This is a genomic window from Marinobacter pelagius, from assembly GCF_900114925.1.
GTDB lineage: Bacteria > Pseudomonadota > Gammaproteobacteria > Pseudomonadales > Oleiphilaceae > Marinobacter > Marinobacter pelagius.
In genome coordinates this window covers 115,344-573,826 of the sequence record NZ_FOUR01000002.1, presented here as the reverse complement: position 1 = coordinate 573,826, position 458,483 = coordinate 115,344, and the positions used below count along the sequence as shown (strand labels likewise).

Annotated in this window: 429 protein-coding genes and 14 tRNA genes (2 of these 443 cut by a window edge); 286 read left to right on the top strand and 157 right to left on the bottom strand. The window is 58.5% G+C overall.

Annotated elements, in window-relative coordinates:
• The 8 genes from BM254_RS06845 to BM254_RS06810 all read left to right on the top strand — a co-directional run.
• Positions 1-123: the 3' end of an NAD-dependent epimerase/dehydratase family protein gene (locus BM254_RS06845; protein ID WP_175497210.1), read on the top strand. 825 nt of this gene lie to the left of the window's left edge; 123 of the gene's 948 nt are visible here — the last part of the coding sequence; its start codon lies beyond the left edge, outside the window; the stop codon is at positions 121-123.
• Between the two features lie 3 nt (positions 124-126).
• Entirely contained in the window at positions 127-1,254 is a 1,128-nt protein-coding gene (locus BM254_RS06840) for a glycosyltransferase (protein WP_092000626.1), read from the top strand.
• Positions 1,255-1,259: 5 nt separating this feature from the next.
• On the top strand, positions 1,260-2,489 hold the full coding sequence (locus BM254_RS06835; protein ID WP_092000623.1) for a class I SAM-dependent methyltransferase: 1,230 nt from the start codon (positions 1,260-1,262) through the stop codon (positions 2,487-2,489).
• Positions 2,490-2,492: 3 nt separating this feature from the next.
• The gene (locus tag BM254_RS06830; protein ID WP_092000620.1) at positions 2,493-5,405 is read left to right on the top strand and encodes a glycosyltransferase; all 2,913 of its coding nucleotides are present in this window, start codon (positions 2,493-2,495) and stop codon (positions 5,403-5,405) included.
• Entirely contained in the window at positions 5,402-6,589 is a 1,188-nt protein-coding gene (locus tag BM254_RS06825) for a glycosyltransferase family 4 protein (RefSeq protein WP_092000617.1), read from the top strand. The genes BM254_RS06830 and BM254_RS06825 overlap by 4 nt, the downstream gene beginning before the upstream one ends.
• 83 nt (positions 6,590-6,672) lie before the next feature.
• Complete coding sequence (locus tag BM254_RS06820; protein ID WP_092000614.1) at positions 6,673-7,974, top strand: hypothetical protein; 1,302 nt, start codon at positions 6,673-6,675, stop codon at positions 7,972-7,974.
• Positions 7,975-8,068: 94 nt separating this feature from the next.
• Positions 8,069-9,250: a hypothetical protein gene (locus BM254_RS06815; RefSeq protein ID WP_092000611.1), complete on the top strand. Its 1,182-nt coding sequence runs from the start codon at positions 8,069-8,071 to the stop codon at positions 9,248-9,250.
• A gap of 155 nt (positions 9,251-9,405) precedes the next feature.
• The gene (locus tag BM254_RS06810; protein ID WP_092000608.1) at positions 9,406-10,182 is read left to right on the top strand and encodes a hypothetical protein; all 777 of its coding nucleotides are present in this window, start codon (positions 9,406-9,408) and stop codon (positions 10,180-10,182) included.
• Between the two features lie 66 nt (positions 10,183-10,248).
• Here BM254_RS06810 and BM254_RS06805 read toward each other — a convergent pair whose 3' ends face one another.
• Positions 10,249-11,958 (bottom strand): hypothetical protein, encoded by a 1,710-nt coding sequence (locus BM254_RS06805; RefSeq protein ID WP_092000606.1) that lies wholly within the window; start codon positions 11,956-11,958, stop codon positions 10,249-10,251.
• 226 nt (positions 11,959-12,184) lie between these two features.
• Between BM254_RS06805 and cysC the strand changes: the two genes are divergently transcribed.
• The 13 genes from cysC (at position 12,185) to BM254_RS06740 (ending at position 27,255) form a co-directional block, all read left to right on the top strand.
• On the top strand, positions 12,185-12,793 hold the full coding sequence (gene cysC / locus BM254_RS06800; protein WP_092000603.1) for an adenylyl-sulfate kinase: 609 nt from the start codon (positions 12,185-12,187) through the stop codon (positions 12,791-12,793).
• A gap of 12 nt (positions 12,794-12,805) precedes the next feature.
• Positions 12,806-14,575, top strand: a complete 1,770-nt coding sequence (locus BM254_RS06795) for an SLC13 family permease (protein WP_092000600.1) — start codon at positions 12,806-12,808, stop codon at positions 14,573-14,575.
• 71 nt (positions 14,576-14,646) lie between these two features.
• Positions 14,647-16,056, top strand: coding sequence for a mannose-1-phosphate guanylyltransferase/mannose-6-phosphate isomerase (locus tag BM254_RS06790; RefSeq protein ID WP_092000597.1), 1,410 nt, complete (start codon positions 14,647-14,649; stop codon positions 16,054-16,056).
• A gap of 223 nt (positions 16,057-16,279) precedes the next feature.
• Entirely contained in the window at positions 16,280-17,779 is a 1,500-nt protein-coding gene (locus tag BM254_RS06785; RefSeq protein WP_092000595.1) for an MBL fold metallo-hydrolase RNA specificity domain-containing protein, read from the top strand.
• A gap of 67 nt (positions 17,780-17,846) precedes the next feature.
• A complete protein-coding gene (gene pseB / locus BM254_RS06780) occupies positions 17,847-18,845 on the top strand; it encodes a UDP-N-acetylglucosamine 4,6-dehydratase (inverting) (RefSeq protein WP_092000591.1) in 999 nt (332 codons plus the stop codon).
• Positions 18,846-18,847: 2 nt separating this feature from the next.
• A complete protein-coding gene (pseC, locus tag BM254_RS06775; RefSeq protein ID WP_092000588.1) occupies positions 18,848-20,005 on the top strand; it encodes a UDP-4-amino-4,6-dideoxy-N-acetyl-beta-L-altrosamine transaminase in 1,158 nt (385 codons plus the stop codon).
• Positions 20,002-21,633 carry an aldo/keto reductase gene (locus BM254_RS06770; RefSeq protein ID WP_092000585.1) on the top strand — a complete coding sequence of 544 codons (1,632 nt, stop codon included), beginning with the start codon at positions 20,002-20,004 and terminating at the stop codon, positions 21,631-21,633. Before pseC ends, BM254_RS06770 begins: the two co-directional genes overlap by 4 nt.
• On the top strand, positions 21,626-22,426 hold the full coding sequence (locus BM254_RS06765; RefSeq protein ID WP_092000582.1) for an SDR family NAD(P)-dependent oxidoreductase: 801 nt from the start codon (positions 21,626-21,628) through the stop codon (positions 22,424-22,426). Before BM254_RS06770 ends, BM254_RS06765 begins: the two co-directional genes overlap by 8 nt.
• Positions 22,417-23,523 (top strand): UDP-2,4-diacetamido-2,4,6-trideoxy-beta-L-altropyranose hydrolase, encoded by a 1,107-nt coding sequence (pseG, locus tag BM254_RS06760; RefSeq protein WP_092000578.1) that lies wholly within the window; start codon positions 22,417-22,419, stop codon positions 23,521-23,523. Before BM254_RS06765 ends, pseG begins: the two co-directional genes overlap by 10 nt.
• Complete coding sequence (gene pseH / locus BM254_RS06755; RefSeq protein WP_092000575.1) at positions 23,523-24,083, top strand: UDP-4-amino-4,6-dideoxy-N-acetyl-beta-L-altrosamine N-acetyltransferase; 561 nt, start codon at positions 23,523-23,525, stop codon at positions 24,081-24,083. Before pseG ends, pseH begins: the two co-directional genes overlap by 1 nt.
• Before the next feature lie 2 nt (positions 24,084-24,085).
• The gene (pseI, locus tag BM254_RS06750; RefSeq protein ID WP_092000572.1) at positions 24,086-25,147 is read left to right on the top strand and encodes a pseudaminic acid synthase; all 1,062 of its coding nucleotides are present in this window, start codon (positions 24,086-24,088) and stop codon (positions 25,145-25,147) included.
• Positions 25,148-25,457: 310 nt separating this feature from the next.
• Positions 25,458-26,720, top strand: a complete 1,263-nt coding sequence (gene tviB / locus BM254_RS06745; RefSeq protein WP_092000569.1) for a Vi polysaccharide biosynthesis UDP-N-acetylglucosamine C-6 dehydrogenase TviB — start codon at positions 25,458-25,460, stop codon at positions 26,718-26,720.
• A 166-nt stretch (positions 26,721-26,886) separates the two neighbouring features.
• Entirely contained in the window at positions 26,887-27,255 is a 369-nt protein-coding gene (locus BM254_RS06740) for a histone-like nucleoid-structuring protein, MvaT/MvaU family (protein WP_092000565.1), read from the top strand.
• 133 nt (positions 27,256-27,388) lie between these two features.
• Here BM254_RS06740 and BM254_RS06735 read toward each other — a convergent pair whose 3' ends face one another.
• Positions 27,389-28,036: a transposase gene (locus BM254_RS06735; RefSeq protein WP_092000562.1), complete on the bottom strand. Its 648-nt coding sequence runs from the start codon at positions 28,034-28,036 to the stop codon at positions 27,389-27,391.
• Between the two features lie 268 nt (positions 28,037-28,304).
• Between BM254_RS06735 and BM254_RS06730 the strand changes: the two genes are divergently transcribed.
• Entirely contained in the window at positions 28,305-29,297 is a 993-nt protein-coding gene (locus tag BM254_RS06730) for a virulence RhuM family protein/type II toxin-antitoxin system death-on-curing family toxin (RefSeq protein ID WP_092000803.1), read from the top strand.
• 14 nt (positions 29,298-29,311) lie between these two features.
• On the opposite strand, the gene BM254_RS06725 is transcribed toward BM254_RS06730, so the two are convergent.
• Positions 29,312-29,560, bottom strand: a complete 249-nt coding sequence (locus BM254_RS06725) for a helix-turn-helix domain-containing protein (RefSeq protein WP_092000559.1) — start codon at positions 29,558-29,560, stop codon at positions 29,312-29,314.
• Positions 29,561-29,920: 360 nt separating this feature from the next.
• Between BM254_RS06725 and BM254_RS06720 the strand changes: the two genes are divergently transcribed.
• The 7 genes from BM254_RS06720 (at position 29,921) to BM254_RS06690 (ending at position 36,194) form a co-directional block, all read left to right on the top strand.
• On the top strand, positions 29,921-30,658 hold the full coding sequence (locus tag BM254_RS06720) for a PEP-CTERM sorting domain-containing protein (RefSeq protein ID WP_092000556.1): 738 nt from the start codon (positions 29,921-29,923) through the stop codon (positions 30,656-30,658).
• Positions 30,659-30,994: 336 nt separating this feature from the next.
• Positions 30,995-31,882, top strand: a complete 888-nt coding sequence (locus BM254_RS06715; protein WP_092000553.1) for a hypothetical protein — start codon at positions 30,995-30,997, stop codon at positions 31,880-31,882.
• 169 nt (positions 31,883-32,051) lie between these two features.
• Positions 32,052-32,294, top strand: coding sequence for a DUF2442 domain-containing protein (locus BM254_RS06710; protein ID WP_092000550.1), 243 nt, complete (start codon positions 32,052-32,054; stop codon positions 32,292-32,294).
• Between the two features lie 150 nt (positions 32,295-32,444).
• Positions 32,445-32,639 (top strand): type II toxin-antitoxin system VapB family antitoxin, encoded by a 195-nt coding sequence (locus BM254_RS06705; RefSeq protein ID WP_092000547.1) that lies wholly within the window; start codon positions 32,445-32,447, stop codon positions 32,637-32,639.
• Complete coding sequence (gene vapC, locus BM254_RS06700; protein ID WP_092000544.1) at positions 32,636-33,037, top strand: type II toxin-antitoxin system VapC family toxin; 402 nt, start codon at positions 32,636-32,638, stop codon at positions 33,035-33,037. Before BM254_RS06705 ends, vapC begins: the two co-directional genes overlap by 4 nt.
• Before the next feature lie 168 nt (positions 33,038-33,205).
• Positions 33,206-34,654, top strand: a complete 1,449-nt coding sequence (sbcB, locus tag BM254_RS06695; RefSeq protein ID WP_092000542.1) for an exodeoxyribonuclease I — start codon at positions 33,206-33,208, stop codon at positions 34,652-34,654.
• Positions 34,655-34,982: 328 nt separating this feature from the next.
• A complete protein-coding gene (locus BM254_RS06690) occupies positions 34,983-36,194 on the top strand; it encodes an argininosuccinate synthase (protein WP_092000539.1) in 1,212 nt (403 codons plus the stop codon).
• A 233-nt stretch (positions 36,195-36,427) separates the two neighbouring features.
• On the opposite strand, the gene BM254_RS06685 is transcribed toward BM254_RS06690, so the two are convergent.
• Together BM254_RS06685 and BM254_RS06680 are read right to left on the bottom strand one after the other, a co-directional pair.
• Positions 36,428-37,447, bottom strand: coding sequence for an AraC family transcriptional regulator (locus tag BM254_RS06685; protein WP_092000536.1), 1,020 nt, complete (start codon positions 37,445-37,447; stop codon positions 36,428-36,430).
• Between the two features lie 531 nt (positions 37,448-37,978).
• Positions 37,979-38,950, bottom strand: coding sequence for a response regulator (locus tag BM254_RS06680; protein WP_092000534.1), 972 nt, complete (start codon positions 38,948-38,950; stop codon positions 37,979-37,981).
• A gap of 310 nt (positions 38,951-39,260) precedes the next feature.
• Here BM254_RS06680 and BM254_RS06675 point away from each other — a divergent pair, with 310 nt between their 5' ends.
• The gene (locus BM254_RS06675) at positions 39,261-39,743 is read left to right on the top strand and encodes a YajQ family cyclic di-GMP-binding protein (RefSeq protein WP_092000800.1); all 483 of its coding nucleotides are present in this window, start codon (positions 39,261-39,263) and stop codon (positions 39,741-39,743) included.
• Positions 39,744-39,821: 78 nt separating this feature from the next.
• On the top strand, positions 39,822-41,144 hold the full coding sequence (locus tag BM254_RS06670; RefSeq protein WP_175497209.1) for an AmpG family muropeptide MFS transporter: 1,323 nt from the start codon (positions 39,822-39,824) through the stop codon (positions 41,142-41,144).
• Positions 41,145-41,340: 196 nt separating this feature from the next.
• On the opposite strand, the gene BM254_RS06665 is transcribed toward BM254_RS06670, so the two are convergent.
• Positions 41,341-41,655, bottom strand: a complete 315-nt coding sequence (locus BM254_RS06665; protein ID WP_092000532.1) for an MGMT family protein — start codon at positions 41,653-41,655, stop codon at positions 41,341-41,343.
• A gap of 181 nt (positions 41,656-41,836) precedes the next feature.
• Positions 41,837-42,598 carry an SDR family oxidoreductase gene (locus BM254_RS06660; protein ID WP_092000529.1) on the bottom strand — a complete coding sequence of 254 codons (762 nt, stop codon included), beginning with the start codon at positions 42,596-42,598 and terminating at the stop codon, positions 41,837-41,839.
• Between the two features lie 215 nt (positions 42,599-42,813).
• Here BM254_RS06660 and BM254_RS06655 point away from each other — a divergent pair, with 215 nt between their 5' ends.
• From BM254_RS06655 to gspD, 6 genes are all read left to right on the top strand, one after another.
• A complete protein-coding gene (locus BM254_RS06655) occupies positions 42,814-43,353 on the top strand; it encodes an FxsA family protein (protein ID WP_092000527.1) in 540 nt (179 codons plus the stop codon).
• A 196-nt stretch (positions 43,354-43,549) separates the two neighbouring features.
• Positions 43,550-43,837, top strand: a complete 288-nt coding sequence (gene groES, locus BM254_RS06650; RefSeq protein WP_092000524.1) for a co-chaperone GroES — start codon at positions 43,550-43,552, stop codon at positions 43,835-43,837.
• Positions 43,838-43,912: 75 nt separating this feature from the next.
• Positions 43,913-45,565: a chaperonin GroEL gene (groL, locus tag BM254_RS06645; protein ID WP_092000521.1), complete on the top strand. Its 1,653-nt coding sequence runs from the start codon at positions 43,913-43,915 to the stop codon at positions 45,563-45,565.
• Positions 45,566-45,732: 167 nt separating this feature from the next.
• A complete protein-coding gene (gene gspN, locus BM254_RS06640; RefSeq protein WP_092000518.1) occupies positions 45,733-46,524 on the top strand; it encodes a type II secretion system protein N in 792 nt (263 codons plus the stop codon).
• Between the two features lies 1 nt (position 46,525).
• On the top strand, positions 46,526-47,377 hold the full coding sequence (locus tag BM254_RS06635; protein WP_092000516.1) for a type II secretion system protein N: 852 nt from the start codon (positions 46,526-46,528) through the stop codon (positions 47,375-47,377).
• A gap of 32 nt (positions 47,378-47,409) precedes the next feature.
• Entirely contained in the window at positions 47,410-49,371 is a 1,962-nt protein-coding gene (gene gspD / locus BM254_RS06630; RefSeq protein ID WP_092000512.1) for a type II secretion system secretin GspD, read from the top strand.
• A 267-nt stretch (positions 49,372-49,638) separates the two neighbouring features.
• On the opposite strand, the gene BM254_RS06625 is transcribed toward gspD, so the two are convergent.
• The 5 genes from BM254_RS06625 to purE form a co-directional block, all read right to left on the bottom strand.
• Positions 49,639-51,612 carry a M48 family metallopeptidase gene (locus tag BM254_RS06625; RefSeq protein ID WP_092000509.1) on the bottom strand — a complete coding sequence of 658 codons (1,974 nt, stop codon included), beginning with the start codon at positions 51,610-51,612 and terminating at the stop codon, positions 49,639-49,641.
• Positions 51,613-51,622: 10 nt separating this feature from the next.
• Positions 51,623-52,210, bottom strand: coding sequence for a LemA family protein (locus BM254_RS06620; protein ID WP_092000506.1), 588 nt, complete (start codon positions 52,208-52,210; stop codon positions 51,623-51,625).
• Between the two features lie 187 nt (positions 52,211-52,397).
• On the bottom strand, positions 52,398-52,976 hold the full coding sequence (gene sodB / locus BM254_RS06615; protein WP_092000503.1) for a superoxide dismutase [Fe]: 579 nt from the start codon (positions 52,974-52,976) through the stop codon (positions 52,398-52,400).
• A 71-nt stretch (positions 52,977-53,047) separates the two neighbouring features.
• Complete coding sequence (locus tag BM254_RS06610) at positions 53,048-54,166, bottom strand: 5-(carboxyamino)imidazole ribonucleotide synthase (protein ID WP_092000500.1); 1,119 nt, start codon at positions 54,164-54,166, stop codon at positions 53,048-53,050.
• A gap of 450 nt (positions 54,167-54,616) precedes the next feature.
• A complete protein-coding gene (purE, locus tag BM254_RS06605; RefSeq protein ID WP_092000497.1) occupies positions 54,617-55,108 on the bottom strand; it encodes a 5-(carboxyamino)imidazole ribonucleotide mutase in 492 nt (163 codons plus the stop codon).
• A 370-nt stretch (positions 55,109-55,478) separates the two neighbouring features.
• Here purE and BM254_RS06600 point away from each other — a divergent pair, with 370 nt between their 5' ends.
• From BM254_RS06600 to BM254_RS06575, 6 genes are all read left to right on the top strand, one after another.
• Positions 55,479-56,447: a coiled-coil domain-containing protein gene (locus BM254_RS06600; RefSeq protein WP_092000495.1), complete on the top strand. Its 969-nt coding sequence runs from the start codon at positions 55,479-55,481 to the stop codon at positions 56,445-56,447.
• 139 nt (positions 56,448-56,586) lie between these two features.
• Positions 56,587-57,429: a DUF2846 domain-containing protein gene (locus tag BM254_RS06595; protein WP_092000492.1), complete on the top strand. Its 843-nt coding sequence runs from the start codon at positions 56,587-56,589 to the stop codon at positions 57,427-57,429.
• Between the two features lie 102 nt (positions 57,430-57,531).
• A complete protein-coding gene (locus tag BM254_RS06590; protein ID WP_092000489.1) occupies positions 57,532-57,774 on the top strand; it encodes a hypothetical protein in 243 nt (80 codons plus the stop codon).
• 166 nt (positions 57,775-57,940) lie between these two features.
• A tRNA-Val gene (locus BM254_RS06585) sits at positions 57,941-58,016 on the top strand.
• Between the two features lie 76 nt (positions 58,017-58,092).
• Positions 58,093-58,169 (top strand) — tRNA-Asp (locus BM254_RS06580).
• Between the two features lie 9 nt (positions 58,170-58,178).
• Positions 58,179-58,254: transfer RNA gene (locus BM254_RS06575), tRNA-Val, on the top strand.
• Positions 58,255-58,492: 238 nt separating this feature from the next.
• On the opposite strand, the gene BM254_RS06570 is transcribed toward BM254_RS06575, so the two are convergent.
• A complete protein-coding gene (locus BM254_RS06570; protein ID WP_092000485.1) occupies positions 58,493-59,899 on the bottom strand; it encodes a 3-oxoacyl-ACP reductase in 1,407 nt (468 codons plus the stop codon).
• A 318-nt stretch (positions 59,900-60,217) separates the two neighbouring features.
• On the opposite strand from BM254_RS06570, the gene BM254_RS06565 reads away from it, so the two are divergent.
• Both BM254_RS06565 and BM254_RS06560 read left to right on the top strand, forming a co-directional pair.
• Entirely contained in the window at positions 60,218-61,543 is a 1,326-nt protein-coding gene (locus BM254_RS06565; protein ID WP_092000482.1) for an acetyl-CoA C-acetyltransferase, read from the top strand.
• Positions 61,544-61,643: 100 nt separating this feature from the next.
• Positions 61,644-61,720: transfer RNA gene (locus BM254_RS06560), tRNA-Met, on the top strand.
• 244 nt (positions 61,721-61,964) lie between these two features.
• Here the strand turns inward: BM254_RS06560 and BM254_RS06555 are convergent.
• The 11 genes from BM254_RS06555 to hpaH all read right to left on the bottom strand — a co-directional run bounded on the left by BM254_RS06555 (position 61,965) and on the right by hpaH (position 74,044).
• Complete coding sequence (locus BM254_RS06555) at positions 61,965-63,866, bottom strand: FAD-binding monooxygenase (RefSeq protein ID WP_092000479.1); 1,902 nt, start codon at positions 63,864-63,866, stop codon at positions 61,965-61,967.
• Between the two features lie 81 nt (positions 63,867-63,947).
• On the bottom strand, positions 63,948-64,874 hold the full coding sequence (hpaD, locus tag BM254_RS06550) for a 3,4-dihydroxyphenylacetate 2,3-dioxygenase (protein WP_092000476.1): 927 nt from the start codon (positions 64,872-64,874) through the stop codon (positions 63,948-63,950).
• 193 nt (positions 64,875-65,067) lie between these two features.
• On the bottom strand, positions 65,068-66,270 hold the full coding sequence (locus BM254_RS06545; protein WP_092000472.1) for a multidrug effflux MFS transporter: 1,203 nt from the start codon (positions 66,268-66,270) through the stop codon (positions 65,068-65,070).
• Between the two features lie 14 nt (positions 66,271-66,284).
• The gene (locus BM254_RS06540) at positions 66,285-67,715 is read right to left on the bottom strand and encodes an aldehyde dehydrogenase family protein (protein ID WP_092000469.1); all 1,431 of its coding nucleotides are present in this window, start codon (positions 67,713-67,715) and stop codon (positions 66,285-66,287) included.
• A 133-nt stretch (positions 67,716-67,848) separates the two neighbouring features.
• Complete coding sequence (hpaR, locus tag BM254_RS06535; protein WP_092000466.1) at positions 67,849-68,271, bottom strand: homoprotocatechuate degradation operon regulator HpaR; 423 nt, start codon at positions 68,269-68,271, stop codon at positions 67,849-67,851.
• Positions 68,272-68,365: 94 nt separating this feature from the next.
• Positions 68,366-69,286, bottom strand: coding sequence for a 4-hydroxyphenylacetate catabolism regulatory protein HpaA (gene hpaA, locus BM254_RS06530; RefSeq protein WP_092000463.1), 921 nt, complete (start codon positions 69,284-69,286; stop codon positions 68,366-68,368).
• 82 nt (positions 69,287-69,368) lie between these two features.
• Positions 69,369-70,904 carry a 5-carboxymethyl-2-hydroxymuconate semialdehyde dehydrogenase gene (gene hpaE, locus BM254_RS06525; RefSeq protein WP_092000460.1) on the bottom strand — a complete coding sequence of 512 codons (1,536 nt, stop codon included), beginning with the start codon at positions 70,902-70,904 and terminating at the stop codon, positions 69,369-69,371.
• 18 nt (positions 70,905-70,922) lie between these two features.
• The gene (locus tag BM254_RS06520) at positions 70,923-71,705 is read right to left on the bottom strand and encodes a fumarylacetoacetate hydrolase family protein (protein WP_092000458.1); all 783 of its coding nucleotides are present in this window, start codon (positions 71,703-71,705) and stop codon (positions 70,923-70,925) included.
• Between the two features lie 3 nt (positions 71,706-71,708).
• Positions 71,709-72,377, bottom strand: coding sequence for a fumarylacetoacetate hydrolase family protein (locus tag BM254_RS06515; protein WP_092000455.1), 669 nt, complete (start codon positions 72,375-72,377; stop codon positions 71,709-71,711).
• Between the two features lie 32 nt (positions 72,378-72,409).
• Entirely contained in the window at positions 72,410-73,216 is an 807-nt protein-coding gene (gene hpaI / locus BM254_RS06510; protein WP_092000452.1) for a 4-hydroxy-2-oxoheptanedioate aldolase, read from the bottom strand.
• 24 nt (positions 73,217-73,240) lie between these two features.
• On the bottom strand, positions 73,241-74,044 hold the full coding sequence (hpaH, locus tag BM254_RS06505) for a 2-oxo-hept-4-ene-1,7-dioate hydratase (RefSeq protein WP_092000448.1): 804 nt from the start codon (positions 74,042-74,044) through the stop codon (positions 73,241-73,243).
• A 311-nt stretch (positions 74,045-74,355) separates the two neighbouring features.
• On the opposite strand from hpaH, the gene BM254_RS06500 reads away from it, so the two are divergent.
• The 5 genes from BM254_RS06500 (at position 74,356) to BM254_RS06480 (ending at position 78,311) form a co-directional block, all read left to right on the top strand.
• A complete protein-coding gene (locus BM254_RS06500; protein ID WP_092000445.1) occupies positions 74,356-74,742 on the top strand; it encodes a 5-carboxymethyl-2-hydroxymuconate Delta-isomerase in 387 nt (128 codons plus the stop codon).
• A gap of 117 nt (positions 74,743-74,859) precedes the next feature.
• The gene (locus tag BM254_RS06495) at positions 74,860-75,897 is read left to right on the top strand and encodes a TRAP transporter substrate-binding protein (protein ID WP_092000442.1); all 1,038 of its coding nucleotides are present in this window, start codon (positions 74,860-74,862) and stop codon (positions 75,895-75,897) included.
• A gap of 4 nt (positions 75,898-75,901) precedes the next feature.
• A complete protein-coding gene (locus BM254_RS06490; protein WP_092000439.1) occupies positions 75,902-76,417 on the top strand; it encodes a TRAP transporter small permease in 516 nt (171 codons plus the stop codon).
• A 26-nt stretch (positions 76,418-76,443) separates the two neighbouring features.
• A complete protein-coding gene (locus tag BM254_RS06485) occupies positions 76,444-77,772 on the top strand; it encodes a TRAP transporter large permease (RefSeq protein ID WP_092000434.1) in 1,329 nt (442 codons plus the stop codon).
• Between the two features lie 44 nt (positions 77,773-77,816).
• Complete coding sequence (locus BM254_RS06480; RefSeq protein ID WP_092000431.1) at positions 77,817-78,311, top strand: universal stress protein; 495 nt, start codon at positions 77,817-77,819, stop codon at positions 78,309-78,311.
• Positions 78,312-78,375: 64 nt separating this feature from the next.
• Here the strand turns inward: BM254_RS06480 and BM254_RS06475 are convergent, their stop codons facing one another.
• Entirely contained in the window at positions 78,376-78,711 is a 336-nt protein-coding gene (locus BM254_RS06475) for a rhodanese-like domain-containing protein (RefSeq protein WP_092000429.1), read from the bottom strand.
• A gap of 55 nt (positions 78,712-78,766) precedes the next feature.
• Between BM254_RS06475 and BM254_RS06470 the strand changes: the two genes are divergently transcribed.
• Positions 78,767-79,951: a TsoY family (seleno)protein gene (locus BM254_RS06470; protein WP_092000426.1), complete on the top strand. Its 1,185-nt coding sequence runs from the start codon at positions 78,767-78,769 to the stop codon at positions 79,949-79,951.
• Between the two features lie 14 nt (positions 79,952-79,965).
• Here BM254_RS06470 and BM254_RS06465 read toward each other — a convergent pair whose 3' ends face one another.
• Positions 79,966-81,441, bottom strand: a complete 1,476-nt coding sequence (locus BM254_RS06465; RefSeq protein WP_092000423.1) for an amidase — start codon at positions 81,439-81,441, stop codon at positions 79,966-79,968.
• 38 nt (positions 81,442-81,479) lie between these two features.
• Entirely contained in the window at positions 81,480-82,487 is a 1,008-nt protein-coding gene (locus tag BM254_RS06460) for a hypothetical protein (protein WP_092000420.1), read from the bottom strand.
• Positions 82,488-82,675: 188 nt separating this feature from the next.
• Between BM254_RS06460 and BM254_RS06455 the strand changes: the two genes are divergently transcribed.
• Complete coding sequence (locus BM254_RS06455; protein ID WP_245777382.1) at positions 82,676-84,403, top strand: autotransporter assembly complex protein TamA; 1,728 nt, start codon at positions 82,676-82,678, stop codon at positions 84,401-84,403.
• Positions 84,400-88,149 (top strand): translocation/assembly module TamB domain-containing protein, encoded by a 3,750-nt coding sequence (locus BM254_RS06450; RefSeq protein WP_245777381.1) that lies wholly within the window; start codon positions 84,400-84,402, stop codon positions 88,147-88,149. The genes BM254_RS06455 and BM254_RS06450 overlap by 4 nt, the downstream gene beginning before the upstream one ends.
• 7 nt (positions 88,150-88,156) lie before the next feature.
• Here BM254_RS06450 and BM254_RS06445 read toward each other — a convergent pair whose 3' ends face one another.
• From BM254_RS06445 to BM254_RS06435, 3 genes are read right to left on the bottom strand one after another with little or no spacing between them, the layout of a single operon-like run.
• Entirely contained in the window at positions 88,157-88,840 is a 684-nt protein-coding gene (locus BM254_RS06445) for an SIMPL domain-containing protein (protein ID WP_092000416.1), read from the bottom strand.
• A gap of 15 nt (positions 88,841-88,855) precedes the next feature.
• Positions 88,856-89,605 (bottom strand): gamma-glutamyl-gamma-aminobutyrate hydrolase family protein, encoded by a 750-nt coding sequence (locus tag BM254_RS06440; RefSeq protein ID WP_092000413.1) that lies wholly within the window; start codon positions 89,603-89,605, stop codon positions 88,856-88,858.
• Complete coding sequence (locus BM254_RS06435) at positions 89,598-90,599, bottom strand: amidoligase family protein (protein WP_092000411.1); 1,002 nt, start codon at positions 90,597-90,599, stop codon at positions 89,598-89,600. The genes BM254_RS06440 and BM254_RS06435 overlap by 8 nt, the downstream gene beginning before the upstream one ends.
• Positions 90,600-90,796: 197 nt before the next feature.
• Here BM254_RS06435 and lexA point away from each other — a divergent pair, with 197 nt between their 5' ends.
• Together lexA and BM254_RS06425 are read left to right on the top strand one after the other, a co-directional pair.
• Entirely contained in the window at positions 90,797-91,405 is a 609-nt protein-coding gene (gene lexA, locus BM254_RS06430; RefSeq protein WP_092000408.1) for a transcriptional repressor LexA, read from the top strand.
• A gap of 46 nt (positions 91,406-91,451) precedes the next feature.
• Positions 91,452-91,943, top strand: a complete 492-nt coding sequence (locus tag BM254_RS06425; RefSeq protein WP_092000405.1) for a cell division inhibitor SulA — start codon at positions 91,452-91,454, stop codon at positions 91,941-91,943.
• 34 nt (positions 91,944-91,977) lie between these two features.
• Here BM254_RS06425 and BM254_RS06420 read toward each other — a convergent pair whose 3' ends face one another.
• Positions 91,978-92,238, bottom strand: a complete 261-nt coding sequence (locus BM254_RS06420) for a hypothetical protein (protein ID WP_092000402.1) — start codon at positions 92,236-92,238, stop codon at positions 91,978-91,980.
• Between the two features lie 51 nt (positions 92,239-92,289).
• Positions 92,290-92,802, bottom strand: a complete 513-nt coding sequence (locus tag BM254_RS06415) for a DUF6586 family protein (protein WP_092000399.1) — start codon at positions 92,800-92,802, stop codon at positions 92,290-92,292.
• Positions 92,803-92,998: 196 nt separating this feature from the next.
• On the opposite strand from BM254_RS06415, the gene BM254_RS06410 reads away from it, so the two are divergent.
• The 5 genes from BM254_RS06410 (at position 92,999) to BM254_RS06390 (ending at position 98,585) form a co-directional block, all read left to right on the top strand.
• Positions 92,999-94,357, top strand: a complete 1,359-nt coding sequence (locus BM254_RS06410) for a DUF1329 domain-containing protein (protein WP_092000789.1) — start codon at positions 92,999-93,001, stop codon at positions 94,355-94,357.
• Between the two features lie 271 nt (positions 94,358-94,628).
• On the top strand, positions 94,629-96,080 hold the full coding sequence (locus BM254_RS06405; protein ID WP_092000397.1) for a sigma-54 dependent transcriptional regulator: 1,452 nt from the start codon (positions 94,629-94,631) through the stop codon (positions 96,078-96,080).
• 123 nt (positions 96,081-96,203) lie between these two features.
• Positions 96,204-96,509 (top strand): STAS domain-containing protein, encoded by a 306-nt coding sequence (locus BM254_RS06400; protein ID WP_092000394.1) that lies wholly within the window; start codon positions 96,204-96,206, stop codon positions 96,507-96,509.
• Positions 96,506-98,248, top strand: coding sequence for a PP2C family protein-serine/threonine phosphatase (locus BM254_RS06395; protein WP_245777380.1), 1,743 nt, complete (start codon positions 96,506-96,508; stop codon positions 98,246-98,248). Before BM254_RS06400 ends, BM254_RS06395 begins: the two co-directional genes overlap by 4 nt.
• Positions 98,238-98,585 (top strand): Hpt domain-containing protein, encoded by a 348-nt coding sequence (locus BM254_RS06390; RefSeq protein ID WP_092000391.1) that lies wholly within the window; start codon positions 98,238-98,240, stop codon positions 98,583-98,585. The genes BM254_RS06395 and BM254_RS06390 overlap by 11 nt, the downstream gene beginning before the upstream one ends.
• 50 nt (positions 98,586-98,635) lie before the next feature.
• Here the strand turns inward: BM254_RS06390 and BM254_RS06385 are convergent, their stop codons facing one another.
• Entirely contained in the window at positions 98,636-99,892 is a 1,257-nt protein-coding gene (locus tag BM254_RS06385; RefSeq protein WP_092000389.1) for a uracil-xanthine permease family protein, read from the bottom strand.
• Positions 99,893-99,894: 2 nt separating this feature from the next.
• Entirely contained in the window at positions 99,895-100,533 is a 639-nt protein-coding gene (gene upp / locus BM254_RS06380) for a uracil phosphoribosyltransferase (RefSeq protein WP_092000386.1), read from the bottom strand.
• 167 nt (positions 100,534-100,700) lie between these two features.
• Between upp and BM254_RS06375 the strand changes: the two genes are divergently transcribed.
• From BM254_RS06375 to ccmI, 12 genes are all read left to right on the top strand, one after another.
• Complete coding sequence (locus BM254_RS06375) at positions 100,701-101,507, top strand: MinD/ParA family protein (RefSeq protein WP_092000383.1); 807 nt, start codon at positions 100,701-100,703, stop codon at positions 101,505-101,507.
• 35 nt (positions 101,508-101,542) lie between these two features.
• A complete protein-coding gene (locus tag BM254_RS06370) occupies positions 101,543-103,825 on the top strand; it encodes an ATPase, T2SS/T4P/T4SS family (protein ID WP_092000380.1) in 2,283 nt (760 codons plus the stop codon).
• On the top strand, positions 103,822-104,931 hold the full coding sequence (locus BM254_RS06365) for an ATP-binding protein (RefSeq protein WP_092000378.1): 1,110 nt from the start codon (positions 103,822-103,824) through the stop codon (positions 104,929-104,931). Before BM254_RS06370 ends, BM254_RS06365 begins: the two co-directional genes overlap by 4 nt.
• 176 nt (positions 104,932-105,107) lie before the next feature.
• Positions 105,108-105,746, top strand: coding sequence for a cytochrome c biogenesis heme-transporting ATPase CcmA (gene ccmA, locus BM254_RS06360; protein WP_092000375.1), 639 nt, complete (start codon positions 105,108-105,110; stop codon positions 105,744-105,746).
• The gene (gene ccmB, locus BM254_RS06355) at positions 105,736-106,458 is read left to right on the top strand and encodes a heme exporter protein CcmB (protein WP_092000372.1); all 723 of its coding nucleotides are present in this window, start codon (positions 105,736-105,738) and stop codon (positions 106,456-106,458) included. Before ccmA ends, ccmB begins: the two co-directional genes overlap by 11 nt.
• A gap of 33 nt (positions 106,459-106,491) precedes the next feature.
• The gene (ccmC, locus tag BM254_RS06350) at positions 106,492-107,235 is read left to right on the top strand and encodes a heme ABC transporter permease CcmC (protein WP_092000369.1); all 744 of its coding nucleotides are present in this window, start codon (positions 106,492-106,494) and stop codon (positions 107,233-107,235) included.
• Positions 107,236-107,238: 3 nt separating this feature from the next.
• On the top strand, positions 107,239-107,472 hold the full coding sequence (gene ccmD, locus BM254_RS06345) for a heme exporter protein CcmD (protein WP_092000366.1): 234 nt from the start codon (positions 107,239-107,241) through the stop codon (positions 107,470-107,472).
• Between the two features lie 14 nt (positions 107,473-107,486).
• Positions 107,487-107,957: a cytochrome c maturation protein CcmE gene (gene ccmE, locus BM254_RS06340; protein ID WP_092000362.1), complete on the top strand. Its 471-nt coding sequence runs from the start codon at positions 107,487-107,489 to the stop codon at positions 107,955-107,957.
• A 32-nt stretch (positions 107,958-107,989) separates the two neighbouring features.
• A complete protein-coding gene (locus BM254_RS06335) occupies positions 107,990-109,993 on the top strand; it encodes a heme lyase CcmF/NrfE family subunit (RefSeq protein WP_092000359.1) in 2,004 nt (667 codons plus the stop codon).
• The gene (locus BM254_RS06330) at positions 109,990-110,526 is read left to right on the top strand and encodes a DsbE family thiol:disulfide interchange protein (RefSeq protein WP_092000356.1); all 537 of its coding nucleotides are present in this window, start codon (positions 109,990-109,992) and stop codon (positions 110,524-110,526) included. The genes BM254_RS06335 and BM254_RS06330 overlap by 4 nt, the downstream gene beginning before the upstream one ends.
• Entirely contained in the window at positions 110,526-111,005 is a 480-nt protein-coding gene (locus BM254_RS06325) for a cytochrome c-type biogenesis protein (protein ID WP_175497208.1), read from the top strand. Before BM254_RS06330 ends, BM254_RS06325 begins: the two co-directional genes overlap by 1 nt.
• Positions 111,006-111,056: 51 nt before the next feature.
• The gene (gene ccmI / locus BM254_RS06320; protein WP_092000353.1) at positions 111,057-112,325 is read left to right on the top strand and encodes a c-type cytochrome biogenesis protein CcmI; all 1,269 of its coding nucleotides are present in this window, start codon (positions 111,057-111,059) and stop codon (positions 112,323-112,325) included.
• A gap of 21 nt (positions 112,326-112,346) precedes the next feature.
• On the opposite strand, the gene BM254_RS06315 is transcribed toward ccmI, so the two are convergent.
• Genes BM254_RS06315 through BM254_RS06290 form a run of 6 tightly spaced genes read right to left on the bottom strand, consistent with a single transcriptional unit; the run spans position 112,347 to position 119,290 of the window.
• On the bottom strand, positions 112,347-114,086 hold the full coding sequence (locus tag BM254_RS06315) for a BatD family protein (protein ID WP_092000351.1): 1,740 nt from the start codon (positions 114,084-114,086) through the stop codon (positions 112,347-112,349).
• On the bottom strand, positions 114,080-115,870 hold the full coding sequence (locus BM254_RS06310) for a VWA domain-containing protein (protein ID WP_092000348.1): 1,791 nt from the start codon (positions 115,868-115,870) through the stop codon (positions 114,080-114,082). The genes BM254_RS06315 and BM254_RS06310 overlap by 7 nt, the downstream gene beginning before the upstream one ends.
• Entirely contained in the window at positions 115,863-116,888 is a 1,026-nt protein-coding gene (locus BM254_RS06305) for a vWA domain-containing protein (protein WP_092000345.1), read from the bottom strand. Before BM254_RS06305 ends, BM254_RS06310 begins: the two co-directional genes overlap by 8 nt.
• On the bottom strand, positions 116,882-117,352 hold the full coding sequence (locus BM254_RS06300; RefSeq protein WP_092000343.1) for a DUF4381 domain-containing protein: 471 nt from the start codon (positions 117,350-117,352) through the stop codon (positions 116,882-116,884). The genes BM254_RS06305 and BM254_RS06300 overlap by 7 nt, the downstream gene beginning before the upstream one ends.
• On the bottom strand, positions 117,349-118,296 hold the full coding sequence (locus tag BM254_RS06295; RefSeq protein WP_092000340.1) for a DUF58 domain-containing protein: 948 nt from the start codon (positions 118,294-118,296) through the stop codon (positions 117,349-117,351). The genes BM254_RS06300 and BM254_RS06295 overlap by 4 nt, the downstream gene beginning before the upstream one ends.
• Before the next feature lie 31 nt (positions 118,297-118,327).
• Positions 118,328-119,290 carry an AAA family ATPase gene (locus BM254_RS06290; RefSeq protein WP_092000337.1) on the bottom strand — a complete coding sequence of 321 codons (963 nt, stop codon included), beginning with the start codon at positions 119,288-119,290 and terminating at the stop codon, positions 118,328-118,330.
• Positions 119,291-119,450: 160 nt separating this feature from the next.
• On the opposite strand from BM254_RS06290, the gene BM254_RS06285 reads away from it, so the two are divergent.
• The 4 genes from BM254_RS06285 (at position 119,451) to BM254_RS06270 (ending at position 127,409) form a co-directional block, all read left to right on the top strand.
• A complete protein-coding gene (locus BM254_RS06285) occupies positions 119,451-124,337 on the top strand; it encodes an NAD-glutamate dehydrogenase (protein ID WP_092000335.1) in 4,887 nt (1,628 codons plus the stop codon).
• Positions 124,338-124,403: 66 nt separating this feature from the next.
• On the top strand, positions 124,404-125,084 hold the full coding sequence (gene can / locus BM254_RS06280) for a carbonate dehydratase (protein ID WP_092000332.1): 681 nt from the start codon (positions 124,404-124,406) through the stop codon (positions 125,082-125,084).
• 7 nt (positions 125,085-125,091) lie between these two features.
• Positions 125,092-126,138, top strand: coding sequence for a class I SAM-dependent methyltransferase (locus BM254_RS06275; RefSeq protein WP_092000330.1), 1,047 nt, complete (start codon positions 125,092-125,094; stop codon positions 126,136-126,138).
• A gap of 131 nt (positions 126,139-126,269) precedes the next feature.
• The gene (locus tag BM254_RS06270; protein WP_092000327.1) at positions 126,270-127,409 is read left to right on the top strand and encodes a class I SAM-dependent methyltransferase; all 1,140 of its coding nucleotides are present in this window, start codon (positions 126,270-126,272) and stop codon (positions 127,407-127,409) included.
• On the opposite strand, the gene BM254_RS06265 is transcribed toward BM254_RS06270, so the two are convergent.
• Positions 127,391-128,002 (bottom strand): riboflavin synthase subunit alpha, encoded by a 612-nt coding sequence (locus BM254_RS06265; protein WP_092000324.1) that lies wholly within the window; start codon positions 128,000-128,002, stop codon positions 127,391-127,393. The two genes, BM254_RS06270 and BM254_RS06265, sit on opposite strands and share 19 nt — an antisense overlap.
• Before the next feature lie 123 nt (positions 128,003-128,125).
• Here BM254_RS06265 and BM254_RS06260 point away from each other — a divergent pair, with 123 nt between their 5' ends.
• The 4 genes from BM254_RS06260 to BM254_RS06245 all read left to right on the top strand — a co-directional run bounded on the left by BM254_RS06260 (position 128,126) and on the right by BM254_RS06245 (position 131,373).
• On the top strand, positions 128,126-128,803 hold the full coding sequence (locus tag BM254_RS06260; RefSeq protein WP_092000322.1) for a TetR/AcrR family transcriptional regulator: 678 nt from the start codon (positions 128,126-128,128) through the stop codon (positions 128,801-128,803).
• A 61-nt stretch (positions 128,804-128,864) separates the two neighbouring features.
• Positions 128,865-129,365 carry a L,D-transpeptidase gene (locus BM254_RS06255; protein WP_092000320.1) on the top strand — a complete coding sequence of 167 codons (501 nt, stop codon included), beginning with the start codon at positions 128,865-128,867 and terminating at the stop codon, positions 129,363-129,365.
• A 23-nt stretch (positions 129,366-129,388) separates the two neighbouring features.
• Positions 129,389-130,588: a mechanosensitive ion channel family protein gene (locus BM254_RS06250; protein ID WP_092000317.1), complete on the top strand. Its 1,200-nt coding sequence runs from the start codon at positions 129,389-129,391 to the stop codon at positions 130,586-130,588.
• The gene (locus BM254_RS06245; protein WP_092000314.1) at positions 130,585-131,373 is read left to right on the top strand and encodes an S-methyl-5'-thioinosine phosphorylase; all 789 of its coding nucleotides are present in this window, start codon (positions 130,585-130,587) and stop codon (positions 131,371-131,373) included. The genes BM254_RS06250 and BM254_RS06245 overlap by 4 nt, the downstream gene beginning before the upstream one ends.
• Here BM254_RS06245 and BM254_RS06240 read toward each other — a convergent pair.
• Together BM254_RS06240 and mfd are read right to left on the bottom strand one after the other, a co-directional pair.
• Complete coding sequence (locus BM254_RS06240; RefSeq protein WP_245777379.1) at positions 131,348-132,109, bottom strand: CsiV family protein; 762 nt, start codon at positions 132,107-132,109, stop codon at positions 131,348-131,350. The genes BM254_RS06245 and BM254_RS06240 overlap by 26 nt on opposite strands.
• 28 nt (positions 132,110-132,137) lie before the next feature.
• Complete coding sequence (gene mfd / locus BM254_RS06235) at positions 132,138-135,662, bottom strand: transcription-repair coupling factor (protein ID WP_092000307.1); 3,525 nt, start codon at positions 135,660-135,662, stop codon at positions 132,138-132,140.
• Positions 135,663-135,878: 216 nt separating this feature from the next.
• Between mfd and BM254_RS06230 the strand changes: the two genes are divergently transcribed.
• From BM254_RS06230 to sthA, 10 genes are all read left to right on the top strand, one after another.
• Positions 135,879-137,348, top strand: coding sequence for a glyceraldehyde-3-phosphate dehydrogenase (locus tag BM254_RS06230; protein ID WP_092000304.1), 1,470 nt, complete (start codon positions 135,879-135,881; stop codon positions 137,346-137,348).
• A gap of 323 nt (positions 137,349-137,671) precedes the next feature.
• Positions 137,672-139,018: a Na(+)-translocating NADH-quinone reductase subunit A gene (locus tag BM254_RS06225; protein WP_092000301.1), complete on the top strand. Its 1,347-nt coding sequence runs from the start codon at positions 137,672-137,674 to the stop codon at positions 139,016-139,018.
• 4 nt (positions 139,019-139,022) lie between these two features.
• The gene (locus BM254_RS06220; RefSeq protein WP_092000298.1) at positions 139,023-140,231 is read left to right on the top strand and encodes an NADH:ubiquinone reductase (Na(+)-transporting) subunit B; all 1,209 of its coding nucleotides are present in this window, start codon (positions 139,023-139,025) and stop codon (positions 140,229-140,231) included.
• Entirely contained in the window at positions 140,224-141,027 is an 804-nt protein-coding gene (locus BM254_RS06215) for a Na(+)-translocating NADH-quinone reductase subunit C (protein ID WP_092000295.1), read from the top strand. The genes BM254_RS06220 and BM254_RS06215 overlap by 8 nt, the downstream gene beginning before the upstream one ends.
• 2 nt (positions 141,028-141,029) lie before the next feature.
• Positions 141,030-141,695, top strand: coding sequence for an NADH:ubiquinone reductase (Na(+)-transporting) subunit D (locus tag BM254_RS06210; RefSeq protein WP_092000292.1), 666 nt, complete (start codon positions 141,030-141,032; stop codon positions 141,693-141,695).
• Positions 141,695-142,303, top strand: a complete 609-nt coding sequence (gene nqrE, locus BM254_RS06205) for an NADH:ubiquinone reductase (Na(+)-transporting) subunit E (protein WP_092000289.1) — start codon at positions 141,695-141,697, stop codon at positions 142,301-142,303. The genes BM254_RS06210 and nqrE overlap by 1 nt, the downstream gene beginning before the upstream one ends.
• Positions 142,304-142,340: 37 nt before the next feature.
• Positions 142,341-143,567 (top strand): NADH:ubiquinone reductase (Na(+)-transporting) subunit F, encoded by a 1,227-nt coding sequence (gene nqrF / locus BM254_RS06200; protein WP_092000286.1) that lies wholly within the window; start codon positions 142,341-142,343, stop codon positions 143,565-143,567.
• A gap of 9 nt (positions 143,568-143,576) precedes the next feature.
• Entirely contained in the window at positions 143,577-144,626 is a 1,050-nt protein-coding gene (locus BM254_RS06195; RefSeq protein ID WP_092000283.1) for an FAD:protein FMN transferase, read from the top strand.
• 12 nt (positions 144,627-144,638) lie between these two features.
• On the top strand, positions 144,639-144,887 hold the full coding sequence (gene nqrM, locus BM254_RS06190) for a (Na+)-NQR maturation NqrM (RefSeq protein WP_092000280.1): 249 nt from the start codon (positions 144,639-144,641) through the stop codon (positions 144,885-144,887).
• Positions 144,888-144,966: 79 nt separating this feature from the next.
• Entirely contained in the window at positions 144,967-146,358 is a 1,392-nt protein-coding gene (gene sthA / locus BM254_RS06185; protein ID WP_092000276.1) for a Si-specific NAD(P)(+) transhydrogenase, read from the top strand.
• Between the two features lie 424 nt (positions 146,359-146,782).
• On the opposite strand, the gene BM254_RS06180 is transcribed toward sthA, so the two are convergent.
• The 7 genes from BM254_RS06180 to BM254_RS06150 form a co-directional block, all read right to left on the bottom strand.
• Positions 146,783-147,619: a glycerophosphodiester phosphodiesterase gene (locus BM254_RS06180; protein ID WP_092000273.1), complete on the bottom strand. Its 837-nt coding sequence runs from the start codon at positions 147,617-147,619 to the stop codon at positions 146,783-146,785.
• Positions 147,616-148,743 (bottom strand): hypothetical protein, encoded by a 1,128-nt coding sequence (locus tag BM254_RS06175; protein ID WP_092000271.1) that lies wholly within the window; start codon positions 148,741-148,743, stop codon positions 147,616-147,618. The genes BM254_RS06180 and BM254_RS06175 overlap by 4 nt, the downstream gene beginning before the upstream one ends.
• Before the next feature lie 14 nt (positions 148,744-148,757).
• The gene (locus BM254_RS06170) at positions 148,758-149,204 is read right to left on the bottom strand and encodes a tellurite resistance TerB family protein (RefSeq protein ID WP_092000268.1); all 447 of its coding nucleotides are present in this window, start codon (positions 149,202-149,204) and stop codon (positions 148,758-148,760) included.
• A gap of 27 nt (positions 149,205-149,231) precedes the next feature.
• A complete protein-coding gene (tal, locus tag BM254_RS06165) occupies positions 149,232-150,197 on the bottom strand; it encodes a transaldolase (RefSeq protein WP_092000264.1) in 966 nt (321 codons plus the stop codon).
• Positions 150,198-150,303: 106 nt separating this feature from the next.
• Entirely contained in the window at positions 150,304-151,338 is a 1,035-nt protein-coding gene (dusA, locus tag BM254_RS06160; protein WP_092000261.1) for a tRNA dihydrouridine(20/20a) synthase DusA, read from the bottom strand.
• Between the two features lie 136 nt (positions 151,339-151,474).
• Complete coding sequence (locus tag BM254_RS06155; protein ID WP_092000258.1) at positions 151,475-152,500, bottom strand: NAD(P)H-dependent flavin oxidoreductase; 1,026 nt, start codon at positions 152,498-152,500, stop codon at positions 151,475-151,477.
• 19 nt (positions 152,501-152,519) lie between these two features.
• Positions 152,520-152,984 carry an acyl-CoA thioesterase gene (locus BM254_RS06150; RefSeq protein WP_092000255.1) on the bottom strand — a complete coding sequence of 155 codons (465 nt, stop codon included), beginning with the start codon at positions 152,982-152,984 and terminating at the stop codon, positions 152,520-152,522.
• A gap of 132 nt (positions 152,985-153,116) precedes the next feature.
• Here BM254_RS06150 and BM254_RS06145 point away from each other — a divergent pair, with 132 nt between their 5' ends.
• Entirely contained in the window at positions 153,117-156,959 is a 3,843-nt protein-coding gene (locus tag BM254_RS06145; RefSeq protein WP_092000252.1) for a DUF3427 domain-containing protein, read from the top strand.
• A 43-nt stretch (positions 156,960-157,002) separates the two neighbouring features.
• Here the strand turns inward: BM254_RS06145 and BM254_RS06140 are convergent, their stop codons facing one another.
• The gene (locus BM254_RS06140; protein WP_092000250.1) at positions 157,003-157,293 is read right to left on the bottom strand and encodes a type II toxin-antitoxin system RelE/ParE family toxin; all 291 of its coding nucleotides are present in this window, start codon (positions 157,291-157,293) and stop codon (positions 157,003-157,005) included.
• Entirely contained in the window at positions 157,293-157,541 is a 249-nt protein-coding gene (locus BM254_RS06135) for an addiction module protein (protein ID WP_245777378.1), read from the bottom strand. The genes BM254_RS06140 and BM254_RS06135 overlap by 1 nt, the downstream gene beginning before the upstream one ends.
• 187 nt (positions 157,542-157,728) lie before the next feature.
• Between BM254_RS06135 and BM254_RS06130 the strand changes: the two genes are divergently transcribed.
• Entirely contained in the window at positions 157,729-158,532 is an 804-nt protein-coding gene (locus BM254_RS06130) for an SDR family oxidoreductase (RefSeq protein ID WP_092000247.1), read from the top strand.
• A gap of 3 nt (positions 158,533-158,535) precedes the next feature.
• Here BM254_RS06130 and BM254_RS06125 read toward each other — a convergent pair whose 3' ends face one another.
• Positions 158,536-159,720 (bottom strand): trans-sulfuration enzyme family protein, encoded by a 1,185-nt coding sequence (locus BM254_RS06125; protein WP_092000243.1) that lies wholly within the window; start codon positions 159,718-159,720, stop codon positions 158,536-158,538.
• A 173-nt stretch (positions 159,721-159,893) separates the two neighbouring features.
• Here BM254_RS06125 and selD point away from each other — a divergent pair, with 173 nt between their 5' ends.
• Together selD and BM254_RS06115 are read left to right on the top strand one after the other, a co-directional pair.
• On the top strand, positions 159,894-160,931 hold the full coding sequence (selD, locus tag BM254_RS06120; RefSeq protein ID WP_245777377.1) for a selenide, water dikinase SelD: 1,038 nt from the start codon (positions 159,894-159,896) through the stop codon (positions 160,929-160,931).
• A gap of 30 nt (positions 160,932-160,961) precedes the next feature.
• Complete coding sequence (locus BM254_RS06115) at positions 160,962-161,876, top strand: AEC family transporter (protein ID WP_092000236.1); 915 nt, start codon at positions 160,962-160,964, stop codon at positions 161,874-161,876.
• Here the strand turns inward: BM254_RS06115 and BM254_RS06110 are convergent.
• The gene (locus BM254_RS06110) at positions 161,853-162,782 is read right to left on the bottom strand and encodes a zinc ABC transporter substrate-binding protein (RefSeq protein ID WP_092000234.1); all 930 of its coding nucleotides are present in this window, start codon (positions 162,780-162,782) and stop codon (positions 161,853-161,855) included. The two genes, BM254_RS06115 and BM254_RS06110, sit on opposite strands and share 24 nt — an antisense overlap.
• A gap of 145 nt (positions 162,783-162,927) precedes the next feature.
• On the opposite strand from BM254_RS06110, the gene gltX reads away from it, so the two are divergent.
• From gltX to BM254_RS06095, 3 genes are all read left to right on the top strand, one after another.
• Positions 162,928-164,409, top strand: coding sequence for a glutamate--tRNA ligase (gltX, locus tag BM254_RS06105; protein ID WP_092000217.1), 1,482 nt, complete (start codon positions 162,928-162,930; stop codon positions 164,407-164,409).
• 116 nt (positions 164,410-164,525) lie between these two features.
• Positions 164,526-164,601, top strand: a tRNA-Ala gene (locus BM254_RS06100).
• A gap of 7 nt (positions 164,602-164,608) precedes the next feature.
• Positions 164,609-164,684 (top strand) — tRNA-Glu (locus BM254_RS06095).
• 146 nt (positions 164,685-164,830) lie between these two features.
• On the opposite strand, the gene BM254_RS06090 is transcribed toward BM254_RS06095, so the two are convergent.
• A complete protein-coding gene (locus BM254_RS06090; protein WP_092000213.1) occupies positions 164,831-165,682 on the bottom strand; it encodes a 6-carboxytetrahydropterin synthase in 852 nt (283 codons plus the stop codon).
• Positions 165,683-165,785: 103 nt separating this feature from the next.
• On the opposite strand from BM254_RS06090, the gene BM254_RS06085 reads away from it, so the two are divergent.
• Positions 165,786-166,433 carry a nucleotidyltransferase family protein gene (locus BM254_RS06085; protein WP_245777376.1) on the top strand — a complete coding sequence of 216 codons (648 nt, stop codon included), beginning with the start codon at positions 165,786-165,788 and terminating at the stop codon, positions 166,431-166,433.
• Here BM254_RS06085 and BM254_RS06080 read toward each other — a convergent pair.
• The 3 genes from BM254_RS06080 to BM254_RS06070 form a co-directional block, all read right to left on the bottom strand.
• Positions 166,393-167,493 carry a response regulator gene (locus BM254_RS06080; protein ID WP_092000778.1) on the bottom strand — a complete coding sequence of 367 codons (1,101 nt, stop codon included), beginning with the start codon at positions 167,491-167,493 and terminating at the stop codon, positions 166,393-166,395. The genes BM254_RS06085 and BM254_RS06080 overlap by 41 nt on opposite strands.
• A 51-nt stretch (positions 167,494-167,544) precedes the next feature.
• The gene (locus BM254_RS06075) at positions 167,545-168,684 is read right to left on the bottom strand and encodes an MORN repeat-containing protein (protein WP_092000206.1); all 1,140 of its coding nucleotides are present in this window, start codon (positions 168,682-168,684) and stop codon (positions 167,545-167,547) included.
• A gap of 113 nt (positions 168,685-168,797) precedes the next feature.
• The gene (locus BM254_RS06070; protein WP_092000203.1) at positions 168,798-169,259 is read right to left on the bottom strand and encodes a hypothetical protein; all 462 of its coding nucleotides are present in this window, start codon (positions 169,257-169,259) and stop codon (positions 168,798-168,800) included.
• Positions 169,260-169,358: 99 nt separating this feature from the next.
• Between BM254_RS06070 and BM254_RS06065 the strand changes: the two genes are divergently transcribed.
• Entirely contained in the window at positions 169,359-172,283 is a 2,925-nt protein-coding gene (locus BM254_RS06065) for an insulinase family protein (RefSeq protein ID WP_092000200.1), read from the top strand.
• 213 nt (positions 172,284-172,496) lie between these two features.
• On the opposite strand, the gene ppsR is transcribed toward BM254_RS06065, so the two are convergent.
• On the bottom strand, positions 172,497-173,312 hold the full coding sequence (gene ppsR / locus BM254_RS06060; protein ID WP_092000197.1) for a posphoenolpyruvate synthetase regulatory kinase/phosphorylase PpsR: 816 nt from the start codon (positions 173,310-173,312) through the stop codon (positions 172,497-172,499).
• A 171-nt stretch (positions 173,313-173,483) separates the two neighbouring features.
• Here ppsR and ppsA point away from each other — a divergent pair, with 171 nt between their 5' ends.
• Entirely contained in the window at positions 173,484-175,856 is a 2,373-nt protein-coding gene (gene ppsA / locus BM254_RS06055) for a phosphoenolpyruvate synthase (RefSeq protein ID WP_092000194.1), read from the top strand.
• A 30-nt stretch (positions 175,857-175,886) separates the two neighbouring features.
• Positions 175,887-176,366 (top strand): ribonuclease E activity regulator RraA, encoded by a 480-nt coding sequence (gene rraA / locus BM254_RS06050; RefSeq protein ID WP_092000191.1) that lies wholly within the window; start codon positions 175,887-175,889, stop codon positions 176,364-176,366.
• Between the two features lie 80 nt (positions 176,367-176,446).
• On the opposite strand, the gene BM254_RS06045 is transcribed toward rraA, so the two are convergent.
• Together BM254_RS06045 and BM254_RS06040 are read right to left on the bottom strand one after the other, a co-directional pair.
• On the bottom strand, positions 176,447-177,115 hold the full coding sequence (locus BM254_RS06045) for a TIGR04211 family SH3 domain-containing protein (protein ID WP_092000188.1): 669 nt from the start codon (positions 177,113-177,115) through the stop codon (positions 176,447-176,449).
• 121 nt (positions 177,116-177,236) lie between these two features.
• A complete protein-coding gene (locus BM254_RS06040; protein WP_092000185.1) occupies positions 177,237-177,536 on the bottom strand; it encodes a YciI family protein in 300 nt (99 codons plus the stop codon).
• A 30-nt stretch (positions 177,537-177,566) separates the two neighbouring features.
• Between BM254_RS06040 and BM254_RS06035 the strand changes: the two genes are divergently transcribed.
• A complete protein-coding gene (locus BM254_RS06035) occupies positions 177,567-178,445 on the top strand; it encodes a PHP domain-containing protein (protein WP_092000182.1) in 879 nt (292 codons plus the stop codon).
• On the opposite strand, the gene BM254_RS06030 is transcribed toward BM254_RS06035, so the two are convergent.
• Positions 178,442-178,984, bottom strand: a complete 543-nt coding sequence (locus BM254_RS06030; RefSeq protein WP_092000179.1) for a YecA/YgfB family protein — start codon at positions 178,982-178,984, stop codon at positions 178,442-178,444. The genes BM254_RS06035 and BM254_RS06030 overlap by 4 nt on opposite strands.
• Positions 178,985-178,987: 3 nt before the next feature.
• Complete coding sequence (gene rne / locus BM254_RS06025) at positions 178,988-182,077, bottom strand: ribonuclease E (protein WP_092000176.1); 3,090 nt, start codon at positions 182,075-182,077, stop codon at positions 178,988-178,990.
• A 597-nt stretch (positions 182,078-182,674) separates the two neighbouring features.
• Here rne and rluC point away from each other — a divergent pair.
• Genes rluC through BM254_RS06010 form a run of 3 tightly spaced genes read left to right on the top strand, consistent with a single transcriptional unit; the run spans position 182,675 to position 185,472 of the window.
• Positions 182,675-183,748 carry a 23S rRNA pseudouridine(955/2504/2580) synthase RluC gene (rluC, locus tag BM254_RS06020; protein ID WP_092000171.1) on the top strand — a complete coding sequence of 358 codons (1,074 nt, stop codon included), beginning with the start codon at positions 182,675-182,677 and terminating at the stop codon, positions 183,746-183,748.
• Entirely contained in the window at positions 183,745-184,392 is a 648-nt protein-coding gene (locus BM254_RS06015) for an HAD family hydrolase (RefSeq protein ID WP_092000167.1), read from the top strand. Before rluC ends, BM254_RS06015 begins: the two co-directional genes overlap by 4 nt.
• 39 nt (positions 184,393-184,431) lie before the next feature.
• Positions 184,432-185,472: a S49 family peptidase gene (locus BM254_RS06010; protein ID WP_092000164.1), complete on the top strand. Its 1,041-nt coding sequence runs from the start codon at positions 184,432-184,434 to the stop codon at positions 185,470-185,472.
• Positions 185,473-185,479: 7 nt separating this feature from the next.
• Here BM254_RS06010 and BM254_RS06005 read toward each other — a convergent pair whose 3' ends face one another.
• Positions 185,480-186,073, bottom strand: a complete 594-nt coding sequence (locus BM254_RS06005; protein WP_092000161.1) for a Maf family protein — start codon at positions 186,071-186,073, stop codon at positions 185,480-185,482.
• 108 nt (positions 186,074-186,181) lie between these two features.
• Between BM254_RS06005 and BM254_RS06000 the strand changes: the two genes are divergently transcribed.
• From BM254_RS06000 to BM254_RS05925, 16 genes are all read left to right on the top strand, one after another.
• Positions 186,182-186,736, top strand: a complete 555-nt coding sequence (locus BM254_RS06000; RefSeq protein WP_092000157.1) for a YceD family protein — start codon at positions 186,182-186,184, stop codon at positions 186,734-186,736.
• 81 nt (positions 186,737-186,817) lie between these two features.
• Complete coding sequence (gene rpmF / locus BM254_RS05995; protein ID WP_048495018.1) at positions 186,818-186,997, top strand: 50S ribosomal protein L32; 180 nt, start codon at positions 186,818-186,820, stop codon at positions 186,995-186,997.
• Between the two features lie 44 nt (positions 186,998-187,041).
• Entirely contained in the window at positions 187,042-188,043 is a 1,002-nt protein-coding gene (gene plsX / locus BM254_RS05990; RefSeq protein WP_217647736.1) for a phosphate acyltransferase PlsX, read from the top strand.
• Between the two features lie 110 nt (positions 188,044-188,153).
• A complete protein-coding gene (fabD, locus tag BM254_RS05985; RefSeq protein WP_092000154.1) occupies positions 188,154-189,092 on the top strand; it encodes an ACP S-malonyltransferase in 939 nt (312 codons plus the stop codon).
• Between the two features lie 15 nt (positions 189,093-189,107).
• Positions 189,108-189,851 carry a 3-oxoacyl-ACP reductase FabG gene (gene fabG / locus BM254_RS05980; RefSeq protein ID WP_092000151.1) on the top strand — a complete coding sequence of 248 codons (744 nt, stop codon included), beginning with the start codon at positions 189,108-189,110 and terminating at the stop codon, positions 189,849-189,851.
• Between the two features lie 135 nt (positions 189,852-189,986).
• Positions 189,987-190,220 carry an acyl carrier protein gene (acpP, locus tag BM254_RS05975; RefSeq protein WP_008938713.1) on the top strand — a complete coding sequence of 78 codons (234 nt, stop codon included), beginning with the start codon at positions 189,987-189,989 and terminating at the stop codon, positions 190,218-190,220.
• Positions 190,221-190,351: 131 nt separating this feature from the next.
• Positions 190,352-191,599: a beta-ketoacyl-ACP synthase II gene (gene fabF / locus BM254_RS05970; protein WP_092000148.1), complete on the top strand. Its 1,248-nt coding sequence runs from the start codon at positions 190,352-190,354 to the stop codon at positions 191,597-191,599.
• Between the two features lie 6 nt (positions 191,600-191,605).
• Positions 191,606-192,424, top strand: a complete 819-nt coding sequence (locus BM254_RS05965; protein ID WP_092000145.1) for an aminotransferase class IV — start codon at positions 191,606-191,608, stop codon at positions 192,422-192,424.
• A 5-nt stretch (positions 192,425-192,429) separates the two neighbouring features.
• Positions 192,430-193,491 (top strand): endolytic transglycosylase MltG, encoded by a 1,062-nt coding sequence (mltG, locus tag BM254_RS05960; protein WP_092000142.1) that lies wholly within the window; start codon positions 192,430-192,432, stop codon positions 193,489-193,491.
• Entirely contained in the window at positions 193,488-194,120 is a 633-nt protein-coding gene (tmk, locus tag BM254_RS05955; protein ID WP_092000139.1) for a dTMP kinase, read from the top strand. The genes mltG and tmk overlap by 4 nt, the downstream gene beginning before the upstream one ends.
• Positions 194,121-194,219: 99 nt before the next feature.
• Positions 194,220-194,999: an AraC family transcriptional regulator gene (locus BM254_RS05950; RefSeq protein WP_092000136.1), complete on the top strand. Its 780-nt coding sequence runs from the start codon at positions 194,220-194,222 to the stop codon at positions 194,997-194,999.
• A gap of 183 nt (positions 195,000-195,182) precedes the next feature.
• A complete protein-coding gene (gene putA, locus BM254_RS05945; protein ID WP_092000133.1) occupies positions 195,183-198,362 on the top strand; it encodes a bifunctional proline dehydrogenase/L-glutamate gamma-semialdehyde dehydrogenase PutA in 3,180 nt (1,059 codons plus the stop codon).
• A gap of 162 nt (positions 198,363-198,524) precedes the next feature.
• A complete protein-coding gene (putP, locus tag BM254_RS05940) occupies positions 198,525-200,015 on the top strand; it encodes a sodium/proline symporter PutP (RefSeq protein ID WP_425434480.1) in 1,491 nt (496 codons plus the stop codon).
• Positions 200,016-200,202: 187 nt separating this feature from the next.
• On the top strand, positions 200,203-201,213 hold the full coding sequence (locus tag BM254_RS05935; protein WP_092000128.1) for a TAXI family TRAP transporter solute-binding subunit: 1,011 nt from the start codon (positions 200,203-200,205) through the stop codon (positions 201,211-201,213).
• 2 nt (positions 201,214-201,215) lie between these two features.
• Positions 201,216-203,366, top strand: a complete 2,151-nt coding sequence (locus tag BM254_RS05930) for a TRAP transporter permease (RefSeq protein WP_092000125.1) — start codon at positions 201,216-201,218, stop codon at positions 203,364-203,366.
• 13 nt (positions 203,367-203,379) lie between these two features.
• Entirely contained in the window at positions 203,380-204,126 is a 747-nt protein-coding gene (locus BM254_RS05925; protein ID WP_092000122.1) for a sulfite exporter TauE/SafE family protein, read from the top strand.
• A gap of 79 nt (positions 204,127-204,205) precedes the next feature.
• Here BM254_RS05925 and acnB read toward each other — a convergent pair whose 3' ends face one another.
• Positions 204,206-206,800, bottom strand: coding sequence for a bifunctional aconitate hydratase 2/2-methylisocitrate dehydratase (gene acnB, locus BM254_RS05920; RefSeq protein ID WP_092000773.1), 2,595 nt, complete (start codon positions 206,798-206,800; stop codon positions 204,206-204,208).
• Between the two features lie 255 nt (positions 206,801-207,055).
• Here acnB and BM254_RS05915 point away from each other — a divergent pair, with 255 nt between their 5' ends.
• Positions 207,056-207,661 carry a MiaE family protein gene (locus BM254_RS05915; protein WP_092000118.1) on the top strand — a complete coding sequence of 202 codons (606 nt, stop codon included), beginning with the start codon at positions 207,056-207,058 and terminating at the stop codon, positions 207,659-207,661.
• Positions 207,662-207,877: 216 nt separating this feature from the next.
• Here the strand turns inward: BM254_RS05915 and BM254_RS05910 are convergent, their stop codons facing one another.
• Entirely contained in the window at positions 207,878-208,762 is an 885-nt protein-coding gene (locus tag BM254_RS05910) for a LysR family transcriptional regulator (protein WP_092000115.1), read from the bottom strand.
• 142 nt (positions 208,763-208,904) lie between these two features.
• On the opposite strand from BM254_RS05910, the gene BM254_RS05905 reads away from it, so the two are divergent.
• Positions 208,905-209,675 carry a ferredoxin--NADP reductase gene (locus BM254_RS05905; protein ID WP_092000112.1) on the top strand — a complete coding sequence of 257 codons (771 nt, stop codon included), beginning with the start codon at positions 208,905-208,907 and terminating at the stop codon, positions 209,673-209,675.
• A gap of 41 nt (positions 209,676-209,716) precedes the next feature.
• On the opposite strand, the gene BM254_RS05900 is transcribed toward BM254_RS05905, so the two are convergent.
• Positions 209,717-210,589, bottom strand: a complete 873-nt coding sequence (locus BM254_RS05900; protein ID WP_092000109.1) for an ion transporter — start codon at positions 210,587-210,589, stop codon at positions 209,717-209,719.
• 101 nt (positions 210,590-210,690) lie between these two features.
• On the opposite strand from BM254_RS05900, the gene BM254_RS05895 reads away from it, so the two are divergent.
• The gene (locus BM254_RS05895) at positions 210,691-211,347 is read left to right on the top strand and encodes an OmpW/AlkL family protein (RefSeq protein ID WP_092000106.1); all 657 of its coding nucleotides are present in this window, start codon (positions 210,691-210,693) and stop codon (positions 211,345-211,347) included.
• A 70-nt stretch (positions 211,348-211,417) separates the two neighbouring features.
• Here the strand turns inward: BM254_RS05895 and BM254_RS05890 are convergent, their stop codons facing one another.
• A complete protein-coding gene (locus tag BM254_RS05890) occupies positions 211,418-214,465 on the bottom strand; it encodes an LVIVD repeat-containing protein (protein ID WP_092000103.1) in 3,048 nt (1,015 codons plus the stop codon).
• A gap of 198 nt (positions 214,466-214,663) precedes the next feature.
• On the opposite strand from BM254_RS05890, the gene BM254_RS05885 reads away from it, so the two are divergent.
• Genes BM254_RS05885 through BM254_RS05870 form a run of 4 tightly spaced genes read left to right on the top strand, consistent with a single transcriptional unit; the run spans position 214,664 to position 218,287 of the window.
• Positions 214,664-215,914 carry an efflux RND transporter periplasmic adaptor subunit gene (locus BM254_RS05885; RefSeq protein ID WP_092000100.1) on the top strand — a complete coding sequence of 417 codons (1,251 nt, stop codon included), beginning with the start codon at positions 214,664-214,666 and terminating at the stop codon, positions 215,912-215,914.
• A complete protein-coding gene (locus tag BM254_RS05880) occupies positions 215,911-216,657 on the top strand; it encodes an ABC transporter ATP-binding protein (protein ID WP_092000098.1) in 747 nt (248 codons plus the stop codon). Before BM254_RS05885 ends, BM254_RS05880 begins: the two co-directional genes overlap by 4 nt.
• A complete protein-coding gene (locus tag BM254_RS05875) occupies positions 216,654-217,862 on the top strand; it encodes an ABC transporter permease (protein ID WP_092000096.1) in 1,209 nt (402 codons plus the stop codon). Before BM254_RS05880 ends, BM254_RS05875 begins: the two co-directional genes overlap by 4 nt.
• Before the next feature lie 32 nt (positions 217,863-217,894).
• Positions 217,895-218,287 (top strand): acyl-CoA thioesterase, encoded by a 393-nt coding sequence (locus BM254_RS05870; RefSeq protein ID WP_092000093.1) that lies wholly within the window; start codon positions 217,895-217,897, stop codon positions 218,285-218,287.
• A gap of 63 nt (positions 218,288-218,350) precedes the next feature.
• On the opposite strand, the gene BM254_RS05865 is transcribed toward BM254_RS05870, so the two are convergent.
• Complete coding sequence (locus BM254_RS05865; RefSeq protein WP_092000091.1) at positions 218,351-218,929, bottom strand: outer membrane beta-barrel protein; 579 nt, start codon at positions 218,927-218,929, stop codon at positions 218,351-218,353.
• Positions 218,930-219,211: 282 nt separating this feature from the next.
• On the opposite strand from BM254_RS05865, the gene BM254_RS05860 reads away from it, so the two are divergent.
• Positions 219,212-219,763, top strand: a complete 552-nt coding sequence (locus BM254_RS05860; protein WP_092000088.1) for a peroxiredoxin — start codon at positions 219,212-219,214, stop codon at positions 219,761-219,763.
• Positions 219,739-220,635 carry a hypothetical protein gene (locus tag BM254_RS05855; RefSeq protein ID WP_092000082.1) on the top strand — a complete coding sequence of 299 codons (897 nt, stop codon included), beginning with the start codon at positions 219,739-219,741 and terminating at the stop codon, positions 220,633-220,635. The genes BM254_RS05860 and BM254_RS05855 overlap by 25 nt, the downstream gene beginning before the upstream one ends.
• On the opposite strand, the gene lpxH is transcribed toward BM254_RS05855, so the two are convergent.
• Positions 220,630-221,355: a UDP-2,3-diacylglucosamine diphosphatase gene (gene lpxH, locus BM254_RS05850; protein WP_092000079.1), complete on the bottom strand. Its 726-nt coding sequence runs from the start codon at positions 221,353-221,355 to the stop codon at positions 220,630-220,632. The two genes, BM254_RS05855 and lpxH, sit on opposite strands and share 6 nt — an antisense overlap.
• Positions 221,352-221,852 (bottom strand): peptidylprolyl isomerase, encoded by a 501-nt coding sequence (locus tag BM254_RS05845; protein WP_092000076.1) that lies wholly within the window; start codon positions 221,850-221,852, stop codon positions 221,352-221,354. Before BM254_RS05845 ends, lpxH begins: the two co-directional genes overlap by 4 nt.
• 136 nt (positions 221,853-221,988) lie before the next feature.
• Here BM254_RS05845 and BM254_RS05840 point away from each other — a divergent pair, with 136 nt between their 5' ends.
• From BM254_RS05840 to BM254_RS05830, 3 genes are all read left to right on the top strand, one after another.
• Complete coding sequence (locus tag BM254_RS05840) at positions 221,989-223,668, top strand: glutamine--tRNA ligase/YqeY domain fusion protein (RefSeq protein ID WP_092000073.1); 1,680 nt, start codon at positions 221,989-221,991, stop codon at positions 223,666-223,668.
• Positions 223,665-225,053, top strand: coding sequence for a cysteine--tRNA ligase (cysS, locus tag BM254_RS05835; RefSeq protein ID WP_092000070.1), 1,389 nt, complete (start codon positions 223,665-223,667; stop codon positions 225,051-225,053). Before BM254_RS05840 ends, cysS begins: the two co-directional genes overlap by 4 nt.
• A gap of 64 nt (positions 225,054-225,117) precedes the next feature.
• Entirely contained in the window at positions 225,118-227,298 is a 2,181-nt protein-coding gene (locus BM254_RS05830) for a malate synthase G (RefSeq protein ID WP_092000067.1), read from the top strand.
• Positions 227,299-227,364: 66 nt separating this feature from the next.
• On the opposite strand, the gene folD is transcribed toward BM254_RS05830, so the two are convergent.
• On the bottom strand, positions 227,365-228,222 hold the full coding sequence (gene folD / locus BM254_RS05825; protein WP_092000064.1) for a bifunctional methylenetetrahydrofolate dehydrogenase/methenyltetrahydrofolate cyclohydrolase FolD: 858 nt from the start codon (positions 228,220-228,222) through the stop codon (positions 227,365-227,367).
• A gap of 219 nt (positions 228,223-228,441) precedes the next feature.
• On the opposite strand from folD, the gene BM254_RS05820 reads away from it, so the two are divergent.
• The 10 genes from BM254_RS05820 (at position 228,442) to BM254_RS05775 (ending at position 237,740) form a co-directional block, all read left to right on the top strand.
• A tRNA-Pro gene (locus BM254_RS05820) sits at positions 228,442-228,518 on the top strand.
• A gap of 33 nt (positions 228,519-228,551) precedes the next feature.
• Positions 228,552-228,628, top strand: a tRNA-Arg gene (locus BM254_RS05815).
• A 98-nt stretch (positions 228,629-228,726) separates the two neighbouring features.
• Positions 228,727-228,802, top strand: a tRNA-His gene (locus tag BM254_RS05810).
• A gap of 76 nt (positions 228,803-228,878) precedes the next feature.
• Positions 228,879-228,963 (top strand) — tRNA-Leu (locus BM254_RS05805).
• A 224-nt stretch (positions 228,964-229,187) separates the two neighbouring features.
• Positions 229,188-230,492: a trigger factor gene (tig, locus tag BM254_RS05800; RefSeq protein WP_092000061.1), complete on the top strand. Its 1,305-nt coding sequence runs from the start codon at positions 229,188-229,190 to the stop codon at positions 230,490-230,492.
• Between the two features lie 171 nt (positions 230,493-230,663).
• A complete protein-coding gene (gene clpP, locus BM254_RS05795; RefSeq protein ID WP_092000058.1) occupies positions 230,664-231,299 on the top strand; it encodes an ATP-dependent Clp endopeptidase proteolytic subunit ClpP in 636 nt (211 codons plus the stop codon).
• A 76-nt stretch (positions 231,300-231,375) separates the two neighbouring features.
• Entirely contained in the window at positions 231,376-232,659 is a 1,284-nt protein-coding gene (clpX, locus tag BM254_RS05790; RefSeq protein WP_092000054.1) for an ATP-dependent Clp protease ATP-binding subunit ClpX, read from the top strand.
• 172 nt (positions 232,660-232,831) lie between these two features.
• The gene (lon, locus tag BM254_RS05785) at positions 232,832-235,249 is read left to right on the top strand and encodes an endopeptidase La (protein ID WP_092000052.1); all 2,418 of its coding nucleotides are present in this window, start codon (positions 232,832-232,834) and stop codon (positions 235,247-235,249) included.
• Between the two features lie 238 nt (positions 235,250-235,487).
• Positions 235,488-235,760: an HU family DNA-binding protein gene (locus BM254_RS05780; RefSeq protein ID WP_008174603.1), complete on the top strand. Its 273-nt coding sequence runs from the start codon at positions 235,488-235,490 to the stop codon at positions 235,758-235,760.
• Between the two features lie 126 nt (positions 235,761-235,886).
• A complete protein-coding gene (locus BM254_RS05775) occupies positions 235,887-237,740 on the top strand; it encodes a SurA N-terminal domain-containing protein (RefSeq protein ID WP_092000049.1) in 1,854 nt (617 codons plus the stop codon).
• Between the two features lie 128 nt (positions 237,741-237,868).
• Here the strand turns inward: BM254_RS05775 and BM254_RS05770 are convergent, their stop codons facing one another.
• Complete coding sequence (locus BM254_RS05770; RefSeq protein WP_092000047.1) at positions 237,869-238,741, bottom strand: MurR/RpiR family transcriptional regulator; 873 nt, start codon at positions 238,739-238,741, stop codon at positions 237,869-237,871.
• 216 nt (positions 238,742-238,957) lie between these two features.
• Between BM254_RS05770 and zwf the strand changes: the two genes are divergently transcribed.
• Genes zwf through BM254_RS05755 form a run of 3 tightly spaced genes read left to right on the top strand, consistent with a single transcriptional unit; the run spans position 238,958 to position 241,829 of the window.
• The gene (zwf, locus tag BM254_RS05765) at positions 238,958-240,433 is read left to right on the top strand and encodes a glucose-6-phosphate dehydrogenase (protein WP_092000045.1); all 1,476 of its coding nucleotides are present in this window, start codon (positions 238,958-238,960) and stop codon (positions 240,431-240,433) included.
• A complete protein-coding gene (gene pgl, locus BM254_RS05760; RefSeq protein ID WP_092000770.1) occupies positions 240,426-241,139 on the top strand; it encodes a 6-phosphogluconolactonase in 714 nt (237 codons plus the stop codon). Before zwf ends, pgl begins: the two co-directional genes overlap by 8 nt.
• A 42-nt stretch (positions 241,140-241,181) precedes the next feature.
• Positions 241,182-241,829 (top strand): bifunctional 4-hydroxy-2-oxoglutarate aldolase/2-dehydro-3-deoxy-phosphogluconate aldolase, encoded by a 648-nt coding sequence (locus tag BM254_RS05755; RefSeq protein ID WP_092000042.1) that lies wholly within the window; start codon positions 241,182-241,184, stop codon positions 241,827-241,829.
• Positions 241,830-241,892: 63 nt separating this feature from the next.
• Here BM254_RS05755 and pyk read toward each other — a convergent pair whose 3' ends face one another.
• Positions 241,893-243,341 (bottom strand): pyruvate kinase, encoded by a 1,449-nt coding sequence (gene pyk / locus BM254_RS05750; protein WP_092000039.1) that lies wholly within the window; start codon positions 243,339-243,341, stop codon positions 241,893-241,895.
• 337 nt (positions 243,342-243,678) lie between these two features.
• On the opposite strand from pyk, the gene edd reads away from it, so the two are divergent.
• Genes edd through BM254_RS05735 form a run of 3 tightly spaced genes read left to right on the top strand, consistent with a single transcriptional unit; the run spans position 243,679 to position 247,099 of the window.
• Positions 243,679-245,499, top strand: coding sequence for a phosphogluconate dehydratase (gene edd / locus BM254_RS05745; protein ID WP_092000767.1), 1,821 nt, complete (start codon positions 243,679-243,681; stop codon positions 245,497-245,499).
• On the top strand, positions 245,496-246,461 hold the full coding sequence (locus BM254_RS05740) for a glucokinase (protein WP_092000037.1): 966 nt from the start codon (positions 245,496-245,498) through the stop codon (positions 246,459-246,461). The genes edd and BM254_RS05740 overlap by 4 nt, the downstream gene beginning before the upstream one ends.
• Before the next feature lie 26 nt (positions 246,462-246,487).
• Entirely contained in the window at positions 246,488-247,099 is a 612-nt protein-coding gene (locus BM254_RS05735) for a uracil-DNA glycosylase family protein (RefSeq protein ID WP_092000034.1), read from the top strand.
• Here BM254_RS05735 and glpD read toward each other — a convergent pair.
• The 3 genes from glpD to BM254_RS05720 all read right to left on the bottom strand — a co-directional run bounded on the left by glpD (position 247,093) and on the right by BM254_RS05720 (position 251,354).
• Positions 247,093-248,634 (bottom strand): glycerol-3-phosphate dehydrogenase, encoded by a 1,542-nt coding sequence (gene glpD, locus BM254_RS05730; protein WP_092000031.1) that lies wholly within the window; start codon positions 248,632-248,634, stop codon positions 247,093-247,095. The genes BM254_RS05735 and glpD overlap by 7 nt on opposite strands.
• A gap of 182 nt (positions 248,635-248,816) precedes the next feature.
• The gene (locus BM254_RS05725) at positions 248,817-250,067 is read right to left on the bottom strand and encodes an ABC transporter substrate-binding protein (protein ID WP_092000029.1); all 1,251 of its coding nucleotides are present in this window, start codon (positions 250,065-250,067) and stop codon (positions 248,817-248,819) included.
• A gap of 249 nt (positions 250,068-250,316) precedes the next feature.
• Positions 250,317-251,354, bottom strand: a complete 1,038-nt coding sequence (locus BM254_RS05720; RefSeq protein WP_139227031.1) for a hypothetical protein — start codon at positions 251,352-251,354, stop codon at positions 250,317-250,319.
• Between the two features lie 264 nt (positions 251,355-251,618).
• Here BM254_RS05720 and BM254_RS05715 point away from each other — a divergent pair, with 264 nt between their 5' ends.
• From BM254_RS05715 to BM254_RS05660, 12 genes are all read left to right on the top strand, one after another.
• Positions 251,619-252,743 (top strand): esterase/lipase family protein, encoded by a 1,125-nt coding sequence (locus BM254_RS05715; RefSeq protein ID WP_092000024.1) that lies wholly within the window; start codon positions 251,619-251,621, stop codon positions 252,741-252,743.
• A 187-nt stretch (positions 252,744-252,930) separates the two neighbouring features.
• Complete coding sequence (locus BM254_RS05710; protein ID WP_092000020.1) at positions 252,931-253,251, top strand: TraR/DksA family transcriptional regulator; 321 nt, start codon at positions 252,931-252,933, stop codon at positions 253,249-253,251.
• 32 nt (positions 253,252-253,283) lie between these two features.
• Positions 253,284-253,994 carry an ABC transporter ATP-binding protein gene (locus BM254_RS05705; protein ID WP_092000016.1) on the top strand — a complete coding sequence of 237 codons (711 nt, stop codon included), beginning with the start codon at positions 253,284-253,286 and terminating at the stop codon, positions 253,992-253,994.
• A 4-nt stretch (positions 253,995-253,998) separates the two neighbouring features.
• Positions 253,999-256,374, top strand: a complete 2,376-nt coding sequence (locus tag BM254_RS05700) for an ABC transporter permease (protein WP_092000013.1) — start codon at positions 253,999-254,001, stop codon at positions 256,372-256,374.
• Between the two features lie 44 nt (positions 256,375-256,418).
• The gene (locus BM254_RS05695) at positions 256,419-257,633 is read left to right on the top strand and encodes an efflux RND transporter periplasmic adaptor subunit (protein WP_092000010.1); all 1,215 of its coding nucleotides are present in this window, start codon (positions 256,419-256,421) and stop codon (positions 257,631-257,633) included.
• Between the two features lie 77 nt (positions 257,634-257,710).
• The gene (locus BM254_RS05690) at positions 257,711-259,459 is read left to right on the top strand and encodes an N-acyl-D-amino-acid deacylase family protein (RefSeq protein WP_092000007.1); all 1,749 of its coding nucleotides are present in this window, start codon (positions 257,711-257,713) and stop codon (positions 259,457-259,459) included.
• 65 nt (positions 259,460-259,524) lie between these two features.
• Positions 259,525-260,139, top strand: a complete 615-nt coding sequence (locus BM254_RS05685; RefSeq protein ID WP_092000004.1) for a DUF2238 domain-containing protein — start codon at positions 259,525-259,527, stop codon at positions 260,137-260,139.
• Positions 260,140-260,186: 47 nt separating this feature from the next.
• Positions 260,187-261,650, top strand: coding sequence for an SLC13 family permease (locus BM254_RS05680; RefSeq protein WP_092000002.1), 1,464 nt, complete (start codon positions 260,187-260,189; stop codon positions 261,648-261,650).
• Positions 261,651-261,891: 241 nt separating this feature from the next.
• On the top strand, positions 261,892-262,692 hold the full coding sequence (locus BM254_RS05675) for a C39 family peptidase (protein ID WP_091999999.1): 801 nt from the start codon (positions 261,892-261,894) through the stop codon (positions 262,690-262,692).
• A gap of 56 nt (positions 262,693-262,748) precedes the next feature.
• The gene (locus BM254_RS05670; RefSeq protein WP_091999997.1) at positions 262,749-263,759 is read left to right on the top strand and encodes a flagellar protein FilC; all 1,011 of its coding nucleotides are present in this window, start codon (positions 262,749-262,751) and stop codon (positions 263,757-263,759) included.
• A 38-nt stretch (positions 263,760-263,797) separates the two neighbouring features.
• A complete protein-coding gene (locus BM254_RS05665; protein ID WP_091999994.1) occupies positions 263,798-265,423 on the top strand; it encodes an OmpP1/FadL family transporter in 1,626 nt (541 codons plus the stop codon).
• 30 nt (positions 265,424-265,453) lie between these two features.
• Complete coding sequence (locus tag BM254_RS05660) at positions 265,454-266,506, top strand: MalM family protein (RefSeq protein ID WP_245777375.1); 1,053 nt, start codon at positions 265,454-265,456, stop codon at positions 266,504-266,506.
• 6 nt (positions 266,507-266,512) lie between these two features.
• On the opposite strand, the gene BM254_RS05655 is transcribed toward BM254_RS05660, so the two are convergent.
• The gene (locus BM254_RS05655) at positions 266,513-267,538 is read right to left on the bottom strand and encodes a polysaccharide deacetylase family protein (RefSeq protein WP_425434477.1); all 1,026 of its coding nucleotides are present in this window, start codon (positions 267,536-267,538) and stop codon (positions 266,513-266,515) included.
• 24 nt (positions 267,539-267,562) lie between these two features.
• On the bottom strand, positions 267,563-268,219 hold the full coding sequence (locus BM254_RS05650; RefSeq protein WP_091999991.1) for a DNA-J related domain-containing protein: 657 nt from the start codon (positions 268,217-268,219) through the stop codon (positions 267,563-267,565).
• A gap of 154 nt (positions 268,220-268,373) precedes the next feature.
• On the opposite strand from BM254_RS05650, the gene ttcA reads away from it, so the two are divergent.
• On the top strand, positions 268,374-269,294 hold the full coding sequence (ttcA, locus tag BM254_RS05645) for a tRNA 2-thiocytidine(32) synthetase TtcA (protein WP_092000759.1): 921 nt from the start codon (positions 268,374-268,376) through the stop codon (positions 269,292-269,294).
• 19 nt (positions 269,295-269,313) lie between these two features.
• Here ttcA and BM254_RS05640 read toward each other — a convergent pair whose 3' ends face one another.
• The 9 genes from BM254_RS05640 to ccoN all read right to left on the bottom strand — a co-directional run bounded on the left by BM254_RS05640 (position 269,314) and on the right by ccoN (position 277,977).
• Positions 269,314-269,988 carry a sulfite exporter TauE/SafE family protein gene (locus BM254_RS05640; protein WP_091999989.1) on the bottom strand — a complete coding sequence of 225 codons (675 nt, stop codon included), beginning with the start codon at positions 269,986-269,988 and terminating at the stop codon, positions 269,314-269,316.
• Positions 269,988-270,236 (bottom strand): cbb3-type cytochrome oxidase assembly protein CcoS, encoded by a 249-nt coding sequence (gene ccoS / locus BM254_RS05635; RefSeq protein ID WP_091999986.1) that lies wholly within the window; start codon positions 270,234-270,236, stop codon positions 269,988-269,990. Before ccoS ends, BM254_RS05640 begins: the two co-directional genes overlap by 1 nt.
• A 36-nt stretch (positions 270,237-270,272) precedes the next feature.
• Positions 270,273-272,720 carry a heavy metal translocating P-type ATPase gene (locus BM254_RS05630; RefSeq protein ID WP_091999983.1) on the bottom strand — a complete coding sequence of 816 codons (2,448 nt, stop codon included), beginning with the start codon at positions 272,718-272,720 and terminating at the stop codon, positions 270,273-270,275.
• Positions 272,717-273,232: a FixH family protein gene (locus BM254_RS05625; protein ID WP_091999981.1), complete on the bottom strand. Its 516-nt coding sequence runs from the start codon at positions 273,230-273,232 to the stop codon at positions 272,717-272,719. Before BM254_RS05625 ends, BM254_RS05630 begins: the two co-directional genes overlap by 4 nt.
• Positions 273,233-273,280: 48 nt before the next feature.
• The gene (gene ccoG / locus BM254_RS05620) at positions 273,281-274,711 is read right to left on the bottom strand and encodes a cytochrome c oxidase accessory protein CcoG (protein ID WP_091999979.1); all 1,431 of its coding nucleotides are present in this window, start codon (positions 274,709-274,711) and stop codon (positions 273,281-273,283) included.
• A 134-nt stretch (positions 274,712-274,845) separates the two neighbouring features.
• On the bottom strand, positions 274,846-275,736 hold the full coding sequence (gene ccoP / locus BM254_RS05615) for a cytochrome-c oxidase, cbb3-type subunit III (protein ID WP_091999976.1): 891 nt from the start codon (positions 275,734-275,736) through the stop codon (positions 274,846-274,848).
• Entirely contained in the window at positions 275,733-275,918 is a 186-nt protein-coding gene (locus BM254_RS05610) for a cbb3-type cytochrome oxidase subunit 3 (protein ID WP_091999974.1), read from the bottom strand. Before BM254_RS05610 ends, ccoP begins: the two co-directional genes overlap by 4 nt.
• A gap of 4 nt (positions 275,919-275,922) precedes the next feature.
• The gene (ccoO, locus tag BM254_RS05605; protein WP_091999971.1) at positions 275,923-276,531 is read right to left on the bottom strand and encodes a cytochrome-c oxidase, cbb3-type subunit II; all 609 of its coding nucleotides are present in this window, start codon (positions 276,529-276,531) and stop codon (positions 275,923-275,925) included.
• 15 nt (positions 276,532-276,546) lie between these two features.
• Positions 276,547-277,977, bottom strand: coding sequence for a cytochrome-c oxidase, cbb3-type subunit I (gene ccoN, locus BM254_RS05600; protein ID WP_091999968.1), 1,431 nt, complete (start codon positions 277,975-277,977; stop codon positions 276,547-276,549).
• Positions 277,978-278,197: 220 nt separating this feature from the next.
• Between ccoN and BM254_RS05595 the strand changes: the two genes are divergently transcribed.
• Positions 278,198-278,851 (top strand): alpha/beta family hydrolase, encoded by a 654-nt coding sequence (locus tag BM254_RS05595; protein WP_245777374.1) that lies wholly within the window; start codon positions 278,198-278,200, stop codon positions 278,849-278,851.
• On the opposite strand, the gene BM254_RS05590 is transcribed toward BM254_RS05595, so the two are convergent.
• A complete protein-coding gene (locus BM254_RS05590; RefSeq protein ID WP_091999966.1) occupies positions 278,820-280,685 on the bottom strand; it encodes a sensor domain-containing diguanylate cyclase in 1,866 nt (621 codons plus the stop codon). The genes BM254_RS05595 and BM254_RS05590 overlap by 32 nt on opposite strands.
• A 112-nt stretch (positions 280,686-280,797) precedes the next feature.
• On the opposite strand from BM254_RS05590, the gene rlmM reads away from it, so the two are divergent.
• Positions 280,798-281,871 carry a 23S rRNA (cytidine(2498)-2'-O)-methyltransferase RlmM gene (rlmM, locus tag BM254_RS05585; protein WP_091999964.1) on the top strand — a complete coding sequence of 358 codons (1,074 nt, stop codon included), beginning with the start codon at positions 280,798-280,800 and terminating at the stop codon, positions 281,869-281,871.
• Between the two features lie 30 nt (positions 281,872-281,901).
• On the opposite strand, the gene BM254_RS05580 is transcribed toward rlmM, so the two are convergent.
• Complete coding sequence (locus BM254_RS05580) at positions 281,902-282,192, bottom strand: antibiotic biosynthesis monooxygenase family protein (RefSeq protein WP_091999962.1); 291 nt, start codon at positions 282,190-282,192, stop codon at positions 281,902-281,904.
• Positions 282,193-282,279: 87 nt separating this feature from the next.
• Here BM254_RS05580 and tusA point away from each other — a divergent pair, with 87 nt between their 5' ends.
• Positions 282,280-282,519 (top strand): sulfurtransferase TusA, encoded by a 240-nt coding sequence (gene tusA / locus BM254_RS05575; RefSeq protein ID WP_091999960.1) that lies wholly within the window; start codon positions 282,280-282,282, stop codon positions 282,517-282,519.
• Between the two features lie 13 nt (positions 282,520-282,532).
• Here tusA and dsbD read toward each other — a convergent pair whose 3' ends face one another.
• Positions 282,533-284,446 (bottom strand): protein-disulfide reductase DsbD, encoded by a 1,914-nt coding sequence (gene dsbD / locus BM254_RS05570; RefSeq protein ID WP_091999957.1) that lies wholly within the window; start codon positions 284,444-284,446, stop codon positions 282,533-282,535.
• A 128-nt stretch (positions 284,447-284,574) separates the two neighbouring features.
• Here dsbD and BM254_RS05565 point away from each other — a divergent pair, with 128 nt between their 5' ends.
• Genes BM254_RS05565 through pdxB form a run of 3 tightly spaced genes read left to right on the top strand, consistent with a single transcriptional unit; the run spans position 284,575 to position 287,621 of the window.
• Positions 284,575-285,165 (top strand): elongation factor P hydroxylase, encoded by a 591-nt coding sequence (locus BM254_RS05565; protein ID WP_091999954.1) that lies wholly within the window; start codon positions 284,575-284,577, stop codon positions 285,163-285,165.
• The gene (locus tag BM254_RS05560) at positions 285,162-286,451 is read left to right on the top strand and encodes a DEAD/DEAH box helicase (RefSeq protein WP_091999953.1); all 1,290 of its coding nucleotides are present in this window, start codon (positions 285,162-285,164) and stop codon (positions 286,449-286,451) included. The genes BM254_RS05565 and BM254_RS05560 overlap by 4 nt, the downstream gene beginning before the upstream one ends.
• A gap of 15 nt (positions 286,452-286,466) precedes the next feature.
• Entirely contained in the window at positions 286,467-287,621 is a 1,155-nt protein-coding gene (gene pdxB, locus BM254_RS05555; RefSeq protein ID WP_091999950.1) for a 4-phosphoerythronate dehydrogenase PdxB, read from the top strand.
• Between the two features lie 171 nt (positions 287,622-287,792).
• Here pdxB and htpX read toward each other — a convergent pair whose 3' ends face one another.
• The 3 genes from htpX to BM254_RS05540 all read right to left on the bottom strand — a co-directional run bounded on the left by htpX (position 287,793) and on the right by BM254_RS05540 (position 290,460).
• The gene (gene htpX / locus BM254_RS05550) at positions 287,793-288,674 is read right to left on the bottom strand and encodes a protease HtpX (RefSeq protein WP_091999947.1); all 882 of its coding nucleotides are present in this window, start codon (positions 288,672-288,674) and stop codon (positions 287,793-287,795) included.
• A gap of 93 nt (positions 288,675-288,767) precedes the next feature.
• A complete protein-coding gene (locus BM254_RS05545; protein WP_091999945.1) occupies positions 288,768-289,235 on the bottom strand; it encodes a hypothetical protein in 468 nt (155 codons plus the stop codon).
• 10 nt (positions 289,236-289,245) lie between these two features.
• Positions 289,246-290,460, bottom strand: coding sequence for a pyridoxal phosphate-dependent aminotransferase (locus BM254_RS05540; RefSeq protein ID WP_091999942.1), 1,215 nt, complete (start codon positions 290,458-290,460; stop codon positions 289,246-289,248).
• Between the two features lie 236 nt (positions 290,461-290,696).
• Here BM254_RS05540 and BM254_RS05535 point away from each other — a divergent pair, with 236 nt between their 5' ends.
• Positions 290,697-291,182: a glutathione peroxidase gene (locus BM254_RS05535; RefSeq protein WP_091999940.1), complete on the top strand. Its 486-nt coding sequence runs from the start codon at positions 290,697-290,699 to the stop codon at positions 291,180-291,182.
• 32 nt (positions 291,183-291,214) lie between these two features.
• Here the strand turns inward: BM254_RS05535 and BM254_RS05530 are convergent, their stop codons facing one another.
• Positions 291,215-293,473 (bottom strand): hybrid sensor histidine kinase/response regulator, encoded by a 2,259-nt coding sequence (locus BM254_RS05530; RefSeq protein ID WP_425434479.1) that lies wholly within the window; start codon positions 293,471-293,473, stop codon positions 291,215-291,217.
• A gap of 320 nt (positions 293,474-293,793) precedes the next feature.
• On the opposite strand from BM254_RS05530, the gene BM254_RS05525 reads away from it, so the two are divergent.
• Positions 293,794-294,804 carry a LysR family transcriptional regulator gene (locus BM254_RS05525; RefSeq protein ID WP_091999935.1) on the top strand — a complete coding sequence of 337 codons (1,011 nt, stop codon included), beginning with the start codon at positions 293,794-293,796 and terminating at the stop codon, positions 294,802-294,804.
• Here BM254_RS05525 and BM254_RS05520 read toward each other — a convergent pair.
• The 8 genes from BM254_RS05520 to BM254_RS17940 all read right to left on the bottom strand — a co-directional run bounded on the left by BM254_RS05520 (position 294,793) and on the right by BM254_RS17940 (position 301,866).
• Positions 294,793-295,758 (bottom strand): GNAT family N-acetyltransferase, encoded by a 966-nt coding sequence (locus tag BM254_RS05520; protein WP_091999932.1) that lies wholly within the window; start codon positions 295,756-295,758, stop codon positions 294,793-294,795. The genes BM254_RS05525 and BM254_RS05520 overlap by 12 nt on opposite strands.
• 7 nt (positions 295,759-295,765) lie before the next feature.
• On the bottom strand, positions 295,766-296,917 hold the full coding sequence (locus BM254_RS05515) for a cupin domain-containing protein (RefSeq protein WP_091999929.1): 1,152 nt from the start codon (positions 296,915-296,917) through the stop codon (positions 295,766-295,768).
• Positions 296,918-296,932: 15 nt separating this feature from the next.
• Entirely contained in the window at positions 296,933-298,300 is a 1,368-nt protein-coding gene (gene purB, locus BM254_RS05510; protein ID WP_091999927.1) for an adenylosuccinate lyase, read from the bottom strand.
• Between the two features lie 104 nt (positions 298,301-298,404).
• Entirely contained in the window at positions 298,405-299,043 is a 639-nt protein-coding gene (gene hflD, locus BM254_RS05505) for a high frequency lysogenization protein HflD (RefSeq protein WP_091999924.1), read from the bottom strand.
• Positions 299,040-300,218 (bottom strand): tRNA 2-thiouridine(34) synthase MnmA, encoded by a 1,179-nt coding sequence (mnmA, locus tag BM254_RS05500; protein WP_091999921.1) that lies wholly within the window; start codon positions 300,216-300,218, stop codon positions 299,040-299,042. The genes hflD and mnmA overlap by 4 nt, the downstream gene beginning before the upstream one ends.
• Before the next feature lie 48 nt (positions 300,219-300,266).
• Positions 300,267-300,716, bottom strand: a complete 450-nt coding sequence (locus BM254_RS05495; protein WP_091999919.1) for an NUDIX hydrolase — start codon at positions 300,714-300,716, stop codon at positions 300,267-300,269.
• Positions 300,713-301,330, bottom strand: a complete 618-nt coding sequence (locus BM254_RS05490) for a pseudouridine synthase (RefSeq protein WP_091999916.1) — start codon at positions 301,328-301,330, stop codon at positions 300,713-300,715. Before BM254_RS05490 ends, BM254_RS05495 begins: the two co-directional genes overlap by 4 nt.
• A gap of 227 nt (positions 301,331-301,557) precedes the next feature.
• Positions 301,558-301,866 carry a cold shock domain-containing protein gene (locus BM254_RS17940; protein ID WP_091999913.1) on the bottom strand — a complete coding sequence of 103 codons (309 nt, stop codon included), beginning with the start codon at positions 301,864-301,866 and terminating at the stop codon, positions 301,558-301,560.
• 342 nt (positions 301,867-302,208) lie between these two features.
• Between BM254_RS17940 and clpS the strand changes: the two genes are divergently transcribed.
• Complete coding sequence (clpS, locus tag BM254_RS05480) at positions 302,209-302,568, top strand: ATP-dependent Clp protease adapter ClpS (protein ID WP_091999910.1); 360 nt, start codon at positions 302,209-302,211, stop codon at positions 302,566-302,568.
• An 18-nt stretch (positions 302,569-302,586) separates the two neighbouring features.
• The gene (clpA, locus tag BM254_RS05475) at positions 302,587-304,857 is read left to right on the top strand and encodes an ATP-dependent Clp protease ATP-binding subunit ClpA (protein ID WP_091999908.1); all 2,271 of its coding nucleotides are present in this window, start codon (positions 302,587-302,589) and stop codon (positions 304,855-304,857) included.
• A gap of 106 nt (positions 304,858-304,963) precedes the next feature.
• On the opposite strand, the gene infA is transcribed toward clpA, so the two are convergent.
• The 8 genes from infA to BM254_RS05435 all read right to left on the bottom strand — a co-directional run bounded on the left by infA (position 304,964) and on the right by BM254_RS05435 (position 311,025).
• Positions 304,964-305,182 (bottom strand): translation initiation factor IF-1, encoded by a 219-nt coding sequence (gene infA / locus BM254_RS05470; protein WP_014421226.1) that lies wholly within the window; start codon positions 305,180-305,182, stop codon positions 304,964-304,966.
• A gap of 81 nt (positions 305,183-305,263) precedes the next feature.
• On the bottom strand, positions 305,264-305,977 hold the full coding sequence (locus tag BM254_RS05465; protein WP_091999905.1) for an arginyltransferase: 714 nt from the start codon (positions 305,975-305,977) through the stop codon (positions 305,264-305,266).
• Positions 305,978-306,691 (bottom strand): leucyl/phenylalanyl-tRNA--protein transferase, encoded by a 714-nt coding sequence (aat, locus tag BM254_RS05460; RefSeq protein ID WP_091999902.1) that lies wholly within the window; start codon positions 306,689-306,691, stop codon positions 305,978-305,980. It abuts the gene before it with no gap.
• Positions 306,692-306,716: 25 nt separating this feature from the next.
• Positions 306,717-307,670 (bottom strand): thioredoxin-disulfide reductase, encoded by a 954-nt coding sequence (gene trxB / locus BM254_RS05455; protein WP_091999898.1) that lies wholly within the window; start codon positions 307,668-307,670, stop codon positions 306,717-306,719.
• Between the two features lie 51 nt (positions 307,671-307,721).
• A complete protein-coding gene (locus BM254_RS05450; RefSeq protein ID WP_091999895.1) occupies positions 307,722-308,633 on the bottom strand; it encodes an AAA family ATPase in 912 nt (303 codons plus the stop codon).
• Between the two features lie 7 nt (positions 308,634-308,640).
• Complete coding sequence (locus BM254_RS05445) at positions 308,641-309,564, bottom strand: carbon-nitrogen hydrolase (RefSeq protein ID WP_091999892.1); 924 nt, start codon at positions 309,562-309,564, stop codon at positions 308,641-308,643.
• Entirely contained in the window at positions 309,561-310,613 is a 1,053-nt protein-coding gene (locus BM254_RS05440) for an agmatine deiminase family protein (protein ID WP_091999889.1), read from the bottom strand. The genes BM254_RS05445 and BM254_RS05440 overlap by 4 nt, the downstream gene beginning before the upstream one ends.
• Before the next feature lie 103 nt (positions 310,614-310,716).
• Positions 310,717-311,025, bottom strand: coding sequence for a hypothetical protein (locus BM254_RS05435; RefSeq protein WP_091999886.1), 309 nt, complete (start codon positions 311,023-311,025; stop codon positions 310,717-310,719).
• Between the two features lie 261 nt (positions 311,026-311,286).
• Here BM254_RS05435 and BM254_RS05430 point away from each other — a divergent pair, with 261 nt between their 5' ends.
• Both BM254_RS05430 and BM254_RS05425 read left to right on the top strand, forming a co-directional pair.
• Positions 311,287-312,528: a lipoprotein-releasing ABC transporter permease subunit gene (locus BM254_RS05430; RefSeq protein ID WP_091999883.1), complete on the top strand. Its 1,242-nt coding sequence runs from the start codon at positions 311,287-311,289 to the stop codon at positions 312,526-312,528.
• Positions 312,521-313,231: an ABC transporter ATP-binding protein gene (locus BM254_RS05425; protein ID WP_091999879.1), complete on the top strand. Its 711-nt coding sequence runs from the start codon at positions 312,521-312,523 to the stop codon at positions 313,229-313,231. Before BM254_RS05430 ends, BM254_RS05425 begins: the two co-directional genes overlap by 8 nt.
• On the opposite strand, the gene BM254_RS05420 is transcribed toward BM254_RS05425, so the two are convergent.
• Entirely contained in the window at positions 313,219-313,764 is a 546-nt protein-coding gene (locus BM254_RS05420; RefSeq protein ID WP_091999876.1) for a DUF2062 domain-containing protein, read from the bottom strand. The genes BM254_RS05425 and BM254_RS05420 overlap by 13 nt on opposite strands.
• A 131-nt stretch (positions 313,765-313,895) precedes the next feature.
• On the opposite strand from BM254_RS05420, the gene BM254_RS05415 reads away from it, so the two are divergent.
• The 9 genes from BM254_RS05415 (at position 313,896) to murB (ending at position 322,742) form a co-directional block, all read left to right on the top strand.
• Positions 313,896-316,268 carry a DNA internalization-related competence protein ComEC/Rec2 gene (locus tag BM254_RS05415; protein WP_092000751.1) on the top strand — a complete coding sequence of 791 codons (2,373 nt, stop codon included), beginning with the start codon at positions 313,896-313,898 and terminating at the stop codon, positions 316,266-316,268.
• A gap of 72 nt (positions 316,269-316,340) precedes the next feature.
• Positions 316,341-316,967, top strand: coding sequence for a MotA/TolQ/ExbB proton channel family protein (locus BM254_RS05410; protein ID WP_091999874.1), 627 nt, complete (start codon positions 316,341-316,343; stop codon positions 316,965-316,967).
• A gap of 5 nt (positions 316,968-316,972) precedes the next feature.
• Positions 316,973-317,401 carry an ExbD/TolR family protein gene (locus BM254_RS05405; RefSeq protein ID WP_091999871.1) on the top strand — a complete coding sequence of 143 codons (429 nt, stop codon included), beginning with the start codon at positions 316,973-316,975 and terminating at the stop codon, positions 317,399-317,401.
• Positions 317,388-319,166 (top strand): lipid A export permease/ATP-binding protein MsbA, encoded by a 1,779-nt coding sequence (gene msbA / locus BM254_RS05400; RefSeq protein WP_091999866.1) that lies wholly within the window; start codon positions 317,388-317,390, stop codon positions 319,164-319,166. The genes BM254_RS05405 and msbA overlap by 14 nt, the downstream gene beginning before the upstream one ends.
• Positions 319,163-320,221, top strand: coding sequence for a tetraacyldisaccharide 4'-kinase (lpxK, locus tag BM254_RS05395; protein WP_091999864.1), 1,059 nt, complete (start codon positions 319,163-319,165; stop codon positions 320,219-320,221). The genes msbA and lpxK overlap by 4 nt, the downstream gene beginning before the upstream one ends.
• Positions 320,214-320,402 carry a Trm112 family protein gene (locus BM254_RS05390; RefSeq protein WP_091999861.1) on the top strand — a complete coding sequence of 63 codons (189 nt, stop codon included), beginning with the start codon at positions 320,214-320,216 and terminating at the stop codon, positions 320,400-320,402. The genes lpxK and BM254_RS05390 overlap by 8 nt, the downstream gene beginning before the upstream one ends.
• A gap of 23 nt (positions 320,403-320,425) precedes the next feature.
• The gene (kdsB, locus tag BM254_RS05385) at positions 320,426-321,214 is read left to right on the top strand and encodes a 3-deoxy-manno-octulosonate cytidylyltransferase (RefSeq protein ID WP_091999858.1); all 789 of its coding nucleotides are present in this window, start codon (positions 320,426-320,428) and stop codon (positions 321,212-321,214) included.
• Between the two features lie 2 nt (positions 321,215-321,216).
• Entirely contained in the window at positions 321,217-321,696 is a 480-nt protein-coding gene (locus tag BM254_RS05380; RefSeq protein WP_091999855.1) for a low molecular weight protein-tyrosine-phosphatase, read from the top strand.
• Positions 321,693-322,742, top strand: a complete 1,050-nt coding sequence (gene murB, locus BM254_RS05375; protein ID WP_091999852.1) for a UDP-N-acetylmuramate dehydrogenase — start codon at positions 321,693-321,695, stop codon at positions 322,740-322,742. The genes BM254_RS05380 and murB overlap by 4 nt, the downstream gene beginning before the upstream one ends.
• Before the next feature lie 21 nt (positions 322,743-322,763).
• On the opposite strand, the gene BM254_RS05370 is transcribed toward murB, so the two are convergent.
• Positions 322,764-324,497: a proline--tRNA ligase gene (locus BM254_RS05370; protein WP_091999849.1), complete on the bottom strand. Its 1,734-nt coding sequence runs from the start codon at positions 324,495-324,497 to the stop codon at positions 322,764-322,766.
• Between the two features lie 126 nt (positions 324,498-324,623).
• On the opposite strand from BM254_RS05370, the gene BM254_RS05365 reads away from it, so the two are divergent.
• The gene (locus BM254_RS05365) at positions 324,624-325,238 is read left to right on the top strand and encodes a TetR/AcrR family transcriptional regulator (protein ID WP_092000749.1); all 615 of its coding nucleotides are present in this window, start codon (positions 324,624-324,626) and stop codon (positions 325,236-325,238) included.
• A 1-nt stretch (position 325,239) separates the two neighbouring features.
• On the opposite strand, the gene BM254_RS05360 is transcribed toward BM254_RS05365, so the two are convergent.
• Complete coding sequence (locus BM254_RS05360) at positions 325,240-325,737, bottom strand: Lrp/AsnC family transcriptional regulator (protein ID WP_091999847.1); 498 nt, start codon at positions 325,735-325,737, stop codon at positions 325,240-325,242.
• Positions 325,738-325,882: 145 nt separating this feature from the next.
• On the opposite strand from BM254_RS05360, the gene leuA reads away from it, so the two are divergent.
• Positions 325,883-327,577 (top strand): 2-isopropylmalate synthase, encoded by a 1,695-nt coding sequence (gene leuA, locus BM254_RS05355; RefSeq protein ID WP_091999844.1) that lies wholly within the window; start codon positions 325,883-325,885, stop codon positions 327,575-327,577.
• A gap of 95 nt (positions 327,578-327,672) precedes the next feature.
• On the opposite strand, the gene BM254_RS05350 is transcribed toward leuA, so the two are convergent.
• The 3 genes from BM254_RS05350 to xseA all read right to left on the bottom strand — a co-directional run bounded on the left by BM254_RS05350 (position 327,673) and on the right by xseA (position 331,526).
• A complete protein-coding gene (locus BM254_RS05350) occupies positions 327,673-327,882 on the bottom strand; it encodes a cold-shock protein (RefSeq protein WP_008169155.1) in 210 nt (69 codons plus the stop codon).
• A 314-nt stretch (positions 327,883-328,196) separates the two neighbouring features.
• Positions 328,197-330,071 carry a propionyl-CoA synthetase gene (locus BM254_RS05345; protein WP_091999841.1) on the bottom strand — a complete coding sequence of 625 codons (1,875 nt, stop codon included), beginning with the start codon at positions 330,069-330,071 and terminating at the stop codon, positions 328,197-328,199.
• 117 nt (positions 330,072-330,188) lie between these two features.
• Positions 330,189-331,526: an exodeoxyribonuclease VII large subunit gene (gene xseA, locus BM254_RS05340; protein ID WP_245777389.1), complete on the bottom strand. Its 1,338-nt coding sequence runs from the start codon at positions 331,524-331,526 to the stop codon at positions 330,189-330,191.
• 265 nt (positions 331,527-331,791) lie between these two features.
• Here xseA and guaB point away from each other — a divergent pair, with 265 nt between their 5' ends.
• From guaB to BM254_RS05285, 11 genes are all read left to right on the top strand, one after another.
• A complete protein-coding gene (gene guaB / locus BM254_RS05335) occupies positions 331,792-333,255 on the top strand; it encodes an IMP dehydrogenase (protein ID WP_091999836.1) in 1,464 nt (487 codons plus the stop codon).
• Positions 333,256-333,319: 64 nt separating this feature from the next.
• A complete protein-coding gene (gene guaA / locus BM254_RS05330; RefSeq protein WP_091999834.1) occupies positions 333,320-334,897 on the top strand; it encodes a glutamine-hydrolyzing GMP synthase in 1,578 nt (525 codons plus the stop codon).
• Positions 334,898-335,140: 243 nt separating this feature from the next.
• Complete coding sequence (locus tag BM254_RS17825; protein WP_217647735.1) at positions 335,141-335,473, top strand: MBL fold metallo-hydrolase; 333 nt, start codon at positions 335,141-335,143, stop codon at positions 335,471-335,473.
• 3 nt (positions 335,474-335,476) lie between these two features.
• Positions 335,477-335,905, top strand: a complete 429-nt coding sequence (locus BM254_RS05320; RefSeq protein ID WP_091999831.1) for a hypothetical protein — start codon at positions 335,477-335,479, stop codon at positions 335,903-335,905.
• A gap of 7 nt (positions 335,906-335,912) precedes the next feature.
• A complete protein-coding gene (locus tag BM254_RS05315; RefSeq protein ID WP_091999828.1) occupies positions 335,913-336,305 on the top strand; it encodes a hypothetical protein in 393 nt (130 codons plus the stop codon).
• A 98-nt stretch (positions 336,306-336,403) separates the two neighbouring features.
• Positions 336,404-337,057, top strand: coding sequence for a phosphoribosyltransferase (locus BM254_RS05310; protein WP_245777388.1), 654 nt, complete (start codon positions 336,404-336,406; stop codon positions 337,055-337,057).
• Positions 337,054-337,725 carry a dienelactone hydrolase family protein gene (locus BM254_RS05305; protein ID WP_091999821.1) on the top strand — a complete coding sequence of 224 codons (672 nt, stop codon included), beginning with the start codon at positions 337,054-337,056 and terminating at the stop codon, positions 337,723-337,725. The genes BM254_RS05310 and BM254_RS05305 overlap by 4 nt, the downstream gene beginning before the upstream one ends.
• 88 nt (positions 337,726-337,813) lie before the next feature.
• Positions 337,814-338,317, top strand: coding sequence for a tRNA adenosine(34) deaminase TadA (tadA, locus tag BM254_RS05300; RefSeq protein ID WP_091999818.1), 504 nt, complete (start codon positions 337,814-337,816; stop codon positions 338,315-338,317).
• 9 nt (positions 338,318-338,326) lie between these two features.
• The gene (galE, locus tag BM254_RS05295) at positions 338,327-339,322 is read left to right on the top strand and encodes a UDP-glucose 4-epimerase GalE (protein WP_091999814.1); all 996 of its coding nucleotides are present in this window, start codon (positions 338,327-338,329) and stop codon (positions 339,320-339,322) included.
• A gap of 44 nt (positions 339,323-339,366) precedes the next feature.
• Complete coding sequence (locus BM254_RS05290) at positions 339,367-340,713, top strand: UDP-glucose dehydrogenase family protein (RefSeq protein WP_091999812.1); 1,347 nt, start codon at positions 339,367-339,369, stop codon at positions 340,711-340,713.
• A gap of 3 nt (positions 340,714-340,716) precedes the next feature.
• Complete coding sequence (locus tag BM254_RS05285; protein WP_091999809.1) at positions 340,717-341,136, top strand: HIT domain-containing protein; 420 nt, start codon at positions 340,717-340,719, stop codon at positions 341,134-341,136.
• Between the two features lie 7 nt (positions 341,137-341,143).
• Here BM254_RS05285 and fabR read toward each other — a convergent pair whose 3' ends face one another.
• Positions 341,144-341,758 (bottom strand): HTH-type transcriptional repressor FabR, encoded by a 615-nt coding sequence (fabR, locus tag BM254_RS05280; RefSeq protein WP_091999807.1) that lies wholly within the window; start codon positions 341,756-341,758, stop codon positions 341,144-341,146.
• Positions 341,759-342,090: 332 nt separating this feature from the next.
• Here fabR and aspS point away from each other — a divergent pair, with 332 nt between their 5' ends.
• The 15 genes from aspS (at position 342,091) to nadA (ending at position 354,053) form a co-directional block, all read left to right on the top strand.
• Positions 342,091-343,890: an aspartate--tRNA ligase gene (gene aspS, locus BM254_RS05275; protein ID WP_091999804.1), complete on the top strand. Its 1,800-nt coding sequence runs from the start codon at positions 342,091-342,093 to the stop codon at positions 343,888-343,890.
• Positions 343,891-343,951: 61 nt separating this feature from the next.
• On the top strand, positions 343,952-344,695 hold the full coding sequence (locus BM254_RS05270; protein ID WP_091999802.1) for a YebC/PmpR family DNA-binding transcriptional regulator: 744 nt from the start codon (positions 343,952-343,954) through the stop codon (positions 344,693-344,695).
• Between the two features lie 19 nt (positions 344,696-344,714).
• Positions 344,715-345,242, top strand: a complete 528-nt coding sequence (gene ruvC / locus BM254_RS05265) for a crossover junction endodeoxyribonuclease RuvC (protein ID WP_091999798.1) — start codon at positions 344,715-344,717, stop codon at positions 345,240-345,242.
• A 31-nt stretch (positions 345,243-345,273) separates the two neighbouring features.
• On the top strand, positions 345,274-345,906 hold the full coding sequence (ruvA, locus tag BM254_RS05260) for a Holliday junction branch migration protein RuvA (RefSeq protein WP_091999795.1): 633 nt from the start codon (positions 345,274-345,276) through the stop codon (positions 345,904-345,906).
• Positions 345,907-346,054: 148 nt separating this feature from the next.
• Positions 346,055-347,086 carry a Holliday junction branch migration DNA helicase RuvB gene (ruvB, locus tag BM254_RS05255; RefSeq protein WP_092000743.1) on the top strand — a complete coding sequence of 344 codons (1,032 nt, stop codon included), beginning with the start codon at positions 346,055-346,057 and terminating at the stop codon, positions 347,084-347,086.
• Positions 347,079-347,540: a tol-pal system-associated acyl-CoA thioesterase gene (ybgC, locus tag BM254_RS05250; RefSeq protein ID WP_245777372.1), complete on the top strand. Its 462-nt coding sequence runs from the start codon at positions 347,079-347,081 to the stop codon at positions 347,538-347,540. The genes ruvB and ybgC overlap by 8 nt, the downstream gene beginning before the upstream one ends.
• Before the next feature lie 3 nt (positions 347,541-347,543).
• The gene (gene tolQ, locus BM254_RS05245) at positions 347,544-348,233 is read left to right on the top strand and encodes a protein TolQ (RefSeq protein ID WP_091999789.1); all 690 of its coding nucleotides are present in this window, start codon (positions 347,544-347,546) and stop codon (positions 348,231-348,233) included.
• Positions 348,234-348,264: 31 nt separating this feature from the next.
• Complete coding sequence (gene tolR, locus BM254_RS05240) at positions 348,265-348,711, top strand: protein TolR (protein ID WP_091999785.1); 447 nt, start codon at positions 348,265-348,267, stop codon at positions 348,709-348,711.
• A 22-nt stretch (positions 348,712-348,733) separates the two neighbouring features.
• Entirely contained in the window at positions 348,734-349,768 is a 1,035-nt protein-coding gene (tolA, locus tag BM254_RS05235; protein ID WP_245777371.1) for a cell envelope integrity protein TolA, read from the top strand.
• Between the two features lie 16 nt (positions 349,769-349,784).
• Complete coding sequence (gene tolB / locus BM254_RS05230) at positions 349,785-351,098, top strand: Tol-Pal system beta propeller repeat protein TolB (protein ID WP_091999778.1); 1,314 nt, start codon at positions 349,785-349,787, stop codon at positions 351,096-351,098.
• Between the two features lie 57 nt (positions 351,099-351,155).
• The gene (pal, locus tag BM254_RS05225; RefSeq protein ID WP_091999776.1) at positions 351,156-351,719 is read left to right on the top strand and encodes a peptidoglycan-associated lipoprotein Pal; all 564 of its coding nucleotides are present in this window, start codon (positions 351,156-351,158) and stop codon (positions 351,717-351,719) included.
• A 28-nt stretch (positions 351,720-351,747) separates the two neighbouring features.
• Positions 351,748-352,497, top strand: a complete 750-nt coding sequence (ybgF, locus tag BM254_RS05220) for a tol-pal system protein YbgF (protein WP_091999773.1) — start codon at positions 351,748-351,750, stop codon at positions 352,495-352,497.
• Positions 352,498-352,580: 83 nt separating this feature from the next.
• Positions 352,581-352,656: transfer RNA gene (locus tag BM254_RS05215), tRNA-Lys, on the top strand.
• A gap of 67 nt (positions 352,657-352,723) precedes the next feature.
• Positions 352,724-352,799, top strand: a tRNA-Lys gene (locus tag BM254_RS05210).
• Between the two features lie 192 nt (positions 352,800-352,991).
• Positions 352,992-354,053 carry a quinolinate synthase NadA gene (nadA, locus tag BM254_RS05205; RefSeq protein ID WP_091999771.1) on the top strand — a complete coding sequence of 354 codons (1,062 nt, stop codon included), beginning with the start codon at positions 352,992-352,994 and terminating at the stop codon, positions 354,051-354,053.
• Between the two features lie 22 nt (positions 354,054-354,075).
• On the opposite strand, the gene BM254_RS05200 is transcribed toward nadA, so the two are convergent.
• Positions 354,076-355,554, bottom strand: coding sequence for a M48 family metalloprotease (locus tag BM254_RS05200; RefSeq protein WP_091999768.1), 1,479 nt, complete (start codon positions 355,552-355,554; stop codon positions 354,076-354,078).
• A gap of 159 nt (positions 355,555-355,713) precedes the next feature.
• Between BM254_RS05200 and BM254_RS05195 the strand changes: the two genes are divergently transcribed.
• Both BM254_RS05195 and BM254_RS05190 read left to right on the top strand, forming a co-directional pair.
• Positions 355,714-355,941, top strand: a complete 228-nt coding sequence (locus tag BM254_RS05195) for a sulfurtransferase TusA family protein (RefSeq protein ID WP_091999766.1) — start codon at positions 355,714-355,716, stop codon at positions 355,939-355,941.
• A gap of 16 nt (positions 355,942-355,957) precedes the next feature.
• Positions 355,958-357,037 carry an AI-2E family transporter gene (locus BM254_RS05190; protein ID WP_091999764.1) on the top strand — a complete coding sequence of 360 codons (1,080 nt, stop codon included), beginning with the start codon at positions 355,958-355,960 and terminating at the stop codon, positions 357,035-357,037.
• A gap of 7 nt (positions 357,038-357,044) precedes the next feature.
• Here the strand turns inward: BM254_RS05190 and BM254_RS05185 are convergent, their stop codons facing one another.
• Complete coding sequence (locus BM254_RS05185; RefSeq protein ID WP_091999761.1) at positions 357,045-357,512, bottom strand: peroxiredoxin; 468 nt, start codon at positions 357,510-357,512, stop codon at positions 357,045-357,047.
• A 74-nt stretch (positions 357,513-357,586) separates the two neighbouring features.
• Here BM254_RS05185 and dapA point away from each other — a divergent pair, with 74 nt between their 5' ends.
• From dapA to BM254_RS05140, 9 genes are all read left to right on the top strand, one after another.
• On the top strand, positions 357,587-358,465 hold the full coding sequence (gene dapA, locus BM254_RS05180; RefSeq protein WP_091999759.1) for a 4-hydroxy-tetrahydrodipicolinate synthase: 879 nt from the start codon (positions 357,587-357,589) through the stop codon (positions 358,463-358,465).
• Between the two features lie 35 nt (positions 358,466-358,500).
• Entirely contained in the window at positions 358,501-359,598 is a 1,098-nt protein-coding gene (gene bamC / locus BM254_RS05175) for an outer membrane protein assembly factor BamC (RefSeq protein WP_091999757.1), read from the top strand.
• Positions 359,599-359,639: 41 nt separating this feature from the next.
• Positions 359,640-360,353 (top strand): phosphoribosylaminoimidazolesuccinocarboxamide synthase, encoded by a 714-nt coding sequence (gene purC, locus BM254_RS05170; RefSeq protein WP_091999755.1) that lies wholly within the window; start codon positions 359,640-359,642, stop codon positions 360,351-360,353.
• A gap of 37 nt (positions 360,354-360,390) precedes the next feature.
• On the top strand, positions 360,391-361,128 hold the full coding sequence (locus tag BM254_RS05165) for a TIGR04219 family outer membrane beta-barrel protein (RefSeq protein WP_091999752.1): 738 nt from the start codon (positions 360,391-360,393) through the stop codon (positions 361,126-361,128).
• 138 nt (positions 361,129-361,266) lie between these two features.
• Positions 361,267-362,274: an NAD-dependent epimerase gene (locus BM254_RS05160; protein ID WP_091999749.1), complete on the top strand. Its 1,008-nt coding sequence runs from the start codon at positions 361,267-361,269 to the stop codon at positions 362,272-362,274.
• A gap of 416 nt (positions 362,275-362,690) precedes the next feature.
• Entirely contained in the window at positions 362,691-363,665 is a 975-nt protein-coding gene (locus tag BM254_RS05155; protein WP_091999746.1) for a TRAP transporter substrate-binding protein, read from the top strand.
• A gap of 40 nt (positions 363,666-363,705) precedes the next feature.
• The gene (locus BM254_RS05150) at positions 363,706-364,245 is read left to right on the top strand and encodes a TRAP transporter small permease (protein ID WP_091999743.1); all 540 of its coding nucleotides are present in this window, start codon (positions 363,706-363,708) and stop codon (positions 364,243-364,245) included.
• 4 nt (positions 364,246-364,249) lie between these two features.
• Positions 364,250-365,554 carry a TRAP transporter large permease gene (locus BM254_RS05145; protein WP_091999740.1) on the top strand — a complete coding sequence of 435 codons (1,305 nt, stop codon included), beginning with the start codon at positions 364,250-364,252 and terminating at the stop codon, positions 365,552-365,554.
• A gap of 72 nt (positions 365,555-365,626) precedes the next feature.
• Entirely contained in the window at positions 365,627-366,190 is a 564-nt protein-coding gene (locus BM254_RS05140) for a winged helix DNA-binding protein (RefSeq protein ID WP_091999736.1), read from the top strand.
• On the opposite strand, the gene BM254_RS05135 is transcribed toward BM254_RS05140, so the two are convergent.
• Positions 366,182-366,991: an RluA family pseudouridine synthase gene (locus tag BM254_RS05135; protein ID WP_091999733.1), complete on the bottom strand. Its 810-nt coding sequence runs from the start codon at positions 366,989-366,991 to the stop codon at positions 366,182-366,184. The two genes, BM254_RS05140 and BM254_RS05135, sit on opposite strands and share 9 nt — an antisense overlap.
• Positions 366,992-367,121: 130 nt before the next feature.
• On the opposite strand from BM254_RS05135, the gene BM254_RS05130 reads away from it, so the two are divergent.
• Positions 367,122-367,658: a lipocalin family protein gene (locus BM254_RS05130; protein ID WP_091999731.1), complete on the top strand. Its 537-nt coding sequence runs from the start codon at positions 367,122-367,124 to the stop codon at positions 367,656-367,658.
• A 20-nt stretch (positions 367,659-367,678) separates the two neighbouring features.
• On the opposite strand, the gene BM254_RS05125 is transcribed toward BM254_RS05130, so the two are convergent.
• The 24 genes from BM254_RS05125 to BM254_RS05020 form a co-directional block, all read right to left on the bottom strand.
• Positions 367,679-367,909, bottom strand: a complete 231-nt coding sequence (locus BM254_RS05125) for a hypothetical protein (RefSeq protein WP_091999729.1) — start codon at positions 367,907-367,909, stop codon at positions 367,679-367,681.
• 98 nt (positions 367,910-368,007) lie between these two features.
• Positions 368,008-368,113, bottom strand: a tRNA-Val gene (locus tag BM254_RS17740).
• 60 nt (positions 368,114-368,173) lie between these two features.
• Positions 368,174-369,307, bottom strand: a complete 1,134-nt coding sequence (locus tag BM254_RS05120; protein ID WP_091999726.1) for a phage integrase Arm DNA-binding domain-containing protein — start codon at positions 369,305-369,307, stop codon at positions 368,174-368,176.
• Positions 369,307-369,507 carry a DNA-binding protein gene (locus BM254_RS05115; RefSeq protein WP_091999723.1) on the bottom strand — a complete coding sequence of 67 codons (201 nt, stop codon included), beginning with the start codon at positions 369,505-369,507 and terminating at the stop codon, positions 369,307-369,309. Before BM254_RS05115 ends, BM254_RS05120 begins: the two co-directional genes overlap by 1 nt.
• Positions 369,508-369,732: 225 nt before the next feature.
• Entirely contained in the window at positions 369,733-370,275 is a 543-nt protein-coding gene (locus tag BM254_RS05110) for a hypothetical protein (protein ID WP_091999722.1), read from the bottom strand.
• A gap of 214 nt (positions 370,276-370,489) precedes the next feature.
• A complete protein-coding gene (locus tag BM254_RS05105) occupies positions 370,490-371,542 on the bottom strand; it encodes a hypothetical protein (RefSeq protein WP_091999720.1) in 1,053 nt (350 codons plus the stop codon).
• A complete protein-coding gene (locus BM254_RS17735; protein ID WP_175497207.1) occupies positions 371,539-371,715 on the bottom strand; it encodes a hypothetical protein in 177 nt (58 codons plus the stop codon). The genes BM254_RS05105 and BM254_RS17735 overlap by 4 nt, the downstream gene beginning before the upstream one ends.
• A 4-nt stretch (positions 371,716-371,719) precedes the next feature.
• A complete protein-coding gene (locus BM254_RS05100) occupies positions 371,720-372,211 on the bottom strand; it encodes a hypothetical protein (RefSeq protein WP_091999717.1) in 492 nt (163 codons plus the stop codon).
• Positions 372,208-373,287, bottom strand: coding sequence for a phage Gp37/Gp68 family protein (locus BM254_RS05095; protein WP_091999714.1), 1,080 nt, complete (start codon positions 373,285-373,287; stop codon positions 372,208-372,210). The genes BM254_RS05100 and BM254_RS05095 overlap by 4 nt, the downstream gene beginning before the upstream one ends.
• A 39-nt stretch (positions 373,288-373,326) precedes the next feature.
• Positions 373,327-374,745: a DNA cytosine methyltransferase gene (locus tag BM254_RS05090; protein WP_245777370.1), complete on the bottom strand. Its 1,419-nt coding sequence runs from the start codon at positions 374,743-374,745 to the stop codon at positions 373,327-373,329.
• A complete protein-coding gene (locus BM254_RS05085; RefSeq protein ID WP_091999712.1) occupies positions 374,742-375,143 on the bottom strand; it encodes a DUF7673 family protein in 402 nt (133 codons plus the stop codon). The genes BM254_RS05090 and BM254_RS05085 overlap by 4 nt, the downstream gene beginning before the upstream one ends.
• Positions 375,144-375,161: 18 nt before the next feature.
• On the bottom strand, positions 375,162-375,734 hold the full coding sequence (locus BM254_RS05080) for a 3'-5' exonuclease family protein (protein ID WP_091999709.1): 573 nt from the start codon (positions 375,732-375,734) through the stop codon (positions 375,162-375,164).
• 76 nt (positions 375,735-375,810) lie between these two features.
• Positions 375,811-376,671, bottom strand: coding sequence for a DUF2303 family protein (locus BM254_RS05075; RefSeq protein ID WP_091999706.1), 861 nt, complete (start codon positions 376,669-376,671; stop codon positions 375,811-375,813).
• Positions 376,672-376,674: 3 nt separating this feature from the next.
• Positions 376,675-377,040: a hypothetical protein gene (locus BM254_RS05070; RefSeq protein ID WP_091999703.1), complete on the bottom strand. Its 366-nt coding sequence runs from the start codon at positions 377,038-377,040 to the stop codon at positions 376,675-376,677.
• On the bottom strand, positions 377,037-377,282 hold the full coding sequence (locus BM254_RS05065) for a hypothetical protein (protein ID WP_091999699.1): 246 nt from the start codon (positions 377,280-377,282) through the stop codon (positions 377,037-377,039). The genes BM254_RS05070 and BM254_RS05065 overlap by 4 nt, the downstream gene beginning before the upstream one ends.
• Complete coding sequence (locus BM254_RS05060) at positions 377,282-377,551, bottom strand: hypothetical protein (protein WP_091999696.1); 270 nt, start codon at positions 377,549-377,551, stop codon at positions 377,282-377,284. Before BM254_RS05060 ends, BM254_RS05065 begins: the two co-directional genes overlap by 1 nt.
• Positions 377,548-377,979: a DUF7673 family protein gene (locus tag BM254_RS05055; protein WP_091999693.1), complete on the bottom strand. Its 432-nt coding sequence runs from the start codon at positions 377,977-377,979 to the stop codon at positions 377,548-377,550. The genes BM254_RS05060 and BM254_RS05055 overlap by 4 nt, the downstream gene beginning before the upstream one ends.
• Positions 377,980-377,993: 14 nt before the next feature.
• A complete protein-coding gene (locus BM254_RS05050) occupies positions 377,994-378,191 on the bottom strand; it encodes a hypothetical protein (protein ID WP_091999689.1) in 198 nt (65 codons plus the stop codon).
• Positions 378,192-378,201: 10 nt separating this feature from the next.
• Positions 378,202-378,450 carry a hypothetical protein gene (locus tag BM254_RS05045; RefSeq protein ID WP_091999686.1) on the bottom strand — a complete coding sequence of 83 codons (249 nt, stop codon included), beginning with the start codon at positions 378,448-378,450 and terminating at the stop codon, positions 378,202-378,204.
• Entirely contained in the window at positions 378,447-378,740 is a 294-nt protein-coding gene (locus BM254_RS05040; protein WP_091999684.1) for a phage antirepressor KilAC domain-containing protein, read from the bottom strand. Before BM254_RS05040 ends, BM254_RS05045 begins: the two co-directional genes overlap by 4 nt.
• Positions 378,737-378,934 (bottom strand): hypothetical protein, encoded by a 198-nt coding sequence (locus tag BM254_RS05035; protein WP_091999681.1) that lies wholly within the window; start codon positions 378,932-378,934, stop codon positions 378,737-378,739. The genes BM254_RS05040 and BM254_RS05035 overlap by 4 nt, the downstream gene beginning before the upstream one ends.
• Complete coding sequence (locus tag BM254_RS05030; protein ID WP_091999679.1) at positions 378,934-379,344, bottom strand: helix-turn-helix domain-containing protein; 411 nt, start codon at positions 379,342-379,344, stop codon at positions 378,934-378,936. Before BM254_RS05030 ends, BM254_RS05035 begins: the two co-directional genes overlap by 1 nt.
• 88 nt (positions 379,345-379,432) lie before the next feature.
• Positions 379,433-380,008 carry a WYL domain-containing protein gene (locus BM254_RS05025; RefSeq protein ID WP_091999676.1) on the bottom strand — a complete coding sequence of 192 codons (576 nt, stop codon included), beginning with the start codon at positions 380,006-380,008 and terminating at the stop codon, positions 379,433-379,435.
• Positions 380,009-380,024: 16 nt separating this feature from the next.
• A complete protein-coding gene (locus BM254_RS05020; protein ID WP_091999674.1) occupies positions 380,025-380,444 on the bottom strand; it encodes a hypothetical protein in 420 nt (139 codons plus the stop codon).
• A gap of 86 nt (positions 380,445-380,530) precedes the next feature.
• On the opposite strand from BM254_RS05020, the gene BM254_RS05015 reads away from it, so the two are divergent.
• The 30 genes from BM254_RS05015 (at position 380,531) to BM254_RS04870 (ending at position 404,718) form a co-directional block, all read left to right on the top strand.
• Positions 380,531-380,767, top strand: coding sequence for a YdaS family helix-turn-helix protein (locus BM254_RS05015; RefSeq protein WP_091999671.1), 237 nt, complete (start codon positions 380,531-380,533; stop codon positions 380,765-380,767).
• An 81-nt stretch (positions 380,768-380,848) separates the two neighbouring features.
• Positions 380,849-381,733 (top strand): toprim domain-containing protein, encoded by an 885-nt coding sequence (locus BM254_RS05010; RefSeq protein WP_091999668.1) that lies wholly within the window; start codon positions 380,849-380,851, stop codon positions 381,731-381,733.
• Positions 381,720-383,333 (top strand): primase-helicase family protein, encoded by a 1,614-nt coding sequence (locus BM254_RS05005; protein ID WP_091999665.1) that lies wholly within the window; start codon positions 381,720-381,722, stop codon positions 383,331-383,333. Before BM254_RS05010 ends, BM254_RS05005 begins: the two co-directional genes overlap by 14 nt.
• A gap of 325 nt (positions 383,334-383,658) precedes the next feature.
• Positions 383,659-383,979, top strand: a complete 321-nt coding sequence (locus BM254_RS05000; protein ID WP_091999662.1) for an antiterminator Q family protein — start codon at positions 383,659-383,661, stop codon at positions 383,977-383,979.
• A gap of 116 nt (positions 383,980-384,095) precedes the next feature.
• Positions 384,096-384,602 carry a M15 family metallopeptidase gene (locus BM254_RS04995; RefSeq protein WP_245777369.1) on the top strand — a complete coding sequence of 169 codons (507 nt, stop codon included), beginning with the start codon at positions 384,096-384,098 and terminating at the stop codon, positions 384,600-384,602.
• Between the two features lie 31 nt (positions 384,603-384,633).
• On the top strand, positions 384,634-384,957 hold the full coding sequence (locus BM254_RS04990) for a phage holin family protein (protein WP_175497206.1): 324 nt from the start codon (positions 384,634-384,636) through the stop codon (positions 384,955-384,957).
• Positions 384,954-385,427, top strand: a complete 474-nt coding sequence (locus tag BM254_RS04985) for a DUF2570 domain-containing protein (RefSeq protein ID WP_091999657.1) — start codon at positions 384,954-384,956, stop codon at positions 385,425-385,427. The genes BM254_RS04990 and BM254_RS04985 overlap by 4 nt, the downstream gene beginning before the upstream one ends.
• Positions 385,354-385,530, top strand: a complete 177-nt coding sequence (locus BM254_RS18000; protein WP_425434478.1) for a hypothetical protein — start codon at positions 385,354-385,356, stop codon at positions 385,528-385,530. Before BM254_RS04985 ends, BM254_RS18000 begins: the two co-directional genes overlap by 74 nt.
• Complete coding sequence (locus BM254_RS04980; RefSeq protein WP_091999655.1) at positions 385,527-386,444, top strand: hypothetical protein; 918 nt, start codon at positions 385,527-385,529, stop codon at positions 386,442-386,444. Before BM254_RS18000 ends, BM254_RS04980 begins: the two co-directional genes overlap by 4 nt.
• Positions 386,441-386,821, top strand: a complete 381-nt coding sequence (locus BM254_RS04975; RefSeq protein WP_139227029.1) for a hypothetical protein — start codon at positions 386,441-386,443, stop codon at positions 386,819-386,821. The genes BM254_RS04980 and BM254_RS04975 overlap by 4 nt, the downstream gene beginning before the upstream one ends.
• A gap of 43 nt (positions 386,822-386,864) precedes the next feature.
• Positions 386,865-387,212, top strand: coding sequence for a hypothetical protein (locus tag BM254_RS04970; protein WP_091999649.1), 348 nt, complete (start codon positions 386,865-386,867; stop codon positions 387,210-387,212).
• 194 nt (positions 387,213-387,406) lie between these two features.
• A complete protein-coding gene (locus tag BM254_RS04965; RefSeq protein ID WP_091999647.1) occupies positions 387,407-387,925 on the top strand; it encodes a terminase small subunit in 519 nt (172 codons plus the stop codon).
• A complete protein-coding gene (locus BM254_RS04960; protein WP_217647734.1) occupies positions 387,810-389,828 on the top strand; it encodes a phage terminase large subunit family protein in 2,019 nt (672 codons plus the stop codon). The genes BM254_RS04965 and BM254_RS04960 overlap by 116 nt, the downstream gene beginning before the upstream one ends.
• Complete coding sequence (locus BM254_RS04955) at positions 389,825-390,031, top strand: phage head-tail joining protein (RefSeq protein ID WP_091999641.1); 207 nt, start codon at positions 389,825-389,827, stop codon at positions 390,029-390,031. Before BM254_RS04960 ends, BM254_RS04955 begins: the two co-directional genes overlap by 4 nt.
• Positions 390,028-391,620: a phage portal protein gene (locus BM254_RS04950; RefSeq protein ID WP_091999637.1), complete on the top strand. Its 1,593-nt coding sequence runs from the start codon at positions 390,028-390,030 to the stop codon at positions 391,618-391,620. The genes BM254_RS04955 and BM254_RS04950 overlap by 4 nt, the downstream gene beginning before the upstream one ends.
• A 458-nt stretch (positions 391,621-392,078) precedes the next feature.
• Positions 392,079-393,425, top strand: coding sequence for a S49 family peptidase (locus BM254_RS04940; RefSeq protein WP_091999631.1), 1,347 nt, complete (start codon positions 392,079-392,081; stop codon positions 393,423-393,425).
• A 52-nt stretch (positions 393,426-393,477) separates the two neighbouring features.
• Complete coding sequence (locus tag BM254_RS04935; protein ID WP_091999628.1) at positions 393,478-393,846, top strand: head decoration protein; 369 nt, start codon at positions 393,478-393,480, stop codon at positions 393,844-393,846.
• 59 nt (positions 393,847-393,905) lie between these two features.
• The gene (locus BM254_RS04930) at positions 393,906-394,916 is read left to right on the top strand and encodes a major capsid protein (RefSeq protein WP_091999625.1); all 1,011 of its coding nucleotides are present in this window, start codon (positions 393,906-393,908) and stop codon (positions 394,914-394,916) included.
• A gap of 75 nt (positions 394,917-394,991) precedes the next feature.
• A complete protein-coding gene (locus tag BM254_RS04925; RefSeq protein WP_091999622.1) occupies positions 394,992-395,291 on the top strand; it encodes a hypothetical protein in 300 nt (99 codons plus the stop codon).
• A 3-nt stretch (positions 395,292-395,294) separates the two neighbouring features.
• Positions 395,295-395,594, top strand: a complete 300-nt coding sequence (locus BM254_RS04920; protein ID WP_091999619.1) for a hypothetical protein — start codon at positions 395,295-395,297, stop codon at positions 395,592-395,594.
• On the top strand, positions 395,591-396,181 hold the full coding sequence (locus BM254_RS04915; protein ID WP_091999616.1) for a phage tail protein: 591 nt from the start codon (positions 395,591-395,593) through the stop codon (positions 396,179-396,181). Before BM254_RS04920 ends, BM254_RS04915 begins: the two co-directional genes overlap by 4 nt.
• Entirely contained in the window at positions 396,178-396,651 is a 474-nt protein-coding gene (locus BM254_RS04910) for a hypothetical protein (RefSeq protein WP_091999613.1), read from the top strand. The genes BM254_RS04915 and BM254_RS04910 overlap by 4 nt, the downstream gene beginning before the upstream one ends.
• 5 nt (positions 396,652-396,656) lie before the next feature.
• Positions 396,657-397,406, top strand: coding sequence for a phage tail tube protein (locus BM254_RS04905; protein ID WP_091999610.1), 750 nt, complete (start codon positions 396,657-396,659; stop codon positions 397,404-397,406).
• A complete protein-coding gene (locus tag BM254_RS04900) occupies positions 397,406-397,765 on the top strand; it encodes a hypothetical protein (protein ID WP_091999606.1) in 360 nt (119 codons plus the stop codon). Before BM254_RS04905 ends, BM254_RS04900 begins: the two co-directional genes overlap by 1 nt.
• A 117-nt stretch (positions 397,766-397,882) precedes the next feature.
• The gene (locus tag BM254_RS04895; protein WP_091999603.1) at positions 397,883-400,006 is read left to right on the top strand and encodes a hypothetical protein; all 2,124 of its coding nucleotides are present in this window, start codon (positions 397,883-397,885) and stop codon (positions 400,004-400,006) included.
• Positions 400,003-400,530, top strand: a complete 528-nt coding sequence (locus BM254_RS04890; protein ID WP_091999600.1) for a hypothetical protein — start codon at positions 400,003-400,005, stop codon at positions 400,528-400,530. The genes BM254_RS04895 and BM254_RS04890 overlap by 4 nt, the downstream gene beginning before the upstream one ends.
• 16 nt (positions 400,531-400,546) lie before the next feature.
• Positions 400,547-400,951, top strand: a complete 405-nt coding sequence (locus BM254_RS04885; protein WP_091999598.1) for a hypothetical protein — start codon at positions 400,547-400,549, stop codon at positions 400,949-400,951.
• A 3-nt stretch (positions 400,952-400,954) separates the two neighbouring features.
• On the top strand, positions 400,955-403,279 hold the full coding sequence (locus BM254_RS04880) for a proprotein convertase P-domain-containing protein (RefSeq protein WP_091999595.1): 2,325 nt from the start codon (positions 400,955-400,957) through the stop codon (positions 403,277-403,279).
• Positions 403,280-403,286: 7 nt separating this feature from the next.
• On the top strand, positions 403,287-403,709 hold the full coding sequence (locus BM254_RS04875) for a hypothetical protein (protein ID WP_091999592.1): 423 nt from the start codon (positions 403,287-403,289) through the stop codon (positions 403,707-403,709).
• Between the two features lie 64 nt (positions 403,710-403,773).
• Positions 403,774-404,718, top strand: a complete 945-nt coding sequence (locus BM254_RS04870) for a hypothetical protein (protein ID WP_139227027.1) — start codon at positions 403,774-403,776, stop codon at positions 404,716-404,718.
• Here BM254_RS04870 and BM254_RS04865 read toward each other — a convergent pair.
• A complete protein-coding gene (locus BM254_RS04865; protein ID WP_091999586.1) occupies positions 404,715-405,191 on the bottom strand; it encodes a DUF4124 domain-containing protein in 477 nt (158 codons plus the stop codon). The two genes, BM254_RS04870 and BM254_RS04865, sit on opposite strands and share 4 nt — an antisense overlap.
• 64 nt (positions 405,192-405,255) lie before the next feature.
• On the opposite strand from BM254_RS04865, the gene BM254_RS04860 reads away from it, so the two are divergent.
• Positions 405,256-405,711 (top strand): C40 family peptidase, encoded by a 456-nt coding sequence (locus BM254_RS04860; RefSeq protein WP_139227025.1) that lies wholly within the window; start codon positions 405,256-405,258, stop codon positions 405,709-405,711.
• A 1,077-nt stretch (positions 405,712-406,788) separates the two neighbouring features.
• On the opposite strand, the gene BM254_RS04855 is transcribed toward BM254_RS04860, so the two are convergent.
• The 6 genes from BM254_RS04855 to BM254_RS04830 all read right to left on the bottom strand — a co-directional run bounded on the left by BM254_RS04855 (position 406,789) and on the right by BM254_RS04830 (position 411,763).
• Positions 406,789-406,865 (bottom strand) — tRNA-Val (locus tag BM254_RS04855).
• Positions 406,866-406,920: 55 nt separating this feature from the next.
• On the bottom strand, positions 406,921-407,883 hold the full coding sequence (locus BM254_RS04850; protein WP_091999581.1) for a DMT family transporter: 963 nt from the start codon (positions 407,881-407,883) through the stop codon (positions 406,921-406,923).
• A gap of 141 nt (positions 407,884-408,024) precedes the next feature.
• Positions 408,025-409,113, bottom strand: coding sequence for a hypothetical protein (locus BM254_RS04845; RefSeq protein WP_091999578.1), 1,089 nt, complete (start codon positions 409,111-409,113; stop codon positions 408,025-408,027).
• A 103-nt stretch (positions 409,114-409,216) separates the two neighbouring features.
• On the bottom strand, positions 409,217-410,281 hold the full coding sequence (locus BM254_RS04840; protein WP_091999577.1) for a hypothetical protein: 1,065 nt from the start codon (positions 410,279-410,281) through the stop codon (positions 409,217-409,219).
• A 149-nt stretch (positions 410,282-410,430) separates the two neighbouring features.
• Complete coding sequence (locus BM254_RS04835; protein WP_091999574.1) at positions 410,431-411,042, bottom strand: YceI family protein; 612 nt, start codon at positions 411,040-411,042, stop codon at positions 410,431-410,433.
• Positions 411,035-411,763, bottom strand: coding sequence for a CDP-alcohol phosphatidyltransferase family protein (locus BM254_RS04830; RefSeq protein ID WP_091999571.1), 729 nt, complete (start codon positions 411,761-411,763; stop codon positions 411,035-411,037). Before BM254_RS04830 ends, BM254_RS04835 begins: the two co-directional genes overlap by 8 nt.
• 149 nt (positions 411,764-411,912) lie before the next feature.
• Between BM254_RS04830 and BM254_RS04825 the strand changes: the two genes are divergently transcribed.
• The 4 genes from BM254_RS04825 to BM254_RS04810 are packed head-to-tail and all read left to right on the top strand — an operon-like array spanning position 411,913 to position 416,175.
• The gene (locus tag BM254_RS04825; RefSeq protein WP_091999569.1) at positions 411,913-412,887 is read left to right on the top strand and encodes a zinc-dependent alcohol dehydrogenase; all 975 of its coding nucleotides are present in this window, start codon (positions 411,913-411,915) and stop codon (positions 412,885-412,887) included.
• Between the two features lie 25 nt (positions 412,888-412,912).
• Complete coding sequence (locus tag BM254_RS04820) at positions 412,913-413,311, top strand: 6-pyruvoyl trahydropterin synthase family protein (protein WP_091999566.1); 399 nt, start codon at positions 412,913-412,915, stop codon at positions 413,309-413,311.
• Positions 413,298-415,247, top strand: coding sequence for a glycosyltransferase family 4 protein (locus tag BM254_RS04815; RefSeq protein WP_091999565.1), 1,950 nt, complete (start codon positions 413,298-413,300; stop codon positions 415,245-415,247). Before BM254_RS04820 ends, BM254_RS04815 begins: the two co-directional genes overlap by 14 nt.
• On the top strand, positions 415,240-416,175 hold the full coding sequence (locus tag BM254_RS04810; RefSeq protein ID WP_245777368.1) for a lysylphosphatidylglycerol synthase transmembrane domain-containing protein: 936 nt from the start codon (positions 415,240-415,242) through the stop codon (positions 416,173-416,175). Before BM254_RS04815 ends, BM254_RS04810 begins: the two co-directional genes overlap by 8 nt.
• Here the strand turns inward: BM254_RS04810 and BM254_RS04805 are convergent.
• Positions 416,165-417,028, bottom strand: coding sequence for a RibD family protein (locus tag BM254_RS04805; protein WP_091999560.1), 864 nt, complete (start codon positions 417,026-417,028; stop codon positions 416,165-416,167). The two genes, BM254_RS04810 and BM254_RS04805, sit on opposite strands and share 11 nt — an antisense overlap.
• 141 nt (positions 417,029-417,169) lie before the next feature.
• On the opposite strand from BM254_RS04805, the gene BM254_RS04800 reads away from it, so the two are divergent.
• Complete coding sequence (locus tag BM254_RS04800) at positions 417,170-417,586, top strand: helix-turn-helix domain-containing protein (RefSeq protein WP_091999556.1); 417 nt, start codon at positions 417,170-417,172, stop codon at positions 417,584-417,586.
• A gap of 15 nt (positions 417,587-417,601) precedes the next feature.
• On the opposite strand, the gene galU is transcribed toward BM254_RS04800, so the two are convergent.
• Positions 417,602-418,438 carry a UTP--glucose-1-phosphate uridylyltransferase GalU gene (gene galU, locus BM254_RS04795; RefSeq protein WP_091999553.1) on the bottom strand — a complete coding sequence of 279 codons (837 nt, stop codon included), beginning with the start codon at positions 418,436-418,438 and terminating at the stop codon, positions 417,602-417,604.
• A 363-nt stretch (positions 418,439-418,801) separates the two neighbouring features.
• Here galU and BM254_RS04790 point away from each other — a divergent pair, with 363 nt between their 5' ends.
• From BM254_RS04790 to BM254_RS04730, 13 genes are all read left to right on the top strand, one after another.
• Positions 418,802-419,875, top strand: a complete 1,074-nt coding sequence (locus tag BM254_RS04790; protein WP_091999551.1) for a ShlB/FhaC/HecB family hemolysin secretion/activation protein — start codon at positions 418,802-418,804, stop codon at positions 419,873-419,875.
• A 92-nt stretch (positions 419,876-419,967) separates the two neighbouring features.
• Positions 419,968-421,515, top strand: a complete 1,548-nt coding sequence (locus BM254_RS04785) for a glucan biosynthesis protein G (protein WP_091999548.1) — start codon at positions 419,968-419,970, stop codon at positions 421,513-421,515.
• A gap of 24 nt (positions 421,516-421,539) precedes the next feature.
• Positions 421,540-421,809: a hypothetical protein gene (locus BM254_RS04780; RefSeq protein ID WP_091999545.1), complete on the top strand. Its 270-nt coding sequence runs from the start codon at positions 421,540-421,542 to the stop codon at positions 421,807-421,809.
• A complete protein-coding gene (gene mdoH / locus BM254_RS04775; RefSeq protein ID WP_092000732.1) occupies positions 421,802-423,910 on the top strand; it encodes a glucans biosynthesis glucosyltransferase MdoH in 2,109 nt (702 codons plus the stop codon). The genes BM254_RS04780 and mdoH overlap by 8 nt, the downstream gene beginning before the upstream one ends.
• Positions 423,911-423,952: 42 nt before the next feature.
• The gene (locus BM254_RS04770; protein WP_091999542.1) at positions 423,953-425,539 is read left to right on the top strand and encodes an OpgD/OpgG family glucan biosynthesis protein; all 1,587 of its coding nucleotides are present in this window, start codon (positions 423,953-423,955) and stop codon (positions 425,537-425,539) included.
• 108 nt (positions 425,540-425,647) lie between these two features.
• On the top strand, positions 425,648-426,328 hold the full coding sequence (locus BM254_RS04765; protein WP_091999539.1) for a GntR family transcriptional regulator: 681 nt from the start codon (positions 425,648-425,650) through the stop codon (positions 426,326-426,328).
• Between the two features lie 80 nt (positions 426,329-426,408).
• Complete coding sequence (gene prpB, locus BM254_RS04760) at positions 426,409-427,296, top strand: methylisocitrate lyase (protein ID WP_091999536.1); 888 nt, start codon at positions 426,409-426,411, stop codon at positions 427,294-427,296.
• Positions 427,297-427,387: 91 nt separating this feature from the next.
• On the top strand, positions 427,388-428,521 hold the full coding sequence (prpC, locus tag BM254_RS04755) for a bifunctional 2-methylcitrate synthase/citrate synthase (RefSeq protein ID WP_091999534.1): 1,134 nt from the start codon (positions 427,388-427,390) through the stop codon (positions 428,519-428,521).
• 131 nt (positions 428,522-428,652) lie between these two features.
• Positions 428,653-431,250, top strand: coding sequence for a Fe/S-dependent 2-methylisocitrate dehydratase AcnD (acnD, locus tag BM254_RS04750; RefSeq protein ID WP_091999531.1), 2,598 nt, complete (start codon positions 428,653-428,655; stop codon positions 431,248-431,250).
• A 192-nt stretch (positions 431,251-431,442) separates the two neighbouring features.
• The gene (gene prpF / locus BM254_RS04745) at positions 431,443-432,618 is read left to right on the top strand and encodes a 2-methylaconitate cis-trans isomerase PrpF (protein ID WP_091999529.1); all 1,176 of its coding nucleotides are present in this window, start codon (positions 431,443-431,445) and stop codon (positions 432,616-432,618) included.
• Positions 432,619-432,823: 205 nt separating this feature from the next.
• A complete protein-coding gene (locus BM254_RS04740; protein ID WP_092000728.1) occupies positions 432,824-433,924 on the top strand; it encodes a PEP-CTERM sorting domain-containing protein in 1,101 nt (366 codons plus the stop codon).
• A gap of 175 nt (positions 433,925-434,099) precedes the next feature.
• Positions 434,100-435,827, top strand: coding sequence for a tetratricopeptide repeat protein (locus tag BM254_RS04735; RefSeq protein WP_139227023.1), 1,728 nt, complete (start codon positions 434,100-434,102; stop codon positions 435,825-435,827).
• A 347-nt stretch (positions 435,828-436,174) separates the two neighbouring features.
• Complete coding sequence (locus BM254_RS04730; RefSeq protein ID WP_091999523.1) at positions 436,175-436,990, top strand: THxN family PEP-CTERM protein; 816 nt, start codon at positions 436,175-436,177, stop codon at positions 436,988-436,990.
• A 70-nt stretch (positions 436,991-437,060) separates the two neighbouring features.
• Here BM254_RS04730 and BM254_RS04725 read toward each other — a convergent pair whose 3' ends face one another.
• Both BM254_RS04725 and BM254_RS04720 read right to left on the bottom strand, forming a co-directional pair.
• Positions 437,061-437,873, bottom strand: a complete 813-nt coding sequence (locus BM254_RS04725; protein ID WP_092000725.1) for a PEP-CTERM/exosortase system-associated acyltransferase — start codon at positions 437,871-437,873, stop codon at positions 437,061-437,063.
• A 118-nt stretch (positions 437,874-437,991) separates the two neighbouring features.
• Positions 437,992-439,614, bottom strand: coding sequence for an FAD-binding oxidoreductase (locus BM254_RS04720; protein WP_091999520.1), 1,623 nt, complete (start codon positions 439,612-439,614; stop codon positions 437,992-437,994).
• Between the two features lie 407 nt (positions 439,615-440,021).
• On the opposite strand from BM254_RS04720, the gene prpD reads away from it, so the two are divergent.
• The 13 genes from prpD to BM254_RS17650 all read left to right on the top strand — a co-directional run bounded on the left by prpD (position 440,022) and on the right by BM254_RS17650 (position 455,995).
• Entirely contained in the window at positions 440,022-441,506 is a 1,485-nt protein-coding gene (gene prpD, locus BM254_RS04715) for a 2-methylcitrate dehydratase (RefSeq protein WP_091999517.1), read from the top strand.
• 426 nt (positions 441,507-441,932) lie between these two features.
• Positions 441,933-443,345, top strand: coding sequence for a TIGR03013 family XrtA/PEP-CTERM system glycosyltransferase (locus tag BM254_RS04710; protein ID WP_091999514.1), 1,413 nt, complete (start codon positions 441,933-441,935; stop codon positions 443,343-443,345).
• A gap of 59 nt (positions 443,346-443,404) precedes the next feature.
• Positions 443,405-444,049 (top strand): XrtA/PEP-CTERM system exopolysaccharide export protein, encoded by a 645-nt coding sequence (locus tag BM254_RS04705; protein ID WP_091999512.1) that lies wholly within the window; start codon positions 443,405-443,407, stop codon positions 444,047-444,049.
• A gap of 56 nt (positions 444,050-444,105) precedes the next feature.
• A complete protein-coding gene (locus BM254_RS04700; RefSeq protein ID WP_091999509.1) occupies positions 444,106-445,632 on the top strand; it encodes an XrtA system polysaccharide chain length determinant in 1,527 nt (508 codons plus the stop codon).
• Positions 445,632-446,540 carry a P-loop NTPase family protein gene (locus BM254_RS04695; protein WP_245777367.1) on the top strand — a complete coding sequence of 303 codons (909 nt, stop codon included), beginning with the start codon at positions 445,632-445,634 and terminating at the stop codon, positions 446,538-446,540. Before BM254_RS04700 ends, BM254_RS04695 begins: the two co-directional genes overlap by 1 nt.
• Before the next feature lie 76 nt (positions 446,541-446,616).
• Entirely contained in the window at positions 446,617-447,819 is a 1,203-nt protein-coding gene (locus BM254_RS04690) for an outer membrane beta-barrel protein (RefSeq protein ID WP_175497205.1), read from the top strand.
• Positions 447,820-447,835: 16 nt separating this feature from the next.
• Positions 447,836-448,759: an XrtA system polysaccharide deacetylase gene (locus BM254_RS04685; protein WP_091999503.1), complete on the top strand. Its 924-nt coding sequence runs from the start codon at positions 447,836-447,838 to the stop codon at positions 448,757-448,759.
• Entirely contained in the window at positions 448,753-449,910 is a 1,158-nt protein-coding gene (locus BM254_RS04680) for a glycosyltransferase family 2 protein (RefSeq protein ID WP_091999501.1), read from the top strand. Before BM254_RS04685 ends, BM254_RS04680 begins: the two co-directional genes overlap by 7 nt.
• A 7-nt stretch (positions 449,911-449,917) precedes the next feature.
• Positions 449,918-451,057: a glycosyltransferase gene (locus tag BM254_RS04675; protein ID WP_091999498.1), complete on the top strand. Its 1,140-nt coding sequence runs from the start codon at positions 449,918-449,920 to the stop codon at positions 451,055-451,057.
• Positions 451,054-452,313 carry a phenylacetate--CoA ligase family protein gene (locus tag BM254_RS04670; protein WP_139227019.1) on the top strand — a complete coding sequence of 420 codons (1,260 nt, stop codon included), beginning with the start codon at positions 451,054-451,056 and terminating at the stop codon, positions 452,311-452,313. The genes BM254_RS04675 and BM254_RS04670 overlap by 4 nt, the downstream gene beginning before the upstream one ends.
• A complete protein-coding gene (locus BM254_RS04665) occupies positions 452,313-453,470 on the top strand; it encodes a sugar-transfer associated ATP-grasp domain-containing protein (protein WP_091999492.1) in 1,158 nt (385 codons plus the stop codon). Before BM254_RS04670 ends, BM254_RS04665 begins: the two co-directional genes overlap by 1 nt.
• A gap of 1 nt (position 453,471) precedes the next feature.
• On the top strand, positions 453,472-454,479 hold the full coding sequence (locus tag BM254_RS04660) for a glycosyltransferase family 4 protein (RefSeq protein WP_091999489.1): 1,008 nt from the start codon (positions 453,472-453,474) through the stop codon (positions 454,477-454,479).
• A gap of 10 nt (positions 454,480-454,489) precedes the next feature.
• Positions 454,490-455,995, top strand: a complete 1,506-nt coding sequence (locus tag BM254_RS17650; RefSeq protein ID WP_139227015.1) for a hypothetical protein — start codon at positions 454,490-454,492, stop codon at positions 455,993-455,995.
• Between the two features lie 356 nt (positions 455,996-456,351).
• Here BM254_RS17650 and BM254_RS04655 read toward each other — a convergent pair whose 3' ends face one another.
• Complete coding sequence (locus tag BM254_RS04655; RefSeq protein WP_091999486.1) at positions 456,352-457,200, bottom strand: FkbM family methyltransferase; 849 nt, start codon at positions 457,198-457,200, stop codon at positions 456,352-456,354.
• 573 nt (positions 457,201-457,773) lie between these two features.
• On the opposite strand from BM254_RS04655, the gene BM254_RS04650 reads away from it, so the two are divergent.
• A protein-coding gene (locus BM254_RS04650; protein ID WP_091999484.1) for a hypothetical protein crosses the window boundary here: on the top strand, positions 457,774-458,483 show its 5' end (the start). Its footprint extends 748 nt past the window's final position; 710 of the gene's 1,458 nt are visible here — the first part of the coding sequence; it begins with the start codon at positions 457,774-457,776; the stop codon falls past the right edge of the window.

The following is a 458,483-nucleotide window of genomic DNA, read 5'->3' as shown; positions in this document are numbered from 1 at the left end:
AACATGGAAATTGGTGTGAATCTTTTGGAGCAGGTACTTCCTGAGCTTCGGCTGTTGTCCACCGAACAGGCAGTGAAGTCAGACGCTCTACCTGCCAATTCCAATAGCGGCGAGGGCTTCTAAACGATGCGCGTGCTGCAGTTTTACCGAACCTATCTACCGGAAACCCACGGCGGAGTCGAGGAGGCCATCCATCAGATCTGTCTGGCAACCGGCAAATTAGGTGTCGAGCAGCGGGTGCTGACTCTCGCCAATGTGCCGGAAGTGGAGACGCTGGACCTGCCCGAGGGAAAGGTGATTCGGGTGCCGGTCCAGATTGAGCCAGCCTCATGTTCCATGGGCAAGGAGGCTTTTCGGGAATACCGGGAGCAGGCCGCCTGGGCGGATCTGATACATATACATTACCCCTGGCCCTTTGCGGATCTTGTGCATCTCTTATCCGGCTGCAATAAGCCGGTATTGGTGACCTACCATTCGGACATCATTCGGCAGACGGCCCTGGAGAAACTCTATGCGCCGATGCGTTGGCTCTTCTTCAGGAAGGTCTCCAGGTTCGTAGCGACATCGCCCAAGTACGTTGAAACCAGTCAACTGCTCCGTAAACTCCAACGGCCAGTGGATGTAATTCCGCTTGGCCTCGCTCCCGAGAGTTACGAGCGGCCCAGCCAGGAGGCGCTGGATGCTGTTGAACGGGATTACGGAGATGGGTTCTTCTTGTTCATTGGTGTGCTCCGCTACTACAAAGGCCTGCGTTACCTGGTCGAGGCTGCCGCCCGCACTGGCCTGAATGTGGTTATCGCTGGTCATGGCCCGGAAGAGGAGGTGTTGAAGCGGCAAGCAAGGGATCAGGGGGCCGACAGTGTCCGTTTTGCCGGGTTTGTCAGTAACGACATCAAACAAGCGCTCATGACTCGAGCGAGTGCGATAGCGTTTCCTTCCTGTGAGCGTTCTGAAGCATTCGGGGTGACCTTACTGGAGGGGCAGATGCACGGGCTACCGCTGATAACCTGCGACATCGGTACAGGTACCTCCTATGTCAACCAGCACGGAGAGACCGGATTAGTGGTTCCGCCCAGGGATGTGTCTGCGCTGGCAGAGGCTATGAAACAGATCAGCCAGGCTCCCGAGCTTGCGCGCAAGATGGGCAAAGCCGGCCGAGTCCGATTCGCCAATGAATTTTCGGGGGAGTTGGTCGGGAAGCGATACCTGAAAGTTTACCGTCAACTGCTGGGGCAGGACTCGCCGGAAGAATAATCCGAATGGCGTCCTGGCAGAGAAACGAAGGCCTTGGAGCGAGCAAGATGGGTTCTGAATTTTACAGAGCATTCGAGGATCGATTCAGAGGAGAGCGGTCAGAGATCAAGCAACGTTTGAGCGTTTATCTGCCTTTTATCGAGCCTCTTCTGCGGCTATACCCGGAGTGCTTTGCGGTGGACCTCGGCTGTGGCCGGGGCGAGTGGTTGGAGCTAGTGCTTGAAAACGGGTATCAGGCGCAGGGGATTGACCTTGATGGAGGGATGCTTGAGGACTGCGAATTACGGGGGTTGCCAGCCCGCAAGCAGGACGCACTGGAGTTTCTGACGAGTCTGGACGACGCGAGTGTCGGGGTGGTGTCTGGCTTTCACATAGCTGAGCATGTTCCTTTTCCATACCTGCAAGACCTGATAGCCGAGGCGTTAAGAGTTCTTCGGCCGGCGGGAATTCTGATCCTGGAGACGCCAAACCCGGAAAACGTGACCGTGGGTTCACATAAATTTTATATGGATCCGACCCATAAGCAGCCCATCCCGGGAGAGCTTCTGAAATTCCTCACTGATCACTGCGGATTCGCTCGGTCAAGAATCATGCGACTCAATGAGCCGAAAACTGATGGTGTGAACGACGATATGCGTTTGATCGATGTGCTCGAAGGGGTGAGTCCGGACTATGCGGTTGTGGCTCAGAAAAACGCATCTGTGGATGAAATGGTTGCTTTCGATGTTCCCTTTGACAGAGAAATGGGCGTATCTCTGGATGGGGCTGCCAATCGCTATGATGACGAGCTCCGAAACCGCTTAGAAGCTCTATCGCAAGAGCTACACAAGATGCGAGAGCAGTGTGTTTCGAGAACTGAGCATTTGGCAAAAGTTGCTGAACTGGAGAAGCAGATCAGCGAACTAAAAGCCGTCAGGGGCGTTTCTTTTCTTAAGTCGATGCTTCGTCCTGTTGCGCGATGGGTCATCGGGAAGGCTCTGACTGGAGGTTGGAGGAGAAAAGCTTTTGAGAGAGCTTTGGCGAGATTTCCCGCGTTGCGGGGTCACATTCTGGCGTTTGCGCGGAATCAGGGTTTACCGGGAGCATCGCTCCCTCAAGGACTGACACCCCTTGATGAGCTTGGGCTGAAACACTCTGTCACGCCAGAGTTGAGCGAGATGTCGGAGTCCGAAAGATTCTTCTACGCGGAAGTTATTGACCGTCAGGATCGCTCTAAAAACAAGAAAGGCCTTTGAGATATGCGATTGTTAATTGATGCATCCGGTCTCCAACGCGAGTTAGCGACTTCGTCTGAAGAACAAGCAAGCTTATTGAAAGCGTTGGATCGTTTGCTTCATAGCCTTGTTGATGAAGATTTGCGGATTGCGCTAAGAGGGGATTTTCCGGGCGAAGCAATCCAAATCAGGAAGATGGTTTCGTACGACATTGATGCCAGCAAGGTAGTGACTTGCGCTATGCCGGAGAATCTTTCCCCTGGGACAGCTGATCAGTGGTACCGAGGATTTCTGGGCTACCTTGGGGCTGATCTTGTCGTTGATTTCGAGACAATCAGGGCTGTTCCACCTGCTGATTTATCAGAGAAATTGATTGAGCCTGCAGAGGGCCGAGTTCAGCCGACCTCGGCCAAAAAAATCGCCTTTGTGTCGCCGCTTCCTCCTTCCCGAACCGGAATAGCCGATTACAGCGCGGAACTTTTGCGGGAATTATGCGAACGTTTTTCCGTTGAAGTCGTTGTCGATCAAGACGAAGTAACTGACCCGTTCATCAGGCAGCATTGTCAGGTGCGCTCTGCCGAATGGCTGGTCGACAATCAGCATGACTATGACAGCATTATTTACCACATTGGCAATTCCGCGTTCCATGCCTATCAAATGCCCTTGATCAGGCGAGCGCCCGGCATCGTTGTTCTACATGATTTTTTCCTGGGGGATTTACAGTTTGCCCGGCAGCAGGCAGAGCCCTCAATACCGTTTTTATGGCGATCTGTATATCGCTCCGACGGCTATCGAGCTCTGGTTGGCAAGAGTGAGAACAGGCCTGCAGAGCTTATCCGTGATTATCCTGCAAATTACGATGTGGCGCGTTATTCCACAGGGCTGATCGTTCACTCGGACTTTTCTCGCCAACTTTTAAACCAGCAGTACCCGGCGATTGATCAGCGAAAGATCTATGTTATTCCTCATCTTCGTCAACCCGAGGTCAAAAGATCCAGAGACGAGGCTCGTGCGCGCCTCGGCCTGTCAGAGGGAGACTTTCTCACATGCACCTTCGGAGTTGTCGGTCCGAACAAGCTTGCGTTTGAGTTGCTTGAGGCATGGCAAGCGTCCAGGTTATCTGCAAGTCCCGGGTCAAAACTTGCTTTTGTTGGAGAGGCCGGGGGGCACTACGGAGATGATCTGAGAAAACGAATCGATAGGGGTAGTTCTCCGGAAAACGTCTGGATTACCGGGTGGGCAGAGGCAGAGATCTTTCATGATTATCTCGCGGCTGCTGATCTGGCCGTCCAGTTGCGTGCGAATTCCCGGGGCGAGACCTCCGGGACGATTCTGGACTGCATGAACTATTCCGTGCCGACAATTGTGAACGCAAATGGCTCAATGGCTGAGCTTCCAGCCGAAAGTGTCTATATGCTCAGGAATAAGTTCGATAGGGCTGAGTTGGAAGAAGCTCTCGATGCAATAGCTACGCGGCCCGAACTCGCACGGCGACTGTCTGAGCAAGGGAGGCAGGCAATCCTTGAGTATTACTGCCCAGAACTGTGTGCGGAGAAATACGCTTCGGTAATAGCTGGGCTAGTCGCAAATAGACCGTTCACGCCAAATGAAATTGTCCAAAATGCCATATCTTCGGAACAAGCTCAGGCCAATGAGGATTGCGCCAGAGAAATTTTCAGGGCCGCTGCTCTTAACTTTGGTGGCGCTCAAATACAGAGAACGGTTCATGTAGATGTTACGGCGACGGCAGCAACAGAGCTTAAAACCGGGATCGAACGAGTTGCGCGCGCTCTCCTTCGCGAGATGGCCTTGCACGGCAGAGAAGATGTTCGAGTAGAGGCAGTCGCTCTTCGTAAAACTGCCATTGGTTGGCGTTATTGTTATGCGCGGAGGTTCATGAGTGAGCTGCTCGGAATAAACGGTCTCGATCTCGACGACTCTCCAATTGAACCAGTCTCTGGAGATTGCCTGGTTGCGCTTGATGTTGCAGGGCAACCTGTCATTGAGGCGCAGCGTCAGGGTGTTTTCGATACTCTTAGGGCTCACGGGGTGCATGTTAGTTTCCTCGTTCACGATATCCTTCCTCTGATGCAGCCGGAGGTGTTCCCGCCGGGGGCAGAGGAAGGATTCAGGCAATGGCTTGATGCCGTGGGAGAGTCGTCCGACCAAATCATCGGTGTGACCAAAACGGTTTCGGATAATGTTCAGAACTGGATGATGCGGGAAATGCCCGGAAAAAATCCTTTACCTGAGTTTTTCTGGTCACACCATGGGGCAGATTTTTCGGCCTCAGCCTTTGATAGCGAAACGTCCGCCAGTGAGTTGTTTCAGTTACCGGCTCAGTCGACAGCTCCGGTATTTCTTATGGTGGGGACTATTGAGCCCCGCAAGCGGTATGACCTGGCTTTGGATCTATTCGATCAGTTATGGGAGAGCGGGGAACACCTGATACTGGTTATTGTTGGCAAGGAAGGTTGGCAAGATCAGCCCGATGACAGGAGGCGCAATATTCCTTCTCTCGTGGAACGTTTCAGGAACCATCCGCAACAGGGTAAGCGATTGTTCTGGTTTAACGGCATTGGGGACGAGGCGTTGAGCGAGCTATACCGGCGCGCAAGCGCGCTCCTGGCGCTCTCAGACGATGAGGGTTTCGGGCTCCCCCTTATTGAGGCCTCACAAAGGGGACTGCCGGTGATTGCGCGGGATATAGGCGTTTTCAGAGAGGTTGCTGGTGATGGCGCGTGGTTCCTGAGTGGCGCCTCAAGACTGGGCGAGCCCGTAGAAACCGATATTTTGGCGATGGCGTCACAATTGAGAGATTGGTTGGCCCTCTATGCCCGAAATGAGCACCCAGACCCCCGAACTATGCGTTGGAAGACATGGCGGGAGTCTGCGGATTGCTTGCTGTCGATTGTACTGAATGAGAAGAAGGTATGAGTTCTCGCCTATTGATTGGCCTTGATTCGTTGGCCGCACCTCGAACTGGAATCGGCTATTACACTGAGCATTTGGTTTCCGAGTTGATGGCCAGTGAATGTGCATACCGAATTGAGGGGGTCTTTCAAGGTCGGCTGCTTGACACCCAGGAGATGTTAGCGCTGATCGATCAACCTGAGTCTATCGGACCATCCGGGAATCCGGATGAGGGCGGCCGGAATTCACTGAAAAGAAGGCTCGTAAGCGGTCTGAAGCCAGTGGTCAGGTCTATCCCGGGGGCGTATCAGGCGCGGCAATACGTCAGAAATGTGCGATTTCGCCGAGGCCTGGGTGATATAGAAAACTGTCTGTATCACGAACCGAATTACATTCCGCTCGAAATACCATGCCCCACGGTTCTGACGGTCCATGATATGTCCCATCTCCGACATCCGGAATACCATCCGCGTGAGAGGGTGGCTTACCTGGGCAAGTATCTTCCGGGAGCTGTGAAAAGTGCCAGGCACATAATTACAGTCAGCGAGTTCACCCGCCGCGAACTCTGTCATTTTTTTCCAGAGGCAGAAGACAAGACCACCGCTATTCACTTGGGCGTTGACGACATATTCCGGGCTAGAGGCGCCGCGGAAACCAAACAGATGCTCGCCGAATGGGGGCTGGTGCATGGCGGCTACATATTCTCTGCCGCGACACTTGAGCCTCGCAAGAATCTGGCAGGCTTGGTTCGGGCATACAGCTCTCTGCCCTCAGCCTTGAAAAAAGCCTTTCCTCTGGTATTGGCCGGCGGCGAAGGGTGGAAAAACCACGAACTTAAATCTTTGCTGGCGCGCCAGGATAGTAAGGACCACCGGATTATTCTGACGGGCCGGCTGCCGCGGAGCTCTTTGGCCACACTGATGTCTGGTGCGCGGTTATTTGTTTACCCATCTTTTTACGAGGGGTTCGGGCTGCCAATTGCCGAGGCACGTGCGTCCGGGGTCCCAGTAATGACCAGTGATAGAGGGGCCACAAAAGAGGTTGCAGGGAAAGATGCGTTACTGATTGATCCAGAAGATTTTGGAGATGCCCTTCAAAAAGCGCTCGATTCGGAGACTCGGCCTGTTGAAGTGTATCGGTATTCCTGGGCTGACACTGCAAGAAAAACAGCAGAAATCTATCGGCGTGCTCTTGCCGGGAAAGTGTAAATTCAACAGGAGGTGGCTCGCGGATAAAGGGCCACCTTCAAACGGGTTAACCCTATTGCCGCAATAAAAGGGTGGAGTAGTTTGTGACTGTTAAAAAGCGAATCGTTATACATATTGGTACTGAGAAAACGGGCACGACGACGTTACAGAAGAATCTTCTGGACAATGTCGCTCAGTTGAAGGCCCAAGGCGTTCTCTACTTACACGGCGATGACCTGATCAATAGCCGGGATATTGCCGCGGCCATGCTCCCGGATTCGCAGGAGGACGATTATCTTAATTCTCTGGGTATAGGGAAAAATGCCGAAGGCCGAAGCCGATTTCGCCAGAAGATCTACGAAAAGCTCAAACGCGATATAGAAGAAGCGGGCGATAAGATCCACACAATTATCATCTCCAGTGAGCATTTTCATTCCCGGTTAAGAGATGAATCTTCGATCCTTACTCTTAAACAGTGGCTGGAACCATTTTCCGACCAATTTACCGTTTTTTGTTATCTGCGTCGCCAAGTAGATATGGTCACATCATTTTACTCGACTCTGCTGAAGGGGGGAGGGATCAAACCTTTCGACGATGTGATGGACACCATGCTGAGAGAGGATAACCATTACTGCAACTATCAGATGATGCTGGAGAAGTGGGGCAATGTCTTTTCAGAATCCTCTATGCGAGTAAAGCGGTTCGACAGGTCAGAGCTTTTGAACGGTAATATCATCGATGATTTTCTTTCAGATGTTGGCGTCGACAAAAATTGCATCGAACACAGCACTGATTCGGTGAACGAGTCCCTTACCCATTTAGGCCAATTCATCTTGAGAGAGATGAATTTAATGGATAAGGCAAGAGCTGATCGCAGCGGGAAAGTTGAGGGTTTGTTGTCACGGATCCTGCGACTTTTGAGAGTGAGGGCCACGAGGTCGAGGCTTGAGACGCTTACTCTGGACAGAGATCGCAAGCGAATTCGTAAGCAAGTGATCGAGGCGTTTCGTGGCAAGGGGCAGCAGCCGACAGTCGACGAGGCGATGATGTATCAATCCCGGTTTGATCAATCCAATGAAGCAGTCAGGAGGCGTTGGTTCCCTGAGGATACCTCCCTGTTCCCCAATGCATTCAAGGATGATACCTGTCGCCAGCTATCTGCGGAGCAGGAAAGTGCCATGTCATACACAATCAATTACTTCCAGTTTGGTGGACAGGGCGCGTCAGAGTTTACGAAATACGATGACTGTGTTGAGGCATTGAAAGAGGCCTCCCATGTGATGGAAGAACGGGACCTTGTAAAAGCGCGCAAAGTTTTGACCGTGGCAAAAGCGATCCGTCCGGGCGGTCCTGCTATAAATCAGAGATTGACGGCCATAGATCAGTTAATCCGGAAGTCGAATTAGGATTGATCCTCTGAGTTCCTGGAATTGGATCTGAAAAGCTCCTGAAATTTTTGCGATTGGAAGTTGCACGGATTAAATAGGGTAAGGGTATTTCGTGTCTGAAAAAGTGGTGTTCTTACACATAGGCCTGGACAAAACCGGTAGTACGGCCATTCAACAGAGCTGTGCACTCCTCAGTGAGGAGCTATTGGGGTATGGGTATTATTGGATACCGACAAAGCAGGTCCACCATGGCTTTGTAAGTCGTGCTGTCAAGCAAGGTGACAAGCAGGTTCTGAACGATTTAAGAAGGACGATTAGTACGTCTGACGCGAAGTGCCATTTGCTTAGCTTTGAGGGGTTTTATCGCTACGGACATCGTCACATCGAGACTTTACTGTCGGCATTTAAAGGGTTTTCGGTTCAGGTAATCATCTACCTCAGGCAGCGCCCAGACAAGATGAGCTCTGGCCTTGGCCAGCGACTGAAGTTTGAAGGTGGAGCCAATCCGGCTCTGGTTAAAGACCTTTACCAAAAGCAAGATTATCACAGCATCTTCAAACCCGAGGTTTTCGATTACCTGTCCATCGTCAAGCGCTGGGAGGACGGTCTCGCCAATTTTGAGAACAGCCGGGTGCACATAGGTATCTATGAAAAAGAATCTCTACGGCGCGGAGATCTTCTGGTCGATTTCTATACAAAAATAGGCTTCAAAGATTCTGAGATTGATCATCTGCTTTCACGCTATGAGGCTAAAAGGTCGGGAGAGGGACAGGTTAACCCCAGTTTGTCACTGGCAGCCCAGGACATGATGGCGCTTTGCTCTATGCTGACTAACGACATCGTGAAGCTCAGAAAAGTCAAGGCACTGATACAGGAATCTGATAACAAAGAAGAAAAAAATCAATCCAGGGTTCCCGAAGAGTTCTTGAGAGAGATGGACGAGAGGTTCAAAGCCGATGATGAGGCTTTGGCAAAGAAGTACTTTATGCGCGACCAACTCTTTTTAGGCGAGACTAAATTCAGACATGCAGAGGCCTCGGAAAAAACCTTTTTCCATATAGGTAACCATCTGTTGTCCAATGCTGATCAGTTCGAAGATCTCTCGGACAATAAATCAGGTCTCGACAGCTATGTTGAAACCTTGAGGCGGTCAGCTCTGCTCCTCGAAAAAATGGACCTGAATCAGGCCCTGGGGCTTATGAAGTTGGCGGCCGAAATCAGGCCTAATGGTCCCTTTATCAGGGGTAAGATCAGAGAGTATCAAGAAAAAATTGCGCAAAACATTAATAGATAACCGCAGTGGAGTGGTCCACCCGCTCTGATTGCGCTGGGAGACATGCGGTTTCTCGGCGAAAACAACAACTACTGAAACTAGACTTTTCAAAAAACGCTGGCTGGAATGACGCGGAGTAAAGGTCACTTCCGTCAATGATAAATGGAGAAGCTTTAATGCATGACTTTGGGGATTTGGTTTACTTGGACGTCCACAAAACGGGGTCAGGGTTTGTTTCCAAGTTTTTAAGTGCAATTATGCCAGAAAGGGAAGTATCTCGCAGGAAACATGCGCGAATCGGGGAACGGGTAAATGGTGAGGTTGTAACGCCCTTTAAGCCGGATGCAACCTATTTTATTACCGCTAGAAATCCTTTTTCACAATACCTATCTCTCTACAAATTCGGCCTGGCGAAGCGCGGATCGCTTTACACAACACTTCAGAAGAGAGGCAAGGCTGATCTTTACTCTGACGCTAGCGCTGATGGTTTTTTTGAGTGGCTCGATTTGGTTCTGGATCCGAAGAACAGCCACCTATTGGGTGGGAAATATAAGTTAACCGATGTTGAATCGATTGGTTTAATGTCATTTCGGTTTATTGCGCTTTCCATGAGTGACCCTCTCGCCAAAATTAAGGGCAAGAAATATTCAGAAGTGTCTGACATTTTTCACGAAAATCGAATTTGGTCTTTTATGATCCGCCAAGAAGGACTCACCGACAATCTAAAAAAGGCGGTTGATAATGAACTGGTCCCATGGATTGCTGACCGGGAGTATGCGAAGAGTGTTCTTGACGAAATGCCGGTCGATAAGCCGGGCTTGGGCTTCAAAGTGAAAGAGAGTGAGGCACCACGCGATCTGTTGCGAAGACTAATCGAAAAAGAGGATTTTCTATACAGAAATTTCTACAATGAAAAAAAGTTGGCGCTGGAAAAAATGGTTGGGTCAGTCTAGCTGGCCCTGTCTTTGAGTCAGTCCGCCCTCGTACTGGTCTAAGTTCAGCGTCAAATATTGCTGTTATCACTCTTGAACAATTGAGAGATCAGTAGTCTTTTTGAGCAACTCGTTTGTGTCTGACATCAAGCTAAGTGCGTTGTTGAAGCATTGCTTCTCAAGGCTGTTTTCGATCTTGAACAAGTTTATAGCAAGACCGATGGCTTCCGCTGATTTGTCATTCTCTGATGACAGTCCAAGCACCTTATTCCATCCGTGACCTATTGGTTCAATACACCATTTTCCCCAGTGGGCACAGACCACTTGGTTCTGATTTGAATTCCCGATCAAAAAGTTCTGCTGGTTTTTGGGCAGGGAGATCTTTATCGGGAGCAGCTTCACGGTTTTCCTGATCAGCGGCAGGTTGTCCTCGAATTGAGCCACGGCATCTTGGTCGGGGAGGGCCAGCTTAAGGTGCTTCAAGGTGTCTTGATTGATCCTGTCCCAAATCAGTTTTTTGGATCTCCTGTAGGAAGACCAGAGTGACGGTGGCACTTTGACCTCCGCAAGCGATAATCGGAAACTCTTTTCGTGTTCCGGAGCTGGCTGGGTAAAGTTGAGCCCGGTAATGTCCAGAACGTGAATGTGGAATCCACTTATAACGGTTGTCTCGATTAATGGAGGCGAGGGAAGTTCACTCGGGGTCGAGCTGAGTAGTGTCTCTTCGTGTCTGGCTTCTTGAGTTTTGTTTTTATTGAAAACTTTGACAAGAAAACTGGCATTGGTGACTTTCGATCGAGTTGTGAAGAAGAAGATGTTGTTCAGTCCTGAGTCAATCCACTTCAGGCCTTCCCGGTTGTCCATTGTGTCATCCAATTCTCTCAGGAATTCTTTTAGTTGGACTTGAACCTCATGTTCCGGCTGGAGGAATTGATAGATTTGATGGTTCTTCGGTGCTGGATTCGAAAGTGCCTGATTATGGAAAAGCAGTGCTGTCAGCCTTTGTTGGTTCCTGTTAAGAAAAAGAAATTTGTTTGCTGCTTGCTGCGCTTGGTTGAGAATTTGCCGGCCGAGGATCATGGAAAGCAGTATTGTTAATATACTGTTTGGCAAGGTGAAGAAAGCATAGTCAAGTATGATCGTGGCAAATATGAAGAAGAAGCCAGCCGTCGAGCTTGTGTTAAGAGTGGCAGGCATGCTCGAAAGGATTGCTTCTCGATTACCGGGTATAGAGATCCACAAGGTGATGATTACCAGGGTAGTCGTAAGAAGTACCGCGAGAACAACATAGAAAACTTCCGGATACAGAAAGAAAAGAGGTAAGGCAGCCAGCAGGCAAAAGCAGATGTTGCCGGCGATCTCAACGTAGTTTCTGTAGGATTTTCTGATTAAGTCATGTTGTCCTTCAAAAAGCACGAGTTTACGGTTACGGGATTCGAGCTTTGCCGCTCCTCGAGTGGTGACTTTATCGATGATCTTATTTGCAAACTGATAGAAGATATATGCTGCAATCGAGAACGTGGCGAGCATGATTATAAGCTGATCTTTTTCCATCGAGATCGGTAAGAGTCTCAGGAAGCGCGGAGTCCCATCGGAGGCCATCAGCATGACGATTTTAAGCGGTAGCAAGAACGAGGCTATGAATGCTATCTGGGCAGTCAGGGCCAGTAGGGTACCTAGAAGCGTCTCTAGAAAGTTAACTTGAAGGTACTTTGCGCCAAAAAGTAAAGGCCACGGTAAAGACCGTGAAACTGCATCACTGATATTGGATTTTGCCTGCCGTTTTTTTAGCTTCATGTGTCGCTTTTATAATCCTCGGGTATTAAGTGGCGTCTTTTGCAAAATATTGACCCCGCGGGGCAGTGCCGGACTGCTTCATTTGGGAACGGTCGCGAATCGTACTTTTGCAGTTATCGGCATGCCAGTGGCAACGGTAAAATCAGAACACAGCTAAAGCCCGGAGCCAGTTTTTTCTGGTATATTGCAGCCCAGTCTAATCTTATGCGTTTCAAAGGATCTAGTTTTGAGCAATAACATTGTCTGGCACGAACACAAAGTTACCCGCGCTGAGCGCGCTGAGCCCAAGAATCAGAGACCTTGTCTGTTGTGGTTCACCGGCCTCAGCGGTTCCGGAAAGTCTACCATAGCCAATGCACTTGATGTCGCTCTCTATCAGCGGGGGTATCATACGTTTTTGTTGGATGGGGACAATGTTCGTCACGGCTTGAACCGTGATCTGGGGTTCTCTGATTCGGACCGTGTAGAAAACATTCGGAGAGTTGGCGAGGTGAGCAAGCTATTCGCTGATGCTGGATTGATCGTGCTGAGTGCTTTCATTTCTCCGTTTGCCAGTGATCGCCGTTTGGTTCGTAACCTGTTCCCGGAAGGTGAATTCATCGAGGTATTCATGAATACCCCGATTGAAACCTGCGAACAGCGTGATCCGAAGGGGCTGTACCAGAAGGCTCGTGCGGGTCAGATCAAGGACTTCACTGGCATCGACTCGCCCTATGAGATTCCAGAACATCCGGAGGTTGTTCTGGATACCTCTGCGCAAAATGTAGATGACTGTATTGAACAGCTCATCCAATACCTCCAGGACCGGAAGCTAATTCTGGAACACAAAGGCTAGGGGAGGCTCCCGATGGAATGGGAGGCGATTTTTACCCTGGGGCTTCTGGGAGCTGTACTGGGTACGTTGGTCTTTACCCGGGTATCGGCGGATTTGACGCTGATGGCAGCGTTGGCTCTGTTGGTAATCTTTGGTGTCCTGACGCCAGCTTCTGCCTTGGCCGGGTTTGCTAACCCCGGCGTCATTACGATTGCCACCCTTTATATAGTGGCGTCGGGTTTGAAAGAGACTGGCGCAGTTCAGTGGATCGCGCGGAAATTGCTGGGGCATCCCAAGTCCACTAGTGGCGCACAACTGCGCATGGTGGCTCCTACCGGCATCCTGAGCGCATTCATGAATAACACCGCTGTGGTGGCGATGTTTATTCCGGCCATTCAGGATTGGGCCCAGCGGCTTCAGATACCTGCCTCGAAGCTTCTTCTTCCCCTTAGTTACGCTGCAATCCTGGGTGGGACCTGCACTCTCATTGGCACCAGTACCAACCTGGTAGTGGATGGCATGTTGCAGAGTCGGCTGGGGATCAATCTGGGTCTTTTTGAGCTGGCCTGGGTGGGTGTGCCCCTGCTTGTGATTGGTGGTGCTTTCCTGGTGTTGTTTGGCTCTCGCCTGTTGCCTGACCGTGGTGGCCTGGACGAGGAACTCGAGGCCGTCCGGGAGTATGGGGTCGAAGTCGAAGTGGCGAGCCGGGGGCCGCTGGTGGGGAAAACGATTGCCGAGGCCGGTCTTCGTGCGTTGAATTATGGTTATCTGACCGAAATTGACCGGCAGGGGCGTTTGATTACAGCAGTGGAGCCTGATCGTACTCTACAGGCCGGTGATAAGTTGTATTTCGTTGGGGCGCCGGAATGTGCCAGTGAGCTTCGGCGCATCCATGGTTTGAACCCGGCCAGTGGCAATGTGCACAAGCTGGATATCGCCAATCACCAGCGTTGTCTGGTGGAGGTGGTGCTTGGACCCGAGTTCCCGGGGCTGAACAAAACGGTGCGGGACAGTCGTTTCCGCAGTCGATTTAATGCAGTCATTCTGTCGGTCTCCCGTGAGGGCCGTCGGGTGCCAGGCAAGCTCGGTGATATTGAGTTCAAGATGGGGGACACTCTCCTGCTTGAAGCCAGCAATGAGTTTGCCGAGCAGTACAAGTTCCGACGGGACTTTTTGCTGGTGAGCGCACTGAACGATTCGACACCCCCCGACTTTCGCAAGGCACCCCTTGCCTTGGGGATTTTGTTGGCGATGGTATTGGCCAGTGCCAGCGGGTTGCTGAGTATTATGGAGGCTGCTTTCATGGCGGCTGGTGCGATGATCGTTTCGCGCTGTATCACGGCAAGTCACGCACGGCGCAGTGTGGATTTGCCTGTGCTGGTGGTGATTGCGGCTTCCTTTGCCCTTGGTAACGCGATGTCGGAAACCGGAGCGGCGGCTACGATTGTCGGTACCTTGCTTGAAAATGGTGAGGGATTTTCGCCCTGGTTGGCACTGGTTATGATTTATGTGCTGACCGCCTTCTTTACTGAAGTGATAACCAACAACGCTGCTGCGGTGCTGATGTTTCCGATCGCGTTAGCGCTTTCGGAGCATTTGGGGGTCAGCTTCCTGCCTTTTGCGGTGGCGGTGATGTTTGCAGCTTCGGCCAGTTTCATTACTCCGTTGGGGTATCAGACCAATTTGATGGTTTATGGTCCGGGGCGGTATCGATTTACGGATTATATGCGGATCGGTGTGCCTCTGAGCCTGTTGGTTGGGGTGATTGCTGTGACGCTGATTCCGGTGTTTTGGCCGTTTTGAATGTGAAGAGAAGTTTGGGGGCAGAAGAAAGCGTTCTTCTTACCCTTCATTGATCGTTTAAAGGTTTACCTATGTTACATCCAGTTATTCTCGCTGGCGGAACCGGCTCGCGGTTATGGCCACTTTCCAGGCAGTTGAACCCCAAGCAATTTTTAAAACTCGTCGATCGGGATCGGTCGATGCTTCAGGCCACATTGGGGCGGTTGGAGGGCGTAAAGGCCTCTGACCCCACAATTATCTGCAATGATGAGCATCGATTTCTGGCCGCCGAGCAAATGCGCCAGGCGGGGTGCACTCAGTCCCGGATCATTCTGGAGCCTATGGGGCGTAATACCGCACCGGCCATTGCGCTGGCTGCGTTGGAGGCGACTGCAGGAGGTGATGATCCAGTTCTCTTGGTGCTGGCGGCGGATCACCTTATTGCCGATATCGATGCCTTCCAACAGCAGGTGGCGGTAGCACTACCGCTGGCGGAGAAGGGCAAGCTGATTACCTTTGGAATTGTTCCGACTTGTCCTGAGACCGGATATGGTTACATCCAGAGAGGCGTCGAAGTCGGTGAGGGTGCGTTTGCGGTATCCCGGTTCGTTGAAAAGCCGGATCTGAAGACGGCTACAGAGTATGTGGCTTCCGATGAGTATTTCTGGAACAGTGGCATGTTTATGTTTCGTGCCAGCCGTTATCTCGAGGAGCTGAGAAAGTTTCAGCCGGATATTCTCAATGCCTGTCATTCAGCCATGTCTTCCACGACACAGGATATGGACTTTGTGCGGGTTGATGCTGGGGCCTTTGAGGTTTGCCCCGAGGATTCGGTCGACTACGCCGTCATGGAGAAAACAAAAGACGCTGCGGTTGTGCCTCTGGATGCGGGTTGGAGTGATATCGGCTCCTGGTCTTCTTTATGGTCAGTAAGTGATCGGGATACGAAGCGCAATGCTCTGTCCGGTGACGTGATAGCGGTGGAGACTGAAGATACGCTGGTGCGCGCCGATCACCGGCTGGTAGCCACTCTAGGGGTAAAAGACTTGGTGGTGGTAGAGACCAAAGACGCAGTATTGGTGGCGCACAAAGACAAGGTTCAGGATGTGAAGAAAGTGGTGGAGCGACTGAAAAGCGATTCCCGCCACGAGCACATCAATCACCGGGAGGTTTATCGTCCTTGGGGGATTTACGATTCGATTGACGATGGTCACCGTTACCAGGTGAAACGAATTACCGTGAAACCGGGGCAAAAGTTGTCCTTGCAGATGCATCACCACCGTGCCGAGCACTGGATTGTGGTGAGTGGCACTGCAAAAGTGACCAATGGCGAGGATTCCTACCTGGTGACTGAAAATCAGTCCACTTATATTCCTATTGGCCAAGTGCATACTCTGGAGAATCCTGGCGTGATCAACCTGGAATTAATCGAAGTGCAGTCGGGTTCCTATTTGGGAGAAGATGATATTGTCCGGTTCGAGGATCGTTACGGGCGGGAGTAAATGAATGGGCCGATGAATTAATTCATTCGACCGCGCGGTGATTTGGTCTTAGGTGGTGTCGATTTACGGATTACTTGCGGAGCGGTGTGACGCTGAGCCTGCTGGTTGGGGTGATTGCTGTGACGCTGATTCCAGTGTTCTGGCTATTTAAGAGTGATGAATAAAGTTGGGGTCAGAAGAAAGCTTTCTTCTGACCCCTGGTTAATGACACGGATTGTTTGAAATGATCGAGATTAAACATCATGGGGCCACGTCTGGAGTGACGGGCTCTTGCCATGAATTGAGTTTGCATGTGGGGTCAGATGAAAAACGCGAGCGTTTTTCATCTGACCCCGACTTGGATACTACTCCTGAATCTGAGGGCGACCGCCACGGCATCCTCATCGACTGCGGCCTCTTCCAGGGCCAAGATGAAGGCCGAGAGGCCTCCGCCGCCGACCTCACTATTGATTTCCCCATCGACCACATCCGTGCACTAGTCGTAACTCACGTGCATATCGACCACGTGGGCCGGATTCCCTATCTATTAGCTGCTGGGTTCGAGGGGCCGATTATCTGCTCCGAGCCTTCGGCGGTTATGTTGCCCGAGATCCTGGAAGACGCCCTGAAGATTGGTTTTACCCGGGACCGGAGTTTGATCGAGCGGGTGCTGGGGCTGATTCGGGAGCGTGTGGTGCCGGTGCCTTATGGGCAGTGGCATTCGGTGTTTGAGGAGGGTGAGTGTTCGCTTTCAGTGCGGCTTCAGAGGGCTGGACATATTCTGGGTTCGGCGTATGTGGAATGTGAGGCCCGGGTTGGGGATCTTGAAGAAAGGATTGTGTTCTCCGGAGACCTGGGGGCGCCGCATTCGCCATTGTTGCCGGAGCCGAAATCGCCGGAGCGGGCGGATCGGTTGGTGATTGAGAGTACCTATGGGGATCGTGATCATGAGGATCGGGAGACTCGGCGGGACCGGTTGAGGGCGGTGCTGGAGAATGCGCTGGCGGATGGCGGGACGGTTTTGGTTCCGGCGTTCAGTATTGGGCGGACGCAGGAGTTGTTGTATGAGATTGAGGGGATTATTGCTGAGGCTTCGTTGAAGGTGGGGTCAGATGGAAAACGCGAGCGTTTTTCATCAGACCCCTTGTTCGACTGGGAGCACCTGGAAATCGTCGTGGACTCGCCCCTGGCCGCCAACTTCACCCAGATTTACCGGGATCTGAAACCCTTTTGGGATGCAGAAGCCCAGGAGTTGGTCCGATCCGGCCGGCATCCACTGTCCTTTGATCAGCTCACAGTGATCGACTCCCACGAAGACCACCTGAATGCTGTCGAGTACCTGGCCAAGTCCCACCGTCCCTGTGTGGTATTGGCTGGATCCGGCATGTGCGCTGGTGGCCGGGTGGTGAATTATTTGAAGGTGATGCTCGGTGATGACCGCAATGATGTGCTCTTTGTGGGTTATCAGGCCGCTGGTACGCCCGGGCGTGATATTCTTACCTTTGGCCCGCGAGGTGGTTGGGTTGAGCTGGATGGTGAGCGGTACGATATCCGTGCCCGGGTTCATCAGGTCGGTGGTTATTCGGCCCACGCGGGGCAGAGTGATTTATTGAGGTTTGTTGAGGGGATTCCTGAGGCGCCAGGGGAAATTCGGATTGTGCATGGGGATACCGAGGCCAAGAAGGTACTCGGTAAATTGCTTTCGGAGCGATTGTCGTCGCGGATTTTGATTCCGGCACTTTGAAATCGGTTGGTAATCTCTGAGAATGGTGCCTTCAACAGCGCTACTATTGGCTTCGGATTAAAAATATATGTTCAGAGACAAGACCATCCTGGTGACCGGTGGAACAGGCTCATTTGGCCACAAGTTCATTCCGATGACGCTGGAGAAGTATAACCCCCGGAAGATTATTGTTTTTTCCCGGGATGAAATGAAACAGTGGGAAATGGCCAAGCTGTTTCAGGGCGACGACAGGATGCGTTTCTTTATCGGCGATGTCCGGGACCGGGAGCGTCTATATCGAGCCCTGGATGGCGTGGATTACGTGGTTCATGCTGCGGCCACAAAGATTGTTCCTACGGCCGAATACAATCCGTTCGAGTGCATCAAGACCAACATCAACGGGGCGATGAACCTGATTGATGCCTGTATCGACAAGGGTGTAAAGGGTGTTGTTGCGCTTTCCACGGATAAGGCGAGTAGCCCCATCAACCTGTATGGCGCAACCAAGCTGGCCTCCGACAAGCTCTTTGTGGCTGGCAACTCTTATTCCGGTGGCCATGAGACCAAGTTTTCCGTGGTGCGCTACGGTAACGTGATGGGCTCGCGGGGATCTGTCATTCCGTTTTTCATGTCGATCAAGGACCAGGGTGTTCTGCCGATCACCGACCCGCGCATGACGCGCTTCATGATTTCCCTGGAGCAGGGCGTGGAACTGGTCTGGCATGCGTTTGAGGATATGGTCGGTGGCGAGATCTATGTGAAGAAGATTCCGTCCATGAAGGTGACGGATCTTGCCCGCGTAGTAGCCCCGGAGGCGAAGCAGGATGTGGTCGGTATTCGCCCTGGCGAGAAGCTCCATGAGCAGATGATCGGTGCCGAGGACTCCTATTTCACCTATGAATACCCCCAGCATTTCAAGATCCTGCCGAACATCAACAACTGGGGATCCTGTGAGGAACGGATCAAGGACGGCAAAAAAGTTGAGGAAGGCTTCGTCTATTCCAGCGACAACAACGCCGAATGGATGACGGACGAAGAGCTGCAGGCCTGGATCGACGGCCACTTCAATGAAATCGGAAAGATCTGAGCATGATTCCCTACGGCAAGCAGGAGATCACCCAGGCCGACATTGATGCCGTGCTGGACGTGCTGCACTCGGACTTTCTGACCCAGGGCCCCAAGGTGCCCGAGTTCGAGGCGAAGGTGGCCGGCCATGTGGGCGCAAAGCATGCCCTGGCGGTGAATAGTGCCACCTCGGCCCTGCACATTGCCTGCCTGGCACTCGGGTTGGGGGCAGATGATTGGTTGTGGACCTCGCCGGTTACCTTTGTAGCGTCTGCCAATTGTGGGCTGTATTGCGGAGCCCGGGTGGATTTTGTCGATATCGACCCGCAGACCTATAACCTTTGCCCGAAAGCACTGGCTGCCAAACTGGAGCAAGCCGAGCAGGACGGGCGGTTGCCGAAGGTTGTGGTTGCGGTTCATCTGTGTGGTCAGTCCTGCGACATGGCAGCCATTCATGCGTTGGGCCAGCGCTATGGTTTTCGGATTATCGAAGATGCTTCCCATGCGATTGGCGGCAAGTATAAAGGCGAGTTCATCGGTAGCGGTCGTTACAGCGATATCACGGTATTCAGTTTCCATCCGGTGAAGATCGTTACCACTGCCGAGGGTGGCATGGCGCTGACCAATGATGATCATCTGGCCTCTCGGATGAATCTTCTCCGCAGTCATGGCGTGACCCGCGACCAGAGCCTGATGACCCATGAGCCGGACGGCCCGTGGTACTACCAGCAGGTGGAGCTGGGTTTCAATTACCGGATGACCGAACTGCAGGCGGCTCTGGGCGTGAGCCAGATGGACCGGCTGGATGATTTTGTGGCGCGTCGGCATGAACGGGCGACACGTTATGACCGATTGCTGGCGGATCTGCCGGTGACCATTCCCTGGCAGCATCCGGACAGCTATTCGGGGCTGCACCTGTACGTGATTCGACTGCAGCTCGACAAGATCAACAGGACGCACCGCCAGGTGTTCGAGTCCCTGAGAGAGCAGGGCATCGGGGTAAACCTGCATTACATTCCCGTCCACACCCAGCCGTATTATGAGGCCATGGGGTTTGCTCCGGAGGACTTCCCCGAGGCCATGGCCTATTACCGTGAGGCCATCAGTCTTCCCATGTTTCATGGCCTGGAAGAAGGACAGCAGGATGAGGTTGTCCGGGCGTTGGAGCGGGCGCTGGCATGACGGCCACGTTGTTGCTGCAGGCAAGGACCAGTTCATCCCGGCTACCCGGAAAGGTTTTACTGCCGGTAGGTGGAATGCCTCTGGTGGTGCTGGCCGCCCGTCGTGCCGGTAATACCGGGCACCGGGTTCTGGTCGTCACTTCTCATGAATCCTCGGACGATGTGCTGTGCGATGTTCTGCAAAACTGGAGCACTGACTGTTTCCGGGGCGATCTGGAAAATACCCTCAAGCGCTTTGTCGATGCCCTCGAAGGTGTGCCGGACGAGCATGTGGTGGTGCGCCTGACCGGGGATAATGTCTTCCCCGATGGTCGCTTCATCGATGAGATGCTCGAGGACTTCGAAAGCCGGAATGTCGCCTACCTCTGTTGTGGCGGAGAGTCGTCGGGGCTTCCTTACGGTGTCAGCGCCGAGATTACCCGGGCCCGGTTCCTGCGTGAAGCTCACCGGAATACGGACTCGTCCGCTGACCGTGAACACGTAACGCCATGGGTTATCAGGCACTACGGCCGGAACACGTTCGACCGATACCACGCCCGTGGCATGGCACAGTACCGCTGTACCGTCGACACACTGGACGACTATCTGTTGGTTTCCAAAGTGTTTGCTGGAACCGGGGATCCCGATTATGTCCCGCTTGAGGCGCTGCTGGAGAAACTGAAGCAGGCCACGGCTGACATCGTTACGCCTGTTCCCGCAGGCCGGATGGTGCTGGGTACCGCCCAATTCGGGTTGGACTATGGCATTGCCAACCGGGAAGGGCGGCCCGGGCAGGATGTGGTGACCTCGTTGGTGCGTACTGCCATCTCCAACGGGGTAGAGTACCTGGATACCGCACGAGCCTATGGCGACAGCGAAACGGTCGTCGGGAAAGCCCTTGCCGGAGGCTGGGGTTCCAGAGTCAGGGTTATTACCAAGCTGTCTCCGCTGGCGGATTGTCCCGCGGACGCCAGCCCTGATGTCGCCAGGGCCTTTGCTGAGCGCAGTGTTTATCAGTCCTGTCATGCTCTGGGAGTGAGCAGTCTGGATGTGCTGATGCTGCACCGGGCCAGTCACCAGGAAGCCTTCGGAGGCGCAGTCTGGGATGCGCTTCTTGGGCTTCAGCAACGAGGCGTGGTTGGTGAGCTGGGCGTTTCCGTGCAGTCTCCGGAGGAGGCGTTGGCGGCCCTCGAACATGAGTCAGTGTGCTTTATTCAGCTGCCATTCAATATCCTGGATTACCGGTGGGATGAGGTTGTCGAGAAGGTTGCCCAAGTCCGTCGGAACCGTTCCGTTGTAGTTCATGCTCGCAGCGCCCTGTTACAAGGATTATTGACGACGGACGCGGAAGGTTTGTGGCGACGGGCTCGCTGCGCGAATGCTTCGGAGGTTGGGAGCTGGCTCCGAGCCAGGGCGGCAGAATACACGAACGGTGATGTGGTTGAGCTGTGTCTGCGGTTTGTGTTCTCCCAGCCCTGGATTGACGGGGTCGTTGTTGGGGTCGACACCCGGGAGCAGTTGGTGGATAACCTTATTAGATCCGGTGCCGAGCGCTGGGATGACAACGAGTTGACGTCGATACTGAGGGATCGTCCGCGCGTTTCAGAGAACACTCTTGACCCCGCAACCTGGGAGACTGCCAATGACTGAACTGCCACAGCGATTTTCACTGGAGCAGCGTCGCGTTCTGGTCACCGGGGCTACCGGGTATCTGGGTCAGGCCATGGCCCGTGGTCTGGCGGAGCTGGGGGCGACGGTGTTGGTTCATGGTCGGAATGCCCGGCGGGTGGAAGAGATCGTTGATTCGCTTCGGGACATGGGATTTGATGCTTTGCCGGCAATTTTTGATCTCAATGATGATCAGGCGGTCCGGGACTGGTTTGCACGGTATGGTGAGTGTGCCCTGCATGGCCTCGTGAATAACGCCTATGCCGGGGGCGCCGGAGCGATCGAGACGGCGACAGAAGATGACTACCGAAACAGTTACGAAGTATCCCTGGTAGCCGCCCATCGTTTGGTGCAGCAGGCACTTCCTTGCCTGCGGGCTGCGGTTCGGGAGTGTGGGGGTGCGTCGGTTGTAAATATCGGATCAATGTATGGCATGGTCAGCCCCGATCAGAGGATTTATCCGGGCAAGGCCGCAGCCAATCCGCCATTTTACGGTGCTGCAAAGGCCGCGCTGTTGCAATGGACCCGCTATGCGGCTTGTGAGTTCGGTGCTGAGGGAATTCGGGTGAACGCTATCTCACCCGGCCCCTTTCCATCAGAAGATGTGCAGGCTGCCAATCCCGAATTCGTAACGACCCTGGCGGGCAAAGTGCCCATGGGCCGGATTGGCCAGGCGGACGAAATTCAGGGGCCGTTATCTTTTTTGATGTCGGATGCCTCCAGTTTCGTGAATGGTGCCAATCTTGTGGTTGATGGGGGCTGGACGTGCTGGTAGTTCTCCGGGCGGATGCTTCCATTGAGATCGGCACTGGCCATGTGATGCGCTGCCTTACGCTTGCGGATGAACTCAAGCGGCAGGGGCATCAATGCCTTTTTATTTGTCGCGAGCATGAGGGGCATCTGGGGGAGCTCATTGTCAGCAAAGGGTATGAACTTTATTTGTTGCCCGCTTCCCGGAGTTCTAAAGAGCAGTCATCCGAGAGGGCGAAAAATCCCCATGCCGATTGGTTGGGCGTTTCCTGGCAGCAGGATGCAGAACAGACCCTGGAGGTGCTGTCTGCAGTGGAGGCCGATTGGCTGGTGGTTGATCATTATGCCTTGGACGCCCGGTGGGAACGGCAGGTTGTAGCGACCGTAGGCCAGATTCTCGTGATTGATGACCTTGCCGACCGGGATCATGAGTGCAGCTTGTTGCTCGATCAGAATCTTGGGCGTGTGGCTTCAGATTATGATCAGAGAGTACCGGCTCACTGTGTTCGCCTGATCGGTCCGGAGTATGTGCTGTTGCGCCCGGAGTTTGCGCGGCTTCGTCAACGTAGTCTGAAACGCCGCCAACAGCCGCAACTGAAGAGCATACTCATTTCGCTCGGTGGTATAGACAAGACAAATGTCACCGGACAGGTTTTGCGAGCAATTGCAGAGTCGTCGCTGCCATCCGAGATCAAGCTGGATATCATCATGGGCGCTGCCTCGCCCCACCTCGAAGAGGTCCGGGATCAGGCTCAACGTCTGCGATTCAGTGTAACCGTGAGCGTAAATGTCAGCGATATGGCTGAACGTATGTGCGAGGCTGACTTGTCCATTGGGGCAGCGGGGAGTACATCCTGGGAGCGTTGTTGTCTTGGGTTACCAGCCATCGTTGTGGTGCTTGCCGATAATCAGCGGTTAGCGGCGCAAGCTCTGAAAGAAGAGGATGTCGCGATCATTGTGGATAGCGGAGAATCGGTGCGCACTGTTTTAGACAGAATGATGACCGATGGCAGCCTGACAACCAGTTTGGCCTCAATGGCGAGAGCAGGTTCTGAGTTGGTTGACGGTATGGGCTGCAACCGAGTCGTTTCTGAACTGACAGGTAGGAGTGCAGGATTTTGATGTATTCAACATTGCAGTTCGGATCACTCAGGCCGATCCGGGATAGTGAATTAGAGTTGATGCTCTCGTGGCGTAACGAGCCTTCGGTCAGGCAGAACATGTACACGACCCATGAAATTGGGCTTGAAGAGCATCTTGCCTGGTGGGCAACTACTAAGGATTCTCCTCGCCACCGCTATTTTATGTACGAATATGAGGGAAGACCCGCGGGCATCGTCGGCTTCACCGGAATTGACCGAGGAAATCAGAACGCCTCTTGGGCATTTTATGCATCGCCTGAGGCTCCGAAGGGTAGCGGCAGCCGTATGGAAGTGCTTGCTCTTGATTATGCGTTTGGGGAGTTGGGGCTCCACAAGCTGAGCTGTGAAGTTCTGGCCTTCAATACGTCCGTCATAAGGCTCCATGAAAAATTCGGTTTCCAGGTTGAAGGTGTTCTGCGAGATCAGCACAAACGCGGCGACGAGTTCATCGATGTATACCGCTTGGGGCTGTTATGCAGGGAGTGGGCAGACGCTCGTGATGAAATGATTGCCAAACTGACAAGGCTTTCCAAGGGCTAGATATGACACCTGAAATAGTAATTGCCGGCAGAAAGATCGGCCAGAGCCATCCTCCCTATATCATTGCCGAGCTCTCTGCTAACCATAATGGCAAGCTGGAAACGGCACTGAAGATTATCGAGCAAGCCGCGAAGTCGGGCGCGGACGCGGTCAAGCTGCAGACATACCGTCCAGACACTATTACGCTGGACTCCGATGCAGATGAATTCAAGCTCAAAGGCGGCTTGTGGGACGGACGAACACTGTATGAGCTCTATGAAGAAGCCCACATGCCCTGGGAGTGGCACAAGCCGCTGTTCGAACATGCGAGGAAGGTGGGCATTCCGGTTTTCAGCTCGCCTTTCGACGCCACTGCAGTGGACCTGCTGGAGGATTTGAATGCTCCGGCCTACAAAATTGCGTCGTTTGAGGCGGTCGATTTGCCCTTGATTCGTTATGTGGCGTCTACGGGCAAACCGATGATCATTTCCACTGGCATGGCTGATGCGGAGGAAATCGAAGAGGCCATCGCCGCGGCCAGGGACGGAGGCTGTAGGGAATTGGCTATCCTACATTGTGTAAGTGGTTACCCCGCGCCGGCAGAGGACTATAACCTCCGTACCATCGGCGACATGATTGAGCGCTTTGGCCTGGTGACGGGGTTGTCAGACCACACCTTGGACAACACCACTGCGATTGCCAGCGTAGTTTTGGGCGCTTCGATTATCGAAAAGCACTTTACTCTGGACCGCAACGGCGGTGGTCCCGATGACAGCTTCTCTCTGGAACCCGCCGATCTTGCCGCATTGTGCCTGGACAGCAAAACCGCCTGGAAGGCCTTGGGCAACGTGGATTATGGGCGCAAGTCCAGTGAGCAGGGTAATGCCCAGTTTCGTCGCTCGTTGTATTTTGTCGAGGACCTGGAGGCCGGAGCCGTTATCGGCGCGGAGGCTGTCAGAAGCGTGCGCCCGGGTTTTGGGCTGGCGCCAAAGTTTATGGATGATGTGATTGGGAAAAGAGTTAATCGGGATGTTCGGAAGAATACGCCGGTGAAGGCTGATGTTATCGAAGGGTGGGAATTCTAGAGGTTGGGTGCCCCACCCCAGGGGTCTGAAGAAAATCTTCTTCTGACCCCAAGTTCGATTTGAAAGCGGGGGGTAGGTGAGCCCCAGGGGTCTGAAGAAAACTTTCTTCTGACCCCGAGCTTAATTCCAAGTTGGGGTCAGATGAACGAAGTTCATCAGACCCCTGTGCTGTTCCCCCCCTGGGGTCTGAAGAAAGCCTTCTTCTGACCCCGAGTTTGATTTGAAGATGGGGTCAGATGAACAAGTTCATCAGACCCCTGTGCCAAGATTCCTGTGCCAAGAGCACTGTGCGTTATTATCAGGAGGAAAAATGAAAAAAATCGCGGTAATCGGCCTGGGCTACGTAGGCTTGCCGCTGGCGGCTGCGTTTGGTGAGAAGCGTGAGGTCGTGGGCTTTGATATCAACAGCAAGCGCATTGCCGAGCTGAAGGATGGCGTGGATTTCACCCGGGAGGTGTCCCGGGAGGAGCTGGCGGCAGCCAGTGGGTTGTCCTTTACCGATCAGCTGGCTGACATTGCCGATTGCCAGATTTTCATCGTGACGGTGCCGACGCCGATTGATGAGTACAAGTCGCCGGATTTGACGCCGCTGATCAAGTCCAGCGAGAGCGTGGGCAAGGTGCTCAAGCGTGGCGACATCGTGATCTATGAATCCACGGTGTTCCCGGGCGCGACGGAGGAAGTCTGTGTGCCGGTGCTGGAGAAGGTCTCCGGTCTCAAGTTCAATGAGGATTTCTTCGCCGGCTACAGTCCGGAGCGGATCAATCCGGGTGACAAGGAGCACCGGGTGACTTCCATCATGAAGGTGACCTCAGGCTCCACGCCGGAAATCGCCGACGAGGTGGATGCCCTGTATGCGGATGTCATTACCGCCGGTACCCACAAGGCCAGCTCCATCAAGGTGGCGGAAGCGGCGAAGGTGATCGAGAACACCCAGCGGGATCTGAACATTGCGCTGATGAATGAGCTCTCCATGATCTTCTCCAGGATGAAGATCGATACCCATGAGGTGTTGGCCGCTGCAGGGACCAAGTGGAATTTCCTGCCGTTCAAGCCGGGCCTGGTTGGTGGCCATTGTATTGGTGTGGATCCGTATTATCTGACCCATAAGGCTCAGGCCATTGGTTATCATCCCGAGATTATTCTGGCCGGTCGTCGGGTGAACGATAATATGGGGCCTTATGCGGCGGCTGAATTGGTCAAGGCGATGATCAAGAAGGGCCACACCATTGCCGATTCCAAAGTATTGGTGATGGGTCTGACTTTTAAAGAGAACTGTCCTGATTTGCGAAATACTCGAGTGATTGATGTGATTCGCGAATTGGAAGATTTTGGTTGCCAGGTGGACGTTACCGACTGTTGGGCAGATAACGAAGAAGCCCAGCATGAATATGGCATTTCTTTAATTGAAAAGCCGGCGCAGTCTGAATACGACGCTGTTTTCCTGGCCGTGCCTCATCGGGAATATGCAAAAAAGGCCAGCTCTGAACTGCGCCAATATATGAAGGGAGATGGTGTGCTTTTCGATTTGAAAGGTGTTTTGCCGATGGGGGAGGCCGACCTCAGACTCTGATTTTTGCATCGTTATATTCTGAAAAGCCGCCACTTGGCGGCTTTTTTTATTTTACGGTTTTTTAAACAAATCTTTTTGCCAATAGAAATTTATTTGTCTATTATTGTTGGCGACTTCTGGTCACCTCCTTTTTTAAAACCCTTCTTCAAATAAGGTTTTTAATTTCATGGCAAAGATTAACGATTACTACCAGAAAAAACAGCTTATGGAGAAGCTTGCGGCCGAGCTGGAGAAGCTCGAAAAAGACCAGGCCCTGAAAAAGGAGCTGGACTTTGAAAACAAGGTTCGCGATTTGATGAAGGAGTATGACAAGTCTCCGAAGGATGTACTTCAGATTCTTGCTGCCATTGATCCTTCCATCGCCGGCACCAAAGCCGAAGCCGCCGCTGGCAGCCGCCCGAAGCGCCCGATGAAAACCTACAAGAACCCGCATACCGGTGAAGTGGTTAAAACCCGTGGGGGTAACCACAAGACTCTGAATGAGTGGCGGGAGAAGTATGGTAAAGAAGCTGTTCAGAGCTGGCAGCAGGATTGATTTTAAAGAAAGGGGTCTGAAGAAAGCCTTCTTCTGACCCCAAGTTAGATCAGAACTCCGAGTCAGATATGAAGATGGGGTCAGATGAAAGCTTTCACCTGACCCCGTCTTAAACCAAACCCTTTAGTTAAGTCTAAATTCCATATTTCCGAGCAACCTCTTTCTTAAACCCCGCCGACCCCAAAACCTTCCCACCATTTACCGTTCTCCGCATTAATTCTTTCGTTTTTTCTTCCATCGGCCGGGCAAATAATTGCCGGTATTGGCGGAGTCGTTCTCTCGGGTTCTTATCCAGCTCCATATAAAGCGGGTGCGGTTGATGCATGTCGCTGTTTTTACCCAGCCCGTGACATTGGTAACTGGACCACCAGTGATCTTCCGGATTATTCACCATGCCCGCATTGACTGGGTTCAACTCAATATAGCGCTGGCAGGTGAGCAGGTAGTTTTCTGAATCCACCAGGCAGGATCGAAACCGGCCTTCCCATAAACTGCCAGTTCGGTCATATCGCCGGTTGAAATAGCGGACATATCGCCGCCCGATGGCCTGCATGAATAATGAAATGCTTTTATCCGTTTCCGGTGTGGCGAGGAAATGAACGTGGTTATCCATTAATACCCAGGCATGCAGGGAAACGCCGTGTTCTTCGGCGTAGTTTTTCATGAGATTTGTATAGAAGGCCTGATCGCTGTGTCCGCGGAAAATGACCTGGCGGTTGTTGCCGCGTTGGACGATGTGTTGCGGGATGCCGGCGGGGCAGAAGCGTTGGGTGCGGGGCATTTCATCACATCCTTGTGACTGCTGGGTTAATTTGGTGCGGGACTTTAGGGGGTTATTGGGGAGCCGGCCGTGAACTGGATCACGGGCTGGATAATTGGGGTCTGAAGAAAGCTTTCTTCTGACCCCGTCTTGGAATTTGACTAAGGGTTTGGCGTGAACTGTGGGTCCGTAATAAAGTCGTTACCTCGGAGGGCTGAGCTGCGTGAAATGTTGAAAAGCACTGGGCAAGCTGGAAGAGGTTGAATAATTGGGTATGGGGGAAAACGGAATGGCTGAACAGCAGGTAAGAATTTTCACGTCCGCAGATGGCCAGGCACAACTTGAAGTGGCGCTGGATCAGGAGACAGTCTGGTTAAGTCAAAGCCAGATGTCTTCCCTATTTGAAACCTCCACGGATAACGTCGGTTTACACCTGAAGAATGTGTATGCAGAAGGCGAGCTTGAGGAAGATCGAACTACCGAGGATTTCTCGGTAGTTCGCCAGGAGGGCAATCGCAAGGTTCGACGTCGTATCAAGCATTACAATCTGGATGCCATTATTTCCGTGGGTTATCGAGTCAGTTCCAAACGCGCAACCCAATTTCGCCAGTGGGCGACTCAAGTTCTGAAGGACCATTTAATTAAGGGGCATACTCTCAACCAGCGTCGGTTGGCTGAGCGAGGCATTGAGTTCGAGCAGGCTGTTAACCTGCTGAGCCGCACCCTGACTAATCAGGGTCTGGTGTCCAATGAAGGCGAAGCGGTCGCCCGGGTCATCAGCGATTATGCTCGGTCCTGGAGTTTGTTGCAGGGCTATGATGAGCAGCAGCTGAGTGAAATTGGCATCAATCAACCGGACATGCAGCAATTGGATCTGGATGAGGCATTAAAAGCCATTAGTGAGCTCAAACAAGCTCTGATGGCCAAAGGCGAAGCCTCAGAGCTGTTTGGCCAGTTGCGGGGTGATGGTTTAGCCTCTGCCCTTGCAACCATAGAGCAGGGTTTTGGGGATGATCTGTTTTATCCGAATGTGGCCAGCCGGGCCGCACACTTGCTTTACTTTGTGATCAAGAATCACCCTTTGGCGGACGGCAACAAACGATGCGGCTCGTTTTTGTTTTTGTGGTATCTGCGCCGTAACGAAACGTTACTTGGAAGGCCAGTGGAGCAACTGATTAATGACAACACCCTGGTGGCATTGGCTCTGCTGGTGGCGGAAAGCCTTCCGGATCAGAAAACACTGATGATTCGTTTAATTGAGCATTTTGTGCTTTTGAAATGATCTCTGCCTACGGCTCACCACTCCTGATCCCAACCAGATTCCTCCTCAAAAGAACCTCGCTCAGCCAGCTTTAGCTCAAGGTTAAGCGCAGCAAGCAGTTTGAAGAACGTGTTAAGGCGACTGCCTCTCGGATTGTTTTCGAGCGTTGATACGGTGGCCTGTTTGATGCCAACCAGATTGGCTGCTGCTTGTTGGGTCAGGCCAAGTTCCTTTCGGGCGTTTTTGAGTGCCTGAGCTAGTTGTTCTGGTGCGGTGATTTTCATGGTTATACCCTTTGGAGGATAATTTCAAAGATATACCTTGTAGGGGATAAGGGCAAGTTTATCCTCTGGTTGGGATGAGGATTGGCACCTGGGGTCTGAAGAACGCTTTCTTCTGACCCCGTTTTGGAACCTGGCTCTGAGTTCGGCCCGAAATTGGGGTCAGAAGAAGGTTTTCTTCAGACCCCTGTGCCGGTCTCAGATCCCCTTTACCTGCGTCGACATTTTTAACGGATGAGGTTCTGGGCGGGTTCATGGTCGGATGCAAGCTACTGTAATGAGCGTTATTCCCGGTAACCGGAATGGTTCCTGCCTTGGTACCCCTGCACGTTATTAATTCATAAGGAGTTATGGAGTAACACCATGCAGGGATATGTTCGATTGTTGCAGTCAGGTTTGATCATTCTGGCGCTGGCGTTTGCGGCCAGGGTATTTGCGGTGCCGGTGACCTATGACGGGATTACGTTTCCGGATGGGGATGTGAGCTTTGCCGATGAGGTTCTTGATTATGATCCGTCGCACAGTGATGAGGCTGTGCCGACCGATCCGAATTACATGGATCCGGACGAGGCGCTGGGAGCTCCGAATTACAGCGGTACTGTTGGCTCGGTTTCCCTGGGCAGCGGGGGATTGATCGAGCTTGCGTTTACCGATAATGCGCTTACCAACAGCGGCGACGATGCCTATGACCTTCACATCTTCGAGGTAGGCCCGGATATCGAAGACACCTTTGTGGCTATCCGCCCCACGTTGGATACCCTGGACCTCCTGGGGTCAGGTTATGACAGCAATGGTGATGGGTTTTTCGAAGTTGGATCTGTGACTGGTTCGACGTCTTCCCTTGATATCGACGCCATTTTTAGCGGGTTCACCGCAGGCTCTTTGCTGTTCGATGCGGTGCAGCTGATTGATGATCCGGATAAGGACGGTCAAGGCGGTAGCACTGTCGGGGCCGATATTGATGCCGTGGGTGCGATCTACTCGGCGCCGCCGGAGCCTGAGAAACCGCCAGTGGCCAGCGTGCCTGAGCCTGGGACTATCGGCTTGCTGTCGCTTGGGTTGTTGGCTCTGGGGCTGGTGCGGCGCCGGACCTCGGGCTGAGTGGCTTGCAGGTGGGGTCTGAAGAACGCTTTCTTCTGACCCCGTCTTGGATTCTGGCTCGGAGTTAGGGCTGAAATCGGGGTCAGATGAAGGTTTTCATCAGACCCCCGTGCCACATCAGACCCCTGTGCCATGCCTGCACCGAACTTCCTTCCTTCGATTGTGAATAACCGCACACCAGCTCCCACAGCTTCTCGGCTATAGTGCCTTCGTGGCTGATCAAAAAGAACACAAAGTGGCCGCCTGCGATCGCTGGTAAAAAGAAGAATAAGCCGCGGTGGCAGTGGAGTCGGGCGTCGAAACTGGCTCTTGTAATATTAATCAGAGATGCAACCTATGAAACAGCGAGCGTATGGATACGCTGCCCTTGCCATGTTCTGCCTGGGTGTGGCGCCCGTTGCCGAGGCGGAGCTTGAGCCCATTTCCGAGGAAAGGATGGGTGAGGTGACAGGGCAGGCTTTTATGAATATTGAGAACCTGCCGGTGGGCACCACGGACTCCGGGCATGAGTTTACGCGGATGACCCTGAATATGGATATCGAGACCAGGGTCAATATTGATGATGTCGTGGTGGGCCAGATTGATGGTGGGGCGGATTTTGCTGCTAGCGATGTGGCGCTGGGCCATATTGCCCGGGAGGGTGACGGCGCCCAGTACGACGGTGTGACCTACGCGGCCGGTGAGGCCGTTCCCTTCGAGGCTTATGATCCCTATATCGAGCTGGCGGTGGATCCAAATGAGGGAGCTGAGGGAGTGTTGTCCGGCTTTCGGATGGGCTTCAAGCAGGCCCGGGGGTCTGTTTCCTCAAACACCACCTCCTTCAGTGGCGATATTGGTCTGATGATCGATGACGCAGGGACTTTGAAGCAGGCAACTTTGTTTGGGGCGGACAATGTGGCTACCCAAAAACGGGCTACTCAGGTTGGTATCGATGACGGTACCGGAAACTGCGGTACCTGTGCCCCTCTTTCTCAGCTGCGTTCACTGATTGTTGGCGCCGATGATGGCTCGGGCGTTACCGGATTTACCGATGACTTTTTTATTGGTTTCCAGCGGGAAAGTGTGAAATGGCAGAGTCCTGACAGGGCGAATGTGATTGAGGCCAGGCAGGGGGTGTTTATTAATCTGCCTACCAATATGACGGTTGATATGAGTACTTTGACCGGAGCCGGGGTGCCGCGGTTGCGGACGCATCAGACGGATTTGGGAGAGAGTTTGTTTTAGGGGTGTCTGTGTCGCACGTTGGGTCTGAAGAAAGCCTTCTTCTGACCCCGTTTTGGACTTTGGCTCCGAGTTAGGCCGGAAGTTGGGGTCAGAAGAAAGTGTTCTTCAGACCCCTGTGCCCGCTTCAGACCCCTGGCCCCTTATTGGACTGAATTTCAGGAGAAGTGGAATGCCTGGTTTAAAAGGTAAGGACGTCCATATCGACGATCGGTATCTTCATGTGGAACTGGAAGATGGCCGGGTTATTTCAACGCCGGTTTCCTGGTATCCCGAACTTGAGCAGGCTTCGATTTCGGATTTTCGCAAGTATCGATTCATTTGCGATGGCACGGGTATTGAGTGGGAGGCGTTGGATTACCACTTGAGTATTGAGGCTATGCTGTCTCGGGACGCGAAGCGGAGTGCGGCGTAAACATAGGGTCTGATGAAGGCTTTCATCTGACCCCGTCTTGGAGGCCCGGTTTCCTGGGACGGTGATTATTCGCACTGCAGTCAATTGTGACGGTACCTTTGAAGTGCTAGATTGTGTATATATAGGTTTATTTATACACATAGAGGCGGCATGAGAACGAACATTGTTATAGACGACGAGCTGATGGCCGAAGCTTTGAAGGCATCGGGTTGCGAAACCAAGAAAGAAGCTGTCGAGAAGGGCCTCAAGCTGTTGGTACAGCTGAGCAAGCAGCAGGAAATTCGAAAGTTGCGGGGCAAGATCAAGTGGGAAGGTGACCTGGATGAAATGCGGAGCGCCAGATGATTCTGGTGGATACCAGTGTCTGGATTGATTATTTCAACGGTGTCCAGAACCCGCAGACCGATCTGTTGGATGCTTCTATTATCAAGGGATCGGTTGCGATAGGCGATCTCATATTTCTTGAAATCCTCCAGGGCATTCGCAGCGACAGGGATTACCAGAGAACCCGGCAAAGCCTGCTTACTTTGGTTCAGTACGAAATGTTCGGCAAAGCAAAGGCCGAAAAGTGTGCTGAGAATTACCGGGCATTGCGGAAAAAAGGTATTACGATCCGAAAAACTGCCGATGTGATCATTGCGACGTTCTGCATTGAGGAGGGACTGCCTCTGCTGTTTCTCGATCGGGACTTTGTTCCTTTTGTTGAGCATCTGGGGCTCAAGGCGGCTTTGGGGGAGAATTAAGTTGGGGTCAGAAGAACGAGTTCTTCAGACCCCTGAGTTAGGGATCGCCCGGGAGATTGGCTTTGGCACTGGGGTCTGATGAAAGGTTTCATCTGACCCCTTCGTTTGTCTCGCACCCCTTGTTCATTCTAAACTCCGGCCATTATTCAAATTACCAGGAGTCTCCCCTTGATCCGTTCGTTCTACTGGCACGATTACGAAACCTTTGGTGTCGATCCGGTGCATGACCGGCCTGCACAGTTTGCCGGGGTTCGGACGGATGCGGATCTGAATATTATCGAGGATCCGCTGGTGATCTACTGCAAGCCGGCGGACGATTACCTGCCTTCACCGGAAGCCTGCCTGATTACCGGGATTACGCCCCAGAAAGCGGTGGAAGAGGGCTTTCCGGAGGCCGAGTTCATTGCACAGATCAATGAGGCATTCAGCCAGCCGGGGACTTGCGTGGTCGGATATAACAGCCTGCGCTTTGATGATGAGGTGACGCGGCACACGCTCTATCGGAACCTGCGTGATCCCTACGCCCGGGAATGGCAGAACGGGAATTCCCGCTGGGACATCATCGATATGGTGCGGCTGACCTATGCCCTGCGCCCCGAGGGTATCAACTGGCCGAAGAAGGAAGACGGCAGCCCCAGTTTCAAACTGGAGGAGCTGACGGTGGCCAATGGCATTGCTCACGAGAGCGCTCACGATGCCATGTCGGATGTGGAAGCGACCATTGCCGTTGCCAAGCTGATCAAGGAGAAGCAGCCCAAGCTGTTCGACTTTGTGCTGCAGCACAAGGACAAGCACTCGGCCCGGCAGATGCTGGATACCGGCACCATGAAGCCGGTGTTCCATATCTCCGCCAAGTACCCGGCCAGCCGTGGTTGTTGCGCGCTGGTGGCGCCGGTGGCGGAGCATCCTTCCAACAAGAATCTGGTGGTTGTTTATGACTTGCGGGAAGATCCGGACGAGCTGATAGCGGCCACCCCGGAGCAGATTCGTGAGCGGGTGTTTACTTCCCAGGCGGAGTTGGGCGAGGGCGTGAGCCGGTTCCCTCTCAAGGGTGTGCAGCTGAACAAGTGTCCGGTGCTGGCGCCGGCGAATATGTTGTCCACGCTATCTGCCGAGCGGTTGGCGGAGCTTGAACTGGATGGCGATGTATTGCGTGCTAACCTGGCCAAGCTACGCAAGGCGCCGGATCTTCCGGCCCGCATTGCCCAGGCGTTTGACCAGGATTTTGAGGGTAGTGATCTGACGGATCCGGATGAGCAGCTCTATGCCGGCGGGTTTATCAGCAAGACCGACCGGGAGAAACTGAATTGGCTTTTGAGCCAGCCGGTGGAAACGCTGGGGGAACAGGAAGTGCGGTTTGAGGATGATCGGCTGCAGGAGATGCTGTTCCGTTATCGCGCCCGGAATTACCCGAACACCCTGATCGGGGAGGAGATGGAGCGCTGGGAACAGTTCCGCTCCGAGCGGCTGATGCATCCGAAGAAGGGCTGGCGGTCGCTGGAGGCCTATGCCCAGGACCTGCAGCGACTGGCGGCGGATCCGGGACTGACGCCGGAGAAGCGGCATGTTCTGGAAGAGTTGCATTTTTATGGGGAATCGTTGATTCCTTATGTGTGATGGCGCAAAGGGGTCTCATGCACAGGGGTCTGATGAAAGCCTTCATCTGACCCCATCTTAGACCTTGGCACTGGGGTCTGAAGAACGCTTTCTTCTGACCCCGAGTTAGATTTCTGGTTGAGAGTTGGGGCATAGCACAGGGGTCTGAAGAACACTTTCTTCTGACCCCAAGTTAGACTGAGGCCCGTGAGTTGGATTGAAGTTGGGGTCAGATGAAGGCTTTCATCAGACCCCTGTGCGCGTCGCCCAATAGCCTTTCCTCCCGCACTTCCGTACAATATCGCTCTTCTTTTCAACACATCCATTCTGTTCAGTCTGGAGCAAGGGCATGTCTGATATTAAAAAGGTGGTTCTGGCCTATTCCGGTGGCCTGGATACTTCCGTTATCGTGCGGTGGTTGCAGGATACCTATAACTGTGAGGTGGTGACGTTCACTGCCGACATCGGCCAGGGCGAGGAAGTGGAGCCGGCGCGTGCGAAGGCGGAAGCGCTGGGCGTGAAGGAGATTTACATCGAGGATCTGCGCGAGGAGTTTGTGCGCGATTATGTGTTCCCGATGTTCCGCGCCAACACCGTTTATGAAGGTGAGTACCTGTTGGGTACTTCCATTGCCCGCCCGCTGATTTCGCGTCGTCTGATCGAGATTGCCAACGAGACCGGTGCCGATGCCATCTCCCACGGCGCCACCGGCAAGGGTAACGACCAAGTGCGTTTCGAGCTGGGTGCCTACGCGCTGAAGCCGGGTGTGAAGGTGATTGCGCCCTGGCGTGAGTGGGACCTGAATTCCCGCGAGAAGCTGATGGCCTATTGTGACGAGCGCAACATTCCGGTGGAGAAGAAGAAGGGCAAGAGCCCGTACTCCATGGATGCCAACTTGCTGCACATCTCCTACGAAGGCATCAACCTGGAAGATCCCTGGGCGGAAGCCGAGGAAGACATGTGGCGCTGGAGCGTGGCTCCGGAGAACGCCCCGGACAAGCCGACCTACATCGAGCTGACTTATGAGAAGGGTGACATCGTCGCCGTCGATGGTCAGGAGATGAAGCCCCACGAGGTTCTGGAGCACCTGAACAAGGTGGGCGGCGCCAATGGCATCGGCCGGATCGACATTGTCGAGAACCGTTATGTGGGCATGAAGTCCCGCGGCTGTTATGAAACCCCGGGCGGCACCATCATGCTGCGTGCCCACCGTGCCATCGAGTCCATCACCCTGGACCGGGAAGTGGCGCACCTGAAAGACAGCATCATGCCGCGCTACGCCGAGGTGATCTACAACGGTTACTGGTGGTCCCCGGAGCGTGAGGCTCTGCAGGCGCTGATCGACAACACCCAGGAATACGTCAACGGTACCGTCCGCCTGAAGCTGTACAAGGGCAACGTGGACGTGGTTGGCCGGAAGTCCGACGATTCCCTGTTCGACGAGAAGATCGCGACCTTTGAGGAAGATCAGGGTGCGTATGATCAGAAGGATGCGGAAGGCTTTATCAAGCTGAATGCATTGCGGTTGCGGATTGCGGCGAGCAAGGGGCGGAAGCTCTGAGTTAAGGTTGACGTGAAGACGGGGTCAGATGAACGGAGTTCATCAGACCCCAGAGTTATGCGCCAAATGCCGGGGTAGCCCCTTGGCACCGGGGGTCTGAAGAAAGCTTTCTTCTGACCCCTTTTTTATGTTTTTGCTTTGGCGTTGAGTCTAAGTTGGGGTCAGAAGAAGGTTTTCTTCAGACCCCTGAGTTACTCCGGGGTCTGATGAACTCCGTTCATCTGACCCCATCCTCACGATTCCCCACGCCGAAACTCCCCTGGCGTCTTCCCCACCACTGCCTTGAACTTCCGGTGAAACGAGGTGGTTTCGCTATATCCCAGCCTCAGTGCAATATCCGGTATCGCCATATCTGTGTTCCGCAGGTAATCCTCCGCCATTTGTTGCCGCACTTCATCCAGCAGCCGCTGGTAGGACACGCCTTCCTGGCTGAGTTTCCGTTGCAGGGTGCGGCTGGTGAGGCCGAGGTCTTCGGCGACCAGGTCCTGGCGGGTGATGCCGTGGTTGAGTTGTTGCTGGATGCTGTGTTTCACCTTTGAAATGAGGTCGTCGCCCGTCTCCAGCGAGGCAAGCTGGATGAGGGCATGGGCCTCCAGGGTTTTGCGGAGCAGGGGGTCGGGCTGGCGCAGGCGGGTGTCCAGCAGGGCTTTGGGTAGGGTAATGCAGTCTTCTTCCGCTTTGAAAGTCACGGGGCAGCGCCAGCGGTCCTGATAGGCGGCTTCCAGCTTTTGGCCGGGAGATTGCCGGCGTAGTTGGACGGCAGTTGGCGCGGTGGTGGTGTCATCTGCCAGCCAGCGGGCGTAGTTGATCCAGGAGGCGAACACGTTATCCACCAGGTGCGGGCGCACCAGCGGATCGTCGTAGTTGCAGTTCCACGTAAGTTTGAGGGTATCGCCGTGCATGGAGAGTCGGGTAGTGCCCATGTCGCCAACAAGTTTTTCAAATGGGGCAATCCGGGCGATCGCCTCACCCAGGGTGGAGCAGCTCATGGTGATGTAGCCGAGTACGCTGTAGGAGCCCGGTTGCACGAAATCGCCGGTTTCCAGGCCGAGGATGGGGTTATTTGCCAGCTCGACCAGCTGGCGGATAAAGCTCTGGAACTGCTCGCCGTTGATGCGACCGTCATCGGTTTCCAGGATGGCGGGATCCAGCCCGGCAAGGGCGATGAGAGGGCGGATATCGATGCCCGAGGCTTCGGCGGCACGGACGTATTGGCGCAGGGCGGCGACGGAGACGGTTCCGGGACTTGTCATGGTTTACGGCACGGCGTTGTTGTAGTCGTTTGATGCCGAGTATACAGGAGAAGCAGGGAGGGGCTCAGGCCAAATAAAAAGGCCAGCTAAAAAGCTGGCCTGAAAACAAGGAAAGAACGAAAGTGCCTGAAAAAATTCGTTAATCCTGTGAACTCATCGCCCATATGGCGGCGGAGGTACTGCACGGCTCCTCCGCCATGGGGGATACTGCTTGAATCCACGGTTTTAGAGTACGTATTTCCTATCGACATGTCTGTTTGTGAGTTGTGTCTCAGTGTTACGGATTGTTTTTTGGGAGTGAACATGGGGTCTGAAGAAAGCCTTCTTCTGACCCCTTTTTAGCTTTGGGGCTCGATCTAACTTGGGGTCAGAAGAATGAATTCTTCAGACCCCTGGGGTGGAGTTGGGATGTGTGAAGTCGGGGTCTGAAGAACGCTTTCTTCTGACCCCTTTTTCGGCTTCGGGTGTGCGGTCTAAGTTGGGGTCAGATGAAGGCTTTCATCAGACCCCTGGGGGGGCATCAGCTTCCAGTTAGCCTGCCTGCAGCGCCCTGGGCGAAATTTCGGTGAACCGCCGCGTTTCATAGGCCGTCATCAGCCCCTCCATGGCGGTGCGCTCCATATCATGGACGGAGGGAGAGCCTGTGCTGGCGTCAGCGCGGCAGAGGACCATGCCGGCTTCTACGGAGATGTAGCCGACGGAGGTTTTCAGGGCTTTGTGGTTGATGCCGTCAAAGATGCGCCGGAAGGTGGTGGCGGTGCAGTGTTCGCGGTTCGGGACGTAGGCAACCAGGGCGAACTGGTTGTCACCTACGCGACACAGCACATCGATGGGGCGGACCAGGGATTTCAGGCGGCGGGCGATGCCGGTGGCCAGTTCGCGCATCACTGATGGCGGGTGCTTGCGGCTCAGGTCCTGCCAGTTGCGGATGCCGCACAGGACGTAAGCGGCGGCGCCGCCCCGGGCTTCGGCGTGGCGCAGGGTTTTGTCCAGGCGGTCACGGGCGTATTTGTGGTTACACAGGCCGGTTTCCTGGTCGATGATGTTGGTGGACTCCAGCGCCCGGTTGTTCTCGATCAGCAAGGCGTTGGCCCGCAGCAGGGTGTTCTGGCGGTCGGCCATGCGGTCGGCGGCGAAGATCCGGGGGATCAGCTGCTTGGTCATGTCCGATTTGCAGATGAAGTCGTCCACGCCCCGGTCGAAGGCCTCTGACAAGGCTTCCACGCCTTCCCGGGCGGTGAGCAGGATCACATAGGTGTAGCGGTTGGCCTGTTCGTCCTGCTGCCGCACCTGGTCCGTCAGCGCCAGGCCGTCCATTTCCGGCATCAGCCAGTCGGCGATCAGCACGCTCACCGGCCGCTGCTCGATCATTTCGAGGGCGGCGGGGGCGTTGTTGGCCACGCGTATGTCTCGATAACCGGCATTTCGCAGGGTGCGTCCAACCACCATACTGCTGAACTTGGCGTCATCGACGACGAGAATGGGTAGGTCCAGGTTTGGCATAGCGTCTACTTCTTACCAGTCCATTGTCAGATGCGGTGTCTGCCGGGGCTTGGTATGATCCTCGGCATGAATCGGGGCTGTCGAGCTCGGGCCGTCAAGCTGGGGTCAGAAGAAGGATTTCTTCAGACCCCGGAGTTGGACTTGAGCTCGCGGGCTTGCACCTGGGGTCTGAAGAACGCTTTCTTCTGACCCCATTTTGGAGTGACCCGCTAAGTTGGGGTCAGATGAAAGTCTTCATCAGACCCCGGCAGGCCCATCGCCCCGAACTATTTGCCATTATACTTCTGCCAGATTTTGGAGAATGACGACCATGCCCTCTTTTGACATAGTTTCTGAAATAGATATGCACGAAGTCACAAATGCGGTGGATCAGGCCAAGCGGGAGCTGGGTAACCGGTGGGACTTCAAGAACGTGGAGGCGGATATTGAGCTGGAGGGCGAGCGCATCACCATCAGCGCCGAGCAGGAGTTCCAGCTGGAGCAGTTGAGGGACATGCTGCGGATGGCGTTTGCCAAGCGCAACATCGATACCCGGGCGCTGGCGGAGGAAGGCGACTCCAAGGCCGGCAAGCTGGTGAAGCAGCATTTCACCCTCAAGCAGGGTATCGAGACTGACAAGGCCAAGAAGATCGTCAAAATGATCAAGGACCAGAAGATGAAGGTCCAGGCCAGCATCCAGGGCGACAAGGTCCGGGTGACCGGCAAGAAGCGAGACGATCTGCAGGTGGCGATTGCCATGCTCAAGGAAGCCGAGCTGGATATTCCGCTGCAGTTCAATAACTTCCGCGACTGATCCGGAGGCATTCCTATCCTTTTCTCCACCCGCTGGGCCCTGGTCCGGGACACGCTATACACCTACACCCGCTGGCAGGTGATTGCCCTGCTGTTCCTGGGTTTCTCGGCGGGCCTGCCATTCCTGCTGGTGTTTTCCACCCTGAATGCGCGGCTGGCGGATGTGGGCGTGGAGACCGCCACCATCGGATTCTTCAGCTGGCTGGGGATCACCTATTCGATCAAGGTCTTCTGGGCGCCGGTGGTGGATCGCCTGAAACTGCCGGTGCTGGACCGGGTGTTCGGCAAACGCCGGAGCTGGATTCTGCTGGCCCAGGCGGGCATTGCCACCGGGCTATACCTGATGGCCCAGGTTGATGCCACGGTGAATCCCGAACTGATGGCCTGGTGTGGTCTGCTGGTGGCGTTTTCCTCGGCGACCCAAGATATCGGCATCGATGCCTACCGGATCGAGATTGCCGAGGAACGGCTGCAGGCGGCGCTGGCGGCGACCTACATTTTTGGTTACCGGCTGGCGTTGCTGGTGGCCGGGGCGGGGGCCCTGTACCTGGCAGAGTTCTGGTCCTGGCAGGTGTCCTACGAGGTGATGGCGGCGCTGGTGGGCGTTGGCGTGCTGACCGTGCTGATCGCCCGGGAGCCGCAGGTCAATCATTTTGCTGCGGCGGCGGATATTGCCCACAAAATCCAAGATGAGGCGGCGAAGCGGAGCCACCTGTCCCCGCGCCTGGCACGGATGGCCGGATGGTTCTATGCGGCTGTGGCGGGACCCTTCCTGGATTTCTTCCGCCGGTACCGGGAGTTGGCCGTGGCGATTCTGGTGCTGGTGGCCGTGTACCGGATCTCCGATATCGCCATGGGTGTGATGGCCAATCCCTTCTACCTGGATTTCATGGGCTTCTCCAAGACCCAGGTGGCGGATGTCACCAAAATCTTCGGCTTCTTCATGACCATCGCCGGCTCCCTGGTTGGTGGTGTTCTGGTGGTGCGTTACGGCGTGCGTAAGATCCTCTTGGCCGGCGCGATCATGACCGCGGCGACCAACCTGTTGTTTGTGTTTCTCGCGCAGTATCCTCCGGATATTGTCACCCTGGCGGTGGTGGTCAGTGCCGATAACCTGAGTGGCGGGATTGCCAACGTGGCGTTGATTGCCTGGTTGTCGAGTATGACGAGTGCTTCGTTTACTGCGACGCAGTATGCGTTGTTCAGTTCGCTGATGACGTTGCCGGGCAAGTTCCTGGGCGGGTTTTCCGGGATTGTGGTGGCGGACTTCGGGTATGCGGAGTTCTTTACCATCTCCGCGATTATGGGGATACCGGCGATTATGTTGGTGCTATTCCTGATGAGTCGTGGGGAGCGGCTGGATGCCTTGGCGCCCGGGGCAGAGGCGGAACGTGGGGTCTGATGAAAGCTTTCATCTGACCCCGATTTGGACGAGAACTCTGGGGTTAGACCGAAAAGTGGGGCCTGGCTCAGGGGTCTGATGAAAGCCTTCATCTGACCCCAATTTCAGTCTAGCCTTGGAGTTTTCGTCCAAGTTGGGGTCAGAAGAAGGCTTTCTTCAGACCCCTGTGCCTGGCCCAGCCCCTTGTGCGAAACCCTCACGGCTGCCACTGGTACTTGCGCATCGACACCCGCCCATTCACCACCTCCACCCCTTCTGCCTCAAGCAGCCCAACCTGAGTCCTGAACATCTCCGAATCCTTCGGAAACGCAATTTCACCGGAGCTGCGAATTACCCGGAACCAGGGCACCTCGTGACCTTCCGGCAATTGCCCCAGGGCCCGGCCGACGAAGCGGGCTTGTCGGCCGAGGCCGGCCATGTGGGCGACCTGGCCGTAGCTGGCGACTTTGCCCTGGGGGATGGCGTGGACGACTTGCCAGATTTTTTGGGGTTTGGTGGGTTCCATGGTCATGGGATTATGAGTGAAATTGGGGCGAGATGTCGGGTTGGGGTCTGAAGAAAACCTTCTTCTGACCCCTGCTTGGAATTCAACTCCAAGGCCAGAGCCAAGATGGGGTCAGAAGAACAAGTTCTTCAGACCCCTGTGCTGTGTTCTCAGCCCCCTGTGCCAAGGCCCCGTCTTGAGCTTTCCCTCAGAGCCGCAGGCCACCGTCGATTTCGATCACCCGCCCGGAGGCATAGTCGTTCTCAAAGATAAACGCCACCGTCGAGGCAATCTCTTCCGGCTTGCCCATGCGCTTCAACGGAATGCCGGCGGTCATTTTCTCGAGGGCTTCGGGTTTCATGGAGCCGGTCATTTCGGTTTCGATGAAGCCGGGGGCGATGCCCATGCAGCGGATACCGTAGCGGGCGAGTTCTTTGGCCCAGACCGGGACCAGGGCGGAGACGCCGGCTTTGGCGGCGGAGTAGTTGCTCTGGCCCATGTTGCCGGCGCGGGAGATGGAGGCGATGTTGACGATCACACCCTGGTCACCGTTCTCGATCATGCGGGTGGCGGCTTCACGGCCGCACAGGAACACGCCGGTGAGGTTGACGTCGATGACGGACTGCCACTGGGACAGTTCCATGCGCTTATCGACCTTGCCGTCTTTGACCTTCACCATCAGGCCGTCGCGCAGGATGCCGGCGTTGTTGACCAGGCCGTTGAGTTGGCCGAAGTCCTCAACGACGGTTTTGAAGGTGGCTTCCACCTCATCCTCTTTGACCACGTTACAGACGTAGGTTTTGGCCTCGCCGCCGGCGTTAGTGCAGGCTTCGGCAGCTTCGGCCAGTTTTTCCGGCATCAGGTCGATCAGTGCCACTTTGGCGCCTTTGCCCGCCAGGTATTCGGCCATGGCGCGGCCCAGACCCTGGCCGCCGCCGGTGATTGCAATCACGGAATCTTGAAGTTTCATGGTTTGCCCTAATTGAGTTATCAGGTGGTTTTACGTTTCTGTGTGCCGCGATGAGTAGTTTTTTGTGGTTGGGAGTATAACCGTGAACGTGGGGGCAGATGAACGCTTTCATCTGCCCCCTGTTTGGACGGAGACTTTGGGGCTGGATCTTAAGATGGGGTCAGAAGAACGAGTTCTTCAGACCCCTGTGCATATACATACCAAGAGGAGGCACTTTGGCCATCTTTCTTTTCTTATTCATAGTCATGCCGATCGCCGAGATGGCGGTGTTGATTCAGGTGGGCGGCATGATTGGTGTGCTCAATACCATCGGGCTGGTGCTGCTGACGGCGGTGATCGGTGCCTGGCTGTTGCGTCAGCAGGGGCTGGCAACCTTGCTTCGGGCGCGGCAGCGGCTGAACAGTGGTGAGTTGCCGGCGCGCGAGGTGGCCGAGGGGCTGATTCTGGCGGTGGGCGGTGCGTTGTTGCTGACGCCGGGCTTTATCACGGACACCATCGGTTTCCTGTGCCTGATTCCCGGCACCCGTCATTTCTTCGCGGCCCAAGTGCTCAAGCGGATGGTGATTTCCGGCCAGAGCAGCAGTTTCTATTTCCGCGCCGGCGGGGGCGATCCTTTCGGTCAGGATCCGTTTGGTGGCCGGGACAATCCCTTTGGTCGGCAGGGTCCGTTTGGCCGGGATGAGAACGGCGACATCATCGAGGGTGAGTACCAGGACCAGACCGAGCGGGACCACGATCGCATCGAAAAAAAGTGAAAAAATTTTTCATCCCGGGTGTTGAAAATACCTACGCCAACCCCATTAAGGTCTCACAAGTTCGCTGCGGGCTGATATCGGCTGTAAATCAGCCGGTTATGCAGCCGGGCAATTTGGCTGGACAGGGCATCGCTCCGTCCAACCTCATTAACAACTGTCATTGCCACATTAATCTGACTATTGGAGAAACCGAGCAATGAAAATTCGTCCGCTACACGATCGTGTTGTCGTGCGCCGTAAGGAAGAAGAAGAGAAAACTGCGGGTGGCATCGTGCTGCCGGGTAACGCCAAAGAGAAGCCTTCCCAGGGTGAAGTGATTGCCGTTGGTAACGGCCGCATCCTGGATAACGGCGAAACGCGCGCCCTGGCGGTCAAGGTGGGTGACACCGTGGTTTTCGGCCAGTACGCCGGTAACACCGTCAAGATCGACGGTGAAGAGCTGCTCATCATGAGCGAGAACGACATCTACGGCGTGCTTGAGTGATCGCTGAGGCGACAGGCACGAACGCTCATTAATCCGATTGGTTCAATTTCGGTTTAACGAACAGGAATAGAAGACATGGCAGCAAAAGAAGTTAAATTCGGTGATAACGCGCGCAAGCGCATGGTCGCAGGTGTCAACATCCTGGCGGACGCGGTCAAGGTAACCCTGGGTCCCAAGGGCCGTAACGTGGTTCTGGAGAAGTCTTTCGGTGCTCCGACCGTCACCAAGGACGGCGTGTCCGTGGCGAAGGAAATCGAGCTTTCCGACAAGTTCGAGAACATGGGCGCCCAGATGGTGAAGGAAGTGGCTTCCCAGGCCAACGAGAACGCCGGTGACGGTACCACTACCGCAACCGTTCTGGCCCAGTCCATCGTCAACGAGGGTATCAAGGCCGTTACTGCCGGCATGAACCCGATGGATCTGAAGCGCGGCATCGACAAGGCAACCACCGAAGCCGTCAAGGCGATTCGCGAAATGGCGACTCCCTGCAACGACAGCCGTAACATCGCCCAGGTTGGCACTATCTCCGCCAACGGCGACGAGACCATCGGCAAGCTGATCGCGGATGCGATGGAGCGTGTTGGTCAGGAAGGCGTCATCACCGTTGAGGAAGGTCGCAGCCTGGAAGACGAGCTGGACGTGGTTGAAGGTATGCAGTTCGACCGCGGCTTCCTGAGCCCGTACTTCATCAACAACCAGGACAACATGTCTGCCGAGCTGGATGACCCGTACATCCTGCTGGTCGACAAGAAGATCTCCAACATCCGCGAACTGCTGCCGGTGCTGGAAGCTGTTGCGAAAGCCGGCAAGCCGCTGCAGATCATCGCCGAAGACATCGAAGGCGAAGCCCTGGCGACTCTGGTTGTGAACAACATGCGTGGCATCGTGAAGGTCAACGCCGTGAAGGCGCCTGGCTTCGGTGACCGTCGAAAGGAAATGCTGCAGGACATCGCCATCCTGACCGGTGGTACTGTGATTTCCGAAGAAGTGGGCCTGACCCTGGAGAACACCACCCTGGATGACCTGGGCACCGCCAAGCGTGTCAATGTCACCAAGGAAAACACCACCATCATCGGCGGTGTGGGTGCCCAGGCGGACATCGAGGCTCGCGTTGAGCAGATCCGCAAGCAGATCGAAGACAGCACCTCCGACTACGACAAGGAGAAGCTGCAGGAGCGCGTAGCCAAGCTGGCTGGCGGTGTTGCCGTGATCAAGGTTGGCGCTGGCTCCGAAGTGGAAATGAAAGAGAAGAAGGCCCGCGTTGAAGACGCGCTGCACTCCACCCGCGCTGCCGTTGAAGAAGGCATCGTGGCCGGTGGTGGTGTTACCCTGATCCGCGCCATTGCGGCTCTGGACAAGGTGGACGCTATCAACGAAGAGCAGAAGGCCGGTGTCAACATCCTGCGCCGTGCCATGGAAGCTCCGCTGCGCCAGATCGTGTTCAACGCTGGTGGCGAGTCTTCCGTAGTCGTTGCCAAGGTTCGTGACGGCGAAGGTGCCTTCGGCTACAACGCGGCCACCGAGACCTACGGCGACATGCTGGAAATGGGTATCCTGGATCCTGCCAAGGTAACCCGTTCCGCGCTGCAGGCTGCTGCTTCCGTGGCATCCCTGATCATCACCACCGAGGCGATGGTTGCGGATGAGCCGCAGGAAGAAGGCGCTGGTGGCGGCATGCCGGACATGGGTGGCATGGGCGGAATGGGAGGCATGGGCGGCATGATGTAATGCCGGCCAGATCCCGACCGGGCCCCGAATTCTGAGGCCCGGCCCGATCTACCCTGAAAAACCCCGCACCGGGTCGCACTGGTGCGGGGTTTTTTCGTTTTTTGTCATGAACTTGCCCCATGCGTTTGCTAGACTCGGATTCCAGACTTTTTTGTGTGTATTAATGAATGAGTGACACCGAAACCAAATCCTTTTTCCGCCTGGGCAAGCTGCTGTTGCTGTTCCTGCTCGGGGCGCTGGTGTATGTGGTGGCACTCGTGATCCTGGTGCCCGCCGGCTGGGTGTGGCAGCAGGCCTCCGCCCATGTGAATCTGCCGCCCCAGGTGCAGGTCCGGCAGGTGTCGGGCAAGCTGTGGGACGGTGCCGCCGGGGTCGTTGTTGCCGGTTATCCGCTACGGGTGGATTGGGCGCTGGGCTGGCCTTCCCTTGGTGGAATGACATTGCCGGTGGCTATCACACTGGATACGGCACAATCCTCGCTCCAGGGTGACCTGACGATGGGCTGGCCCCTCAGTGCCGCGCTGGATGCCTCGGGGCATATCGGGGTGGCCGAGTTCCGGGAGCTGATCCGCAAGAACCGAGGCGCCATGATTGAAGGCGATGTCACCATCGAGCGCCTGCAACTGGCCTGGGAAGATAACCGCGTTACCCGGGCCGATGGCCTCGCCCGCTGGCCGGGCGGCCGGGTGACTTGGCCCATGGGGGACCAGACCGGTTCGGCGGATTTCCCGCCCATGCAGGCCAACCTGGATACGGTCCAGGGTGGGGTGGAACTGAAGATTGCCGAGCAGGGCGGCAGCGGGCCCGCGGCCCAGGCCAACCTGCTCTGGAACGGAATGATGGAAATCCAGGTCTACAAGCGTATGGTGGATCTGGCCGACCAGCCCTGGTCGGATTCGGCAAGTCCGGACGATGTGGTGTTCCGGGTCCGGCAACCGTTGATTCGTGGAGGCCTTTAACATGATGGTCTTTCCTCGCCAGGCCCAGGCCCGCGTATCCCGGATCCTTGCCAATCTCCTGCTTCTTGGGCTGACGCTCTACCTCGCGGTTGCGCTGGCCCGGGTCACCTGGCTGGTTGCCTGGGATGACCGGCCGGTACCGGTGGCGCCTTCTCAGGAGGCGCTGGGAATGGCCGCATCCGGTGGCCAGGATTTCCCCATCGCCGGTTATGATTTCTTCGGTCGCCCCAGTGTTCAGGCGGGCGTGGCAGAATCCGTGAAACGCTCGGCACCGGAGACCGGCCTGCGCCTGCGGCTCGAAGGGGTGCTGGTTGGCGAACGCCCCGAGGGTTCCGGTGCTATAGTTGCAGGAAGTAACGGCGAAACCGCGTATTATCGGGTGGGTGACATGCTGCCCGGCAATGCCGAACTGGCCGAGGTGGAACCGGACCGGATCCTGCTGCGTCGGGGTGGACGCTACGAGTCACTGACCTTCGAGGAGTCCACCGATTCCGGCATGGTTGCAGAGGTGGAGGATGTGCCGGCAGAATCGTCTCCGGATGCGTTTCTGGCCAGTGTTCGGGAGCAGGTGGATAGCCAGGGTGCGGCGGTGCTGGCCCAGTACGGCCTGAGCCCGGTGGATGATAGCGGCATGTCCGGTTATGCCTACGACGGCTCCAACGCCATGCTCAATGCCGTCAACCTTCAGGCCGGCGACGTGATCACCGCCATCAACGGCCAGCGGCTGGGTGATCTGGAACAGGACAAATCCCTGCTGGAAAGCTGGCGCGGCCAGGCCCAGCTGGCCATCGAAATCGAGCGTGACGGAAGCATCCTCACCGTTAGTTATGCCATACCCGAGCAGTGGCGCTGACCGGGATCAACGATACAGGACGAAATCGCCAGATGTATAACCACAAGACGAATCTTCTACGGGCCATTGCGCTGCTGATCCTTCTCCCGATGATGTCCCTGGCACACGGGCAGGAAGAGACCTGGAGGCTGAACCTTAAGGATGCGGACATCCGCGCCTTCGTAACCCAGGTGGCAGACATCACCGGCTACAGTTTTGTGGTGGATCCCCGGGTCAAAGGGAAGGTGACGGTGCTTTCCAGTGCCCCCATGAACAAGGATGAAATCTACGACCTGTTCCTGGCGGTTCTGAACGTTCACGGCTTTACCGCCATTCCCGGGGAAGAGGTGATCAAGATTGTGCAGCAGGTGGACGCCAAGCAGTCCGCCGAAATACTCGACCGATTTCCCGAAACCCCCTCCGAGCAACTGATTACCCGGGTCATCCAGATCGATAACGCCAATGCCCTGGAGTTGGTACCCATCCTGCGCCCGCTGGTGGCCAAGTACGGGCACCTGGCCGGTGTGGCGGCCGCCAATGCCCTGATCGTGAGTGATCACCGCTCCAACATCGAACGAATCGAACAGATCGTCCGGGAGCTGGACAGCCCCTCCAAGTACGAGGTGGAGGTGATTCAGCTGCGGGAGGCCTGGGTGGGCGATATGGTCACCCTGCTGCAGGAACTGGCGCCGGATGAACTGGGCAAGGCCGGGGGCGAGAATGCCGCCCGTAAATACAGCGTGACCGCCGATGAGCGCAGTAACCGTCTGATTCTCCGGGGCGACGAAACCTTCCGGGAGAAGATGCGTGAGCTGATCCGCAAGCTTGACCAGCCATCCGCCACTGGCGGGACCACCAAGGTTATTCGCCTGAAGCATGCCGATGCCAAGAACCTGACCGAGATCCTCAAGGGTGTGATGGGTGAGGTGCTCAAGGAGGGCGGTTCAGGCAGTGGCGGGGCTGGCGGTGGTACCGCAGGCAACCCGAACAACAACTTCTCCGTTTTCGCGGACGAAGGTCTGAATGCCCTGGTGGTCCGTGGTGATCCTTCGCTGATGCAGGAGGCCGAGCAGATTGTGGCGCAGCTGGATCTTCGCCGGGCTCAGGTGATGATCGAGGCGGCCATCGTGGAGATCAGTGATGAGCTGGGCCAGGACCTTGGTGTGCAGTTTGCGGCGGGTGATGAGTCGGGAGAATCCACACCGGTGGTAGGTACCAACTTCGGAAATGTCGGTCGGAGTCTCGGGGACGTGCTCACTGCAATCCTGACCGAGTCGGCAATTACTCCGGCAACGGGAGGCATCACCATCGGCGCGGGCGAGCGGGATGAGGATGGCCTGAGCTGGGGCATCCTGCTCCAGGCGCTGTCTACTTCCAGTGCCGCGAACCTGCTGTCCACGCCGAGCATCATTACCCTGGATAACCAGGAATCCGAGATCACCGTGGGCCAGAACGTTCCGTTCCGGACCGGCCAGACCGCCGTTACCGGCGATGGCCTGAGCAACCCGTTCACCACCATCGAACGCCGCGACGTGGGCCTGACCCTCAAGGTGACCCCGACCATCAGTGCCGACGGCCTGGTGCGCCTGGTGGTGGAGCAGACCACCGAGAGCGTGGCGGACAGCATTGAGAACGCCTCAGACATCGTCACCAACAAGCGTGAGATCAAGACCACCGTGCTGGCGGACGACGGCGAAACCATCGTCCTCGGCGGCCTGACCCGTGATGACCTTCAGGTCACCAAGAGCAAGGTGCCTCTGCTGGGCGATATCCCGGTCCTCGGCCGCCTGTTTTCCTCCGAATCCCAGAGCCGGATCAAGCGCAACCTGCTGGTGTTCCTGAGGCCTAAGATCATGCTGGGTAAGGCGGACGCCGTCGCCGCGACGGATGAGAAGTACAAGGCGTTGTGGGAGGTGAACCTGAACGTCCGTGAGAAGCTCGGCCTGCCAAGCGCGGAAGAGCGGCCGGCGATTGATGACCTGTTTGATTCTGGCAGCGAAATGCGGGCGCAGTGAGGTGTGAAGCTGGGGTCAGAAGAAGGCTTTCTTCTGACCCCGCTGTTTGGCTCTTGGGGTCTGATGAACGCTTTCATCTGACCCCAGCTTGGATAGCATACTCGGAAGTTTCGCCTGAACATGGGGTCAGATGAAGGTCTTCATCAGACCCCTGAGTTGAAGGTCTTCATCAGACCCCTGAGTTGATCAGACTCCTGAGTTGAAATCGGGGTCTGAAGAAAGCTTTCTTCTGACCCCTCCTTCACCTGAACCTGAACCCCTCGCCCACTACAAAGGCGGCATCGGGCAATCCATCTGATCCGCCACCAGCCGCATCAGCTCATACTCCCGCACTTCCACCTTCCCATCGTGGCTCACGCAGTGAGCGCAGGCGTCGATGATCGCAGGCTTCAGCAGTGGCGACAGGCTGTTCAATGCCCTCAGCGCCTCCTGCAACTGCCGCATCGTGACCTTCTCCAGCGGTGGCAGGTCTCCCTTCCGGGTATCGACAAAACCGGCAACGGCTTCCTGGTAGAGTTTCTGGGCTTCGGTGTTGTCGGAAGTCCCGGCGCGGGCCATCAGGCTCAGCAATCTCTGGATCGCCGGTAACAGCGGTTTATAGCTCTTGTAACGGACCGGCACCACCCGGCCGGCATGATCGCCCAAGTGGCGGGACAGGAAGCTGGTGAGGGTCAGTTCGAACAGACTGATTTTCTCGTCTGCCGCCGCGAGCTTTCGCACATTGTTGATCAGCCCATCCCGTTCCTCCGGATCGAGCTTGCGCAGGGCAGGCATGGCCAGTTCCAGGGCGGGGAAGCGCACGCCTTCGCCAATGCTTTTCAGGGCTGGCAGGATCTTTGACATGATCTCAGGCTGGCAACCCAGCACGGGGTGATCGGAAAGCAGGCTGAGGCGTTCCTTCCGCTGGTCTCGCGATAGATCGGTTACCAGCATGGCATAGCAAAGCTGAATGGCGCCGGCGCGGGTGTAGAGCAGGGTGCGGAAGGTGGCCGGCAGCTGTTCCAGGAACGCCATGGCGAAGTCTTCACCCTGCCGGGTGACCGTGCCCACCTGGCTCGACAGTTCCTTTGCCGGCACCGGCGCGGCCCGGGCAATGGGCGAGGTGCGACCGGAGCGGACCGGCTGGTAGATGTCCCGGGCGACGTCGGCAAAACCCGTCGAACCGTCTGGCGCCCGGGCGCCGCCACGAAGATCGCTGGTTGGCCGCGTGTCCCGCAGCCGGCTGCGAAGACGGGCCAGCAGGCCGGGCTGGATGGCGTTGATACGTACATCGATGGGCGGGTGCGAGGCGAGCAGCGAAGTGAATTTCATCCGCGCGGCTTCGCCAAAGCACATGTGGTTCATGTCGCTGGCGTGGCTGGTGGTATCCAGGTAACCGCCTTTCATGCCGATCTTGAACAGTGCCCCGCCGATGCCCTCGGGGTTGCGGGTGAACTGCACCGACGAGGCGTCCGCAAGCATTTCCCGCTGGCGGGAGACCGCGGACTGGATCAGCCGGCCGAAGAATACACCAACGTAGCCGATGATCATCAGGGCCAGGCCAACCACGGCCATGGCAGCCTGGGCGCGACCATCCCGGTTCCGGGACCGGACCCCATGGCTGCTGTAAAAGCCGGCACGCAGCAGGAACTGGCCGATCTGGCCAATCATCAGGATACCGGCCAGCAATGCGATCAGGCGGACGTTGATTCGCATGTCACCGTTGAGAATGTGGCTGAATTCGTGGCCAACCACGCCCTGGAGTTCGTCCCGGGTCAGCTGGGTGAGGGCGCCGTGGGTAACCACCATCACCGCCTCGCCGGGGGTATAGCCGGCCACAAAGGCGTTGATGCCGGTTTCCTGGTCCATCACATACAGTTCCGGCACGGTAACGCCGCTGGCAATGGCCATTTCCTCGACGATATTGCGCAGCTTGCGTTCGTCCGGATCGCGGGTGTCGGGATCGATGGCGCGGGCCCCCACCATGCGGGCAACCCGTTCACCGCCACCAGCCAGGTCCACCCACCGCACCAGCGAACCGATGCCGATCAGGGCGACGACGGCAGAGGCGGTGATCAGGCCATGGTTGGACAGCAGCCAGTGGTGGAAGGCGAGGCTGGAGGTTTCGCTACGGGTGACCAGGTAGCCAACGACACAGACCGCGAGGGTGATCAGTACCACCGCGGTCAGGAACAGGAACACCAGCAGGCCGGTGTTGCGCCGGGCATGGGCCTGGCGCTGGAAAAATCCGGGATGAGCCAAGACTCAGGCCTCAGAAAGCGACTTTCGGGGCCTGGCGGGCTTCCGGGGACTCAAGCTGGAGCTGGGCGGTTTCCTTGAACGCGAACATGCCCGCGACGATGTTGTTGGGGAACTTCTCGCGGAAGATGTTGTAGTTCATCACGCCATCGTTGTAGGCCTGGCGGGCAAAAGAGACCCGGTTCTCGGTGCTGGAGAGCTCTTCCATCAGCTGCTGGATGGTTTCGTTGGCCTTCAGCTCGGGGTAGTTCTCGGCCACGGCGTAGAAGTTGGCCAGGGCCTTGGTGAGCAGGTTCTCGGCGCCGCCCAGGCGCTGGATCTTGGTGCTGTCACCCGGATCGGTGGCGGCGTCCTTCTGGGCGCTGACCGCGTTGTTACGGGCTTCCATCACCTGGGTCAGGGTGGATTTCTCGTGGGTGAGATAGGCCTTGGCGGCTTCCACCAGGTTTGGAATCAGGTCGTGGCGCCGCTGCAGCTGCACGTCGATCTGGGCAAAGCCGTTCTTGAACTGGTTGCGCAGGGACACCAGCTGGTTGTAGATGAACACCAGGTAGATAACGACGACAGCGATCACTGCCAGGCCGATAAGGGTCGTTCCCATTTCAACTCCTCTGAATGGTTGGTCTGAATCTACTTCCTTGAGTATCCATGATTTTTTCAGAGATTTCCCGGCAGGGTTGTATCAATTTGTTCATTTTTGGTGCTGAGCGGATACAAAAACGCCCGCACGGGGCGGGCGCTTGTTGGCGGCCCGGATGGACCGCCCTCTGAAAGCCGGAATCGGCTGATTATGCCAGGTTTTCGTTGACGAAATCCCAGTTAACCAGGTTCCAGAACGCTTCCAGGTAGTTCGGACGGGAGTTGCGGTAGTCGATGTAGTAGGCGTGCTCCCACACGTCTACGGTCAGGACTGCCTTGTCGTCGCCAGTCAGCGGGGTTTCCGCGTTGCTGGTGTTGACGATGGCAACACTGCCGTCCGGCTTCTTCACCAGCCAGGTCCAGCCGGAGCCGAAGTTGTTGGCGGCCTTGTCGTTGAACTCTTTCTTGAAGTCTTCGAAAGAGCCGAAAGCCTTCTCGATGGCTTCCTTGGCTGCGCCAGTCGGCTCACCGCCACCGTTCGGGCTCAGGCAGTGCCAGTAGAAGGTGTGGTTCCACACCTGGGCAGAGTTGTTGAATACGGGGCCGCTGGAGCTCTTGATGATGTCTTCCAGGGACTTGTTGGCATTGTCAGTGCCTTCAATCAGACCATTCAGCTTGGTGACATAGGTCTGGTGGTGCTTGCCGTAATGGTACTCGAGGGTTTCCTGAGAGATGTGCGGTTCCAGTGCGTTCTTTTCGTAAGGCAGTGCGGGAAGTTCAAATGCCATGAGGTCGTTCTCCCTGTCTCTCTGTTTATGTGAGTGTACGTTGCTGCAATATAAGGGCGATTTGAGTTATATCAACCCTTTGTAGTTAAACTGCTTTTAAAATCCGGGCAGCCCGGAAGAAACTGCGCACAGTTCCGGACCCGCCAGACCAGCTCCTCGTAGCTGTCCGCCAGGATATTCACGTGACCCAGCTTGCGGCCCGGCCGTTCCCCTTTATTGTAGAGGTGAACGTGCGCATAGGGCAGTTCCAGGATGCGCTCGATGTCGCCGTGTTCGCCAATGATATTGATCATACAGCTTAGACCACGGAGCGCGACATTACCCAGCGGGTGACCGCTGACGGCGCGGATGTGATTCTCGAACTGGCTGGTCATGGCCCCTTCGATGGTCCAGTGGCCGGAGTTGTGCACCCGGGGCGCCATCTCGTTCGCCACCAGCCCATCCTCGGTTTCGAACAGCTCAAGAGTCAATACGCCGACGTAATCCAATTCGTTCAGCAGGGCCTTGATGTAACGCTCGGCGTCTTCCTGAACATGCTTCGCCAGGCCCGGGGCCGGGGCGATGGAGTAGCGCAGGATGCCTTCGTGGTGGGTGTTCTCGGCCATCGGGTAGAAGGCCAGGTCGCCGTCTTCGGCGCGCACCGCGATAATGGACACCTCACGCTTGAAGTTGACGAACTTCTCGACGATCAGGCGCTGGTGGCCGATGCTTTCCCACGCGCTTTCGGCGTCTTCGGGATCTTTCAGGACGGCCTGGCCCTTGCCGTCATAGCCTTCGGTGATGGACTTGGCGACCACGGGGCAGCCGAGCTCTTCGGCGGCGGCTTTCAGGGATTCGGCGCTGTCGGCGATTTTCCACTCAGGGGTCGGGATGCCCAGCTGGCCAAACAGGGTTTTCTCGGCTTCGCGGTTCTGGCACACCTGCAATGCTCGTGGGCAGGGGTGAACCGGCTTTTCTTTGGCCAGTTTTTCGGCAACCTCGACCGGCAGGTGTTCGAATTCGTAGGTGACGCGGTCAACCCGGGACAGGAAGTCGTCCAGATATTGGCCTTCGCGGTCGATAATGACTTCGCCAAGCCCGGCGCTGGGGTTGCCGGACATGTCGTAGAATACAAAGGTCTTGGCCAGTGGGTATCCGGCGAGGGCCAGCATGCGCCCGAGTTGGCCGGCGCCTAGTACACCAATTCTCATTTGTGTTCTCCTGCCATGGTTTGGCATATGAGTTTAGTCTGATTTCTGGTCTGACTTTGGGAGTGTGAGCGGGTTGGGCAAGGCTTTCCAAAACACGCTCCTGGCGGCACGTCCCTGTGACGCTTGGGCTCCGCCATCCATGGCTCCGCACAGTTTTGGAAAGCCTTGCCCAACCCGCTCAACTGAACCCTGTGCAAAACCGCTTGTTCTCACTGTGATCGCACTAGTCAGACTTCTCAATTACTCGACAAGTTCGCCCTTCTCTGCGCTTGAACGGCTATCGCAACAGGTACGGGGAGTCTTAGGGGTATCCTTTCCAAAACTGTTGAGGGCCAGGGACGGCCCGAAACAAGCGCACATGGACGTGCTCGTAGCGTGTTTTGGAAAGGATACCCCTAAGACTCCCTTCTCCCAAGTTCGCGGTGTCAGCCAGCTCCGGGATATCAGGGTTTACTGTTCGCTTGGATCCGGATTATCGAGGACCGTTTGGGTCTGGGTCGAACGAAATTCTTCTACAGCCTTCCGGACATTGTCATCGAACGTGCCGATGATTTGTGCTGCAAGCAGGCCGGCGTTGGTGGCTCCCGCTTTACCGATGGCCAGGGTGCCAACGGCGATGCCGCCAGGCATCTGGACGATGGACAGCAGGGAGTCGAGGCCGTTCAGGGCTTTGGACTGGACCGGTACACCGAGTACGGGCAGGGCGGTCTGGGAGGCGACCATGCCCGGGAGGTGCGCAGCTCCGCCGGCGCCTGCGATGATGACTTTCAGGCCGCGGTCGGCGGCGGTTTTGGCGTAGTCAAAGAGCAGGTCCGGGGTGCGGTGGGCGGAGACGACTTTGGTTTCGTAGGGTACGCCGAGTTTTTCAAGCATGTTGGCGGCGTGTTCCATGGTGGGCCAGTCGGATTTGGAGCCCATGATGAGTCCTACAAGCGGCTGCATATGCAACATCCTGAGATAATTGGAAAGCCGGCCATTGTATGTTTTGGCTACTTACCATGCAACTTGCCCGTTTTGGTGCATGGTATTGGCCGGAGCCATCCTCAGGGGTCAGATGAAGGCCTTCATCTGACCCCATCTTAAGGTCAGACTCCGTGGTTGCCGCTAAGGAGGGGTCAGAAGAAGGCTTTCTTCTGACCCCGGCCCCGTGCCACATTAGCAGAGCTTCATTTCACCCCGTTTATAAGTGCATGTATTATCAGACGTTGACCTGAAAAGCGTCCATAATTCAGACAGAGCTGGTCGGGCATACCTTGTTAACGATCCGGCAAATAGAATAATGAACAACCAGAACTCAGACCCAGGAGCAGTAATGGATTCCATCCGCCCAGATGACGACGAACTCCGAGCAGACGCGCCAATCGGCAGTAGTGAGCGGAAGCGGCCTGCTCCGAAAAAGGCTGCCGCTGCGCCGGCTGCTCGTTCCGGTGGTTCTGGCGGGGCCGGGAAGCCGCCGGCTGGTAACGGTAACGGTGGTAATGGCAAGGGCGGTCTGGCGGCGGTCTGGTTGTTGTTGATTGCGGTTGCGGTGGCTGCGGTTGCCGGTTGGTATTCCCAGAATCAGCGGATTCAGGCGATGGAGTCGCAGCTGGAGGAGGCGGACTACTGGGCGCGGCAGAGCAAGTTGGCACTGGCCCGGTTTGAGGGTGAGCTCTCGGAGACGGGTGAGAACCTGCAGGAGCGGGGGCAGTCGCTGGAGGAGCAGATTGCGTCGAACAAATCGGGGCTGGAGGAAGCGTCCAGCGAGATCCGCAAGCTTTGGGTTGTGGCCAATGAGCGGAACAAGGCGCGTCTGGATGAGCATGAGGAGCAGCTGGCGACGCTGAAGTCGGCTCTGGAGGAAGAGAAGAAGGCGGTCGCCAGTCTCGAAACGACTCTCGAAGAAGCCCGGGCTTCTCTGTCTTCGGAGATTGCCGCGCTTGAAGAACAGACGGAAACGTCGATCGTTGCGCTGAAGGAAAACACCGCCCAGGCCTCTGAGCAGATTACGACCTTGAGTCAGCAGATGGCGGATGTGGATCAGGTGATCGAGAGCCGTATCCGTCGTTTCGAGCAGGAGCAGAAGCTGGGGATCAGTGGCATGGAGAGCCGGATTACTGCTTTGGAGAAGAAGACGGATGGGGTAGCGGGCAGTTCGGAGGTGCGTTCGCTGCGTAATCAGTTGGCCTCGCTCAAGCAGACGGTGGATTCCATCGATGCGTCCCGGGCGCAGCTTACATCTCGCCTGGTCCGGTTGTCGGATGAGGTGGACCGGCTGGAGGCGCGAATGTCCGGTCAGTGATCGGGCTTTTGAGTTTTCATTAAACCGGGTGTTCGGCGCTTTGTAACAGTTTGTATTCATCCCTTGCGGTAGCTCTCATTTCTGGCGGGAGCCAGTTGTTATGATCAGGCAACTCGCAAAGGGATGAAGAGCAAGAACAATGAGCAAACGAACCCTCCTGGCGCTGTCGCTCCTGGTTTTTGGTTCCGGTTGTACGGTGTACCAGTCGATCGGCAAGAGCGTTGGTTCCTTCCTGCATCCGGTGTCCGGCCCCGATTTCGTTCACATCCCGGATGATGAATGGGATCGTGATAACGCCCTTCTTTATTTCTATCGCACCCATTCCCAGTGGGCGGCGGATGAGATCGAGGCGCCCAGCGTCTACATTGACGACCACCACTATTTCAACATTCGCAACGACAGTTACACCTGGCTCGAAGTCAGCCCCGGTGAGCGTCACATCGCCATGCGCCGGCCACTGCTGGGCCTGGAAGGACTCAATTCGTTCAGTCTCAGTCTGATTGCCGATGCCACCCTCCGGGTAGAGCCGGGGCAGATCTACTACCTGCGGTACAACGAACTCACGGAACCGGAGCAGATCCATCCGGATCTGGATCCCGAGCATCCCCTGGCGGAAGGGGACCTTCAGTTGGTAACTCGTGCCTATGCCATGCAGGCAGGGGAAATCGTATCGACCCAGTTCCTGAACAGTGATCTGCTGGCGCCCAATCATGCCGCCACCTCGATTGTGGAGGTGAATGAGGACATCGATTACGAACGCTCGCTGGCTGCACTGGAAGAAGAGCGGGAATTGGAGATTGAGCGTCTCAAGGAGGAGGGGAGATACGAATCTGCGCCCTGGTACTGGCCGTTCGGTGGTGGCCCGACAGTGACTCTGGAAGCCGAGCGGAAGATCCGCAAGCTCGAACGGGACTATGCGGCGCTGGAGGAAGAGCGGGAGCGTCGGGAAGCGGCTGAATCCGGAGGCTGGTGGTTTTTCTGAACATTGGCTGAATCGACAGGGCGCAGGAGCAGTTTCACAATTGTGAATGTCGGGACTGGTTACTACACTGCATGCAGTGAAATGAATCAGGAAGTCAGGACGATGTCTCTGAAGGATCGATTGCAAGGCCGCCTGGAAAAGCTGGCGGACGACGTGGTGCCTCTGGCCATGCAGGGGCTTGAGGATGTGCGCAGGCGTATTGATGAGCTGAATTGCTCGCTGGCGAGCCGGTCCATCCCGGATGATCGGCGCTCGCGGGTGAGTGAGTTGTCCCTGCGCCAGAAGGCCGAACAGGCGGGCCAGCGGCTGGTTGAGAAGGGGCCAAAAAAAGGCTCCGGTAAATGACCGGTTTCTGATCAGGTTTTGGTTAAAAACCGCCCGATTTTGAATGGCTTGCAGATTTTTTCAGAAAATTCCCGGAAAAGGTTTGACACTGTCAGCGAAATGCTTAAAATGCGCGTCTCACTTGCTTGAGAGAGCAAGGACTTGAAAGCCTCTCGAGGTTGGAAGTGGGTGGTTAGCTCAGCTGGGAGAGCATCGCCCTTACAAGGCGAGGGTCGCAGGTTCGATCCCTGCACCACCCACCACTTTCAGAGTCTTTCAAAGGCATCACCGGATCACCCCATCCGGTTTCAGGTTCAAGCCCACGGGCTGAATTGATGCGGAGCGGTAGTTCAGTTGGTTAGAATACCGGCCTGTCACGCCGGGGGTCGCGGGTTCGAGTCCCGTCCGCTCCGCCATTTTTTCCCGGGTGGTTAGCTCAGCTGGGAGAGCATCGCCCTTACAAGGCGAGGGTCGCAGGTTCGATCCCTGCACCACCCACCAGAATTCCGAAAAGGCCGATCCGCGAGGATCGGCCTTTTTTCGTTCCGGGGGGCTGATTTTACTCAGGGGGCTGATCTCTCCAGGGGTCTGATGAAAGCTTTCATCTGACCCCAGCTTAGCGGCAACCCCGGAGTTTCATCTGAAAATGGGGTCAGATGGAAAGCCGGAGGCTTTTCATCAGACCCCTGGGGCAAGATGAAGGCTTTCATCAGACCCCTGGGGGCAGCCGCCCCCGCATTCACTTCCCAATCAACGACTGCCCACAAACCCGCACAATATTCCCGTTAACGCCATTCGAAGCCGGACTGCAATACCACGCAATCGCTTCGGCCACATCCACCGGCAGCCCGCCCTGGGACAGGCTGTTCATGCGCCGGCCCGCTTCGCGGATGGTGATGGGCATGGCAGCGGTCATCTGGGTTTCGATGAACCCTGGGGCGATGGCGTTGATGGTGATGCCATTTTTCAGCTGTTTCGCCATGGCTTCGACATAACCGATCACGCCGGATTTGGCGGTGGAGTAGTTGGTCTGGCCGAAGTTGCCGGCGATGCCGCTGATGGAGGAGATGCACACGATCCGGCCGTTCTCCCGCAGCAGTTCCCGTTTCATCAGCTCTTCGTCGATGTGCTCCTCGGCGGAGAGGTTCACGGCAATGGTCATGTCCCAGAAGTGCTCGGGCATGTTGCCCAGGGTCTTGTCCCGGGTGATGCCGGCGTTGTGGATCACCAGGTCGAGGCCGCCGAAATGTTCCTCGGCGAAGTCGGCAATCAGTTTCGGCGCGTTCTCGTCGGTAATGTCACAGGCCAGGGCCTTGCCCTTGATGGAATCGGTCACCTTCTGCAGATCTTCCATGGCCGGCGGGATGTCCAGGCCGATCACGGTGGCGCCATCCCGGGCCAGGGTACGGGCAATGGCTTCGCCGATGCCGCGGGAGGCGCCGGTCACCAGGGCGACTTTGCCGGTCAGCGGAGCCACCGGGTTGGTGGCCGGCGCTTCGGTGCTCTTGCCGATGCGTACCACCTGACCATCCACATAGGCGGAGCGGGCCGAGAGGAAGAAGCGGACGCTGGAGTCCAGTTGTTTTTCAGCGCCTGGAACCATGCGGATCAGGTTCGCGGTGGCACCTTTCTTGCCGATTTCCTTGCCCACCGCACGAACAAAGCCTTCCAGTGCCTGCTGGGCGGCAGCCTGGGGTGCTTTGCGGCAGCTGGCGGGATCCATGCCGATCACCAGTACGCGGCCATTGCCGGCGAGCTTCTTGATGGTCGGATGGAAGAAGTCGTAGACCGCCCGCAACTCCTCGGGGGTTTTGATGCCGGTGCCGTCGAATACGAGGGCGGAGAATTTCTGGTCGATGTCGCCGCCAATCTCGAGGGGGTTGGCTTTGTTGCCGGCCTTGGCGGAGTCGGTCAGAGTGTCGGGGCCGGAGGCGTGGTGCAGGGTGGCGGCGCTGGCGCCGACGATGTTACCTACTGTGGCGATGGCGCGGGCACCGGTGGCTGCACCGACGAGGACGTCGCCTTCGATGAAGGGCTGGTCGGTGCGTTTGAGGCGATTAAGGGGCACGGGTGAGGGCAGGCCCAGGGTTTGGGCGGCGGATTTGCCGACCGGGGTGTTGACGATTTTGAGGTAGAGGTCAGACATTGGGTCTTCCTTGTATTTGCGGTTGGATGCAATTTGACCTACAGGGTAAAGAATCCTTTAGTTTTTGGATTGACTCAATGCTTTTGGTTGGTTGTCAGGGGTGCCAATGAGGCTTTCTGGCCTGGCGCTAGACTGATGTTGCATTAAGTCAGGCTCTGGGGGAGGGTGATTGGGGATGGCTTTCCAAAACCCGCTCAAGCACGTCCCTGTGACGCTTGAGCTCCGCCATCCTTGGCTCCGCACAGTTTTGGAAAGCCATCCCCAATCACCCCTTACTCCGTGCGTTCATCCATTCCAAATTTGAATCAGGAAAAGACTATGGCACAGGCTCCGAAACGTACACAGAGAAAGTCACCAGCGAAGAAAACCGATAACGGAATCCGCCGTGTTGCGGTGATCGGTGGCAACCGCATTCCCTTCGCCAAATCCAACACCGCCTACAGCAAGATCAGTAACCAGGAGCTGCTGACCTCGGCTCTCCGTGGCCTGGTGGACCGTTTTGATCTTCAGGGCAAGCGTATGGGCGAGGTGGTTGCCGGTGCGGTGATCAAGCATTCGCGGGATTTCAATCTGACGCGGGAGTCGGTGCTCAGTTGTGGGTTGGCGCCGGAGACGTCGGCTTATGATATTCAGCAGGCCTGTGGTACCGGGCTGGAGGCGGCGATTCTGGTGGCGAACAAGATTGCCCTGGGGCAGATCGAGTGCGGCATTGCCGGGGGTACGGATACCACCTCCGATGCGCCGATTGGTGTCGGTGAGGGGCTGCGGGAGATTCTGCTGGATCTGAACCGGGCCAAGACGGCGAAGGAGCGGTTGAAGATTCTGGGGCGGTTCCGGCCAGGGCATCTGGTGCCGGAGATCCCGGAGAATGGGGAGCCGCGTACCGGGATGTCCATGGGTGAGCATGCCCAGGTGACGGCGAAGGAGTGGGATATTGCCCGGGAAGATCAGGATTTGTTGGCTTGGGAGAGTCACCAGAAGTTGGCCAGGGCTTATGAGGAAGGCTTTTTCAGTGATCTGATGACGCCGCTGGCAGGGCTGGAGAAGGACAATATCCTGCGTCCGGATACCACGCTCGAGAAGCTGGCGACCTTGAAACCGGTATTCGATAGGGAAAATGGCACCATGACGGCTGCCAACAGCACGGCGCTCACGGATGGTGCGTCCTGTGTGCTGCTGGCCAGTGAGGAGTGGGCGAAGGAGAACAATCTGGAGGTGAAGGCCTGGCTGACGTTTTCGGAAGTGGCTGCGGTGGACTTCGTCGACAAGAAGGAAGGTCTGCTGATGGCGCCGACTTATGCGGTGCCCCGGATGCTGGAGAAGGCTGGGCTGACACTTCAGGACTTTGATTTCTACGAGATCCATGAAGCGTTTGCTGCGCAGGTACTTTCCACTCTGAAGGCGTGGGAGGATCCGGTTTTCTGCAAGGAGCGTCTGGGCCTGGACAAGCCGCTGGGCAGCATTGACCGTGACAAGCTCAACGTGAAGGGCAGTAGCCTGGCCACAGGCCATCCGTTCGCCGCCACCGGCGGTCGGATCGTGGCGACGCTGGCGAAACTGCTGGAGGAAAAAGGCAGCGGCCGGGGCCTGATTTCGATCTGCGCCGCGGGCGGGCAAGGGGTTACTGCGATCCTTGAGCGATAAGTTACGGGATAGCCGTAATATCCTTTGACAGGATCCATTCCAGACCGTATCATGCGCGCCACGTTGATCGGGGTTATCCCCGAAAGACAGCCAGTTTTGATGCGGGGTGGAGCAGTCTGGTAGCTCGTCGGGCTCATAACCCGAAGGTCGTTGGTTCGAATCCAGCCCCCGCTACCACTTAAGAAAAAGGCGGATCAGTCGTTCTGATCCGCCTTTTTTGTGTTTGGGCAGCAGAAAGTTCCTGCCAAGTAAATGTTCCTCGGCGTGTAATGACTTGCTTGGTGGCTGGGGGGGGGGGCCAAATGATTGCAAGTCACTTCCCCCCACCAGAGCCGACGGCCTTTGAACCTGGGCCAAGCTGGCCCAGGTGCTTCACCATCTTGCTACACCATCAAACGTCTAGGTATCGCCGGGCAAGGCATCACCGGGAACTGCGACGCATGTTCCCGTCGAAGAACTTGGCAAGCTCATCAGTGTCATTGAATGATAGGACCTGTGACACATAATGGTCCGGTCGTACCACGACAACGGCCCCGTTTCTGTCGATACCCCGCGTTTCGAAGATGTCGACTTCCGGATCGATGGCGTAGACTTTTTCATAATCGGTCACCTGGAATGGACCCACTTTCGGCGCGAAAATGGCCGGAATGTTGGGGCCGAATTCAACTTCGCCATGGGGCTGCTGGTAGATCACCTTGACGTCGAAGATGCTGTCCAGGTCCGAGCCCTCCGGGGTGTACTTAACAACCGGCGACTCGGGTGAGCTGAGCAGCCATTCCGCCCAGGCGGACAAACGGGAATCCTCACCGGGACGGGCCTTGTCGGCGAAGGCGTAGATCCGCCAACGGCCGTCGGCGGTGGCATGGTGACCCAGGTGGACATCATTGCCATCGCAAACCCGCATTACCCTCTCCGATTTGAACCGCTTGCCGACAGGGAAACCGGTGGCCAGGTTCTGGTGCTCTCTGGTACCCGTGACCATTGACGTCTCGTACTCGGTCATGAAACCAGCCGGAAATTCAGCGGTTTTGACATAGAAATCCGCCAGTTCTTTCGGATCTTCGAATTCCTCGGCGGGCTTGGCCATCAAACTCGACCATTCCCGATCGAAGTCAATCAGGTTCTGCGCAACTACCTGGCGTTCGCTTGAATAGGTGCTTAGCAATGATTCGGGTGCGATGCCGGAGAGCACATGGGCCAGTTTCCAGGCGATGTTCCAGCCGTCCTGCATGGATACATTCATACCCTGGCCGGCTTTGGCACTATGGGTGTGGCAGGCATCGCCGGTGATAAAGACCCGTGGAGCCCGGGAGTCTTCTTCACCGGGTGGGACGTCGTCGAACTTGTCGGTTACTCGGTGGCCAACCTCGTAGACCGTGTACCAGGCACAGTGCTTCACCTCGAGGGTATAGGGGTGCAGGATCTGGTTGGCCTTTTTGATCGTGGTCTCCAGGGTAGTCTGACGAATCTGGTGGTTGTCATTCTCGGGGACCTCGCCAAGGTCGACGTACATCCGGAACAGGTGACCGCCTTCGCGGGGGATGAGCAGAATACTCCCACCGGTTGATGACTGAATGGCGCACTTGGTGCGAATATCCGGGAAGTCGGTGGTGGCCAGCACATCCATGACACCCCAGGCGTGATTCGAGACCGCGCCGATATGCTTGCGGCCGATTGACTCACGAACACGACTGTGTGCGCCATCGCAACCGATGACATATTTGGCTTTCACCGTGCATTCCTGGCCCTCTTTATCGCCTGATGTATGGCGCAATGTGACTTCGACGGGATAGGTCTCACTGTCGTGTACCGTCAGCCCCACGAATTCCAGGCCGTAGTCGGGTGTCAGCCGGGCGGGGGCGTTTTTTGCGAACTCGGCGAAGTAATCGAGAACCCTGGCTTGGTTGACGATCAGATGGGGAAACTCGCTGATTTTACCGCCGGGGTCATCCAAAGCTACCGAGGAACGGGCGATGTGATCAGAGTTATCGGAATCGGGAGCCCAAAAGGCCATCTCAGTAATACGGTAGGCTTCCTCGGTGATTCTTCCGGCAAAACCGAACGCCTGGAATGTCTCGACACTGCGCGCCTGGATACCGTCGGCCTGGCCGATTTCGAGGCGTCCGGAGCGCCGTTCAACGATACGGGTTGTGATGTTCGGGAACTTCGCCAGCTGGGCGGCGGCAATCATGCCGGCAGGTCCGCTGCCGACGATCAATACATCCACAACATCCGGTAGCGACTCCGGGCGATCAATACCCGTGCCGGACGCTTCCTCGACTCTCGGATCGGTGGATACATATCCATGATGGTGAAACTGCATTGTGACTTCTCCTTTTTGTTTTCTGGGGCCGGTTTTGGTCTTTATGTGATCATCTGCCGTGTTAGTCTCCAGTACTCATCCTCAGATGCGACTTGACCCGGGAGCAAAGGATTCGGTGACTGAGGCTTGTGGCGCAGGAACCTTGTCGCCGCTGACCTGGGATACCGGAAATACGGCATTGATCTGGCCAGTTCCTGAGCTGCCGAAGTAGGGCGTAAGTATTTCCGCCTTCTGATCGTACTCGGACCAGCCCAGTGCACCGAGCAGCATGGCGGTGTCGTGCATAAAGCCTTCGCCGTGACCTTTTACGGCGTATTCGGGCAGCATTTCGCAGAAGTCGTCCCACTCTGCGTTTTCCCACATCCGGACCACCTCATGATCCAGGCGTTCCAGGAACGGAGACCAGGTCTTGGTAGCAAACTTTGGTGCCTGACCGTTCTGGGCAAAGCGATGAGACAGTGAGCCGCTGGCAAAAATCGCCACGGTGCCATCGTAATGCTCTTCGATAGCCTTGCGCATTGCCCAGCCCAGACGGGCACTGTCGTTCAGGTAGTGCGCGGTACACATTGCGGAAACCGAAATTACCTTGAAGTGACGGTCTTCGTTCATGTAGCGCATCGGTACCAGAGTGCCGTACTCAGGATCGAGGGAGGTTTTGTCATGCGCCAGAGTCTCCACGCCCTGGGCATTGCATTCGGCAGCCAGCAGTTTGCCCAGTTCAGGATTACCGTCGTATTCAAATTCCATATTGGAGATGAAGTGTGGCAGTTCACCACTGGTGTAATTGCCTTTGAAGTGAGCGCCACAGTTGATGTGGTAGCTGGCGTTTACGAGCCAATGGGTATCGAAGACGACAATGGTATCAACGCCCAGCTCTCGGCAGCGGCGGCCGATCTCGATATGACCGTCGATGGCCGGTTGGCGAAAGCCTTTTTGCGGACCGTCCAGCTCGGATAGGTACATGGATGGTACATGCGTGATCTTGGCGGCAAGTGCGAGTTTTCCCATGACAGTTTCCTTTTCTTGTTTGGATTTGCGGGTACATTGGGTGACAAGCTGCCTTGTTTTTGACTTTGATTGGCAGTGCACGGTTCCAGCTTCTGTAACTCAATTATTCTTGGCTCCTCCTTGATAGGAAATGCAATATTCGCCTTAAAAATTGCATTTTTCGGTTCCGTGGAGCTGACCCCCGAATATCTCCTCAGGCTTTTGCTAGTGAATATCGCTGTCGACGTACCGCGTAATAGTGAGCGCCGAGGGCGGCTACCGGAGCCAGACAAATGCAGGCAGCGATCGGGAGCACGCCTTGACCGAGCAGTAACGGCATCAGCTGGGCAATCATGGCGCCCGTCAACAGTTGTATGAACCCCATTAGTCCGGAGGCTGTAGCCGCTGACGTTGGCGAGCAACTGATCGCAGCCGACTGGGCATTGGGCTGACTGAGTCCCCGCCCGAAGGTGACCAAAGCCATCGGCAGAAACAGGGTGGCATAGGTCAGTGTGCTACCGAGCGCGAAAGCGAGTAGCACCAGCGCGCCAGCCAGCGATAGAGTATTGCCAAGCAAAACTGCCTGATCGGAACTCGCACGTCTGGCCAACCGCGTCGATAAGAAACTGCCACACATGAATGCAAGCGAAACCGCCAGGAACCAGGTACCGAACAGGGCAGAGTTGCCACCCAGGCGGTCGACAAGGTAGGGAGCGGTGCCAACGAATATGTAAAAAGCAGCGGCAATGAAGGTGGTGGAAAGTGTGTAGCCAATATATCCCCCCGAGCTGAAAACACCTGCGTAACGCTGAATGACAGGCCTCAGTCGCAGACTGTCAGTTTTATCGCGGCAGGTTTCCGGCAGCCGCAGTGCGGCCACCAATAGCGCGACGGCGCCCATGCCCAGGGACACATAGAAAATGGAATGCCACCCCGCCCAGAGGTTTAGATAGCCGCCGAGGGTCGGAGCGATTGTCTGGGCGATCGCGATCGCCATGACAACATAGCCCATTCGGCTGGCGGCTCCTTGGCGACCATAGATGTCGATGATGATCGTGCGCGCCAGTACCATTGCCGCACTACCGCCGAGTGCCTGAAGCACACGGCCTGCGATCAACAACGTGGCATCCGGTGCGAGGGCTGCCAGCAGGCTCCCCAGGGTATGTAGGACAAGCCCTCCGAGTAGGACAGGACGGCGACCGAAGTGGTCGGCCAGTGGACCGGAGAGTAATTGGCCGAAAGCCAGCGTGAACAGGTAAGCCGTAAAACTCAGCTGGATCACGCCGACCCCGGTCTCAAGATCTCGTACAGCGTCCGGCATCGCCGGCACGAACAGATTGAGCGCCAACGGACTTGCCATGGCGATCAGTGCCATCAATGCGATGGAAGGTGTACGTACCGGGGTGTCGGCTGTCATCTTTGGACGTTGTCTCAGTATGGATTTCGGACGACCAGCAGGCGCAATTCGGTCATGTCCTCGATAGCGTAGCGTACACCCTCACGACCAAGACCACTGTCCTTCACGCCCCCGTAGGGCATATGGTCCACTCGCCAGGACGGCACATCGCCGATAATGACGCCACCCACATCAAGCTCGTCCCAGGCTTTCTGAATCTTGTAGATATCCCGGGTGAAAATACCGGCCTGCAGACCAAAATCGGAATTGTTGACCTCGTCCAGGGCCGCATTGAAATCGCTGAAACTGGACAATATGGCTACTGGACCAAATGCCTCCTGACAGTTTATATCGGTGTTAGCCGGCACATTTTCTAGCAGGGTGGCCTGTAGCATTGCGCCGTCACGTTCACCGCCGGCAAGAACCCGGGCGCCGGCTTCTTTCGCCTCCTGCACCCAGCTGTGAAGGCGAGCGGCTTCCTTTTCTGAGATCATGGGGCCGATAAAGGTGGTTTCATCCTTGGGATCACCACTCTTCAAAGCTTTCACGGCTGCGGTCAGTTTTTCGCGCATTTCTTCGTAGTGTCTCTCATGCACCATGATCCGCTGCACGCTGATGCAGCTTTGGCCGGACTGGTAATAGGCGCCAAAAACGATCCGGGTGACCGCGTCGTCGACGTCGCTCCCTTCATCGACGATACAGGCGGCATTGCCGCCGAGCTCCAGTACGACAGGCTTCTTGCCGGCACGGGCCTTGAGGTCCCAGCCTACTTCAGGCGAACCGGTGAAGCTGAGTAGCTTAAGCCGGTCATCTGTGGTGAACAGGTCGGCAGCATCCCGGCGGCAGGGAAGGATGGAAAACGCCCCCACGGGCAAGTCGGTTTCGGCCAGGATTTCACCGATGATCAATGCGCCAACCGGAGTCAGGCTGGCGGGTTTCAAGATGAAAGGGCAGCCTGCTGCCAGCGCGGGAGCCACCTTGTGCGCTGCCAGGTTGAGTGGGAAGTTGAACGGTGAGATGAAAGAACAGGGCCCGATGGGTACGCGCTTCCACATGCCGGTGTATCCTTCGGCACGTGGACTGATGTCCATCGGTACCACTTCACCACCAATGCGCACGGATTCCTCTGCAGCAATGCGGAAAGTATCGATCAGACGGGTGACCTCTCCTCGGGCATCTTTGATCGGTTTGCCCGCTTCTATGCACAGTGCTTCGGCCAGTTCCTCGAAGCGTTCCTCGAAACGCTGAACGCAATGGTAGAGAATGCTCTGGCGTTTATGGGCCGGCAACTTGCGCATTGGCTCGGCGGCCGCAGAGGCGGCGGCGATCGCCTGGTCAATGGCTTCGGCATCGGCCAATGCCACCCGGGTCGCGATTTCACCGGAATACTTGTCGTAAACCGGCAGAGACTGGTTTGGCGAGACTGGGGTATTGGCGAGGAAGTACGGGTAACTTGCTTGCAGCATTACGAGCGAATCTCCAACTCAAAGAAGGGCGGACGCGGGACTTTTAGTTAATATATTAAATAATAATTTAGTTAATATGTTATCTAATGTCAACGTGCCCGAGCGGGGGAGATCAGTTATTCATACCGGATTCTCAGGGTTTCACATTACAGAGTTTGTTCAGCAACTCTTCCAGCGTTTTCATGTCTTCGTGGGAGAAACGGTCGGTCATCTCCTGATAGCGAGCCTCAAGGCGGGGGCTCATTTGGGCGAACATAGTCTTGGCCTTATCTGTCAGGCTGATCAGGATTCGGCGCTGATCTTCTGGGGACTTGCGACGTTTAATGTAACCCTGTTGTTCCAGCCGGTTGATGATTCCTGTGAGACTCGGGCTGAGTATGCAGCACAATTCGGCCAGTTGTTTTGATTCCAGTTCCTCGAATTCATTGAGCGCCCGAATAACACGCCATTGCTGTTCGGTAAGGGGGATTTCCTGAAGGAGGGGGCGGAAAAAGGCCATGGCAGCCTCGCGAGCCTTGAGCAGCCGGAGGGGGAGCGAGTCATTAAACTTGCGCATGAATTGGATTACCTTGGTCGTCCGGTCTCTGAGAATTCGCTTGAAAGTTGCGAAAAGGCGAAGTGAGTCATTTTATTAATGTATTAACGAATGTCTACTGTGTTCCGCGAACCGCTGTGTGCTTACGGAACTGCTGGGTGGTCATCCCTGTATGTTTTTTGAAGAAGCGCGAGAAGTAGGCCGGATCGGAAAAACCAAGTTGGTAGCAAATCTCGTTGCTGGAAAGGTTGCTGAATATAAGCAGGCGTTTGCTTTCCTGAATTACCCGGTCGTGAATCAGCTTTTTCGGGGATCTGTTGGCAATGCGCTGACAGGTCTGGTTCAATCGGCTTTCCGAAATGGCCATTTCCGCGCTGTACCTAGGCAGATGCCACTGTTCCCGAAAGTGTTTCTCGATCATATCGGTAAAAAAGCGGAATAGTCGCAAGTCCTCGCTGTTGACAGTTCTGCTGTCGGAACGTTTGAAAGAGAGTCTTGCCAGGCGGATCAGTAACAGCCGGACGAGGCTCTTGAGTGCCAGTTCCTTTCCCATCTGACTGGTGGACCATTCCAGATGAATATCCTCAAGGACGCCAGCGAGTAGTGTCCACTGGGTTTTTTGTGCTCTGGATAGCTGGTCCCGCTCCAGGCAGATACCTTCAATAAGGCTGGTACCAATGTCGGTCCCGACATTGTCTTGCATTAGTTGCCACACAAGGGACTGGTGAATCGTCAGTACATGTCCCCGGGCGTTGGGATCTGTGCGGAAAGAATGGGGAATGGACGCCGGCGTAAAGAAACAACCGGGCCCCTGTACATGGTAGACCTTGTCGTCGATGTGGAAATCGATGGTGCCCCGATCGATATAGTGGATCTGGACATACTGGGCATGCCGGTGCACCGGCATTTCCCGGCCATAGAAATCAGCCAGGTTTTCCAGGACATCATAATGTATGGGCGCATCGAGATAGCGTCGGTCGTAATCCTGCCCAATTATGATGTTGGGAATCCATTCGGTGTGATTGGCTTCGCTCATAGCGCGAATATATCAAAAGTCGAAAAGGGCAGGACCCCGTGCAGCGACACGGGGTCCTGTTGCTTTGGCCTTTGACGTGTAATCAGCCCTTGCCAAGCTGAGGTACCCGGTGGGTGCCGTGCGCAATACAGACGTTCTTGGTTTCCATGTAGAAGTCGAAGCTCCAGTCGCCGCCGTCGCGACCGATACCGGACATCTTGATGCCCCCGAACGGAGACGGCAGGTTACGGTTGTTTTCGGAGTTCACCCACAGCATGCCGGCTTCGACGTGCTTGGCCATGCGCATGGCGCGGCCAGTGTTTTCTGTCCAGATATAGCCGGACAGGCCGTATTCCGTATCATTGGCGATCGCAATGGCTTCCTCTTCGGTATCGAAGGTGATAGCGGTTAGTACCGGGCCAAAGATCTCTTCCTGTGCGATGCGCATCTTGTTGTTGGCTTCGGTGAACAGGGTCGGCTCCAGATAGTTGCCGGCCGGGTCCAGATCGCCGCGCGCCTCGGTGATGCGCTTGCCACCCACGGCGATGTTGGCGCCGTCTTCTCGGGCAATGTCGAAGTAGCTCAGAACCTTGTCATAGTGCTCCGTGTGCACCAGCGGGCCGACTTCGGTATTCGGGTCCAGCGGATGACCGACTTTCAGGTTGCGGACTCGCTGCTCCAGTGCGGCCATGAACCTGTCACGAATACCACTCTGGATCAGTAGACGGCTGGAGGAGGTGCAGCGCTGGCCGTTGAGGCTGTAGATCATGAAGACGACGGCATCCAGCGCCCGCTCGAAATCGGCGTCGTCGAATACGATGACCGGGTTCTTGCCGCCCAGTTCGAAGTGCATGCGTTTGAGAGTGTCGGCACCCTGACGCATGACGTGGGAGCCAGTGGCGGATTCTCCTACCAGAGCCACGGCCTTGATGGCAGGGTGTTCGGTCATTCGCTTGCCAACGCTCTCGCCGAAGCCGTTGACCATGTTCCAGACGCCCTTGGGAAGAACTTCATCGGCGATCTCTGCCAGGATATAGGCACTCAGGGGAGTTAACTCGGCCGGCTTGTGGACAACGGTACAGCCCGCCGCCAGGGCCGGAGCGATCTTCCAGGTAGATAGCATGAACGGTGTGTTCCAGGGCGTGATGATGCCCACCGGACCAATCGCATTACGCACGGTAAAATTGGTGTGTTCCTGCTGCTGAAGGGCGAGGCCGTCCTGGGCTTCCGGCGCCTTGTCAGCGAAGAAGCGGAAGTTGGCGGCGCCTCGCTCGGCCGCTTTTTTCATGAAACGAATCGCCTGACCGCAGTCCATGGACTCGACCAGGGCGATCTCGTCGGCACGCTCGACCAGTCGGTCGGCAAATTTGTTCAGCAGCCGTTTGCGCTCGGCGCCCGGTGTCGCCGCCCAGGCTTCAAACGCATCCTCGGCTGCCTTGCAAGCGGCATCCATGTCGTCGGTTGAGCCGGCCATGATCTTGCCGATGGGGGTGTTGTCGGTTGGCGTGATGTTATCGTACTCGTTGCCACCGTTACCCAGGGTGAACTCACCGTTGATATAGTGGCCGGTGGTGTTGTTCCTGAAGCGCTCCAGGTAGCGCTGGGCACGTTCCAGGTTGGTCGCTAATGTATCGCTCATGATGGTTCTCCCGAAGGCTCAGTATTTGTCGCCGTAGTACTCTTGCTCGGAGACGATACGTGTCTCGAGCGAGCAGATGTTTTCGATGGTGCAGACCACGGTGTCACCCGGCTGCATGTCAACCACGCCGTGAGGGGTTCCGGTGGCAATCATGTCACCCGGGTTCAGGGTCATGATCTTGCTCAGGTATTCCACCAGGAAGGGTATGTCGAAGATCATATCCTTCGTTGAGCCGTCCTGTGTGATCTTGCCGTTGACCTCGGTAGTCAGACGCAGGTTGTTGACGTCTGCCACGTCCTCGCGATCGACAATCCACGGTCCCATCGGCAACAGGGAATCCCGGCTCTTTACCCGAAGATTCGGGCGATAGTAATTCTCCAGATAGTCGCGGATTGCGAAGTCGTTGCAGACGGTATAGCCAGCAACGTAGTCCATCGCATCTTCACGCTTGATGTTCTTTCCCGCTTTGCCGATCACCGCCACCAGCTCGCATTCGTAATGCTGGAAGTCAATGTTGTCGGGCCGGTAGCTGACCTGCTTGTGCCCGGTCAGGGTATTGGCGTGCTTGATGAATACCAGCGGTTCCTTGGGCGGCTCGAACGCCAGCTCGGTGGCGTGATCGGCATAGTTCAGGCCCAGCGCGAAGATGGTGCCGGGCTCCTTTACCGGCGGCAGCCAGGTGATTTCCTCGGAGTCCAGGTCCACGCCCAGCCTCTGGCCGTCGCTAGTCGTGATGCGATCGTTGGCGTCAATGTCGATATCGAGCTCGCGGCCATCAAAAATAATGCGTGCATGTCTCATGGATCAGGCACCTCCCAGTGTGTTGGTCAGGGTGCCGACACCCTCGATAGTTGCTTCTACCCTGTCTCCCTGGGCGACCGGAACACGGTCACCTGCAAAGCCGACAGCGATGATCTCGCCCGGTTGCAGGGTCATAATCCAGGAAATCTTGCTGATCAGCTCGGCAACGCTGCGTTGCATGTTCCTCAACGGGAATTCGTTTTTCTGTTCGCCGTTGACGTAAACGGTGACTGTGAGGGCATCCGGATTGTCGATGGTGTCGGCCGGGACGATCTCCGGGCCGACCGGCGCGGAAGTATCCAGGCATTTGCCTTTGATGTCGGGGCGGAAGTAGCTTTCCTCCGGCAGGGAAAAGTCGGCGACGATGGTGTAGCCACCCACATAATCCAGTGCTTCGTCCTGGCCGACGCGGCAGGTTTCCCGGCCAATGACCACGCCCAGGCTGGCACCAACGACCATGGCTGGCACATTGTTGCCATCGAAATCTTTCGCCCATTCCACCTCGGCGCCATCAACACTCCAGGTATTGCGCGGCTTGTAATACAGCACCGGCTGGGTCGGCGGTTTTTTATAGGGATCTTGGTTAAATGTGCTCTCCAGAGCGGCCAGCTGCGACTTGTCATTCAGTGCGACGCAGACCAGCTTGCTGTTGACCAGGGTGTTTGCTGTCATGAGTAACCTTTTCCTGTTTCGGCCGTCCTTGATCAATAGCCGGCCTGAGGTTTGTCGTCTTTAACTGGCGCGCCCTGTTTGAAACGTTGCGCCAACTTGCGGGTTTCGGTCGCCAGAATCATGGTATCGACACCAACGCCAACGAAATCGGCACCTTGCCGAACATAGCTTTCCGCCAGGGATGGGTCGAGACAGAGCAGGCCGGCATATTTGCCGGCCGCACGTATCGTGTTGAGGCCCTTGTTGATGGTGTCAACAACCACCGGGTTGCCGGCATCGCCGACATAGCCCATGGATGCGGAAAGATCGGACGGGCCGATGAAAACCCCGTCCACACCGTCAACCGCGAGGATCTCATCGAGGTTGTCCAAGGCACTCGCGGTTTCCACCTGGACGATCAGGCAGATCTCATCATTGGCTTTCTTCACGTAGCCCGGTACCTGATTCCAGCGGGCCGCCCGAGCGAGCGATGTGCCGAGACCGCGAATGCCGTCCGGTGGATAGCGAACCGCCCGCACCAGCTGTTTCGCCTGTTCCGCATCCTCGACCATCGGCACCAGCAGGGTTTGTACACCAATATCCAGCAGCTGTTTGATCAGTGCGGTGTTGCCCTCGACACAGCGCACGATCGGAGCAACATCATAAGGCGCCATCGCCTGCAGGTGAGACAGGATCGTGCGCAGGTCGAACGGGGCATGTTCGCCATCGATGAGTAGCCAATCAAAGCCAGCTCCGGCGGCAATTTCGGCTGCACTGTTATCCGGCAGGCCCAGCCAGAGCCCATATTGGGTTTCACCGGTGGCCAGCCCCTGCTTGAAACGGTTCTTTGGCAGTTCCATGCTCGTGTCCTCGGTAGGGTCTGTTTATTCGAAGTTCAGGGCCACGCCACCCAGAGAACCGAAATCGGCATGTACGGTATCGCCGGCCTTGACCGGGACCGGCCGGGTAAAGGAGCCGGACAGAATAACCTGACCCGGTTCGAGGCCAACGCCGTGCGGCGCAAAGCGCCTGCAAACCCATGTGATTCCCTTGAGCGGATTGCCCAGAACGCCGCCAGCGAGCCCGGTTTCTTCAATCTGGCCGTTCAGGTAAAGCATGCAACCGGCCCAGCGGAGGTCGATGTCCATCGGTTTGATGGGGCGCCCTCCCAGGACGATGCCGGCGTTAGCGGCGTTGTCGGAGATAGTGTCGTAGACTTTGCGTGTGTAGCCGGTTTCAGGATCGGTGCGCAGGCAGCGGGCTGCGATCAGTTCGAGTGACGGGATGATGTAGTCGGTTGCGTTGATAACATCGAAAATGGTGACGTTGTCTCCGAACAGCGGCTTCTTCAGCACAAAGGCCAGTTCGACCTCTATGCGCGGATCCAGAAAGTCCGATGCTTTGATGGTGGCGCCATCTTCGAGCAGCATGTCATCAAGCAGCACGCCATAGTCGGGTTCATCGATATTCGACGACATCTGCATGGCACGGGAAGTCAGGCCAATCTTGTAGCCGATCACCTCACGGCCCTCGGCCACCTTGCGATCCACCCAGGCCTTCTGGATGGCATAGGCATCATCCATGGTCATATCCGGATAGTCGAGGGTCAGGGCCGGAATCTGTTTGCGGGCGGTCTCTGCCTGGTAGAGGCGGTCGGCAGCCGTTTCGATCTGATCTTTCGTCAACATGCTTGCTATGCACCTTTTTTGTTGTCGGGTGGATGACCGGTGGTGGTCTGTCGCGGGCTGCAGTGGCCCAGGTCCGGAGACCGGGGCGAGGACCTGGCCCAGCCGATTCTTTTGGTATTTTAGTTAACATATTAACTAAGTCAACCCTCCGATTTGGGGCTGCTGAACGCTCACTCACCGGACAAATTTCATTTCCGGGACCGAGTTGACAAAACTTAATATGTTAATTAGATTCTGAGTTGTCCCCGGGTCACAAATGTTGCCGGGGGTGCCCAATAACAACGATGAACCTACTATCCGGGACTCATCCTATGCCTCATTTCATCGTCGAGTATTCAGGTAACCTCCACGATCGTCTGGAATTCCAGTCGCTGTTCTCACGTCTACACGAATACATTGTCTCAACCGGGGCTTTCCCCATTGGTGGCGTTCGTAGTCGGGCTATTCGTTGTGACGATTTCCGGGTCGCGGATGGCAGGGAAGACTTTTCATTCCTCAACCTGACTCTAAAGATCGGCCATGGTCGGGATATGGCGCTGAAAAAGGAGGTCGCGAAGCGGGTGTTCGACATCCTCTGCGATTGGATGAAACCGGTTACTGATTCCAGCTATTGCCAGATTTCATTTGAGATGACCGAGCTGGACCCGGTTCTGAAATTCAACAAGAACAACATTCATCCTCTGTTCTCGAGTAACTGACGGGAGCTTGAAACGGGTAGCCGCTGCAGGATTCTGTAGCGTCAGGAAGCTTCGCTGGCTTTCCCGGGCCGCAGCAACGCAAGTGATAACTACAAAACGATCAGGAGACAGGCCGTTATGACAAAAACAAAACTCTTCAGCAAAGCCGCCATCCTTTCATTGGGGCTGGCGATGTCCGGTAGCGCTCTATCTGCGACGACATTGCATGTAGGGACCTGGCTGCCGCCGACCAATCCACAGAACGCCGAGGTCTGGCCGACGTGGGCTAAATGGGTCGAGGAAGCGACAGAGGGACGAGTCAAGGTTGAAATCGAACACGATCTGGGCCATCCGAAAACCATGTTTCAGCTGGTTGAAGATGGTGTTGTTGACGCTGGTTTCAGCTACCACGGCTATGTTCCCGGTCGATTCCAGTTGCCCCAGATTGTGGAGCAGCCGGGTCTGGGCGTGGGAGCCGAGGCGGCTTCTGTGGCACTCTGGCGAGTGTATGACAAGTACTTCATGGATTCCGGCGAGTTTGAAGGCCTGACCCCCATTGGCATGTTTACCCATGGTCCGGGCTATATCCATTCCATTGAGCCAATCACCTCCTTCGATCAGATAAAGGGCAAAAAGATTCGTATCGGTGGTGGCGTCCAGTCCGAGCTTGGCGAGCGAATGGATGTAACACCGGTTTCAGCGCCGGCCCCGAAGGTCTACGAAATGATGCAGCAGGGTGTGATTGATGGTGCCTTCCTGCCCATGGGTGAGCAGAAAACCCTGCGCCTCAATGAAGTGGCTCCCAACGTCACCATGCTTCCCGGGGGCATGTACCTCGGCAGCTTCTCCATGTTCATCAGCCCTTACTTCCTGGAGCAGCTCGAACCCAGGGATCGTGAGGCCATTATGAGCGTGTCGGGCGAAAAACTCTCCGCCCTGGCGGGGCGCGCCTGGGACGCCATTGACGATGAGGGCCTGAAGGCTGCGGAGGAAGCCGGCGTCAACATAATCCGCGTTGGGGAAGAAGACCAGATGGCGCAGGATTTCCAGAGACTGATTCAGGGAATGGACGAAAAATGGATCGAGAAGGTGTCTGATCGTGCCCCGAATGCCCGACAGGCGCTGGAAGAGCTGCGGACCGTAGCCCGAGAATATGAGCGAGAGCATCAGGAGTAAGCGTATGTCTCTCGCTACATGGGTTAACAGTCATTATAGCGAGAAGGGGCCAGCCAAGTGGCTGGCCTTCCTTCTGGAGCTTGTAGCAGGTTCAGTCCTCTTTCTTCTGATGTTGATTACCTGCCTGGATGTGGCCGGGCGCTATATCTTCAACAGCCCCGTTCCTGGCGCAACTGAGCTCACCCGACTTGGTCTTGCTCTGATGGTATTCGCGGCGATGCCCGTTATCACTTATCGGGGAGGGCATATCGTCGTGGATCTGCTTGACCATGTTTTGGGGCAAAAGTTATTGAAGGCTCTCGGGCTGGTTTCGGCCCTGATTATGTCTTCTTCGATGTACTTTCTTGCCGTACGGATCTTTGAGCTAGGCGAGAGGTCGATCCGGCGCGGTGTCGAGACGGAGTTCCTCGGCCTGCCCAGTGGCTATATCGTCCAATACATCGCAATCATGAGCTGGCTGACTGCCGCGGGCATGATAACGCTCGGCGTTTATCGCATCCTCTCTTCTCCTACCAAATAAACGAATAATCAGTTACGGAAAATTTTATGACCGTCGTGCTGACCGGCTTTGCCGTTCTCCTATTCATAATTGTGGTTCTGAGGGTGCCAATTGCCTTTGCCATGGGGCTGGTCGGTTTCTTTGGTTTTGCCTTTTTGATGGGACTGGATCTGACCAACTTCATGGATTTCCGCTGGCGGGGCGCCCTTTCGATGGCGTCGAACCGGGTGATCGATACCGTTCAAAATTACAGTCTGTCGATAATTCCATTGTTCGTGCTGATGGGTAATCTCGTGACCCGTTCGGGCCTGGCCCAGGAGCTCTATCACGTCTCCAACGCGTTTCTCGGCCATCGCAAGGGTGGATTGTCCATGGCAACGGTAGTGGCTTGTGGAGGGTTTTCGGCGATCTGTGGTTCCAGTTTGGCGACTTCCGCAACGATGGCCAAGGTGGCCATGCCACCTATGCGCAGTTATGGCTATTCAGATGCTCTGGCAACGGCTTCCATTGCTGCTGGTGGTACCCTGGGCATTCTGATTCCGCCGAGCGTTATCCTGGTGATCTATGGCTTGCTGACTGAATCGAGTATCCGCGAGCTGTTTGCTGCCGGTTTTATCCCTGGTCTGCTGGGTGTCCTGCTGTATCTGGCGGCCGTGTGGTACGTCGTCAAGCGGAATCCTGACGCGGGGCCTGCCGGAGAAAAGACGTCCTGGCCGGAACGCCTGAAGGCTTTAAGGAATGTGTGGGGTGTGCTTGCACTTTTCACTGTCGTGATGGGAGGTATCTACCTGGGTGTTTTCACACCGACCGAAGCAGCGGGTATCGGGGCTGGCGGAGCATTTGTCATTGCCCTGGCCCGTCGCCGGCTCACCCTCTCGACACTTTTCGAAACACTGGCGGATACAGCTCGTACTTCTGCGATGTTGTTTGCGGTGGTGATTGGGGCGCTGATTTTCTCGGACTTTATTAACCGGGCCGGGTTGCCGGACATGCTACTGAGTTTCATTAGCTCGCTGGATGTGTCACCTATCATGGTGATATTGGCAATCCTTGGCATTTATATCGTGCTTGGCATGGTGTTTGAGAGCCTTTCCATGATGCTATTGACGGTTCCGGTGTTCTACCCGTTGGTGGAAAGCCTCGGCTTCGATCTTGTTTGGTTTGGGATTGTCGTCGTAGTGGTTACCGAAATCAGTCTGATCACACCACCGGTGGGTATGAATGTCTTTGTGCTCAGTGCGGTATTAAGAGATGTGAAAACAGGTACTATCTTCAAGGGCGTTACCCCGTTCTGGTGTGCCGATATTGTACGTTTGGCGCTGATTGTTTTTGTTGCTCAGATTTCACTGTTTTTGCCGGACCTGCTGTACCACTAAGCGAAGCTGCCATGCCTGTCCCGGGGCAATAGAGGAGAAGAACCATGTTTTATGATATCAAGAAGATCTTATATGTCTCCGATCTTGAGCCGGGTTCGCGGCCAGCGTTCCGCGCAGCGATCAGCTTATGTGGGCATTACTCTGAGGCTCAGATAACTTATATGCACGTGATTGAGTCCTTGTCGGGTACCACTCGCAGTGTCTTGAGTAACATGATGGAGAAAGAAGAACTCGACAATCTGCTGCAAAAAGGTGTTGAGGCACTAAGCGTGAAGATTCGCGAACGGATAGAGCGGTTCTGCGAGCAAGAGCTCGAAGAACACGAAGTATTAAGCCTGAAGAACATTGAGGCGCGCATCGAGGAAGGTACGCCCTGGCGTAAAATCCTTGAAGTCGGCGATGAAATTAATGCTGACGTGATCGTTATGGGAACCCGCAAACACAACGCGTTAGGACAGGCACTGATGGGCTCTACAGCGACCAAGGCGCTGACGCACTCCAAGCGTCCAGTGCTTGTCGTGCCACTGGGCGTTGGCTGAACTTGGCCCTGTTACTCCCAAGTAGCTGATATCCCGCTCTCAGGGTAAGGTTCTGTCGGGGCCTTTAGTTGCCCCCGCTATACTTCCACCAGGCCTTCATCCCCCCTGCCAACTGATACGCCTCAAACCCCATTCCCCGCAACTGCCTTACAGCAGGGATACTCCGATGGGCGGAGAGGCAGATCGCCACGACCGGTTTGTCGCGATCCAGTTCCAGCTCTGCCACGGCATGCCGCGAAAAGTGGGTGATCGGCAGATTTACCGCGCCTGCGATATGATCGGCCTCGAACTCCTTTGCCGTGCGAACGTCCACAATCTGTATGGACGACTTTTGCGTATCAAGGCGTTCGGCAGTCAACTCAGGAACCTTGCCAAACGGAAGCCAACGTAGAAAACTCATAATGTGTGCCTTAATCAATGCCTGATTGCACCCTCTGAATCTACAGGAGTGATTCATGTTTTACCGCATGCCCAAGGATACCAGCCCTGAATGGGCCCCTACGTATTTTCTTGCCGCCCTCGGTGCCGGGGGATTAGCAGTGACCTTTTTCATGTGGCTGATGTTCTGGCTGCCGCACCCGGATGCTCCGGTACCGCTGTTTGAGGATGCGGTTGCTGCTCTTGGCGGAGGCAGTCTGATGCCCAAGGTTGCGGTAATCGGCGCCTGGGTGGGCATTGCGTTCTTTTCGGCGCTTCACATCTATCTGCTTGTCTGGAATCTCAGGCAGTACGGGCGTTTCCGCAAAACACAGGCCTATCAGCAGCTGCGCGACAGCAATTCCGAGACCCAGTTGCTGGCCGGGCCGCTGACGGTAGCCATGTCCATCAATGTGGGCTTCATTCTCGGCCTGACGTTCGTGCCGGCGTTGTGGTCGGTGGTTGAGTGGCTGTTTCCCCTGGCGCTTCTGGCTTTCGTGCTGGTTGGTGCCTGGGCCCTGGCTCTGCTTCGGGATTTCTGGGGCAGGGTCCTGGTTGGAGGTGGTTTTGATTGTGTGAAGAACAACAATCTGGGCCAGCTGCTGCCAGCCTTTGCTTCGGCAATGATTGCCGTTGGCCTGGCCGCGCCGGCCGCCATGAGCCAGAGCACGGTAACCGTGGCGTTCAGCCTGGTGCTTTCCAGCTTTTTCATGGTAACGGCGTTTCTGATCGGGGCAATTCAGGTGGTTCTCGGCTTCCGAGCCATGCTTGAGCAGGGCTCCGATCCCTCCACGGCACCAACCCTTTGGATCGTGTTGCCCATTCTGACAACGTTGACCATTACGCTTCTGCGCCAGACCCATGGTTTCCACGTCCATTTCGAATCAGGAGCAGGCGGGGTGGATGTCCTCGCCATGCTGACCTATTTCCTTTGCGCCCAGCTGGTGTTCGGTCTCCTTGGCTGGGTTGTGTTGGCCCGGTACGGCTATTTTGCGAGATTCGTGACCGGTAACGAAAAATCCGCCGGCGCCTATGCCCTGGTCTGCCCCGGAGTCGGGCTGGCGGTCATGATCCATTTCTTTACCAACGCGGGCCTTGTGGGATTCGGTGTGCTGGAGCGTTTCAGTGTGGCTTATTGGTGCCTGACGGGTATCGCTCTTATCCTCCAGTTCCTGACCATCTGGCTTGTGTACCGGCTGAATCGTTTGCACTTTGGTGCTTGATCCGGAGAGGGGGTTCAGTCCGCCGACGGGGGCTGAAACCCCGCAAGTCCGCTCTCCTCCAACAACTCCCCGAACCGGATCGTGGTGAGATCCGTCCCGGGCGCCCCGATCACCTGCACGTTATAGGGCAGGCCTTCTTTCGTCCGCCCGATCGGCACCGAAGTGGCCGGCAGCCCCAGCAGTGTGGCCAGGGCAATCCAGCAAAACTGGTCCATGTAGGCCCTCGGTTTGCCGGCCACAGTGATGCGCCGCTTGAACACCGGCTGGCTGTGGTCATGATGGATGGCGGCCGTGGGAGTGATGGGCGTGAGCAGTACATCAAAGTCCCTGAACAGGGTTTCGATTTCTGCCCGCATCTTTTCCCGGACTTCGCTCCACTGCATCCACTCGTAGATCCGCTGGTTCACGCCCCGGGCGTATTCGCCGATGTAGGGTGTCGTGGGGCCGAGCAGGTGTAGCCAGCGTTCGAGAAGTGCGATCCACTTCATCTGGCGGCGTTGGGCCGGTTTGAGGGAGGTGCCGATCAGGCTGCCCAGCAGGTTGAAGTAAACGGGCAGGATGTGCTCCAGGCTGAGCAAGGGATTATCTGCCTCTGCCACCAGCGCTCCCTTGTCTTCCAGGCTTTTACCCAGGTTCCGATAACCGTCGACCAGTTCGTCCTCGACCGGACACAAAGGGTCGTCCAGCCAGAGCGCTACCCGGGCCTGATCCAGTTTCTCGAAGCGCGCGGGTTCCATGGCCAGGGCCCAGCTGCGGCTTTCGGGCGGGCGTGGGCCGGCGATGAGTTTCAGAAGCAGTGCCAGGTCCCGCGCATTACGGGCCATGGGGCCGCCTTCGGCCAGGTCCGGTTGCGATTCGGTGCCGGGCGGGCCGGGTATGTGGCCCCGGAAGGAGACCAGAGAACGGCTGGGTTTGTGGCCGAACACCCCGCAGAAATGGGCGGGTATGCGGATAGAGCCGGCCAGGTCACTACCCACTTCCAGGGGTGTGAATCCCGCCGCCAGGGCGGCCGCTGCACCACCGGAGGAGCCGCCGGGCGTGCGGCTCGGGTCATAGGGGTTGTTGGTGACGCCGAACAGCTTGTTGTAGCTCTGAAGATCCGTGGCGTAGAGCGGAATGTTGGTTTTGCCGAGGATGATGGCGCCAGCCTCTTCCAGGCGGCGGACTACATCCGCATGGCGTTCCGGTCGGTGGTTCCGCAGGGCAGGGGCGCCCGCGGTGCAGGTCATGCCGGCCACTTCCCAAGTGTCCTTGAGGGTGAGCGGCAGGCCATGCAGGGGGCCCAGCTCCTGGTTGTTCGCGCGCTGCCGGTCCGCCTCCCGGGCTTGCTCCAGTACACGATTCTCATCCAGCGTGACCACCGCATTGATGGCGGGGTTCTGTTCCCGGATGCGGGCCAGCAGGGCCTGGGTGAGTTGTTCGCTGGTCAGTGTTCCTTTCTCAAGCTGGCGCAGGAGTTCGTGGGCCGGTTGGTAATGCAGGGCGTCCATGGGCAATCTCTTGTTGTTTTGGGCGTCTTTCTTATACGTTACGGCAGCTGGGCACGCCAGTGCTTGACCTTAACCTGGCCTTTTATGGCATCCAGGATCTCGATGATCAGGTCGATTAGTGCCTGGTTCTGGGTTTCATCGGCGGCCACCTGGTCAGGTGTGGGCAGGAAAACGTTCACGATGTCCTCGATGAACGCGTGGTTGGAGCTGGAGGCCAGGTCTTCCAGAATCTGGTGAATCACGTTGGCGACGATGTCGCCGACGGCGTCCTCCAGGGTTTCCTGGATCGTGGGGCCGACCACCGGCAGGTATTTCAGCCGCGATAGCTCCAGGTTCTGCTTCAGGGCCTGGTCCACCCGGCCCTCGAGGTAGTTGCGCAGGGCGCCCCGATTGGGCACATAGCCTTCCTGGGCGGCTTCTGCAACGCGCTGGGAAATCCAGTCCGAGAGCATGTCCCGCCGCGGATAGAGAATGTCTTTCTGGATCCGGTCAAACAGAGGGGAGCCCCGGCGGACCTCGTCCTGGACGCCGCTGAGTACCTTGAGCACGATCCGGTCCGATAATTCTTCCATGAACGCTTCGTAGTAGAAGTTCACGAACCGGTAGATCTTGGTGCTGGTGATGTCGATGATCCGGTACTGATGCAGCCGGTAGATGATGGAGATCACCCGCAGGATCCGGAGGAAACGCAAGCTGCCCACCGGGATACAGCCCACCAGGTCGTACCAGTGAATGAACGGGTAGAAATACCACCGGTCATAGACACTGGCCTTGATGGCATAGCCCCAACGCACAAAGAATTCCGTGAGGAAGATGGTCACGAAAATCATGTCGTAGAAAATGAACCGCTCGTGAATGGGGTGGTAGGCAGACTGCAGCGCCGGGGCATGCTCTTTCAGCAGGTTCTGGATGGCGACAAAATTGTAGATGGAGTCCCAGATAATGAATGCCAGGTTCAGGATGAGCAGGCCGAGCATCAGGAAATCGATGATAAACCAGACAAGCTGGTGGCTGGACTTCAGGTTTTCCCGGTTTATATGCAACATGCGGTGGCCATTGATCCAATCTGGAGGCTGTGTAAGTCCCTGACAGGTTAGCGTATTTGTACCCCAAGCACGACAGGCTCCTCAACTTGACCGCCTGACGTTAAACTTCCAATCTTTAATGATACGTATACCACCCCTACGGAAAGAACATCAGAAGCCGGAGTCTGTCTATTAACCCGATCCCGAGAATGTACCCGTTCTGCCTGCTGTTGGCGCTGGCGTTGATGTGGCCGGCTGCGGGATTTGCCCGGCAGGTGGAGGTTCGGGTCAACGGCGACTATCCGGAACTGGAAGCCAACGCGGAGGCCTTTATCGGTGAGGTAGAAGGCCGCAGCGAGGCCAATCTGCGCCGGTATGCCGCAACGGCGGTTCGCCAGGCCGGTGAGGCGCTACGGGCATTGGGCTATTACAACCCGCAAATCGATTGGCGTGTGGAAGCGGGAGACGATGAAGACCTGGCTCGGCTCATTCTGGAGATTGAACCGGGCGAACCGGTAAAGGTGACCTCGCGGGAGGTGGATATCCGTGGCCCCGCCGGGGAAGATCCGGAGTTCATGAGCGGGCTGCCGGAAACGCCGGCGGTGGGAGATGTTCTGGATCACGGCGAATATTCCAGCCTGCGCAGTGCCATCCAGACCCGGGCCCGCCAACGGGGCTATTTTGGCGGCCAGTTTGTGACCCGGACGTTACGCGTCAATCCCGAGGAAAACACGGCTGAAATTGTACTGGTCTTCGAGTCCGGAGAGCGCTACCGCCTGGGGGAGGTCACGTTCGAGGAGGGGCACTGGTTTGAAATCTCCCTGCTGGAGGATTTTGTCACCTTCGAGCCGGGCACCCCTTACCACACCGATATCATCGCCCAGTTGAACCGGGATCTCTCCAGCAGTGGTTACTTTTCCGGCGTCGATATAGATGCCGTTCCAGGCAATGCGGTTGACGGAGTGATTCCGGTGAGTATCGCCGTCACCCGGCGTGATCGGCGTTCAGTGGCGGCGGGTGTCGGCTTCTCCACCGACGTCGGTCCCCGTTTCCGGGGTACCTGGCGCGAGCACTGGATCAATCCGATGGGTCACAAGCGCGGTGCCGAGACCGAAATATCCCAGCCACGGCAGAACCTCAGCACCTGGTACGAGCTGCCCCTGGACCCGCCGATGACGGACCTCATCCGCCTGACCGCCGGTTACCAGCGGGAGGATATCGAGAACGTGGAATCCGAACTGCTGACCCTGGGTCAGCAATGGCAGCATCAGCTGGACAGCGGCTGGTTGCAGGTGCTGTCGATCCGCTGGGAGGGCGAGCGCTTCAATATCGGTGATGATGAAAAAGGCACCAGTAGCCTGCTGCTGCCAGGTGTGGGTTATTCCAAGCTCCACCAGGATTCTCCCCTGGATCCTTCACGGGGCTATCGGTTGCAACTGGATGTGACCGGCGCCCACCGCGCGGTGTTATCCAAGGTAGACATCCTGCACGTATACGCCCAGGCCAAGGGGCTCTATACCCTGTTTGACAATCACCGGTTCCTGGCGCGATTCCAGATCGGCGCGGTGGGCACCAACCGGTTTGAGGATGTGCCGCCTTCGCTGCGTTTCTTCGCCGGTGGTGACCAGAGCGTTCGGGGCTACGGCTATGAAACCCTGTCTCCGGAAAACGACAATGGCGTGCCGGTGGGCGGGCGGTACCTGATGGCGGGCAGTGGCGAGTATCAGTACGAATTTGCCGAGCGCTGGCGGGCGGCGGTGTTTGTAGATCATGGCAATGCGGTCAATGACCTGTTTGATCCGCTGGCCACCGGTGCCGGTATCGGCCTGCGCTGGGTCAGCCCGGTGGGGCCGCTGCGCCTGGATATCGCCAAGGGCCTGGACCCGGAGTTCGGCGGAGGCTGGCGAATTCACTTTTCGATGGGGCCTGAGCTGTGACGGACGAGAAGCAGGCAACGGAAACGGTTGGCAAGAAGCGCCGCCGCAAGTGGCACCCGTTGCGCTGGCTGGGAGTGATCCTGGCGGCGATCATCCTGGTACCGGTGCTGCTGATCGGTGCGGCCCTGCTAATGGTTCGTTCGGAAACCGGGACGGCCTGGATTATCGAACAGGTACCGGGGCTGACGGTGGACGAAGGGCAGGGCACCCTGCTGGGTCGCTGGCAGGCGAGCCGGCTGCAATGGCAGGGCTACGGCATCAATCTGGATTTGCAGCAGCCGTTGCTGGACTGGTCGCCCTCCTGTCTGTTCCACAAGCGTTTGTGCGTCGACACGTTGCACGCACAGTCCATGGATCTTGAAACAGCCCCGTCGTCCGACGGCACGGAGCCCGCTTCGGACTTCGCCCTGCCGGTGGTCGACATCCCGCTGTCCCTGGAAATATCGGACGTACGTATCGGATCATTCACGGTCAACGGATCCCCGGTCTGGGACCGGTTTGAACTGGATGCTGGCGGGTCAGGTGCCAGCTGGCAGCTGGAGCGGGTTCACTACCAGCTTGCGGATTATGCCGTCACTGCCCGGGGGCGGGTGGAAACCCGGGGAGACTGGCCGGTCGATCTTGAGGTCACCGCCACCTTGCCGCCACCCCGTGGGGATCAGTGGGAGATAGCAGTGAACCTGGCCGGCAGCGTCGAAGATCTGCGCCTGGAGGGCAGCAGCCGTGGCTATCTTGATGCTGCACTTTCCGGTCAGGTGGCGCCTCTGGACACGTCGCTGCCGGCACAACTGCGGGTTGTCTCTGAGCAGTTCACGGCCCTGGATGGCTTGCCTGAAACACTCACCTTCCAGGATCTTGTGGTGGAGGCTGACGGATCGCTGGAGCAGGGTTTCCGCGCCAATGGTAAGGCCACGCTGCCGGGTACCGTCGGACCGGTGGCATTAAGATTGTCCGGTCTGGTCACTACCGTCGGTGCTGACAACCTTGAGCTGGTGCTGGCCACGGAAGGGGAACAGGCTGGCGAAGCCAGTGTCCGGGGTAACCTGAGCTGGGCCGACGGCTTTTCCGCCGATGCTGACCTGGCACTGGATCGATTGCCCTGGTACTCGCTGGTGCCGGATCTTTCCGAGCCGCCGGTTGAACTCAATAGCCTGACCGGCAGCTTCCGCTGGGCGGAGAATCAATACCAGGGGTCCCTTAAGGCGGAGACCCGAGGCCCGATGGGCGAGGCCACCGTTGCAGCGTCCCTGGACGGGGATCTCAAGGGGGTCAACCTCTCGGAGCTTGCCCTGCAAACCGGCGCCGGATCGGCCACCGGCAGTGGTCGGGTCGGCTTTGACGGACCGGTGACCTGGCAGGCTGCCCTGGAACTCAGTGACTTCAATCCGGGATTCTGGGTGCCCGCGCTGGAAGCGTCGCTTGATGGCGAGGTCAAAAGCGAGGGCTCCCTTGAGGAAACTCCGGTGCCGCGCATGACCGCGAGCTGGGACCTCACCGGGAGCTGGCGATCCCACGACACCCTGGCGACCGGCGCTCTCGATACCGCAACCGGCAGCTGGGTGGTATCCGGTCTGGAGCTGATGGTCGGGGATAACCGGGTTTCCGGAGCGGGTACCTGGGGGCCTGAACTGTCCGCAGAGCTGGCCCTGTCTCTACCAGAGCCGGATCAACTGCTTGCTGGTCTGGGCGGTGAACTCGAGGCGACGCTGAATCTTTCCGGCAGCCCGGAGGACCCGGTTGCAGAACTTGCAGCCAGTGGCCAGGCCCTGGCCTGGCAGGACCAGCTGACCATCGGGAATGTCACTTTGGCGGCCGCTTTGTCGGAAGGCCAGATACTCGAGGCCGAGGTCGATGCGGAGGCCATTGAGGCGGCCGGGCAGGAACTGGAATCACTTCAACTGAAAGCCGCCGGCAGTCAGCAGGATCACACGCTTACCGTTGATGCCCGGCACTCGGAGGCACAGGTCTCACTGGCGTTTGCCGGCGGCTTTGGCGAGGGGTGGCAAAGCTGGCTGGGACGCCTTGCCGGGGGTGACATCGCGATTCCGGAACAGGATCAACGATGGCGGCTGCAGGCGCCGGCGGAACTGGCCTGGCAGCCGGATGGCCAGGTACGGTTCGGTGCCCATTGCTGGACCTGGCAGCGGAGCTCGGTGTGCGCGGAGGACCAGTTGCTGTACCCGCGCCCTGAGATTGCCTACCGCATCAGCCGCTTCCCCACTGAGGCATTGGCGCCACTGTTGCCGGAAACGCTCCGGTGGCAGTCGGAGCTGAACGCCGAGGTGTCCTTTACCCAGAACGATGCGGGTCCCACCGGCCGGGTGTTTGTTGATGCCGGCAGTGGCGAATTCGATGTCCTGGTTGATGGCGATTGGGAGGCGTTGGGTTACTCATCCCTGACCGCGGAACTGGCCCTGCAGCCCGAGGTCGCGAATGTCGATATCCGGCTGGATGGCGATTCGCTTGGCAGTTTCCGTCTGGATCTGTCCGTCGACCCCGACAGTCCTGAGCGCAGGGTGGACGGGAACTTCAGCCTGCAGGGTCTGGACCTGGCCCTGGCCGGGGTCTTTACCGGGATGCAGGAAGTGGCTGGTGAAATCAGTGGCCAGGGGCGGTTGTCCGGCCCATTGATGAAGCCTGAGGTGACGGGCGAGCTGGCACTGGTGGACGGGCGGATCATGGACCCGACCTTGCCCGTGCCTCTTGAGGATATCCTGCTGCAAGTGAATCTGAACGGTTATTCCGCTGACCTGAGCGGCCGGATTCGCAGTAACGAACGCAGTGAGACAACACTGGATGGCGCCCTGGACTGGTCCGGAGCGCCCCGGGGCAGCCTGGCGATTGTCGGCAGCCGGATTCCCTTTAACATCGAGCCCTACGCCCGGCTGGAAATTGCGCCGGATCTGGAGGTGACCTTCAGTGAGGGCGATCTGGCGGTAACCGGCGAGGTGGCGGTGCCCCGGGGCAGTATTGAAATCAAGTCCCTGCCAGCCCAGGCGGTCCAGGTGTCCGAGGACGAGGTCATCGTGGGCGTGGAACAGGAAGAACCCGCCATCCGTTCGATGAACATGGATGTCACCGTCCGGGTCGGGGAGGACGAGGTCACTTTCGATGCCTTTGGGGTCACCGGTAATCTCGAGGGAACTCTGCGCATCGGCAACGATATGGACACCCGGGGCACCTTGCAGCTGGTGGAGGGCCACTACGAAGCCTACGGCCAGGAGCTGGAACTGCGCACGGCCCGGTTGCTGTTCGTGGGCAATATTACCGAGCCTTACCTCGAGATCGAGGCGATACGTGAGGTGGGTACCGTGGTGGCCGGGCTGAGGCTCAGTGGCCCGGTCCAGTCGCCATCGACCGAAGTCTTCTCGAATCCGGACATGCCGCAATCCGACGCGTTGTCCTACCTGATTCTTGGCCGGGCGCCCCAGAGCCAGGGCGACGAAGGCCAGATGAGCCGGGCCGCCCTGTCACTGGGTCTGACCCAGGCCAGCAAGGTCACCGGAGAAATCGGGGAGGAGCTGGGTATCCGGCAGCTGACCCTGGAAGCTGAGGGCGCGGGCGAGCAGACGTCGGTGGTGGCCAGTGGTTATCTGACAGACGACCTCAGCGTCCGTTACGGGGTGGGGATCTTCGAGCCCATCACCACCGTGGCGTTGCGCTACGACCTTGGCAAATACTTTTACCTGGAGGCGGCCAGTGGCCTGGCGGCCTCCCTGGACATCTTCTACACCCGGGATTTCTGAGTCCGGATCATTCGAGGGTGAAAGTGGCGGAAACCGAAGCGGTAATCTCGCGGATGCCGACGCTGGTCACCACATCCTGGGCGGCTCTGGACTCGGCCATCATCATCGGCACCGGCCGGTAACCGCTGTTGATGTTCATGGTGACCACCTCGCCACAGGACTGCTGCAGTTCAGCGGCAACAAACTCGCATCGGGAGCGGGCATCGGCGATGGCGGCGGCCAGGGCTTCCCGCTCCAGCTGCTGCTCACCGGAGTGGTAGAACTGCTGCGGCCCCAGGTTGTACTCCATGCCCAGCGCCTGGGCCTGCTCCAGCAGCGGGTTGAGCAGGGTCAGGTCGCTGATGCTGAAGCTCACGGTCTGGGAGGCGACGGCCTGCTGGGTCGCCTGGCCACCACGCTCTGCCGGCGGGATCGTCCGGGTATAGAGATTGAGCCGGGCATCGCTGTAGTCAGCGAGCTGATCCCGCCAGGCCTCGATACCTTCCCGCCATTTCTCCATCTGTTGCCGGACCTGTTCGCTGGCCTTTTTGGCGAGTGGATCCTCGGCGCTGGCGGTGAATTGCAGGCGGGCGCTGTCCGGTTCGTAGCGAACAGAACCCTCTCCGGTAAGGGTCAGCTCGCCGGCCAGTGCCAGGGCAGGCGCCATGGCCAGGGGGATGAGAGGGAGCAGAAAGCGGTTCCGTCCGTTCATGATGATGGTACTCCTTCAGGATGTGGTTTCAGGATCGGCCGGGCCGGCTTCGGGCTCCAGCCGGGCCAGTTTGAAGTTGCGGGCAGCCTCGACAAATTGCCCGAAAATGCGTCGATGGCCACCATGATACAGCAGGTATTCCGGATGCCATTGCACACCCATGAGCCACTGGCCCCGGGTGTTTTCGATGGCCTGGACAAAAAGGTCGTTGTCGACGGCGACCACCCTCAGGTTCTTGCCCAGCCGCTTGATCGCCTGGCTATGGATGCGGTTGGCGCCGATCACCGGGCCGTGCATCAACTGCCCCAGCCGGCTGCCAGTGACCAGCCGGACGGTTTGCAGGGGCAACAGCAGGGGCCTGTGCCGGGTATGGACCCTCAGGGGCGTGACGTTCTGGCACAGGGAACCGCCATGGAACACATTGATGAACTGCGCCCCGCGACAGATGCCCAGTACCGGAATGCCGATCGCTTCCGCTTCTTTCAGCAGTCGTTGGTCAGTGGCATCCCGCCGGTGGTCGTAGCGGGCGGTCACCTGGGGCTGCTGGCCGTAGTTCTCCGGGTGTACGTGAGTGCCGCCGGAGAGCACCAGGCCGTCCAGCAATGAGACATCCACGCGGGAACCGGGGCGAATATAGTGGGTGCGGGCCCCATGCATCCGCAGTCCCAGGCTGATCAGTCGGTGAGCGAGACTGCGCCGGGCCGGGCCGCTGATGCCGATGGTGACCCCCGGAATTTCCGGGGCTTCGCGGAATTCTTCAGACATAACCCTTGGTACGCAGCCATTGGTCTGTGGTTTCCGGCCAGCTGTGGGTGAGGTTGTGGAAGCTGAACTTCCGGCTGTCCCGGAACAGTTCCCTCAGTTCGGCCAGATCATCCGCGCGGTTGGCTACCTGTTCCAGAATGACCCAGTCGTTCCACACGCTGGAGAAATGCCACTCCGGGTTGTCGATGTCGCAGTCCGGCAGGCGGTAATGCAGCGTGGGCCGACTCTTGATACGCGGATCCTGAACATACTGGCCGAGCAGATCGGCGTCCACGTGCGCGAACAGCGGGAGCAGGTCAAGCGCCCGGTTCCGGGTCGGATTGAACTCCAGATAGTCCCGCATCAGCTGCGACTGGTCGGGAGCGTAGTCATCTACCATCAGCAGCTCGTTATAACGGGAGGCCCAGGGTTCAATGTAGGTGGTGAATTTTCGGCTGATGTCCAGTTGGTGTCTGGCCTTGAGCCAGTCATACAGCGCGGCGAAGGCCTGCAGATAGCGCACGATGGTTGCCGGTTCGAGATCCGGTAGCTCCGGGTTGAGCTGCAGGCCGAAGGCAAAGTAGATGGCCTCCCGGCTGCCCAGGGCCCCGAGCAGGCGCAGTTCATCCACCAGGGTTTCAACATCCTGCAGGCGGGACAGGGGGATCGGTGGCGTCACGATTTCCAGGGGCACGATACGCTCGGCCGCCGCATCGATCACGTCCATGGCCTGGCCACCGAGTTCGCGGATGGAGCGGGGCAGGCGCTGGTCGGCCAGGTCCAGATCCTTGATCGGATCCGAATCCAGCTCGATAGTGAAGGGGCCCAGATCGGTTTCAATCTTCGTGACATAGCGCGACACCGGCTCTGCCGGCCCGTCCAGTAACCGTGCGGCATGATCCACGAGTACTTCATAGCCCAGGCCGGACAGTTCCACCTCCACGCCAACGCGGCGCTCCTCTCCATCGTCATTGAGCCGCACGTCCGGTAACGCGCAGGTGCTGGTCTGTGACATCGGTTTCCCTGACTCTGCATGCATGGTCTTTTCACCATAACACATCCCCCTGTTGCCAACGGGTTACGCAGGCGACAGAAAATCGGTGGGCGGGCTTTACACTGGATAAAACACTGTATATAGTCAATTCACTGTATAAAAAAACAGGCCTGTCCATAGCGGGCTGGTCTGTCACCTGGACTGACCGGAGTAACGGAATGAAGCTGACTGCCAGGCAACAACAGGTACTGGATATCATCCGTCGCTATGTCGACGAGACCGGCTACCCGCCCACACGGGCGGAAATTGCGGCGGAACTGGGCTTTCGCTCTGCCAATGCGGCGGAGGAGCACCTGAGAGCGCTGGCCCGCAAGGGCGCGATTGAAATGGTACCCGGCGCCAGCCGAGGCATCCGCCTGCCGGAAGCCGAGGAGGATCTTGGTCTGCCGGTGATCGGTCAGGTGGCTGCCGGTAGTCCGATCCTGGCCCAGGAGCATATTGAGGACCACTGTACCCTTCAGCCGGATTTCTTTTCGCCGTCCGCAGACTATCTGCTGCGGGTGCGAGGCATGAGCATGAAGGACATCGGCATCCTTGATGGCGATCTGCTGGCGGTCCACCGCACCCAGGATGTGCACAACGGCCAGGTGGTCGTGGCCCGGGTCGGGGAAGAAGTAACCGTCAAGCGTTTCCGGAAGGATGGAACCAAGGTGTACCTGATTGCCGAGAACGAGGAGTTCGAGCCCATCGAGGTGGATCTGACCGAGCAGGAACTGTTTATCGAAGGCCTGGGCGTGGGTGTCATACGCCGCTCTGATCTGCACTGAACCGGGCCAGCCAAAGAGAATCGATAAAAGAACAAGCGGGTGACTTATGGAACAACTGAGCTTCAACCAGAATCTGGCTTATCAGCAAGGCATCCTGTCCCATTCCGAGCCGGCGCCGGGTGTTGCCGGGCGACGGGCTGTCATCCGTACCCGCCGTAACCCCGAGCCTCGTCCCGCGGAAGTCACCGGTAATGTGACAGAGATTATCCTGCCCCAGGGCCAGGTGGAGAACTTCCAGTTACTGCTGCCGATGCTGACCCAGCTTAATCAGGAAAAGCGCTGGCTCGCCTGGATTGATCCGCCCCAGGAGCTCGTCAGCAAGTGGCAGAAGATGCATGGCATTGTCACGGGGGAGTTGCTGGTACTGCGCTCGACGCCCGAGTTGCCGGCCCAGCAGCTGGCTGAACGCGCACTCCGGGCCGGTACCTGTCACGCGGTGGTGATGTGGACCCGCAAACTCGGTCGCTCGGCGCTGGAATCACTCCAGCAGGCGTCCGCCGAGGGTAACAGTCACGGGGTGGTGCTTCGCCAGCGTTGAGGGTCAGTGGCAGGCCAGGGGCCTGCCGCACTGTTTAGTGCAGGGTGTAGGAAGGCTGTGGGTCGATTGCATCGACGTCGTCTTCTTCCCAGTCAATATCATGGGTGATGTCGCCCACGGCTTCGATGCCGGCAGCGATCATGGCCTTGGCGACATTCATGTCGCGATCTTCCATCATCTCCCGGGCTTCCTGGGAGAACGAGATTCTTACCAGTGGCGCACTGTCGTCGTCGATCCGGCGCAGTGCGTAGTCGCCGTTACTCAGTTGTACAATTTCAAAAAACGATGGTGACATTCAGTAAACCTGTCTGTTGTTGAGATCCGGAAGCCCGAGCCTGGTGATAATTCACCACTCGCTGTGCTGCTCTTCCAGATCGTCGGCAAAATGTTTGAGCGCGCCCAAGGTCTTGAGTAACCCGGTCGCTGACCTGTCCGGCCCGGTTTCCGCTGAAACCGCGATGATGTTGTCATCCGTTACGGTTTTCCGGGTCGCCGGTGGGCGACTCTGGCTCTGTTCCAGTTGATCCAGGTGATTCCACCAGCTGCCAGCCTCCGACGCGAGGTCTCTCAGGCGGTAAACCTCGTTGGCATCCGCGCCGATCAATGCCGCCAGTTCCTCCAGGGTCTCCGGTTCGGCATTCCGTTCCTGATAGAGTCGGGCAATCATCACCAGCAGCAGCCTTCGGCTGCGCAGTACCAGCTCTATGGCACCCTGTATTGCCGCTTCCCGTCGGAGCGCCTGTTCCGCTTCCGGTGCCGGCTGCCCGTTGGCTGATAATGCGGGCTGATCAAGCTGCCCCAGCAACGTCTTGGCCAGAAACAGTTTTTGAGAGACCAGCGAATGCCATTGCGAGGCCATGGAGTACCTGCGATTTCGGATAAGGAAGATCTGGCAGATTATTAAAGCGAGGATTGTACCATTTATGTGCAACGATTTCTGCACCTGTCTCATGATTCTCTGCGCCTTCACAACAAGATACAAACATTCACTTGAAACGAGCGTTTGAATTTGGCAAAAAGCAGCCCGTCTTATGGAACTGCTGGAGATGTCAGGTATGCGAAGCCACATTGTCGCGGGTGCAGCGGCGGTACTGTTCGGATTGTCCGGGCAGGCACTGGCCAAGGTGAGTCCGGCGGAAGCCGAAAGGCTTGGAAACGAACTGACTCCGGTGGGTGCTGAACGCAGCGCCAATGAGTCAGGTACCATCCCTGAGTGGACCGGCGGCCTGAGCACACCACCGGCGGGTTGGCGCGAAGGGGAGATTGAAATCAATCCGTTCCCCGACGACAAGCCCTTGTTTGTCATTACCCGGGACAATCTGGATCTGTACCGGGACAAGTTGTCCGACGGCCACATCCGGATGATCGAGCAATACGGCCCGGATTTCTTCATGCCGGTGTACCAGAGCCGTCGTACTGCAGCGTTCCCGGAGCATGTGTACGAGAAGTCTGTCGAGAACGCCACTAGCGCCGAGCTGCTGGATAATGGCAACGGGGTGCGCGATACCATCATGACCAGCCCGTTCCCGATCCCCCGGAATGGCCTGGAGGTGATCTGGAACCATATCCTTCGTTACCGGGGCACCGAAATCTCCTTCCGCAGTGCTTCGGCAACGCCCCAGACCGACGGTTCCTACAATCCGGTGGTCAACGAATACGACTATTTCTTCGCCTACAGTCGCAAAGGGGCGGAACTGGAAGAAATCGACAACAAGATTTTCTATCTCAAAACCAACACCATATCGCCTTCGTCTCTGGCCGGCACGATCACCCTGGTCCACGAAACCCTGGACCAGATTCGTTCCCCGCGCCTGGCCTGGCGCTATGATTCCGGCTCCCGCCGGCTGCGCCGCTCGCCCAACCTTGCCTATGAGACTGATCTGCCCAACTCGTCCTCACTGCGCTCGGTAGACCAGAAAGACATGTACAACGGCGCGCCCAACCAGTACGACTGGACCCTGAAGGGCAAGCGTGAAATGTACGTGCCCTACAATGCCTACAAGCTCCATGGCGATTCCGTCGAGGCTGACGACGTCATTCGCCCGAAGCACATCAACCAGAAACTGACCCGGTATGAACTGCATCGGGTGTGGGTGGTCGAGGCTACGCTGCGCACCGGCATCAGTCACATCTACGCCCGCCGGGTGTTCTATGTGGATGAGGACAGCTGGCAGATCCTGGCGTCCGAGGAATATGATCAGGAAGGTAACCTGTGGCGGGTGTCCGAGGCCCATAACATCAGCTACTACAGCGAGCCGGTGTTCTGGACCACCATGGAAATGACCTATGACCTGAAGGCCGGCCGCTATTATATTGACGGGCTGGATGACGGGTTTAAGGCCTATGATTTTTCGCCCGGCTTCCGCAGCAACGAATTCACTGCCTCCGCAGCACGCCGGGCTGCACGCCGGTGATGATTGAAGACGGGGTCAGAAGAAGGCCTTCTTCTGACCCCAACTTGGGCTGCCACTCCGGAGTTCAGTGAAAAAGGGGTCAGATGAAGGCTTTCATCAGACCCCAATCCGGTCTACCACCGCGGAGTCGAGTGAAGACGGGGTCAGATGAAAGCCTTCATCTGACCCCAACTTAGGCCGCCACTCCCCATCCTTCATTACCCCGTCATAAAATTGACTCTTCCCCCCAAGCCGTCTTAAATACCAGTGTAGTCTCCAACGGAAGGTCAAAATGTCTAAAAATAACAAAGTGCTGGTGCTCAGTGAGGACGAACTGAGGCAGCACGATATCGTCACGATCCTCGAATTTGTCGGTGAAGAGCAGGTCATAGCCGGCGACGAAGCTTTGGCGCTGCTGGCCGATGCTGATGAGTCTCAACGGGAAGAAGTCGGTGTCGCCCTGGTGAGCGGAGACGGAAGACGCGTCGGCGAAAATCTTGCCCGAGTGTGCGAAGCGCTGCCGGGAGTGCCAATTCTGCTGGTGAACGGTATCGAACCCTCCGGGCTGTCCGACCAATGCGCCAGCCACATCATTGCCCGCCTCGAATGGCCCCTGAATTACGCCAAGTTTGTCGATTCCCTTTACCGGGCACAGATTTACCGGGACCAGTCTGACCGCAGCCGCCAGGAACGAGGGCATTTGCGTGGTTTGCAGTTGTTTCGCAGTCTGGTCGGCACCAGTCGCAAGATCCAGCATGTGCACCACCTGATGGAGCAGGTGGCGGACATGGACGTGACAGTGCTGATAACCGGTGAATCCGGTACCGGCAAGGAAGTGGTCGCCCGTAATCTGCACTACCATTCTTCCCGGCGGGATCACCCCTTTGTTCCGATGAACTGCGGCGCGATCCCGGCTGAGTTGCTGGAGAGCGAGCTGTTCGGCCATGAAAAAGGAGCATTCCCGGGAGCGATTTCCGCCCGGGCGGGACGGCTGGAACTGGCCGAGGGTGGCACCCTGTTTCTGGATGAAATTGACGCCCTGCCGCTGCCGTTGCAGGTGAAGCTGCAACGGGTCCTGCAGGATCGCACTTTCGAGCGCATGGGTAGCCATCGTAGTGAAAACGTTGATGTCCGGATCATTGCTGCCACCGACCGGAGCCTTGAGGACATGATCGAGGCCGGTGAATTCCGGGAAGACCTCTTTTACAGCCTGAACGTCTTTCCCATCGAGATGCCGGCCCTCCGGGAGCGGGTGGAGGATATTCCGCTGCTTATCAATGAACTGATTTCCCGCATGGAGAAGGAGAAACGGGGTTCGCTGCGCCTGAACTCGGCGGCGATCATGAGCTTGTGCCGTCATGACTGGCCCGGAAACATCCGCGAACTGGCAAACCTGATCGAGCGGCTGGCCATCATGCACCCCTACGGCGTGATCGGGGTGCAGGAATTGCCGAAGAAATTCCGCTACGTTGACGATTACGACGAGAACCGGCCGGTTGAGGACTCGGGCATGCCTTCCGGTGTACCCGGACTGGTGGGGCTGGATGCGCCGGCACTGCTGCCGGTGAATGGCATTGATCTCAAGGAGTATCTTTCCAACCTCGAGAAGCAGCTCATACAGCAGGCCCTGGATGAGGCGGGCGGCGTGGTGGCCCGGGCCGCGGAAAAGCTCCGCATCCGCCGCACGACGCTGGTGGAGAAGGTGCGCAAGTACGGACTGCGGGAAGAGTCTGCCGAATCCTGAGCGCCCGCACCGGCGACAAAAGCTCTGTTGTCAGCTATCCTGAATTCCTGAATAGCGTGGCCAGTTCCGTACCGTGAGGGCTGGTCGCAGTCGCTACATGGATTGCTTGTGGAGGTTTTGTGAATGCCGATACAGACGAGCCTCGCCGAGGACGGCAAAACGTTGGTTATCCGGATTGAGGGGCGCTTTGACTTCAGCACGCACCAGGCATTCCGGGATTCCTACGAGCATGCCGGCCCCAAGGTGACCAACTACGTTGTCGACCTGTCGGACACCACTTACCTCGACAGCTCCGCCCTGGGCATGCTGCTTCTGCTGCGCGACCACGCCGGTGGCGACAGTGCCCGGATCTCGATCGAGAATTGCAACAGTGATGTCCGCCGCATTCTCTCCATCTCCAATTTCGAGCAGCTTTTTGCCATCAAGTGACCCAGCACAGCCTGCGAATTCTGATTGCAGATGACAGTGACACGGACCGTCTGATCCTCCAGGCCCTCATAAAGCGTCTGGGGCATGAGGTGATCGAGGCGACGGATGGCCTCGAGGCGGTGGAGAAATTCCGCGAGGTCAGCCCGGACATTGTCCTTCTGGATGCCCTGATGCCCCGGATGGATGGCATGGAGGCCGCTCGCCACATCAAGAGCCTGGCTGGTGAACGCCTGGTGCCGGTCATCTTCCTGACCTCCCTGTCCGATGCCGAGGACCTGGCCCGGTGCCTGGCGGCCGGCGGCGACGACTTCCTGACCAAGCCCTACAGCCGGGTGATAATTGAGGCCAAGATCAAGGCCTTTGACCGAATGCGTCGGATGCACGACACCTTGTCCAGCCAGCATGAGGAAATCAGCGCGCGCAATCGGCAGTTGCTGGAAGAGCAGACCATCGCCAGGCGGGTGTTCGACAACGTGGCGCACACTGGTTGCCTGGACTCGCCAAACATTCGCTACCACGCCTCGCCGCTGTCCGTGTTCAACGGCGATGTCCTGTTTGCTTCGCCGCGGCCGGCTGGCGGCATGCTCATATTCCTGGGTGACTTTACCGGCCACGGTCTGCCGGCAGCCATTGGCGCCATGCCGGTTGCCGAGATCTTTTATGGAATGGCGCGCAAGGGTTTCAGTGGCGCCGATGTGCTCAGGGAGATCAACCAGAAACTCAAACTCATCCTGCCCACCGGCATGTTCTGTTGCGGTGCCATGGTGGAGGCGGATTTCAAGCTGGGACAGCTCAGGATCTGGAATGGCGGGCTGCCGGAGGCGTGGGTGTTGCGGCGGAATGGCGAGCAGTTGCTGTTGCCATCCCGACACCTGCCCCTCGGTATTCTGCCCCCGGAGCAGTTCGAGAGCGTGATGGAAACGGTACAGGTCCAGCCTGGTGACAGATTGCTGGTGATGACCGATGGCGTGCTGGAAGCAGCGAATGATCGGGGAGAGCTGTTCGGGCTGGCCGGAATCCGTCACTGCCTTGAGCAAGTGAAGCCAGCCGGGCATCCGTTCGATGTGGTTCTGGAGGGTGTGCGGGCGTTCAGTGACAAGGCCGCCGAGTCTGATGACCTGACCCTGGTTACCCTCGATATCACAGACCAGCCAGCGGTGCCTGACGTGTCGGGTCAGTCATTGCCCTCGGCCCTGGCCGGGCCGACCGAGTGGCGGTGTGAGTATGAAATCCGGGAGCGCACCCTCGGTGACTTCAGCCCGTTGCCGCTGTTGTTGCATATCTGCCTGGAGGTGCCAGGGTTGCGGACACGGGGTGGCGAGATCTATACCCTGTTGTCCGAGCTGTACAACAATGCGTTGGAGCACGGCGTCCTGGAGTTGCCTTCGGAGTGGAAACGCAGCGCCGAGGGGTTTGGCCGGTACTACTCCGAGCGGCAAGCGAGGCTGGCACGGGTGGATGGTCATTACATCCGGTTCAGCCTCCATCACACCCGGAAACCCGGTGGCGGCCGCCTGCGTGTTGTCTGTGAAGACAGCGGTGCCGGGTTTGATTTCCGCAATCATCCGCTGGTTTCCGGTGAAACCGGGGAGGACATCGCCCCCCGTTATGCCGGTCGTGGTTTGTTGCTCTTGAAACGGCTGAGCAAAAACATCACATTCCGGGGCAAGGGTAACCACGTCGAAATCGTTTATGATTGGAATTTCTCAGCGCACCAGGGGGATGGTGATGACAGATAGACAACACCTTGATGAAGAGGCTCTGGCGGAACTTCAGGACGTCATGGAGGATGAGTTCGATGTTCTGATCCAGACCTACATCGTTGACTCCCGGGACCGCATAGCCAGCCTGAAAACCGCACTGGCGACATCCGATGCCGATGCTTTCGCCAAGACCGCCCACAGCCTGAAGGGCAGTTGCATCAATATTGGCGCGCCCCGGCTCGGGGAGCTGTGTCTGGAAGCGGAAGAAGCCGGCAAGGCCCAGGATCTCGGGGAGGCATCCCGACTGGTCGGGGCGATCGAGGAAGAGTTCGCGACCGTGACCGGTCTGCTGGATCGACTGCTGGTGCGGTGATTTGTTTTTGGATACCGGCACCCGAAGGCACCGGTATCCGATCTATGGCTTCAGTCGGGCTTCTGCTCGTAGATGGCCTTGCCCCAGGCTTCCTTGCTGCCCGGAAGGACCAGGTTGAGGGCAACTGCCACCACCGCGCACAGGGCGATGCCTTCCAACTGGCCCAGCGCCATGTTGCCGATGCCAAATACCAGGGTCACGCCGACGATCACCAGGTTGCGTGATTCGGACAGGTCCACCTGGTGACGGATCAGCGTGTTCAGACCCACCACTGCAATGGAACCGAACAGCAGGCACAGGATGCCGCCCATCACCGGTACCGGAATGGTCTGCAGCGCCGCACCGAACTTGCCGACGAACGCCAGCACGATGGCCACGACTGCCGCCCACCACATCACTTTCGGGTTGAAGTTCCGGGTCAGCATGACCGCACCGGTCACTTCGGAATAGGTAGTATTGGGTGGTCCGCCCAGCATGGAAGCCGCGCTGGTGGCCAGGCCGTCTCCCAGAAGGGTGCGATGCAGGCCCGGCTTTTCCAGGTAGTTCTTGCGGGTCACGTTGCCGATGGCCAGGACATCACCGATGTGTTCGATGGCCGGTGCGATGGCCACCGGAATCATGAACAGGATGGCGCTCCAGCCGAACTCAGGGGCCACGAAATCGGGCATGGCAAACCAGGGCGCTTCCCGGACCGGGGTCATGTCCACGATGCCGGCGAACAGGGACAGGATGTAGCCGACAATAACGCCGAACATGATCGGGATCAGGCGGAAGATGCCCTTGGCCCAGAGGGTCATGATGATGGTGACTGCCAGCGAGATCATGGCAATCCAGATAGAGGTGTCGTAAGGCACCAGTTCAGCGGAGCCGTCACCGGTCTGTCCCGATGCCATGTTGACCGCAATGGGCGCCAGGCCGAGGCCGATGGTCATGATTACCGGTGCGATCACCACGGGCGGCAGCAAGCGGGTAACGAAGCCGGTGCCGCGCAGTTTCACTGCGGCACTCAGGAGGATGTACAGGATACCCGCGGCCATCAGGCCGCCCATGGTTTGTTCCAGCCCGAACTTGCCCTTGGCGGCAATGATCGGGGCGATGAAGGCGAAGGAGGAGGCCAGGAAAATGGGGATCTGCCCGCCGGTAACGACGTGGAAAATCAGGGTACCGATGCCGGCGGTGAACAACGCGACGTTGGGGTCCAGGCCGGTGATCAGCGGCATCAGCACCAGGGCGCCGAACGCCACCAGCAGCATCTGGGAACCGGCGATGGCCTGTTTCCAGACCGGATCGTTGATGTGGTCCTGCATGCTCAGACGTCCTTCTGCTTGGTGCCGAAGATCTTGTCACCGGCATCGCCGAGGCCGGGCAGGATGTAGCCCTTATCGTTCAGGTGATCATCCACCGAGGCGGTGTAGATGGAGACGTCCGGGTGTTTCTCCAGGACTTTCTCGATTCCTTCCGGTGCGGCCACCAGTACTAGGGCGCGGATCTCGGTGCTGCCGGCCTTCTTGAGCAGATCGATGGTGGAGATCATGGAGCCGCCGGTGGCGAGCATCGGGTCGACGATCAGGGCCATGCGCTGGTCCAGTTCACCCACGAGCTTTTCCAGGTAGGTGCTGGCTTCCAGGGTTTCCTCGTTACGGATCTGACCGACCACGCTCACCCGGGCCACCGGGATCAGGCTCAGCACGCCGTCCAGCATGCCCAGGCCGGCGCGGAGGATGGGAACGATGGTGACCTTCTTGCCGTGGATCTGCTCCACATTCACCGGCCCGGCCCAGCCCTCGATGGTCTTTTCCTGCAGGTTGAAATCCTTGGTGGCTTCGTAAGTCAGCAGGGCGCCGACTTCCTGTGCCAGTTCACGAAAATTCTTGGTGCTGATGTCCGCGCGGCGCATCAGGCCGAGTTTGTGGCGGATCAGGGGGTGTCGTACCTCGTGGATTGGCATTGGGTCACCTGTGTGTCTGGGATTATCGGGTCAAGTTTGACGGATTTGCGCGTAAATGGCGCAAGGATACCGTATCTGGAAAGGCACGTCAGGTATCATGAAATCCCCGGGGTGTTGCTATAAGATGGCACTTTCTGCGGGTTGCGCGGCAAGAGACCAGAATCACTATGACAACAGCAAATCCGGTACAGGTCATCGCGGTATCCGGCGGCAAGGGCGGCACGGGTAAAACCAGCATTTCAGTGAATCTAGCCATTGCTCTTGCGGAAAGAGGGCGGCGGGTCGTGGTTCTGGACGGGGACCTGGGGCTCGGCAATATCGATGTGTCGTTGGGGCTCACCGCCAGTCACACCCTGCAGGACGTTCTGGAGGGGGAGTGTGAACTCAGGGATGTCCTGGTGGAAGGCCCGGGCGGCATCCGTATTGTGCCCGCTCCCTCCGGCAGTCTGCGCATGACCCGCCTGGGCGCCCCGGAATATGCCGGTCTGATCAATGCCTTCAGCGAATTGGGGGACGAGATCGATGTGCTGATCATCGACACCGCCTCCGGCATTTCTGAAGCGGTGGTCAGTTTCCTTCGGGCGGCCCAGGAGCTGTTACTCGTGGTCTGTGACGAGCCCACCTCCATCACCGACACCTACGCCCTGGTCAAGCTGATGAACCGAGACTACGGGATCAACCGGTTCCGGGTGCTCGCCAATCAGGTCCGTAACGAGCAGGAAGGCCGGCAGCTGTATGAAAAACTGATCCGGGTCACCGAGCGCTTTCTCGATGTGGCGTTAGAGTACGTAGGCATGGTGCCCCATGACGAGGCCTTCAGGAAAGCGGTGCAGCGCCAGCGTGCCGTGGTTGAGGCGTACCCCCGGGCCCGGGCCTCACTGGCCCTGAAGGCCCTGGCGGAGAAAGTGGACAACTGGCCTCTGCCATCCTCCCCCCGCGGCCATGTGGAATTCTTTGTGGAGCGGCTTGTCTGAGCCCGAACGAGATGTGTTCTTGATGGATGCTGGTAATGAATAAATTGTACCCGAGGGCCAATGCAGCCCTGTTTGCCGTTTCCCGCCACGAGTTTGTTGCCTGCTCGGATCTTGCCCCCTCCATTACCGGACACTCCATCCCCAGGGAGGAGACCGTACGGCACCTGTTGTCACTGATTCCGGAAATCGCACCGGACCAGACGGTGATGCATATTGGTGGCGGCTCGGGCTATCTGACCGCGGTGCTGTCGGAACTGGCGCGTCGGGTTATTTATGTGGAACGCAATCCGGTGGTGGCCGAGGCCGCCCGGGAACGGTTCTTCCGGCTTGGCAAACATAATGTGGACGTGGTGGCCGCCGACATCGAGAGTGCGCCCGAACTGGACGTGCTCTGCGATCTGGTGCTGTGCACTACCTTCCTGCCCAGGCGCGATGTGGTGCTGCCCTTTCTCCGCAACCAGGGGCGGCTGATCTGCCTGGAGGGCAGGGCGGGGCCGGTGCCCAGCCTGGCAATGTTTGAAAAGCAGGGGTTCAGCCTGGTCCGTATGCGCACCCTCGGCTGGGTTGATTTCAACCGTAATGCCGAGCAGATCCTGATCGACCTCGGCGTGATCGACGAAAAGGTCCTGGCCGAGGCCAAGATTGAGGCTGCCAAAACGAATTCGCGGGTGCTGGACCTGGTGCGGCGCACGTTGAACCTGGAAGAGATCGATCTGTACCGGACCCTGGCCCAGCAGCGGGGCATGGTGTTCAAGGAAGCCGATGAGTTGCTGCCGGATCTGCAGCCGGCCCTTTTCCGCCGCTTCTCCCGGACTTTCCTGGACCTGTCGCGCCTGCTACCTGTGGCCGAAGCCAACGGCAAGATCACCGTTATCACCGATGATCCCGATGCCCGCACCGATCAGTTGGAGCGCCTGACCCCGAAGTCCGTGATCGAATGCCTGCTGGTTACTCCGACGGATTTTCGCCGGGTCTGGTCTGCCCTGGAGCTGACCGCCCAGGGCAAGCAGTTCGTGGCGGACCATGGCTCCGGCAGTGATGACCGGCATGAAAAACGGGCTGAGTCCACCGGCTCCCTCGGCGAGCATGGAGGAAACAAGCAGGTCAGCCCCTACCTGGTCTCGGTGTACGAGGCAATTCTGCTGGATGCAGTCAGCGAGAAGGCCAGTGACATCCATATCGAGCAATACGGCGAGCGGGTCCGGATCCGCCTGAGGGTGGATGGCGAACTGCACGACCTGCCCCAGTACCAGCTCAGTCCCCGGGAACTGCGGGGCGTAATCAACGTAATCAAGTTGCGGGCCGAGCTCAACATTGCCGAGCACCGCCTGCCCCAGGGCGGTCGCTCCCAGCTGAAGCTGGGGCAGGCTTCCTATGACCTCCGTATCCAGACCCAGCCGTCGTTGCACGGCGAACACGCGGTGATCCGGTTGCTGCCCCAGACCGGGCGCGCCATGACCATCGCCGAGCTGGGCATGTCCAAGGCCATCGGTGCCCGCTATCAGCGCCTGCTGGATAACCCCGCCGGCCTGGTGCTGGTGGTTGGCCCCACGGGTTCCGGCAAGTCCACCACCCTGTATGCGGGCCTGCAGACCCTGGCGGATGATGGCCGGCGCAAGGTGATCACCGTTGAGGACCCGATCGAGTATTCCATCGATAACATCCAGCAGACCCGGGTTCGCTCCGAAATCGGCTTTGGTTTTGCCGATGCCATGCGGGCCTTTGTTCGCGAAGATCCGGACGTCATCCTGGTGGGGGAAATCCGCGACCAGGAAACGGCTCTGGAGGCCATTCGCGCCTCCCAGACCGGCCATGTGGTGTTGTCCACGCTGCACTGTAACGATGCGGTGGATTCCCTGCAGCGTCTCTATGACCTTGGTGTTCACCCCAACTCCATCGCCGGGGAATTGCTGGCGGTGATCGCCCAGCGGCTGGCCAAGCGCATCTGTCGCCATTGCCGTCAGCCGGCGGAACCGGATCCGTCGATCCTGGCGGAGCTGTTCCCCGACGGCGCACCGGCGGATTTCCGCTGCTTCGAGGGCCAGGGTTGTGACAAGTGCAATGGTCGGGGTACACATGGGCGGGTGGCGATTGTTGAATACATGGAAGTGGATTCGGATATCCGCAATGCCATCTCCAGTCAGCCGCCCATCGGCGAGCTGCGCTGGCGGGCCCTGGATGCTGGCCTGGTCACCATGCGTGACAGCGCCCTGGATCATGTAATCGAAGGGGTGATTCCCCTGTCTGAATTGCCGCGTATCCTGCCCAGGGAACGCATGGCACCGGAAGTTCGTGGCGGCCGCAGGAGTGCCCGATGACAGCCAGCAAAACGACACACCAGAACAAGGCCGCCCAGCGGGAACCGGCCGAGGTCACCTACGCCGCGGAACTGGAGAAACTCGCGGCCCTTGACGAGGGACCGGTGCCGCCAGGATGGCGCATGTCGCCACGGGCGGTGGAAAAGTTTGTCATGGGCGACGATGAGCTCGGCATCGAGCGCAAATTCGTGGCGGACCGGGCGATGGTGGTCCGCATCATCATTTCCCTGTGCACCAGCCGGGGCTGCCTCCTGGTGGGCGAGCCGGGTACTGCCAAATCGTGGTTGTCCGAACTGCTGGCGGCCGGAATCTCGGGCGGCTCCACCCTGACTCTCCAGGGCGGGGCGGTCAGCCAGGTCAGCCAGCTTCTGTACAGCTGGAACGAGGCGATCCTCAAGAATGAGGGGCCCTGCCTCAAGGCACTGGTACCCAGCCCGCTGCTGCGGGGCATGATGGAGGGGCGCCTGGTGCGGTTCGAGGAGATCGCCCGCTGCCCGCAGGCGCTGCAGGATGCCCTGTTGTCAGTGTTGTCGGACCGGGTTGTGGTCATCCCGGAGCTGGCCGGAGACGAGGGCGTCATCCTGGCGCGGGAAGGCTTCAACGTGGTTGCCACTTCCAACAGCATCGATGAGGGTGTGCACGCCATGAGTGCGGCTCTCAAGCGCCGGATGGATTTCGAGGAGATCCGGCCGATCCGCCATCTGGCGGATGAGCTGGATGTGGTGGTCAGGGAAGTCCGCAAGGCCAATGTCGCCGCCGGAGTATCGGTGGAGCCGGATCCGGAGGTGCTTGAGGTACTGGTGACCATGTTCCATGAGCTGCGCAATGGTCAGACCCTGGACGGCCGCAGTACCGATCGCCTGGCGGGTGCAGCCCTGTCCACGGCCGAGGCGGTAGCGGTGGCCCACGCGGCGAGCCTGAACGCCTGGTATTACGGTGGCGACGCGATGACGGTGGAGCAGCTGATGCATCACATCATTGGCTCTGCGCTCAAGGATCAGCCGGAGGATCGCCGGCGCCTGCGGCATTACTTCGACACGGCTGTGGCCACCCGGGAAGGGGACAACTGGAAACAGGCCTGGGCACTGCGCTCGCTGATCCAGTAGTCAGGCGGTGTCGACCATCTGAAGCAAATTGATGCTGGGCAAGAGTAATCCGGAAAACCTTTGGTTATAATACGCGCCGCCGGCAATCCCTGCCGCCAACGATGTCTGCACCCGCCGTGTCAGTCATGAATACACCCGGTGCCGCATAATGCGCATCGCCTGGATTCGGGGCCCTGATGTCTGAGCCGTTACTACAGGCTGTCAATCTCCAGTGTGAACGGGATGAGCGGATACTGTTCCGTGATCTTTCCTTTTCCGTGTTGCCGGGTACCGTTACCCGCGTTGAAGGCCCGAATGGCTCGGGCAAGACCACCCTTCTGCGTATTCTCGCCGGTCTGAATGACGCCTGGTCCGGCGATCTTTACTGGTGCGGCGAGCCCCGCGCCGGCCAGCGCGAGAGTTTCCTGCGCAACATGCTTTACCTTGGCCATCGGCCGGGTATCAAGCCCCTGCTTACCCCCATGGAGAATCTCCGCGCCCTGATGGCGGGCCGGCGCCCGGTGTCCGATGAGGTACTGTCCCGGGCGCTTGAGGGAACCGGCCTGGCGGGTTACCAGAAGGTCCCCTGTCGCAATCTTTCCGCCGGTCAGCAAAGGCGGGTGGCGCTTGCACGGTTGCTGATCGCCGATGAGCCCCTGTGGCTGCTGGACGAGGTTTTCACCGCCATTGATGCCGATGGTGTCCGGGCGATCGAGGCCCTTCTGCAACAGCGAGCGGAGGAAGGTGGCGCGGTTGTGGTCACCACCCACCATGATCTGAAATTGCCCGGGATGCAGCGGATTGTGCTCGGGGGAGGGCAGTCGGATGAGCAATAATCCGGTACGGGTGCACGCGGTGGCGGAGGGTGTTGGCGTCGCCGGCGCCATGAAGGCGGTGTTCATGCGCGATATGAAAGTCGCCTTCCGTCAGCGCCAGGATCTGCTCAACCCGCTGCTGTTCTTCGTGATGGTGGTAACCCTGTTTCCACTCGGGGTTAGCCCGGAAGTGTCATTCCTACGAGAGGCCGGAGCGGGTATCCTGTGGGTGGCGGCCCTGTTGTCGGTGTTGTTGTCCCTGGATCACCTGTTCCGGCATGATTTTGATGATGGAACCCTGGAACAACTGGTGTTGCAGCCGCAGCCCCTGTTCCTGCTGGTGCTGGCGAAGACGCTGGCGCACTGGATGCTGACCGGGCTGCCGCTGGTGATCCTGACGCCGGTACTTGGCATTATGGTGCACCTGCCGGGGAACTCTATCGGCATTCTGTGTCTAACGCTGCTGATCGGTACGCCGGTGCTGAGCCTGATCGGCTCCATCGGTGCGGCGTTGACCCTGGGATTGCGGTCGGCAGGTGTGCTCTTGTCCCTGCTTATCATTCCGCTGTACATTCCCGTGCTGATTTTCGGAACCGGGACAGTAGCGGCCGTGTCCGAGGGAGCTCCGGTCGGGGCCTACCTGGCATTGATGGGGGCTTTCCTGGTTCTGGCCCTGACGCTGGCTCCGTTTGCTTCGGCATCAGCACTGAAAATCAGCATGTCCAATAGCTAACAATTTAGGTAACGGGTTAACGGGTACCAATCGATGTGGCAATTATTTCATAAGCTGGGCTCGCCCAAGTGGTTCTACGGGATTGCGACCCGTCTGATGCCCTGGCTGCTGGTCGGCGGTGCACTGCTGTTGTTGGCAGGTATTGTCTGGGGGCTGGCGTTCGCTCCCAAGGATTATCTGCAGGGCAACAGCTACCGGATCATCTTTATTCATGTGCCGACCGCGTTCCTGGCCCAGTCGGTCTACATCATGATGGCGGTGGCGGCTGTGGTGACCCTGGTTTGGCGTATGAAACTGGCCGACGTTTTCGTGAAGGCCGTAGCCCCGGTGGGCCTGGTGCTGACCTTTCTCGCCCTGTTTACCGGCGCGGTCTGGGGCAAGCCCACTTGGGGTACCTGGTGGATCTGGGATGCCCGGCTGACGTCCATGCTGATCCTGCTGTTCCTGTATGGCGGGGTGATTGCGCTGGACCGGGCCATCAATGACGAGAAGTCCGCTGCCCGGGCCGTGGCCGTGCTGGTACTGGTCGGGGTGGTGAATATTCCTATTATCAAATACTCGGTGGAATGGTGGAATACGCTGCATCAGCCCGCCACCTTCAAGCTGACGGAGAAACCCTCCATGCCCGCGGAAATGTGGGTGCCCCTGCTGTTATCGGTACTGGGGCTGTACCTGATTTTTGGCTGGCTGGCCTGCCTCCGGATGCAGACGGAGATCATCGCCCGTGAGCAGCGGACCCGGTGGGTAAAAGATCTGGTAATGGCGGGGAGGCACTGATCGATGGCGTTTGATTCACTCTCCGCGTTTATTGCGATGGAAGGCCACGGTCCCTACGTGTGGACCTGCTACGGTGTGTTTTTCCTGTTGTTGGCCGGACTGATGGTCTGGTCGCGGCACCGGCGCAGCGTAATGATGGAAGCCTGCCGCAGGAATTACGAACGGCAGGACCAGGGCCAGCAGCGGGCGGCAAAACCCGCCGCCACGTTCACCCGAGTTGAAGTTTCCCAGGACTGACAAGCAGGTTAAGCATGCACCCGATCCGTAAAAAACGGCTGACCATTGTTCTCTTTCTCCTCGCCGGTATCGGCGTTGCCGTGGCGTTGACCACCTACGCCCTGCGGCAGAACATTAACCTGTTCTACGATCCGTCGCAGATTGCCGCCGGAGATGTGCCACAGGATGTACGCATTCGGGCCGGTGGTATGGTTGAGGAGGGCTCGGTGATCCGTGACCCGGACAGCCTGAAGGTCGAATTCCGTGTCACCGATTTTAATTCCTCGGTGCCGGTGGAATACAACGGTATTCTCCCGGATCTGTTTGCCGAGGGGCAGGGTGTTGTCGCCATGGGCAAGCTCAATGGGCAGGGCCGGTTCGTTGCGGACCAGGTGCTGGCCAAGCATGATGAGAATTACATGCCGCCGGAGGTGGCCGACGCCCTGGAGAAAGCCTCCAAGGGGCAACACAAGGCGGGTGAGACGGCCCAGCCACAGTCGTATTGATCCAAACCTCCCAGCCTGAATAGGGGATTCTGATGTTTCCGGAACTCGGACAGATTGCACTGATTCTTGCGCTGTTGCTGGCAGTGCTCCTCTCCGTTGTGCCCCTGGTCGGTTCGGTGACCGGCCGGGACAACCTCCAGGCATTCGCCCGACCATTGTCGTCGGGCATGTTTGTGTTTATTGCCCTGGCATTCGGCCTGCTGACCCATGCCTTCATGACCGACGATTTCTCGGTCGCATATGTGGCCAATAACAGCAACAGCATGCTGCCCTGGTACTACAAGTTCAGTGCGGTCTGGGGTGGTCACGAAGGCTCGTTGCTGCTGTGGATCCTGATGCTGGCAGGCTGGACCCTGGCGGTTGCGATCTTCAGCCGGCGTCTGCCCGCGGTGATGATCTCCCAGGTATTGTCGGTCCTGGGTATGGTCAGCGTTGGTTTCCTGCTGTTTATCATCGTGACTTCCAACCCCTTCGACCGGCTGCTCCCGAACGTGCCGGCCGATGGTGCGGACCTCAACCCGCTGCTGCAGGACGTCGGCCTGATCATGCACCCGCCGATGCTGTACATGGGCTACGTGGGCTTCTCTGTGGCCTTTGCCTTTGCCATCGCTGCCCTGATCAACGGTCGCCTGGACGCTGCATGGGCCCGTTGGTCACGACCCTGGACCACGGTGGCCTGGGCGTTCCTCTCCATCGGGATCGCGCTCGGTAGCTGGTGGGCCTACTACGAACTCGGCTGGGGCGGCTGGTGGTTCTGGGATCCGGTGGAAAATGCTTCACTGTTGCCCTGGCTGTCCGGCACGGCCCTGATGCACTCGCTGGCAGTGACCGAGAAACGGGGCGTGTTCAAGAGCTGGACCGTGTTGCTGGCGATTGTCACCTTTGCGTTGAGCCTGCTGGGTACTTTCCTGGTGCGTTCCGGCGTGCTGACCTCCGTCCATGCTTTCGCTTCCGATCCGGAGCGGGGCAAGTTCCTGCTCATGTTGCTCGCGGTAACCATGATTGCCAGCCTGGCGCTTTATGCTTTCCGGGCACCTGTGGTACATGTGCGTGCCCGGTATGGTTCGCTGTCCCGGGAAATTTTCCTCCTGTTGAACAACGTGTTGCTGGTGTCAGCGACCTTGCTGGTGGCGATCGGGACCCTGTATCCGCTGGTTCTGGATTATCTGGAGCTGGGCAAGTTGTCCATCGGCGAGCCGTTCTTCAACCTCACCTTCAGCCCGCTGGCGGTGGCGGCCGGTCTGCTTCTGGGTGCCGGTATCTTCTCCCGCTGGAAGAAAACCGACGGCGGCTGGCTTGGTCGTAAGCTGCTCTGGCCTCTTGCGGTCAGTATCGTGGCCAGCACTGCCGTGATCATTGGTTATGGCGGGTTCAAACCCTGGGCCTTTGCCGGTGTCTTTACTGCCATGTGGGTTACGGTAGCCACCTTCTGGGATCTGTGGGACAAATCTTCCTCCCGCAAGGGCCGGCTCCATGGCCTGAAGCGTCAATCCCGGAGTTACTGGGGGATGGTGCTGGGGCACCTGGGCCTTGCCATGGTCATGGCGGGTGCCACGGTGGTTTCAAACTACGGCATCGAACGGGATGTCCGGATGACCCCGGGCGATGTCGCCACCGTGGGCGACTACCAGTTCGTATTCACTGACATCGGTGAGCGTCGTGGCCAGAACTTCACCGCCCAGTATGGCGGCTTTGACGTGATGCTCGACGGCAAGAAGGTTGCCGAATTGCATCCTGAAAAGCGCCAGTACAGTGTGGGCATGAGTGTGATGACCGAAGCGGATATCGACGCCGGCCTGTTCCGGGATATCTTCGTGGCCATTGGTGAACGTCTCACAGAGGATGCCTGGGCCATCCGCCTGCAGTACAAGCCCCTGGTGCGCTGGCTGTGGCTGGGTGCCCTGGTGATGGCGATCGGTGGCTTCCTGGCCGTCTCCGACAAGCGCTACCGCATCCGGGATCGCGCCGATGAGCGGGTTCCCCGGAATACCCGGCCGGCGGGCGGCGTGAAAGGTGAAGCGGAGGCGCTGTCATGAAGCGCTTCCTGCTGTTCCTGCCCTTGTTGGTGGCCCTGGTGCTGGGCGTGGTGCTGTTCGCCGGTATCGGCAAGGACCCGACCAAACTCGAGTCTGCCCTGATTGGCAAACCGGTACCCGAGTTTACCCTGGCGGACCTGCACAATCCGTCGGCAACCCTGGACCGCAGCCTGTTCCGGGGCGAAGTTTCCCTGCTCAATGTCTGGGGGACCTGGTGTCCGTCCTGCCGCGATGAGCACGATGACCTGATGTGGCTGGCGAATGAGGAAGGAATCAACATTATCGGCCTGAACTACAAGGACAAGCGGGACGATGCCCTGGTCTGGCTTGATCGCCTGGGCGATCCCTACCGGGCAACCATCTATGACCCCAAGGGTACCCTTGGCTTTGATCTCGGCGTCTATGGGGCGCCAGAGACCTTTGTGATCGACGCCGAGGGCGTGGTCCGATACCGCCATGTCGGCGTGGTCAACCCGGAAGTGTGGGAAAAAACACTGCTGCCGGTGATCGAAGAAGCGCGGGGTAACAGCTGATGATGCGACTTGTACTGGCGACCCTGTTCATCCTGACCGCAGGTCTGACTCAGGCGGACGTGGCGGCTGTCTATGACTTCGATACCCGCGAACAGGAAGTGCGTTACCAGAACCTGATTGCCGAGCTGCGCTGCCCGAAGTGCCAGAACCAGAATATCGCCGATTCCAACGCGCCCATCTCCCAGGATATGCGTAACGAGGTGTACGAAATGATGCAGGCCGGTGCCAGCAACGAGGAGATCGTTGATGCGCTGGTCGCGCGGTTTGGCGAGTTTGTCCGCTACAAGCCGGAACTGGACAGCCGTACCTTCCTGTTATGGGCGACACCGGCCATTGCCGTGTTTGGCGGGCTGCTGGTGGTTGCCGGCGTGGTGATCCGCTCCCGACGCGTTGAGCGGCAGGCAGCAGGCCTGAGCGCTGAGGAACGCGCCCGCGCAGAACAGATTCTGAAGGGACAGGACGGCACCAGCGAACGCTGAGCCGATGCCTGAACCGATCGAACCCATTTCCCATGCAGTGACGACAATTTCATGACCAATACTTTCTGGATTGCCGCGACGGTACTGATCATTATCGCCCTGGCCTTTGTGCTTTTCCCGGTGCTGTTTCAGCGCGCCGACGCCCGAGCCCGGGCGGATATCCGTAACCAGAACCTGATGGCCTACCGGACCCGGATGAAAGAACTCGATGATGAGTTCGAGGCCGGTATTCTGGATGAAGACAACTACCGGCAACTGAAAGAAGAGCTGGCCGGATCCATGCTCGACGATGTCCCGGAATCGGAGCAGCCCCGGCGTGCGGTGCCCGGTCGCAAGAGTGCGATTGCGGTGGCGCTGGTCTCGGTGCTGGTGTTGCCCGGCGCGGCCTATTATCTGTACCAGGAATGGGGCGCTATGGATCGGGTGGAGCAGTACATTGCCATGCAACAGATGGAGCAGAGCGATTCCGGGCGCCAGGCCCAGATGTCAGACCTGGTGGTGCAGCTCCGGGACAGGCTTGAGGCCGACCCCGACAACCCCGATGGCTGGGCCATGCTGGGGCAGAGTTATATGCGTCTTGAGCAGTACCAGGAAGCTGCCTGGGCATTCCGCCAGTTGGCCAAGGTGGTCGATGGTAACGACCAGGCGGAGGCGGTGGCCCTGGGGCTGTCGGCACAGGCCCTGTTCTTCGACAGTCAGGGGGCAATGACCGAGGCGGTCACCGAGGCGATCCGTCAGGCGCGGTCCCTGAACCCGGACGAAGTCAACGCCCTGGGGCTGCTCGGGATCAATGCCTTCAGTCAGCAGAACTACCGCGAGGCCATTGAATACTGGGAGCGGATCGTGGCCGTAGCGCCGGATCACCCCCAGATCGCCTCTATCCGGGGTGGCATCAACGAAGCCTATAACCGTCTGGGTGAAACGCCGCCCGAGGTGCAGGCTCCCGCCGATGCCGGTGGCCCCGGTGTGACCGTTGAAGTCGCACTGGCCGATGCCTTTCAGGATCAGGTGCCTGCCGATACCACCCTGTTCGTGTTTGCCCGCGAGGCAGGTAACCCGAACGGACCGCCTCTGGCTGTTGAGCGCCTGACCGCCGGCGATCTGCCCGCGACCCTGCGCCTGGATGACGGTGACTCCATGTCACCGCAGATGAAAATTTCCGGCGCAGGCCAGGTGTTGGTGACGGCCCGCCTGAGCCGGACCGGCAGCGTCCAGGCCAGTGCCGGAGACTGGCAGGGCAGTGTTGATGAGCCTGTCACCGTATCCGGCGAGGATACAGATCCGGTTCGGCTGGTTATCGATCAGCAGCTCACCAATTGATCCAAACAGCCTGCGCCCCGGTCAGGCCGACAGATTGTCCGGATAGAGGGGGCGCAGGCCGTCCCCGCCGGCGGTCTTCGGCTTCCGGCGCCGAATGTGTTGCAGGGCTCTGACCAGAGCCTGCCGGTCTGTCTCGCCTGATTCACTTCGCCCTTTCCCTGCAAACAGGTCTGCCTGCAGGTGGTCCAGTTCGGTGGCCAGGGTGTCATCTCCCAGAAACTTCACAACATCCCCGGCGGTGTGGAACAGCTGATCCGGATGCCGATGCTGCATCCACCGGATCAGGAAATGGGGCGTTTCCGCGGAACCTTTCCTGGCGGCAACGATGAGGTCGTCAAACAGGAATCGCTCGTTGCTGTCGACCTCATGGGATGCGGGTTGTTTGTTCGACCCGCGTCCATTCCTTCCGGACCACCACCAGCCAGCAACAGTGGCAGCCCAGGCGATGGCCAGGACCAGACTGACCCAGATCCAGATCGAGCCGGTTGCTTCCCGGGAAGTACCTGGCTCCGGCTCGGTGGCCGTGCTGGTCGTCGCGGAACCGTTCTCAGGAGATTCCGGAGAGGGGAGCGCGGCGGCGGCACCGGTATCCGTGACTGACAGGGTCCGGGCAGGAATCACCGCGACCTGCTGGCTGTCGGTGTCGGTGTCCCACCAGGCAATCCGGACTTCCGGCAAGGTCATCTCACCGGCTTGCACCGGGACCAGCGCGACGGTCTGTTCCAGGGTAGAGACCAGCCCTTCGGGTGTCACCTGGGTGCTTCTTTCCGGCTGGTCGGGGTAGGCACGGATGCCGGAAGGCGTGCCCTCGGGTAGTGGCGGCAGGGCCTCCGAAGGCAGATCACTGGCCTTCAGGGTAATCCGACGGGTCAGGTTCTCGCCCAGGTCCACTTCCAGGGTCGGCGGCAGGCCGCTTTCGTCCAGAGACAGGTCGCTGGCGGGGAGCCAGGTGTCGCCGGTAAATTCGTCCGGAACCGGTTTTACCGGGACGGCAAAGAACTCCTCGCTGTCCCTCAGGAACCGTAGCTTGCCCTCCTGGGTGCGTGCCTGGCCCTCGAACCGGATCGGGGGCAGATCGAGCTCGCCGGTCCTCTGCGGAAACACCGCATAACGCCGTTCAACGACCCGGTAGCGGACGCCGTCCCGGTAACGGGTATATTCCTGCTGCTTCCCGAGGCTCTCGATGATGGCATGGGGGTGCTCCGGCTCGGACAGTTCACCCCGGATCAGGTTGCCGGTAAAGAACAGGCGAACTGTCAGGGTCAGTTGCTCCTGTACATAAACCTCGGCTTTGTCTGCGGATAGCTCAACGAAGCTGTCACGGACTTCGGGACCCTGGTCCGGCCCGGAGCCCGGGACTACCTCAACGGTTACCGGCTCCGAGGTGGCATCCCGGAAGGTGAGCTCGGGAATGGTGAGTTCGCCGGTGCGTGACGGAGCCAGCTGGTAGGTCCAGGTGATCTCGCCGATCATCTGGCTGTTAACGGTGCGGATGCTGTACTGCTGGTTGCGGGCGAGGATCTCGAAATCCGGCTCGACCTTTTCGATATCCGGCGCGGGCAACTGGGACAGATCGAACTCGAACAGGTTGCTGAGGTTTATGTCCAGCTCCATGGTGCCCTTGACCGTGACAGTCAGGACCTCGCCTTCATAAAGCTGCTTGCGGTCCGGCTCCACGGACAGCTCACCGGCGCAGGCCGGGAAGGCCAGCGCCAGCAGCAGCCACAATCCGGTTATCGTTGCCACTATCCGTTTTACCATGGTGTATCGCCCTCGGCGGGTGGTGTCTGACGTTCCTGGTACTGTTGCAGGAATTTCCGGCGCAACAGGCCGCCGGGATTGTCGGGAATGCGCCTGAGCCACTGTTCCTGCCCCTGACTCAGGGGTTTCTCCGAGATCGCGGCCGGGGCTTGTGCCTGTTGCCCGTCCTGTTGTTCCCCGGACTCTCCCTGTTGGCCGGTAGCCGGATCCTGCTGTGATTGCGCGGAGTCCGATTCCTGCTCGCCCTGACCGTTTTCCTGGCGGCTGTCTGACTGGCCGGATGGATCCTCCCCGGAGGGAGAAGGCTGCTGTCCGGCTTGCTGATCATCGCCCTGCTGCGACGGGTTGTCCTGGCTGCCGCCCTCGGAGTTCTGGTTCTGTTGTTGCTGGCTGTCACCCTGGCCCTGCTGGTTCTGTTGCTGTTGCTGTTCTAGCAGTTGCTTCACCAGATCCCGGTTGTAGCGGGCGTCTTCCATCTCCGGTGTTTGCGTCAGGGCGCTTTCGTAGGCTTCGAGCGCCTGTTCGAGCTTGCCGGCCCGGGCCAGGGCATTGCCCCGGTTGTAATCCGCGTCAGGACCGTCCAGCGATCCGTACAATTTGGCTGCCTGTTCATAGTCACCGGCGCGGTAGTGGGCAGGGGCCCGCCAGGCCGGGCTGTCGAGTTCACGGGCGGCCTGTTCAGGATTCTCCCGGATCAGCTCCGGCGCACGCTGGTCCTCCCGTTGCCAGAGGCTGTCCCAGCTTGCAGCCTCCGCCGGTTCGGGCATCAGGGGCAGGATCAGCAGGGCGAGCACGGCAAACCCGCCCCGGCGCCAGCCGAGAAGGACCAGCGGGAGGACAAGCCAGAGTAGCCAGTAGCCATCATCCTGCCAGCGATTTACGGTCTGGTCGGAGTCGGCGGATTGCCAGTCGTCGCTGTCTTCTGGTGTCAGTTTCAGTGCCTCGATATCGGTGTCGTCCAGGGTCAGGGCGTGAAAGGAGCCCCCGGTTTTTGCGGCCACACCGGAAAGTGCGCCAGGGTCGGCCCGGGTAATCACGATCTCACCGTTATCGCGCATGAAACCCCGTTTGGCCAGGGGAATCGGGCCGCCACCCTCAGTGCCGACCATCAGGGTGCTCAGGGTGTAAGGCGTGCCTGCCAGGGCATGGGTGATTCCGGGCAGATACCCCTCCCGGACATCGTCGGTGATCAGCAGGATCTTGCCTTTGCCTGGCGCTCCCTGTTGCAGCAGTTCCGTTGCCCGGGTGACCGCCAGATCGGCGCGGTTGCCCTGGGCCGGCATGATCGTCGGGTCCAGCACGTTGAGCATGGCTTCGATGGTGCGGGCGTCATCGGTCAGCGGCGTGACCACATGGGCATCAGCCGCATAGACCACCAGGCCGTTGAGGCTTCCCTCCCGGGTCTTGAGGATATCCCGGATCTTGCGTTTCGCCCGGGTCAGGCGGTCGGGTTCCACATCGGTGGCGAGCATGGACAGTGACAGGTCCAGCACCATGACCAAGCTGTCTCCCGGCTGTTTCAGGGGCGTGGGCGCCTCCCGCCAGGCCGGGCCGGCCAGGGCAACCGCCAGTATCACCAGCGCCAGGGAGACCGGCACAAGCGGAGATCCGCCACGGCCATTCTGTTGACCCCGGGAACGGATCAGGGGCGACAGCAAGGGGGCAGGAATCAGCCGTGACCAGCCGCTGTCGCCATGGCCTGCGTTACGGAGTATCACCACGAGCAAAGGCACCGCGAGAAGCAGCAGCAACCAGAGCGGGCGAAGGAAATGGAAGTCAGCCATGCTGCGCTCCTTCCGCTGGTTCTGCACGGGATTGGCGGCGTCGGGCGGCGAGGCTGGCCAGGGCGACAAACAGCCACAAACCGGCCGCCAGGCCCGCCGGCCAGACGAACAGCTCGGTCACCGGGCGATAGAGTTTGCCCTCCAGTTCGATGGCTTCGAGCTGGTTGATGCTCTCATAGATCATTTCCAGCTCGGGCAGGCTGCGGGCGCGGAAATACTCGCCACCGGTGGCCTGTGCCATCCGGGTAAGCAGGCCTTCGTCCAGGTCCCGGGAGGGATTGACCCGTCGGGAACCGAGCAGGCCCCGCTGGACCATGGTGTCGGCGCCGATCCCGATGGTATACAGCCGGACGCCCGCGGCGGCGGCGATTTCCGTGGCCTTGTCCGGACTGATTTCCCCAGCGGTGTTGGCGCCGTCGGTGAGCAGCACCGCGACCCGCTGTTCCTGGGGGCGTTCCCGCAACCGCTTGACGGAAAGGCCGATAGCATCCCCGATCGCCGTGGCCCGGCCGGCCATGCCCAGCCCCGATTCCCGCATCAGGGCGCGCACGGTTTCCAGATCGAAGGTCAGTGGCGCCTGGACGTAAGGCTCGGTGCCAAACAGGATCAGGCCGAGCCGGTCGCCCTTCCGCCGCGAGATGAAATCATTCAGTACGTGTTTGACCGCCTGAAGGCGGTTGATACTGCGGCCCTGGATCACCATGTCCCGCTCGTCCATGGAGGGGGAAATATCCACCACGAGCATAAGGTCACGACCGGTGAGCGGCATCTGCACCTGCTCGCCGACGTATTGGGGCCGTGCCAGCGCCAGCACCAGGAGAAGCCAAAGTAGAGCGAGCAGCAGCTTGCGCCACCATGGGGTAGCGCTGCCCTGGCGACTGACACCGGGCAAGCCGGATAACCAGTGCCCGGTGGGCAGGACCGGTGCGTCCACCTGCCGGCGCGCCGGTCGGCGCCACTGGATCAGCAGCGGGAGCAGGGCGATAACAAGCACCCAGGGATAGGCCAGGCTCAGCATTTCTGCCCTCCCAGCCAGCGGCGGGCAAACCGGACAGCTTCACCGGGATCGGCCTGCACCGTTGGCTGCCACGCGGCATGGACCAGCGCTTCGAGCCAGCGCCGTTCCGGAGTTTGTCCCTCTGGCGACGTGGCGATCAGGAATTCCACCCAGGCGTGGCCGCTGAGGGCCTGGGGCCGGCTTTCCGGGTGGCATTCCCTGGCTGCCTGTTTGAGCAGGGTGTTGAGAGAGGTGAACCAGGCAGGTGTTGGTTCCGATTTTCGCTCCAGTTCGGTCAGGGCAATTAGTGCCTGCCGGCGCCAGCGATTGCGGCGCCTGCGGCGAAGCAAGGCTGTCACTGCCAGCGCAAGGACAACCAGAAGCAGCACGGCGAGCATCCACCAGCCCGGCGCCGGTGGCCAGAAGCCGCCGGTGGCAGGCAGATGGATGTCTCGCAGCTGGCTCAGGGGGTCCTGTGGATTCATCCGATCCGCCCCCTTGGCCCGAGCAGGGACTTCAATACGGACGCAGGGTCCTCGCCGGTTGAAACGGTCGCGGCAACCACACCGGCGGTGCGGAAACAGGACGCCAGCCGTGTTTCGTGAGCCGTAATGCGTTCCCGCCAGGCTTTCTGGAAACGGGGATTGCCGGCATCGAACCAGATCGGGCCGTCCGGACCGGCGACCGCGAACCGGCCGTTGTCGGGCAGATGCCGCTCCAGGGGATCGACGATCCGGATGGCGTTGACGACATTGTGGCGTGCCAGGGCGCCAAGCAGGGAGGAGGTCTCGTCCGAGATCTGCAGGAAATCGCTCAGTACGAAGATGCGGCTGCCGGTGTGGGCAACCCGCCGGGCTTCGGCCAGGGCCTGGTCGAGCCAGGGCCCGTTAGCCATGCCGGAGGTGGGCAGCCCCCCGTTCGGGTCGGGTTTGTGCTGCTGTTCCGCCAGGGAGTCGAGCAACCGCAGCACCGATTTCTTGCGGCGGGCGGGGCGAAGCACTTCCAGCTTCTCACCGTTGAAAACGATTCCGCCAACCTGGTCTCCGGCCCAGAGGGCCAGCCAGGACAGGATCGCTGCCACCTGGGCGCAACGGACCTGTTTGTAGGCGCCGGTACTGGCGAAGAACAGGCTCGGGCCCAGATCACACAGCAGCAGTACCGGGCGCTCCCGTTCCTCTTCGTACAGTTTGGTGTGGGGAGACTGGCGCCGGGCGGTGACCCGCCAGTCGATGCTGCGGATGTCATCACCTGGCTGGTACTGGCGCACCTCGGCAAAGGCCATGCCGCGCCCCCGTTGCGGCGAGCGCTGAAGGCCCGCCTGCCGGGACCGTACCGGCCGCGCGGAAGGCAGCTTCAGGGCCCGGGCATCGGCCTGCAACCGGATCAGGTCCGGCAGGCTGATGTGTGTGGTGGCTTGGCTGCTTACCATGGTGTCGGGTCTTGCACAGGGATATGGGGCCTCAGGCGGCGACCGGAACCCGGTCGATCAGCCGCGCGATGACCGCGTCCGGCGTCATGCCCTCGGCTTCGGCCTCGAAGGTCAGCAGTATCCGGTGCCGGAGCACGTCAAAGGCCATGGCCCGGACGTCATCGGGAGTGACATAGTCCCGGCCATCCAGCCAGGCACTGGCGCGGGCACACCGGTCCAGGGCAATGGTGCCCCGGGGGCTCGCGCCGAAGGCGGTCCAGCGGGCCAGTTCCGGATCCAGGGTGGCGGCATCGCGAGTCGCCAGTACCAGGGCCAGCAGATATTGCTCAACCGGTTCGGCCATGTAGATATCCGCCGCCTCGGCCCTTGCTGCAAAGACCTGCTCGGCAGTGATCCGGGTTTCGGCCTTTGGCAGTCCCTGGCGGTAATCGTTCCTTGCCAGGTGCAGGATGGCCTTTTCAGCCTCGGCCGAGGGGTAGTCAATCACCACATGCATCAGGAAACGGTCCAGCTGGGCTTCGGGCAGCGGGTAGGTACCTTCCTGCTCGATGGGGTTCTGGGTGGCCATCACCAGGAACAGTTTGTCCAGGGGGAAGGTCTTGAGACCGACGCTGACCTGCCGCTCGCCCATGGCTTCGAGCAGGGCGGACTGCACCTTCGCCGGCGCACGGTTGATTTCGTCGGCCAGCACGAGATTGTGGAAGATGGGGCCTTTCTGGAATTCGAACTGCCCGGTTTCCGCCCGGTAGATCTCGCTGCCGGTGACATCCGAAGGCAGAAGATCCGGGGTGAACTGGATACGGTGGAAGTCACCCTCGAGGTGGTCCGCCAGGGCCTTTATGGCGGTGGTCTTGGCCAGCCCGGGCGCCCCTTCCACCAGCAGGTGGCCGTCGGCCAGCAGGGCAATGAGCAGCCGGTCTACCAGTTTTTCCTGGCCAATGATCCTTTTGGCTAACTGTGACCTTAACTCCCCGAACGTATGCTGTAGTGACATTGGATGTAACTGCTCCCTTATCCATGTCCCGTCAAGGAACCGTATTGTTCGTAAGTAGTTGCCGCAGTTTTCGCATCTGGACGGCAAAAATCAAGGGTTTGACTATGCTTATCTGACAGTACGTCGATTACGTTTATTTCACACTGACAAGAGGTAGATCATGAACGCGCTGACTGTGGCCAGCAAGGAACAGTTTTTTGAGCAACTCGCTGATGCGTTTTCCCAGAAGATCGCGAAGACCGAGGCGAAAAAAATCAGCGAATTTGCAAAGCAACATTATGCGCACATCCCTCTTGAAGAGTTGGTGAGTCGACGATTCTCGGATACCTACGGCGCGATTCTGGCCGCCTGGCAGTTTCTGCAGAAGCGCAGTGCCGAGGAAACCCCGGTATCGGTATTCAACCCGGACCTCGAAAGTGACGGCTGGCAGTCCACCCACACGGTCATTTTCATCCTGCATCCGAACATTCCGTTCCTGATCGATTCTCTGCGGATCGCCATCAACCAGCGGGAAATCGGCACCCATTCCATCCAGCACTCGATCCTGCAGGTCGATCGTGACAAGGACGGCAAGCTCAAGAAGCTGCACTCCACCAAGAAAAGCGGCTCGGGCGCAGAGTACGAGGCCTTTATCGTTCTTGAAATCGACCGCCACAGCAATCCGTCGGATCTGAAAGATCTGGAGGAGGCCCTGCAGACGGTCCTGCACGAAGTGCGTATCGCGGTCTCGGACTTCAATGTGGTGACTGACAAGGTCAACCGGATCATCGGCGAGCTGGACGACACCACCGCCGGCATCAACGACGAGGAAAAGGAAGAGGCGAGGGCCTTCCTGAACTGGCTGGTTCAGGATCATTTCACCTTCCTCGGTTATGACGAATACGACTATGTGAAGGACAAGAGCGGAACTGTCGTTCGCCGGGTCGCCAACTCGGAGCTGGGTATCCTGCGGGTCAACAACGAGCGCCCGGACCGGGTCCGTCTGAACGAGCTGCCCCAGCGCACCCGGCACGAGATGACCCGCACCGACGACATCTTCATCTTCGCCAAGTCCGCCCAGCGCTCCCGGGTGCATCGCCCGGCCTATCCCGACTACATCGCGGTCAAGAAATTCAACGACAAGGGCGATGTCGTCGGCGAGCGTCGGTTCCTGGGCCTGTATACTGCCCGGGTCTACAACGAGCGCCCCGACGAGATTCCGTTGCTGCGCCGGAAGTTCCAGAGTGTGATGAAACGTTCCGGCTTCCTGCGGGACGACTACGCCGGCAAGGAACTGGAGCAGATTCTCACCCTCTACCCGCGGGATGAGCTGTTCCAGATCGAGTCCGACGAGCTGCTCCGGGTGGCCAAGAACATTCTCTACATCCAGGAGCGCCGGCGCATCGAACTGTTCATGCGCGAGGATGTGTATGGCCAGTTTGTTACCTGCCTGGCCTTCTTCCCGAGGGATATCTACAACACCGAGCTGCGCCTGAAGGTAGAGCAGGTGCTGTTCGAGACCCTGGAAGCGGAGGACATCGAGTTTGTTACCCACTTCTCCGAGTCGGTGCTGGCCCGGGTGCAGTTCACCATCCGGGTGCCCCAGGTGGAAAACCGCCAGTTGCCGATCGCCGAGATCCGGGAGAAGGTCATCGACCTGGCCCAGTCCTGGCGCGACGGCCTCTATGAGGCGCTCAGCGAGGCTTACGGCGAGGAACGCGGCAATGAATTCTACCGGCTCTGGGCCGGTGGCTTCCCGGCCAGTTACACCGATATGTTCTCGCCGCGCAGGGCCGCCATCGATCTGGACCACATCGCGGCCTCCGCGGATAACGACGATCTGGCCATGAGCTTCTACCGGGCTCTGGAGGAGGATGAGTCGACCCTGCACTTCAAACTGTTCTTCCCGGACGAGCCGCTGCCGCTGTCCGACGTGATGCCGATCTTCGATAACCTGGGCTTCCGGGTGATCGGGGAGCACCCGTTCGAGGTGCTGGATCGCCACGGCAAGTCGGTCTGGATCCACGATTTCACCCTTCAGGCCCACACCGGGGAAGTGGTGGACATCCACCGTATCCGGCCGATTTTCGAGGAGCTGTTCCGCCGGGTCTGGCACGGCGAGGCTGAAAACGACGCCTTCAACCGCCTGCTGCTGTCGTCCTACATGAGCTGGCGGGAGATTGCGCTGCTGCGGACCTACGCGCGGTATATGCGGCAGATCCGTTTCTCCAACAGTCAGACCTTCATCTCCAATACCCTGGTCAACCATGTCCAGCTGACCCGGACCCTGCTGGACCTCTTTGACATCCGATTCAACCCCGAGCGCTATCAGAGCAGGGGCAAGAGCGAGGCGGCCCAGCAGAAGCTGGAAATCGAATTCAGCGCCGGACTGGATGAGGTTGAAAACCTCAGCGAGGACCGGGTGCTGCGTCTGTACCTGGAGCTGATGCAGGCGACCCTGCGCACCAACTACTACCAGCTGGATGCCGACGGCAAGCCCAAGTCCTACATCAGCGTGAAGTTCGATCCCTCCCGAATCCCGGACATGCCGCTGCCGCTGCCGATGTTCGAGATCTTCGTGTATTCGCCGAGGGTCGAGGGTGTCCACCTCCGGGGCGGCAAGGTTGCCCGTGGCGGCCTGCGCTGGTCTGACCGCTTCGAGGATTACCGCACCGAGATTCTGGGTCTGGTGAAGGCCCAGCAGGTAAAGAACGCGGTCATCGTGCCGGTGGGCGCCAAGGGTGGTTTCGTGGCCAAGCGGCTGCCGGACCCTTCGGATAGGGAAGCGTTCCAGGCCGAGGGTATCGCGGCCTACAAGACCTTTATCTGCGGCCTGCTGGATATCACAGATAACCTGGTGGATGCCGGGATCAAGCCGCCGGAGCGGGTTATCCGGCACGACGAGGACGATCACTACCTGGTGGTGGCCGCCGACAAGGGCACCGCGACCTTCTCCGACATCGCCAACGGCCTGGCTGCGGAATACGGCTTCTGGATGGGCGATGCGTTCGCCTCCGGCGGCAGTAACGGCTATGACCACAAGAAGATGGGCATCACCGCCCGGGGTGCCTGGGTCTCGGTGGAACGCCACTTCCGCGAAATGGGCATCAACCCGGCACTGGACGAGTTTACCGCCATCGGCATCGGCGATATGGGCGGCGACGTGTTCGGCAACGGCATGCTGTGCTCGGAGAAGACCCGCCTGGTTGCGGCGTTCAACCACATTCACATTTTCGTCGACCCGGATCCGGATGCTGAGGCCAGTTTCCGGGAGCGCAAGCGCCTGTTCGAAATGCCCCGGTCCGCCTGGACCGATTACGACACCAAGCTGATTTCCAAGGGCGGCGGTGTGTTCAGCCGGAACGCCAAGTCGATCCCGGTCAGCCCCGAAATGAAAAAACTGCTGGGCATCAAGGCCGATCGCGTGCCGCCCAACATGTTGATTTCCCACATCCTCAAGGCCCAGGTGGACCTGCTCTGGGTCGGTGGTATCGGCACCTATGTAAAGGCCAGCTCCGAATCCAACACCGATGTGGGCGACAAGGCCAACGATGGTCTGCGGATCAACGGCGCCGAGCTGCGCTGCAAGGTGGTGGGTGAGGGCGGTAACCTGGGTCTGACCCAGTTGGGCCGCATTGAGTACGCCCTCAAGGGCGGTCGCCTGAACACCGACTTCATCGACAACTCCGGTGGCGTGGATTGCTCGGACCATGAGGTCAACATGAAGATCCTGCTCAACCGGGCCGTGGCTGTCGGTGATCTCACCGAGAAACAGCGGAACGTGATGCTGGAGGAAATGACCGACGATGTTGCGGCCCTGGTGCTGAAGAACAACTACCGTCAGACCCAGGCCCTCAGTATCGCCAGTGAGGATGCGGCGACGCGCCTGGAGGAATACCGCCGGCTGATGAATACCTTCGAGAGCGAAGGCAAGCTCAACCGGGCCCTGGAGTTCCTGCCGGACGATGAAACCCTGTCCGAGCGTAAGCTCGACAAGAAGGGGCTGACCCGGCCGGAGCTGTCGGTGCTGATCTCCTACGTGAAAGGGGACCTGAAGCAGACCCTGATTGACAGCACCTTACCGGACGAGCCGCTGTTGGCCGGCGAAATGTACAAGGTGTTCCCCCGGGCCCTGACCCAGCAGTTCAGCTCGGAACTCGGTGAGCACCAGCTGCGCCGGGAAATCATCGCCACGCAGATTGCCAATGACATGGTCAACCACATGGGCATTACCTTTGTGGAGCGCCTGAACCAGTCCACCGGTGCCGACGCGGCGTCCATTGCCCTGGCATGGATTATCGCGCGGGATGTGTTCCGCATCGACAACTGGTGGGACAAGATCGAGGCACTGGATTTCCACATTCCGGCCAGGCTGCAGATGGAGCTGATGCAGGATCTGATGCGCCTGATGCGCCGGTCCGTCCGTTGGCTGCTGCGTAACCGCCGGGCTGAGCTGAGCATCCAGAGCCATATGGAGCGGTTTGCCGACAGTGTGTGGGCCATTACCGCCGGCCTGCCGGACTACCTGGGTGAGCAGGCGCGCCAGGCCTGGGAGAAACGCCATAACGATCTGGTGGAGGCGGGCCTGCCCAAGGAGTTGGCGTCCGTGGTGTCCGGCACCGGTTACCTGTACTCGTCCCTGGGTATCATCGAGGCCAAGGAAGCTACCGGTATGCCCCTGAAGACCGTGGCCAACCTCTATTTCGAGCTGGGCGACCGTCTTGACCTGACCTGGTTTGCTACTGCCATCGCCGATCTGAAGCCGGTTTCCCACTGGGAGGCACTGGCCCGGGAGAGCTTCCGGGAAGATCTGGACTGGCAGCAGCGGGCCCTGACCACCGGGGTATTGAAGCTGGCGGAAAAGCCGACCGATGTGCCTGCCTGTGTGGAAACCTGGATGCAGCAGCATGAGCAACTGATTGATCGCTGGAAATCCATGCTTGTGGAGCTCAAGAATACCCGGGAGCCCGAGTACGCCATGTTCTCGGTCGCGCTGCGGGAATTGCTGGATCTGGCCCAGAGCACGATCCACCAGCCCCAGGGTGAAATCGAGGTTGAGACCAACTGAGTATTGCGTTTCGACAATGATTCGCTTTCAATTCCGGCACTTTTGTCAGAAACGGGAGTTGTTTGCATGGGGCAGCTAGATAATCTGCTGGAAAAGAACCGGGCCTGGGCCAACGGCATCAAGTCCGTCGATCCCAAGTTCTTCGACCGCCTGTCCAATCAGCAGGCGCCGGAATACCTGTGGATCGGCTGCGCCGACAGCCGGGTACCGGCCAACCAGATTGTGGATCTGCTGCCCGGTGAACTCTTTGTTCACCGCAATGTGGCCAACGTGGTGGTGCATACCGACTTCAACTGCCTGTCGGTGCTGCAGTTCGCTATCGAGGTGCTCAAGGTGAAGCACATCCTGGTGGTGGGCCACTATGGCTGTGGCGGTGTGCGGGCAGCCCTGCGGAACGAAGGTTTTGGCCTGATCAGTCACTGGCTGCGCCATGTCCAGGACGTGCGCGACCGCCATCAGGCTACCCTGGATGCGATCACCAGCGAGCAGGACCGGATCGACCGTCTGTGCGAGCTCAATGTGGTGGAACAGGTGGGGCACGTTTGCCAGAACAACATCGTCCAGGAAGCCTGGCGTCGCGGGCAGCCCCTGAACGTCCATGGCTTTGTCTATGATGTGGCCGATGGCCTGCTCCGGGACATGGGGCTGTCCATCTCCAACGAGGAAGAGCGGGACCAGGTGCGGCAGACTGCGGTCGAGGAGCTGGTTCAGCGCCCGGTTCGTGCCGGTCGCCAGAAACTGGCCTGATCGCTTCATGTCCTCCCTTCCCAATTCCCATGAGGCATTGCTTCGTAACCGTGACCTGCTCGGTGGTACGGTTGGTCTGCTCGGGGTCACGGACCCCGGCCTGCTGTCCCGGCTGGGGGAGCAAGGCCTCGCCATGAGCGAGCACGCCGGCGTCTACGAGGCCCTGAGCCGGGTGCCCGGCTGGCAGGCCTGTTTCGGCTATGATGCCCCAGGCCTGCAGCCCGCCAGTCTCGACACCATTGTGGTTTTCCTCCCCAAGGCGCGGGCCGAACTGGACCTGCGCCTGGCTCTGGCGCTATGGCTGGCCGGGGCCGGTGCCCGGTTGATCCTGGTGGGCGAGAAAAAAGAAGGTATCGCCGGCGCGGTCAAGCAGCTCCGGGCCAGCTTGCCCGATGCCGGCAAGGTGGACAGTGCCCGCCATTGCCAGGTTTGGAGTGCAGAGATTACAGAGCCGGCCCCGGAGTTCGCGCTGGCGGACTGGATCACCTGGACACAGGTGGAACACGCGGGCGTCAGCATCGATGTGGCCGGTATGCCCGGTATCTTCAGCCACGGCGAGCTGGACGAGGGGACGGCGCTGTTGCTTGACAGTCTCGCCCGAGAGCCTGTCAGTGCCGGCCGGTTGCTGGATTTTGCCTGCGGTGCCGGGGTGATTGGCAGCTGGCTCCAGGGCTGGCAGCGGCAGTCGGATCAGACTGTTTCCCGGGTCGATGGCCTCGATGTCCAGTCGCAGGCGGTGATCTGTGCCCGGGCAACCTATGAACGCAATGGGTGTGCGGGGGATATTCATGCCTCGGACGGCCTCGCAGGCATCGAAGGTAAATGGCCTGCCATTGTCACCAATCCGCCGTTTCACACCGGCGTCCGGACCGATACCTCCATGACCGAGCGCTTTCTTCAGGACGTGGCTTCACACCTGGAAGCCGGCGGCGAATTGCGGCTGGTGGCGAACAGTTTCCTGCCCTATGAAGAGTTGATCCGGCGCCATGTCGGTGCTGTGGAGCGGCTGGAGCAAACCCGCCGGTTTACCGTCTATCGCGCTTTTCGCCGCTGAAGGAATAAAAAAAGCCCCTGGGGTGAGGGGCAAAGGTGAATTGCATGAACACTGCGAACTCTAGGGTTAATTTCTAGAATAAACAGCCTAGAATGGGCGCCCCCATGAAACGCCTCCCCGGATAGCCCGAAATGACAAGCGCAAAACTCCAGACTCCCGATGGCCCACTTTTACTGGTCCGCCCCGGTGGCGGTGACAAGTCGCTCAGGGCCTGGGATGCGGCTGACGAACTGTTGCTGGACACCGCTGCAACGCTCCTCCAGGACCGGTCGGACGCCAGAGTCCTCATTGTGGATGACCAATTCGGCGCCCTGTCTCTGGGGCTGGCACGGTTTGCACCGGAACTGGTGGCGGACAACGCCGGCCTGACTGAGGCACTGGCAATGAACGCCAGAGCCAATCCCTCGGTCGCGGAAATGCCCCGTGTCACCAGCTGGCAGGATCCTCCCGAGGGGTCCTTTGATCTGGTCGTGTTGCGGATTCCCCGCCAGGCGGATTATCTGGCCTGGCTGCTGCGCTGGCTCAACGGGGTACTGTCGGAGCAGGGCAGGATCCTGGCCGGCGGCATGATCAAGCACCTCCCGGACCGCAGTGTCGATGTCTTTGCCGAGGCGGTAGTAACCGAGCAGGTTTTTCCTGCCCGCAAGAAGGCGCGGGTGGTGATGTGCAGCAGGGGGCAGGCGGGCCTGAACGACTGGCCGGGATTATGGAAGGGCTATGCCCTGGATAACGGTGTCCGGGTGGAGGCCTTGCCTGCGGTGTTTGCCCGGGAGAAGCTGGATATCGGCACACGGCTGCTGTTGCCCCATGTCACGGCCGCCGTGTCGGCGCTCGGTGACGATGCCCGGGTGCTGGACCTGGCCTGCGGGAACGGTGTGCTCGGGCTTCAGGCCCTGTCGGCGCGGCGGGAGCTGAGCCTGACATTCACCGATGTGTCCAGTCAGGCCGTGCTGAGCGCCAGGCACAATGTCAGTCGGGCTTTTCCGGGTATCGAAGCGACTTTTCATCACGCCGACGGTATTCCGGAGGAGGCCGGGGCGTTTGACCTGATCCTGCTCAATCCTCCGTTCCACGAAGGGGGTGTGGTAGGAGATCATATCGCCCTGCGGCTGTTCCGGCAGGCTGCCCGACACCTTGCCCCTGGTGGGCGATTGCTGATGGTGGGCAACCGGCACCTGGGCTATCACCGGACCCTCAAACGGGATTTCCCGAAGGTGAGTCAGCTGGATGCGGATCCGAAGTTCGTGGTGTTTCAGGCCGGGCGGTCGTAACCCAGGCGTGCCAGGGTGTCGACAATGGTCTGGGTCTGGCTGTCGATTTCGATATTGACCCGGTCTCCAATCTCCGCCGTGCCGAAGGTGGTGGCTCTCAGGGTTTCGGGGATCAGATGCACGTTGAAGCGATTTTCGCGGACTTCGCCAATGGTCAGGCTGGCGCCGTTGATCGCAATGTAGCCCTTGGGAAAGATATAGCGGGTCCATTCCTCCGGCACTTCAAACCAGATCGTGACATTGTTCTCCGGGCGCTCGATCTCCACGATCCTGGCAGTGGTGTGCACATGCCCTGACAACAGGTGGCCGCCGATCTCGTCGCCGATCCGTGCTGCCCGCTCGAAGTTGACGGCCTTACCTGCTTCGAGGTCTCCCAGGGTGGTCAGTCGCAGGGTCTCCTGCATGGCGTCGAAGTAAAGTATCGCGCCTTCCTGGCGGGTCACGGTCAGGCAGGTGCCATTGATGGCCACGGAAGCGCCAATAGTCACGCCTTCCACCTTGTCCTCGGGGAGCCGCACCGCCAGTGTGCTCAGTCCCGGACGGGCGGTGACTTCTTCGATGGTGGCGATACCCTGGACAATTCCTGTGAACATAGACTACCTCTCGGCTTTCGGAGCTCTGCGCTGTGGCGGGAAGCTGAAGGATAACAAACTTGACATAAATTGGCTTCAAACGTATGTTTAAAACAGACGTACGCTAGAGGCACCGATAACAAGATGGCGCAATCTGATACCGTAGACCGGATTCTTGACGCAGCCGAGGAGCTGTTTGCCGAGCGCGGGTTTTCCGAAACTTCCCTCCGGATGATTACCAGTAAGGCTAAAGTAAACCTCGCTGCTGTCAATTACCACTTTGGTTCGAAGAACGCGCTGATTCACGCGGTCTTTGCCCGTTTTCTCACGCCGTTTTCCGCCACCCTGGAAAAAGCCTTCGATGAGCTCGAGGAGAGTTGTGGCGATCAGCCCCCGACCCTGAATCAGACCCTCTGGGCCCTGACCGAAAGTGCTGTCCGGATGCCCCAGAGAAACGAAAAGGGTATCTCCATCTTCATGCGCCTGCTCGGTCTGGCTTACACCCAGTCCCAGGGCCACCTGCGCAAGTTCCTGGAGCAGGAATACGGCGACCCGTTCAGTCGTTTCATGCGCCTGCTCAAGGCCGCAACACCGCAATTGTCAGCCGTAGACCGTTACTGGCGCATCCAGTTCATGCTCGGGGCGACCGCCTTCACCATGTCCAGCTCGGATGCCCTGCGCGATATCCTGCAGAACAAGACCGGTGTCGAAACCTCGGTCCAGGAGATCGCCATGCGCCTGGTACCGTTCCTGGCTGCCGGCATGCAGGCCGAAGATACCATGCTGGTTCCGCCCAAAGGCAGCAAGGTCTCGGTTGCCTGAGTTCTGCTCCCTCGGTTAGGCTTCCGGTCTGGAATAGTCCGGATACGGAGCCCGACCGGTTTTGACCCAATCCCGAAAGCACGTCGATCACCTGGCAGTTTCCATCGCTGACCAGACTCTGACCCTGGTGAATGATCAGGGCCAAATCATTGCCAGCTATCCGGTATCCACCGCCCTGCACGGAGCCGGGGAGCAGGATGGCAGCGGCTGCACCCCCCGGGGCGAACACTACATCCGCGCCATGGTGGGCCAGGGTCTGCCGGCAAACACCGTGTTCCGGGCCCGCCGCCCCACCGGTGAAATCTACAGTCCGGAACTGGCACTGGCGCATCCCGACCGGGACTGGATCCTCAGTCGCATCGTCTGGTTGTGCGGCCTGGAGCCGGGTAAAAACCGGGGCCCCGGGGTCGATACTTTCCGTCGCTTCATATACATTCACGGCACACCCGACACCGAGCCCATGGGGGTTCCCAGGTCCCACGGCTGCATCCGGATGCGCAATCCCGATGTGATCGAGGTGTTTGACCGGGTCCGCGCGGGGCTGCGGGTCGTCATCCTTTAACCATCTTTCATCCGAGGGATCCGATGATCGGAGAGCTGCTGACAACAATCAACGAGTGGATCAAGGGTTACGGGTTGCTCTCCGAGGGCTGGCGCGCCGGCATCATTGTGTTTGCGCTGGTTTTTGGTACCGCTTTTGTGGCCTATGTGGTGAGCCACATAATCCGGGCCCTCGAGAACAAGTTCAGCAAAACCCGCAACATCTGGGATGACGCGCTGTTGCACGCCGCCCGAAAGCCATTGGTTGCCTTTGTCTGGCTCCAGGGCGTGTACTGGGCCGCAGAGGTGGCCCACCACTATTCCGAAGCCGAGATCTTCAAGGCCAACCAGAAGCTGCTGGAGCTGGGCTTCATCTGGATCGTGGTGTGGGTGCTGCTACGCATGATCAAGGAGGCCGAGCAGATTCTGGTCTCCCCGATGAAGATGAAAAAGCCCATGGACTACACCACCGTCAATGCGGTGAGCAAGCTGTCCAGGGCTGTGGTTATTATTACCGCCGTGCTGATTGTCATGCAGACCCTGGGCTACAGCATTTCCGGGGTGCTGGCCTTCGGTGGTGTCGGTGGTATCGCCGTGGGTTTTGCCGCCAAAGACCTGCTGGCCAACTTCTTCGGGGGCATGATTGTGCACCTGGACCGGCCCTTCAAAGTTGGCGACTGGATCCGCTCGCCGGACAGGAACATCGAGGGCACGGTCGAACATATCGGTTGGCGGGTCACGACAATCCGTACCTTTGACCAGCGACCGCTTTATGTGCCCAACGCGGCATTCACCACCATCGCGGTGGAAAACCCCTCGCGCATGTACAACCGCCGGATCTACGAAACCATCGGGATCCGTTACGCGGATGTCAGCCAGATGGCGGACATCGTCTCCGATATCCGCTCCATGCTGGAGAATCACGAGGAAATCGAGACCCAGCGCACTTTGATCGTCAATTTCGTGGCGTTCAACAGCTCGTCTCTCGATATCATGGTGTACACCTTCACCAAGACCACCCAGTGGGTCCGGTTCCACGAGATCAAGCAGGATGTGCTGCTGCGGATCAGCGACATTATTGAAGGCTATGGCGCCGAGGTGGCCTTCCCGACCCGTACCCTGCATCTTCCCGACGGCGTGCGTCTCTCCGGCGAGGACAATGGCGAACGGGAGAGTGGCGCGCGAGAAGGGGAGCAGAAGGCCTCCGCTAACGGCAAAGAATCACCCGAAGGGAAGTCAGAATGACTCAAGCTTCAAGCACTGCGCCGGTCGGTATCATCGGTGGTACCGGCCTGACCACACTTTCCGGGCTGACCATCGCGGGCGAGTCCAGCGTTTCCACGCCCTGGGGTGAGCCCTCTGCGCCCCTGGTGGAGGGGCGGTTGGGTGAGCAGTCCGTGATTTTCCTTTCCCGGCACGGCAATCCGCACCGGATTCCGCCGCACCAGGTCAACTACCGGGCCAATATCCTTGCGCTGTATGAGGCGGGTGTGCGAACCGTGGTCGGCGTGAATGCCGTGGGAGGTATTCATCCGGATATGGGACCGGCCCACGTTGTCGTTCCGGACCAGATCATTGATTACACCTGGGGGCGGGGCAGTACCTTTTTTGAAGGCGACCTGGATTCGGTCACCCACATCGATTTCACCTTTCCCTACGACGCAGGCGCCCGGCAGGCACTGATCGACGCCGCGAGACGGGAGTCGGTGCCGTTCTCGGATTTCGGCGTGTATGGTGCAACCCAGGGTCCGAGGCTGGAGACCGCCGCGGAGATCCGGCGCATGGAGCGGGACGGTTGCGATCTGGTAGGTATGACCGGTATGCCGGAGGCGGCACTGGCGGCAGAACTGGGGATGCGTTACGTGTGCCTGGGGCTGGTGGTGAACTGGGCCGCGGGTAAATCCGACCACATCATCACCATGGAAGAAATTGAAGAAGCCATCGAGCAGGGAATGTCCGGTGTGAAGACCATTCTCGCCAGCTCGATGGCCCAGCTCGGACAACTCAGTCCGATGCCTCGACCTTCCTGAAGAACACCAGGACGCCGATGGTGGGGGAGTCCAGGAAATGGACTTCCTGGCTGCGCATCCTGCGGGTCTCGCGGATCCAGGTCACCAGTTCCAGCGGATTTGCAACTGGCTGAGCCGCCTGTGGCTGGAGGGATACAAAGCTGTCGCTCTCGGTTTCCTCCTGCAGTTGTCCGTCTTCAGTGGGATTCGGAGCGGGCTGACTGACGAATGAACTGGTGCCCTGCTGCCAGTGATTAAGGTGGACCTCCACGTGCAGATAGCGCTGGCGGTCAATGGTGATATGTCCCTCGATTTCCCGTTGCCCCGCGCTGTCGATCCAGTCGCCCAACTCAATTCTGAGGGGAGCGCCTTCATAGTCGGGCGGGAACGCCTCGTACCAGCCCGCAGTCATCAGTACCCGGTAATTGCCGCTGTTTTCCAGCCGCTGGGCCGCCGAATTGAGGTACAGATCCCCGCGGGGCGCCAGGTTCTGGGTAGTCTGGGCATTGCCGCTGCGATCAACGACCCATAGCGCTTCGTTGGTCTGGATCGGCGGCTCTACCTCCCGGTCCCCCATACGCTCTTCAACCGCCGAGGGATCGACGATGCGCTCAAGAATGACAAATTCCGCACGGTAGTAATCGTCCGGAATGTTGCCTGAATCCTGGGCGTGCGCGGTCAGGGCCAGCATGGCCAGCGTGATCGTGGCCAGGATGCGGGCGGCCTTGGTACTGCTGAAAAGGGTGGTCGGTTGCAACGGATTCTCTCCCCGAATCATGCGAGCGTCAGTGCCTGGATTTACTGTCAGCCGGTGTCAGCTCGTCCAGCATTTGCGAAATGCCATCGAGTTTACCACCGGTGGAGGTGTCCTTCAGCCTGAAACGGAAGCTATTGGCCCCCTCAAGCCGGTACTGGTCCGGCGCGGATTGCACTTTTTTAACCAGAACCAGCGGGTCCACCGGTGTCGAGCCGCCGAACTCCAGACGGGTCCATTCCTTGCCGGCATCGATTTTCACGATACCCAGTGCCTCGGCCCTGAGCCTCAATTCAGTCTGACGAACCAGGTTCTTTGCCGGTTCCGGTAACAAACCGAAACGGTCGATCATCTCAACCTGAAGTTCTTTTAATGCTTCCTTGTTGTCCACGCTGGCAATGCGCTTGTAGAGCATCAGCCGGTTATGGACATCAGGCAGGTAGTCCTCGGGAATCAGCGCCGGAATCCGCAGGTTCATCTCGGTGCCGTGGCTCAGGGGCAGGTCTGCGTTCGGCGTACGGCCTTCCTTGATGGCCTTGACGGCTTCATCCAGCAGTTGCATGTACAGGGTGAAACCGATGGTCTCGATCTGCCCGCTCTGCTCCTCACCCAGCAACTCGCCAGCCCCCCGGATCTCCAGGTCATGGGTGGCCAGCATGAAGCCTGCGCCCAGATCCTGGGCCTCGGAGATCGCATCCAGGCGCTTCCTGGCGTCCGCGGTCATCGCCCGGGGTGGCGGCGTCAGCAGGTAAGCATAGGCCTGGTGGTGGGAGCGGCCCACACGGCCCCGGAGCTGATGCAGCTGGGCCAGGCCGAACTTGTCTGCGCGCTCGATGATGATGGTGTTGGCACTGGGGATGTCGATGCCGGTTTCAATAATGGTGGTACACACCAGTACGTTAAAGCGCTTGTGGTAGAAGTCCGACATGATCTGCTCGAGCTCCCGTTCGCGCATCTGGCCGTGGGCAACGCCCACACGCGCCTCGGGAATCATCCGTCGGAGGTCTTCCGCGGTTTTCTCGATGGTGGCCACGTCGTTGTGCAGATAGTACACCTGACCGCCCCGGAGGATTTCCCGCAGGATGGCCTCCTTGGTCATAGCATCATCCCGCTGCCGGACAAACGTTTTCACCGACAGTCGCCGGGCCGGTGGGGTGGCAATGATGGACAGATCCCGCAGGTGACCCATGGCCATGTTCAGGGTGCGCGGGATGGGCGTGGCGGTCAGTGTCAGCATGTCCACTTCGGCCCGCAACGCCTTGAGTTTTTCCTTCTGCTGGACCCCGAACCGGTGTTCCTCGTCGATGATCACCAGGCCCAGATTCTTGAACCGGATGTCTCCCTGCAGCAGCTTGTGAGTGCCGATGACAATGTCCGCCTTGCCGTGCTCGATGGCTTCCATCGCCTTGGTGGTCTGGCTGCCACTGCGAAAACGGGATAGCAGTTCCACCTGGACCGGCGTGCCGGAGAACCGGTCCCGGAAGGACTCGTAATGCTGCTGGGCCAGCAGAGTGGTGGGTACCAGTACCGCCACCTGTTTACCGGACCAGGTGGCCAGGAAAGCGGCGCGCATGGCCACCTCGGTCTTGCCGAAGCCGACATCCCCGCAGACCAGTCGGTCCATGGGGCGCTCACCGGTCATGTCCTCGAATACCGCCTGGATGGCCACTTCCTGATCCGGAGTTTCCTCGAACGGGAATTCGGCAGCAAAGGCGCGGTAGGCCTCCTTCGGATCCTCGAACTGGAAGCCTTTGCGGGCTTCCCGGCGGGCGTAGACATCAAGCAGTTCCGCCGCGGTGTCGCGGATCTTCTCGAGCGCTTTCTGCTTGGCGTGGCTCCAGCGCTCGGTGCCCAGTTTGTGCAGCGGCGCGTGCTCGACATCGGTGCCGGCGTAGCGTGAAATCAGGTGCAGACTGGAAACCGGTACATACAGTTTCGAGCCCCCGGCGTACTCGAGCATAAGGAACTCGTTGGATTCGTCGCCGACGGTAATCGTCTCCAGTCCCAGGTAGCGGCCCACGCCATGGTCGATGTGAACCACCGGAGATCCGATCCGCAGTTCTGACAGATCCCGGTAGCCGTCATCGTCCAGTTCCGTCGGTTTTTCCCGGCGTCGGCGTTGCAGGACCCGTTCGCCGAACAGGGCGGTCTCGGTGACCAGGGCCAGATGCTGCCCGGGCAGGACCAATCCCTGCTCCATGGGGGCGATAGTGATGGCCAGAGGGCAGTTTTCTTCCGAGATGAAGGACTGCCAGTCTTCCAGGTTCGTGGTTTTCAGGCCATGGCTGGACAGGTTCTCTATCAGCGCTTCCCGCCGGCCGGAGGATTCGGCTCCGATCAGAACCCGGCCACCAAATTCGGTGATAAAACGCTTGAGCCGTGCTGCCGGGTCTGCTGCCCGCCCGTCCATCGACACATCGGGCAGCGCCTGGCTCGGGCAGTTGACGGCGCCGCTGCCTTCGACGGTGTCCGGGGTGGTGGTCACCCGCGGGAAGGTCTTCAGATGGCCAAAAAGCTCATCCTGTTGCAGAAACAGGGTGGCTGGCGGCATGATCGGCCGCAGGCGGTCGTGGCGGCGATCCTCGTAGCGATTTCGGGTCTCGGCATCAAACTGGCTGACCGCCTCATTCAGGCCCTCGGCCGTGAAAACGAGGGTTTCCCCGGGCAGGTAATCGAACAGGGTGGCCGTTTCGTCAAAGAACAGCGGCAGGTAGTACTCGATGCCGGGCGGCGTGATGCCGTGGCTCACGTCCTGGTAGATGGGGGCATCCCGGTCGGCATTGGGGAACTGCTCGAACCAGCGGTTGCGGAATCCGGAACGGGCTTCCTTGTGCCAGGGGAATTCATAGGCCGGCAACAGTTCGATGCGATCAATCCGGTCAACCGAACGCTGGGTTTCCGGGTTGAAGGTGCGCAGGGTTTCGATTTCGTCATCGAACAGGTCTATGCGGTAGGGCTGGCTGGCACCCATGGGAAAAATATCGAGGATTGCGCCGCGGACGGCGTATTCGCCGTGCTCGTAGACATTCTCCGAGTAGCGGTACCCGGCGGCTTCAAGCTGGAGGCGCCATTTGTCGATGTCCAGGGACTGGCCAACCTCCAGGATCAGGGTATTGCCCTGCAGGTAACTGACCGGTGGCAGCCGGTGCATCAGGGTGCGGGCAGGCACTACCAGCAGCCCATGACGGGTCGAGGGCAGGCGATGCAGGGTCCGGATCCGGCGGGAGGTGATGTCCTGGTGTGGCGAGAACAGGTCGTAGGGCAGGGTTTCCCAGTCCGGCAGGGAGAGCAGTTCCATGCCGTCTGCGGTGATCGCCGGTTGATCCTCATCCTCGGGCAGTCCCAGGAAAAACCGCATGGCCTGCTCCAGCTGGATGGCCTCGCTGGTGCTGCGGGTGATAACGAGCGTCAGTCCCGGATGGTTGCGGGCGCTCTCGCAGATGGCCAGGGCATTACTGCTGCCGTGCAGCTCCCCCCAGGTGCGGTGGTCCGCCGGGCGAGTGGGAAACTCCGGTGCAATCAGCCGGTTATCTGATCTGGAGGGGCCTTGGCTCATGGTCGGGTGGTTGCTCCTGCAGTCCTGTATCGGGGAGATGGCGAGCGGCGTATTCTACCGTCCGGGAATGACACTGTCATGGCAGGGTGAGCAGTGCCCGTGAGTATGACCGGAACCTTACGAATGGATGAGCCGATCGTATTTGCCGTCAGGCTCCTTAAGTTGGATAATGTGCGCCCCTTAAAATTATTCCCAGTGCTAACAGAGGTCCCAACCGTGAGTCACGAACAGATCAACCAGCACCTGTCTAACTGGACGGAAAGAGAATCCACCGCCGAAGCCATGATTCCGCTGATCGGCCGTCTCTACCGCAAGAACAACGTGGTTACGTCCGTTTATGGCCGCGCCATTATCAACCAGTCGGTGATTGATATCATTCGCGCTCACCGGTTCGTGCGTCAGGTGGAAGACAGTGAGCTGTCCGTTCACGACACCCTGCCGATTCTCGAAGCGATGGACAAGCTGGACCTTGGCCGCGCCCACGTCGATATCGGCAAGCTGGCTGTGAAGTTCAAGTCCGAAGGTGGTGATCTGACTGAATTCCTCAAGCGTGAGATCGGTCCGGTGGTTGGCCAGTACCAGTCTCAGTCCGAGGAAGATGCCCACAACGACACCAAGGACGTTGTGCTCTACGGTTTCGGTCGTATCGGCCGACTGCTGGCCCGTATCCTGATCGAGAAGGCCGGTGGCGGCAACAATCTGCGCCTGCGTGCCATCGTGGTTCGTCAGGGCGGCGCCGAGAACGACCTCGAGAAGCGCGCCAGCCTGCTGCGTCGTGATTCTGTCCATGGTCCGTTTGACGGCACCATCACCGTGGACGAGAAAGAATCTGCCCTGATCGCCAACGGCAACTACATCAAGGTGATCTACTCTGACGGTCCGGACAAGGTGGATTACACCCAGTACGACATCCACAACGCCATCGTTATCGATAACACCGGTAAGTGGCGTGACGAGGAGGGCCTGGGTCTGCACCTGAAATCCAAGGGCGTAAGCCGGGTTATCCTGACCGCACCGGGCAAGGGCGACATCAAGAACATCGTCTATGGCATCAACAACGACTGGATCACCGACGAGGACAAGATCCTGTCTGCGGCCTCCTGTACCACCAACGCCATTACGCCGGTACTCAAGGCCATCCACGATGAGTACGGCATCCAGGACGGTCACGTGGAGACCGTGCACTCCTACACCAACGACCAGAACCTGATCGACAACTACCACAAGGGTAGCCGTCGTGGTCGTAGTGCCCCGCTGAACATGGTTATCACCGAGACCGGTGCTGCCAAGGCTGTCGCCAAGGCTCTGCCGGAGCTGAAGGGCAAGCTGAGCGGGAACGCCATCCGGGTACCGACCCCGAACGTCTCCATGGCCATCCTGAACCTGAATCTGGACAAGGATGTTACCGTTGAAGGCGTGAACGAGTACCTGCGCGACATGGCGCTGCACTCCGAGCTGCAGAAGCAGATCGACTTCGTGAACTCTCCGGAAGTGGTTTCCACCGACTTTGTCGGTTCTCGCCACGCCGGCATCGTTGATGCCCAGGCCACCATTGCCAGCGGCAAGCGTCTGATCCTGTACGTGTGGTACGACAACGAGTTCGGCTACAGCGCCCAGGTGGTTCGTTGCGTGAACCAGATGGCGGGTGTGACTTACCCGATCTTCCCGAAGCGCGCACGCGACTAAGGTCGTAGCGCCGATCCGGCGCGCTGTGTTCTGAAGAACCCCGGTAGCCCTGGCTGCCGGGGTTTTTTACTGCTTTTGGGGTATAAAACCATTTGGGTTACTGGTGGAAATAGAATTCCTTAATCTCTATAATTGGCGCGATTTTGGGTATGTCTGGCACCCCGTTTCTCATCTTTTCCTGCGTCAAATGCCCGGCAGCAGATTTTGCTGCGGTATTTGAGTCAAATGGTGCAGCCTTCTGGCGCAATCCCGCCAGGAAATCTGGGCCGCAGGGGCCGGGCGTTGGAAATCCTTAGATAGTTTCTGATGATTGGACGAGGCTAATGATCAAGATCAAAAAAGGCCTGGATCTTCCCATCAGCGGCGCTCCCGAACAGACCATTACAGACGGCAATCCGATTCGCCACGTGGCGTTGATCGGTTTTGACTACACCGGCATGAAGCCGACAATGGCTGTGAAAGAAGGAGACCGTGTCAAGCGCGGGTCGCTGCTGTTCACGGACAAGAAGACCGAAGGCGTTCGTTATACTTCACCCGCTGCCGGCGTGGTGAAAGAAGTCAATCGCGGTGAGCGTCGCGTGTTCCAGTCAATCGTTATCGAAATCGATGGCGATGAGGCTGAGACCTACGCCCGCTACAACGATGCCGACCTTGGTGGTCTGGAGCGTCAGCAGGTTGTCGATAACCTGGTTGAGTCCGGCCTGTGGACAGCGTTCAAGACGCGTCCGTACAGCAAGGTGCCGGAAATCGATTCCGCTCCCCATTCCATTTTCGTTTCCGTGATGGATACCAACCCGCTGGCGGCGGATCCGACAGTCATCATCGGTGAGAATGCCAAGGCCTTCGAAAAGGGGCTGAGCATCATCTCCAAGCTGACCAGCGGCAAGGTTTTCGTCACCGGTAAGCCCGGTTCCGACGTGTCCGTGCCCAAGGCGGACAACATCGAGATCCAGCAGTTTGACGGTGTGCATCCGGCCGGCAATGTGGGTACCCACATCCATTACCTGGACCCCGTTTCTGGCAGCAAGACCGTCTGGTCGATCAACTATCAGGACGTGATCGATATCGCGAAGCTGTTCGAAACCGGTGAAGTGCCGGTCGAGCGCATCGTGGCCATCGGTGGTCCCAAGGCTCTGAAGCCGCGTCTGGTCCGTACCCGCCTGGGTGCCAGCCTTCAGGAACTTCTGGACGGTGAAATTGCCACAGACTGTGAAGTCCGTGCCATCTCCGGTTCGGTGTTCGGTGGTCGTCGTGGTGACGGTCCCTGCGCGTACCTGGGTCGCTTCGCCAATCAGGTTTCCGTGCTGGAAGAACAGACCAAGCGTGAGTTCATGGGCTGGTTGTCTCCGGGTCCGAACAAGTTCTCCGTGCTGAACATCTATCTGTCCAAGCTCAACCCGGGCAAATTGTTCAACTTCACCACCACCACCAACGGCAGTGAGCGGGCCATGGTACCGGTGGGTGCGTATGAGCAGGTCATGCCCCTGGATATCCTGCCGACCCAGCTGCTGCGTTCGCTGATTGTCGGTGATACCGAAATGGCACAGAAACTGGGTGCCCTGGAGTTGGACGAAGAAGATCTGGCGCTGTGCACCTTCGTGTGCCCCGGCAAATATGAATACGGTCCGATTCTCCGAGAGAACCTGACCCGAATCGAGATCGAGGGCTAATACGATGGCAATCCGACAGTTTCTCGATGGAATCGAGCATCACTTTGAAAAAGGCGGCAAGTACGAGCGCTGGTATGCGCTGTACGAAGCCGTCGATACCATTTTCTACTCGCCTTCGAGCGTAACCTCCACCACCTCCCATGTGCGTGACGGCGTAGACCTGAAGCGCATCATGATCACGGTGTGGTTGTGTACCTTCCCGGCCATGTTCTTCGGCATGTGGAACATCGGCTACCAGGCCAACAGCTTCCTGGCGTCCAACCCGGATGCCATGGTGGGTGACGGCGGCCTGCGGACTGCCTTCATCCAGGCCCTGGCGGTAACCGGCGCCGGCGCTGGCATGTGGGATAACTTCGTTTACGGTCTGGCGTACTTCGTGCCCATCTACTTCGTCACCTTCGTGGTGGGTGGTTTCTGGGAAGTGCTGTTCGCCACCGTTCGTCGCCACGAAGTGAACGAAGGTTTCTTCGTGACCTCCGTCCTCTTTGCCCTGATCTGCCCGCCCACCATCCCGCTCTGGCAGGTGGCCCTGGGTATCACCTTCGGCGTAGTGATCGGCAAGGAAGTATTTGGCGGTACCGGCAAGAACTTCCTGAACCCGGCCCTGACCGGTCGTGCGTTCCTGTACTTCGCCTATCCGGCACAGATCTCCGGTGACACCGTCTGGACTGCGGTTGACGGCTTCAGCGGCGCCACTGCCCTGAGCTGGGCGGCTTCCGGAGGCCTGGACGCACTGCAGGAGCAGATCGGCTGGATGAGCGCGTTCATGGGCACTATCCAGGGCTCCATGGGTGAGACTTCCACCCTGGCCATCCTGATCGGCGGACTCATTCTGCTGGTGATGAAGATTGCCTCCTACCGCATCGTTGGCGGCGTGATGATCGGCATGATCGGTATGTCCCTGCTGCTGAATCTGATCGGTTCCGACACCAACCCGATGTTCGCCGTGCCGGCACACTGGCACCTGGTCATGGGTGGTTTCGCCTTCGGCATGATGTTCATGGCCACCGACCCGGTATCTGCCGCCATGACCAACACCGGTCGCTGGTGCTTCGGTATCCTGGTGGGCGTGATGACGGTGCTGATCCGAGTGGTCAACCCGGCGTTCCCGGAAGGCATCATGCTGGCGATCCTGTTCGCCAACCTGTTCGCACCGCTGATGGACCACTACGTGGTTCAGGCCAACATCAAACGGAGGCTTGCTCGTGGCTAAAGCTAAAGATACTGTCTCCAGAACCCTGATGGTTGCGCTGGTGCTGAGTATTGTGTTCTCGGTTGTGGTTTCGACCGCAGCCGTCATGCTCCGTCCGGCGCAGATCCAGAATCAGAACCTGGATATCAAAACCAACATCCTGTCCGCTGCCGGCATGCTGGAGCCTGGCGCCAGTGCCCAGCAGATCGAAGAAATGTTCGAGCGTTTCGACGTGCGACTGGTTGACCTGGATAGCGGCGAGTTCGTGGAGCCTTCCGCCGTTGGCGTTGAAGACCCCATGAAGTACGACATGTACAAGGCGGCTTCTGATCCGCAGATGTCCACCAACATTCCCGCCTCCGAAGACAAGGCCGGCATCAAGCGCCGTCCGAACGTCGCCAAGGTCTACACCCTGAGCGAAAACGGCGAGCTGGTTCGTGTGGTGCTGCCGATTCACGGCTATGGCCTGTGGTCCACCCTGTATGGTTTCATCTCCCTGGAGGGTAACCTCAACACCATCGAAGGTCTCGGCTTCTACGCTCACGCGGAAACTCCGGGCCTGGGTGGTGAAGTGGACAACCCCCGCTGGAAGCAGCAGTGGGTTGGCAAGGAAGTCTACGCCGACAGCCCTAGCGAGCCGCAGATCCAGCTCGTCAAGGGTGGTGTGGGTGCCGATGCCCGTGACAAGGAGCACAAGGTCGATGCGCTCTCGGGTGCAACGCTCACCAGCCGTGGTGTTCAGCAGCTGGTCAACTACTGGATGGGTGAGCGCGGCTTCGCCACGTTCCTGCAAAAACTTCGTGAAGGGGAGGTCTGATCATGGCCGGTTCATCAGCCAAACAGGTTCTCTTCGAACCAATCTTCAGTAACAACCCGATCGCCCTTCAGATCCTCGGTATCTGTTCGGCGCTGGCGGTAACCACCAGCATGAGCGTCAGTATCGTCATGTGTCTGGCGGTTATCGCGGTTACCGCGTTCTCCAACCTGGCGGTTTCCCTGGTCCGTACCCAGATTCCGGGCAGCATCCGGATCATCGTGCAGATGACCATCATTGCCTCCCTGGTAATCGTGGTGGACCAGATCCTCAAGGCCTACGCCTATGAGATCTCCAAGCAGTTGTCGGTATTCGTTGGTCTGATCATCACCAACTGTATCGTCATGGGTCGCGCGGAAGGTTTTGCCATGAACAACCCGCCGCTCCTGAGCTTCCTGGACGGCATCGGTAACGGCCTGGGTTACTCCGTGATCCTGCTGTTCGTAGCCTTCTTCCGGGAACTGCTGGGCGCGGGCTCACTGTTCGGCGTCAGCCTGTTGCCGGTAGTTAACGAGGGTGGCTGGTACGTGCCGAACGGCCTGCTGCTTCTGCCGCCGAGCGCGTTCTTCATCATCGGTCTGGCGATCTGGGGCCTGCGGGTCTGGAAGCCGGAGCAGGTTGAAGAGCCTGACTACAAGATGTCTCGTCACAAAGCCAAGGAGGCCTTCTGATGGAACACTATATCAGCCTTCTGGTTAAGGCCATTTTCGTTGAGAACATGGCGCTGGCCTTCTTCCTGGGGATGTGTACCTTCCTGGCGATCTCCAAGAAGATCGAGGCAGCTACCGGTCTGGGTATCGCCGTTGTTGTGGTACTGACCGTCACCGTGCCGGTCAACAACCTGCTGTATAACACCATCCTGCGTGAAGGCGCCCTTGAGTGGGCCGGTCTGTCCAACGTGGACCTGAGCTTCCTGGGCCTGCTGACATACATCGGTGTTATCGCGGCGATCGTACAGATCATGGAGATGGTACTGGACAAGTACATCCCGGCTCTTTACGCCGCACTGGGTGTGTTCCTGCCGTTGATCACGGTTAACTGCGCCATCCTGGGTGCGTCACTGTTCATGGTTGAGCGTGACTACACCTTTGGCGAGAGTGTGGTATATGGCTTCGGCGCCGGCGTCGGCTGGGCCCTGGCCATCATCGCACTGGCGGGTATCCGTGAGAAACTCAAGTACAGCGACGTTCCGGAAGGTCTGCGTGGCCTGGGCATCACCTTCATTACTGTTGGTCTGATGTCCCTGGGCTTCATGTCCTTCTCCGGTATCTCCCTGTAATTCACCCGGTGATTCGGTTTAACGAAAAGGCGAGACCATGAATACAGAAATTATTCTCGGCGTGGTCATGTTCACCGTTATCGTTCTGGCGCTGGTCGCGATTATCCTCGCGGCCCGCTCCAAGCTGGTAAGCACCGGTGACGTGACCATTGAGATCAACGACGATCCTGAGCATACGCTCAAGACCAGCGCCGGCGGCAAGCTGCTCGGCACCCTGGCCAACAGCGGCATCTACCTGTCTTCTGCCTGTGGTGGTGGCGGTACCTGTGCCCAGTGCAAGTGCAAGGTTCTGGACGGCGGCGGCGCCATGCTGCCTACGGAAAAGACCCACTTCACCAACCGTGAAGAGAAGGAAGGCTGGCGCCTGTCCTGCCAGGTTCCGGTGAAGCAGGACATGAAGATCGAGGTTCCCGAAGAGTTCTTCGGCGTGAAGAAGTGGGAGTGCGAGGTGGTTTCCAACCATAACGTCGCCACCTTCATCAAGGAACTGGTCCTGAAGCTGCCGGAAGGCGAGGAAGTGGACTTCCGTGCCGGCGGTTACGTGCAGCTGGAGTGCCCTCCGTACGAAATCGACTTCAAGGATTTCGATATCGAGGAAGAGTTCCACGAAGACTGGGACAAGCACGACATCTGGCGCTACAAGGCGATCAACAAGGAAGACACCATCCGGGCCTACTCCATGGCGAACTATCCGGAAGAGAAGGGTGTTCTGAAGTTCAACATCCGGATCGCCACGCCGCCTCCTGGTACTGATCATCCGCCGGGCATCATGTCCAGCTACGTGTTCAACCTGAAGCCGGGTGACAAGGTCACCGTTATGGGACCGTTCGGTGAGTTCTTCGCCAAGAAGACCGACGCCGAAATGGTGTTCATCGGCGGTGGTGCCGGTATGGCTCCGATGCGTTCCCACATCTTCGATCAGCTCAAGCGTTTGAACTCCAAGCGCAAGATCAGCTTCTGGTACGGTGCCCGGAGTGTCCGCGAGATGTTCTACGTGGAAGACTTCGACATGCTGCAGGAAGAGAATGAGAACTTCGAGTGGCATGTGGCGCTGTCCGACGCGCTTCCGGAAGACAACTGGGAAGGCCCCACCGGCTTTATCCATAACGTGTTGTATGAAAACTATCTGAAGGACCACCCGGCGCCCGAGGATTGTGAGTACTACATGTGTGGGCCCCCCATCATGAACGCCTCGGTTATCAAGATGCTCAAGGATCTTGGTGTTGAGGACGAGAACATCATGCTGGATGACTTCGGGGGTTAATCTACTCAGATGACATCCTGCATGTTACGACCCGTCAGGGTGGCCCTGGTCAGCACCTTCATGGTGCTGGCCCTGGCCGCTCTGGCGGGTTGTTCGTTTGAGCCCGAGGAAAAAGTCTGGGAAATCTCCGGTGGCGTGTTCGGTACCACGTACCACATCAATGTCGTATTGACCGATGACCAGCAACGTCTGGAGAATCTGGCCGAGGGCATTGAAACAGAACTGGAAAAAGTGGACGCCGCCATGTCGACCTGGCGGGAAGATTCCGAACTGTCGCGACTGAACCGGACTGCCGACCAGAGTGAATGGATCGGGATCTCCGCACCGCTGCACGAAGTTCTCGCCAAGGCGCAGGAGGTGTCTGAACTGACAGGCGGCGCCTTTGATGTGACCGTAGGCCCGGTGGTGAACCTCTGGGGGTTTGGCCCTGAGGCCCGGCCCGAGCAGGTGCCGACTGAGCAGGAGCTGTCCCGGGTATTATCTGCTACCGGCTATGAGAAGCTTGAGCTTCGGGATGAGCCGGCGGGAGTACGGGCAGATAAGCCGCAATACATTGATCTTTCAGCGATTGCGAAAGGCTACGGCGTGGATGCGGTGGCCCGTTACCTCGACAGTGAAGGTGTGAGCGCTTACCTTGTAGAGATTGGCGGTGAAGTCCGTGTGCAGGGACGCAAACCAGGCGGTGATGCCTGGCGGCTGGCCATCGAGCAGCCGGTGTCGGAAGGCCGGGAGGTCAACCGGGTGGTGGCTCTCGAGAGTAAGGCGATGGCAACGTCCGGAGATTATCGTAACTATTACGAATCGGAAGGGCAGCGTTACTCCCATACAATTGACCCTGAGACGGGAAAACCCATCACCCACAATCTCGCCTCGGTGACCGTGCTTGCAGAAGACTGCATGACCGCGGACGCCCTGGCCACCGGCTTCAACGTGATGGGCTTTGAACGGGCTCAGGAGCTGGCAACGCGGGAAAACATCCCCGCCTATTTTATTATCAGGACGGAAAACGGCTTTGAAACACATCAGACGCCGGCCTTTTCCTCCTACGTGATCCAGTAAAGGGAGGGCAACATGGGTACCTTTCTTCTAGTTTTGTTCATCGTGATTGTGCTGGTGGCGGCAATGTCCATCGGCGTCATGTTCGGTCGCAAGCCGATCAGCGGAACCTGTGGCGGCATTGGTGCCCTGGGTATCAGTTCCTCCTGCGATATTTGTGGCGGCAATACCCAGAAGTGCAAGGAAGAGAATGAGCGGCTTGAGAACGAAGCCAAAGGCGCTGATGATCTCGCTTACGATGCTTCCAGCAAGGATCGACACTGATCGGAATGCCGCTGATCCGGGCACAGAATCAATAATCAGAATCAAATTCTCACGACGTAGATAAGGAGTCACTGCGCGCATGGCAGAACATCATTACGACGTCGTCGTTATCGGCGCTGGTCCGTCCGGCGAAGGCGCGGCGATGAATGCGACCAAACACGGCAAACGTGTCGCGATCATCGAAGACAAGCCGACGGTTGGCGGTAACTGCACCCACTGGGGCACCATCCCGTCCAAGGCGCTGCGTCACTCGGTCAAGCAGATCATCACGTTCAACACCAACCAGATGTTCCGTGATATCGGCGAACCGCGTTGGTTCTCCTTCCCGAGGGTTCTGCAGAACGCGCAGAAAGTGATCGGCAAGCAGGTCAAGCTGCGCACCCAGTTCTACTCCCGCAACCGGGTAGACCTGATCAACGGCCGGGCATCGTTCCTGGACCGGAACCGGCTCGAGGTTCGTGGTAACAAGTCGGTCGAAACCCTGCATTTCAAGCAGGCCATCGTAGCCACCGGCTCCCGACCATACCTGCCACCCGATGTGGATTTCCGCCACCACCGGATTTACAACTCCGATACCATCCTGAACCTGTCCCATACCCCGAGGACACTGATCATTTATGGTGCGGGTGTCATCGGTTCCGAGTATGCCTCCATCTTTGCCGGTCTGGGCGTCAAGGTGGACCTGATCAACCCGGGCAGCCGTCTGCTGTCGTTCCTGGATGACGAGATCTCCGACGCGCTGAGCTACCACCTGCGCAACAATGGCGTGCTGGTGCGTCACAACGAGCAATATGAATCTGTGGTGGGTGACGACCACGGCGTGGTGCTGTCGCTGCAGTCCGGCAAGAAGATCCGTGCCGATGCCTTCCTGTGGTGTAACGGCCGGACCGGCAACACCGACAGTCTGAGCCTCGAGAACATCGATCTGGTACCCAACGGCCGCGGTCAGCTCGCCGTGGATGAGCACTACCGGACCGAAGTGGAAAACATCTACGCGGTAGGGGATGTGATCGGCTGGCCCAGCCTGGCCAGCGCGGCCTACGACCAGGGTCGCTCCGCATCCTCGGACATCGTCAAGGATGAATACTTCCGGTTCGTGTCGGATGTGCCGACCGGCATCTACACCATTCCGGAGATCAGTTCCGTGGGCAAAACCGAGCGGGAACTGACGGAAGCGAAGGTGCCCTACGAAGTGGGCCAGGCCTTCTTCAAGGACCTCGCCCGCGCCCAGATCACCGGCGAAGCGGTGGGCATGCTGAAGATCCTGTTCCACCGGGAAACCCGCGAAATCCTGGGTATCCACTGCTTCGGTGACCAGGCCGCCGAGATCGTCCACATCGGCCAGGCCATTATGAACCAGGAAGGGGAGGCCAACTCCCTGAACTACTTCATCAACACCACCTTCAACTACCCGACCATGGCTGAGGCCTACCGGGTGGCGGCGTTGAATGGGCTGAACCGGATTTTCTGAGAAAGTTGGTGGGGTCTGAAGAAAGCCTTCTTCTGACCCCTCTTTCAATTGCGGAGCTTGGCTTTAACTCGGGGGGCTGGTTCCAGATTGGGGTGAGATGAAGGTTTTCATCAGACCCCCGTGCATCGAGTCTAAGTTGGGGTCAGATGAACGAGTTCATCAGACCCCTGTGCCAGGACCCCTGTGCCTTATGCTGAGCTCTCGGTCGAACTCCGGGGTCAGAAGAACGCTTTCTTCTGACCCCATTTTCAATTGCGGAGCTTGGCTTTAACTCGGGGCTGGTTCCAGATTGGGGTCAGATGAAGGGTTTCATCAGACCCCTTTGCATGGGTCTAAGTTGGGGTCAGATGAACGAGTTCATCAGACCCCTGTGCCAAGACCCCTGTGCCGAAGGCCCTGTGGCAGCGGCTCCCTGTGCCTACCCTCAGGCCCGGCCTTCCCCCGGGGTCAGATGAAAGCTTTCATCTGACCCCATCTTCACCTCAGTCCCGGCCTCGGGGCTTGCTTCCTCCCTGACCGGCAACTGCAACAACGCCCGGGCCCGATTATCAAAGAACATCCGGGTACTGGTCGGGTAGTCGGTAATAATGCTGTCGACGCCGAGATCCTCCAGCTGCAGCATGTCGTGGATGCGATTCACGGTCCAGGTGGACACGTGCATCCCGCGGCGATGGGCCAGCTCGACCATGTCCTTGGTCAGGATTTTCCAGTTGGCACAGAAATACTCGCACCCCAGCCGGGTGGCGATGTTCAGTGGCCGGGGGAATTTCCGCTCCGCCACCAGTCCGGTGCGGATTTTCTTGTCGCGGCGCCGGATTTCCCGCAGGAACCAGGGATCGCTGGAGGTCACGGCGGCGCGCTGGTACAGGTCCCGGTGCTGGATGATTTCGGTCAGCCGGTTGCACAGAATATTCAGGCGCTGCCGGGCATCCTTTTTTACCTCAAGCTGCAGGTGCTCCAGGTCATCAAACTGATCCAGCAGCTGCTCCAGGGTCGGAATGCCCACCTTCCTGGGCCAGGACGTGGTGTTCCGGCGTGCATCCATATCCGCCAGTTCGGCTGCGGTGTAATTGCACACCCCGCCTTTGGCGCCGGTGGTGCGGTCCACGGTCAGGTCATGGACCAACACCGGGATGCCGTCCCGGGATAGCACCACGTCCAGCTCGAAATGCCGTATGCCGTGACGGTAGGCGTGAATGAATCCGGGGAGGGTATTCTCCGGCGCCTCTCCCTTGGCGCCCCGGTGCCCGTAAACGATCATTCTGGTGCTGAATCCTTCATTCGTTGGTAAATAGCCTGGCGTTTTTTCCAGGTTTCATGGCACAGGCGGATATCTTCAAGATAGGCCGGCAGTTCGTGCATGAGCAAGGCCTGAGGGCCGTCCACCAGGGCTTTTTCCGGCTTCGGATGGAAGTCCACCAGTACCATGTTGGCACCTGCAATTACCCCTTGGGCGGTGGCATGCTCTACATCGAGAATGCCGTCCGGTGAGGCATCCCGAGTGCCCACCGAATGGGACGGATCCACACACACCGGCATCCGGGTCAGGCGCTTGACCGCCGGTACGTGGGCAAAATCCACCATGTTCCGGTGCGGGTTGCCGGCTTCGGTTTTCATACCGCGCAGGCAGAAAATGACATTGGAGTTGCCTTCACTGGCCAGGTACTCGGCAGCGTTCAGGGACTCGTTCAGGGTAATACCGAAACCGCGCTTGAGCAGCACGGGATAGGTGCTCTGGCGACCAATCGCCTTGAGCAGCTCGAAGTTCTGGGTATTCCGGGTGCCCACCTGCAGCATGACACCGGTGGGGCGGCCCAGCTTCTCCAGACAGGTGTCGATTTCCTCGATGTGGCTCTCGTGGGTGATCTCCATGGCGATCACCTTGATGCCATGCTTGCCCGCCTTCTCGAACACCCATGGCAGACAGCCCTTGCCATGGCCTTGGAACGAATAGGGGTTGGTCCGCGGTTTGTACGCGCCCATACGGGTACAGACTTCGCCATGCTCCTCCACCGCCTTCATCATCATCTCGACGTGCTCGGGCACATCCACGGCGCACAGGCCGGCAAAGACATTCAGGTTCTGCTGGTTGAACTCGACACCGTTGTAGGTGAAGCCGCTCTGGCGCTGGTCATCCTTGTGCCGGCCCAGAATCCGGTAGTCCTCGGAAATGCGGATGGCCCGCTCCACGGCGGGCAGGGCTTCGATTTCCTCCTTGTCCAGGGACTTGGTGTCCCCCAGCAGGTAGATTTCGGTCAGCCGCTGGCTGGCACCCTGCACCTCGTGCACCCGCAGGGACACGTTGGGCAGGTTTTCCAGGTAGTGCATAGTCTGCCGGTAGGCGTCACTGTCCAGCGTGGTGTTGGGATGAAGAATGGCTAGCATGGTATCTCCTTGTATTAACCGGCCCCTTCGGCCCGGTGCCGCGCCTGCATGTATTCCCTGTGGTTAAGATGCAGCAGGTCTGCCATACGGCGAATAAGATGTTCTTCGTATTTGTCGACGCGCCCATCGGCCAGCGCCACGTGCCAGATGCTCTCCAGCAGGGCCTGCTTCTGTTCCTGGTCCAGATGGTCGTTGATCTGCCCGGTAAACTCGTACAGAGACGTAGCGTCCTCGGCGTGGGCGAGGGCATCCTGCAGGATCTCCTCGGCTTCTTCCCGGGTCACCTGGTGAGACTTCACGGCGCAGTCCACGATGGTTTTCAGTTCCCGCTCGTCTTCATCGTTGTCCACCCGGGACAGCTGAACCATCAGGGCCGTCGCTGCGACCGCGAGCTGATGGGCGTCCGGCTTGACCGGTTCGGAGTCGGGAACGGCAAACAGTTTTTTCAGGCGCTCGATCATGATCCGTTACTTCGGTTGTTGGTTCGCTCAGGCCGCGCGGGCCAGTTGGCGCACCCGGTTCTCCAGCTCGATCTGGTCAGCCGTGAACCGGCGGATGCCATCGGCCAGCTTCTCGGTGGCCATCGCGTCCTCGTTGGATTCCCAGCGGAACAGTTTCTCGTCGATGGAACCGAACCGGTCGCTGGTGTTGGCGTTGTCCGGGTGCAGCTGACGGTCGAGGGCGCCGGCATCGTCCTGCAATTCCTGCAACAGGGCAGGGCTGATGGTCAGCTTGTCACAGCCGGCCAGCATCTCGATCTCACCGGTATTACGGAAACTGGCGCCCATCACCACGGTATTGAAGCCGTTGGCCTTGTAGTAATTGTAGATCCTGCTGACGGAGAGTACGCCCGGATCTTCGTGGGCCGGGTAGCTGTCGCGCCCGCTGTTGGCCAAGTGCCAGTCCAGGATACGACCGACGAACGGCGAAATCAGGTGAGCGCCCGCCTGCGCACAGGCTGCAGCCTGGATGAAAGAGAACAACAAGGTCAGGTTGCAGCGGATGCCTTCCTTCTCCAGCTGCTCGGCGGCGCGAATACCTTCCCAGGTGGAGGCAATCTTGATCAGCACCCGGCTGGAATCCACGCCCTGGCGATCATAGAACTCGATCAGGCGACGGGCCCGCTCCAGGGTGCCAGCGGTATCGAAAGACAAACGGGCATCCACTTCGGTGGAGACCAGGCCCGGTATCAGGTTCAGGATTTCCCGGCCAGCCAGCACCGCCAGCATATCGGTAGCTACGGTAAGCTGTTCCGCATCGGAACCACCGTGGCGCCGGGCTTCCGCCACCGCCTTGTCCAGCATCGGCCGATAGGCCTCGGAGGCGGCCGCTTTAAGCAGCAATGACGGGTTGGTGGTGGCATCTTCCGGGCGCCATTTGGCGATGGCGTCAATATCGCCCGTGTCGGCTACCACTGTGGTCATGGTCTTCAGTTGGTCAAGCTTGCTGGTCATTCGTCCTGTCGTCCCGGTTGTACGTTGTTTCGGGCATCCATCTCCGGGATGCCGGTGTTTTCCCTACAATAACGGGCTGTTCTGACAGGAACAAGACAACTAAAGGTTAGCTTTCGGCAACAGTCGCCGGCTCAGGCATCCGGACCCTGGCCAATGCCGCCTGGATGACCTCCAGACCACTACCGTGCTTGTGGGCATTCTCGCTGATATGGCGCCGGAACTGGCGCCCGCCGGGCATGCCATGGAACAGCCCCATGATGTGTCGGGAAATGTGGGTGAGGTACACGCCCCGGTCCAGTTCCTGCTGGATGAACGGGAACATGGCCCGCAGGGCTTCATGGCGATTTGCCACAGGTGCCGGCTCACCAAAGAACTCTGTGTCCACCCCCGCAAGCAGCCACGGGTTGTGATAGGCCTCGCGGCCGAGCATCACGCCATCGGTGTGGCGCAGATGCTCATGGCATTCCTCGAAGGTCTTGATGCCGCCGTTGATGATGATCTCAAGGTGCGGGTAACGCTCCTTCAGCCGGTAGACCCAGTCGTACTTCAGCGGCGGAATGTCCCGGTTCTCCTTGGGGCTGAGCCCCTCCAGAATCGCGATGCGGGCATGCACGATGAAGGTACGGCAGCCGGCGGCGGAAACCTTGTCGATGAACTCGCACAGCTCGTCCCAGGACTCCCGACCATTGATGCCGATCCGGTGCTTGACCGTCACCGGCAAATCCGTGGCGGCAATCATAGCCGCCACCGCCTCGGCCACCTTGTCCGGATGGCCCATCAGGCAGGCGCCGATCATGTTGTTCTGGACCCGGTCACTGGGGCAGCCAACATTCAGGTTCACCTCGTCGAAACCGAACTGCTCAGCCAGCTTTGCACAGTGGGCCAGTTCACCCGGATCGCTGCCGCCAAGCTGCAGGGCGAGGGGATACTCGGAGGGATCATGGCGCAGGAAACGCTCGGTATCGCCGTGGATCAGGGCACCGGTGGTTACCATTTCTGTATACAGCAGCGCACGCTTGCTCAGGATCCGGGCCAGGTAGCGGAAGTGCGGTGTGGTCCAGTCCATCATCGGTGCCACGCAGAAACGGCGGGACGGGCCGGTGTTGTGGCGAACGGCATCCAATGTGGGGGCTTCGGACATTTCGGTAACCTATCTACGGAAAACAGTTGTCAGTACGAAAATCTGAGCGCCGTAGTTTAACAGGGTTGGCAGGGTGTTTGCCGTAAGGCTTTGGCGAAGTCTCATTGCCCGCTGCGCAACCCTGGATGCTTGATCTTCAGGGTACCAGCCGTTCCACAATCTCCGCCGCTGAATGCTCCCGACATCCCGACGCGTTCTGCCCACACCACAAGGGTGAAAAGTCTCCGGAACAGGTAGCTTCGGCCGCAGCCCGAAGTGGCGCAATGGCGCTCGTGGCCAGGGGAAACTCGGGCGCCTCAGGAGATATCGGACCCAGTTCCCGCATCACTCGGTTCACAATACCCCGGGCCGGCCCGCCTGAGAACAGGTTGGTCATCGCGGTATGCCGGGCCTGGCGGCTTTTCAGTGCTTCCCGGTGCACCGGTTTGGTGGTCGCCTCCGGGCAGAGCAAAAAGGCTGTTCCCACCTGGGCGGCGACGGCGCCAAGATCCAGAGCGGCTTTCACGCCCCGGGCATCGGCAATGCCGCCGGCAGCAATCACCGGTATCTTCACGGCAGCGACAATCTGGGGCAGCAGAGCAAAGGTGCCCATCTGCGTGGTCATGTCCTTGGTCAGGAAAATTCCTCGGTGGCCACCGGCCTCAAGGCCCTGGGCAATGATGGCGTCGGCACCGTGCTCCTCCAGCCAGAGAGCCTCCTCCACCGTGGTCGCAGTTGACAGGATCCTGGCGCCTGCCTTCCGCACCCGTTCAACCAGTGCAGGCTCCGGCAGACCGAAATGAAAACTGATCACCGCCGGGCGGAATTCCTCCACCACAGCAGCGGTTTCTTCATTGAACGGCATCCGCCCCGGCCCCGAAGTTATGGAATCTGGATCGATACCGAATTCCCGGTAATAGGGCGCCAGCGCCTGTCGCCACCTCCGTTCGCTGTCCGTATCCGGTGTTGGCGGCGTGTGGGCGAAGAAATTGAGGTTGAAAGGCCTGTCGGTGGCAGCTTTCAAGGCGTCAAGTTCAGATCGGAGCGCCTCCGGGCTAAGCATGGCGCAAGGCAGCGAGCCCAGTCCTCCGGCATTCGAGACGGCGGCAGCCAGTCTGTGATCCTGAACGCCGGCCATGGGTGCCTGGATAATGGGAAGTTGTATGCCGAGAAAGTCTTTCATATTCGATCCTGGTCAGGTTTCAGGCGGGCTCTTGCTCTCCGGCATGGCTGATCAGCACTCCCGGAGCGCCTTCCTCAAGCTGCGCCCGGATATGATCCGGAATGGCCACCTTGGACATGCTCGATGACCGGATCATCACATCGGTGATGTCCGCATCGGCGATGAACTGGTCATCCCCGTAGCGATAAAACTCCAGATGCAGGGTGAACGACGTGTTGCCGATCCGACCGGTACGAATCCTCGCTTCCAGCACATCATCAAACCGGGCGGGCGCTTTCCAGTTCACCGTCAGGCTCACCACCTGGACGTCCAGATCCTGATCCAGCAGGCGCTGGTAATCACCGAACACGGCCCGAATGTATTCGTTAACGGAGATGTCCACGAAGTCCGCGTAGCGGGCGTTGAAGACGACGCCCTGGGCATCGCACTCGCCGTAGCGGACTCGGAAGCGGAATTTGAAGGGGGAGTTGTTGTTTTCGGTCATGGTTCACTAATACGGCTGAATGAGACTCAAGGCTAACCGATTCCCGAGATCATGCAACTTGGCCATCTCAGGACCTGCTGGTAACCTGGTTTACAACAATGCGGCACGAATTAGTAGTAAGGAAACTGTCCCATGCCCGATACGCTAGGCTATTACGACAACAACGCCGAAGCGTTTGTGGAGTCCACCTTTGAGGTGGCCATGGATAAGATCTATGGTGAGTTCCTGCATCTGATTCCCGACGGTGGTCATATACTCGATGCGGGCTGCGGGTCTGGCCGAGACGCACTTTTCTTCAAGACGAGGGGGTACCGTGTTTCGGCGTTTGATGGTTCAGCCGCGATTGCCGCTCTGGCTAGCCAGAAAACCGGGATAGAAGTTCAACACCGGCTTTTTTCGGATGTTAATGAGAGCCATGTCTATGATGGAATTTGGGCATGCGCCAGCTTATTGCACCTCCCTGCCATAGAAATTCCAGATGCTATCGTCGCCTTGTGGGAATCCCTGAAACCGGGCGGAAGTTTATACATGAGCTTCAAGATTGGCTCTGGTGAGCGTCAACAGGGTGGTCGTCATTTCACCGATGCGAATGAAGACCTGGCGCAGGATTGGACCAGGAATTTGCCAGGCCTGAAGTCTTGCCATATGTGGCGAACGGACGATCAGCGGCAGGATCATGACGAACAATGGTTGAATGTTTTGCTGACCAAGGAAACTGCGCCTCACCATCGTCTTACCACAGGCGGCAAACAGCACCATTTCTTGCCCAAGCTTTGTAAGGCCATTCAATCTGCCGACCAGGTAGATATGGCTGTGGCATTTGTGAAAACCACAGGCCTTAACCTGTTGTTCCCAGATTTGATTAGCGCACTGCAACGAGAGTCGGGCAGCGCGCGTCTTCGAATTCTTACCAGTGATTACCTGGACATAACTGATCCCGAGGCTTTAAGAAAGCTCATTCTTCTTCAGGAGCACGGTGCACAGGTCCGCGTATATCAGAGCCAAGGCAGCAGTTTTCACATGAAAGCCTACTTGTTTTCTGGACAAAGGGGATCTCAATCCTGGGGGCGAGCTTTTATCGGATCGAGCAATATCAGTGCTCAGGCGCTACAGGATGGGCTGGAGTGGAACTATCAGGTGGATTTCCCGCCAGATACTGGCTATCTCGAAGCGGTCAGTCGTTTCGAAGAGTTATTCCGGCATCCCAATGTTATTCCATTGACGGACCATTGGATTGATGACTATGCCGCCCGTCGGAGGCCCCCTCCTCAACCTGTTGCCCCTGGTAGCAATGAGCAGGAAGCGCCGCCGACTCCTAACCCGGTTCAAAAAGATGCTCTGAATGCATTGGCCCGGTCTCGGGAGGAGGGATATCGGAGAGGGCTTGTGGTATTGGCTACGGGGCTTGGGAAGACTTGGTTGTCTGCTTTCGACGCCGTACAGATGGGCGCCCGTCGAGTCCTTTTCGTGGCGCACAGAGAGGAAATTCTTTACCAGGCTGCAGAGACTTTCTTGCGTATTAAGCCGGAAAGTCGAGTAGGCTTCTACATGGGGAAACACCGCGATGTGGCGGTGGATATTCTCTGTGCTTCGGTCCAGACCTTGGGGAAGGGCGTTCACCTGGAGCGCTTTTCTCCGAGTCATTTTGATTACATAGTGGTGGACGAATTTCACCACGCGTCGGCGCCAATTTATCATCGCCTTCTTAGCTATTTTGCGCCCCAATTCCTGCTTGGATTGACGGCGACTCCTGATCGTACGGACCGTGCAGATATTCTGTCGTTATGCGACGACAACCTGGTTCATGAGTATCCGCTCTTTGATGGCGTGAAAGACCGGCATCTAGTGCCATTTCATTACTTTGGTATCTACGACGATACGGTCGATTATCAAGAAATTCCCTGGCGGAACGGCAAATTTGACCCAAATTTGCTGGCGCACAAGTTGGCAACCCTTGGCCGAGCACGCCACGCGCTGCGAGTCTGGCGTCAACACCGCCAATCCAGAACTCTGGCTTTTTGCGTCTCCCGGTTACATGCCGATTTCATGGCTGATCAATTCTCCAGGCAGGGTGTGGCGGCAGCTTCGGTTCATGGCGAATCAGACATGTCCCGTGGTGAGGCACTTGAACTCTTGCAGGATGGGCAACTCGAAATAGTATTTTCCGTCGACCTGTTCAACGAGGGGGTCGATTTGCCGGCGATTGATACTGTATTGCTGCTACGACCCACTGAGTCCAAAGTTCTCTTTCTTCAGCAGATCGGTCGGGGTCTACGCCGCTGCGAGGAAACGGGTAAACAGAAATTGGTGGTAATGGATTTTGTTGGCAACCACCAGAGTTTTCTTCACAAACCCCAAGCCCTAATGGGGCGGGCGATGAATCACCGCCAGTTAGCGGACTTTGCTCGCAAGGCCGAAGAGCACCGCCTGGAACTGCCTGATGGTTGCTTTATCAATTACGACCTGAAGGTGATCGAGTTCTTGAAAGGGCTGGATCAGAATGGCGCTGAGAAGGACTATCAGGCTCTTAGGGATACCTTGGGTAGAAGGCCCACACTGACCGAATATTATCACTTCGGAGCTAACCTCAAGCAGACCCGCAAGCAGCATGGCAGTTGGTTTGGCTTATTGCGGGATATGGATGATTTGGGAGAAACGGAAGTCGCCTTAATGGATAGCTTCAACCATTTTCTGGTTGAAGTTGAAAACACAGCTATGAGCAAATCTTTCAAAATGGTGCTTCTGGAGGCTTTCCAACAGCTTGGCGGTTGGAATGACGCTCCGCTGCTCCCGGAGTTGGCTCTTGAGTCCTGGAAGATTCTGAAACGCCGCCCAAAACTCTTTGCAGAAGTAGCGGACTCTGTTCGATTCACCGATGGCCGTTCGACCGAATGGCAACGCTACTGGAAGAAGAATCCAGTGGACCACTGGATCAATAAGAAACCGTCATTGTTTACGGTTGATGAAGACCGTTTGATCCCGAGTTTTAACGTTCCGGATGAGCTCCAGAATTCATTGCAGGAGATGGTTCAGGAATTGATTGATTACCGTCTAGCATCATACGAAGCCCGAATTGATGCTAAGTCAGGAGGCGTTACAGACGGAAATGTGGCACCAATCGAACCATCAGGAACTGAGCTTCCGTATTTTCCGTCACTCCGGATTGCTTGTGGCCACTTCCGCAACAGTCGCGCGGAACAGCCGGAGTACAGAAACTTGTCCGTTGTTCATGGACGGCTGGACCCCGGTCGGCATTTCATTGCACGTGCCTCCGGTAACTCTATGAATGGCGGTAAAAACCCGATAGAAGACGGCGACTACCTGCTGCTTGAGCGCATTAAACCATCGCATGCAGGCTCAAACAGGGGGAAAACTATCGCAATCGAGCGGATTGATGAATTCGGTGACACCCAGTACTTGCTGCGGAACATTGAGAAATCGGCAACAGGTGAATACGTTCTAAAAGCGGCTAACCCTGATTACGAAAACATCATTGTTACTCCTGAACTAATTGAGCAGTTTCATACCTTTGCGCGTCTCGAAGCTGTTATCGATCCGCTTGAGATGGCCGTTGGCGAGGAATTCTCGAGAGAAGAAATTCCTGAGCTTTTTGGTGCCACCTTCAATCCGGGTAATTGGCAAAGCGGTCATGTCTTTCTGCCGGAGCCCGGAGTCCACATACTGCTGGTGACCCTGAATAAACAGGGAAAAATTGAGCAACATCGATACGTTGATCACTGGATTGATGAGAAAACCTTTCATTGGCAAAGCCAGAGGTCAACGACACCTGAGAGTAAACGGGGACGAGAACTGATTAATCATCGAAAGTTGGGGTTCTCGATTCACCTGTTTGTTCGCGAGAACAAGCTACGCAACGGAAAAGGAGCGCCCTTTACTTATTACGGCCCGGTTGAATACCAAAGTCATGAAGGCAGTGCACCGATGAGCGTGGTATTCAAGCTCCAAGGGGGATAGCTTCGCTTGCCGTGGATGCTTTCGCATTCGGCGGCAGAAGCTATTACTGCCGCTCTTCCCAATAAAAAGGTTCCCTGTGAAGGTTCATAATGGCAAGAACGTAAATGTCGTTTCCGTTTTCAGCGTAAAGTATTCCGTATGGGAATCGTTTTACCAGAGAGCGCCTTACAGGCTCACGTATGAAGCTCCATGCTTTAGGATATTGAACGGCTCTGTCGATGGCTTCATAGGCTTCTCGGGCAAAGTCTAGGCCCAGGCCCGGCTGAATGGACTCGTAGTAGTCAACTGCCTCGTTAAGCTCCGCTTCCGCTGCGGGATGAAAGGTATATTCCATTACTGGTTCAGTCTTTTCCTGATTCTTTTGAAAACTTCCTCGCCAGGGATTGCTTCCACCTCACCGGACTCGAGCTCGGCAAGGCGACTCTGGGCTACCTCTGCCCACTTTTCGTCAATAGTGCTGTCAGTCGGGTTCAGACTTCTCAGAAGTGATTCCACAACTTGTGCGCGCTCCTCGACCGGCAAGGCGTTCGCTTCATCTATCAGTTCCTGAATACGCACGATGATCATCTCCTCAGCCAACATGGGCTATTCACCACTAGCCCCATATTAGCGGTTTAGGCACGATTTTTCGCCCTGATACACGGCACTGTTGATTGGTTAGATGACCTTCATTGACCGTGTGATACGACGAGCCGGGCAAAGCAGACAAAGGTTATGCAACGGAACCCGGCTAAGATTTCAGGTAACTCCGGAAACTCAAGGCCAAAGTATGTCCCACATTGCTCCCACGACCAAAAAAGATACACACATCTACATCACCGGCGGCGCCAGCGGCATCGGCCTCCAGCTCGCACGGGATTATGCGCGCTCTGGCTGCGCCGTTACCCTGTTTGATATCCAGTCCACGGAAAATGCGGTTACCGAACTTTCGGCCATCCCCGGCGCGGGTCCGGTGCGCGCCTTTCCCCTGGACGTCAGTGATGCCGCCTCCGTCCGGGAAGTGTTCGCCGAGGCTTCGGCAGAGCACGGGCCGGATGTGGTCATCCACTGCGCCGGTATCTGCATCGCGGCGCCTTTTGACGAGATTGGCGATGATGCCTACACCCGGCTGATTAACATCAACCTGCTTGGCTCCCGCCATGTGGCGGCGGGTGTGCTGCCGCATCTGAAGGCGGGCTCCCAACTGGTGTTTGTGGCTTCCATGGCCGGGCTGGTCGGGTGTTACGGGTATTCGGCCTACTGTGCTTCCAAATACGGTGTGGTTGGCCTGACGGAGGTGTTGCGTATCGAGTTGGCGCCCCGGGGTATTGATGTGTCTGTGGTCTGTCCGCCGGAGGTGGAGACGCCGCTGGTGGTGGAGGAGCGCAAGAGCCGGCCCAAACAGACCGAGTCGCTGAAGCTGATGGCCGGCACTTTGCCTGTGGAATTTGCGGTTGAGCAGATTCGCCGTGGGATCGATCAACGCCACTTCCTGATCATTCCTGGCAAGCGGGCCCGCAGCCTGTGGTTTACCAACAAGCTGCTGCCCGGATTCCTGACCCGCCGGCTGGCGGATTTTCTGGTCAGTCGCTGAGTTTTAGCCGAAGGCTTTGGTCAGGGCCTGGTTGAGATCCGCAATCAGGTCCTCGCTGTCTTCCAGTCCGATGGACAGCCGCAGCATGCCGTCGGTAATGCCCCGCTTGAGACGTTCCTCCGGGCTCAGGCCGTGGTGGCTGGTGGCGCAGGGTTGGCTGACGAGACTCTCCACGCCGCCGAGGCTGGTTGCCAGCAGGAAGAGGCGCAGGTTGTCTGCCACCGCGGTGGATGCTGCCCGGTCACCGTCCACCTCGATCGTGACCATGCCGCCAAAACCTTTCATCTGCCGGGCGGCCAGTTCGTGGTCGGCAAATCCGGGCAAGCCGGGGTAGAGCACACGGCGCACCTTCGGATGTTTTTCCATGGCCTGTGCCACCGCCATGGCGTTCTCGTTATGCTGGCGGATACGCACCGGCAGGGTGCGCAGGCTTCGTGAGAGCAGGGCAGCGGTTTCCGGGGCAAGCAGTTGCCCCAGGTTTTTACGCCAGGGCACAACCGCAGCCGCCAGCTCCGCCGAGGTCATGAGCGCGCCTGCGGTGAGGTCGGAATGGCCGCCCAGGTACTTGGTGGCGCTGTGCAACACCAGGTCGGCGCCCAGCTCCAGCGGTTGCTGGTTGATTGGGCTGGCAAAGGTGTTGTCCACCGCCACCAGGGCGCCATGTTGATGGGCGATCCGGGCGATGCCGGCGACGTCCAGAATGGCCAGGTTGGGGTTGGCGGGTGTCTCGAAATACACCAGCTTGCCCGGCTCACCCAGGGTGTTTGTCAGCTGGCCCACCTCTTCCTTGAAAAGGAAATGCACCGGAATGCCCAGTGCCTGGCAGTGATTGACCAGCAGCTCCTGGGTACCTCCGTACAGATCCCCCACGCACACAATGCCCTTGCGGCCATGGGCCAGCAGTGTCGCTGAAATGGCGGCCATGCCCGAGGCAAACGCCAGCGCGGCTTCTGCGTTCTCAAGCCGGGCCAGGCCTTGCTCCAGTTCCTCGATGCTCGGGTTGGTGCCCCAGCGGGTGTAGAGATGGCCCGGCGCACGGTCCTCGATCACGTCCAGCAGTGCTTCTGTGTTCTCGAACTGGTAGGTAGTAGTGTTGTAGACCGGTGAGTAGGGGCTGCCAAAGCTGTCCCGGTGATGGCGGTTGTGGATGATGCCTGTGGCGGGGCCCTGGGTGTTGTCCTGGCTCATTGCAGCTCCTGATAGTTGGGCTTGAACGGGAATTCTTACACGGGGATGCGTCCGCTGAAAGGTGCGGGCTTGATCTGGGTGGTGGAGATATGGATGCAAACCGGGCCGACGGGTAGACTTGCGCGTATTTCCCGAATACGTTCATTTACATGCAAAAAAATAGGAAACGTACTTTGGCTATCCGACTGACCGAATTCAGCCACGGCGCCGGCTGTGGCTGCAAGATTGCTCCCGATGTACTGGATCGCATCCTTCATACCGACACGCCCGAGTTCAAGGACCCGCGCCTGCTGGTAGGCAACAGCAGCCGTGATGACGCCGCCGTGGCGGACGTGGGTAATGGCCTCGGGGTGATCAGCACCACCGATTTCTTCATGCCGGTGGTGGATGATCCGTTCGATTTCGGGCGAATCGCCGCCGCCAATGCCATCAGCGATGTCTACGCCATGGGCGGCAAACCGGTGATGGCTATTGCCATCCTGGGCTGGCCGGTGAACGAGCTGGCGCCGGAGATTGCCGCCCAGGTGATCGATGGTGGCCGTGCCGTGTGCGCCGAGGCGGGAATTGCCCTGGCTGGTGGCCACAGCATCGATTCTCCGGAGCCCATCTTTGGTCTGGCGGTGACCGGCCAGGTGGCGGTGGATCGCATCATCCGCAATGACACGGCCAAAGCCGGAGACCTGCTGTACCTCACCAAGCCCCTGGGTGTGGGCATTCTCACCAGCGCTTCCAAGAAGGGCAAGGTCAGCGCCGAGGATCTTGAAGTTGCGGTAAAGAGCATGGCGACGCTGAACAACGTCGGTGAAGCCTTTGCCCAAGTGGACGGGGTCCATGCCATGACGGATGTAACCGGCTTCGGCCTGGCCGGGCATCTGCTGGAGATATGCCGTGGCAGTGGCCTGCGGGCAACCGTGAGCCGCAGTGCCATTCCAGTGTTGCCGAACCTGCAGCCCTATATCGATGCAGACTGTATTCCCGGTGGCACTCACCGCAACGCAGCCGCCTTTGGCAGAGCCATTGAGGGGATGACGGAAGCCGACAAACTGCTGTTCTGTGATCCCCAGACCAGCGGCGGCCTGATGGTCTGTGTGGCCGAGGAGAGTCGTGCGGCATTCGAAGCTGTGGCCCGGGAGCAGGGGCTGGAACTGTCACCGATGGGACGGCTGGAAGCGGCCGGCTCCGAAGAGCGCTTCGTGGTAATTGAGGACTGATGACCAAACACACGGATTGGAGCTGTTGATATGCCAGTGATGGTGCAGGCCCTGGTGCCGGTGTTCGTGCTGATCATGCTTGGGCACCTGTTCCGGCGTTGGGGCTTTCCCGGTGGTGACTTCTGGCCCCAGGCGGAGCGTTTCACCTATTACGTGCTGTTCCCGGCGATGCTGGTGTTCAAGCTCGGCCAGGCGCGACTGCCGCCGTCCGCCTATGGTGATATTGCCCTGCTGATCTTCTCCATGCTGCTGGCGATGACACTGGTGCTAGTGGTGGCGCAGCTTATCTGGCGCTGGAGCGGGCCGGTGTTCTCATCTGTTTACCAGGGCGCGATCCGGTTCAACTCCTACGTGGGCCTGGCCGCAGGTGGCATGCTGCTGGGGGATGACGGGCTGTCCCTGACGGCAATCGCCGTGGCGGTCATGGTGCCCACGCTGAACCTGCTGTGCATCCTGATGTTCACCCTGGTGGCGGATCAGGACAAGGTGCGGTTTGGTCAGGTGTTCAAGGCGATCGTTACCAACCCGCTGATTGTCGGCTCGGTGATCGGGGTGGTTTGGAGCTATTTCCAGATCGGTTTCCACCCTTTGCTGGCGGGAATCCTTCAGCCCCTGAGCAACCTGGCGTTGCCCATGGGCCTGATGACCGTGGGTGCCGGGTTGCAGCTGACTGCCCTGCGGGGCGCTTCCATGCCGTTTCTGGTGTCGTCGGTGCTGAAGCTACTGGCATTTCCGCTGATGGCGGCGGGCCTGGCGTGGATGCTGGGTATGGAAGGTCTGATGGTGCAGGTGGCGGTGTTGCTGGCAACGTTACCCACCGCCACTTCTGCTTATATCCTGGCCCGACAGCTGGGTGGCGATGCCCCCTTGATGGCGGGCATCATCAGTGGCCAGACCCTGCTGGCCATGGCCTCCATTCCGTTAATGCTGAGCATCCTCTGGTAGGCACTGGAGGATGGCATCGGCAATGGACTGCTGGAAATCGATGTAACCGGTTTCGGTAGCCTCGATGTCCATGGCCAGCGGATCCCAAGTGCTGAACGTCACGTCCAGGCCCTCGGTGATGGAGCGCCACCACTGGCGGTTGAACTGCGGTTCAGTCAGAAGGCACGGGTGTGTTGCTTCACGCAGTTTGTCCTGAACCTCGGCTACATGCCGCGCCCCGGGAGATAGCTCCGGATTGAGGGTCAGGATGCCTGCGAGCTCCAGCTCATAGTGTTCTGTGAAGCGGACGAGGGCGCTGTGATAGGCAAAGATGTCAATCTCCTTCGCCGGTGCCAGCTGTTCGCGAATAGCTGCTTCCCTCTCGGTCAGTGCCACCTCAAATGCGGCCAGCTTCTCGCTGATCGCATTCTGATCTGCACCTTCCTGCGCGGCCAGTGCCTTTGCAATATCCCGGGCCATCTCGAGACCCAGCATCGGGTCTACCCACAGATGCGGGTCCTCGCCTTCGCCATGGTCGTGACCATGGTCGTGTTCATGACCGTGCTCTTCATGCCCGCCCTCGTGGATCTCCTCACCGGAGAGGGCGATGGTGCGACCGTGGAACTCTTCGGCCGACAGCAGGCGGATGAGAAAAGTTTCCATATCCGGACCGACCCAGAACACCAGATCCGCATTCTCAAGGGCACCTCGCTGGGAGGGGCGCAGGGTGTAGTTGTGGGGGCTGGAGCCCGGTGGTACCAGGGTTGTCACCTGGACATCCCCGGGTGCGACCGCCCGCACCAGCAGTTCCAGTGGCTTGATCGAGGTGACCACGTTCACTTCGGCGTTTGCGGGCGCTGCTGTGAATACGGCGGCGCCAAGAAGTACGGGGGCAAGGGAACGACCTACGCGGGACAAGATCGACATTTTCGGTTTCCTGAATCTGTACTGGATGAAATGTTATAATATAACAAAATGGATCGGCCGCCAAGTGGGATGACCATGCGAAATCGTCGGAGGGCCGGTATAATGCCGGCTTTATCAAACGGCCACCGACATTTCAGGAAGGTTTATGACTGTACGTACCCGAATTGCTCCATCCCCCACCGGAGATCCACACGTTGGTACCGCCTACGTGGCCCTGTTTAACCTGTGTTTCGCCCGGCAGCACGGCGGGCAGTTCATCCTGCGGATTGAGGACACTGACCAGGCGCGCAGCACGGCGGAATCCGAGCGGGATATCCTGCAGGCCCTCCGTTGGCTGGGGCTGAACTGGGACGAAGGCCCCGATGTGGGTGGCCCCCACGGTCCCTATCGCCAGTCCGAGCGCAAGCACATGTATGCCCAGTATGCCGAGGATCTGGTAACGGCCGGTCACGCCTTTTACTGTTTCCGGACTCCGGAAGAGCTGGATGCGATCCGTGAGGAGCGTAAGGCCAAGGGGATGAATCCGGGTATCAAGGGCGACCTGGAGCTGTCGGATGAAGAGGTCAAGCGTCGCCTCGACGCCGGGGAGAAGTACGTCATTCGTATGAAAGTGCCGGATGAGGGCATCTGTGAAATCGACGACATGCTGCGCGGCACCATCGAGATCGACTGGAGCCAGGTGGATTGCCAGATTCTGCTGAAGTCCGACGGCATGCCCACCTATCACCTGGCGAATGTGGTGGATGACTATCTGATGGGGATCACCCATGTCCTCCGTGGCGAGGAATGGATCAACTCCGCGCCCAAGCACAAGTTGCTGTATCAGTATTTCGGCTGGGAAATGCCGGTACTGTGCCACCTGCCGCTACTGCGTAACCCGGACAAGAGCAAACTGTCCAAGCGCAAGAACCCCACCAGCATCAATTTCTATGAGCGCATGGGTTTTCTGCCGGAGGCGGTGACCAACTACCTGGGCCGCATGGGCTGGTCCATGCCCGACGAGCGGGAGAAGTTTACTCTCGATGAGATGATCGAGAACTTCGACATCCAGCGCGTCTCCCTCGGTGGTCCAGTGTTTGATGTGGAGAAACTGCGCTGGCTGAATGGCCAGTGGCTGCGGGAAGAGCTGAACGATGAGCAGTTCATGGAGCGCATGCGCCAGTGGTGGTTCAACGAGGACGACCTGAAGGCTCTGGTGCCGCACGTGAAGGGCAGGGCTGAGGTGTTTTCTGACGTGGTGCCCATGGCCCAGTTCATGTTCTCCGGCATGCTCAACCTGACCCCGGAAGACTTCGCCCACAACAAGCTGGAAGAAGCGCAGATCAAGCGGGTGTTGCAGTTTACCCTGTGGAAGCTGGAAGCCGAGCGCCATTGGAGCAAGGAAAACATCTTTGCCGACATCAAGGGGCTGGCCAAGGCCATGGAGCTGAAGATGGGTGATTTCATGTTCCCGGTATTCGTGGCGATTGCCGGTACGCCGAATTCCTGGTCGGTGATGGATTCCATGGCCCTGCTCGGACCGGACATGACCCGTTCGCGGTTGCGCCATGCCCTGGAGGTTCTGGGAGGTTTCTCCAAGAAAGAAACCAAGAAAGTGGAGAAAGAATACGCCGCATTGGGTGTGTAATAACCGGTTTGGTGAAGAAGTAATCGATCTGGACAGGGACGTTCAGAAAACTGAAAAAAAAGTGTTTTTAAGTGTTGACGCCACCCGGGTGGATCCTTAATATACGCAGCCGTTGAGGGGCCATAGCTCAGCTGGGAGAGCGCCTGCCTTGCACGCAGGAGGTCGGCGGTTCGATCCCGCCTGGCTCCACCAATTTCTAGTCCCCTTCGTCTAGTGGCCTAGGACTCCGCCCTTTCACGGCGGCAACAGGGGTTCGAACCCCCTAGGGGACGCCAATTTGGTTTCACGGTTTAGTCCACCGGGAAGCCAGCAGAGAAACCGCCTTCGGGCGGTTTTTTTGTGTCTGGGTGAAAGTGAAAATGGGGTCAGATGAAAGCTTTCATCTGACCCCGTCGTGGCGCCATGCCCCCGAGTTACCGGCTCAACGCTCGGCAATCGCCCCTTTGCCCACCCCCTCATACGCCTTCACCCGAATCGCATCCGTCGGAAACTCCACCTTCAGCTTTTCCGCCATATGCGCGGCAATCAGTTCGACGGTGGTGTCGGTATCCAGCATATACACCCGTTCCTCGGGCAGGGTGAGGGCGAATTCGCCCTGGTTGGCTTCGTACTCGAAGGTCACGTAGCGAACGCCATCTGCCCCGACGTGGCGGCGAACTACGTCCTCCTCGGATCCCACGTAGATGTCCCTCCACAGGGTGGCCCAGCGGCGTTCCAGGTCGTAGTCCCGGTGGCCGTTGCGGTCGATGCGGATCGGGGAGCGGTGGCCATGGGCGATGCGCTGGCAGTTGCCCAGGTGTTTTTTCAGGCCGTGGACGTAGTGGTAGTAGGCACCTTCGATCACTTCCTCGCGCAGGTTGATGGTCACGGAGGTAACATTGGCCGGCAACACCTCCATCAGTTCATGCTCCAGCAGGCGGGCCACAGCGGAGGGCACCACGTGCTCGGCGGAGAGCCAGACGACAGCCTCATCCGGGGAACGGTGCACGATCTGGCTGCCATCGGTGAGCTTCCAGGTGAAGGTATCCGGCTGGTCTTCGTTCCAGATCAGGCCCTGGTAACCACGGGGGATCACCAGACGATGGTCGACGCGCTCGTCGATCACGCGCTTGATGGTGCGCTTGACGTTGCTGAAGTCGAACACCATGCCCTGTTCGTCCAGTTCCCCGCCGAGTACCACGTCGGCAATCCAGCTCTCGCCCACCAGCCCGCGGGTGGCGTCCAGGTAGGCGAAATCGATGACGGTAAGGTTGTCGACAAACAGGTGATTCATCGGGAGTCCGGAGGGTATGATTGAGTGATGGGCGAATTCTAGCAAAAATCAGCAGTTCCGGCAGTGTGCCGGTGCTTTCCTGCCATTGGATATTGCTATCGGGGTGCTTATCAGAAGGTTCAGTTCTCATCCGGACGAATCCGGTTTTGCCGTGATTGTGCTGGCAGCCGGTGCATCAACCCGCCTGGGGCGTCCCAAGGCCCTGCTCAAACTGCCGGATGGCGGTACTCTTCTGGATCAGGCGTTGCGCCAGGCCCGGCTGCTCAGCCGGGATGTACGCGTGGTTACCGGCGCCTGGTACCCGCTGATCCGGTTTCGCTGCCATCTCCAGCCCTCGGTCTGGTTGCCTTGCGAACAATGGGCTCAGGGTTTGTCGGCGTCGCTGGCAACAGGCATCGAGAGTCTGGGGCCGCAGGTGAAGGGAGCGTTTGTGCTGGTGGCAGACCAGCCGTTGCTGGATCCGGAGGCCTTGCGGGCCATGGGGCAGGCGGCGCGGCAGGTACCAGGCCAGCCGATGGCGGCCGATTACGGCTGCAGAGCCGGTGTCCCGGCGTATCTGCCTCGCTGGCTATGGCCGGAGGTGATGGCCCTGGAAGGGGATCGGGGTGCCGGCAGGCTGCTCACGGAGGTTGGCGCTACCCTGGTGCCCGTTGAGGGCATTCATGACGATGTCGACACGCCTTCGGACTGGCGGCGCATCCGCGCCCGGTTCAGCCAAACAGACCGGACAGCCAGGCAATACCGACGCTGAAGATGCCGAGGCTGACTGCCAGGCCCAGGGTATAGACCCGGGAGTTGGCGGCGCGCTGCTGGGCAACGAACAGGTCAATGGTGCGCTGGGCAATGTCTTCCGAGGTTTCCCGCGAGATTTCATGGGCCTGCTGGATCGCCTCCGACTGCAGCGTTTGCCAGAACTCGGTGTCGATGGTCTGTACGCTGGTGATGTGATCCTTGAGCTCGTCCATGTGCTCATTGGTGAAGCCCGACTGACGCTTGAGGTCCCGTTTCAGGTCGGCCAGCTCGCGCGCAAGGTTCAGGTTTACCTCCGCGGCCACATCATCCCGCAGGTGCCGGGTGCGCTGTTCGATCAGTTCCGAGAGGTCGCCCAGCCGCTCCTCGATGGCAGCTTCCTGTTTGCTCCGGGTCTCATCCAGGGCGCGCCTCATATGATCAAACTGCTCATCGAACAGGTCGCTCAGCAGTTCATGGAGGCGGTTGTTGATGTGGGTCTTCACCGCCGAGCGGGCGATCTGTTCGATCAGTTCACTGGTGAGCGGCACCACGTTGGATGAGGCGTGGCCATTGGTCGTCGGTTCCTGCTCAGGCTCGGATTTCGGAGCGAGTTGCACCGACGCGTCTTCGGGAACACTCAGAACCTCGCGATCCGCTTCCTGCGGAATCTCCGTGAATGTTGGCTCTGGGAGAGTGCCGTTGCTGACGTCGCTGGCCAGCTGGTCGAGAACCTCGCCAAGGCCGTCGGTCTGGGGCGGCTTGGTCAGGATGTTGTAGACCCCGAAGTTTTTCGCTTCCTCGGTAAAGGAAGGGGATTTCCTCGAGGTGCACATGATAATCGGGATGTCCGCGGTGTCCGGGTTGCCCTTGATGGCGCGGGTGGCTTCCACGCCGTTCATGCCGGGCATCAGGTGGTCCATGAAAATCACGTCCGGGCGCTCATGGCTGTTCAGGAAGTCCAGGGCCTCCTCCGCCGAGCCAGCCATGTTGACCTGCATGTCCCGGCTTTCCAGCAGTTTGCTCAGGGCAAACCGGGCTACCTTGGAGTCATCTACCAGCAGAGCGTTCTTGATCGACATGGTCACTACCTCAACCTGTTACTGCGAGTGCGTGGGTTACCGGGCCGGGATTTACCAGCCTTCCAGTTGCGGGCACTGGGTGGCCCGATAGCTCTTCTCCCGATAACACACACCGGGTTCCGTGGTGCGGGCAGTGAATACCTCACCGGCCGCGGTGGTCAGACGAACCTGTCCATAGGGTTCGCCGTGGCGGAAGGTGGCCTCGATCGAGCTGCCGTTGGGATTGCGCAACAGACCCTTGCCGTGAAAAGTGCCTTCCATGTATTGCCCTTCGTATTTCTTGCCGTCGGCAAAGATCTCGGCGCCCGAGCCGTGGAATTCACCGTTGGAAAACTCGCCCTCGTAGGCGCGGCCGTCGGGGTAGGTCAGGGCGCCGGTGCCGTGGAATTCATTGTTGCGGAAACCGCCGACATACAGCATGCCGTCGGCGGTGGTCAGGGAGCCATGGCCGTTGAGCAGACCCTCAGCCCATTGGCCGGTGAGGATGTCCCCGTTGGCGCGGGTCAGTGTGCCCTTGCCATGGAACTGGCCGTCGATGAAATGGCCTTCGTAGCGCAGCCCGTCCTGGTCCTGGTAGGTGCCGTCGCCGGTCCTGACCCCGCCGACCCAGGTCCCGTTGCGGTAATTGACGGTGGTATAGGCCTTCAGTTTGCCGACCAGGGTCATTTCGTCCCCGGCTTCCAGGGCAACCGTCTGTTGCCAGGATTGGTAGCCGGGCTTGCTGATGGTGACGTCGTATTCGCCGGGCTGGAGCTCCAGATCGAGACGGGTAGCTCCGTACTCTTTGCCATTGATGGTGACCTGATCGCCAATGACATTGGAGCGCAGCACCATCAGGCCGGTGGTGGGCTCAGGTTTCGGTTCTGGTTCTGGTTTTACCGCTGGTTCCGCCATCGCCGTTGTTTGAGTGTTTTCGGGCATGGGCGGAATGCTGAAAGGCTCGGCCACGGGAATTGCTGCCGGCGCCGGTTTCGCGGGCGCCTGCTTCGGCGGTTCCTGTGTTTTGTCGGGCTCGGCGGGCTCGGCGGGTTCGGGGGCGTGGATAACCGCCGTCTCAATGGTTTCGGAAGACGTGGATGAGCGTTGCAGTTCCAGCAAGCTGCGGTCATTACCAACCGAGGCGAAGCCGGCGGTCACCAGTAGCATCAGCGCCAGCGCATTAATGAACAGCAGTGGTCTGAAATCGACCATGGAGGAACCTCTTGATCCTGTCTTACCGAATCCTGATTACCTCCTGATCTTAACCACTGACTGCAACGTTATGTAACAGAAAGTGACTGAAGTTATCGAGAATGCCGGCCAAATCACACTTTGTCCGGAAGCTGGTCATGGTTGAGCTGTTCCCATGATCTCATGTAGACGTCGGCTTCGTATTCATAGGGCGAGCGGAACGGGGTCAGGACGAAGTCGAAGACCAGGAAAAAGAAACCGATGGAAGCCCAGGCGATCAGAACGGTGCTGATGGTGGTGGCCTGGATCTCCGGGTTGGAATTGACGAAATCCTGCAGCAGGGGAATCAGATCGGCGGCCATGACCACGGGATTGAAGCTCGACAGTACAAAGGGAACCCAGAAGGCGATCATGATCGGGAAGAAGCCGAACGACCACAGTAATCTTCGCAACAGGTAGATGCCGACTTCCCGCCAGAACCTGTTGCGGATCTCCGGCACCTTGCGAATACGCTCGATGTAACGGCGCCGCTCCGCCCAGTAGGCGGCGACTTCCGGGGCCTCGAGGGTTGTGGTTTCTTCAGCAGACTTGGTCATGGCTTGCAGGGCTACCTTATCGCTACGGGACTGTGCATGATAATCGATACTACGTGTTACCCTACAAGTCTCCATTTGTTTAAAGACAGGATAGATTGAATGGCTGCTGTGATCGAGAACGCAAACCATCCGGCCTTTGAGAAGCTACGCAGTCACCGGATTGACACTCTCAACCTGGAGGTTGAGGAGTACCGTCACAAGAAGACCGGTGCCCGCCACCTGCACCTGGCGGCGGACAACGACGAGAACGTGTTCTTCGTTGCCCTGCGCACCTTCCCGATGGACTCCACCGGCGTGGCCCATATCCTGGAACACACGGCCCTGTGTGGCAGTGAGAAGTATCCGGTGCGGGACCCGTTCTTCATGATGATCCGCCGGTCCCTGAACACTTTCATGAATGCCTTCACCAGCAGTGACTGGACGGCCTATCCGTTTGCCAGCATGAACCGGAAGGACTTCGACAATCTGCTCTCGGTTTACCTGGATTCGGTGTTCTTTTCCAAGCTGGATCCCCTGGATTTTGCCCAGGAAGGTCATCGGCTGGAATTCGAGAAGCCGGACGATCCCAACACCGATCTGGTGTATCGCGGTGTGGTGTACAACGAGATGAAGGGCGCCATGAGCGCACCGACCTCCCAGCTATGGCAGAACCTCAGCAGCCACCTGTTCCCCACTACTACCTATCATTACAACAGTGGCGGTGAGCCGGACCACATCGTCGATCTTAGCTATGACGACCTGGTCAACTTCTATCGCCATCACTATCACCCGAGCAACGCGATCTTTGCTACCTATGGCAATATCCCGGCCCACGAGCATCACGAGCGCTTCGAGGAACTGGCACTGAAGCGGTTCGACAAGCTGGATATCGAATTGCCGGTCCGCGATGAGAAGCGGATGTTCAGCCCGGTCCGGGTGGAGCAGGGTTATGCCGTGAACGAGGGTGAGGGCACCGAGAACAAGACCCATATCGTGACGGGTTGGTTGCTCGGCCACAGTTTTGACTTGCTGGAAAACATGGAAGGCCAGCTGCTGTCCGCCGTGTTGTTGGAGAACAGCGCGTCCCCGCTGATGCGGGCGCTGGAAACCACCGATCTCGGTCACGCGCCGTCGCCCATGTGTGGTCTCGAAGACTCCAACCGGGAGATGACCTTCGTCTGTGGTATCGAGGGTAGTGAGCCGGACAAGCACAAGGAACTCGAGACACTGATCGAGAACACCCTGCAGAAAGTGGTTGAAGAGGGTGTCAGCGAGGAACGGCTGGAAGCAATCCTGCACCAGCTGGAACTGCATCAGCGGGAAATCGCCGGCGACCAGTTCCCCTATGGTCTGCAGCTGATCATGAGCGCCATTGCGCCGATGGTTCATGGCGGCGATCCGGTGGAACTGCTGGACCTGGAGCCGGTACTGGCCACCCTGCGGGAGAAGATCAAGGATCCGGAGTATGTGCCGGGCCTGATTCGCCGCAAGCTGCTGGAGAACCCGCACCGGGTCACCCTGACCCTGCGCCCGGATGAGAAGCTGGAGTCCCGTCGCCAGCAGGCAATCCGCGAAGCGCTGGCCCGTCGCAAAGCCACGCTGACAGAGGAAGAGGCTCAACAGATTGTTGAACGTGCCCGCGCCCTCGAAGAGCGCCAGATGCGCAAGGATGACGATTCCATCCTGCCCAAGGTGGATCTGTCTGATGTGCCCCTTCAGATGCCTGAGCCGGAGTGCCGCTATGACGGCGATATTTCCGCGACGGTTTACGCCCGCGGTACCAACGGCCTGGTCTATGAGCAGGTGGTAGTGCCGGTTCCGACGCTGACCGAAGAAGATCTTCTGTTCCTGCCGTACTACACCACGCTGATCTCGGAGGTCGGCTGTGGTGATCTGGATTACCTGCAGATGCAGGACCGGATTTCCGCGGAATCCGGTGGCATCAGTGCGGCCTTCAGTGCCAAGGGCAAGATCGATGACGTGCAGGATGTCTCGGGCTACCTGATATTCAGTGGCAAGGCCCTGGCCCGCAACCGCGGTAAGCTCACACGACTGCTACATGACGTCTACAACGGTGCACGCTTTGACGAGAAGGACCGTATCCGGGAAATCATTGCCCAGATCCGGGCCCGTCGGGTTCAGGCAGTGACCGGCAGTGGCCACGCTTTGGCCATGGGAGCTGCCTCCCAGGGGCTAAGTGCGGGCGCCTGGCTGGCGTACCGTCTTGGTGGCCTGGCGGGAATTCGCGGCACCAAGCAGCTGGATGAAGCCCTGAACGATCCAGAGGAGCTCGAAGCCTTCTGCGGCCGCTTGGCCGCGCTGCACGAGAAGATCCGGAACCAGCAGCGTCAGTTCCTGGTGATCGGCGAAGACGAGCAGCTGCCTGCCATGGTAGATGACCTCAAATCCTGCTGGCAGGGCGAGCCCGATGGCAGCGCGGAAACCTGGCGCATGGACCCGGTGGATTACACCACCCGGGAAGCCTGGCTGACCTCCACCCAGGTGAACTTCTGCGCCAAGGCCTATCAGACCGTGCCGGTGGATCATCCCGACGCGGCGGCATTGACCGTGCTTGGTGGATTCCTGCGTAACGGTTACCTGCACCGTGCCATTCGTGAGAAGGGTGGTGCTTACGGTGGTGGCGCCGGGCAGGACAGCGTCAATGGCGTGTTCCGTTTCTTCTCCTACCGGGATCCCCGGCTGGGTGAGACGCTGGAAGACTTCGACAAGGCTCTGGATTGGTTGCAGGAAACCGACCACGAATACCAGGAGCTGGAGGAGTCCATCCTCGGCGTCATCGGCCAGCTCGACCGCCCGCGGTCACCGGCCGGCGCTGCGCGGCATGCGTTCCATAACAAGCTGTTCGGCCGCTCACCCGAGCAGCGCGCCCGGTTCCGGGAGAGGGTTCTGGCCGTGACCCTGGATGACCTGAAGCGAGTGGCCAGCACCTGGCTGGTGCCGGAGAAGGCCAGCACCGCGGTGGTGACCAGCTCCGATAACCGGGAGATGGTGAAAGATCTGGGGCTGGATATTCAGGAGTTGTAGGCGAGGTGAAAAAGGGGTCAGAAGAAAGCGTTCTTCCGACCCCGACTTCAGACCTGGCCTCGGAGTTGCGCCGTAAAAACGGGGTCAGATGAAAGCCTTCATCTGACCCCAACTTCACTTTTCGTCCGAGCTCCGGGTTGGCGCCCTAAGACGGGGTCAGATGAAAGCTTTCATCTGACCCCAACTTCACCTAAGACCCCGCCTCCAAACTCGTCACCGATGCCGCTTCAGCCCGGTCGTCACCATAATCCTCGTCGAAATCTCCTCCACCGAATACGCCGTGGTATTCAGGTAGGGAATCCGCTCCCGCCGGTACATCAGCTCAATCTCTTCGATTTCATGCATGCACTGCTGGATGGACGAGTAGCGCGAGTTTGGGCGGCGTTCATTGCGGATGGTAGCCAGGCGCTCGGGGTCGATGGTCAGGCCGAACAGTTTTTCCCGGTGGGGACGCAGGGCTTTGGGCATGCGCTGGTCGGCCAGGTCCTCGTCGGTAATCGGGTAATTGGCGGCTTTTACGCCATACTGCAGGGCAAGGTAGAGGCAGGTAGGTGTCTTGCCACTGCGGGACGCCCCGATCAGGATCAGGTCCGCTTCGTCATAATGGCGGGTGCGGGCGCCATCGTCGTTGTCCAGGGCGAAGTTCACGGCCTTGATCCGGCGCTCGTAGCTGCCTTCGTTGTTGATCGAGTGACTTTTGCCTACGGTGTAGGAAGAGGAGGCATTCAGTTCCTGTTCCAGCGGATTGAGGAAGGTGCCGAAGATGTCGACCATGAAGCCGTCGGCCCGGGAGATGATTTCCCGGATGTCGCTGTCGACAATGGTGTCGAACACCAGCGGCCGTTCGCCGTCGGTCTCGGAGGCCTTGTTGATCCGGGTTACCATGGCCCGGGCTTTGTCCTCGTCATCGATGTAGGGAACGGTCACGCGCTCGAAGTCGATTTTCTCGAATTGGGCCAAAAGTGCGTGGCCGAGGGCTTCGGCGGTCAGGCCGGTGCCGTCGGAGATGAAGAAGGCAGTACGTTTCATGGTGAGTGTCCGGTTCCAAATCTGACAGTGAGTGCCCTAGGTAATTTCCGCAGGTTACAGTATCATACACGCCAAGTTCGAGACTCCGCAGTGGATATTGCCTGCATTTGCCGCTGAATATCGCTGGCCCGGTTTTGCTCTTTGCTTCACAGACTCTAAGGGAGACGCGCTTTGGAAGATTACATCATCTGGTTTGATCACCTCGGAATGTCTGATGTCGACCGGGTAGGCGGAAAGAACGCCTCCCTGGGCGAAATGATCAGTAATCTCGCCAACGCAGGTGTCACCGTTCCCGGCGGTTTTGCCACGACAGCTCACGCCTACCGTGAGTTCCTGGCAACCGACGGCCTCAAGGACAAGATCGATGATGCCCTCGAGAAGCTGGACGTTAACGACGTGAACGAACTGGCCCGCGTCGGTTCCCAGATTCGCCAATGGGTGATTGATACCGATTTGCCGGATGTCCTGGAAAAGCCGTTGGCAGAGGCTTATGCCAAGCTGCAGGACGGAAACGAGCACATGGCGGTTGCGGTTCGCTCGTCTGCCACGGCAGAAGACCTCCCGGACGCTTCTTTCGCCGGGCAGCAGGAAACCTTCCTGAACGTGGTGGGCCTCCAGCAGGTGCGTCGCGCGGTCAAGGAGGTTTTTGCCTCCCTGTTCAATGATCGGGCCATTTCCTACCGGGTACACCACGGCTTCGACCACAAGCTGGTGGCTCTGTCCGCCGGTATCCAGAAGATGGTGCGCAGTGAGACCGCGGCCAGTGGCGTAATGTTCACCCTGGACACCGAATCCGGCTTCCGGGACGTCGTCTTCATTACCTCCTCCTACGGCCTGGGTGAGACCGTGGTCCAGGGTGCCGTGAACCCGGACGAGTTCTATGTTCACAAGCCGACCCTGGAAGCCCGTCGCCCGGCGGTGCTGCGCCGTAACCTGGGCAGCAAGGCGATCAAGATGGTTTACCATTCCAGTCCCGGTGAAGGCGAGTACGTGGAGACCGTCAAGGTCGACCAGGAAGACCGTAACCGCTTCTCCATTACCGATGCCGAGGTGGAAGAGCTGGCCAGGCAGGCCATGATCATCGAGAAACACTACGACCGTCCGATGGACATCGAGTGGGCGAAGGATGGTGACGATGGCAAGATCTACATCGTCCAGGCGCGTCCGGAGACCGTGAAGAGCCGGGCCGCCGCCAATGTCATGGAGCGTTACCTGCTGAACGAAACCGGCAAGGTGCTGGTGGAAGGCCGCAGTATCGGCCACAAGATCGGCAGTGGCCCCGTGAAAATCATCACCAGCATCAACGAGATGGATCGCGTACAGCCGGGTGATGTTCTGGTTACCGACATGACCGACCCGGACTGGGAGCCGGTCATGAAGCGTGCCTCCGCGATTGTTACCGATCGGGGCGGCCGGACCTGTCACGCTGCCATCATTGCCCGGGAGCTGGGTATTCCGGCCGTGGTGGGCTGTGGTGATGCTACCGAAGTGCTGAAAGACGGCCAGGAAGTGACGGTCTCCTGCGCCGAGGGTGACACCGGCATGATCTACGAGGGTGCGCTGGATTTCGAGCTGCGCGAGAACACCGTGGATTCCATGCCGAATATCCCGTTCAAGATCATGATGAACGTCGGCAACCCGGACCGTGCGTTCGATTTCCAGGCACTGCCAAACGAAGGCGTTGGCCTGGCACGCCTGGAGTTCATCATCAACCGGATGATCGGTGTGCATCCGAAGGCGCTGCTGAACTTTGACGGCCTGCCACGGGATATCAAACAGACCGTGGAGAAGCGTATTGCCGGCTATGCCTCGCCGGTGGACTTCTACGTGGACAAGCTGGTGGAGGGTATTTCCACCCTGGCAGCCGCGTTTGCACCAAAGAAAGTGATCGTTCGTCTGTCCGACTTCAAATCCAACGAGTACGCAAACCTCATCGGCGGCACCCTGTACGAGCCGGATGAAGAGAACCCGATGCTGGGCTTCCGGGGTGCTTCCCGCTACATCTCCGATACCTTCCGGGACTGCTTCGAGCTCGAGTGCCGTGCCCTGAAGAAAGTGCGCAACGAGATGGGCCTGACCAACGTGGAAGTGATGGTGCCGTTCGTACGGACCGTCGGTGAAGCGGAGCAGGTGGTCAATCTGCTGGCCGAGAATGGTCTGAAGCGTGGCGATAATGGCCTGCGGGTGATCATGATGTGCGAGCTGCCGGCCAACGCCTTGCTGGCAGACCAGTTCCTCGAGCACTTTGACGGTTTCTCCATCGGGTCCAACGACCTGACCCAGCTGACCCTGGGGCTGGACCGCGACTCCGGCATCATCGCCCACCTGTTCGATGAGCGGAACGATGCGGTCAAGTTGCTGCTGTCCTACGCTATCCAGGCCTGCAGGAAGGCTGGCAAGTACATCGGTATCTGCGGTCAGGGCCCGTCGGACCATCCGGATCTGGCCAAGTGGCTGATGGACCAGGGTATTGATTCCGTCTCCCTGAACCCGGATTCAGTTCTGGATACCTGGTTCTTCCTGGCAGACGAGAAGATCGACTGATTCCATTTCCGGACAAAGGAGAGAGACAACATGGCAGACATCATTACCCCGGATCTGTGTGACGAGTTTCCGGAAGTCCAGGTAGTCGAGCCCGGTTTCAACAACTACGGTGGCGTGAAAAACTTTGGCGGTGAGATTGTCACCGTGAAGTGCTTCGAGGATAACTCCGTGGTCAAGGAGCAGGTGGGTCAGCCCGGACATGGCCGCGTCATGGTGGTTGATGGCGGTGCGTCAAAGCGTAACGCACTGCTGGGCGACATGCTGGCGGAGAAGGCGGCCAGCAATGGCTGGGCCGGCCTGATCATCTATGGCTGCATCCGTGATGTGGACGAGATCGGTCAGACCAACCTGGGTGTGCAGGCGCTGGGCACCGTTCCGCGGAAAACCGAGAAGCGGGGCATCGGTGATCTGAACATTCCGGTCACCTTCCACGGAGTGACGTTTCATCCCGGGCATTACGTGTATGCCGATAATAACGGCATCATCGTCTCCGAGAAGCCGCTGGTCTGATCCGGCGGTCAGAGACGAAGAAGGGCGGCCCGCGGGCCGCCCTTCTTTTTTGCGCGAAAGTGTTGGTCTGAGCGGGATGATCAGGCCCAGTTGTCGGTCTTGCGCGTGGGCTTGAGCATCGGGACGATCAGCGCCAGCAGGACGCCGCCAAACACCAAACCTGCTCCAAGCAGCATGAAGTCGGACTCCTTGCCCGCCTCCAGCCGTTCGTTTTCGGCGGTCAGTACTTCCAGGTCGTTGCGGAGCTTCTGGTTCTCCTCGTTCAACTCCCGGTTGCGGCGTTCCAGATTGATGGAATCGGCGGCAATGCTCTTGATCCGCTGCAGCTCTTCCTGCAGCTCCTGGGAGCGGCTGGAGAGATTTGACTCAGCGTTCTCCAGGGCATTGCGCTCCTCCGTTACCTCGGAGAGTTGCTCCTTGACCTGGGTGAGTTCGGTCTTGGTCTGCTCCAGTTCCCGGTTGGCGGCCTGAAGGCGGTCGGCTGCAATGGGGGTGTTGCTCAGGTACTGGCTTGACACCCAGCCCTCGGTTCCCTTAGGCGTACGGACCTTCGTGTAGCTATCCCCGGTTTCGATAACCTCCAGCGGTGTGCCACTGGGTACGGCGTTCTCGATAATCCGGTACTGGGTACCGGCGCCGGAACGAACCGGAAGGTAGAGCTGGTCATCAACCCATACGGTTCTGGCCTGGGCGGCTGCGATAGATGATACGATGAACAACAGACTGATGATCAGGCGAAAAGGCGTCACGGATTACATTCCCAGAATTGGATAGTGAAAAACACCAGATGTTAAAAGCGCAATTTTGTCATAGTTGACCTGCGGTTCAAGCAGGTCACCATTACAATAAACTCATGCGCGGGCCGGCGTTTCAGGGCAATACCGCCTTAAAAGGTTTAACCGTTACTTTCTGGTACACGCCGGCCTCGATGTAGGGGTCGGCATCGGCCCAGGCCTGGGCTGCTTCGAGTGAGTCGAACTCGGCAATCACCAGGCTGCCGGTAAATCCAGCTTCGCCGGGCTCAGGCGTGTCAATCGCCGGGTGTGGCCCGGCAACGAGTAACCGGCCCTCCGATTTCAGTGCCTGCAGTCGCTCCAGGTGAGCCGGGCGCGCAGATTGGCGAAGGGCAAGGCTGTTTTCGATATCCTCACTGATAATGGCGTAATACATGAAGCTCTCTCAACCGTTTAAGGATTTTTTGTGACTATACCCCAACCCCCGACTTTGTGCATTGATCTGCACTGCCACAGCACGGCCTCGGACGGTGCCCTGGCACCGACGGACCTGGTTGCCCGTGCTGCCGAAAAGGGGGTGACGCACCTGGCCTTGACCGATCACGATACCCTGAACGGCCTACCGGAAGCGGCAAGGGCAGCAAGTGAATCCGGAATCACGCTGGTGTCCGGAATCGAATTGTCCTGTCTCTGGAAAGGCCGGACGATCCATGTTGTCGGCCTGGATTTCGATCGGGAGGACCCGGCATTCACAGCCAGGGTCGCGCAGCAGACGGATAACCGCCGGGCGAGGGCAGCCATGATTGCCGAACGGCTCCAGCGCCTGAAGGTGCCGGACCTGTTGGAACGGGCGACCGCCAGGGCTGGCGGCGATGTGCCTGGGCGCCCCCATTTTGCCGAGGCGCTGATCGAGGCGGGTGTTGTCCGTAATGCCGCCCAGGCCTTCAAGCGGTACCTGGGTGCCGGAAAACCCGGTGATGTGCGTGCTTACTGGCCGGAATTGCCGGAGGTGGTGCAGTGGATCACCGATGCCGGTGGTATTGCGGTGCTGGCGCATCCGCGCAAGTACAAGCTGACGGCGACCAAGCTTCGGGAACTGACTGCGGAGTTTCGCAGGGCCGGAGGGCAGGGCATCGAGGTGTCCACCTCGGGTCAGTCAAGCGGTGATCTTGGCTTTCTCGCGGAACTGTGCCGGCGCAATGAAATGTGGGCATCCCAGGGTAGTGATTTCCACTTTCCGGGAGCACCCTGGTGTGAGCTGGGGAATATCATGAAAATGCCAGACGGGCTGGAGCCGGTCTGGCATCATTTTCACGAACCTGCGGGTGTTGCGGCTCCGGCTTAGTCCGGAGCGTGAAACAGCAGGTAGAGGTCGGTCAGTGAATCCGGGATGGCGTCGGCCATCTGGCGGGACAGTTTGTCGCTGTTCCTGACCTTCTGGAAGTCCTCGTCGTCGAACAGACCGGACAGGGTTAGCATGGGAACCATGAGGTCTGCGGTTTCCTCCTCGCTGGCGGCGTCCAGCCACTCCTCCTCATGCTCCAGGAACGTTTCCACGAATCCTGCACACCAGTTTTCCAGTGCGTTCATCGGATCGCCGTCCTCCGGCTCCGGCAGTTCCAGGGCCTGCCCCATATCCAGGGCGTGGGCCATGTCCTTTGCCAGCTGAGTGACACTGCGACGGAATACCTCGGGGATTTCACCACCGGGCACCTGCTCGGTGCCGGTGGCGAGGCGGAAGATATCTTCCGCGCTCAGCTCAACCGGGCCGACGACGCTGGCGCAAACCACGCCGTGGAGCCCGAAAAAGTCCAGGGCGTCATCACCCCAGGGCTCCGCAAACAGGATGTCTTCCAGCGCTTCTATGTCGGAATTGGATAGCATTTATCAGTTACTCCCGGCCTTTTGGGCTTCTTCCGCTGCTCGCTGACGGCGACGGACTTCACGTGGATCATTATAGGCCCGGCCCGGCGTAACCGGCAGGTCCAGTTCCGGCTTTCCGCTCTCACCCTGGAAAATCCGGGGCCCTTCGGACGCCTTCGGTTCCGGAGCACTCTGCGCGGGTGCCTTTTCTTCCTTCGGCTTTTCAGCTTCGGGCTTGCTGGCGGACTTTGGCTCGGGCTCTTTGGCCTCTGGCTCCGCTTTCGGGGCCTGACCCTCGGGCTTCTCGGCTTTCTCAGCCTGCGGGGCCTCCTTCTTCGGAGCTTTTACTTGCTCTTCCGCTTTGGGGCTCACCGCCTCTGGCTGTTTTTCGGCCTTCGGCTGCTCTGCTTTTGCCGGTTCGGCTTTGGTTGCCTCGGCTTTGTCAGACTCGGCTTTCACAGACTCCTTTTTTGGGGTCTGCGGCTTGGGCTCTTGGGGGCTCGCTGCCTCGGGCTTGCGCTCCTCGGCCTTGGCTGCATCAGCTTTGGCGGGCGCCTGTTTAGGCTCCTCGGCTTTGGCAACCTCCTGTTTGGGAGTTTTGGCTTCCGCCTTTGCAGGTTTTTCACCCTGATCCGCCTTCTCGGTCTTCTCGGTCTTCTCGGCCTTGGCGGGTGCTTTCTGCTCTTCGGCCTTTTCAGAAGCTACGCCGGCTGCGGGACGGGATTCCTGCTTGGACTCCGGGGCTTTCTCCGGTGCAGATGACCGTGCTTCGGCCTTCTGCTCGGTGCCCTTGTCCGCAGTAACAGCTGCCTTTTCCGGCTCAGCCGCTTTCTCGGGCTGAGTGTCCTTCTGGTGCTTGTCGCTGCGAGCGGCCTTGCGGTCTGACGGAGTGCTGGCAGGGGCCTCGGCCGGGGAGCCGTCGCGGTTACGCTGGCGGCGCGGCTTGCGGGGCTTGTCACCGCCGGAACCTTTCTGGGCAGTCTCCTTCTGCTCTTTGGGCGGCTGCTGATCCTTCTGGGGCTTGGCCTGCTGCTGGTCCTTCTGGCCGCGGCTATCCTTTTGCTCGCGGTTGTCCTTCTGGTCACGCTGCGGACGGTTACGGCCCTGACTGCGGCCTTTGCTGTCCTTGCTGTCCTTGCGACCTTCGGCACTCTTGTCCTGGCCCTTGTCGCCACCCTGACGGGCCTGGCCACCACGGTTCTGGTCATCGCTGCGTCCGCGACCGCGGTTGCGGGCGTCATCACTACGGCTTTGCTGCTGGCCGCCCTGGCGGCGATCACCGCTGCGGTTGCCGCCGGAGCGCTGGTCATCCCGGGCTACCCGGGACTTGCGACGGTCCTGGGTTCTGCGATCCTGACGCTGCGGGCGCTTGCTTTGCTCGCGTTCTTCGCCTTGCTGGCTCTCGCCGCCGAAGAAGCAGGCGATCTTGCGACCGAGCCGACGGAACAGGCCTTCCTCCTGGGCCGCGGCTTCTGCCACGGTGGGAGTCGGTGTCGGCGCCGGTGCAGATGGACGGATGGCTTTGACGGCCGCCTGTTCGCGTACCGGCTTCTCGGCGCTGGGCGCTTCAAAGATTTCTTCTTCGCGCTCGCTGTATTCCTGGGCTACCTGGTGGCTCGAGATGTGCTCGGGCGTGGTTTCGTCCTGGCGGAGACGCAGGATTTCGAAGTGCGGGGTTTCCATGTGCGGCACCGGAACCACCACGACCTGTACGTTCTGGCGTGACTCGATGTCGGCAAGTTGCTTGCGCTTTTCGTTCAGCAGGAAGGTGGCAACGGATACCGGCACGACGGCTCGGACCTCGCCGGTCTTCTCCTTGGAAGACTCCTCGTAGATCAGACGCATGATGCTCAGGGCCAGTGATTCTATGCCACGAATGGTGCCCTGGCCTTCACAGCGCGGGCAGACCTCGCTGCGGGTCTCACCCAGGGATGGACGCAGGCGCTGGCGGGACATTTCCAGCAGGCCGAAACGGGAGATCTTGCCGACCTGGACCCGTGCCCGGTCGATCTCCAGCGCTTCGCGCATCTTCTGTTCCACTTCGCGCTGGTGCTTGGCCGGAGTCATGTCGATGAAGTCGATCACGATCAGACCGCCCATATCCCGCAGGCGCAGCTGGCGGGCGATTTCTTCTGCCGCTTCCAGGTTCGTCTGCAGGGCGGTTTCCTCGATATCGTGTCCCTTGGTGGCGCGGGAGGAGTTGATGTCGATGGAAACCAGTGCCTCGGTGGGGTCGATCACGATCGAGCCGCCGGAGGGCAGCTTCACTTCGCGCTGGAAGGCGGTTTCGATCTGGCCTTCGATCTGGTAACGGCTGAACAGGGGAATCTCGTCCTTGTACAGCTTGATCTTGTTCTCGAAGGTGGGCATCACGGCGCGCACGAAGTTGAGCACGTCCTCGTAGACGTTTTCGGCATCGATCAGCACTTCGCCGATATCCTGGCGAAGATAGTCACGCACGGCGCGGATGATGACGTTGCTTTCCTGGTGGATCAGGAAGGGGGCCTTGCGCTCACCGGCGGCCTGGGTGATGGCCTCCCAGAACTGGACCAGGTAGTCGAGGTCCCACTGGAGTTCTTCGGTGGTACGGCCGATGCCGGCGGTACGAACGATAATGCCCATGGCCTTTGGGACCTGGACATTGTTCATGGCTTCCTTGAGCTGGGCCCGTTCCTCGCCCTCGATGCGGCGTGAGATGCCACCGGCACGGGGGTTGTTAGGCATCAGCACCAGGTAACGGCCGGCCAGGGAGATGAACGTGGTCAGGGCGGCGCCCTTGTTGCCGCGCTCTTCCTTGTCGACCTGGACGATGACTTCCTGGCCTTCGGAGACCACGTCCTTGATGTTGATCTTGCCCTCGATCTGGCCCGGGGACTTCTTGAAGTATTCCTTGGAAATTTCCTTCAGGGGCAAGAAGCCGTGGCGCTCGGCGCCGAAATCCACGAAAGCAGCTTCCAGGCTGGGCTCTACACGGGTAATCCGACCCTTGTAGATGTTGGCTTTCTTCTGCTCGCGGGAGCTGGATTCGATATCGAGGTCAAACAGACGCTGGCCATCGACCAGGGCTACGCGCAACTCTTCAGGATGAGTTGCATTTATGAGCATTCTTTTCATGGAAAGAAAGGGTTCCTGTCGTTTGATTTTGACAGAAAACCGGGGGGATTCGCATCAGCGAAGCGAAACGTGCGTGCCGCGAGCCTGTTACAACTAAGGCAGCCGGCGGCCCAGACCGAATCAGACCCTTGTGGGGCGTGATTCCGTTGGTTCAGTACCACCGCCGACGGTCCTTCTGCCTGTTGGCAGGGAGGGGTCGTATAGGGTGAATGTCTGTTGACGCATGTTATCCGTTTTCAGGTTCACACAAGTGCCTGGGTCTCACGTCGTATTGGTAAGCTGGACGGCCCGGCCTTGCGTGGCAATGATTCTTCGCGATGTCGCCCGTCGGTTTTCCGCACGGTTCCTGTTCTCCCGGAGGTTCCTGCCAGCCTTTCATCGGTCTGCGGAAGCGTATTCCGGAAGCATTTCCTGCGCCGTTCCCGGTATCTGATCGGGCACCGGCGTTCAAACTCTCTGATAGTGTCGGTATACTTCTGCCGCTCCGGCTTCTGGCTCGAGTAGGCCAGGCCGTAGACAAACGGCAGAGCACGCCGGAATATAACAGTATTACAGCAGCTGTTCAATCCTCAAAACGCGTCGTCCGCAAGGAACTCCATGTCACGCAAGCCTGTTGCGAAAAAACACGCCCGATCCCGTCAGCGACCACCGGCGCCAACTGCCGGGAATAATAAAGAAGGTGCCGGCACGCAGCCTTCCGGGGTTGGGCAGGAAGTGCGTCAGGGGGTCCAGTGGGTTACGGTCGATGAGGATAACGACGACCAAAGGGTGGATAATTTCCTGATGTCCCGGTTGCGGGGCGTACCGAGGAGTATCATTTACCGCATCGTTCGCAAGGGCGAAGTCCGGGTGAACAAGGGCCGGGTCAAACCGGATACCCGGCTGCGGGCCGGTGATACCGTCCGTATCCCGCCGATTGTGCGCAAGGAGAAGCCGGAACAGGTGAAGCCCGGCAGCCGGGTGCAGGGTGTCATGGAAGCGGCGGTCATTTTCGAGAACGAGCAGATGCTCGTGGTGAACAAGCCCTCCGGTATTGCGGTTCATGGCGGAAGCGGGCTGAGTTTTGGCCTTATCGAGGTGCTCCGGTCGGCACGGCCCGACAGTCGTTTTCTGGAGCTGGTGCATCGGCTGGATCGCGATACCTCCGGTCTGGTGATGATTGCCAAGAAGCGCTCGGCGCTACGTTACCTGCAGGACGAGTTGCGCCAGAAGCGGGTGCGCAAGTTCTACCACGCCCTGGTTGCCGGAAGCTGGCCGGAAGGCGTGGGTCGGGTAAACGAACCCCTGCTGCGATACGAGATGCCCAACGGGGAGCGCCGGGTTCGGGTCGACAAGGCGGGCAAGGAGTCGCTGACCACGTTCTGGTGCCTGGAGCGGTTCCAGGGCTACACCCTGGTTGAGGCCTCGCCGGTGACCGGCCGGACCCACCAGATCCGGGTGCACAGTGCCTGGGCGGGTCATCCGATCGCGGGCGATGACAAGTATATGGATGAAGTGAGTATGAAAGCCTTCCGTTCCATTGGCGGGCAGCGGCTGATGCTTCATGCCAGGGCCCTGGAATTCCGGCTGCCGGGCAGTGATGAGCCGATGCGGCTTGAAGCGCCCTACGATGAAGCTTTTGAACGCGTGCTCCGGACCCTCGGGGCCCGCAAGACAGGATCAGAGAAATGAAAGTAAAAGTAGTGATATTTGACTGGGACGGCACCCTGGTGGATTCCGTTGACCACATCGCCGACAGTCTGCACCAGGCGGCCACCGAGCTGGGCTATCCGGAGCTGGAACGCGAGGCCTACCGGGATATTATCGGTCTGGGCATGGTTGAAGCGCTGGAGAAACTGTACCCGGGCATCTCCCGGGATGAGATGAGCACGATCCGTGAGGGGTACGCCCGCTATTTTTTCAGCAAGGTGACCACGCCCCAGAATGTATTTGAAGGCATGGCCGAGTTGGTTGCGGACCTGCGGGAGTTCGGGCGTAGCTGCTCGGTCGCCACCGGCAAGAGTCGCCGGGGGCTTGAAAGCGCGCTGGTCACCAGTGGTCTGGGTGAGCACTTCGACATTACCCGGTGCGCCGATGAGACCCGCTCCAAGCCGGATCCTGCCATGTTGAAGGAAATTCTGGAATTTTATCGGATTGAGCCGTCCGAGGCGGTGATGATTGGCGATACCCGCTATGATCTTGAGATGGCTCGCCGTATCGGTATGCCCTCGATCGGTGTCGAGTGGGGGGTGCACAAGCGGGACGTGCTGGGGGAATACGACCCCCATGCCATCGTTGAATCAGTGCCGGATCTTCGTCGCATTCTGGGACTCTGAGCCCGGTAGTGCCAATGCAGTTGCTGACAGGATGTATGCATGAGTGAGTGGGATTCTGACAAGTCGCCGGAATGGGGTGATGAGCCGGCCAGAAAGTCTTCTGGCCGTTCGTGGCTGGGCAGGAAAGGGCCGGAGATGCCGCCGGAGAGTAATCGCGACTGGAAGCTGATCGAGAAGCTGGTCATGTCGCTCCAGGCGGAACAGCGCCGCAGTCGCCGTTGGGGGATCTTCTTCAAGTTCCTGACCTTCGGCTATCTGTTTGCGCTTTTGTTCCTGATCCGGTTTCCGTTCGGGGAGAGCCTCGATGCCGGGACCGGAGTTCACACGGCGGTGATCGAGGTCAATGGCACCATCGCCGCGGACGAGCTGGCCAGTGCCGATAATATTGTCGGTTCGCTCCGTTCAGCATTCGAGGCCGAGTCGTCCAAAGCCGTGTTGCTGCGAATCAACAGCGGCGGTGGAAGCCCGGTCCAGTCCGGTTACGTATACGACGAGATCAAACGCCTCCGGGAAGAGTATCCGGACAAGAAAGTCTACGCGGTCATTTCCGACATCGGTGCTTCTGGCGCTTATTACATTGCCGCGGCCGCGGATGAAATCTACGCCAACCGGGCCAGCCTGGTGGGCTCCATCGGTGTGATCGCCGGAGGCTTTGGCTTTACCGAGGTCATGGACAAGGTGGGCGTGGAGCGCCGGTTGTATACCGCCGGCGACAACAAGGCCTTCCTGGATCCTTTCTCGCCAGAGAATGAGGAGGAAGTCCAGTTCTGGAGCTCGGTGCTGGAGAATACCCATCGCCAGTTCATCGAGGCGGTAAAGCGAGGTCGGGGTGATCGCCTTGCCGACGATGAACGGCTGTTCAGTGGTCTGGTCTGGAGCGGTGAACAGGCGCTGGAGTTGGGGCTGATCGACGGCCTGGGCAGCACCTCCTCTGTCGCCCGGGAAGTTGTGGGTGCGGAGAAGCTGGTGGATTACAGCCACCGGAAATCCCCGCTCCAGGATTTTGTGGATCAACTGGGCGTCGCCTTTGGCGAGGGCTTTGCCGGCCAGCTGCTCGAATCCCGCCTGGAGTTGCGCTGAGGGCTGGTTAGCCCTCAAGCAGCGGGTTGCATCCCCAGTTCCGGAGCATCCCGTTGAGGGCGATCAGGGGTAATCCGACGAGGCTGTTGGGGTCACGCCCCTCCAGCCGATCGAACAGCGTGATGCCCAGGCCTTCCATCTTGAAGCTGCCGGCGCAGTCGTAGGGCTGCTCCCGTTGCAGGTAGCTCTCGATTTCCTCGCTGGACAGGGGCCGGAAGTGGGCGGTAAAAGGCTCGCAGATAACCTGGCAGTCGCCGCTGTCCGCATCGAGCAGGCACAGGCCGGTCAGGAAAACCACTCTGTGTCCGCTGCTCTGGCGTAGCTGGTGAACTGCCTGGCTGTGATTGCCGGGCTTGTGGAGCAGTGTGCCGTCCGGCAGGCAGGCGACCTGGTCGGAACCGATGATCCAGTGGCCGGGATGTTTTGCGGCCAGGGCCCGGGCCTTGCTCTCCGCCAGTCGTCGGGCAAGATCATCCGCAGTCTCGCCGGGCATGGGTGTTTCGTCGATGTCCGGGCTGGCAGTGGTAAATGGCAGCGCCAGGCGTTCCAGCAAGGCCTTGCGGTAGGGCGAGGATGAGGCCAGTAGCAGGGGTTTGGTCATTACCGAGGTCCTTTTGTCGTTAAATACCCGTATCCCCATGGTAACCCGTGGCGAAATGGCAACGAAGTCTTTGACAGCGGCGGGTCTCGCCCCTAAAATTGCGCGCCTATGTCAAAAGCGTCAAACGCCGAGTTGCCCAAATCCGTTGACCCCTATCGGTTGGCGGAGCAGAACACCGTGCTGGAGGGAGTGATTCCTCTCAGTGCCTTGGCTCGTTTCAGGGAAGCGGTTCTGGGGTTTGATGAGGGTGCTGTGTGCCGCGTCAGGCTGTCATTTTCCATGGACAGGGAGCGCCGCCGCATCGTCTCGGGTGAACTGGAGGCACCAGTTGATCTGGAGTGTCAGCGGTGTATGGGGCCAATGGCCACTACGCTGAATTCCCGGTTTGTACTGGGGCTGGTAACCAGTGACGAACAGGCGCAACAGCTGCCACGGGAGCTGGAGCCGTTCCTGACCGATGATTTCAGTGCGGATCTCTGGGCGATGGTAGAGGATGAGCTGTTGCTGGTGCTGCCGCCGTTCCCGCTTCACGATCGGAATGAATGTCCGGCCCGGGAAGATCTGGAAGCCCTCGAGCCCGATGGTACTCCGGCCGAGCCGGCAAAGTCGGGCAAAGAGAATCCGTTCAGTGTGCTGGCGGATCTCAAGAAGACGAAGCATTAACCGGGCGCAGCCTCCGATCGGGAGTCGGCGCGTTACAATGAACACACGTTATTTTTACGTTAACAGGTCAGGAGCATAATCATGGCTGTACAGCAAAACCGTAAGACCCGTTCCAAGCGTGGCATGCGCCGTTCTCACGACGCTCTGAGCACTGCTGCTCTGTCCACCGATGCAACCACTGGTGAAGTTCATCGTCGTCACCACGTATCTCCGGACGGCTTTTACCGTGGTAAGCAGGTAATCGAAGCGCGCGACGAGTAATCTCGTTGCGACCAGTCACCGCCCAAGTGTCGGATGGAAGAGCCGTGACCCCGGTTACCATCGCAATAGACGCTATGAGCGGTGACCGCGGACCCGAAGTGGTGGTGTCCGCGGCACTGTTGGCAGTGCGTGAAAACGAAGCCTTGAGCATCATTCTGGTCGGTATCCGGAGTGAGCTCGAGGCTTTGTTGCGTGAGGGGCATGCCCGGATCCGGGTGGTCGAAGCGGCCGATGTGGTCCGGATGAATGAGCGCCCGTCTCATGCCCTGCGCCACAAGAAGAATTCCTCCATGGCTGTTGCCCTTGGCCTGGTCCGCGATGGTGAGGCCCAGGGCTGCGTCAGCGCCGGCAATACCGGTGCACTGATGGCCTTCGGCCGTTCCATCATCCGGATGTACCCGGGTATCGAGCGCCCGGCCATTGCCAAACTGATTCCCTCCCTCCGCGGCAAGTGCCATGTCCTGGATCTTGGTGCCAATGTCGATTCCACTGCCGAGAATCTGTACCAGTATGCCCTGATGGGTTCGCTGATGGCCTCGGCCATCTGCAGTCAGACCGAGCCGAGGGTCGCCCTGCTAAATGTCGGGGAGGAAGAGATCAAGGGCAACGAACAGGTGCGCCTTGCCTCCCACATGCTGGCCCAGTGCGAGACCATCAATTACATCGGCTACGTGGAAGGCAGTGACCTGTTCCGGGATGTCGCCGATGTGGTGGTGTGCGATGGTTTTGTCGGTAACATTGCCCTGAAAACCGGTGAGGGTGTGGTGGGTCTGCTGATTGAATTGATGGAACAGGCCTTTACCCGTTCGCTGTACGGGCGTTTTGTGGGTCTGTTGGCCAGGCCGATCATCGGCCGACTCCTGCAGTTGATGGATCCGTCCCGGCACAACGGTGCCAGTCTGCTCGGGCTTCAGGGCGTGGTTATCAAGAGTCATGGCAATGCCAACGAGCGCGCCATGCTGGCTGCTATTCGCCAGGCGGTCCGGGAGGTGCAACTGGAAGTCCCCCGCCGCATCAATGAAAGGCTGGACGATCTCATGCTCTGAGCCTGAGACTAAAGTCTGTCCCTGATCTGCCGTGCATTCGCGGATAATTGGCCTAACTTGTACTATTGGCTAATCTCCCGAAACCCTTCAATGACGATAAGATTCGCCCTATGAAATCAGCCTTTATTTTTCCCGGACAAGGGTCCCAGTCGGTCGGCATGCTCAGTGACGCTGCCGAAGCCTGGCCTATCATCAACAAAACATTCGCTGAAGCTTCCAACGTGCTTGGTTACGATCTCTGGCATCTTTGCCAGAAAGGACCGGCCGAGGAGCTCAATCAGACCATGGTTACCCAGCCTGCGCTGCTGACCGCCAGTGTTGCCCTCTGGCGCCAGTGGTTTGTTGCCGGTGGTCGTGCGCCGAGCTTTGTTGCCGGCCACAGCCTGGGTGAGTACAGCGCTCTGGTGGCTGCCGAGAGCCTGGATTTCGTTGAGGCCGTCAAGCTGGTCCGCCTTCGTGGCGAACTGATGCAGCAGGCGGTTCCTGCCGGCGAAGGTAAGATGGCTGCAATCCTCGGTCTGGATGACGCCGACGTGGTAGCTGCGTGCGAGAGCGCGGCGCAGGGCGACGTGGTTTCTGCCGTAAACTTCAACGCACCCGGCCAGGTCGTCATCGCGGGTTCGGCTGCGGCCGTTGACCGTGCCATTGAGGTCTGTAAAGAGCAGGGCGCCCGTAAGGCCATGCCGCTGCCGGTCAGCGTTCCTTCTCACTGCGCATTGATGAAGGGTGCCGCCGAAGAGTTGGCCGAGGCGCTCAACGATGTGCGCTTTAACGATGCTGTCATTCCGGTGGTCCAGAATGTTCACGCGTCGGCTGAAACCGATGCTGACAAACTCAAGGCCAACCTCCTCAAACAGCTTTATTCACCGGTACTGTGGACCGATTCCGTGCGCAAGCTGGTCTCTGAAGGCGTCGAGATGGCGGTTGAGTGCGGCACCGGCAAGGTACTGGCAGGGCTGATCAAGCGAATTGACCGTAGCCTCCCGGTTTACGGAATTGAAGATCCGGATTCACTGGCGAAGGCTCTGGAAGCTTTCGGCCAATCCTGACGAAAGGAGTCTTTCATGTCTTTGGAAGGTAAAGTTGCACTGGTGACCGGCGCAACCCGTGGCATTGGCAAGGCCATTGCCCAGGCGCTCGCGCAGCAGGGTGCTGAAGTTGTCGGTACCGCCACCAGTGAAGCGGGCGCCGAGTCGATTTCGAAGGCGTTTGCGGATGCCGGCCTGAAAGGTTACGGCATCGTCATGGATGTATCGGACCCGGAAAGTATAGAGTCTGGCCTCAAGGCGCTGACGGAAAAATCCGGTGCGCCCCAGATTCTGGTCAATAATGCCGGTATTACCCGGGACAACCTGCTGATGCGTCTGAAAGAAGACGACTGGACATCGGTCCTGGAGACCAATCTGTCCAGCGTGTATCGCACCAGCAAGGCGGTTCTGCGTGGCATGGCCAAGGCCAAGTGGGGACGTATCATCAACATCAGTTCCGTGGTTGCCGGTATGGGCAATCCGGGGCAGGGCAACTACTGCGCTGCCAAGGCCGGTGTTGAAGGCTTTACCCGTAGTCTGGCCAAGGAAATGTCGAACCGGGGCATTACCGCCAACTGTGTGGCGCCGGGCTTTATCGACACGGATATGACCAAAAAACTGGACGACAAGCAGCGCGAGGCTATGCTGGAAATCATACCCGCCGGTCGTCTGGGTGAGCCGGAGGAAGTGGCCGCAGTGGTGGCTTTCCTGGCGTCGGATGCAGCCGCTTACGTGACGGGAGAGACCATTCACGTAAACGGCGGAATGTACATGGGATAAGCCCCGAATCCGGGGCTTCTGCGCAACTCCTTGTCGCGCAACATGTTTGACTGAGTCCCTGCTTGTTTGCAGGTAGGGTTTAATCTAAACTGGCAGCACTTGAGTTGCTTGGTTGACACACAAAGTGAGGACATTATGAGTACAGTTGAAGAGCGCGTGAAGAAGATCGTTTGTGAACAGTTGGGCGTTAAAGAGTCCGAAGTTCAGAACACATCTTCTTTTGTAGAGGATCTTGGCGCTGACTCACTGGACACTGTTGAGCTGGTTATGGCCCTGGAAGAGGAATTCGAAACCGAGATTCCTGACGAAGAGGCCGAAAAGCTGGGCACTGTTCAGGACGCGATCGACTACATCGTCGCGCACACCTGATACTCTGCGATTAAGTAAGCCAGGCAAAAAGCCGTCCTTGTGAAATATCGGGGGACGGCTTTTTTATTGGCTGAATTTCAGGTTCAATCGGCGTTCTGTTTTTCCACGGACAAGATCAGGTGCAAGAGGATATGAGTAAACGACGGGTTGTCATCACGGGTATGGGCATGCTCTCCCCGGTCGGTAATGATGTGCAGAGCTCCTGGGATGCCATCAAGGCCGGACGCAGCGGGATCGGCATGATCGACCGTTTTGATGCCTCCGGGTACAACACCCGGATTGGCGGGGCGGTCAAGGATCTGGATATCAGCCAGTACCTGTCCACCAAGGATGCCCGGAAACTCGACGCTTTTATCCATTACGGACTGATTGCCGCCCAGCAGGCGGTTGATGACAGCGGTCTCGAGCACTATGACGCGCTCGACCGGGACCGGGTGGGCGTTGCCATCGGCTCCGGTATCGGGGGGCTGGAATTCATCGAGAAAAGCGTCATCCAGATGGAGAAGTCCGGGCCCCGGAAAGTCTCTCCGTTCTTTGTACCTGCATCCGTCATCAACATGGTGTCGGGTAATACCGCCATCCGCTTCGGTTACCGGGGCCCCAACATCTCCATTGTGACTGCCTGTACCACCGGCACCCACAATATCGGCTACGCCGCCCGGACCATTGCCTATGGGGATGCGGACGTCATGCTGGCCGGTGGTTCCGAGATGGCGACCACACGGACCGGTGTTGCGGCGTTTTCCGCCGCGCGGGCTCTCTCGACCCGCAATGACGAGCCGGAAAAAGCCAGTCGTCCCTGGGATCGGGATCGGGACGGTTTTGTCCTGAGCGACGGTTCCGGCGTGCTGGTACTTGAGGACCTGGAGCATGCCCGGAATCGTGGGGCGACCATTTATGGCGAAGTGATCGGCTTCGGTATGAGTGACGACGCCTTCCACATCACCGCGCCGCCGGAGTCTGGCGAGGGCGCAGCCCGGTCCATGCAGAATGCCATCCGTGATGCCGGCCTTGATCCGGAGGCGGTTGATTACATCAATGCCCATGGCACATCCACACAGGTGGGGGATGTTGCCGAGGTCAAAGCCGTCAGAAATGTGTTTGGCACCCACGCCGAAAAGCTGGCCATGAGCAGCACCAAGTCCATGACTGGCCACCTGCTGGGCGCAGCGGGCGCGGTCGAGGCCATCTTCTCGGTCCTGGCCTTGCGGGAGGGCATCCTGCCGCCGACCATCAACCTGGACAATCCTGATGAGGGCTGCGATCTGGACCTGGTTCCCAATGAGTGCCGCAAGGCGGATCTGCAAGTAGCCTTGTCGAACTCCTTCGGCTTCGGTGGCACCAACGGAACACTGATCTTCCGTCGCTACCAGGACTAATCACGTATGCTGGCGGTGTTCTGGGCGGAAGAGGGCGGCCTGCCTGCGAGCGACCGCGGCCTGGCCTACGGCGACGGCCTGTTTGAAACCATTCTTATGGCCGGTGTCCGGGGTACCCTGGTCGGCTATCACCTGGACCGTCTGGTCCGGGATGCCGGACGGCTCGGTATTCCGGTGACCAGGGCAGAGGTGCAGGAAGCATATGCCCGTGCCGCCAGCCATTATGGCCGCTCCCGCGCCGATACCCGCTGGGTGCTGAAACTGATCCTGACCCGCGGCGCCGGGGGGCGGGGATACCGCCCCGACCCGGAGATGACGCCGAACCTGCTGGTTTCCGCCAGTGCGGCACCGCCTGGCATTCCCTCCGATGGTGTCGCAGTTGCCTATTCCCGCATTCCCCTGACCGTCAACCCACTGTTCGCCGGTATCAAGTCCCTGAACCGTCTGGAGCAGGTGATGGCTGCCAGGGAGTTGGACGGGGATGTCTTCGAAGTTCTGCAGTCCAGCCGTGAAGGCGATCTGGTGGAAGGAACCCGGACCAACCTGTTGCTGCACACCACAGAAGGCTGGATTACCCCGCCCCGGGCTTCGCTGGCGGTCGCCGGAGTCATGCGTGACTGGGTGCTGGAGCGGCTCGAGGCCAGGGGCGAAATCGTGATTGAGCGCCCGCTGTTGCCGGAAGATGTCACGGGGCCGGGATGCCGGGCCTTCTATCTGCTGAACAGCGTCCTCGGAGTGGTTACGGTTCGCAATCTTGCCGGTCAGGATTTGCCTGTCGATAGCGGACTTGCGACAATCTGCGATCCGCTCGAAACACTGGAATAAGTCCTTTGCTCAAGAAGTTACTGATTGTTTGTGTATCTCTCACCGTGCTGGCGGCAGCCGGCACCGGATTGTGGGTCTGGCAGGGGCTCGAAACCCTTGAGAAACCGGTAAGTCTCGAGGAACCGGTGCTGTTCGATGTGCCGTCCGGATCCGCGTTCAGCCGGATCGCGCAGCAGATGGAAGCCGAGGGGCTCGTGGAGAAAAGCCTTTGGCTCAGGCTCCATGGCCGGCTGAATCCGGACCAGGCCCGTATCAGGGCCGGCGAGTATGAATTTACCGATGGTATGTCGGCACGGGACATGGTCGAAGCCATGGTCGCCGGTGACGTCAAACACTGGAGTATCCAGTTCATCGAGGGCTGGACCTTCAAGGACATGAGGGCCGCACTGGCCAGTGCCGAAAGGCTCCGCCAGGAAACCGCGGACTGGACGGACGAAGAAATCATGGCGGCGATGGGCGCCGAGGGTGAGCACCCCGAAGGCCGTTTCTTCCCCGATACCTACCTGTTTGCCAGTAGTGATTCCGACCTGGATCTCCTTAAGCGCTCCTTCAACCGGATGGAAACCGTTCTGGCGGAAGAATGGGAAAACCGTGAGGAAGGCCTGCCCTACGATACCCCCTACGAGGCGTTGATCATGGCCTCTATCGTCGAGCGGGAAACCGGTGTACCCCACGAGCGTGATGAGGTGGCAGGGGTGTTTGTCCGTCGCCTGGAGAAGGGTATGCGACTGCAAACGGATCCGACCGTGATCTATGGAATGGGTGATAAGTATCAGGGTCGGATCGGCAGCAGGGATCTGCGCACCTACACTCCCTACAACACCTATCGGATCGACGGTCTGCCACCGACACCTATTGCTCTGCCGGGTCAGGAAGCTATCCACGCGGCCTTGCACCCGAAAGAAGGGGATTCCCTGTACTTCGTGGCCCGGGGCGATGGCACCCATAAGTTCTCGCGTACCCTCGCCGAGCATCAGAAGGCGGTCAGGGAATTCCAGCTCAATCGCCGTGATGATTACCGGTCGTCCCCGCCTCCCGGGGACACCAGTCAGGAGCAGAGCCAGTGAAGCGGGGTCAGTTCATTACCTTTGAAGGTACTGAAGGTGTCGGCAAGTCCACCCAGCTGGCCAATGCCGCCGAGGTGCTGCGCACCGAAGGCATCGATGTGGTTGTAACCCGGGAGCCGGGTGGCACACCCATGGCCGAAGCGATTCGTGAGCTGCTGCTCGCTCCCCGGGACGAGCCGGTGCACGAACTGACCGAACTTCTTCTGATGTTCGCGGCCCGTGCCCAGCACCTGCATACCCGGATTCTGCCAGCACTGGAGGCGGGGCAGTGGGTGCTCTGCGATCGCTTTACTGATGCGACGTTCGCCTATCAGGGCGGTGGCCGTGGCGTGTCGAAAGAGCGTATTGGCCAGCTGGAGACCCTGGTTCAGGGCGATGTCCGCCCGGACCATGTGATTCTCCTGGACGCGCCGGTGGAAACGGGCATGGCGAGGGCTCGCCATCGGGGTGACCTGGACCGGTTCGAACAGGAGGCCGTATCCTTCTTCCAGCGCATTCGCGATACGTATCTTGAGCGCGCCGGCAATGCCCCGGATCGGTACCACCTGGTTGATGCCACGGCGCCCCTGGCGGAAGTCAGCGAGCAGGTTGCCGGCCTGGTCCGTTCCCTGGTCGCTGCCTCCCGCTGAAGCGCACTGAGCAGGAGTGGCCGGCACTGCCTGTTTCGTGCACTTTCTGCCCGGATCTGCTTTAATTGAGTGACATTCTCAGTTAGAACCGTTGTCATCATGTTTGACGCTCGCCTGTTAAAGCTGCCTATCGCATCGCACCACCACCGTCACGAGCACCACCAGGTGGTTGTTGGCGTCCGGGGTGAGGCTGACCTGAGCGTTGACGGCACCGGTTCCCATCTGGACACCTGGAAAGCCTGCCTGGTGCCCACCGAAGCAAGGCATGACTACTGCGGGGACAACCAGAACCATGTTCTGGTGATCAACCTGGATCCCTACATGCCGGCGCTCAATACCCCGGCCCACAGGGATTATGAACGGCTGGCGCCGCTGTTCGAGCGGCCACGGACGCTGGAGATGGATAACCGGCTTCAGGGCCTTGTCCAGTTTGCCGCCGGTGAGTTCGACCGGGCTCCCGACAACGACGGCATGAAGCGTCACCTGGCCGCAAGTATTCTCCACTGCATGGCTGAGAGACTGAAGGACACCCGTGAGGTAACCGCCAACCGGAATACCATCAGTCCCGAGGTAATCCGCCGCTACATCATGGAGAACCTTCATCGGAAGATCCGGGTGGAGGATCTGGCCGGCGTGGCGTGTCTCAGTGTCAGCCGGTTCCACGAGATGTTTCGTGAAGTCACTGGCGTTACCCCTCATCAGTTCCTGTTACAGACCCGCATTGATCAGGCTGTGCAGCTGCTGGTTTCCACATCATTGTCGGTGTCGGAGGTCAGTTATCGCACAGGCTTCTCTTCCCAGAGCGCCCTCACCAACACCCTGCGCAAACACAAGGGAACGACCCCTTCGAAACTGCGATTTGGCGAAAAAGTCGCCTGAGTATCAAAAAAACTGCCTGTTCCGGACGATTTTGCAAAAGAATCGTAGGATTCTGTAAGCCGTAGATCCGTAGTAATACTAACTTATGCCCTCAATGAACTGCCGTCAGGACGCAGCGGCTTCTCTATAACAAGGATAAATAGTCGACCGGTACGCATACCGGTTTCTTTCAGGGGCGCTCAGATGTTTCAAGCGAGCAGGGTATTAGAACCGGTTTATCAGGAGCAGCCGAGATCGTTTTTCTGGCATGCCCTGACGGCGAACTATGCCGTGGATGAGTCCGCCTACCTGAATGAGCTGATCCCGCTTGCCCAGAGCGATACCGCCGAACACCGGGCGGTAACCGCCACTGCAACCGATCTGATCCGTAAAGTCCGGGAGCAGGACGACGCGGTTCACATGGTCGACGCACTGCTCCAGCAATACAGCCTGGACACCGAGGAAGGCATTCTGCTGATGTGCCTGGCCGAGGCGCTGATGCGCATTCCGGACAAGCATACGGCTGATGCGCTCATTGAAGACAAGATGTCCGTTGCGGACTGGAACAGCTATGTAGGTCGCAGTGAATCCACCCTGGTGAACGCCTCTACCTGGGGTCTGTTGCTGACTGGTCGTGTGGTCAGAATGGATAAGCGCCTGGACGGCTCGCCCTCCAATATCTGGAAGCGGCTGGTCAAGCGCAGTGGCGAACCGGTCATCCGCAGCGCCATGTACAGGGCCATGGCGATCATGGGCAAGCAGTTCGTGCTTGGCCGTGATATTGACGAGGCATTGAAGAACGCCCGTGAATACCGGCAGCTGGGCTACACCTACTCCTTTGACATGCTTGGTGAAGCGGCGCTGACCGAAGAGGATGCCGGCCGCTACCTGAAGGATTATCTCGGTGCGATCGAAGCCGTTGGTGATGACAGCTACCCCGGCAACGGAGCCCCGCGGCCGTCGATCTCGATCAAACTTTCGGCCCTGCATCCCCGCTACGAAGTGGCCCAGGAGCACCGGGTGATGGAGGAGCTTTACGAAAAGGTCTGTGACCTGATCGCGGTCGCCCGCCGGAGCAATGTGGCCATTACCATTGATGCCGAGGAAATGGACCGGCTGGAGCTGTCCCTGAAACTTTTCGAGAAGGTCTACAGCTCGGAAGCAGTTAAGGGCTGGAGTGGTTTTGGCATGGTGATCCAGGCCTACTCCAAACGTGCCTTGCCCGCGCTGTGCTGGCTGACGAAACTGGCGAAAGAGCAAGGTGACGAGATCCCTATCCGCCTGGTCAAGGGGGCGTACTGGGATACCGAGATCAAGATCTGCCAGCAGTTGGGGCTGGAAGGTTACCCGGTCTTTACCCGGAAGGAGGCGACCGATACCTCCTACCTGGCCTGCCTGCGTTACCTGCTCAGTGACTACACCCGCGGGGCATTGTACCCACAATTGGCGAGCCACAATGCCCATACCGTGGCCTCGGCCCTGGCCATGGCCCGCAACAAGGGCCGGGAGTTCGAGTTTCAGCGCCTGCACGGCATGGGTGATGCCCTTTATAACAGTATCCTGCGGGAGCACGACATTCCGGTCCGGATCTATGCTCCGGTCGGTGCCCACAAGGATCTGTTGCCCTACCTGGTGCGTCGCCTGCTTGAGAATGGCGCCAATTCGTCTTTCGTGCACAGGTTGGTGGATGCCGAGACGCCGGTGGAAGACCTGGTCCTGAATCCGGTCCAGGAGCTGCAGAAATACCCGGCACTGGTCAACGACCGGATTCCGCTACCGGGACGCATCTATGGGGGCGAGCGGATCAATTCCCGTGGCCTGAATACCCACGCAGAGGCGCATCTGGAGCCGCTGCTCAGTCGGTTGGGGCAGTGGGCCGGTACCAGCTGGCATGCCGGCCCGGTGATCCGGGGCACCCGGGTGCTCGACGGGCAGCGCAAGGAAGTGTCGTCACCCTACGACGTCTCAAAAAGCCCGGGAACCGTGGTTTGGGCCGGCAGGGATCAGGTGGAAGAGGCATTGGCCACGGCTGATGCGGGTTTCCGAGCATGGAACGAGCGGCCGGTCGCCGAGCGTGCCCGGTTTCTGGAGAAGTACGCGGATCTGCTCGAGCAGAACATGGAAGAGCTGATGGCGATCTGCTGTCGCGAGGCGGGCAAGACTATCCAGGACGGAATCGACGAGGTTCGCGAGGCCGTGGATTTCTGCCGCTACTACGCGATTCAGGGGCGTGCCCGTTTTGGCAGCCCGATTGCTCTGCCGGGCCCGACCGGTGAGAGCAATGAACTGTATATGGAAGGCCGGGGCGTCTTCCTGTGCATCAGTCCATGGAATTTTCCGCTGGCCATCTTCACCGGCCAGATTATGGCGGCTCTCGTGGCTGGCAATACCGTGATTGCCAAGCCGGCGGAACAGGCCAGCCTGGTTGCATACCGGGCCGTGGAGCTGATGCTTGAGGCGGGGTTCCCGCCGGATGTGATTCAACTGTTACCCGGTGATGGCGAAGAACTTGGCGGCATACTGACCCCGGACCCCAGGATTGCCGGCATCGCCTTCACCGGATCTACACAGGTTGCCCATCTTCTGAACCGGACGCTGGCCGGTCGGGATGGGGCAATCGTACCCCTGATAGCCGAGACCGGGGGGCAGAATGCCATGATCGTGGACAGCAGTGCGCTCCCCGAACAGGTGGTGCGCGATGTGTTGCTGTCCGCCTTCGCCAGTGCCGGGCAGCGCTGCTCGGCACTGCGGGTGCTGTATCTCCAGAATGATGTGGCGGATCGTATGGAAACGATGCTCGCCGGTGCCATGCAGCAGTTATTCGTTGGCAATCCGGAGCTTCATAGCACCGATGTTGGCCCTGTAATTGATGCGGCAGCGAAGCAGGCGCTCCAGGCACATCTCGATGAACTGGACCGGAACGCACGGCTGATTGCCAGGACTCCGCTGCCGTCCATCTGCCAGTCCGGCCATTTCATTGCCCCGTCCGCCTATGGCATCGAAAGCATAAAAGGTTTGAAAAACGAGCACTTTGGGCCGATTCTTCATGTAGTTCGTTACGATGCCGAGCGGCTGGATGAGGTCATCGACGAAATTAACGATAGCGGGTACGGACTGACGCTGGGCATTCACAGCCGGAGCGAATCCACCGCGTCGTATATCGAACAGCGGGTGAAGGTGGGCAATACCTACGTCAACCGCAATCAGATCGGAGCAGTGGTTGGGGTTCAGCCCTTCGGCGGCCGGGGCCTTTCCGGTACCGGCCCCAAGGCGGGAGGGCCCCATTACCTGCAGCGCTTTTCAACAGAGCGCACAAGGACGGTCAATACCACGGCAGTCGGGGGTAATGCCTCGTTGCTGTCGCTGGGTATAGAAAAGGTTTAAGGATCAAATAAGAACAGAAGACATGGAAGTCTCACTGAATTCGGGCGGTGACGTGCCCGGATCAGGGTTGTCCCTCTCATCCTGAGCTCAGGGTGCAGAAGGAGAGCCGTTGCAAGTCAACAACAAGCAACCCAAAAAGCGCACGGGGAGAAAACCGAAATGATAGGAAACAACGTAGGGGTCACGATAACCTTTATCGCCTACATCCTGCTGATGCTGGGCATTGGTTATGTGGCCTGGAAGCGTACTTCCAACCTCTCTGATTACATTCTCGGCGGCCGTTCCCTCGGCCCGCTGCCTTCTGCACTGAGTGCTGGTGCCTCGGATATGAGTGGCTGGTTGCTGCTGGGTCTGCCCGGTTATGCCTATGCCGCCGGTTTCGAGGCCATCTGGATTGCCGTCGGCCTGCTGGTAGGCACCTGGCTGAACTGGCTGTTTGTCGCCAGCCGACTGCGCACCTACTCGCTCGCCGCCGGTGACTCGCTCACACTGCCGTCGTTCTTCGAGAACCGGTTCAACGACACCAGCCGGATCCTCCGGGTAGTCTGTGCCTTCTTCATCCTGCTGTTCTTCCTGTTCTACACCAGCTCCGGCCTGGTTGCGGGTGGCAAGCTGTTTGAGACCGTGTTCGGCCTGGATTACACCGTCGCCGTCGTCGTCGGTACCATCGCGGTGGTTTCCTACACCTTCTTCGGTGGTTTCCTGGCGGTTTCCTGGACCGACGTGGTGCAGGGCCTGCTGATGTTTGCCGCTCTGCTGCTGGTTCCGATCATGGCCATGAACCTGGCCGGTGGCTGGGGCGAAACCATGAGTGCCATGGAAGCCAAGAATCCGGAACTGATGAATGCCTTCACCGGCACCGACGGTGAATCTCTGGGTATCCTGGCGATCCTGTCCCTGCTGGGTTGGGGTCTGGGTTACTTCGGTCAGCCGCACATTCTGGCCCGTTTCAAGGCCATCCGCAGTGAAGAGGACGTGCCGACTGCCCGCCGCATTGCTGTGATCTGGAGTGGCCTGGGTCTGCTGGGTGCGCTGCTGGTCGGTTTTGCTGCCATTGGCTACTTCGACACCCCGCTGGAAGACGGCGAGCGCGCCTTCATGCTGCTGGTTGACGCCCTGTTCCATCCGGTGATTGCCGGTATCCTGCTGGCTGCCATCCTGGCCGCCATCATGAGTACTGCGGATTCCCAGCTGCTGGTGTCCTCATCTGCACTGGCCGAGGACTTCTACAAGGCGATCTTCCGCAAGGACGCTTCCCAGGCCGAGCTGGTGTGGGTAGGCCGCTTTGCCGTTGTTGGCATCGCGATCATCGCCTGCATCCTGGGTCTGAACCCGGACAGCAAGGTTCTGGAACTGGTGTCCTATGCCTGGGCAGGCTTCGGTGCCGCCTTCGGTCCGGCCCTGATCCTGTCCCTGTTCTGGCGTGAAATGACCAGGGCGGGTGCGATTGCCGGCATCATCGTCGGTGGTGTGACCGTTGTGGTCTGGGGCAACATGTCCGGTGGTATCCTTGATCTGTACGAGATCATTCCGGGCTTCATTTTCGCCACCATCGCCATCGTGGTTGTATCCAAGGTCGGCGACAAGCCGCATGCCGATATCCTGGCCGGCTTCGACAAGGCCATCAAGGCGCGGTACCACAACCTGCCGTAAGGCAGTCACTGTGACCGGGAGATGATCCCGGATTCGAAAAGCCCCCGGCATCTGTGTCGGGGGCTTTTTTGTGTCGTAACAGAAAGTTATGTTTACTCTTGGGCTGGAAACAGGCGGATCCAGCGACTATGTTGAGTAGGTTAAAGTCCACCAAACCAGTCAAAATAATGAAGAGGGGCAACGGGTTATGAACAAGCGAACTTTCCTGAAATCCGCCATGGGGCTGGCCGCTGCAGCAGCGGTTTCCCTGTCTCCGCTCACGGCACAGGCCGAAGGCAACTATGTCATGGGCACCGCCACAACCGGGGGTACCTACTACCCGGTGGGTGTCGCCATCTCCACGCTGATCAAGGTCAAGCTTGAGCCGACAACCGGTATTTCCGTTTCTGCCATCAGCTCCGCCGGCTCCGGCGAGAACCTGAAGCTGATGGACGAGGGCCAGATCCAGTTCGGTATTCTCCAGGGTCTCTACGGAGCCTACGCCTGGAACGGTACCGGCCCGGTACCCAAGGCCTACAAGAACCTGCGTTCGGTCTCTATGCTGTGGCAGAACGTGGAGCACTTTGTCATCAGTAAGGAGCTGGCCGAGACCGGCACCATCGAGGACATGACCAACCTGTACGGCGAGACTTTCTCCATCGGCGCCCGCAACTCCGGGACCGAAGGTTCGGGCCGTTTCATCCTTGGCAATCTCGGAATCGACCTTGAACAGATGGACATGGCCTACCTGGGCTACGGCCCGAGTGCCGATGCGCTGCAGAACGGCAACATCGACGGCATGAATATCCCTGCCGGCGTTCCGGCCTCGGCGGTCACCCGTGCCTATGCCAACATGGGTGAAGACATCACCACCCTGCATTTCACGGAAGAACAGCTGGCCGAAGTGAACAGCGACTTTGAGCTGTGGACACCCTATAACATCCCGGCCGGCACTTACCCGAATCAGGAAGAGGACATCAATACCATTGCCCAGCCGAACATTCTGGCCGTGCGGGCCGATGTGTCGGAGGAAGATGTGTATGAGATCACCAAGACTATCTACGCCAACCTGCCGTTCCTGAACAACATCCATCCGGCCACCAAGGCCATGGCGCTGGAAAAGGCGATTGCCGGTTTGCCCATGCCGCTGCATCCGGGTGCCGCCCGTTTCTACCAGGAGCAGGGGCTGACCATTCCTGACCGACTCATCGCGAAATAACGGTGGCGGTAACGGAAAAGGACGGATCCCTCGACGGGATCCGGGATGAAAGTGTCAGTGGGGCCAGCGAACGCCTCGATCACCGGCTCCTGGGGCCGGTGATCTTTGGCCTGGCGATACTGACCTCACTGACACACCTGTACTTCAATACTATCTCCACATTGTCCGAGCTGTGGACCTCGGCGCTGCACTTCGGGTTGTTCGGGCTGATCTGTACCCTGACCACGCCGATGTTCAGGGCCCGGTCCACGGCCGGGCAGAAATTCGTGCTGGGGATGGATGTTATCCTGGGGCTGCTGGCGCTGGCCTGTGCGTTTTACCTGATCGCGTTCGAGACGGCCCTGTACGAGCGTGGCGTCAATTTCAATACCACGGACTGGCTGGTTTCAATCACGGCCGTGGTCCTGGTGCTGGAGTTCGCGCGCCGGACAGTCGGCTGGTTCATTCCCGCACTCTGCATTGTCGCACTGACCTATGTCGCCTGGTGGGGGCAGTACGTTGACGGCATCTTCAATTTCCCGGGCCTGAGCTGGGAGACGGTACTGTTCCGCTCCTACATCGGGGGGCAGGGTATGCTCGGCTCCATCGCGCGCATCTCCTGGACCTACGTGTTCATGTTCATTCTGTTCGGGGCGTTTCTGGTCAAGTCCGGGGCAGGGGATTTCATCATCGAGCTGGCTCGCTGCGCCGCCGGGCGCTTTGTGGGCGGGCCGGGGTTTGTGGCGGTGTTCTCTTCCGGCCTGATGGGGTCGGTGTCGGGCTCCAGCGTGGCCAACACGGTTTCCACCGGGGTCATTACCATTCCGCTGATGCGCAAATCCGGCTTCCCGGCCCGGTTCTCGGCCGGTGTCGAGGCGGCGGCTTCCACTGGAGGGCAGCTGATGCCGCCGGTCATGGGGGCGGGCGCCTTTATCATGGCGTCGTACACCCAGGTTTCCTACCTGACGATCATCGGCGTGGCAGCATTGCCGGCGCTGCTGTATTTCCTGTCCGTCGCCATGTTTGTGCGTATCGAGGCCAAGCGCAGCCATGCCGTCAAGCTGGAGGATGATGACGCGCCCCGGCTGGTCGAAGTGCTCAAGGACGGCTGGCACTTCCTGCTGCCGCTGGTGGTTCTGGTGTCGGCACTGGTCTATGGCTTCACGCCGACCTATGCGGCAGGCATCGCCATTCTTTCGGTGATCGTGGCGTCGTGGTTGTCGAAACATCCCATGGGCTTTCGGGATATTCTCGACGCCCTGGCCATGGGCGCACGGAATATCATGACCACGGCGATCCTCCTGATAACCGTCGGGCTGATCGTGATGGTGGTTTCCACCACCGGTATCGGTAATACTTTCTCGCTGATGATTACTGACTGGGCCGGCGGCAGCCTGCTGCTGACCATTATCCTGGTGGCCCTGGCCTCGCTGATCCTGGGGATGGGGTTACCGGTAACCGCGGCCTACATCGTACTGGCGACACTGTCAGCCCCGGCGATCTACCAGCTGATCGCCCAGAGCCAGCTGCTTGAAATGATTATGGCGGGGAATTTGCCCGAGCAGGCGAAGGCGGTTTTCATGCTGGCGGCGCCGGATAAGATGGATCTGCTAGGTGCGCCAATGGATCGGGCAACCGCCATGGAACTCCTCGCGGTGGTTCCTGATACCTTCAGCAGTCAGTTGCTGGACCAGGCGCTATCGCCGGCGACCCTGTCCATGGCCCTGGTGGCGGCCCATATGATCATTTTCTGGCTGTCCCAGGATTCCAACGTCACGCCGCCAGTCTGCCTGACCGCCTTCGCCGCCGCGGCCATCGCCGGTACGCCCCAGATGCGCACCGGATTCACGGCCTGGAAGCTGGCCAAGGGCCTCTATATCATGCCACTACTGTTTGCTTATTCGCCGCTGATCACCGGCGATTTCACCGAGATGCTGAGGGTTTTCTGCTTCGCGCTGTTCGGCATCTACGCCATCATCGCCGGCCTTGAAGGCTATCTCGAGCATCCGTTGCATCCGGTTGTCCGTCTGGTGATGTTCCCGATTGGCGCGCTGATGCTCTGGCCCCACGGTCAGGTGATGCTGGATGCCGCCGGGCTGGTAATTTTCGTACTGGTCTTTATATGGAGCAGCCGCCAGGGTCGGGGGATCGTGACGGCCCCGGCGAAAGCATGATGGAACCGGAACCATGACCGTAGTGGAAGTGCTGGCTTTACTGGCCATCGGTGGCGTTGCCGGCTTTATCAACGTGCTGTCCGCCGGCGGTTCGATGCTGACCCTGCCTTTGCTGATGTTCCTGGGCCTCCCACCCCAGGTAGCCAATGGCACCAATCGGGTGGCCATCACCCTGCAGAGTGTCACCGCGGTCAGTGGCTTCCGCCGCATGGGGCATGGCAACCTCAAGGTCAGCCTTTACCTGGCGGTGCCGGCGGTCATCGGTTCGCTGCTGGGGGCCTGGCTGGCAACCGGGGTGCCGGATGCCATCTTTGAGCTGGTGCTGGTATTGGCCATGATTGGCGTATCGGTGTTCATGCTGTTGCCGCAACCGAAGCTGGATACCCGCCCGCTGACCACCGATCGCCTCGGACCAGTCATCTTCTTTGCCATGTTCCTGATCGGCATGTACGGCGGCTTTATCCAGGTTGGTGTCGGAGCGCTGTTCCTGGTGGTGCTGTACCGGATCCTGAAGATCGACCTGCCCCAGGTGAATGTGTTCAAGGTGTCGATCATCCTGCTTTACACGGTCCCGGCGTTGCTGATCTTTGCCCTCAATGATCAGGTCCGGTGGGGGATGGGGCTGACACTGGCACTGGGGAACATCGTGGGTGCCTTCCTGGCCGTGAAGGTGAACCTGAGCAGCCAGGGTGCCCGGTGGGTGAAATGGCTGACGCTGGTCATGGTGGCGGCGATCCTGATCCGGCTGATCTTTTACTGATGCCGTGGTCGGGGAGGGAGCATAAAAAAACGCCAGCCCGAAGGCTGGCGTTTTTGCTGGAGGTTACTCCAAAAGCGACTTAGGCAACGCTGGCCTCGGACGCTTTCTTGGTGTACTCCTCCATCTGGTCGAAGTTGAGATAGCGGTAGATCTCTTTCGACATGCTGTTCAGGTCCTTGGCGTACTCCATGTACTCCTGCGGAGTCGGGAGTTTGCCCAGTACCGCGCCCACGGCTGCCAGTTCCGCGGAGGTCAGGTACACGTTGGCACCATCGCCCAGGCGGTTCGGGAAGTTACGGGTGGAAGTGGACAGAACAGTCGACTTCGGAGCGACCCGTGCCTGGTTACCCATGCACAGGGAGCAGCCCGGCATTTCGGTGCGAACACCGGCGGTGCCGTAGGTGTTGAAGTAACCTTCTTCCATCAGCTGCTGCTGGTCCATCTTGGTGGGCGGAGACATCCACAAACGGGTGCTCAGGGCGCCCTTGTGCTGCTCCAGCAGCTTACCAGCGGCACGGAAGTGACCGATGTTGGTCATGCAGGAACCGATGAACACTTCGTCCACCTTGTCGCCAGCCACTTCGGACAGGAACTTGGCGTCGTCCGGGTCGTTCGGGCAGCAAACGATCGGCTCTTTGATGTCGGCCAGATCGATCTCGATCACGTGGGCGTATTCCGCGTCCTTGTCGGCACGCATCAGTTTCGGATCCTTCAGCCACTCTTCCATCTGCTGGGCGCGACGCTCCAGGGTACGCGGATCGCCGTAACCTTCAGCAATCATCCAGCGCAGCATGGTGATGTTGGAGCGCAGGTACTCGGCCACGGACTCTTCAGACAGGTTGATGGTACAACCGGCTGCGGAGCGCTCGGCAGAGGCGTCAGACAGTTCGAATGCCTGCTCGACGGTCAGATGCTCCAGGCCTTCGATTTCCAGGATGCGACCGGAGAACTCGTTGATCTTGCCCTTCTTCTCGACGGTCAGCATGCCCTGCTTGATGCCGTACAGCGGGATGGCATGAACCAGGTCACGCAGGGTGATACCCGGCTGCATCTCGCCCTTGAAGCGGACCAGAACAGATTCCGGCATGTCCAGCGGCATAACGCCGGTAGCAGCAGCAAATGCCACCAGACCGGAACCAGCCGGGAAGGAGATGCCCATCGGGAAACGGGTGTGGGAGTCACCACCGGTACCAACGGTGTCCGGCAGCAGCATACGGTTCAGCCAGGAGTGGATGATACCGTCGCCCGGACGCAGGGAAACACCGCCACGGGTGCGGATGAAGTCGGGCAGCGTGTGCTGCATTTCAACGTCAACCGGCTTCGGATAAGCGGCAGTGTGACAGAAAGACTGCATCACCAGGTCGGCCTGGAAGCCCAGACACGCCAGGTCTTTCAGCTCGTCACGGGTCATCGGGCCAGTGGTGTCCTGGGAACCGACGGTGGTCATGTGCGGTTCGCAGTAGGTATTCGGACGAACGCCTTTGCCTTCTTCGAGGCCACAGGCCTTGCCGACCATCTTCTGGGCCAGGGTGAAGCCCTTGTCGCCGGCTTCCGGATCTTTCGGCAGGCGGAAGATGTCGGTAGCGCCCATGCCCAGAGCCTGGCGGGCCTTGTTGGTCAGGCCACGACCGATGATCAGCGGAATACGACCGCCGGCCTGCACTTCGTCCAGGATCACGTCAGACTTGAACTTGAACTCGGAGATGGTCTCACCGGCTTCGTTCAGGATCTTGCCTTCGTATGGGCGGATCTCGATCACGTCGCCCATGTTCATGTCGTCTACCGGGGCTTCGAATACCAGGGCGCCGGCGTCTTCCATGGTGTTGAAGAAGATCGGGGCAACCTTGTTACCGATACAGACACCGCCGGCACGCTTGTTCGGCACGCCCGGAATGTCTTCACCGAAGAACCACAGAACAGAGTTGGTGGCAGACTTACGGGAAGAACCGGTACCTACTACGTCACCTACGAAGGCAACCGGCAGGCCCTTGGACTTGATTTCATCGATCTGGCTCATCGGGCCGGTTACGCCGGGCTCTTCCGGCTTCAGGCCGTCACGCTCCATCTTGTAGGCAGCGCGGGCGTGCAGCGGGATGTCCGGGCGGGACCAGGCATCCGGAGCCGGGGACAGGTCGTCGGTGTTGGTTTCGCCGGTAACCTTGAACACAACCATCTTGGTGCTCTCGGGAACCTTCTTCTTGTTGGTGAACCACTCGGCGTTGGCCCAGGACTCAACAACAGATTTGGCGACGGCGTTGCCGGCGTCCATCTTTTCCTTCACGTCGTTGAAGGCGTCGAACATCAGCAGGGTCTTCTTCAGCTGCTCGCCAGCCAGTTCGGCCAGTTCACTGTTGTCCAGCAGCTCAACCAGAGTCTCGATGTTGTAACCACCCTGCATCATGCCCAGCAGCTTTACAGCGTATTCCTTGCTGATCAGCGGGGAAGTGGCTTCGCCCTTGGCGATGGCAGACAGGAAGGCGGCCTTGACGTAAGCGGCTTCGTCCACGCCCGGCGGAATGCGGTTTTCCAGGAGGTATACCAGGGTTTCCTCTTCACCCGCCGGCGGGTTCTTCAGCAGCTCAACCAGGGCTGCGGTCTGCTCGGCGTTCAGGGGCTTGGGCGGGATACCCAGGGCTTCACGTTCGGCAACGTGTTCACGATAGGCTTCTAACACGATATGGACCCTCATCAGTTGGAATGTCCCGCGGTTGGCATCATGCCTGGCGGGAGTTTTATGGCGAAAAGGCCACGGGAGCCTCTGAATAACACCTCAAATCACCGATGGGGTTTCAGGATTTATTCAGAGACTCCCTGAACTGGCGCTGCATTCTATAGGAAACCCCTTATAAAGTTAAGTTGGACAGAGGTCGGAGGAATCTGCTAAGTGCGCTATACTCCCGCCTCCCGAATTTTCAGCCCGAAATCCGATATGACCGACGCCCTGCAAGAGATACACGATTTCCTCCCGTGCCGTACTCCGCAGAAGTGGATTGAAAACGCCCTGGACAACCAGGACCTGTTGCTGATCGACCACGCCCATTGCGAGAAGAAAGCTGCTTCCACGGCGCTCAGCCTGATGTATCGCTATGTGGACAACAGCGACCTTCTTAACAAGATGTCCCGGCTGGCGCGGGAAGAGTTGCGCCATTTCGAGCAGGTTCTGGCGATCATGAACAAACGTGGTGTGGACTATGGACACCTGACACCGGCCCGCTATGCCGCCGGGTTGCGGCAGGCCGTGCGCACCGAGGATCCGGGTCGGCTGGTGGATGTGCTGATCGTCGGCGCGATCATCGAAGCCCGCTCGTGCGAGCGTTTTGCCGCCCTGGCGCCGTTTCTGGATGACAAGCTGGCGGATTTTTACAACAGCTTGCTGAAATCCGAGGCCCGGCATTACCAGGACTATCTGAAGCTGGCGGTGCAGGCCAATGGCGGGCCCGTGGATGAGCGGGTGGGGGAGTTTCTGGCGATCGAGAAGGAGCTGATCGAGGCGCCGGATAGTGAGTTCCGGTTTCACAGTGGGCCGGTAGGTTAGCAGGGGCCCGCTAATAAGTTGGGGTCAGATGAAAGCTTTCATCTGACCCCGTCTTAGATTTGCCTCGAGGGTTCCCTCAAGCTCAGAGCATCGGTCCAGGATGGGGTCAGAAGAAGGCTTTCTTCAGACCCCTGGTTCTCAGCGCTTCGGCCCCAAATGGGGTCTGATGAAAGCTTTCATCTGACCCCGTCTTCGGTCTGCCCCCCATCTTCATCGTCACTCCAGCCCCCGACACAGCTCCATCCACGCATCAATCCCCGCACTCCGGTACTTCTGCTTGTGCAGGATAAAGTAGAACTGCCGGTCAAACCGCCGGTGCTCGGGCACTTCCAGCGGCACCAGGCTCCCGCGGCGGAAGGCGTCGACCAGGACCACCTGTGACAGGCACCCGATGCCCAGGTCCGCTTCCACCGCCCGTTTGATCGCCTCGGTATGCTCCAGTTCCAGCAACACATTCAGATCCGGAAGCAGGCCGTGCATGCCGCGTTCGAAGCTCTGGCGGGTGCCGGAGCCCTGTTCGCGCATGATCCAGGTGGCTTCCCGTAAATCGTCGTCGGTCAGCTTTCCCTTGGTGGCGAGGGGATGGCTGGGCGAGCAGAACACCACAAGTTCGTCCTCCCGCCAGGGGATCATCTCAAGTTCGGACGACTGCAGTTCCCCCTCGATCAGACCGATATCCAGCTCGAAATCCTTCACCCGCCGGGCGATGGTGCTGGTGTTGGCCACCTCCAGGGAGACACGGGGGCGGGTAGGGGTATTCATGTATTGGGCCATGACGCCGACGGCCAGATAGTTACCGATAGTCAATGTGGCGCCGACCTTGAGGGCGCCTACTTCCGAGTGTTTACTGAAGGCCTGTTCCAGTTCCCGGGCCTGGGCCAGTACCGATTCCACCTTGGGCCGGTACAGGCGCCCGAGTTCGTTGAGCTGGAGGCGCTTGCCGACCCGGTCGAACAGCTGGATATCGAACTGGCTTTCCAGCTCCTTGAGGGCGCTGCTGGCCGCGGATTGGGACATGGCCAGGGAATCGGCGGCCCGGGTGATGTTCTGGAAGTGGGCAGCGGCGAGGAAGACCTCAAGCTGACGGAAACTGAATTTCATAAGGAAGCGCCATAAATCGATTTTGCCGAATAAGGTTATGGGTATATCCCATTTCATCGATAGGTTAAACGTGGGTTACACTTCAGGCAATTGATATTCAGACGATTCACGCTTTTTGCTTGAGCGCAGGTACGAGGTTTACATGAGCAACCTGATGAAAGAAACGGTCACCAGCGTACATCACTGGAATGACACCCTGTTCAGCTTCAAAACCAGCCGCGATCCGGGATTCCGGTTCAAGAACGGTCATTTTGTGATGATTGGCCTCGAGACCGATGGCAAGCCGCTGATGCGCGCCTACAGTATCGCCAGCGCCAATTACGAGGAAGAGCTGGAGTTTTTCTCCATCAAGGTGCCGGACGGCCCGCTCACCTCGCGTCTGCAGCAGATCAAACCGGGCGATGAGATCCTGCTGAGCAAGAAGCCGACGGGTACCCTGGTGCTGGACAACCTGCTGCCGGGCAAGAACCTCTGGCTGATCAGCACCGGCACCGGCCTGGCACCGTTCATGAGCATCATCAAGGACCCGGAAGTCTACGAGGCGTTCGACAAGGTGATCCTCACACACGGTGTGCGCTATATCTCCGAGCTGGCCTACCAGAAGGAGATCGAGGAGCTGCCGGAGAACGAATTCTTTGGTGAGATGGTCAAGGGCAATTTGTTGTACTACCCGACGGTCACCCGAGAGCCGTTCCGCAACGAGGGCCGCCTGACCGACGCCATGGAATCCGGCAAGATCACCCGGGATCTGGGACTGCCGGATTTCAATCCGGACACCGACCGTTTCATGATCTGCGGCAGCCCGAGCATGCTGAAGGATACCTGCGCGATCCTGGACAAGATGGGATTCCGTGAGGCCCGGGGCGGTGACATGGGCCATTACGTGATCGAGCGGGCGTTCGTGGAGCAGTAAGCTCTAAGTCCAGTAGAAACGCTCAGGAAAGCCCCGGGGTCTCAGGCCTCGGGGCTTTTTGCTTTCCTGCGGGGATCCGGTGTTTCTTCATCAAGCCAGGTGCCGCAGTATTTGCAGTAACGGGCGTCCTGCTCGTGCCGGTGTTTGCCGCAGCCCGGACAGGCTTCATTGGAATACCGCTCCCGCTGAAGCGCTCGGATCACCTCGGCCGAGAAAATGCCTACCGGTAACGCGATGATCGAATAACCGACCAGCATGATGGCGACGGAGATGAACTGCCCCAGAGCCGTCACGGGAGTGATGTCCCCGTAGCCGACGGTGGTCAGGGTAACAATACCCCAGTAAATGGCTTTCGGAATGCTGGTAAAGCCCGCTTCGGCTGGTTCGATCAGGTATAGCACTGACGAAAAGATGGTCACCAGCATGATGACCGTGAACAGGAAAATCCCTATCTGGTGCCGGCTGCGCACCAACGCGCCCCAGAGCAAGCGCTTTTCGCCCTCCAGTGTCATCATTTCCAGCACCCGGAACAGCCGTAGCGCCCGCAGCAGGCGCACAACGACCAGCACCTGCGCACCGGGGAACAGTAAAACCAGCCAGGTGGGCAGAACCGCCAGCACATCGATGACCCCGTAAAAGCTCTTCAGATAAAGCCCCGGTTTTTCCAGGCAGTAGATCCTCAACGCGAGTTCAATTGTGAATATGACGGTAATGACCCACTCGGTGTAATAGAACACCTCTCCGAAACGTTCGTGATACTCGTCAATGCTGTTCAGCATCACGATGGCTACGCTAAGGAAGATCAGAATCACCAGGGCAATATCAAATGCCTTGGCGATCCGTGTATCCGACTCGAAGATCAGCTGGAAAAGGCGCGTTCGCAAGCCAAGTTTGGCGGGTTTCAGGGTTGGCATCCGGTGACTGTCTCCTGTTTGTCCAAGGAATGCTGATCTTTACTAGACTCTAGAGAGCGGTCTCTCATCCCGTCAACAAACTTTCCTGGGAGGGAAAAATCATGAAGGGATTTTCTGCAACGAATCTGGCCAGTGCTGCTGTTGTTTCATTGCTGGGGGGCGCTTTGGCAGGCCCGGTTCAGGCCGGGGCCGGTGATTTTTATGTCCGGGCGGGTGTCAGTGCCATGGACCCGGATACCGGGAGTGAGAGCTTTTCGACCATACCTCGAAGCGGTGTTCGGCTGGACAGCGATGTCACCCTCGGGGGTGCCCTGGGGTGGTTTGTCACGGAGTCTGTGGCACTGGAAGTCAGTTCTTCGTTGCCGTACTCGCCGGACCTTGAGGGCAATCAACGGTTGAAGGACCTGGGCATTGGCAACATCGGGGATGTGAAATACGTTCCGACGTACCTCACGATGAACTTCTTTTTCCAGGATACCTCTGCGGTCACGCCGTATCTCGGTGCCGGCGTTGCTTTCAACAAATTCTACGATGAGAATGCCAAACTGTCCGGACTGGACGTCAACCTGGACAGCACCTTCGATCCCACAGTTCTGGCGGGTGTCGAGCTGGACTTCGGTACTCCGGTGCTGGTCAATTTCGACGTTCGCTATACCCTGCTGGATACCGACGCCAAATTCTCCGGAGCCATTGACGAGACCGTTGAGATGGAGATCGATCCGGTGGTGTTCACATTGGGCGTGGGCTACCGGTTCTGAGCCGAATTGACAGGAGCTGGAACGAAGAAGGCCGGGATTTCCCGGCCTTCTTCGTTCTGGTATTCAAGTTTTATTGACGGAAGATCACCAGGCCACCGCCACCATCGGCGACATAGACCCGTCCATTAGCAATCGCGGTTCCGGTGGCTTCACCGACGGTGTGCTGGTGTTCCATCAGCACCGGATTGGCGGGATCGCTCCAGTCGAGCTTGGCAACGCCGGCTTCGCCGTAGGCCACGTAGAACAGCAGCCTTGGCTCATCCAGGGTGTACCAGTGGCCGTCACCATCAACCAGCAGAGTGTCAGCCGGGAAGTATTGCGGTGTCATGTACAACGCTTCAGGATCGGAATCCTCCAGTCCCGGTTCGGCCTGGAGCCGATACTGGGCGACCGCCTCGGGACGGTAGTCGTACCCGCCGCTTCCCATGGTCCAGATCTTGTTGGGCTCGACACCCTCCGGCAGCGGCGCCAACAGGTCTTCAATGCTGTAGGCCAGGAGGCCAAAACCGCCGTAGCTGAAGTAGGCGTGATCACCCACCACATCGACATCCACACTGCGGCTATCCGCCTTGCCGATATGCACGGTTCCGTCCAGCTCTTCCTCGATCTTGATCGGCTGGAAGATCTTGACCAGTTCCATGCCCGGGGTTACCCCCTCCACCAGAAGACCAGTCATATCCACGACCGCGATGCCGGAATGGCCGGACGCGACGAAGGCGTAGATCCTGCCGTCTTCAGGGTTGGTCCAGAGTTCCACGCCGGAGGCGCGACCCAATAGCGGATTGCCAGTCGCTGAGCCCAGATTGGCAACCACGTGATTGCCGGTGCCGTCAGCAGGGTTCATGGTCATGTCGTACACGGTCAGACCGTTGCTGCCGTCGGCTACCACGGCGTAATTGCCATGGAAATCCACGTCGTAGGCATGGTCCTGCCGGCTGATATCGCCGTAGGAGCCGGTTGCCAGGTTGTGCTCGTAGAAGTCCGAGGGCTGCGGGGTCAGCAACAGCGGCGCACCCTGTACTCCCTGGCCAGCCTCTGCACCACTGACATCCACGCGGCGCAGGCCCAGGCTCTGGGACATGACATAGGCCATGCTGTCTTCGGCACCCAGAATCACGTTATAGGCGTGGGGCGTTGGATAGACGGTGGAGCCATCGGGGTTGTCCACCTCGTATTCATCGACCACGGTGTTGGCAACCACGTGCGGTTCATCCAGGGCGTTACCATCGGCGTCCGCAATCTGCCACACGCTCATGCCATGGGGGCCATCGGCCATGTAGAGATACTGCTGCGTGGCCGCTACGCCCTGGGTATGACCTACCGCCAGGGGCGAGGTTGGTGTGCCATCGGCATCGGCATAGGTTTCATCGGTGCTGGCGAAGTAGGCGGGGACGGTGAACCTGGTCGCCATATCGATTTCCGTATCAGGTTCGGTTGGGAGTGGCGTCAGAACTCCAATATCCATGAAGTTCAGACCACCTGCGCCGGTGGCCTGGACAACATCAACAGCACCGGTGTCGTCGCTGAGTTCAGGCATCAGGAATAGCGCGTTACCGTGGCCGCTTACTTCTCCTGTTACCAGAAGACTTGGATCCGCATACATCCATGCAGGGAGGGACTCGTTATCGTCCGGATCCCAGGCGCCCATGTTGTAAGAGGTCACGAACTCGTAGTCGGGCCAGTGATCGCCGAGCGTACCTTGGTCATCGTTGTCAAAGTCCGTTTCGGGCATCCAGTTGGTGCTTGGATCTGCGGCCCCTTTCAGTGCGACAAGCCCCGCAAAGTGATCCGCGTAGAACACACGGTCGTTGGTAATGTCGACTTCAACGTCGATTACACCCGCTTCCTTGAGCATGCCCACACCGAAGTAGGGGAAAAGGCTTTGTGATTGCTCTCCGGTCGGCTCATCCGGGCCATGGGCGGGCACTGCTGGGGCGTAACCGAGATAACTGGTGGCCATCTCGCCTGTTGTCGTATCCGGGGCCCCCACATCAACAGCAACCAGCCCACCAAGACCGTAGGCGAGATAGACAATGGTCTGGTCACTGCCGCCTTCAGTCGTATAGGTCTCTACATCGAGCTTGTTGGCCTTGTAGTAGTACTTGCCATAGCGGTCGAAATCCGCCCAGGGTGTTGGTGCGTCAACATCTCCGTGCCAGACGTCCTGAATTTCGAACGACGCCTGTAAGTAATTCGGCATCCCTGTGTCTTCGTCGAGGTGTGTTTCCGGATTCACTACTTCATCTGCAACATTCATATCGATGAACCAATCCTCGGAAACGGTGGCGTCGGTATAAAGGTTGTAATAACCGACCCGATCCAGAGTGACAGGATCATAGACGCCCAGTCCCAGAAAGCCGATTGCGGCATACAGGTAACCGTTATGAAGCTGGAGGTCCGCCGGTGCACCCCATGGATGCTCTCCCGAATACTGAAGTGTATACATTTCTGTAGTATTGGGATCAGCGGGATCAATCAGAAGGCTGCCATCTTCTTCGAGTACGGGTGTTGAGGTAATAACGTTTGCAAGAGGAACGCGATGGATTCCGTAGCTCTCGTTGGCAATCCAAAGCGTGGTGGCTTCAGCGTCGGCTTCCAACGATTTGATGAATCCGTGTCCCTCGATTACGACACCTTCTACGATGTCACCGCCGCCTTCGGCATATTTAATGTCGTCCTGGTAATAATTCACCGGCGTGGTATGCAGCACCTGCATCGCCGCGGGATCGGTAATATCCACCACCGCAATGCCGGACTCACGCACTGCCGCCAATGCATAGGTGCGGCCCTCGTAGGGCACCACCAGGATATCCTGGATAAAGTTCTCCAGCTCAATCTCGTGCACAACACCTGCGGTAGTCTGGATTGGCGTGATCGCCAGACGGTTGGCCATGTTGTACACGGCCCAGTCAGTGTCGCCCAGATTGGCGCGGGCCGTGGCGGTGGTTGCGCCGCCGATCTGGACGGCTTTCTCGGTGAGGAACGCCTCAACAATGGCTTCTCCCTCCGGAGTTCCCAGCGAGGCATCATGATCACTGCCGCTGCAGCCGGCCAGTGTTGTTACAAGGCCCGCTGCCAGAGCTCCTGGCACGACGGACCGAAGAAATTTACTGCCCATAATTCAAATCTCCCTGGCTTTTTTATTGGCCAAGCGGCCGAGCCTTGATACATATTGTGGGCAGAAACGTTGATGGCCCTGATGCATTGGCCAAAAAATGCACGTCCTGTGTTGGCAATATAGAAGCTACCCGTCAGATTGCATATTGACGTGTCTCAAGTCCGTGGCATATGTAATCCGGTTTGGAAGGAGAAGTTGATGCAACAGGGAGAAGAGACGTCCCGGCAGGAAATGGCGGACGAAGTCAATCGGGTTATCCGTTCAGAGCGCAAACGGGGCAGGACCAGCCGAGTGATCGGGTTGCTGGTGCTGCTGGCGCTGGTGGCGATTGCCGGTTGGTGGCTGTGGCCTGATGACGGCGAGGTGCAGTGGCAGACCCACAGTCTGGACCGAGGCGATATGGTGCTGACCGCCACCGCTACCGGAAGCCTCGAGCCCAAGAGTGAGGTCTCCGTGGGTGCCGAGATATCGGGACTGATCACGCAGGTCATGGTGGACGAAAATGATCAGGTGACCGAGGGCGAGGTCCTGGCTCTGTTCGAGACCGATGAGCTGGAGGTGGCGCTTGAACAGGCGGAGGCCCAGCTTGCGCTGTCACGGGCTTCGGTGGCAGAGGCCGAGGCGACGCTGGAGGAAGCGCGGGTGGATGAACGCCGGATCAGCGCATTGCGCGAGCGGGGTACCACCGCGCAGGCGGAGCTGGATGCTGCCGTGGCGGCCCGCAAGCGGGCAGAAGCGAAGCTGGCTTATGCCCGGGCCTCGGTGAGGCAGGCCGAGGCGTCGGTTCTCCAGGCCCGAACCCGATTGGAAAAAGCGGTGATTACCTCTCCCATCAACGGTGTGGTTCTGCAGCGCAGTATCGAGCCCGGGAATACCGTGGCGGCCAGTTTCCAGACACCGGTGCTGTTCCTGCTGGCGGAGGATCTGACAGCCATGGAGCTGCATGTGTCCATGGACGAGGCCGATGTCGGGCTGGTGGAAGCCGGGCAGAAGGCAACCTTCACCGTGGATGCCTGGTCCGGCCGGGAGTTTTCTGCCGAAGTGCTCAAGGTTCATCTTTACCCGGCTGTTGAGAACAACGTGGTTACCTACACCACGGTACTTTCCGTGGATAACAGCGAAGGCTTGCTCAAGCCGGGCATGACGGCCACCGCCACCATTGAAACCGGACGGCGTGAGGGCGTTCTGCGGGTACCGAACATGGCCTTTCGCTTTACTCCGCCGACGACAGATGGCGGTAGTGGCGGACTGTTCAGTCATCCCGCTGCCCGCGCCGGGGGTAACCGGGCAGGACCTTCCAATACGGTCTGGGTGCTCCGTGACGGGGAACCGGCCCGGGTCGTCGTGCAAACGGGGGCCTCCGATGGCCGCTACACGGAACTGCCCGGCGACGAGCTGGCGGAGGGTGACCAGGTGATTACCGGCATGCAGGCGGCGGTAACTCCATGACTGAGCCTGGTAATGTCGGCGGCTCGGCCACGCCTCAATTCGCGCCATCCGTGGTGGAGATGCGCGACATCTACAAGATTTACGGCAGCGGTGCGACCGAGGTTCGCGCCCTGGATGGTGTGAGCCTGAACATCCGGGCGGGGGAGTTCGTTGCCATCATGGGGCCGTCGGGCTCTGGCAAGTCCACTTGCATGAATATTCTGGGGTGTCTGGATGTGCCCACTTCCGGGGAATACTGGTTCCGGGGAGTTGAGGTCGGTGGTCTCGACCGGGATGAACTGGCCCTGCTGCGCCGCAACTTCATGGGCTTCGTGTTCCAGAGCTTCAACCTCCTGCCCCGCACCAGTGCCCTGAGTAACGTTGAACTGCCGCTGATCTACGAGGGAGTCCGGCCCGCGCGCCGTCATGAGCTGGCGATGAAGGCGCTCAAGACTGTTGGCCTCGTAGATCGCGCGCACGCGACGTCGGCCCAGCTTTCCGGTGGCCAGCAACAACGGGTGGCGATAGCCCGGGCCCTGGTGACCGAGCCTCCGGTTCTGCTGGCGGATGAGCCTACCGGCAACCTGGACACCGCCATGGCCGGGGAGATCATGAAGGAGCTTGTTTCCATCCGTGAACAGCGGGGAATCACCATCCTGATGGTCACCCATGAGCCGGACATCGCCCGCTATGCGGACCGGGTACTGTTTTTCACCGACGGCAAGCTGATCCGGGACGGTGCACCGGCGGAGGTGATTCCGTGAGGGCCCTGGATACCCTGGGCATGTCGGTGCAGGCCATTGCCCGTAACAAACTGCGTTCGTTCCTCACGACCCTGGGCATTATTATTGGCGTGGCCAGTGTGGTGGCCATGGTGCACCTGGGGCAGTCCGCCACCCGCAGCGTGACTGAACAGATTGCCAGCATCGGTTCCAACCTGTTGTTTGTCATGCCCGGGACTGCCCAGCGGGGCCCCGGCGGCCTTCGCACCAGTGCGGAGAATTTCGAACTGGCGGATGCAGAGGCTATCCGCAACGAGGTGGATGGCATTCTGGTGGCTCCGGCACTTACCACCAGTGCCACCGTGGTAATCGGTAATGCCAACGACACCATTCCGGTGATCGGAACCACCAACGAATATTTTGCTGTGCGCAACCACTACCTGGAGTACGGCCGCGAGTTCGAGGATGGCGAGCTGTCTTCCGGTGCCGCGGTGTGCATCATCGGCAAGACCCTGATCGAGGAAATGTTCCTGGGGCAGGAACCCCTGGGGTCAAACATCCGGGTAGGGCGTACTGCTTGCCGGGTCATCGGTGTGCTGGAAGCGAAGGGCGAGTCCATGGGCCAGGACCGCGACAAGACCATCCTGATGCCGGTCAAGGCAGTCCAGCGCCGGCTGGTGGGTGAGCTGGACGTCAGCGCAATCTATGTGTCCGCGCTGGTGGATGGCTCCACGGGACTGGTGCAGGACCAGATAGAATCCCTGTTGCGCCAGCGCCGCAATCCGGTCAACGGCGGTGCTGACGATTTCTATGTCCGGGATACTCAGGACATTGCCCAGACTTTGGAGAGTACCACCAACACCCTGACGATCCTGTTGGGTGCCATCGCGGCCGTCAGTCTGCTGGTGGGGGGCATCGGCATCATGAATATCATGCTGGTGTCGGTCACCGAACGCACCCGGGAAATCGGAATCAGGCTGGCTATCGGGGCCCGGGCCCGGGATGTGCTCACCCAGTTCCTCGTTGAATCCATTGCCCTGTCAACACTCGGCGGCCTCATCGGTCTCGTTATCGGTGTGGGTGGCACCTGGTTGGTCACCTGGCAGCTGAACATGCCGTTCGTGATTTCGCCGACCGTGATGGCCGTGGGTTTTTCCTTTTCCGTGGCGATCGGCGTCATCTTCGGGTATTTTCCTGCGCGTAAAGCCGCCATGCTCAACCCCATCGATGCGCTGCGGCACGAATAACCCGCACAGAGACATAAAGACAGGAAACGAGGATGTTCACACTCGAGATTGAACCCAGGTTCAGCGACACAGACGCCCTGGGCCATATCAGCAACACGTCATTGCCGGTCTGGTTCGAACAGGGCCGGACGCCCATCTTCCGTATTTTTCACCCGACACTGGAAGTGAAAACCTGGCCCCTGATCCTGGCCCGCCTGGAAATCGATCTGCTGGCCCAAAGCTACTGGCACATGCCCGTGGAAATCCGCACCGGGATCGGAGAGATCGGCAACAGTTCGTTCCGCGTGATCCAGGAAGCCTGGCAGGACGGCAAGAAGATTGCCCGTGGTGTGTCGGTGCTGATCCACTTCGACTACGAGCATGAGAAATCGGTTCCGATTCCCGAAGAAATCAAGGCGAAACTGGCCGAGCATGCCATGGAGTGATGGGGTGGTGCAGGGCCCTGTCCGAAACAGGGCCCGGCGGTTCTGGAAATATATCGAGAGATATCAGAACCGGTAGGTGGCACCGATGCTAAGGACATCGATGTCGTAGGTGTCGAAGCGGCCTACGATAGCCAGGTTGTTTTGCAGGTTGTAGCGGGCGCCAATGCCCACGCCGAGTTCGATGCTGGAATCGCTGCCAGAGCCGAATTCGGTGTCAACTTCAGCGTCCACGTAAACCAGCCCGGCCCTGCCCAGCAGTTCCAGTCCCTTGACCTGCTCATCCAGGTTCAGTGTGTAGGTGGCGTAGCCGCCGAGGCCGAAGTAGCTTGCTTCGAGCTTGTAATTGTTGCCAAAGCCATCGGAGTAACTCTGCTCTGCATCCGCAGCAGTCAACGTCAGTTCGGCTTCTGCACCGAGGCCCGGCAGAATCTGGTCCAGACTCGTGCCAAAGGTGCCGGCAATAACAATGGCATCATCGCTCAGACCCATATCGGCAAAGCCCAGGCGTGCTTCCGCATAACCGTTTGCGACCAGATCGTTGGTGGTCAGGCCGTTGGAACCGGAGGTGCCGTGGTTATCCGCGTGGGCAACGCCGGAAGCCAGGGCAGCGCACAGAGCCGAGCAAATCAATGCGTTCTTCATACTACATCCTTTTTCTGATTTTTGACGTCCGGACCGGGCGGGGCCGGTGCCGGAGCGCAGACTCTATATAAGCAAACGGAATAAATCGTTAATACATTCGTAACATTTTGAAATACTTCACAGAAATAGTGGTGGCTAACGGAAGCGGAAACTCCCGGAATCTGAAGGAATGTTAAGCGGGTGGTCATTACCCCGGACAGCAGGGTGCTTCATAATGGCGTTTGCTGAACCAAACGCCGGTCACCGTGGTATAACCGGGTTCATGCCACAGGAGACAACACCATGACAAGCATCCCCGAGAATATCCCGGCGCCAGTGGACGACGGTGCCTGTGATCACCTGAGAGGACAGGCCCTGCCGAATGTTACGCTGACCAGCTCTGAGGGGCGCCCGGTAAATGTGGGCAGTCTGGCGGGCACTGTGGTGCTTTACTTCTACCCCCGTACCGGTCGTCCGGACCGGCCGTCCCCGGATGGCTGGGCGCAGATACCGGGAGCTCTCGGTTGCACGCCCCAGGCCTGCGCCTTTCGGGATCATCACCGGGAGCTGACTGACCTGGGCGTACAGGTCTTTGGTGTAAGTACCCAGGATTCCGGGTATCAGCAGGAGGCCGTCGATCGGCTGGGTATTTCGTTTGAACTGCTCAGTGATGAGAACCTGGCGCTGGCACAGGCGCTGGAGCTTCCGCTGTTTACTGTTGAAGGCGTGACCCTGAACAAGCGGGTGACGCTCATTGCCAAAGATGGCGAAATCCAGAAGGTGTTCTATCCGGTGTTTCCGCCGGATGATCATGTCTATGAGGTGATTGATTGGTTAAAGGATTCTTCCCGCTGATTCTGCTTCTCTCTTCCTTCATCCTGGCCGGTTGTGATGCCGGCCCGGAAAAGGAGGAGACCGCCGAATCCAGCCAGCCAGCAGAGGATACCGAAACTGCCGCGCCTGCATCGGGCGCGGATATTTCCCTGGCTCTCAAGCCTGCCCAGATGGACTGGGTGGGCCAGAAGATTTTCCAGAACGAGTGCGCGGGCAAGTTGCGGTGCCTGGTGCATTGGAACGAGGGAGAGGCGTTCCCCTCGTTGGGCATCGGGCATTTTATCTGGTACCCGGAAGGGGTGGATGGACGTTTTGTCGAGAGTTTTCCCAAGCTGATCCAGTATATGACCCAGCGCCAGGCGGCGGTGCCGGACTGGCTGGTGAATCTTGAACCATTTGATGCGCCCTGGCCGGATCGGCAGGCTTTCCTGGAGGCGGAGGATTCCACCCGTGTTGCGGAACTCCGGGAGTTTCTGGCGGGTACCCAGGGGCTTCAGGCCGAGTTCATTTTCCGCAGGGCCAGGGAGTCCCTGGACAACGTGATTGCAGCGGCCCCCGAGCAGCAACGGGAGCGGGTTACGGAGCATCTGGCGCAGCTGAGTGCGACGCCCGGTGGCGTCTACGCCCTCATGGACTACGTCAATTTCAAGGGCGAGGGGCTGGCCGAATCCGAGCGTTACGATGGCGAAGGCTGGGGCCTGTTGCAGGTTCTGCTTGAGATGAACCCCGAGCAGGAGCAGGCCGCCCTGGACGCCTTCCGTTCTGCGGCCGCGGACGTACTCACCCGCCGTGCCGAGAATGCCGAGAATCCGATCGAGCGTGAGCGCTGGCTGCCGGGCTGGCTCAGACGGCTCGAGACCTATCGCGAGCCGTCCGAAGCCCCGTCGTCATAACGGGGCCTTATTCAGCTCCGGCTCCTTGCCCGGCTCCAATGTCAGCCACCAGACATACTGATCCCAGTCACCCAGGACGATGCGGCGGGCATCCTGGCAGTTGGCCTGCAGTTCGTGGACTGCTGGCCGGTGGGTGTGGCCGTGGATCAGGCGCTGGACGCCATGGGCCTCCATCTCTTTTACAACTTCTTCGGGCGTGACATCCATGATTGTTTCGGCCTTGCCCTGATTCTTGGCCATGGAGATTTCCCGTAACTGCCGGGCCATCTGCTGGCGGTCCTCCAGGGGGCGGGCCAGGATCATCTGCTGCCACTGAGGGTTGCGCATATTGGCGCGGAACTTCTGGTACTCCACGTCGGCGGTACACAGGCTGTCGCCGTGCATCAGCAGGGTGGGTGTGCCGTAAAGATCCACCACCGTGGGATCATCCAGCAGGGTGGCACCGGCACGGTTGCAGAAATCCTCACCGATCAGGAAGTCCCGGTTACCGTGCATCAGGAAGATGTCGGTACCGCTCTCGCTCACTTCCTTCAGGGCGGCGGCAACGGTTTCCTGCAGGGGAGTGCGCTCGTCGTCGCCGATCCAGGCCTCAAAGAAATCCCCCAGGATGTACAAACGCTCCACACCCATGGCCTTGTCCTTCAGAAAGGCCAGAAACGCGTCCGTGATGTCCGGACGCGACTCCTCCAGGTGCAGATCGGAGATAAACAGCGTGGTCACGCGTCCTCCAGAACCTCGGCTTTCTCGATGATCACGTCCTCGGCGGGAACGTCCTGGTGGCCGGCGCGCATGGTGGTGCGTACGGCACGGATCTTGTTGACGGTATCCATGCCATCAACCACCTTGCCGAATACGCAGTAACCCCAGCCCTCGGCGTTCTTGGCGGTGTGATCCAGGAAGCCGTTGTTCTCCACGTTGATGAAGAACTGGGCGGTGGCGGAATGCGGGTCCATGGTGCGGGCCATGGCGATAGTGCCAACCATGTTGCTGAGGCCGTTGTCCGCTTCGTTCTGGATCGGCTCCCGGGTCTTGCGCGGGGTCATGCCCGGCTCGAAGCCGCCACCCTGAATCATGAAGTTGCTGATTACCCGGTGAAAGATCAGTCCGTCGTAGAAACCGTCACGAACATACTGTTCAAAGTTTTTGGCGGTTTCCGGGGCCTTGTCGTAGTCCAGTTCGAGCTTGATATCACCGAAATTGGTTTGCAGCAGAATCATCAGGGTTTCCTGTACAGGTTTATAGAGGTTTCAGGGCGCTATTGTACTCAAGAGTTTTGCGCTATGCATGAGTCCGGAAAGGATTTGTGAGTATAATACGCGGTTTAAGATTCAACCCCTGTCCAACAGAGATTGTATGAGCGCCGAGTCGAAGAAAGCCCACAACTTTATCCAGAGCCTGATCGAAGATGCCATTGCCAAAGGTGAGCACACCGGCAAGGTCGTCACCCGTTTCCCGCCGGAGCCGAACGGCTACCTGCATATTGGTCATGCCAAGTCCATCTGCCTGAATTTCGGGATTGCCGAGACCTTTGGTGGCGAGTGCAACCTGCGGTTTGACGACACCAACCCGGAGAAGGAAAACCAGGAGTACATCGACGCCATCAAGGCGGATGTGCAGTGGCTTGGTTACGAATGGGCCGGTGAGGTGCGGTATGCCTCCGACTACTTCGATGCCCTCTACGACTTTGCCGAGGAGCTGATCCGCAACGGCAAGGCCTATGTCTGTGCGCTGTCCGCGGACGAGATGGCCGAGTACCGAGGCTCCCTGAAGGAACCCGGCCGTAACAGCCCGTACCGCGACCGCCCGGTGGACGAGAATCTGCGGCTGTTCCGTGACATGCGGGACGGCAAGTACCAGAACGGTGAATTGGTGCTGCGGGCGAAAATTGACATGGCGTCCCCGAACATCAACCTCCGGGACCCGATTCTGTACCGGATCCGTTACGCCGAGCACCACCAGACCGGCGACAAGTGGTGCATCTATCCGATGTACGACTACACGCACCCGATCTCCGATGCCCTGGAGGGCATTACCCACTCCCTGTGCACCCTGGAGTTCGAGGACCACAGGCCGCTGTATGACTGGGTGCTGGACAACATCTCCGTGCCCTGCCATCCGCGCCAGATCGAATTTGCCCGGCTGAACCTGAACTACACCATCACCTCCAAGCGCAAGCTCAAGCGCCTGGTGGACGAAGGTTACGTGGACGGCTGGAACGACCCGCGCATGCCCACCATCTCCGGCATGCGCCGCCGCGGTTACACCCCGGAATCCATCCGCAGCTTCTGCGACATGATCGGCGTGAACAAGGCCGGCGGCACCGTGGATGTGGGCATGCTGGAGCATGCCATCCGGGAGGATCTGAACACCCGTGCCCCGCGTGCCATGTGTGTGATGCGCCCACTGAAGGTGACCCTGACCAACTATCCGGCAGACAGGACCGAAACCCTGACCCTGCCGGTGCATCCGCAGAACCCGGACATGGGCGAGCGGGAAGTCACCTGGAGCCAGGTTCTGTATATCGACCGGGAAGATTTCGCCGAGGAGCCGCAGCGCAAGTGGAAGCGGCTGGCCCCGGACCAGGCGGTGCGCCTGCGGGGCGGTTATGTCATGACCTGCCGGGAGATCGTCCGGGACGACAGTGGTGAGATTGTAGAGCTCAAGTGCGAGTACGATCCGAATACGCTCGGCGTGAACCCGGAAGGCTACAAACCCAACGGTGTGATCCACTGGGTGTCGGCATCAGACAGCGTGGAAGCGGACATCAACGTCTATGACCGCCTGTTCAACCACGAGTCTCCGGACAGCGACAAGGGTGGGGATTTCATTGACCACCTGAATCCGGAATCCCTCGTCGTTCTGAAGGGCGCCCGGGTCGAGAAAGGCCTGGCGGACCCGCGCACGGACCTGCCGTACCAGTTCGAGCGCGAGGGTTACTTCTTCTGCGATCAGGAGCAGACCTCTGCCGCCGGCCACCCGGTGTTCAACCGTACCGTCACCCTGCGGGATTCCTGGGGTAAGGGGGGCAAGTGATCCGAATCTACAACACGCTCACGCAGAAAAAAGAAGAGTTCCAGCCCATCGAACCGGGCAAGGTGCGCATGTATGTCTGCGGCATGACTGTGTATGACTACTGTCACCTGGGCCACGCCCGGGTACTGGTGGCTTTTGATGTGATCACCCGCTACCTGCGCCACCGGGGCTACGACGTTCACTATGTTCGCAATATCACCGATATTGACGACAAGATCCTGCGCCGGGCTGATGAGAACGGCGAGGTATATTCGGATCTGACCGAACGCATGATCCGCGCCATGCACGAAGATGAGGCCAAACTCGGTGTACTGTCTCCGGACGAGGAGCCCCGGGCCACCGCCTACATCGACGAGATCATTGCGATGATCCACAAGCTGGTCTCCAGCGGTCACGCCTACGCCGCGGATAATGGTGACGTGTACTTCGCGGTGGAATCTTTTCCCGACTACGGCAAGCTGAGCAAGAAAAAGCTGGAAGACCTGGTGGCAGGCGCGCGGGTTGATGTTCAGGAAGCCAAGCGCAGTCCGGCCGACTTTGCCCTCTGGAAGGCTGCCAAGCCGGGGGAGGTCAGCTGGCCTTCGCCCTGGGGAGAGGGTCGTCCGGGCTGGCATATCGAATGTTCCGCCATGTCGACCCAGTGTCTGGGCGACACCTTTGACATCCATGGTGGCGGACCGGATCTTCTGTTTCCGCATCATGAAAACGAAATCGCCCAGTCGGAGTGCGCTACCGGGCACAAGTTCGTTCATACTTGGATGCACGCTGGCGCCATTCGCGTGAACAAGGAGAAGATGTCCAAATCCCTGGGGAACTTCTTCACAATCCGCGAGATTCTGGACAAGTATCCGGCCGAAGTCGTGCGGTACTTCCTGGTATCAAGCCACTACCGCAGTCAGGTGGATTACTCGGAAGACAACCTGGCCGAGGCAGGGCGAACGTTGACCAAGCTCTACCATGCCCTGCGCGGAATTGTTCCGGCGAAGGAAGCGGATGTGCCCGAAACCGGGCATGACCGCCGATTTATTGAAGTGATGGATGATGACTTCAATACCGCCGGCGCGATTGCCGTGTTGCACGGTGTGGCCAACGAGATCAATCAGTACCGTCGTGACGGTAACGAGGAAGAGGCGAAGAAAAGCGCTGCCGTCCTCGTTCGCCTTGGTGCTGTGCTCGGTCTGCTGCAGCAGGACCCGGAAGCCTTTTTCCAGGCCGATACCGGGGGCGAGCTGAGCGCTGAGGAAATCGAGGGGCTGATCCAGGCCAGGGCCGACGCCCGCAAGGCAAAGAACTTTGCCGAGGCCGACCGGATTCGCGACGAGCTCGCGGAGAAGGGCATTATTCTGGATGATTCCAGGGAAGGCACGACCTGGCGCCGCGGGTAAACAGGGATCCAGGCTCCGACTATAAATGTGAGTCGGGAAATCAAACGCATTGAGGCAGACAACGATGACAGAACGCGTACAAATTGGCGGCATTCAGGTCGCGAAGAATCTGTATGATTTCGTAAACAACGAAGCGATTCCGGGAACCGGTATCGATCCTGACAAATTCTGGGCAGAGTTCGACAAGATTGTGAACGAACTGGCCCCGCGCAACCGCGAACTGCTGGCAAAGCGTGACGCTATCCAGGAAAAAATGGACAGCTGGAACCGTGACCACAAGGGTCAGAAGCTGGACATGGCCGAATACAAGGCCTTCCTGAAAGACATCGGCTACCTCGTGGAAGAGCCGGCTGACTTCAAGATCTCCACCTCCAACGTTGACCCGGAAGTGGCCACCATGGCCGGTCCGCAGCTGGTGGTTCCGATCATGAACGCCCGTTTCGCCCTGAACGCGGCGAACGCCCGCTGGGGCAGCCTGTACGATGCTCTGTACGGCACCGATGCCATCTCCGAAGAAGGCGGTGCCGACAAGGGCCCGGGTTACAACCCGGTTCGTGGCGCCAAGGTTATCGAGTGGGCCCGCAACCTGCTGGACAGCTCCGCGCCGCTGGCTTCCGGAAGCCACAAGGACGCCGCCAAATATTCCGTTGACGGCGGCAAGCTGGTCGTCAAGCTGCAGAACGGTGAGACCACCGGCCTGAAAGACGAATCCGGTTTTGTAGGCTACACCGGTGCCGCCGACGCCCCGACCGGCGTGCTGCTGGTCAAGAACGGCATGCATTTCGAGATCCAGATCGATGCCAGCCATCCGATCGGCAAGGACGACGGTGCCAACGTTAAAGACGTCCTGATGGAGTCCGCGCTGACCACCATCATGGACTGCGAAGATTCTGTGGCTGCTGTGGATGCAGACGACAAGGCCCTGGCGTACCGCAACTGGCTCGGCCTGATGAAGGGTGACCTCGAGGAAACCTTCGAGAAGGGCGGCAAGCAGATGACCCGCAAAATGAACGCGGACCGCACCTACACCGGCGCTGACGGCAGCGAGCTGTCGCTCAAGGGCCGCAGCCTGATGTTCATCCGTAACGTCGGCCACCTGATGACCAACCCGGCCATCCTGCTGAACGACGGTAACGAGATCCCCGAGGGTCTGATGGACGGTCTGATTTCCTCACTGATCGCCATCCACGATCTCAAGGGCAACAGCAAGTTCCAGAACAGCACCAAGGGTTCTGTGTACATCGTCAAGCCCAAGCAGCACGGTCCGGAAGAAGTGGCGTTTACCAACGAATTCTTCGGCCGCGTCGAGGATGCACTGGGTCTGCCGCGCTTCACCCTGAAGGTCGGTATCATGGACGAAGAGCGTCGTACCACCGTCAACCTGAAGGCCTGTATCCACGCGGCCAAAGAGCGTGCGGTGTTCATCAACACCGGCTTCCTGGACCGCACCGGTGACGAGATCCACACCTCCATGGAGCTGGGTCCGTTCATCCGCAAGGGCCCGATGAAGCAGGCTACCTGGATCAATGCCTACGAGCAGTGGAACGTTGACATTGGTCTGGAAACCGGTTTCTCCGGCGTTGCCCAGATTGGTAAAGGTATGTGGGCCATGCCGGACCTGATGGCTGGCATGCTCGAAGCCAAGATCGGCCACCCGAAGTCCGGTGCCAACACTGCATGGGTTCCGTCTCCGACCGCCGCAACCCTGCACGCGACCCATTACCATCAGGTAAACGTGTTCGATGTGCAGAAAGAGCTGGCCAAGCGTGAGCGGGCGGCACTGGAAGATATCCTGACCGTACCGGTGATGGAGGATCCGTCTTCCCTGAGCGCCGAGGACATCCAGCAGGAGCTGGACAACAACGCACAGGGTATCCTGGGCTACGTGGTGCGCTGGGTCGAACAGGGTGTGGGCTGCTCCAAGGTGCCCGACATCAACAACGTCGGCCTGATGGAAGACCGCGCCACCCTGCGGATCTCGTCCCAGCTGCTGGCCAACTGGCTGCATCACGGTATCTGCACCGAGGCGCAGATCGAAGAAACCATGAAGCGCATGGCCGCAGTGGTCGACAAGCAGAACGCTGGCGACCCGGCCTACCGCAACATGGCCCCGAACTTCGATGACAGCGTCGCGTTCGAAGCAGCCATGGCTCTGGTCCTCAAGGGCTGCGAGCAGCCGAACGGCTACACCGAGCCGCTTCTGCACGAGTACCGTCAGAAGGCGAAGGCCAAATACGGCCAGTAAGTCTCACGCCAGACGCAAAAAACCCGCGGTTTCCCGCGGGTTTTTTGTTGAAGCCTGAAAATCGGGTCAGACCCGGTGCAGCACGTCCGCCGCATACAGCGTATTCTGCAACAGCGTAGCAATCGTCATCGGCCCCACACCCCCGGGCACAGGCGTAATGTACGCCGCCCGCTCGGCAGCCACCTCAAATTCCACATCGCCCCTCAGCTTGCCGTCTTCCATCCGGTTGATGCCGACATCAATGACGGTGGCGCCAGGCTTGATCCACTCACCCTTGACCAGTCCGGGTTTGCCGACGGCGGCAATCAGGATGTCGGCTTCGCCCACAAATTTGGCCAGGTCAGGTGTGAATCGGTGACACACGGTGGTGGTGGCACCCTTTAACAGCAGTTCCATGCTCATGGGGCGGCCCACGATGTTGGAGGCGCCCACGATCACGGCGTGCTGGCCCTTGTAAGGCGTGTCGATCGAATCGAGCAGGGTGATGATGCCTGCCGGTGTGCATGGGCGCAGTGTGGGTTTGCGCTGCATCAGGCGGCCGATGTTATAGGGGTGGAAGCCATCCACGTCCTTGTCCGGGCGAATCTTGATCAGGATCGGATCCGCGTCCAGGTGCTCCGGCAGCGGTAGCTGGACCAGGATGCCGTCTACGGCGGGGTTCTCGTTGAGTTCGTCCACCAGGGCTTCCAGGGCCTCCTGGGAGGTGTCTGCCGGCAGGTCGTAGGACAGGGACAGGATGCCGGCCTCCTCGCAAGCCTTGACCTTGTTGCCAACGTAAACCTGGGAGGCCGGATCATTGCCGACCAGTACCACCGCCAGGCCAGGTGCTCGCAGGCCCTTCTGCTTTCGGGCTTCAACGCCGGCGGCGACCTGCTGTCTCACCTGGGCGGCAATTTCTTTTCCGTTAATCAGTTTGGCGCTCATGTTTCCGTCTTGTCGGTTGGGCATCGATAAATGAAGGCCGGCAATTGTCTCATGCTTCCGCCCGAACTCCAATTGGACCAGGGGAGGGGAACTTTTCATCCCATGCGGGGTCTTCTTCAGTGCCGGATCCATCGGTTTTTTCGAATGCGTGTTGACGGCACCGCCCGGCGCCGGTAATATGCGCGCCAACTTTGCTGAGGCACTAGTTGTTCAGACAGACGGGGTATAGCGCAGTCTGGTAGCGCGCCTGCTTTGGGAGCAGGATGTCGGGAGTTCGAATCTCTCTACCCCGACCATTTTTCTGTGTGTTCAGGTGGGCGAACGGTCAGGCGCCCGTAGCTCAGCTGGATAGAGCAACGGCCTTCTAAGCCGTGGGTCGCAGGTTCGAGTCCTGCCGGGCGCGCCATAAAGCCGTCGGTAAGGACGGTTCCGGGGCCACCGTGATCAGCAAGGTTGCAATTTCGACGAAAATGTCGAAAATGCCGCAAGGCAATTCCCAATGTGGTGGACGTAGCTCAGCTGGTAGAGCTCAGGATTGTGACTCCTGCGGTCGAGGGTTCGAACCCCTTCGTCCACCCCACTTTTCCCCTTTAGTGATTTTCCGCAAAGCCTGAACTTTGGTAGTGTTTTTCAGACCTCCGTTCAGTGTTGTGTATGCGAGCGTGGCGGAACTGGTAGACGCGCTGGATTTAGGTTCCAGTGGGGCAACCCGTGAGAGTTCGAGTCTCTCCGCTCGCACCACCCCCCCCCTTTCTTTTCCGTATTTCATCCCCATATCTTCTGCTGATCTGAAAAGCCGTGATTCGTGCTGTCGGGCCCGTGCCATAGAGGTGATTCTCTCGGCGGTGCAAACCGTGATAAACTACCGGCTTTTAATTTTCAGTCCTTCCGGGGAGAACTGCCTGGAAACGGACTTTTGTTATATATTTCATTCACATACCGAACCTGTAATTTGAGGATCTTCCATGCAAGTGTCTGTTGAAACGACCTCCAACATCGAGCGTCGCATGACGATTGGTGTGCCCGCCCAGGAAATCGACCAGGCGGTCCAGAAACGCCTGCAGGAAACTGCTCGGACTGTGCGCCTGAACGGCTTCCGCCCTGGCAAGGTGCCCATGAGCGTGGTCAAGCGTCGTTTCGGTGACAGCATCCGCCAGGAAGTTGTTGGCGAGGTTATGCGCGACAACTACATCAAGGCACTGCAGGAGCAGGACATCAACCCGGCAGGCTGGCCGCAGTTCGAGCCGAAGACCATGGAAGAGGGCAAAGACCTCGAATTCGTGGCTACCTTCGAAGTGCTGCCGGAAATCGAGCTGGGCGATCTGAGCAAGATCGAAATCGAAAAGCCCCAGTCCGAAGTGACTGACAAGGATATCGACACCATGATCGATAACCTGCGTCGTCAGCAGGCCACCATGAAGGAAGTCAAGCGCAAGTCCAAGAACAAGGACGTTGTGACCATCGACTTCAAGGGCTTCATCGACGGAGAAGAGTTCGAGGGTGGTTCCGCCGAAGGTCACCGCCTGACCCTGGGTTCCGGTCAGATGATCCCGGGCTTCGAGAAGGGCATCGTTGGTGGCAAGGCCGGCGAAGAGCTGGAAATCGAGGTCACCTTCCCAGAGGACTACCAGAACGAAGACCTGGCGGGTAAGCCGGCCAAGTTCGAAATCAAGATTCACAAGGTTGAAGAGCCGCAGCTGCCTGAACTGGATGCCGAGTTCTTCCAGAAGTTCGGTATCGAAGCCGAAGACGAAGCCGCTTTCCGTGAGGAAGTGAAGAAGAACATGGAGCGCGAGCTGAAGCAGGCGGTATCCAACAAGGTCAAGAACGACGTGGTCGACGGCCTGCTGGAAACCACCGAGCTGGACATTCCGGCGGCCCTGGTAGACCAGGAAATCGATCGCCTGCGCCAGGACGCGGTACAGCGTTTCGGTGGCCAGGTCGACTTCCAGCAGCTGCCCAAGGAAATCTTCGAGGAACAGGCCAAGCGCCGCGTCAAGACCGGCCTGCTGTTCCAGGAAGTGGTCAAGAAGAACGACCTGAAAGCCGATCCGGCCAAGGTAGAGGAAAAGATCCAGGAGATCGCTTCTACGTATGAACAGCCTGAGGAAGTTGTTGCGCATTTCAACAACAACCCGGATCAGAAGTCCCAGATCGAGTCTTCCGTACTGGAAGATGCGGTTGTAGACCACGTGCTGGAACAGGCCAAGGTCAAAGAGAAGAAGATGAAGTACGAAGAGGCCGTTGCTGCGGGTCAGCCCCAGCGCTGATCAGCCGTGACCGGTTCGCGAGGCCGGTCGCGTTGGCCGAACCAGAAAACAGCCGGCTTGTCCGGCTGTTTTCATCTGGGCCGACTGGTGGCACAGTAAGGTGTGTAAAGACATCAGAAAATGTCGTGGGGCGAGTCCACGATCCATTGTCCATAAGGAGTTCAGGCGCACATGACGCAGAAACCAATTGATGGTCCCGCAATGGTTACCAATTCCGGCCTGGTGCCAATCGTTATCGAGCAGACCGCCCGTGGCGAGCGTTCTTTCGATATCTATTCCCGCTTGCTCAAGGAACGGGTGATTTTCATGGTCGGGCCGGTCGAAGACCACATGGCGAACCTGATCGTGGCCCAGTTGCTGTTCCTGGAATCCGAGAACCCGGACAAGGACATCCACCTTTATATCAACAGCCCGGGTGGCTCCGTGACTGCCGGCATGTCAATTTATGACACCATGCAGTTCATCAAGCCGGACGTGGCAACCCTGTGTATCGGCCAGGCGGCCAGCATGGGTGCCTTCCTGTTGGCGGGTGGTGCCGAGGGCAAGCGCGCGTGCCTGCCACACTCCCGCGTGATGATTCACCAGCCGCTGGGTGGTTATCAGGGTCAGGCAACGGATATCGAGATCCACACCCGTGAGATCCTGAAAATCCGTCATACCCTGAACTCCCTTCTGGCCAAGCATACCGGCCAGGATCTGGAGACCATCTCGAAGGACACGGACCGCGACTACTTCATGGATCCGGACCAGGCCAAAGAGTACGGCCTGATTGATTCGGTACTTGATAAGCGCGTGCCGAATACATAATACTGAAAGTAATCGCATCAACCTTGGCCGGCGTACCTGCCAGTAACGCCGGCAGTTGACGAACAGAGGTAATTCAATGGCAGATGAAAGAAACGGCAGAGGCGACGATAACGGCAAGTTGCTGTACTGCTCGTTTTGTGGAAAGAGCCAGCATGAAGTCCGTAAGCTCATTGCAGGGCCCTCGGTGTTCATCTGCGACGAGTGCGTAGATCTGTGCAATGACATCATCCGGGAAGAAATCCAGGAGAATTCCCAGGAGGAGGCGAGTGATCGCCTGCCATCACCTGCGGAAATCCGGGAAACCCTGGATGAATACGTCATTGGCCAGGATCGTGCCAAGGTGGTGTTGTCCGTCGCGGTTTACAACCACTACAAGCGGCTGCGCTACGGTGAGGGCAAGAACGACGTCGAGCTGGGCAAGAGTAACATCCTGCTGATCGGTCCGACCGGTAGTGGTAAGACCCTGCTCGCCGAGACCCTGGCCCGCATGCTGAATGTTCCGTTCACGATCGCGGACGCCACCACGTTGACCGAAGCCGGTTACGTGGGTGAGGACGTCGAGAACATCATCCAGAAGCTGCTGCAGAAGTGCGACTATGATGTGGACAAGGCCCAGCGTGGCATTGTCTATATCGATGAGATCGACAAGATCTCCCGCAAGTCGGACAACCCCTCTATCACCCGGGATGTATCCGGTGAGGGCGTGCAGCAGGCGCTGCTCAAGCTGATCGAAGGCACCGTTGCCTCGGTTCCGCCCCAGGGCGGCCGCAAGCATCCGCAGCAGGAATTCCTGCAGGTGGACACCACGAACATGCTGTTCATCTGTGGTGGTGCCTTTGCCGGTCTGGAGAAGGTGATCCAGGAACGTTCCGAGCGCAGCTCCATTGGCTTCTCCGCCACGGTGAAGAGTCAGAACGACGCCAAGAGTGCCGGTGATGTCATCAAGGATGTCGAAACCGAGGATCTGGTGAAGTTCGGCCTGATTCCCGAATTTGTCGGCCGTCTGCCGGTGGTGGCGACGCTGACCGAGCTGGACGAAGATGCCCTGGTACAGATTCTGACGCAGCCCAAGAACGCCCTGACCAAGCAGTACCAGAAGCTGTTTGATATGGAAGGGGTTGAGCTGGACTTCCGGGAAGACGCCCTGCGTGCAGTGGCCCGCAAGGCCATGGAGCGCAAGACCGGTGCCCGGGGCCTGCGTTCCATCATGGAAGCCACGCTGCTGGATACCATGTACCAGATCCCGTCCGAGCATGACGTCACCAAGGTGGTCATCGACGAGAGCGTAATCAACGGCGATTCCGAGCCGTTCAAGATCTACGCCAGCAGCGACCACGCCAAGGCTGTGCCCGAGGACTGACCTACCTTCACCCCTGGACCCGGGGTCAGATGAAAGCCTTCATCTGACCCCATCTTCACGTCCACGTTAACTCCAATTCCAATCCGTTTTCCCCCCGTAAAAAGATTGCAATTTTAATCAGCGCCCCAATGAAGGGTGATATGCTGAAAGAAATACCGTCAGAGGAAGTCCTATGACCCTGATACCCGAAGATACCGTGCAAGAATACCCGTTGCTCCCGTTGCGGGACGTGGTGGTGTTCCCGCACATGGTAGTGCCCCTGTTTGTCGGCCGTGAAAAATCCATCCAGGCACTGGAAGCGGCTATGGAGGGCAGCAAGGAAATCCTGCTGGTGGCCCAGCGCGATGCGTCCACCGACGAACCCGGCGCCAACGATGTGTTCGAAATGGGCACCCTGGCGACCGTCCTGCAGATGCTGCGGCTCCCTGACGGTACCGTGAAAGTACTCGTAGAGGGCAACGCCCGGGCCTCCATCAGTAACATCAACGAGGCCGATTACCTCACCGGCAGCGCCGTGCTGCTGGAAGAGGAATCCCTTCCCGAGCGGGAGGAGGAAGTACTGGTCAAGACCCTGATGGACGAGTTCGAGAAGTTTGTGAAGCTCTCCAAGAAGGTACCGTCCGAGGTCTCCAACTCCCTGACCGGCATCAACGAGGTGGAGCGCCTGGCTGACACCATGGCTGCACATCTGGAGATGCGCATCCCCGAGAAGCAGGAACTGCTGGAAGCGCTGGACGTGCGCAAGCGAGTGGACCTGCTGCTCGGTAAACTGGATGGCGAAATCGACCTGATCGAGGTTGAGAAGCGCATCCGTGGCCGCGTCAAGAAGCAGATGGAGCGCAGTCAGCGGGAGTATTACCTGAACGAGCAGATGAAGGCTATCCAGAAAGAGATGGGCCAGCTCGGCGAGGGCAATAACGATTTTGAAGAGCTCGAGAAAAAGCTCGAGGAAGCCGGCCTCCCGGAAGAGGCCCGCAAGAAGACCGAGGCGGAGCTCAACAAGCTCAAGATGATGTCACCCATGTCCGCCGAGGCGACCGTGGTGCGTGGCTACATCGACTGGATGCTGGCGGTGCCCTGGAAAAAGCGCAGCCGGGTTCGCCATGACATCGAGAAAGCCCGTGAGATCCTCGATCGCGACCATTACGGTCTGGACGAGGTGAAGAAACGCATTCTCGAATACCTGGCAGTCCAGAGCCGTGTGAAGAAGGTGAAAGGACCGGTGCTTTGCCTGGTCGGGCCTCCCGGCGTAGGTAAGACTTCACTCGGACAGTCCATCGCCAGGGCGACCAACCGTAAGTACACCCGGATGGCTCTTGGTGGTGTGCGGGATGAGGCCGAGATTCGCGGTCACCGCAAGACCTACATCGGTGCGCTGCCTGGCAAGCTGCTCCAGAAGCTGTCCAAGGTAGGGGTCAAGAACCCGCTGTTCCTGTTCGACGAGATCGACAAGATGGGTATGGATCACCGTGGTGACCCTGCCTCCGCATTGCTGGAGGTGTTGGACCCGGAGCAGAACCACACCTTCAACGATCACTACCTCGAGGTGGATTACGACCTCTCGGACGTAATGTTCGTGTGTACCTCCAACTCGATGAACATTCCGCCGGCCCTGCTGGACCGGATGGAGATTATCCGCATCCCGGGTTACACCGAGGATGAGAAGGTGAACATCGCCCTGCGTTACCTGCTGCCGAAGCAGATCAAGGCCAACGGCTTGCGCAAGGATGAGCTGAAGATACCGGAAGAGACCCTGCGCGACCTGATCCGCTATTACACCCGGGAAGCCGGTGTGCGTGGTCTGGAACGTGAAATCGCGAAGATCTGCCGGAAGGTGGTTCGGGAGCACGTTGAAGCCGGTGAGAAGGCGTCTGTAACGCTGACACCGGAGATGCTGGAAGACTATTCCGGGGTCAAGAAATTCAAGTATGGCCTTGCCGAAGAAAGCGATCAGATCGGCCAGGTGACAGGCCTTGCCTGGACCCAGGTAGGTGGTGAGCTGCTCACCATCGAATGTGCCCTGACGCCGGGCAAAGGCCGCGTGGTCAAGACCGGCTCACTCGGTGATGTCATGCAGGAGTCCATCCAGACCGCCCTGACCGTGGTTCGCAGCCGCGCGGCAGGCCTGGGTATTCCCGCTGACTTCCACGAGAAGCATGACCTGCACATTCACGTGCCCGAGGGTGCCACGCCGAAAGATGGCCCGAGTGCGGGTATCGGCATGTGCACCGGACTGGTCTCCGCTCTGACCCGGATTCCTGTCCGGGCGGACGTGGCAATGACCGGTGAGATCACCCTGCGGGGCCGTGTCCTGGCGATCGGCGGCCTCAAGGAAAAGTTGCTGGCAGCCCACCGGGGCGGCATCAAGACCGTTGTGATTCCCGAGGAAAATGTTCGGGATCTCAAGGAGATACCGGAGAACATCAAGGAGTCTCTGGAGATCCGCCCGGTCAAATGGATTGACGAGGTTCTGGATATTGCCCTGGCTTATCCGCCCGAGGCTCATGCCGAATCGGCATCCGGTGAAGCCGGTTCCGGGAAACCCCGGGACGAGGAAGGCGATGCTGCCGAGCGCATAAATACACATTAAAGCCTTGATGAGTTGTTGACATGCCTGAGAGCCCGTTGGTATAACTGTTTCGCCGTGAAGCAGCCAATACCAAGGGCTCCCGCGCAGTAAGTGCCTATTCCGAACACCGGTTAACAGCCGCAAGGAATAATAAAACTGAAGAATGGAATTCTCGGAACGCTTATGCGATAGTCGAGAACGTCCGCGAAAAAATAAACCAACCTATAACATCTTCAACCTGAAATCGAAGGGGTTTAGTGTGAACAAGTCCGAACTTATCGATGCAATTGCAGAGTCCGCAGATATCTCCAAAGCCGCCGCTGGCCGTGCTCTGGACGCAATGACCAACTCCATTACCGGTGCCCTCAAAAAAGGTGATCAGGTTACCCTGATCGGCTTTGGTACTTTCTCTGTCAAAGAGCGTGCTGCTCGTACCGGTCGTAACCCGCAGACTGGTGCCGAGATCAAGATTCCGGCCTCCAAAGTGCCTGGTTTCAAGGCAGGCAAGGCCCTGAAAGACGCCGTCAAGTAACGGTTCTTTCTCCGGCGGCCGGCCTCGTGCCAGCCGCCCAGAAGAATTGAAGGCGCATTCCGGACAGGGTGCGCCTTTTTACGTTGTAACAACACTGCACGACCTCGACGGGGATTCGGGAGTAACATGCTTCAAGATATTCGGGAAAATGCCCAGGGCACCATTGCCAAGATCATCATCGGGCTGCTGATTGTGTCGCTCTCCATTTGGGGAATGGACGCCATCATCGGCGGTTTCTCCGGTGAGCCGGAGGTAGCCACGGTCAACGGCGAAGATATTACCGAGCGCGAGTTTCTCCGCCTGGTGCAGCTTGAAAGCCAGCGCCGCCTGTCACAGATGGAAACTCCGGATCCGTCCCTGCTGAATGAGGATCAGATCCGCAAAGACGTCCTGGAATCCCTGATCCAGGAATCGGTGCTGACCCAGGATGCTGCGAACCAGGGTCTGGCTCTGTCTGACGCTGATATCGACGCCCTGATCACCCAGATGCCCCAGTTCCAGGTGGACGGCACGTTCAACCGGGACCGGTTTGTGGCCACGGTGAGAAATATGGGCATGGGTGTGGGCGAATTCCGCGAAGCCATGCGCAAACAGTATGTGGTTAACCAGATTCGTGCGGGTATCGTACAAAGTGGCATGTCCAGCCAGGAGAATGCCGCCCAGTTGCTGCAGATCCAGAACCAGACCCGTGACTTCCGGGTGCTGACGATTCCTGCCAGTGACGTTGCCGATCGGGTCGAAATTACCGACGCCGAGATCGAAGCGTTCTACGACGAGAATGCCGGTTCCTTCCAGCAGCCGGAACAGATCGATGCCGCCTATATCTCGCTTTCCCTCGGTTCCCTCGCTGATAGCACCGAGGTTACAGACGAGGAGCTTCAGACCTATTACGAGGAGCGCGCCGATGACCTGGCGCGGGAAGAGCGTCGGGCATCCCACATCCTGATCGAGGATGGCGCCGAGGCGTCCGAGACCATGGCCACCATCCAGGAGCGCCTGGCCGGGGGTGAATCCTTTGCCGCACTGGCCGAGGAGTACTCGATTGATACCGTGTCTGCGCAGGAAGGCGGTGATCTTGGCTACGCCGGCCGTGGAGTCTATGACGAGGCGTTTGAAGAAGCCCTGTTCGCCCTGGGCGAGGGCGAAATCTCCGAGCCCGTGAAGACCAGTTTTGGCGTTCACCTGATCCGGCTGGAAGATGTTCGCCGTTCTGAAGTGCCGCCATTGGCGGAACTGGAAGAGCAGCTGCGCAGCGAGCTGGCCCGGAACAAGGCGGAAGAGCGGTTTGCGGAGGTGCGTTCCCAGCTGGCCGACTCAGCCTACGCGGCGGATGACCTGGCCGGCCCTGCCGAGGAACTGGGCCTTGAGGTGCGCGAAATCTCCGGGGTGACCCGTGATGGCGGCCCGGCACCGTTTGACCACGCTGGTCTGGTGCGCCAGCTGTTCTCGGACGATGTCCTGAACGGCGGCTACAACACCGAACTGATCGATGTCGGCGATAACCTGTCTGTGGTGGCCCGTGTTCGCGAACACCGTGAGGCCCAGCAGTTGCCGCTGGCAGATGTCCGTGACCAGATCCGCGACCGCCTGGTGGCCCAGGAAACCCGTGAGGCGCTGGCAGAGCGTGCGGATGGGATCATTGCCAGCCTCCAGCAAGGTGAGTCTTTAGAAGACATTGAGGCCGGCCAGTGGCAATCCTACGAGGCGCAGGGCCGTAACGCCGGAGGTATTGCGCCGGCGGTCATGCAGACAGCCTTCTCCCTGCCACGTCCTGATGAAGGGGCGGCAAGCTATGGCAGTACCGTGAGTGCCGATCAGGCAGTCGTGGTTGCTCTGGAGGCGGTCAACGCTGGCGAGGCGGACCGTGACGGTCAGGAGTTCGAGCAACTCCGACAGTTCCTGGCATCACTGGAAGGCCAGCGCGAGTACACCGCTTACCAGCAGTACCTGCGGGACCAGGCGGAAGTCGAGCGCCCGTAATACCGGTGCTGAAACAAAAAAGGGGGAGCCAGCGGTTTGGCTCCCCCTTTTTTGTGCCCGGCATTCGAGGTTAATGCTCCGGTAACGTCTGGAAGTGTCTGCTAACTTGAAAGAGGTGGGCTGGACGTTCAGCTCTGGGGGAAGCGGGTCGCCTTGAGGCTTTCCTTTATCTTCTTGAGATGGCCGAGGAAGTCCGCGCCCCGCTTGAGTGTGACGCCGGTGGCCAGGATGTCGATCACGGTCAGATGGATGATCCGCGACGACATGGGCATGTACACCTCGGTATCTTCCGGTGCAGTGACTCCCAGGACAACGGTACAGCACTCGGCCAAGGGAGATTCCGGATTTGTGATGCCGATCACGGTGGCGCCGTTCTCCCGGGCAACCTTGGCGATCTCGACGGTTTCCTTGGTCCGGCCGGTGTAGGAGATCAGTACGATCACATCGCCCACCTGGGAGCCGGCGGCCACCATGCGTTGCATCAGGGCATCGTCATAGGACATGACCGGAATGTTGAAGCGGAAGAACTTGTGCTGGGCATCCAGGGCCACAGAGGCGGAGCCGCCCATGCCGAAAAAGTTGATCTGCTTGGCCTGGATCAGGTAGTCGATCGCGGTTGCCAGGGCCTTGGGGTCCAGGGACTGGCGCGCCTTGTCCAGGCTGGCGATGGTGCTGAGCATGATCTTGTCAGCGAACTCGGCGACGGTGTCGTCCGGCTCCACGTTCTGGCCCACGTAGGGCGTACCGGTGGCAATGCTCTGGGCCAGGCGGATCTTGAAGTCCGGGAAACCGGTGGCGGAGAAGCCGCGGCAGAAACGGTTCACCGTGGGCTCGCTCACGTCGGCAGCGCGGGCCAGGGCTGCGATGCTGTAGCGGGTGGCAGCGCTGGGATCCCGGAGGATGGCCTCGGCCACCTTGCGCTCGGATTTATTCAGGCTGTCCAGCCGGGCCTGTATATCTTCAAGCAGATTGTCGTCACGGTGCGACTGGTTCGCGGCCATGGTGTGGATACTCCCTGCATCTGATGCAATGGTTATAAGAAAATCGTGGTGATTATACCGCTTTTCGTCCGGGATTGGGGTAGTAAAAATATCATTTAAGCCAAATTGTCCTTGGAGAAACGATTTTCAGCTGTCACTATTTGTTTAAAATTACTACATCGGTAGTCCGAGTTGGTAAAGGTGTGACTGCTGTCCAATACCAGAGAGAAGGAACCAATGGTCAATAATATCAATACCCGTTGTGACCTTATGCTGTTCGGCGCCCTGGGGGACCTTGCCCAGCGCAAGCTGTTCCCGGCACTGTATCAGCTCGAGCGGGCCGGATTGCTGGCGGAGGGAAGTCGGGTGCTGGCGATTGCCCGTACCGAGGCGGATACGCCAACCGTTCGCAAACAGCTGTTCGACAAGCTGAAGCATCATGTAAAGGAAGCGGAGTTCGACGCTGACGTTGCCAGTCGTTTCCTGGAGCGGGTGGATTACCAGCTGCTGGATTTCAATGATCCCGGCGGCTACGAAGCCCTGAAAGACTGGCGGGATGCTCCGGCCAACGAGCTCATTGTCTATATGGCGACGCCTCCGTCGATGTACGGCGTCATTGCCCGGAACCTGAAAGCGGCCAGCTGCTGCAACGAAAAGACCCGGGTGGTGGTCGAGAAGCCGATCGGTCATGACCTGGAGTCGTCGAAAGTCATCAACGACCAGCTCGGCGCGGTCTACAACGAGAACCAGCTGTTCCGCATAGACCATTATCTGGGCAAGGAAACGGTCCAGAACCTGATTGCCCTGCGTTTTGCCAACAACCTGTTTGCCTCCCAGTGGGATCAGAATCACATCTCCCACGTGGAAATCACCGTTGCCGAGAGCGTCGGCATCGAGGGGCGCTGGGGGTATTTCGACCAGGCCGGGCAGATCCGGGATATGGTCCAGAATCACCTGCTCCAGCTGCTGTGCCTGATTGCCATGGATCCCCCGGCGGACCTGTCCGCGGACAGTATCCGGGATGAGAAGGTCAAGGTGCTCAAGGCGCTCAAACAGATCACCCCGGACATCATGGACCGCTACGTGGTCCGCGGCCAGTACACCGCTGGAACCAGTGATGGCAAGCCGGTGCCCGGCTACCTGGAAGAAGAGGGCGCCAATAAGGGCAGTGACACCGAAACCTTCGTAGCTCTCAAGGCGGAGATCGAGAACTGGCGCTGGTCCGGGGTGCCCTTCTATATCCGCACAGGCAAGCGGCTGCCGGAGAAGCTCTCCCAGATCATCATCCACTTCAAACCGGCGCCGCACTACATCTTCGATCCGGACCAGAAGCACCTGGCCAACAACAAGCTCATCATCCGGCTGCAGCCCGATGAGGGCATGTCCCTGAAGATTCTTACCAAGGATCAGGGCCTGGACAAAGGCATGCGCCTGCGCCAGGGGCCGTTGGAGCTGACGTTCTCCGAGACCTTTGAAACCGACCGGATCCCGGATGCCTACGAGCGTCTGCTCTGGGAGGTCATGAAGGGAAATCAGTACCTGTTTGTCCGTCGGGACGAGGTGGAGTACGCCTGGCGCTGGGTGGACCAGGTCATCCGGAACTGGAAGGACAGTGGCGAGCCGCCCAAGCGCTACGCCGCCGGTACCTGGGGCCCGGTCGCCTCCATTGCCATGATCACCAGGGACGGGAGGAGCTGGTATGAAGATGCCTGAGATCGAGTTTCCAGAAGGAGTCCAGTCCTGCTTCGGTGAAACGCCGGAGGAAGTTGCCGTGGCGCTGGCAGATTCGGTGAGTCGGTTTCTGGCGCAGCGCCTGGCAGAGGCGCCACGGGCAAGCCTGGTGGTGTCCGGCGGCTCCACGCCTTTGCCTTTATTCCGGGCCTTGTCGGAGAAGCCCATGGACTGGAGCCGGGTGGATGTACTCCTGGCCGATGAACGCTGGGTCCCTGAAGGCGATCCTGCGAGCAATACCACGCTGGTCAAGGAGCACCTGCTCCAGAATCAGGCCGCCGGGGCGCGGTTCCTGTCCCTGAAGCAGCCGGGCGAAACACCGGAGGAGGGGCTTGAGGCGGTCAAGCGTGAGCTGCGGGAGCTGGCCCTGCCGATCGATGTGTTGATCCTGGGGATGGGGAACGATGGCCATACTGCCTCCCTGTTCCCGGACGCGCCGGAATTGCCGCGGGCCATGGACGCTTCCAATCCCGAGATAGTGGCCGCCATGACGCCGCCCTCACAGGCCCAGCGGCGGATCACGCTGACCTACCCGGTGCTGGCGGAGGCCCGGTTCACCGCCCTGCACCTCAAGGGTGCGGACAAGCTGGAGACGCTGGAAAGGGCAGTATCAAAGCCGGATGAGGTGATGGTCATGCCGATTCGCGGCTTTCTGAAGCCCGGGCTGCAAATCTTCTGGAGCCCGTGACGGCTCTGACATCCCGTCTTGAAAGAATTCTGGAGATAACCGATGAATCAATTATCCGACTATCACCGGGACAGGGTTCAGGCCGTTCTCAATGCTTGCCCCCTGGTACCCGTTATTGCCATCAAGGACCCGGACGACGCCGTTCCCCTGTGCCAGGCGCTGGTGGACGGCGGCATCCGCGTGCTGGAAATCACCCTGCGCACCGAACACGGGGTGCGGGCCATCGAGCAGGTGCGCAAGGCCATCCCGGATGCCTGGGTGGGGGCCGGCACGGTTACCAGCATTGCCCAGTACCGTCAGGTGGAATCCGCGGGCGCCCAGTTCGTGATCACGCCGGGTGTGACCGAAGCGATCCTGGAGTTCGGAGTCACCTCCGAGGCGGCGCTGCTGCCAGGGATTGCGACTGTCTCCGAGCTGATGATGGGCTACGCGTTCGGCTACCGGGAATTCAAGTTCTTCCCGGCCGAGGTGGCCGGAGGCCGGCCGGCATTGAAAGCGTTCGCCGGCCCCTTCCCGGATGTGACCTTCTGCCCGACCGGCGGGATCAATCGCACGACGGCCAAAGATTACCTGGCCCTGGATAATGTGAAGGCGGTTGGCGGCTCCTGGCTGACACCGGCTGATGCGATCGCAGAAAAGGACTGGGGCAGGGTGACCGATATTGCCCGGCAGAGTCTGACCGGCCTCTGAGTTGGAACCGGCCCACAAAAAAAGCCCACCGTGTCTGGTGGGCTTTTTTGTATCTGCGGGTGATCAGCGAATGTCTGATCCGACCCGCACGATCTTCATGGTGTTGGTGCCACCCTGGGCATTGACGTAATCACCCTTGGTAATCACCACCAGATCCCCGTCATTGACCACGCCGCGCTCGACCAGCTGGGCCACGGCCAGGGCGTTGGTCTGTTCGTTCGGAATCCTGGCGGAATCGAACGGCACCGTCTGGACGCCCCGGAACAGTACCACCCGGTGCTGGGTGGTGTGGTGGCGGGAGAAGGCGAATATCGGCAGGCTCGACTTGATACGGGACATCAGTCTCGGGGTGGCCCCGGTTTCGGTCATGCAGATGATCGCCGTCACACCGTTCAGGTGGTTGGCGGCGTACATGGCGGACAGGGCAATCGCCTCGTCGACATGTTCCATGCTTTCGTGGATCCGGTGCTTGGACTGGTGCATGGAAGGGTGTTTTTCCGCCCCCAGGCAGATTCGCACCATGGCCTCGACGGCCTCGGTGGGGTAGTCGCCCACTGCGGTTTCGGCGGAGAGCATGACCGCATCGGTGTAATCCATGACGGCGTTGGCCACATCCGATACCTCGGCGCGGGTCGGCATCGGGCTGGTGATCATGGACTCCATCATCTGGGTGGCAGTAATGACCACCCGGTTCAGGGACCGTGCCCGGTTGATGATGTGTTTCTGTACACCCACCAGTTCCGCGTCGCCGATTTCGACGGCCAGATCGCCACGGGCCACCATGACCGCATCGGACGCCTCGATCACCGCATCCAGCGCGGCCTCGTCATGGGCCAGTTCCGCACGCTCGATCTTGGCAACCAGGCCGGCGCTGGAGCCGGCCTCGCTCAGCAGCCTGCGGGCGATGTGCATGTCTTCGGCGGTGCGTACAAAGGAGACAGCCACGTAATCCGCGCCCAGTTTGGCGGCAGTTACGATGTCCTGCTTGTCCTTCTCGGTCAGGGCCTCGGCGGACAGGCCGCCGCCACGCTTGTTCAGCCCCTTGTTGTTCGACAGCGGGCCGCCGATCAGTACCGTGGAGGTAATGCTGTGGTCGTCTACCGATTCCACTTCCATTTCGATGCGACCGTCGTCCAGCACCAGAATATCGCCGGGGGTGACATCCGAGATCAGCTGCTCGTAGTCAATGCCGACCCGCTCGGAGGTGCCTGCCTCCTTGTCCATGGCGGAATCGAGTACGAATCTCTGGCCTGCTTCCAGGAACACCTTGTTTTCGGCAAAGCGGGCGATGCGCAGCTTTGGTCCCTGCAGGTCCGCCAGCAGGGCAACGAAGCGCCCCTGTGAGGCTGCCGCCTCGCGAACCTGGCGGGCCCGGGCGATATGCTCATCGGCGCTGCCATGGGAGAAATTGAGTCGGGTCACGTCAACGCCGGCCTTGATAATGGAGGCCAGGGCTTCCGGGGTATCCGTGGCAGGGCCTAGGGTGGCGACAATCTTGGTACGCCTGAGCATGATATCTGTCCTTTGGTTCGATTACTGACTGGCTTTGACGAGAGTGATTTCGTTGTCGAGCATCCGGTTTGAGAAGCCCCTCATTGACTTCTTCGGCTTTGGTATCCTGGTCGGCAATGAAGCAGTTATCCACCAGTGATACATTGATGGTCGGAATACTGGCTGCCAGGTACTAAAGCTTACCATCAGGCCCGGAAATTACCTGACTGGCGAAATTGTAGTAATTATAACAATAAAAATGACAAGTGGATGTCATTCCGGTAGAAGTTTGGATAAAAGAACGTAAGATTACATACTGGAAAGCTGGCCCTTACCAGCGAAACCAATGGAGTTCGCCATGCACCCCACCATTGACAAGGTCACCCAGCGAATTATCGAGCGCAGTCGCGCCACACGGCAGGGCTACCTGGACCGGATGAATGCCCTGAAAGCGCAGTCCCCGCATCGAAGCTCCCTGTCCTGCGGCAATCTCGCCCACGGCTTCGCCGCCTGCAGCCAGGCCGATAAGGACACCCTCAAGTTCATGAACAAGGCCAACGTGGCCATGGTGTCTGCCTACAACGATATGCTTTCGGCCCACCAGCCCTATGAAAAGTTCCCGGATATCATTCGCGAGGCTGCCCATGGCATGGGCTCGGTGGCCCAGTTTGCCGGTGGTACACCGGCCATGTGTGATGGCGTGACCCAGGGGCAGCCCGGCATGGAGCTGAGTCTCTTTTCCCGGGACACCATTGCCATGAGCACGGCCGTCGCGCTCAGCCATAACATGTTCGATGCCACCTTGTTGCTCGGTATCTGTGACAAGATTGTTCCGGGGTTGCTGATCGGTTCCCTGAGCTTTGGTTACCTGCCCACCATCCTGGTGCCGGCCGGCCCCATGCCCTCCGGTTTACCCAACAAGGAAAAGCAGCGGATTCGCCAGTTGTACGCCGAAGGCAAGGTGGGTAAGGACGAGCTTCTGGAAGCCGAGAGCGAGTCCTACCACAGCCCGGGCACCTGTACCTTCTATGGCACCGCCAACAGCAACCAGCTGCTGGTGGAAGTGATGGGCCTGCATCTGCCCGGAGCCGCGTTCGTCAATCCCGGAACGCCCCTGCGCGATGCGCTCACCCGCGCGGCTACGGAACAGGTGATCCGGCTTTCCAAGCCCCATGGTAGTGAGCTGGGCCTGGGTGACATGGTGGATGAAAAATCCATCGTCAACGCCCTGGTGGCACTGCTGGTGACTGGTGGCTCCACTAACCACACCATTCACTGGATCGCCATTGCCCGGTCAGCGGGTATCATCATCGACTGGAACGACTACGCGGAGCTGTCCTCCGTGGTGCCCTCGATGACGCGGATCTATCCGAACGGCCAGGAAGACGTGAACGCCTTCCACGAGGCCGGCGGCACACCCTACCTGATCCGCGAACTGCTCGATGGAGGCTACCTGCACAACGACGTCGAGACCGTGGTGGGCCACGGCCTGGAACGTTATGCGCAGATGCCGGTGCTGGATGGCGATGAGCTGGTCTGGAAGCCGGCGGTCGAGAAAAGCCGGTGGCCGGAAGTGCTCAGCAGTGCCTCTGAGCCGTTTGCGCCGAATGGCGGGCTGAAAGTCCTGGACGGTAACCTGGGCCGAGGAGTCATCAAGGTGTCGGCCGTGGCGCCGGAGCATCACCGGATCGAGGCGCCTGCGGTGGTCTTCAACGATCAGAATGATCTGAAGGCTGCTTTCGAGGCGGGTGAGCTGGACAAGGATTGCATCGTGGTGGTCCGGTTCCAGGGTCCGAAAGCCAACGGCATGCCCGAACTGCACAAGCTGACGCCATATCTTGGCGTGCTTCAGGATCGAGGTTACAAGGTTGGCCTGGTGACCGATGGCCGTATGTCCGGCGCCTCCGGCAAGGTGCCTGCGGCGATCCACGTGTACCCCGAAGCCCTTGATGGCGGCGCGCTTGCACGGGTTCGTGACGGTGACGTGATTTGCCTTGATGCCGAGCAGGGTTCTCTGTCGGTCCGGGTGGATGAGCAGGAATTCTCCGCCCGTGAGTCTGCAAAAGCGGACCTGTCCACGTATCATCACGGCTATGGGCGGGAGTTGTTTGGCTGGTTGCGCCGCTCGGCCAGCACCCCCGAAGAGGGCGCAAGCTTTTTCTGGAACCACGACGCATGACGGCAAAACACTATTCCCTGGTTGGCGATATCGGGGGAACCAACGCGCGTTTCGCCCTGATGGAGCAGGGTGATGCCCGGCCGCAAGCCATCGAAGTCCTGGCTTGCGGCGATTACGAAAACCTCGATCAGGCAGTCGTGGACTACCTGCAGAAGGTCGGTGTTCACTCCGTCAGCCAGGCTTGCCTGGCTGTGGCCTCGCCTGTGCGTGGCACGCAGATACGGATGACCAACAACCACTGGCGATTCGATACCGAGGAAGTACGCCAGCAGTTCAGCTGGTCCGCGTTCAAGGTGATCAATGATTTCACCGCCATGGCGCTGGGTGTGCCCCACGTGTCCGAGGCCAACCTGGTGCACGTGTGCGGTGGACCGGGCGATCCGCGCCGGCCGCGCCTGGTGATGGGGCCGGGCACCGGTTTGGGTGTGTCAGGTCTTGTGCCGATCAAGAAAGGCTGGGTACCGCTGATGACCGAAGGTGGCCACGTGGATTTTGCCCCCACGGATGATGTCGAAATGGACATTCTCCGTATTCTCAAGGCCCGTTTCGGCCGGGTTTCGGTAGAGCGGATCCTGTGCGGTCAGGGCTTGCTCAACCTCTATCAGGCCCACGCCGAGATAAGGGGTGTTGCGGCCCCGCTGGATGCGCCGGAGAAAATCACGGCGGCAGCCACGGGTGACAACGAACCCCTGGCTCGGGAAACGCTCCGGCATTTCTGTGAGATCCTGGGCCGCACGGCAGGCAACGGCGTTCTGACCCTGGGTAGCCTTGGCGGTGTGTACCTGTGCGGTGGCATACTACCGAGGTTCCTGGATTTCTTTCTGGAGAGCCCGTTCCGTAACGGATTCGAGGATAAGGGCCGCATGCGCCCATTGCTCGAATACACGCCGGTATACGTGGTGACGGAGCCCTACACCGGCTTGCTCGGAGCCGCCGAGGCGTTGGGTAACCCGGAGGTCTGAACCCATTCGGATAACAGGCGGCTGACATGACGGATGATCTGGACAGATTATCGTTTGATGAGCTGGTCAGGCAGGTGCGTGCCTGCACCATCTGTAAGGATGTCCTGCCTCTGGGCCCCCGGCCGGTGATCCAGTTGAGCGAATCATCGCGGATTCTGGTGGTAGGGCAGGCGCCAGGGCGTCGGGTCCACGAAACCGGCCTGCCGTTCAACGATCCCAGCGGGGACCGGCTCCGGCAATGGATGGGAGTGACCCGGGATACCTTCTACGACGAACAGAAAATGGCCATCCTGCCCATGGGCTTCTGTTACCCGGGCACCGGGAAATCCGGGGATCTGCCGCCACGCCCGGAATGCGCTGCAACCTGGCGGAAGGCCTTGTTGGCACGGTTACCCGACATCCGCCTGACCCTCCTTATCGGGCAATACGCCCACGCCTGGCATCTGAACGGTCAGCACCGCTCGGTGACGGAGAATGCGAGGGCGTGGCGCCAATATTGGCCGGATATCATCCCCATGCCACACCCCAGCCCACGCAACAACCTCTGGTTAAGAAACAATCCGTGGTTCGAGCAGGAGGTGGTGCCGGCCATGCAGGTACGGATCGCCGAAGTGCTCGGCTGCGAAGACGGTCAGTGACCGGCCGATACCGGCTGGTCTGACGCCTGCGGCGTTGGCTGACCCTCGCGCTGTTGGCTCAGGTACCGGTCCAGCCCCTGGATATCCTTATCGGTGGCAAACAGGCCCTGTTTGGTCCGGCGCCAGAGAATATCCTCTGATGTCATGGCCCATTCCTCCCGGACCAGGTAGTCCACCTCGACCCGGTAGAGGTTTCCGCTGAAGCATACCCCGAGGTCTTTCATGGAGCGGCAGGCACTGAGGAAGTGGTAGGCGGCCGTGCCGTAGGTCCGCACATAACGGCTGATAATGTCAGGTGCCAGCCAGGGGAAGTCGGACTGGAGTTTCCGGCTGAGGGATTCGTGATTGTCGAAGTCACCTCCCGGCAACACCGCGTTCCGGGTCCAGGGTTTTCCGGCACCCGGGAAAAACTGGCACAGCTTGTCCGTAGCCGCCTCGGCCAGTTTCCGGTAGGTCGTGATCTTGCCTCCGAAGACGGAAATCAGGGGAGCCTTGTCTTTCTCCCGGTTCACCTCGAAGGAGTAGTCCCGTGACGCCTTCTGGGCGTCTCCCTCTTCGTCGTCCATCAATGGCCGCACCCCCGAATAGGACCAGACGACGTCTTCGGGCGACAGCTGCCGCTTGAAATAATCATTGACGATGTTCAGGAGGTAGCGAGTTTCCTCCGGGGAAATTCTGGCCTCCCGGGGATCGCCCTCGTAATCCACATCCGTTGTGCCCACCAGCGAGAACTTGTCCTCGTAAGGGATGACGAACACGATACGGTCGTCTTCGTTCTGCAGTATGTAGGCTTCCGTTCCCTTGTTGAGCCGCGGCACCACGATGTGGCTGCCCTTGACCATGCGGATCATTTTCGGCGCCTGCATGGACAGGGTTTCCCGGAATAAACGGCTGACCCAGGGGCCGGTGGCATTGACCACCACCCTGGCGGTGACCGTGCGCTCGCTTTCGTCGAGGGTGTTGCGCAAAGTCACGGTCCAGTTCTCGGCATTCCTGTCTGCCCTGACACATTTGGTCCGGGGCAGAATGGTGGCACCGCACTCCTGTGCCTTGCGGGCGGTCAGGACCACCAGCCGGGCGTCATCCACCCAGCCATCGGAGTATTCGAAGCCGCGGGTAATCTCCGGCTTCAGCGGGTCGCTGTCATCGAAGCTGATCGCGCGGGAGCCGGGCAGCAGTTCCCGCCTGGCCAGGTGGTCGTACAGGAACAGTCCGGTCCGTATCATCCAGGCCGGGCGCAGGTGAGGCCGGTGGGGCAGGCGAAAGCGCATGGGCCACATGATGTGGGGTGAGTTCCGCAGCAGGGCTTCGCGCTCTGCCAGGGCCTCGCGCACAAGGCGGAATTCGTAGTGTTCGAGATAGCGCAGGCCCCCGTGGATGAGCTTGCTGCTGGAGGACGACGTGGCCGAGGCGAGGTCATTCATTTCGCACAGCAGGACGTTCAGCCCCCGGCCGGCGGCATCCATGGCGATGCCGGTACCATTGACGCCACCGCCAACGACTACCACATCGTAGTCATCCTGCTTCCTTGTCATTACTCCGGAGCCTCCTGCTGTATTTTCTCGTATCGAATCTGCAACGAGTTTAGTGGTTCGGGAGGCGTTCTGCAGCTTTTTAACGACTTAACGGAATATCGGGCGCGGGGGAGTGAAGGGACATCGGGCGGAGCTGGTGCTCCGCCCGATGGGGTGTTGCGGGGAAGGAATCAGTCCCGGGTTCAGAGGCTGGTGGGTTTGCCAGCCTCCCGGCGGCGCGCTTCCCATTCCTCGCGGGTCTGGGCGGCCTCGTCTCCGGGCATGGAGTCGATAATGTCGAAGTAATCCGAGCTGTACTCGTCCGCCACGATGGTGTTGCGGTCCTTGATCTTCACCACGTGCACGGTCTGGACATTCTGGTGGTCAAACTCGCGCCAGTACTGCTCGTCTTTCAGCAGGCTGTAGCGGTGCCCCTCCAGAGCCCGGATGACGGATTTGCTGTCGGTGGTACCCGCACGCTCCACGGCGTCCTTGTACTGGTAAATGATGCTGTAGGCCGAGGCGGCAGAGGTGGACGGGCGCATCTCGTACCGCTCGGAGAAGGCCTCGACAAATTCCTTGCCACGGGCATAGTTCTTTTCGTATGGCAGGTTCCATACCCAGGGTGATGCACCGACGATGCCGGACATGATGGTCGGGCCGACCTGCCGCGCCATGCCCAGGGTCAGGTTCGGCACCACAACCTGCATTTTATCGAGAACGCCCATCTCATAGGCGACGTTCAGGGCCCGCACCATGTCATCCCCGAACAGCACCAGCATCAGGACCTTGGCATCGCTGGCCATTGCTTGCTCCAGGGCACCGCGGAAATCAGAAATCAGTGCACGGGGGAACGGGGTCTTCACGCCCTGGTGGGCGTTGGTGTCCTCGGTGCCAGAGAACTTGCGCACGGATTCCTCGACAGACCAGCCCCAGGTGTAGTCGGCGGTGATATAGAAGTACTCCTCATTGGCATGGTTGCGGCTGAGGTACTGGCTCAACGCCTTGGCGGTCATCCAGGCGTTGTAGGGCTCACGGAACATGTACTCGTGAGCCTCGGCACCGGTGGTGGCGTTGGAGTAGGTCAGGGTGCCGAAGTAGATGGTGTCCCGGTCACGGGCGGCCTTGCCAGAGGCGATGGCGACTGCGCTCGATACACCACCGAACACCATCTTTGCGCCCTCCCGGTCAATCAGTTCGGCGGTGTTCGCTGCTCCCTGCTTGGGTTCACCCCGGGTGTTGCGGATGACCAGTTCCAGCGGCTGTCCCATCACGCCGCCGGCCTTGTTGATTTCATCCACGGCCAGAAAGGCGCCAAGCCGCTGTTGCAGCCCCTGGTCCTTGTAACGCCCGGTCTGCGGGTAGTTCAGCCCGATCTTGAGGGTTTCAGCATAGACAGTAGAGCTTGCCAGCATAAGCAGGCACGCCGAAAACAGGACTTTTCTCAAAGTCATGGAAGTTGGCCTCCAGAAGCAATATCACCGAAACGGTGAAAGATAATTTCTGATTGTTGTTTTTACGCGTACGTAAGTGTCAACACAGATCATAAGGCCAACAATGGGACTAAGGTGGAAAATTCCGTAACAGTTTGTAGGTAGTTGATGTATATCAAATATGGCTGGCCGGGCGAGTTCGGGACACCCGGACGCAGACTGCCTCAGGCAGTGCAAACCCCGAGCACCTCTTTCAGTGTGGTGTTGCCCCTAGTTTTGCCCGTACACGCGGCTTTCCCGATAGCGAAAATAGCCGGCGGCCTCCTCATCCCGGATAATCGCCGCCATTTCGTCTCCGAAAATGTCCCGGCTCAGGCTGTCCAGAGCCTCTTCCCGCTCGGGTCCCGGTTGGTATTTTTCAACGATGGCCTGCCGTTTGGTTTCATAGTTCTCGCCCTGGGACCAGCGGTCGTCCCGGGTGCGGTCAAGCTGATCCCAGCGATCAAGGGCCTGCTCTTCCATGCCCAGTTGCTGGCGGATCCCGCGCAGCGTTTCATAACGCTGTTCCGGCGCCTGCTCGTGTAATGATTGCTGTACGGACGATAGAGAAAGGAAGCGATCCGTCAGTTCCTGGCGCCGTCGCTCCACGACCCGGGCAGCCTCGTCGCCGTAGGCGTCCTGAATGGCCCGGGTGTACGCCTCGGCCTTGGCAAGGGTGGCGCCGGGCTGTTGGTCCAGGTTTTTGAGTGACTGGCTCAGGGAATAATTTTGCAGCTCCGATTGCCAGATCTCATCGGCGGCATCTCCAAACAGTTCCCGGCGTTTGGACCAGATAAAGTCCCGGCGTTCGTCCGGCCCCATGGATCGCAGGGTGTACTGCTGCTGTTCCATGAAATCCTGGTAGGCGATCATCGCCTCGGCCCTGTTCAGAAGCTCCTCGCCACGATCCGGAAACCAGCTCAGTAGCAGCGCCGAAAGGCTTTCTCGCCAGTGCTCCGGATCGAACTGGTTGAGATACCGCATCAATTCTTCCAGCAACCTTACCTGACCCCCGGGATGGTCAAGCTGGCCCTCGAAACGGGCCATCAAACGTTCCCGAAAGGCCTCAAGGTCATCATTCACCGCAGGCTCCTCCTGCATCGGAGTAGCCAGTGACGGAGCCGTTTCCGGTTCCGTCTTCCTGATTTCCTGTGGCGAGGCCACATCGGGGGTGGCGGCTATGGTCATCTCGCTCCCGGCCCACTGATAGGCCACGACCGCGCTCAGTGCCGAGCCGATTATCAGCACCGGGATTGGCTTTATTTTCACACCGGTCACCATCTGTTGTTTTGAGGTGTTGTCATGAACCGGCTTCAAACCTAGCAGGCTCTGGTTGTTTGCAGTGTGAGCCACTACAAAAAAATGAGAAGGTGTCACCTATTTGTTGCAGATGTGACATTTCTCACAACGGGGCAAAAGGATATGGGCTAGAAATGGGTTGCCTGTTTTTTAGGCGCCCCGGTTGCCTGTGTTCGGGTGGATCAGGCAGCAGTACCGTGGTCAGGCTCACAAAAAAAACAAGAGGCTAATACCATGAAGAACGAAAGTGCCCTGACAAGGGTGGGCGCAGTCATGCTCCTGGTCACCGGGATGGTGATCGCCCCTGCGACCCTGGCAAGGGATGCCAACCGTACCCAATACCCGGTGGTTTTTGCCCATGGCATGGCCGGGTTCGACGACATCCTCGGATACGATTACTGGGGCGACGACTACGGCACCTACGTACTCGACCCCTGTGACAAGTTCCTGGAAGTGAACTGCAACGGCGACATCAATGATAACCAGCGCAGTTTTGTCTCCTCGGTGACGCCGTTCCAGAGCTCCGAGGTCCGCGGCTATCAGCTGGCAAACAACATCGAAAGCTACATGGCCACCTCCGGTGCCAGTCATGTGAATATCGTGTCTCATTCCCAGGGCGGTATCGATTCCCGCAAGGCTGCTCGCCTGCTGCGGGAGCGCAAGGGTTACCGTGTTGTTCAGACCCACGTCAGTGTCTCATCGCCGCACCGGGGTTCACCAGTGGCCAAGTATGTTCTGGATCACTACGTCAACTCGCTCACTGAAACCCTGGCCAACTACTACGGCAACGTGGTCTACGGCAGTGGCAACGATGCCATCGCCGGTGCCAAGCAACTGGTGTACAACGATTACGATCCCAACGATGGCGTGACCACCGGCATGAAGGCCTTCAACCAGAAGTATCCTTCCAGCACCAGCTATATCGCCAACTCGGTATCCATGATGACGGCGCAGAATGGCAGCGGGGTGAATCCGGCTCTTTGGCTGTTGTCCGAGCTGATCTACAACATCGATGGTGACGGCTACTGCTACGACGACTGCAATGGTGACGGTGCGGCCGGCCAGGGCGATGGCTACGCCGGTGACAGGGATGACGATGGTCTGGTTGGCATCAACAGCCAGCAGCAGGGCTATCGCATGCAGTACTACGAGTGTTGGGGATGTCTTGATTATGCCTGGGAACAGCGCGGATTGGGTTATGTCAGCGACATCAACCATCCGAACAGTACCCAGATGACATCATCCAGCTACGTGATCAACCAGGATCACATGGATGTTATCGGCGTCGGCCCGGACAGCTTCGACGAGATGGAGTTCTATGCCGCCATTACCGATTACATCGCGGATCGGGGTGACTGACGTCAGAAATCAACGTGGAGATGCACCTAACCCGGACCTCGCCAGGGGTCCGGGTCTGAATTAGTTTGGGGGCAACGTTCAGTCATTTGTCGGACGGGAATTTTGACAGGCATCAATCCGGGGTTCAGCTTATGCTTTAGGGTAGGCGTTAATGTCCCATGGAAGCTCAAAGGAGTAGTAACCCGTCATGACTGACCGTAAATCCGAACTGGAAGCCCTGAAAGCCGACGTGCAGGCCCGCCTGAATCGGTACCACGCCCACCAGAACCGCGAAGATGGCGCCCTGGACAAAGACTTCGAAGAACAGGCGACCCAGACCCAGAACGATGAAGTGGTTGACTCCCTGGAATCGGAGGCCCGCGCCGAGCTTGCCCAGATCGAGCATGCCCTGGAGCGTATCAACAATGGTGTTGGCGATGAGTGCGAATCCTGCGGGGAAGATATCGATCCACGCAGATTGCAGGTGCTCCCGTACACCACGCTTTGTGTGGATTGCGCCGGCGACTGAACCACTCAAAGCCAGGCGCAGGGATTTCAGCTGTGAGCAGGGAAGCGGTCTTCCACACCCGGGGTGTGACCAAGGTCTACGACCAGGGAGAGGTACAGGTGCATGCACTCCGCGGCATCGACCTGGACCTCTATGGCGGGGAGCTGGTGGTCATGTTGGGAGCTTCCGGCTCCGGCAAATCCACCTTGCTCAACATCCTGGGTGGGCTTGATGTGCCCACTGCCGGTGAGGTGCGCTACCGGGACCATGAGCTGAGTGGCGCCAGCGATGCCGAGCTGACCCGGTACCGCCGGGAGCATGTCGGGTTCGTGTTCCAGTTCTACAACCTGATTCCGAGCCTTACGGCGAGGGAAAACGTCGCGGCGGTCACCGAGATCGCCTCCGACCCCATGACGCCCGAAGAAGCGCTGGGCCTGGTCGGGCTGAAATCCCGGATGGACCACTTCCCCGCCCAGCTTTCCGGTGGCGAGCAGCAACGGGTGGCCATTGCCCGGGCCATTGCCAAGCGCCCGCAGGTGCTGCTTTGCGATGAGCCCACAGGGGCGCTGGATTCGGCCACCGGTGTGCTGGTGCTGGAAGCCCTGGACAAGGCCAACCGGGAAACCGGGACCACCACCGTCATCATTACCCACAATGCCTCTATTGCCGGTATGGGAGACCGGGTGATCACCATGTCCGACGGCAGGATCAGCGGCGAGTCCCGCAATGCCGAGCGGCAGGACCCGAAGACCCTGACCTGGTGATGCCATGGCCCTGACCACGCCCGCACTCAACACCAAGATTCGTCGGGAGCTCTGGCAGATGCGGGGGCAGGTGCTGGCCATCGCCCTGGTGATTGCCGGCGGTGTCGCGGTGTGTGTGTTGTCCCTGGTCAACTATTCGTCCCTGGTTTCCACTCGCGCGGTGTATTACGACGATTACCAGTTTGCCGAGGTGTTCGCATCGCTCAAGCGGGCGCCCCTGCATGTCACCCAGCAGATTGCCGCCATTCCCGGCATTTCCCGTTTCAGTGCACGGGTGGAAGGGGGCGCAAAACTGGAGATGGCGGGGTTCGAAGATCCTGTGTCCGCCCGCCTGGTGTCATTGCCCGAACAGGGCCAGCCGGAGGTGAATCAGTTGTTCCTGCGCCGCGGCCGCCTGCCGCTGGCGGGCCGTAGCCATGAAGTGGTCGTGATACAGGGCTTCGCCGAGGCCCATCAGCTTGAACCCGGCGACCGGTTTACCGGGATCATCAACGGCCGGCGCCAGCATCTGACGATTACCGGCATCGCGGAGGCTCCGGAATTCATCTATGTGCTTGCCCCGGGAAGCCTTTTGCCGGATTACCCCCGTTACGGGGTGTTGTGGATGGGGCGGGAGGCCCTGGCGGCGGCCATGGACATGAAAGGGGCCTTCAACAGCCTGGTTGCCCGGGTAGAGCCCGGGGTGCCCGTGGCATCGGTCCTCGACAGCCTGGACCGGGTGCTGGACCGCTACGGTGGTACCGGCGCCTACGGGCGTGAGGACCATTTTTCCCACCGGATGCTGGATGATGAGCTGGCCCAGCTGCAGACCATGGCAACGGTTTTCCCGGTGATCTTCATGACAGTGGCCATGTTTCTGCTCAATGTGGTCATCAACCGACTGATCAGCACCCAGCGGGACATCATTGCCATACTCAAGGCCTTCGGTTACAGCAACGTGCAGATTGGCTGGCACTACAGCCAGCTGGTGCTGACCATTTCGGTGATTGGCCTGGTGCTGGGGGTGGCTCTGGGTGTCTGGGCGGGCCGGGCCATGGGCGAGATCTACATGGATTATTATCGGTTCCCGTCGCTGCTGTTCCGGCTGGATCCGGCCTGGCTACTGTTGCTCGCGGTCGTTACCCTGCTGGTGGCATGGCTGGGAGGCTGGCAGGCTATCCGCCGCGCTGCCGCACTGCCGCCCGCCGAGGGCATGCGCCCCGAGGGCCCGGCCCGTTTTCGGGTTACCGCCGCTGAACGGTTTTTCGCGCCCCGCGGTTTCAGCCAGCCCTCCCGGATGGTGGTCCGGCAACTGTTCCGGCGACCGGGGCGAACGCTACTGTCGGTCAGCGGCATTGCCATGGCGTCCGCCATTGTCCTGGTGGGCAATTTCCAGTTCGATGCGGTATCCCTGATGGTGCATTCACAGTTTGCCCGGGTCCAGCAACAGGATGTCACCGCTACCCTGATCGACCCGGTCAATTCACCGGCGGTGTATGACCTGCAGAGGCAGCCGGGTATCCGATACGCGGAGGGGCGTCGGGTGGTGACCGCCCGACTGGTGAACGGGCACAGGGAATGGCGCGGTGCAATCACCGGTATGCCAGAGCAGGCCAGCCTCCAGTTTGTGATCGACAAGGAACTGGAGCCGGTTTCTCTGCCGGAGGCCGGGTTACTGTTGACGGACTTTCTGGCCAGGCGACTGGATGTGACCACGGGTCAGACGCTTGAGATCGAAATTCTGGAGGGCGATCGCCGCCGCGTCGAATTGCCGGTTGCAGGTATCACCAGCGAGTTTCTCGGGGTGGGGGCCTATATGCGGCTGGCGTCACTGAACCGCGCCCTGGGCGAGGGGGCGCTGGTCAACCAGGTCCTGCTGAACATTGATCCTCAGCGAGCGCAGCAAACCTACCATGAACTCAGGGAAACACCCCGCATACTCGGTATCAGTATCCGGCAGGCGATGCTGGACAGTTTCTATGAAACACTGGCAAAAACCTTCCTGACGTTTACCCTTTTTATCAGCATGTTGGGCGGAATCATTGCCTTCGGCGTGGTCTACAACACGGTGCGGATTTCGCTGGCGGAGAAAGGTCGGGAACTGGCAAGCCTGCGGGTACTGGGATACACCCATAATGAGGTGAATCATATTCTGCTGGCGGAAGTGGCGGTGATGCTGGTGCTGGGAATCCCGCTGGGCTGGCTGGCGGGCTATGGTTTGTCCTGGGCCATTATCACGGCGATGCAGACCGAACTCTACCGGGTACCGCTGACCATCACTACGCAGACACTGGCGATTTCCTCGGCAGTGGTCGTGGTATCTGCCATCGCTTCGGGGGTCATTGCCTGGTGGCGTCTGCGCAACCTGGACCTGATAGCGGTCCTCAAAACCCGTGAATAGCAATCAGGAGAACATCAAATGGATCAACGTTCGGGCGGGGTGCTGTGAGCAAAAAACGGTTGTCGGGTAAATGGCTGTTCTGGGGGATGGTGACAGTGTTGGCGATGGCGGCGATCGCCTTCGCCTTCCGCCCCGATCCGGTGTGGGTGGATCTGGCGGAGGTCAGTCGCGGGCCGCTGGAGGTCTCCATCACCGAGGAGGGCAAGGCCCGGGTCAAGGACCGGTACCTGATTTCGGCGCCGGTCTCCGGCTATCTGCACCGGGTTATGCCGGAGGTGGGTGACTCAGTAAGCACGGGCCAGACGCTGACCGAAGTGGATCCGATGCCCTCGGCTATCCTGGACGCCAGGAGCCGGGCCGAGGCCGAGGCAAAAATGGAATCGGCGCGGTCCGCTCTGAATTCGGCGCAGCAGAAGGTGCAAGCGGCCGAGGCCGAGGCGCGGTTTGCCCGGCAAGAGCTGGAGCGCCTCGAGTCACTGCAGTCCAGGAGTGACAACCGGTTTGTATCCGAGGAGCAGATTGAACAGGCGAGAGCCACGGCGGATCGGGCACAGGCCATTCTGCGCTCGGCCCGTTTTGATCAGGAAGTCATGGCCCACGAGCTGGAAGCGGCACGCACCCGGCTGGAGGTGTCGGCCGCCCGCAGCAATGGCGAACAGCCGAAGGAGCGGGTGGCGGTGACCTCGCCGGTTGCCGGTGCAGTGCTTTCGGTCGTGCGCAAGAGTGAAGGTGTCATCCAGGCGGGCAGTCCCATTGCCGAAGTGGGGGACCCGGCAGCGCTGGAGGTAGTAATCGATGTGCTCAGCTTTGATGCGGTGAAGCTGCAACCCGGCATGGAAGTTCGCTTCAGTGGTTGGGGCGGGCCTGAGCTGCAAGGCCTGGTTCGGCGAGTGGAGCCGGTGGGATTCGAGGATATCTCGGCCCTGGGCGTGGAGGAGCAGCGGGTTCAGGTGGTGGCGGATATCACCAGTCCTATCGAGCAGTGGCAATCCCTCGGTGACGGCTACCGGGTGGATGCCAGCTTCATACTCTGGTCTGCCGAAGACGTGCTCTGGGCGCCGTCCTCGGCCATTTTCAGCTCCGACGATCAGAGCTGGGTGTTCCTTGCCCGGGACGATACCGTCCATCGTCAGCCCGTGCAGACCGGCCAGAGCAACGGTCTGAAAACCCGGATTCTCGATGGCCTGAAAGTTGGCGACCGGGTGGTAAGGCACCCGGATCGGCAACTGGATGAGGGTGTCCGGATCCGCGCCCGCTGAAGCGACAAAAGATGATCGGTTGTCACGTTATGGGCTAGACTGGAATCAACAACAAGAACAGGACAGGAGCCCGAGCCGTGAGTCAGTACGATACCCTGATTGTGGGAGGTCGCTATTTCGATGGCAGCCCGAACCCGTCCCGGATCGCGGATGTTGGCATCCGGGATGGTCGAATCCACAGCGTCGCCGATGCCGGATCACTTGACCCGGCCCAAGCGGCAAGGGTGATTGATGCCCGGGGCTGCTGGGTCACTCCCGGTTTCCTGGACACCCATACCCACTACGATGCCGAACTGATTGTTGCTCCTTCGCTGTCCGAGTCCGTCCGGCATGGCGTGACCACGGTGCTGATCGGCAGCTGCTCCCTGAGCATGGTTTGTTCGCAAGCGGAGGACGCCTCCGATATTTTCACCCGGGTGGAGACGGTGCCCCGGGAAAAGGTTTTGCCCATCCTGCAGGAACACAAGACCTGGCAACGTCCGAAGGAATGGGTCGGGTTCATCAACGCCCACCCGATCGGACCCAATGTGATCAGTTTCCTGGGCCACAGCGATCTGCGCACCGGGGTGATGGGTCTGCACCGTGCCACGGACCGGTCGGTCACCCCCACGGAGGAAGAGCTCGGGCGCATGGAGCAGTTGCTGGAGGAAGCGCTGGAGGAGGGGTTTCTCGGGCTCTCGACCATGTGCCTGAAATGGGACAAGGTCGACGGTGACCGGGAATGGTCCAAGAGCCTGCCCAGCACCTATGCCCGCTGGCGTGAGGTCAGCCGGCTGAACCGGTTGCTCCGGCATTACGGCCGGGTTCATCAGGGCGCCCCGAACGCTGCCAATCCTCTGCAGGTCACCCAGTACCTGAAAGAGACCCTGGGCTGGCTGCGAAAGCCGCTCAAGACCACCCTGATCGCGATGATTGACCTCAAGGGCAACCCGACCGTCCGGCCTATGGCCAGGTTGGTGGCGTGGCTGGCCAACGGCTTCGGCGGCAACTTCCGCTGGCAGCTGTTGCCCACGCCGTTTGCCATCTATGCCGATGGCATGGACATTGTCCTGTTCGAGGAATTCGGTGCCGGCGAGATGGCCCTGGACATCCGCGATCAGCTCGAACGCAATGAGCTGTTGCAGGATGAGGGGTATCGCCGAACCTTCCGGAAGTTCTACAAGGAAAAGCTGTCGCCGAGGGTGTGGCAGCGGGATTTCGGGGATGCCATCGTGCTGGACTGTCCGGATTCGTCGCTGGTGGGTCGTAACTTTGCCGAGCTGGCCCGGGAACGGGGTATCCACGTGGTGGATTTCTTCCTGGATATGGTGGTGGCCCATGGCCGGGCTTTGCGCTGGTTCACGGTTGTGGGCAACCATCGCAAGGACCGTCTGCGGGAAATGGTGAAGAGTCCCCACGCACTGATCACCTTCTCCGATGCCGGTGCCCACATCCGAAACATGGCCTTCTATAATCTGCCGTTGCGGTTCCTGAAACTGGTGTACGAGAGCCAACAGCAGGATGAGCCGGTGATGTCACTGGAGCGGGCGGTGCACCGGCTAACCGGCGAGCAGGCGGACTGGCTGGGTATTGATGCCGGCTACATCCGCGAGGGAGACCGGGCGGATGTCACCGTTCTGGATCCGCGGGGCCTGGAGCAGGATCTTGAACAGGTTCAGTGGGCAGAGATGGAAAACTTCGGCCTGAAACGCATGGTCAACCGGGTGCCGGGCTGTGTGAAGCACGTTCTGATCAACGGCCGCGCAGCGGTCAGCGACGAGCAGATCGAGCCGGAGCTGGGGAAACAGGCCGGCTTCGGGCAGTTTCTCAGGGCCGGCCAACACTGATTTTTGAGGCGGCCGGCGTACAATGCGACCATGAACCCGAATATACCGACAAGGGAGTGCAGTTTATGGCGCAGAAACCGTTGGCTGTTCTGGCCTGGGTGGGAATCTTTCTGGCAGTATTCGTCTGGTCGGGAATTGGTCCCAAGGACCGGGCAACCTGGGTCCTGGAAGTGCTGCCTGCGGCCATCGGCTTTGTGCTTGTCGCCTGGTGCTATTTCCGCTTCCCCCTGACTTCACTGGCTTACTGGCTGATCCTGGTGCACGCCGTGATCCTGATGGTGGGGGGGCATTACACATACGCCGAAGTGCCCCTGTTCAATCATCTGGGCGACTGGTTTGGCTGGGAGCGCAACAATTACGACAAACTCGGACACCTTGCCCAGGGATTCATCCCGGCGATGATTGCCCGCGAAGTGGTCCTCAGACTGGATGTTTTTGCCCGGTCGGGCTGGTCTTCGTTCTTTATCGTCTGCTTCTGTCTCGCCCTCAGTGCATTCTATGAGTTGATTGAATGGTGGGTGGCGTTGCTGAGTGATGAGGCGGCAGAGGCCTTCCTGGGTACCCAGGGTTATGTCTGGGATACCCAGTCGGATATGGCCTGGGCCCTGTCTGGCGCCATTCTGGCGCTGGTGCTGCTTGGTCGTGTCCATGACCGGCAGCTTGCCCGTGTGGCCTCCTGAACCCGATTGAAACTGATCTGTATTGTAGCTGACGGAAACCTGTTGTTATGTCTGAATCCCGAAACGGCGCGAACCAGTCTACGGGGCTGCCAAAAAGTCAGTTGATTGGGCTGGTACTCGGTGCCCTGTTTCTGTTGATCACGGTGGTTGTTCCTGCCCCCGAAACCATGGGGGAGGAAGCCTGGGCCGCCCTTGGCCTGATGCTGTTGATGGCCACCTGGTGGAGTACCGAGGCCATCCCGATTCCCGCCACGGCGATGCTGCCCATCGTTCTGGTACCGGCACTGGGCTTGGGGTCCGTTTCGGCGGCCACATCCCCCTATGCCCATCCGATCATTTTCCTGTTTCTCGGTGGCTTCACCCTCGGCCTGGCCATGCAGCGCTGGAACCTGCATCGTCGCATTGCCCTGCTGACCCTGAAAACGGTGGGCAGCAAGCCGAAGCGCCAGATCGCCGGGTTCATGCTCGCCACCGCGTTTCTGAGCATGTGGGTGAGTAACACAGCCACCGCAATCATGATGCTGCCCATTGGCCTGTCCGTAATTGCCATGGCCGACAATTCCAACCCGGAAGGTGTTCGTCGCTATGCCACGGCGCTGTTACTGGCCATTGCCTACTCCGCCAGTATCGGTGGCATCGGAACCCTGATCGGAACACCGCCCAATGCATTGCTGGCAGCTTACCTGAGCGAAAACCAGGGTATCTCGGTGGGGTTTGCCCAATGGATGCTGCTGGGTGTTCCGGTGACGGTCGTCATGCTGGTACTGGCCTGGTGGTGGCTGACCCGGCGCGATTTTGGACTGGCACACCAGGGCGACAGCGGTGATCTCATCCGTGACGAGCTGGCAGCACTGGGGCCCTTGGGAAAAGGCGAGAAACTGGTCGGGGTGGTGTTCCTGATCACCGCTGCCGCCTGGATATTCCGGCCCCTGCTGTCCGACGGGCTGATGCCCTGGCTCAGCGACACCGGTATCGCGATCGCAGCGGCCATCGCCATGTTCCTGATTCCGGTAGACACCCGGGAGCGTCAGTTCCTGATGGACTGGGATACCGCCAAGGGCATTCCCTGGGGAGTCCTGCTGTTGTTCGGTGGTGGCCTGGCAATGGCGGGTGTTATCAGCAGTTCGGGGCTCGCGGAGTGGATTGCCGGCTCCCTGGGCGCCGCAGGAGTGCTGCCGACGCTCCTGCTGATTGCCATTGTGGCAGGGGTGATCATCTTTTTGACCGAGGTGACAAGCAACACCGCCACAGCTGCGGCGTTCCTGCCGCTGCTGGGGGCACTGGCCATGTCCCAGGGTGTGTCACCGCTGTTGCTCACCGTGCCGGCCGCCATTGCCGCCAGTTGCGCCTTCATGATGCCGGTGGCAACGCCGCCCAATGCCATCGTGTTTTCCAGTGGCGACATGAAAATCGGTGACATGATCAGGGCCGGTTTCGCCCTCAACCTGATGGGCATCGTGGTGGTGACGGTGCTGTGTTATGCCCTCCTGGGGGTGGTCTTTACCCTCTGACAATCCGGGGGATTCAATCCCCCTGAATCTTGCTGAGCGCCCCCTGGAAGGCTCAACGGTCTTCGGGGCGTTGCTGTTCCTGCCATGAACCAGGTCTCAAAACGTTACTTCAGGGAAGCTTCTGCACAGACAGATTTGAGGCACAGTTATCTTTAAGGGTCCCGGTATTTCGGTATCTTACCGTAACAACATGTAACCCGATGAATGCTGCGGGTCATAAAAAACAGGGACTTCATCTGACATGCTGCTGGTGCTCGCCGGATCCATTCTTACATTCACCATGGTGCAGGAAGCAACCTTGGTCGAGCCGTTCGAGAAAGGCTCCATTGTGATCGAGCAGGACGTGGATGCAAGTCCGGTGAAGCTGCGCTCGGATTTCCGGGTGGAGCCCCTGGTCGAGCAGAAGTACCGCAACATCGTCCGGCAGGCCTACGACTACAGCTGCGGCAGTGCGGCCCTGACCACCGTGCTCAATTTCTACCTTGGCCGCACCCTGTCGGAACGCCAGGTGATGGAGGGGCTGCTGCATTACGGAGAAAGCGAACGGATCGTTCAGCGCCGCGCCTTCTCCATGCTGGACATGAAACGGCTGGTGACGGCGCTGGGTTATCCCTCCGGCGGCTTCCGGGCGACCATCGAGGACCTCATCGATCTGGATCATCCGGCGATCGTTCCCATTCATCACGCCGGCTTCAAGCACTTCGTAGTGCTGCGCACCATCCGGGATGGCCGGGTCTACCTGGCGGATCCCTCCGTGGGCAATATCTCTTTCACCCTCGCCCAGTTCGAGGAAAAGTGGGATGACAACGTGCTGTTCATTGTCTTTCCCGGCAGCGACAAACCCCTCGATAACCTCGAGCTGAAAGAGGAAGACCTGCGCTTTGTAGATGACCAGACAATGACCCTGCTGGCCCTGGAAAGGATTCCGGTGTTCCACGAGGCCACGGAGAGACGCATCAACAACTTGCTCGAACGCCAGAAAAACAATCCGGACGGTAGTGTCGAAAACACCCGAAAACAATTGCATTACCGCCGTAACTAATTCTCCGGGCGCAAGACCCGGCACAGAATCACTACAAATAAAATAAGGGAGTCAGGATGAATCGTTGGTTTGTGCGAGGTTTTATCCTTGTTTCCGCCACAGCGCTGTTTCCAGGCACAGTGCTGGCACAGGAGGGAAGCGTGGACCAGGCGCGGGAAGCGCTGGCCAGGCAGGAGGGCGACGAAGATGCCTCCAAACAGCTGGAAGAAGTGTTTCAGGCTGCCGAGAAGAACTACTCTCTGCAGAAAAAGGGCACCCACTCGCTGAACTACTCGTTCGATTATTCCTATACGGCGGATCAGCGTCTGGATCTGGCCATCACCAATGGTTCGGTGCGCAACCTGGATGTGGTGCCATCAGCCACCCACAACTTCACCAATGCCTTTTCCTACGATTATGGTCTGCTGGATAACCTGACCGTCGGCACCCGTATTCCCCTGGTGGTCAAGTACGATACCGAGGATGAGCTCAGCATCTACGATTTCGGCGACGTTTCCTTCACCGGCCGCTGGCAGCCGTTTGCCTATGTGCCCGGCAAGATGTCCACCACCTTTTTCGGCACGCTGACCACCAAGACCGGTGTCAGCCCCTACGAAATCGACATCAAGGAACAGCTGTCCACGGGCAGCGGTTACTACTCTGCAGGCGGCGGTGTCAGTCTCTCCAAGGTGCTGGATCCGGTTGTGGTTTTCGGTTCCGTCAGTGCCACCTACAACCTGCCCGCCGAGGACCTGAACCAGGTCCGGGGCGCCCGTTTGCTGGTTGAGGTCGAGCCCGGATTCGGTCTGTCCGGTTCGGCGGGCTTTGCCTATTCGCTTTCCTATGACATATCCCTGAGCATCTCTACCCAGCTGAGTTACAGCGACGAAACCATCCTGACCTTTTCCAACGGCGAGCAGGCCGTGGCCCAGGACCAGATGACCGGTTTCCTGAGCATGTCGCTTGGTACCCGGGTCAGTGATACCACCATCGTGAACACCAGCCTGGGCATCGGCCTGACCGAGGATGCGCCGGACTTCTCTCTCGGGGTATCCCTGCCCATCAACTTCTCTGGCCTCAAAGAGTGAGCGTTGCGGTCCACGAATCACGGGAAGGGAAGGAATTCATGGGACATAACAGCCACAAACGGCAGATTCTCGGGGCTCTGATCGCCACGACCGTCTCGTTTGGTGCCCAGGCCCAGCTGGCTCAGAACCTGACCATTCATCCCAAGGCCCTGGCGCTGGGCAATGCGGTCACGGCCGATCCACCGGGGGTGATGGCCATCCACTACAATCCGGCGGGTCTTACCAGGCTGGACGGTCGTCAGCTCGAAGTGAACCTGATGAGCGTCTATCTGGACATCGATGCGGATTTCACGGCCCCGGAAGGCTATGAGATCTTCGGTATCGATGGCCTGGAAACCGACCCGTTGACCGGCAAGCAGCGTGATCCGGTCGCCAACACCCACAGCCACACCAACAACGTTGCCCTGTACCTGCCCGGTTACGGGATTCTCAGGGCACCTCCCGGGCCGGCGGTTGCGCCCTCGGCCGGGATCAGTGTCAACCCGCCGGGGTCGAAGCTGACCTTTGCCAACGCTTTCTACCTGCCCCTGGCCGCCGGTTTCTATCGCGACAAGGACGATCCCGGCCGCTATCAACCCCAGGCCACGGCCCTACAGCGGACCACCTATCTGTCGCCGACGGTCGGCTACGAGATCAATGACGAATGGGCGGTAGGCGCCGGGATTCACCTGTCCCACATGGGCATCGCCGCTGACCAGTACATGCGCGCGCCGAACATGCTGCTCGGGGTTGCCGAAATCCTTCAGGACGCCTTCAACTGCGAGAGCGGGGACGAGCCCCTCCAGCCCTGGCTGGCCCTGTGTGGCGGTAATGTCGGCCCGTGGGATGACATTGGCGCCCTGAATATCAATGTCCAGGAAACCCTGTCGCCCACCTATGCCCTGGGGGTTATGTGGGAGCCTACGGACTGGTTTCGGTGGGGGGCGAGTTACACCTCCGAAGCCGACATGAACATGAAGGGCACCTTCGAGATCGAGTATACCGACGACTGGTCAGGGTTCTGGCAGAGCGTCAACGGCTCGGTGCTCGGGGCGATCACCTCGGCGATTCTCAGCCTGCCTTCCGGGGCGCCCCGGGAAGCCGGTAATGTCAGCATGGACCTGGTCTATCCCCAGCACTTCCAGACCGGCATCAGCGTTGATGTCCACCCGAAACTGACCCTCAATGCCGACATCGGCTGGACCGATTACGCCCAGTGGGACGCCTTTGTGTTCCGGTTCGATCGTAATCTTGAATTCCTCAATGCGGCCCGGATTCTCTCGCCGGACAACGCGACACCGAATACCCTGCGTCTGCCCCTGGGCTTCAAGAGCCAGTGGAACTGGGCCTTCGGGGCCGAGCTGCACGTGTCATCGCGGCTGGACCTGCGCGCCGGCGTGGAGATCCGGGATTCGGTGATTCCCGACGACCAGCGCCAGGTCATGGCGCCGTTCGGCGGTGCCAATCTGTACAGCGTGGGTATGGGCTACCAGTGGGACAAGGACACGGAGATCGACATGAACCTCAGTTACCTGCACTCCATCGAAACCATCCCCGCGGATACCAGCTGTAACGTCAACTGCGATAACATAACCAATATTATCTACAACCCATACGCCGGCCTGGACATCAAGACCTCGCTGCGGGTTGTGATGGCCGGTCTCAGTTTCCGGACGAAATTCTGACCGCTGTGCGGACATCGAAAGGTAACCTCCGTGACCCGTAAAGCCTGCCGCCAGATCCCGATGGTTGTCGCTCTCGCTGCCGTGCTGGTTGGGTGCCAGCTCGGCGGTTCACCGACCAGCGAGCGGGAGGGTTACTTTACCTGGGTGGATGAGCAGGGACGGGTGCGTTATTCGCCGATTCCGGAAAAAACATCCGACGGGGCCAGGGATAGCGAAGCCGGGTCAGCGGCAATGCCCGTGGATTCTTCCGGCCAGGAGCCGGCCACTCCCACTCCTCCCGCGCTCCAGCCGGAAGAGGAATACACGCTGGAGAACTACCCCGACGCCGAGCAACTGGCCCGGGATGGTTATGTCCGGCCCGGCGAGCCGAGGCCATACTTCACCTGGCGGGATGCCGAAGGCAACATCCGGGTGAGCTACTACACGCCGGATACCCGCACCGATGTCCAGAAAGGGCGGGTGCAGCCGCCCGTTGAAATCACCTCCGCCTCCATCCACCAGCCCGGTGCCGCTCCGGTACCCGAGGCACCCGTGGAGGGTTACGATCCGGATGCCATGGCCATTCTGGGCGTGGACGAGGAAGCCAGTTTTTTCAGCCAGTTTGCCAAGAGCTGTTGTCAGAGCCTCAGCACGCGGGAACGCCAGTCCTGGATCAGTGGCCGCGAATTCGAAGTGGATATCGGTGACGCGTCGGAGCACCATGATTTCGCCACCGGAACCAGCCCCTTCGCCCTTGTTGCCTTGCCCGATGCCCGGCAGCACCCTGATTTTGTCTTCAGGCTGCGTTCTTTTGCCCGTGATGGATTGTTTGTGCCGTCACTGGCGTTCCTGGATGAGGAGCTGCGACCTGTCCGGGTGGTGACCGACATGGCGATGGAATTCGAACCCGAGAGCTGGCATTCCCGAGCCTATCTGCAGGCCTGGATACCGGCTTTCCCGGCCCGCGGTGAGCGCTGGATGGTGATCTTCACCCGGGCCGAAGACCGCGATAGCCAGACGGTGCTGGAAACCGGGCAGGGCCCGCAATCCATTCCCCACGTCACTACCGGCGAACTTGGACTCGAACTTGTTGCCGAGGACTAGGGTCCCTCAATCCTCCGGCTGGCTCAGGTCCAGCCAGGGCTGGGACAGCCAATAGAAACGGCCATCGCCGGCAGGATGGGTGCAGTTGTAGCGGAAGCGGCGGCTGTTGAAGGCGTCCGGCGCCTGGACTCTGACCATTCCATCCCCAACAGGCTCGATCTCGATCCTTCCCATGCCTGAGGCGAAACAGGTGAGCCGGTCGGCGGACAGCGTTTCCGGCAAAACAAACTCGAGCATCGGCGGATTGCTGGAGATGACGCCATCCGGGAGATCGGCAGTCTCGACGGGAAAAGCACGGCTGAGCAACTTGTTCTTCAGGCTACCGAGCTGGCCGTAGGCGTTGGCCATGGGAAACCGGGGTAGCCGGGTCGGGGCCGAATGCTCGCCAATGGGCCCGGAATGCTGGCTGTAGCCATACCAGCCCCGGTCCGAAATATAACTTTCCAGAGCGGAATCGTATTCCCCGTACGGGTAGGCAAACATCGGGTTGTCGATCCCCAGACGTTGCTCCAGTTCCTGTTGGGCGCCATCCAGGCTGTGTTCAATCCGCCGGTGCCACTGATCTTCGGGTTCATCGGGCTTCCGGGCAAGATGCCCATGGTCGGTACTGTGGTTGGCGAGGGTCACACCCTCGCGACTTGCCAGTTCCTCCAGCTGGTCCCAGGTCATGTAGCCGGTGCGGCCGACGGCGTCGGTATTGACGAAAACCGTATAGGGATAACCCCGTTCCGCCAGCATTGGTGCCGCGGAGGTATAGACCGATTCATAGGCATCATCGAAGGTCAGGGCGACCGAATTCCGGGTCGCACCTTCCTCCAGGGCCTGTCGTGTGCCCTCTAGCAGCGGCACCACCTCCAGTTCAAGATCCCCTAGCATGTCGAGCTGGGCTTCGAACAGGGATTCGGAAGTACTGGTGGAGGGCGGTGTGGCATCGCTGACGTGGTGATACTGGAGTACTACCAGGTCTGCCCTGACAGCTGTGCTGAGGGTGGCCAACGTGAGAAAGGCAAAAACAAGTTTTCTTGGCATCATGGGTTCCCCTGGTCTGGCAGTAAGTCAGGCCGAAAGCCGGAAATGGATCTTGAGCATGGAAAAGGCATGGTTCAGTTCCTGCACCGATGCGGTATCGCCCCCGCGATCGGGATGCACGGCCATAATGCAGCGTCGGAATCGGTGCTTGACGGTGCCAAAGTCGCCGGGCAAAGCGTCGAAGCCGAGTACCTGTGCCGCCCGGAGCAGCTCGGACGGCTCCGGAGAACGCGTCGGGCGCCCTGACCAGAAGTCATCCATCATTCTGCGGATGCGGTCTCCGGACATCCGGTACTGGTCCAGATCAAGATAGAAGCGGCGCAGCTCGTCTTCCTGATCCGGCAGGCCGGTGCCGGAAACGACGGTCTGTGGGTTCAGCCGGATCTCCAGCGGCGAGATTTCCAGGCTCTCACCGGCCTCGGCCAGTTGGTCCCGGAGTCGGTAAAGCACGTGGAACAGCAGAAAATGAACCGGATAGAGTTCTTCCGGGTCACGGAAGCTGACCTCGCCGATCAGTTCCCAGGGGGGAACCTGGAGTGCGCGGATCAGCGCCAGTTCACTGGTGCCCCGGGGCGACTTTCGCAGTTCGTGCTCCACTGCCACGAGCAGGTGCTGGATCTGCTGATCAAGCAGACGGCAGGTCCCTTCGGTGTTCTTGTGATCGGTCAGGGCGGTATTTGTCATGTTGGGTATGGTAGGGGAGAGCGTGGTTTCAGGGAAGGTCTCCGGTGGCCGCCTTGCATTGCAGGGTTGCAGTATCTCCTTATCCGGTATCCTGTCCCTGATACCCGGTGATGCGTATAATCGCACCCTCATTGACCTTACGAACGTGGTTGTTATGTCCGAAGCTATGATCGCCAATGCCGCTGACCAGTCGCCCGCTTCCGAGCAGGATCGGCGCCAGAAACTGGAGCTGAACAAACTGCAGAAACGTTTGCGCCGTGAAATGGGGCAGGCGATTGCTGATTTCTCGATGATTGAAGCCGGTGACAAGGTCATGTGTTGCCTGTCCGGTGGCAAAGATTCCTATGCCATGCTGGATATCCTGCTCAACCTGCAGAAAAGTGCACCGGTCTCCTTCGAGCTGATTGCAGTCAACCTGGATCAGAAACAGCCCGGTTTTCCTGAGGAAGTACTGCCGGAGTATCTCGCTTCACTGGGAATCGAATACCACATCATCGAGAAGGACACCTACAGTATCGTCAAGGAAAAGGTGCCTGAGGGTAAGACCACCTGCGGCCTGTGTTCGCGCCTGCGTCGGGGTATCCTCTACAACTTTGCCGAAGAGCACGGGGTTACCAAGATTGCCCTGGGTCATCACCGGGACGACCTGCTGGAGACCCTGTTCCTGAACATGTTCTACGGCGGCAAACTCAAGTCCATGCCGCCGGTACTGCACAGTGATGATGGCCGGAATACCGTGATCCGCCCGCTGGCCTACGCCCGCGAAAAGGATATTGCCCGTTATGCGGCGCTGCGGAAGTTCCCCATCATTCCCTGCAACCTGTGTGGCTCCCAGGAGAACCTGCAGCGCCAGGTAATAAAGGACATGTTCCAGACCTGGGACAAGCAGCACCCGGGCCGGCTGGAAACCATGTTCCGGGCCCTGTGCAATGTCGAGCCGTCCCATCTGGCCGATCCCAACCTGTATGACTTCAAGGAAGGCAAACGCCTTGGCGGCAAGCGCCAGGCGGTGGTTCAGTCCGCGGGGCCGGATACCAGTCCGGATTTCGGTCGCCTGGATGTGTTGAACATCTAGCCAGGCACCGGGGCGGCCATCAGAACAGCGGCAACGTCCAGATTCCGAACAGGATGAGCAAGGCACCACTGGCTTTCCGGACCGCCTGGTGCTTTTGCAACCCGCGAACCCAGTTGGCGGCATAGCCGGTCGCCAGCATGGAAGGCAGGGTGCCGAGACCGAAGAAGAACATGGTCAGAGCGGCCGAAGGAACCGTAGGCTGCAGCGCAGCCCATCCCAGGGTGCTGTAGACCAGACCGCAGGGCAACCAGCCCCAGAGTGCGCCCAGTGCCAGTGCCTGTGCGGGATGGTGGATGGGCATCAGGCGGCGGGTCAGCGGCGAGAGTTTCTGCCAGACCGGGGCTCCGATTTTTTCCACGTAGCGGATTCCCTGCCACCACTGTCCCATGGACAGGCCCATGAAAATCAACAGCAATCCTGCAATGGTTCGCAGCACCATTCCGGCCAGGGTCCACTGGCTGGCGGCCCCGGTACTGAGTGCCGCAATCAATGTGGCAATCAGCGTGTAGCTGCCGATTCTGCCGAAATTGAAGGCCAGCAGCATCAGCGACTGGCGAAGGCGGAATCCCCGACCGACCGGCAGGGCCATGGACAGGGACGCGCTGATCCCGCCACACATACCCAGGCAGTGGGTGCTGCCGAGCAGACCGATGAGAAAGGCGCTGGGATAACTCAGGTAAAGGTCTGCTGCCATCAGCTCTTCGGCCCGGCGCTGTCCCGGTCTTCCTCCCCGGTGCTCTGGTCCGGTTTCTCTTCTTCCTGTTCAGGTTTGTCGGTTCTGGCTTCCCGGGGAATCATGTCCTTGTCATCATCATAGAGAATGCGATGGGCCGGGCCTTCCACGTCGTCGTACTGGCCGTTCTTGACTGCCCAGGCAAACAGGGCAATCCCCACGGCAACCAGAATAAGCATCAATGGTACGAGGACCATTACAATCTGCACGGCACTTACCTCGTTATGAGTGTGACTTTCACGTTATCAGGACAGTGCCTGAGTACCAACCGGTGTTGGTTCGGCCGGGGGCCGGGTGGTGCTGGCACTGAGTCTGAGCGCGTTGAGCACCACGATCAAGGAGCTGGCAGACATGCCGATGGCTGCAAGCCAGGGTGGCACCAGGCCAGCCGCCGCCAGGGGCAGCGCGCACAGGTTGTAGGCCAGAGCCCAGATCATGTTCTGGCGAATGACACGGCGGGTCTGCCTGCTGGTATTGAGCGCTTCCACCAACTGCTTGAGCTGGCCATTCAGCAGAACCGCATCGGCTTTCAGCTGGGTCAGGTCCGCGGCACTGCCCATGGCCACCGAGAGGCCAGCGCCTGCCATGGAGGGCAGGTCGTTCAGGCCGTCGCCGACCATCATCACTTTGCGCCCTTCACTGGTGAGTTGCTCAAGTACTTCGAGTTTCTGTTCCGGCGATGCCTGCCCGATAGCTTCTGTGATACCCAGCATCTCGGCAACGCGGGCCACGTGGCCACTCCTGTCACCACTGAGCAGAATGGTGCGGATACCCTGTTCCTGAAGGGTCCTGATCGTTTCGGCGGCATCATCCCTGGGCTGGTCGTCGAGCCGGAAACAGGCCAGCCATTCGGCTTCAGACGCCAGCCAGATCTCCATGCCGGTGTGCTGACCCCGCTCGGGCACAGGTGCATCGGTGTGTTCCGCCACAAAATCCAGGTGACCGATGGCGTAGCTTTGATCTCCCAGCTGTCCGGTCAGGCCGCCGCCTACGTGGTTCCGGACCTGCTCCATGGCTGCAGCGGGGCGGTCGTGGAAGACGCGGGCAATCGGGTGTTCGGAGAACTTCTCCAGGCCCGCGGCCAGGCGCAGGCAGGTATCGCCATCAAGGCTGCCAACACTTTGCTGGCCCACCAGGCTCAGCTCGCCCCGGGTGAGTGTCCCGGTCTTGTCGAAGACGACCGTATCAATGGTATTCATGGACTCCAGGGTGTGGCCCCGGGTGGGCAGGAATCCCAGTTTCCGCAGGCGCATGGTGGCGGCGGTGATGGCGGTTGGGGTAGCCAGCGACAGGGCGCACGGACAGGTCACCACCAGCACCGAGAGTGTGATATCGAAAGCGTTGTCTGCTCCGGCCAGCCACCAGCCGATCCAGACCAGCGGTGCCAGGATCAGCACGCGCCCGACAAACTTGCCGGCGATCCGGTCCGCCATGCGAGCTACCGGTGGTTTCTCCGACTGGACCCGGTCAAGGACCCTGAGGATGCCGGAGAGCCGGGTCTGGGCGCCGGATTTTTCCACCAGTACATCCAGGGGGTTCTCGCCATTGATACTGCCGGCGTGCACAGTGTCACCCGGCCCCCGTGATTCCGGCAGGTATTCGCCTGTCAACGCCGCCTCGTTCAGGGTGGATTCGCCCCGGACAATGCAGCCATCCACTGGCAGGGTTTCGCCGGGCCGTACCCGAACCACATCGCCGGGGCCGATGTCGTGGGCAGGGACTATCTCGGTTTCATCTCCGTTGACCCGTGCCGAAACAGTCGGCTGGAACCCGGCCAGGGCGTTGCCGGTGAGGCCGGCCCGGTAGCGGGCCTGGACTTCCACGTAGCGCCCGAGGAGCAGGAAGAAGGTGAACATGCATACCGATTCGAAATAGACCTCATCGCCCCCGAATACCGTCACCCAGGCGCTGGCCGCGTAGGCAAGGCCGATGGCGATGGCGACGGGAACATCCATGGTGAGGTGCCGGCTCCGGATATCGCGACGGGCATTGCGGAAAAACGGCCGGGCACTGTAGAGCACCACCGGGGTGGCAACGAGCAGGCTGAACCACCGGAAAAAGGAAACAAATTCCGGCGAAAGATCATTGACCAGCTCAAAATACAGGGGAAAGGCCAACATCATGCTCTGGAAGGAGCCGATACCGGCGACCGCCAGCCGGATGAGCATGGAGCGGTGCTCGGCCTTGAGCTGCTGCTCGACCTCATCGGCCTGGTAGGGGCGAGCGGTGTAACCGAGCTGGTGGATCGCGATCAGCAGGTCGCTCAGTCTGGCCTGGTCCGGCGACCAGACTAGTCGTGCTCTCTGGGTCGTGTGGTTGACCGAGAAACTCTGTACCCCCGGCTGCTTTTTCATGTGGTTTTCAAGCAGCCAGATGCATGCGGCGCAGGTAATCCCGCCAATCAGAAGATTTGCTTCCTGACCACTTTTGACGGGCGAGACAAAGGATTGCTGGACCAGCGGATGGTCCAGCTCGCGCAGACGGGTGAGCTCGGAGGCAGACAGTTCCCGGGGTGTTACTGCCGGCTCTGTCCGGAAGTCGTAAAAACCGGTGAGACCCTCGTTGTGAATGGTCTCACAAACCGCTTTACAGCCCTGACAGCAAAAATGCCTTGTGGTGCCTTCAAGCTCCAGCGTGATCGGCGGGTTCCCCTCGGCGGGTTCACCGCAATGGAAACAATCCAGGGCACTCACCCCTTGACGGGTTTTTCCGCCCGAATGGTCAGGCCATCTTCGGTGGGCAACCAGGCTTCCCCTTTCAGGCGCCAGGTGTTATCCGGTCCCTGAAGATCGTAATACCAGCGGCCTTCGATGTCCTGGAGCATGGTACCGGAATAGTAGCCGCCACCTTCGTTACGGAACTGGATGGTGCGGTCCCGTTCGGCCAGAGTCGGGTGGAACAGCTTCAGGATCACGTAGGGAAATTGCGCCGGACCCTCTTCGGTATTGAGCTTCAGCGTAACCTCGCGGCTGTCAAAGCTCATTTCACCAACCATGCCCATGTCATAGGCATGCTGGTCACGGGCAATGGCCAGGTTGATGCCGCGCCCTTCCTTGGAGTAGTCATCCGTCACCATGGTGTCTTTCATGTTGCTGGCAACAACAATCATGACGGTACACCAGATAATGGCCGCCAGCGGAAAAATGGTCAGGAACCAGAACCAGGGCTGGCGATACCAGGGTGCGACCGGAGCGTGTTCACTCATAATGCTTCATCTCTTTTCTAGCCGGTGTGTCGGGGCCAATGGTACAAATCAGCGCGTTGGACCGACAAACCGGCTTTCAGTTTCAAGTTTCAGTGACGAATCTGTTTCGGAAACCGCCTGGAACCGGATCTCGTTATTGGATTCCGAGATGGATTCCGGTGGAACGTCCACGACGGTTGGTACCGAGCGGTTCTCGCCACTTTCAACGGTTATCCTGGTGTCGGTCAGGATCTGGATGCCCTCAAGGCCGCTCACAGAGATGGAGAACACCTGGGGCACTTCGGTCATATTGGCAATCTTCAGGGTATAGGAGTTCTCAACCCGGCCCTGCCCGTTGAAGCTATATAGCGCGCCACGGTCGCGCAGGGCGTCCATCTGGGCCGGCACCCGCGTCGCAATGGTGAAGATAATCGCTGAAATCATCAGCGCCAGCATGATGCCATAGCCAAAGGTACGGGGACGAAGCAGTTTGGATGTCTTGCCCTCCAGTTCGTTCTCCGTGGTGTAGCGGATCAGACCCTTGGGATAATTCATTTTCTCCATGACTTCGTCACAGGCATCGATACACAGGGCGCAGCCAATGCATTCGTACTGCAGACCATCCCGGATATCGATGCCGGTGGGGCAGACCTGGACACACTGACCACAGTCAATACAATCCCCAAGGCCGAGCTCGTTCGGGTCAACGCCCTTCTTGCGGCTGCCCCGGGGCTCACCACGGTTCGGATCGTAGGAGACCACCCGGGTGTTCGGATCGAACATGACCGACTGGAAGCGGGCATACGGGCACATGTAGAGGCATACCTGCTCACGCATCCAGCCGGCGTTCAGGTAGGTGGCGACGGTGAAGAAGGCCACCCAGAAATAGGCCCAGCCGTTGGCCTGCAGGGTAAACAGATCGCCGATCAGCTCCCGGATGGGGTAGAAATACCCGACGAAGGTGAGGCCGGTGGCCAGGGCGATCAGCAGCCAGATCGTATGCTTGGCGGATTTCTTGGCTATCTTTTCGCCGGAATTGGGTGCCTTGTCGAGCTTCATCCGCTTGTTTCGGCTGCCCTCGATCCGCTCTTCAACCCACATGAAGATGAAGGTCCACACGGTTTGCGGGCAGGTATAGCCGCACCAGACCCGTCCGAACAGGGTGGTGATGAAGAACAGGCCATAGGCGCAGATGATCAGCATACCCGACAGGAGGATGAAATCCTTGGGGTAGAAGGTCATGCCATAGAGGTGGAATTCCCGCGCCGGGAGGTCGAAATGGATCAGCGGCTGTCCGTCGATGGTGATCCAGACGAACAGGAAATACATGCCCATCAGAAGGGTCAGACTCACATTCCGGATACGCTGGAAGAAGCCTTTCACTTCCTTGACATAGATCTTCTTTCGGCTCGCGTAGAGCTCGACGGTCTCTGGCTTTTTATTTTTGTTGGAGGAATCAGACGAAGGGTCAACCTGTTTGACCGGAATCTCACTGCTCATCGTAACCTCCCGATGAAATGGAAAAGCGGGGAGCGGGCCTCGGAGGGTCTGCTGATCTTCTCAAGCCTGTGCCCGCGGGGGCAGACACAGGGTTGAAAAGACCGGACCAGGGCAGGGCCCTGGCCGGATCATTCTCAGTTGGACAGGCTGTACACGTAAGCCGCCAGGATCTGGATCTGGTCTTCGGAGAGCAGACGATCCTGCGCTGGCATCTGGTTCTGGCGACCGTTCATCACGGTTTCCTTGATCCACTCGTAAGTGGAGCCATAGAGCCAGGTGTTGTCAGTGAGGTTCGGTGCACCCATTGCCTGCATGCCTTTGCCGTCAGGGCCGTGGCACGCCACACATGCCTGGGCGAAGACCTGCTCGCCGGCCTTGGCTGCTTCGGCGTCCTTTTCACGACCGCTGAAGCTCAGCACGTAGTTTACCACCTGATCCACCTGCTCGTTGGTCATGCTGGGCATGGTGCCCTTGGCAGGCATGTTACCCATACGGCCATTGTGCAGGGTTTCCAGGATGGCGTCAGGTGTACCGCCCCACAGCCAGTCGTCATCGGTCAGGTTGGGGAAGCCAACCTGCCCCCGGGCCGCAGAGCCGTGACAGACCGCGCAGTTGTTGGCGAACAGACGCTGACCGATCTTCAGGGCGTCTTCATTGGTTGCCAGTTCAGGCACCGGCGTGTCGCCGTACTGGGCATAGATTTCGCCGTACTTCTCTTCTGCGGCGGCCACTTCGGCCTCCCACTGATTGGTGGAAGTCCAGCCCAGCAGGCCCTTGTAGTTGCCCAGGCCCGGATACAGAGCCAGGTAGCCCAGGGCAAACACGCAGGTCGCCATGAACAGATAGAACCACCACTTCGGCAGCGGGTTATCGTATTCCTCAATGCCATCAAAGGAATGGCCCATGGTCCGGTCTGTTTCGACATCAGTCGTCTGGCCCTTGCGGGTGGCCCAAAGAAGCCAGGCACAGCCAAAAACAGTACCGAGCACGATCACACTGATCCAGATGCTCCAGAAGGTACTCATTGTTTCTTCTCCGTCTTTTCCTGTTCGAGAGTACGCTTGTCCACGTCTTCATCATCGAACGGCAGATGCGCCGCTTCGTCATTGGCCTTCTTGCGGTGGGCGCTGTACGCCCACCAGACGATGCCGAGAAAGACCGCCATTACCAGAAGGGTGTGAATACCGCGTAGCTCATTGATATCCATGGGATCACCGTTTATCTGAAATCACAGTACCCAGCTGTTGCAGGTACGCGACCAGCGCTTCAATCTCGAATTTGCCCTGGATTTCCGCTGAAGCATTTGCGATCTGCTCATCGGTATAGGGCACACCCAGGGTTTGCAGGGTTTCCATACGGGCTTCGATGGATTCGTGATCGACACGGTCCTCGAACAGCCAGGGGAACGCCGGCATGTTGGACTCGGGCACAACGCTGCGCGGGTTATACAGATGCTGGCGCTGCCAGGCATCGGAATAACGGCCGCCTACACGGGCCAGGTCCGGACCAGTACGCTTGGAGCCCCACAGGAACGGGCGGTCATACACGAACTCACCCGCGACGGAGTAGTGGCCATAGCGCTCGGTTTCCGCCCGGAACGGACGGATCTGCTGGGTATGGCACACGTGGCAGCCTTCACGGATGTAGATGTCCCGGCCTTCCAGCTCCAGAGCGGACAGGGGCTCAAGGCCCTCGACCGGCTCATTGGTCTGCTTCAGGAAGAACAGGGGCACTACTTCCACCAGGAAACCGCCACTGATGGTCAGGATGATCAGGATGATCATCAGACCAATATTCTTTTCGATAATTTCGTGTTTCATCTGATCTCTCTCCCGTTACGCCGCCTGAGCCGCTGCGTTATCAGCTGCAACCGCTTCTTTCTGACGAACGGTCATGTAGACGTTGTAAGCCATGATCAGCATGCCGCTGAGGAAGATGACACCACCCAGGAAACGGACGAAGTAACCCGGGTAGGAGGCTTCCAGGGCTTCCACGAAGCTGTAGGTCAGAGTGCCGTCTTCGTTGACTGCGCGCCACATCAGGCCCTGCATGATGCCGTTGACCCACATGGCAACGATGTAGAGTACGGTACCGACGGTGGCCAGCCAGAAGTGCACGTTGATCAGAGCCGTGCTGTACATGGCCTGCAGACCCCAGAGCTTGGGAATCAGGTGATAGACCGCACCGATACTGATCATGGCAACCCAGCCCAGAGCACCGGAGTGAACGTGGCCGATGGTCCAGTCAGTGTTGTGGGAGAGTGCGTTGACCGTCTTGATGGACATCATCGGGCCTTCGAAGGTAGACATACCGTAGAAGGACAGGGAAACCACGAGGAAGCGCAGGATCGGGTCGGTACGCAGTTTGTGCCAGGCACCGGACAGGGTCATCATGCCGTTGATCATGCCGCCCCAGGACGGAGCCAGGAGGATCAGGGACATAACCATGCCTGCAGTCTGGGCCCAGTCAGGCAGGGCGGAGTAGTGCAGGTGGTGACCACCAGCCCATACGTAGGTCGCGATCAGCGCCCAGAAGTGGACGATGGACAGGCGATAGGAGTAGACCGGGCGGTTGGCCTGCTTGGGAACAAAGTAGTACATCATGCCCAGGAAGCCGGCGGTCAGGAAGAAGCCTACGGCGTTGTGGCCGTACCACCACTGCATCATGGCGTCGGTCACGCCGGCGTATGCAGAGTAGGATTTGAAGGCGGTGGCCGGCAGGGCCATGTTGTTACCGATGTGCAGGGCCGCAACGGTGATGATGAAGGCACCGTAGAACCAGTTGGCCACGTAGATGTGCGGCGTGCTGCGCTTGGTAATTGTACCGAAGAACACGAGAGCGTAAGTCACCCAGATAACCGCGATGGCGATGTCGATCGGCCACTCGAGCTCAGCGTACTCTTTCGTTGATGTGAGGCCCATTGGCAGGGTAATCGCTGCTGCCACAATAACTGCCTGCCAGCCCCAGAACGTGAACGCCGCCAGGCCGTCCGAGATCAGTCGGGCCTGACACGTGCGCTGGACCACGTAGTAGGAGGTGGCGAACAAGGCACTTCCACCAAAGCCGAAGATGACGGCGTTGGTATGCAGCGGCCGGAGCCGGCCGAAGTGGGTAAAGGGCAGGTCGAGGTTGAGGGATGGCCAGACGAGCTGCGCTGCGATCAGCACACCCATAGCCATTCCTACAATACCCCATACCACTGTCATGATGGCGAATTGTCTCACCACCTTGTAGTTGTATGTCAGGTTTGCATTTACTGTGCTCATAGCCTTACCAATGGGTTTAGGATGGGGAATTATGCGGGCGCAAGTATGGAGAAACCATTAGCTGTTTGCAATGACTCAGGTCAACTCCTGATATCCGTCAAATTCACCGAAATCAGCGACATGGCGAGCATGTGAATCATTCGCGAAGAGGGAAGTGCGCCCCGGGTAATTGCTGCTTGCTCTGGGTATGATAGCCCCTGATTTGACAGAGGTGAATTCAGTGGAATTGATTAAGAGCAATTACTACGAAAATCAGCCGAAAGTCGTACTGATTCTGGCCCATGGTGCCGGCGCACCGGCTGACTCTCCATTCATGGAAGAACTGGCCGCAGCGCTCGATGCCGAAGAAGTCGCGTCGGTGCGGTTCGAGTTCCCCTATATGCAGAAGCGCCGGCAGGATGGGAAGAAACGACCACCGGATCGGCAGCCACGACTTCTCGAGAGTTTTCGGGATGTGCTTGTCCGGATCCGGGCGGAGGTGGGCGAAGCGTGCCCGGTTCTCATCGGTGGCAAATCCATGGGCGGACGAATGGCCAGCCTCCTGGCAGCGGAAGAGACCGGTATCGACGGGGTCGTGTGTTTCGGTTATCCGTTTCATCCTCCGGGCAAACCGGACAACTGGCGCGTCGACCATTTCCCCCGGATTGACTGCCCAATATTGGTGATACAGGGCACCCGGGATCCGTTTGGCAAACCCGATGAGGTAAATGAGCGTAGAAGGGAGCTCGGCGCCTGCCAGCTGGTGTGGCTGGAGGGCGGGAACCACGACTTCCAGCCGCTGGCCCGTCAGGCTGAAACCCGACAGGACCTGATCAAAGAGGCCGCCCGTCAGGTCCGCGCTTTTATTGAGTCGCGGGTGCGCCCCAATCACTGAATTCCGGCTCTGCGATCTCTACCCGGTCACGCCCGGAGGCCTTGGCCTGATACAGCGCATCGTCGGCGCGTTGGAACAGAGCGCACTGGTCCTCAGGGGTGGCCAGCTGCGCGACGCCGGCGCTCAGGGTCATGTTCAGGGTTCGGCCGTCCGGAGTGTCCAGCGGCGTGTTCCTCAGATCATCCAGTATCGCCTGGCATACCTTGCGAGCGCCCTCTATGTCGGCGCCGGGTAACAGTACGGCAAACTCCTCGCCGCCAAAACGGATGGCGATATCCCTTGGCCGCTTCACATGACGCGAGAGGATGTCGGCAATCAGCTGCAGGCAGGTGTCCCCGAAACCATGGCCCCAGGTGTCGTTTACGGCCTTGAACCGGTCGGCATCGATCAGGGCAAGGGTCAGGGGTTGGCCGGTTCGTCGGGCCTCGGCACAGAGCTCCGGGAGGATGTTATCCAGATGCCGGCGGTTATACAGGCCGGTCAGCGGATCGTTCAGGCTCAGGGCCGCGAGTTTCCGGTTGGCTTTCTCCAGTTCCCGCATGGCGTTGCGCAGTTGAGAGGTGCGTTCGTGCACCTTGAATTCCAGCTGGGTGCGGGCCTTGTGCTCCACCTCCAGAAGTTTCTGGTTCAGCAGGCGCCAGCGCTGGACCATGGCGTAGTTGAGCAGAATGACCTGGCCGCCGATGGTTACCTGCATCAGGGACTCCCGGGCCAGGAAATCGGCAAGATGGCCGAAAGCCGCGAGCGCATAGATAAGGGCGCCGGCCAGCATCACCATCCAGGACAGCAGGTACCAGATGGCGGGTTGATAGCCCTGGCGCCAGCGGATACCCGCCGAGATCAGCAGGCTGGCGATGACGCTCAGCGCCAGAACCGTGTTCAGGATGATCGTCTTGTTGTAGGGCAGGATGAAAGTGAGGGCCAGAAAGACGATACAGAACCAGGCCTGGGCCTTGAGAGTGGTGTTGGCCAGCGTATCCGGCCTGACCTCCAGGAATGACCGGCCGAACAGGGTCATCGCCAGGGCGCAGAGCCCCAGGGCCAGAGGAATGGAGGTGTTGGCGAAACCCGCGCTCTCGGGCCAGAAATACTGGTTGGCAAAACCGCCCATGGCGAACAGGAACAGGCCCATCGCGCCCATATAAAAGGCGTTGTAGAAGTAGTAGACGGTTCTGGAACTGAAGAATAGCAGCAGATTGAAGGCGGCAAAGATCGCCAGCGCCCCATAGAAGAGGCCGTGGGTCAGGGTCAGGTCATTGCTGGTGGCGATCACCTCGGCCGGGGTTTCCAGGGACAGGGGTACGTTGAGTGCGCCACTGCTGCGGATGCGGATCGTGACCTGGAGCGGCTCCTGGGCCCCGAGGGTGACGGGCAGCAGGAAATACCGATAATCTATGCCCCTGGACGCAAACGGGTATTGGTCGCCGGTTGCCAGTTTCCGGCTGGTGCCATTGCCGGTGGAAGTCCAGAATGTGACCTCATCCAGCAGGGGATAATCCAGCTTGAGGTACCAGAGCCCGCGGGTTGAACCGCTATTGTTCAGTTGCAGCTTCAGCCAGTAGACGGATTGGGTATGGCTGAACACCAGGTCATGGCCGTCAGCCGGTGTCCACGCCAGTGATTCCGGCAGTTCCTGCGGTGATGTGGCCCGGTGGGCGGCGTCGTCCGGCTCGGCGCTGTGGTAGCAGACATAGTCCATCAGGTGGTGCCGGGCACTGTCATCTGCGACGTCCAGTACGGGGCACTGACCCGCAGCTCCGGGCTGATCGGCCCAGGCCAGGGCAGACAGGCAGCAGATCATGGCCGCAGACATCAGCCGGGTCAGGAGTGGCATTCAGGGTTTCCAGCAAGAAAGTGAGCTGGAAGTGTAGCCAACGTACACAAGTTTCACTGTTAAACAGTTTCAAATTTGCGGGTTTCGGTCCGGAATCCGCCACAGGGGCAACATGGAACAGATTCTTGCATTCTGTAGGCCCGGCTTCGAGGCAGAGGCCGGACGTGAACTCACCGATTTCGCGATGGAATCCGGCTTGTACGGTTTTTTTGAACCGGCCAGGGGCGAGGGCATTGTCTGGTTCTCCCTGCCCGGACCGGAGCCGGCGGAAGAGTTGTTGGCCAGGGTCAGTCTGGAGAATCTGGTGTTTGTCCGGGACTGGCTGGTGGTCCTTGGCCGGCTGGAGCTGCCGGCGGAAGACCGGGTTGGAGCGGTGATTTCAGGCCTTCGGCAGCTTGAGGGAGGCATGCCGGAGTGCGCACGGGTGGAAATCCGTTTACCGGAGAACAACGTCGACAAAGACCTGGGCAACTTCGCCCGCAAATGGGTGGCGCCACTGTCCAAGGGGCTGCGCGGCGCGGGACTGCTGCAGGCTGTGGAGGCAGACACCCTCGCCCGGTTGGAGATCTTTCTGCCGGATTTCAGCCAGGCGGTGGTCGGGTATAGCCTGCGGGATAACCGGGCCCGGTTCGTCGGCGGCATTCCGCGGCTTCGGCTGCCGGCATCTGCTCCGAGTCGCTCGGCGCTGAAGCTGGAAGAGGCCTGGAAGGTGTTCCTGCCCCCTGAACAGGAGCTGGATTACCTGGGGGGTGGAAAGAAAGCCGCTGACCTTGGTGCCGCGCCCGGTGGCTGGACCTGGCAACTGGTGCGACAGGGCATGCTGGTGACCGCGGTCGACAACGGCCCCATGGATCCGGACCTGATGGCTTCCGGTCAGGTTGAGCATGTGCGTGCTGACGGATACAGCTGGCGGCCGAAGCGCGGAATCGACTGGATGGTCTGCGATATCGTGGATCAGCCAAGAAAGACAGCGCGTCTGGCGGTGGATTGGGTCGGCTCCGGGTTATGCCGGTTCACCGTGTTCAACCTGAAATTGCCCATGAAGAAGCGCTACGAGGAGTGGCTGATCTGCCGGGAGATCATCGAGCAGGGATTGGAGCAGGCAGGCGTCGGCTTCCGACTGCGTGCCCGCCACCTGTATCATGATAGAGAAGAGATCACCTGTTTTATCGAGCGCACTGGCTGATCTGAAGCAACCAGAAGCGATCAGACGAAATCAGATCGCGTTCTGCTGCAGCACCGTGATGGCCTCTTCCTTGTCCATCATCGGGATGAGCTCTGCCATCAGGTCCCGGCGCTCCTGGGAGTGGTACCAGCGGTCCCAGTCGGCTTCGGACCGCCAGTTGGCAAGCGTGATCCGATGATTGGGGTCGTGGCTGTCGACCAGGGTCTCGCCGGAGATGAAACCCGGCGCCGCCACTGCCTGCTGCAACACCAGTCGGGCCCGTTGCTCATAGGCGTCTTCCAGGGACTCGGCGATGTGGCGTTCGATCAAAACCCGTATCATGGTTTTCCTCCGTATATTTTTACCTGCTATAAACAGGAATTTAGCACGTATTCCTGAAAAATCAGCTTAACCAGAAGGAGTGATCGTTTGACGGCCAGCGAATTTGACGCGGAACTTGATGCCCGGGGCCTGTTCTGTCCGGAGCCGGTGATGATGCTCCACAATCGCATCCATGATGTAGAGCCAGGCGGTGTGTTGCGGGTGGTGGCGACCGATCCGTCCACCACCCGGGATATTCCCCGTTTCTGCCAGTTCCTCGGCCACGAACTACTCAGCCAGGAGGAACAGAAGGGGGAATTTGTCTATCTGATCCGTCGTGGCGGGTGATATCAGGCCATCATCAGGTACGGACCGGTAACCCGCCGAGGTGGGTCAGGAACTCCCGCTTGTCCATCTCGCCGAGGATTCGCCGGTCCCGGAGTTCCTCACCGTTGCCCTGGTAGAACAGGATTGCCGGTGGACCGAACAGGCCGAGTTCGTCCAGCAGGGCCTGCTGCTCGGGCGTGTTCCGGGTCATGTCGATCTGCAGCAGCGTATAGGATGACAGGGCCTGGCCAACCTGGGCATCACTGAAGACATTGCGCTCCATGACTTTGCAGGAAATACACCAGTCCGCGTAGAAATCGAGCATGACCGGTTGATTCCGGTCCCGGGCGGCCTGCAGCAGCCTGCGGATCTCCGCCGGCTCCTCGACCCTCTGGAACTCGGCATGGCTGCCGGCAGCCTCACCGGCAGGCGCGGACGACGCCACGGTGAAAGGGGCGAGGGGTTTAAGCGGATCACTGGCGCCACCGACGGCGCCGGCAAGCAGTGCCAGGCCGTAGGAAAACATCACCAGCCCCAGCCCCTTGCGGGTCCGCTGCCAGCCGGCCTTGGCAGCATCAAAGGCACCAAGCTGAACCCCCGTGATGGCGACCAGCAGGCCCCAGAGAGTCAGTGCCAGCCAGGCCGGAACCAGCCGCTCTACCAGCCAGATAGCCACCGCCAGCAGCATGACCCCGTAGAAGTGTTTGACTGCAGTCATCCAGTGACCGGTAGTGGGCAACAGCTTGCGCCCGCCCACCGCAACCAGGATCAGCGGGACACCCATGCCCAGACCGAGCGCGAACAGGGCGATACCACCGGTGACCGCATTCTGGGTGGTGGAAATGTACAGCAGGCTACCCGCCAATGGGGCCGAGACACAGGGCGAAACGATCAGCGCCGACAGGGCGCCAATGCCGAAAATACCCGCGACCCTGGAGCCCGTCAGCTTGTGACTGGCATTGTTGAGGGGATCCCGGATGAAGCGCGGGAGCTGGATCTCGAACAGGTCAAACATGGAAAGGGCAAACACCACGAACAACGTGGCAAAAATGCCCAGGACCCAGGGGGACTGCAGCTGGGCCTGAAGGTTGAAGCTCGCCCCCAGCAATCCGGTCAGCACGCCGGCAGCGGCATAGGTCAGTGCCATACCCAGTACATAGCTCCCCGACAGCGTCAGGGCGTGGCCGGTGGTACGGGTGTTATGGCCGGATACCAGGGTCGAAATGATCGGCACCATGGGCAGGACACAGGGGGTAAAGGTCAGGCCCAGGCCCAGCAGGAAGAACAGGCCGGCAATGACCAGCACAGACTGCTCCGAGAGGAATCCCGCAAGGCCCGTGGCGGAACTGGTATCGACGGAACCGGCAGGCCCGCCGGAGGTCGCAGATCCGGACGTACCAGCGGTTGAACCGGATGAAGCAGTCGTGGCTGAGCCGGCATCATCCCCGTCCCCGCCGGGGTAATACAGCACCTCCCGGGTCTGGGGCGGGTAGCATAGCCCGGCTTCGGCACAGCCCTGGTAGGTGACCTCGAGTGTTGCCTCGCGAACCCCTTCGGGCAGGGTGACCGGCACGCGTGCTTCCACGGGCTCATAGAAAACAGTGACTTCCCCAAAGAATTCGTCGGTGGTGGTTTCGCCCTGCAAAGAGAATGACGGATTCCCCACCGTGACGCCGTCGGTGACTGAACTGACAGCAACGCGGTTCTGGTAAAGATAGTGGCCGGGGGTGATATTCCAGTCCAGGGTGACCGCGCCCTGGTCTGTGGTGTAGTTGAACGGCAGCGCCTCGTCTACCGGAAGGAAGTCATTGCCGCCGCCGAACAGGCTGGAACCGGAACTGCCAAGGGCATGGGCCGGGGAGGCGAACAGGGCCAGGCAGGTGGCCAGGATAAAAACGATGGTGAAGACTGTCGGGTGAATGCGGTCGGCAAAGCTCGGGTCTGTCATCTGGTGTGCAAGTTCCCGGTTGTAGGTGTATGGATGATTCCTGCTCCGACGGCAGTGGACACAGGCTTGCTGGTAAAGTTCCCGGTGGTCTGGTATTGGATGCGTTAAAGTCGCACAATAGCCATCCAATGAATCACAGTCCAAACGATCTTATCATGCTGTTCAATGACCTGTTCCGGGAGCCATTCCGGACGATTCTGGTCAAGGGCGGCTCAGAACCCGAGTACCTGCCCGCTGACGGACCGTCCGGTCTGGCCCGGGTCGTGTTCGCGCACGGTTATTATGCCAGTGCATTACATGAAATAAGTCATTGGTGTATTGCCGGTGAGCATCGCCGCACACTTCACGACTACGGCTACTGGTACTGTCCGGATGGTCGCACTCCGGAGCAACAGCGGGCCTTTGAGCAGGTTGAGGTCAAACCCCAGGCCCAGGAATGGCTGTTTTCAGTGGCTGCCGGTACACGCTTTCACATCAGCGTGGACAACCTCTCCGGCGACGGTGCCTGCGACGAACAGCAGTTCCGTGCCAATGTCCTGGCACAGGCCGAGCGTTACCTGGCCGAGGGGTTACCGCCCCGGGGGCAGCAATTTTTTGATTCACTGAAGAGTTTTTACGGAACCACCCCGGACTTCGACAGCGCCTGGCAACAGGACGTGCAACGCCTGGTTCCACCCAATTCGCTTTCAGACAGAGTAAGGAATACAGAGACTGTATGACATCTGACCCAAAACACACCGGCGATCTTAAGTTCAGTGATCTGAACCTCGACAAACGCCTGCTGGACGCCATTTCCGCCATCGGATTCGAGTACTGCACACCGATCCAGGCAGAAACACTGCCATGGACGCTGGCCTGTGAAGACCTGATTGGCCAGGCCCAGACCGGCACCGGCAAGACCGCGGCCTTCCTGATCACCGCCATCCAGACCCTGCTGGAAACACCGATTCCCGAAAAGGACCGCTTCGCCTCCGAGCCCCGCGTACTGGCGCTGGCGCCGACCCGGGAGCTGGCAATGCAGATTGCAAAGGATGCCGAGCAGTTGTGCCAGTACACCGGGCACAATGTTGTCACCGTCGTTGGCGGCATGAACTACGATAAGCAGCGGGACCAGCTCCAGAACGAAATCGTGGATATCCTGGTAGCCACCCCCGGCCGGTTGATCGACTTCCTGGGTTCCCAGGACGTCTTCCTGGACCAGATTGACATCCTGATCCTGGATGAAGCCGACCGGATGCTGGACATGGGCTTCATCCCCGATGTGAAACGCATCATTCGCAAGTGCACTCCCAAGGACGACCGCCAGACCCTGCTGTTCAGTGCCACATTCAACCAGGACGTACTCAACCTGGCATCCATGTGGACCAGCAACGCCGAGTTTGTGGAAATCGAGCCTGAGCAGAAAACCGCCGAAAGGGTCGAACAGACCGTCTACCTGCTGGGTGAGGATGAAAAGCTGCAGGTCCTGGTCAATTACCTGAAACGCCCGGAAGTGGAAAAGGCCATCGTCTTCGCCAACCGCCGGGACCAGTGCCGGGATCTCGAGGAAGATCTGAAGAACCAGGGGGTCAAGGTCTCCCTGATGTCCGGTGAGATCGCCCAGAACAAACGCCTGCGCACCCTCGACCAGTTCAAGAAAGGCAATATCCAGGTGCTGGTCGCCACCGACGTGGCCGGGCGGGGAATCCACGTTAACGGCGTTACCCACGTGTTCAACTACAACCTGCCGGACAACGCGGAAGATTACGTGCACCGCATTGGCCGGACCGGGCGCGCGGGTAGCAAAGGCGTATCCATCAGCCTGGCCGGCGAGGACGACTCGTTCACCCTCCCGGCGATCGAAACCTATATTAACCAGAAGCTGAAAACCGAAGTTCCTGACGATACCCTGAGAGCACCACTGGAACAGCCGGCGATCACCCGCAAGCGCGGTGGCCGGCGCAGCAGTGGCGGCGGACGTCCCCAGGGCGGTCGCGGCGGCTCCCAGCGCCAGCGCAGGAACTGAAGGACGTAGACGACCATGCTGATCGTAGCTGACGAGAATATTCCGTTACTCGACTCCTTCTTCGGAGATATGGGCGAAATCCGCCGGGTCTCCGGCCGCCACATGAGCCCCGAAGACGTGCGGGATGCCGACATCCTGCTGGTCCGGAGCGTAACCCGGGTCAACCGCGAACTGCTCGAAGGTAGCCGTGTCCGCTTTGTCGGAACCGCTACCATCGGCACCGATCACGTGGATTTGCAGTGGCTGGAGGAGCAGGGCATCCGCTTCTCCGCCGCACCGGGCTGCAACGCCAACAGCGTTGTCGAATACGTTCTTTCGGTACTTTCACTCTATGCCGAGAGGTGTGGTCTGACTGACTGGACGGACCTGAGTGTGGGTATCGTCGGTGTCGGCAACGTCGGCGGAGAACTGGCCGCCAAGCTGGAGCGCCTCGGCTTCAACACCCGGTTGTGCGACCCGCCCAGGGCCGAACGTGAAGGCGAACAGGGTCCGGAATTCGTCAGCCTCGAAGAAGCCATGGAATGCGACGTGGTCAGCCTCCACACTCCACTGACCCGGAACAGCCCCCACGCCACCTTCCACATGATCGGAGAACGCGAACTGGCCGGACTCACCTCGGACCAACTCCTGATCAGCGCCGGCCGTGGCGAAGTAATCGATACAACTGTCCTCAAGCAGCGCCTGACCTCAGCCAACCCGCCCCTCGTAGCCCTCGATGTCTGGGAACGGGAGCCGAAAATCGACCCGGAACTGGTGGAACTGGCCTGGCTGGCAACCCCCCACATCGCCGGTTACAGCCTGGAAGGCAAGGTTCAGGGCACTGAAATGATCTATCAGGCCCTGAGCACCTTCCTGGGCCTGCCGATCCGCAAAAAAGCCGGCCAGTTCCTCCCGGAACCGGCTTTAAGCAAGGTTTCGTTTACCTCGGCTGCAGACGAGGATAAGGCCGTCAAAACTGCCCTCAGAGCCTGTTACGACCCCCGAGAGGATGATGCCCGCCTGCGTCTGGCCATGAACGGAAGTGCCGAAGAAAGAGGGGCCGCATTTGATCGACTGCGCCGGGACTATCCAGTGAGAAGAGAATGTTCCAGTCTGAAGGTACAGCTGAAAGGAACCAGTAAGTCCCTGCAGGACAGTTTCAGAGCGATTGGTTTCAAGTTAAAGATCTAATATCGATCGGACTTGAGGCGTGCTCGACAGTAGCGTTGCTGGTGGGCTCCTCCTTCCGAAACTGTGCGGAGCCATGGATGGCGGAGCTCAAGCGTCACAGGGACGTGCCGCAAGGAGCGTGTTTCGGAAGGAGGAGCCCGCCAGCAATGCGGGCAGGCCCCCGAAAGTTCATCAGAGGTTCGCGTCCTGCAGGGCTCGTATACGGTCTTCCAGCGGCGGATGGGTCATGAACAACGCACTCAGACCGGCCCGGGCACCGCGGTTGATACCGAACGCCTGCAAAGAATCCGGCATCTGATCCGGCACTTCACTTTCCTGTTTCAGCCTTGCCAAAGCGTTGATCATCGCCGAACGGCCGGCCAGCTGGGCGCCGGCAATATCCGCCCGGTACTCCCGACGGCGGGAAAACCAGAACACAATCGTGCTGGCCAGGATACCAAGGACGATCTCGGCCACGATGCTGACCACGAAGAACCCGATACCGTGGCCCTGCTCATTCTTGAACACCACCCGGTCCACAAAAGAGCCGATCACCCGCGACGCGAAGATCACGAACGTGTTCACCACACCCTGAATCAGGGCCAGAGTCACCATGTCCCCATTGGCCACGTGCCCGATTTCATGGCCAAGGACCGCACGGATTTCGTCCTTGTTGAACCGGTGCAGAAGCCCCTCACTGACGGCCACCAATGCATCATTCTTGTTCCAGCCGGTGGCGAACGCGTTGGACTGGGAGGCCGGGAAAATGGCCACTTCCGGCGTTTTAATGCCCGCATTCCGAGCCAGTTCCGCGACGGTATCCACCAGCCAGCGCTCGGCCGGAGTCCGCGGAGATTCTATGACCTGAGCCTTCGTGCTCCACTTGGCCATCGGCTTGGAAATGAACAGTGAAATCAGGGCACCGGCGAAGCCGAACACCGCCGCAAACGCCAGCAGCGAGCCGTATTCGATGCCTTGCTGGCTCAGGTAACTGTCGACACCCAGCAGACGCAGGGTAAAACTGGCAACCACGATGACCGCAAGGTTGGTCGCCAGAAACAGCAGTATGCGCATGTTAATTCCTTGAAAGTTCAGTCAAAGACATAATTCACCCATCTGACCGGAATATGCGGTCCGGGTTCTCGGCTTCAAGAGTATTACTGCGATTTAATGGTAGCTGCTGTCGGCGAAAAAAGTAGCCTGGACCACCTGGCTGATGCGGGCGGAGTTGCCGCTCTTCAGCGCCTGGCGGATCAGGTGGATGTGGGTGGAGAGATCCCGCTGGACGGATCGGGGCAGGTTGTCAGTCTCGGCCACCTGCACGCCGGCGGCATCCGCCAGTGCTTGCGGAGCCGGGGCGCTGAGCCGGATGAAGGCATCGCGGGTCAGCACGGCCTGGTCCAGGGCTTCCTGCCGGATGGTGTCCACGTAGCGCAGCAGGCCTTCCTCCTCGAGCCAGAGCAGGGCGCCGAAACAGGCCATGTGCCGCTTGCTGTGAAGACCGAACTCGTCGGGCTCGTCCGGCCCGGCAATGTCTTCCACGAACAGGTTCACCCGGCGGGGGAAAACGCCATAGAGCTGCACCAGAGCGACGGCGACGTCCTTGTAGAATTCCTCGACGTGAATGTCTGCCATAACTTGTCCGTTACTGCTGGTATTTGCTCAGGAAATTGCCGAGGCGGCCCATGGCGTCCTCGAGAGTATCCGCCCGTGGCAGGAAGACCACCCGCAGGTGCTGTTTGTCATCCACGTTGAACGCGGATCCCTGTACCAGCAGGATCTTTTCCTGCAGCAGCAGGTCGAGCACCAGCTTCTCGTCATTGACGATGGGGAACTTCTTCGGGTCCAGTTTCGGGAACAGGTACAGGGCGCCCTCCGGCTTCACACAGCTGACGCCGGGAATGTCGTTCAGCATTCGCCAGGCGGTGTCGCGCTGCTCGAACAGACGGCCACCCGGAGCCACCAGGTCGTCGATGGACTGGTATCCACCCAGGGCGGTCTGGATAGCGAGCTGTGCCGGAACATTGGCACACAGGCGCATGTTCGAAAGCATCTCGATGCCTTCCACCAGATCCCGGGCGCGATGTTTGGCGCCGCTGATGATCATCCAGCCGGAGCGGTAACCGGCTGCGCGGTAATTCTTGGACAAGCCATTGTAGGTGAAGAACAGGACGTCGTCGGCCAGGGAAGCGGTGGACACGTGCCGGGTTCCGTCATACAGAATCTTGTCGTAGATCTCGTCAGACAGCACGATCAGGTTGTGCTTGCGGGCCAGCTCGATGACCTGCTCCAGCAACTCGGTGGAGTAGACCGCCCCGGTTGGGTTGTTGGGGTTGATCAGCACGATGGCCCGGGTGCGCCGGGTGATCTTCTTGCGGATATCGTCGATGTCCGGAAACCAGTTCTGCTCCTCGTCACAGCGGTAATGCACCGGCTTGCCGCTGGACAGGGTGACCGCGGCGGTCCATAGCGGGTAATCCGGTGCCGGAATGAGCACCTCGTCACCGGTGTTGAGCATCGCCTGCATGGACATCACGATCAGTTCGCTGACGCCGTTGCCCAGGTAGATATCGTCGATATCCACCTTGTCGATGCCGCGCTGCTGGCAGTAATGCATGACCGCCTTGCGGGCAGAGAACAGACCCTTGGACTCCACATAGCCCTGGGCCTGGTGCATATTGTAGATGACGTCCTGCTGGATCTCTTCCGGCACATCCAGCTCGAACGCGGCGGGGTTGCCGATGTTGAGCTTGAGTACACGGTGACCTTCTTCCTCCAGCCGACGCGCCTCACGCAGAACCACTCCACGAATTTCGTAACAGACGTTATCGAGTTTGGCGGACTTGTAGTAGTTCTGCATGGATTCAGATTCCTTGAGAGGTAATACGGATACACAGCCGTCCGGTTGACGGAAGGCTTTATTCTAGCGGAGCGAGGGTGCGCTACAACAGGGTAATTATGATGAATTGTGGCGGATTTAGGGAGTAAACCTCAGGCAGGTTCCCGGTTTTGTGATCAAGTGGCCTGTAACGGCGTGTTATTTTCCATCGTACTTGGTCACAATCAGGGGCCTCGCGCTCACCACAGGAGACCAGAATGGCGCAATCCAGTATCTACGATTTTACCGTCCGTGATATTCAGGGCAACGGACAGAGCATGGAGGCCTATCGCGACAAGGTACTTCTGATCGTGAACACGGCCAGCAAGTGTGGGTTCACACCCCAGCTTGAGGGTCTTCAGGCCTTGTACAAGGATCTGAATGAGCTGGGTCTGGAAGTTCTCGGGTTTCCCTGCAACCAGTTCATGAACCAGGATCCGGGAACCGACGAATCCATCAGTCAGTTCTGCAGCCTCAACTATGGTGTGGATTTTCCCATGTTTGCCAAGATCGAGGTGAACGGTGACGGAACACATCCCCTGTACCGGTTCCTGAAGCAGGAAGCCCGGGGTCTGATGGGGTCGGAAAAGGTCAAATGGAACTTCACCAAGTTCCTGGTGGACCGTAATGGCCGGGTTGTGCGTCGCTACCCGCCCACCGCCAAGCCCGAGGCCATCCGCAAGGATATTGAAGAGTTGCTGTAGCTGTCTTGTAGCCCCGGAGCCCGGGGGTGTTACTACCGGGGCGCCCAGCGACTGATCGTGCTGCGGAGTTCGTCCCGGTTGTAGGGCTTGGTGATGTAGTCATTCATGCCGGCGGCAATGCAATCGTCGCGGTCGCCCTGCATGACATTGGCGGTGACGGCAATCACGGGCAGGTCTTTCCAGTCCGGGTTCTCGCGAATCCGCCGGGTGGCTTCGTAACCGTCCATCACCGGCATCTGGCAGTCCATCAGGACCAGGTCATAGGAGGCATTCCTCAGGGCCTCCAGAGCCCGCTTGCCGTTTTCGGCGTGGTCCACCCGGTGGCCAAGCTTTTTCAGCAGGCTGCTGGCGACCAGCTGGTTCACCTGGTTGTCCTCCACCAACAGTATCTGCAGCGGCCGGGTGGCGCCGGTCGGCACTTCTTTGTGCTCTTCCTGGGCTTCTTCTGCCGGCATCAGGCCGGCTGCCCGGCACAGGCACCGGTATAGTTCATCCCGTCTCAGGGGAAGCGACAGGATCTGATGATTGGTATGACCCCCGACGCTGTTGCCCCTGGCCTCGGCCAGAATCACACCTTCACCGGGCCAGTTGTCTGCAAACGCCAGGGTTTCGGTGTCTCCCGTGTCGATCGTTGACAGCAGGACGCCCTCAGGATGCCGGCTTGCACCCCGGACCGGAATCTCCCAGGCCCGCAGTTGACTCTCCAGTGCCAGGCGGTGCGGGTGGGATGGGGGCACGGCCAATGCAACACCAATCTGTCTGAGTTTTTCCGGAATCGGCTGGGCCGTCACGCCGGGTTCCGCTTCTTCGTGAACGGGCAGGGGCAGGGTAACGGTGAAATGGGTGCCGCTGCCCTCCCGGGAGTCCACCATGATCTGGCCGTGCATTCGCTCCACCAACTGCCGGCACAGCGTCAGGCCGAGGCCGGTGCCGCCGTAGAGACGCGTGGTGTCGGTATCGGCCTGTGAGAAGGGCGAGAAGATCCGGTGCAACCCTTCCCGGGACATACCGATGCCGGTGTCGATCACTTCCAGGCGCAGGCTGCCCCCGGAATGAGTGGCCTTGATCTTCACGTGCCCGGCATCGGTGAACTTGATGGCGTTGCTGATCAGGTTGTTGAGAATCTGCCGGGTCCGGGTGGGATCGCCCAGGAAGGTTTCGGGAAGCTCGGGGTCGATTTCGCTGACCAGATCGATGCCCTTGGCCCGGGCCTGCTGGGAATGCAGGGTGGCGCATTCCTCGATCAGGTTGCGCATACTGAACGGAATATGCTCCAGATTGAGCTTGCCTGCCTCGACCTTGGAGATATCCAGAATATCGTTGAGCAGACCCAGCAGGCTCTCGCCCGCGTTGAGGGCGATCTCGAGCCGGTTGCGCTGAACCGGGTCCAGCTCCCCCTCAAGCGCGACTCCCAGCATACCCAGGACACCATTGAGGGGTGTCCGTATCTCATGGCTCATGCTGGCAAGGAAGTTGGCCCTTGACCGGGCCCTGCGGACTGCATCCTCTTTTGCCCGGACCAGGGCGCGGTTGCCGCGCTGCAATGCCTCGTTCTTGTCCGAGATCTCCCGGGTGCGGTCCGCCACTTCCTGCTCGAGCTGGTTGGAGTAGTTCTTGATGGCACTCTCTGCGTCCCGCAGCTGTTCCAGACTGGAGTCAATGGTTTCCAGGTGCTGATTGATGATGCCGACCATGGTGCCGATCTCGTCCTGTTCATGGCGTGCGGGCACGGGCAGGCGGATCTTTTCCGGGGAGTCGGCGGAAACCCGGCTCAGCGCACTGATGACATTCATCATGGGGCGGGTCAGAACGAGGTAAAAAATCGCCAGCAGCGCGCCCGACAGTGCCAGGCTTTTCAACAGGCCGCTTAACAGGGTGTAGGCGGCTCGTTTGAGGAACTGCAGTCCATAATGAAAGGTGTCAATGGTGACAACCAGTTCGCCCAGGGGCAGGTTGGCGAGCTGCCGGACCTCGAGTTCCGAGCTGAAGGCGCGGCTGTCACCGAACAGCAGGTCACTGAGCCAGCGGTAGGGCGATACGGGGCTGCTCTGGCTGGCCGCGGCCATGGTATGGCCTTCGTTGTCGATGATACGGGCATCGATGGTGGCCGGGTGGCGCAGCAGGCCATCAAGCAATTCCTCGGCGAGGCGGACGTCGATGTTGTACGCAATCTGGGATGCCGGGCTGTGACTGATCTCGATCAGCGCGTTGATTTCCGCTTCCATGCCGTCCCGGGCGCTGAAATAGTCCAGGGTGATCTGGACCAGATTCAGCACAAGCCCCAGCGCCATGGCGACGAGGAGGGTGTCTCGGGTCAGCCTGTAGGAAAGCCGCTTTTTGAAAGTGTTGGTCACGGGTAGTTGCTGTCTCTGTTCCCGGCAGGTTAAGCATCGGAACCCGGCGCGGTGGCTGAGGGTCGCCGATAGTATTCAACACGCGAGGGCAAGGGTAGCAGAAAAGGCGAATGGAATCCGTGTTTTGGATGACGTGGCCCAATCGGTCTATAGATTTTGTGAATTTTTCGACACAACTGTATCATTGTGGTGAATGTTGCGCCTGCTTGCGGGCCAACACTATCCGATTTTCCCCTGATGCAACGCCGGAGCGCCCGATGGATCTTTCCCGTGTCGACCTGAACCTGCTGGTATATCTCGATGTGCTGTTGCGGGAACGCAACGTGACCAAGGCGGCCAACCATCTCGGGATTACCCAGCCTGCCATGAGTAACGGCCTGCGGCGATTGCGGGACCTGTTCGCCGATCCGTTGCTGGTCAGAACCAGTGAGGGGATGACGGCCACGGAACGGGCCAGGGAACTGCAGCCGCTGGTTCGTGGCATCCTGTCGGATATCGAGCAGGCGGTGCAGGAGAAAACGCCTTTCTCGGCCATGGAGAGCCAACGGGTGTTCCGGATCATGGCCAGTGACTACGCCGAGTCCTGCCTGATGCCCCGGGTCCTGCGCCGGATCCGCCAGGAGGCGCCCCATGTCACCCTGGATGTGCTGACCCCCAGTGACGTGAGCTTCCTGGACGTTGAGCAGGGGCGGCTGGACATGGCCATTAACCGCTTCGACAAGATTCCCCAGTCATTCCACCAGAAGACACTCTGGACCGAGTATTTTGCCTGCCTGATGAATGCCCGGAACCCGATTCTCAAGGAACCGTTCACCCTGGATACCTATCTGGCGGCGAGCCATATCTGGGTCAGCAAGACCGGGTTTGGCGTTGGCGTGGGGGTTAATCCGAAAGATGTGCAGCGGCTTGGTTGGGTGGATGAGGCACTTGGGCGAATGGGGGCCAAGCGGCAGATTTCCGTGTTTACCCGCCATTACCAGGTGGCCATGCTGCTGGCCGAACAGCACGATCTGATCGCCACCCTGCCGTCACGGGCGGCCTGGCTCCAGAAGGACAATCCCAACCTGGTGGTCAAGGTGCCGCCGTTCGAAATACCGCCGTTCGAGCTGAAAATGGCCTGGAGTCCGCTGCTGCAGCACAACATGGATCACCAGTGGCTGAGGAAACTGATCGCCGAGGTGGCGGAGGAAGTGGATGCGGAGTTCGCGCCGTTCGGCGCCCGCTTCGAGTCCGCGGACCTGCCTCAGGTCCGCCATTCAGAGCGGTAGCTGACGCAGTTCCAGGGAGCTTCGCCCGGCGTCCCACATACGCTGGAAAGCCTCTGACAGCAGCTTCACCCGGCCACTGTCGGAGAAGTTGCAGAAGCCGGCAGGCTTGGAGAAATCGTGGCGGTACAGCACGCCCTCCCGATCGATCAGCATGAACGGCTGGTCCTCCACCGGGTAGTCGTCGTTTACCAGCTTCAGTTCAATCCGGCTGGGTAACCGGCGCATCAGCTCCACCAGCTGGTGGCGGCGCTTGACCAGCGGTTTGTCATCGTGGATCAGCAACCGGACTTCGCTCAGGCGGTGGCGGCGGGCCAGTGCGGAAATCAGTTCCCGGAACCGGAACCGGTCGTACAGGTCGTGTTCCAGCAGGCGGTCATACAACCAGATCCGTTGCCCCGCCTGGCCGGCGAGGGAGTCCATCAGGGCCAGCATGCGGGTCTCGTTTTCAAACAGCCAGCTTTGCCGATCCGCTTCCAGCAGCAGCGGATGGTCGCGCTCCTCCAGTGCGGCTACGGCGAGCTCCGGTGCAAGGCAGCGCATGTCGTAGTGAGGAATACCGGCATCGTCGTAGACGTCCGAGCACACATGGAACCCGGATCGCTGGTAGAAAGGAATCGCGTGTTCCTGGGCGGACAGCCGGACCTCATCGTACTGGCCCGCAGCCTCGGCCAGCAGATGGCGGAGCAACGTCTCTCCGATGCCTTTGCCCCGATGTTCCGGCAGGATTGCCATACGGCCAACGTGGGCGGTTTCATTCAGGCTGGAGAACAGCCGGGCGACGCCCACCGGGGTGTTGTCAGGCAGTACCGCCAGGAAATGATCCGCAATCTCGTCGGTATCGTCCCATTCCAGTTCCGGCGGTACCTGTTGTTCCTCGATAAACACGCGTTGGCGAATATCCCGGATATGACCGGGAGCCAGTTGCCAACTGTATTTGCGAATCCGGACCGTCATGGCACTCCTATTCGAAATAGACCGAGCCCTGGTTGTACAGGGTCGTCAGCAGTCCGAGCAGGGCGGGGTCCGCAGCAAATCCGGAGAGTGCTTTCATATCCACACGGGCCGCGGCGCACAGCAGCGGCGCCAGTGGGCGGGCATCGCCCTTGAGCAGGTATTGCTCACCATCCACAAACAGGGCGGTGTCGTCGCCGAGTTCATAGAAGGCAAACCTGGAGCCCTCGTTCCAGCGAAGCTGTTCGCCGGCGCTGATGGCCTCTGCCAGGTCCTCTTCGGACGCCGGCTCCTCGGCGGGAACCACGATATCCAGACTCTTCGGCGCGGTGGCGTACTGGCCAAACCACAGGGCAAGCTGCCGGCGGTTGCCGACTTTCTCCTGGATGATGCCGTTGAGCCGGTCAATCACTTCCGGGGCAATGGTGCCGGGGTTGTCCTGAACCTTGAGGTCGGGGTCGTTGATGTGCTCGGCGGCATCTGACTGACTGCACAGGAAGTCGGTAAAACCGGTCAGGATGTCGTCGATGGTGGGCGCCCGGAAGCCGACTGACAGGGTAATGCAGTCGTCCTCGGCGACACCGTGATGTCCGATGCCCGGCGGCAGGTAGAGCATATCGCCCAGAGCCAGGGTGACGGTTTCCTCGCCTTCCCAGCTGCTCAGAATCCGCAGGGGCGTGCCTTCCACTCTGGGCGAGGTATGGTCGCACTGACCGCCGAAGGTCCAGCGGCGATGGCCCTGGGCCTGGAGCAGAAACACATCGTACTGATCGTAATGGGGGCCGACGCTGCCACCTTTCGGGGCGTAACTGGCCATGATGTCATCAAGGCGCCAGTTGGGAATGAACCGGAAGTGTTCGAGCAGGTCGGCAATTTCCGGAACCCAGTGGTCCAGCCCTTGTACCAGAAGCGTCCAGTCCTGCTCCGGCAGGTCGCTGAACCGGTCGGGAGTGAAGGGACCGTTGTGCAGCTGCCAGGGCTTGCCGTCGTCATTCTCGATGACGATCCGGGATTCCACGCCCTCCTCGCAGGCCAGGCCAGCCAGCTCATCCGGGCTGACCGGGCAGTGGAAGCCAGGGAACGCCTGGCGGATCACCAAGGGTTTTTTCTGCCAGTAGTCCCGCAGAAATTCGGAAGGTGTCAGTCCGCCAAGCATGTCCATGGTGTGCTCCCGCTATCAGATGTTGCGCGCCTGCTCTCTGGCATTACCAATGTAGTTGCCCGGTGTGAGGGCCATCAACTCTGCCTTGGCGGCGTCCGGAATGTCGAGGGTTTCCACGAAATTCTTGATCACTTCCGGAGTCATCGCCTTGCCCCGGGTCAAAGCCTTGAGCTTTTCGTAGGGCTTTTCGATGTTGTAGCGGCGCATGACCGTCTGGATCGGCTCGGCCAGGACCTCCCAGGCGTGGTCCAGATCCTCGTCCAGGCGGGCCGGGTTGATTTCCAGTTTGCCCAGACCCTTGAGGGTCGCTTCGTAGGCAATCAGGCTGTGGCCGAAGCCGACGCCCAGGTTGCGCAGCACGGTTGAATCGGTCAGATCCCGCTGCCAGCGGGAGATCGGCAGCTTGGCCGCCAGGTGATCAAACAGGGCGTTGGCAATGCCCAGGTTACCCTCGGAGTTTTCGAAATCGATGGGGTTGACCTTGTGCGGCATGGTGGAGGAGCCCACTTCGCCTTCCACCGTCTTCTGCTTGAAGTAACCCAGGGAGATATAGCCCCAGACATCCCGGTCGAGATCGATCAGGATGGTGTTGAACCGGGCGATGGCATCGTACAGCTCGGCAATGTAGTCGTGGGGCTCGATCTGGGTGGTGTACGGGTTCCAGTCCAGGCCCAGGCTCTCGACGAACTCTTCGGCGTTGGCGGCCCAGTCCACGTTCGGGTAGGCGGACATGTGGGCGTTGTAGTTACCCACGGCGCCGTTGATCTTGCCCATGATTTCCACTTCGCGGATCTGCATCAGCTGGCGGCGCAGTCGGTACACCACATTGGCCAGTTCCTTGCCCACGGTGGTGGGGGAGGCGGTCTGGCCGTGGGTCCGGGACAGCATGGGCTGGTCCGCGTGTTCCTTCGCCAGTTCCGCCAGTTTGTCGACGACCCGGTCCATCGTCGGCAACAGGCCGTGGTCCAGGCCCTCACGCAGCATCAGGGCGTGGGACAGGTTGTTGATGTCCTCGGAGGTGCAGGCAAAGTGCACAAACTCGGTGACCGCATGCAGCTCGGGAACCCCGGCAATCTTTTCCTTGATGAAGTACTCGACCGCCTTGACGTCGTGGTTCGTGGTACGTTCGATTTCCTTGATGCGCTCGGCGTCTTCCAGACTGAATTCGCTGACCAGCTTGTCGAGGAAGCTGGTGGCTTCGGCGGAGAACGCGGGCACTTCGGTGATCTCCGGGTGCGCGGCCAGCTTCTGAAGCCAGCGGATTTCGACGGTTACCCGGTTACGGATCAGACCATACTCGCTGAAGATGCTGCGGAATACGCTGACTTTGCTGCCATAGCGTCCATCGACCGGGGAAATGGCGGTCAGGGCGGTGAGTTCCATCGAAAACCTCTCAAGTGATCAAAGAATCGAAACAAACTGGGAAACAGGGGTGCCAATGATACACCAGCGGGCACTCTGAATCAGCGTTAATCCCGGCTTTGCCGTTACAGTGGCTGGCGTGCCTTCTCGGCCAGTTCCCGGGCGTGGTGGATAACCTTGCGACGGGAGAAGATCAGCTGCCAGCGGCGCCCGCCGCACTGGCGCCAGAGCACGGCCGAGCGGATACCGGCCAGCAGGAGCGCCCGTACCTTGTCAGCATTCTCTTCACGCTGCAGTACCGCGGGGTCACCGGTGACCTGGATGCGCTGCCGGAAGGTACTGATGGTGTCGGCGTAGATGGAGGCCAGGTTGCCGATCAGGTTGGCGTGGGTATAGCCGAAATGGCTGGCAGTATGGCGAGCCTGATCAATGCGGCTGCCGATCACGTCCAGCATGTCGGAACGGCGGTTCAGCTTGGACTCCAGGTGGATCAGGTTGAGCACGTACTTGAGCACCTCGATATCACGCTGCTTGCTTTGCTGGCTCATGACCGTGGAAAGAGTAACCAGACCTTCCCGGATGTCGGACAGCTCACCGCCATAGACGTCCAGGGTTGAGGCCGGATCGGTGGCAAACAGCGAGCGGATGCAGGTCTCCAGGGATGCCGGGTTGCACTGGCCGTTATGGGCGATCTGCTGCACCAGGTTGGCCGCCTGGAACACACCGGCAAGCGCAAGGGTCTGATCATGCAGGGACCGGCTCATGCGCTGGCTTCCTTCTGTTCCGTGCTCTGGAGGCGCGCAGGCAGGGGCTCGCCATCACGCCAGGTTTCCTCGATCACGCCACCACCGAGGCAGATTTCGCCATCGTAGAAAACCACGGACTGGCCCGGGGTAACCGCACGCTGGGCATCGTCAAAGACAACCTTCACGCCGCTGTCGAGCACCGTCACCTCACAATCCTGGTCCGGCTGGCGATAACGGGTCTTGGCCTTGCAGCGGAACTGCCCGGCCGGTGGCTCGCCGGCCACCCAGTCGATCGGCCCCGAAACCAGGCCCCGGGAAAAGAGCAGTGGGTGGTGTTTCCCCTGGACGGCAATCAATACGTTGCGGGTCAGATCCTTGTCGGCCACGTACCAGGGTTCGTCTCCGAACTCGCTGAGACCGCCGATTCCCAAACCCTGGCGCTGGCCGATGGTGTGATACATCAGGCCCTGGTGCCGGCCTATGACCTGGCCGTCCGGGGTTTCGATATCGCCCGGCTGGGCCGGCAGATACTGTTTCAGGAAGTCCCGGAACTTGCGCTCGCCGATGAAGCAGATGCCGGTGGAATCCTTCTTGTCATGGGTGACGAAGCCCTGTTCCTCGGCAATCCGCCGAACCTCGGGTTTTTCCAGTTCGCCGACCGGGAACAGGGTGCGGGCGATACGCTCACCGGAAACCGCATGGAGAAAATAGCTCTGGTCCTTGTTGGGATCCAGACCTTTCAGAAGCAGGGCCTTGCCGGAGCCGTCTTCGAGCGGGCGCTGGCGGGCATAGTGCCCGGTGGCAATGTAATCCGCGCCAAGGGTGATGGCATAGTCGAGGAAGGCCCGGAACTTCACTTCCTTGTTGCACAGGATGTCCGGGTTGGGGGTGCGTCCGGCCTTGTACTCGGAAAGGAAGTGTTCGAACACGCGATCCCAGTATTCTGCCGCGAAGCTTGCGGTGTGCAGCTTGATTCCGATGTCATCGGCCACGGCCTGAGCGTCCGCCAGGTCGGTCATGGCGGTACAGTATTCGGTGCCGTCGTCTTCGTCCCAGTTCTTCATGAACAGGCCCTCGACCTGGTACCCCTGCTGTTTCAGAAGCCAGGCAGCCACGGAAGAATCGACGCCGCCGGACATGCCGACGATGACACGGGTGGATTCCGGAGACTTGGTATGGGGTGTTGTGCTCATGTCAGCCCTGTTAACGCTAAAACGTCGGATTCTAACATTTTTGCGGAATCACGTCTGCGCATCGACGATGACGTCAAGCGGGTAACGGCGGCCATTTCGGTAATCTTCTATGCACTGGAGGACCAGGGGGCTGCGCAGCTTGTCCCCGAGTTGGCGAATGTCGTCAAGGTCAAGCCAGTGGGCGGCGATGATGCCATCGTCGAGCTCGTAAGAGTGATGGCGAACCGCCTCTGCAGCGTAGCAGAAGCGGTAATAGGTAACGCCGTTGGCGGGCGCCTTGTAGGTGTACACCCCGAGAAAATGCCGTGGTTCGACCTGCCAGCCCGTTTCCTCGAGGGTTTCCCTGCGTACGGCATCGAGGATGGCTTCATCCTCTTCGACGTGCCCGGCGGGCTGGTTGAAGACCACCTGGCCGCCGCTGACTTCCTCCACCATGAGAAAGCGACCGCGGTCATCTTCGACAATAACGGCAACGGTTGCGTGGGGTGTCCAGGTCATGATCGGGAACGTCTCCTGCTGGGTCGATGTTTGGCCGGCTGCTTTGTGGCCGGCATGTGCACGGCCAGGGTGCGGTATTCGCCGGGGGCCAGCTTGTCCAGTGTCCAGTCCCCGATACGGTAGCGGATCAGGCGCAGTGTCGGGAAGCCGACGGCAGCGGTCATGCGCCTGACCTGGCGATTCTTTCCCTCGGTAATGGTCAGCTCGATCCAGCTGGTGGGGACGGACTCCCGGTGCCGGACCGGCGGCACGCGGGGCCACACCTGAGGATCCTTCATGCGCCTCGCCCTGGCGGGGCGGGTCTTGCCGTCCTTGAGTTCGACCCCGGCGGCAAGCTGAGACAGGGCTTCGTCGGTGATGTCGCCTTCCACCTGGATCCAATAGGTTTTGGGCATTTTCAGGGAAGGGGAGGCGATCCGGTTCTGCAGGGAACCATCACCGGTGAGCAGCAAGAGGCCCTCGGAATCAAAATCGAGTCGACCGGCCGGATAGACGTTCTCAAGCGGAATCCAGTCAGCCAGGGTCTGGCGGGGAGGCTGGTCCGGGTCATTGCGTCGGTCGGTGAACTGGCAGAGAACCTGGAAAGGTTTGTTGAACAGAACGAGTTCGGCCATGCCTGCGGTGCGTATCGTGGGTTCCTGATTGGAAGGGATGGAGGTTTGCAGGGTACCCGAATCCGGGAATTTGGCAACAGGGGGTTGGACAATAAAAACCAGTGCGGGCCAGGGCGCGAGCCGCCCGCTGTATCGATCCCGGTTATTCAACAGCCCGGCTGGCGCCGGCGCCAGCCATCCGGTTCACACCTGTCTGTCAGGCAGGTATGGGGAAACAGGTTGCCGCTTCAGGCGTTTACTGCCCGCGGGGGGTAGTCTCCACGGCCCTCGTCGCGGGGGGCGGACTTCTTTTCGCTGCTACCGGAAGGTGCCTGGGACTGCCGGGAAGGCATTTCCTCGGGCACGATATTGACTGCATGAATTCCCTTGTCACTGGGCTTCTTGTCAAAGGTGACGGCCTGACCGGCTTTCAGTGTCTTGTAGCCGTCCATCTGAACCGAGGAAAAGTGGGCAAACAGGTCGTCACTGCAGCCATCCTCGATGATGAATCCGTAGCCCTTGGCATTGTTGAACCACTTGACCTTGCCTCTTGGCATGATGAACTCCCCTGTTCTTTTGCTGTCAGTTCTTATTATTGGGTACACCCGGAATCCCGGAACTCCGCCGGGGTCCTGTTGCTCGGTTGCGTACTTGTTTGCGCGCTTGGTTACGTTTGCATCGTATACATTTACATTATTTTACAATGCCTCTTAACTGTCGACCAATCAGCGCCTGGAGTCAATAGTTTCTATCGAGGTTATGTGTGTTTTACCCGGTCCGGAAGCGGTATCATCCGCGTATTGATAAATATCTCACGTCCGGGCACCCGGGCCGCTTGAAAACCCGGCCCCGGACAACCACATTTAACCCGAGGACACCGAGTAAACCGGTAAAGAAACATGCGGACTATCGACAATTCTCTACTAGTATTGAATCAGGGGGAGGACGATCAGCCAGGCAGACAGGACGACCTCAGTGTTGCGCCCGAAAAGCCTGCTCTGAAGCGCCCGGCGCGTTACCGGGTCGTGCTTCTGAACGATGACTACACCCCCATGGACTTCGTGGTGGATGTATTGATGAAGTTCTTCGGAATGAACGAGGAGAAGGCGACGCAGGTGATGCTGCTCGTCCATACGCAGGGAAAAGCCGTATGTGGGGTATATACCCGAGACATCGCAGAAACAAAGGCAGCACAGGTGAACCAGTATTCTTCGGAATGCGAGCATCCGCTCCTTTGCGAGATTGAACGTGCGGACTGACAGACGTTGGGGTGGCCCATGCTGAGCAAAGATCTTGAAATTACGCTGAATACGGCCTTCAAAAATGCCCGGGACAAGCGTCATGAATTCATGACCGTCGAGCATTTACTGTTGGCTCTGCTCGATAATGAATCGGCGGTGGGCGTCCTCAAAGCCTGTGGTGCTGACCTCAAGCGCCTCGAGGAAGAACTGGTGGAATTCGTCGACTCCACCACACCACTGATTCCCAGTAACGACAGTGAACGCGAAACCCAGCCGACGCTGGGCTTCCAGCGCGTGCTCCAGCGGGCTGTTTTCCATGTCCAGTCCTCTGGCAAGAAGGAGGTTACCGGTGCCAATGTTCTGGTAGCCATCTTCAGCGAGCAGGAGAGCCAGGCGGTGTATGTGCTTAAGAAGCAGAGCATCGCCCGGATTGACGTGGTCAACTTTGTCTCCCACGGCATATCCCGGGTTCAGGGTGCCGAGGATCAGGAAGGCCACGACCAGGCCTCCCACGAGGAGGCAGGTGAAGAGGGCTCCCAGTCCAAGCCTCTGGAAAGCTACGCCACGAACCTGAACGAGCAGGCTCGTCAGGGGCGTATCGACCCGCTGATCGGCCGTGAACACGAAGTCGAGCGCGTGGTCCAGATTCTCGCGCGCCGGCGCAAGAACAACCCGCTGCTGGTGGGTGAGGCCGGCGTGGGCAAGACCGCCATCGCCGAAGGCCTGGCCAAGCGGATCGTGGACGGTCAGGTGCCGGACATCATCTCTGATGCGGTGGTTTACTCCCTGGACATGGGCGCCTTGCTGGCCGGTACCAAGTACCGGGGTGACTTCGAGAAGCGGCTGAAAGGTCTGCTGAGCGATCTGAAGAAGCAGCAGCATGCGATCCTGTTCATCGACGAGATCCATACCATCATCGGTGCGGGTTCTGCGTCCGGCGGGGTAATGGATGCGTCCAACCTGCTCAAGCCGATGCTCAGCTCCGGTGAAATCCGCTGTATCGGTTCCACCACTTTCCAGGAGTTCCGGGGCATCTTCGAGAAGGACAGTGCGCTGGCTCGCCGCTTCCAGAAGATCGATGTCAACGAGCCGAGCGTCGAGGATACCTACCAGATCCTGAAAGGCCTCAAGCCCAACTTCGAGAAGCATCATGACCTGAAGTACACGGACAAGGCGCTGCGGGTAGCGGCGGAACTGGCGGATCGCTACATTACCGATCGCCACTTGCCGGACAAGGCCATCGATGTGATCGACGAGGCGGGTGCCCGCCAGCGTATGCTGCCGGAAAACAAGCGCAAGAAGACCGTCGACGTCTCGGAAATCGAGGACGTGGTGGCCAACATTGCGCGGATTCCGCCGAAGAATGTATCCACCAGCGACAAGGATCTGCTCCGTAACCTGGAGCGGGATCTGAAGATGGTGGTGTTCGGGCAGGATCCGGCCATCGAATCCCTGGCCACGGCCATCAAGCTTGCCCGTGCGGGCCTGAAGGCGCCGGAGAAACCTGAAGGCGCGTTCCTCTTTGCCGGCCCCACCGGGGTGGGCAAGACCGAGGTAACCAAGCAGTTGGCCAAGGTGCTGGGCATCGAGCTGGTGCGCTTCGACATGTCCGAGTACATGGAGCGGCACACCGTGTCCCGTCTGATTGGCGCACCCCCGGGCTACGTGGGGTACGACCAGGGTGGTCTGCTGACCGAGGCCGTCAACAAGCATCCGCACTGCGTGTTGCTGCTTGACGAGATCGAGAAGGCGCATCCGGAGGTCTTCAACCTGCTGTTGCAGGTCATGGACCACGGTACCCTGACGGACAACAACGGCCGCAAGGCGGATTTCCGCCACGTGATTCTGGTGATGACCACCAACGCCGGTGCCGAGAGCATGGCCCGTCGTTCCATCGGCTTCAGCGAGCAGGATCACAGCACCGATGGCATGGAGGTAATCACCAAGACCTTCACACCGGAATTCCGTAACCGGCTCGATGGCATCATCCAGTTCCGTGATCTCCAGAAGGAGACCATCACCCACGTGGTCGACAAGTTCCTCACCGAGCTGCAGGCGCAGCTGGACGAGAAGCATGTGGTTCTGCATGTGGATGAGGACGCAAAGGTCTGGCTCGCGGAACGCGGTTACGACGTCACCATGGGTGCGCGCCCGATGTCCCGCCTGATCCAGGACAAGATCAAGCGGCCGCTGGCGGAGCAGATCCTGTTCGGGCGTCTGTCCGAGCATGGCGGAGACGTCTATATCCACCTCAAGGGGGACGAACTCGAGTTCGAGTACGAGGACGAACCTGCAGAAGCCGTCTGATTCCGGTCCATCCGGCAAAGCCGCTGCCTTGTGCAGCGGCTTTTTTATATCGCAGGCAACAAAAAACCCCGCCGTGGCGGGGTTTTTCAGATGTCACTGAGGCATATTAACGGGCGCGGTAAACAATGCGGCCCTTGCTCAGGTCATAGGGGGTCAGCTCAACCTTGACCTTGTCGCCGGTCAGGATGCGGATGTAGTTCTTGCGCATCTTGCCGGAAATGTGAGCAGTCACAACGTGACCGTTGCTCAGCTCAACGCGGAACATGGTGTTGGGAAGGGTGTCGATGATGACGCCTTCCATTTCAATGACATCTGATTTCGCCATTCAGTAGAAACCTCTCTTTGAATATGCTTCTCGTGATTTTAAATTGCGCAATTCTGCCTGATTTGTCGTCATTTGGCAAAGTCAGTTGTCATCCATCGTCCGCCAGTGGCCATCGCGCAGAGCCTCAATAGGCTGGAAACGGGTCTTGTAGTTCATTTTTCGGCATTCCTTGATCCAGTAACCCAGGTACAGATGAGGCAGGCCCTGGCGTCTGGCCTCTTCGATCTGCCAGAGGATGGCAAAGGTTCCCGGGCTGCGGTGCTCCAGTTCCGGGGCAAACACCGTATAGATGGCCGACAGGCCGTCATCGAGCACATCCACGGCCGCAAGCCCCACCAATTTGCCCTCCAGGCGCATCTCCAGGAACCAGGAATCCGTGGCGCCTTCCACCAGGAATGAGCTGAACTGCTCCCGGGACGGGGGATACATATCGCCGTCGCTATGCCGCTCATTGATATACCGGGCGTAGAGCGTGTAGTACTCCTCGGTGAACCGGGCGGGCACCATGTCACAGTCAAGGTCCGCGTTCTTTTTCATCACCCGGCGCTGGCTCCGGTCTGGCTGGAATTCGTCCGTCTTCAGACGAACGGGGATACAGGCGTTGCAGTGCTCGCAATGGGGCCGGTAGTAATGGGAGCCGCTGCGACGGAACCCAAGGGCGGTCAGCTGACTGTACAGTTTCTTGTCGATGTTGGCCCTCGGGTCCACAAACATCGTGGTTGCCTCCCGATCGGGCAGGTAGCTGCAGTCATGGGGTGGAGTTGCAAAAAATACCAGGGTTCTGAGGTTACTCATTCATACCTCCGGCCCACGCCATTCCCAGGTGAAGGTCCAGTCGGACTGGTCCGGTTTCTGATCCACACATGCCCTGAGTATAGATAAAAACTCCGCCCTGGGAATGCTCCGGGCACCCATCGTCAGCAGGTGGTCGCTCTCCACCTGGCAATCCATCATCCGGTAGCCCCACAGCCGCAGCTGGTTCGCCAGGTGAACCATCAGGACCTTGGAGGCGTTGGTCTCCAGGGAAAACATGGATTCGCCAAAAAAGCAGCGACCGAGTGCAACTCCATACATCCCGCCGGCCAGCTCGTTGTTGCGGTTCCAGAGTTCAATGGAATGGGCAATGCCTTGCCGATGCAGCTCGGTATAGGCTGCCACCATGTCGTCGGTAATCCAGGTGCCTTCGGCGCGGGTGGAACCACACAGCCGGATGATCCGACTGAAAGCCCGGTCGGCAGTGACGCGGAATCGTCCCTGGTTCAGCGTTCGCCGCAGGCTCCGGGAGATATGGATGTCAGGTGGGAACAGCACGCAGCGGGGGTCCGGGGACCACCACAGGATCGGCTGATCGTCGCTGTACCAGGGAAAAATACCGTTCCGGTAGGCGAGTACCAGCCGGTCGGTGGAAAGATCACCGCCGAGGGCCAGGAGACCATCCGGGTCATCCAGGGCCTCCTCGGCGGGTGGGAACCACAGGTGGTCCGGTTCCAGCCAGGGGAGAGTGGTCATCCTGCTCCAGTCACTCCGGCCCGGCTCAGTCCTGTTGGTCCAGGAACTTCTCGGCGTCCAGTGCTGCCATGCAGCCAAAACCAGCAGAGGTTACCGCCTGGCGGTAGACGTGGTCGGCCACATCGCCGGCGGCAAATACGCCCGGAATGCTGGACTGGGTCGCCATGCCTTCGAGGCCGGAACGGATGCGGATGTAGCCGTTATCCATGTCCAGCTGGCCTTCGAACAGGCTGGTGTTGGGTTTGTGGCCGATGGCGATGAATACACCGGCAAGTTCGATGTCCTGCGTCGAGTCGTCCTTGGTGCTCTTGATGCGCATGCCGGTTACACCGGTGGCGTCACCGAGCACCTCGTCAAGAGTGTGGTCCCAGATGATGTTGACGTTGCCGTTCTCCGCCTTCTCGAACAGTTTGTCCTGCAGGATCTTCTCCGCCCGCAGGCTGTCGCGACGGTGCACCAGGGTCACTTCGTCAGCAATGTTGGACAGATAGAGGGCTTCCTCGACTGCGGTATTGCCGCCGCCAATCACCGCAACTTTCTGCTTGCGGTAGAAAAAGCCGTCACAGGTGGCGCAGGCGGAAACACCCTGGCCCTTGAACTTCTCTTCGGATTCCAGCCCCAGGTACATGGCGGAGGCCCCGGTGGCGATGATCAACGCATCACAGGTGTATTCGCCGCCGTCGCCCTTGAGCCGGAACGGACGGTTGCGCAGGTCAGCCTCGTTGATGGTGTCGTACACGATGCTGGTCTCGAACCGCTCGGCATGCTTCTGCATGCGCTGCATGAGCTCAGGACCCTGAACCCCGTCGTTGTCCCCGGGCCAGTTGTCGACGTCGGTCGTGGTGGTGAGCTGGCCGCCGACTTCAATGCCGGTAATCAGGGTCGGGTTCAGGTTGGCGCGGGCCGCGTAGACCGCTGCGGTATAGCCGGCAGGACCTGAGCCGAGAATGATCAGTCGGGAGTGTTGGGTGTCGCTCATGAATGTCTCTCACTGATGTTTGAAAATGAATACTATGAGGTCAGACGGTTTTTATTCAAGTACCGAGACCGTCGCCAGCAATTGCCGGACCCGCTCGGCACTCTTGCCCGATTCGCCTTGCTCGAGCCGGTGTTCCGCGACGGTGGGGAAGACGGCCTGGATATCGTCGGGCAGGACATGGTGGCGTCCCTCCATCATGGCCCAGGCCTTGGATGCCCGGAGCAGGCCAAGGCCGGCCCGGGGTGAGAGACCGTAGAGAAGGCCCGGCATGCGCCGGCTTTGCTCCAGCAGTCGTTGCACGTAATCCAGCAGCGCCGGGCTGGCGGTGACCCGGGTGACACCGTCCTGCAGGGTCCGGAGGTTCTCGGCAGACAGCAGTGTGCCCAGGCGCTCGGTCATGGCGCGACGGTCCTCACCCTCAAGTAATTCCCGCTCGGCCCGCGGGTCCGGATAGCCCAGTCTCAGGCGCATCAGGAACCGGTCCAGCTGGGATTCGGGCAGCGGAAAGGTGCCGCCCTGTTCGATGGGGTTCTGGGTGGCAATCACGAAGAACGGCTCCGGCAGGGGGCGGGTCTCGCCCTCGATGGATACCTGCCGCTCTTCCATTGCTTCGAGCAGGGCGCTCTGGGTTCGCGGAGAGGCCCGATTGATTTCATCCGCCAGGACCACCTGGGCGAAGATCGGGCCGGGGTGGAACACCAGGGTGCCCGCGGCCTTGTCATACAGGGAGTAGCCGAGCACATCGGCGGGCAACAGGTCGTTGGTGAACTGGATACGCTGGTAACTCAGCCCCATCACCTTCGCCAGGGCATGAGAAAGGGTGGTTTTGCCCATGCCGGGAATGTCTTCGATCAGCAGATGGCCCCGGGCCAGCAGGCCGCACAGGGCAAGCCGTACCTGCCGGTCTTTGCCCAGAAGAATGCTGTTCAGTTCATCAACAACGCTGTCTACCAGTTTTTTCATCCTGTCCTCAGTCCCTCACCCGCTTCAGAATGTCGCCATAGGCATCGATACGACGGTCCCTGAGATACGGCCAGATCCGTCGAACCGATTCAGTGCGGGTTCGGTCGAGAGTGACAGAGAGGATGCATTCGTTTTCGTCATCGGCGCGGGCGAGAAATTCTCCCTGGGGCCCACAAATGAAGCTGTTGCCCCAGAAGCGGATGCCGTCCGATTGACCGGAAGGATCCGGCTCGGTGCCCACCCGGTTCGGCGCCACCACCGGGAGGTTGTTGGCGACGGCGTGCCCCCGCTGAACCGTCACCCAGGCTTCCAGTTGGCGGGCCTGTTCGTCCGGATCGTCGGTGACATCCCAGCCGATGGCTGTGGGGTAGATGAGGATCTCGGCGCCGGCCAGGGCCATGAGTCGGGCGGCCTCGGGATACCACTGGTCCCAGCACACCAGCACGCCGAGCCTGCCGACCGATGTGTCGATGGGCGTGAAGCCATTGCGGCCGTCGTTGAACTGGGCATCGCCGGGAGTGAAAAAGAATTTCTCGTAGAAACCGGGATCATCAGGGATATGCATCTTCCGGTAGATGCCGGCAATCTCGCCATCCCGTTCAAACACCACGGCGGTGTTGTGGTAGACACCGTTCATGCGCCGCTCGAAAATCGAACCCACAAGCACCACGCCCAGTTCCCGTGCCAGTGCGGACAACCGGTCGCTGGTCGGGCCGGGGATTGGTTCGGCGAGTTCAAACACCGAGGTATCTTCGGTCTGGCAGAAATACAGGGTGGCGTGGAGTTCCTGCAGGACAATCAGCTCCGCACCCTGGCTCGCCGCTTCACGAATCAGTTTTTCGCTGGTGGCCAGGCTGGCCGCCTTATCCTCACTGCAGGCTTGCTGGATTGCTGCGATGCGAAGTTCGTGACTGTCGCGGGCCTTGCTCATGTATTAACCACTCCTGCGGGAATTTGCATGGTGACGCAATGCAGACTGCCGTGCTGGTAGACCAGTGGCCGGCAGTCAATGGGGATGATCTCCCGGTCCGGGAAAATGCCCTGCATGACTTCGATTGCCTCGTCGTCCTGGGCGACCCCATATATTGGCAGCAGGACAGCACCGTTGATGATCAGGAAATTCGCGTAGGTGGCCGGCAGGCGCTCGCCCTCCTCATCATGGATCGGATCAGGCCAGGGCAGAGCCGTAAGTCGGTAGGGCTGGCCATTTTCCTGCCGGAACTCCTTCAGTTCCTCTTCCATGGCGGCCAGGGCGCTGTAGTGCTCGTCCGCCACGTCGGGGCAGGTGACGTAACAGATGTGGTCGGGGGCACAGAACCGGGCCAGGGTATCAATATGGCTGTCGGTATCATCGCCCGCCAGGTAGCCATGGTTCAGCCACAGGACCCGGTTACTTCCCAGGACCTCGGCCAGCAGATGTTCAATGGCGGTGCGGTCGAGGCTCGGGTTGCGGCTGGGGGTGAGCAGGCATTCGCTGGTGGTGAGCAGCGTACCCTGGCCATCGGATTCGATGGAGCCGCCCTCCAGCACGAAATCCACGGGTTTAAGCGGTGCCGTGCCAAACACGCCGGCGTTGGCCAGGTGGCGGTTCAGGGCGTCGTCTTTCTCCCAGGGGAATTTGCCACCCCAGGCATTGAAGCGGAAATCGAGCAGCTCGGGACCGTCCCCGGTCTCGACCGTGATCGGGCCATGATCCCGGGCCCAGGTGTCGTTGGCTGGTGCCGGAACGGTGATAACGCGTCCCGGCAGGGAGTTTTCCTCGGCATAGCGGTTCAGATCGCGGCCCAGATCCTGCACCCGGAAAACGTGCTCGCAGCTGATCACCAGATGTTCGAAGCGCAGCACCGCCCGGGCGATGGCTTCAAAGACCGGCTCCACCTCTTCCAGGCGGGAAGCCCAGTCAGTACCGGGGTGGGGCCAGGTCAGCATTACGGCACTTTGAGGTGCCCACTCGGCGGGCAACACGCGTCTTGAAGTCACTGTTGAAGCTACCTTAACTCGCAAAAGCCGCCATTCTAACCAAGGACCGGCCCGGCGTCAGGACAGCAGCCGTGAAAACAGGCCGGTTGGCGGTGTATTTTTGTTATCGACCGGTCTGGCGTTTCAGTACCGTGTGGAGCACAAGATCCTTTTCGAAATAAACGACGAAATCCTGGTAATGCCACTGCGTAATGGGAGGCTCGCCCACGGGGCCACGAACTTCCTGGGGATTGCCCCACTTGGCGCGGACCGAGGACTGGGACAGCCCGGTTTTGGGATAGTTTCCCTGGTTCCGGTCTGCCTGGCTTCCTATCGGAGTCCGAAGCTCTTCAGCCAGGACACCGCTGGCCGGTGCAAACGACAGGGCGGCAGCCAGGGCCAGTACACCGAACAGGGTTTTGTTGTTTCTCATTGATGGCTCTCCATTGACGCTACAGCTCGGGTCCTTACGGGGTGCTCCGGAAGGACATGGATAAAACGTAATATCCGAAAAAGACTAGCAAAAGTCACCCGCTTTCCCCCAGTTTATACTGTTTGGGCCCGAAATTTTTGCCAAGGCTTTCACAAGCAGGGTGAGGGAAGTCCGGTTGCAACCGATTTTGGACAAGGGCCATAATGCGCTCGACCACGCCGAGCTTGCCATTCAGGGATTCTAACAGAGCAGCACTCCTACATGTTCCGACCCTTATCGTTCTATATCGGTTTGCGGTACACCGCAGCCAAGCGCCGCAATCATTTCATCTCGTTTATCTCGTTGACCTCCATGATCGGGCTGATGCTTGGTGTCGCGGTTCTGATCATCGTGCTGTCTGTGATGAACGGCTTTGATCGCGAACTCAAGCAACGGATCCTGGGCATGGTGCCCCACGCGGTGATCCAGGGGACGGGCCCCCTCGAGGACTGGGAAGCCGTCGATGCCCGGGTCGAGGAGCATCCCAGGGTGCTCGCTGCTGCCCCGTTTATCCAGGGGCAGGGCATGGTGACCGGTGGTGGTGATGTCCGGGGCGTGATGCTCAATGGCATCCTGCCGGAACAGGAACGTTCCGTTTCCATCATCGAAAACCACATGATCGAGGGCGAGCTGGAAGACCTGGTGTCCGGTGAGTTTGGCATCATCGTGGGCCGGACCATGGCCCGAAGCCTCCGTCTCGAAGTGGGTGACAGGCTGACCGTTGTGCTGCCCGAGGCTTCCGTGACCCCGGCGGGCGTTCTGCCGAGGCTGAAACGTTTTACCGTCAAGGGTATTTTCAGCGTGGGCGCAGAACTTGATGGCAATTACACTCTGGTCCACATGGACGATGCCGCCAAACTGATGAGGACCGGTGGCAAGGCCGAGGGCGTGCGCCTGCTGGTAGATGACCTGTTCGCCGCACCCAGGGTGGCGGAAGAGGCCGCACGCCAGTTGGATGGGCGTTACTTCATTTCCGACTGGACCCGGACCCACGGCAACCTGTTCCAGGCTATCCGCATGGAGAAAACCATGATCGGCCTGTTGCTCATGTTCATCGTGGCGGTGGCGGCATTCAACATTGTCTCGACCCTGGTCATGGTGGTGACCGACAAGACCGCGGATATCGCCATTCTCCGGACCATGGGAGCGACGCCCGGCCGTATCATGCGGATCTTTATCGTTCAGGGTGCAGTCATCGGCGTGTTCGGAACCCTGGTGGGGACCACGTTGGGGGTTCTCGGGGCCCTGAACATCAGCGCGTTTATTTCCTGGCTGGAAAAGGCCCTGGGGCACCAGTTCCTGAGTGCCGATGTCTATTTCATCAGCTATCTGCCGTCGCAGCTCCAGATGCAGGATGTCATGATCATCAGCGGTGCCGGGCTGGCGATGAGTCTGCTGGCAACCATCTATCCTGCCTGGCGTGCATCCCGGATCGATCCGGCGGAGGCACTGCGGTATGAGTGAGACAAGAGCTCCCATGAAAGAAAAAACACCGGTCATTGACTGCCGCGCCGTTACCCGAACCTACAACGAGGGTCCGGAAAAGCTCACGATTTTCTCCGATATCTCCCTGCAGGTCGGGGCCAGTGAGACGGTCGCCATTGTTGGTAGCAGCGGTGCCGGCAAGACCACGCTGCTGAACCTGCTCGGTGGACTGGACAAGCCATCCTCGGGGCAGATCCACATCTGCGGTGAGGATATTCATCGCATGTCTGAGGCGGGCAGGGCACGTTTCCGGAACCGGCATCTGGGGTTCGTATACCAGTTCCACCACCTGCTTCCGGAGTTCACCGCCCTCGAGAACGTCATGATGCCCTGCGCCCTTGGTGGGCTGCCCGTGAAGGCTGCCCGTGATAAGGCAGCCTCTCTGCTGGAGAAGGTCGGCCTTGGCGCCCGTCTGACCCACAAGCCTGGCGAGTTGTCCGGGGGCGAGCGCCAGCGCGTCGCCATTGCCCGCGCCCTGGTGAACGAGCCGGAATGCGTGCTGATGGACGAGCCCACCGGTAACCTGGACGAACAAACGGGTGAGGGGGTGCAGGCGCTGATCGAAACCCTGCGTGACCAGTCCGGCATTGCCTTTGTCATGGTGACCCACGACATGCGTATGGCCCGGAGCCTGGGCCGGGTTTTACGGTTGGAACAGGGGCGTCTGCTTCAGGAAGCCTGATTGGCGGTGCGGCGGCGTTTGCGCCGTTCCAGCCGTCTTTCCCGCCAGTCCGAGCGTATTTTCCGGCGCCAGAGATACTGGATGATCAGGTAGGAGAGGCAGGCAAAGACGGTGGCGCAGATCAGGGAGCCCAGATACAGGGGGATCCCGATATCCACAAGCCGTTCGCTGATCCAGGGCCAGGAGAGTTCGAACTCGAATGCCAGCACAGGCCGGTTCAGGATCCACGCCCCTACCTTGTAGTTGAAGTAGAACATGGGTGGCATGGTGACCGGGTTGCTGATCCACACCAGCGCCACGGACAGGGGCAGATTGGCGTTGAACCAGATGGCAAACAGTGCTGCGGCCAGCATCTGGAAGGGCATTGGGATAAAACAGAACCAGATGCCGATCAGGAAGGCCCTGGCCACGCTGTGGCGATTGATGTGCCACAGGTTGGGTTCATGAAGGATATCGCCCAGAAAGTGCAGTGATCTCATGGACTGCACCCGTTCCGGTGACGGCAGATATCGTTTCATGAACTTCTTTGGCATAGGAAGTTCTGCCTGTAAGCGTGTGATTGCACCGGCAAAGGGATGTTGCCGGAGAATAAATATCAGGAGGACAAGGATTGTCCGCGAGTCATACCGGCTCTGAACAGCCGTATAAGCCGCAATCGCACGGCGTGGCGTTTCTCTGCGCCATAGCTTTCTCGTGCGGCGTTATCTTACTGTATCGCTTGTCGGTGTTACCAGTGTCGTGGTGGCTGGTAGCGGCCCTTGTGACAGCTTTTTACAGTGTGCTGGCGGCGAAGTCTCCGGCGCTACGAAACCTGGCTCTGGTGGTTGCTGCCCTGATAGCCGGTCTGGCATGGGGCACGTGGCAGGCCGGGCATCAGTTGAGTCAGCGCCTGCCGCCAGATCTGGAGCGTATTCCGGTGACAGTCGAGGGCTATGTCTGCGACATCCCGGCGGCTGGCAGTTTCAACAGCCAGCGCTTCAGTTTCTGCATCACCGGCTGGCCCGGGAGGGCTGAATCGGGGTTGCCAGAGCAGCTGCGGTTGAGCTGGTATGACGGTGAGGCGCAAACGCTGGCACACCATCGCCTGACCCTGACAGTGGTGTTGAGACGACCCCACGGAACACTCAACCCCTCGGGATTCAGGTACGAGGACTGGCTGTTTCGTAAAGGCTTCCGCGCGACCGGTAGCGTCCGGTCGGCAGAGCCCACTCCAACCCTGCCTTGCAACCTGCACTGCCGTTATACCGCTGCCCACCAGTCCCTTGCGCGCTGGGTGGAAGGCCGATTTTCCGGAGCCAGTCAGTACCCGTTGATCGCATCCCTGATGATCGGCAACCGCGGCGCCATGGAGTCGTCTCACTGGGAAGTGCTCAAGGCAACCGGGACCATCCATCTGGTGGCCATATCCGGTCTGCACCTGGGTTTGGTGGCCCTTGGCGCGGGTTTTGTCGCCCGTCGGACCTTGTTGGGCTTCCCCGTTCACTGTTTCTCCGAAGAATCTTTGCGCCGGGGTGTTTTTGTCATGGTTGGCGTCAGCTGTCTCGCTTATGCACTGGCCTCCGGGTTCACGGTGCCGACACGCAGGGCCCTGATCATGGTGATGATTGCCACCTGGGCGCTGACAGGTGGCAGGGAGACCTCGCCCTGGCAGTCGCTGGCTCTGGCGTTCGCGACGGTTCTGCTTCTGGATCCTTTTGCCCCGCTGGATCAGGGCTTCTGGCTTTCATTCTCGGCGGTTGCCATCCTGCTCGTGACTTTCTCCGGGCGCCTGGGGGCCGTTGGTTGGCTGGCAGGGCTGTTTCTGGCCCAGATGGCCGTTTTTGTCGGGCTCTGGCCCGTGCTTGCACAATTCGGTCAGGGGCAGCCGGTTGCCGGCCTGGTAGCCAATCTGATGGCCATTCCCTGGGTTTCGGTGATTGTCATGCCGGTCATCATCGTTGGTGGCATGGTGGTCGCCCTGGTGCCGGCGCTGGCGGAATGGGTGATTCCGTTGATGGATGCTGTGCTGGCGGGGCTCTGGTGGTTGTTGCTCCGCCTGTCGGAGTGGCAGGTGCCGGTTCTGACATCGGCCAGCCTGCCACTGTTGCTGGTGGCCGCATCGGGATTGCTGGTCCTGCGTCTTCCCCTGCCGTGGATTCCCGCCCTGGTCTTCAGTGTGGTCGTTTCGTGGTTGTGGCCCGGGACGGGCTCCGGCAGCGGTGGGCCGGTGAATCGGTATGTGCCTGTGCCGGAAGTGCGTATCCTGGATGTCGGGCAGGGGCTTTCGGTGCTGGTGCGCCATCGCCGGGAAGTTCTGCTCTACGATACCGGCCCGGCGGTACCTGGGGTGTTTTCAGCGATGGAATCAACGGTCCTGCCGAACCTGAAGGACCTCGGTGTCCGGCGGATAGACCAGCTGGTAATAAGCCACAGTGACAGTGATCATGCCGGTGGGGTGGGCCTGTTGTTTGGCAGCCTGCCGGTGGGGCGGGTGATTGCGGGCGAACCTGAGGCGCTTGAAGAGGTGGGGGTGCCCGCCAACGTGCCGGTTCAGAGGTGCCGGGGAAAGCCGGAAACGCTGGGTGCTCTGGAGTTGGCTTTCTGGCGGAATCCCGGTGATGTGTCCGGTAATGATGCGTCCTGTGTGCTGGTGGTCCGGCACAAGGGGACGGAGTGGATTCTGCCGGGAGATATTACCGATGCGGTCGAGGTGGGATTCCTCAAAGCCCTCGAGTCGGCTTTAGATCCTTCTCTGCATCGGGTTGTGCTGGCGCCTCATCACGGCAGCAAAACCTCGTCTTCTTCAGCCTGGGTCAATACCCTGGCGCCGGATCATGTTATTTATACCGCCGGTTACCGGCACCGTTATGGCCACCCGCACCCCGACGTTGTTGCCCGCTACCGTCAGAGCGGGGCGATTGCGCTGAATACCGCGTGCTCCGGTGGCATTACGCTCAAGGCAACTGCCGAGGGGCTGGAAGTCCATGAAATGAGACACGATTCACCGTTCTGGATCGGCGGAGCGGGGCTGACCCGTGACCAATGTAAAATACCGTGACACAACGGGTGTGGCCTGAAACGGCAGCTATGCTAAAGTAGCGCGGCTTGTAACTAACCAGGGAGACCAAGCGTGTTCGAGTTGTTGAAAGCCGGTGGCATTCTGATGGTGCCCATTGTTGCCTGTTCCATCCTGGCTCTGGCCATCGTCCTGGAGCGTTTCTGGACCCTTCGTGCCTCCAGGGTTGCTCCCCCCCAGACCATCAACGAACTCTGGCGCTGGATCAAGAAGAAGGATCTGAATGGCCGGAAGCTCAAGGCCCTGCAGGGTTCCTCTCCGCTCGGCCGAATCCTTGCCGGCGGTCTGCTCAACGCCAAGCATGGCCGGGAAATCATGAAGGAAAGCATCGAGCACGAAGCCAGCCAGGTGATCCACGAACTGGAGCGTTTCCTGAATCCCCTCGGTACCGTGGCCACCATCGCCCCCTTGCTTGGCCTGCTGGGTACGGTAATCGGCATGATCAAGGTTTTTGCCGAGATCCAGCTCGCCGGTGTCGGCAATGCCGGCAACCTCGCGGGGGGCATTTCTGAAGCCCTGATCACCACGGCGGCCGGTCTGAGCGTGGCGATCCCGGCGCTGATCTGTCACCGCTATTTCATCCGTCGTGTTGATGAGCTGGTGGTCAACATGGAGCAGGAAGCCATCAAGCTGGTTGAGGTTGTGCACGGAGACCGCGAAATCGACGTGGAAGGAGCCTGAACACCGTGAAGTTCAAGCGCCAGAGAAGCCAGGAAGTCGGCGTCGACCTGACCCCGTTGATCGATGTGGTCTTCCTGCTGCTGATTTTCTTTATGGTATCCACCACCTTTACCCGGGAAAGTCATTTGCAGGTCGAGTTGCCCGAGGCCAGCGGCGAGCCAGCCAGCCCGGCCGACGTGAAGCAGATTGACGTGGTGATCAACGCTGAGGGGCAGTACATCCTCAACGACCGTACCCTGGTCAACAACCGGCGGGAGACCCTTGAGAAGGGGGTGCGTGAGTTGGCCGAAGGTGATAGTTCCCTGCCATTCATCATTACCGCTGATGCCCGCACGCCACACGAATTTGTGGTTCGCGCCATGGATGTTGCCGGCCGCCTGGGTTTTGCCAAGTTGAGCATAACCACGGAGCGGGAGTCTGATGCTGGTGAATAACCCGGAACCTGCGGCCCCGGCCGCCCTGGACAAGGGCAGCTGGGAGACCTACAAGCGCCTGCTGTCCTATGCCAAACCGTTCTGGATTGCCTTTTCCCTGGCAGTGATTGGCAACGTCATCTATGCCGCGGCTTCCACCGGCATGGCGGCGGCCATGGAATACGTCATCACGGCCATCGAAAACCCCACCGACCAGAACCGGTTGCAGCTGACACTGCTGATTGTGGGAGTGTTCGCCTCCAGGGGTCTGGGCACCTACATGAGTACCTACTTCATCGGTTACGTCGGCCGCCATGTGATCAACTCCCTGCGCCGGGACCTGTTCGAACGGCTCATGGCATTGCCATCACGGTATTTTGATGACAACGCGTCCGGGCGGCTGGTTTCCAAGCTGACCTTCAACGTCGAGCAGGTGGCCGAGGCAACAACCAATGCGGTCACCACCGCCTTGCGCGAGGGCCTGACGGTTGTCGGCCTGCTCGGTTTCATGCTGTACACCAACTGGAAGCTGACCCTGCTGTTCCTTACTGTGGGTCCGATCATCGGGGTGGTGGTGAGCTACGCCAGCAAGCGTTTTCGCAAGATCAGCAAGCGTATCCAGGGCTCCATGGGCGATATCACCCACGTAGCCTCGGAATCGATCACCGGCTACCGCGTCGTCCGTACCTTTGGCGGTGAGGACTATGAAAAGGAACGGTTCCGGACCGTCAACGACCAGAACCTGAAGCAGAGCCTTAAAATGGCCGCAACCCAGGCGATCAGTGTGCCGGTGATCCAGGTGCTGGTGGCGATCGCGATAGCGGCACTGGTCTGGATGATGCTTGCTCCGGAAATCCGGGGTGAAATGACCACCGGCCAGCTGGTGGCCTTCCTGACGGCGGCAACCACCATGGCCAAGCCGATCCGTCAGATCACCAACATCCACGCCAAGATCCAGAAGGGTGTGGCGGCTGCCCATGATGTGTTCGAAACCATCGATGAGCATCCTGAGGACGACCCCGGAACCTACGCGCCGGATCGGGTTGCCGGGGATATCCGTTTCGACGATGTCTCCTTCCGGTACCGGGACCAGCTAGATAACGTCCTCGAGGGTATTTCCCTCACCATTCCGGCAGGGCAGAGCGTTGCCCTTGTGGGCCGTTCGGGCAGTGGCAAGTCGACCCTGGTCAGCCTGCTGCCCAGGTTCTACGAGTTTACCGGTGGCGATATCCGCATCGATGACCATTCCCTGCGGGAGTATTCGCTCCCGGCCCTGCGTGCACAGATCGCGCTGGTGACCCAGAACGTGGTGCTGTTCAATGACTCCATCGCCGCCAACATCGCCTATGGCGCCCTCAGGCACTGCAGCCGTGAGGAGATCCGGGCGGCGGCAGAGAAAGCCCACGCCCTGGAGTTTATCGACCGGATGCCGGAAGGGCTCGATACCATGATCGGGGACAATGGCGTGATGCTGTCCGGCGGCCAGCGTCAGCGGCTCGCCATCGCCCGGGCCTTGCTGAAGGATGCGCCGGTGCTGATCCTGGACGAGGCGACTTCGGCACTGGATACCGAATCCGAACGCCACATCCAGGAGGCCCTGGAAACCGTGATGCAGGGCCGGACAACCCTGGTGATCGCGCACCGTCTGTCCACCATCGAGAAGGCAGACCGGATTCTGGTGATGGAGAAGGGCCGGATTGTCGAATCCGGTCGCCACGAGGAGTTGCTGGCGGCTGGTGGCGCCTATGCCCAGTTGCACCAGATGCAGTTCAGTGAGCATTCATGACTTCCCTGGTGGACCGGGTCTGGTATGGCAAGGGCCGCCCGCTCGGCTGGCTGGCGCCGCTGGCCTGGCTCTACCGTTCCATCAGTGACTCCCGTCGGCGCAAGGCTTGGGAGCTTCGCGACGAACCGCTTCCGGTTCCGGTGGTGGTGGTTGGCAACATTACCGCCGGGGGCACCGGCAAATCCCCGCTGACGGCCCGCCTGGTCAAGGAGATGTCGTCGGCCGGCTGGCGGCCTGTGATTCTCAGTCGGGGCTACGGTGGCAAGTCTGACCATTATCCGCTTGTGGTGGACGGTGACAGTGACCCGTCAGTGGCCGGCGATGAGCCGGTGATGCTGGCACAGGCGACGGGTGTCCCGGTGGTAGTGGATCCCCAGCGTCGGCGAGGAGCTGCCCTTGCCATTTCCCGGTTTCTGGGCAATGTCCTGATTTGTGACGATGGTCTCCAGCATTATGCCTTGCCCCGGGATATCGAGCTGGCCGTGTTCGATGCCAGCCGTGGCATCGGTAATGGCAGCCTGATTCCTGTCGGCCCGCTACGGGAACCGGTTTCCAGGCTTTCGAGTGTCGACTTTGTGGTGGTCAATGGTGCCAGAGCTGACGAGGCCAAGGACCGGCTCGAGAGCTTCGAGGGAGTCGAGCATCCGGAGATCTTTCCCATGCGACTGCTCCCTTCCTCCCTGGTCCAGGTGACAACAGGTCATCAGGCGCCGCTGGCCGAGATTGCCGGGCGCAAGGTTCATGGTGTTGCCGGAATCGGCAATCCCGCGCGGTTTTTCGATACGCTCAGACAGCTTGGTGCCCAGGTCCGGGAAACGCCTTTTCCCGATCATCACCGTTTCAGGGCTCGCGATCTGTCGGCGGAGCCGGGCGAGTGGCTGGTGATGACCGCCAAGGACGCCGTAAAATGCCGGAAGTTTGCACCGGATAATGCCTGGTACCTTGCGGTGGAGGCAGAGTTGCCGGACAGTTTTATCGACGCGTTTCTCCAGCGGCTCGAGGAATGCTCGCAACAGTTGAATGAATCAAACCAGAAGAGAACGGACCATGGATAAAAAGCTGATTGCCATGCTGGCCTGCCCGGTCTGCAAGGGTGACCTGAAGCTCAACAAGGAGAAAACCGAGCTGATCTGTTACCAGGATGCCATGGCTTTCCCGATCCGGGAGGGGATCCCGGTCATGCTGGCCAGCGAGGCCCGGACCCTGAGCACTGACGAACGTCTCGAAAAGCACTGACCTGATCTGGCAAGGGAGAGAGCATGTCCTTCACCGTTGTGATTCCGGCCCGCTATGCCTCCAGCCGCCTGCCGGGCAAGCCGCTGGCGTATATTGCCGGCAAGCCAATGATTCGCCATGTGTGTGAGCGTGCGGCCGAAAGCCGTGCTTCCCGGGTGGTGGTGGCCACCGACGACCGGCGCATTCAGGAAGCCTGTGAAAGTTTCGGGGCGGAAGTGGTGATGACCTCGCCCGACCACGCCAGTGGCACCGACCGGCTGGAAGAGGTGGCACGCAAGCTGGCACTTGATCCGGATCATCGGGTGGTGAACGTCCAGGGCGATGAGCCCCTGATCCCGCCAGCCCTGATCAACCAGGTAGCTGAGAACCTGGAGCGCTACCCGGAAGCCTCCATTGCCACCCTCTGCGAGCGCATTCACGACATCGGGCCAGTGTTCAATCCCAATGTGGTGAAGGTGGTCTTCGATCATCAGGGAATGGCCCATTATTTCAGTCGGGCACCGATCCCCTGGGCCCGGGATCAGTGGCCCTCCGGTATGGATTCGGCCAGGGGCCTGGTGTCGTTGCCGGATGGTGTCGGGTATTTCCGGCACATTGGCATCTATGGCTACCGCGCCAGTGTACTGAGCGAATTTGTTTCCTGGGCGCCGGCGCCGACCGAGAGAGTGGAATCCCTCGAGCAACTGCGAGCCCTCTACAACGGTGCCCGGATTCACGTAGACATTGCGGCACAGAATCCGCCTGCCGGCGTGGATACCGAAGCGGACCTCGAGCGTGTCCGTGCGTGGCTGACAACGAAACAGGAGAGTTGAACATGAGCAATGGCGTTCGGGTGCTGTTTGTCTGCCTGGGAAACATCTGCCGTTCCCCCAGCGCCGAGGGCGTTTTCCGCTCCCTGGTGGAGGAGGTCGGTCTGTCCGATCGGATCCATATCGATTCCTGCGGTACCGGCAGCTGGCATGTCGGCAAGTCACCCGATGCCAGGGCCATGGAGGCCGCCTGCAAACGGGGCATTGATATCAGCGACCTCAGGGCACGCCAGATTATCGAGACTGATCTGGATGAGTTCGACTATGTGCTGGTGATGGACCGCCAGAACCTGGCGGATGTGAAGGACATCTGGCACCAGAATGGTGGTACCGCCCCGGAGCTGTTCCTCTCCTATGGTAAGTCCCACCACGAGGAAGTGCCGGACCCCTATTACGGTGGCGAGGACGGCTTCGAGTTCGTGCTGGACCTCATCCACGAAGCCGGTCAGGGGCTCCTTGATGAGATCCGGGGACGCTTGCGTTGAAGAATCGGGTGTCGGTTCAGGAGCAGGTTGATCTGCAGGCGTTCAATACCCTGCAGGTCCCGGCCACGGCCAGGTATTTCCTTGAGTTGCGGGACTCGGAGCTGCTGGAGGATGCCCTGACGTGGGCACGGGAGCGCGGTCTCGACACCCTGTTTATCGGCGGTGGCAGCAACCTCGTGTTCGCCGGTGATTTCCCGGGACTGGTGATTCACATGGCAATTCAGGGGCGCCACTGGGAGCAGATCGAGGGTGACGAGGCCACCCTGGTCCTTGGTGCCGGGGAGAACTGGCATGACGCCGTGCTCTACGCGACAAAGTCCGGCTACCGGGGCATCGAGAACCTGGCCCTGATCCCGGGCACGGCAGGCGCCGCCCCGGTCCAGAATATCGGTGCCTATGGGGTGGAACTTTGCGACACCCTGGTATCGGTAACCGCTTTTGATCGCGAGACCGGCAAGTGGCTTCGTCTGGCCAACGATCAGTGCGGCTTTGGTTATCGCGAGAGTCTGTTCAAGCGCAAGTCCGGCCGTTATGTGATCACCGAGATTCGGTTGCGGCTGTCACGCAGCAAACCCCTCCAGTTGGGCTATCGTGACCTGGAGGAGTACCTTGCCAGTCTTCCCGACAGGGAACCTGACGCTCTCTCGGTAGCCGAAGCGGTGATGGCCATTCGCCGACGAAAACTCCCCGATCCCCGGCAGCTTCCCAATGCCGGCAGTTTTTTCAAGAACCCGGTGGTTACCGAGGCGGACTATGGCCGGCTGAAAGAGCTGTATCCGGATATCCCGGCGTACCCGCAGGCCCAGGGGGTCAAGGTTGCCGCGGCCTGGCTGATAGACCAGTGCGGCTGGAAAGGTTACCGGGATTCGCGGGTAGGCGTGCACAACCGTCAGGCTCTGGTTCTGATCAACCATGCCGGGGGCACAGGCCGCAATATTCTGGAGCTTGCAGACCGGATAAGGGAGTCGGTCCGGAAACGATTTGGTGTGATTCTGGAGATGGAGCCCGGCGTGGTCGGTGGTGCCGGGCTCTCTCCAATAGTCTGAGTCCGCGTGGGACAGCCGCGCTCAGAGTCCCTTGCGCGGCGATGCGTTGATCAGGAAGGGCAGGGCTTCGGCCACCGGGATATCCTGCTTCTCTTCATCCCTGCGACCCTTGTATTCCAGGGTACCCGCAGCCAGACCCCGATCGGAAACCACGAAACGGTGGGGAATACCGATCAGTTCCATATCCGCGAACTTCACTCCCGGGCGCTCGTTACGGTCATCCAGCAGGACATCGAAGCCCGCCTGGCGCAACTGCTCGTAGAGTTTCTCCCCTGCCTCGGCCACGGTCGGTGACTTGTGGGCGTTCAGGGTCACGATGGCGACCTGGAAAGGCGCAATGGCGTCCGGCCAGATGATGCCCTTGTCGTCATGGTTCTGCTCGATGGACGCGGCCACGATCCGGGAAACGCCAACGCCGTAGCAGCCCATTTCCATGACCACGCTCTTGCCGTGTTCGTCCAGGACGGTGGCGTTCATGGACTTGCTGTACTTGTTGCCCAGCTTGAAGATGTGGCCCACCTCGATACCGCGGCGGATCTCCAGGGTGCCCTTGCCATCCGGGCTCGGGTCTCCCTCGACCACATTGCGAAGGTCTTCAACACGGCCCAGCGGGACATCACGCTCCCAGTTGACGCCGGTCAGGTGATAGTCGTCCCGGTTGGCGCCGCAGACAAAGTCCGCCAGGTGAGCGGCACTGCGGTCGACAATCACCGGCACAGGCAGGTTGACGGGGCCGATGGAGCCGGGCTCGCAGCCAGTCGCGCTCTTGATTTCCTCGTCGGTGGCCATGGTCAGCGGCTCGGCAATGCCGGCAAGGTTTTCAGCCTTGATCTCGTTCAGGGTGTGGTCGCCACGGAGGATGAGTGCCACCAGACCGGACTGGCCGTTTTCGTCCTCCTCGCCCTTCACCAGAAGCGTCTTGACGGTGCGGGTGGCGTCGATTCCGAGGAATTCGGCAATGGCCTCGATGGTGCGCTGGCCGGGAGTGTGGACCTCTTTCATTTCTTCAGCCGGCGCGGGACGCTCGCCGGCAGGCGCAAGGGCCACCGCCTTCTCGATATTGGCGGCGTAATCGCTCTCGGTGCTGAACACGATGTCGTCCTCACCGGAGGAGGCCAGTACGTGGAATTCGTGGGAGTCGCTGCCACCGATGGCGCCGGAGTCCGCCTCTACCGGACGATAGTCCAGCCCTACACGGTCGAAGATGTTGCAATAGGTCCGGTGCATTACCTGGTAGGTCTCGTTCAGAGACTCCGCGTCGACGTGGAAGGAGTAGGCGTCCTTCATGATGAATTCCCGGGCGCGCATCACGCCAAACCGCGGGCGGCGCTCATCCCGGAACTTGGTCTGGATCTGGTAGAAGTTGGCCGGCAATTCCTTGTAGCTCTTCACCTCGTTCCGGATCAGGTCGGTGATGACTTCCTCGTGGGTCGGACCGAAGCAGAAATCCCGGCCATGGCGGTCGTTCATACGCAGCAGCTCGCCACCGTACTCGGTCCAGCGGCCTGACTCCTGCCAGAGTTCCGCCGGCTGTACCGCGGGCATCAGGACTTCCTGGGCTCCGCTCTTGTCCATTTCTTCACGAACAATCCGCTCAACTTTGCGCAGACTGCGCAGCCCCATCGGTAGCCAGGTGTACAGGCCGGCTGCGAGCTTGCGGATCATGCCGGCACGTAACATCAACTGGTGGCTGATAATTTCCGCGTCAGCGGGGGTCTCTTTCTGGGTCGCTATCAGGTAACGGCTTGCTCGCATTGTCTCTTCCGTTTGGCTTGGATCAGAATGGTTAGACTAATGGACAGGCGGATCCTCGCCGCCAGCGTCTTATTATGTCGTAAAGTGGTGGTTATTGTACGGAGCCAGCCTGACAAGGTACAGATGATGACTGATGAAACTGTTGATGTTGCCCCCCGCCGCCAGCCTGTTCAGGCCCGGAGCCGCGAGCGGGTAAACACCATCCTGTCGCATGCCGCGGCCATTTTTGATGAAGTCGGTGTGGATGCTACCAGCATGTCCGCCATCGCCCGGCAATCGGGTATGTCCCTTGCCTCGCTCTACCGCTACTTTCCCAACAAGGCCGCGATCGTTCACGCCATCGCCGAGCAGCACGTGGAGAAGATGGAAAAGGCCCTGCGCAAGCATCTGCCGGAGCTGGGTCTGATCGAAGCCGTGGATATTCTGATTGACCAGTTCTACGAGTTCTACCGGACCGAGCCGGCCTATTCGGCGATATGGAGTGGTGTCGAGGCAATGCCCGAGTTGCGTGAGCTGGACCTGCGGGAACTCTACAGCAACGCCCAGGATCTGGACGCCCGCCTGAAGGAGGAGTGCCCCCATATCCCGGAGGCCCGTCGCTGGACGGCTAGCCTTCTGTTGCCGCGTTCTGCCGGCAACATTCTTCGCCTGGCGGTTACTTTGCCCGAAGACCAGGGTCGTCAGCTGGTCGAGGAACTCAAATGTATGGCGGGCGCCTATGTCCGCGAGCTGATTCGCTGATTCAGGACAGATACCCCAGAGGCAGGGCGGTGCTGTCTATGACCCGCCTGAGAACGAAGCTGGAATGGACGCCACTGACTCCCTGGATCCGCGTAATGTGGTTCAGCAGGAAATGGTGGTAGTGGTCCATGTCCGGGACCACCACCTTGAGCATGTAGTCGGCGTCCTGCCCGGTGATCAGGTAGCACTCCTGGACTTCCGGGTAACCGGCGACCTTTTCTTCAAAGGCTGCAAAGCGTTCGGGGGTGTGACGGTCCATGCCGATCAGGATGATGGCCGTTAAGGATAGCCCGAGCTTCTTGTGGTCCAGGACCGTGGCCCGGCCAAGGATGACGCCGGCGTCCTCAAGTGCCTTTACCCGCCTCAGGCAGGGGGAGGGGGAAAGTCCTACCTTTTCTGCCAGTTCCTGATTGGTCAGTGAGCCGTCTTTCTGGAGTTCTTCCAGGATCCGCCGGTCGGTTTTGTCAATTTTTACGAGTTCCTTGGGTTGTTTGAGCATTATGTTGCGACCTTCGCGTCAATTTCGGTGGGATATGCTCAAATTTACCCATTCCAAGCCTGAAATAGCAATCAAATTTCCGTTCGACTGAGTTAGCATAGTAACTAAATCAAGTACTCCACCGGCAATCGAAAGGAATCCTTCCATGGCTTTTGATCATCGCAAATATATGGCATTCAAGCCGATCGCCAAGACCGACCGTCGCTGGCCGGACAAGGTGATCGAAAAGGCTCCCACCTGGTGCGCTGTAGACCTGCGAGACGGTAACCAGGCACTGGTCAAGCCCATGTCTGTTGCCCAGAAGCAGCGAATGTTCGATTTACTGGTCAAGCTCGGCTTCAAGGAAATAGAGATTGGTTTTCCGGCGGCCAGTCAGCCGGACTTTGATTTCTGCCGCAAGCTGATTGAGGAAAACCGGATTCCAGACGACGTCAGGATCCAGGTTCTGACCCAGGCGCGCCCGGAACTGATTGAGCGCACCTACCAGGCCTTGGAGGGCGCGAAGCGCGCCATCGTGCATGTCTACAACTCCACCTCCACGGTCCAGCGCGAGCAGGTGTTTGGTCTGGACCGGGACGGTATCCGGGACATCGCCGTCAATGGCGCGAAGCTGGTGAAGGAGATCGCAACCCGCTATCCGGACACGGACTGGACGTTCCAGTATTCCCCGGAAAGCTTTACCGGAACCGAGCTGGACTTTGCTGCGGAGGTCATCGATGCGGTCACCGAGGTGTGGCGCCCCGATCAGGGCCAGCCGGTGATCATCAACCTGCCCGCGACCGTGGAAATGGCAACCCCGAATGTCTTTGCCGACCAGATCGAGTGGATCTGTGACAACATCCAGCGCCGGGAGCACATCAGTATCAGCGTGCACACCCACAATGACCGGGGTTGTGCTGTGGCCGCTGCCGAGCTGGCGGTGATGGCGGGTGCCGATCGTGTCGAGGGCACCCTGATGGGCAACGGTGAGCGGACCGGAAATATGGACCTGGTCACCATGGCCATGAACCTGTATTCCCAGGGTATCGACCCGACCCTGGATCTGTCCGGCATGGCCGAGATCACGGAAGTGGTCGAGGCCTGTACGGAAATTTCCACGCACCCGCGCCATCCCTATGCCGGCGAACTGGTATTCACCGCCTTCTCCGGCAGTCACCAGGACGCGATTCGCAAATGCCTGGCCCGCCGCAAGGACGGCGATGTCTGGAACGTTGCCTACCTGCCCATCGATCCGTTCGATGTGGGCCGGCGCTATGAGGAAGTGGTTCGAATCAACAGCCAGTCCGGCAAGGGCGGCGTTGCCTACGTGCTGGAGCGGGACTACGACATCAGTCTGCCCCGGTGGTTGCAGATCGAGTTCAGCAAGGTGGTACAGCGCGAGGCGGAAACCGAAGGCGGCGAAATCGACTCGCACACCATCCATCGCCTGTTCGAGGACCGGTACCTGAAAGTGCATTCCGACTGGGAACTGCGTTCCTACGATCTGCATCGGGATGACGAAGGCGTGCGCGCCGATGTGGTCGTTGGCACCGATGCCTCGCCGGTCCGACTGGAAGGTCGTGGTCTGGGCGCCGTAGAGGCGGTTTCCGAGGCTCTCGAGAACCGCTTCGGTATCACTATCGCGGTCGAGGCCTATGACGAGTTCGCACTGGGTGAGGGGACCAACGCCAACGCTCTGGCGTGCATCCGCCTGACGGTGAACGGCCAGCACTGCAGCGCCGCGGCTCTTGCCGAGGACACCACCTCAGCCACTCTGCAGGCGCTGTTCTCCGCCGTCGCCCAGGCTGTGGGAACCGAGATGCCCTCTGCTAAAAAGGCCGCCGAGCTGGCTGACGCCTGAGGAATGAAATCGAAGGTAAAAAATAAGCCGGCATTATGCCGGCTTATTACGTTTCCAATGCCCGTGAGGGGCAAGGAACGGTCCACTTAACCCGGTTACACCGGCGTTACGTTTTCCGCCTGCGGGCCTTTCGGGCCCTGAGTTACGGTGAACTGTACCTGCTGACCTTCGGTCAGGGTACGGAAACCGGAAGCGTTGATTGCACTGTAGTGAACAAATACGTCACTGCCACCGTCCTGAGCGATAAAGCCAAAGCCCTTGGACTCGTTGAACCACTTCACGTGGCCGGTTTTTGTATCGGACATTGATCTTTCCTGTCTTTCTAAAATTTGCCCTCACGGGACCTTCGAATTCCTTATGGAACTGTGCTGAGAAATCCAGAGAGTACTGAGAGAAGGGGCAACGAAAAGCACGGAGGCACGACGTTGTAACGCATTCACTAAATACCGCTGTTTTTTCACAGCAATTTCAGTATAGACCGAGTTTCGGGAGCGTCAACGCTTTTTTTGAAGCTTTTATTTGTTTTAAAAACAAGGATTTGACAGGAAAGTGACAGATGGAGAGGCATCGTGGCCGGCCACTTTCAGGTGGCCGGCCACGATGTTTGCCAGCAGGATGCTCAGGAGCGGAACTGCTGGCTGATCTCTTCCAGGATGGCCGGATCATCAATGGTGCTGGGTACGGTGTACTCCTCACCATCGGCGATCTGGCGGATCACCCGGCGCAGAATCTTGCCGGACCGGGTCTTGGGCAGTCGCTCGACCACCATGGCCCGGCGAAAGCATGCAATGGCACCGATCTTGTCGCGCACCATTTCAACCAGTTCTTCTTCCAGCTCATCGTGATCGATGGTGGCGCCGTCCTTGATCAGCACCAGGCCGATCGGAACCTGGCCCTTCAGCTCGTCGTGGGCGCCCACAACACAGCACTCGGCAATGGCCGGATGGGATGCCACCACTTCTTCCATTTCGCCGGTGGAGAGACGGTGGCCTGCAACGTTGATGACGTCGTCGGTCCGGCCCATGATGAACACGTAGCCGTCGTCATCAATGAAGCCACCGTCACCGGAGCTGTAGTAGCCCGGGATCGGATCAAGGTAGGTCTTGCGGAAACGTTCATCATCACCCCAGACCGTCATCATGCAGCCTGGCGGCAGCGGCAGCTTGACCGCGACCTGACCCTGCTCACCGGAGGCAACCTGGCTGCCATTCATGTCGACAACCTGAACGTCGTAACCGGGGGAGGGCACGGTAGCGGAGCCGGGCTTGGTTTCCATCATCTCGATGCCCACCGGGTTACAGCAGATGGCCCAGCCGGTCTCGGTCTGCCACCAGTGATCGAGGATGGGCAGGCCGGTGTGCTCCTTCAGCCACTCGTAGGTAGGCGGGTCCAGTCGCTCGCCGGCCAGGAAGATCCGCTTGAGGGAGCTGACATCATACTTGTTCAGCTCGTCCGCTTCGGGGTCTTCCTTGCGCACGGCGCGGAATGCCGTGGGGGCGGTGAACAGCAGGTTCACGCCATGGTCCTGTACCACCCGCCAGAAGGCGCCGGCATCCGGAGTTTTGACTGGTTTGCCTTCGTACAGGATGGTGGTGCAGCCGGCAAACAGCGGGCCATACACGATATAGCTGTGACCCACGACCCAGCCCACGTCTGAGGCGGCCCAGTAAACATCGCCGGGGTTGGCGTCGTACACCAGTTTCATGCTGTATTTGAGGGCCACGGCGTGGCCTCCGTTGTCCCGTACCACACCCTTGGGTTTGCCCGTGGTGCCGGAGGTGTAGAGGATGTAAAGCGGATCCGTTGATTTGACGGGGACCGGATCGGCCGGTTCAGCGCCTTCCATGACCGCTTCCCAGTCAAGATCGCGGCCATCCTGCATTTCAGCCCGCGCCTGCGGGCGCTGATACACCACGCACAGATCCGGCTTGTGGCTGGACTGCTCGATAGCCTTGTCCACCAGTGGCTTGTATTCGATAACCCGGCTGACTTCGATGCCGCAGGACGCGGTGATCAGGGCCTTGGGTTCTGCGTCTTCAATGCGCACCGCCAGCTCGTGGGCGGCAAAGCCGCCGAAGACCACAGAGTGAATGGCGCCGATGCGGGCACAGCCCAGCATGGCCACCACGGCCTGGGGAATCATCGGCATGTAGATGATGACCCGGTCACCCTTGGAGATGCCGTTGGCCTTCAGGGCGCCGGCAAAACGGGCAACCTCGGCGGTGAGTTCGTTGTAGGTATAGGACTGCTGGGTGTTGGTAACCGGGGAGTCGTAAATCAGGGCCTTCTGGTCACCCCGGCCGGCACGAATGTTCGCATCCAGTGCGACGTCGCTGGTGTTGAGGACGCCATCGGGAAACCATTCGCCATGGCCATTGTCCTTTGGCTGCCAGATGGTCTTCGGCGCCTCGATCCAGTCAATCTGGTTGGCATGCTCTTGCCAGAATTCGTCACGCTGGTCGATCGAGCGCCGGAATTCGGAATTGTAGTCCATAGATTCCACCTCTTGGTGCCTGTTGTTTTTGTGTTGTTTGTACGTATTGACACAACTTTAGGCACTTTGAGTTTATGGACTAGTAGACCATAGGCTTAGTAAGGGCTTTTCAGCGTGTTATTCCGGGCCTGATTTGACGGAAGTCACTTCGGCCTCGATTTCGCCTATCGCTACCCGGGCCGAAACCCGGTCACCGGGGGAGAGGTTGCCTGCATCCCGGATGATGGCGCCGGTTGGGCCCCGGACAATGGCGTAGCCCCGGCCCAGAGTGGCGAGTGGGCTGACCACATTCAGGGTCTGGGCGAGGTGCTCCATGCGGTCGCGCTGCTGGCGGATGGTCAGCCGGGTTGCTGCAAACAGCCGCTCCTCGATGCGACCGAGGGCTTCACGGCTGGTGGTCAGCTGTTTCTGCGGTGACTGCATGGCCAGCCTCTGGGCGAGGTGTCCGGTACGCACATCCCAACGCTCCAGTTTCTGCTTCATCGCCTTGCCCAGGCGTAGCTCCAGATCATCCATACGCTGGGCTTTTTCCTGTAACTCCCGACGGGGATCCCGCAGCCGTGCGGCCAGGTGTTCCAGTTGCACTGAGAGGCGTTTCAGACTCCGCCGTGCGGCGTTGGCAAGCCGAAGCTCCTGCTCGGCGAGTTGCCTCAGCCATTGGCTCTGGTCCGGTGAGATTTTTTCCGCCGCGGCCGATGGGGTCGGGGCCCGGAGATCCGCCACGAAATCGGCAATGGTGACATCCACTTCATGGCCGACGGCGCTCACGGTCGGAATCCGGCAGGCCGCAATGGCCCGGGCGACCGCCTCCTCGTTAAAGCACCAGAGATCCTCGAGGGAGCCGCCACCCCGACCGATGATCAGGACATCGGCAACGCCATGACTCTGGGCCTGCTCGATGGCCCGGACGATATCGCTGGTCGCGGCCTTGCCCTGGACGGTGGTCGGATAGACGGTGACCGGGATGGCCGGGCACCGGCGCGAAAGCACCGTCAGGATGTCATGGATGGCGGCGCCGGTCGGGGAGGTGATCACTCCGATATGTCGGGGCAGGGCCGGAATCGGCTTCTTGCGGGCTGCGTCGAACAATCCCTCGGCCTGAAGCTTGCGCTTGAGTTCCTCGAATGCCTGCTGCAGTGCGCCCAGTCCCGCCGGCTCGATGTGCTCGACAATGATCTGGAAGTCGCCCCGGCTTTCGTAAAGCGTCACCTTCCCGCGTATGCGAACCTGATCGCCTTCCTTCGGAATGGCCCGGACCCGCTGGTTGAAGCTCCGGAACATGGCGCACCGGACCTGGCTCTTGCGGTCTTTCAGGGAGAAATACCAGTGGCCCGAGGAGGGGCGGGAGAAGCTGGACAGTTCGCCTTCCACCCAGACCTGCATGAAGCTGGATTCCAGCAAATGCCGGGCCTGGTGATTGAGTTCGCTGACACTCAGGGCCCGTGTCGGGCGCAGATTGCCCGCATCACCGGAAAGAGGCTGGGAATCCTGGAAGGAGGGGGTCAAGGCCGTACTCCGTGGTTGGTTATACGCAATAGCCGAAAATTTCGAAGTAAAAATATCGGAAATTCAAAAAGATGCAACCGGACCTTCAAAATGGTGCGGTTTACTGTCCCGGGCCACCACTTTATAATAGATCGATTAAGGATTTTGCTTTGTCGCGCCGCTCAGGGCGCGGTACAGGATTTCCAAACTTAGCACGTTCAAAAGGCGGATCCCAATGCTGCGAATTGCTGAAGAAGCCCTCACGTTTGATGATGTTCTGCTTGTTCCCGGATTCTCGGAAGTTCTCCCCCATCAGGTCAGTCTCCAGACCCAGCTGACCCGCAATATCACCCTGAACATTCCGCTGGTCTCGTCAGCCATGGATACGGTCACCGAAGCCGAGCTGGCCATCGCCATGGCCCAGGAAGGCGGCATCGGTATCATGCACAAGAACATGACTGTGGAGCAGCAGGCGGCTGCGGTTCGCAAGGTCAAGAAATTCGAGAGTGGCGTGGTGAAGGATCCGATCACCGTGTCACCGGGCACCACCGTGCGCGAACTGGTCGACATCACCATGGCCAACAACATTTCCGGCCTGCCGGTGGTCGATGGCCACGATCTGGTGGGCATCGTTACCGGTCGTGATATCCGCTTCGAGAGCCGCATGGACACCCTGGTGCGTGACATCATGACGCCGAAGGAGAAGCTGGTGACCGTCAAGGAGGGCGCCAGCCTCGAGGACGTGAAGGAGCTGCTGCACCGCCATCGCATCGAGAAGGTGCTGGTGGTGAATGACGAGTTTGAGCTGCGCGGCCTGATCACCGTCAAGGACATCCAGAAAGCCAAGGATTATCCCCTGGCGTGCAAGGACGAGCAGGGTCGCCTGCGTGTCGGTGCCGCCGTCAGCACCGGTGGCGACACCGAAGCACGAATCACCTCTCTGGCCGAGGCCGGCGTGGATGTGATTGTGGTCGATACCGCTCATGGCCATTCCAAAGGCGTTATCGAGCGTGTCCGTTGGGTGAAGCAGAACTTCCCCGAGGTGCAGGTCATCGGTGGCAACATCGCCACCTCCGATGCAGCGATTGCCCTGGCGGATGCCGGCGCGGACGCCGTGAAGGTCGGTATCGGTCCCGGTTCCATCTGTACCACTCGCATTGTTGCCGGTATCGGCGTGCCCCAGATTTCTGCGGTATCCAACGTTGCGGCCGCGCTGAAAGATCGTGGCGTCCCGCTGATCGCAGACGGCGGTGTGCGTTTCTCCGGCGATATCGCCAAGGCCATCGCAGCCGGCGCCCACAGCGTCATGATCGGCAGCCTGCTGGCGGGTACCGACGAGGCGCCGGGTGAGGTTGAGTTGTACCAGGGTCGGAGCTACAAGGCTTACCGTGGCATGGGTTCCCTCGGTGCTATGGGGCAGGGCTCCAGCGACCGTTACTTCCAGGATGCCAGCAAGGGTATCGAGAAGCTGGTGCCAGAGGGTATCGAAGGTCGTGTGGCGTGCAAGGGCCCGATGCGTAACATCGTCCACCAGCTGATGGGCGGTCTGCGTGCTTCCATGGGCTATACCGGCAGTGCAACCATGGAAGAAATGCGCACCAAGCCGGAATTCGTGCGCATCACCAATGCCGGCATGCGTGAGAGCCACGTCCACGACGTGACCATCACCAAGGAAGCGCCCAACTACCGTATCGGTTAAGAATGACCCCAATAAACGCGGCCCCGGAACGGGCCGCGTTGTTTATTTGTGATCCGAGGACTCCATGGCCCAGAACATCCACGACCACCGTATCCTGATTCTTGATTTCGGTTCCCAGTACACCCAGCTGATTGCCCGTCGTATCCGGGAAATCGGCGTGTACTGTGAGATCAAGGCTTTTGACATCACCGATGAAGAACTCAGGGAGTTCAATCCCAAGGGCATCATTCTCGCGGGCGGCCCGGAATCCGTAACCCAGCTGGGTGGCCCCCGGGCTCCGGAAGACCTGTTCGATCGTGGTATCCCTGTGCTGGGCATCTGCTACGGCATGCAGACCATGGCTGAACAGCTCGGTGGTCGTGTGGCCAGTTCCGAAAAGCGGGAATTCGGCTATGCCCAGGTGAAAGTGCGCGCCAAGGGCCCCCTGCTGGCGGATATTACCGACCACCTGACGCCAGCGGGCGAATCGTTGCTGGACGTGTGGATGAGTCACGGTGACAAGGTTGTGGCCATGCCGGAGGGCTTCGAGCTGCTGGCATCCACCGAAAGCGCACCGATTGCGGCCATGCAGGATACCAGCCGGAATCTTTACGGCGTGCAGTTCCATCCGGAGGTAACCCATACCCTCCAGGGCAAGCGCATTCTTGAGCATTTTGCCTTGGGTATCTGTGGTTGTGAGGCGCTGTGGACGCCGGCCAAGATCGTGGACGATGCGGTGCGCCAGATCCGCGAGCAGGTCGGGAGCGATAAGGTGCTTCTCGGTCTCTCCGGCGGTGTGGACTCCTCGGTAACCGCAGCGCTGCTGCACAAGGCTATCGGGGAGCAGCTGACCTGCGTGTTTGTGGATAACGGCCTGCTGCGTCTGCACGAGGGCGATCAGGTCATGGACATGTTCGCCAGCAACATGGGCGTAAAGGTCATTCGCGTGGATGCCGAGGACCTGTTCCTGTCCAAGCTGAAAGGCGTGGATGACCCGGAGCAGAAGCGCAAGATCATCGGCAACACCTTTATCGACGTGTTCGATGATGAGGCAGCCAATATCAAAGACGTGAACTGGCTGGCCCAGGGCACCATCTATCCGGACGTGATCGAGTCTGCCGCGTCCAAGACCGGCAAGGCACACGTGATCAAGTCCCACCACAACGTGGGTGGCCTGCCGGAAACCATGAAAATGAAGCTGGTGGAGCCGCTCCGGGAGCTGTTCAAGGACGAAGTACGCCGGATTGGCCTCGAGCTGGGTCTGCCGTACGACATGGTCTACCGTCACCCGTTCCCGGGACCGGGCCTGGGTGTCCGCATCCTGGGTGAGGTCAAGAAGGAATACGCGGATATCCTCCGCCGTGCCGATGCCATCTTCCTGGAAGAGCTGCACCGTGCCGACCTGTATCACAAGACCAGCCAGGCCTTCGCCGTATTCCTCCCGGTCAAGTCCGTTGGCGTGGTTGGCGACGCCCGCCGCTACGAGTACGTGGTGGCCCTGCGCGCCGTCGAGACCATCGATTTCATGACCGCCCGCTGGGCTCACCTGCCGTATGACCTGTTGGAGAAGGTCTCCAACCGGATCATCAATGAGATCAGCGGTGTATCCCGGGTGACCTACGACGTCTCGTCCAAGCCGCCGGCGACCATTGAGTGGGAGTGATCCCACCTCTGGAACCAGGTGGCTCCACAAAGCAGTGCATCAATTAAAAACCCATTGAGATCAATGGGTTTTTTTGTGCCCGAAAAGACGGGGCGCTGCGCTCACGAGTGGTTCTCGCGGTAACGCAGTGGCCGTCGTGGCAGGGTTGTTGTCTACACTACATCATGGGGATGGCTACAGAGAACGAGGCAACGTGATGCTTGAAATCATCGGTGCGGAATCCTTGGGAGTCCGCAGTCTGTGTTGTCGGGTGACACTACCGGAGCAGCCGGTTGGCCACCACTCTATCTCGATCGCTCAAGCAGCACCCTGCGGGAAACAGCCTGGAATAATGCGGTGCGATTGGCGCAACACATCGATGTGGTCATCCTCGATCACCATTTGATGAGAAGCCGGGAAGGCGCGGAGTGGCTGGATGCGCTATCAAACACCATTGGCAGGCAGGTCTATTGCGCCGCCGATTACATGGGCCAGCCGCGGCGACTACTGGAGGCGGAGCGGGAACAGTGGTACCAGAAGATACCTGTGCCAGAGGGGTGGCATGAAGACTATGCCCAGGACAAAACGGGGAAATAGCACATGCCAGCTCGTCGATTGAAAACCAGCCTCAGGAAGACTGCGCGGACATTCGTGAATCTGCTGCCGATCGTCGTAGGCATGCTGTTACTGACAAGTCTGGGAGTAACCCTGTTTCCGGAGAGCCTTTCGGCTGGCCTGTTCGGTCACAGCGATATGCTGGATAGCCTGATTGGCGCTTCGGTTGGCAGCATTGCGGCAGGTCATCCGTTAACCAGTTATGTTCTGGGTGGGGAGTTGCTCAGAAGTGGCGTGAGCCTGATTGCCGTGACCGCCCTGATTGTAAGTTGGGTCAGCGTAGGCATCGTTCAACTTCCGGCCGAGATGTTAATGCTTGGTCCGCGCTTCGCAATTTACCGCAATGTGATCTGTTTCGTCAGCGCGATCACGATTGCGTTTCTTTGCGTCTACACGCTGAGAGTTATCGGGTAGGTCGCCAATGGTACGTTCCAAAAAGAAAACGGGGCTCGGTGGCTGGTTGTTCTTGGCGCTGGTGCTCGCAGCTTACGGAGTAACTGCAGCCATCGATGCGGAGGCAGCCAGCCAGGCGCTTCATTTTTTCGCAAAAGTGATGGGCAATGTGGTACCAGCTCTGGTGATTGTGTTTTTTCTGCTGCTGGCGGCGGACCTTTTGCTTCAGCCAAAATGGATCAGGCGCAATCTTGGCAAGGAGGCGGGCATAAGAGCCTGGCTGCTGGCTGCTGTTGGTGGGGTGTTTGCCTCTGGTCCCGTTTATGCCTGGTATGCCCTGGTGCTTTTTCTTTACCTGATCGCATTCTCTATAGTGAATGGAGTATTGATGGCGAAACTGGAAGATAGTACTGCTCTCTGAAGCTTTTCCAGGTGAGCGATGGAAGAGGATTCTCAATACTGTCTTTTGTCCGACTGTTACAGAATTGCCTGTAGATAGACGTCCTTTGAAGAGGGGCACTGCTGATGGAACTGCCAATCAAGGATCGGATCACGGCCGGTCGGGCCCTGGCGAAAGCTATGGCAAATTATCGCGATCGCCAGGACTTACTTGTTCTGGCCCTGCCGCGCGGTGGCGTGCCGGTAGCGTACGAGCTGGCCGAAGCACTGCATGCACCGCTGGATCTTATGCTTGTTCGTAAACTGGGTTCGCCGGGCCAGCAGGAATTGGCCATGGGTGCAATAGCCAGCGGCGGAGTTCGCGTGCTTAACGAGGAACTCGTGTCTTATCTGCATGTGTCTGAAGAGACCCTTGAAAAGGTCGCGGTTCGGGAGCAGAAGGAACTGGAGCGCCGGGAGCGGGCCTACCGGGGTGACCGGCCCTGGCCGGAAATCCTGGGAAAGTGCGTAATTCTGGTTGACGATGGTGTTGCCACCGGAGCCACCATGCGCGTTGCTATCAAGGCCCTGCGGAAGCAGAACCCGAAGGAGGTGGTCGTCGCTGTGCCGGTAGCCCCTCCAGATACCATCGAGGTACTGCGCAGGGAAGCCGATGACGTGGTCTGCCTTGCCATGCCGGAACCCTTCACGGCCATAGGTCTTTGGTATGTGAATTTCAGTCAGGTGTCGGATGAGGAAGTGACCGAACAGTTGGAGAGGGCCTGGAAGCCATGAACAAAAAGGACCACTCGGGCGAAATCAAGCTGCGTACCGAAGGTGTTGAGCTGGAAGGGAACCTGAACGTTCCCGGGCAGGCACGGGGCATTGTTGTCTTTGCCCATGGTAGCGGCAGCAGTCGCTTCAGCCCCCGTAATCGTGCGGTGGCACAGTTCCTGAATGAGGGTGGGCTGGCCACTCTGCTTTTCGATCTTTTGACGGCGGAGGAAAATGAGATCGACTTGCGCACCCGGGAGTTGCGGTTCGATATCGAATTGCTGAGTCGCCGCCTGATCGGCGCGGTCGATTGGCTGGGTGAACAGCCGCATCTCCGCGATTTGCAAATCGGGCTGTTCGGGGCCAGTACGGGCGCTGCTGCAGCACTCATCGCGGCCGCCCGACGTCCCGAATCCGTGGCTGCGGTGGTATCTCGCGGAGGGCGGGCGGATCTGGCCGGTGACGATTTGCCCCGAGTCAGGGCGCCGACGCTTCTGATCGTGGGAGGGCTCGATCAGGCGGTAATCGGGATGAACCGTTGGGCAGCGCAGCAAATGACAATAAAACCACAACTGGAAATTGTGACCGGCGCCACCCATCTGTTCGAGGAGCCGGGGACAATGGACCAGGTTGCCCGTCTGACCCGGGACTGGTTTGTCCAGCATCTGACAACCGGGCGTGACCAATAGCTGCGGGTAACCGTTGTGCGCGTGGTTTCGGGTTATCAGCTATGGTATTTTCCTCACCCCGAGCTCAAACCGACCGAATCTGACGACAATGCCCGAGATCTCAAACGACCGATACTGGATGGCCCGCGCTCTGCAGTTGGCGCAACAGGCGGCAGCGGCAGGTGAGGTCCCTGTGGGTGCCATTGTGGTCCTGGACGATAAAGAAATCGGCGCCGGCTTCAACACCCCGATTTCCGGTTGTGATCCAACCGCCCACGCGGAGATCCGGGCGCTTCGGGATGCTGCAGCACGGGTAGGCAATTACCGCTTGTCAGGGGCGACTCTTTACGTAACGCTGGAGCCATGTACCATGTGCGTCGGAGCGATTGTGCACGGGCGCATCAGCCGTCTGGTTTACGGTGCCACGGAGCCTAAAGCCGGGGCTGTGGAATCCGCTCGCCGAACCCTGGATGAACCTCATCTGAATTGGGCAGTGGAAGCCACCGGTGGCGTCCTTGAACAGCAGTGCAGCGAAATCATCAGCGAATTTTTCAGTCGGCGCCGGGCGGAAATCCGGCGTCAGCGCCAGTCATCATCCTCAGGGAAGGAGTAGCCTTTACCCATGAAAGTGCTTGTCACCGGCGGAGCCGGATACATTGGTAGTCACGTGGTCCGTCAGCTGGGTGAGGCCGGTCACGATATCGTGGTTTTCGACAACCTCTCCACAGGCTACCGCTGGGCGGTGACAGCCGGCGAACTGGTGGTGGGAGATCTGGCAGACGAGGCGGCGATTGACCGGCTGTTCTCCGAACACCGGTTCGAGGCTGTGCTGCATTTTGCCGCCAACATTGTCGTGCCCGAATCCGTGGCCAATCCCCTCAAGTATTACAGCAACAACACCCGTAACACCCTGAACCTGCTGAAGGCTGTCGAGCGATACCAGGTTCCTTACATGGTGTTCTCGTCCACGGCTGCAGTTTATGGCATGCCGGAGCAGCAGGTCCTGACCGAGGATCTGCCGCTGGCTCCGATCAATCCCTACGGTGCGTCCAAGATGATGAGCGAGCGGATGATCATGGATCTGGCGGCTGCTTCAAGCCTGAATTACGTCATCCTGCGCTATTTCAACGTCGCTGGCGCCAATCCTGACGGCCTGCTGGGCCAGGCGACTCCCGAGGCCACCCACCTGATCAAGGTGGCCAGCGAATGTGTCACCGGGCAGAGGGAAGGCATGAGCGTGTTCGGTACGGACTATGACACCCGAGATGGCACCTGTATTCGTGATTACATCCACGTAGAGGATCTCGCCAAGGCCCACGTCATGGCGCTGGATCACATGGCGAACGGCGGCGACTCCAAGGTCCTGAACTGCGGTTACGGGCGCGGCTTCACTGTTCGTGAGGTGATCGATGTGGTCAAACGGGTGTCCGGTGTGGATTTCCCGGTGACCGAGACCGACCGGCGCGCAGGCGATCCTGCGGCATTGATGGCCGATAACACCCTGATCCGCGACACCCTGGGCTGGGCGCCGGACTACGACGACCTGGAAACCATTGTCCGGACGGCGCTGGCCTGGGAAGCGATCTGGCAGAAGAAAAAGGCCTCAGGCGAACACTGATTTCTGATTCTTTTACCCCTTTGGAAACGTTTGGAAAGTAACCCATGAAGATCACAATTTTCGGTACCGGATATGTCGGACTGGTAACGGGCGCCTGCCTGGCAGACGTGGGCCATCATGTCCTGTGTATGGATGTGGACCAGGCCAAGATCGACAAATTGCGCAACGGCCAGATTCCCATCTACGAGCCGGGCCTGGACTCGATTGTACGGCATACCGTAGAGGCGGGCCGCCTGGCTTTCACCACCGATACCGAAGAGGCGGTAAAACATGGCGCCTTGCAGTTCATCGCCGTGGGAACTCCGCCCGATGAGGACGGCTCGGCCGATCTGCAGTACGTGACGGCCGTTGCCAAATCCATCGGTCAGTACATGGACGACTACAAGGTGGTGGTGGACAAATCCACTGTTCCGGTCGGTACCGGTGACAAGGTCCGAGCCGCCGTGCAGGCTCAGCTGGACCATCGTGGCCTGGAGCTGGAATTCGACGTGGTCTCCAATCCCGAGTTCCTGAAAGAAGGCGCGGCCATCAACGATTTCATGAAGCCGGACCGGATCATTGTCGGCACCGACAGTGAGAAGGCGACGGATCTGCTACGGGAAGTCTATTACCCGTTCAACCGCAGCCACGACCGGATGATATTCATGGATATCCGTTCGGCGGAACTGACCAAGTACGCCGCCAACTCCATGCTGGCAACCAAGATCAGTTTCATGAACGAAATCGCCAACCTGGCCGAGCGCCTTGGCGCCGATATCGAAGCGGTACGCCGGGGTATCGGTTCTGATCCCCGTATCGGTTACCACTTCATCTACCCAGGTTGCGGTTACGGTGGCTCCTGCTTCCCGAAGGACGTGCAGGCACTGGCCCGCACCGCTCGCGACTGCGGCTACGACGCCCGGTTGCTGAACGCGGTGGAAGACGTCAACTATGCCCAGAAGCACGTGCTGTTCGACAAGATCAGCCACCACTTCCAGGGCAACCTCGAGGGCAAGGTTGTTGCCATTTGGGGGCTGGCGTTCAAACCGAATACAGATGACATGCGCGAGGCCTCCTCTCGCACGCTGATGGAAGATCTCTGGAAGGCAGGTGCCTCGGTACAGGCCTTCGACCCCGAAGCCATGGAAGAGACCCAGCGAATCTACGGCGACCAGCCTGGCCTGACCCTGTGCGGCACCAAGGAACAGGCGCTCAAGGGTGCTGACGTACTGGCCATCTGCACCGAATGGAAAGAGTTCCGTTCCCCGGATTTCGACGTGGTGGCGGCAAATCTGCGGGATCCCGTGGTCTTCGACGGCCGTAACCTGTACGAGCCGGAAATGCTCGACCGCTACGGTCTGATATACTACGCCATCGGCCGCGGCCGTAACCAGTTCCACTCGGTGGTGTAATCGATGAGCCGGGAATTCGAGTTACATGAGCGGCTGGCAGCAGACACCATCCTGCTGGGCAGGACCCGTCTGTGTGAAGTGCGGTTGATGAACGAGAAAACCTGGCCCTGGGTTATCCTGGTGCCGGCGATCGCCGGTATCCGGGAGATCTATGAGCTTTCCGAAACCCAGCAGCAGCGGCTGATGACAGAGTCGTCCGAGTTGAGCCGTGCCATGATGGAAGCGTTCGGAGGCGACAAGATGAACGTGGCGGCACTGGGGAACATGGTGCCGCAGCTTCATGTCCACCACATCGTGCGCTTTAAAGGGGATCCGGCCTGGCCGGGACCGGTGTGGGGCACCCAGGCTCCGGTACCCTACGAAGAAAATGAGCTTGCCCGCATGAAACAGGCACTGGAACCGGTTCTGGCAAGCCTGGCCTGAGCCGGTATCAGCGCCTCCGGGCGAGGGTCTGTGAACCCACCAGGATCATCCGAAGCTCCGTTTTCAGCTTAACCTTCAGCTCTTCTTTTTCTTTCGGGGTGGCATCAAGTGCCTCTGCACCCTGGTTGAATACCAGCGTCACCATCGCCTCGGCCACCACGCGCGCGTCCGACAGGGGTTTGCCTTGTTCCTCGGCAAAGCGCCGCAGGTCGTCGGCCAGTTCCGTCACGAAATGATCGATCTCTGCCTTCACCGCCGTGCGGAAGGGCTTTGAAACACCGGTGCGCTCCCGCAGCATCAGCCGGAACAGGTTGGCGTTGTTGCCCAGATACTCCATGAACGTATCCACCGAGGTGGAAATGGCGCTGCCGTCCCGGGCGATACGTTTGCGGGCCTGACGCATTAACTGGCGCAGGGCGACACCGCCTTCGTCCACCAGGGCGAGTCCGAGTTCGTCCAGTTCCGAGAAGTGGCGGTAAAAGGAGGTAGGGGCAATGCCGGCTTCGCGGGCAACTTCTCTGAGACTCAAACTGCCAAACCCTCGGTCTGCACTCAGCTGAGAGAGTGCGGCGTCCATCAATGCACGTCGGGTTTTCAGTTTTTGCTCCGCTCTGGTGGCCAACGTCAGACTCCGTTTACTAATAAGAAGAGGGGCATTCTAGCCGGCTGGAACCATACAGTCATCCGGGCGTCGGATTTGCATACCAGCACGCCTGATTTTCGGCCCCATTGTGTTTATAATGGGCGGCTTTTCCAGTAAGGTCGCAAAAATTTTAGCGGCCACGAATCAAGTAGCCTCAGGTGGGGTGACCCTTTCCGAAACCTTGCGGAGCCATGGATGGCGGAGCAGAGCGTACAGGGACGTATCCACAGCGTGTTTCGGAAAGGGTCACCCCACCTGAGGCGGCAAGACACGAAAAAGTTTCGAATACATCTAACGTAACGGGAACCGGTATGCGCAGTCATTATTGCGGTGGGATCAACGAATCCCACATCGATCAGGAAGTCACACTTTGCGGATGGGTACACCGCCGTCGTGACCACGGTGGGGTTATCTTCCTGGATCTGCGGGATCGGGATGGTATGTCCCAGGTGGTTGTCGATCCAGACACCCCTGAGAGCTTCGCCCTGGCGGAAAAAGTCCGCAGCGAGTTCGTTATCCAGGTAACCGGCCGCGTGCGTCGTCGCCCGGCGGGTACCGAGAACAACAACATGCCCACCGGCCAGGTGGAGTTGTTGGGCAAGGAACTGACCATCCTGAATGCTGCCGCCACGCCGCCGTTCCCGCTCGATGAGCACGTGGACGTGGGCGAGGACGTGCGTCTGCGCTACCGTTTCGTGGACCTGCGCCGTCCGGAGATGATCAACCGCCTGCGGTTCCGCTCCCGGGTCACCAGCTACATCCGGAATTTCCTGGACAGCCGCGGCTTCATGGATGTGGAAACCCCGATCCTGACCCGTGCAACCCCGGAAGGTGCCCGTGACTACCTGGTGCCGAGCCGTACCCACGAAGGTTCCTTCTTCGCGCTGCCGCAGTCCCCGCAGCTGTTCAAGCAACTGCTGATGGTTTCCGGTGTCGACCGTTACTACCAGATCGCCAAGTGCTTCCGGGACGAGGACCTGCGCGCCGACCGTCAGCCGGAATTCACCCAGGTGGACATCGAGGCGTCTTTCATCGATGAGCAGATCCTGATGGAGCTGAACGAGGACATGATTCGCTCCCTGTTCAAGGATGTGCTCGACGTCAGTCTGCCGGAGTTCCCGCGCATGCCGCACTCCGAAGCCATGCAGCGCTTCGGCTCCGACAAGCCGGACCTGCGTATTCCGCTGGAGCTGGTGGACGTCAATGACCTGGTCGAAAACGTGGACTTCAAGGTATTCGCCGGTCCGGCCAAGGATCCGAAGGGCCGTGTTGCCGCCCTGCGTGTACCGAAGGGTGGCGAGCTGACCCGTAAGCAGATCGACGACTACACCAAGTTTGTCGGCATCTACGGCGCCAAGGGTCTGGCCTACATCAAGGTCAACGAGCTGGCCAAGGGTGTGGAGGGGCTGCAGTCTCCGATTATCAAGTTCCTCGGTGACGACGTGGCCCAGGCCATCATGGAGCGCGTGGCTGCGGAAGACGGGGATATCGTGTTCTTCGGTGCCGACAAGACCATGGTCGTGAACGAAGCCCTGGGTGCGCTGCGGGTAAAACTGGGTCACGACCTGAACATGCTGACCTGCGAATGGGCGCCGCTGTGGGTTGTGGACTTCCCGATGTTCGAAGAAACCCCGGATGGTGGCCTGACCGCGATTCACCACCCGTTCACCGCACCGTCCTGCTCACCGGAAGATCTGGCTGCGGATCCGGCCAATGCGCTGTCCCGCGCCTACGACATGGTGCTGAACGGCACCGAGCTTGGTGGCGGTTCCATCCGTATCCACGACGAGAAAATGCAGGAAGCGGTATTCCGCATCCTGGGTATCGGCGAGGAAGAGGCCCGCGCCAAGTTCGGCTTCCTGCTGGATGCACTGAAGTTCGGCTGCCCACCCCATGGCGGTCTGGCGTTCGGTCTCGATCGTCTGGTCATGCTGATGACCGGTTCTTCCTCGATCCGGGACGTGATTGCATTCCCGAAAACCCAGAGCGCAACCTGCCTGATGACCCAGGCGCCGGGCGAGGTGGACGAGAAGCAGCTGCGTGAGCTGCACATCCGTCTGCGCCGTTCCGCCAAGCCGGTTGAGGGCAACAAGGCCGAGGGTAGCGAGTAAATTCTGACAAGTCGGGGGCGGGCCTGCGGCCCGCTCCCCGGACGATGGACGGAGGTTAGGCATGGCTGGTCACAGTAAATGGGCCAACATCAAGCATCGCAAGGCGGCACAGGACGCCAAACGGGGCAAGATCTTCACCAAAATCATCCGGGAACTGACCGTTGCCGCCCGCCTTGGCGGCGGCGACCCCAACGATAACCCCCGGCTTCGGGCGGTTGTCGACAAGGCCCTGACGGCCAACATGAAAAAAGACACCATCGAACGGGCCATTGAACGTGGCGCCGGTGGTGGCGATGACAGCAACTACGAAGAACTGACCTACGAAGGCTACGGCCCGGGCGGTGTGGCCATTTTTGTCGAGGTCATGACCGACAACAAGAACCGGACCGTTGCCGAGGTGCGCCACGCCTTCAACAAGTTTGGCGGTAATCTTGGGACCGATGGCTCCGTGGCCTACCTGTTCACCAAGCAGGGCATCATCAGCTACAGCCCGGACGTGGACGGCGACCGCTTGATGGAAGCGGCACTGGAAGCCGGGGCCGAGGACCTGCAGGAACAGGAAGACGGTTCCTACGAGATTGTGACCACCCCGGAAGAGTACCTTGACGTCAAGGAATCCCTGGTCGAGGCGGGGCTGAAGCCGGACAACTCGGAGGTCACCATGGTTCCGTCAACCCGGGTCGAACTGGACCGGGACGGGGCCGAAACCATTCTCAAGCTGATCGACATGCTTGAGGATCTGGATGACGTGCAGAACGTCTATCACAACGCGGACATCTCCGCAGAAATCATGGAATCCCTGTGACCATGGCGGGAGCCTGAGCGTGCCGATCATTCTCGGAGTGGATCCCGGTTCAAGGATTACCGGATACGGGGTCATTCGTGCCGAGGGTCGGGTGATCGAGTACATCGACAGCGGCTGTATCCGGGTCGGGGAAAAGCCCATGGCCGAGCGGCTCCAGACCATCTTTCACAGCCTGGCCACGCTGATCGGAGAGTATCGCCCCGAGGAGTTCGCCATCGAGCAGGTGTTCATGGCCCGCAACCCGGATTCCGCCCTCAAACTGGGCCAGGCCCGGGGTGCCGCCATCGTCAGTGCCGCCAACAGTGGGCTGGCAGTGCACGAATATTCTGCCCGGCAGGTCAAGCAGGCGGTGGTCGGCAAGGGTGGGGCGGACAAGTCCCAGGTCCAGCACATGGTGCAGGCCCTGCTGTCATTGTCCCGCAAACCCCAGGCCGATGCGGCCGATGCCCTGGCCATTGCCCTGTGCCACGCCCATATGAGCCAGAGTGTGCTGCGTCTGGCGGGGAGCGGAGGCAAGGTCCGCAGCGGTCGGGTCAGACAACAATAACCGGCTCCCAGGAGCCACAGGAGCAACCCCCTTGATAGGTCGTATCCGAGGCATTCTGGTCGAAAAGACCCCCGGGCAGGCGCTGGTGGAGTGCGCCGGGCTGGGTTACGAAATCGACATTCCCTACACCACCTTCTTCCACCTGCCTGAGTCCGGGCAGGAAGTTACCCTCCATACCCATTTTGCCGTACGTGAGGATGCCCAGAGCCTGTATGGGTTCGCGGCGAAGCTGGATCGGGATCTGTTCCGCCTGCTGATCAAGGTCAATGGCGTCGGCCCCAAGCTGGCGGTCGGAATCCTGTCCGGTCTCGACGCCCAGCAGTTCATCCGCTGTGTCGAGGCGAAGGATGCCAATTCCCTGGTCAAGCTGCCGGGTGTGGGCAAGAAAACGGCAGAGCGCCTGCTTATTGAAATGGCTGACCGGATCGGGCAACTTGAAGGTCAGTTTGTGCCGATGTCGCCGGGAGCGACAGTTGCTGGCGGGCCTAGTTCAGGCCAGGCAGCGACCGGTCCGGATCCGCGGGAAGAAGCCGAGGCGGCCTTGATAGCCCTTGGCTACAAGCCGCAGGAGGCTGCGAAGGCGATCAGCAAGGTGGCCGAGGAAGGCGCGACCAGTGAGACCCTGATCCGCCTGGCCCTGCGCAGCATGATCCCCGCCGGATGACCTGACGGTAATATGTCGCCTGAGTGGCGCCAAACCTGTAGAGAGCGTAACGTGACAGTCAGGGACCCGTTTGTACAATTGGGTCAACGTTGAATTGCAGGGCAAGGCGCACAGGCACGATGTTGATTCCCATAGAACGGGTGATGCCATGATTGAATCCGACCGACTGATTTCAGCCGGAGCCGGTGACTATGAGGAGGTCCAGGATCGGGCCATCCGTCCGACGCTGCTGTCCGAATACGTGGGCCAACCCTCGGTCCGGGAGCAGATGGAGATTTTCATCTCCGCCGCCCGTGGCCGGCAGGAGGCGCTGGACCACGTGCTGATTTTCGGTCCGCCCGGTCTGGGCAAGACCACCCTCGCCAACATCATCGCCAACGAGATGGGGGTGGCCATCAAGACCACCTCCGGTCCGGTGCTCGAGAAAGCCGGTGACCTGGCCGCGATGCTCACCAACCTTGAAGAAGGCGATGTTCTCTTTATTGACGAGATCCACCGTCTGAGCGCCGCCGTTGAGGAAGTACTGTATCCGGCGATGGAGGACTATCAGCTGGATATCATGATCGGGGAAGGGCCGGCTGCCCGGTCGATCAAGCTGGACCTGCCGCCGTTCACCCTGGTCGGGGCAACCACCCGTGCCGGCCTGCTGACCTCGCCGCTGCGGGACCGCTTCGGCATCGTTCAGCGGCTCGAGTTCTATAATACCGAGGATCTGACCAACATCATCATCCGTTCGGCCCGGCTGTCCACCGTGGCGATTGATGAAGCCGGAGCCTTCGAGATTGCCCGCCGTTCCCGGGGAACGCCCCGGATTGCCAACCGGTTGCTACGCCGGGTCAGGGACTTTGCCGAAGTGCGCTCCAATGGCCGGATTACCGCTGATATTGCGGACCAGGCCCTGAACATGCTCAAGGTGGATAATCAGGGTTTTGATCACATGGATCGCCGGCTGTTGCTGGCCATGATTGAAAAGTTTGACGGTGGTCCGGTGGGTGTTGAAAGCCTGGCGGCCGCCATCAGCGAGGAGCGGGGAACCATCGAGGATGTGCTGGAGCCTTTCCTGATCCAGCAGGGTTTCATGGTTCGCACACCACGGGGACGAATGGTTACCTCCAACGCCTATCAGCACTTCGGGGTGGTGCCTCGTCGATCGGATGCCGAGGGGGACCTCTTTGACTGATACAGCCAACGCCCAGGTCTTTGAACTACCCATCAGGGTGTATATAGAAGATACGGATGCTGGTGGTATTGTCTTCCACGCCAAGTATCTGCACTACATGGAGCGCGCCCGTACCGAATGGGTGCGCAGCTGCGGAGTCGGCCTTCGGGCCGGTCTGGCGGATAACATCAGCTACGTGGTGCAGCGGATGAACATTCATTATGCGGTGCCGGCCCGACTGGATGACCAGTTGCTGGTCACTGCCGAGCCCGTGGCCTACGGACGGGTGTGGATGAACTTCAGGCAGCGTGTGCTGCGGGCCAGTGATCGTACGTTACTGTGCGAGGCGGATGTTCGCGTGGCCTGTGTGGCACTGGACACCGGCAGGCCCCGGCGCCTGCCCGAGAATATGCAGGACCTGCTGAAGCGCAACGTTCAGCACCCGGACCCAACTAACGGAACCAGCCAGGAGTAAAAGGTGGAGTCAGAACTTTCTGTATGGCATCTCATTTCAAATGCCGGGTTACTGGTACAGCTGGTCATGCTGTTGCTGGCACTGGCCTCGGTGATTTCCTGGGCCCTGATTTTTCAGCGTCTGCAGGTCTTCCGGAAGGCCAAGCGCGCCCAGCTGGAGTTTGAAGAGCGATTCTGGTCCGGTATGGACCTCGGCCAGCTTTACCGGGAAGTCAATGCCGAGCCGACGCCATTTTCCGGGGTAGAATCGGTCTTCCGTGCCGGATTCAAGGAGTTCTCGCGGCTTCGGCAACAGAGCCGGGATGCCGACGCCGTCATGGAAGGCGCCCAACGTGCCATGCGTGTCGCTTTCTCCCGGGAACAGGAGCGGCTTGAGACCCATCTGCCATTTCTGGCCACGGTCGGTTCCACCAGTCCCTATGTCGGTCTGTTTGGCACCGTCTGGGGGATCATGAACTCGTTCCGGGGTCTTGCCCAGGTCCAGCAGGCAACCCTGGCGACGGTCGCCCCGGGTATTTCGGAAGCCCTGATTGCCACGGCCATGGGCCTGTTTGCGGCCATTCCGGCGGTCATTGCCTATAACCGCTTCTCGGCCATGTCCGATGCCTTGCTCAAGAACTATGAGACCTTTGCCGAGGAGTTCTCCAGCATCCTGCACCGTCGCGTGCATGCCAGTGAGCAGAGCGCCGCCTGATGAATGAACGCAACGATCGGAGCCTGGTGATATGAAAGGCATGGGAATGATGCCGCAGCAGCGGAAAAAACCGATGTCGGAAATCAACGTCGTTCCCTACATCGACGTGATGCTGGTGTTGCTGGTCATTTTCATGGTGACCGCGCCCATGCTGACCCAGGGCGTGAAAGTGGATTTGCCGGAAACCACATCCGATCCCATCCAGTCTGACAAGGATGTGGAGTCGATTGTGGTTTCGGTGGACACCAACGGTGCCTACTACATGGAAATCGGCGATGAGAGCAGTGATCCCATGTCTCTCGGGGAAGTGAGTGAACAGGTGGCCAAGATCCTGTCACAGCGTCCCAATGGTGAGGTCCTGGTGCGCGGTGACGAGCATGTGGAATACGGCACGGTGGTGCGGCTGATGGCGGAGTTACAGGGTGCCGGTGCCACCAGCATCGGATTGATAACCGAACCATCTCCGGATGAGAAGTGAGCCAGAGACGCGCGGAGCTGTTGTGACGAATCAGGATCGCAGGGTAATCAGTACCGGTACGGCGCCGTGGAAATCGCCAGTCGCCTTGTCGGTGTTTCTGCACCTGCTCATCGTGGTGGTCGCTCTGGCAGGCTGGTCCTGGACCAGTCCGGTGGATGAGCAGCCACCTCGCAGTATTTCGGCGCGTCTGGTCACCCAGCAGCAACCGGAGCCCAGCCCGGTGGTGGAGCCGGACGATCAGCCGGATCGGGACCAGCAGCGCCGGGCTGAAGAGGAAGAACGGAAAAAGGCTGAGGCCGAACGCCGTCGTCAGGAAGAAGAGGCGCGCAGGATAGCCGAGCAGAAGGCCCAGGAAGAGGAGGCCCGTCGCAAGGCTGAGGAAGAGCGCAAGAAACAGGAAGCCCTGGCGAAGGAGCGGGAAGAGGCGAAAGCCCGCGAAGCCGCCCGCCAGAAGGCAGAGGCGGAAGCCAAGGAGCGTGAACGGCAGAAAGCCGAGGAAGAGCGCAAGCGCCAGGAAGCGGAGCGCAAGAAGGCCGAGGAGGAGCAGCGGCGGCTGGAAGAACAGCGTAAGCAGGAAGAAGCCGAGCGTCGCCGTCAGGAAGAAGAGGCCCGCAAGGAGGCCGAACGCAAGCGCCTCGAGGCCGAACGGCGCCTGAAAGAGCAGCAGCTTGAGGCTCTGGCCGAGGAATCTCGCAAGGCGAAGGAGGCCGAAGCCCGCCGTCAGCAGCAAGCCGCCGCGGCCCGGGCGAAGGAAGCGCAGATGCTGTCCGAAAGTGAGAAATATCAGGCGCTGATCCGGGAACGGTTGAGCCAGGCATGGTACCCGCCATCGTCGGCCACGGAAGAAATGACTGCCAGGCTGCAGATAACGTTGTTGCCGACGGGCGAACTGGCCAGTGTCAAACTTGTCAGCAGTAGTGGCAACACCGCGTTCGATAACTCGGCCCTGAGTGCTGTACGCTCACTGAACCGTTATCCGATACCGGATGACAGGGAAACCTTCGAGCGTTATTTCCGTCAGTTTACTATTGAATTCAACCCGCGCCGGTTGAGATAAGGAAACAGGAAAGATCATGACAAAGCGGATCTGGACGACCTCACACAAAGCCGTGGCCGCCGCGCTGGCTGCCCTGATCATGCTGGCCACCGGGGCGCGTGCCGAGCTGCTCATTCGAATCACCGAAGGCGCTGATGCCGCGCTTCCCATCTCCGTGGTGCCATTTGCGGAGAACGGTTCGATTCCGCCCGGGGACAAGGTGGCGAACATAGTTCGGGACGACCTTGCCATGAGCGGTGAGTTCCGGCCTCTGTCTCCGGAAAAGATGCTGAGCCTGCCCTCCCGTCGGGAAGAAGTGTACTTCCGGGACTGGCGTATGCTCGGCCAGCGCTACGTTCTGGTGGGCGAACTGAGCCGGAACGGCGATCGGGTGGTTGCCCGTTATGAGCTGTTCGACGTTAACCAGGAAAAACGCATTCTCGGTGAAACTGCGGCAGCATCTGTAAACAGTATGCGCACCCTCGGTCACCATATCAGCGACAAAGTGTATGAGGCGATTACCGGTGTTCCAGGGGCATTTTCCACCAAACTGGCGTACATCACCCTCGACACTTTCAATGGCAAGCCTCGCTACCGTCTGCAGGTAAGCGATGTTGATGGCAAGCGTGCAAAGATCCGGCTTGAGAGTCAGGAGCCCATCCTGTCACCAGCCTGGTCTCCGGATGGAAAGCGGCTGGCCTACGTCTCCTTTGAAACCGGCAAGCCGGCAATCTACATTCACGAGCTGTCTTCCGGCCAACGCACCAAGGTGGCCGATTTCAAAGGTCTCAATTCTGCGCCGGCATGGTCAGAAGACGGTCGCTCGCTGCTGATGACACTGTCCAAGGACGGCAACGCCGAGATCTACCGGATGGAACTGGCGAGCCGGCAGCTGACCAAGCTCACCAATCACTGGGCAATCGATACCGAGGCAACCTACGACCACTCTGGTGACGGTATTTTCTTCACCTCGGATCGCTCCGGCGGACCTCAGATCTATCATATGAAATCGCCCGGTGCAGAACCCCGCCGTATTACCTTCGGCAGTCGCTATAACGCGCGGCCGCGGCCGGATAATACCGGGGACTACGTTTATTACGTGCATCAGCGAAACAGCGCGTTCCACATCGCCCGTACCAATCTCAATAACGGTGAAGAGACGGTCCTGACCCGGACCGAGTCAGATGAATCACCGAGTGTGTCACCCAACGGTCGGATGCTGATCTATGCCACTAAACAGGGTGGAGACAGTGTGCTGACCGTGATCTCGGCCGATGGCGGTGCGGCATACAGCCTGCCGGCTTCGGAAGGGGATGTCCGTGAACCGGCCTGGGGGCCAATCGTTAACTGAACGCCCCGGGCGCTCGCAAGCAGTCAATAAACTCAAGCCACTGAAAAGGAAATGAACATGAAACTGTCTATGCACTCCAAGGTCCTCGCCATGCTGCTTTCTGCCGGTCTTTTTGCCGGTTGTAGCTCCACAGGTGAAACTGTGGGCGACGGTAGCTACGATTCCGATGTTGCTCCAGTAGACGACGGTTCCACTGTTTACGGCGGTGATGACGAAGGCGGCGTGTCCTCGTCCGCGCTGACTGAAGAAGAGCGGATGGCCGCCGAAGAGCGCGCCAAGATGGAAGCGCTGCGTGACATCACCACCTTCTACTTCGATTTCGACACCGCAGAGATCAAGCCCGAAGCCCGTGACGTGCTGGTGGCCCATGCCCAGTACCTGGCCAACAACCCGGGCCAGAACGTTCGCCTGGAAGGTCATGCGGATGAGCGCGGTACCAAGGAATACAACCTTGCCCTGGGTGAGCGTCGCGCCAATGCCGTGCAGCGGTTCCTGATCGTCAACGGTGCTTCACGTGGCCAGATCGAAACCGTAAGCTATGGTGAAGAAAAGCCGGCGGTTATGGGCTCCTCTGAAAGTGCCTGGGCACAGAACCGTCGGGTAGAACTGGTTTTCGACTGAACCGCTAACTGACAGATCGGGTGTATCCATGAGAAAACGGCTCGTGGCGTTAATGCTGGTTCCACTTGCGCTTGCGCAGGTGGGGCCGGTTCAGGCGCAATCTTCCGCACCGGCCCAGAGAAGCTCCTCTGGCAACCAGGCAACCTCAGAATTGTTCTATATGATTCAGCAGCTCCAGCAGGAGGTGCGCAGGTTGCAGGGGCAGGTGGAAGAGCAGCAGCACATGATCACCCGGTTGCAGGAGCAGGGTCGTGATCGTTACATAGATCTGGACCAGCGCATTCTCGATCTGTCCGAGAAGATGGCGAGCCAGCCGGAACCGGCGCCGGCTTCGCCATCTGCTTCCGGCAGTGGCGACGTGCAGGCGGTGGAAACCCGTGAGTATCGTCAGCCCGATGCCGAGGAGCGCAAGGCCTATAACGAGATCCAGGACCTGATCCGGAACCAGAAGGACTACGACCAGGCCATTACCCGGTTGTATGAGTTCATCGACAAATACCCAGAAGGGGACCTTACGGTGAATGCGTATTACTGGCTGGGTGAGGTGTACCTGGTCAAGCCGCAGCTGGAGCAGGCAAAACAGGCCTTCACCATCGTGGCGACCCGTTTTCCTGACCATCGCAAGGCGCCGGATGCGGTATACAAGCTGGGTGTGACTCTGGATCGTCTGGGCGAAACTGACGAGGCTCGCCGGCGCATGCAGAGCGTCGTTGATGATTATCCGGACAGCGGTGCGGCGGAGCTTGCGAAGAAGTTCCTTTCCTCTGCAAACGGTTAATCCGGCTCAGGAAAAAAATCCGGGGATTACTCCAAAAAAGGGTTGATCACCGGGAAAATATCAGTACTATATGCGCCTCGTTTGGGTCGTTAGCTCAGTTGGTAGAGCAGTTGGCTTTTAACCAATTGGTCGAAGGTTCGAATCCTTCACGACCCACCAAATTCCGGGTACTGTTCGTTTGAGCTTGAGCAGTATCGATCAGATAAATTATCTGATCACCAGTCAAGGGTCGTTAGCTCAGTTGGTAGAGCAGTTGGCTTTTAACCAATTGGTCGAAGGTTCGAATCCTTCACGACCCACCAAATAGCAGGATCTCCCGGGATCCTGGGAAAAAAAGAGCCTTCGGGCTCTTTTTTTTTGCCTGTAAGATCCCACTTATAGTCCGAGAGTGGTCAAAGATTGTTTTCAGGCGTGTGACATCGACGTTGCAGGTCCATGAAAACAGTGGCCGAGGTGATATACTTCGGTGGTTAACGCAACACAGAGATGCAGGAATGACACGAGCAGAAGATCGTATCCTTGTTCAGGAGCACCTGGCCCACGAAGCGGAGCCCAAGCCTTTGAGTGAGAGCGAGAAAGCGGAACTCGAGGCCCGAATCAAGGAGGAACTCAAGGCCAGGGATGCTGTGCTCGTTGCTCATTACTACACCGACCCGGACATCCAGCGCCTGGCGGAAGAGACCGGCGGCTGCGTGGCGGACTCCCTGGAGATGGCCCGCTTTGGCAATCAGCATCCGGCCTCCACGGTGGTTGTGGCGGGCGTCCGTTTCATGGGCGAGACCGCCAAGATTCTCAACCCCGAGAAGAAAGTCCTGATGCCGACTCTGGAAGCCACCTGCTCACTGGACGTGGGCTGTCCGGCCGATGAGTTTGCTGAATACTGTGACCAGCACCCCGACCGGACCGTCGTTGTCTATGCCAACACCTCGGCGGCCGTCAAGGCGAGGGCGGATTGGGTGGTGACCTCAAGCTGTGCCCAGGCCATTGTCGAGGATCTGGACGCCCGGGGCGAAAAGATCCTCTGGGCTCCGGACAAGCACCTGGGGCACTATGTTCAGAAAACCACCGGGGCTGACATGCTGCTCTGGGACGGCTCGTGCATCGTCCACGAAGAGTTCAAGTTCCGTGGTCTCGAGGATCTCAAGGCACTCTATCCGAATGCGGCCGTCCTGGTGCATCCGGAGTCACCGGACGCGGTGGTGGAAATGGCCGATGTGGTGGGTTCCACCTCCCAGCTGATCCATGCGGTGCAGACTCTGCCCAACCAGGAGTTCATCGTCGCCACGGACAATGGCATCTTCTACAAGATGCAGCAGTTGGCGCCCAACAAGACGCTCATCGAGGCGCCCACCGCTGGTAATGGCGCCACCTGCCGAAGCTGTGCCCATTGTCCCTGGATGGCGATGAATGGTCTTGAAAACCTGCTGAGCGTGCTGCAGACCGGCAGCCAGGAAGTGCTAGTGGATCCTGCATTGCGGGAGCGAGCGCTGAAGCCGCTGCAGCGCATGCTGGACTTCACTGCCAACATGAACCTCAAGGCCGCAGGTAACGCCTGATCGGTCGGAATTCTGTGCCCGGTCAGCTGTTGCGCTGAGCCTGCAGCTGGCGGGTTACTTCAGCCAATCTTTCGGTAACCGCCTGGCGCTGGGGCGAGCCGGCCGGGAGTTTTTCCTGGGCCTGGCGCAGCTGGCGCTGGGCTGACTCCAGATCCCCCATCAGCGCGTCGTATTCGGCCCGTGCGCGGTGCACGCCAACGATATTGCGGGCCATACCTTCCGCTTCTGCCAGTCGTGACCAGAGATGTTCCTGGCCCGGCATCTGGCGAGTGAGTTCCTTCAGAAGTTCCGCTGCGGCGGCACCGTTACCCGCGGCAATTTCGGTTTGCGCAAGGGTATAGGAAATAGGGTAGTTGCCGGGGTTGCGGGCGAGTGCATCCTCAAGCAGGGTTCGGGCTTCTCCGGTCTTGTCGCGGGCATTGAGGACCTCGGCCAGGGTAACCTGCAGGGTGATCCGGCCCGGGTTCTGCTTGAGAAGGTCCTGGAGTTCCTGCTCCGCCTTGTCCAGCTGATTGTTGGCCTGGTAAGCCACGGCGAGTCCGTACCGGATCGCATGGTTTCTCCTGGCATCCGGGCGCTCGAGGTAGGATTCGAACGTATCCACCGCCACATCCGGAGACGGGGCGTAATGGACCTGAAGGCGACTGCGCATCAGGTGGTATTCCTGGCCGTCCTTTATCTCCAGGTGCGGGTATTGCTCGGCGCGGTTGCGGGTATCGGCCACCCGGCTCTGGGTCAGCGGGTGAGTGGACAGGTATTCCGGGACCTGGTTTCCCTGCAGACGGTTCTGCCGCATCATGATCTCGAACATTTCCGGCATTCCCCGGGGATCCATGCCGGCACTGGCAAGGATGTCCATGCCGACCCGGTCTGCTTCCTGCTCGTGGGATCGGCTATACGCCAGCATGTTCTGCACTGACAAAGCCTGGGTGCCGGCAATGGCCGCAAGGCCGATGTCGGACTGGGTAACCGCGGAAAGCACAATCCCGGCAATCATGCCTGCGAGGGTCAGTGGTGCGCTGGTTTCCTGCTGTTCGACGCGGCGGGCAAAGTGGCGTTGGCTCAGGTGCGCCAGTTCGTGGGCAAGTACCGAGGCAAACTGTTGTTCCGTGGCGGCGTTAAGAAACAGCCCGCCGTTGACGCCGACAATGCCGCCAGGAACGGCGAAGGCGTTGAGTTGGGAGCTGTCGATCAGTGCCAGCGTCAGTTCCCGGTTCTGCAGCGGGGCCGAGGGCACCAGGCGATAAATGATGGCGCTGAGATAGTCATAGACCAGGGGGTCGGTGATACGGGGGGCCGACCGCCGGATAGAGACCATGACCTGGCGGCCGATCTCGGATTCCTGCTGGCCGGAAATCAATCCCCCGCCGGTGCCGCCAATCGTTGGCAGCGATGACTCCTGGGCGGACGCCGGAGAAGTTGTCAGTAATGCCGCCAGTGCAAATACGGCTGCTTTAAAGAACCCCCGGGGGGAGGTTGTTAGGCCATGATCAAGTTTCATGTACTGCAAGTTGCCTCTGGTTCGGACTGCCGCTTGGACAGTGTCTTACCATGAAAAGTTCTGAAAACGAGATTACCAGCTATTGAGATGCAATACCCGGCATCTCGCGGCATAATGCCGCGTTGTCAATTCCACTGATTGTGATGGTGCGTCTACATTATGGTTGACCGTACACTGGATGCTTCCGGGCTGCGCTGTCCGATGCCTCTCCTGAAAACCAAGCTCGAACTCAACGGGATGTCCCCTGGAGAGGAGCTGGAGGTTATTGCGACCGATTCCGGCTCGGCCCGGGATATCCCGGCGTTCCTCGCGTTGTCCAGCCACACCCTGGTGAGTTCCATCGAGGCCAATGGCGAATACCGGTTTGTGATAAAGTGCGGCGGTTAACCTTTCGGAGACGTTGATGGTCAGGATTTTACGCGGTCTCGCGCACAAATACTTTTCAGATGAAGAAGCTGTCATCCTTTCCCTGATCCTGCTGACGGGAACGGTGTTCGTCATCTGGTTCGGTGCCATGCTGGCGCCGGCCATTGCGTCCCTGATCATTGCCTTTATCCTCCAGGGTCTGGTGACCAAGCTCAACAAGCTGGGCATGCCGGAGATCGTCGCGATCATTGGGGTGTTCGTGGTGTTTCTTGGTGTACTGGTGGGTTTCCTGTTCGGTCTCCTGCCACTGGTCTGGACCCAGGTCACCAACCTGGCCGGTGAAGCACCGCGCATCATCCGGGAGATGCAGTCCTACCTCGAACTGCTGCCTGAGCAGTATCCTCAGCTGATTTCCGTAGAAGCGGTCAATACCGTGTACCAGCAGGTCTCCACGGAAGTGGGGCAGCTGACCCAGTGGCTGGTTTCCTTCTCGCTGTCCAGTATCCCGGATCTGGTGGCACTGCTGATCTACATGGTGCTAGTGCCGATTCTCGTGTTCTTCTTCCTTAAGGACAAAGAGGTGCTGCTGGGGTCGATCGCCCGTCTGCTGCCTCCGCAGCGGCCGTTGATGCTGAAGATCTGGCATGAGGTCAATCTCCAGTGCGCAAACTACGTGCGCGGCAAGGCGGTGGAGATTCTGATCGTCGGCGGGGCGACCTACGTTGCTTTCAAGCTGCTGGGGATGCCCTATGCGGCGTTGCTGTCGCTGCTTGTGGGCCTGAGCGTGGTGATTCCCTATATCGGTGCCGCTGTGGTGACCATACCGGTAGCCATGATCGGGCTGTTTGCCTTCGGTTGGGGCACTCATTTTATCTGGGTGATGGTGGTTTACGGCGTGATTCAGGCACTCGACGGCAACGTACTGGTGCCGGTCCTGTTTTCCGAGGTCAACAACCTGCACCCGGTGGCCATCATCGTTGCAGTGCTGTTCTTTGGCGGTATCTGGGGTCTGTGGGGTGTCTTTTTCGCCATTCCGCTGGCGACCCTGCTCAAGGCCGTGTTCTCCGCCTGGCCGGTGAAGGAGGTAGAACCTTCACCGACCGATGAGCTGGCCTGAGCTCCTGTCAGAGGGCCTTGGCTGCTTCCAGCACTTCGTCGGCGTGGCCCTTGACCTTGACGCCGCGCCACTCGTTACGGAGCACACCGTCCTTGTCGATCAGGAAGGTGCTGCGCTCGATCCCCAGGTGCTCCTTGCCATACAGCTTCTTGAGCTTGATAACGTCAAACAGCTTGCACAGGGTTTCATCCTTGTCTGAAATCAGATGGAAGGGGAACTCGTGCTTGGCCCGGAAATTTTCGTGGGCTTTCAGGCCGTCCCTGGACACGCCGAAAATCTCGGTATCCAGCTCCGCAAACTGCTTCATCCGGTCGCGAAAATCCTGGCCTTCGGTGGTGCAACCGGGAGTGTTGTCCTTGGGATAGAAATAGATCACAACATTCTTGCCGCGAAGGTCAGCAAGCCGCACGGTTTGCTCTCCGGTCGCCGGCGCTTCAAAATCAGGGACGGGCTTGTTCAATTCGACGGATGGCATGACATCTCCTTTAATTCCCTTGTGTCAGTTCGAGCCCAACATTACCATATCGGTTTTATTCGGACGGAGCTTTTATGATTACGGGTAGCCTTGTCGCACTGGTCACGCCCATGCATCCAAACGGTGACATTCACTGGGAGGAGCTGGACAAACTGGTGGACTTTCACATTGAAAACGGCACGCACGGCATCGTCGCCGTGGGCACTACCGGTGAATCCGCAACCCTGGACCCGGAAGAGCACTGCCAGACCATCGGCCGGATCATAAAACGCGTTGACGGACGGATCCCTGTTATCGCCGGTACCGGCGGCAACAGCACCCGTGAAGCCATCGAGCTGACCACCGAAGCCCACAAGCTGGGTGCGGACGCCTGCCTGCTGGTGGTTCCGTACTACAACAAGCCGACCCAGGAAGGCCTGTACCAGCACTTCAAGGCCATTGCCGAGGCGGTGCCGGGCATGAACCAGATGCTGTACAACGTACCCGGCCGGACAGCCTGTGACATGCTGAACGAGACCGTTCTGCGCCTTGCGGATATTCCGAACATCGTCGCGATCAAGGATGCCACCGGTAACATTCCCCGTGGCGCCGAACTGATCAAGGCGCTGGATGGCCGTCTTGCGGTCTATTCCGGTGACGATGCCACCGCAGCCGAGCTGATGCTGGCCGGCGGCAAGGGCAATGTCTCGGTAACCGCGAACGTGGCACCGAAATCCATGGCCCAGCTGTGCGAAGCGGCTATTGCCGGCAACCGGGAAGAAACCGAGCGTTTGAACGAACTGCTGATGCCGCTGAACCGCAAGCTGTTCCTGGAAGCCAATCCGATTCCGGTGAAATGGGCACTGCATCGCATGGGGATGATCAGTGAGGGCATCCGTCTGCCGCTGACCCCGCTGAGCGAGAAGTTCCACGCGGAAGTGGAAGAAGCCCTGAAAGCCTCAGGCGTGCTTTGAGCTTGCTGAAAACGTCCCTGAACCGGAGTACCCCGATGCAGGTTCTTTCAGGAACCCGTTCCCCCCGTTTTTACAGAACGATATGTGCTGCGTCCGGGCTGTTGCTGCTGGCAACGGCCTCGGGCTGCAGCCTGTTGGAAGACCGTTCCGAGCGGTATGTCGATGCCAGAGAAGGCACGCCGCTGGAACTCCCTGAAAGCGCGGATGAGTCCCGCTTCAGCCAGGTCATGCCTATCCGCGAGATCAATACCTCCGAGTCCGGGAAGATGTATCCGTCCGATATTCCCCGGCCGCCGGACATGACCTCCGAGATTCTCCAGGAGAACTATGTGATCGAGGAGCTGGATGGTCGCATCTGGCTGCTGGTGAACGACGTTCCCGGCCGGCTCTGGCCCCAGGCAACCGCTTACATGAACGAGCGGGGCCTGGGTGTCGCCTATGACAGCCCCCAGCTGGGATTGCTCCAGAGCGAGCTGGCCAATTTCAGCAAGCAGGCGCGGGAACTGGTGGGCCTGACCAATCAGGCATCGGCGGATGAACCCATGACGGTCATCCAGATGCGCATGTCACCGGGTATCCGCCGCAAGACGACTGAAATCCAGGTGCGCCGGGTAGAGCGGTCCGAGCGTCCGGGTGAGCTCATGCCCTGGCAGGACATCGCCAACCCCCCGGCGGACGCTATGGCCCTGCAAAAGGAGCTGCTCGCGGACCTCGGGGAGTTTCTGAAAACCCGGGAAGAGAGTAAGTCCTTCTCCAGAGCAGCTTCGGGCATGACCAGTGAACCCTTGGTGCGTCTGGAATCCGAGAACGAGGAGGCCGTCGCCATCCGGATGGATCTGGATTATGGCCGCTCCTGGGCGGAAGCCAATCGTGCTCTTGAAGAAGCCGAAATCCCGGTTGTCGACCTGAATCGCAGTGCGGGCTGGCTCTATGTCGACTTCCGTACAGCGGATGAGAAGGAATCCGGCTGGTTCGACTGGTTCAGCGACAAGGAAAAACCACGGCATACCCATACCGTGACTCTGGAAGAGCGCAACGGCGCGGTGTTTATTGAGGCCGAGCGGCTCGAGAGCTATGACGGCGAGCACACCACATCCGATCTGCTCAACCGACTCTTTGAATACCTTTACTGATTAGATGGGGGTGCCCCGGCGCACCTCCTCCGGAGATTTCAATGGAAAAGCGCGAAGAACTCTACGCAGGCAAGGCCAAATCCGTATACCGCACCGACGACCCGGAGCGTTTCGTGATGGTCTTCCGGGACGATACCTCGGCGTTCGACGGCCAGAAAAAAGAGCAGCTCAACCGCAAGGGCATGGTGAACAACAAGTTTAACGCCTTCATCATGGAGAAGCTGGAAGCGGCGGGCATCCCCACCCACTTCGAGGGCCTGCTTTCGGATACCGAGTCCCTGGTCAAGAAGCTGGACATGATTCCGGTGGAGTGTGTGGTCCGGAACATCTCTGCGGGTAGCCTGTGCCGTCGGCTCGGCGTGGAAGAAGGTCAGGAGCTGAATCCGCCCACCTTCGAGCTGTTCCTGAAGAATGACGAGCTGCACGATCCCATGGTCAACGAATCCCTCGCCGAGAGCTTCGGCTGGGCGACTGCAGATGAGCTCGCACGCATGAAGGAGTTGACCTACAAGGTCAATGACGTGCTCAAGAAGCTGTTCGATGACGCCGGCATGCTGCTGGTGGATTACAAGCTGGAATTCGGCCGCAGCGGCGGCGAGATAGTCCTCGGTGACGAATTCAGCCCGGACGGCTGCCGCATCTGGGACAAGGAAACCCGCAAGAAGATGGACAAGGACCGGTTCCGCCAGGGACTCGGGGACGTGATCGAGGCCTACGAAGAAGTCGGTCGCCGTCTCGGCATCCAGTTCGACTGAATCGCAATCCATACAAAAACCATCAGAAGGGTATCTTATGCGTAAACTGATCCTTGCAGTAGGTGGCACCGTGGCCCTTGCCACGCCTCTGGCCAATGCGGATGTTCTCGGTGTTGGTGCCAATGTCAGCTACTGGGACTCCGACCTGTCCGGTGACGTAGTCAACAAGGGTTCCGCTGTCGATATCGAGAACGACCTGAGCCTCGACAGCGACAGCAACGCTAACTTCACCGCCTACTTCGAGCATCCGGTGCCGGTATTGCCGAACGTGCGGGTAAACTACACCACCATTTCCCAGACCGGCAGTGGCCGGATCGGACTGGAAGAGTTCGATGGCATCCTTCCGGGCGCGTCCGTCGATTCCGAGCTGGATCTGGACCAGCTGGACGCCACCTTCTACTACGAAGTCCTGGATAACTGGGTCAACCTGGATCTGGGTCTGACTGCGCGGAAACTGGACGGTGAGCTGATTGTCCGTGACACCACCGGCACTGGCCGCGTGAGCGAAACCACCATCGATGGCGTAATCCCCATGGGCTATGCTGCCGCCCGCTTTGACCTTCCGCTCACCGGCGTTTCCGTAGGCGGTGAGGGCAACCTGATCAGCTTCGACGGCGACTCCCTGCACGACTTCAACGTCTACGGCCAGTACGAGCTGTCACTGCTTCAACTGCGTGCCGGCTACCGCCAGATGTCCATCGACTATGAAGATGACGATGACAAGATGGACGTGGAACTGTCCGGTCCTTTCGCCAGTGTCGGTCTGACGTTCTGATCGAATACCGGCTGAATGGCTGAAAAAGAGCGCTGCGGCGCTCTTTTTTTGTGTCTGACATGTTCCGTGGTGTTGCCGGGAGGGCCGATTCGGTAAACTTGGCAGCTCAGGACACGAACGTTTTATGGAGACTAGACCTTGAAAATTCTCGTTACGGGAACCGCCGGATTTATTGGCTCACACCTGGCACACCGCCTGCTGGATCGCGGTGATGAGGTAATCGGCGTTGATAACGTCAATGACTACTACGATGTGAACCTCAAGGAAGCGCGCCTGGAGCGGCTGACCTGCAAGCCCGGCTTCACCGAGATCCGCGAGGACGTTGCCGACCGCGCTGCCATGGAGGCCCTGTTCCGTGAGCACAAACCCGAACGAGTGGTGCACCTCGCTGCCCAGGCCGGGGTTCGTTACTCCATCGAGAATCCCCACGCCTACGTGGATGCCAACCTGGTTGGTTTCATGAACATCCTCGAGGGCTGTCGTCATAACGATGTAAAGCACCTGGTCTATGCCTCCAGCAGTTCGGTATACGGCGCCAACGAGACCATGCCGTTCTCGGTACACGACAACGTCGACCATCCCCTGAGTCTTTACGCCGCCTCCAAGAAGGCCAACGAGCTGATGGCCCATACCTACAGCCATCTGTACAACCTGCCGACCACCGGACTGCGGTTCTTCACCGTGTATGGCCCCTGGGGCCGGCCTGATATGGCGCTGTTCATCTTCACCAAAAAGATTCTCGCTGGCGAGCCGATCGACGTATTCAACCATGGCCACCACCGCCGGGACTTCACCTACATCGATGACATCGTCGAGGGCGTGATCCGCACCCTGGACCACGTCGCCGAGCCCAACGCCGACTGGAGTGGCGAGCGGCCGGATCCGGGCACCAGCAAGGCGCCTTACCGGCTCTACAACATCGGCAGCAACAACCCGGTGGAACTTTCCCGCTTTATCGAAATCATCGAGGAACGCATCGGCAAGAAGGCGGAGAAGAACCTTTTGCCCCTGCAGCCGGGTGATGTGCCCGCCACCTACGCCAATGTCGACGACCTTATCGAGGACGTAGGCTATAAGCCCTCGACCTCCGTGGAGGAGGGCATTGCCAATTTCGTGGACTGGTATCGGGATTTTTACAAGGTCTGATTCCAGAGCGTTCTCTTTGTTCAAAAAGACTCAAAGGTTCCTGGAGAAAAATCCAGGAACCTTTGCACCCTGCCTCTTTCTCCTGAAGCCTGGTCCCCGGGCACCTGAATAGCTCCCCACCGCTCTGCTGCAATAACCCGCAATCTCGACGATACGATTTTCAGATTTTGTATTCTGCCGTTTGGCAGTTCTATCAAAATTGATTTTTGAAAACAAAATATCGACAAAATGAAGATAAAAAGGTGGTAAAGTACGTATTGTTTTGGGGCAAAAAGTTTGACAGCGCTCAGAGTGGCGACTAACTTGGCTAAATCAAGCACAGGCACATGTGCCACGTCGTGCGATGTGTGTCCTTTACGCTGTCACAACAACAACCACGAATAGCCCGAATGTGACCGGGCCAAGAGGAGGCAAAGATGAAAATAAAAGCGAAATACCTTGCCGCAGTCGCGCTGACTGCTTCTATCGGAACCGCACAGGCGGAAACAAACTGGGATATGCCAACTCCCTATGGCGATTCCAATTTCCACACTGTCAATATCCGCGAGTTTGCAGAGGATGTTCGTGAGGCCACCGATGGTGAGCTGAACATCACCGTTCACAGCGGTGGTTCTCTCATCAAACACCCCGAAATCAAGAATTCCGTTCGCCGTGGCCTCGTTCCCATTGGTGAACTGATCATGTCCCGCCTGGCCAACGAAGACCCGTTGTTCGAGGCAGATTCCGTTCCCTATCTGGCAAGTGACTACGATGAAGCGTGGGAGCTTTGGCAGGCGTCCAAAGATATGCTGGCAGAGCGCCTTGAGCGCCAGCGACTGACATTGTTGTTTGCGGTGCCCTGGCCGCCCCAGGGTATTTACACCAAGTTCGCGGTTGAAACCGGTGAAGAGCTCCAGGGTGTGAAAATGCGCGCCTACAACAAATCGAGTGAGCGCCTTGCCGAACTGTTCGGTGCCGTTCCGACCCAGGTCGAGGTTCCGGATATCCCGACCGCTTTTGGAACCGGTCGGGTCGACGCGATGATCACATCTCCCTCAACCGGCGCAAACACCCGGGCCTGGGATTACCTGAGTCACTTCAATCACGCGCAGCTGTGGTTGCCCAAGAACATGGTAATCATCAATACCCGGACCTTCGAGGGTCTCCCGGAGTCCACGCAAGAAGCCATCAAGACCGCCGCAGCTGAAGCGGAAAAGCGGGGCTGGGAGGCCAGCAAGGCCGAAACCGCTGCCAAGATCGAGATTATGGAAGATAACGGCATCGTGGTGTCCGAGCCGAGTGAAGCGCTGGTCGAGCGGCTGCAGGAAGTTGGCGCTACCATGGAGCAGGAGTGGCTGGAGCGTGCCGGCGAAGACGGCAAAGCTCTCATCGAAGCCTACCGCGCTCGCTGATTCCTGATACGCCTGAAAAGAACCATCCGGGAGCATTTACATGCGCAGGTTTCTGGACACTCTGTACCGCCTTGGCGGATACATCTCGGCGCTGCAGCTTTTCATCATCATGGTAATGGTGGTGTTGCAGGTGTCCGGACGAATTCTCGACAAGGCCCTGCTGACCCTGGGGATGAAATCCCTGGGCCTGCAGGTTCCCGGATTGGCGGAACTGGCGGGGTTTCTGTTGCTGGGGGCCACGTTTACCGGTCTGGCCTACACACTCACGGTGGGTGGCCACATCCGGGTGGACCTCTTGCACAGAGCCCTGCCGGGGAAGGTCCAGCGAGCGTTGGACATTCTGGTAACGGTGATCGCGTCGGCGATCACCGGTTACGGTATCTGGTTCAGCGTATTGCTGGCCTATGACAGCTATGACTTCGGAGATCTGTCTATCGGCATGGTGCCGGTGCCGCTCTGGATTCCTCAAGCTGTCATGGTTGTCGGACTGGTCTGGCTGCTGATTGCGCTGATCGATGCGCTGGTCGGGCTGATCACCGGCCGTATCACCCGCATCAAAGACGAAGCCCCGCAGGAGTAACACCATGGACATGATCTGGATGAGCCTGGTGCTCCTGGCAGGACTCCTGGTAGTGCTCGGTGCCGGGCTCTGGGTCGCCTTTGCGCTCACGGCTACCGGCCTGGCCGCGTTATATTTCTTCAGTAACATCCCGGTGGGCGACAGCCTGGCGACATCGTTTTACGGCGCCAGTGCCTCCTGGGAACTGGCCGCCCTGCCTATGTTTATCTGGATGGGAGAGGTACTGTTCCGTTCCCGTCTCTCCGAGGAAATGTTCACAGGTATTGCCCCGTGGGTAGGTCGCATCCCCGGGCGTCTGCTGCACACCAACATCATTGGCTGTGGTATTTTCGCCGCGATTTCCGGCTCGTCGGCAGCAACAGCGGCGACGATCGGGAAAATGTCGGTGCCGGAACTCACCCAGCGTGGCTATGACCGCAAGCAGATCCTGGGCACTCTGGCCGGATCGGCAACCCTGGGCCTTTTGATTCCGCCGTCCATCATCCTGATCGTTTACGGCGTCGCTACCGAACAGTCCATTGCCCGGTTGTTCGTGGCGGGTATTCTTCCCGGTCTGCTGCTGATGGTGCTGTTCGCCGGCTACGTTGCCATCTGGTCCAAGCTGAATCCCTCTGGCGTGCCCGCTGACGAGGAGGAGGCTCTGCCGCTGGCGGAGAAGATTCGGCGCAGCAAGCCCCTGATCCCTGTTGTTTTGCTGATCGTTGGTGTTATCGGCTCGATCTATGCCGGCCTGGCCTCACCGACCGAATCGGCCGCAGTGGGTGTGGCACTGGCGCATCTGCTGTCCTGGCGCGGTGGTTCTCTCACTCGGGAGACTTTCGGTCAGGCGCTGATGGGGACAGTGAAAACGTCTACCATGATCGCCTTCATTCTGGTCGGCGCCCACTTTCTGACTGTATCCATGGGCTTCACCGGTATTCCGAGGGACCTGGCTTCCTGGATCAACACCCTGGAGCTGTCCCCCTACATGCTGCTGCTGGCACTGACCGTGTTTTTTATTCTGCTCGGCTGCTTCCTCGATGGTATTTCGGTTGTGGTTCTGACCACTTCCGTGATTTTGCCCATGGTCCAGGCCGCCGGAATCGACCCCATGTGGTTCGGGATTTATCTGGTCATCGTGGTGGAGATGAGCCAGATCACGCCGCCTGTGGGATTCAATCTGTTCGTGATTCAGGGGCTTACTGGTGAAAACATCATCCGGGTGGCGTTGGCTGCTTTGCCATACTTCCTGCTACTGCTGGCAGGGGTGCTGCTGATCACGATCTTCCCGGACATCGTTACCTACCTACCCAGTCAGATGGGGAATTGATAGACTCACGGCCTGCTTCGAGTGGCGGGGCAGGCTATTTGGAGTATCGAACAGGATTGTCGTGGTGGGCCTATGAAGAAAAGCGCAGACAAGGAATTGACCGAACAGGGCAGGGAAGAGCAGCCAGGCGCAAGAGGCGTAGGGCCGATTGTGTCCTCGGCACACCTGTCGGGCCGTGCAGCCGAACTCTCGGAGCTTGAATTCGGGCTGATTGTTGCGGGAAATGCCTTCGACCGTTGGATGGTGCGCTGTATGAACGCAGCGGGTCTTCCTGATATGAGCCCCCTTGATATCCTCGTGTTGCATAGCGTGAACCATCGCGGCCGGTCCAAAAAATCGGCGGATATCTGCCTGGTGCTGAACGTGGAGGATACCCACACTGTCACCTACGCACTCAAGAAGCTCTTGAAGCATGAGGTGGTGATTTCGGAGCGCCGTGGCAAGGAAACGTTCTATTCCATCACCGACAAGGGTGAGGCAATCTGTCAGGCTTACGCAGAGATTCGGGAAAACTGCCTGGTGGACTCGCTACGGACGCTTGGCTTCTCCAATACCGACCTTGGCTCCATTGCCAGCTTCCTCCGGGGCATCTCGGGGCTGTATGACCAGGCCGCACGGTCGGCCGCATCACTGTAGCTGATGTGCTTCAGGAAGGCGGAATGATACCTGGCGACGGAATATGGGGCAGTCGAATTCCAGAAGCCAGGCAAGCAGCTGCAGGGGAACCGGGGCGGCGTTGCCATAGAGCCGATCACCCACGATAGGGTGGCCGATGCCGGCCAGGTGGCGGCGAATCTGGTGCTTGCGGCCGGTTTCGATCCGGACCCTCAGCAGCGTCGTCTGCTGTTGCTCATCCAGTGCCAGAGTGGTGATGTGGCTGAGGGCGGCTTTTCCTTCCACGGGTGCGTCAATGACCCGGTCCTTGGCCTCCAGTAATCCGGTTACCCGTGCCTGATAGACCTTGGTAACCGATCTTCCCGAGAATAACTGCGATAATGCTCCGGCGGCCTTGGCGTCATGGGCGATCAGCATTAAGCCCGCAGCGTCGGCATCCAGGCGGTGAATCAAAAAGCAGGGCTTTTTCAGTGAAACCTCCGCCCATCGCAAGAGGCTGCAATGGTCTCCCCACTGGGACCCCTGGGCCAGCATGCCGTGGGGTTTGAACCACACTGAATAACGGCCCAGATCTTCCAGAAGCTCCGCCGGCTCCGGCTTTCTCGCAAGTACCGTGTCGTCGTAGAACAGTTGCAGACGGGTGCCTGCCTTCACGTCGCGCTTGGCCTTGCGCAGGCGCACCTGCTTGCCCTTGACCATCCACCAGCAGGCGCCCTTCGCCATGGCATCCTTGATGCGCTGTTTGGGCAACCCCGAGGCTTCCGCAAGGGCATCTACAGCGGTCTGATCCTGAGCGAGGGTAAGGTCGACGGTGGTTCGCATAGTGTAAGGTTGGACTCTGAAAGAGGCTGATAATCCGGGGGATTATAATGGAAATTGCATACCATCCCGAGAAAACTCCACGACACTTCGAGCGTACCTCTTTGTAAATCCACGAAACAGGCTGGTCATCATGAGAACACTCCTGGCAGGAATCACGGCTTTGGCACTGGCTGGTTGCACCGGTGTGCCCGAAGGTATTGAGCCGGTTACCGGATTTGATACCGAGCGTTACCTGGGTACCTGGTACGAAATCGCCCGTCTGGATCACTCATTCGAGGAGGGCCTGAGTAACGTCAGTGCCGAATACAGCCTCAATGACGATGGCAGTATCAAGGTTATCAACCGCGGTTACGATGCCGAGGCCGACAAGTGGAAGGAAGCCGATGGCCGGGCGGCGTTTGTAGAAGGGGAAAACACCGGTCATCTCAAGGTGTCTTTCTTCGGACCCTTCTATGCCTCCTACGTGGTCTTTGAGCTGGATAGGGAGGACTATTCCTATGTCTTTGTCACGGGGTATGACCGGGATTATCTGTGGTTCCTGTCACGTACTCCGGAGGTAAGCGATGAGGCACTGGAGGCATTCAGGGATCGCGCGAAGGCGGAAGGGTTCGATCTGAGCGAATTGATCGTGGTAGAGCAGCAGAAGCATTCGGGCGACCAGAAGTAAGAATTCATGGCGCCTGGTGATTAAAACAGGACTTCCGCCCGTGCAAATCCCAACGCATCCAGTTCCGAGACTGCGGTATCGAGGGATGCATAGCTGCATACCTCGTCAAGGTCAGAAATCAGGAAAAAGCTTTGCCCGCCGAGTATTTTGATGAGCACGACCCACTCGGTTGCATCCGACGGCGATCTGACGATCTTGACGGAGTCGACCTGGCTTTTTTCCCGAAGGGTTTTTATTTCGTGTTTTTTCATCAGCTACAGAATGGGGTGGTCTCGAGCACAAGGCAAGAATAAACAAGAAAAAAGCCGTGCTGGTTTCCCGGCACGGCTTTTGGAATCTTTGGCAGGATTGGTAGGACCACCCAGATTCGAACTGGGGACCTCTACCATGTCAAAATTGCATTTCAACGCCTGCAACCTGTTGAAAGCAAAGTAATTAAGCCGCTAAATTACCCGCCTTCCGTGCACACTTTGCAGCTATTGTAAATCAACGCATTACGTACTGTATATCTCGAATCATTTCCCGCCGGCTTTCAGGTCTAATCCTGCCTCCACCATCACCCACTGCCGCTCATGCCCCTGCTGGTAATGCTCCGTCATTTTCTGATCAGCGTGAGCCATGAGCGGCTGGATGTAGGTCTCGTTATCGTACCCTTGCTTTTTGTACAACCATGAGCCCAGGGCGCGGATTTCGTGGAATGTGGGGCGGTTCTGCCTGGGCATGGCTTCGAAGCATTTGCACTTGTCCCGGGTTTTGCGGAACTCGGCGGTGAAGGTGTTGGGTGTGAGCTTGGTCCAGTGGTCGCGGCCTTCGGCTTCCACCTTGCGCTCTGGCCTTCGGTGGATGATGTAGGGGCTGGCGATGCCGGATTGCCTGGCCCGGGTGATGATGTCTTCCAGCTGGGGGCAGTGGATCTTCAAGTGTGAGTGTTCGTGCTTGCTGGATTTTTGGCGGACTACCTGGAGGGTTTTGTCCTGGTAGTCTGAGAACTTCATGTTGATGACTTCCGCGCGGCCCTGGAGGGTGATCAGTGCGATCTCCATGGCGAGCTGCATCCAGGGTTCGGCCTTTTCGTGGATCTCCCAGAACTGGGGCAGAGTGAGGCGCCGCCGGGCCTTTTCATATTCGGACTTGGCGTAGGTGATTTCTGCCGGGTTGCCGGCTTCGGCTGGGTACAGGCCTTTCATGATGGCGAACCGGAACAGGTCGATCAGGGTGGCGCGGTGTTTGATGTAGGCGTCCCGCTGGAAGTTCTTGTCCAGGTAGTTGGCGATGTAGGGCACGTCGACTTCATCGATCGGTTGGGTGCCGATATCCCGGGCGATCCTGTTGAGGCGGTACTCGAGTATTTTCAGGGTGCCGGCGGCCAGCTTTTTGCCGGGTACGAATTCTTCCCGGTACCGCTTGATCAGGTGGGCTACGTCCTTGTTTGCGGTGCCCATTACCTGGCTCACCAGGTCTGACTCTTTGATCAGTATGCTGTTGAGCTGGCGAGCGGCGGCGTTGGCTTCCTGCCTGTTGCTCCCCATGGGGTGGTACTTCCCGGTCTTGGGATGCTTGTAGCTGAAATAGGTGACGCCGTTTTTGGTGTAGGCGTACAGGTTCAGCGCCAGATCCTTGTTCTTCCTGAGCCGTTTTCTCGGTGCCATCAGCCTGCCAGTACCTTATCCACCAGTGGGTTGCCGGTGGTCTGTTTTTCCTTGTCCGGATCTACGAACCACATGCCGCCGTATTTTCGGGCGCCAACGATGTGACCCTCGTTCGCCCATTTGTAGCACACACGCATGGATGGGCGGGGTTCGGCGAAGGTCTGCTTTCGCCATTCTTCCAGGGGAATGAGTTTTGCCATAGTGGTTACCTCACTACTTCATCTCTGCTGGGTCCTGGGGGAGCGATTTGAGGCAGAAGAATTCGGGGCCTCGATCAAAGGGGCATTGGCAGTCCGGGTAATTGCAGTACTGCTCTTTCCGAGCGCGCTCCTTTGATTTCGCTTTTCCATCGTGCGGGCAGTAGGCGCAATAGCCGTAGCGGCCGCACGGGTTGCTGCCATCCGGGCAGAGAAAGGGCGGGGTGGTTACTGGCATTGGTTGCCTCCCGCCTGCTTGGCGTCCAGTTCCCGAGCTTCCATATCCAGTCGATCCGCTTCCCTCAGAAGGTGGGGGCTGGCCATCCTCGCATAGGGGTTCTTGTGCAGCAGATCTACAGACGCCCGCAAGACCTCAGCTTTCTGCCTCAGGATCATGGCATCGAAGGACTTGCTGGCGCTGTCATCGTACTTCCCGATGACCCGGTTCAGTTCGTCCCAGAAGCCGGCACTCAGGTTGACGACTTGTCGCCCACTCCCATCCCAGTCAGGTTCCGCCCGCAATAGGAGATCCCGCTGAATAGACTGGCAGATGGTGAGAAGCTCCACTTCTCGCGCCTGAGCCTGTTCGAGTTGCTGACGGAGTTCTTCGTTCTGATCTCGCTGTTTCAGAATTAGATCAGCCAAGTTTTCTTTTTGATCTTGCGGAGTTGGTCGGTTGCGCCCGTAATCACGCTCTAGGTTTGCTTGCATTTGTTCTCGCTCAAGAGCGTCACCCTCCTTGCGCCTTTTATCTGTTATTCTGTTTTTCATGACTCCTCTCCATGCTCGACTGGCGGCCCTGCCTCAAAGTCCACGTCAAAGTGAGTGCCCCGAAGAATCGAGCCTTTTTGTCCGCAGTGCATACACTGTATTGGAGTAACGTCACCGTGAGGCGGATAATCTTTCACCACACCGCTTTTGTGGGGATTTTCCGGGCAGTTGATATGCCAAATGCAGCGCGGGCACTTTTGGATAACGATCTGCATCACCCACCTCCCTGTGCTGTTGGTTGTGGGCGCTTGAGGCCGGTGCGAGCCCACATGAAAGAGTCTTTCGGGTCGGCCAGGTATCTCCATGACGTGGTTCTGAATAACACCCTTTCAGTCTCGCCCTTGGGCCAGCGCAGCCAAATCCTTCCCTCGCAATCGGCATCTGAGTCGGTCGGCAAGCGCTCGTCACATCTCACCCACTCATGGCTCTCTGCGCTGTTTTTTAGCGCTGGGCGCTCGAATTCGTTAACCGGAAGTGCGCCTTCCTCCATCACTTCAATACAGCTGATATTAAGGCCATAGGTTTCGTTGCCATCATCATCTTTGAGGTTGCCGACCCAAAGGACGCCTTCACCGAAATCATCGCGGCCTTCATTCCAGCCGGTCATAGTCATGATATTTTCAATGTCTTCGTAACTTAGAAGCATCGACTGTGGAACCAGGGCGAACCCCTCCGGCACACTCCCTTGCTGGGCGGGCTGGGGCTGGGTGTCGGCGTAGATGAGAGGGCGGCAATACCAGTCATCCGCATAATCTTCCCAGCCTTCAGGAGGCTCAGGCTTTTGAAATGTCAGTTTTGACCCGTAAAGTGCTGGCGACACCCACGCCACCGGCTCCACCTCCCCACTTGCGAGCGCTTGGGCGGGCTGTGGCTGGGTGTAGATCACGGGCAGCCGCACAGCCTTGCACTTATTCGGCAGCATTCGCTCCGCTTCTTTTGCCTCAGCTTCTGAATACCGGCCCGCCTCGTGAATGTCGTTGGTGTAGCCCCGATGGTCTGGTCGCTCCCACACGCCGCGAGTCGTGAGGTAATCTCCGCGCATCTGGATCAGCCACTGGCTGTCGGCTGGCTCCGCACCCTGACCACCCTGAGCGCGGGCGACGTCATACGCAGATTCATAGCCCCGGAAAAAGTTGCGCCATGCGGTTTGCAGGCCTTCCTGAACATACAGGCCGTTTTCGTTTCTCTCGCTGCTGTAGCCTTTGGGAATGATCACTTCGGCCTCGAAGTATTTCCTGGCTTGCTCCTTGAGTTGACTTTTGTTCATGGCATTACCCACCAAATCTGCATCGAAAAGTAGGCCACCAGAAGGCCGGTTAGCTGGCTGACAATGGCCAGGGTGCTGGGCGTGCGGTGGCAGTGGTAGGCCAGTACCAGGTACAGGCCCATTGCTAAGTAGAAGGGGATCAGGTTGTACAGCGTGGTTGAGATGATCCCCATCGGGTCAGGCCTCCAGCTTGAAATCCGGGTTCATGGCGTAGCGGTCCATTCCGATCTCCCGGATGACACCTTCTTTGGCCAGGCGCTTGCAGCGGCTGGCGCTGATGGTGCGGCCGTTGCGAGCGTCTTTGTCCGGGAGGCCTTCGATGGCGGCGCGGCGTACCTTGGCGTGGATCTTGAGGTGCGCGCCTTCCTGGAGGGCGCTGATGATGTCTCTCATGGCCCTGTCGTCTGTGCGGCGGCTGATGTGGGTGGCGCTTTCACCGGTGTCGCTGGTTTGGTGTGGCATGGCTGCCTCCTGTTGTTGATGTTTTTGGGCCCGGGCCTTGTTGATGCGGCGTGCAACGCGCTCGATCTCTGCCCAGACAACGCGGCGGATTTTGTGGCACATGCGGAAGGCCGGGCCGGGTAGGGCGCGGCCACGGTTGGCATCGCCAATGAGGGCTTTGCTGTGGCGGTAGGCCTGGATCAGGAAGTTGAGGCGGGTGGTGATCATTGGTCTACTCCTGGGTACTGATTCCAGGTTTCACCATCCAGCAACCGCCCGGCTCGCTTCTTACCGAATCGCCAAGTTTTCCCGGGCGGATGGGGAGGATCGAAGTAGTAGCCAGCCGAATCCGGCAAGTCATCAGGCAGCCCACCGTCAGGGGACGGCGCGAACTCACCCCACTGCTTGAACAGAAACGGAACGCCAGCTTCCTGGCATTGATCACGCAGGGTCCTTGCCCAATCTGGATGCATGGGGCGGGCGTTGGTTCCGGATTCTCCTCCAACAACCACCCAATCAATCGCCGGCCTGACCCATGCACTCCCTTCCTGCTCTCCCTGAGAAAGCATCGCAGCGGCCATCGGGTCCATTTCCCGTAGTTCGTGATCTCCACGTTTCAGAAAGGGGCGCAACATTACTGAGCCAAGTAATGGCTCGGCGCTGATCCATCGAACAGCTGCCGGCGCGCTCAGCAAAAGCGGGATTCGCTCGTTTGCTGTTGCCTGATCCTCAACGCTCACGCCAAGCCAAACGTTCTTCAGTGGCCAGCCATCCCGCAGTTCAACCCGTAGGCTCTCGCCCTTGCTTGGCAAGATCTGAGACGCTTTATCTGCGAGGAAGAATGGTCGCCAGTCGTGGTCTGGAAACTTTTGCTGTAACTGCTTGCTATCGAAGAGCGGGCGCTCAGGGTGATCGTCAATCCATTGGAAGAATTCCAGCATCCTTTCTGGCCGCTTGGTGAGCACCTGGAACGTGTGCCAGGACGCGGCCGCCATGATTCCGAAGATGCCGGCGATCTCTTCGAAGGATACGTCTGGATGAAACAGATCACTCATGCTATTCACGAAGATCCGGCGGGGCTTAGTCCAGCGACAGGGCTCATCAAGCTTGTGCTCCACCAGGCTGACCTGCCCGTTCCACTGTCCGCCTTTGGCGATCAGCCCTTCGTATGGCTGGCCGGGGCTGGAAAATCGCTTTGCTACGGTCTCTGCGTAGCAGTTTCGGCACCCTTCGCTCACTCGGGAGCAACCTCGGATCGGGTTCCATGTGGATTCGGTCCACTCAATTCCGGTTTTAAGACCCATGGCTTATTTCTCCCCGTGTGGTGACGTTTTTGGTGGTGATCATGCGGTGGCCTCCAGTTTCTTCTCGTGGGCGAAGTTGGCCTCAACCAAGGCTCGCGGCCATACCGGCGGCACGCTGTTTCCGCACATCCGGACCTGGGCATACCCTGGTATTGGCTTGCCGTTGAATTCGGGTGATATCACGTAGTCCGCTGGGAAACCCTGAGCCATGAACAGCTCGTGAGGCTTGAGCATCCGCATGCCGATATCCGTGATTACATAGGTGGCCCCGTCGATCTGGACGGTGATCAGCTGCAGCCGATCTTTGGTTGTGGCAGTAGGGGCTGGCTGGCGCAGGTCTCGTCCTGTCTCTCCCGATCCGCTTCCGTAGTACGGGGCCATAAAGGCAGCCACGAGAGAGTGGTGGTCAACAGTGGTAACTGTGCTGAGCGGTTTTCTCAGATCGGTACCAACCACACCGGTGTAGTGCTTGGCCAGGAATGCGGTTACCAGGGCATGTCGGTTCTCTGTTGTGATGGTGGTTAGCGGTTCCTGTGCACTCCAGCTGCAGCCGCTCCTGGCGCTGCCATGATCTATGGCGATCAGTGTGTGCACGATGATCGAGGCATCCGCATTAACAATGAACGGCTCTTCAGCATCGATGACAAACCGCTTCATGCCCTGGGCAATCCGCCGCAGGGTATTCTCAGCCAGCGGCCGCTTTCTCGTGAAAATAGACGGGCACGGAATTGACCAATCAATGCACTCTGCAGCGGTCCGGTAGGGCTTGGCTCGACCGCGTTTGACTGGCAGGGAGTCGACTGGCCCATGGCTGGGCTTTGGCCAAATGATCTTGCGGCCGTCCCGGCGGGCGATCATGAACAGGCGCTTTCGGATGGTTGGGGCGCCGTAGTCGCAGGCACGAAGCTGGCGCCATTCCACCTGGTAACCGAGACGCTCAAGCTGGGCAACGAACTTCCTGAACTCTTGGCCTTTCCGCTCCGGGCAGGGGATCAGGTGGGGCTTTCCATCCGGGAATGTGACCACCTCGCCATCGGGGCCACGTTTCGGTATGACTGGCCCCCAGTCCTGAAACTCTTCCACGTTCTCCAGCATAATCACCCGGGGCCTGGTGCGGCGTGCCCATTTCACGACGACCCACGCAAGCCCACGGCGTTTGGCCGAGACAGGCTTGCCGCCTTTGGCTTTGCTGTGGTGAGTGCAATCCGGGCTGGCCCAGAGCAGGCCCACGGGCTGGTTCCCCGTGACCTCTACGGGGTTAACCTTGAACACGCTCTCACAGAAGTGGCGTGTTTGTGGGTGGTTTGCCTGGTGCATGGTGATGGCCATGGGGTCGTGGTTTACGCCGATATCCACCGGCCGGCCGATGCCCTGCTCAATGCCGCAGGATGCACCACCGCCACCGGCGAATAGATCCACCACCAGTTCATGGCCCAGGTCCAGCCCTGCCTGCTTCACGCTTCTGCCCTCCGCTTCTCATGCATGTCACCCCACACATCGATAATTTCGATGATCTGCTCTTGGGTGAGGTAGCGTTCAAGGTGATGGCCCGGGCCAAGTGTGGACAGTAATGCGATGGCGGCCTCGGTGTTGTCGATGTCCAGGCTGCATATTACGTCGCGCAGGTTGGCCACGTAGTTGTTGTTCCAAAGGGACAGAAGCAGGGCACTGGCTGCACGGCCTCCGCCGGTGTCGCCCCGGGCGATCTGGTAAAGTTTGGTGGCGGCGGCCTGTGGATCGTTCTGGTAGCGCTCTCGGGATTCGGCTTCCTTTTTGCGCTGCATGGCTTCCCATTCTTCCGGGGTGCGGTAGAGGGTGGCGTTGCCGTTGAATTTTGGATCTTGAACGTATTCCATCGTGCTTTCTCCTGCGTTTTATGCGGCGACTGGGCGAAAAGCGGCCATGGCCTGGATGAGTGCGAGGGTGGTTCGGCAGTCGGTGAGGGCGCGGTGGGCGTTGCCGTCTACCTGTACGCCCATCTGGGCGGCGGCTTTTTCGAGAGATTGCCACCGGTACCGGTCCCGCTGGTGGTCCCATTCGCCGTGAAATCTGGCGTAGTTGACCATGGCGCAATGGGGGCTGATGCGTGGGCCGGGAAAGCCGTGGATACGGGCGCTCTGCATGATCAGGCGGGCATCGAAGGCGGAGTTGAACATCACCACGGTGCGGTTGTGGGTGATGCCCTGCAGATCGGGCAGCACGTGATTAAAGTAGGGCGCGTCTGCCAGCTGGTCCTCGGTGATGTGGTGGACGGCCTGGGCCTCGGGGCTGATTTCGCCCACGGGGTGCACCAGGGTGTCCAGCAGTACGTTGCCTTCGCAATCGATGGCGCTGATTTCCACGATCTCATCGGTGGGGCCGAGGCCGGTGGTTTCGGTGTCGATGATAACGGCGTTGTCCTGCAGCCAGAACCTGGCCATGTCTGCTGCGAGTTGTTTGATGGTCATGCTGGTCTCCTCTGTTGGCATCTGGCAGGGCTCTCAGCGAAAGCTCTCTCAGATGCGCCCCGTGGGGCGCGGTTGGTTACTTGGGATCAAAGATGCCCACGAAGGTGCGCACTTCGGTGTCTTCAAAGCCTTTGCGCAGGCGCTCTTCCAGTTCTTTGGCCATTTCCTCCCGGGCGGTTTCCAGGCGCACGATGCGGGCGCTGAACTGGGGCTTGTCTCCGGTGATGAGGCTCAGGCGGATCAGGAAGGTGCGTTCGCTCAGGCCCTGGTAGGGCTCGCAGGTGAAGTGCAGGAAAGCCGGGAGCTGGTCTTTGTGCTTGGCTTCCACCTCAGCCATGGCACTCCTGCGGCTGCTGAAGGTTTGTTCTTCGCTGGTGGCCTCGGCGCTGGTGCCGATGGTGACTCGGCGGATGGCGCTGACGGCGGCGGCCAGTGGCAGCACGGTTTCCAGGTCTTCGGCGAAAGTTTTGAGGTGGTCCCGCCAGTCTTCCAGCCATTCGGCCAGGGTGCGCTGGTCGAGGCGGGCGCCGTTGATTTTCATGAGCTCACGGAAGGATTCGGTTTCCTGAAGGTCGAGGTAGGCGCGGTGATCGCCGTGGCCGGGGGCGTCCACTTCTCCCAGGTTGAAGAAGGCGACGGCTTTCATTACCTCCGGACTGACAAAGCACGGGAAGTGATCGGCTGCAAACTCGCCGTACTGGTCGACGGTGGTGGTCACGAATTCCACGAACTCGTCAATCAGGCTGGTTTTCATGGAGCCCCGGTACCGGCGGCGGTTTTCCAGGTAGTTCTCCAGATCGGCAACTTTCACCCCTTCCGGGATGGCTACGGCTGTGCCGTCGGTCTGTTCCTGGATGAACTTCTGGATCTGGTCTGCCTGCACAACTTTCGTGTATTCGTGCAGGGCGCCGTTGTCTTTGAGTGCGTCGGTGGTCATCGGTTATTCCCTGTCCTCGGGGTGGGTTTGCGGATCACCGGTGCGGGTGAACAGCTGGTTCTGGTTTTCGGGGAACATGCTCATGCGGCCACCGCTGTTCACGTGCATCACGCTTTCGGTGGTGTTCTCCTGGCTGTAGCTCCCGTTGGCTTCGGGCACTTTGTAGGTGAGTGCGTGCTTGATGCCGACTCGGTAGCTGTTGCCGATGCGGGCGAACTTGAGCTTGATGGTCAGCTCGCCTTTGTCATCGAAATCGATCACGCCGGCGGCTACATCGCTGAGCGCTCGGGAGACCTTTTCGGCGAATACGCCGCCGTCCAGGTCGTTGATGAATTGGGGCAGGTCTGTACCCCGGTTGCTTGTGCTCACGGGTTCATCTCCGGTTGGTTGGTGAGTTGTTTGCCAATCTTCTCTACCTCCCGGCCCACCAGTCGGCAGAGGCCCTGGCGGGTGGGGTAGTACTTCTCTGCATCCAGCAGTTCATGGCACAGGTGCAGGCCTTGCAGGGGGTCAGCCGCGGCTGCGTTCTGTATCTCGATGCGCAATTCCAGGTCTGACAGGCGCATGAGCGCTGCCAGGTTGTGGGTTTTGGTCATGCAGGCGTGGGCCATCAGTTGCGCTCCTTGGTGGCTTCGGCTCGGTAGTGGCGGATCATCAGGCACAGTTCGCGGTGGCTGGTGCCGGTACCTGTGGCGCCGGCGGCCTCGCGGATTTCAGCCAGGGCCCTGAGCAACCGGGCGTTCTGGCTGCCCAGATCGGCCAAGTTCCGGGTGGCGTGTTCCAGGTGGCCAGCTGCCCGGGCGAAGTGCACCACGAGTTCGTCGTAGGCCACGTGCAGCTCTTCCGGGCTGAGTGCTGGTTGCTGATCCGCCGGGCTCATGCCTCTTCTTCTCCCCAGGCGGCCATCACGGGCGCCATTTCGCTGTGTGTGAGGATCATCCGGATGTTCACCTGGCCTGCGATGATGAAGTTGAGCAGGTGGCGCACGGCGTAGTTGAGTTCGCGCTCGAAGAAGCCCAGTTCATTCAGGTCCAGGGGGTACCGGCCGGGGCTCCATAGGGACAACAGAAAGAGGCCGGCGCGCTTGGCATCGCTGGTGCCTTTCATGGCCTCGTTGAGCAGGGTGGTGACGGCCTGCCGTACGTTGGCCGGGCGTGTGTGCAGGTCCAGCCAGGTGAGGCGGCTTTCCGGGGCCTGCTGGTTCGATGAACTGGCGCTCTGTGAGTGGAATGCGGAGCTTACGTCCCGGGAGGGGAACAGTGAGCTGGGAGCGCCATGTTCGTATGCGGGATTTTTCTCTGATTTCATCGGTGTGAGTCCTTTCAATGGTTGCGTGTTTGGTCAGCCAGACCAGGTACAAGCTGCAGATGAGCAGTACGGCGGTTGTGGCCATGGGGGATGTCCTCCTGTTTCGGCGGCTGGCCCGGGCGGGCGGTGTACTGCAGGTGCTTGCCGACCACTGCCAGGGCTTTCTGGAGCTCGCCTACGGATGTGGTGTCCGGGATGTTGATGGTTGCCATGGGGCTCTCCTTACACTCGGCGGAGGGTGGCTTTGCCGCGGGCCAGCAGGCCCTTGACGGTATGCGGGCTGCTCTGGTGGCCGTTAACCAACCGTTCCACCCGGCTGCGCACTTCGCTCTGGTTGCCCTTGGGGAACAGCTGCACGTGGCTGGCGATGGCCTCTTTGATCGGGGCCGGTTTGCCTGCCAGGACTCGTGTCCAGATCAGCTGCCAGCTGGCGAGGAGTTGGTTGGCCGTGGGCTTATGTTCCTGGTTCATGCATCCGTTCCTGTCTTCTGTGTGTTGGCTTTGGTGATCTCGATTTCGAATTCCCGGGCTAGCCACTGGATGCCCTTATCGGTGGCATGCGGGGTGGCGTAGGTTCTCGGGCCCAGGGTTGGGTGTTCGTAGGATTTGAGCTCGCTGGTGAACAGGCCCTGCTCGACGTAACGGCGGTACGGGAGGTTGTTTTTGTCCAGCACCTGACGGTGGCGCAAAGCGCGGTACAGTTTCTGCGGCCCAAGGTTGAGCATGCGGGCGGCTTCGTAGAGTGGGGTGGTCTGGCTCATGCTTCGGCCTCCCCCAGTGCGGCATCTGCCTTTTTGCACAGCGCCAGCAATTCACCAACGGTCAGGTCGCGGGCGGTTTTGCCGGTGGCCTGAATCTGTTTGGCCAGCTCTTGCTGGAACCAGGCGTTGTCTCCGGATTCCCGCTCCAGATCCCAGATGGGTTGCAGTACCCGGCATACGGTTTGGATATCCATCACGCAGCGCTCCCATGGTTGGCCGGCAGCACTTCTTCCCAGCGCACGCGGTAAACGCCTGGGCTGCGGCTGCTGGCTGTTCTCAGGAATGCATCACCGGTACCGGTGACGGAGGTAACGCCGCTGAGCACAATCAGGCCGGCGGCGATGAGCTGGGTGGAGCTGGCCTTGGCCATGAGGTAGCCCTTGGCAAACGCGCGGGCAATGGCCAGGCAACGGTTGTTGCAGTCAAGCTTGTGGAGCACCGCAGACACCAACTTTTTGGCGCCAGGCTCACCGTGGCCGCGTAGCAGGCCGATGGCGAAGTTCTCTTTGCCCTCTGCCATCCACGCCAGTGTTTCAAGCTCGGCGTTGGTGAACTTGCGGTTCTTGTTGCAGGCTGTGAATTCGGTGGCGGTGAAGGTGTCCATTAAGTTTCCCTCAATTCAATTAAGAATTAAGGCAAACTTAACCCCGCTTTAGCGGGGAGTCAAGGAAATTTAGAAAAACTTAATCTGGTTATTCTTTAGGGTGCGGCGAGGACTGCGACTCCAAAGTTAGGAACCTGTCTGCAGCTTTATGGAAGTGCTTGAATGCCGAGAAGATTTTACGTCGTGCGGAAACGCTCCATGGTTTCTCCCGCTCTACGCAGGCAAAGTCTGAGTCTTCTTCTCCGTCCCAATACAGCTCGGATGTGTATTTTTCGTAGAATAGGGAGAGCGCAGGTGTCTTTCTGGGCTTACCATTTTTGAAATGATCAAATAGCAGCAAACTTTCCTCAGAAACATCAACCGTCCACCCCTTTTTCTTAAAGTTCTCAAGATGGTGTGCAACCAGGTCTTCAATGTCCTTAAATTTTGGGGATGGAGTAGGGGCCGTGTAACTTTCGGCGGCGTCGCCCTCAAGAATCTCTATCTTGTCAATTCGAAAAACTTTAACCGATTCTGAGCTAAAGCAACGAGCGCGAAGCTTGTCGTCTTTCACTTTAATTGGAGCAATCTGCCTTTTTGCCCCTGGCTGGGATCCTCCATGATAAGCGATTGTCAAAACCTCTCCGTTCTGAGCTGCCTCTTGCAAGACTTCGCTGATGTCCATATCGGTGGCCTCCAGATTATCGATTGGCTGTAATAGTCCTGATGAAGTTGGTTAGGTGGCTTATGGCCTGATCAGACAGAATTTTATTTGAGTGGGCTCTCCTGATGACCTCGATAAGCTGCTCTAACTCTGGATGTTGTTCGGCAGTGTCACGGGCGTAATAGACCTTGGCATTTTCAGCCTGCATATACTCTTTTCTGTTTTCGCTTATGGAGGCTATCCGCTTTGGCTCTTGGCCCTCTTTAATCCACAAGTATCTGAACCCGCTGATTTCGCTCAGTGAAAAAAGGTTGTCTTTGCTGATCTGGCCTGTTTTTTTCCATCGCGCCACGGCTTGTTCTGAAACGTCGCAGTACTCAGCAATACGAACCTGCTTCGCATCGCCGTGTTTGATGGCTTCGTTCAGCCGATTAAGAAATTCTTCATGTTTGTCCATGGCGCAAAAGTAAATTCTTACCTTGTCAATGCACAGCAACGGGGTTAAGCTCGACTTAATTAAATTAAGTTTGCGAGATCGGAGCGATGCACCTGGACGATATTTTCGAGAAGCTGAAGGCTCACCCGAACATCAAAACAAAGCGCAAAGTCGCTCAAATCTGCGGCATCAGCCCGCCTGCTCTCAATTGTTGGAAGCGTGTTCCATCAGAGCACTGTATTGAGTTGGAGCGGGCCTCTGACGGTGCGGTAACACGCTACGAAATGCGACCAGATGTCTTTGGTTCTGGTCCCGATGATGACTCCGGCCAATCCGCCGCATAAGTACCCGTGTAGACACTGACCAGACAGATACTGGATAGAGGGCTCTTTCCATGTCACTTTCCACGAATTGCGGAGGCCGCAATGGACGTTAATGCGGTGCTCACCCAGATGCGCGAACTCGGCCTGGAGGCTGATTCGCTGGATACCTCAGGCCAGCTGGTCCGGGTTCCTGTTTCCCTTCCCCGGCCCGACAAGGGCAGAAAGAAATCCGGATGGTATGTGGTGCATGAGTTTCGCCTGAGCTCTGGTGGCTTTGGCCTGGCTGGCGCATTCGGTAACTACAAGCTGGATGAAAAGCGGAAGGTCGGCATGCCTGAGGGTTCGCTGAGCGAGGCGGACCGGGCGGAATACGAGCGCCGGCGAAAGCAGGCTCAGGAAAAGGCTGCTGAGGAAGCCCGGCGAACGGCTGAGGACTGCCGAAAGCGTGCGAAGAAGATCTGGGCCGGCTTGCCGGAGGAGGGCAAAAGCCCTTACCTGGACAAAAAGGGCATTCGCGCCTATGGGCTGCGGTTCAGCCGGGGCAGTGTTGTTGTGCCCCTGTATCGCCTTGGCGATCCGGTGGAAGGCCAGGCGTTCACGCTGTCTCTTGTTGGCCTGCAGTTCATCGATCCGGAGGGCACAAAGAAGTTCCTGACCGGCACGCCTAAGAAGGGCGCTTTTCACTGGCTGGGCAATATTCCTGAGGTGGATTGCCCGCTGGTGGTGGTTGAGGGGTATGCCACGGGTGCCAGCGTGCACATGGCCACGGGCCTGCCGGTGGCGGTGGCCTTCGATGCCGGCAACCTGGATCCGGTTTGCAGGGCGCTGCGCGGTGCATTGCCGGATGCGCTGATCTGTGTGGCCGGTGATAACGATTCGGAAACCGAAGGCAATCCGGGCGCGAGCAAGGCCCGGGCGGCTGCCAGTGCGGTCGGCGGTGTGTGGGTGGTCCCGGATTTCGCGGAGGGCACCCATGGCGTTGACTGACTTCAATGATCTTCACAAGGCCATGGGCCTGGATGCTGTTCGAAAACAGGTGATGGCCGCCATTGAAGCCGGCCCGGTTAACTCGGAAATACCGGAGGATCAATCTCCCCTGGCCCCCTCTGATTCAGGGGGTGCGGGGGGGGGTGATCCCCTGGAGAATGCCCTGAAGCGCTATGCGCTGATCCATGGGGAAACCAAGGTTTACGATCAGCACGGGAAGAAGGTCTACAAGCAATCGGGCATGAAGGCCACGTTGGGCGCCAAGGTGTTCAATGCGTGGCTGAATCATGAGAGGCGCAAGACCACGACGTGGTTCGAGGTGAACGGCCAGGCGCATGCCCAGCCTGAAAACGATGCAATGGCCCGCATCCTGAACCGGTTCGTGTACATCTACCCGACGAAAAACGTCTGGGACAGCGTGTACCAGGATGTGGTGACGCTGGAAGCGCTGAAGGCGCTGATGCCGACTGAGTACACGCGCTGGATGGAGCATCCCAAGCGGAGGTGGTGCAACCAGGAAGACATTGTTTTTGACCCTACCCAGACATCAGACCCTGAAAAGCAGATCAATACCTTCACCGGCATCCCCCTGGCGCCGGATGAAGCCGCCAAAGACGATTCCTATGTTCGCTGCAATTCGATCCGCCTGCTGTTGCTGCACCTTTGTAATCACGATGAGGAGATTTACGACTGGGTGCTGAAGTGGCTGGCTTACCCGCTGCAGCACGTTGGCGCAAAGCTGGACACTGCCTTGCTGTTTCACTCGGACGTGCAGGGGAGTGGTAAGTCGCTCTTCTTTGGCCGGGTGATGACGGCGATTTACGGGCGATATGCGAGTGTGCTTGGCCAGCACCAGCTGGAATCCCAGTACACGGACTGGCGCAGCCGGTTGTTATATGCAGTGTTCGAGGAGGTGCTTTCCCGGACCGAGAAGCACAACCAGATGGGCACGATTAAGCACATGATTACGGGCACCACCCAGCGGATCGAGCGGAAGTTTGTGTCTGGCTGGGAGGAGGCGAACCATATGAACGGGGTGTTTCTCAGTAACGAGATTCAGCCGTTCCCGCTGGAGCCTTCGGACCGGCGCTTCCTGGTTGTCTGGCCTCGGACAACCCTCAGCGAAAACCTGCAGCATGGCGTTTCCAGGGAGCTGGATAATGGCGGGCCTTCCGCTTTTTACCAGTACCTGCTGGATTATCCCCTGGGCAACTTTAATCCCCACACGAAACCGATTCAGACAACGGCCAGGCAACGGATTGTGGAGTTCAGCCTGCCTAACTTCGAGGTGTTCTATCGGGACTGGAAAGCCGGGGAGCTGGATATTCCATTCCACAGCTGCACAACGCGGGACCTGTACCTTTATTACCGGCGGTGGTGCTCTGAGACGGGTAACCGGCCGCTCACGGAAACCAAGTTGCTGACGATCTTATCGAGCCGGGTGACAAAGTCCCGGGAGCGGTTCCGGGTTCGTGGCGTTGAGCAGCAGGCGATGATGTTTGTGTTGGAGGATCCGCCCCAGGGTAAGTCGAAGATCGATCACCTGGGCGGTTGCGTTGCGGAATTCCGGCTGAAGGCCGGCAATACGGAGCCGGAATGATGGGTATTAACCGTGGTTTGTGCAGGGACGTGCAGGGTACGTGCAGGGTTCAGAAACAACCCTGCACGTGTTCAGGCCTTGGCGCAGAAGGGATGTGCAGGGTGTGCAGGGTGTGCAGGGTTGTTACGCGCGTACGCGTGCGTATGTATTGCACCCGTTATTGAAGGCCTTGTTTTTATTTTTTTCTCACGCGCGAGGATATAACCATGCACACCCTGCACACCCTGCACAAACGTTGGGACAGTAAGGCTGAATACGTGCAGGGTTTAAAAACAACCCTGCACATGGGGTGCACATCGATAAAAACGGAGAATGGGAGAACGTGATGCTTGAGAATACCCGTGGACGGCTTCAGCAGTGGGGTGAGTGGGTACGCAGTGGCGGGCCCAGCCTGGGTTATTCGTCCGTGAGGCTGTCAGCGGCCTCTGGTGGCTGCAATGTGCCGGATGATGAGGCAATGGCTGTGGACCAGGCGGTGGCCTGCCTGAAAACCCGTGAGCCGGATATGCGCAAAGTGCTGGTGGGCTACTACGTGCAGCGGTGGGATTACTCGCAGATCGGCCTGACGGTGAAAATGAGCCGCGAGAAGGTGCGGGTGCTGTTGCGCAGTGCGGAGGCCTGGGTGGATGGACGGCTCTTCGAATAGCGAATTTAGTAAAACTAAATTAGCTTGACTTCGTGCATGCACGGATATAGCCTGAATCACGTACAGTCGCAGAAGTATGGCTGGACACCAAAGAGCCCTGAGGAACCCGGTCAGCGATGGCCGGGTTTTTCTTTTGGGCTTTTGCATTGTTGCGTCATTCGTTTCTCACGTTTGGTCTTGTTGGATTTGCCCGCGGTGGTTGCCGGCGGGCTTTTTTATTTTTGGGGGTTGGCATGGGCTTCAGGTTGAGCAGCAGATCTCTGGCTAGGCTCTCTGGGGTTCATGACGATCTCTTTTCGGTTGTTGAGCGCGCCATCCAGATCACGGATGTGGATTTCACGGTGCTTGAAGGCGTTCGTTCGAAGTCCCGGCAGAAAGAGCTGTTTGAATCTGGTGCGTCTTCCACTATGAACAGCCGGCACTTGACCGGCCATGCGGTTGACCTTGGCGCTTGGGTTACCGGCGGCGTTCGCTGGGACTGGCCGCTGTATTACAAAATCGCCGATGCAATGAAACAGGCCGCCAGTGAGCTAGGCGTGCCAATTGAGTGGGGCGGCGACTGGGTGACTTTCAAGGACGGCCCCCATTTCCAGCTGCCTTGGAATCAATACCCCTCATCCTGATCGCGAACCCCAAACCGTTATGGACAAGAAGATGCTTGAGAAAGCCATCCTAACGCTGTTCCACAAGGTGGCCGAATTCTGGGACACAATCTGGGCCGTGCTGCTCGCCGTGTTCGGTGGCGGTGTAGCCTTCCTCATGGACGTGAAGAACGGGAGCCGGAAGTGGGACTGGAGCGCCTTCGTACTGGCGATCGTGTCCTCTGGCTTCTTCGGCCTGATCACGTACACGGTGTTCTCCGAGATGTTTGCCTGGTCGCCCAGCATGAGCGCCGCCGGTTGCGCCATCGTTGGCCATCTTGGTGCTGAGAAGGTCAAGAAGCTGCTGACGGACTTCTTCACCAGGAAGCTTTCGTGATCTCCGAGGCGATCAAGGCAAAGCTGGCCCCCTGGGTGATTGGTGGTGCGCTGGTGCTGCTTGGCATCCTAGCCGGGACCATTGCCTGGTTGATGGCTGAACGCGACCAGCTGCTGGCCGATGTGGCGAAGATGGGCCAGGCCCTGAACCAAGCGAAGGTAACCAACGCCGAGAACCAGAACCGGATTGATGAGCTTCAGGCGGACATCCAGTGGCGAGACCAGAAAGCCCTGGAACGCCAGCAACGCCAACGGCAACAGGCCCGGCAGCTGGCTGCGGTTCAGTCTGAACTTGAGGAGGCGCTGAAAGATGCCCCGTGTAGCGGCCCTGATTATCTGTGGCCTGACGCTGTTTTTGAGCGGATGCGTGAAGACACAGTATCTGACGAGGACGGAAGTGGTCCGGCAGGAAGTGCCAGCCCAGTACCTGGAACCAACACCGATCCCGGCACCGCAAAGCCAGCGAATTGACCATTGCCCGATCTGGGGCGAGGCGCTAAAGGCGGCTATTACCCAGTGCAATGCCGATAAGTCTGATGCCCGTGAGTGGCAATCCAAAGGTGAATCAAAGTGAGCGTAGCAAGTCCCATCGTCAGACCGTTATTCCGGCCGCTGTTTCGCTCTGTGTTCCGTGGATCTGCGTTTGACCCTCTGAGCCTGTTTGCCAATGGCGAGCAAGGGGCTTTCTATCTGCCTGAGCCGCAGTATTTGTATCAGGATAGCGCAGAGACGATTCCGGTTACGGCTGACGGCGATCCGGTTGGGTTGATGCTAGATAAGTCTCAAGGTTTGAGGCTTGGAACTGAGCAGGTGGCAAACGGCGGTTTTGATGCCGACACCGACTGGACGAAAGAGTCCGTTTGGACGATTGCTGGAGGCGTTGCTCAAGCAGATGGTTCAACTGCCGGGAATATATACCAACCCGGAATTTTAACTATTGGAAAGCGGTACAAGATTAAATTCGGCGTAACATTTGGCGGCACGGAAGGAGAGGCTTTGACCTTGCGCTTCAACCCCGATGGGGCCAACGTTTGGGCAAGGGAGTACACCGAGGGCGACGGCACTGTTGAGCTGAACATTGAGGCAACTGGCGTTGACTTTGTGATTAGAGCTGGATGGCTAGGTACAGGTTCGTTCTTTAGCGGCACCATTGACAATGTCTCAGTAAAAGAGCTCGCAGGCAATCACGCCGCACAATCCGCATCCGCAAGCAAACGCTTATATCGCACAGATGGAACGCTGAATTGGCTGGAAGACGACCTGTTCGATGACGCCATCACTGCAAACCTCCCTGATCTTGGCACTAATGCAACTTTGGCTTACGCCGATGGCTCTGGCGTAACCATCCTGACAGGCCAGACCATAAGCGGTGATACCAATCTGCCTACTGTTGCCGAGACCTACAGCGTTATTTATCTGGATCGACCGCTCACTGCCGATGAGACGGCAGCGGTGACGAAATATCTCAACAAGCTGAGGGGCGCATGATGAACTGGACTGGCCGTTACTGTTTAGTAGTCAGCAACGGGGTTCTGAAGAACAGCTCAGATGTGTTCAGCATCCTTGATCCGGATGTCGGAGGAACAAATACATTCACTGTTCCGTTGTCTGCCGATGGCACAGGTGATCCGACGCATTGGGCGGCCTATACGCCGCTTCAGGTGGAAACCCGTGATGCGCTGCTCAATATGACCACAACGGAATTCAAGACTTACGTCGACCAGTTGGCCCAAGAGCGTGGCCGTGAGCCCGCAGGTTCGATCACTGCTTTCAAAAACGACCTCCAAATGAGCGCAGAAGACGCCAACCCATGGGACTTTATTGCAAGCCTGGGGCTTCAGCGAATTGTGCCCGATACCATTTAAGCCCTAACTCCCTCTCCCAATAACTATTGATACAGGTGACGACATGAGCGCCAAATACCTTGCGCCTGATGTAGGCGACAGACAGTTCCTGGATAACAACGCGATTGCTCGTCAGCGTTTCAATCACAAGGAGACGGTGAACGGCACGAGTGACTGGATTGTGATCCCACCAGGTCCTGATGAGTTCACCGTGAGTGTTGATCCTTCAGCCGGTACTGCCCGGGTTGAATACACCCAGGATACGATCCAAGAAGCTGAGGCTGGGACTGCTACTTCACAGCCCTGGCCGGATGGAGATGTGAGCACTTATGCCGATGGCGTCATGGCAAATTCTGTAACAGCCGTCCGCTGTGTGAGCACGGCAGACACGAACTTCCGGGTAACCATGTGATCCGGGACCCAACGGGTCCTTCCAGAGAGGTGCGGCCAACGAGGGCAGCGCAGACGCGGAATTTTTGCACACCTCAGGCGGCCTTGGCCTTCCTTCCTCACTTTAAGAACAAGCACTTACGGGATAGCTGAACTGCTGAATTCGAACATTAACGGATTCAGAGGGCGATTTCGTATCAAAAAACGGGCGTTCTGATGGGTAAGCGAGTGAACAAGCGAGAGCTGGCAGAGATCTTTGGTATCTCTGAGCGCTCCTTCACGACCTACCAGAAGGACCCATCGTTCCCCGTTGCCAAAGCCGGCCAGCGTGGCCAGGCAAATGAGTACGACACCCAGGACGTTCATGAATGGCTGGTGGAGCGCGCGGTCAGTGGGGCCAAACACGAGAACTCACGTGAGCGGCTGGACCGGATCAAGGGCGATCGTGAAGAGCTGGCCCTGGCGAAAGATCTTGAAGAACTGGTGCCCGCGGCACTGGTAGGGGCTCGATTGGAACAGGTGGTGCTGGCGATCAGAACGGGTGTTCTGACTGGCAACCCGAAACTCAAGACAGAGATCGACACGCTGTATGACGTTGATCTCGATATCGAGCTATTGAATGAGCATTCTCGATCCATCCTCAGACAACTGGCAGGCCTTGGCGGCCAACCTGGAGCGGGTGATCGCCCAGACTCTTCTGAAGTTCGAGCCGCCACAGAAGATCAGCTCGACTGAGTGGGCCAACGAATACCGGTACCTTGCCCAGGAGAGCAGCCCCATGCCGGGCAAGTACTCAACGGATCTCACTCCGTGGGTGCCGGGCATGCTGGATGCCATGGACGATCCGAAGGCCAAAGAGGTTGTCTGCATGAAGTCCGCCCAGGTGGCATGGACGGATGGTGTCTGGAACAACTACCTCGGGCGCCGGATCCATAACGATCCGTGCCCGATCGTCCTGCTGTTCCCGAAGGACAAGACGATCCGCAAGTACCTGGACCAGAAGTTTGTCCCCATGGTTGAGGCCACTGAGGTGCTCCGGCCGCTGGTGGATGTGTCCACGTCCAGGAGCACCGGCAACCGAACCGACTTCAAGAAGTTCCCGGGCGGGTTCCTGGCACTGGTGGCCAGTAACGCGCCGGATAACGTGAAGTCGCTTTCCGCGCCGGTGGTGTGTGTCGAGGAACCCGACGACTGCAACACCAACGTCAAAGGGCAGGGCGACTCGGTCAAGCTCCTCGAGGAGCGGGCGAAAACCTACGAATACCGGAAGGTCATCTTCGGCGGCACACCAACGGTTAAGGGCTTGTCCCGGGTTGAAAAGGCCTATCTGGCCAGCGACCAACGCAAGTTCTACGTGCCTTGCCATGAGTGTGGCGATAGCCACGTGCTCAGCTGGGACAACGTGATATGGGATGAGGAAGCGGAACTGATCGATGAGATCTACGGCAAAGCCCAGCCGGAAACCGCGCGCTATGTGTGCCCCCATTGCGGAGTGCCCTGGCGGGATGTCGACAAGAACCGAAACGTCCGCAAAGGGAAGTGGCAAGCCGAAAGACCTTTCCGTGGCGTAGCCGGCTTCTACATCAACGAGCTTTACAGCCCGTTCCCTGGCTCCAAGCTGGCCATGCTGGTGGAGCGATACCTCAAGGCCAAGCATGCCCAGGAGCAGGGCGACGAAGCCGATATGATCGTCTTCGAGAACAGCTGCCTTGGGCTGGCCTATGAGTACCGGACCGACGCGCCCTCGACCGATGCCCTTGCAGAGCGGGCCCTGAATTACCAGGAGGGTACCGTGCCGGCCGGCGGGCTGTTGCTCACCGTTGGGGTAGACGTACAGCACGACCGCCTGGCGGTGATTGTCCGGGCCTGGGGCCGGGGAGAGGAAAGCTGGTTGGTGTACTGGGGCGAAATTGCAGCCCAGGGCAGCTGCACTGATAAGACGGATCCGGTCTGGGACGAACTCGACCGGTTCATCTTCGGTGTCTACCAGCATGAGCTCGGCTTTGGCCTGCATGTATCGGCAGCCAGCATTGACTCCTCCGATGGCCAGACCAACGACGCAGTTTACAGCTACGTGCGAAGCCGCCGTGGCCGGGGCGTCAAGATCATGGCCATCAAAGGTGAATCGACCAACATCAACCGGGAGATCGTAACCCCGGCCAAGAAGGTCGACGTGAACAACAAGGCTACCAAGGCCTCCCGCTATGGTCTTCCGGTCCACATCATCGGCACGCATAAGGCCAAAGACCTGATCGATGCCCGGCTGAAACTCACCGGCAACGGCCCGGGCCGGATGCATTGGTACGAGAACGTCCGCTCCGATTACTACGACCAGATCACCAGCGAAATCAAAGCGCCTTCTCGCCAACGTGGCGGCCGAAAAGTCTGGCAGCCAAAAGCAGGCGTCCGGAACGAGGTTTTGGATTGCGAGGTGTACGCACTGCACGCGGCACGCACCCTGAAGGCCCACATCAAGAAAGCCGCCGATTGGGATGCCCTGGAAGCCAAGCACAAGCAGGGCGACTTGCTGGCGCCATCGGCACCTGAGATCCCCCGGGAGATACCCGCAGCCGATAAACAGGCCAAGCCTGCCAAAGAGCGCAGAAGCTTTGCCGACATAGCCCGGAGAATGAAATGACCATCGAGACCCAACTGGCAGAAGCCCGAGAGGCTTACCACAAGCTGATTACCGGCCAGTCTGTGGTGCGTATCCAGCGTGACGGCAAAACCGTGGAATACTCCCAGGCCAGCAAGAAAGACCTGGCCGCCTACATAGCAGACCTGGAAAGCCAGCTTGGCGGTGCTGGGCGCCGCCGCCGGCCCGCGAGGTTCATCCTGTGAAAGCACCTGATATCAAACTGCTGGATGCCCGCGGGCGTCCGCTGCCGAGCGCGGAATCCTATACCGGCACCGGTACCGGGTTTGGCGGCCAGCTGCAGCGCTGGAACCCACGGCCGAAAACCGCCGATGCTGCCTTGCTACCGGAACTGAAGCGCGGCAACGCCAGGGCAGAAGACCTGGTGCGCAACCACGGCCTGGCCAGCAACGGCGTGCAGCTGCACGTGGATAACATCGTTGGCCACCTGTTCCGCCTGAGTTACAAGCCGCGTTGGCGGGCCCTGGGCATGAGCGAAGAGGATGCCCGGGATTTCGCGCGTGACGTTGAGGCTGCATTCACCGAGTGGGCCGAAGACCCCATCAACTGCTGGGTCGACGCAGAGCGCAAGCGCACCCTTACCATGATGGTGCGTGAAGTCGTTGCTACCCATAGCACCGTGGGCGAAGCCATGGGCTCAGCCGAATGGATCGAGCGCCGGCCCGGGGCCTTGTACGCAACTGCGATCAAGATGGTGAACACCCATCGGGTCAGCAACCCGAACTTCAGCGGTGACACTGCCCGCCGCCGCTCCGGTGTTGAGATCGACCGCTTCGGGGCCGCTCGTGCCTTCTGGGTACGGAACCACGATACCACCGGCTACGGCTTCTCCGATGGCTTCGGCACCGAGTGGCGCCGCGTACCCAGGGAAACCAGCTGGGGGCGCCAGCAGTTCCTGCACGTGTTCGAGCCGCGTGGCGATGGCCAGACCCGGGGCGCCAACCAGTTCCTGAGCGTGATGGAACAGCTGCCTCAGCTGGGCAAGCTGCAACAGACCAAGCTTCAGAACGCCATCGTGAACGCCATGTATGCGGCGGTTATCGAGAGTGAGCTGGGCAGCGAAGCAGCTATGGAAATCATCGGTGGCGAGATCGGCACCGACAAGCTCGAGGACTACATGACCGCCCTGGCGGACTACCACGAGGGCGCGGATATTCGCCTCAATGGCGTCAAGATCCCGCATCTGATGCCTGGCGAAGAACTGAAGCTGATGACTAGCAGCAATGCGGACAACGGTTTCAGTGAGCTGGAGTCTTCCATCATCCGCTGGATCGCCGCCGGCCTGAATGTGCCATATGAGGCGCTGGCCAAGGACTACAGCAAGACCACCTACAGCAGCGCTCGTGCCTCCATGATGGAAGGCTGGCGCTACTACATGGGCCGCCGCAAGATCATCGCCAGCCGGTGGGCCTCCATGGTCTTCGCCCTTTGGCTCGAAGAAGCGCTGGATCGTGGCGTGATCAGGATGCCTCGCAGCGCCAGCCGGGGCTTCTACGAAGCGAAGGCCTCCTGGTGCAACGCGGAATGGATCGGCTCAGGCCGCCTGGCCATTGATGGCCTGAAGGAAGTGAAGGAATCCATCCTGCTGATCGAATCCGGCCTGTCCACCTACGAGAAAGAGCTGGCCAAGATGGGTGAGGATTACCAGGAGATCTTCGCCCAGCAAGTCCGGGAAATGGAAGAACGTCGCAACGCCGGCCTGCCGCCGCCCAGCTGGGTGAAGGCGCTGGCGCTGGCTCCTGAAGAGCAGCCACAAGAAGAGGTTGCGAACTAAATCAACTGTGCTTGACTGAAGGTGTGCCGCATAAAGCGGCATCTTCAATTCACGTTTACCTCAAGGAACTGGAGGTTGAATGAGCACGGTTAAAATAGGGACCGATGAGCGTCCTTTGGAGAATGCGACCCCGCAGTGGATTAACCAGCAGATCAACAACAGGCGAAATGATGGCGAGTCAGTCTGCGTGATTGTTCGCCTGAGAGATCCATACCCCGAGTTGAACCTTGCCACTCCAACATGTGGAGGGGGAGGGGCTGGACAGACAAAACAATACTCGGACAGAGAATCGGCAATCCTCGCATTGTGGCGCGAAGGAGTGGGCCAAACCGAATTCACCGGTGGTGATTTGGTCTCATTCTTGGCGAGGCTCAAAACCGTATAGCACTGCCTTCATCATTCGTTACATGCAAACCAAACCCCGCTCCGGCGGGGTTTTTTTATGCCCGGAGAAAACCATGCGAAACCAGAACATTGCAGCCCGCGTGCTGAATCAGCCATTGCTGCTGGAACCTGGCTATGCCCGGGTGTTCATTGGCGCGTTGGCGCCCCGGCTTGGTATCGCCTCGCTGCAGGATGAATTCGGCCTGATCGAGTCCCAGGAAAAGCTCCGCCTGCGGGCAGACAGCTTTGATCCGGACCGCCCCCGGCACCGGCCTTATGAGGTGTTGAACGGAGTGGCTGTGATCCCGGTTGCCGGTACGCTGGTCCACAAGTTTGGTCACCTGCAGCCGTACTCCGGCATGACCGGTTATGACGGAATCATTGCCCGCGTTGAAGAAGCCCTGTCGGATAGCACCGTTGAAGGGATCCTCCTGGACATCGACTCCCCGGGTGGAGAAGTCTCCGGCTGCTTCGACACCGCTCGCCGGCTCCATGAGTTGCGGGGCGTGAAGCCCATCGGCTCCATTGCCTACGACACTGCTTGCAGCGCCGCCATGGCCCTGCACAGCGCCACCGATTACCGCTACACCACAACCACGGCGCGCAGTGGCTCGGTTGGTGTGGTGATGATGCACGCCAGCTTTGAACAGCAGCTGGCTGAGAACGGCATCGAAGTCACCCTGATTCACTCCGGGGCGTTCAAGGTAGACGGCAATCCCTATGAGAACTTGCCGGAGCGGGTACTTGCCAATTTCCAGAGCCAGTCGGACCGGATCCGGAACGAATTCGCCGAAATGGTCGCTGCCCAGATCGGGCTTTCAGTATCGGATGTGCTTGCCACTGAGGCGGCCATCTACACCGGGCAGGACGCAATCGATGTTGGATTTGCGGACGAGCTCATCAACGGCCACGACATGCTGGCCGCCTTCTCTGACTACATCCAAACCACGACAACCACCGGAGTCAGCACCATGACGATTGGAAACCAGAACAAGCCGGCGGCTGCCGCCCCGGCCTCTACTGCAGCACCTGCACAAACCCCGGCACCGGAAGCGACCCAGCCCGAACCGGTTGATACCGCCAAGCTGGCTGCCGAAGCCCAGGCCGCTGAACAGGAACGCATTGCCGGAATCCTCCAGGCGGAAGAAGCCGAAGGCAAAACCAAGCTCGCTCAACACCTGGCATTCAAAACCAAGATGTCGGTTGACGAAGCCAAGGCCGCACTGGCTGCTGCCGATACCGCTCAGCCGAAGGCTGGCAGCGAAAGCCTGCTGGAAGCCGCCATGGGCAAAACCAAACAGCCCGAAATTTCCGCTGAAGCTGAAGCCGAGGCAGATCAGGGCGGCGAGCTGAAGGGCGGGGCCCGCCTAGCCGCGGCGCACGCTGCTGCTACTGGCAACGGCAAGAAGACCACCCACTGATCGGGCCACGCCGGCCCGACCACTGAACTGATTTAACCAAGAGGAAAACACCATGTCTGACCTGTATGCAGGCTCCTCCTACGAGGCCTATACACCCTCTCCGTTCGTGCTCGGTGGGTTGGTCGCCTTTGAAGGCGGCACCCTGGCCAGCGGCCAGAACCTGACGAAGGGCACCGTCATCGGCCGTGTAACTGCTACCGGCAAGCTGATCCAGTCCGTTGAAACCGCCACCGATGGCTCTGAGAGCCCCGTTGGCATCCTGAACCACGACTGCGACGCCAGCGGTGGCGACGCCCCTTGCGTTTTCGTGAAGGGTGGTGACATCGACAAGAACCAGCTCACCTGGGATGCCAGCTGGACCGCAACGCTGCAGCTGAGCGCGTTCGACCGTACCCCGATCACCCTGGTAACCCCGGAGTGATCTCCGGGCAGTGAACCACCACTGACCACAACCGCTAACTGATCGACAGGAGATCACCCATGACCTATAGCACCGTTGAACTGCTGGATGGTGTCCGCCGCCTGGACCCGTTCATGCCATTCCTGCTGAACCTGGTATGCCCGGGTTCCGTGACCTTCGGCACTCAGGAAATCGCCTTTGATGCCTGGGAAGCCGATATGAAACTGGCTCCGTTCGTGAGCCCCTACGTTCCTGGCCAGATCTCGCAGCAGCCAGGCGGTGAAGTGCGCAAGTTCAAGGCGCCGTACCTCAAGCCGAAAGACGTGGTTGATCCGGCCCGCGTACTGGTTCGCCGCCCGGGCGAATCCTTCAGCGCACCGCTCAGCCCCGTGCAACGGGCCGATGCGATCCGCATGGACATCATGGATACCCACCGCCAGAAGATCCGCCGCCGGGAAGAGTGGATGATTGCCCAGATCCTCCGCACTGGTCAGGTCACCGTTTCCGGCCCGAAGTATCCCACCAGCCTGCTGGACTTCCGCCGTGACGCCAACCTCACCATCGACATCTCCGGTGGTGCAGCTGCCTGGGACCAGACCACTGCCAAGCCGGTAGAGGACCTGGAGGACTGGTTCGCCATGCTGGAATCCCCGGCCACGCACGTGATCTTTGGCCGCGGTGCCTTCCGCCGGGCCCTGGAAAGCGCAGCGTTCAAGGAGCTGGTTGATTCCCGCCGCGGTTCCGATACCCAGCTGGAAATGGCACCGGCTGAAACCGATGCCTTCTACCGTGGCCGTCTCGGAGGTTCCGGCCCTGAGCTGTGGACCTACAGCGGCTGGTACCACGACGCCAACGGCACCAAGCAGTTCTTCGTGCCGGACAACGAGATCATCATCGTCAGCGCCGCTGGCTCTCGTGGTGTTCGTGCCTACGGCGCCATCCTGGATGCCAACGCGCAGTATCAGGAAGCAGAACTGTGGCCGAAGAACTTCACCACCGATGACCCCGGCCAGGAATACATCATGACCCAGTCCGGCCCGCTGCCGGTGGTGCGTCGGATCGACGCCACCATGGGCGTCACTGTGTACTGATTCGCCACGGGAACTTGAGCCGGCCATGTGCCGGCTCCTTTTTACAGCCGATAAACAGCTAGAAGGTGACTCACAATGAGCAGCAAAAAAGTGAAAGTGGTTTACATCAAGCGGGTTGAAGACCGTGATAAGCAGGGCCGGAAGACGGTGATCGAAGCTGGTACCAAAGCGGAGATGACGCCCCCCCAGGCGAAGAAAGCCCAGCACGTAGTGCGCGTACTCAAGGAAGACCAGCCAGCCTCACAGCCCGCCAAGGTCAGCGGCCAGCCGCCTGCAGTTGGTGGTGACGGTGATGGCACCGGCGATGGTGACGAAGGCGGTGAAGGAGACGGCACCGGCGCGGGTGAAGAAGGCGACGGCGCAACCGGGGACTAACCCGTGTCGCTTTTTGATTCGGCGGAGGACGCACTGTCCTCCGCTCAGTTCAAACACTTCGCCGATGACGGGTATTACGATGGATCGGCAGAGCCGAACTGTCGAGTGATTGTAGACACCGAAACCTTGTGGCTTCAGGGAGAGGAGTCCACCTCTGCCCGGGAACAGGTCTCCCTTTCGTTCTTGTTATCCGAGGTGAATCCACAACGAGGCAAAATTGTGATCGTTGGTGGTAAGTCCTACAAACTCGGGCAACGGGTAAAGACCACGGCCAACGAAGCGGTCCACCTGGTGAGTAAATGAGAGTAGAAGCGGACATCGCTGGTGATAAAAGAGCGCTTACGTTCTTGCGGAGACTGGGGAAAGAGGGCCAGAAAGCAATCACCAGGGCGACGAACAATGCCGGCCGGAAAGCCCGTACTTTGGCGAGTACCGAGATCCGCAAGGATGTGCGGCTGAAAGCGGGCTATGTCCGGAAGAAGCTTAAAATCAGAAGGGCCACCAACAAGAACCAAGTTTTTGCGATTCGAGCCAAAAGACGCGGCGTGCTGATGACCCGTTACCCATACCGGGAGCTGAAGCGCGGTGGCGTCAGTGTTGGCATTAAGAAAGGCGGTCCTCGAAAAGTGCTCAAGGGAGCATTTGTTACCACCGTTAGCGCAGACGGTAAGCGGGTGCCTGTGATTGCCGTCCCGGTGCGGAGGGGGCCTGACGGAAAGCGCCCGAAGTACAAGACAGGTAATACCAAAATCCAGGTTCTTTATTCGCCTTCGGTTTCCCAGGTGTTTAACACAGTACGCACGCGGATCACTCCGGAGGTTATGCGCTACTTCGAGATCCAGGTTGATAAAGAGGTCAACCAGGCAATCAAGAGGATCACGGCACGATGAAATCAAAAGTCAGTGCAATCATTGAAAGCGTTATCCAGAAGGTTTCCGGCATTACTGCTGGCAGCGGGTATGTGAACACCGTGTCCAAGGTAGAGGGTGGCCAGCGGAACTTTGATGAAAATGAATTGGAAGCCGGCGTGTGCCTGTGTGTGGCATACGCGGGTACTGAATTGGCATCGAAAAGCAACGGGGCGCCGCAGCAAGTTTCAAGCCTCTCACTGGTGATTGAGGCGCACAAGCTAAACAGCGCGAACACCGATATCCAGGCGGAGGGCCTGGATCTTCTGGCAGATATTGAAAAAGCCGTTCTTGGAAAGACCGATTACCTGAACCAAAGCTACGTGATGCCGCGCGGCATCCTGAATGAATCTGAAACGGTGGAGATCAGCGAGGACGGCAACGCGATCGTGGCCACCAGCATCGTCACTATCCCTTTCATAAAGCAGTACGCCAACCCCCATGAGGAGTGAGCACAATGGCATATCGTGAAGAATCTTATATCGGCAATGGCAAGATCTGGGAGCGTACCCGGGGCAGCACAGACCCCTTCCGGGAGGTTGGAAACTGCTCGGCGCTAACGCTGGGGGTTACCACTGAAGAAGCCTCCTTGCCCAATTACCGTGGCGGTGGTGGCGAAGCGAACAAGCGGGAACGGATCACGGCAGTGGCCCTCACGGTGACGGCACATGACTTTAACGCCGAAAACATTGCCGCCGGTCTGCGGGGTGATGTGAGCGCAAACGTGGCATCTTCCGTGGCTTCTGAAGTTCAGCCTGGCGCGGATTCCGGCCTGGTTCGCACTAACTTCCTGATCGATACCAGTCAGCCGGTAACGGTGACAGGCCCAAGCGGTACCCCCTCCTACATCCAGGGCACGGATTTCAACATCAGTGCCGCTGGTATTGAAGTAATCGATGGCGGATCCATTGCCTCCGGCGCGGACATTGAAATTAGCTACGAATCTCTGGGTACTGACATTGTTGATGCCCTGATGAACTCAGGGGTTGAAAAGGAAATCGTGTTTGACGGCTTGAACGAGGCTCAGAGTGGTTCTCCTGTGGTGGTTGATATCTGGCGTGCGAAGCCGGGTGCGGCTGAGGAGTTGGGGCTGATCAGTGATGAATACGGCGCGCTGACCCTTCCTTATGCTGTGTTGCTGGATACCGCCAAGGAGGCTGCCGGTGAATCTGGCTACTTCCGGGTTCACAAGAAGGTGCTTGCCTGATGGATCGCGCGGTAACACTCGAGCGACATAACCTCACAGTGACGGTCAAGGAGTTGACCGTTGCTGATGTTCGGGATTGGCTGCGCTCGTTGCAGGACCTTCAGGAATTTGATGCGGTGAATGCGGCACTGTTCCAGGAAGAGGGGGCCAGTATCGATGATGTGCTTCGGATGACAGACCTGGATAAAGCGGAATTGGATCAGCTGCCCCCTGCGGATGTGGTCAAGGTGATCGACAAGTGCAAGCAGGTCAACCCGCATTTTTTCAGGTTCCGGGCGGCGATGATCGAAATTGGAAGCCCGTCGCAACCAACCGACACGCCGTCCGCGCCCAGCTCAGAGCCTCCTGTAAGACCCTAGATCACAACATCCTTGCCCTTTCGAGAATCGGGCATAGCGCAGTTCTGAGCTATCCCTGGTCCCTCTATGAACAAGCTGTGAAAGAAGCCAGCAAGAAGTGACCGCCCGGAGGTCCCCATGGTCGAAAAGAATGTGACGTACCGCCTTCGAGGTGATGCGGCGGACTTCAACCGTGTAGTCAATCGCGCCGAAGCGACTCTCTCGGGTTCCTTCAAGAAAATGAGGCAGTCCTCTGGCCGTGGGGGCAAGGCAATAGCCTCAGACTACAATGCTATCTCCAGGGCTGCCGGCGGCGCTGAGCTAAAAGTGAAGGGGCTGGTGACGGCCATTGGCGGTATTGCCCTTGGCGGTGGCGGTTTGACTGCGCTGGCAAATCAAGCCGTAACGCTCTCCGATGAGATTGCCAAAACAGCGGACCGGCTGGGCATTACCACTGACGAGCTTCAGCGGTACCGGTTCGCTGCGGAACTTTCCGGTATTGAGACGAATACCCTGGAGATGGGTCTGCAGCGGTTTGGTCGCCGTCTCGGTGAGGCCGCTCAGGGCACCGGTGAAGCGAGGCCTGCGATTGAGGCATTGAACCTGAGCCTGCGCGGTGTTGATGGAACGCTCCGGCCGGTAAACGAGGTGTTCGATGAGGCCATCCAGAAGCTGTCTCAGATCGAGGATGTCACACTCCGGAATGCACTGGCCGCGAAGCTCTTCGATTCCGAAGCTCTCAAGTTGGTGCAGATCGGAGACAACCTCGAGCGCCTGAAGCGCCAGGCCGACGAGCTTGGGCTCATTATTCCGGAAGACTTGCTACGCAATGCCGAGGAGCTCAATGATCAGCTGAGCATTGTGCAGCGCACTTTGTCCGTGAAGCTCACGGCAGCACTGCTGAAATTTGCTCCTCAGTTGGACGCCGTTGCTGAAGGGTTCCTGGCGATTGCGGACAACTCAGAAGCCATCGTTTCAGCGCTTGGCACGTTCGCGAAGATTCTGGTGGCAATCAAGCTGGGATCTTACATCCAGGGGCTTTACGGATTTGCCACGGCATCGATCGCTGCTGCCCGTGGCGTGAATGCGCTGCGTATCTCTATTCAAGGCCTGAAGGCAGCAACCTTCGTTGGCCTTGGATTGATCGCGTTGGAGATCGCTATTCAGAAGTTTCTTGGGTCTCTGGACGATAGCAGTGAAGCTATTGAGCAGAGCCTGGCTGAGAGCGAACAGGCGATCAAGGATTATGCGAAGGAGACCACCGAGACCTACGATGATGTGTCCTCTGAGCTGATTCAGCAACGCCAGGAATATAACGAGAACATCGACAAGCTGGTAAAGCAGGAAATCAAGAGCCTAGAGGATGCACTCAAAGCTCAGGAGTCGGTGGTCCGTGAACAGAAGAGCCTCCTGCAGGAAGCAACCCGAGATGCGAAACAGGCCGCAGACGACTTCAAGGAAGCCTTTGAGAAAATCCGCGCGGGCACTCAGGAGGACACGGACCTCGATCTGATCGACTTCAGTGCGCAAATCACTGAGGCGCGCAGACTGCTAAACCAGGGCGACAACGAGGGTGCAGTAGAGGCCGCACTGGCCGCAAAGGATATTGTGCTGGCGCTCCAGCAAACAGGGCAATACACAGAATCCCAGCTCACGGGTACGCTCAAGAAAGCCAAACAGGTCCAGGAAGCTGCATCAGGTGCGCTGGTGGATGAGCAGAAGAGCGCCGTTCAGGAAGCTGAGACCGCGCTCGGCAAGATCCAGAGCCAGATCAATATGATCGAGTCGATCTCCTTCAAGTTCGATGAGACCAAATCATTAGAAGAGGCAAGCCGGGTAATCAACCAGATCAAAACCCTGATCCAGAACCAGCCGATTGTTGTGCCCGTGGAGCTCCGTCCAACCAATGGTATTAATCCTGGCTCTGTTTCAGCCCCTGGTTACGCAACTGGCGGTTATATCACGGGGCCGGGAACCTCCACCTCCGATAGCATCCTGGCTCGCCTCTCTCGCGGGGAGTATGTACTGAAAGCGGACGCTGTGCGCAAGTATGGCCTGGATTTCCTCAACCAGCTTAATGCCGGCCGGCTACCAGGCTTCGCAGCCGGCGGCCTGGTGCAGACCAGCGGCGGAAGCATGAGCACACCGGTCAACCTCAACCTTGGCGGCCGCTCCTACCCGATGAGCGCCAGCCCGCAAGTTGCGGCCCAGCTGCGCCGTGAAACCCACATGGAACAGCTCAAGAAGGGGCGCAAAGTATGAGCTACATCAGCATCGGCGGCCTCTCCGTTCCCCTGGATTCGGTGCTGACGTTCTCACAGAGCTATCAGCCCATTGAGCGCTCGACCATCCACCGACTGGGCACCTCCGGGACCGGTGTGAAGCAGACCCTCTATGGCGGCAAGTTACGCACCACTATCAGCGCCACCGGCTGGACCCTACCAGGCCTGAGCGCCCTTGACCGGACCGCGCAGCACGTACTGCTTTGCGGCGCCACCTTGAGCAATTCAGGCGGAGCCAACGATATCAAGATTGGTGACATCAGCCGGCGACGCACGGACTCCGGGTTTGAGCCGGTGGCCTATGCGATCTTTGCGGACAACCAGGTGAAAACGCCAGTTTCGGTCGATGTGAATGGTAACTGTACGATCACCGAAGTGTCCGGGTCGCTTTATTACAAGGTTGATTGGTATCCCCGCCTCACTGTTTTGATTGCCGATTTCACTGAAGACACCCAGGCCGACTCTGCCACGTTTGCGTGGGAGCTGGTGGCTGAAGAAGTTTGACCGAGAGGATTCACTGATGAAGATTAAGACCCTTGACCGCACAGAATTCGCACAGATCATACTGGACGCGATGGCCGCAGGCACAACCAGCAGCCCGACCATTGAACTGTACACCGGCACAATTCCTTCATCCATGGGCGGAGCCATCGGCGACACGCTTCTGGCAACGCTGACTCTAACTAATACGGTAGGCACAGTATCAAATGGTGTTTTGACGCTGGATGCTATTACCGAGGACGCCTCTGCTGATGCAGCCGGAATTATTGGCTGGGCTCGGGCGCTGGATCGAGACGGTGTAGAAGCGGCTTATTTTACTGTCGCCGATAATGGAACCGGAGATATCAACTTTGCCTCTGTGGACATATCTGCTGGACAACCGGTCGGCATTTCCAGCTTTACGATCACGGTTGGTGGAGCCTGATAAGTGGCAACCTATACCGGCACAAGCACTGATACGCCGCTCGCAATTGATAATGGTGCCCCTTACGACACCTACAGCTATATCACAATAAGCGGCCAAGGAACGGTGCAAAACGCCAATGTTCAGATCCAGATTACGCATACGAATCTGGGCGACATTCGGCTTTATTTGTCCGATGGCAACACCGGTGTTCAGTTGGAGCAATACTCGTATGAGAGTCAGTCTGGCGACACTTACTATTACGACTTTGACCTGAGCGACTTCAATGGGGTCAGTAGCGACCGAGATTGGGAATTGTTCGTGCTTGACACCACTGACAACCAGTATTCCGGCACGCTGGACGAATGGACGATCACTCTTGAAACCGGAGCAACCGGAAATGGCGACTCAATCCTGCCGCTATTGGCTAAAGCCGAAGGCGTTAACTTCTCTCAAAATATTGGCTCACCGACGCTGAGTCTGGCGGCAAGCGGAGACGGCCAGCTCACCGAGGATTATGGAGCCGCAACGCTGAGCCTGATGGCTTCCGCTAACGGCCATCTGGCTGACGGTCTCATTCTTCTGCCGCTGGAAATTTCGGTCGATTCTGTCACCGGGACACTGAGCCTCCCGATTGAAATAGACGTTGCGACGCCTGAAACGCTGACTCTTCCGCTATCCGTGACCGTCTATGATGCATCCAATTTCCCGGGGCATAATGGCACGGCTTCTGGCGGTACTTTCGCGGTGCGCGTTGAGGTTGGCGGCCAGGATTATACCAGCCGGCTCATCGGTTCGATTGAAGTGGATGCAGAGGAAGGCTCGGCGAGAGTTGCCAATTTTGCCCTGGTGTTATACCCCGGCATCTTTGAGCCAGACGAATGGATAAATCTTCCCGTTACTATTGACTACCTACAGAATGATTCATCATTCCGCATTTTTACGGGAATCGTCGATTTGCCTGAGTTGTCTCTGGAGGATAACAGCATCGTTCTAAGCTGTACCGACAACAGGCAAGGCTGGTTCGAAAACAAACCGCGTAGCGCAATCGAGGAACTGTTTAAGGATACCGAGGCAAAATGGAGTCCTGCCGTATTCGGTGATTACGAAACCTCCGATCAGTTTGCCGAAGATTTGCTTCGAACCATGCCGGCCAGTGCCGATCTGGACAGAAATGGCCAGTTGGTATTCGGACAATGGTACGCCCCAGGCTTTGATTTCCTGTTTTCTGATGCCGAAACATTCCCTGATTCAATATCTGTGGAATGGGGAAGTCGCCGTGACATAGTGACTCAAGTCAACATCGACGCTGAGTACTCTTATCAGTTCTTTAGGGAACGGAAGCGCCGATACTGGTGGGAATACCCAAGGTCATTTGGTGAGTACCTTGAGGAAAACACCAGCCTACCAACGACCTCGATGATTGAGAGCGCTGCAAGCGCTGATGGATGGTCGATTCTTGGCAAGGTGGCCTATGAGCGCCTGCCCGAATCTGGCGAATACGACCTTCCTGGCGGTGGCTCAACAAACTGGTCAATCTCAGACGATGTTCGCCTTTCTCTAGCTATTGCTGCAGATTTCACTATCAGAAAGCGCTGGGTCCAGGATGTCCAAGAATCCTACGCTATCACGGTGAAAAGTCAGGCGAATATCGAACGATTCGGCCTGATTTCTGAGGATATGCGTGTATCGCTCGACACCTCGGCTGACGAAACGGGGTTCGAAGGCTTCGACTATGAGCCGGACGTGAATCCGACGAGCATCGGGTCTGACACAGTTTGGCCAACCTTCGATCAGTCATCTATTGATCTCGCCCTGCAAACAGCAGTAGCTCAAGCCGAAGTGATTATCCAAGAAAGCACAAGGCAGAACGCTGTTGCGTTCACAACGCTAATACAGCCCGAGCTTGAGCTGTACCACTTTGTTAGATTGGAATCTAGCAGCGTCACCGCTCAAGGCAAATGCAGCCGAATCCGGCACGTCATTGATTTTGAAAATGGATCTGCAGTCACAGACGTTGAGCTTGCCATTTTCCGTGGCGACGTAGCTGTTGGTACATCGCTGGCCTATGACGGTCTGGACTACACTGAAACCGCGCTTGGAACCTTTACCACGCTGTATACAAAGCTGCAGGATTATACCGGCGCTGTTGAGCCTCCCAGCGAAGCATTTCAAGGCTATGTCGGCAACTACCTCAGCCAGCTTAACAACGTTCCCAACCCGTTCGATGAGCGCTTTGCCATTCTGACGCCTGAAATTTCCGACCAATCGCGGGATGCAGTCGAGCATTTCGAGGAGATAGAGGTTGAAGCGAAAACGTACAATCAAACCATGACAGTTAACCTATAGGTGAGCCATGGCTATTAGCCTAAAAGTTTATAATGATGCCGCTCTCTCTTCGCTGCTCACAAAGCTAAGTGCTCTGCAGCGATCTGACGGAGCAACCGGCCCGGTTGACTCGGTGATTTACCTGGGGTCAACAGAATCCGGCAAGAAGTTCGAGGCGGCCTCCAACCCAGGCGCAGATGACATCGTGTTGAGTGTGGCGGATTCGGACACCGGCTCCGGGCAATCTGCCTCTGCGGTAAAGCTCTCTGCTACAGCATCCGGGCTCGACTCGGCCGTTGCAGGAGACCCGCTCACTATCGGCCCTGAGATACTTTCTGGTGCGGCCAATTCGGTAGAGGTACATATTCGAATCGAGGCCACGGACTTGAGTGAAGGCACGTACACGGATTTGTCGGTACGCACCAACGGACTGGTTGAATCCTATGCGTAACAGGTATAAGCGGGACATTAATAGGCTGGTTCAACACCCGAGGCGCCTTCCTGCCTCTAGGGCCATGAGAAATCCCGGCGGCATAGATCCAGTTTATTCGGAAGGCATTGGGCTAACCAGGGGCGGCGGACTTGAGCCTGTTGACATTTTGTGGAGATCCTATCGGAGAGAAAGCGAAAGCCTCGGATACCCGGAACGATGGGTTTGTAGCATTAGCTTTGGCGGCGATGTTGATCTTGCCAGCCAGGGCACAAACCGTTCGGCCTATGCTCTTTTCGATGGCGATTACTACTTTACCGTTCCTGATGGCGATGTTGGCAAAAACGGGGCCGAGATTATAGATACTCCGAGCACCTGGTCTGTCAACGACATTCGCGTAGTCAAAAATAATGATTCTGGCCTGTCAGAAATATGGCTGTCGGTCATGGATGAAGTTGACGCAGCGACAGTCCAGGTTTATGACCTTGGCGGAAACTTCCTGAGAAGCATTGTTCTGGCTAGCGCCGCCTCCTATGCAGGCGGTTACATTTTCATGTCTTGCTCGCCGAACTATTACGCCTGGGCCGACAACGGAGGAATCGTGGTTAAAAAAATTGCGGATGACTCAGTTGTCACTACCTTCTCTTGGTGTGACAGTAATCCGCATGAGCAGTCCGGGCTGCTCGATATAACTGACGAGCTTGTTGTTTTTGCCTGCTATGGCTCGGTTAGCCTGACGCGCATTGCAGATAGTACCTCAATTTCCGTGCCGGTCGATATGACTTACCTGGAATTCGATTCGGCTGTCACTAGCGGGCTAACTCGCGGGATACTTGGTGTCCAGCTCAGCAACGACACGCTTACGGTGTTTGGCTCCATCCGCCTTATCCACTACAAAATACTGCGCGATGAGGCGGGCATCCCAATTGATGTTTCAGAGATAACCAGACACGAATACGACACCTTCGAGAACCTTAATCTCAACATTTCTACTGACCGCTCAAAGCTCAAATCGATAGTGCCGGCTTAATCCTGCGGGAAATATCCGTTCCAATTTGTGACGCAGCCATTGCGGAAATAAACATATCTGGAGGAGTAATCGTCAAAGTGATAAGCCCATTGAGTGGTGCGCCCGGTGCTGATACTGGAAGGAGTGCCCCAGGCTTTCCTTACGTCAGCAGGCTTCATTCCTTTGACTAGCGTTTTCTTGATGATGTAACGCCTGAGATCGGTGGAGTTGATGTATGGACAATCTTCGTTTGATTTCGCTCTGCGCTCCGGTTTTGTCTGGCCCGATCTGCCGAGATCGACATCCGTGCCGCTATCAAGACGGCCGCCAATGGTTACAGGATTCACCTCTACAGACTTTGCATCATTCCCGCAGGGCTGATCAGAAAACACTTTCTGGCCGTTTGACTCGCATTGGTATATTGCAGAGGCCGCGGGGAATGAAGCGGTGGCCAGCAGAAAAACACAAATCCTTTTTAACATCGTCGCCTCCATTTACTTCGGTTCCTTATCATGCCATGAGGCGAGGCGGTAATTCATCCCAAAAATGGGCGTATATATGAAAATCTGGTTCTGCAAAACCACCGACCTCGGCGGCTGGCTGATCCGCCTGCTCACCTTCAGCCAATGGAATCACGTTGCGATCGAGATCGACGGCGTGGTGTATGACGCCATGGCCGGCAAAGGTGTTCGACGGATGAGCGCCTGGGGCTTTGAGCATCGCTGGGATAAGGCGGTTTCCATCCGTGCACGGGTAAAAGACAAACAGGCCGCCATAGACTTCCTGGAGTCCCAGATCGGCAAGCCCTATGACTGGGTGGCGCTGTTGGCGATGCCTTTCCGCACAACCTGGCAGAGCCCCCATCGGTGGTTCTGTTCGGAGCTGGCCGCCAAGGCGATGATCATGGCAGGTCACCGCCGTTTTAATATTGAGGCCTTCAGAGTCACGCCAAGGGATTTGTGGGTTGCACTGCCCGGCGCAGAGGAGGCCTTGCAAGCCATAGAAAAAATGTGACCTGCCTCACAAAACGAATAAAAAGCGTGCGCTGTATAGCATTGTTGTTTGTTGGTCGCTACGAAGTTGATTCAGTGGAAAAGCAGCGGATCAAATATGTGGATAAATCTTTTATATGTCGGATTACCCTACGTAGATCAAGGTTTTTAGAGTTTTCCACATTATATTGAGCGCATAATTGTATATATAAAACAATATATTAAGAGCGGAACTTGGCGAGAATTTCAGGGGGTTGCGGCTGCGCTGAGGAAGCAGTAAAAAGAAACAGCAGGCCACGGAGGACCTGCTGTAAGAGCGGTTAAAACTTTGGCGAGTACCAACCGCATTCCAGACTATAAAATAATTCCTGGTGAATTTCAGTAGTCCTCCTGTGCCTGCTTTCACAAAACCAAAGTAAGGAGTAAGTCCATGGAAATGCGTTTTTTGAAAGCGGCAATCACCCTTCTGAACTACTACTTCGATAGCGTGGCAGAGGTGGACCGAAAACTGGTCCTCACCTTCCTGAAGGGGCTAGTCTCGCGCTTCGATCGGTAAAGCAAAATGAGGGGCCGGAAGGCCCCTCCGCAAGACCCGTTACCCGGTCTCTCCCTGGCGTCACACCACTGTGCAGGTGTCGCGCTTGCCTGGCATCCCTGCCGGCTCTGGTAGGAGAGACGTCCGCGAATTCCCACCACAGCCGATCCTACCTTCACGATATCAGCTTTCTGCAGGCCATGGCTTCTTCTGGCGTGCGAGATCTCTTACGCTGGAGTGGATGTGACTTTGATTGGCCTGGAGAGATAAAAAGGGGGCGTTATGGCAGGCGCCCCATAGAGGTCGGGTGAGCGATTGCCCAGCTCGGCGCGAGCAATGCTCAGTACAAAAAGTACGGTGCGCAGAGTACTGGTAATAGGTGCAAGAAGAAACGGCAAACAGGAAAGCTTTGCAGGGTTTTACATTCCACCCCTGGAGATTTGAAAGCGCTGCCTGAGAGTACTGTATACGGGAGGGATTTCTCGAAAATATCTCGAATTTATCTCGAAATAAAAAAAGCCAGTTCTCACGGGGCTCGTAAGTAACTGACTTTCTTTGCAGAATTGGTAGGACCACCCAGATTCGAACTGGGGACCTCTACCATGTCAAGGTAGCGCTCTAACCAACTGAGCTATGGTCCTGTGTCCTGCAACGGGGACGTAAGATACGGATTTTGAGGGTGGTGGTCAACCACTTTTATGCGGATTTTTCACCGGATCGGCGCTGGCGCATCCAGTCCTTCAAGGCCCGGCTCAGGGCGGTCCAGCGGTTGACGATCAGTGCCGCGAAGATCAGCCCGCAGCCGGCCAGCTGCAGGGGTTCCATGGTCTCGCCGAACCATCCCGCGGCAAACAGGGCCACCCACACGGGCTCCAGAACCAGGATCACCACACCATGGCTGTGGGCCGACATACTCTGGGCAAAGGTTTGTACCAGGAAGCGGCCGGCGGTGCCGATGATGGCGCTGGCCAGCACCCACCAGATCAGTAGCGGCGCCGGTTCGGAAAGCGTGGGTTGCCACGTTTCCATAAGTGCGGACTCAATCAGGGTCACTACACCCACGGTAAGCAGCGCCAGGGCGGTCAGGGGGAGGGCCGGAACCCGGTGCTTTTCCACCGTTTCGCCCCGACGGTTGATGACGGTTCGCTGATTGGCAGCCCGGGTGTTAAGGGTGAAGTACAGGGCGAAAATGGTGGCCGCCACCACGAAAAAGAGTTGCCCCGCCTCGGGCCGGAATCCGTTTTTCAGGGACAGCAGGGCCAGGCCGGCCACGGCAATTGGAATGGCCAGCCAGGTGCTGGCAGGCTGGGGCTCACGGAACACCAGCCGGGCAATAATGGGCACGATGACCACGCCGAGGCTGGTGAGGAAGGCGCCTTCGCCCATGCTCTCAATATTGACCAGGCCCATGATCCAGAAGCTCATGGCAATACCGAAGACCAGGCCCACGCCCACGGCCCGGCGGATCTGATCGCCGTTCAGCGCGAGTATGGCCTTGTGCGCGAAAAGGGCGAGGAAAATCCCGGCAATCAGGAAGCGCGCTGCCATGAACATCAGCGGCGGCATCAGCAGGATGGCTTCTTTTGAGAAGATCCAGCTGACCGCGGCAAGGAGGGTGACAACCACCAGGAGTAGGTCTGATTTATGGGCGTCGGTCATTGGGTACCCGGTTAATTCAACGAGGAAAACGGCCCAATGTATAGTTTGCGAACTAAAAAAGGAAGTGGCGTTTAGTCGAGGGTAGGTTGGCTCGTCCCTGAGCCGGGAGGTTTCCCTCTATCCTTTCCGAACATCGCCGACTCAGTAGTTCAGAGTTGTGTAAATCAGGCTCGACATGTCGGTCTGGTCCGACCCGGGTACCTCGATATACTTGTCGCCATCGCCCCAGAGTTGCCACCAGGCGCGCTGGTAATAGGTCCGGCTGGCGAAATCGACCTGTACATCACGCAGGCTGAAGTTGTTGACCACGGGCACCGAGATGTTGCCGGTTTCGGTACCCTTCACACCACCGTGGGACACCCCTTCGCTCATAAGCACCGGGTAGTGGTTGTAGTACAGGCCGCCTGGGCCGTTGGTGCCCGTAACCTTTCCGGCCAGGGTGATGCTGCCGGAGCAGGAATCAATCCCGGTGGCACTGGTGGCGCCACAGGCAGAGTGGGTGGGTACCACGCCGTCATCCGTACCGGCAATAAAGGGTTTGGTAATGCCGCCGTAGGAGGATCCGCCACCGACGAAGCGCAGGCGAGGAATGCTGTTGGGGCTGACGGCGAGATTGCGGGCGGTGTTGGTCTGAAGATCGTTGACCACGCCCATTTTACCCGGTTCCGGATCAATCCCGGTGAAGGCTTTTACCGCCTGTTTGGTCGCCCAGTTGTACCAGCTGTCGTTGTAGGCAATGCTCATGGCCAGATCCGCCAGTTCCGTGCCGCCACCGGCACCGGCCAGGTCGATGCTGGTGAGAATTTTCAGTGGAGCCAATCCCTCGGACTGCAGCCAGCGGGCCTGATTCTCGAGCAGGTACCGGGTGACCAGATCACCGGTGGAGTGGGTCACCAGGATGCAGTAGTTGTTGCACAGACCCTGCTGGCTGATTTCGCGCAACTGCTGGTAGGCCTGTTGGGCAATGGTTCCTTCCACCCGGCCGTTGCTGGCCCAGTCGATGCGGGCTTCTGCGCGGCTGAGCCAGAAATCCCGCCAGTTATCCGCACCGGCCTGCTGGACTTCCTCGAAGCTGGCAGGCGGGTCGGAGAGATCGTCCATCATGAAGCCGTGGACGAGAATGACGTTGTGGCCGCCCAGCTGGGCTTGGGCGGAACCGGCGAACAGACTCCCGGCCATGGCGATGGCCAGCCCGGTCTTGTAGGCACTTCGTTGCGTTCTTGTTGTCATGGTTGCTCCGTCTTTGCTGAATTATTGTTGTCACAAGACGTTTATCCGCTGTTTCCGGCGGTACAGCCCGGCGTCAGCCGGTGCAGGGTCCGTGGCCCTGCGGTCAGAACTTGTCGGCCAGCTTCCTGAGCAGGGCTGCCCGTTGTTCTGATTCGGGGTTCGCCGCCGGTGTGTCGGTGAGATCATCAAGGTCCGGCGGCGAGAAGCGGTAGCCGTCTTCCGGCCCGAAGCCGTAGTGGGTCCGGTCACCAGGCTTGGCGGGTAATTGGCGTATCTGGATGTGGCGCAGCTGGAGTTGTCCGGAGATTGAACGGTTGGCCAGGACGGTTCCGTGGGCCCGGAATTCGATCGTCTGATTGCCGGTACTCAGCCGCTTCTCTGCCTGCAGTTGCGCAATGGGCGCACTGCCGTTGAACAGTTGTGCGGAAAAGGCATAGAAGCCTTCATGTTCCGGTGAGAATTTCAGCGGCAGGACCAGGTTGTTGTTGCTGACATAGGCACTGTCCAGCCCGTTCAGTTCGCCCAGAAACGGTTCGATAGTCAGGCTGCTGGCATGGCGTACCGGTCTGCCGTCCACACTGGCCTCCACGATCAGGCGGTACTCACCGGGATCCTGCTCCGCCGCCAGGGTGCCTTCGTAGTAACCCTCGCCCTCTGCCTGCAGTTGCGTGGAGGCAACGGTTTTGCGTTGATCGGCAGGTTCCAGGGTGGCGCTGAGCTGATCGCCGAACACCTGCGGGCCACGCAGGGAGGCCGCGATGACAATGGTGTCGCCCTCGGTAAACCGGTACTTGTCGAGGCTGACGGTAAACTGCCCGTCGCCGTCCAGGGGCAGGGAGACCGGCTCATAGTGATTGCCGTTGTAGGCCTCGGCCTGTTCCCTGGTCAGGGGAACCGACCAGGGCGGATAGCGGACGGTCTGGCCGTATTGCTCGGCGGCACTGGCAAAGGCGACGCCAAGCACGGATGCGGCGGGCGCTTTGACGTCAGAGGTCGGTTTTACTGCCGCATTCTCAACCCGGCCGGTGGGTTTTGGCGGTTTGGCGGAGGTGACTACCGGTCCGGGAGACCAGAGGAAACTCCCCCGGTTGTCGGCGGACAGCAGCGCCGCCGTGCCCGCCACCGACGCCGATACGACAGCCACGATAAGAAGTGCCTTTCCGGCCATGCCCGGATTCCCTGTTCTTGTTGTTTGGATGCAATTCTGTTGGACAATAAACATACCGGCCCGCAGTGCGGACCGGCAAAGGATTGGTCAGAAAATGTAACGAAATGTGTCTGATTTGTGCAGAAGTTCACAAAGTGCCTTGATCAGAGTCACTTGGCGTCGGTGTAGGCCTCAAAGCCGAATCGCAGGGTAACTTCATCGCCTACCATGGCCTGATCAAGGCCATAGGTCATGCCCCAGTCGCTGCGCTTGAGTGTGGTCATTGCGCTGATACCGAGGGTGTATTTCTCGTGGCCGAAAGGGTACACCGCCGCCTTGTTCAGGGTTACATCCAGCGTAACGGGATTGGTCTTGCCGAGCATGGTCAGATCACCGGTCACCTTGCCGGTATTCTCCCCGGTCGTTTCGAAGTCTGTGACGTTGAACGTGATATTGGGGTATTCGGAGGAATTCAGGAAATCATCATCCCGCAGGTGATTGTCCCGTTTCTTGTGGTTGGTAAAGACGCTGTCACTCTTGAACACCAGTTTGCCGGATGACAGCTCGCGGGCCTCCTCGTCATAGATGAACTGGCCTTCAACTTCTCGGAACATGCCCATTACCGGCGCATAGCCGACATGCATGATCTCGAAGGCCATGGAGAAGTGCTCGTCATCCACGGTAAAGGTTGTTGGCTCCGCCTGTGCCAGTGGTGGGACCAGAAGCGTGGTAATAATCGATGCACCGAGTGCGGTGCCAGTCAGGTAACGGGGGTTACTCATAGCTGTATCTCCTTTGATAAAGCCCGCGGATATCCACCAGAAACGACCAGCCAAGCAGCACCAATGCCGTGGCCAGTGTCAGGTTTGCGAAACCATCCGGAACCGGGGGGAGCAGGGCGACCATTAAGGTGACGATCTGCCACACACACACGGTTTTCCGGCGAAAACTCTCCGGCAGGGGGCCGTTGAGCCAGGGCCAGAACCACGAGGCAGCCACAAAGGCGTACCGCATCAGGCCAAGGGCAAGTACCCAGGGACCGGCCTTGCCGAGCACAAGAACGGCAAGACTCAGCCCCAGGATGAACAGGGCATCCAGTTCCATATCGAAACGGGCGCCGAAGACGGTGTTGTTGCCGGTAACACGGGCAAGCTTGCCATCGACGCCATCCAGGACAAGCGCCAGTAACGCCAGAGCGGTATAGCCCCAGAGCCAGCTCTCAAGCTGGTCAAGCCAGGGAATCAGGGCCAGAAGCACCACCACCAGTGTTGCCCGCAGAAGCGTGGCCCGGTTGGCCCAGCCAAAATCTGCCTGTGTGGCCCAGAAGCGCACGACCAGAGCAGTAATGCCGCCCTGCAGCACCACTGCGATGGCCACCGCTGATCCGGGCAGATGAAGCAGTGAGGTGGCGGCCATGGCGAGGACCAGAGTGACCGCCATGCCAAAAGTGAGGTCCAGCCAGAGCGGAATCGGGCTTTGCCGGGATTGTGGACAGGAATCCATAACCGGTCTCCAGCGTATAGGTTTCTAGGTTAGTCCGGTCAACTATGACTATAGTTTGCATGGCCTGTTCTTGCTTACGATGGAGCTGACAGATCGGACTGTTCAAGCCCTGTGGCCGGGAGAATTCCGATTGGAATGGAGGAAACTAATTGCCTGATATAAAAGCATTCTGGAGTGTTGCGCCCGGACTCGGGGAGTTGCGTCCTGCCCAGGACGACCCGACTGAGGAAAAAACTTCCGGTATGGTCACGGTACGGGCGCTCTATTCGGGTGTGAGCCGCGGTACCGAATCCCTGGTTTTCAACGGCCGTGTTCCCGAGAGCGAATACCAGAGGATGCGGGCCCCATTCCAGGAGGGCGATTTTCCGTTTCCGGTAAAGTACGGCTATGCCAGTGTCGGCGAGGTTGTCGACGGCCCTGAAGAATTGTTGGGCAGGCGGGTGTTCTGCCTGTATCCCCACCAGTCTCGCTACACCGTGCCAGTCTCAGCAGTGACGCCGTTGCCCGATGAACTGCCGGCGGAGCGTGCGGTCCTGGCGGCAAACATGGAAACGGCAATCAACGGCCTGTGGGATGCCAGCCCGGGAATCGGGGACCGGATTGCTGTTATCGGGCTTGGCGTGGTGGGATTGCTCGTTGGTTGCTTGGCAAACCAGATCCCGGGCACCCGCGTGACGGTGATTGACACCAATCCCGGCCGGGAAACCGTCGCAAAGACCTTGGGGCTGGACTTCGGTGTGGCCCTGGAACGGGACGACCACGATGTGGTGTTTCACACCAGCGGCCACCCGTCTGGCCTGGAAACGGCGCTTGCAGCAGCCGGAACCGAGGGGCGGATTATCGAGATGAGCTGGTACGGGGACCAGCCGGTGCCCGTTCCGCTGGGTGGCCAGTTCCACTCCCGACGATTGCAGTTACGATCCAGCCAGGTGGGGCGGATACCCCCGCATCGGCAACCCCGCTGGAATTATCGCCAGCGTTTGTCGCTGGCTCTGTCGTTACTATCTGATCCGCGTCTGGATGCGCTGATTTCCGGAGAATCTCCGTTTGATGCCATGCCGGAAACCATGGCCCGAATCCTTTCTGACGGCAGGGATACCCTCTGCCACCGTATCGTCTACTGACTGACCCAACCAATAAGGAGCTCCCATGTTCAGCCTCACTGTCCGGGACCATATGATGATTGCCCACAGCTTCCACGGTGAAATATTCGGACCGGCGCAGAAGCTGCACGGTGCTACCTACGTGGTGGACGTCACCTTCGAGCGCCGGCAGCTCGATCAGGACGATCTGGTTGTGGATATCGGTCTGGCTTCGCAGTTACTGAAGGACGTGCTGGCCGAATTCAACATGCAGAATCTCGATGAGATCGAGGCGTTCCGGGGGCGTAACACCACCACCGAATTCATGGCCGGCGTGGTCTTTGACCGCATGGCCTCTGCTATCCAAGCCGGGAAGCTCGGGGAGGGCGCCAGGGAGATATCCGGCATGAAGGTGACCCTGTCCGAGTCCCACGTGGCCCACGCGAGCTACCATGCCGGCCTTTGATATCCGTGAAGTCCGCTTCCTGGTCCCGGGAGACCCTGCCCAGAACACCGGTGGCTACCGGTATGTTCGCCAGCTTGTTCAGGCCCTGAATGAGCAGGGCGTTTCCGCCAGGGTTTCCGGGCTGCCAGGACAGTTCCCGAAACCCGACCGCGAAGCGGCCACTTCGCTGGATCGGGCCCTTGCCGACTGCCCCGATAACCAGTTGGTCGTTCTCGATGGTCTGGCCATGGGCGGTTTGCCGGAGGTTGTGGCGGGCCACGCAAACCGCCTGAAGCTGGTGGCGCTGGTGCATCATCCGCTGGCGGACGAGACCGGTCTGGCAGAGGCTGACCGGGAATGGTTTTTCAACAGTGAGCGTGACGCGCTGGGGCACGTTCATGCCGTGATTACCACCAGTCCCTACACCCGGACAAGACTGGCGGACTTCGGGGTGCCGGCTGCCCGGATTGGCAGTGCTGAACCGGGGGTCGATGATCTTTTTATCGACGTGCTGGCCAATCGTCGTCACAGGGCCACCATTGCTCAGAAACCCACGCTCCTGTGCGTGGCCCAGTTGTCTCCCCGCAAGGCTCAGCATCAATTGGTAGAGGCACTCGCCGAACTTGCGGATGTGCCCTGGCGTTGCGTTCTGGTGGGCTCGACAGAGCGGGATAGGGACTACGCCACCCGAGTCCGGAACGCGATCGCGTCCCATGGCCTTGAGGATCGGTTCGAGCTGACCGGTGAACTGCATGAAGACGCGCTGGCGCACTGGTACAGCCAGGCAGACGCCTTCGTTTTTCCTTCGCTGTACGAAGGCTATGGCATGGCGGTGGATGAAGCCCTGGCGGCGGGACTGCCGGTGATCTGTTCCGATGGCGGAGCCCTGTCCCGAATGGCCGGGCGGGAGGGCGTAGCTCTCTATCCGGCGGGAGATATCAGGGCATTAACAGAACAGCTGCAACGTTGGCTGGCGTCTCCACAAACACTGCAGGAAGACCGAAGGTGCGCCGAGTCGGCTGCCGGAGGTGCCCGGCGTTGGCGGGATACCGCGGCCGACTTCCAGGCGGCTCTGCAGCGCCTGCTGGGTCCGGCCCCTGACAGCCTGTTCGATAAGGAATGGCTTGAGGCGAGGGAGCCGGCGGACCACCGCGCCCGCTCCGAAGCGCTGACCGATCGTCTGAATCAGTGGCTTCAGCGGCAAATCCCAAATCCTGTGGGGTCCACTGAAGCCGAACCCCTGGTGATGGCCGATATCGGCTCCGGCCGAGCGTCCAATTCACTGTATCTTTCTTCGAGGCTATCGGTACCCAGGGTTTGGCACCTGATCGAGCAGGACGCCGGGTTGCTGGCTTTGGGTGAGGCCCGGCTCAGGCAAATCGGTCAGACGGTTGTTTGCCATAACCTCATGGTGACCTCTGAAGAAATGGAACAGCAGTTGCCCACGCCAATGCATCTGCTGACTGCCTCGGCACTTATCGACCTGGTCTCTGAAGACTGGCTGAGGTCGCTCACAACGGCCGTGGTCCGGCGACAGGCGGCTGTCCTGATGGTCTTGAGCTATGCGGGTGATTTCGAGCTGTCGCCGCCTGATGCCGATGACGCCAGACTGAAAGAACTGGTCAACAGCCATCAGCACCGGGATAAGGGCAGCGGCAGCGCGCTGGGACCGGATGCCACAAACCGGTTCTGTCAGCTGCTTCAGGACGCGGGCTACGCCGTCGACATCGACGACAGTCCCTGGCACCTCGACCGGAATGATGCCGTTGCGGTTGAATCCCTCCTGCGTGGCTGGGTGGGGGCGGCACTCGAGCAGGCGCCGGACGCATCGGTCTGGCTGGGTGCCTGGCTTGAACGTCGCCTCGGCCAGCTTTCCGCGGGCGAGTTGCGGGTGACAGTTACCCACCAGGACCTCCTGGCATTACCCGGCGAAAGGCGTGATGGCCAGGATGACTGACCGTTTGCGCCTGATGTTGCGTTGGGTGGTGACCCTGGCGCTGATTGGTGTGGTGTTCTGGCACCTGGATCAGGCCCGGATCTGGGCCGTTCTGCGAACCATCTCGCCATTGATTCTGATTCCCGTGTTCCTGCTGACCGTCGTGCAGGTGGTGGTGTCTGCGTGGCGGTGGCGCTTTACCTTGTCGCGGTTGCGCCTGTCGCTGCCGCTGGGACAGGCCGTTCGCGAATATTACCTGGCGACCTTCCTCAACCAGATTCTGCCCGGTGGCGTGGCTGGCGATATAAACCGCGCCTGGCGCAGCAGCCTGGAAACGGATCAGCGGCTGGCGGCGGTCCACGGGGTGGCCATCGAGCGATTGTCCGGGCAGGTGACGCTGGCGCTGGTGGTGGCGGTTTCCCTGGCTGGCTTGGTCGTCTCCGGTTCTCTGCAAGTCCCCGCTACCGGGGCGGGCAGCGGGAATGTCCTGCTATGGGTAGCGGTGAGCCTGGTGATTCTTGCGCCGGCCGTCTGGCTGATCCGTTCGGGAGGCAAGGTGGCGGCCTATCTGCGTCGCCTGGCCGAGCACCTTCGGCTGGCCCTGTGGCAATGGCCTGCATTGCCAGTGCAGGTGCTGAGTTCGTGCCTGGTGCTCGCCAGCTACCTGGCGGTATTCCTCGTGCTGGCGGTCAGTCCCGGGTTTGTCACCGGAGTCGTGGATTTGTTGCTCTGGGCTGCCCTGGGGAGTTTCCTGCTGCTGAGCATGGTCATCCCGCTGACGGTCGCGGGCTGGGGTGTCCGGGAGGGGGCCGCGGCGGTGCTCTGGCCCATGGCCGGTCTGCCGGCGGAGCAGGGCGTTGCCATTAGTGTGGGGTACGGTGTGGTGGTGCTGATCTCAAGCTTCCCCGGATTGCTGGTATTGGCGACGAGCTCAGACATCAATCGCTGAAATCGAGATCGAACAGCATGTCAGTCCCGAGGTTCACCAGCTTGGCTCTGGGCCGAAGCGCATCGTCGAGCAGGTCAATCTCGGGCAGGGAAAACGCGGGCCGGCCGCTGCCGATGATCATGGGTGCAACCATCACATGCAGCCGGTCCAGCAATCCGGCCTTGAGAAACCCGGATACAGTCACGCCTCCGCCTTCAATGAAAACCTTGCGTAACCCAAAATCATTCAGCACCGAGAGAATCAGTCGCGGATCCACGGGCTGGTTGCTGTCGGCGTCGCCGAGACAGGGGATTTCCAGGACGCCTTTGACGGGAATCTCGCCGGCGCCCTTGTGGTAATCGCCGGCAACCAGTCGGAGTGTGGGAGCCTGGCCGTCGGTAAACAGGTGATGACTGTCTGGTACCCGTCGGCGACGGTCGATCACCACCCGCACCGGATTCCGTCCGGCTACCCGGCGGACCGTCAGGCGGGGATTGTCGGTAACCGCGGTGCCTGCACCGACGACCACGGCATCCGAGACCGCCCGGATTCGGTGCAGATGGGTAATCCCGTCATCACCATTGATAAACCGTGAGCAACCCGTGACAGTGGCAATTCGGCCATCCAGGCTCTGGCCAAGCTGGCCAATCACTCGCGGACCTGCTCCTTCACTTACCGGCCGGCACAGGGGCAGGAACAGCTCGAACAGATCCCGGGCATCACGGGTGGCGTCGTTCAGCAATTGCCAGCCCCGACCATTGAGTTTGATCGCCGGTTCCTGGCTACCGGGCAGGGGCAGGGTGACGTTGCTGCGGTTTACCGCATCCAGTACCAGTTGCCAGGCAAGGTCTGTATCGAGGTGCTGCTCAGCCATAATCTTCCCGTCACTTTTGTCGTTTATCCAGTATAGGCTCATTGTGCGTATAGCTATTTGTACGATACATTTTTGAATTGATTCACTGTGCGGTCTGCAGAATCGGATCGGATGCTGCGGTAAGGGTGAGAGGAAATAACTATGCGGTACCTTCAATCGTTCAACCGTCGGCTGCGACAGCTCCGGGATCAGGGCCGGCTGTCCTGCTGGGATGTGGCCGAAATGTGTGGCGTGGACGAGGCGAGGGTCATCAGCTGGGAAGCCACGGATACCCGCCAACGCGGTTACCCGGGCGTGGTTGAGTTGCTGGACCTGTGCCTGAAGACCGAGACGCCGCTGGAACACCTGCTGGATCTGGAAGTACAGGGTGAGGGTGGCCAGCTGGAGCTGCCGGGCCTGGCGTTCAGCAACAGTGATGATCTGTCGGTGGCTTTGAAGGAGCTGGAGCAGGAACTCGAGCGCATCCAGCTGACGGACGAGGAAAGCGAACTGCTGCGCCGGTTCCGCAGGACTTCCACGGAAAACCGGCGCATGGTGTTTCAGTTGCTGGGCCGCTGAGGGCCCGCACCCGCCTTATTTTTTCTTCTTGTAGATGTTCTCGTAGACGTAGTTGGTGGCCTCGACAAAACCGTCGATGCTGCCGCAGTCAAAGCGCCGGCCCTTGAACTGGTAGGCGAGAACGCAGCCATTCTTGGCCTGCTCGAGCAGGGCATCGGTGATCTGAACCTCGCCATTCTTGCCCGCCGGGGTGCGTTCGAGGATGTCGAAGATATCCGGGGTCAGGATGTAGCGGCCGATGATGGCCAGGTTACTCGGCGCGTCCTCGGGGGCGGGCTTTTCAACCATATCGGTAATCCGGAACAGCCCGTCCTTCATTGATTCACCGGCGATCACCCCGTATTTGTGAGTCTCATCCTCGGGGACTTCCTCGATCGCCACAATGGAACACCGGAACTGGTTATACAGTTTCACCATCTGTTCGAGCACGCCTTCACCGTCCTCGGGGCCGATGCAGAAGTCATCCGCCAGAACCACGGCAAAGGGGTTGTCGCCCACCAGGTTGCGGCCGGTCAGGATGGCGTGGCCCAGGCCTTTCATCTCGTTCTGCCGGGTAAAGGCAAAGCTGTTGTGGTCAATCAGGTCGCGGATGGAGGTCAGCAGGTCTTCCTTGCCGGAGCCGGCAATCTGATGCTCCAGCTCGTAGCTGATATCGAAATGGTCTTCGATAGCGCGCTTGCCCCGTCCGGTGACGAATCCGAATTCATGGATCCCTGCTTCGGCGGCTTCCTCAACCCCGTATTGCACCAGGGGCTTGTTGACTACCGGGAGAATCTCCTTGGGCATGGCCTTGGTGGCCGGCAGGAAGCGGGTGCCGTAGCCGGCTACGGGGAACAGGCATTTCTTGATCATTCCAGTCGTCCTTAAGAGTTGGGGGTGATCCAGTACAAACACAAAGTGTGCCGAGTTTAACCCAATTCAGGGGGCAAAATGCAGGTATACAGGCTTTGGATATGGAAATCCGCAGGTTACAGTCGAGTAAGCGACAGAATTGTTAACACCATGTGTGAGGTTCTGTTTATATCGTTCTGATTGCAGGATTAAAATTGTAAAGATTGGCAACATCCGCTGTAAGAATATCCGTCTCTCTTATATAACGGAACCGTAATTTTTCGGGTTATTGAAGAGGGCTGGAGTTTGCGAGCGCTGAACATTGCTGCACTGTTTTTGTGCGCGTTTGTGCCCACTGTTGCGCTGGCGGCCCAGGACCGAGGAATGGCTGGCGCCTGGATGTTCCAGGCTGCCAGCATGCTCGACTCGGTGACAGATTATCTCTCCAACCGGATCGATGTGTCCGGCAGCTCCACTCAGAATAACGATCGCTCCGCCGGTCATCTGGCACTGGCTGGTAACGGGATCATCTGGTCCCGGCACGAGCTGGGTCTCCGCTTCCGGGATACGGCGTCTCGCAAGGAAGGCGATGGCGAGCAGTCCCTCGCCCTTCGCTATGCGATGCCTCTGATGGGAAATCACATGGAACTGGAAGTCGAGGAAAGCGAGTTCCGGGGCGTGGTGAAAGAACCGGGCCAGCAACTTGATACCAGTGGCAACCGGAGTTTTTACCGGCTCACGGCGACCCGGTCACTGGGATCGTTCCTCGGTGTGGATCTGCACCAGGTTATCCGGCACACCGGCAGCACCAGGAGCGTCTTCGAGGAGTCCGAGTGGGTTCACGATTCCTCGCACCAGTTATCCAGTATCGGCCTGAAATCTTCCAGTGAGCGAGAGCTCATCGGTGGCCTCCGGGCCTCGACCCACATGACGGCCGTCGGCGGGATGGAATACCACAGCACGGAATATGTCGATGGTGAAACGGAAGACCGGGCCCAGTTTCATCGGATCGAGCTTGCCGCGTTGTTGCAGAGGCAGGTGCTGAACTGGGACCTGAATCTGGGCGGTCGTTATCAATTCGCGCCAGAAGACCTGCCCGGATCGGAGCGGATTACGGTCGGTGGGTCAGCCCTGATCTCCGGTTTCAACGGTCAGGCAGTCACCGGCACCGAAGGGGGATGGCTCAGGTTCAACGCGGCGAGCCCGGCCTGGCACGTGCCTTTCGCTTCCCGTTTCCAGTCTTCCCTTTCCCTGTCCGTGATGCGTGGTTGGGCGCCTGATGACACGGATAACGACCAGAGGCTCTCGGCCGTCAGCGCCGGAGAGATCTCCCTGAACATCAATTCAGACAGATTCCGGGCCAATATGACCGTTGGCCGCTTGCTCAATTCCGACCGCTCCGATGTGGTGGTTCCGTCAGCCCCGGATGTTGCGCTGTCCCTGCAGATGGGCATCTGAAAACCCTTAAATAGCCGTTACGAAGATGTCACTTGTGGCCGTTTATGCCACAAGTGTTACATTCAAAAGACGGAAAACAGGGAGTTTTCAGAATGGTCCGCAACGGAAACCTCAAGTTTGCATTGGTCGCTTTTGTACTGTTTGCCTTTGTGGGGCAGGCGGCTGCATTCGGGTTTGATGATGTTACTTCCAGGGCCAAGGAGCTGGCGACCGAAGAATACATGGCCCCCGAGCCAGTGCCCGATTTCCTGCAAAACCTAAGCTATGAGCGATACCAGTCCATCCGTTTCAGGCCCGAGACAAGTCTCTGGCGTGGTGGCCGTTCGCAATTCCGGGTGATGATGATGCCTACCGGAAGTTTCTACCGACACCCGGTGGCCCTGAATGTGATCGATCGTGAGGGTGTTCATCCGCTGGAATTTGATAAAACCCTGTTCGATTATCCGTCAACGGAACTGGCCAAGCGGGTGCCGGCCGATCTGGGCTACGCCGGTTTCAAGCTCACCTATCCACTGGCCGACCCGGAAATCCATAACCAGTTCCTGGTTTTTGGCGGCGCCAGCTATTTTCGCGGTGTCGGGGAGGGGCAGCGTTTTGGATTGTCCGCTCGTGGCATTGCGGTGGATACCGGGCTGGCCTCGGGGGAGGAATTCCCCGTGTTCCGGGAGTTCTGGCTGGAGCGCCCGAAAGCCGGCAGCGATTCTATGGTGGTGTACGGGCTGCTTGATGGTCCCAGTCTCACCGGCGCGTATCGATTCATGGTTCACCCCGGGAAGACGTTGAAGCTTGAGGTCAGCGCCCGGCTCTTCTTCCGGCAAGAAGTGGAACAGCTGGGGCTGGCACCGCTTACCTCCATGTTCTACTACGGTGAAAACACTTTGCGCCCCCGGGGGCATTGGCGGCCTCAGGTCCACGATTCCGACGGGCTGCTGGTCCATGATCAGGAATCCGGAGAGTGGCTTTGGCGCCCCTTGCTGAATCCGGCGGAACTTGAACTGGGGTTTCATCAGGTCCGCAATCTCGGCGGCTTTGGCCTGATCCAGCGTGACCGGGAGTTCTCCCGGTTCGAGGACAGCGAGGCCAGGTATGATCTCAGGCCCAGCGCCTGGATCGAGCCGGGAGAAGACTGGGGTAACGGCGAGGTGGTGCTGGTGGAAATCCCGACCGATTCGGAAGTGAACGACAACATCGTGGCATTCTGGAAACCCCGTCAGCAGGTTACTGCGGGCGACAGCCGGTACCTGACTTACTCGCTGACGTTCGGGCCACCAGACATCACCGGGAACCCGTTGGGGCATGCTGTCAGGACCTTTGTCGGCGACGGCGCGCAGCCCGGCGGAGGTGAGGTCGAAGGAGCCTATCGCTTCATAGTCGATTTCCAGGGCGGAGCCATGGATCAGCTGGATCGTGATGCAGCCGTGGTGAGCGAAGTCAGTGTCAGTGGCAAGGGCGAGATCATCGAGCACTTTGCCGAATACATTGAGGCCCGGCATGGCTGGCGACTGTCGGTACTGGTCAGGCCGGAAGAGGGAGAGAGCCTCGGACTGCGGGGTTCCCTCCTGACTGACGGAAAACCTGTCAGTGAAACCTGGACCTATCAGCTTGGCCCCGCCACCGGGCTGAGGAAACAGCGGCAGTAGTCAATCTCAGGGAGGAAGCCTGTCATGGCAGACATTTCCTTACAGGTGGTCTTTAACCGGGCTTTCATGTATCTCCGGGCGTGCGGAGTGGAAATGACAGTGGAGAGATACCGCACCCTCCTGCATCTGATCGAAGAGTCCGTTGCTCTGGCAGGTGAGGACGGGCAGGGAGACGAGCTCCTCGCGTCAGTCATGGAGCGTCTCCCCGGCTATTTTGATTTGCCGGAGACGATTCCTCCAAAGGCCACCCCTGAACTGTGCCGGGGCAGTATCGGGTATGGCCGTGATGTCTGATCTCTGTGAGGCCCCGGCCGCAGCCGGCTTTACTCGCTGGCGCCTGGTTGCAGCCTTTCGCCGGGCACTTCTGATTGTTTTTGTTTTTGGCCAGACCCTGGTGGCCTGCTATTACCTGCTGTGGGTGCTTCCCTACCACGGTGGCACCTGGTTGGAACTGGCGATACTCGGCCTGTTTGCCGTGCTCTACGCCTGGATTGCCGTAGGCTTCTGGGTTGCGGCTTTCGGGTTTCTCTTCAGGCTCATGGGAGGCGACCGATACTCGTTGCTACGGCGCCACCGGGATCGAGACCTCCAATCAGTCCCGCTTGCCCGCACCGCCATCGTGATGCCGGTCTACCATGAGCCGGTGCACTGGACATTCAGCGGCCTGAAAGCGGTTTACCGTGATCTCGAGCGTAGTGGGCACCTCGAGCATTTCGAGTTCTTCATTCTCTCGGACAGCCGCGAGCCCGATACCTGGCTCGCGGAGCAGGCGGCGTGGCACGAGCTGGTTCGGGAATTGGGGGCTGAGGGCAGGCTGTTCTATCGCCGCCGCCCGGTGAACCTGAACTACAAAAGCGGGAATGTGGCCGATCTTCTGCGCCGGTGGGGGCGACGCTACAAGTATATGGTGGTGCTTGATGCCGACAGCCTGATCAGTGCCCGCACACTGGTCAAGATGGTGCGGCTCATGGAGCTTGAGCCCCGGGTTGGCATCCTGCAGACCAATCCGAACATCATAAACGGCCAGTCCCTGTTTGCCCGACTCCAGCAATTCGCCAACCGTTTCTATTCTCCCTTGTTTGCGACCGGACTGGCCGCAATCCAGATGGGAGACGCAGCCTTCTGGGGACACAACGCCATTCTCAGGGTCCGGCCCTTCATGCGTCATTGCGGCCTGAGAAAGCTGCGCGGGCCCGGAATCTTCGGCGGCCCGATCATGAGCCATGATTTTGTCGAAGCCGCCTATATGGGCCGCGCCGGGTATGAGGTGTGGCTGGAGCCGGGGCTGGGTGAGAGCTTCGAGGAATCACCGCCGACACTGTCCGATGAGCTGGTCCGGGACAATCGCTGGGCCAAGGGCAATCTCCAGCATCTGTGGATCATGCTGACGGCACCCGGGCTCCGGTTTGCCCATCGGATGGCCTTCCTCAACGGCGTCATGGCCTATGTCGCGTCCCCGTTGTGGCTGCTGTTCCTGATCTGCACCACGATCGAGGCGGCGCGGATGACCCTGGCGCCCATTGATTACTTCCCCGACGGGCATCAGGGGCTCTTCCCGCTCTGGCCCGAATGGCGACCGGAGTGGGCCCTGGCGCTGGCGTTGAGCACAGTGGTTCTGTTGTTCCTGCCCAAAATTCTGGCTCTCGTTGATGCCATTTTTCATCGCCTGGTAAAGGGCTTTGGCGGGTTGGGGCGTTTGACGGTCAGCGTGCTGATCGAAATCGCAGTGTCCGTCCTGCTGGCACCCCTGCGCATGCTCGCTCACAGTCGTTTTGTGCTGGCAGCACTGTTCAATGTTTCCCTCAAATGGGCAGGGCAAAACCGGACGGAAGAAACGACCTGGTCCGAGGCGCTCCGGACTCAGTTGCCGGGCATGATGATCGGGATCGGCTGGTCGGCCTTTGCCTGGTCCCTGGATCGGCTGTTCTTTCTCTGGTCCCTTCCCGTTGCCTTGCCACTGGTGCTGGCGGTACCCACCTCCGTTCTGCTTAGCCGGGTATCCATTGGTCGGAGCCTGAAGGCCCGGCACCTGTTGGTCATTCCCGAAGAGCAGGCGCCGCTGGCGATCCTGGAGGATGCCCGAGCCGCCCGTGCGCAACCACAGCCATGCACCGGACTTCGGCCGGTAGATCGCGCTGTTCTGATTCCGGATCTGAACCGACTTCATTGGTCACTGGCCAGGGATCATCGGAAGGCTGTGCGTGAGGACAATCTCAAGGCGGCCGTCACTCGCTGCCTTAAGAGCGGGCCGGATACGCTGTCTGCGTCCGAACTCAGTCAGGTCCTGCAGGATCAAAGTTCCCTTGCGGAGCTGCATCGTAAGGCCTGGTGTGCACCGCCGTCAGGCTACTGGGGGAGGCGCATTCAACGACTGACCCGGGAGAACGATTCCTGAACTCTGGCGTAAAACTCTTCAATCGCACGGGAGGAGAATGTTGTGGACAGGAGAACCTTGCTCAAGGTGTTGCTGGCAACTGCGGGAAGCTACAGCCTGCCGCCGCTGGTGTTCGCGGCGTCCGAGGAGGCGGGCGTATCCGGCGGGGCTGAAGGAACACCGTTCAGCTATGCCTGGCTCAAGGGGCAGGCACGAAATCTGGCCAATCAACCCTACCAGGATCACGAAGGGGAGATCCCCGACGTTCTGAAGAACCTCTCCTGGGATGACTATCAGGCGATCCGGTTCCGGGAAGACCATGCCTTGTGGAATGGGACGGAGTCTTCCTTCCAGGTCCAGTTATTTCACCTGGGCCTGTTTTTCCTGGCGCCGGTCAGCATCCATGAAGTGCGGGACGGCAAGGCCAGGGAGCTGGCCTACAACCCGGATTACTTTGACTATGAAGGCGAACGGCCGCTCGGGGATCTTCCCCCGGACCTGGGATTCGCCGGCTTCCGTGTTCACTACCATACGAATTTCCAGCTGGATGTGGCCTCCTTCCTTGGTGCGAGCTATTTCCGGGCAGTCGGTGCGGAAATGCAGTACGGCATCTCGGCCCGGGGCCTGGCCATCGACACGGGGACTGGTAAAGAAGAGGAATTCCCGAGGTTCACCGCTTTCTGGCTGGAGCGGCCGGCCGAAGGTCAACGGGTGCTGAGGGTGTGGGCGCTGCTGGATTCGCCGAGTACGACAGGAGCCTATGCCTTCACGATCGACCCGGGGCGTAACCTGGTCATGGATGTGGATGTTGCGTTGTACCCCCGCAAACAGATGGACCGGGTCGGGATAGCGCCTTTGACCAGCATGTACCAGGTCGGCGAGAACAGTAAGCGGATGGACTACGACTGGCGGCCGGAGATTCATGACTCTGACGGTCTGGCCATGCTGACCGGAGCCGGAGAGTGGCTATGGCGCCCGTTGAGGAATCCCCGGCGGCTGGGGTTCAGCAGTTTCGCCGATCAGGACCCCCGGGGCTTTGGCTTGCTCCAGCGCGATCGGAACTTCGACCACTACCAGGACGATGGGGTGTTTTACGATCGCAGGCCCAGTGTCTGGGTCGAACCCCGGGAGAGCTGGGGTAAAGGCAGCATTGACCTGGTGGAGATTCCCACCGTCGATGAAACCTTCGACAACATCGTGGCCTTCTGGCACCCCGAGCGGCCTCTGGAGGCGGGTCGGGAATATCTGTTTTCCTACCGGCTTCATTGGGGGGAGCAGGCACCGGTTCGGCCCTACGAACTTGCTTCGGTCGCAGCAACCCGGACCGGCCTGGGCGGCGTGGTCGGGCAGGAGCGGAAGTATTTCTCCTGGCGATTTGTGGTCGATTTTGCCGGTGGCCCGCTGCGGATGCTGGCGGAGGAAGCCGAGGTCATTCCGGAAATCTCTGTCAGCCGGGGCAGGGTGGAGATCACCTCGGCACGGCCCTTGTCAGCAATCGACGGTTATCGGGCCATGTTTGATCTGGTGCCGGATGAATCCGAGGATCCGATCGAGGTGCGGCTATATCTGAGCCTGAAGGGCGAGCCTATCACCGAAACCTGGTTTTACCAGTATTTCCCGCCTGCCCCTGGAGACCGGAAACTTTATTAGAATTCATGGATATGTTAACAATCGAGCTTCGGTCTCGGGTATTTTGTTGACAATAAATGGATCTGGGCGTAAATTTGTGCTCATTCCAGTAACTATTGTTGACAAGCCATGGCTGAAGCTACTCTCCAATCCCAGACCCGAGCCGACGAAGCGTTTGATTGTTTACAAACGGCCATCGTCACGGGCGAGCTTGCTCCCGGCGAGAAGATCGGTGAAGTCGAGCTCTGTTCCCGGTTCAATCTGACCCGTGGGCCGTTGCGGGAAGCCCTTGGCCGCCTGGAATCCCGCGGCCTTCTGGTACGTCGCCCCCATGCGGGCGTGAAGGTGGTTTCGGTCAGTGCCGCCGAATTGCTGGAGCTGTACCGTATTCGTGAGGTAATGGAGGGGCTCGCGGCTCGCCAGGCTGCCGAACGGATGACCGACGAGGAAATCGCCGAACTGCAGGCGACCCTGGACAGCCACGAGAAGATGATCGAGCAAGCCCAGGGCCAGGCCTATTACCAGGCCGAAGGGGATTACGATTTTCACCACAGAATTGCTACCGGCAGCCGCAACGCCAAGCTTGCCCAGATGCTGCTGGGTGACCTTTACTACATGGTCCGGATGTACCGGTACCGACTGAGCACTTCCGCCGGGCGCCCGCACCTGGCGCTCCGCGAACACCGCCGTATCGTCGAGGCCATCGCCCAGAGGGATGGAGAGCTCGCCGAATTCCTGATGAAACGACACATTAATGCTGCTCGCATAAACATCGAGAAGAAGATCGAGGAAGGCGTCCTGACGATTTAAAGGGGTCTGACCCCGAACGGGGTCAGACCCCACCTTCACGAACCCAACAGAAAATTTGTGAACCAGACGAGGCCAACACCATGTCCAACAAACTCTCCCCGGGAGCCCGCTTCCGCAAGGCCCTGAAAGACAACCAGCCCCTGCAGATTGTGGGTACCATCAATGCCTACGCCGCGATGATGGCGGAGAAAGTCGGCCACCAGGCCATCTACCTGTCCGGTGGTGGTGTGGCTAACGCTTCCTATGGTCTGCCGGACCTGGGCATGACCACCATGAATGACGTGGTCGAGGATGTGCGCCGGATTACCGCCGCCACCGAGCTGCCGCTGCTGGTGGATATCGACACCGGTTGGGGGGGTGCGTTCAACATCGCCCGCACCATCCGCGAGATGGAACGTGCCGGGGCCGCCGCGGTCCATATTGAGGACCAGGTTGCCCAGAAACGCTGTGGCCACCGCCCGAACAAGGAAATCGTGTCCAAGGAAGAAATGGTCGACCGCATCAAGGCCGCCGTTGACGCGCGCCAGGACGACGATTTCTTCATCATGGCCCGTACCGATGCCTTCCAGAAGGAAGGTCTGGAAGCGGCGATCGATCGCGCCAAGGCCTGCATCGAAGCCGGTGCCGACGGCATTTTCGCCGAAGCGGTACACGAGCTGGACGACTACAAGGCCTTCGCCGAGGCGCTGGATGTGCCCATCCTGGCCAACATCACCGAATTCGGCGCAACCCCGCTCTACAACAAGAAAGAGCTGGCTGACGCTGGTGCCGGCATGGTCCTGTACCCGCTCAGCGCCTTCCGCGCCATGAACAAGGCCGCCCTGACCGTTTACCAGAACATTCTGGAGAAGGGCGACCAGAAAGACGTGGTTGACCTGATGCAGACCCGGATGGAACTGTACGATTTCCTGAACTACCACGACTTCGAGCAGAAGCTGGACCAGCTGTTTAAACAGACCAAGGGCTGAAGACGAAGTCGGGGTCATGAACTCGGGGTCTGATGAAAGCCTTCATCTGACCCCATCTTCAAGATCAAGATGAGAACGAGGGAGAACAACAATGGCTGAAGCAAAGAAACTCGGTGGCGCCGGCCTGCGTGGCCAGGTTGCCGGTGAAACTGCCCTGTGTACCGTAGGCAAGTCCGGTACCGGCCTGACCTACCGTGGTTACGACATTACCGATCTGGCCAACAACGCCCAGTTCGAGGAAGTGGCCTACCTGCTGCTGCGCGGCAAGCTGCCGAACCAGCAGGAGCTGGATGCCTACAAGAAGAAGCTCGTGAGCCTGCGCGAATTGCCTGAAGCGCTGAAAACCGTACTCGAGCAGATCCCCAAGGACGCACACCCGATGGACGTGATGCGTACCGGCTGTTCCATGCTGGGTAACCTGGAGACCGAGCAGGACTTCAGCGAGCAGGACGACAAGATCGACCGCATGCTGGCGGTGTTCCCGGCCATCATCACCTACTGGTACCGCTTCGTTCACGAAGGCGTCCGCATCGAGACCGCCAACACCGAAAGTGACTCCATCGGTGGTGTCTTCCTGGAGTTGCTGCACGGCAAGAAGCCGAGCGAGCTGCATGAGCGCGTGATGAATGTCTCCCTGATCCTGTATGCGGAGCACGAGTTCAACGCCTCCACCTTCACCGCCCGCGTCTGTGCGTCAACGCTGTCCGACATCCACAGCTGCGTGACCGGTGCCATCGGTTCCCTGCGTGGCCCGCTGCACGGTGGTGCCAACGAGGCGGCCATGGCACTGATCCAGAAGTTCCAGACTCCGGACGAGGCAGAGAAGGGCCTGATGGGCATGCTGGAGCGCAAGGAAAAGATCATGGGCTTCGGCCACGCGGTCTACAGCGAATCCGATCCGCGCAACGCCATCATCAAGAAGTGGTCCGAGAAGCTGGCCGAGGAAGTGGGCGACACCGTGCTGTACCCGGTTTCCGTCCGCTGCGAGGAAGTCATGTGGCGCGAGAAGAAGCTGTTCTGTAACGCCGACTTCTTCCACGCCTCCGCCTATCACTTCATGGGCATCCCGACTGAACTGTTCACCCCGATCTTCGTGATGTCCCGGGTGTCCGGCTGGACCGCTCACGTGAAAGAGCAGCGCGCCAACAACCGGATCATTCGCCCGAGCGCGGACTACACCGGTCCGGAGCATGCTGAGTGGCTGCCGATTGATCAGCGCGATTAAGAGGTGAAAATGGGGTCTGACCCCATTCGGGGTCAGACCCCGACTTCAGACCCCAGCACCAATATTCTGGTTAAGGGGTCTGACCCCCGAACGGGGTCAGACCCCACCTTCACAAATTTGAGCCGCCGACCATGAACACTGAATACCGCAAACAACTTCCGGGCTCCGATCTGGACTACTTCGACACCCGCCAGGCGGTCGAAGACATCCAGCCCGGCGCCTATGACAAACTCCCGTACACCTCCCGCATCCTGGCCGAGCAGCTGGTTCGCCGCTGCGATCCGGCGGTGCTGACCGACTCCCTGAAGCAGCTGATCGAGCGCAAGCGGGACCTGGACTTCCCGTGGTATCCCGCCCGCGTGGTGTGCCATGACATCCTGGGCCAGACCGCCCTGGTGGACCTGGCCGGTCTGCGTGATGCCATCGCCGAGAAGGGCGGGGATCCCGCCAAGGTCAACCCGGTGGTTCCCACCCAGCTGATCGTGGACCACTCCCTGGCCGTTGAGCACGCCGGTTTCGAGAAGGATGCCTTCGAGAAGAACCGTCAGATCGAAGACCGCCGCAACGACGACCGTTTCCACTTCATCAACTGGACCAAGACCGCGTTCAAGAACGTGGACGTGATCCCGCCGGGCAACGGCATCATGCACCAGATCAACCTGGAGAAGATGTCTCCGGTGGTTCAGGCACGTGATGGTGTTGCGTTCCCGGATACCTGTGTCGGTACCGACAGCCACACCCCGATGGTTGATGCCCTGGGGGTAATCTCCGTTGGCGTGGGCGGCCTGGAAGCCGAAAGCGTCATGCTCGGCCGCGCTTCCATGATGCGCCTGCCGGACATCGTGGGTGTCGAACTCGCGGGCAAGCTCCAGCCTGGCATTACCAGTACCGACATGGTGCTGGCCCTGACCGAGTTCCTGCGCAAGGAGCGGGTGGTTGGCGCTTACCTGGAATTCTACGGCGAGGGCGCCGACAGCCTGACCGTGGGTGATCGCGCCACCATCTCTAACATGACGCCGGAATACGGCGCCACCGCCGCCATGTTTTACATTGACGGCCAGACCATCGACTACCTGAAGCTGACCGGCCGCGAAGACGACCAGATTGCCCTGGTGGAGAAATACGCCAGGGAAACCGGTCTGTGGGCCGACAGCCTGAAGAATGCAGAGTATGAGCGGGTGCTGAAGTTCGACCTGTCCAAGGTCACCCGCACCCTGGCTGGCCCGTCCAACCCGCACGCGCACCTGCCGACTTCCGAGCTGGCCAAGCGCGGCATCGCCGGCGACTGGGAACTGGAAGAGGGCAAAATGCCGGATGGCGCGGTCATCATCGCGGCCATCACCAGCTGTACCAACACCTCCAACCCGCGCAACATGGTGGCGGCCGGCCTGATTGCCCGTAACGCCAACAAGCTGGGCCTGACCCGTAAGCCCTGGGTGAAGACCTCCCTGGCACCGGGTTCCAAGACGGTGAAAATGTATCTGGAAGACGCTCACCTGCTGCCCGAGCTGGAAAACCTCGGTTTCGGCGTGGTGGCCTTTGCCTGTACCACCTGTAACGGCATGAGTGGGGCCCTGGATCCGAAGATCCAGCAGGAAATCATCGATCGGGACCTGTATTCCACTGCGGTACTGTCCGGCAACCGTAACTTTGATGGCCGGATTCACCCTTACGCCAAGCAGGCGTTCCTGGCGTCACCGCCGCTGGTGGTTGCCTACGCCATTGCCGGCACCATCCGTTTCGACATCGAGAAGGATGCCTTGGGTTACGACAAGGATGGCAACCCCATCACCCTGAAGGACATCTGGCCGAGCGACGAGGAAATCGACGCCATCGTGAAGCAGTCGGTCAAGCCGGAGCAGTTCCGCCAGACCTACATTCCTATGTTCGACGTCACCAAGGAAGCCCAGGCTGCCAGCAGCCCGCTGTACGAGTGGCGCCCGCAGAGCACCTATATCCGCCGCCCGCCATACTGGGAAGGTGCCCTGGCTGGTGAGAAGTCCCTCAAGGGCATGCGCCCGCTGGCGATCCTGCCGGACAACATCACTACCGACCACCTGTCGCCGTCCAACGCGATCCTGGCGAACAGCGCAGCGGGTGAATACCTGGCGAAGATGGGCCTGCCGGAGGAGGACTTCAACTCCTACGCGACTCACCGTGGTGACCACCTGACCGCCCAGCGAGCCACTTTCGCGAACCCGAAACTGTTCAACGAGATGGTGACGGATGAAAATGGCAACGTGAAGCAGGGCTCCCTGGCCCGGATCGAGCCGGAAGGCAAAGATACGCGCATGTGGGAAGCCATCGAAACCTACATGGAACGCAAGCAGCCACTGATCATCATCGCTGGCGCCGACTACGGGCAGGGTTCCTCCCGTGACTGGGCCGCCAAGGGCGTTGCCCTGGCTGGCGTGGAAGCGATCGTGGCCGAAGGTTTCGAGCGGATTCACCGCACCAACCTGGTGGGCATGGGTGTAATGCCTCTGCAGTTCGAGGAAGGCACCACCCGCAAGACACTGGCCCTGGATGGCACCGAAACCTACGACGTGGAAGGCACCCCGGCCCCGCGCGCCGAGCTGACCCTGGTCATCCACCGCAAGAACGGCAGCACCGAACACGTGCCCGTGATCTGCCGACTGGATACCGCGGAAGAGGTCTCCATCTACAAGGCCGGTGGCGTGCTGCAGCGCTTCGCCCAGGACTTCCTGGAGTCTGAAGGGGCGGCGTGAGTGAGTGAACACGGGGTCTGACCCCGAGGGGTCAGACCCCAACTTTGAAATAGGGGTCAGATGAAGGCTTTCATCTGACCCCGGGTTCACAGACTCCGAGTTCAGCGCCCAAGAAAGGGGTCAGAAGAAAGCGTTCTTCTGACCCCATGTTCATGACCAGCCCCCACCTTCACGGATACAGAGAGCAAAACCATGACCCATGCTCCCCAGATCAAAGTCCCCGCCACCTACATGCGTGGCGGCACCAGCAAAGGCGTGTTCTTCCGCCTGCAGGACCTGCCCGAAGCCGCCCAGGTTCCCGGTGAAGCCCGGGACAAGCTGCTGCTGCGGGTAATCGGCAGTCCCGATCCCTACCAGAAACAGACCGACGGTATGGGCGGCGCCACCTCCAGCACCAGCAAGACCGTCATCCTGGCCGCGCCCACCCAGCCGGATCACGATGTAGACTACCTGTTCGGTCAGGTCTCCATCGACAAGCCGTTCGTGGACTGGAGCGGCAACTGCGGCAACCTGACTGCAGCCGTAGGCGCGTTTGCCATCAACGGCGGTTTCGTGGCCAAAGAGCGGATCCCGGAGAACGGTATCTGCACCGTCCGTATCTGGCAGGCCAACATCAAAAAGACCATCGTTGCCCACATACCCATCACCAACGGTGAAGTACAGGAAACCGGTGATTTCGAGCTGGACGGCGTCACCTTCCCGGCGGCGGAAGTCCAGATCGAATTCATGGACCCGGCCGATGGCGAAGGCGCCATGTTCCCCACCGGCAATGTGGTGGATGACCTGGACGTGCCTGGTGTGGGCACCCTGAAAGCCACCATGATCAACGCCGGCATCCCGACCATCTTCATCAACGCTGAAGACATCGGCTACAAGGGCACCGAGCTGCAGGACGATATCAACAGCGATCCGAAGGCGCTGGAGATGTTCGAAACCATCCGTGCCCACGGCGCGGTGAAGATGGGCCTGATCCAGGACGTGAGCGAGGCGGCCAACCGTCAGCACACCCCCAAGGTGGCCTTCGTCGCCAAACCGGTGGACTACGTGGCTTCCAGCGGCAAGAAAATCACCGCCAGTGATATCGACGTACTGGTACGCGCCCTGTCCATGGGCAAGCTCCATCACGCCATGATGGGTACTGCAGCAGTGGCGATTGCGACTGCATCGGCAGTCCCGGGCACACTGGTCAATCTGGCCGCAGGCGGCGGTGATCGCACCCACGTAACCTTCGGCCACCCCTCCGGAACTCTGCGTGTGGGCGCTGAGGCGAAGGAAGTGAATGGTCAGTGGACCGCGACGAAAGCCATCATGAGCCGCAGTGCGCGGATTCTGATGGAAGGTTGGGTGAGGGTGCCGGGTGTTGAGTAAATTTACATGTTGCTTCTGGTAGCGGTTTTAAGGGGATAATAAGCATCTGAAAAACATCTGATTCTGAGTGGCTGGCAAGGATTTCGCTTCAGCCTGGGTGGAAGGAAGAGTTTCTTGTCGTGTTTCTCTTCCTTCGGCACCTAAAACTTCAGGACGTCGGAAGCCGCCTCACACGGTTATTCCGAGATGACAAGGAGAACACCAGATGTTTGCCAGAATGAAAAAAACAGTACGCGTGGCCCTCGGGGTCTGCGTTGCCTCTGCGGGAATCTGGACTGCGTCAGCCTCCGCTGATTCCATTGATCCTCTCTCTTATGAAGATACGCTGGCACCGGGAGAGAGTGTAACTATCCGAAAAACAGTGACGGTCGATGAAGGCGCACCATCGAGCGGCATTGTGGATGTGATGTTCCTCATCGACACCTCAGGCAGTATGGGGGCGCAAATTAACCAGGCAAAAGCGGCGGCAGGCGATATCCTTAATGGCCTCGCAAGCTTTGGTGATCTGGCCACTGGTTTTGGCTACTACAGTGAGCCTGGGTCTGTGGGTGTCAAACATGACCTGACGACTGACACAGCGACCGCTATCTCAAATCTGAATGGCATTAACCTCTATGACGGCGGTGGCGGTGGAGACTTCCCTGAGGAGGGTATCCATGCAACGAAAGAAGCTGCCCTTGGCGCAAGCTGGCGTCCTGGTTCATCCCGCTTCATCATTGCTCTGGGTGATGCCACCTTCAAGGAATCAGACGGCTCGACCCTCGCCGATGCCAAGGACGCCCTTGATACCTCCGGTGCGACCTTCATTGGAATTGACTACGGTGGTATGACTAGCTTGTCAGGAATAAGTGTTCAAGAATTGTCTGACCACTCTGGAGGTAGCATTGTCAGCAGCTCCGGTCTCGACACTGACGACCTGGTAAATGACATCCTGGCTGGCGTTGGCGATGCCTTCTTGAACTACAGTGAGGTCACTGTTGACGATCTTGGCACTTCCGGGCCTGGCGTCGGTGTCAGTGTGGAGTGCGTTTCCGCAGACACAGGTTCCTGTTCAGGTGCTACCGCAACCGGCAGCTATGACCGCAGTGTTGCCCGTATTTTCGAGTTTGACGTGACCTTTACAGGGATTAACTCTGGCGTTCATGATTTCACCATGGATGGGTTGGTAGATGGCGCATCAATTGCCCGGGAAACCGATCGTATTACGGTTACGGGCGAAGTATCCAAAGTTCCCGAGCCGGGGACCCTGGGCCTGATGGGCCTTGGTTTGCTGAGCATGGGCGCGTTCCGTCGCCGCAAGCAATGAGCTCTATACCATGAGTTGTTGATAACAAAAGCCAGGGGTACTCTGTACCCCTGGCTTTTGTCGATTGAAGGAGTCAATCGTGAGTCTTTCCCGCCGTTTTTATCTATCCGCGTTGTTACCTTTTCTCCTCGCACCCTACGGTATCGTGCAAGGTATACCCATATCACCAGAGTCCATGGCTGATTCGAAGACTGATAATGGCGCAGTCTATAGTCAGGTACGGCTGGAGTCTGAACAGTTTCCCGGACTGAAAAAAATGCTCCGGGAGGGGCGTTTTGAGGAGCTGAAAGCCCGTGCCAGAAAAGTGCTTGGGCAGAATCCGAATTCTGTTTTGGCCTACGAAGTATTGGGTACGGTTCATCTCTACCAGGAAGAGCCCGGCAAAGCCGCTGAAGCGTTTCGTAAAGGTGTCGACCTGAACGAAAACCTCCCGGAACTCTGGGCCAAACTGGGCATCGCTCTGATGGAAGCCGAGCAGCTTGAGGACGCCGAGAGTGCGTTGAATCGAGCGGTGGAGTTGGACAACAACAACAACCGAATAGCACACCAGCGGCTTGGCCTGCTCAATGAATATCGTGGAAACAACGATCAGGCTATATTCCACCTGCGCCGAGGGCTGGAGGGCACACCGGAGTCCTATCTTGGTGTGGCCGTAAACCTTGGCCGGCTCCTCAATGAGCGGAATGCCTACCAGGAGACCATAAGAGTACTGCAGCCAAGAATTGAAGCCGCAGACACTGTGCCAGCGGAAGCCTGGCTGATTCTTGCCACCGCCCAGTTGCAGAGTAACGCTCCGGAGCGTGCAGAAAAAAGTTACCGGAGATGGCTGCAGGATAATCCGAATTCACGGGAAGGCCTTCTTGGCCTTGCTATGGCCCAGCGGGAGGCAGGCAAGCTGGATACGGCTCTGGAAACTGCGACAGGAGTACTGAAAGAGCACCCTGATTGGCTGGCAGCGTTGAATGAAATGGCGGAAGTTCATCTTGACCGTGGCGAACTCGAGCGGGCGCTGCCTTACCTGCGACAGTCAGCGGAACTGGGTACCAGCAAAGTGACGATTCAGAAACGCATTGCTACTTACCACCGCGATGGGGGAGACCCTGGCAAGGCCATCAAAATTCTGCAGCAACTGACTGAAAATAATACCGCGGATCAATCGGTTTACACATTTCTTTCCGAACTCCAGGTGGCCCAGGGTGATGTGGAAAAGGGTATATCGACCCTCGAAGAGGCGAGCGAACGTTTCCCGGAGTCCCCCTATATTCATTTCCGTCTGGGTAATCTGCTGGCCGCGTCAGGCCAGTATCGGCAAGCGGTTGCCTGGCTGAAGTCCGCAGACAACCTAAACGCCAGAGACCCGCGAATTCTCAGGAGCCTGCTGGCTTCCCAGGCCCGCGCTGGTCAGGCGGATGATGCGGTTGAGACTGCAAAAAGGTTGCTGGCGTTAAATCCCGACGATCCCCATTTCAATTTTCTTTACGCTTCCCGGCTGGAAGTAGCGGAGAGCACGGAAGAGGCTATTGCTGCTTATGAGCAATTACTGGACATTGCTCCCCAACACGCCGCCGGACTGAACAACCTGGCGACCCTGCGAATGCAGTTGGGTGACTATGAAGCCGCCGTTGGATTGGCCAGAAGGGCTGTGGAGGCCAGTGGAGAGAACGCCAGGTATCTGGACACCCTTGGTTGGGCTCTCCACCTGTCGGGGGATGCCCGGGCCGCGCTCATGAATCTTGGTAAGGCTGCGGAGCTGGAGCCGGGTAACGCAACAATAAGGTACCACCTTGGCGCGGCGTTGATTGCTTCTGGTGAGCAAGGCCTGGGAAGAGAGGAAGTGAAACGCGCGATTGCAATGGATAACAAGGGTCAGTGGGTGGAGGACGCGAAACAGCTTCTGAACTGAAAGATGGAACAAGGGTTTGATGTCAGCCTGATTTACGAATCCAGAGGGCGGACTAGTGTTGCATGGCTTTCTTATTTTGGAACGCTATAAAGGGTTCCCTTCAAATAGTGTTGTTCGCCCTTATTTGCTCCGCAAAAAAATACATGGCGCGCAAGGCGATGCATTTGCTTGCCCTCAATGTCGAAGATTCTTACACCTACCCCTCTGCAACAAATAAATGTCGGCTTTAACCAATTGAAATATGTCGATATCGGGTAAACGGCATGGATGATGCAATACCAAGTACACCGTTGATGCGCTTGCTGAAGTTCTGGCCTTCAACGTCGATACTCAAGGAGGAATAAACCATGAAAATCTCTCTTAAACGTGCACTTTTACCATCTCTGATTTTGCCCTGTGTACTTGGCGCGCAATCCGCCAGCGCGGTGCTGATCACCGAATGGGGTTATAAGGTGGAAAGCGAATTTTCCAACTGGACTCAGACGGAAGGACTTGGCACTGTGGATGCGTCTGACTCGAACCGTACCCTGTCTTGGGGTATAACTGACCCCCAGTCGTCAATCTCCATCACTGATGTCGATGATACCGGTGGTCTGTTCACCAATGGGGACGCAGTGGATGGCGGGGTATTCAGCCACACCAACAATGTTTTGGATTATCGTGGCGCCGCACTGGCCAGCTTTGATCTCACTTCAACGCTGACCTTGACTCCCGCAGCACCTCCGGGCCCTGGACTCCCTCCAACATCTACGACATTTTTGAGTTTCTTTAATGAGTCGCTGAACAGAAGTGGAACCTGTGTGGATGATTCAGTGTCCACCTGCGACGATATTTTCACTATTGATAATTTCGACGCTCTGGGTGCTGTCCCGAATGGTTCAGGCGGCTTCGAGTTCGCTTCTTCATTCGTTCTCGATGACTATAAATATACGGTGCTCCTTGAAGTGATAGGCCTTTCCGTTCTGGCGGATGACGCCTGTAAGGCAGCAGGGGCTGACCCCGGATGCGTGGGACTCTTGACCCTCGAAGATCAGACGAACAATTTCAATACCAAGTTCCGCATCACGGCTACGGAGGTCCCCGAACCTGGCACTTTGGCACTGCTGGGACTCGGACTTGCCGGACTTGGCCTGTCACGCAGGAAAAAAGCTGTAAGGTCATAACGGTTGACCAGTAATGCAAGTTCGCAACAGCGTAGAAAAAAAGAGCCCCCGCCGAAAGGCGGGGGCTCTTTTAATATGTATTCGGTTTTTCTGGCAGATACTTGCCACCTTCGGTAATCAGTGACCACACATCCGGACGACGCCTTTTTATTCCCTCAATCAACGACGCGGCCTCAGTGAAGGCAGGGCGGCGGAGGCCGTGATACTCCAGCACGGGCCCAACGTGATCAAACTCCACACCAAATCGTTTCAACAGGCGCAGCTGCGCCGGTTCCATCACAGCCATCCAATGGGTGATTCGATGTTTGACCGACATCCGGAGAATGGCAGCGAAGAGCCCCAGGCTTATATAGGGTACGGCGCGTTTCCCATTTTCCGTATCCGCGTAACAAGCAAGATCGCTGACGCCGGCTGGGAACTTGCCCTCATTCAGGCGCCGTCGAAATTCCCGGCTTACCGCCATACGTGATATTTCTGCAATCTGTTTGCGGGGTGCCCGGGCAATTGCGTCCCGTGCACGCTGGTCCATTCTATCCACGCATGGACCTTCCATGGGGAAGTCTGCCTGGTCAGGGGTGTCACCCGCCATAACAAGACGAACGGCGGCAATCCCGTGTCCTGTCAGGCGGTGTCGGATCAGGGCGTGAGCAGATCTTGGGTCGTAGGCATCGTGTTCACGTTTATCTGCGAAGCAATTGGGGTCTTCGAAAGGCCGGTCGATGCAGTAAACCTGGTATCGAATTTCATAGACTTCGTTGATGGCTTCGGTAGATGTTGCCAACTCGACCTTGAAGACCGAGTTGAAAATCGTACTCAGATTTTCAGGAGTTTTCTGGTTCTTTGTGTTCCCTGATTCATGCTGGAGGTTAAAGCCTGTCTGCATTATAAGGTCCTCATTGTTCCCGTTCAGGGAGCTGAGATGCCGGACGTCGCGGGGAGCTGACGCTCTACCCTGATCCTTGACCGGCGGCATCTTACGGGTGTATCGAGGTTACATCTCATCAGACCTCGGAACGCTTGAACCTGGGCACGTAACGTCCGGGTGCCAGGATGGAATTTGGGTCAACTGAAGCTTTCAGTTGACTGGCAAACCTGAAGAAAGCAGAGCCATCGGTCTGCAGGGAATCCATTGCATCAATGTTGAGACGGTAGGGAAGAAAACCCTCCTTTTGACCCGCTTCAAACAAGGCCCGATAACAGGCCTTGGCCTGCTCTGTGGCATTTTTATCCTTGCGATCAAAGAGCAGCGGGACGGTAGAGTCGAAGCAGCGATCATTCAGGGTCGTCAGTGTGATCAGAGGATTGACTCCATACTGCGGACAGATCCGTTCAATCATGTCGACATATCGACGGGCATCTTTTCCTCTCATTGGAACCAGCGGCGCGAACCAGATCAGCCCACAGCCATCCCGTGCCGGGTTTTTCGGTTGCCCGGGCCCGGGCAGATCGCCCGAGCGCCAATAAGCCAGCGCGAGCGCGACTTCATTGGGGGTGCCATGCATGATCTCCAGTGCTCCCGAGAGCGTATCCGCCATCCCCTTGATTCGTGTGCCCAGTTTGCCCGGTAGCACGCGGGCAATGCTCCGGGCTGTATTGACTCTGCTCTGATTGATAAAGATGAGGCGGTCGGTCACTGGGCCGAGTAGCCGCCGGAGCGTGCGTCGGGCTGCCCGGCTCACTTCCTTTGACGCATAAATTGCGCCAACCCCGCTCCAGGCGGGGACTCCGTGAGTTTGCGCGAGGTGTTCAACTTCTTGAGCGGGTAGAACGCCGTCAATAGCCTTGTCTTCGGGAAAGGGCGTCATCATCGAGAGCATGCGCTGGCTGTTAAGCAGGTTAATTGCCACAACGGAGCCGCCAAGGGCTCGCAACACCGCCTTGACAGTGGGCACCAGCGCTTCCAGTTTGGCGTCGTCTTTTGTGGAAAAGAAAAATGCAGTGGTTGTTTCGGGCGCCGGTGCGAGGGCGATGGTCATCTTCACTACCACCCCAAAATTCCCCTGGCTGAAAAGCCCGTCGAGATAGGGTCCAACGCCCCATTTGAAAAGGCCGTCTACTTCGCCCCCACCAAGTTCACTGAGCGCTGTCCGGTAAAGGGTTCCGTCGGGCAGGATCGCTTCAATTTTTGTTACCGCTGCAAAATGGTCAGTGATTGGCGTGATGCCATAACCCCGTTCGAGCGCATTACCAAGAATGCTGCAGGTGGGGCCAGCGCCGGTTACCGGAACAAGATAATTGCCACCATGATCATCCAGAAAGCTTCGAAGGGCACTCTGGGTTACACCGGGCTCGATAGTGACAACGCCCATGTCAGGATCGAAATCGGAAATACGGTCAAGGCCGCCGAGATCAAGAATGACGCAATTGTCTTCGACAGGGTTAGCGCTGCCGTACCCCCAATTATTGCCTGTGCTTACGGGATAAACGGCGACTTTGTATTGTTGCGCGACCTTGAGAATCTCCGCGACCTGCTCCGGACTTTGTGGCTGCAGCACGGCGGGAATAGAGCGTTTTGCGCCTATGGTTGATACACCAACATCTGCTATATCTTCCGAACGTACTCCTGACTTACCCAGGATCGCTGTCCATTCGGCGATTGCAGATTCAAGAGAGGTGCTATTCACTGGCGCTTCCACAGTTTATCGATGACTTTAATGAACTCTTCATTAAAGTTTGCTGACAAGTTATTTATCGATGGCGCGAAGATTATAGGCGAGATAACCCCCGTAAAACCATTTCACAGTATTACGGCTGTGAAAACGGTTTGTATGAAAGAATTGAAAAGCAAACAGTCAGTTGGAGTGAAAAGGAAGAAATATTGCGGGGGACTATTAATGAAATAAAATTAATCTATTTAGAGTTATAACTTGCTCAAAGTTAGTAAGGTAATTCTTTTGATTTATGATATAGATCCATAAATATATGAAAAATGGAAAGTTGTATAAGTGTCAGGCCACAGTGACAATTGCTTGCATGGCACTTTCAGCTAGGCTTGGAGTATCACTGATAGCGCTACTTTGGAGTTCTTGCCATGTCAGCCACATTCGACCTCAACGAACGCCCCGATTACGACCAGGTCATCCAGACCATTGCCGACTACACGCTCAGCTACCGTATAAAAAGCGAAGAAGCCTGGAACACGGCCCGGAACTGCCTGATGGACACATTGGGCTGCGGTTTGCTCGCGCTGCGGTTTCCGGAATGCACCAAGCACCTGGGTCCGATTGTTGAAGGCACGGTGGTTCCTCACGGTGCTCGCGTTCCCGGAACGTCCTTCCGGCTTGATCCGGTAAAAGCTGCCTGGGATATCGGCTGCATCATCCGCTGGCTGGACTATAACGACACCTGGCTGGCAGCAGAATGGGGCCATCCGTCTGACAACCTGGGAGGGATTCTTGCGGTGGCTGACCACCTTTCCCAGAAAAAAGTCGCAGACGGCAAAGACCCCCTGACCATGAAAGATGTGCTGGAAGCCATGATCATGGCCCATGAAATACAGGGTGTGCTGGCGCTCGAGAACTCTTTCAACCGGGTAGGGCTGGACCACGTCGTGTTGGTCAAAGTGGCATCCACTGCCGTTACGGCCAAGCTGATGGGCGCCAGCCGGGAGCAGTTGCTGTCAGCTCTTTCCCACGCCTGGGTCGACGGTCAGTCATTGAGAACCTATCGCCACGCGCCCAATGCCGGCTCAAGGAAATCCTGGGCAGCAGGGGATGCAACCTCTCGCGCGGTGCGATTGGCGGATATTGCCATGCGCGGGGAAATGGGCATCCCGAGCGCACTGACAGCCCCTCAATGGGGCTTCTATGACGTGCTGTTCAGCAAAACCAACAAGGACCAGAAACTGAAGCCCGAGGACAAGCGTCAGTTTTCTTTACCCCAGGCGTTCGGTTCTTACGTGATGGAGAACATCTTGTTCAAGATCTCTTTCCCGGCGGAGTTCCACGCCCAGACAGCGGCAGAGGCGGCAGTCATCCTGCATCCGCAAGTCAGGGATCGCCTTGATGAGATCGATCGCATCGTCATTACTACCCACGAGTCCGCCATCCGTATCATCTCCAAGCAGGGCAAGCTGGCTAACGCGGCGGACAGGGACCACTGCCTCCAGTATATGGCGGCCGTCCCCCTGATTTTTGGCCGCCTGACTGCGGAACATTACGAAGACAGTTTCCACGCGTCGAATCCGATCATCGACCGTATTCGCGAAAAAATGGAGGTGGTGGAGGACGAAAGGTATAGCCGCGAATACCTGGAAGAAGACAAACGTTCGATCGCCAATGCCATCCAGGTTTTCTTCAAGGATGGAAGCTGCACTGACAAAGTCGAGGTTGAATATCCCATTGGCCACCGCCGCCGTAGAAAGGAAGGCATTCCATTATTAGAGGAAAAGTTCCGTCAAAACCTTGCGACAAGGTTTCCGGGCCAGACCTGCGACCGAATATTCCGGCTTTGTGAGGATCAGCAAATGCTGGAGCGCACCCCTGTACACGAATTTGTTGGCCTTTTCGTCATTTAAATGTGATACACCCGGGTTACAGTAAGTGTCAGTTTAATTTACACCGTTTGTGAGGTGGATTTATAAGTGGCGGAAAAATAAATAAATATTATTTTGGCACGAGCCATGCATCACTTAGTTTTGCCAAAGGCATTTACGTCAGGTAAATGGAGTACTGATATGAAAAGGCTAAAAACTATAATCACAGTCGGGCTTTTGCCTGGCTCATGCTCCTCGGCTCCCGCGTCAACGACTTCGTTACTCTGCGCTAAAGAAAACCGGAAACTTCATCAGAATTCGTATGTCAGTTTTCTTTACACTTGGATAGGTGCATTTTGTTTGCCGGTAATTGCAGGGGCAGGAATATACATTACACTTAAATTCAAGTGACGCTGCAAAAAACGCATTGGATGCGTTTTATTGTTGTGAGCAGCAAAAGGAGTTGACGTGGCCCACGTCAGATTGTTCAAGCACTATTTACATGTTCCGTACGTCATACTTGGCCTCATTGATTTTGTGGTGCTGGGGTTTGCGTTCGCGCTTGCCGTTTTCTTTGTTTACTTCGGCGATCTCCACCTCTTTCTGGAAAACCTGAACCTCCTGCTGCCATCGATCATTGCGTTTTCGGCACTGAACCTTCTGGTGATGGTGGCTATCGGGGTGCAGCAGTCCCGCACGGAAGAGGGCATGTCCGGCATGATGCTTCGTACCATCATGGCGTTGATTGTGAGTATTCCTTTCTGTGGCTTCGTGTACCTGCTTTCGGAGGATTGGCTGTGGTACATCGGCTCCAGCAGTGTCTTGACGACCGGTCCTGTTTTCGGGCTTTTCCTGCTGGGGATTGCGCGCCCGGTATTCTTTGCCGCCGTTGGCAAAGAAGCCTTCAAGCGCAAAGTGCTTGTGCTCGGAGCGGGTTATCGGGCGAGGCAGATCCAGGAAGATCTCAGGACGCCCTTCAACCGGAAGGGATTCATGCTCACCGGTTTTGTCCCAATGCCGGATGAACCTATCGAAATCAGCCAAGAGTATCTGCTGAACATCGCCACCACATTGCACCAGTACATTATCCAGAACCCGGTACATGAGATTGTGGTGGCGGTTGATGATCGCCGTAAGGGCCTGCCTATGGAAGACCTGCTGGAATGCAAAATGGAAGGTGTGCGCATTGTTGATGGCGCAAGCTTCTACGAACGGGAGTCCCGGAAAGTGGCTCTGGAAATGGTTACCCGGGGCTGGCTCGTTTTCTCCGATGGATTTACCGTCTCTTCCGTTTATGGGGTTGGGAAACGTTCACTGGATATTCTGGCGGCAAGCGCCTTGATGGTGGCAACCTCTCCACTGATGCTGCTCACCGCCATCGCCATAAAAATCGAAGACGGTCTATCGGCTCCCGTTTTCTACAGCCAGGAGCGAGTGGGGCTTAACGGCAGCGTGTTCAAGGTGCACAAGTTTCGCTCAATGGTTACCGACGCCGAAAAAAATGGTGCCGTCTGGGCACGCCAGAACGACGCCCGGGTGACCAAAGTGGGAGAGTTTATCCGCAAGGTGCGAATTGACGAGCTGCCCCAGATACTAAATGTACTGAACGGCACCATGGCCTTCGTTGGTCCCCGACCCGAGCGACCGGTGTTCGTGGAGCAGCTTACGGAGAAGATTCCCTTTTACAGTGAACGCCACCGTGTGAAACCGGGTTTGACTGGCTGGGCTCAGCTATGCTTTGCCTACGCAGACAACGAAGAGGACACGAGGGAGAAACTTCGTTATGACCTTTACTACATCAAGAACCAAAGCCTGTTTCTGGATTTGTTGATTATAATTCAGACAGTAGAGGTGGTATTGTTCAAGAAAGGATCAAGATAGTTTCGGGATCAGCTCTCCCCGAGACATGGACAAAAACACGGAATGAGAGAGGTTTGACAATGTCATTGAAGTATTCTTTGCAGGGATTGGTGTTATCCCTGTCTGCGGTAGCGTTTGTTACGGGTTGTGCTGGCCCCCAGCCATCTTCCCAGGAAGCCATCAACGAAGCCCTCAGCCTTCAGACTTCAACCAGCGTAGACGAGTACATACTCGGACCTACCGACGCAATCCAGATCTCTGTCTGGCGTAACGCCGACCTGAGCATCAATGTTCCCGTCAGGCCTGACGGCAGGGTTTCCATGCCCTTGATAGGCGATATCAAAGCCACCGGGAAAACTCCGGAACAGCTTGCCGATGAGATTGAACGGGGCCTGGCAGCTTATATTCGTGAGCCCCAGGTGACCGTAGTCGTGACCTCCATGGGTAGCCATGAATTCAGCGACCGGGTACGGGTAACGGGTGCCGTCAATCAATCCATTTCTGTGCCTCACAGGTCCGGAATGACAGTACTGGACATGGTACTGAGTGCTGGCGGTGCGAATCCGTTTGCGAACCTCAATGATTCCATGCTTTACCGACTGGTTGGCGACAAGGTGGTAGCCATTCCAGTCCGTCTGGACGACATCCTTAACAAGGGTGACGTCTCTACCAACTACCGTATGCGGCCCGGAGATATCCTGACCGTTCCGGAAAGACGTTTTTGAGCTCAACTACACTGTTGTTGAATGCAAATAGCGGAACCGGTTAGCAGGTAAAAGAGATGGCACTTCCGTTCGATAAGATTCCGTCAGAAATGTTCAGGGAGCTGAGGTCACGCAAGTGGCTGGCCTTCCTACTGTTCGTGATTGTCAGTTTTTCTGTACTGGGGGCTGGTTTTATATGGCCTTACAAGTACCAGTCCCAGGTTGTCATTTTTGTAGATGACCAGAACATAATTCGTCCACTGATGGAAGGCAGTGCCGTAACCACGGAGATCAGTGAGCGCACTTCCGCAGCGCGAGAGATGCTCTGGTCCAGGGATGTCATGTCGCGGGTTGCTGATGACACAAACATATTCAGCGAGGGGGCAGACCAACTCTCCGACGAGGCAAGAGAGGAGAGAATCGCGATGCTGCGCGCCAATATGTTCGTGCGCCCACGAGGCGATCGCTATTTCAGTATTGGCTATACCTCCGAGTCACCCATGCAGGCATATCGTATTGCACAGCGACTGGGTCAGGCGTTTATTGCAGAGAATTCGGCAAACAAACGCGAAGAAAGCCGGAACGCCTACAATTTCATCGATAAACAGGTCAAAAACTACGAATCGATCCTCGCCGATGTAGAACAGAAGCTGAAGAATTTTCTCTCGGAGAACGTCGACGGCACGGAAAGCGAAGCGAATTCTCGCATGGCCAGTCTCCGCAGACAGCTGGAATTGGCAGAGCTCGAGCGCACAGAGCTGATGGCGCGAGCACAGTCATTGGCGTCAGACCTGCAGAGTGTGGAACCCATGTTCAGCCAGGGACGTACGGTGGACGCTTACACCCGCAGAATCCGCGAGAAAGAGGCACTCCTCGATGAAATGCGCCTGCAATACCATGACACCTACCCGGACATTGTCATTCTCAAGGAGCAGATTGCAGAGCTGAAAAATCAGAGGGACAGCGCTGCTCAAAGCGGGGAGCTGGCTCAGGCTCCCAGCGGAGGTGAGCAGCTGGTGAATCCTCTTTACCAGGACATCAGTGCAGAAGTCGCCAAAACCCGCGCCAGCATCCGCACCCAGGAATCACGTATCGAGTCGCTCAAGCAGCTGATTGCGGAGCAGGAAAAGCGCATGGAGCGCATCCAGGAGAACAAGGCACAGTACTCCGAACTCACGCGGGATATGGAAGTGAACGAACAGATCTACAATGACCTGCTCAAGCGCCGTGAAAAGGCAAGGGTGTCCATGCATCTGGATATCGAAGGTCAGGGTTTGAATTTCCGCATCATTGAAACTGCGCAATACCCCCTGGCTCCGAGTGGTCCCAAGTTTCCGATGTTTGCCTCAGCGGGCCTGATTCTCGGTGCATTGGCTCCGTTCGGGCTGGCGGCCGGTGCATTGCAGATTGACCCTCGGGTACGGGTCCGGAAACAGCTTGAAGATGGTATTGGTCTGCCGATATTGGAAGAAATTCCAAAGGTACGAACACCTTACGAGAAACGCAAAGACCGCCGTTTGACCGTTTTAGTCGGTATATGCATTGCGCTGGTAATAGCTGCTTATGGTGGTGTCGCCGGTGCTGCTCTGATGGGAGTTATCTGATGACAGAGCATAAACAGGACAGGGAAGAGATGGAGTCTGATACCCGCCCCCGTGATAGTGCATCCCGTGCCGGGGATATCAACGGAAAAGAACGGACAGGTGACCTGCAAAAAAGGGGCGCCGTTCGGGATAGCGGAGACGACCGCGACTTTCCCCAGTGGGATGATTCCCGCATGCTGGTACCGAGCTCGCTGGAGCTGGGTCCCGGCGCTGTCGACAGGTATGTGATCAGCAAACAGATCGTCAAGATGCAGGAGCCTCGTCGTCTCACTCGTGACGACATGGACGAACGGCGAATTATTTATCCGGAGTCACGGGATCGGGAATTGGTCAATCGGTTCCGCCACCTGCGGACAAAACTGCTGGAACTATCCGGTGGCAATAACTTTACGTTGGTGGTCAGCGGGGCCTGTGAAGGAGCCGGAACATCCTTTATGGCCCTCAATCTGGCAGCAGCATTTGCTTTTGACCAATCCAAAACCGCTCTCATAATTGACTGCAATCTGCGTAATCCCACGTTGCACTCCCAGCTCGAACTGGCTTCGGATACAGGACTGACCGATTTCCTTGAAGACTCGGATTACGACATAGGGGGCATCATATACCCCACCGGTATTCCGCGTCTGAGGCTGATCCCGGCCGGTAGCCGGCGTGAAAATCCGGCGGAGTTCTTCACTTCTTTCCGGATGAGGCAGTTTCTGCATGCCATTCGGCGCCGCTATCCGGATCGTTTTATCGTTCTGGACACGGCGCCCATCGCTGATTCGCCCGATGCGCGCATCCTTGGTGAGTTGTGTGACTACTCAATGCTGGTGGTACCGCACGGCAAGATTACTGCGAGCGCCGCGGAAAATGCAGCTCAGGCGTTTGATCCCGAAAAGTTTGTAGGAGCTGTCATCAATGGATGATGTTTACGGATCAGGCAGGAGGCGATGGATTACCGCCATCGCCACTGGATTACTGGTAACAGTAACGGCGCCCACAATGGCAGCGACCAATAGCCTGTCGGGAGGAATCGATAACCGGTTTTCGGACAACGCGCGTCGAGACTCAAGCAATGAAGAGAGTGACCTGGAAACAAGGGTGAATCTGAATTTCCAACACCTGAGCGACCCCGGACAATGCACGTCATTGGTGGACATGGGACTGGGTTACGGCTACTGGCATGACGACGCTTTTGACTCTGAGGTCTACACCCGTGGCATGCTGCGAGGACAGTGCGAGCTGGCCAAAGGTCTGAGCTGGGAGGCCTCCGATACGATCAGTCAGGTCACGAGGGATACCCGAGCGGCGGACACACAAGACAACCTGACTCGCAAAAACGTGTTCCGTACCGGCCCGGTGTACACGCTGGAGTTGACACCGGTCGACCAGATCCAGTTCTCTGCGGCGTACGAAAATACCGAGTTTGAAGAACCGGAAGAAGAAGATAGCGAACGGCTGACAGGAACGGTTGCCTACAACCACAGTTTCAGCCAGACCCTCCAACTTGGTGTTTCCACCAGTGCAGAGCGCACGGAGCTGGACACTGGAGAAGAGCTCGATCGTGAATCCGTCGTTGGCACTTTCAACAAGGTCTGGGCGACAACCCGAGTCAGTGGTTCCCTTGGCGTAAACCGTCTGGAAACAAGGCTGGGCACCCAGGAACTCTCCACCGATGGTGTCACAGGCACCTTAAACCTGGTTCGAGAAATCAGTCCGAACAGCGAATTCACTCTGAATGCCAATCGCAGGTTGACGGATCAGACGTCTACCCTGGGCGTGCAATTCGGGGACTTCAACTTCAATCTCACTCAATCCACCGCTGTGGAAGTGACAGCTGTAAGGATGGGTTACAACAACCGATTCAGTGACGGCTCCACTTTCCTGGGAACGGTATCAGCCAGTCGCAGTGATTATCTGCAAACCGGCGACCGGGAAGAGCTGACCGGGATTGGCGCTCGGTATTCCCGGCCCATATCCGAGTTGCTTTCCTGGTTTCTGGATACCGCATACCAACATCAGCGGTTCGAGGATGAGAGTGCAGAAGATGATCTGGCTTCATTGTCTATGGGACTGGATTACTTGCTGACCAGCCGAATGGACATTCGTGCCGCCATCGGACATCGCCAAAAGAACAGCGATATTGCATCCAGAGAGTACCAGGAGAACTGGGTTGCGGTTTCCCTTAACTACCAATTCTTCTGAGTAGGAGGGCGCACCAATGGACAATGATTCCGGCACCAAGCGGATAGCAAACGCACTCACGATAGATGTAGAGGATTACTTCCAGGTAGCCGCTCTGGCCGAGGCTGTGAACCGCGACGACTGGCACTCCATGGAATACCGGGTGGAGGCCAATACCCATCGGTTGCTGGAACTGCTCGAGCGACATAATACACGGGCCACCTTCTTCACCCTGGGTTGGGTGGCGGAAAAATCGCCCGGGCTGGTCCGCGATATCCAGAAAGCCGGACATGAGATTGCCAGCCACGGCTATAGCCATCAGTTAATCTACAACCAGACTCCAGAAGTATTCAGGGAAGAAACTCGGCGATCAAAGCGGATTCTCGAGGACATAACCGGCGAGCCGGTTACCGGCTATCGCGCTGCCAGCTACTCGATTACCAACCAGTCCCGTTGGGCTCTGGACATACTGGCCGAGGAGGGATTCTTGTGGGACTCATCGATATTTCCGGTACACCACGATCGGTACGGTATGCCGGGAACACCGCGCTGGCCTCACCGGCTCACTACCGATAACGGCTGTGAACTGGCCGAATTCCCTTTGAGTACGCTGAAATTCCCCGGTTACACCCTTCCGATTGCTGGCGGGGGATACTTCCGGCTGTTTCCATACTGGTTCAGTCGCTGGGGGTTGGGCAGCATCAATCGCCAGGGCCGGCCCTTCGTGTTTTATCTCCATCCCTGGGAAGTGGATCCGGGCCAGCCACGTCTGGACGTAAAATGGTTCTCGCGGTTCCGGCACTACAACAACCTAGACGTGTGCGAACAGAGGCTGGAACAGCTGCTGGAACATTTCAGCTTTACCGCCATGGGCGATGTACTAAAAAAACAGCAACTGCTTGAAATGGAATCACCGGCAACCACCGGGTACGAACGAATGGAATCCACATCGCCATGCTAGCCGCACTGTTCTGGCTGTCTTTGTTACTGCTTTTCTATATCTACTTTGGTTACCCGCTCCTGGTGAAAGCGATGGCTTCTTTGTGCTCCATGGCCATAAGGGTCGGCGCTGATCATCAGCCCAGGGTGTCTATCCTGATTGCCGCTTACAACGAGGCAAAGGACATCGAAGCGACGCTTCGGAATAAGGTGGACCTGGATTACCCGGCGGACAAACTGGAAGTCCTCGTTATCTCGGATGAATCTGACGATGGAACAGATGACATCGTACAACGTGTGGCAGCCGAATCCCGTATTCCGATCCGTCTGTTCCGCCAGGAGCCAAGGCAGGGCAAAACCTCAGGACTGAACACGCTGGTGCCAGAAGCCGCTGGCGACATCATCCTGTTCTCGGACGCCAACTCCCAGTGGGACATCCGGGCCGTTAGTAAATTGTGCAGGAATTTCGCGGACGCCGATGTCGGGTACGTTACCGGGAAGATGGTTTATGTAAATAAAGACGGTTCCCTGGTGGGCGATGGTTGCAGCGCCTATATGAAATACGAGAATTGGCTGCGTAAACAGGAAACCCGCATCGGATCCGTGGTTGGCGTGGACGGCGGCATAGACGCCATGCGTAAGTCACTATACCAACTGCTCAAGGCTGACCAGTTGCCCGACTTTGTGCAACCTCTGAAAGTGGTAGAGCAGGGTTATCGGGTCGTATACGAGCCCGAAGCCCTGCTGAAAGAAGAAGCCCTGAGCGACAGCAACAGCGAATTCAGCATGCGGGTACGTGTGAGTCTTCGTGCCCTGTGGGCGCTGAAAGATATGAAGCACCTGATGAATCCGTTGCGGGATCCGGTGTTTGCCTGGCAGCTTGTTTCCCACAAGCTGTTGCGTTACATCGCTTTCGTACCCCTGGTCACTCTCGCCCTGAGTACGTTGTTGCTGGCTCGGTCCCACGGCATTTACATGCTGGCATTTCTCAGCCTGATTGTCTTCGTGGGTCTGGCCTGGACAGGCCATAAGCGGGAAGGACAAGGCCAACCGCTTTCTGTGATCTATTCAATTCCCTATTACTTTCTACTGCTGAATATTGCCTCCTACAAGGCAGTAGGTGCCTTCCTGAAGGGGGAGAAGAAGGTTATCTGGAATCCAAGGAAAGGATAGGTTGTAGATGGGAATCAAGGTATTGCACCTGATTGATAGCGGTGGTCTCTATGGTGCTGAGAAGATGCTGTTGAGTCTAGTTAAGCATCAGATGGAGCAAGGTCTTGAGCCAATGATACTGAGTGCTGGAGCTCCGAATGTTGGTGAGAAGCCTCTTGAGAGAGAGGCTTCTCAAATGGGCTTACCGTTAATCGCTTGGAGAATGAAACCAGGCTTAAACATTGCTGAGAGCGGTGAAATTTTGCAATGGGCTCGAGCGAATGGCTATGACATTCTTCATTCCCATGGTTTTAAATTCAACGTGTTACTTGGTGCTCGTCCGTTGATTGTCCGCCGTATTCCGATGATTGCAACACTGCATGGCTACGTACATGCGAAAAGATTTAGCAAGATGTGGCTTTACGAGCTTTTGGATCGGCTTGCTATAAACTGCCTGCAATTTGTTGTTCTGGTTGGGGAGGCGATGAGGAAAGAGTTGCCCCCTCGGCTTAGAAAGAGCAAAAAAGTCAAAGTCATAGCCAATGGACTCGATTCTGAGACCATCGAACATCATTCGACAATGCGAGTTGATCTAGAAATTCGGGGTTTTGTGGCACGTCATTCCCCTATAGTTCTTGGTGTGGGTCGATTATCAGAAGAAAAAGGCTTTGATCGCCTCATTGATGCGTTTCCGGCTGTCTGTAATGAGTTTGAGAATGCTGGACTAATCTTGGTCGGCGAGGGTAAGCAAAGGGAGGCTCTAGAGATGCGGAAAGGTAAACTGGGGCTCGGGCATCGAGTGTTGATGCCTGGATACTCCAACAACGTTCCCGCTATTCAAAATATCGCTGATTTGATAGTCGTGCCTTCGCGCACTGAGGGCTTGCCAATCACTCTATTAGAGGCGATGGCTTTAGGCTTGCCGGTACTAGCGTCTCCGGTTGGTGAGATTCCGTTCGTTCTTGGTAACGGTGAGGGTGGGTATCTGTTGCCGGAAGACTGCGACTACAGTGAACTTGGCTCGTGCATTGTAAATTCCTTACGTGACAGTCAGCAAAAATCGAAGGTCAATTGGTCTTTGAGAAGGGTCTCGAACCATTACTCAGTCAAGGCTATGGAGAAAAGCTATCGGGAGCTCTATCAGTCTGCGCTTGGAGATCAAGCGTGATGGGAAAGTTGAGATATTTGCTGACCCGTATGTTTTTCTTCTCTATGGGACTAAGAGTTGAAAAATGGCGAAGAGAAGTAGGCTATCTCTGGAGCCTGGGAATTGAAGAGAGAAACTCGGTGCTGGAGCGAATACTTCAGGCCAACAAACCTATTAACGCCGAAGGTGCCGAAGTTACTTCCCTTTCAGAGCTAAAGGGTCCTCCTTCTCTCAATAAAAAACAGTATCAAAGGCTCAACTGCGGTGCAAAGACTACTGCTGCTTTCAAACGAAAAACATCTGGAACCACTGGAGAACCAACGTCGGTTACCTTGTCTCGAGAGGAGCTATCACGAATGCTTGGCGTGCGTGATTACTGCTTCAGGCAGTATGGAGTGCGGGTAGGCGACCGTGAAGCCAGGTTCTGGGGTAGGCCCGAATACAGCTTCAAGAGCAATCTCAAGAACTTTGTCTTGAATCGGAAAGTATGTTTTCCATCAGGAGAACAAGACACCGACTCTTTAGTCAAGACGCTCAATTCGGCACCCGATTATCTCTACGGTTATGCATCGCTTCTTCTTGAAGCTGCTGCGTTGATAGAAAAAAATTCCATCAGTTTCAAACCCCCTAAATGTGTGATCTGTACGGCTGAAACAATACTTCCGGCGCAAAAGGAGTACTTGGAAAGGGTTTTCAATGCACCTGTTGTTGAAGAATACGGAGCTACAGAGTTCGATATCGTTGCTTTCGAGTGTAAGGAAGGGCACCGCCATTTTGTGAACCCGTGGCTCATCATAAGGGAAAGTGAAGACTCGCTTCTTATCACCGATGTCTCAAGGAAATCATCCAGTATAGTGAATTATGAACTAGGGGATACCGGATACATGGATAGCACCGATTGCGGTCTACTAGGCGATTCAATTTACTTGAGAAATCTTACTGGACGGTCAGTAAACCGATTTGTTTATATCGACTCCGAGACAAAATTCCATTCCGTAAATATATCCTATGCTATAAACGATTTTCAAAAGAAAGAGCAAAAAATATTCAGTTTCAAAATTATTCAGGATGAGTACGGTGTAGTCGATTTGTATGTAAGCGTAGAACTTTCCTATTTAAAAGATATATTGAAGAGATATATCGAAGAATATATTAAGGATAGAACGGGTAATAAAGTCGTTATTAATATTTTTGATAACAAGCAACTAAACGGTTATACAGGTAAATCCTATTTTATTCAGAATATATGTATGTCTAACGGGGCTACGGCATCATAATGAAGATTGATCTCGAACTCATCTCTGACAAGCTAAAGCGGCAAACAACATACGGCGTAGAAAGTGCAATTCCTTATATTCGTCGCTTCCTCCGGTTCTTGGCTTTGCCTTATTGTTTCTCAAAGGTTAACTGGAACGAATGCACCAAAAGCAAAACTCAGGTTGCTTGTGATTTCCTATATATCTTTTTTCAACTGAAGTACTACCCTGACAATTACTCCCCTTGTCGTTTGTGGGAGAAGTCCAGGTCAGAGTGGTCGTACTATTATGGATCTAACTATGACCCCTACCAGCGTAGGCAGCTAAAAAAAAGTGTGCAGCCGACTGTCTACGAGATCGTGTTTCGGGATAAAGTTATCGCTGAAATGCTTTGTAAGGCAAGGAATATCAGGACGCCTGAAATAATTAGGATCTTAAAAGAAGGCGAGATCTTGGAGAAAGCTGTTAAAGAATTTGACGAACAGAACATGAAGTATCTGATCTTCAAGCCAAGGTCAGGTAAGGGTGGAGGGGGGATAACCTGCACGCAAATTAAGGACGGAACAGTTGATGCCATTCAGAAAGGAATTCTAGTTCCGCTTAGCGGAGTAAGAGCCGAGAGTGAGTTGATTGTACAAGAGTTTATTATTCAACACAGAGATTTGAGCAGAATCTCAAAATCGACGAACACAATTAGAGTTGTAACTATCCTCAGAAAAAATGGCGATATTATAATAGTCGGTACCTATGCACGGTTTGGTGTTGGAGATAGCAAGGTTGATAACTTGAGCCAGGGAGGCATATGCGTGTCAGTGGATATGGACAGTGGAAAGCTTGTGGAAACGGGATTTGACCGTATGAGCCAGGTATTTACACACCACCCAACTTCTAGAGTACCGTTCCATGGCTACCAGATACCAAAGTGGGAAGACGTTATTTCCTTAGCCAAAAAGGTCCAGAGTGCCTTCGATTTCTATCCACTTCTTGGTATGGACATTGCTATAACCGAAGAAGGGCCGGCCGTAATCGAGATCAATTCGGGGTATGACAACGTAGATCTTGAGCAAGCAACGGGGCCCATTCTAAAAAATCCTGATGTATATGCGACGTTTAAAGAGTATGACCTACTGATAAATCGGCATCAAAAGAATCTCCATTTCAAGGAACAAGGTTATTAACGTGAGTCAAAAGATATGCTGGGTTAGTTGGGAAAATCATCGCCGATCCATCGAACTGTCCAGAGAACTGGGTGCTGACTACCGGTTTATAAAATCGAATGAGACCTTCATTCTGAGGCATTTGCTTAAGACACTGAAAACAGTATCGGTGATCTATAAATATAGGAATGGACTGGTAGTGGTTCAGAACCCAAGCCGTATTCTTGCCGCAGTGGCTGCATTGATGAAGTTAATTTTTGGTTTTCCACTGATTGTAGACAGGCATACTAACTTCCGGTTAGGGAAGGGGATCAGCCTGAATCCGGCAACCTGGTTCGTGATGCTGTGCAGTGAATTCAGTCTAAGAGTGGCGGACCTGACAATTGTGACTAATGATTTTCTCAAAGAACTCGTTGAGAGTAAGGGAGGAAGAGCTCTTGTTTTGCATGACAAGATCCCAAACGTTAACGGCTGCCAAGAGAAACTTGATTTGCCAGTAGGTACTAATGTGCTTTATGTTTGCACCTATGCTCGAGATGAGCCGTTCAATGAGGTGATCTCCGCAGCGAAACAGCTACCTCTCGATTGTCATATTCACATCACAGGTGATTATCGCAAAGTTGGTCTCAAGCCCGAATCACCGGATTTACCAAAGAATATTCATTTGCTTGGATTTGTTTCAAGCGAGGACTACGATGCTTACCTCTTTTCTTGCGACGTTGTTCTCGTTCTCACCACATCTGAGTGGGTAATCCTTTGCGGTGGCTATGAGGCTGTTGCCGCCAGGAAACCCCTGATTACCTCTAATACAAAAGCACTCCGGGAATTTTTCAAAGGCAAAGCATGTCATACTAATCCGAATGCACAAGCAATCTCGGACGCAGTAAAAACCGTCAGTGAAAATATGAATGCTCACACTCAGAAAATCCGGGATTTTTCACAACTGGAGAACAAAATATGGGAGAAACAATGGTCAGAATTTGTTTCAAAACTGACTGTATTATATAACTCTTGCCCAAGTGTTGAATAGGGAGGTTCATATGCAGGAAATCACTGTGAGTGTTCATGAAAATGAAATACTTCCAAAGTTATGCTGGGTGTTGGAATATAAACCGGGCTCTCAAACGGCAGAAATAAATGTGGGAAGTTGTGTAGAAATCTTCCGAGACTCAATGGTCGAGGGATGCTGGGACGGAGAATTTAGTGAGCATGAGTTTGAGAATGCGAATCTGTTTGGGTCTGCAATACGTTGGCGAAAAAATAAGATACAGATTTGGGGCTCCATTAGTCTCACCGACCGAATATGTTATGCCATTGATTCTGGTACGCTAATTTTCAGTAATAGCCTATTTGCTGTTATGGCTAAAATTGATGCTCGGTTTGATAGTTCGGTTAATTATTATAGAGTAAGTTATGCGCCTCTTGCAGGGATCGCTACATATCCCACTCGGATTCCGGTAGATCACAAAACGATAAGAGAGGTACACCAGTTATTTCATCAGGACGTTGAGGTTGGAATAGGCGGGGAACTGCGAATATTATGTAAAACTGAAGCGGAAAACTTCTCAAGCTTTAAAGACTATGAAAAGCGTGTTAGTAATGTGGTATCTAAAATCGTTAAAAATATTGGAAGCGAAGAGCGCCAATATCCTGTTATACCTTATGTAACATTATCCTCTGGATACGATTCTACTGCAGTTGCAGCACTTGCAAAGGATGCAGGCGTATCTCGAGCTCTTTTGTGCACCAAACCGAGGTCGATTTTTTTTGACCTATTTGGAGACCGTTTTGTTGACGATGGGACTAAAGCAGGGGAAGCTTTAAATCTCAGTATTGAATATGTGAATGCGCGTGATTATGAGGTTGATGAGGACGAGATTTTATATGTCGCGCCATCCTCTTCAACGCCTGAAGTCTCGTTTTTACCAATGGCAAAATATCTTGAGCAACAAAACACACTTTCAGCAGTGTTCACCGGTAATTATGGTGGAATTGTATGGGATAAAAATATCGGCGAAAAATACGTCAATGACTCGTTGATTCGAAGCGATATGGCAGGAATTAATGTTTCAGAGGCTAGGTTAAAAACTGGGTTTTTCAATGTTTCGATACCTTTCTGTTTTGCCCGTTCCATGGAATCTATTATTGCTATTGGTCGAAGTGAAGAGATGTCTGATTGGTCAATTGGTGGGAATTATGATCGTCCAATAGCGAGACGGATTGCTGAGGAAAGGGGCATTCCAAGGGAGGCATTTGGGCTAAGAAAAAGAGCCATTATAGATAGGTACGCTGAGCCAAGAAATAGTATCTTAGCTGATGACTTCCGATCTTTCATGAAGTTACAACGAGGTAGCGCGCTTCCTCCTTTCTTCTTTTTGAAGTGGCGGTATTTTCTTTCGTCAACAGTTGGCAGAAGAATAAAACTCCTGACTGTTGCGAGCAGATCTTATAACGATTTGTCATACTGGATGTGGTTTTGGGCGGCTTCAAGGTGTATTGATTGCTATAAAAAAATGATTGGCAACAGTAAGAGATACGGTGATTAAAGTCTTGGTGTGAGTATGTTATTTGTTAAGTTGGATGTTATAATGAACCGGTAATGGTTGGCTACATAGTGGAGGGAAGTATAGAAGCAGTCAAAGGCTACGCTTTGGTCTCTCCTTATAGATGATAGTGTTTACGGTCGTTTCTTTTCCTGAATTGGATTGGGAAAAGTTGCTTCGGAATTTGTAATCAATGCATCTGGTATTTTCAAATAAGTGCGGTCGCGTTTTGTGTCTTTTTGTAATAGCAATTAAGCGTTAGAGAGATTGTTTTCGCCACCGGCATAAATTTCGACAGGTATTATAGAATTCGGAGCCCCTACTTTTGAAAGGCGTACGGACGCTCGAGAATAGATTGTTTATGCATGTTTAATCATAAGTTCGGCGTAGATATCACAATTTTTTCGGTCTACCTGTTCTATTGACTTCCAGCGGCCTTTATGTTTCGCCTTGAGAGAATATCCCAAGTTCTCGAGCCGGGATATCAACTCTTCAGAGGATGTTCCAAAGCGAATCAGGTGCGAATCGACGCATTCTACAAAGAGACAGCGCGGTGGCCGAGTTCGAAAAATCTCTGAGAGACCATTGATAACCTCTAACTCCGCACCTTCGACATCGATTTTTATGATGTCGAAGTAATCAAGCCCAGTTGTTTTTCTAACGAAGTCAAATGTTTTGACCTCAACGTGCTCAAATTTATCGTGTTTTGAAGGGTCGTCTGGCTTCAATGTTGCGGCCCCGTCGTTGTTTCGTGCAACATCATATATCGTGGCGGTGCATTCTTCGCTCCCCAGAGCACAGCCCAGAACGCATATATTGCTAACCTGGTTGCTATCTATGTTATGCATCAGTCTTTTGCGAACCTTCGACTGCGGTTCGATCGCAACAACCTGTCCTTCTTCTTGCACGAGTGTGCTAAACACAAGTGAGTGGACCCCAATATTTGCGCCTACGTCCAGGACTCGATCACCCGGTCTTGTCACTTCCGTGATTTTTCTAAGAATCTGTTCTTCGAAACTGCCTCGATAGAAAAGGTATCGGCCGATTTCACTGTTGGGATCATAGGTAATCCATAGTGGGAAACCCCTCAAGCGGGTTGTGGCTATGTTTCGGTCTAGCTCGGTTGGTTTTAATGAATACAGTAAGCGGACGTGGCCAAATGGGAACGGCCAAGTACGCATCACTACCCATGTGAAAAAGTTTCTCATATTTGTCCCCTTGAAATGATGAAAAATATAGGAATTTCAGACTATTAAGTTTATTTTGAAGGGCAAGTCAGTGGCCGATGGGTTTCGATTAACGTACCCAAATTTCGAACAAGCTGTCACCATGCTGATAATTTCCCAATGAAACTTCTGAGTCGGAACGCTTCGAATTGTAAACATCAAGTTATCCACCTCTTCGACGCCTCTTGAATAATAGTCTAAATTCTTTGTACAGAGGCGGGACGTCAAAAAAATTCAACCTTTAAGTTTTAGTATGTTGCTGTATGCACTCCTAAAATCGGTGCATAGGAAACTAGGACTCTCCGGCCTAAAATAAGGTGAACTTGCATCGGTTTGAAACCGAGCGTCACGGATAGTTGGGGGGCTCAGGGTTAGAACCCGGTGTCTTCATAGCCTTAAGGGTCTTTAACTGGCAAACACCTGGTGCCGAAGCTAGAGTTGTGATTCAGTATTTCGTAATGTTTTATTTTGCAAAATGTGAATCCACTGCTCGTTGTTACAACATTGCTTAGTCGAGAATGGGCTGAGCTGTCCCATTCGCATAGAGGTTGTCTCATGTTCCCTGTTCGTCTGAAAAAAAATCGTCACTTATCGTACCTTTCGCTCACTCTCATTTTTTCAACTTTTCAGGCCGTTGCTGCGCCGAACATAAATAATATCAGTAAATTAGAAGTATCTGACGGTGAGAAAGGGGATTTAATCCGTGTTCAAGGCACTGGTTTCAACGAAAAGCCAAACGGGCCGGCGGTCCTCTATGACCACGGAGATATCGCTTGGGAGCACGGTAAGCTTAATAATCACCATGAAAGTTTCGAGGATATGCAGTTGATTCAGCGTGGTGATGTGGATCCCGAAACCCTTTGGGCTAAGCCCAGTTTGCCTGATGAGAGAAACACTGGGGTTTTGCTTGTAAAAAGCAGGAGCAGTAGGTTCGGAGCTGGGGGTTCGCACTACTATGCGAGCGGGAACAGTAATTTCCTTGGTTGGCCGACGGCTCACGGTGGAAAGGAGGTAAACTCGAACTCCAGATCAATGTATGCCGCATTCTGGATGAAAATTCCTTTTGATCCGAACTATTTTTATGCCATACCCGCAGACGCCAATTCCTCCAGGTTCATTGAGGGGATGGATGGGGAATACGGTGAACGAATTCAGGTTGAGGGTGAGTCCGGGTATGGCCGGATCATTTCCTATGAACCGGATCTGGGTTCGTTACCCTATGGGTGGATTTTTCTGGAGCCGCCAAGAGGGCTTGAAGGTAGTTT

Excerpts from the sequence above, each read along its gene's own strand:
- BM254_RS06840 (WP_092000626.1), top strand. The coding sequence starts at position 127 with ATGCGCGTGCTGCAGTTTTACCGAACCTATCTACCGGAAACCCACGGC.
- BM254_RS06835 (WP_092000623.1), top strand. The coding sequence starts at position 1,260 with ATGGCGTCCTGGCAGAGAAACGAAGGCCTTGGAGCGAGCAAGATGGGT.
- BM254_RS06830 (WP_092000620.1), top strand. The coding sequence starts at position 2,493 with ATGCGATTGTTAATTGATGCATCCGGTCTCCAACGCGAGTTAGCGACT.
- BM254_RS06825 (WP_092000617.1), top strand. The coding sequence starts at position 5,402 with ATGAGTTCTCGCCTATTGATTGGCCTTGATTCGTTGGCCGCACCTCGA.
- BM254_RS06810 (WP_092000608.1), top strand. The coding sequence starts at position 9,406 with ATGCATGACTTTGGGGATTTGGTTTACTTGGACGTCCACAAAACGGGG.
- BM254_RS06805 (WP_092000606.1), bottom strand. The coding sequence starts at position 11,958 with ATGAAGCTAAAAAAACGGCAGGCAAAATCCAATATCAGTGATGCAGTT.
- BM254_RS06795 (WP_092000600.1), top strand. The coding sequence starts at position 12,806 with ATGGAATGGGAGGCGATTTTTACCCTGGGGCTTCTGGGAGCTGTACTG.
- BM254_RS06790 (WP_092000597.1), top strand. The coding sequence starts at position 14,647 with ATGTTACATCCAGTTATTCTCGCTGGCGGAACCGGCTCGCGGTTATGG.
- BM254_RS06785 (WP_092000595.1), top strand. The coding sequence starts at position 16,280 with ATGATCGAGATTAAACATCATGGGGCCACGTCTGGAGTGACGGGCTCT.
- pseB (WP_092000591.1), top strand. The coding sequence starts at position 17,847 with ATGTTCAGAGACAAGACCATCCTGGTGACCGGTGGAACAGGCTCATTT.
- pseC (WP_092000588.1), top strand. The coding sequence starts at position 18,848 with ATGATTCCCTACGGCAAGCAGGAGATCACCCAGGCCGACATTGATGCC.
- BM254_RS06770 (WP_092000585.1), top strand. The coding sequence starts at position 20,002 with ATGACGGCCACGTTGTTGCTGCAGGCAAGGACCAGTTCATCCCGGCTA.
- BM254_RS06765 (WP_092000582.1), top strand. The coding sequence starts at position 21,626 with ATGACTGAACTGCCACAGCGATTTTCACTGGAGCAGCGTCGCGTTCTG.
- pseH (WP_092000575.1), top strand. The coding sequence starts at position 23,523 with ATGTATTCAACATTGCAGTTCGGATCACTCAGGCCGATCCGGGATAGT.
- pseI (WP_092000572.1), top strand. The coding sequence starts at position 24,086 with ATGACACCTGAAATAGTAATTGCCGGCAGAAAGATCGGCCAGAGCCAT.
- tviB (WP_092000569.1), top strand. The coding sequence starts at position 25,458 with ATGAAAAAAATCGCGGTAATCGGCCTGGGCTACGTAGGCTTGCCGCTG.
- BM254_RS06740 (WP_092000565.1), top strand. The coding sequence starts at position 26,887 with ATGGCAAAGATTAACGATTACTACCAGAAAAAACAGCTTATGGAGAAG.
- BM254_RS06735 (WP_092000562.1), bottom strand. The coding sequence starts at position 28,036 with ATGCCCCGCACCCAACGCTTCTGCCCCGCCGGCATCCCGCAACACATC.
- BM254_RS06730 (WP_092000803.1), top strand. The coding sequence starts at position 28,305 with ATGGCTGAACAGCAGGTAAGAATTTTCACGTCCGCAGATGGCCAGGCA.
- BM254_RS06725 (WP_092000559.1), bottom strand. The coding sequence starts at position 29,560 with ATGAAAATCACCGCACCAGAACAACTAGCTCAGGCACTCAAAAACGCC.
- BM254_RS06720 (WP_092000556.1), top strand. The coding sequence starts at position 29,921 with ATGCAGGGATATGTTCGATTGTTGCAGTCAGGTTTGATCATTCTGGCG.
- BM254_RS06715 (WP_092000553.1), top strand. The coding sequence starts at position 30,995 with ATGAAACAGCGAGCGTATGGATACGCTGCCCTTGCCATGTTCTGCCTG.
- BM254_RS06710 (WP_092000550.1), top strand. The coding sequence starts at position 32,052 with ATGCCTGGTTTAAAAGGTAAGGACGTCCATATCGACGATCGGTATCTT.
- BM254_RS06705 (WP_092000547.1), top strand. The coding sequence starts at position 32,445 with ATGAGAACGAACATTGTTATAGACGACGAGCTGATGGCCGAAGCTTTG.
- vapC (WP_092000544.1), top strand. The coding sequence starts at position 32,636 with ATGATTCTGGTGGATACCAGTGTCTGGATTGATTATTTCAACGGTGTC.
- BM254_RS06690 (WP_092000539.1), top strand. The coding sequence starts at position 34,983 with ATGTCTGATATTAAAAAGGTGGTTCTGGCCTATTCCGGTGGCCTGGAT.
- BM254_RS06685 (WP_092000536.1), bottom strand. The coding sequence starts at position 37,447 with ATGACAAGTCCCGGAACCGTCTCCGTCGCCGCCCTGCGCCAATACGTC.
- BM254_RS06680 (WP_092000534.1), bottom strand. The coding sequence starts at position 38,950 with ATGCCAAACCTGGACCTACCCATTCTCGTCGTCGATGACGCCAAGTTC.
- BM254_RS06675 (WP_092000800.1), top strand. The coding sequence starts at position 39,261 with ATGCCCTCTTTTGACATAGTTTCTGAAATAGATATGCACGAAGTCACA.
- BM254_RS06665 (WP_092000532.1), bottom strand. The coding sequence starts at position 41,655 with ATGACCATGGAACCCACCAAACCCCAAAAAATCTGGCAAGTCGTCCAC.
- BM254_RS06660 (WP_092000529.1), bottom strand. The coding sequence starts at position 42,598 with ATGAAACTTCAAGATTCCGTGATTGCAATCACCGGCGGCGGCCAGGGT.
- groES (WP_092000524.1), top strand. The coding sequence starts at position 43,550 with ATGAAAATTCGTCCGCTACACGATCGTGTTGTCGTGCGCCGTAAGGAA.
- groL (WP_092000521.1), top strand. The coding sequence starts at position 43,913 with ATGGCAGCAAAAGAAGTTAAATTCGGTGATAACGCGCGCAAGCGCATG.
- gspN (WP_092000518.1), top strand. The coding sequence starts at position 45,733 with ATGAGTGACACCGAAACCAAATCCTTTTTCCGCCTGGGCAAGCTGCTG.
- BM254_RS06635 (WP_092000516.1), top strand. The coding sequence starts at position 46,526 with ATGATGGTCTTTCCTCGCCAGGCCCAGGCCCGCGTATCCCGGATCCTT.
- gspD (WP_092000512.1), top strand. The coding sequence starts at position 47,410 with ATGTATAACCACAAGACGAATCTTCTACGGGCCATTGCGCTGCTGATC.
- BM254_RS06620 (WP_092000506.1), bottom strand. The coding sequence starts at position 52,210 with ATGGGAACGACCCTTATCGGCCTGGCAGTGATCGCTGTCGTCGTTATC.
- sodB (WP_092000503.1), bottom strand. The coding sequence starts at position 52,976 with ATGGCATTTGAACTTCCCGCACTGCCTTACGAAAAGAACGCACTGGAA.
- BM254_RS06610 (WP_092000500.1), bottom strand. The coding sequence starts at position 54,166 with ATGAGAATTGGTGTACTAGGCGCCGGCCAACTCGGGCGCATGCTGGCC.
- purE (WP_092000497.1), bottom strand. The coding sequence starts at position 55,108 with ATGCAGCCGCTTGTAGGACTCATCATGGGCTCCAAATCCGACTGGCCC.
- BM254_RS06600 (WP_092000495.1), top strand. The coding sequence starts at position 55,479 with ATGGATTCCATCCGCCCAGATGACGACGAACTCCGAGCAGACGCGCCA.
- BM254_RS06595 (WP_092000492.1), top strand. The coding sequence starts at position 56,587 with ATGAGCAAACGAACCCTCCTGGCGCTGTCGCTCCTGGTTTTTGGTTCC.
- BM254_RS06590 (WP_092000489.1), top strand. The coding sequence starts at position 57,532 with ATGTCTCTGAAGGATCGATTGCAAGGCCGCCTGGAAAAGCTGGCGGAC.
- BM254_RS06570 (WP_092000485.1), bottom strand. The coding sequence starts at position 59,899 with ATGTCTGACCTCTACCTCAAAATCGTCAACACCCCGGTCGGCAAATCC.
- BM254_RS06565 (WP_092000482.1), top strand. The coding sequence starts at position 60,218 with ATGGCACAGGCTCCGAAACGTACACAGAGAAAGTCACCAGCGAAGAAA.
- BM254_RS06555 (WP_092000479.1), bottom strand. The coding sequence starts at position 63,866 with ATGCAGTTTCACCATCATGGATATGTATCCACCGATCCGAGAGTCGAG.
- hpaD (WP_092000476.1), bottom strand. The coding sequence starts at position 64,874 with ATGGGAAAACTCGCACTTGCCGCCAAGATCACGCATGTACCATCCATG.
- BM254_RS06545 (WP_092000472.1), bottom strand. The coding sequence starts at position 66,270 with ATGACAGCCGACACCCCGGTACGTACACCTTCCATCGCATTGATGGCA.
- BM254_RS06540 (WP_092000469.1), bottom strand. The coding sequence starts at position 67,715 with ATGCTGCAAGCAAGTTACCCGTACTTCCTCGCCAATACCCCAGTCTCG.
- hpaR (WP_092000466.1), bottom strand. The coding sequence starts at position 68,271 with ATGCGCAAGTTTAATGACTCGCTCCCCCTCCGGCTGCTCAAGGCTCGC.
- hpaA (WP_092000463.1), bottom strand. The coding sequence starts at position 69,286 with ATGAGCGAAGCCAATCACACCGAATGGATTCCCAACATCATAATTGGG.
- hpaE (WP_092000460.1), bottom strand. The coding sequence starts at position 70,904 with ATGAGCGATACATTAGCGACCAACCTGGAACGTGCCCAGCGCTACCTG.
- BM254_RS06520 (WP_092000458.1), bottom strand. The coding sequence starts at position 71,705 with ATGAGACATGCACGCATTATTTTTGATGGCCGCGAGCTCGATATCGAC.
- BM254_RS06515 (WP_092000455.1), bottom strand. The coding sequence starts at position 72,377 with ATGACAGCAAACACCCTGGTCAACAGCAAGCTGGTCTGCGTCGCACTG.
- hpaI (WP_092000452.1), bottom strand. The coding sequence starts at position 73,216 with ATGGAACTGCCAAAGAACCGTTTCAAGCAGGGGCTGGCCACCGGTGAA.
- hpaH (WP_092000448.1), bottom strand. The coding sequence starts at position 74,044 with ATGTTGACGAAAGATCAGATCGAAACGGCTGCCGACCGCCTCTACCAG.
- BM254_RS06500 (WP_092000445.1), top strand. The coding sequence starts at position 74,356 with ATGCCTCATTTCATCGTCGAGTATTCAGGTAACCTCCACGATCGTCTG.
- BM254_RS06495 (WP_092000442.1), top strand. The coding sequence starts at position 74,860 with ATGACAAAAACAAAACTCTTCAGCAAAGCCGCCATCCTTTCATTGGGG.
- BM254_RS06490 (WP_092000439.1), top strand. The coding sequence starts at position 75,902 with ATGTCTCTCGCTACATGGGTTAACAGTCATTATAGCGAGAAGGGGCCA.
- BM254_RS06485 (WP_092000434.1), top strand. The coding sequence starts at position 76,444 with ATGACCGTCGTGCTGACCGGCTTTGCCGTTCTCCTATTCATAATTGTG.
- BM254_RS06480 (WP_092000431.1), top strand. The coding sequence starts at position 77,817 with ATGTTTTATGATATCAAGAAGATCTTATATGTCTCCGATCTTGAGCCG.
- BM254_RS06475 (WP_092000429.1), bottom strand. The coding sequence starts at position 78,711 with ATGAGTTTTCTACGTTGGCTTCCGTTTGGCAAGGTTCCTGAGTTGACT.
- BM254_RS06470 (WP_092000426.1), top strand. The coding sequence starts at position 78,767 with ATGTTTTACCGCATGCCCAAGGATACCAGCCCTGAATGGGCCCCTACG.
- BM254_RS06465 (WP_092000423.1), bottom strand. The coding sequence starts at position 81,441 with ATGGACGCCCTGCATTACCAACCGGCCCACGAACTCCTGCGCCAGCTT.
- BM254_RS06460 (WP_092000420.1), bottom strand. The coding sequence starts at position 82,487 with ATGTTGCATATAAACCGGGAAAACCTGAAGTCCAGCCACCAGCTTGTC.
- BM254_RS06455 (WP_245777382.1), top strand. The coding sequence starts at position 82,676 with ATGTACCCGTTCTGCCTGCTGTTGGCGCTGGCGTTGATGTGGCCGGCT.
- BM254_RS06445 (WP_092000416.1), bottom strand. The coding sequence starts at position 88,840 with ATGAACGGACGGAACCGCTTTCTGCTCCCTCTCATCCCCCTGGCCATG.
- BM254_RS06440 (WP_092000413.1), bottom strand. The coding sequence starts at position 89,605 with ATGTCTGAAGAATTCCGCGAAGCCCCGGAAATTCCGGGGGTCACCATC.
- BM254_RS06435 (WP_092000411.1), bottom strand. The coding sequence starts at position 90,599 with ATGTCACAGACCAGCACCTGCGCGTTACCGGACGTGCGGCTCAATGAC.
- lexA (WP_092000408.1), top strand. The coding sequence starts at position 90,797 with ATGAAGCTGACTGCCAGGCAACAACAGGTACTGGATATCATCCGTCGC.
- BM254_RS06425 (WP_092000405.1), top strand. The coding sequence starts at position 91,452 with ATGGAACAACTGAGCTTCAACCAGAATCTGGCTTATCAGCAAGGCATC.
- BM254_RS06420 (WP_092000402.1), bottom strand. The coding sequence starts at position 92,238 with ATGTCACCATCGTTTTTTGAAATTGTACAACTGAGTAACGGCGACTAC.
- BM254_RS06415 (WP_092000399.1), bottom strand. The coding sequence starts at position 92,802 with ATGGCCTCGCAATGGCATTCGCTGGTCTCTCAAAAACTGTTTCTGGCC.
- BM254_RS06410 (WP_092000789.1), top strand. The coding sequence starts at position 92,999 with ATGCGAAGCCACATTGTCGCGGGTGCAGCGGCGGTACTGTTCGGATTG.
- BM254_RS06405 (WP_092000397.1), top strand. The coding sequence starts at position 94,629 with ATGTCTAAAAATAACAAAGTGCTGGTGCTCAGTGAGGACGAACTGAGG.
- BM254_RS06400 (WP_092000394.1), top strand. The coding sequence starts at position 96,204 with ATGCCGATACAGACGAGCCTCGCCGAGGACGGCAAAACGTTGGTTATC.
- BM254_RS06390 (WP_092000391.1), top strand. The coding sequence starts at position 98,238 with ATGACAGATAGACAACACCTTGATGAAGAGGCTCTGGCGGAACTTCAG.
- BM254_RS06385 (WP_092000389.1), bottom strand. The coding sequence starts at position 99,892 with ATGCAGGACCACATCAACGATCCGGTCTGGAAACAGGCCATCGCCGGT.
- upp (WP_092000386.1), bottom strand. The coding sequence starts at position 100,533 with ATGCCAATCCACGAGGTACGACACCCCCTGATCCGCCACAAACTCGGC.
- BM254_RS06375 (WP_092000383.1), top strand. The coding sequence starts at position 100,701 with ATGACAACAGCAAATCCGGTACAGGTCATCGCGGTATCCGGCGGCAAG.
- BM254_RS06370 (WP_092000380.1), top strand. The coding sequence starts at position 101,543 with ATGAATAAATTGTACCCGAGGGCCAATGCAGCCCTGTTTGCCGTTTCC.
- BM254_RS06365 (WP_092000378.1), top strand. The coding sequence starts at position 103,822 with ATGACAGCCAGCAAAACGACACACCAGAACAAGGCCGCCCAGCGGGAA.
- ccmA (WP_092000375.1), top strand. The coding sequence starts at position 105,108 with ATGTCTGAGCCGTTACTACAGGCTGTCAATCTCCAGTGTGAACGGGAT.
- ccmB (WP_092000372.1), top strand. The coding sequence starts at position 105,736 with ATGAGCAATAATCCGGTACGGGTGCACGCGGTGGCGGAGGGTGTTGGC.
- ccmC (WP_092000369.1), top strand. The coding sequence starts at position 106,492 with ATGTGGCAATTATTTCATAAGCTGGGCTCGCCCAAGTGGTTCTACGGG.
- ccmD (WP_092000366.1), top strand. The coding sequence starts at position 107,239 with ATGGCGTTTGATTCACTCTCCGCGTTTATTGCGATGGAAGGCCACGGT.
- ccmE (WP_092000362.1), top strand. The coding sequence starts at position 107,487 with ATGCACCCGATCCGTAAAAAACGGCTGACCATTGTTCTCTTTCTCCTC.
- BM254_RS06335 (WP_092000359.1), top strand. The coding sequence starts at position 107,990 with ATGTTTCCGGAACTCGGACAGATTGCACTGATTCTTGCGCTGTTGCTG.
- BM254_RS06330 (WP_092000356.1), top strand. The coding sequence starts at position 109,990 with ATGAAGCGCTTCCTGCTGTTCCTGCCCTTGTTGGTGGCCCTGGTGCTG.
- BM254_RS06325 (WP_175497208.1), top strand. The coding sequence starts at position 110,526 with ATGATGCGACTTGTACTGGCGACCCTGTTCATCCTGACCGCAGGTCTG.
- ccmI (WP_092000353.1), top strand. The coding sequence starts at position 111,057 with ATGACCAATACTTTCTGGATTGCCGCGACGGTACTGATCATTATCGCC.
- BM254_RS06315 (WP_092000351.1), bottom strand. The coding sequence starts at position 114,086 with ATGGTAAAACGGATAGTGGCAACGATAACCGGATTGTGGCTGCTGCTG.
- BM254_RS06310 (WP_092000348.1), bottom strand. The coding sequence starts at position 115,870 with ATGGCTGACTTCCATTTCCTTCGCCCGCTCTGGTTGCTGCTGCTTCTC.
- BM254_RS06305 (WP_092000345.1), bottom strand. The coding sequence starts at position 116,888 with ATGCTGAGCCTGGCCTATCCCTGGGTGCTTGTTATCGCCCTGCTCCCG.
- BM254_RS06300 (WP_092000343.1), bottom strand. The coding sequence starts at position 117,352 with ATGAATCCACAGGACCCCCTGAGCCAGCTGCGAGACATCCATCTGCCT.
- BM254_RS06295 (WP_092000340.1), bottom strand. The coding sequence starts at position 118,296 with ATGGTAAGCAGCCAAGCCACCACACACATCAGCCTGCCGGACCTGATC.
- BM254_RS06290 (WP_092000337.1), bottom strand. The coding sequence starts at position 119,290 with ATGTCACTACAGCATACGTTCGGGGAGTTAAGGTCACAGTTAGCCAAA.
- BM254_RS06285 (WP_092000335.1), top strand. The coding sequence starts at position 119,451 with ATGAACGCGCTGACTGTGGCCAGCAAGGAACAGTTTTTTGAGCAACTC.
- can (WP_092000332.1), top strand. The coding sequence starts at position 124,404 with ATGGGGCAGCTAGATAATCTGCTGGAAAAGAACCGGGCCTGGGCCAAC.
- BM254_RS06275 (WP_092000330.1), top strand. The coding sequence starts at position 125,092 with ATGTCCTCCCTTCCCAATTCCCATGAGGCATTGCTTCGTAACCGTGAC.
- BM254_RS06270 (WP_092000327.1), top strand. The coding sequence starts at position 126,270 with ATGACAAGCGCAAAACTCCAGACTCCCGATGGCCCACTTTTACTGGTC.
- BM254_RS06265 (WP_092000324.1), bottom strand. The coding sequence starts at position 128,002 with ATGTTCACAGGAATTGTCCAGGGTATCGCCACCATCGAAGAAGTCACC.
- BM254_RS06260 (WP_092000322.1), top strand. The coding sequence starts at position 128,126 with ATGGCGCAATCTGATACCGTAGACCGGATTCTTGACGCAGCCGAGGAG.
- BM254_RS06250 (WP_092000317.1), top strand. The coding sequence starts at position 129,389 with ATGATCGGAGAGCTGCTGACAACAATCAACGAGTGGATCAAGGGTTAC.
- BM254_RS06245 (WP_092000314.1), top strand. The coding sequence starts at position 130,585 with ATGACTCAAGCTTCAAGCACTGCGCCGGTCGGTATCATCGGTGGTACC.
- mfd (WP_092000307.1), bottom strand. The coding sequence starts at position 135,662 with ATGAGCCAAGGCCCCTCCAGATCAGATAACCGGCTGATTGCACCGGAG.
- BM254_RS06225 (WP_092000301.1), top strand. The coding sequence starts at position 137,672 with ATGATCAAGATCAAAAAAGGCCTGGATCTTCCCATCAGCGGCGCTCCC.
- BM254_RS06220 (WP_092000298.1), top strand. The coding sequence starts at position 139,023 with ATGGCAATCCGACAGTTTCTCGATGGAATCGAGCATCACTTTGAAAAA.
- BM254_RS06210 (WP_092000292.1), top strand. The coding sequence starts at position 141,030 with ATGGCCGGTTCATCAGCCAAACAGGTTCTCTTCGAACCAATCTTCAGT.
- nqrE (WP_092000289.1), top strand. The coding sequence starts at position 141,695 with ATGGAACACTATATCAGCCTTCTGGTTAAGGCCATTTTCGTTGAGAAC.
- nqrF (WP_092000286.1), top strand. The coding sequence starts at position 142,341 with ATGAATACAGAAATTATTCTCGGCGTGGTCATGTTCACCGTTATCGTT.
- BM254_RS06195 (WP_092000283.1), top strand. The coding sequence starts at position 143,577 with ATGACATCCTGCATGTTACGACCCGTCAGGGTGGCCCTGGTCAGCACC.
- nqrM (WP_092000280.1), top strand. The coding sequence starts at position 144,639 with ATGGGTACCTTTCTTCTAGTTTTGTTCATCGTGATTGTGCTGGTGGCG.
- sthA (WP_092000276.1), top strand. The coding sequence starts at position 144,967 with ATGGCAGAACATCATTACGACGTCGTCGTTATCGGCGCTGGTCCGTCC.
- BM254_RS06180 (WP_092000273.1), bottom strand. The coding sequence starts at position 147,619 with ATGATCGTTTACGGGCACCGGGGCGCCAAGGGAGAGGCGCCGGAGAAT.
- BM254_RS06175 (WP_092000271.1), bottom strand. The coding sequence starts at position 148,743 with ATGCTAGCCATTCTTCATCCCAACACCACGCTGGACAGTGACGCCTAC.
- BM254_RS06170 (WP_092000268.1), bottom strand. The coding sequence starts at position 149,204 with ATGATCGAGCGCCTGAAAAAACTGTTTGCCGTTCCCGACTCCGAACCG.
- tal (WP_092000264.1), bottom strand. The coding sequence starts at position 150,197 with ATGACCAGCAAGCTTGACCAACTGAAGACCATGACCACAGTGGTAGCC.
- dusA (WP_092000261.1), bottom strand. The coding sequence starts at position 151,338 with ATGTCCGAAGCCCCCACATTGGATGCCGTTCGCCACAACACCGGCCCG.
- BM254_RS06155 (WP_092000258.1), bottom strand. The coding sequence starts at position 152,500 with ATGAAAGACTTTCTCGGCATACAACTTCCCATTATCCAGGCACCCATG.
- BM254_RS06150 (WP_092000255.1), bottom strand. The coding sequence starts at position 152,984 with ATGACCGAAAACAACAACTCCCCCTTCAAATTCCGCTTCCGAGTCCGC.
- BM254_RS06145 (WP_092000252.1), top strand. The coding sequence starts at position 153,117 with ATGCCCGATACGCTAGGCTATTACGACAACAACGCCGAAGCGTTTGTG.
- BM254_RS06140 (WP_092000250.1), bottom strand. The coding sequence starts at position 157,293 with ATGGAATATACCTTTCATCCCGCAGCGGAAGCGGAGCTTAACGAGGCA.
- BM254_RS06135 (WP_245777378.1), bottom strand. The coding sequence starts at position 157,541 with ATGTTGGCTGAGGAGATGATCATCGTGCGTATTCAGGAACTGATAGAT.
- BM254_RS06130 (WP_092000247.1), top strand. The coding sequence starts at position 157,729 with ATGTCCCACATTGCTCCCACGACCAAAAAAGATACACACATCTACATC.
- BM254_RS06125 (WP_092000243.1), bottom strand. The coding sequence starts at position 159,720 with ATGAGCCAGGACAACACCCAGGGCCCCGCCACAGGCATCATCCACAAC.
- BM254_RS06115 (WP_092000236.1), top strand. The coding sequence starts at position 160,962 with ATGCCAGTGATGGTGCAGGCCCTGGTGCCGGTGTTCGTGCTGATCATG.
- BM254_RS06110 (WP_092000234.1), bottom strand. The coding sequence starts at position 162,782 with ATGTCGATCTTGTCCCGCGTAGGTCGTTCCCTTGCCCCCGTACTTCTT.
- gltX (WP_092000217.1), top strand. The coding sequence starts at position 162,928 with ATGACTGTACGTACCCGAATTGCTCCATCCCCCACCGGAGATCCACAC.
- BM254_RS06090 (WP_092000213.1), bottom strand. The coding sequence starts at position 165,682 with ATGAATCACCTGTTTGTCGACAACCTTACCGTCATCGATTTCGCCTAC.
- BM254_RS06080 (WP_092000778.1), bottom strand. The coding sequence starts at position 167,493 with ATGTCGATCAAGAACGCTCTGCTGGTAGATGACTCCAAGGTAGCCCGG.
- BM254_RS06075 (WP_092000206.1), bottom strand. The coding sequence starts at position 168,684 with ATGGTCGATTTCAGACCACTGCTGTTCATTAATGCGCTGGCGCTGATG.
- BM254_RS06070 (WP_092000203.1), bottom strand. The coding sequence starts at position 169,259 with ATGACCAAGTCTGCTGAAGAAACCACAACCCTCGAGGCCCCGGAAGTC.
- BM254_RS06065 (WP_092000200.1), top strand. The coding sequence starts at position 169,359 with ATGGCTGCTGTGATCGAGAACGCAAACCATCCGGCCTTTGAGAAGCTA.
- ppsR (WP_092000197.1), bottom strand. The coding sequence starts at position 173,312 with ATGAAACGTACTGCCTTCTTCATCTCCGACGGCACCGGCCTGACCGCC.
- rraA (WP_092000191.1), top strand. The coding sequence starts at position 175,887 with ATGGCAGACATCATTACCCCGGATCTGTGTGACGAGTTTCCGGAAGTC.
- BM254_RS06040 (WP_092000185.1), bottom strand. The coding sequence starts at position 177,536 with ATGTATTACGCCATTATCAGTGAGGATATCGAAAACAGCCTTGCCCTT.
- BM254_RS06030 (WP_092000179.1), bottom strand. The coding sequence starts at position 178,984 with ATGCTATCCAATTCCGACATAGAAGCGCTGGAAGACATCCTGTTTGCG.
- rne (WP_092000176.1), bottom strand. The coding sequence starts at position 182,077 with ATGAAAAGAATGCTCATAAATGCAACTCATCCTGAAGAGTTGCGCGTA.
- rluC (WP_092000171.1), top strand. The coding sequence starts at position 182,675 with ATGTCACGCAAGCCTGTTGCGAAAAAACACGCCCGATCCCGTCAGCGA.
- BM254_RS06015 (WP_092000167.1), top strand. The coding sequence starts at position 183,745 with ATGAAAGTAAAAGTAGTGATATTTGACTGGGACGGCACCCTGGTGGAT.
- BM254_RS06010 (WP_092000164.1), top strand. The coding sequence starts at position 184,432 with ATGAGTGAGTGGGATTCTGACAAGTCGCCGGAATGGGGTGATGAGCCG.
- BM254_RS06005 (WP_092000161.1), bottom strand. The coding sequence starts at position 186,073 with ATGACCAAACCCCTGCTACTGGCCTCATCCTCGCCCTACCGCAAGGCC.
- BM254_RS06000 (WP_092000157.1), top strand. The coding sequence starts at position 186,182 with ATGTCAAAAGCGTCAAACGCCGAGTTGCCCAAATCCGTTGACCCCTAT.
- rpmF (WP_048495018.1), top strand. The coding sequence starts at position 186,818 with ATGGCTGTACAGCAAAACCGTAAGACCCGTTCCAAGCGTGGCATGCGC.
- fabD (WP_092000154.1), top strand. The coding sequence starts at position 188,154 with ATGAAATCAGCCTTTATTTTTCCCGGACAAGGGTCCCAGTCGGTCGGC.
- fabG (WP_092000151.1), top strand. The coding sequence starts at position 189,108 with ATGTCTTTGGAAGGTAAAGTTGCACTGGTGACCGGCGCAACCCGTGGC.
- acpP (WP_008938713.1), top strand. The coding sequence starts at position 189,987 with ATGAGTACAGTTGAAGAGCGCGTGAAGAAGATCGTTTGTGAACAGTTG.
- fabF (WP_092000148.1), top strand. The coding sequence starts at position 190,352 with ATGAGTAAACGACGGGTTGTCATCACGGGTATGGGCATGCTCTCCCCG.
- BM254_RS05965 (WP_092000145.1), top strand. The coding sequence starts at position 191,606 with ATGCTGGCGGTGTTCTGGGCGGAAGAGGGCGGCCTGCCTGCGAGCGAC.
- BM254_RS05950 (WP_092000136.1), top strand. The coding sequence starts at position 194,220 with ATGTTTGACGCTCGCCTGTTAAAGCTGCCTATCGCATCGCACCACCAC.
- putA (WP_092000133.1), top strand. The coding sequence starts at position 195,183 with ATGTTTCAAGCGAGCAGGGTATTAGAACCGGTTTATCAGGAGCAGCCG.
- BM254_RS05935 (WP_092000128.1), top strand. The coding sequence starts at position 200,203 with ATGAACAAGCGAACTTTCCTGAAATCCGCCATGGGGCTGGCCGCTGCA.
- BM254_RS05925 (WP_092000122.1), top strand. The coding sequence starts at position 203,380 with ATGACCGTAGTGGAAGTGCTGGCTTTACTGGCCATCGGTGGCGTTGCC.
- BM254_RS05915 (WP_092000118.1), top strand. The coding sequence starts at position 207,056 with ATGACCGACGCCCTGCAAGAGATACACGATTTCCTCCCGTGCCGTACT.
- BM254_RS05910 (WP_092000115.1), bottom strand. The coding sequence starts at position 208,762 with ATGAAATTCAGTTTCCGTCAGCTTGAGGTCTTCCTCGCCGCTGCCCAC.
- BM254_RS05905 (WP_092000112.1), top strand. The coding sequence starts at position 208,905 with ATGAGCAACCTGATGAAAGAAACGGTCACCAGCGTACATCACTGGAAT.
- BM254_RS05900 (WP_092000109.1), bottom strand. The coding sequence starts at position 210,589 with ATGCCAACCCTGAAACCCGCCAAACTTGGCTTGCGAACGCGCCTTTTC.
- BM254_RS05895 (WP_092000106.1), top strand. The coding sequence starts at position 210,691 with ATGAAGGGATTTTCTGCAACGAATCTGGCCAGTGCTGCTGTTGTTTCA.
- BM254_RS05890 (WP_092000103.1), bottom strand. The coding sequence starts at position 214,465 with ATGGGCAGTAAATTTCTTCGGTCCGTCGTGCCAGGAGCTCTGGCAGCG.
- BM254_RS05885 (WP_092000100.1), top strand. The coding sequence starts at position 214,664 with ATGCAACAGGGAGAAGAGACGTCCCGGCAGGAAATGGCGGACGAAGTC.
- BM254_RS05880 (WP_092000098.1), top strand. The coding sequence starts at position 215,911 with ATGACTGAGCCTGGTAATGTCGGCGGCTCGGCCACGCCTCAATTCGCG.
- BM254_RS05870 (WP_092000093.1), top strand. The coding sequence starts at position 217,895 with ATGTTCACACTCGAGATTGAACCCAGGTTCAGCGACACAGACGCCCTG.
- BM254_RS05865 (WP_092000091.1), bottom strand. The coding sequence starts at position 218,929 with ATGAAGAACGCATTGATTTGCTCGGCTCTGTGCGCTGCCCTGGCTTCC.
- BM254_RS05860 (WP_092000088.1), top strand. The coding sequence starts at position 219,212 with ATGACAAGCATCCCCGAGAATATCCCGGCGCCAGTGGACGACGGTGCC.
- BM254_RS05845 (WP_092000076.1), bottom strand. The coding sequence starts at position 221,852 with ATGATTCTGCTGCAAACCAATTTCGGTGATATCAAGCTCGAACTGGAC.
- BM254_RS05840 (WP_092000073.1), top strand. The coding sequence starts at position 221,989 with ATGAGCGCCGAGTCGAAGAAAGCCCACAACTTTATCCAGAGCCTGATC.
- BM254_RS05830 (WP_092000067.1), top strand. The coding sequence starts at position 225,118 with ATGACAGAACGCGTACAAATTGGCGGCATTCAGGTCGCGAAGAATCTG.
- folD (WP_092000064.1), bottom strand. The coding sequence starts at position 228,222 with ATGAGCGCCAAACTGATTAACGGAAAAGAAATTGCCGCCCAGGTGAGA.
- tig (WP_092000061.1), top strand. The coding sequence starts at position 229,188 with ATGCAAGTGTCTGTTGAAACGACCTCCAACATCGAGCGTCGCATGACG.
- clpP (WP_092000058.1), top strand. The coding sequence starts at position 230,664 with ATGACGCAGAAACCAATTGATGGTCCCGCAATGGTTACCAATTCCGGC.
- clpX (WP_092000054.1), top strand. The coding sequence starts at position 231,376 with ATGGCAGATGAAAGAAACGGCAGAGGCGACGATAACGGCAAGTTGCTG.
- lon (WP_092000052.1), top strand. The coding sequence starts at position 232,832 with ATGACCCTGATACCCGAAGATACCGTGCAAGAATACCCGTTGCTCCCG.
- BM254_RS05775 (WP_092000049.1), top strand. The coding sequence starts at position 235,887 with ATGCTTCAAGATATTCGGGAAAATGCCCAGGGCACCATTGCCAAGATC.
- BM254_RS05770 (WP_092000047.1), bottom strand. The coding sequence starts at position 238,741 with ATGGCCGCGAACCAGTCGCACCGTGACGACAATCTGCTTGAAGATATA.
- zwf (WP_092000045.1), top strand. The coding sequence starts at position 238,958 with ATGGTCAATAATATCAATACCCGTTGTGACCTTATGCTGTTCGGCGCC.
- pgl (WP_092000770.1), top strand. The coding sequence starts at position 240,426 with ATGCCTGAGATCGAGTTTCCAGAAGGAGTCCAGTCCTGCTTCGGTGAA.
- BM254_RS05755 (WP_092000042.1), top strand. The coding sequence starts at position 241,182 with ATGAATCAATTATCCGACTATCACCGGGACAGGGTTCAGGCCGTTCTC.
- pyk (WP_092000039.1), bottom strand. The coding sequence starts at position 243,341 with ATGCTCAGGCGTACCAAGATTGTCGCCACCCTAGGCCCTGCCACGGAT.
- edd (WP_092000767.1), top strand. The coding sequence starts at position 243,679 with ATGCACCCCACCATTGACAAGGTCACCCAGCGAATTATCGAGCGCAGT.
- BM254_RS05740 (WP_092000037.1), top strand. The coding sequence starts at position 245,496 with ATGACGGCAAAACACTATTCCCTGGTTGGCGATATCGGGGGAACCAAC.
- BM254_RS05735 (WP_092000034.1), top strand. The coding sequence starts at position 246,488 with ATGACGGATGATCTGGACAGATTATCGTTTGATGAGCTGGTCAGGCAG.
- glpD (WP_092000031.1), bottom strand. The coding sequence starts at position 248,634 with ATGACAAGGAAGCAGGATGACTACGATGTGGTAGTCGTTGGCGGTGGC.
- BM254_RS05725 (WP_092000029.1), bottom strand. The coding sequence starts at position 250,067 with ATGACTTTGAGAAAAGTCCTGTTTTCGGCGTGCCTGCTTATGCTGGCA.
- BM254_RS05715 (WP_092000024.1), top strand. The coding sequence starts at position 251,619 with ATGAAGAACGAAAGTGCCCTGACAAGGGTGGGCGCAGTCATGCTCCTG.
- BM254_RS05710 (WP_092000020.1), top strand. The coding sequence starts at position 252,931 with ATGACTGACCGTAAATCCGAACTGGAAGCCCTGAAAGCCGACGTGCAG.
- BM254_RS05700 (WP_092000013.1), top strand. The coding sequence starts at position 253,999 with ATGGCCCTGACCACGCCCGCACTCAACACCAAGATTCGTCGGGAGCTC.
- BM254_RS05685 (WP_092000004.1), top strand. The coding sequence starts at position 259,525 with ATGGCGCAGAAACCGTTGGCTGTTCTGGCCTGGGTGGGAATCTTTCTG.
- BM254_RS05680 (WP_092000002.1), top strand. The coding sequence starts at position 260,187 with ATGTCTGAATCCCGAAACGGCGCGAACCAGTCTACGGGGCTGCCAAAA.
- BM254_RS05675 (WP_091999999.1), top strand. The coding sequence starts at position 261,892 with ATGCTGCTGGTGCTCGCCGGATCCATTCTTACATTCACCATGGTGCAG.
- BM254_RS05670 (WP_091999997.1), top strand. The coding sequence starts at position 262,749 with ATGAATCGTTGGTTTGTGCGAGGTTTTATCCTTGTTTCCGCCACAGCG.
- BM254_RS05665 (WP_091999994.1), top strand. The coding sequence starts at position 263,798 with ATGGGACATAACAGCCACAAACGGCAGATTCTCGGGGCTCTGATCGCC.
- BM254_RS05655 (WP_425434477.1), bottom strand. The coding sequence starts at position 267,538 with ATGATGCCAAGAAAACTTGTTTTTGCCTTTCTCACGTTGGCCACCCTC.
- BM254_RS05650 (WP_091999991.1), bottom strand. The coding sequence starts at position 268,219 with ATGACAAATACCGCCCTGACCGATCACAAGAACACCGAAGGGACCTGC.
- ttcA (WP_092000759.1), top strand. The coding sequence starts at position 268,374 with ATGTCCGAAGCTATGATCGCCAATGCCGCTGACCAGTCGCCCGCTTCC.
- BM254_RS05640 (WP_091999989.1), bottom strand. The coding sequence starts at position 269,988 with ATGGCAGCAGACCTTTACCTGAGTTATCCCAGCGCCTTTCTCATCGGT.
- BM254_RS05625 (WP_091999981.1), bottom strand. The coding sequence starts at position 273,232 with ATGAGTGAACACGCTCCGGTCGCACCCTGGTATCGCCAGCCCTGGTTC.
- ccoG (WP_091999979.1), bottom strand. The coding sequence starts at position 274,711 with ATGAGCAGTGAGATTCCGGTCAAACAGGTTGACCCTTCGTCTGATTCC.
- ccoP (WP_091999976.1), bottom strand. The coding sequence starts at position 275,736 with ATGAGTACCTTCTGGAGCATCTGGATCAGTGTGATCGTGCTCGGTACT.
- BM254_RS05610 (WP_091999974.1), bottom strand. The coding sequence starts at position 275,918 with ATGGATATCAATGAGCTACGCGGTATTCACACCCTTCTGGTAATGGCG.
- ccoO (WP_091999971.1), bottom strand. The coding sequence starts at position 276,531 with ATGAAACACGAAATTATCGAAAAGAATATTGGTCTGATGATCATCCTG.
- ccoN (WP_091999968.1), bottom strand. The coding sequence starts at position 277,977 with ATGAGCACAGTAAATGCAAACCTGACATACAACTACAAGGTGGTGAGA.
- BM254_RS05590 (WP_091999966.1), bottom strand. The coding sequence starts at position 280,685 with ATGCCACTCCTGACCCGGCTGATGTCTGCGGCCATGATCTGCTGCCTG.
- rlmM (WP_091999964.1), top strand. The coding sequence starts at position 280,798 with ATGGAACAGATTCTTGCATTCTGTAGGCCCGGCTTCGAGGCAGAGGCC.
- BM254_RS05580 (WP_091999962.1), bottom strand. The coding sequence starts at position 282,192 with ATGATACGGGTTTTGATCGAACGCCACATCGCCGAGTCCCTGGAAGAC.
- dsbD (WP_091999957.1), bottom strand. The coding sequence starts at position 284,446 with ATGACAGACCCGAGCTTTGCCGACCGCATTCACCCGACAGTCTTCACC.
- BM254_RS05565 (WP_091999954.1), top strand. The coding sequence starts at position 284,575 with ATGAATCACAGTCCAAACGATCTTATCATGCTGTTCAATGACCTGTTC.
- BM254_RS05560 (WP_091999953.1), top strand. The coding sequence starts at position 285,162 with ATGACATCTGACCCAAAACACACCGGCGATCTTAAGTTCAGTGATCTG.
- pdxB (WP_091999950.1), top strand. The coding sequence starts at position 286,467 with ATGCTGATCGTAGCTGACGAGAATATTCCGTTACTCGACTCCTTCTTC.
- htpX (WP_091999947.1), bottom strand. The coding sequence starts at position 288,674 with ATGCGCATACTGCTGTTTCTGGCGACCAACCTTGCGGTCATCGTGGTT.
- BM254_RS05545 (WP_091999945.1), bottom strand. The coding sequence starts at position 289,235 with ATGGCAGACATTCACGTCGAGGAATTCTACAAGGACGTCGCCGTCGCT.
- BM254_RS05540 (WP_091999942.1), bottom strand. The coding sequence starts at position 290,460 with ATGCAGAACTACTACAAGTCCGCCAAACTCGATAACGTCTGTTACGAA.
- BM254_RS05535 (WP_091999940.1), top strand. The coding sequence starts at position 290,697 with ATGGCGCAATCCAGTATCTACGATTTTACCGTCCGTGATATTCAGGGC.
- BM254_RS05530 (WP_425434479.1), bottom strand. The coding sequence starts at position 293,473 with ATGGCGCTGGGGCTTGTGCTGAATCTGGTCCAGATCACCCTGGACTAT.
- BM254_RS05525 (WP_091999935.1), top strand. The coding sequence starts at position 293,794 with ATGGATCTTTCCCGTGTCGACCTGAACCTGCTGGTATATCTCGATGTG.
- BM254_RS05520 (WP_091999932.1), bottom strand. The coding sequence starts at position 295,758 with ATGACGGTCCGGATTCGCAAATACAGTTGGCAACTGGCTCCCGGTCAT.
- BM254_RS05515 (WP_091999929.1), bottom strand. The coding sequence starts at position 296,917 with ATGGACATGCTTGGCGGACTGACACCTTCCGAATTTCTGCGGGACTAC.
- purB (WP_091999927.1), bottom strand. The coding sequence starts at position 298,300 with ATGGAACTCACCGCCCTGACCGCCATTTCCCCGGTCGATGGACGCTAT.
- hflD (WP_091999924.1), bottom strand. The coding sequence starts at position 299,043 with ATGAGCCGGTCCCTGCATGATCAGACCCTTGCGCTTGCCGGTGTGTTC.
- mnmA (WP_091999921.1), bottom strand. The coding sequence starts at position 300,218 with ATGAGCACAACACCCCATACCAAGTCTCCGGAATCCACCCGTGTCATC.
- BM254_RS05495 (WP_091999919.1), bottom strand. The coding sequence starts at position 300,716 with ATGACCTGGACACCCCACGCAACCGTTGCCGTTATTGTCGAAGATGAC.
- BM254_RS05490 (WP_091999916.1), bottom strand. The coding sequence starts at position 301,330 with ATGGCCGAACTCGTTCTGTTCAACAAACCTTTCCAGGTTCTCTGCCAG.
- BM254_RS17940 (WP_091999913.1), bottom strand. The coding sequence starts at position 301,866 with ATGCCAAGAGGCAAGGTCAAGTGGTTCAACAATGCCAAGGGCTACGGA.
- clpS (WP_091999910.1), top strand. The coding sequence starts at position 302,209 with ATGCGGACTATCGACAATTCTCTACTAGTATTGAATCAGGGGGAGGAC.
- clpA (WP_091999908.1), top strand. The coding sequence starts at position 302,587 with ATGCTGAGCAAAGATCTTGAAATTACGCTGAATACGGCCTTCAAAAAT.
- infA (WP_014421226.1), bottom strand. The coding sequence starts at position 305,182 with ATGGCGAAATCAGATGTCATTGAAATGGAAGGCGTCATCATCGACACC.
- BM254_RS05465 (WP_091999905.1), bottom strand. The coding sequence starts at position 305,977 with ATGAGTAACCTCAGAACCCTGGTATTTTTTGCAACTCCACCCCATGAC.
- aat (WP_091999902.1), bottom strand. The coding sequence starts at position 306,691 with ATGACCACTCTCCCCTGGCTGGAACCGGACCACCTGTGGTTCCCACCC.
- trxB (WP_091999898.1), bottom strand. The coding sequence starts at position 307,670 with ATGAGCGACACCCAACACTCCCGACTGATCATTCTCGGCTCAGGTCCT.
- BM254_RS05450 (WP_091999895.1), bottom strand. The coding sequence starts at position 308,633 with ATGAAAAAACTGGTAGACAGCGTTGTTGATGAACTGAACAGCATTCTT.
- BM254_RS05445 (WP_091999892.1), bottom strand. The coding sequence starts at position 309,564 with ATGAGCAAGGCCCGCGACAGTCACGAACTTCGCATCGCAGCAATCCAG.
- BM254_RS05435 (WP_091999886.1), bottom strand. The coding sequence starts at position 311,025 with ATGAGAAACAACAAAACCCTGTTCGGTGTACTGGCCCTGGCTGCCGCC.
- BM254_RS05430 (WP_091999883.1), top strand. The coding sequence starts at position 311,287 with ATGTTCCGACCCTTATCGTTCTATATCGGTTTGCGGTACACCGCAGCC.
- BM254_RS05425 (WP_091999879.1), top strand. The coding sequence starts at position 312,521 with ATGAGTGAGACAAGAGCTCCCATGAAAGAAAAAACACCGGTCATTGAC.
- BM254_RS05420 (WP_091999876.1), bottom strand. The coding sequence starts at position 313,764 with ATGCCAAAGAAGTTCATGAAACGATATCTGCCGTCACCGGAACGGGTG.
- msbA (WP_091999866.1), top strand. The coding sequence starts at position 317,388 with ATGCTGGTGAATAACCCGGAACCTGCGGCCCCGGCCGCCCTGGACAAG.
- lpxK (WP_091999864.1), top strand. The coding sequence starts at position 319,163 with ATGACTTCCCTGGTGGACCGGGTCTGGTATGGCAAGGGCCGCCCGCTC.
- BM254_RS05390 (WP_091999861.1), top strand. The coding sequence starts at position 320,214 with ATGGATAAAAAGCTGATTGCCATGCTGGCCTGCCCGGTCTGCAAGGGT.
- kdsB (WP_091999858.1), top strand. The coding sequence starts at position 320,426 with ATGTCCTTCACCGTTGTGATTCCGGCCCGCTATGCCTCCAGCCGCCTG.
- BM254_RS05380 (WP_091999855.1), top strand. The coding sequence starts at position 321,217 with ATGAGCAATGGCGTTCGGGTGCTGTTTGTCTGCCTGGGAAACATCTGC.
- BM254_RS05370 (WP_091999849.1), bottom strand. The coding sequence starts at position 324,497 with ATGCGAGCAAGCCGTTACCTGATAGCGACCCAGAAAGAGACCCCCGCT.
- BM254_RS05365 (WP_092000749.1), top strand. The coding sequence starts at position 324,624 with ATGACTGATGAAACTGTTGATGTTGCCCCCCGCCGCCAGCCTGTTCAG.
- BM254_RS05360 (WP_091999847.1), bottom strand. The coding sequence starts at position 325,737 with ATGCTCAAACAACCCAAGGAACTCGTAAAAATTGACAAAACCGACCGG.
- leuA (WP_091999844.1), top strand. The coding sequence starts at position 325,883 with ATGGCTTTTGATCATCGCAAATATATGGCATTCAAGCCGATCGCCAAG.
- BM254_RS05350 (WP_008169155.1), bottom strand. The coding sequence starts at position 327,882 with ATGTCCGATACAAAAACCGGCCACGTGAAGTGGTTCAACGAGTCCAAG.
- BM254_RS05345 (WP_091999841.1), bottom strand. The coding sequence starts at position 330,071 with ATGGACTACAATTCCGAATTCCGGCGCTCGATCGACCAGCGTGACGAA.
- guaB (WP_091999836.1), top strand. The coding sequence starts at position 331,792 with ATGCTGCGAATTGCTGAAGAAGCCCTCACGTTTGATGATGTTCTGCTT.
- guaA (WP_091999834.1), top strand. The coding sequence starts at position 333,320 with ATGGCCCAGAACATCCACGACCACCGTATCCTGATTCTTGATTTCGGT.
- BM254_RS05320 (WP_091999831.1), top strand. The coding sequence starts at position 335,477 with ATGCCAGCTCGTCGATTGAAAACCAGCCTCAGGAAGACTGCGCGGACA.
- BM254_RS05315 (WP_091999828.1), top strand. The coding sequence starts at position 335,913 with ATGGTACGTTCCAAAAAGAAAACGGGGCTCGGTGGCTGGTTGTTCTTG.
- BM254_RS05305 (WP_091999821.1), top strand. The coding sequence starts at position 337,054 with ATGAACAAAAAGGACCACTCGGGCGAAATCAAGCTGCGTACCGAAGGT.
- tadA (WP_091999818.1), top strand. The coding sequence starts at position 337,814 with ATGCCCGAGATCTCAAACGACCGATACTGGATGGCCCGCGCTCTGCAG.
- galE (WP_091999814.1), top strand. The coding sequence starts at position 338,327 with ATGAAAGTGCTTGTCACCGGCGGAGCCGGATACATTGGTAGTCACGTG.
- BM254_RS05290 (WP_091999812.1), top strand. The coding sequence starts at position 339,367 with ATGAAGATCACAATTTTCGGTACCGGATATGTCGGACTGGTAACGGGC.
- BM254_RS05285 (WP_091999809.1), top strand. The coding sequence starts at position 340,717 with ATGAGCCGGGAATTCGAGTTACATGAGCGGCTGGCAGCAGACACCATC.
- aspS (WP_091999804.1), top strand. The coding sequence starts at position 342,091 with ATGCGCAGTCATTATTGCGGTGGGATCAACGAATCCCACATCGATCAG.
- BM254_RS05270 (WP_091999802.1), top strand. The coding sequence starts at position 343,952 with ATGGCTGGTCACAGTAAATGGGCCAACATCAAGCATCGCAAGGCGGCA.
- ruvB (WP_092000743.1), top strand. The coding sequence starts at position 346,055 with ATGATTGAATCCGACCGACTGATTTCAGCCGGAGCCGGTGACTATGAG.
- tolR (WP_091999785.1), top strand. The coding sequence starts at position 348,265 with ATGAAAGGCATGGGAATGATGCCGCAGCAGCGGAAAAAACCGATGTCG.
- tolB (WP_091999778.1), top strand. The coding sequence starts at position 349,785 with ATGACAAAGCGGATCTGGACGACCTCACACAAAGCCGTGGCCGCCGCG.
- pal (WP_091999776.1), top strand. The coding sequence starts at position 351,156 with ATGAAACTGTCTATGCACTCCAAGGTCCTCGCCATGCTGCTTTCTGCC.
- ybgF (WP_091999773.1), top strand. The coding sequence starts at position 351,748 with ATGAGAAAACGGCTCGTGGCGTTAATGCTGGTTCCACTTGCGCTTGCG.
- nadA (WP_091999771.1), top strand. The coding sequence starts at position 352,992 with ATGACACGAGCAGAAGATCGTATCCTTGTTCAGGAGCACCTGGCCCAC.
- BM254_RS05200 (WP_091999768.1), bottom strand. The coding sequence starts at position 355,554 with ATGAAACTTGATCATGGCCTAACAACCTCCCCCCGGGGGTTCTTTAAA.
- BM254_RS05195 (WP_091999766.1), top strand. The coding sequence starts at position 355,714 with ATGGTTGACCGTACACTGGATGCTTCCGGGCTGCGCTGTCCGATGCCT.
- BM254_RS05190 (WP_091999764.1), top strand. The coding sequence starts at position 355,958 with ATGGTCAGGATTTTACGCGGTCTCGCGCACAAATACTTTTCAGATGAA.
- BM254_RS05185 (WP_091999761.1), bottom strand. The coding sequence starts at position 357,512 with ATGCCATCCGTCGAATTGAACAAGCCCGTCCCTGATTTTGAAGCGCCG.
- dapA (WP_091999759.1), top strand. The coding sequence starts at position 357,587 with ATGATTACGGGTAGCCTTGTCGCACTGGTCACGCCCATGCATCCAAAC.
- bamC (WP_091999757.1), top strand. The coding sequence starts at position 358,501 with ATGCAGGTTCTTTCAGGAACCCGTTCCCCCCGTTTTTACAGAACGATA.
- purC (WP_091999755.1), top strand. The coding sequence starts at position 359,640 with ATGGAAAAGCGCGAAGAACTCTACGCAGGCAAGGCCAAATCCGTATAC.
- BM254_RS05165 (WP_091999752.1), top strand. The coding sequence starts at position 360,391 with ATGCGTAAACTGATCCTTGCAGTAGGTGGCACCGTGGCCCTTGCCACG.
- BM254_RS05155 (WP_091999746.1), top strand. The coding sequence starts at position 362,691 with ATGAAAATAAAAGCGAAATACCTTGCCGCAGTCGCGCTGACTGCTTCT.
- BM254_RS05150 (WP_091999743.1), top strand. The coding sequence starts at position 363,706 with ATGCGCAGGTTTCTGGACACTCTGTACCGCCTTGGCGGATACATCTCG.
- BM254_RS05145 (WP_091999740.1), top strand. The coding sequence starts at position 364,250 with ATGGACATGATCTGGATGAGCCTGGTGCTCCTGGCAGGACTCCTGGTA.
- BM254_RS05140 (WP_091999736.1), top strand. The coding sequence starts at position 365,627 with ATGAAGAAAAGCGCAGACAAGGAATTGACCGAACAGGGCAGGGAAGAG.
- BM254_RS05135 (WP_091999733.1), bottom strand. The coding sequence starts at position 366,991 with ATGCGAACCACCGTCGACCTTACCCTCGCTCAGGATCAGACCGCTGTA.
- BM254_RS05130 (WP_091999731.1), top strand. The coding sequence starts at position 367,122 with ATGAGAACACTCCTGGCAGGAATCACGGCTTTGGCACTGGCTGGTTGC.
- BM254_RS05125 (WP_091999729.1), bottom strand. The coding sequence starts at position 367,909 with ATGAAAAAACACGAAATAAAAACCCTTCGGGAAAAAAGCCAGGTCGAC.
- BM254_RS05120 (WP_091999726.1), bottom strand. The coding sequence starts at position 369,307 with ATGGCACCGAGAAAACGGCTCAGGAAGAACAAGGATCTGGCGCTGAAC.
- BM254_RS05115 (WP_091999723.1), bottom strand. The coding sequence starts at position 369,507 with ATGGCAAAACTCATTCCCCTGGAAGAATGGCGAAAGCAGACCTTCGCC.
- BM254_RS05110 (WP_091999722.1), bottom strand. The coding sequence starts at position 370,275 with ATGAAAAACAGAATAACAGATAAAAGGCGCAAGGAGGGTGACGCTCTT.
- BM254_RS05105 (WP_091999720.1), bottom strand. The coding sequence starts at position 371,542 with ATGAACAAAAGTCAACTCAAGGAGCAAGCCAGGAAATACTTCGAGGCC.
- BM254_RS17735 (WP_175497207.1), bottom strand. The coding sequence starts at position 371,715 with ATGGGGATCATCTCAACCACGCTGTACAACCTGATCCCCTTCTACTTA.
- BM254_RS05100 (WP_091999717.1), bottom strand. The coding sequence starts at position 372,211 with ATGATCACCACCCGCCTCAACTTCCTGATCCAGGCCTACCGCCACAGC.
- BM254_RS05095 (WP_091999714.1), bottom strand. The coding sequence starts at position 373,287 with ATGGGTCTTAAAACCGGAATTGAGTGGACCGAATCCACATGGAACCCG.
- BM254_RS05085 (WP_091999712.1), bottom strand. The coding sequence starts at position 375,143 with ATGGAATACGTTCAAGATCCAAAATTCAACGGCAACGCCACCCTCTAC.
- BM254_RS05080 (WP_091999709.1), bottom strand. The coding sequence starts at position 375,734 with ATGACCATCAAACAACTCGCAGCAGACATGGCCAGGTTCTGGCTGCAG.
- BM254_RS05075 (WP_091999706.1), bottom strand. The coding sequence starts at position 376,671 with ATGACCACCGACGCACTCAAAGACAACGGCGCCCTGCACGAATACACG.
- BM254_RS05065 (WP_091999699.1), bottom strand. The coding sequence starts at position 377,282 with ATGGCCCACGCCTGCATGACCAAAACCCACAACCTGGCAGCGCTCATG.
- BM254_RS05060 (WP_091999696.1), bottom strand. The coding sequence starts at position 377,551 with ATGAGCCCGGCGGATCAGCAACCAGCACTCAGCCCGGAAGAGCTGCAC.
- BM254_RS05055 (WP_091999693.1), bottom strand. The coding sequence starts at position 377,979 with ATGAAATCAGAGAAAAATCCCGCATACGAACATGGCGCTCCCAGCTCA.
- BM254_RS05050 (WP_091999689.1), bottom strand. The coding sequence starts at position 378,191 with ATGGCAACCATCAACATCCCGGACACCACATCCGTAGGCGAGCTCCAG.
- BM254_RS05045 (WP_091999686.1), bottom strand. The coding sequence starts at position 378,450 with ATGAACCAGGAACATAAGCCCACGGCCAACCAACTCCTCGCCAGCTGG.
- BM254_RS05040 (WP_091999684.1), bottom strand. The coding sequence starts at position 378,740 with ATGAGCCAGACCACCCCACTCTACGAAGCCGCCCGCATGCTCAACCTT.
- BM254_RS05035 (WP_091999681.1), bottom strand. The coding sequence starts at position 378,934 with ATGGATATCCAAACCGTATGCCGGGTACTGCAACCCATCTGGGATCTG.
- BM254_RS05030 (WP_091999679.1), bottom strand. The coding sequence starts at position 379,344 with ATGGACACCTTCACCGCCACCGAATTCACAGCCTGCAACAAGAACCGC.
- BM254_RS05025 (WP_091999676.1), bottom strand. The coding sequence starts at position 380,008 with ATGGACATCAGCGAAGTCTTGCAAGAGGCAGCTCAGAACGGAGAGGTT.
- BM254_RS05020 (WP_091999674.1), bottom strand. The coding sequence starts at position 380,444 with ATGGACAAACATGAAGAATTTCTTAATCGGCTGAACGAAGCCATCAAA.
- BM254_RS05015 (WP_091999671.1), top strand. The coding sequence starts at position 380,531 with ATGCACCTGGACGATATTTTCGAGAAGCTGAAGGCTCACCCGAACATC.
- BM254_RS05010 (WP_091999668.1), top strand. The coding sequence starts at position 380,849 with ATGGACGTTAATGCGGTGCTCACCCAGATGCGCGAACTCGGCCTGGAG.
- BM254_RS05005 (WP_091999665.1), top strand. The coding sequence starts at position 381,720 with ATGGCGTTGACTGACTTCAATGATCTTCACAAGGCCATGGGCCTGGAT.
- BM254_RS05000 (WP_091999662.1), top strand. The coding sequence starts at position 383,659 with ATGCTTGAGAATACCCGTGGACGGCTTCAGCAGTGGGGTGAGTGGGTA.
- BM254_RS04995 (WP_245777369.1), top strand. The coding sequence starts at position 384,096 with ATGGCCGGGTTTTTCTTTTGGGCTTTTGCATTGTTGCGTCATTCGTTT.
- BM254_RS04990 (WP_175497206.1), top strand. The coding sequence starts at position 384,634 with ATGCTTGAGAAAGCCATCCTAACGCTGTTCCACAAGGTGGCCGAATTC.
- BM254_RS04975 (WP_139227029.1), top strand. The coding sequence starts at position 386,441 with ATGATGAACTGGACTGGCCGTTACTGTTTAGTAGTCAGCAACGGGGTT.
- BM254_RS04970 (WP_091999649.1), top strand. The coding sequence starts at position 386,865 with ATGAGCGCCAAATACCTTGCGCCTGATGTAGGCGACAGACAGTTCCTG.
- BM254_RS04965 (WP_091999647.1), top strand. The coding sequence starts at position 387,407 with ATGGGTAAGCGAGTGAACAAGCGAGAGCTGGCAGAGATCTTTGGTATC.
- BM254_RS04960 (WP_217647734.1), top strand. The coding sequence starts at position 387,810 with ATGAGCATTCTCGATCCATCCTCAGACAACTGGCAGGCCTTGGCGGCC.
- BM254_RS04955 (WP_091999641.1), top strand. The coding sequence starts at position 389,825 with ATGACCATCGAGACCCAACTGGCAGAAGCCCGAGAGGCTTACCACAAG.
- BM254_RS04940 (WP_091999631.1), top strand. The coding sequence starts at position 392,079 with ATGCGAAACCAGAACATTGCAGCCCGCGTGCTGAATCAGCCATTGCTG.
- BM254_RS04935 (WP_091999628.1), top strand. The coding sequence starts at position 393,478 with ATGTCTGACCTGTATGCAGGCTCCTCCTACGAGGCCTATACACCCTCT.
- BM254_RS04930 (WP_091999625.1), top strand. The coding sequence starts at position 393,906 with ATGACCTATAGCACCGTTGAACTGCTGGATGGTGTCCGCCGCCTGGAC.
- BM254_RS04925 (WP_091999622.1), top strand. The coding sequence starts at position 394,992 with ATGAGCAGCAAAAAAGTGAAAGTGGTTTACATCAAGCGGGTTGAAGAC.
- BM254_RS04915 (WP_091999616.1), top strand. The coding sequence starts at position 395,591 with ATGAGAGTAGAAGCGGACATCGCTGGTGATAAAAGAGCGCTTACGTTC.
- BM254_RS04910 (WP_091999613.1), top strand. The coding sequence starts at position 396,178 with ATGAAATCAAAAGTCAGTGCAATCATTGAAAGCGTTATCCAGAAGGTT.
- BM254_RS04905 (WP_091999610.1), top strand. The coding sequence starts at position 396,657 with ATGGCATATCGTGAAGAATCTTATATCGGCAATGGCAAGATCTGGGAG.
- BM254_RS04900 (WP_091999606.1), top strand. The coding sequence starts at position 397,406 with ATGGATCGCGCGGTAACACTCGAGCGACATAACCTCACAGTGACGGTC.
- BM254_RS04895 (WP_091999603.1), top strand. The coding sequence starts at position 397,883 with ATGGTCGAAAAGAATGTGACGTACCGCCTTCGAGGTGATGCGGCGGAC.
- BM254_RS04890 (WP_091999600.1), top strand. The coding sequence starts at position 400,003 with ATGAGCTACATCAGCATCGGCGGCCTCTCCGTTCCCCTGGATTCGGTG.
- BM254_RS04885 (WP_091999598.1), top strand. The coding sequence starts at position 400,547 with ATGAAGATTAAGACCCTTGACCGCACAGAATTCGCACAGATCATACTG.
- BM254_RS04875 (WP_091999592.1), top strand. The coding sequence starts at position 403,287 with ATGGCTATTAGCCTAAAAGTTTATAATGATGCCGCTCTCTCTTCGCTG.
- BM254_RS04870 (WP_139227027.1), top strand. The coding sequence starts at position 403,774 with ATGAGAAATCCCGGCGGCATAGATCCAGTTTATTCGGAAGGCATTGGG.
- BM254_RS04865 (WP_091999586.1), bottom strand. The coding sequence starts at position 405,191 with ATGGAGGCGACGATGTTAAAAAGGATTTGTGTTTTTCTGCTGGCCACC.
- BM254_RS04860 (WP_139227025.1), top strand. The coding sequence starts at position 405,256 with ATGAAAATCTGGTTCTGCAAAACCACCGACCTCGGCGGCTGGCTGATC.
- BM254_RS04850 (WP_091999581.1), bottom strand. The coding sequence starts at position 407,883 with ATGACCGACGCCCATAAATCAGACCTACTCCTGGTGGTTGTCACCCTC.
- BM254_RS04845 (WP_091999578.1), bottom strand. The coding sequence starts at position 409,113 with ATGACAACAAGAACGCAACGAAGTGCCTACAAGACCGGGCTGGCCATC.
- BM254_RS04840 (WP_091999577.1), bottom strand. The coding sequence starts at position 410,281 with ATGGCCGGAAAGGCACTTCTTATCGTGGCTGTCGTATCGGCGTCGGTG.
- BM254_RS04835 (WP_091999574.1), bottom strand. The coding sequence starts at position 411,042 with ATGAGTAACCCCCGTTACCTGACTGGCACCGCACTCGGTGCATCGATT.
- BM254_RS04830 (WP_091999571.1), bottom strand. The coding sequence starts at position 411,763 with ATGGATTCCTGTCCACAATCCCGGCAAAGCCCGATTCCGCTCTGGCTG.
- BM254_RS04820 (WP_091999566.1), top strand. The coding sequence starts at position 412,913 with ATGTTCAGCCTCACTGTCCGGGACCATATGATGATTGCCCACAGCTTC.
- BM254_RS04815 (WP_091999565.1), top strand. The coding sequence starts at position 413,298 with ATGCCGGCCTTTGATATCCGTGAAGTCCGCTTCCTGGTCCCGGGAGAC.
- BM254_RS04810 (WP_245777368.1), top strand. The coding sequence starts at position 415,240 with ATGACTGACCGTTTGCGCCTGATGTTGCGTTGGGTGGTGACCCTGGCG.
- BM254_RS04805 (WP_091999560.1), bottom strand. The coding sequence starts at position 417,028 with ATGGCTGAGCAGCACCTCGATACAGACCTTGCCTGGCAACTGGTACTG.
- BM254_RS04800 (WP_091999556.1), top strand. The coding sequence starts at position 417,170 with ATGCGGTACCTTCAATCGTTCAACCGTCGGCTGCGACAGCTCCGGGAT.
- galU (WP_091999553.1), bottom strand. The coding sequence starts at position 418,438 with ATGATCAAGAAATGCCTGTTCCCCGTAGCCGGCTACGGCACCCGCTTC.
- BM254_RS04790 (WP_091999551.1), top strand. The coding sequence starts at position 418,802 with ATGGCTGGCGCCTGGATGTTCCAGGCTGCCAGCATGCTCGACTCGGTG.
- BM254_RS04785 (WP_091999548.1), top strand. The coding sequence starts at position 419,968 with ATGGTCCGCAACGGAAACCTCAAGTTTGCATTGGTCGCTTTTGTACTG.
- BM254_RS04780 (WP_091999545.1), top strand. The coding sequence starts at position 421,540 with ATGGCAGACATTTCCTTACAGGTGGTCTTTAACCGGGCTTTCATGTAT.
- mdoH (WP_092000732.1), top strand. The coding sequence starts at position 421,802 with ATGTCTGATCTCTGTGAGGCCCCGGCCGCAGCCGGCTTTACTCGCTGG.
- BM254_RS04765 (WP_091999539.1), top strand. The coding sequence starts at position 425,648 with ATGGCTGAAGCTACTCTCCAATCCCAGACCCGAGCCGACGAAGCGTTT.
- prpB (WP_091999536.1), top strand. The coding sequence starts at position 426,409 with ATGTCCAACAAACTCTCCCCGGGAGCCCGCTTCCGCAAGGCCCTGAAA.
- prpC (WP_091999534.1), top strand. The coding sequence starts at position 427,388 with ATGGCTGAAGCAAAGAAACTCGGTGGCGCCGGCCTGCGTGGCCAGGTT.
- acnD (WP_091999531.1), top strand. The coding sequence starts at position 428,653 with ATGAACACTGAATACCGCAAACAACTTCCGGGCTCCGATCTGGACTAC.
- prpF (WP_091999529.1), top strand. The coding sequence starts at position 431,443 with ATGACCCATGCTCCCCAGATCAAAGTCCCCGCCACCTACATGCGTGGC.
- BM254_RS04740 (WP_092000728.1), top strand. The coding sequence starts at position 432,824 with ATGTTTGCCAGAATGAAAAAAACAGTACGCGTGGCCCTCGGGGTCTGC.
- BM254_RS04735 (WP_139227023.1), top strand. The coding sequence starts at position 434,100 with ATGGCTGATTCGAAGACTGATAATGGCGCAGTCTATAGTCAGGTACGG.
- BM254_RS04730 (WP_091999523.1), top strand. The coding sequence starts at position 436,175 with ATGAAAATCTCTCTTAAACGTGCACTTTTACCATCTCTGATTTTGCCC.
- BM254_RS04725 (WP_092000725.1), bottom strand. The coding sequence starts at position 437,873 with ATGCAGACAGGCTTTAACCTCCAGCATGAATCAGGGAACACAAAGAAC.
- prpD (WP_091999517.1), top strand. The coding sequence starts at position 440,022 with ATGTCAGCCACATTCGACCTCAACGAACGCCCCGATTACGACCAGGTC.
- BM254_RS04705 (WP_091999512.1), top strand. The coding sequence starts at position 443,405 with ATGTCATTGAAGTATTCTTTGCAGGGATTGGTGTTATCCCTGTCTGCG.
- BM254_RS04700 (WP_091999509.1), top strand. The coding sequence starts at position 444,106 with ATGGCACTTCCGTTCGATAAGATTCCGTCAGAAATGTTCAGGGAGCTG.
- BM254_RS04695 (WP_245777367.1), top strand. The coding sequence starts at position 445,632 with ATGACAGAGCATAAACAGGACAGGGAAGAGATGGAGTCTGATACCCGC.
- BM254_RS04690 (WP_175497205.1), top strand. The coding sequence starts at position 446,617 with ATGGCAGCGACCAATAGCCTGTCGGGAGGAATCGATAACCGGTTTTCG.
- BM254_RS04685 (WP_091999503.1), top strand. The coding sequence starts at position 447,836 with ATGGACAATGATTCCGGCACCAAGCGGATAGCAAACGCACTCACGATA.
- BM254_RS04680 (WP_091999501.1), top strand. The coding sequence starts at position 448,753 with ATGCTAGCCGCACTGTTCTGGCTGTCTTTGTTACTGCTTTTCTATATC.
- BM254_RS04675 (WP_091999498.1), top strand. The coding sequence starts at position 449,918 with ATGGGAATCAAGGTATTGCACCTGATTGATAGCGGTGGTCTCTATGGT.
- BM254_RS04665 (WP_091999492.1), top strand. The coding sequence starts at position 452,313 with ATGAAGATTGATCTCGAACTCATCTCTGACAAGCTAAAGCGGCAAACA.
- BM254_RS17650 (WP_139227015.1), top strand. The coding sequence starts at position 454,490 with ATGCAGGAAATCACTGTGAGTGTTCATGAAAATGAAATACTTCCAAAG.
- BM254_RS04655 (WP_091999486.1), bottom strand. The coding sequence starts at position 457,200 with ATGAGAAACTTTTTCACATGGGTAGTGATGCGTACTTGGCCGTTCCCA.